Origin of the sequence: Streptomyces sp. CMB-StM0423, from assembly GCF_002847285.1 — a bacterium.
Classification (GTDB): domain Bacteria; phylum Actinomycetota; class Actinomycetes; order Streptomycetales; family Streptomycetaceae; genus Streptomyces.
This window is the reverse complement of the sequence record NZ_CP025407.1, coordinates 7,161,131-7,620,234: the sequence shown is the minus strand read 5'-3', so window position 1 is coordinate 7,620,234 and position 459,104 is coordinate 7,161,131. Positions and strand designations below refer to the sequence as shown.

Sequence of the window (459,104 nt, the reverse complement as noted above, 5' to 3'; positions counted from 1 at the left end):
GACGTCGAGCGATCGTTTCGCGGGCTCGACGGTCCAGCCGTCCGGCGCCTTCAGGCCGACGTCGACGGCGTGTGCCCGGTCGACGTCATTGCTGTTCACCTGCACCCGGACGGTCGACGGGGTGTCCTGCAGCAGGATCAGCCGGTCCGGGACGGCCTCGATCGCGAGTACGGGTGCGATGTGGACGTACGTGATGGCGTCGGGTAGTTCGGTGCCGTCGGCGGCCTTTCCGGTGATCACGACGCGATGCAGGCCCGGCGCCGCGTCGGGGCCCACGCGGAGGGTGAGGTCGCCCTCGGCCGTGTCGCCGGCGGGCGCCGTGAGGCTTCCGCTCGCGGGCTGGAGGGTGATGCCGCTCGGGGCCTGGGCGCGCCAGGCGGCTTTGACCGGCCGGTTCGTGAGGTTGCGTGCGGCCAGCGTGAGGGTGCCGCTTTCGCCCGCGTCGAGGCGTACGGTGTCGCGCGTGGCGTACAGCACCGCGGGCGCCTCGGGCGACTTCGACGGCGGCAGTTCCGCTACGCCCCACTTCTTGTTGGGCTCCGGACCCATCCACAACTCCAGCGTGCCGCCCTCGGCGAGCCGGTCGTGGTGGAACCACGCATTGTCCTGCCGCTGCCCGTTCAGGACCGCCCGCTGGATGTACATGTGCTCGGCGGAATTGTCGTGGGTGACGATCCGGAACCGTCCGCCCGCGTAGTAGTCCGGGTGCAGTTGAATCGTGACCGCGTCGAACACCGGCGAGGTGATGTCGTACACCGGCCGGGACAGACTCGCCCCCGTCACCTCGAACAGCCCCATCGCCATCAGCGCACTCATCGAGCCCATCTGGCCCTGGTCCTCGTCGAAGTGGCCGTAGCCGTCGGTGGTCGTGATCGCGCCGTAGGTCTTCTCCTTCACCTGCCGTACCCAGTACTGGGTCAGCCAGGGATGTCCCACGTAGTTGAAGAGGTGCGCCACCTGCAGCCCGGGCTGGTTGCCGTAGCTGACGTGGCCTTTGCCGTACTCGGCGATGAAGTTCGCGTCGGCGGACTGCTCGAAGGCGTAGTTGAGCTTGTCGGCGTACGCCTTCCGGCCGCCGAGCCTGTTGGCCAGAGCGATCACGTCGTGAGAGGTGAACCAGGTCGCCTGCCACGAATTCGCCTCGACGAAGTCCTCGTGCGACAGCGGGTCGAACGGATCCTGCCAGCGGCCGTTCATGGCGCGCGGCCGGATGAATCCGGTGGAGCGGTCGAAGAGGTTGCGCCAGCTCCCCGACCTTTCGATGAGGAAGGCGCCCATGTCGGTGTCGTCCCACACCTCGAACTCGCCCAGCCCCACGTTCTCGCCGGTGCCGCCGGTCGCCTCGAACCTCACCCAGCTCACCTGCTTGGGCCGGAACTCGATCACCTTGTTCCGGCCGTCACCGGGAACGCCGTTCACCTTGACCGACGACCCGTCGCTGAACGAGAGCACACCGGAGTTCACCCGTGAGTCACCCATGGTGCGGTCGCTGAGGACCACCTTGTGCACGCGCTTCTTCTCCGCCCAGCTCAGCTTGATCCACGGCTTCTGCTCTCTGGACGCCCACTCCACGTTCACCGGCTCGGTCACGCTGGACCGCGGCGGGCGGCCGTCCACCGCCCGCACGCCCGCCTGCGTCGATTCGTTCACCTCCGACGACACCGACACCTCGGCGAACTGCGCGACGTTCAGGCCGGACTTCCCCAGCCGCCGTGCCAACTGACCCAGAGTCCAGTCCTGGAACGCGTACTCCAGCGTCTGCCCCGCACCACCCTCCAGCGGTCCGCCGCAGATCTCGTTCGGTACGTACCCGAGGTCGAAGTAGTAGCGGGCGCCGCCGCAGCTCCCCCAGCGCCCGTACTCGAACGAGCCGGCCTCGAAGAGGCCGCCGAGCGAGTGGGCGTCGAGCATGGCCTCGTACGCGAGGTCGATGTCGAAGTCCCGGATCCCCTTGTTCCACGCGCCGCTGATGAACGAGGTGACGGGCGATCCCGTCATCACCCACGAGTAGTCGCCGGCCACCGGGCCTCGCGGCAGCAGCCCACCGTCCTGGTACATCCGGAGCTGCGACTTCACGATGCTGGAGTAGATCTCCGGATAGGCCAGCCCCAGCACGGTGTTGAGGTTCCACTGCGTCAGCCACAGCGCGTCGTAGTTGTACATCGCGTACTGCGGCAGACCGCGGGCGTCCGACGGGATCTTCTGGACCTTGCGGTGCTGCCAGGTGTTGTCGAGGTACGTGCCGTCGGCGTCGCTGATCACGCTGCGGCCGCACAGCACATGGAACAGGTCGGTGTAGAACTTCACCTGCTGCTGGTCGCTGCCTCCTTCGGCGTCGATACGGCCCAGCAGCCGGTTCCAGTGCTCCTGCGACGCCGCCTTCACCGCATCGAAGTCCCACCCCGGCAGTTCGGCCTCCAGGTTCTTCCGCGCCCCGGCCACCCCCGTGAAGGACAGCGCGACCTTCACCTGCACCCGCTCCCCGGCGTCGAGACGGCCGTAACGGACATAGAAGCCCGCGCCACCGCCCTCGACCTCGTCGACCGCGGCGCCGCCGTCGGCAAGCTCGCCGTCCGCCCAGCCGTGCATGGAATCGAAGGCCCGGTCGAACCGGATGCTGAAGAAGAGCTGGTTGTTGTGGTCGGGATAACTGGTGCCGCGCTGGAATACGTAGCCTTCCACCTCGCGGTCGCTGCGCCTGGTGATGCGGGCGTTTTTCATGATCGCCTCGCCCAGCGTCCCGCCGAGGTTGACGACGATCTCGCTCCCGCCGGCCTCGTCGTACGTGTACCGGTGCAGACCGACCCGATCGGTGCAGGTCAGCTCGGCCGTGATGCCGTACCGGTCCAAGTGGAGCCTGTGGTAGCCGGGTTCGGCCAGCTCACCGACATCGTGATTCACGTACGACTGCCAGCCTGTGTCACCCTCCAGCTTCGGCACCCCCTCTCCGGTCGTGGGCATCACCTGCACCCCGGAGATCTGCCAGCAGTGCAGGTGGCTGAAGCCCTTGACCTGGTTCTCCTTGCGCATGTAGCCCGTCCCCCACGTCGCGTGGGTGCTGGTGTCCGGGCGCAGCTTGACCAGGCCGAAGGGGTTGCTGGCCGACTGGAAGAAGAAGAACCGGCCCCGGTCCGCCTCCACCCAGGGGTTCACGAGCTTCACGTAGTCCCGGCCCGCCTCCCCCGCGGCTTCCCCTGCCCCCGGCGTCGCCGCCCAGGCGCTCCCCGGGCCGTACGCGCCCACCACACCGGCGCCGAGCACGCCGCCGGTGGACAGGAGGAGGCGGCGGCGAGACATTCCACCGATGGCTTTCCGTGCAGGCATGGGCAATCCCCTGTCGATTCGTTTGGACACGGTTGACGAGCTCGATGCGCGGTCGTGCACGGTGGACCGCGGCTACGACGTCTCGCGGATGGCGAGGGCGTCGTAGACGATCCAGGAGCCGGCTGAGTTGGTGAGCGTGACGGTGTTCCGGCCGGCGCGGAGCCGGGCGGCGGGGAGGGTGACGTCGAGGGTGGCGGGGCGGATGGCTCCGCCGGTGCCGTCGCCCCAGTGGAAGCCGTCACCGCCGCCGCCCGGCAGATTGACGGTGGTGGCCGGTCCGTCGTTGAGGGTGACCCGTATGGACGGTCCGGACTGCTGGGTGTCGACGAGCCAGGCGGTGAGGGCCAGGTCGGTGGCGGGCGGCTCGTCCAGGTCGAAGCGGAGGGTGAAGGTGTGGGGCTTGGCGCCGGCCCAGGCGTCGCTGGGGCCGGGGTGGATGTAGCTCCAGGCGGTGGCGGGGTCGCTGCTGCCGAGGGTGAAGTCGACGTCGTCGGGGAAGGCGGCGGGGTAGTCGCCGTAGCGGTTCGGTGACAGCGCGAACTCCCGCGTGGCCAGGTCGGCGTCGCCGAGACGGGCGACGGCCCGGTGGACGGTGGCGGAGGGCTGGTGCTCGGCGCTGCCCCATCCGCCCTCGGCGAGCAGCGTCAGGGTCTGCGGTCCGGCGACGCCCTGGGGCGGGGTGACGGTGAAGGTGGTGGTGGCGCTCGCGCCCGCGGCGACCTGCACGGTGCGGGTCTCCGGCTCGACGCGCCAGCCCTCGGGGGTCCGCAGGGAGACATCGGCCCCGAGGTCCTGGTCATCGTTGCCGGTCAGCCGTACCTGGAAGGTGACGGGGGCGGATTCCAGCAAGTGCAGCTCCGCCGGCTCGGTCTCGATCGAGAGCGCGGGTGCGACGTGGATGTACGTGATGGCGTCGGGTAGTCCGGTGCCGTCGGCGGCCTTTCCGGTGATCACGACGCGATGCAGTCCCGGCGCGGTGCCGTCGGCGACTCGCAAAGTGAGGTCGTGTTCGCCGGTGCCGTCGGCGGGTGCGCTGAGGGTTCCGCTCGCGGGCTGGAGGGCGATGCCGGCGGGGGTCTGGGCGCGCCAGGTGGCTTTGGCCTGCCGCCGGGTGAGGTTGCGGGCGGCCAGCGTGACGATGCCGCTCTCCCCCGCGTCGACCCGTACGGTGTCGCGCGTCGTGTAGAGCACCGCGGGCGCTTCCGGCGACTTCGACGGCGGCAGTTCCGCTACGCCCCAGTCCTTGTTGGGCTCCGGCCCCATCCACAACTCCAGCGTGCCGCCCTCGGTGAGCCGGTCGTGGTGGAACCAGGCGTTGTCCTGCCGCTGCCCGTTGAGAGCAGCGCGCTGGATGTACACGTGCTCGGCGGAATTGTCGTGGGTGACGATCCGGAACCGTCCGCCCGCGTAGTAGTCCGGGTGCAACTGAATGGTCACCGCGTCGAACACCGGTGAGGTGATGTCGTACACCGGCCGGGACAGACTCGCCCCCGTCACCTCGAACAACCCCATGGCCATCAGCGCACTGATCGACCCCATCTGGCCCTGATCCTCGTCGTGCCCCCCGTATCCCTTCGTCGTGGTCGTGCCGCCGTACGTGATCTCCTTGACCTTGCGCACCCAGTACTGGCTCAGCCAGGGATGCCCCACGTAGTTGAAGAGGTGCGCCATCTGCAGGCCGGGCTGGTTGCCGTAGTTGACGTACGCGTCCTCGTCGCCGTTCTGCCCCGCCCCCGTGAACTCTGCCTCCTCGGACCGCTCGAAGGCGCCGTTGAGCTTGTCGGCGTAGGCGGTCCTGCCGCCCAGCCTGTTGGCCAGCCCGAGGACGTCGTACGAGGCGTACCAGGTGGCCTGCCAGGAGCTGGCCTCGACGAAGTCGTCAGGGGACAGCGGGTCGAAGGGGTCCTTCCAGCGGCCGTTCGCGTCCCTGGGCCGGATGAATCCGGTGGACCGGTCGAAGAGGTTGCGCCAGCTCCCGGATCTTTCGATCAGGAAGGCGCCGGCATCGGTGTCGTCCCACACCTCGAACTCGTCGAGCCCCACGTTCTCGCCGGTGCCGCCGGTGGCCTCGAACCTCACCCAGTCCGTCCGCCTGGGCCGGAACTCCACCACTTTCTTCCGGCCCCCGGCAGGAATGCCGTTCACCTTGACCGACGACCCGTCGCTGAACGACAGCACGCCGGAGTTCACCTGCGAGTCACCTTCGGTGCGGTCGCTGAGCACCACCCTGTGGACGCGCTTCTCCTCCGTCCAGTCCAGCCTGATCCACGGCTTCCGCTGCGTCGACGCCCACCCGGCGTGCCCCGGCCCGGTCACACTGGACCGCGGCGGCCTCCCGTCGACCGCCCGGACGCCCGCCAGCGTCGAGTCGTTCACCTCTGACGACACCGACACCTCGGCGAACTGCGCCACATTGAGACCCGACTTGCCCAGGCGCCGCGCCAACTGACCCAGCGTCCAGTCCTGGTACGCGTACTCGACGGTTTCCCCTGCGCCGCGGCTGCGCCATCCGGCGTGCAGGTCGTGGGGTACGTACCCGATGTCGAGGTAGGCGCGGCCGCCGCCGTGGTTCTCGCCCCAGGTGGCGTATTCGTACGGGGCCTTGTCGAAGAGCCCGCCGAGGGAGTGGGCGTCGAGCATGGCCTCGTACGCGAGGTCGATGTCGAAGTCCCGGATCCCCTTGTTCCACGCGCCGCTGATGAACGAGGTGGCCGGGGAGCTGGTCATGACGAACGAGTAGTTGCCCGCCACCGGGCCTCGGGGCAGCAGCCCCCCGTCCTGGTACATCTGGAGCTGCGACTTCACGATGCTGGAGTAGATCTCCGGATAAGCCAGCCCCAGCACGGTGTTGAGGTTCCACTGCGTCAGCCACAAGGCGTCGTAGTTGTACATCGCGAACCGCGGCCGGCCCGACCCGTCGAGCGGCAGCCGGCCGATCCGCCCGCGGCTCCAGGTGTCGTCGAGGTATGTGCCGTCGGCGTCGCTGATCACGCTGCGGCCGCACAGCACATGGAACAGGTCGGTATAGAACTTCACCTGCTGCCGCTCGGTGCCTCCTTCGGCGTCGATACGGCCCAGCAGCCGGTTCCAGTGCTCCTGCGACGCCGCCTTCACCGCATCGAAGTCCCACCCCGGCAGTTCGGCCTCCAGGTTCTTCCGCGCCCCGGCCACCCCCGTGAACGACAGCGCGACCTTCACCTGCACCCGCTCCCCGGCGTCGAGACGGCCGTAACGGACATAGAAGCCCGCGCCACCGCCCTCGACCTCGTCGACCGCGGCGCCGCCGTCGGCAAGCTCGCCATTCGCCCAGCCGTGCATGGAATCGAAGGCCCGGTCGAACCGGATGCTGAAGTAGAGCTTCGTGTGCTTGTTGTCGCTCTGGCCGTAGTAGTAGCCGTTGGTGATCGCGCCGACCTGCGCCACGTATCCCTCGATGACCCGGTCGCTCACCCTGGTGACGTGGGCGTCCTGCATCTCGGCCTCGCCGAGCACGCCGCCGAGGTTGACGAGGATCTCGCCCGGGCCCGGTTCTTCGTACGTGTAGCGGTGCAGACCGACCCGATCGGTGCAGGTCAGCTCGGCCGTGATGCCGTACCGGTCCAAGTGCAGCCTGTGATAGCCGGGTTCCGCCACCTCGCCGGCATCGTGATTCACGTACGACTGCCAGCCGGTGTCACCCTCCAGCTTCGGCACCCCCTCCCCCGACGTGGGCATCACCTGCACCCCGGCGATCTGCCAGCAGTGCAGGTGGCTGAAGCCCTTCACGTGGGACTCGCTCCTGCGGTAGCCGGTGCCCCAGACCGAGTGGGTGCTGGTGTCCGGGCGCAGCTTGACCAGGCCGAAGGGGTTGCTCGCCGACTGGAAGAAGAAGAACCGGCCGACGTCGGCCTCCACCCACGGGTCGACGAGGCGTACGTAGTCGCGGGCGGGCCCGGCCGCGGGCGCATCCCCCGGCACCGCCGCGGCGGCGGTGCCTCCGCGGGCGCCTGCGCCCAGGGTGCTCACGGCGAGCAGCCCGCTGGTGGAGGCCAGGAAGCGGCGGCGGGACGGGGCCGGAGTGGACGGATCGGGCTGCGACATGTCTCTGCCTTGTCTTTGAGGCGGCGCACGGAACCGTCCGGTGCCGTGCGCCTGTGTTGTCGATGCCGGGTTGGTGCCGGTGCGCCGCCACCCCTGGCAGTCCGGCCGGCCGGCTCGCGACCCGGCACGGCGCATCACTGGAGAGCGGACTGCAAACACGTTCTGTGGGGCCGAGGGGCCCGGTGCGCCGGTCCTTCAAGTGACGGAACTTCTGGGTGAGTTATCGTTACCATGCGGCAGTGCGGTTGGAACGTAAGGGCCGGATGCGGCCACGTCAAGGGGGTGCGTTCCCCCGGGTTGGGTCGCACCCTCCTGAGCTGGTACGCAAGAAGATCGATGCACCGCGCCCGACGAACCCCCCGTCATCGCGCGGGCTTTACGCTGCACCGGCATCGCGCTCACCGCGAAGATAGCGTTACCATCGCCCTGCCGAACTCAGATCGATACGCTTCCCCACACGTTCCGTGCCCCCGGCGTCGCTCTCCGGCCTCAGGCCATGGCCTTCGGTGCTAGCGTGGTGCTGCTCGGCAGGTCGACGGCAGGGATCGCGGAATCTCCTCGTCCGCCGTCGTGCAGCGGGCCCGGCGCGGGGGCGCCTCGACGTGACACAGCGGGGGAGAAGACGGTGACCGAGGATTCCCCATCGCGCCGCCCTCCGACGATGCGGGACGTCGCCGAGCACGCCTCGGTGAGTCCCATGACCGTATCCCGCGTGCTGCACGACGACCCCGGGGTGAGCAAGGCGACCCGGGAGCGCGTGCTCGCCGCCGTCGACTCCCTCGGCTACCGGCGCAACGAGGTCGCCCGCAACCTCCGGCTGGGGCGGACCAGCGGGCTGATCGGCCTCGTGGTCACGAACCTCGCGAACCCCTTCTACTCCCAGTTCGCCCTGGGCGTGGAGTCGGGCGTCAGCCGGCACGGCCTGAAGGTCGTCCTCACCAACACCGACGAGGACGTCGAACGCGAACGGCGGCTCGTGGAAGAACTCACCGCCCGCCGCGTCGACGGCATGATCGTCGTGCCGGCCGGCAACGACCACTCCCACCTCGCCGCGCAGCCGGGCTCGGTGCCCATCGTCCTGGGGGCCCGCCCCCCGTCCGGCGTGCCGCTGGACTGCGTCCTGGTGGACGACTTCGGCGGCGCGCGCGAGGCGACGGCCGGTCTCCTGGCGGCCGGCCACACCCGGCTCGGCTTCCTCGGCCTGCCCCCGTCCGTCTGGACCAGCTCCGAGCGGTTCCGCGGCTTCTGCGTCGCGCTGGAGGAGGCGGGCGTCGCGCTGGACGAGCGGTACGTGCGGCTGCGGCAGCGCACCATCCCGGCCGCCGAGGCCGCCGCCCGGGAACTGCTCGAACTCCCCCGGCCACCGACGGCGCTCTTCTGCGCCAACAGCCGCAACACCCTCGGCGCCTTCCGCGCCGCGAGCCGGCTCGGGCGCCCCGTCAGCCTGGCGGGTTTCGACGACTTCGAGCTGGCCGACGTACTCGGCGTGCCGCTGATCGTGGCGTACGACCCGCGCGAACTCGGCCGGCGGGCGGCGGAACTGCTGCTGCGCCGCATGAACGAGCCGGATGCCGATCCGGACGATGCCGCGCCGCTGCGTATCGTCGTCCCCACGAAGGTCGTGCGCTACGGCGACCCCGGTTCCGGCCATCACTGACGGGCCTCGGATCCCCCCCCACGATTTCCGGCGATGGCGGGACATACGGCCCCGTGACCCGATCCGGATATCGCGGCCGCAATTGCTTCGCGACGGGCCCCAGAAGCCATAACCGCGGCTGATACCCCTATCGCGGATCTCCGCCTTCCGCCCCCGTGACCACCGTGTTTCCATCTCATGCACTCACACCGTGGTGAGAGGAACTCCCTTGACAGCACTGCATACAGCGATAGCCATCCTCGTGGTCATCCTGCTCATTCTGGTACCGAAGGTGGAACCGGTGATCGCCTTGGTCATCGGCTCCCTCTATCTCGGTATCGCGTCCGGCCTCGGCTTCGAAGGCACCATCCACGCGATCGTGGGCGGATTCGGCGACATCATGGCGGAAGTCGGTCTGCTGATCGGCTTCGGCGTACTTCTCGGTTCGCTGCTGAACTCCATGGGATCGCTGCAGAAACTGGTCGAGAAACTGCTGCGCGCCCTCGGTCCTGGAAAGCTCCCCTATGCTCTCGCCGGGGCCCTGAGCGCGGTCTTCCCGTCCATTTACGTGGACGTCCAGCTCGTCCTCGCCGCCCCGCTGGCCAAGTCCGCGGCGCCGCGCATGGGGCGCTACGGGCTGCCGATGATGAGCGGCGCGCTGAGCGCGGGCATCCTCGTCGGCTACGTGTTCGTCGTGCCCGGCCTCGGCACCCTGGCGATCGCCGGGCTGCTGCACGTACCGCTCAGCACGATGCTGGTGTACGGGTTCGTCCTCGGCCCGCTCGCCGCGCTGCTCACCACGTTCCTCTACGGCCGGCTGCTGCGCCACGGCCTCTGGAACGCGGACACCGACGAGGTGCCCGACGCCGAGAACGCGCAGGGCGACCAGGACGAGCGGGACGACCGCGACGCCCCGGCCACCGGCGCGGGCGGCGCGAAGTCCGTACCCCCGCGCGGATCCCGCGGGAACGCCGCGCCCGGCTCCGGCCGCCGCCCGGCAGGCGGCTCCGGTGCGGCCACGACCGCCGAGGCACCGGCCGCGGCCACGTCCGTGGCGGCGGACGCCCCCGAGGCCGACGTGCCCGGAGCCCGCCGGCCGATGCCGCCGCTGTACCTCGCGCTGCTGCCGATCGCCTTCCCGCTGCTGCTCATCGCGACCGGCGCGATCAGCGACGCCGCCGGAGTGAAGTCCGATCTGCTCACCTTCCTCGGCGACCCCGCGTTCGCCCTGTTCGCCGGCCTGGTCGGCGCGTACGCCCTGGCGAAGTGGGTGCTCACCGACGAGCGGGTGGGCGAGGCGATGACCGAGGGCTTCCACAGCACGGGGCAGATCCTGCTCGTCACCGGGGTCGGCGGCTCGCTCGGCGCGGTGATCGGCGAGACCGGGCTCGACGACGTGCTCGCCGACATCTTCTCCGCCGACGCGGGCATGTCCACCGTCGTGACGATCCTGCTGGTCTGGCTGGTCGCGGCGCTCCTGCACCTGGCCATCGGGTCGATCGGCGTCGCCGCCATCGCCGCGGCCGGGATCATCGCCCCGATCATGGGGGAACTCGCCGTACCGCCGGCCGTGCTGGCGCTGGCGATCGGCTCGGGATCGCTCTTCGCCCTCCAGGTGAACAGCAACTTCTTCTGGATGTTCCAGCCGCTGCTCGGGGTGACCACCCGGGGCGCGCTCAAGGCGCTCACCTTCGTCACCGCGCTGGCCTCCGTCGTCTCGCTCGCCCTCGTCATCGCCGTGAGCTTCGTGGTCTGAGGTCCGCCGGCGGTCCCCAGAGAGCAAGCCCGAGAGAAAGAAGCGCATGCAACCCCTCCGCGGAATCACCGTCGTCTCGCTCGAACAGGCCGTCGCCGCGCCGTACGCCACCCGCCAGCTCGCCGACCTCGGCGCCCGCGTGATCAAGGTGGAGCGGCCCGGCAGCGGTGACTTCGCCCGCGCGTACGACAGCCGCGTGCGCGGGCTCAGCTCGCACTTCGTGTGGGCCAACCGCAACAAGGAGTCGCTCACCCTCGACATCAAGGACCCGCGCGGCAGCGACGTGCTGCGCCGGCTGCTCGCGCGCGCCGACGTCTTCGTGCAGAACCTGGCACCCGGCGCGGCCGGGCGCGCCGGGCTCGGCTGGGCGGAGCTGCACGCCGCGCACCCCCGGATGATCGTCTGCGACATCTCCGGGTACGGCGCCCCGGGCCCGTACGCCGCCGCGAAGGCGTACGACCTGATGGTGCAGAGCGAGTCCGGGCTGCTGTCGGTGACCGGGACGGCCGCGGAGATGGCGAAGGTGGGCATCTCGGTGTCCGACATCGCGGCGGGGATGTACGCGTACAGCTCGGTCCTCGCCGCCCTGATCGAGCGCGGCAGGACCGGCGACGGGGCGCACGTCGAGGTGTCGATGCTGGAGGCCACGGTGGAGTGGCTGGGCTTCCCGCTCTACTACGCCTACGACGGCGCCGAGCCGCCGCCGCGGGCGGGCGCGGCGCACGCCACGATCTATCCGTACGGCCCCTTCACCGCCGGGGACGGCAAGGTCGTCATGATGTGCGTCCAGAACGAGCGCGAGTGGGCGGCGTTCTGCGAGCGCTTCCTGCGGCGGCCCGGGCTGGCGGAGCACCCGGACTACGCGGGCAACGCGGCCCGTAACGCGCACCGCGAGGCCCTCGGCGCGCTCATCGCGGCGCGCTTCGCCGAGCTGACCGGCGCCGAGGCCGTCGAGCTGCTGACTGCGGTCCCGGTGGCGCACGCCCGGGTCAACTCGCTCGCCGACGTGTGGCACCACCCGCAGTTGGCGGCCCGCAACCGCTGGCACGAGGTGCAGACCCCGGCGGGTCCGATACCGGCGCTGGCCCCGCCGGGCCCGGTCGACGACGCCCCGCGGATGGATCCCGTGCCCGGGCTCGGCGAGCACACCCGGGACATCCTCGCCGAGGTGGGTCTCGCGGACGACGAGATCGACGAGCTGGCTGCGGGCGGCACCGTATGACCGGGCACGCGGTGGCGCTCAGCGCCGCGGTGAGCTGGCTGTTCGTGCCCGCCACCCGGCCCGACCGGTTCGCGAAGGCCGTCGGCAGCGGGGCCGACGCCGTGATCGTCGACCTGGAGGACGCCGTGGCCGCGGCCGGCAAGGCGGCCGCCCGGGACAGCCTGTCCGCCGGCTGGCCGCGGGACGCCGCCGTGCCGGTGGCGGTGCGGGTCAACGGCCCGCTGACCGCCGAGTTCGCCGACGACCTCGCCGTCTGCCGGGCGCTGTCCCCCGCGGCCGTCGTGCTGCCCAAGGCGGAGTCCGCGGCACAGGTACGGCAGGCCGCGCGGGCGAGCGGCGCCCCCGTACTCCCCCTGATCGAGTCGGCGCGCGGGCTCGTCGGCCTCGACGGCATCGCGGCGGAGCCCGACTGCCTGCGGCTGCTCTTCGGCAGCGTCGACCTCGCTCTCGATCTGGGCGTACGCGACGACCTGGCGCTCGACTCCGCGCGGGCCGACCTGGTCCGCTGGTCGGCCGCGCACGGGCTGCCCGCGCCCGTCGACGGCGTCACCACGGCGGTACGCGACGCGCCGGCCGTGGCCCGCGCCGCCGGCCGCGGCCGGGACTGGGGCTTCGGCGGCAAGCTGTGCATCCACCCGGCGCAGGTGGAGCAGGTGCACGCCGCCTACGCACCCGACGAGGACGAGCTGGCCTGGGCCCGGCGGGTGCTGGCCGCGGGTCACGACGGCGCGGCGGCGGTGGCCGGTGAGATGATCGACCGGCCGGTCGTCGAACGCGCCCGCCGCATCGCCGCGCAGGCCGGGCGGCACACCTCCGCGTAGGCGCCGGGCGGGACACGTCCCGTCGGCGAGGCAACTGTGGGAAGGCGGTGCGGAGAAGCCCGTGGACATCGCTCAACTGCGTGACTTCATCGCCGTCGTCGACGCCGGCAGCCTGTCCCGGGCCACCCGGGCGCTGCACGTCTCCCAGCCCGCGATCAGCCAGCGCATGGCGCAGCTCGAAGCCCATCTCGGGGTCAGGCTCCTGGACCGCGGCCCGCGCGGGGTGCGGCCCACGTCCGCGGGCCGGGCGCTGTACCGGGACGCCCAGCAGTTGGTGCGCCAGTTCGACCGGCTCGCGCAGGACATCGCCGTCAGCCGGCCGCCGGTGCACGGCCCGGTCGCGATCGGGCTGCCGACCACGGTGGCCGCGCCGCTCGCGCCCGCCCTGTTCACCTGGGTACGGGCCCACTACCCCGGCATCCACCTGCAGATGTTCGAGTCCATGAGCGGCTACGTGCACGAACTGCTGCTCGCCGGACGGCTGGACCTGGCCGCCGTCTTCCGCGAGGACGCCGCGCCGCGCCCGGCGGAGCTGCCGCTGTACTCGGAGAGTCTGTATCTGATCGGCCAGCCGGATCCCGCCCCCGCGACGCCCGCCGACGTGCCCCTGACCGACCTGCGGGACGTGCCGCTGGTGACGCCGGGCGCGCGCAGCAACCTGCGGATCCTGGTGGACCGGGCGTTCGCCGCGTACGGAATGGTGCCCGTGAACGTCGGCGACGTGGAGTCGCTCGGCACGCTCATCCGCATCGCGGAGAGCGGCGAGGCGTGCACGATCCTGCCGCGCTCGGTGGTCGCCGGCCACGACCCGCGCCGGCTCGGGGTGCGCCGCATCGTCGCCCCGGCGCTCCGCCGGCACGTCGCCGTACTCACCGCCACGGACCGCTACGAGCCGCGGGACAGCGTCGCGGCAGTCCGCCAGGGCATCGTCGAGGTCACCCGGGAGCTGGCCGCGGCGAACCGCTGGCCGGGCATCCGGCTGGCGGAACGCCCCGAGGCGGCGGACCCGCGGCACGAGGCGCCGTAGCAGCAGGGGGACCGCGCGCCGCGCCCGGCCGGGGCTCAGGACGCGAAGCGGGCGCGCAGCGCCTTCTTGTCGAACTTGCCGGTGCCGGTGCGCGGCACCGCGTCCACGAGTTCGATCCGGTCCGGCAGTTGCCAGCGCGCGAAGCCGCTCCGCTCCAGGTGCGCACGCACCTCGTCCAGAGTCACCGACGCGCCGTCGCGCAGGACCACGCACACCAGCGGCCGTTCCGACCACCTCTCGTCCGGCACCGCGACCACGGCCGCCTCGGTGACGGCGTCCATCGCCATCACCGCCGACTCCATGTCGACCGAGGAGATCCACTCCCCGCCCGACTTCACGAGGTCCTTGGCGCGGTCGGTGATGACGAAGTAGCCGTCGGGCGAGCCGGTCGCGATGTCGCCGGTGACGAACCAGCCGTCCTCGGTGAACTGCCCGCCGCCCTCCTCCCCGAGGTACGCGTCGGCCACCCAGGGCCCGCGCACCAGCAGTTCGCCCATCGACGCGCCGTCCCAGGGCAGCGGGCGCCCGTCCGCGTCGCGGATCTGCGTCTGCACCCCCGGCAGGGGCAGCCCCGCCATGCCGCGGACGGCGTCCGCGAGCCGTTCCTCGTCCCAGCCGCGCATGCGCTCCTTCGGCCAGGCGAAGCTGGCGAGCGGTGACGTCTCCGTCATGCCCCAGATCTGCACCAGCGGGATGCCGAACTCGGTGCGGTAGCGGTCGATGAGCGCGCGCGCCGGCCGCGCCCCGCCGCACAGCAGATGCCGTACGTCCGGCAGGCCGCCGCCGCGGGCGGCCAGGGCGTCCGCCACGGCCATCCACACGGTCGGCACACCTGCGGCGACGGTCACGCGCTCGTCGGCCATCAGCTCCACGAGCGCCGCCTGGTCCAGCGGCCCGCCGAAGAACACCTGCTTGGCGCCGTACGGGGTGGCGGTGTAGGGCAGGCCCCACGCGTTGGCGTGGAACATCGGCACCACCGGGAGCACGGCGTCGCCGGGGCCGATGGACATCGCGGCCCGGGAGGAGCCGGCGAGGGCGTGCAGCATGGTCGAGCGGTGGGTGTAGACCACACCCTTGGGCCGGCCCGTCGTGCCGGAGGTGTAGCAGAGTCCGAGCGGCGACCGCTCGTCGATCTCGCGCGGCTCGTACGTCCCGGGCTGCGCGGCGATGAGCTCCTCGTAGGCCAGGGTGTCAGGCAGCGTGGTGCCGGGCGGTACCCGGTCGGCGAGGACCACCACGTGGTCGACCCCCGCGAGGCCGCCGCGCTCCGCGACCTGCTCCAGCAGCGGCAGCAGGTCGGCGTCCACGAGCACGACCCGGTCGTCGGCGTGCTTGACGATGTAGGCGAGTTCGTCGGCGGACAGCCGTACGTTCAGGGTGTGCAGCACCCGGCCGGTGCAGGGCACGGCCCAGTACGCCTCCAGGTGCCGGTAGCCGTTCCAGGCCAGCGTGGCCACCCTCGCGCCGGGCGGCAGCGCCAGGGCGTCGAGCGCGTGCATGAGCTGCTGCGCCCGGCGCCCGAAGTCCGCGTAGGTGTAGCGGTGCCGGCTGCCGTCCGGGAAGCGGGTGACGACCTCGGTGTCGTGGAAGTAGCGCGGCCCGTGGTCGAACAGCAGCCAACTGTTGAGCGGGATGTCCATCATCGCCATGGCGGACATGTTGACCGGGGTCCGGGACCCGGACCACGGAGGAAGACCACACTCCGGACCGCCTTCTTGTGGAGACCTTCTCTGTAGTCGCGCGTGCCGTCCGCTTCTACGTTCTCCCCGACGCCGACGCCCTGTCGGCACCCACCCCGCGGCATCCGAGGTCGGCATGACGAGCACGACGAGAACGACGAGCGGTGACACCACCGCACTCCCGCGCGCCATCCTGTCCACCCGTGGCCTGACGAAGGCGTTCCAGGGCTTCCGCGCCGTCGACGACGTGGACCTGGACGTCATGGAAGGCACCGTCCACGCCCTTGTCGGCCCCAACGGGGCCGGGAAGACCACCCTGTTCAACTTGCTGACCGGCTTCCTGCCGCCGTCGGCGGGGCGGATCGAGCTGGCGGATCAGGACATCACAGGGCTGCCGCCGGAGCGGGTGGCACGTCTCGGCGTGGCCCGCTCCTTCCAGGTCACCAGCCTCTTCCCCGGCGTGACGGCACGCGCGCATCTGGAGCTCGCGCTGCAGGCGGGCACCGACCTGGGCCGCCGGTTCTGGCGGTCGGACAAGCTGCTGGCGCAGTTCACCGGGCGCGCGCGGGAACTGCTGGACCAGGTCGGCCTGGCGGAGCGGGCCGAGTCGCCGGCGGGCAGCCTGCCGTACGGGCAGAAGCGCGCGCTGGAACTGGCGCTCGCCCTCGCCCTCGACCCCCGGGTGCTGCTGCTCGACGAGCCCACGGCCGGCATGGGTCTGGAGGACGTCGACCGCACCGTCACCCTGGTGGACCGCATCCGCGCCGGCCGCACCGTGGTGCTGGTCGAGCACAACATGAGCGTCGTCGGCTCACTGGCCGACACCGTCACGGTGCTGCAGCGCGGCCGGGTGCTCGTCGAGGGCCCGTACCGCACCGTCCGCTCCGACCTGCGGGTCGTCGAGGCGTACCTGGGGGCCGGCGTTGCTTGAGGTGCGGGGCGTGACCGCCCACTACGACGAGGCCGAGGTGCTGCGCGACGTGTCGCTGACGGTCGGCGCCGGCGAGGTCGTGACCCTCGTGGGCCGCAACGGAGCCGGGAAGACCACGCTGCTGCGATGCGTGATGGGCCTGCACCGGCGCGCCACAGGGACGATCCTTCTGGCGGGCCGGGACCTGGGCGCGGTGCCGCCGCACCGCAGGGCCCGCCGCGGCCTCGGATACGTCCCCGACGACCGCGGCATCTACGCGGGTCTCAGCGTCGAGGAGAACCTGACCCTGCCCCCGGCCACGGCGGATTCGGCCTGGCCACTGGCGCGCGTCTACGAGGAGTTCCCGGCGCTCGCCGAGCGCCGCCGCAGCGCAGGCGGCAAGCTCTCCGGCGGCGAGCAGCAGATGCTCGCCCTCGCGCGGGTACTGCGCACCGGCGCCGGGGTACTGCTGTGTGACGAGCCGACCGAGGGGCTGGCGCCGATCGTCGTCGAGCGCATCGGCGAGATCCTGCGCGAGGCCAAGCGGCACGGCACCGCGGTGCTGCTGGTGGAGCAGAACCTGCGCTTCGCCACCACCGTCGCCGACCGCCACTACCTGCTGGACCGCGGCCGGATCGCGGAGTCGCTGGCCAACGACGACGTGCGCGAGCGCGAGCACGAACTCCTGGACTACCTGGGCCTGTAGCCCGGCCAGCGCAGGGGCCCTCACGGCAACGTCGACCACTTCAAGGAGGAAGCATGGGACACCCATGGTCGAAAGCCGCGGTCGCCACGACCACGGTGGTGGCGGTATCGCTGCTGGCGGGTTGCGGCGGCGGCGGACCGGGGTCTGGCGGCGGGAAGATCAGCGACGGCGGGATCACCCTGGGCGTGCTCACGGACCTCTCCGGCGTGTACGCGGAGCTGGCCGGCGAGGACGCGGTCACAGCGGTGGAGATGGCCGTGGCGGACTTCGAGAAGAAGCACGGCGGCGACGCGGTCACCGACGACATCGAGGTCATCTCGGCGGACCACCAGAACAAGCCGGACGTCGCCAACACCCAGGCGCGGGACATGTACGACCGGGAGAAGGCCGACGCCGTCTTCGACGTGCCGACGTCGTCCGCGGCGCTCGCCGTGGCGAACGTCGCCGCGCAGTCGAAGAAGCTCTACTTCAACATCGGCGCCGCGACCACGGAACTGGCCGGCGAATCCTGCAACCCGTACACGTACGCCTGGGCCTACGACACCTACATGCTGGCGAACGGGACCGGCACCGAGGTGACGAAGCAGGGCGGCGAGAGCTGGTACCTCATCTATCCGGACTACGCCTTCGGCCAGGACATGGAGAAGCAGTTCAGCAGCGCCATCGAGGCGGCAGGCGGTGAGGTGGTGGGCAAGGACCCGACACCGTTCCCCAACGACAACTTCTCCACCTTCCTGCTCAAGGCGTCCGCGAAGAAGCCCACCCCGGCCGTGCTCGGCACGCTCCAGGCGGGCGGTGACCTGGTCAACGTCGTCAAGCAGTACCAGCAGTTCAAGCTCAAGGACAAGGACATCCAGCTCGCCATCGGCCTGATGTTCGACACCGACATCAAGGCGATCGGGCAGGACAAGCTCGCCGGGACGATGTTCACCTCCCCCTGGTTCTGGAACGTCGACGAGGAGTCGAGGAAGTGGGCCGAGCGGTTCAGGGAGAAGGCGGGCACGTGGCCGACGTTCGACCACGCCGCCAACTACTCCGCCGCGACGCATTACCTCGAAGCCGTCCAGCGGGCCGGGACCGATGACCCGGAAGAGGTCAACAAGGAACTGGAGGGCATGACGTTCGACGACTTCTTCGCCCGCAACGCCGAGGTGCGCGCGGCCGACCACCGCGTCGTGCACGACGCCTATCTGGCCCGGGTCAAGGACCCCGCCGACAGCGAGACCGAAGGCGACTTCACCGAGAAGGTGGAGACCATCCCCGCCGCCGAGGCGTTCGGCCCGGCCTCACCCGACTGCTCGATGAACTGACCGGCGCACCCACGGCCGTGGCCCGCGGAACTCCCGCCGCGGGCCGCGGCGGACGGACGGACGGGACCACGATGACCTCCTTCCTGCAACAGGCGTTCAACGGCCTGGTCTCCGGCGGCTTCTACGCGCTGCTCGCCCTCGGCCTCGCCGTCATCTTCGGCATGCTCCACGTCGTCAACTTCGCGCACGGCGCGGTCTACATGCTCGGCGCGTTCGGCGCAGTGGCCCTGCAGGACTCCGCGGGTCTCGGGTTCTGGTGGGCGCTGCTGCTGGTGCCGCTCGCCGCCGCGCTGGCGGGCATGCTGCTGGAGCGGCTGCTCGTCCACCGGCTCGCCGCCCTCGACCCGCTCTACAACTTCCTGCTCACCTTCGGCATCGCACTGGTCTGCCAGGACCTGCTGCGCATGAAGTACGGCGCCCAGTCCACCCCGTACGACGAGGGCCCCTTCCCGGGCACCGTCGACCTCGGGCTCTTCGGCTACCCCGCGTACCAGGTCTTCGTTCTCGGCGCCGCGGCCGTCGTCTGCCTCGCCGTCTGGCTGCTGCTGACCCGCACCCGCGTCGGCACGGTGGTGCGCGCCGCCACCGAACGGCCGGAGCTGACCCGGGCGCTGGGCATCGACACCGCCCGCTGGGTCATGCCCGTGTTCGGCTTCGGCGTCGCGCTCGCCGCGCTGGCCGGGGTGCTCGCCGCGCCGATGCGCGCGGTCAACTCGGGCATGGGCGCGGACCTGATCATCGTCGTCTTCGCGGTCGTCGTCATCGGCGGCCTCGGCTCCATCCCCGGCGCGGTGTTCGCCGGCTTCGCCATCGGGATGCTCCAGGCCCTCGGCAACCTCTACGTCCCCGTCCTCTCGCAGACGTCGGTCTTCCTGCTGATGGCCGTGGTGCTGCTGGTCCGGCCGGCCGGACTCTTCGGCAAGGAGGAACACGCCATATGATCCTCGCCCTGCTCGACCGGCTCGGCAGCAGGCCCGCCTGGCTGCGCTGGGGGCTGCTGACCGCCGGCCTCGTGTCCGTCCTCGGACTGCCGTGGGTCCTCTATCCCCCGGTGGCCGCCGACATCCTCTGCTGGGGCCTGTTCGCCGTCGCGTTCGACCTGCTGCTGGGGCACGCCGGGCTGCTGTCCTTCGGCCACGCCGCGTTCTGGGGCACCTCGGCGTACACCACCGGGCTCATCGCCATCCACGCCGGCGTGCCGTTCCCGCTGGCGGTGGCCGGCGGCGCGGTGGCCGCCGCGGTTATCGCCGTGCCCATCGGGCTGCTCGCGGTCCGCCGCAGCGGCATCTACTTCGCCATGGTCACCCTCGCCTTCGCGCAGATGATCTACTTCATCGCCAACCAGTGGGGCGACCTCACGGGCGGCGAGAACGGGCTGCAGGGCATCCCGCGCGAACTGGGCGGCCTCGACCTGTCGGACTCCTTCGTCTACTACTACGCGGCGCTGCCCCTGGTCCTCGCCGGCCTGGCCGCCGCCTGGCGCATCGTGCACTCGCCGTTCGGCCGCGTCGTCGCCGCGGTACGGGACAACCCGGCCCGCGCCCGGGCGCTCGGCTACTCCGTCGACCGCTACAAGGTGGTCGTCTTCACCGTCTCCGCATTCCTCTCCGGGCTCGCCGGCGGACTGTACGCCGTCAACCACGGGTTCGCCTCGCTGCAGGAGGTGTACTGGACGACCTCGGGGAAGGTCGTCGTGATGACGGTGCTCGGCGGCATCGGCACCCTGTGGGGCAGCCTGCTGGGGGCGGCGGCGATCGTACGGCTGGAGGACTGGCTGTCGACCTCCGGGTTCGACGAGGTCGGGATCGTCACCGGCAGCCTGTTCATCCTCGTCGTCCTCCTGTTCCGCCGCGGCATCTGGGGCACCGTGGCGCACCTGCTCCGGCCCCGCGGCGACACCGCGAGCATGCGGTCCGCCGACTCCGGGAACGGTACGGTGCGTGACCCCGCCGCCGGCGACCGGCCGGAGCGCTCCCTGGTAAGGGAGCCGTGAGGGAGGAGGCCGCGATGGGCACGGACCTGCCCACCACCGCCCACGCCGCAGGCACGGCAGGAATGGCGGCCGAGCGCCTGCTGCGGCTCCTGCGCGACGGCGCGTCCAGGCGGGAGTACGAGGAACTGCTCGCCGGCGCGCAGGGCGAGACCGCGGCGGCGCTGCGCCCCCTGGTCGACGACGCGCTGGCGGTGCGCGCGCAGTTGGAGGAGCGCCGCCGGCGCGAGGCGGAGCTGGCCGCACTGTACGAGACGGCGGGCGACCTGTCCTCGCTGCGCGACCTGGAGGCCGTGCTGCAGGCGATCGTCCGCCGCGTACGCCAGCTCATCGGCACCGACGCCGCGTACCTCATGCTCAACGACGACGACCGCGGCGACACGTACATGCGCGTCACCGACGGCATCCGTACCGACTCCTTCAAGCAGGTGCGGCTCGCGATGGGGGCGGGGCTCGGCGGCCTCGTCGCCAAGACGGGCGTGCCGTACCACACCCCCGACTACCTCAACGACCCGCGCTTCGACCACACCATCGACGACGCCGTGGGCGGCGAAGGGGTCACGGCGATCCAGGGCGTGCCCCTGTCCCTGGGCGACCGGGTCATCGGGGTGCTCTTCGCCGCCAACCGCAGGGCCCGCCCCTTCTCGCAGGCCGAGGTGGCGCTGCTGGTGTCCCTCGCCAACCACGCGGCCATCGCCATCGAGAACGCCACCCTCTTCCAGGACGTGCGCCGCACCGTCGACGAGCTGACCGAGGCCAACGCGGTCATCCAGGCGCACAGCCGGTCCATCGAGCGGGCCGCGGCCCTGCACGAGCGGCTGACCACGATCGTCCTGGACGGCGGCGGCCTCGCCGACGTGGCCGACACCCTGGCAGAAGTGCTCGGCGGCGGCCTCCTGGTCCTCGATCCGCGCGGCCGCACCATGGCGGCGGCCGGCACCGACCCGGTGGTCGAGCAGGCCCGCGCCGAGGGCGCGCTGCCCGACACCTGTCCGGCGGCGCGGGCCGTACGCGAGGCGCGCGTGCTGAGCACCGACGCGCGCAGGACGCGCCGGGTGCCGGCCGCGGACGGCGGCGGTGCCGCCTGCGCCACGCCCGTGGTGGCCGGCGGCGAGGTGCAGGGCGTCCTGCTGCTGCTCTGCCGCCGCATCGGCGCCGACGACGTACGGCTGCTGGAGCGGGCGGCGATGGTCACCGCGCTGCTGCTGCTCGGGGAACGGACGGTGGCTGAGGCGGAGCACCGGCTGCGCGGCGAGTTCCTCGACGACCTGCTGTCGTCCCCCCACCGCGACCCGGAAGGGCTGCACCGCAGGGCCGCGCTGATGGGCATCGCCCACGGCCGTCCGCACACCGTGCTCACCGCCCGCTCGCGGGACGGCGCGTCCCGCCGGCGGATCGCGGACGCGGCGGCCCCCTACGCGGCCCGCCACGGCGGCCTGGCCGGGGAGCACCACGGCGACGTCGTGGTGCTGCTGTCGGGCGACACGGACCCGGGGGCGCAGGCCCGTGCCCTCGCCGAGCACCTGCGGCGCACCCTGGACGCGGCGGTGACCGTCGGCGCCGCGGCGGCGTCCGCCGGGCTTGAGGCCATAGTGGAGGCCCACCCGGACGCGGTGCGCTGCCTGGACGTGCTGCTCGCCCTGGACCGCGACGGCGAGGGCGCCTCCCCCGAAGAACTCGGCGTCTACGGCCTGCTGTTCCACCAGACCGGCCGCGACGAGCTGCGCCGCTTCGTACGCCGCACGCTCGGCCCGGTGCTCGACTACGACGAGCGCCGCAGCGGCGACCTGGCCCGTACCATGACGACCTACTTCGCCTGCGACGCCAACCTCACCCGCACCGCCGCCGCCCTCTACGTCCACGTCAACACTCTCTACCAGCGCATCGACCGCATCACCTCGCTGCTCGGCCCGCAGTGGCGGCACGGTGACCACAGGCTGCAGACGCACCTGGCGGTGAAGGTGCACGCCATACTCTCCGCCTCGGCGGAACCCGGCTGAGGCGGCCCGGCCGGCTCCCTCACGACAGCAGCCCGCGGTTCCCGTCACCCCACAGGGCGGTCATGACGATCCCGTGGATCCGCCAGCCGCCCGCGGTGCGCACGAGGTCGAAGCGGTAGGTGCCGCCCAGCGTCCACAGCGAGCCGCCGTACGCCTCCGCCCTGCGGTGCGTCGCCTGGAAGGAAGCGGTGCACACGGCAGAGGCGCCGGTGACGGTGACGAGGTGGTTGCCGAGCAGGTGCTGGGTGGTCTCGTACGCGCCGAACAGCTCCCGCCAGCCGTCGGCGATCTGGCCGGGGGTCATGACGGCGGGCTCGCCGCCGTTGAGGCTGGTGTAGTCGAGGGTGACGCTGTCGGCGAAGACGCCGGCCAGGCGGTCCCAGTCACGCTGGTCGGCGTACCAGGCCATACGGGTGCAGGTGTCGATGACATCCAGTCGGTCCATGCCGACGATCATGGCCGCGCCGCGGCGCCGCGGGCCGCCGGACTCGCTGCGCGGGAGGGTGCAGCCTCGTGCAGGGCGCGCGAAGCCTACAGCCCGGCCGCGCTCCTTGGGGGCCGCCCGGGCGAAAGCCGTCACTCTGTGGTGACCGTTGGGGCACACTGAGGTACATGCCCGACAACGCCGACCGCGAGCCCCGGCGGGTGACCATCCGCCTCCCCGATCCGGACGACCCGGTCGCCCGCGTCACCGAAACGGACGCCGCCCAGTACGCGATGCGCTACCCGTACATGGTGGTACGCGGCCCGCTGTTCGGCGTCGCCGAGCAGCGCCCCGGCGACGCGCCGGGCTGGCGGCTGTGCTCCGACATGGACTCCGGCATGCCGCAGGACGCCCGCGACGCGCTCAACTCGCAGTTGTGGTTCACCGCCCGGGACAAGGTCCGCGACCGCGAGCAGCGCCGCCGGCTGCTGGACGCGGTGGCGGTGCTGGAGCGGGAGCCGGTCGACGAGGTCAGGGTCGGCGACGTCCGCCACCGCATCGTGCGCGCCGACGAGTTCACCCGCACCGACGGCCGGCGCCCCGAGCCGCCGCGCCCGACGGACCCGGACTCGGACGGGTGGGAGGACGAGGACGTCCCCTCGCGCACCGAGGGCTTCGTCATCGACCCCCGCGCCGCGACCGGCCCGGCGGAAGCGCTGCTGCGGATGGCGCTGAAGGAGTACGCGTACTCGTCCCCCCGCTTTCCCCGCCAGGTGCTCGACGACTCCGCGGCGGCCGTCGTCTCCCACCCGGACGTGGTCATGCTCCCCCCGGCGTTCCGGGTGCTGGAGCAGCACGAGAAGTCGTGGGAGATGGTCGGCTGCCAGCACGCCACACCGCAGCAGGCGCGGCGCCTGCTGGCCGACTTCCTCACCAACGAGCACGGCTTTCCCCCGCCGATCGGCCCGCCCAAGGCGGACGCGGCGGCCTGCCGGCGGGCCGCGGACGCCTACCGCCGGCGCCGCCGGGGCAACGAAGTCGAGGTGTGCGGGCGGAAGTTCGTGATCGTGCGGGTGGAGCGGACGATGCGTATCGGAGCCGAAGGTCCGGAGACCCCGCGCCCTTCGGACGTGGACGACTACGGGCCGAGCCAGATCCATCCGACCATGGACGCGGACGGCACCGTCACCCCCAACTGAAGGCAGCCAGGCGGCGGCCCGCACGCCGTCAGCCCAGGGGCACGAAGGGCCGGTTCAGGTGCGCCGTGGCGAGCACCGCGCCGCGCTCGCGGGCCCGTTCCAGCAGCCGGCGCCGGGTGCGGCGGGCCAGGCCGGGGTCTTCTTCGAAGAAGTACCGTACGGCCGGATCGGCGAGCTGCACCGCGTGGACGAGGACGTCGCCGGCGATGACGATCTGCCGGCGGCCGCCGTCCACGACCACCGACTGGTGCCCGGGGGTGTGTCCCGGCGTCGGTACGAGCGTCACGGCGCCGCCGCGGCCGCCGGCCAGCCGGGTGCCGCCGTCGACGACGTGGAGCCGCCCGGCGGCGCGCAGCGGGTCGACGGCGTACCTCACCGCGGCGTCGCCCGGGGCGAGGGCGGCGAGTTCCGCGGCCTGGACGACGTAGCGGGCGCGGGGGAAGGCGGGGCGGCCGTCGGGGGTGACGGACCAGCCGTAGTGGTCCTCGTGCAGGTGGCTGAGGACGACGGCGTCCACGTCGCCGGGCGCGATGCCGGCGGCGGCCAGCCGCCCGGGCAGCAGCCCCGGCACCGGCGCCCAGCTCGCGGCGGGGCTGCCGGCCGGGCCGACGCCGGAGTCGACGAGGACGACCCGGCCGCCGGGCCGACGCACGGCGAAGCAGCGGAAGTCCAGCTCCCAGGCGTCGCCGGGCCCGAACGCCCGTGGGTCGACGCGCCGCGCGTCGGCCCACGCGCCGGCGGAGGCGCCGGGGAAGGCGTCCGTACGGGACAGGGGGAACGTCCCATGCGCGTCGAGCAGCGCCACCACCTCGAACCGCCCGGCCCGGCACACGGCCACCCCGGCGACCTCCGCCCGGGCGGGCGCCGCACCGGACGCCTCCGCGCGGGACCACCCCGGCTCGGACGCCGCCGGGCCGTCGGCCGCGGCGTCGGACCTCGCGGAACCGGCGGCCGGGCCGTCCGCCGGCAGGCGGCGCGACCGGGGCGCGGCCGCAGCCGCCGCTCCGGCCGCCGACGCGGCGACCGCCCCCGCGGCCACCGCCCCCACCCCCCGCAGCAACCGCCGGCGCCCCCACTCGCCGACGGCGGCCGCTCCTGCCCGCGGGCCCCCCGCCCCGCGGGTCACGTCGCCGGTCGGGTCCCCCGCGCCGCCGGCCGCCTCGCCGCCCGGCACGGGCCTTTCCCCACCGGCCCCCGCGTCCACTCCGTCCCCCGGTCCCGCGCCCCCGTCGTACGTCCGTCGCATCTCCGCTCCCCTCTCCGCCGGCCGCCCCGCGGGCCCCGGATGGCAGCAACCCTCGCGCCCATCGCCCCGCCCGCGCTTGTAAGTTCGTGCGCGATCCCCGTCCCCGTGTGCAAGGCTCAAGGGCATGGCCGTGATCCGGTCCCCGCTCCTCACCGCCGACGACCTCTGCGTCGCCGACGTGCGCTGCGACGATCCGCCCGCCGGGTGGACGCCCCTGCGCGCCGCGGACGTCTTCGGGCTCGTCCTCGTCCGCGACGGTGTCGTACGGGCGTGGGTGGACGGGGTGGAGCAGACGATGGACCCGGCGTCGGTGTACGTCGAACGGCTCGGCAGCGAGCAGCAGTTCGCGCATCCGCGCGGCGCCGACCGGTACACGGAACTCGTGCCCTCGGAGCCGCTGCTCGCCTCGCTGCTGGGCGGCGATCCCGCCGTACCCGAGGGCCTGGTGTTCACCACACCGGCGATGGCCCTGCGGCACCGCCTGCTGTGCGCGGCCGCGGGCCGCGGACCCGGGGACGCCTTCGGCGCCGCCGAGTCGGCCGTCGCCCTGACCGCGGCGGCGCTCGCGCAGCTCGACGCGCGCCGGGTGGCGAGCGGCGCTCCGGCCACGGCTGCGGCCCGGCGGCGGCTCGCCGACGGCGCCCGTGAGGCGCTGGCCGCCGACCCCCGGCTGGGGCTGCTCGCCCTCGCCGCGGAGCTGGGCTGCTCGCCGCACCACCTGAGCCGGGTGTTCCGGGCGGTGACCGGCGCCACGCTGAGCCGCTACCGCAACCGGCTGCGCGCCGCGCGGGCGCTGGAGTGCCTGGCCGCGGGCGAGCGCGACCTCGGCGGCCTCGCGGCCGCACTCGGCTTCGCCGACCAGGCGCACATGACGCACGTCGTACGCGCCGAATCCGGACTCCCCCCGGGCCGGCTCCGCACCCTCCTCGCACCCGCCGCCGCCCCGCCGCGGGGGGCGTGAACGCCGCGCGGCCGGCACTGCCGTCCGCTCCCGCGGGCGCCCGTCGGACCCACTGTGAAGTGCGGCCGCAAAGGGCAACCCCCCTGGTGGTGGCGGCCGATCTATGGGCATGGTCTCGGCATGAACGCAAACCCCACGCCCGAGTTCCCCCGCCACCTCGCCCGCACCCGCAAATTCACCCTCGGCCTGCCGCACGGTGTGACCGTCTCGCCGGACGGCGAGCGGGTGCTGTTCCTGCGCACCGGGAGCGGCACGGATGCCGTGGCGCGGCTGTGGCTGTACGAGGGGGGTGCGGAGCGGGAGTTGGCGGATCCGGGCGGGCTGGTGCCGGGCGGGGCGGAGCCCGCGGCGGAGCGGGTGCGGCGGGAGCGGGCGCGGACGCGGACGTCGGGGGTCACCTCGTACACCACGGACGCCGCCGTGCGGCTCGCGGTGTTCGCCCTGGGCGGCGAGCTGTGGGCGGTACGGACCGAGGGATCGGCGCCGTTCCGGGTGCCGGCCGCCGGGCCCGCCGTCGACCCGCGCCTCTCCCCCGACGGCACGCACGTCGCGTACGTCACCGGTGGCGCGCTGCACGTCGCCGCCGTCGCGGACGGCACCGGCCGGCTGCTCGCGGCGCCGGAGGGGCCGGACGTGACGTACGGGCTGCCCGAGCACGTCGCCGCCGAGTCGATGCACCGCGACCGCGGCCACTGGTGGGCCCCGGACGGCGGCGCGCTGCTCGTCGCGCGCGTGGACGAGTCAGGGGTGCGGCGCTGGCACCTCGCCGACCCCGCGGACCCGGCGGCCGAGCCGCGCACCATGCGCTACCCCGTCGCCGGCACGGCCAACGCGGACGTCTCGCTGCACGTGGTCACGCTCGACGGCCACCGTACGGAGGTGCGGTGGGACCGGGCGGCGTACGAGTATCTGGCCACCGTCCGCTGGGACGCCCACGGCCCGCTCCTCGGCGTGCAGAGCCGCGACCAGCGCACCCTGCTCACGCTCGCCGCCGACCCGGGCACGGGCGACACCCGCGTGCTCGCCGGGACACGCGACGCGCACTGGACCCGGCTGGTGCCGGGGACGCCGGCCAGGACCGCGTCCGGCGCGCTGCTCCAAGTCGGGAACGACACCGCCACGGACACGTACCGCCTCCTGCGCGACGGCGAGCCCGTCTCGCCCGCCGGGCTCCAGGTGCGCGCGGTGCTGGGGGTCGCGGGCGAGCGGGTGCTGTTCACGGCGGCCGAGGACCCGGCGGAGCGGCACGTGTGGTCGTACGAACCGGGGCCGGGCTGCGCGCCGCTGACCGAGGAGCAAGGGCACCACACGGCGGCCGCGGGCGGCGGGACGACGGTGCTGGAGAGCGTGACGCCCGCCGGTCCCGCGACGCGGGTGCTGGCCGCGGGCCGCCCGGCCGCGGCGCTGGCCTCCCGCGCCGAGGAGCCGGAGATCCGGCCCCGCCCGCAGCGCCTCGACGGGCCGGACGGGCTGCGCAGCAACTTGTTCCTGCCGTCGTGGCACAGCCCCGGCGACGGCCCGCTGCCGGTGCTGTGCGACCCGTACGGCGGGCCGGGGCTGCGGCTGGCGGTGCCGGCGCGCGGGTGGTGGACGCTGGTCTCGCAGTGGTTCGCGGAGCAGGGCTTCGCGGTGCTGGTCACCGACGGGCGGGCCACGCCCGGCGCGCCGTCGTGGGAGCGGATGAACACCGGGGACAAGCGGGACAAGGCCGTCGCGGACCAGGTGCGGGGGCTGCAGGCGGCGGCGGCCGGCAATCCGGACCTCGACCTGGACCGGGTCGGCATCCGCGGCTGGTCGTTCGGCGGCTTCCTCGCCGCGGCGGCGGTCCTCACCCGGCCCGACGTCTTCCACGCCGCCATCGCGGGCGCGCCCGTCACCGACGCCCGGCTGTACGACACGCACTACCAGGAGCGCTTCCTCGGCCACCCCGAGAAGTACCCCGAGCACTACGACCGTTCGTCGCTCGTGGGGCTCGGCGACCGGCTGCGCCGGCCCCTGCTCTTCGTCCACGGCCTGGCGGACGACAACGTCGTCGCGGCCCACACCCTGCGGCTGTCCGGTGAGCTGCTGGCCGCGGGCAAGCCGCACAGCGTCCTTCCGGTCCCCGGCGCGTCGCACATGATCTCCGACGCCGCGATCGCCGAGAATCTCCTCTGGTTCGAGCTGGCGTTCCTGCGGCGGGAGCTGAACGCCGACCCCCCGGCGTACGTATGACGGGCCTGAGGCACACGAACAGATCGCCGGGCCCGCCGGCCCAAGGCGGGCGACCGGCGCACCAGGAAAGGGCCCCACCATGACGCAATCCCCCAACCCGGCCCGGCTCACCGCCCGCCGCACCGTCGTGGCCGCCGTCGGCGCCGGCGGCCTCGCCGCCGCGCTCGCCGCCTGCGGCGACGACCCGGGCGACGGCGGCGGTTCGGGCGACTCCGGCAGCACGGAGGTGCGGCCGCAGGAAGGCGGCGACGACGGCGGCGCGCAGCTCGGCACCACGAGCGAGGTGCCCGAGGGCGGCGGCAAGATCTTCAAGGACCAGAAGGTGGTCGTGACGCAGCCGGAGCCGGGCGCGTTCAAGGCGTTCTCTGCGGTCTGCACGCACCAGGGCTGCCTGGTCAGCAGCGTCGAGGACGGCACGATCAACTGCGCGTGTCACGGCAGCAAGTTCGCCATCACGGACGGCAGCGTCGCGCAGGGCCCGGCCCTGGAGCCGCTGCCGGCGGAGGACGTACGGGTCGACGGGGACGTCCTCCGCCAGGGCTGACGGCGCACGGAGCAGATGGCGGGGGCGAGGGCAGGACGTACGGGGACGGGCGGCCGCGGGTGGGGCGGCCACCGGTCCCGGCGCCCCGGCCCGCGGCGCCACGGCTCCCGGCGCCGCGCGGGCCGCGCTCAGAGGGCGCGGCCCGCCGCCTGCAGGGCGCGTACGGCCTCCCTGATGGACGGCCGGCGGTCGGCGTCGGCGCGCCAGATCGCGTAGATGTGCCGCCGCATCGCGCCGCGTACGGGCAGGATGCGTACGCCCGCGGGCACCGCCCCGCGGCCCAGCCGCGGCGCGACGGCCACGCCGAGCCCGGCGGCGATGAGCGCGAGCTGCGTGTGGTGCTCCTCCGCGGTGTGGGCGATGTGCGGTTCGATGCCCTTGGCGCGCAGGGTGAACACCAGCCAGTCGTGGCAGAACTCGCTCTCCGGCCAGGAGATCCAGTCGTCGGCCCCGAAGTCCTCCAGGACCACGTCCGCGCGGTCCGCGAGCGGGTGCCCCTCGGGCACGGCGACGTCCGCGAGGTCGTCGAGCAGCGGCGCCCGGGACAGCCCCGGCGGCAGCGGGAGGGGTTTGTTGTACCAGTCCAGGACGACGCCGAGGTCGTGGTCGCCGCGCGTGACGCCGGGCACCGTCTCGTCCGGCTCCTGCTCCCGCAGCCGTACGCGCAGCTCGGGATGGTCGCGGCGCAGCGCCGCGAGCGCGGCGGGGAACAGCCCGCGGGCGGCGGTCGGGAACGCCGCGAGGCTCAGCTCCCCGACGGGCCGCCCGCGGTGCGCCTCCAGCTCGGACTGCGCGGCCTCGACCTGCGAGAGGATCAGGGTGGCGTGCTCGGCGAGCAGCCGGCCGGCGTCGGTGAGGCGGATGCCGCGGCCGTTCTTGGCGAGCAACTGCTGCCCGGTCTCCCGCTCCAGCTTGGCGAGTTGCTGGGAGACGGCGGAGGTCGTGATGTGCAGCCCGCCGGCCGCCGCGCTCACGGATCCGTGCCGGGCGACGGCCGCGAGGGTGCGCAGGCGCTCCAGATTCAACATGTAAGTGATGCTACGAGATAGGGGCCATAAAGTCTCGCTTGTGCTACGAGGAACCCGTGGCTCACCGTAGCTCCATGACCAGGGCACCGGCAGCAGCCACGGACACCGGCACAGCCACTCCCCGGCCGCCGCATCCCGGCGGCCCCTCCTCGACTGGCGCGTCCGTTTCACCGCCCTGTCGGTCGTCTGGGGCTTCAGCTTCCTGCTCATCAAGGTCGGCACCGACGGCTTCGCTCCGCTGCAAGTGACGCTCGGCCGGATGGCCTTCGGCTCCGCCGTCCTCGTCGCCGCGCTCGCGATACGCCGGGAGCGGCTGCCGCGCGGCGCCCGCACGTGGGGACATATCGCGGTGGCCGCCTTCTTCATCAACGCACTGCCCTTCTCCCTCTTCGCCTACGCCGAGCTGCACATCAGCTCCTCGCTCGCCGGGATCTGCAACGCCACCTCGCCGCTGTGGGCGATGCTGCTCGCCCTCGTCGCACTGCGGGAGGACCGGCCGACGCGCCGCCGGGTCGCGGGGCTCGGGCTCGGGTTCGCCGGGGTGCTGACCGTCCTCGGCGCATGGCGGGGCTTCACCGGCCAGGACCCGCTGGGCACCGTGCTCGCGCTGCTCGCCGCCGCCAGCTACGCCGTCGGCTGGATCTACGTCCGCCGTACGCTCGCCGGCCTCGGGCACTCCCACCTGTCGGTCGCCGGCACGCAACTGCTCCTCGGCACCGCCCAGTTGGCCGTGGCCACCGCGCTGTTCACCTCGGTGCCGACCGCGCTCCCGGCCGGGCCGCTGCTGGCGGTCGTCACGCTGGGGGTGCTGGGCACGGGGCTCGCGGTGCTCGTGCAGCACGGGCTGGTGGCGGACGTGGGGCCGACGACGGCGCACACGGTCACGTACGTCATCCCCGTCATCGCCACCGCGGCCGGGGTGGCGCTGCTCGGCGAGGAGCTGACGTGGAACACGCCGGTGGGCGCGGCGGTGGTGCTAGCGGGCGCGGCGCTCTCGCGCAGCCGCCCGCGGGAGGAGCGGACGTGACGGCCTGAGCGTTCTCCGTACGGGGTTCCGTACGCCCGTACGGACGGGCAGCCCTTACGCCCCTCAGACCCACCGCCGTCCGGGCGCGGGCCGTACCGCCGTCGCCACCGCGTCCGCCAGCGGCTCCACGTCCTCGCCCGCCAGCGGCGAGACGGTCAGCCGGATGCCGGGCGGCGAGGCGAGGCGGAAGCGGGCCCCGGGCGCCGCCGCCCAGCCGGACCGCAGGAGCTGGGTGACCGCGGAGGTCTCGTCGGGGACCGGCAGCCAGACGTTCATCCCGCTGCGCCCGGTGGCCTCGACTCCCCGCCGCCGCAGCGCCGTCAGCAGCGCCTCGCGCCGCTCGCCGTACGAGCGGGCGACCGCCGCCGGATCCAGGATCCCGCTGCGGCGCAGGTGGACGACCGTGTCCTGGAGCAGCCGGCTGACCCAGCCGGGGCCGAGGCGCTGGCGGCCCTCGACGCGGTCCACGGTCACCCGGTCCCCGGTGAGCACCGCGAGCCGCAGGTCGGGACCGTACGCCTTGGCGGCGGAGCGCACCGCGAGCCAGTGCCGTGCGGCGCCGGCCAGCGGCTGGAACGGCAGGTCGACGATCGCGTGGCCGTGGTCGTCCTCGACGAGCAGCACGTCCGGGTGCCGGGCGAGAACGGCGCGCAGTTCGGCGGCGCGCTCCCGAGTGAGCGCGGCGCCCGTCGGGTTCTGCGCGCGGGAGGTCACGACGAGGGCGCGCGCGCCGGAGGCCAGCGCCGCCGCGGCACGCTCCGGCAGCGGCCCTTCTTCGTCCAGCTCGACCGGCACCGGCCGCAGGCCGAGCGCGGGCACGAGGTCGAGGAGGCTGCCCCAGGCGGGGTCCTCGACCGCGACCGCGTCGCCGGGGCGCAGATGGGCGGCGAGGGCGCGCTCGATCGCGTCCAGCGAGCCGGAGGTGACGGCGACGGGGCCCGGGGGCACGCCGTCGGCGTCGAAGTCGGCGCGGGCGAGGCGGGCCAGCTCGGGGGCGACGCCCTCGTCGCCGTAGAGCACGGGGGACGTGCCGTGCCGGGCGGCCGCGGCGGCGAGGGCGCCGGCGAGCGGGGGCAGCAGGGCGGGGTCGGGGTTGCCGGTGGACAGGTCGCGGGCACCGGGCGGCACGGCGACGCTGATCTGCTCGCGGGGCGCGGTGGCGGGGCGGGCGCGCACCCGGGTGCCGCGCCGGCCCGCGGTCTCGACGACGCCGCGCTCACGCAGCATGCGGTACGCGGCGGCCACCGTGTTCGGGTTGACCGCCAGCTCCGCCGCCAGCGCGCGCAGCGGCGGCAGCGGGGCGCCGGGCTGCAGCGCACCGGCGCCGATGCCGCGCTCGATGCTGGCAGAGATCTCTGCTGCGCCCCGGCCTTCGATCCGATACTCTCCTAGCACAAAGAGCATATTGCACTAGTGCAATGAGGATCGCAACTCGACACCGCCGCCGCGCAGCCGGCGGCACGTACCGCCGAGCACCGCCGAGCACCGAGGGAGCAGCCCGTGTCCACCACGCCCCCCGCCGCCTACCGCCCCACCGACCGCACCGTGCCGACGCGCTCCCGCGAGCGCGCGTCGTACGACCGCGAAGTGGTGCACTCCGTGCTCGACGCCGGCTACGTCTGCCACCTCGGCTTCATCCGGGACGGCCGCCCCGTCGTCCTGCCCACGCTCTACGCGCGCGTCGGCGAGCAGGTGTACGTACACGGCTCCACCGGCTCCCGCCCGCTGCGCACCGCCGGGCGGGCCGGGGACGCCGGGATGCCGGTGTGCCTGACGGTCACGCACGTCGACGGGCTGGTGCTGGCCCGCTCCGCGTTCCACCACTCGATCAACTACCGCTCCGCGGTGCTGCACGGCGACGCGTACGCCGTGACCGACCACGACGAGCGGACCATGGCCCTCGACAGGATCGTCGACCACATCGTCCCCGGCCGGGCCGACGACTCCCGGCGCGCGAACGCCAAGGAGCTGGCCAGGACCGCGGTGCTCCGGCTCGCCATCGAGGAGGTCTCGGTCAAGACGCGCACCGGCGGCCCCGAGGACGAGCCGGAGGACCTGGAACTGCCGTACTGGACGGGGGTGGTGCCCGTCGCACCCGTCTACGGCCCGCCCGTACCGGCCGGCGACCTCGCCCCGGGCATCGCGCCGCCCGGCTACCTGCCTGCGGGCTGACCGTCCGGCGACGCGTCGGCGGTGGGTGCCGCGGGCGCGTCGCCGGACGGCTCCTCGCCGCCCTCGCGCGGCCGCGGCACGTTCCCGGCCACCGGCTCGCCCCGCTCGCCGGAACCGGACGCAGGCGCCGCCAGTTGCGCGGTGAACGCGCCGATCAGCACCAGCGCGCCGCCCACGATCTGCGCCGCGCCCAGGTGCTCCGACAGCAGCACCCACGCCAGCACCGACGCGACGACCGCCTCCAGACACGCGACGACCCCCGCCACCGGCGGCGAGAGCCGGCGCACCGCGAGGACGCCGAACAGATACGCCAGCACGGTCGTGACCAGGACGATCCAGACGATCAGCACCCAGGCAGGCGGCCGCATGTCGCCGAGTTCCGCGCGCTCGCCGAGCAGCGACCACTCCAGGTTCCAGGGCCGGGAGACGAGGGTGAGCACGACGGCGCCGACGATCAGCCCGTACGCGATGACGCCCAGCGGGTTCGGCGCCTTGCCGTCGGCGGAATCGGTGCCGTGCCCGGCGAGGACGAAGTACGCGCACTGGCAGCAGGCCGCGCCGAAGGCGAGGAGCAGCCCGAGCGCGTCGAAGCCGAGGCCGGCCCAGACCTCGACCACGCAGGCCAGCCCGGTGACCGCGAAAAGCACGCCGACCGCCGCCTGCCGGGTGACCGGCCGCCGCTGGACGAACCGCACCCAGCCCAGCACCAGGGCGGGCCCGAAGAACTCGATGAGCAGCCCCACCCCGACCGGGATCCGGGCGATCGCCGCGAAGTAGAACGCCTGCACGCCGGCGACCGCGAGCACGCCGAACCCGGCGAGCAGCGCGGGCCGCTCCCGTACCAGCGTGCGGTGCCGCCAGGCGAGCGGCAGCAGCACCAGCGCGGCCCCGGCGATACGCAGCCACACCACGTGCAGCGAGTCCATGCCCTGCTCGATGAGCGGCTTGGCCGCCACCCCGGAACCGCCGAACGCGAGCGCGGAGGCCAGCGCGAGCCCGAGCCCGGCGCGCCTGTCGAATGACTGCTGCATGCGGGCGATTATGTCAGCGCCGTACATGAGTGTCATTCTTCGTTGCTCCTGACATGAGGCGCGCGGGCGCAGACCGCGCATCCTCCCCTCCGCAGGCGGGCATCCCCTCGGTGGAACCGATCCCTCCCCGCACGGGTCCAACGACCGACACCCCACGATCTGGTCACTCCGAGCAGCCAGGGGGAAGACATGACACGACAGCCCGGCCGCGCCCGCACCCGCATCGCCCTCGCCGCCCTCGCGGCGGCGGGGCTGCTGGCCGCAGGCTGCGGCGCGAGCTCCGACGGCGGGTCCGCGGACGACACGGACAACGCGGGCAACTCCAAGCCCCTGCCGGCGCAGAGCGCCGACGGGAACGACAGTGCGCAGAACGGGGACGGGGCGCAGCAGGACACGCCCGCGAAGGACGACGCCGAACCGGAGAAGGCGGCCGGCGATCCGGCGGACGGCAAGGCGGACGAGGGCACGGCCGCGGAGCCGCTGAAGGCGGAGCCGAAGACGGAACCGAAGGCGTCAGCCGGCGATTCGGCGGCGGCCCCGTGGTGCCGTACGGGCGACCTGGCGGCCTCCGTACGCCCGCTCAACCCGGCGGCGGGCAACCGCTACGCGGCGCTCGTCCTCACCAACGACTCGGACGCCACCTGCCGCACCCGCGGCTGGACGGGCCTGCAACTGGTCAGGGCCGACGGCACGAAGGTCCCGACCAGGGTGGTACGGGACGGCAGCCGCACCCCGGCCATGCAGACGCTCGCCCCCGGCGCCTCGGCGTGGAGCCGGCTGCACTGGACGGTGGTCGCCAGCGGCTCGGACGACGCGAGCGGCGCCTGCCGCCCGAAGCCGGCGGAGCTGCAGGTGATCCCGCCGGACACGTACCACCACACGGACACCGCGTGGCCGCTGGGCGAGGTCTGCGACGCGGGCCGCATCGAGTCCCTGCCACTGGCGAAGGGAGCGGGCCCCGCACGCTGACGGGTTTCATGTGCGACTGAGCCGCGGCGCCCGGCCGGCCGAACCGGGCGCCGGGGCTCAGTTCTCCTCTGCGAGGATCAGGTAGAGCTTCTTCCGGGCGTCGTTGACGACGGCCAGCGCCTCCTGGCGCTGCTCGGGAGTGCCAGTGGTGTACACCTGCCGAAACGCCTCGGCAAGCGCGAAGCCCGACTGCCGGACCTCCTGCAGCGCCTCCCAGTCGACCCCGCGCCCGGCGTCCTCCCAGGGCGCCTCGGGCCCGGACTCGGCCTCCTCGCGCCCGGCGCCGGTGAGCGAGAACAGCTTCTTACCGCCCTCCGTGGCGCTGACGATCAGACCCTCGTCCTCCAGCAGTTGCAGCGTCGGATACACCGAGCCGGGACTGGGTTTCCAGGCTCCGCCACTGCGCTCGGAGATCTCCTGGATCATCTCGTACCCGTGCATACCGCGGTCCTTGAGCAGGGCCAGAATCGACGCCCGCACATCCCCCCGCCGAGCCCGCCCCCGCGGCCCCCCACGCCCCCGCCCGAAGGGCGGCCCGAACGGCGGCCCGAACCCCCCGAAGGCCGAGCGCCGCCCGCCACGCGGGCCGTATCCGTGTCCATGGGATTCCATGGTCCTCACCTCTTCCAGTTTCCTTCTACGATCGATTGCGATACGTCAACGATATATCGCCGACACTCGCAAAGCAACCCAGCCCGGAGCGAGCCTGTGACCTGTGGCTCCGGGCTCGCCCCTGCTGCAGAGCTCAGTCGGACACACCGGCGGAACCACGCCATGACGTACCGATTCACCGCCCGCGCCGCCAGAACCGAGGTCGCCCCGGACGGCCGCTTCACCCAAGCGGCCCTTGCGGTTTCCCGCAGATGCTCCGAGCGCCGGACGAAGCGTCGTACTCCAGTTACGGGTGTGCCGATTCGCCTGCGAGAACGCGGCCTGCACCCGACGCACCTTCGTCGCGCAGACACCGACCTGACCTGCAGGCACGCACTCTCCCGGCGGCCGGCCCACCGACCTGCTGCCCGCCGGGGAGACATCAACACCGCGCGATCCAGCGGCAGAACAGGCGGCCGGCGAGGTCGTCGGCCGGCGGAAAGAATTGGCTCACGCCGCCCCGGACGCTCAGCCGGTGTCGACAGTCGTCGGGGAACGGGTGGGGTGGCCCGGGCGCACCGAACCCCCGGGGGCCCGTTGCTCCCCGGGGGTCTGTTGCTGCCGTTACGGGCGGGTCGGCGTCAGCGGATGTTGACGTCGATGCAGGCGTAGAAGGCGTTTCCCGTGTCGTACACGTTCCACACGGCCAGGACCTTCTGCCGGCCGGTGATGTTGCCGAAGTTGACCGTGTGGCTGAACTGCGAGGGCGGCTGCGCGCCGCCGTCGTTGAACTCCGCGACCTTCTGGCCGCCGACGAAGTACTGCCACGTGCTCGTGCGGTGGTTGGCGGTGATCTGCCAGTTGAACGACTGGGTCCTGTTGATGTCGGTGACCGCCCAGCCCTTGCTGTCGTCGTTGAGCTCGGCGAACCGGCTGTTGCCGCCGTGACAGCTCGTCAGGCCCTTCGGGCCCTCGACGCTCTGCGGTTCCCACTGGATCTGACCACACGAGACCGTGCCCGCTTTGCACTGCTGCTGCCGGCTCGGGGGCGAGGTGATCCAGCCGTGTGCGCTCGCCTGCGGGGCCGGGAGGGCGAGCACGACCAGCGGGGTCACGGTCGCGGCGACGATCGCTGCACGCTTTTTGAGACTGCGCATCTTGTCTCTCCCTGCATGGGGGGCATTGGTCTAGACTTTATCTATTGTCAGACCACCGTCAAGACTGTGGAGCAGGGAGAATTGACCGCCGGCAACAGTCCACCGGGCCGGAGTCGTTCATTCCGTAGGCAGCCACCCCACCTTCCCCGCCAGCAGCGCGTACCCCACGAACGCCACGATGTCGATGAAGGCGTGCGCCGCCACCAGCGGCCCGACCCGCCCCCACCGCCGGTACAGCAGGACGAACAGCACGCCCATCACCGCGTTGCCGATGAAGCCGCCGATCCCCTGGTACAGGTGGTACGTCCCGCGCAGCAGCGAGCTGGCCGCCAGCGACGCCTTCGGGGTCCAGCCCAGTTGGTCCAGCCGGCGCAGCAGATAGCCGACGACGATGACCTCCTCCACCACGGAGTTCTGCACCGCGGAGAGGATCAGCACCGGGATCTTCCACCACACGTCGGGCAGCGACTCCGGTACGACGGTCAGGTTGAACCCCGCCGCCCGCGCGCCCAGGTAGAACGCCAGCCCCGTGCCGCCGACCACCGCCGCCACGACCGCGCCCCAGCCCAGGTCGAAACGCGGCCGCCGGTGGTCGAAGCCGACCGCGCTCAGCCCGCCCGCGCGCTCGCGCACCAGCAGGTACGCCACGAGCGCCACCGGCACCAGCGCGGTGGTGATCCCGAAGAGCTGCCACGCGAGATCCAGCCACGGACGCCCGGGCGCGGCAGAGGAGTTGAGGTTGGCCGACTGCTCCTTCAGCCCTTCGGACCGGGTCAGCGAGCCGATGAAGCTGATCAGGGCCGAGACCGCGCTCGCTCCCAGGGACAGCGCCAGCACCAGCAGCGTTTCGCTGCTCAGCATCCGGCGGGACTGGTCCTGCACTCGCTCCTCCAATTGGTCAATCCCTCCTCATGGGCCCCACCGTGTCGCTAGGGTCGCGGAAAAACACGTGACCAATATGCGGCTGTCCGGGGGGACGACCATGGGACGACACAGCTTGCCCGATGCGTACGGAACGGACGAAGCCGTGCTGCGGCGCAGCGTACGGGGCCGCACGGTGGTCATCGCGACCGCCCTCGTCCTGGCGATCGGCGCCGGGGCGCTGGTCGCCGTGCAGGCCGGGCTGCTGCCGCAGGACGACCCGTGCGCGGGTGCGGACCTCGAACTGGCCGTCGTCGCCTCGCCCGACATCGCCCCCGTCGTCCGCAAGACCGCCGAACGCGCCCGCGCCGCGGAGCTGAAGTCGGACGGCCGCTGCCTGGACATCGAGGTGAGCGCGCGGCCCGCCGCCGAGGTCGCCCAGGCGCTGCGCACCAAGGACACCCGGCCCGACTTCCAGGTCTGGATACCCGACTCCAGCATCTGGACGGGCATGGTCACCGCCGGCGGCGGGGGTGCGAGCATCGACGAGGTGACCCGGCTGGCCAGCTCACCCGTCGGCATGGCCGCCCTCCGGGACGGCGCCCGCAAACTCGGCTGGCCGGAGAAGACGTACGGCTGGGCCGAGCTGACGGACGCCGCGCTGGGCGACGGCGCCGGCCTGCGCCTCGGCACCGCCGACCCGGCCGTGAGCGCCACCGGCGCGCTCGCGCTGACGGCGATGCACCGCGCCGGCGGCAAGGACGCGGACACCCGTACCGCCGCGACCGCAAAGCTGCTCTCCGACCGCGTCGAGCCCGGCGACACGGCGGTGCTGGCGTCGCTCCCGGACTCCGGTCTCGACGACCCGAAGGACAACGACGCACTGTTCCTCTCCGAGCAGGCCGCGTTCCGCCACAACGCGGGCGCGAACACCGGCGGGCGGCTCGACATGTTCTACCCGGAGGGCGGCACGGTCGCGCTCGACTACCCGTACACGATCGTCGACAACGACGCCATGGCGATGGACCGGGTCCGCGCCGCCAGCCGCTTCCAGCGGCTTCTGACCGACGCCAGGACCACCGGCCTGCTGCGCCGCCAGGGCTTCCGCTCCCCCGAGGGGCGCCTCGACGCGGACCTGGCGATGGCCGCCGGCGGCGCCGCCCCGCAGCCCTTCGACGCGCCGCCCGCAGAACCGCCGGCCCCCGACGAGGTTGCCTCGGTCCTCGGTATGTGGACCGTCACGGTGCAGAGCGCCCGGCTGACAACGGTGGTCGACGTGTCCGGCTCGATGGGCGAGCCGGTCCCCGGCGAGGCGGGGCAGACCCGGATGGACGTCACGAAGAACGCGCTGATCCAGGCGCTCTCCCAGTTCACCGGCGAGGACGAGATCGGCCTGTGGCGGTTCTCCACCCGGCTTGAGGGCGAGCAGGACTACGAGGAGGTCACCGGCACCACGCGGCTGGCCCAGCGCACCGACGACGGCACCAGCCACCGCGAGCTGCTCGCGAGCGCATTCGGCGGCCTCCAGCCGGTGCCGGACGGCGCGACGGGCCTGTACGACACGGCCCTTGCGGCGTACGAGCGGCAGGTCAAGGAGTACGCGCCCGGCCGCTTCAACGCGGTCGTGCTGCTCACCGACGGCGCCAACGAGGACCCGGGCAGCATCTCCGCCGCGGACCTCGCCGCGCGGCTGCGCGAGACCGCCGATCCGGAGCGGCCGGTGGGCCTGATCGCGATCGGCATCGGCCCGGACGCGGACATCGAGGCGTGCGGGCGGATCGCGGAGGCGGTCGGGGGCGAGTCGTACCGGGTGACGGATCCGAAGGAGATCCACGCGGTGCTGCTGCGGGCGGTGACGGACGCCGGCGCGAAGGCGGCGCTGTCCTGAGCGGTACGGGCCGGGGCGCAGCCCGCAGGCGCCGGGACGCGGCCCGTACGCCCCGCACCACAGCCCGTACGGCCCGGGGCGCAGGCCGTACGCGCCGCAGCACCGGCCCCGCGCGCCCGGCGCGCCGCCTGCGCCGCCGGGCCCCGCGTCAGTCCACCGGCCAGCGGTGCACCGGCTCCTCCGTGCGCGTCAGCTCCACATAGCGCCGCGTCATCTCCGCGAGCGCCGCCCCCCGGTCCAGCCCGCGCCCCAGCGCCCGGTGGAACGCCGCCGACTGCCACGACGCCCCGTTGACCCGCCGCCGGCAGCGCTCCTCGATGACGCCGAGGTAGCGGTCGCGGTCGGCCGGGTCGACGCCCCAGGCGTCCAGCCCGGAGGCGGCCATGGGCAGCAGTTCGTCCCGTACGAGCTTGGCCACGGGCACCCGCGCCACCCCGCCGAGCCGCCGCCGTCCCGGCCACACGAGCGTGGCGTCGATACCGTCCCGGCAGGCGGCGGCGAAGTTGGCCGCCGCGCCGTCGAAGGGCAGCCGGCCCCAGACGGGCCGCTGCTCGTCGGCGAGGGTGCGCACGAGGCCGTAGTAGAACGCCGCGTTGGCGACGACGTCGGTGACTGTCGGGCCCGCGGGCAGCACCCGGTTCTCGACCCGCAGGTGCGGGACGCCGCCGGCGATGTCGTACACGGGCCGGTTCCAGCGGTAGACCGTGCCGTTGTGCAGCACCAGTTCCGACAGTTCCGGCACCCCGCCCTCGTCCAGGACGCGCAGCGGGTCCTCCGCGGCGCAGAGGGGCAGCAGCGAGGGGAAGTAGCGGAGGTTCTCCTCGAACAGCTCCAGCGGTTCGGTGATCCAGCGCTCGCCGAACCAGACGCGCGGGCGCACGCCCTGCGCGCGGTACTCCGGCGGCCGGGTGTCGGTGGCCTGGAGGAACAGTTCGGGCCGCGACTCGCTCAGCAGCTCCCGGCCGAAGACGAACGGCGCGTTGGCGCCGAGCGCGACCTGCACGGCCGCCGCCGCCTGCGAGGCGTTCCAGACGTCCGCGAACCGGTTGGGGGTGACCTGGAGATGCATCTGAACCGAGGTGCACGCGGCCTCGGAGGCGATGGAGCCGGTGGTGTACGTCAGCTCCTCCACCCCGTGCATGTCGAGGTGGATCTCCTCGCCGCGGGCCGCGAGGATCTGCTCGTTGAGCCGGTGGAAGCGGTCGACCTCGGAGAGGTTGGCGGAGACCAGGTCGGCGGCGGTGAGCGTCGGCAGGATGCCGATCATCACGATCCCGGCGCCCACCTCGCGCGCCTGCCGGTCCGCGTACCAGAGCCCGGTGCGCAGCTCCTCCGCGAGCTGGTCGAGCACCCGGCCGGCGAGCCTGTGGGGCGCGATATTGACTTCCAGGTTGAACTGGGCCAGCTCGGTCTGGAAGTCGGGGCTGGCGATGCGCTCCAGCACTTCCGTGTTCATCATGCGCGGCATGCCGTCCGCACCGACGAGATTCAACTCGATCTCCAGCCCCATCAGATTCTGCGGGCGGTCGAATCTCTTCTCTTCCAGCAGTCGCTCCAGCCCCACGAGACACTCGCGGAGCCGCTGCCGATAGCGGTGGCGGTCGGACAGGTCGAACCCGCCGGCCACGACCTTCTCGCCCATCGAGGTTCCTCCTCGGCTCGGCTGCCCGGGATGATGCCCAGACGCGGGTACCCTGACGCCCGCAGCCGCCGTATCGTCGGCTACGCTGGCCGCCCGCGCCGGACGGCATCGTTCCGACTGCACACCGCCGGGCGCGCGTACACCGCTCGCCGACTGGTCGCAATCACCGACGAGATCCGGCCGACCCCGGGTGCCGGCCGTTACCGCGCCCGTCAGGCGATTCTCGCTGATGTTCCGGAAAGACCAGCGGATATTCGACCGAGAATCCTCTTGCGGAATTCACCCGGACGGCCAGGCGGAAGGACTTCCACCGGTAGTCGTATAAAATTCGCGAACGAGGCAGAGAGTTGGCGCCCCCTTGCACGGATGCGGTCCCCTCTGGCCCCGCTAGCAGACAGCGCCGTCCGCATCTTGCCCCCTGCTCTGCTCCACGTCTGTCGAAGGTAGGCGACCCCTATGCCGCTCAGCGTCCTTACGCCCCCCTCCCCGGCTCTGCGCAGCGTCAACGCCGCGCTGAAGTCCCCGACGGCGGTGCGCGGGACCCGTGCTCTCGCACCGGCGTCCGGGAGCCCGGCGGACGCGACGGACGCGCTCCCCGTCCACGTTCTGGACGGGGTCGGCGCCGCGGCCGGCACACCGCACGCGGCGCTCACCGGCTGGCGGTTCCACCTCGCCGCCGAGGGCCTCGTCGTCGCCGCCGCGGAGGCGCGGATCACCCCGGACGGCTGGGCGTTCTCGCACTTCTCCGAGGGCCCGTATGTCGCCTCCACCCAACGCGCCCTGCGCCAGGCCGAGTCGCTGCCCGCCCTGCTGCAGCCGCGGCTGCTGTCCGTACCGGAGCTGTACATGGTGACGCTCTGGCTGCGCGCCGACGCCACCGCGCCGGCCGAGTCGGGCACGATCGACCCGGCGGATCTGCTGGTGCCGCTGGCGCCCGCGCCGCCCGGCATCCGGGCCCACCGCGCGCACCGCGCCGGCGACCTGCTGCCGGCGCTGCGCGACCGGCTGGCGGGCGCGCGGCTGCTCGGCTCCTCCGCCTGATCACGGCGAGGTCACGGTCTGATCACCGCTGTGGACTAGTCCACTCCCGGCCGGTGCACCCCCCGAAAGGATGGTCCGGCACCGAGCAACCGCCCGCGAGGGTGATGCGTCTTCTGCCCCGGAGACCACCTGCCGGTAAATCCCTGCGAATTGACGCGCGCGGGGGAACACTGGATGCGGAACGAGTCGACACGGGGGCGGCGATGACATCTGCAGACCGCAGGACCGAGACCACGAAACGACGAGAGTACCCAGCCATGTGCCAGCACCAGCCACCCTGCCCCACCGCCCAGTCCACCGACCGGGAGGCGGCGCGCCCGGTGGCGAACCACCCGGAGCAGGGCTGGAGCCTGCTCTGCAACGGCGTCCTGCTGTTCGAGGACACCGGCGAGCTGCTGCCCGACGGCCGGATCATCGCGCCGCACCGGCCGCCGAACGCCGACGACGTGACCGCCGCGGCCTGACCTGCCCGGGCGGCGGTCGCGGCCGCCGCCCGCCGGGCGGTCCCCGCGGCCGCGCGCCCGCCTCGCACGCCGCCGGCCCGGCGCGGGGGCGCCGGGCCGGGTGCGGTACGCGCGCGGGCGTACGTCAGGCGTCGTATTCGTCCAACGGGGGGCACGAGCACACCAGGTTCCGGTCGCCGTAGGCGCCGTCGATCCGGCGCACCGGGGGCCAGTACTTGTCCGCGGGCGTCACCCCGGCCGGGAAGACGGCCTCCTCACGCCCGTACGGGTGCTGCCACTCCCCCGCGAGCTGCGCCGCGGTGTGCGGCGCGCCGACCAGCGGGTTGTCGTCCTTGTCCCACTCCCCCGTGCCGACCCGCTCGATCTCCCGCCGGATCGCGATCATCGCCTCGCAGAACCGGTCGAGTTCGCTCAGGTTCTCGCTCTCGGTCGGCTCGATCATCAACGTCCCGGCCACCGGGAACGACATCGTCGGGGCGTGGAAGCCGTAGTCGATCAGCCGCTTGGCGACGTCGTCGATCGACACGCCGGTCGCCTTGGTCAGCGGCCGTACGTCGATGATGCACTCGTGCGCGACGAGCCCGCCGGGACCCGCGTACAGCACCGGGAAGTGCGGCTCCAGCCGCTTGGCCACGTAGTTGGCGCCCAGCACCGCGACCTGGCTGGCGCGGCGCAGCCCGTCCTCGCCCATGAGCTTCATGTACGCCCATGAGATCGGCAGGATCCCGGCCGAGCCCCACGGCGCCGCCGAGACCGGGCCCACGCCCGTCTCGGGGCCCGCGGCGGGCTGCAGCGGGTGGTTCGGCAGGTACGGGGCCAGGTGCTCGCGGACCGCGACCGGGCCGACGCCGGGGCCGCCGCCGCCGTGCGGGATGCAGAACGTCTTGTGCAGGTTCAGGTGCGAGACGTCGCCGCCGAACTTTCCGGGGCCCGCGAGGCCGACGAGCGCGTTGAGGTTGGCCCCGTCCACGTACACCTGGCCGCCGGCGGCGTGCACGGCGTCGCAGATCTCCGTGATGTGCTCCTCGAACACGCCGTGCGTGGAGGGGTAGGTGACCATGAGCACGGCCAGCTCGTCGCCGTACTGCTCGATCCTCGCGCGCAGGTCGTCCGCGTCGACCTCGCCGTTCTCCGCGGTCTTCACGACCACGACCTTCATGCCGGCCATCACCGCGGAGGCGGCGTTGGTGCCGTGCGCGGAGGACGGGATGAGGCAGACGGTGCGGCGCTCGTCGCCGTTGGCGCGGTGGTACGCCCGTACGGCCAGCAGGCCCGCCAGCTCGCCCTGCGACCCCGCGTTGGGCTGCAGGGAGACCTTGTCGTAGCCGGTGACGGCGGCCAGGCCCTCCTCCAGCTCGCGGATGAGGGTCAGATAGCCCGCGGCCTGGTCGGCGGGCGCGAAGGGGTGCAGCCCGGCGAACTCGGGCCAGGTGACGGCCTCCATCTCGGCGGTCGCGTTGAGCTTCATCGTGCAGGAGCCGAGCGGGATCATGCCGCGGTCCAGCGCGTAGTCCCGGTCGGCGAGCGTGCGCAGGTAGCGCAGCAGGGCGGTCTCGGAGCGGTGCCGGTGGAAGACCGGGTGGGTCAGGTACTCGTCGGTGCGCAGCAGCCCGGCGGGCAGCGCGTCGGCGGTGGCGGCGTCCAGCTCACCGACGTCCCGGCCGGTGACGCCGAAGGCGTCCCAGACGACGGCGAGGTGGTCGCGGACGGTGGTCTCGTCGCAGGAGATGCCGACGTGGTCGGCATCGGCGAGGCGGAGGTTGACGCCGGCGTTGCGGGCGCGGGCGGTCACCTCGGCGGCCCGGCCGGGGACGCGGACGGTGACGGTGTCGAAGAACGCGTCGTGCACCACGTCGGCGCCGCCCGCCCGCAGGCCCGCGGCGAGGATCGCGGCGAAGCGGTGGGTGCGCCGGGCGATCGCCGCCAGGCCCTCGGGGCCGTGGTAGACGGCGTACATCGACGCCATCACCGCGAGCAGCACCTGCGCGGTACAGATGTTGCTGGTGGCCTTCTCGCGGCGGATGTGCTGCTCGCGCGTCTGGAGGGCCAGCCGGTACGCCTGCGCGCCGTCCGCGTCCTTGGAGACGCCCACGAGCCGGCCCGGCAGGCTGCGCGCGAACTTCTCGCGTACGGACATGTAGCCGGCGTGCGGCCCGCCGAAGCCCATCGGGACCCCGAATCGCTGGCTGGAGCCGACCGCGATGTCGGCGCCGAGCTCCGCGGGCGAGGTCAGCAGGGTGAGCGCCAGGAGGTCGGCGGCGACGGTGACGACGGCGCCCAGCTCGTGCGCCCGCTCGATGACGGGCGCGAGGTCCCGTACGGCACCGGAGGCGCCCGGGTACTGCAGCAGCACGCCGAAGACGCCGCGCTCCGCGGCCTCCGCGGGGATGCCGCCGCTGAGGTCGGCGACGACGACCTCGACGCCGGTCGGCTCCGCGCGGGTGCGCAGCACGGCGACGGTCTGCGGCAGGGTATCGGCGTCGACCAGGAAGACGCCGTCCTTGACCTTGCCGACGCGCCGGGACAGGGCCATCGCCTCGGCGGCGGCGGTGCCCTCGTCGAGCAGCGAGGCGCCGGCGGTGGGCAGCCCGGTGAGGTCGGAGACGACGGTCTGGAAGTTGAGCAGCGCCTCCAGACGGCCCTGGGAGATCTCCGGCTGGTACGGGGTGTACGCCGTGTACCAGGCGGGGTTCTCCATGACGTTGCGCAGGATGACGGGCGGCGTGTGGGTGCCGTGGTAGCCGAGGCCGATCATGGAGGTGAGCACCTCGTTGCGCGCCGCCAGGCCGCGCAGCTCGGCCAGCACCTCGGCCTCGGAGCGGGCCGCGGGCAACGCGAACGCGCCGGTGCCCTTGATCGAGCCGGGTACGGCGGCCTCCGTCAGCTCGTCCAGCGAGCCGTAGCCGGCCTGGGCGAGCATCTTGGCCCGGTCGCCCGCGTCCGGTCCTATGTGGCGCTGCTCGAAGGGCGTGCCGCGCTCCAAGTCGGAAAGCGGGATGCGGTGGGCGTTCGTCTCGGACAAAGGGGCCTCCTGGTCGCGCGGACCTTCGCGGATACCCCTGGGCCGGGCACCCGTACGGCCTCCCCCTCTGTCATCCGGACCTGAGAGCTTCACCGGCACGCCCTGACTGGGCGCGGCCCGGCTTGCACCGTCGGTGAGGAAGGGCCGCGCGGCGGCCCGCCCTGCTTTCCAGAGTGACCTCGTCCGTGCGGTACGGGGGCCTGAGAGATTCCGGGGAGGAGTTGCTCCTTCGGCGCCTCCGGCTGGCGGGCGGAGGACTCTCCCGCACGGGGTCTGCGGCCACGATCAGCGTACCAGCGCACGCCCCGCGCATCCCGGCGCGGGGCGTGCGCTCACGTGCGCCCGGGCGGCGCCCGCCGAGTGGCCGCGGGGCCTCTTGTGCCGTTACGTGGAGGCAGCGGAGCTGTGACGAGACGTGGGAGGCACCGTGCAGACCGACATCGACCCCCGGAGCCTGATCGGCGTGCGCGCGTACGACAGCAACGGCGACAAGCTCGGGACCGTCGACGAGGTGTACCTCGACGACGCCACCGGCGCCCCGCAGTGGGCGGCGGTGCGCACGGGCCTGTTCCACCGGGACGCGTTCGTGCCGCTGGGGCCGAGCGAGCTGGCGGACGAGGGGCTGCGGGTGCCGTTCGAACGGGAGCTGATCAAGGACGCGCCGGACTTCGGCGTAGGCCGGCACCTCTCCCCCGCGCAGGAGCTCCAGCTCTACCACCACTACGGCATGACGCTGCCGCCGGAGGTCGCCAACACCCATCCGCAGCAGCGGCCGCCACAGGACCGGGACTTCGGCGAGGTCGCCGGCTCCGACGACTGACAGGCCACCGCCGGGCACCAGCCCCCCGACGTCAGCCGACCGGCACCAGCGGCAGCGGGTCCGCCGGCTCCAGCGCCGGGTCGTCCGCGGCGAACGTACGCACCCGCCCGGGCGCCGAGCCCGGCACTTCGAACCGCACCGTGACCCGGCCGACGCCGCTGCCCTGCACCCAGCCGGGGCCGTGCTCCGCGTGCCGCACGTCCAGCCCCGGCAGCCACTGCGGCGCGGCCGGCTCCGGCTCCGGCGCGGCGGGCGGCGGGGGCGGCCCGGGCGGCGGCAGCGCCACCGGGCCGTCGGCGTCCACCGGCCCGTGCTGCACCTCCGGCGCCTGGCCCGCCTGCGCGAACAGGTCCTCCTGCGTGAAGTCCGCGAGCCCGCTCACGCCGACGCCCAGCAGCCGCACGCCCGCGGTCGTCTCCACGCCGTCCAGCAGCCGCAGCGCCGCCTCGGTGACCACGGCCGGGTCGTCGGTGGGCCCGCGCAGGGTCTCGGAGCGGGTGAGGGTGGAGAAGTCGTACCGCCGGACCTTGAGGACCACCGTGCGGCCGGAGCGCCCGGCGCCGCGCAACCGCGTCACGCACCGCCGCGCCAGCCGCTCGACCTCGGTGCGGATCCGGACCCGGTCGGTGAGGTCGACGTCGAAGGTGTCCTCGACGGAGACGGACTTGGTGTCCCGGTCCGCCACCACCGGCCGCTCGTCCAGCCCCAGCGCCATCACGTGGATCCCGGTGCCGTGCGCCTTGCCCAGCAGCCGCACCATCTCGTCCTCGCCGGCGTCCGTGACCTCCCCGACCGTGGTGATCCCGGCCCGGCGCAGCGTGTCCGCCGTGGCCGGGCCGACGCCCGGCAGCGTCCGCACGTTCATCGGCCCCAGCAGCGCCCGCTCGCCGCCCGGCGGTACCAGGACGAGCCCGTCCGGCTTGGCCAGCTCGGAGGCGACCTTGGCGAGCATCTTGGACGCGGCGAGCCCGACGGACCCGGTGAGGCCCGTGGCGGCGCGGATGTCGGCGCGGAGCCGGCGCGCCACGCTCCGTAGCGCCGTCTCCTCCGCGGGCGTGCCGCCGGCTTCGAGGTCGACGAACGCCTCGTCCAGGCTCAGCGGCTCCACCAGTGGCGACAGCTCCCCGAGCAGCGCCATGACCTGGCCGCTGACCTGCTGGTAGAGCCGGAAGCGGGGGATGAGGAACGCGGCGTTCGGGCAGAGCCGGCGGGCCATGCCCATGGCCATCGCCGAGTGCACCCCGAAGACCCGCGCCTCGTACGACGCGGTGGCCACCACGCCGCGGGGGCCGAGGCCGCCGACGATCACGGCCTTGCCCTTGAGGCTCGGCTTGGCGGCCTGCTCCACGGCGGCGTAGAACGCGTCCATGTCCAGGTGCAGGACTGACGGCGCGCTTCTCACACGGTGATGGTCCCCCATGGGTACGACATCGGCCCCGCAGCGGCCGTCAGACGGCCGTGACGGCGTCGTACGGACCGGGGCGCGGGGCGGCCACCGGCCGGCCTGCCGGAGGGCGTCAGCCGGCGCGGCTGCGGCGGCGCGCCAGCTCGTCGGCGGCGTTGTGCCCGACCAGCGTCTCGCCGGTGTCGACGCGCTCCGCGTGCAACTGCACGAGGGCCGCCTGCACGTCGCTCCAGACCACGCCGACGGCGATGCCGAAGATCCCCTGGCCGCCCTGGAGCAGCTCGACGACCTCGTCGGGGGACGTGCACTCGTAGACCGTGGCGCCGTCGCTGATGAGGGTCATCCGCCGCAGCTCGGCCGGATCGGTCGCGCGCAGGTGGCGGACGGCCGTCCTGATGCTCTGCAGCGAGACCCCGGCGCCCAGCAGCCGCTTGACGATCTTGAGTACGACGACGTCGTGGGAGCCGTAGAGCCGCTGGGCGCCCGAGCCGTTCGCGGGGCGGACGCTCGGCTCGACGAGGCCCGTACGGGCCCAGTAGTCGAGCTGGCGGTACGTGATGCCGGCCGCGGCACACGCCGCCGGTCCCCGGTAGCCGACCTCCTCCGCGTCCGCGGACGCGGCCCGTGGCCGCCTCGCGGGCTCCACGCCGTGCCCGTACAGCGGAACAGCTCCGCCCCCGCCAGCCGATCTCCCGCCGCCCGTGACCACCACGCCGACCTCCCGCTCCCTGACCTGCCTCCCGACGGTAGGCAGTCGCCCCGGGCGCGTCAACGAACGCCACACGGGGCACGCCGGGTGCTCATCACCCTACGGGTGGTTTGCCGACGGCGCCCGCACGGTAGGCCCGGGCGGGCTACCGGGGGGCGGCTCTCACTGGGGATTCGTACCGAAGTCCTCGGGCGTGATCTGGTCGAGGAACTCGCGGAACTTCTCCACCTCGTCCTCCTGCTCGTCCGGGATCGAGATCCCCGCGTCGTTGAGCACGCCCTCGCTGCCGTAGATCGGCGTGCCGGTGCGCAGCGCGAGCGCGATGGCGTCGGAGGGGCGGGCGCTCACCTCGGCGCCGCCGGAGAACACCAGCTCGGCGTAGAACACGCCCTCCCGCAGGTCGGTGATCCGGACCTCGGACAGCTCCTGGCCGACCGCGTCCAGCACGTTCTTGAACAGGTCATGGGTCAGCGGGCGCGCGGGGGTCATGCCCTGCTGCGCGAAGGCGATCGCCGTCGCCTCCCCAGGACCGATCCAGATGGGAAGGTACCGGTCGCCGCCCACTTCACGCAGGAGAACGATCGGTTGGTTCGAGGGCATTTCCACCCGGACACCCACAACGTCGAGCTCGTTCACACAGCAACCCTAGGCCGACCCCGGCGGTTTTGGGTAGTCGAGCACGGGACCGGTCAGTTGCCGGCGACCCGCAGTGAGGACCGTACGAGGGTCGTGTGCAGCCGCGCGGACAGCTCGATCAGCCGTTCGGCGGTGGATTCCGCGTGGGCCCGCGTCTGCGGGCTGCGGTGCTGCCGGAGCGGGCCGATGACCTGTTCGACGAGGCCGGCCTCGCGGTCCGCGGCGGCCTTGAGGCCGCGCAGGTGGCGCGCCTGCAGCCCGTAGCTGCCCAGCTCGGCCACGAGACGGGCGACGGCGGCCGCGTCCGCGTCGTAGAGCCCGTCGGCGTCCGGGGCGACGAGACCGAATTCTTCCCAGGACGCCAGCTCGTCCTCGCCGACGGCGGCGGTGCGCAGCAGCGTCTCCCGGTCGACACGGGGATCGTGCGGGGCCTCCGCGACGGCGGAGGCCCCGGTCCCGGCGCCGGCCACGGGGTCGGCGTCCAACTGCTCACGGATGACCTTGAGCGGCAGGTAGTGATCCCGCTGCATACGCAGGATCCGGGCCAGCCGCTCGACGTCCGCGGTGCCGAACTTGCGATAGCCGCCCGGCGAGCGCTGCGGCTCCACCAGGCCCTCCGACTCCAGGAAGCGGATCTTGGAGATGGTGACCTCGGGAAACTCCTCGCGGAGCACGGCGAGGACGCCCCCGATGCTCAACTGCCGGTCGCGCGCCCGGCGTCGGTCCGGCCGGTCCGCTTCCGGAGCGGCGGTGCCGCCCCTCGGGGTGTCGCCCATCGCTTCCGTCCCGTGGTCGTGTGCTCCCCGCCGTCAGGCGGTGCGCCGACTGGCGAAGAACACCAGCCGGAACTTTCCGATCTGCACCTCGTCCCCGCTGGTCAGCTCGAACTCGTCGATCCGCTCGCGGTTGACGTACGTGCCGTTGAGGCTGCCGACGTCGGCGACCGAGAACCGGCCGTCAGGGGTCCGGCGGAACTCCACGTGCCGCCGGGAGACCGTGACGTCGTCCAGGAAGATGTCGCTCTGCGGGTGGCGCCCGACGGTGGTCAGCTCGCTGTCCAGCAGGAAGCGGGCCCCGGAGTTGGGGCCGCGGCGGACGACGAGCAGCGCGGAGCCGGGCGGCAGCGCGTCGACGGCCGCCTGCGCCTCGGGCGACAGCGGCGGCAGCGTCTGCCCGCCGCTGGCGACCTCGGCCTCGTATGCCTCGATGCCCGAGATGGAGATCGTGGTGGTGGTCTCCGAGGGACGCTCGGCCACACCGGCCCGCAGCGGGGCGCCGCAGTTGGAGCAGAACCGGCTCGCCTGGGCGTTCCGGGCCCCGCACCTGTTGCATACCGGCAGGTCCATGGACTGTGCCTCCTGCTGCGGAGCGCCCGCAGCGGCGTCGGGCGGATGCGAGCCGGGGGCGAACCCTCCACCCGCACTTGAGGTTGATGGTTCCCCGAAACCTATGCGGCCCGATGCGGCAGGGTCAACATAAGACTCGCCCTGACCACCCGAAATGTCGCCGGGCGGCGGAGGCGCCTGATCCCGGTACAAGGCGCGCTCGCCGGCCTCGCCGCCCTGGGACGCGGCGCGGTGCCGGCCCGGCCGATCCGCCGAGCCCCTCCCGAACAACTTAGCGAACAACTTCACGGGCGATTTCCCCTTGACCGTCGGACAGGCCCGTGTACGAGCAGGTCACTCGACACGCGCATCAGCGGCACCGGACATTCACTGAACGTCCACAACCCCCGGACAGTTTCCCTTACGCGACCGCAGCCGATGCGTCGACCCCCCGTAACCTTGAGGTCACGACGACGACCGAGCGTAGTCAGGCCGCTTCTCCCGCCGCAAGGCGTCCACGAGGACCGTATCCCGGGGCTCGATGGACACCGTAGCCTGCTCCTCCTCCATGGTCTGAACCACCCCACCGGGGATGTTCAGCGCGGGCTCCAGATCCTCGGCCCGGCCGATCACGCGGAAGACGTACGGCTGGGAGACCCGGCGGCCGTCGATGGCCACGTCACTCTCGCCGGCGTCGGCGAAGTGCGTACCCGCGACCACGCGCACGCCGTTGATCTGGATCGCCTCCGCACCGGCAGCGCGCAGCTCCTGGATGGTGTCCAGCAGCATGTCCGCCTCGACGGCGCCCTCGGGGCCACGGACGGTGATCTCGATGCCGGGGCCCTCGGCGGCAACCGTGCCGGCCAGCACGCCGAGCTGGCGCTCCTTGGCCTCGGTCTGGCGGCGCGCCTCCTCCGCCTGGTCGGAGCTGTTCTCCAGCTCCGCCTTCTGGTCCTCCAGCCGCTCGCGCTCGTCCTCCAACCGCTGGGTGCGGTCGTCCAACTCGTCGAGGATCCGTACGAGGTCCTCCTGCCGGGCGCCGCGCAGCGCGCTGGACTCGCCGGTGGAGCGGACCTGGATGGCCAGGCCCAGGCCGAGGATGAACAGCAGCAGGGCGACGATCAGTTGCGAGCGGGTCAGCCGGAGCGGCCACACGGCGTCGACCAGGCGGCGCCGTCCTGCGCCGAGCTCGGGCGCGGGCGGGGCGGGCGGGGCGGGCGGCTCGGGGGGCGCGGAGCGCTCAGCGGGCGCCGTGCGCTCGGGAGGAGAGGCAGGGCCGGGGAGCTGCGGCGCGGAGGGCCGCCGCTGCATGGGCGGACGCTGCTGCGGCACCGGAGGACGCGGCTGCCCGGAGGGGCGCTGCTGGCCGGGAGGCTGCCGCTGGCCCGGAGGCTGCGGCCCAGGAGGCTGCGGCCCCGGGGGCTTCCGGGTCGGCCGCTGGGCGGGCGGCTGCGACCCCTCGGGCCGCTGCTGTGACGGCTCCGGCCGCTGCTGCGGCGGCTTGCGCGGCGGCTGCTCGCGGGAGGCGTGGCGCGGCGGCTGCGGCGGCTGGTCGCGGGAGTGGCGCGGCGGCGGGTGCTCGCGCGAGGCGTGCCGCGGCGGCTGGTGCCGGGGCGCGGGCGGGCGCGGCGGTGTGGACGGTGTAGGCGCTGTGGGCGGTGTCGGCGGTACGCCCGGCGTGCCCTGCGGGTACGCGGCGGGCGGGTCGCCCGGGCGCGGGGAGTTCGGCGGAGTCTCGTCGGACACGGGCATCACGCCTGGAAGACGTGCCGCCGGATGGCGGCGGCGTTGGAGAAGATCCGGATCCCGAGGACGACCACCACGCCCGTGGAGAGCTGCGCGCCGACGCCCAGCTTGTCGCCGAGGAAGACGATCAGCGCGGCCACGACGACGTTCGACAGGAACGACACCACGAAGACCTTGTCGTCGAAGATCCCGTCGAGCATGGCCCGCAGCGCTCCGAAGACCGCGTCGAGCGCGGCGACGACGGCGATGGGCAGGTACGGCTCCAGGCCCGCCGGCACCACGGGCTGGACCACGAGGCCCATGACGATGCCCGCGACAAGGCCCAGTACGGCGATCACGAGGGGTTGTTCTCCTTCGGTTCTGCGTGGCGTAGGGACAGGCCGGTGGCGGCGGGCAGCCGGAGGTCGTCGCGTGCGGAGATCCCGGCCCTGATGCCGTAGTTGTCCTGGAGCACGTCCAGGTAGTGGCCGTCGGCGTTCTCCCGGAAGCGCTCCAGGAGGCGTTCGCCGTCGCCGATGGCGAGCACCGTGTACGGCGGCGCCAGCGGGCGGTTGTCGACGAGGATGGCGTCGCCGGCCGCGCGGATCGCGGACAGGGCGGTGAGCCGGCGGCCGTTGACGGAGACGGCCTCGGCGCCGGCGAGCCAGAGGCCGTTGACGATGCGCTGCAGGTCGCGGTCGCGTACCCGGCCGTCGTCGGCGAAGCTCGTGGAGCTGCGCGGGCCGCCGGCCGCGCCGGTGCCCGCATCGGCGGCGTCGTCCACCACGAGGCGTACGCCAGGACCCCGGGCCTCGGCGGCGCCGGCCAGCAGCGCGAGCAGCGCCGCCTGGTCGCTGCCGTCCTCCTCCAGCGCCTCGCGCTGCCGGTCGGCCACCTCGCCGTGCAGTTGCTCGACCGTGCGGTCGAGGTCGTCCGCCGCGGCGGTCCTGTCCTCGACCCGCTCGATCAGTTCCTCGCGCTCGCGGGCGAGGTCGGGTGCCTCGATCCGCGCCTCGGCGGCGCCGACGGTGAGGACGAGCGCGGTCAGCACCAGGCCGGCGGCGAGCCAGGCCCGCCCGCGCAGGCGCTGCGGAAGCCGCTCGCCGCGCGGGCGGGCGCCGTGGCGCGCGGCGGCCTCGGCGTACCCGTCGTCCAGGCTGTGATCCATCAGCCGGGTCAGCAGCGACATGGAGGCGTCCGGACGGGGGCGTGCCGGTGCGCTGCTCCGTTCGGGGGGCTGCTGCGGCATGCCGGACATCGTTGCACGCCGGGAGCCCTTATGGTGCCGCGACCCCTGGGTTGGGTGAACTCTCGCTCCGCTGTGCCCGCGTCAGTCGCCGCTCCCGTCGACGACCGCCGCCCACTCGTCGAGCAGGGCTTCGGCGGACGCCTGGTCGGGTCCCTCGGCCCAGAGGTGTGTGACCGCCTCGGCGCGGTCCGGCAGCACGAGCACCCAGCGGCCGTCGGCCTCCACGACCCGTACGCCGTCGGTGGTGTCGACGTCGCGGGAGCCCGCGGCTTCCACCACCCGGCGCATGACCATGCCCTTGACGGCCCACGGCGTGGCGAGGTCGCGGCAGAGCACGTACGCCTGCGGGATGCGGGCGTCGATCTGGCTGAGGGTGAGCTGGGTGCGTGCGACCAGGCCGGTGAGCCGGGCGAAGGCGGCCGCACCGTCGAAGACGGAGGAGAACTCCGGGACGATGAAGCCGCCGCGGCCGTCGCCCCCGAAGACGGTGTCGTCCATCCGCGCCACCCGGGCCAGGTCGTCGGGCGAAGTCGTCGTCCACTCCACCTGTGTGCCGTGGTACGCGGCCACCTGCTCGGCGATACGCGTCGTGGTCACCGGCATCGCCACCCGGCCGCTGCGCCGCTCCGCCGCGACCAGGTCGAGCATGACGAGCAGCGCCCGGTCGTCCTCGACGATCCGGCCCTTCTCGTCGACCAGCGAGATGCGCTCGCCGACCGGGTCGAAGCGCACGCCGAAGGCGGCCCGCGCCGAGGACACGATCTCGCCGAGGCGGACGAGGCCGGCGCGGCGCGACTGCGGCGTCTCGGTCGGACGGGATTCGTCCAGGCCCGGGTTGATGGTGAGGGCGTCCACGCCGAGGCGGCCGAGGAGGCTCGGGAGCACCAGGCCGGCGCTGCCGTGCGAGGCGTCCACGACGACCTTGAGGCCGGCCTCGGCGATGCCGCCGGTGTCCACGGCGCGCAGCAGTGAGCCGGTGTAGGAGTCGAAGACGCTGGCGGGGAAGCTCAGGTCGCCGATCTCGCCGGGGAACGCGCGGCGGTACTCCTGGCGGGCGTAGACGCGGTCGAGCTTGCGCTGCGCGGCCTGCGAGAGGTCGGCGCCGCGCTCGTCGAGGAACATGATGTCGACGGAATCCTGTACGCCCGGGGTGGTGCGGATCATGATGCCGCCGGCGCTGCCGCGCGCGGTCTGCTGCCGGGCCACGGGCAGCGGCACGTTCTCCAGGTCCCGTACGTCTATGGCGCTGGCCTGGAGCGCGGAGATCACCGCGCGCTTGAGCGCCCGGGCGCCGCGGGAGTGGTCGCGGGCGGTGGTGACGCTGGAGCCCTTCTTCAGCGTGGTCGCGTACGCCCCGGCCAGCCGGACGGCGAGTTCGGGGGTGATCTCGACGTTGAGGATGCCGGAGACGCCGCGGGCGCCGAAGAGGTGGGCCTGGCCGCGCGACTCCCAGATCACCGAGGTGTTGACGAAGGCGCCCGCTTCGATGGTCTTGAAGGGGTAGACCCGCACATTGCCCTGGATGATCGATTCTTCGCCGATCAGGCACTCGTCGCCGATGACGGCGCCGTCCTCGATCCGCGCGGCGCGCATGACGTCGGTGTTCTTGCCGATGACACAGCCGCGGAGGTTGGTGTGGCCACCGATGTAGACGTTGTCGTGGATGACGGTGCGGTGCAGGAACGCGCCCTGCTTGACGACGACGTTGGAGCCGAGGACCGAGTGCTCGCGGACCTCGGCGCCCTGCTCGACCTTGGCGTAGTCGCCGATGTAGAGCGGGCCGCGCAGGACGGCCTCTGGGTGCACCTCGGCGCCCTCGGCGACCCAGACGCCGGGTGAGATCTCGAAGCCGTCGAGATCGAGGTCGACCCTGCCCTCCAGCACGTCGGCCTGGGCCTTGACGTAGCTCTCGTGGGTGCCGACGTCCTCCCAGTAGCCCTCCGCCACGTAGCCGTAGATGGGCTTGCCGTCCTTCATCAACTGCGGGAAGACGTCGCCCGACCAGTCGACGGAGGTGTCGGCCTCGACGTAGTCGAAGACCTCGGGCTCCATCACGTAGATGCCGGTGTTCACGGTGTCGGAGAAGACCTGGCCCCAGGTGGGCTTCTCCAGGAACCGCTCGACCTTGCCCTCCTCGTCGACGATGGTGATGCCGAACTCCAGCGGGTTGGGGACCCGGGTGAGGCAGACGGTGACCAGCGCGCCCTTCTCGCGGTGGAACGCGATCAGGTCGGTGAGGTCGAAGTCGGTGAGCGCGTCGCCGGAGATGACGAGGAACGAGTCGTCCTTCAGGGCCTCCTCGGCGTTCTTCACGCTGCCCGCGGTGCCCAGCGGACGGTCCTCGTTCGCGTACGTGAGCTCCATGCCGAGCTCCTCGCCGTCCCCGAAGTAGTTCCGCACCAGGGAGGCGAGGAACTGGACGGTCACCACCGTCTCCGTCAGCCCGTGGCGTTTGAGCAGCCGCAGGACGTGCTCCATGATCGGCCGGTTCACCACCGGCAGCAGGGGCTTGGGCATGCTCGCGGTCATGGGGCGCAGGCGGGTGCCTTCGCCCCCAGCCATCACGACGGCCTTCATATCGGAAGCGTCCTCCTTGGGCGTGAGACGGCGATGCCGGCTGCCGCCTAGTCGGGGGTGGTGTCCGCGCGGGCGTCCCCTCGGATGAGACGGCGCACCTGGGTGAGGTAGAGGCCGCCGGCCCACCAGTACAGCGCTGTACCCCAGCCGGCGAACGCCCATCCGAAAATAGCAGAGAGTGACGAGACCCATCCACTTGCGTCACTGAGGAGGAGCAACGGAAAGGCGTACATCAGGCAGAAGGTGGCGGACTTGCCCAGAAAGTTCACCTGGGGCGGCGGATAGCCGTGCCGGCCGAGCAGCCAGACGGCCACCCCGACGATCGCGTCGCGGGAGAGCAGCAGGACGGTGAGCCACAGAGGGAGGATCCCGCGCCAGGTCAGGCCGACGAGTGTGGCCAGGATGTAGAGGCGGTCCGCGGCCGGGTCGAGGATGCGGCCCAGGTTCGAGACCTGGTTCCAGCGCCGGGCCAGCTTGCCGTCGAGGTAGTCGCTGATGCCGCTGAACGCCAGGATCGCCAGCGCCCAGCCGTCGGCGTTCGGGCCGCCGAACTCCGGCCAGAGGATGAGCCACAGGAAGACCGGCACCAGGACGAGCCGGGACATGCTCAGGAGATTGGGGACGGTGAAGATCCGGTCCTTCGATTCAGCCGTCTCCTGGACCTCCACCCGCCTGCCTCCCCGTCCGTTCCCGCCGGTGCAGCCAGACGCGCCGACGATGCGCTCTGACCTTACCCGTCGGCGGTAACGGGCCCGCGCGCAGGCCGGTTCGGAGGGCTGGGCACGGGGCGGGGCGGGGGGCGGTCCGGCGGGTTGCGCGGGGGGTTGCCCGGAGGCCGGGAGGGAGCTGGGCACGGGTGGCTTCCCTCGGTGCGGAATGGAAGGTTCCGATTGGTTACGCTTCAGGAGCGGCACGGCCCCCACGGATGCGGGCGGCGCCGACCCCCCGCTGTCTTCTGGAGGCCCCGGCATGACCCAAGTCTCGTCCCCGCTCACCGGCCGCGCCATCGGGCTCGCCGCCGTGCCCGACCCGGTCTTCTCCGGGGCGATGGTCGGTCCCGGCACCGCCGTGGACCCCGAGCGCGGGCCCTCCGAGGCGGTCGCGCCGATCGGCGGCCTGGTGCTCTCCCTGCACCCGCAGGTCTTCGTCGTCGTGGACGACGAAGGGCGCGGGGTGCTCACCCACCTCGGCATCGACACCGTGCAGCTCAACGGCGAGGGCTTCGAACTGCTCGTCGCCAAGGGCGACCGGGTCGAGCGCGGGCAGCCCGTCATCCGCTGGGACACCGCCGCCGTCGAGGAGGCCGGCAAATCGCCGATTTCGCCGGTGGTGGCGCTGGAGGCGGCCGAGGGGGCGCTGTCCGCGGTGGCGGAGGACGGGAAGATCAAGGCCGGCGAGGCGCTGTTCACCTGGGAGTGACCAGCCGGCGGTGACCGATCTGCGGGCCCGGTGCTGCGGCCCGTGCGCGTACGACAGCCGCGGCGGGACGCCGCCGCGCACTTGCGGAAGACTGGTGACATGGAGACGACCCTGCAAGGCGTCGGCGTGAGCCACGGGGTGGCGATCGGCGAGACACGGCACATGGGCACGGCGGTGCTCGAACCGCCGGCGAAGCAGATTCCCGCGGCGGAGGCGCCGCGCGAGCAGGAGCGGGTGCGCAAGGCCGTGGAGGCGGTGGCCGCCGACCTGGTGGCGCGCGGCAACCTGGCCGGCGGTGAGGCGCAGGCCGTGCTGGAAGCGCAGGCCATGATCGCGCAGGACCCGGAGCTGGCGGCGGACGTGGAGCGGCGGATCGCCGTCGGCTCCTCCGCGGAGCGCGCGGCGTACGACGCCTTCGCGGCGTACCGCGAACTGCTCGCCGGGGCCGGGGAGTACATGGCCGGGCGGGTCGCCGACCTCGACGACGTGCGCAACCGGATCGTCGCCCGGCTGCTGGGCGTGCCGATGCCGGGGGTGCCGGACAGCGACGAGCCGTACGTGCTCATCGCCCGCGACCTCGCGCCCGCCGACACCGCCCTCCTCGACCCCTCGCTCGTCCTCGGCTTCGTCACCGAGGAGGGCGGGCCGACAAGCCACAGCGCGATCCTCGCCCGCGCGCTCGGCGTGCCCGCGGTGGTGGCGCTGCCGGGCGCCGTCGAACTGGCGGAGGGCACGGTCGTGGCCGTCGACGGCTCGACCGGCGAGGTGTTCGTCGAGCCCGCGCCGGAGAAGCGCGCGGAGATGGCGCAGATGGCGGCCGAGCGCAAGGCGGCACTGGCGGCGGCCAACGGCCCGGGGGCGACCTCCGACGGGCACAAGGTGCCGCTGCTGGCGAACGTCGGCGGTCCCGCGGACGTGCCGGCGGCCGTCGCGGCGGGCGCGGAGGGCGTGGGGCTGTTCCGCACGGAGTTCCTGTTCCTGGACGACAGCAGGACGGCGCCGTCGGAGGAGGCGCAGATCACCGCGTACCGCCAGGTGCTGGAGGCGTTCCCGGAGGGGCGCGTCGTCGTACGCGTCCTGGACGCGGGCGCCGACAAGCCGCTGGAGTTCCTCACCCCGGCCGACGAGCCGAACCCGGCGCTCGGCGTCCGCGGACTGCGGTCCCTCCTGGCCCACCCCGACGTGCTGCGCACGCAGCTCACCGCGCTGTCCAGGGCGGCGGCCGGGCTGCCGGTGTACCTCGAAGTGATGGCGCCGATGGTGGCGGACCGGCAGGACGCCGCGGACTTCGCGGCAGCGTGCCGCGACGCCGGGCTGGCGGCGAAGGCCGGGGCGATGGTGGAGATCCCGGCGGCGGCGCTGCGGGCGCGGGCGATCCTCCAGGAGGTCGAGTTCCTGTCGCTGGGCACGAACGACCTGGCGCAGTACGCGTTTGCCGCGGACCGGGAGGCCGGGGCGGTGTCGCGGCTCCAGGATCCGTGGCAGCCGGCGCTGCTGGACCTGGTGTCCTTCGCGGCGGAGGGCGCCAAGGCGGAGGGCAAGAGCTGCGGGGTGTGCGGCGAGGCGGCGTCGGATCCGCTGCTGGCGTGCGTGCTGACGGGGCTGGGGGTGACGTCGCTGTCGATGGGCGCGGCGGCGATCCCGTACGTGCGGGCGGCGCTGGCGAAGCACACGCTGGCGCAGTGCGAACGCGCGGCGTCGGCGGCGCGGGCGGCAGACACGGCCGAGGAGGCCAGGGAGGCGGCGCGGGCGGTGCTGTCGGGCGAGTAGGGGGCTGTTCCGGGCCGGGGTGCCGGCTTGTGCGGGGCTGCGAAGGTGAGCGGGCTGCCTGGGAGTTGCGCACGCGGGGTTGCGGCGAGGGGTGCTCCCCGACCCCGCCCCTTCCCGAAACCGGGGCTGCCGCCCCGGACCCGGCACGGCGCGGCCCTCCGTGCCTGCAGGAGGCGGGCGGCGATCGCGCCCGCTCGCATGGGTGGGCGGACAGGGATGCCGCCCAACCCCTCCGGGCGCTCGGCGTCTGGCCAAGAGCCACCGCACCCGTTCCGCCCTCATCGGTGGCAGCCCTTCTCCGGGCGGGGCAGCGGCGTGCCGGCGCTGTAGGTGACGTCGGGTTCCGGGGGCAGGGGGGCTCCTGTCCTGGCGTTCGTGCAGTACGCCGCGTAGACCTCCTTCTCCGTCAACGGGGCCGGCCAGCCGTCCCGTAGCCGCCAGCCGCGGACCCGCTCCCTGCCGTCCGCCCCCGTCGTGCGGGCCACCACCCCGCCCGTGCCCGACGTGACGATGCCCGCCGCCAGCACCAGCCGCAGTGCCTCACCGTCCGGCGGGCGAAGGCGCGGCGGGCCCGGCGGGTCCGCGCTGCGGGCCACCGCGACCAGCGGGAAGCCCGCCGCGCGGACCGTGGTCACCACGTGCTGCGCGCCCGGGCCCAGGGCCTCCGTGAGGCGGTCGACCAGCAGGCCCGCGCGGGCCAGTGCCGCGTCGGCGCGGTGCTCGCCGCAGTCCTCGCAGCGGCCCGCCGCCGCCAGCAGCGTCGCCGCGCGTTCGCGGGAGCGGCTGCGGGCGGCCGCGTCGAGGAGTTGGGGCACCAGGCGGTCCATCGGCTGGCCCCCGTACGGCACCGCCGGGCCGCGGGCGGCGGACTCCGCCACGTAGCGGCAGCGGCTCACCGGGGTGTCCGGCTCCAGGCCCCGTTCCGCGCAGAAGCGGGCGAAGCCCGGTGGGTCGAAGAGCGCCACCGTCGTGTACGCCCCCTGTGTGGCCCGGGCCCGCAGGACCCCCTCGACCTGCCGCAGATACGCCGCGTGGTCGTCGAACAGAAAGCTCGCATACCGCCGCATCGCCGCGAAGTCCGCGGCATCCGCCAACAGCCCTACCGCACCCGGCATCTCCCGGCGCAGCAGCCGGGCATCCGTCCTCGTACGCGCCATGACTCCCCCTCTACGGAGCGCAACCGATCAATACGCACCGTAATCGAGGGGTCTGACAATCCCCGCGGGGTCAGCTCCGCGACCGCGCCAGCCGCTCGTAGAACCTCAGCAGGTCCACCCGGTCCACCGACCCCGGATTGACCGCCTTCTCCAGCGGCGTGCCCTGCAGCATCCGCTTCACCGGCACCTCCAGCCGCTTGCCGGTCAGCGTGTGCGGCACGCCCTCCACCTCGATCACCTCGTCCGGCACGTGCCGCGGTGAGAGCTGCTCGCGGAGCGCGGCACGGATCCGGTCCCGCAGGCCGTCGTCCAGCCGTGCACCCGTGGTCAGTTGGACGAAGAGCGGCATCCAGTACCCGCCGTCCGGCAGCTCCACGCCGATGACCAGCGACTCCCGCACCTCCGGCAGCCGCTCCACCACCTCGTAGATGTCCGCGGAACCCATCCGCACGCCCTGCCGGTTCAGCGTCGAGTCGGAGCGCCCGTGGATGACGACCGAGCCGCGCGACGTGAGCGTGATCCAGTCGCCGTGCCGCCACACGCCCGGGTACGTGGAGAAGTAGCTGTCCCGGTAGCGCTCGCCGTCCGGGTCGTTCCAGAACCGTACGGGCATCGACGGCATCGGCTGCGTCACCACCAGTTCGCCCACCTCGTCCGTGACCGGCTCGCCCGCCGGGTCCCACGCCTGGAGGTCCGTGGCCAGGCAGGCAGCCTGCAGCTCACCGATGTGCACCGGCAGCGTCGGCACCGCGCCCGCGAAGCAACTGCACACGTCCGTGCCGCCGCTGACCGACGCGATCCACATGTCCGCGGGACCCGCGGGGTCCGCGCGGTGGAACTCGTCGTGGATCCACCGGAATCCGTCCGGCGGCAGCGGCGAGCCCGTCGTGGCCACGCACCGCACCCGCGTCAGGTCCAGGTCGCGGCCCGGGTGCACGTCCGCCTTGCGGCAGGCCATGACGTACGCCGCGGAGGTGCCGAAGAACGTCGCCTCCGTGCGCTCCGCGACCCGCCACTGCGCCGCGACGTCCGGATATCCGGGGCTGCCGTCGTACGTGATCACGGTGGCGCCCACCAGGAGGCCGGAGACGAGGAAGTTCCACATCATCCAGCCGGTGGACGTGTACCAGAAGAAGCGGTCGCCCGGGCCGAGGTCGCAGTGCAGCGCGAGCTGCTTCAGGTGCTCCAGCAGGATGCCGCCCTGGGACTGCACGATCGCCTTCGGCAGGCCGGTGGTGCCGGAGGAGTACAGCACCCACAGCGGGTGGTCGAACGGCACCTGCTCGAAGACCGGTTCCGCGCCCGTGGCCACCAGCGCGTCCCACTCCAGCGCGCCCTCGGGCGGGGGCGTGCCGAGCAGCGGGACGTGCACGACGGCCCGCAGGGTGGGCAGTTCGCGGCGCAGTTCCGCGACGGTCTCGCGGCGGTCGTGCTCCTTGCCGCCGTAGCGGTAGCCGTCGACGGTGACGAGCACCACCGGCTCGACCTGGCGGAAGCGGTCCAGGACGCTGCGGGCGCCGAAGTCCGGGGAGCAGGAGGTCCACACGGCGCCGACCGCGGCGGTCGCCAGCAGCGCGACGACGGCCTGCGGGATGTTCGGCAGGTACGCGCCCACGCGGTCCCCCGGCCGTACGCCGAGCCGGCGCAGCTCCGCCGCCAGCGAGCCGACCTGCGCCCGCAGCTCCGCCCGGCTCACCGGCTGCGGCCCGCCGCCCTCGGCGACGTGCAGCAGCGCCGGTCCGGCGGCGGTGCCGACGTCGCGCAGCGCGTGCTCCGCGTAGTTGAGCCTGGCGCCGGGGAACCAGCGGGCGCCCGGCATCGCGGCGTCCGCGAGGACCGTCTCGTACGGGCTGGAGAACCGGACGTCGAACCACTCGGCCGCCGCCCGCCAGAACCGCTCCAGGCCGCCGTCCGGCGCCACCGACCAGCGGTGCAGCGCCGCGTAGTTCGCCTCCGGGTCGCCGGGTACCGGCGCCGGCGCGCCGTGGTGCTCCGCGGCCCAGCGGTGGAAGCGGGTGAGCTGCGCCTTCCCGACGCGCTCCGGACCGGGCCGCCACAGCGCCGCGGGCGGCTCGGGCTGCTCGGAAGGAGCGGCGCCCGCAGACGGCGCCGACGGCGCGGACGGTTCGGTGGGCGGCTGGCTCGGCATGGCGTGACTCCCGTGGTACGGCATCCGCATGAGGGTCTGCGCCGCCGCCGGCCCGGTGGGGCGGCCGCGGCGCGCACGGAGCGCCCGGCGAGGGTGGCCGGTGCTCCGGTGAGACGATGCCACGTGATCGAAAGCGGCACCAGTACGACCGGTCCGTGCCGTCGTGCGGCGTGCACAGGCGGCGCACGACCGCACTCCCGGTGAACAGCGGTTGAACTCTCTCGCCCGCCGTGGTGTGCGGTGGCAGGCTGATCAGCATGGATCCCTCCGCCCTCACCCGGCGTGCCCGCGCCCTGCGCGCCGCCGTGCGGAACCGGCGGGCCGACGCCGCCGCGCTCCCCCGCCGCCGTGTGGAGCGGGCCCGGGTGCCGGGGCTCGCGGTCGGGGCCGAGCCGGCGCCCGGCGGGGGCGTGATCCGCTTCGCCCGCTCCGTGCTGCAACTGCGGGTGACGACGACCGGCGCGGTGTTCTGCGGCTGGGACGGCGCGGAGCCGGAGCCGTCGTACGCGCTCGCCCGCGGGCCGGAGACGGACGCGCGCGTGGAGCTCGAACCGGACGCGGCGGGCGGCGGCTGGCGGGTGGTGTCGGAGCGGGTCACCGTGGCGGTGTCGCGGCGCGGGGCGGTGGAGGTGCGTACGCCCGCGGGCGTCGTGCTGCGCCGGGAGCAGCCGCCGCGCTGGTGGGAGTCGCCGGCCGGCTTCCCGGAGGACGACGCACGCGAGGAGGTACGGCGCTGGGTGCAGCGCGCCCACGTCGCCCCGGACGCCCAATTCTTCGGCCTCGGCGGCCGCTCCGCGGGCCCCTCCCTGCCGGACGGCCGCTACCGGCTGTGGAACAGCGACCCCGGCGGCGCCTTCGCCCCCGGCGACGACCCCTTGTCCCTGACGATGCCCGTGCAGTTCGTCGTCTCCGACGCAGGCTGCCATCTGCTCTTCCACGACAACTCCTGGGACGGCACCGTCGAGCTGTACCGCGGCGCGGAGGGCGCGGGCTCCGGCCACGACCGGCCGGGCCGCGTCGAGGTGCGCATGGCCGGCGGCCCGCTGCGCTACTGGGTGATGGCCGGCACCCCCGCCCGCGTCCTGCAGAGCTGGACGGCGCTCACCGGCGCCCCCGCCGTCCCGCCCGCCTGGGCGCTGGGCTACCAGCACGCCCGCTGGGACTTCGGCGGCGCCGAGGGCGTACGCCGCGTGGTACGCGGCTACCGCGAGCGCGGCCTGCCGCTGGCGGCGGTGCACCTGGACATCGACCACTACGACGGCCACCGCGTCTTCACCGCCGACCCGCACCGCTTCCCCGACCTGCCCCGGCTGGCCCGCGAGCTGGCCGCCGACGGCGTGCGCATGGTCTCGATCGTCGACCCGGGCGTGAAGGCCGAGCCGGGCTATCCGGTGTACGACGCGGGCGTGGCCGCCGACGCCTTCGTACGGGACGCGCGCGGCCGCCCCGTGCGCGGCGTGGTGTGGCCGGGCGACGCGGTCTTCCCCGACTTCACCGACCCTCGGGCGCGCAAGTGGTGGGGCGGGCTCTACGCGGAGCGGCTGCAGCAGGGCTTCACCGGCTTCTGGCACGACATGAACGAGCCCGCGTCCTTCGCCGCCTTCGGCGAGAAGACCCTGCCCCGCTCGACCCGGCACGCCCTGGAGGGACGCGGCGGCGACCACCGCGAGGCGCACAACGTCTACGCCCTGCAGATGGCCCGCGCCGCATACGGGGCGCTGACCGGACTGCAGCCCGACCGCCGCCCGTTCCTCTTCTCCCGCTCCGGCTGGGCGGGCCTCCAGCGCTACGGCGGCACCTGGTCGGGCGACGTGGCCACCGGCTGGCCCGGCCTGTCCGCGTCGCTGGCGCTCGTCGTCGGCCTGGGCCTGTGCGGGGTGCCCTACTCGGGCCCGGACGTCGGCGGGTTCAGCGGGCGGCCGGATCCCGAGCTGTATCTGCGCTGGCTCCAGCTCGGCTCGTACCTGCCGCTGTTCCGCACGCACTGCGCGTTCGACGCCGGGCGGCGCGAGCCGTGGGAGTTCGGGCCCGAGGTGCTGGAGCACGCGGGCGCGGCGCTGCGCGAGCGGGAGCGCCTGCGCCCGTATCTCGCGACGCTCGCCCGGCTCGCGGAACGTACCGGTGCGCCTTGGGTCCGTCCCCCGTGGTGGTACCACCCGGCGGACCGGGCGCTGCGCGAGACGGGGGACGCCTTTCTGCTCGGCGACGCGCTGCTGGTGGCCCCGGTGCTGGCCGCGGGAGCCCGCCGCCGTGCGGTGCGGCTGCCGTTGGGGCAGTGGTACGACACGGCGACGGGCCGCGCCCTGACCGGCCCGGGCACCGTGGAGCTGGAGGCGCCGCTCGCCCGGGTGCCGGTGCTGGCCCGGGCGGGCGCGGTGCTGCCGGTGGCGGGCGCGGACGGCGGTACGGAGCTGGAGGTCTGGGCGCCGCCGCCCGGCGTCACGGGCGGCGGCGTGGTCGTACGGGACGACGGGGACGGCTGGGAGGCGCCGCGGCTGGAGCGGTACGTGACGCGGTGGACGGGCCGTACGACGGTGCGGCGCGAGGACGGCGCGGAGCCTGACCTGCCGGTGCGGGTACGGGGCGAGTAGCCGCCCGTACGGTCGGGCCGCCCCGTTCCGTACACCCGGACAGTCCCGTGCCGTCCCCTTCCCCACGCGCCCCCGCTGCGATAGTGAAAGGGCCATGCCAATGAACGCCGCCCTCGCGCGCCCCCTGTCCCGGCTCGCCGTCCTGGCCGCCGCCGCGGCCCTCGCCGTCACGGCCACCGCGGCACCCCCGGCCGCCGCGAAGCCGGAGCCGAAGGCTCCGAAGGAGTTCGTCGCGCTCTCCGACGTGGACCCGACGATCCTGCACGACATCCGCTACGTCACCCCGCACAACTTCACCGGCGAGCGCATCGACGGCTACCGCAAGCCGATGTGCATCCTCACCGAGGACGCCGCCCGGGCGCTGAAGAAGGCGCAGCGGGCCTTCCTCCGGGACGGCTACACCCTGAAGGTCTACGACTGCTACCGCCCGCAGCGCGCCGTGGACCAGTTCGTCACCTGGGCCGAGGACCTGGGCGACCAGCGGATGAAGGACGAGTTCTACCCGCGCGTCGACAAGTCCCGGCTCTTCGACGACGGCTACATCGCCGCCCGCTCCGGCCACAGCCGCGGCAGCGTCGTCGACCTCACTCTGGTGAAGCTGCCGGCCGGGAGCACGCGCCCGTACGAGCCGGGCGAACCGCTCGTCGACTGCGCGGCCCCGCAGCAGGAGCGCTTCCCCGACAACTCGATCGATATGGGCACGGGCTACGACTGCTTCGACACTCTCAGCCACACGCTGGACGAGCGGGTCACGGGCGAGCAGCGCGCGAACCGGATGCGGCTCAAGGACGGCCTGGAGGCGGCGGGCTTCGTGAACTACGCGTACGAGTGGTGGCACTTCGCTCTCGCGGGCGAGCCGTTCCCGGACACGTACTTCGACTTCCCGGTCCACCGCCGCTCGCTGTCCGGTAGCGGACGCTGACGGAGCGCGGCCGGCGGCCTTCCGACCCAGTCCGCCCTTGTAGACTGGGCCGATTATGTTCGACCACATTCGGCATCGGCCGCCGGCCACGCTCACCGGAGAGCGCGAAATCGTCGTGGCCTGTGCTCCTCTTCGCACCCGCGCCAATCTGTCCAGCATCGTCCGCACCGCGGGATGCTGCGGAATCACCAGGGTCATCGCGTGCGGTAACGCGAAAGTCGACCCCGATGTCGCCCGGGACAGCACGGACCACGTCACGATCGAGGTCCGCAGGACCCTTCCGCCGGTGCTGAAGGATCTCCGCGCGGCCGGCTACCGGGTCGTCGGCCTGGAGCAGACGACCAACTCCCACAATCTGCACACCTACTCCTTCCCCCGGAAAACGGCCCTCGCCGTCGGAAACGAGCGGCTCGGCCTCACCGAGGAGGAGTTGAAGTTCGTCGACGACTGCGTCGAGATTCCCGTCTGGGGAATGCCGCACAGCTACAACGTCGCGACCGCGACGGCCATGGCGCTGTACGAGTACTGCAAGCAGTACCCCGAAGGCTGATCCGGAACCCGCCCGAATTCGATGAGAGACATGCAGATGACCGTGCCCGGCTGGCGGGAAGTCCGCGACACTTCCGTACTCCTGGAGGACGAATCGGTCCTGGTCCTGAACAAACCCGCCGGGATTTCCGTGATGGGTGAGCGGCACGGCACCGATCTCGTGGAACTCGCCGCCGAGGCGGGAGAACAGCTTTATCCCGCCCATCGCATCGACAAGGTCACCTCAGGCGTCGTTCTCTTCGCCAAGGACCTGGCCACGCACGGCGGCCTGACCCGGCAGTTCAACAAGCGGACCGTCGACAAGGCGTATCTGGTCGTCACCGCGACCACCGGACTGCCCGACCGGGGCACGATCGAACTGCCCCTCGGCGTCGGCCGGAAGAACAGGGTGCGTATCGCCGCGGCGCGCGAGGCGATCCGGGCGGATGAGGCGGAAGGCCGCTGGTGGGTCGCTGAGGAGGACGTGCTCGACGGGAAGAACTACCCGTCGACCACCCACTTCCGTACGCTCTGGAGCGACGGCGGGCGTTCGGTGCTCCTCGCCCGCCCGGTCACCGGCCGGCGGCACCAGATCCGCGTCCACCTCGCCTGGATCGGCCACCCGATCCTGGGCGACCCCCTCTTCGACAAGGCTGCCGCGGCGGCGGGTCTGCGGACGCATCTGCACTCCTGGCGGCTGGGCTTCGACGCCTCCTGGCGCGACGGCAGCCGCGTCGACGCGGTGGCGGAACCGGACGACGGCTTCTGGGGGCCGCTGGCCGACGCCCTCTCCGCCGACGCGGTCGACCGCCTGCTGCGCGACGGCGCGAGGCTCCTCCGCCCGGCGTGACGCGTGCGGTCCGGCCCCGGACCAGCGGTGTCGAAAATACATTTGAGGCCGTCGTGTCCAGTGTCTTGACGGTCCATCAGGGCAGGTGAACACTGCCGGATGTCAGTCGGGCATCGCCGCACGACGGCCCCGCCGCTCTGTCTCCCACCGGCGATACGCCTCGCTGACGCGCGCTCGCAGCGACGCCGGCCGGGGTGTGGACCTCCCTCCCCTGCCGGCGCTCGACGTCATGGCAACAGCCAGGGAAGAACGCACCCTTCGTCTCGGCCGGGACGGTGATCCCGGTGGTTGATCGAGGAGCCGCAATGGACTATCCCAATGGGGACATCTTCGCCGGTGAAGTGATCGGCACCGCCATTCTGATCCTGTTCGGCGCGGGCGTCTGCGCCGCCGTCACCCTGGAGAAATCGAAGGCCAAAGCGTCCGGCTGGGTCGTCATCGCCTTCGGGTGGGGCTTCGCCGTGCTGGCCGGCGCGTACACCGCCGCGCCGCTGTCCGGCGGGCACATCAACCCGGCCGTGACCCTCGGCGTGGCCGTCGAGAGCAACGAGAACTGGGGGAAGGTGCCGCTGTACATCGCCTCGCAGATGCTCGGCGCCCTCATCGGCGCCGTGCTCGCCTGGCTCGTCTACTACGGCCAGTTCGCCCGCAACGCGAACCGCGAGACGTCCGTCGAGACGCTCGGCATCTTCTCCACCCGCCCGGAGATCTACCACCCGTGGCAGAACCTCGTCACCGAGATCATCGCCACCGTCGGCCTCGTGCTGCCGATCCTCGCCTTCGGCCTCACCGAGGGGCTGGCCGAGTCCGGCACCCAGGTGCTCGTCGTCGCGCTGCTCGTCGTCGGCATCGGCCTGTCGCTCGGCGGCCCCACGGGCTACGCCATCAACCCGGCCCGCGACCTGGGTCCCCGTATCGCCCACGCGCTGCTGCCGATACCCAACAAGGGCACCAGCGAGTGGAACTACGCCTGGATACCCGTGGCCGGCCCGCTGATCGGCGGCGTGCTGAGCGCGCTGATCTACAAACTCGCCTTCTAGCAGCAAGGGGACGTCATGACGGACAAGTACGTCGCCGCCATCGACCAGGGCACCACATCGAGCCGCTGCATCGTCTTCGACCAGAACGGCGCCATCGTCGCCGTCGACCAGCGCGAGCACCGCCAGATCTTCCCCAGGCCCGGCTGGGTGGAGCACGACGCCACCGAGATCTGGGCCAAGACCCAGGCCGTGGTCGCCGGGGCGCTGGCCAAGGCGGGGCTGCGGGCCGACGAGCTGAGCGCCGTGGGCATCACCAACCAGCGCGAGACGACCGTGCTGTGGGACCGGGCCACCGGCAAGCCGGTGCACAACGCCATCGTCTGGCAGGACACCCGCACCGCCGCCCTGTGCACCCAACTCGGCGGCGAGGACGGCCAGGACCGCTTCCGCGACCGCACCGGGCTGCCGCTCGCCAGCTACTTCTCCGGGCCCAAGGCCGCCTGGCTGCTCGACAACGTGCCCGGACTGCGCCGCCGCGCCGAGAACGGCGAGATCGCCTTCGGCACCGTCGACTCCTGGCTGATCTACAACCTCACCGGCGGCGTGGACGGCGGCGTCCACGTCACCGACGTCACCAACGCCTCGCGCACCATGCTGATGAACATCGAGACCCACCAGTGGGACGAGTCCATCCTGTCGGCCATGGACCTCCCGGCCGCGATGCTGCCGGAGATCCGCTCCTCCGCCGAGGTCTACGGCACCTGCACGGGACAGCTCGACGGCGTGCCCGTGGCCTCCGCGCTCGGCGACCAGCAGGCGGCGATCTTCGGCCAGACCTGCTACGGCGTCGGCGAGGCCAAGAACACGTACGGCACGGGCAGCTTCCTGCTGCTCAACACCGGGACCCGGCCGGTGCCGTCGAAGAACGGGCTGCTGACCACCATGGGCTACCAGATCGGCGGCGAGGCGCCCGTCTACTGCCTGGAGGGGTCCATCGCCATCACCGGGGCGCTGGTGCAGTGGTTCCGTGACCAGCTCGGCATCATCTCCGCCGCCGAGGAGATCGAGACGCTGGCGGCGAGCGTCGACGACAACGGCGGCGCGTACATCGTCCCGGCGTTCTCCGGGCTGTTCGCCCCTTACTGGCGCGGCGACGCGCGCGGTGTCGTCACCGGCCTGACCCGGTACGTCACCAAGGCGCACCTGGCGCGCGCCGTGCTGGAGGCGACGAGCTGGCAGACGCGCGAGGTCGTCGACGCGATGTACCAGGACTCGGGGGTACGGCTGACGGACCTGAAGGTGGACGGAGGAATGACCGCCAACAATCTGCTGATGCAGCACCAGGCGGACGTCCTCGGCGTACCCGTGATGCGGCCGGTGATCTCCGAGACCACCTGCCTCGGTGCCGCCTACGCCGCGGGCCTGGCCACGGGCGTATGGCGGGACCAGGACGAGCTGCGCTCCCACTGGAAGCGCGACACCGAGTGGACGCCGCGCATGGACGAGGGCACGCGGGAGCGCGAGTACCGCAACTGGCGCAAGGCCGTCGAGCGCAGCTTCGGCTGGCAGGACGACCGGGAGGACGGCGCAGGCTGACGCCGCGGCGCCGCGGCGCGGCCGTCCGACGTCAGGACCTGCTGCCCCGCGGCGCCGCCGCCAGATGCTCGCCGACCCGCTTGACCAGCAGCGTCATCTCGTACGCGATCTGCCCGATGTCGGCGTCCGACGCCGCCATCACCGCGAGGCAACTGCCGTCGCCCGCCGCGGTGACGAAGAGGAACGCGTCGTCCAGCTCCACGAGTGTCTGCCGTACGGAACCCGCTTCGAAGTGCGTGCCCACGCCCTTGGCCAGGCCGTGGATGCCGGAGGCCACCGCCGCCAGATGCTCGGAGTCCTCCCTGCTCACGTCCTCGGAGACGCTCATCGGCAGCCCGTCGGAGGACAGCACCAGCGCCATCCGCACGCTCGCCAGCCGCCCCACCAGATCGTCGAGCAGCCAGTTCAACCGGCTCCCGGCCGGCTGCCGTCTGTTCCCACCCTGCACAACCATGCCCGCGTCCCTTCCCCAGTCGGCGCAGCCTACTACCGTCGCCCCGGCAACTCGTAGCCCCCTTCGAACGTTGACACATCGGAACGTGTGAACATGGGTACCCCGGGCTTTCGTCACCCCGCGTGCGGGGCAGTGACCCTGGACACCCGGCAGTCGAGCGGGAGAGGGAACTGATGGCTGCGGAGGAGGAGCTGCGGCGCCCCGAATCGCCGCTCTGGGTCGAGGAGCCCGTCGGCACACCGAGGCTTCCGGACCCGGTGCGGACGGCGGCCGTACGCGCCGTGATCATCGTGGCCCTGACCCTGAGCCAGGCGATGGCGGCCCTGCTGTTCACCGTCAGCGGGTCGTGGCCGGCCTTTCCGCTGCTGCTGAGCACGGTCGTGAGCACCGTGGTCGCGACCTGGGGCGTGCTGGACGTGTGGGTGACGCGGCAGGTCTGGAAGCAGCGGTACGGGGTGGAGTCGCGGCCCAGCAGCGCCGCCCGCCGCGCCCGCAGGGAGCGCCGCGGCGGCCGCCGTACGCAGCGCGACCGGCCGCCCGGAGCGGTGCCCGCGGGAGTCTGACGGGGCCCGCCGGCGGCTGCCGTGCCGCCGCGCGGCCGTGCGGTGTCCGAACCCGAGCGCCCCGGGCGGTTTCGGCTTGTTGTCGTTGCATCCGCCAACTACGGTTCTACCAGCAGGAGTCGGAACTTATTCATAGGGCGGCCGTTTCGTATGACCACAGGCAGCAGGGGGCTTCACCGCCTTGAGGCCGCACTGTCCGGGTGGGACTCCCCCTGGTCCCTCTGCGTGGTCGGCGAGGACCAGTCGCAGAAGTTCTCCCAGATGAGCAGCGCGCTGCGGGAGCCGTACTCCGAGACGGGCGACGGGAAGTACATCGCGTCCGGGTTCTCGTACTGGGGCGTCGCGTCGACCATGGCGTGGGTGCACGCCTGTTCCGACCTGTTCTATCCGGTGATGCGGGAGAGTATCGAGTCCTTCGCGCAGCGCTGGCGGCAGATCGCGGGCGAACTCGACGGCACGCCCCGCCACTACGTGAGCCTGGGCACCGGCACCGGGCAGAAGGACCAGACGATCCTGGACCGGCTGCGCCAGGGCCGGGAGCCCGGCTCCCTGACGTACGTCCCCGTGGACGTCAGCCCCGAGATGCTGCGGCTGGGGCAGCGGGAGGCGCTGCGCCACCTCGATCTGCCGATGGGCGGGGTCGTACCGGTGCAGCTCGACTTCGCGAACGTACGCAGCGTGCGCGAACTGCGCCGGCTGGTGGAGCACCTCGTCGGCGACGAGCCGGTGCTGTACTCGCTGCTGGGCAACACGCTGGCCAACTTCACCGACGACACGGGGCTGCTGACGATGCTCACCGGCAGCCTGCTGCGGCCGCAGGACCGCTTCCTGCTGGAGGTCGCCCGCTCCGCCGCGCTGGACGAGGACGCCGCGCACGAGGCGGCCCGCGAGTACCGGTCGAGCCCGCGCTTCGCCGAGTTCGTCACCAGCGCGATCATGGAGTACACCGACCTGCACATCGACATGGCCAGCGTCGAGTACGAGCCGTCGGTCGAGGACGACCGGGCGCTGAAGGTCAAGGTCGTCTACCGCAACCGCACCGGCGAGCAGGTGCTCCTCACCCTGCCCGACCGCAGCGGCGTCGAGTTCCCCGACGGGGACACCATCCGCCTCCTGACCACCCGCAAGTACTCGGCGGCCGGGCTCGGCAAGCTGCTCGCCGACGCCGGGGCCGCGGAGGTGACCCGGACCAGCTCCGGCCTGCACTCCGGGTTCGGCGAGACGGGCTTCGGCATGGACCTGGTGCTGCTGCGCCCCGCGGGGGAGGCGGCCGACGAGGCGCCGGCGGAGGTCCCGGCCCCGAACCCGTTCGGCTGAGCCGGGCGCGCGGGGAATGGTGCGTCCGACACGGAGCGCGTTCTACGGGGTGTTCACGGCCTCGGCGCTCGTCGTCGCCCTCGGGCTGTGCGTCGCCTGGCTGGTGCGCGCCTCGGACGGCGGCCGGTGGGAGCCGGCGATCCAGGTGCCGGCGATCCTCGCGGCGATGAGCGGAGTGATCGCGGAGCGGCGGGCCGCGGCCCGGGAGCGGGAGAAGCAGACGCTGCGCGCGCTCGCCGAGGAGCTGGTGAAGAACACCGCGGTCCTCGACGATCCGCGCTTCGCGCCCCTCGACCCGGCCCGCCCGGTGCACCGGGTCTTCCCGCGGCCGATGCTGTCCGCGACGGACGCGACGCTGGTCTCCGGCGTGCTGGCCGGGCGGGAGCACCAGGAGCTGCTGGCGCTGCTGCACCAGTGGCGCGACGCGGTACGGGAGTTCAACCGCCGTCTGGACCTGGCGGAGCTGCGCAGCTTCGTCGTGGAGGCCGACGGCCCGGAGCTGCTGCGCATCGACCGCGACCTGCACCGCGACGGCGGCCACCTGGACGAGACCCGCCGCCTGCGGGACGCGATCGAGGAGCTGCTGCGCACCCGGTACCGGGACAAGCCCGAGGTGGTCGAGGCGCTGGCCGCGGACCGGGGGCCGGGGCGGGCGGTGGAGCCGGGCCGCTGAGCGCGGCCGGCCGGCTCCGTACCCGATCCGTACCCGAAGGGGCCGCCGCTACGTCGCCGCGGGCGGGCGGCGGAAGATGCGGGTCGCCGTCACCTCGCCGACCGAGGTCTCCTCTCCGTCCCGCTGGGCCGGCAGTCCGGGGCGCAGGTGCTCCTCGACGGTGATGTACTTCAGTCCCGCGCGCAGGTCCGCATCGTTGCGCAGCCGGATCACCAGGGGGAACTCCGCGAGCGCCGTGGTGTCGAACAGGCCCGTGGTGTAGAGGAGCTGCACGCCGAGGGCGTCGGCGACGGCGCGTTGCAGCTCCAGCAGATAGGTGGCGTTGGCGCGGCCGATGGGGTTGTCGAGGAAGAGCGTGCCCGCGTGGTGGTGCCGGTCGTCGCCGCGGTCGTTGCCGCGGAGGGCGGCCATGGTGCAGTACAGCGCGATGGCGGCGGTGAGCAGTTGGCCGCCGGAGAACACGTCGCCCATCTGCCCGACGGGCACCCGCTCCGCGCGCAGCACCGCGTCCGGCTTGAGGATCTCCACCGCCACGCCCTTGGGCTCCATCGCGGCGTCCACGCCGCGCAGCAGCAGGGTCGTGCCGTCGCGGCGCAGGTCGCTGTTCTTGCGTACGGCCGCGCGCGTGGCCTCGTCGATGACCTCGCCCAGGCGCTCGGCCAGGGTCGCCTGGTCGGGGTCCTCGAAGCGGATGCGCAGGAACTCCTGGCCCGACCACTCCCCCAGCCCCTCCGGCAGCCGGGACAGCCGCTGCGCGGCGCGCAGCGTGGCCAGGCCGGACTCGACCAGGCCGCGCAGCCGGTCGACGATGCCGTCGCGGTTGCGCTCCAACTGCGCCAGCTCGTCAGTGAGTACGCGCAGCCGGGGCGCGAAGGCCCCGGCCCAGGCGGCGGCGTGCTCCGGGAGGGCGGCGGCGGGCAGTTCGCGGATCTGCTGCCGGGCGGGGGTGCGGACCTGCTCGTAGCGGGTGGAGTTGGCGTGCCGTACGAGGACGTCGCACGCGTCGCGCAGGGCGGAGTCGGCGGTGGCCAGGTCCGCGGCGCAGCCGCGCAGCGAGCGGCGGGACTCGGCGGCGGCCTGCCGGGCGCCGTCCAGCCCGCCGGGGAACGGCTCCGCCTCGCCCGCGTCGTCCTGCTCCTCGCCCGCGGCGGGACCGCGGAGCAGGTCGCGCAGCATGGCGGCGGTCTCGGCGAAGGCGCCGGCGGCGTCCTCGGCGGCGGCGCAGGCGCGGCGCAGCCCGGCGTGCGCCTCGGTGGCGGCGGCGAGTTCGTCGGCGCGCTCGGCGGCGGTGGCGGCGGCGGACCGCAGCAGTGCCTGGGCCTGCTCGGCGCCGTCCGGCACGAGGTCGGCGGGCAGTTCGGTGTGCGCCTCGCCCGCCGCGGGCGCGAGCCGTTCCGCGTCGCCGCGCAGCCGGCCCAGGGTCTCGCTGGCGGCGGCGGAGCGGGACTCCAGCAGGTGCACGACGGACTCGGCGCGGGCGGCCGCGGCCTGCCGCGAGGGCGCGTCGGCGCCGTCGGCCCCGGCGAGGAGGGTGGCGGCGCGGGTACGGACCTTGTTGCTGAGCCGGTTCAGCTCCGCGATCGCGGCGGACTCCTCGCTCTCGGCCCGCGCCTGCTCGGCGCGCAGATCGGCGCCGACGCCGACCTTCTCGTAGAGCTGGGAGGCGGCCCGGTACGCCTCCCGCAGCGCGGGCAGCGAGGCGCGGGCCGCGTCCGCGGCGGCGGCCTGGGCGAGCCGGGCCCGGTGCCGGGCACCGCCCTCGGGGCGCGGGGCGTCGGCGGCGGGATCGGTGCCGGCGTCCGCAGCCGTCTGGTCCTGCTCCTGGAGCGTTTCGGGCGACGGGCTGCCACCGGCCTCCGCCGCCTCGGCCTCCAGCTCCTCGGCCACGCCCGCGATCTCCGCGCGCTCCGCGCGGAGCGCGCGCGACGTGCGGCGGGCGTCGTCCGCGGCGCGCTGGGCGTCGCGGCGGTCCTCGTCGGCGGCGCGGGCGCGGGTGGTGCAGTCGGCGGCCCGGGCCTCGTACTCCAGGGCCTCGTCGGCGAGTTCGCGGCGGCGGGCCTGCCAGCCGGAGCGCTCGCGGAGGCGGTGGGCCAGGCCCGCCAGGGCGTCGGCGCTGCGGCGGGCGCGCTGGGCCTGCTCCTGGCGCTCCTCGCGGGCCCGGGTGGTCTCCTCGGCGGCGGCCGCGGCGTCCTCGGCCTCGGCGCGGGCGCGGATCAGCGCCTCGTCCGCCGCGGCCGATGCCGTACGAGCCGACTCCGCGGCGTCGGCCAGCTCCGCCAGCCGGCCTGCGGGGCAGCCCGTACGCCACGAAGCCAGCCGGGCCGCCAGCGTCCGGTCGGCCGCCAGGCGGGCGGCCAGGACGCGGATCTGCTCGTCGCGGTCGGCGGCGCGGGCGCGCAGGGCGTGGCGTTCGTCGTCTGCGGCGCGCTCGTCGTGCATGGCCGGGTTGGGCGGCACGAGGAACACGCCGCCGTCGCGCTCCCCGGTGGGCGGCGGCGGCGCGAGGAGCGCGGCGGCCGTGCCCACGGCGAGGGCCGAGCGGGGCAGCAGCGCCGCTTCGCGCAGCACCTCGCGGGCGCGGGCGTGCGTGTCCGGGTCGGTGATGACGACGCCGTCGACCAGCTCCGGGCGGGCGTCGAGCACGGCGGCGTGGTCGGCCGGGTCGACGGCCTGGGCGAGGTAACGCCAGCCGGGCAGTGCGGGAATGCCGTGCTCGCCGAGGCAGGCCACGACGGCCAGCACGTCGGGACCGGGCGGCAGCAGCCCGCCGTCGCCGAGCGCGGCGAGGATCCGGGCGTCGTCCCCGGCGGCGGTGCGCAGGTCGAACAGCCGCCGCTCGTCGTCCGTGACCCGCGCGTCGAGCAGGGTCCGCAGCTCGTCGGCCGCCCGGTCGAACTCCACGGCGCTCAGCGCCCGGTGTTCTCCGCCCTCGGTCCCCACCTCCGGCAGGCCCAGCAGTTCCACCAGCCGCCGCTCCCCCGCCAGCGACTCCGCCGCGCGGCGCTCCGTGCCGTACGACGCCTCGGCCGCCTCCGCCGCGTCCGTGGCGCGGGCCGCGGCCAGCTCCGCGCGGGCCAGGGCCGCCGCCGTCTCGCGGGCGTGGTCCGTCGCCGTACGGGCCGCCCCGCGGGCCTCGTCCCAGGCGGCGACCGCCGCCTTCTCGGCGTCCCCGGCGACGAGGGCCGCGCGGGCCGGGTCCGTGTCGGGGGCGGCGGGGTCGGTGTCGAGCCACCCGGCCCGTACCGCCTCCGCCGTCTCCTGCTCGACCTCCGCGAGCCGCTGGCGCAGGTGGTCCGTCTCGCTGCGGGCGCGCTGCGCCCGCGTGGCGGCGGCGACCGCGTCGGCGTGCGCCGTCTCGGATTCCTGCTGGAGGACGGCCGAGCGCTCCTCCTGCTCCGCCGCCAGCGTCTCGCCGTCGCGGGCTGCGGCGTGCAGCGCGCGTACGAGCCCGGTGGCCGCCGTCGCGCGGGCGGCGAGCGCCGGGGCGGCGTCGCGCTCGGCCTCGCGGATGGCGACGGAGACGCGCGCCGCCCGGTCGGCGGCGGCGCGGTGCCGCAGCACCGCCTCCGCGGCCTGCCAGGCGGCGTGCAGCGTACGGGCGTCGGTCAGCTCGCGGCGCTTGCCCGCGGCGCTCTTCTCCGCGGCGGCAAGCGCCAGCGACGCGTGCCGGTACGCCAGCTCCGCGGCGATCAGTTCGCTGCGGCGCCGGGACGACTCGGCCGCCGTCACCCGCTCCGCGGCCGTCCGCTCCTGGCCGGCCAGCTCCCCCGCCCTGGCGCGCTCCGCGTCGGCCCGCGCCGTGAGCCGCGCGGCCAGCGCCCGGGCCCGGCGCTCGGCACCGCCGAGGATGTCGCGGGTACGGGCACGCTGCTCCGCGCCCGCGACGATGTGCGCGAGGAGGTCCAGGGAGCCGGCGGTGAAGTCGCGTTCCGCGGTCAGTTCCGCGCGGCGGCCGAGCTTGTGCGCGAAGCCGTGGACGAGGTCGGCCAGCCCGTCGGTGTCGCGGGTGTCGGTGACGGCGCGGAGCAGCAGGTGGGTGAAGTCGGAGTCGTTCTTCACCGCGAACAGCCCGGCGGCCTCGCCCTCGTCGGCGTTCATCTCCCGCTGGTAGCGGAAGAGTTCCGGATCGAGGCCGAGGCGCGTCAGGTGTTCGTTCCACCGCTCGTGGATCTCCTCCCACGCCACGTCCAGGTGCGGGTACGCCTTGCCGGCCTCGGTCAGTACGTCCCGGAAGCCCTTCATCGTGCGCCGCCGCCCGTGCGCGCCGGAGGCACCCTCGGCGGCGGGGCGCACCGCCGCGGACTCGGCGACCGGCAGCGCGTCCAGGCCCATCCCGGGCCCGGGGCGGAACGAATACCACGCCTCGGCGAACTTCCGCGGGTCGCCGGAGACCTGTCGGCCGCGCCACTCGCTCACCTTGCCGACGACGATCTGCTCGCCGGTGACGGTGTGCTGCCACTCCAGCGCGACGTGCCCGGTGTCGTCGGCGAGCAGGAACTTGCGCAGCACGCCGGAGCTGGCGCCGCCCAGGGTGTTGCGGTGGCCGGGCAGCATCACGGAGAAGATCAGCTTCAGCAGGACGGACTTGCCGCCGCCGTTCTCCAGGAAGAGCACGCCCGCGGGCGCGGGCCGGCGCAGCGGGCCGGTCGGCTCGGCGGCGAAGAAGTCGCCCTGGGCGGGCGCCGGCTGGGGCACCTCGGCGCCGACGCCGCGCAGGTCGAGCACGGTGTCGGCGTACCGCGCACCGGCGGGTCCGATGGAGTAGAGGCGGATGCGGGACAGCTCGTACATGCGATTGCGGCCTTCGCTCGTGACGTCTCGACCGGCCGTCAGGCCCGCTCGTGCTGGCTGGGGAAGAACGGCAGCGCGCCGCCGGCGATCTCGCCGTCGTCGGCGGCGGGCACCAGGGTCGCGCTGCCGTCGGCGACAGGCACGACGCCCAGCTCCAGCAGCTCGGACATGGCCGCGCTGCCCGCCATGTCCCGCACCTGCAACTGGTAGCGGGCGGTGGTGCGGTACGTGCCGCCGGCGTCGTCCGACGTGCGCTGGAGGAAGCCGGAGTCGGTGAGGAACGCCATGGCCTTGCCGATGATGCCGGTGGTGGAGCCGGCGAGCCGGCGGGCGTCCTTCGTGGCGCCGGTGGCGCTGCGGCGCGCGTACACCCGCCAGGCGGCCTCCAGGCCGCGCTCGCCCTCGGCCGGGTCCGTGTTCTCGCCGGCCCCCTCGGCGCGCTCCTCCAGGCGGCGGCACGCCTGGCGGACGAAGGCGTCGACGCCGTTGACGCTGACGCGGCCGATGTAGCCGTCGTCCGCCAGGTCCTCGGGGCGCGGGAACGCCATGGCGGCAACGGCGAGATGGGCCAGGCCGTGCAGGAAGCGGTCGGCCGAGTCGGTGGCGGCACGGCGCGCGTAGTCGCCCATGCGGACGGCGAAGACGGAGTCCTCGGCGGCGGTGACGGCCATGCCCGTACGGGTCGAGACCTCCAGCACGACCAGGCCGAGGCCGGTGGCGACGGCGTCGGCGAGGCGGGCGAAGGGCGGCTCTTCCCGGTAGCGCCTGAGCAGTTCCGCGTACTCCAGGTCGCGGGCGGGCAGCAGCTTGGGCTGGAGGCCGAAGGAGACCAGGCGGGCGGCGTCGGCGGCGTCGGCCGGGGTGACCGCGGGCGGGTGCCCGTCGGCGCTCCCGGTCGCGGCGGCCGTCCCGGGGGCGGTCGCGGGGTCGGGGGTCACGAGGCGGCCTCCGTTCGACCTGCCGCCATCCCGGCGGCGTCCAGCAGTGCCGTGCCGACGATGAGGTCCGCGCCGCCGAACTCGGCGTCCTCCATCTGCGTCCCGTCGTCCACGGCGAACAGCAGCCTGGTCGTTCCGGAGGGGCGGCCCTGCCGGTACGCCGTCCCCACCGCGGGGCCCGCGGCGTGCACCGCGAGGAGGGCGACCAGATACGGCAGCCCGGGGTCGCGGCGGCGGGCGTCGGCGAGCAGCCCGGACAGCCGGCGCGGCGCGTCCGGCGGCAGGTCCAGCAGCTCGCCCGCGGCGGCGAGCTGCTCCTCGCTGAACCGGCTGTCGTCCGGGGTGGCGACGAGGTCGGGCTCGGGCATCTCGGCGCCCAGGTGGGCCCGTTCCAGCGGGGGCGTCAGCAGCAGCTCGGCGAGGTCGGCGAGGCGTACGGCGTGCGGGGCGCGCAGCCCGGTGCCGCGGGCGAAGAAGGCGTCCGTGACGCGGTGGGCGGCGGAGACGGGCAGGGGCAGCACCGGGGCGAGGAGCTGGCCGTAGAGGTCGACGCCGGTGCGGGCGGCGGGCGGTGCGAACGCCTGCCGGTCCTGCTCGGCGCGGAACAGCGGGCCGGCGTCCAGCAGCCGGGTCTGGAGCTGGGTGTGGCGGCGGATGCAGTCCTTGACGATGTCGACCAGCTCGGCGGCGCGGCGCTTGTGGTCGGGGTCCTCCGCTTCGTCGCGGGCGCGGCGGATGTTGGTGAGGATGGCGTTCTCGTGCCGGTACCGGTCGGCGACGTGGTCCAGCGCCTCGTCGATCATCGCCGGCACGGTCCGGAGCCAGTCGACCGCGCGCACGTTGCGCCGGGTGGCCTCCAGGGCGCGGCGCAGCGTCTCTGCGTACTGCACGGTGCGGTAGCGGGCCTGCTCGGCGGCGAGCTGGGCGTCGGCGAGCCGGCCGCGGCTGATGAGGACTTCGAGCTTGACCTCGGCGGCGATCTGCGCGCTGGTGACGTCGGTGTCGAGCGCACCCACCAGCACGTTGACGGCCTCGTCGGTGGTGCGCAGATAGACGGCGCCGCCGGGTCCGGGGACCTCTTCGAGGAGCTTGAAGTCGTACTCCCTGCGCACGTACGCGCCGTCGTGGCCGAAGGTGCCGTACACCGCGCGGAAGCCGCGGTCGACGCTGCCGACGTTGACGAGGCTGTCCAGCACCCAGTGCGCCACCCGCTCGTGCTCGGCGCGGGGGCGCAGCGGCGCCTGGGCGGCGACGCGCGGCAGCAGCCGGGCGATGACCTCGTCGGGCTCGGCGCCGGTGTCGAAGTCCATCTGCAGCGTGACCAGATCGATGGCGGAGAGGGCCACCTCCGCCATCGCGTACACCCCGAACTCGCCGGCGAGCATCGCCTTGCGGGCGTCCAGGTCGTGCAGCGGGGCCGTGCACGCCAGGGCGCGCAGCCGGCGGGCCAGCCCCTCGTCGGCGGCAGGACCCGGAGCGGGCCGCGGCGCGCCGGGCGCGGGCGTCGCGGTGGTCGGAGCAGTCACGACGGACAGATTAGGCGGTGCCACCGACATCGGCCGAAACGGCACGCACTGGCCTCCGGCCCGGACGGCGGGTCGGGAGGGCGGCCGGATCCGGCGAGCGGCGCCGGACCGGCGACCTGCGCGAAGGGGCCGGGGCCCTGGGCGGGCGGACGCGACGGCCGCAGCGCTCGGCTGTCGGGCAGGTGCCGCGCGGGGGCCGGACGGCTGCCCAGGGCGCGGCCTGCGGCCGACGCCGCGAGCCCGGCCGGACACCGCGGACGCCGCCATGAACCGCGATCGCCTTCACGCGCCGCAGGCGCGCGGCGTACCCGAACCCTGCGTTCGCTCAGTCCGGTTCGCCGTAGCCGCCGCCGCCCGGGGTCTCGACCACCAGCACGTCGCCCGCGTCCGCCTCCACCGTGTCGCAGCCCTTCAGCGGCTCCACCTTGCCGTCCGCGCGCTCCATGGCGTTGTGGCCGAGTGCGCCCGGCGCACCGCCCGCCATGCCGTACGGGGCCACCCGGCGGTGGCCGGTCAGCAGCGTCACCGTCATCGGCTCCAGGAACCGGATGCGCCGCACCGCACCGCGGCCGCCCTCCCAGCAGCCCCGGCCGCCGCTGCCGTCCCGTACCGCGAACTCCTCGACGCGCACCGGGTAGCGCCACTCCAGCACCTCGGGGTCGGTGAGGCGGGAGTTGGTCATGTGCGTCTGCACGACGTCCGCGCCGGGGAAGCCGTCGCCCGCGCCGGAGCCGGAGGCGATGGTTTCGTAGTACTGCGCCTTGTCGTTGCCGAAGGTGAGGTTGTTCATCGTCCCGGAGCCCTCGGCCTGGACGCCGAGCGCCGCGTACAGCGCGCCCGTCACGGCCTGGGAGGTCTCGACGTTCCCGGCGACGGTGGCCGCGGGGAACTCCGGCGCCAGCATCGAGCCGGGCGGGATGCGCACGTCCAGCGGCTTCAGGCAGCCGCTGTTGAGGGGGATGTCCTCGGCGACCAGGGTGCGGAAGACGTAGAGCACGGCGGCCATGACGACCGAGCTGGGCGCGTTGGCGTTGCCGGGCTGCTGCGGCGAGGTGCCGGTGAAGTCGACCACCGCGCCGCGCGCGTCGCGGTCGACGCGCACGGCGACCTCGATGGCCGCGCCGGCGTCCGTCTCGTAGCGGTACGTACCGTCCCCGAGGGCGGCGATGACGCGCCGCACGGACTCCTCGGCGTTGTCCTGCACGTGCCCCATGTACGCCTGCACGACGTCCAGGCCGAACATGCCGATCATGCGGCGAAGTTCGTCGATGCCCTTGTTGTTCGCGGCGATCTGGGCGCGCAGGTCGGCGAGGTTGGCATCGGGCGCGCGCGAGGGGTACGGGCCGGAGGTCAGCAGCCGGCGCGTCTCGGCCTCGCGCAGCTCGCCGTCGCGGACGAGCAGCCAGTTGTCGAAGAGGACGCCCTCCTCCTGGATCGTGCGGCTGAACGCGGGCATCGACCCGGGCGTGATGCCGCCGATCTCGGCGTGGTGGCCGCGGGAGGCGACGAGGAACAGCAGTTGTCGCCCGCCCGCGGCGCCAGCCGCTGATGTCACAGTGTCGAAGACGGGCGTGACGACGGTGACGTCCGGCAGGTGGGTGCCGCCGTGGTAGGGGTCGTTGATCGCGTAGACGTCACCCGGCCGCAGCCCGTGGCCGCCGTCCCGGTTGCGGCGCAGCACCTCTTTGATGGACTCCCCCATCGACCCCAGGTGCACGGGCATGTGGGGCGCGTTGGAGATCAGGTTGCCCTCGGCGTCGAACAGGGCGCAGGAGAAGTCGAGCCGTTCCTTGATGTTGACGGAGTGGGCGGTGCTTTCCAGCCGTACGCCCATCTGTTCGGCGATCGCCATGAAGAGGCTGTTGAAGACCTCCAGCATCACGGGATCCACGCCCGTGCCGACCGCCTGCGTCGCGGGCCGCGGCCGGACGCGGGTGAGCGTGAGGTGGCCGCGGTGGTGCACGGCGGCCTGCCAGCCGGGGTCGACGACGGTGGTGGAGCCCTCCTCGGCGATGATCGCGGGTCCGGTGACGGTGTCGTCCGCGCGCAGCTCCGCGCGCTGGAACAGCCCGGCCTCGCGCCACTGCCCGTCGGTGAAGATCCGTACGCAGTCGGCGGGTTGCGGCGCGCCCCCGGTGCGGGCGGCCTCGCCGACCTCCTCCCGCGTGGTGGGCGCCTGCTCGGCGGCGGCCTCGACGGACGCGGCCTCGGCGACGATCGGCTTGTCCATCGTGAACGCGAACCGCCTGCGGTGCACGGCGGTGAACTCCGCCCGCATCTCCGCCTCCGCCGCCAGCGGCACGGCGATCGCCGAGTCGGTGCCCGCGTACCGCAGGTGCACCCGCGTTGCGGTGTCCACCGCGGCGGCCGGAATGCCCTCGTCCGTGAGGTCCGCCGCGGCCCGCTCCGCCAGCTCCGCGCAGACCTGCCGGATCCGCGGCATCGACTCCCCGGTCAGCTCCGCCTCCACGGCCTGCTCCCGCATCGCCGTCGCCGCGGCGACCCCGATGCCGTACGCGGAGAGCACGCCCGGGTGCGGCGGGACGACGACGGTGGAGATGCCGAGCACGTCGGCGACCGCGCAGGCATGCTGGCCGCCGGCGCCGCCGAAGCTGGTGAGCGCGTACCGGGTGACGTCGTGGCCGCGCTGCACGGAGATCTTCTTGACCGCGTTGGCCATGTTGAGCACGGCGATGTCGAGGAACCCGGCCGCGACCTCCTCCGGCGAGCGCCGGTCGCCCGTGGCGGCGGCGGACGTCTCGGCCAGGTCGGTGAACGCCCGCCGCACCGCCTCGCCGTCGAGCGGCTGGTCGCCGCCGGGGCCGAAGACGGCGGGGAAGTGCCGCGGCTGGACGCGGCCGAGCATGACGTTGGCGTCGGTGACGGTCAGCGGACCGCCGCGGCGGTAGCAGGCGGGCCCGGGAACCGCGCCCGCGGAGTCGGGGCCGACCCGGTAGCGGCGGCCGTCGAAGTGCAGGATGGAGCCGCCGCCGGCGGCCACGGTGTGGATGCTGAGCATCGGCGCGCGCATCCGTACGCCCGCCACCCGCGTGTCGAAGTCGCGCTCGAACTCGCCCGCGTAGTGCGACACGTCGGTGGACGTGCCGCCCATGTCGAAGCCGATGACGCGGTCGTGGCCCGCCTCCGCCGAGGAGCGGACCATGCCGACGACCCCGCCCGCGGGCCCGGAGAGCACGGCGTCCTTGCCGCGGAAGTGCGTGGCCTCGCGCAGGCCGCCGTTGGACTGCATAAACTGCAGCCGGATGCCGGGGAGTTCGCCGGCCACCCGGTCGACGTACCGGCGCAGGATCGGCGACAGGTAGGCATCGACGACGGTCGTGTCGCCGCGCGGCACGAGCTTCATCAGCGGGCTGACCTCGTGCCCGCGACTGATCTGCGTGAAGCCCGCCCGGCGGGCCTCCTCGGCGACGGCCCGCTCGTGATCCGCGTACCGGTAGCCGTGCACGAGGACGACGGCCGCGCTGCGGTACCCGTCGCGGTACGCGTCCGCCAGCGCCGCCCGCGCGGCATCGAGGTCCAGCGCGCGGACGACCTCGCCGTGGGCGCCGACGCGCTCGGGGACCTCGATCACCCGCTCGTACAGCGCCTCGGGCTTGAGGATGCGGCGCTCGAAGAGCAGCGGCCGGTTCTGGTACGCGATCCGCAGCGCGTCCCGGAACCCCTCGGTGACCACGAGGACCGTCGGCTCGCCCTTCCGTTCGAGGAGTGCGTTGGTGGCGACGGTGGTGCCCATCTTGACCACCTCGACGCGCTCCGCGGGCACTGGCTCGTCGGGCCCGAGCCCGAGCAGCAGCCGCACGCCCGCGACGGCGGCGTCGTCGTGGGCGCCGTAGCGCCCGGGGTCGTGCGAAAGCAGCTTGCGGGCGACGAGGGTGCCGTCCGGTCGTCTGCCCACCACGTCGGTGAACGTGCCGCCGCGGTCGATCCAGAACTGCCAGCGCGCCGTCATGCGCTCATTGTCGCAGGGCGCGACCGTACGTGAAGGATGCGTGACGGGGTCAGCCGGCGGCGCCGTCCGGGGTGATGCGGGTGCGTACGGTGCTCTGCACGTCGCCGTCCTCCGCCGGGTCGGCGGCCAGGCTGCGCAGCCGGGCGACGACGCGGGCGTCGGCGGTCTCGGCGTGCCGGGCGCCGATCTCGCGGGTGGTGTCCTCGCAGTCCCACAGGCACTCGACGGCGAAGGAGGCGGGGAACGACGGGTCGGTGGCGGCCAGCGCGCGGGCGGTGACGCCGCGGAGCTGCGAGCTGCCCGTCTCGCGGTAGATGTGCCGCAGCACGGGGGCGGCGGAGGCGATCGCCAGCCGGCCGGCGCCGGCGACGAGATCGCACAGCTCCGCCGCGTCCGGACCCCCGTCGCGCACGCGGCGCAGCAGCACGGCCCGTACGGCACGGGCGTCGCGCGCGGCGCCGCGGCGGGCGAGCATCACCCCGGCGGCGGTGCCGAGCGCGTCCTCGCGGCCCGCCCAGCGGCGGGCGGTGCCGAGGGCGGCGGTGGAGCACATCCGGCCGAAGGTGGCGAGCGCGGCCTCGGCGAGGATCTCGGAAGGACCGCAGGCGGCGGCCTCGATGAGGTCGTACGTCTCGGGGTCGCCGGTCGCCGCGAGGTGCGCGACGGCGGCGGCGCGGGCGCCGTCGCCGCCGGCGCGGGCCGCGGCGATCAGTTCCGGCCGGTCCTCGGGCCCCGCGACGGCGGCGAGGCAGCGGGCCGCGGCGGCGTGCCGGGGCTGCGCCGGGTACTGTTCCAGGCCGTCCTGCGCCCACTGGAGGATCTCGGCCACGTTCCAGCCCGGCCGCGGGCCGCGGGAGCGGAGCTGGCGCTGCCAGCGGTCGAAACTCTCCTGCTCCTGTGCAGCGCGCACCCGGGCGCCCAGCCCGGGGTCCTCGGCCCACAGCCGCCAGGGCCGGGGCTCGAACGCGCCGCACATCTCCGCGGCCAGCTCGCGCTCGCCCTCGGGAGTGCGCGGGAAGCGGGCCAGCACGTGTGGGGCGAGGGCGCGCAGCCCGGCGTCGTCGTCACGCAGCGCGAGCTCGTCGAGCGCCCACTGCCAGCAGCCGCCGGCGGCGGCGTAGCGGCGGAGGAGCTTCAGGGCGTCGTCGCGGCCGTACGAGGCGAGGTGGCCGAGGACGGAGAGGGTGAGCCCGGTGCGCTGCTCATCGGGGCGCAGCACGTCGTCGGGGGCGAAGAGGTGGTCGGCGAGGGCATCCACGGGGGCGTCCAGCTCCAGGCAGAGCCGGGCGTAATAGAGCGAGCGGTTCTCCACCTGCCAGTCGTGCCTGGGGTCGTCGATCACGCACTCGTACAGCGCCTGGAGGGCTTCTGCCCTCGGCGCGGCGAGTGCGTGCAGGGTCCCGTCGCCCCGGCCTCGCTGGAGGAGGCCGAGGAGGGTGCCGCTGGGCGCTATGGCTGGCTCGAACATGACGTCAGCATCCGGGGTGGTGGGACCGCTGGCAACGGAATTTTCCGCGGAACGGACAGACCGGGCCACCGACCGGCTGCCGGCTCCATTGCCGCGGCAGCTTACTGGAGTGCGGAGGGCGGGTGAAGTGCGGTTGTGAACCGGACGGCGGGCATATGCCAAAAGCATCTGCTCGGGTCTCGCGAAACGCCTTACGCAGCGTCGTCGCCTGTGCCACAGTCGTAACGGCGAACCGCAGGCCGGCAACGACGCCGGAGCCCGGGCCGGAAGGTATCGGAGATCACGCCATGGCCGCCGCCTCACGACTCCCCCGCGCCGCGGGCCCGCACGCGCCGCAGCAGCCCGAGCGCAGCGCGGTGGCCACGCTCCTCGGCCAGATCGCCCGGCTGCGCGGCAGCCTGGAGGCGGTGCGGCGGGAGACGATCGCCGCCGCGGGGGACGCCGAGGAGGCCGAGCTGCGCTGGCAGCGCGCGCTGTGCGACCTCGCCGCGCGGCAGCTCGACTGCCTGACGGTCCAGCTCGGGCAGTTGCGCTCGGGTCACCCGGTCGACGCGGACCGCGAGGAGGGCGCAGGGCCGGAAGGGTTGTTCCCCGCGGACCCGCTGGACCGGCCGCAGCCCCGGGTGGGCAGCGCGGAGTGGCATCTGCTTTCGGACATCGTCGACTGGTCGGACGACCTCTTCGACATCTTCGGCAGGGACCCCGGCGACGGCCCGCTGTCGCTGGACGACCTGCCGTCCTGGTTCGACCCCGCCGACCAGCCGCGGCTGACCGCGATGGTCACGGACTGCCTGGTCGACGGCAAGCCGATCGACGGCGAGTTCCGCATCCGCCGCCCGGACGGGGCGCCGCGCACCCTGCACGTCGTCGGCGAACCCGTCCTGGACGCCGGGGGCGCGACCGAGTCGATGTGGACGGTCGTACGCGACGTCACCGAGCTGCGCCGCAGCCGCCGGACGGTGCGGGAGTCGGAGTCCGCGCTCCAGCGCGAGCGGCACTTCGCCGCCGCCGAGCGGCGCATCGCACAGGAGCTGCACGAGTCGGTGCTGCCCCCGTGGCACGGCGCCGTCCACCTGCCGGCCGGTGACCCGGCCGCGTTGACCGTGGCCGGACATCACTTTCCGGCCGCCGCCGACACCCCTGTCAGCGGCGTCTGGTACGACGCGCTGCCGCTGCCAGGCGGCGACACCCTCCTCGGCGTCGGCGACGTCGCCGGCCGCGGCGTCCCGGCCGCCGCCGGGATGACGATGCTCCTCGGCGCCCTGCGCGGCATGGCCCTCGGCGGTACGGATCCCGCCGCGCTCCTCGGCCGGGCCAACGAGCTGCTGGAGGTGTCGGCGCAGCCGGTGCTCGTCGGCACGGTCTGCTGCCGCTACGACCCGGCGGCGCGCACCCTGCGCTGGGCCCGCGCCGCGCACGTCTCGCCGCTGCTCTTCCGCGCCGGCTCCGGCCGCCCCCTGACCGCGCCGGAAGGCGTGCTGCTCGGCGCCACGGCGGACACGTCGTACGCGCAGGTCAGCGAGCCGTTACAGCCCGGCGACCTGCTCCTGCTGCACACCGCGGGCCTCGGCGCCCGCAGCCCGGAGCCGGCCCGCGAGCGGCTGCTCGCGCTCGCCCCCAGGTTCGCCGCCGCACCCGGTGCGCAGGACTGCCTGCGCGCCGTCGTCGAGGAGTTCGGCGGCGGACGCCGCGGGGACGACGCCTGCGTGCTCGTGGCCAGGGTGACGGGCTGAGCCACCGCGCCCCGGCGGCCCGGCCCGTCACTCCCATCCGTCCCCGTACGGCGGCTCCGGCGGCGCCGGTGGCCGCCGTCAGATGGGGCTCGTGCGCCCCTTCGGCGCCCTGGCCAGCGTGTCCCTCATCTCCTCGCGCAGCGCCTTGACCACCGGGTCGTCCGAGAACGGCGCGGTCAGCCGGTACGTCTCCCGTAACCGGTCCCAGGTGCGGTGCGAGGAGTTCTCGCCGATGCGCTCCAGCGCGAGCCGGGCGTAGTCCCCGCCCCGGTCCGGGTCGTCGGCGAGGAAGCCCGCCGCGGCCAGGGACACGTAGTCGAGGATCTGGGAGCGCTGGCGCCCGTCCGGCCGCTTGGCGAGGGCCAGTTCGCCGTGCTCGCGGGCCCGGAGCGCGGCGGACGGGTCGTGCTCGGCAAGCGTGCGGTAGGCCAGGGCCTGCATGCCGTGCAGGTCGGCCTCGTCGAAGAGCTGCATCCAGGTGGGCGCCGCCTCGTCCCCGCGGTCGGCGGCGAACAGGTCCTCCGCCTCGCCCAGGGTGCGCTGCACCGCCCCCGTGCGGCCCTTCGCCGCCTGCGCCCACGCCTCGATGGTGTGGAGCATCGAGCGCGTACGCGGGTGAGTCCCGGGCCCCGTCCCGGACTTGGCCAGTCCGATCAGCTCCAGCGCGTCGTCCGGCCGGCCCAGGTGGATCATCTGGCGGGCGGCGCGCGACAGTGCCTCCGCGGCGCGCGGCCGGTCGCCGCCCTCGCGCGCGGCGTGCGCGGCGATGACGAAGTACCGCTGGGCGGTGGGCTCCAGGCCCACGTCGTGCGACATCCAGCCGGCCAGCACGGCGAGGTTCGCGGCGACGCCCCACAGCCGGCTCTGCAGCGGCTCCGGGTGCCGGTACGCGAGCATGCCGCCGACCTCGTTGAGCTGGCCGACGACGGCCTTACGCTGCAGGCCGCCGCCGCGCTCGGCGTCCCAGGCGCGGAACACCTCGACGGAACGTTCCAGCGCGTCGACTTCCTGCGCGCCGACCGGCGTCGCCTCGTATCTGCCGTAGCGCGCCGGTTCGATGCTGAAGGGGCCGCTCCCGGCGGCGGTGCCCGGGGCGGCGGGGTCGGAGTGCAGCCACTCGTGCAGGGAACTGGTCAGGGCGGAGCCGGCCGCGAGCGCCGTTCCCGCGCCCACCAGGCCGCGTCGATTGAGCATGAGGTCCATTCCCGTGAATTCGGTGAGGACCTCGGCCGTCCGCTCGGGTGCCCAGGGCAGTGCGTCATCGGACTGCCGCCTGACCCGCCCGGGCCCTCCGGCCCGTTCGAACCCGAGATCCTCGGTGGTCACGACACGGCCGAGTCGCTCGGTGAACAGGGCCGCCAGCACCTTGGGCACCGGCTCGCGCGGGATCTCGCCCGTCTCGATCCAGCGCCGCACCCGCGAGGTGTCGGTCGAGAGCTGGGGGTGGCCGGTGGCCGCCGCCTGCCGATTGACCAGCCTCGCCAGCTCGCCCTTCGACCAGCCGGTCATCCCGAACAGGTCGGCGAGCCTGGTGTTGGGTCCCTTGCTCACGTCAAGCCCCCAGGGTCTCGGCTCACTTGACAGTACCGACGGGCCGAAGACCCGGCGAGCATTCGCCAGGGTTCGCCAGGGTGCGCCAGATGGTGTGCCACCCGTATAGCGGTGTGGGCTATGACTGCGCCAACCGGCCCCGGAGAACGGGGCACATGCCAGCCGCACTGCCCACCCGGATATCCCGGGCTCAGCGGCCGGGAACCGGCACCCCCAGCCGGTCACCCGGACGAATGACCAGGGAGGGTACGGCAGCGGACGGTGGCCCGCGGCGCGCAACCGGCCCGTGCCTGAAGGGATCTGTCTCGCCCATGTATGCAGCATCGGCATCCGTGTCCGCACCCGTCCGTACGGTACGCCCCCCGGCCCCGCACCGGACCGCGGCCGGCGGGGCGCCTTTCCTCGACCCGGGCCGCGCGCCGGCCGCCGGCGCACGCCTGCGACAGCTTCCCGCCACCGCACGCCGACCCGTCAGCGGCCGGCTCGACCTGACCGGCCCGCACGGCGCGCTCCTGCGCGCCGCCGTCGACTCCGTGCACCGCGTCGTCCCCGACTTCCACCCGGTGCAGGTGCTGCGCCGCAGCAGCCGCACCGTGCTGCTGGTCGGCTCCACCGGACGGACCACGGCGGTGGCGAAGTGCCTGGTCGACCAGTCGGCCGCGCGGGTGGAGAAGCTGCAGCAGGAAATAGCTGCCTACCGTACGTTCGTCCGGGCCCGGCCGCCCGTGCGGGTGCCGCGGCTCATCGCCGCCGACCCGGAGAGCTGCACGCTCGTCATCGAGCGCACCCCCGGCCGCGCCGCCGCGCTCCAGCGGCACCCGCTGGAGGTCCCGCCCCACGCCGACGTGCGCGCGACGCTCGCCGCGCTGGTACGGATCGGGATGTGGCGGCCGCCCGCCGGGGCGTTCGGCGCGCCGCTGGACTACGGCACCCAGCTCGGCCGGTTCCACGAGCTGGGCCTGCTGACCGACCGCGACATGGGCGACCTCCAGACGCTGCTGCACGGCATCGGCCCGGGGCACCTGCAGTTCTGCCACGGGGACGCCCTGCTCTCGAACGTGCTGCTGTCCCCCGCGGGCCCGGTCCTCGTGGACTGGGAGCAGGCCGGCTGGTACCTCCCGGGGTACGACCTGGCGACGCTCTGGGCCGTGCTGGGCGAAGGCTCGCCCGCGCGCAGGCAGATCAGCCAGCTCGCCCAGGCAGGCGGAACGGTTCACCGGGACGGGTTCCTGGTCAACCTGATGCTGGTGCTGGTGCGGGAGGTCCGTACGTACGAGGCCGCCGTGCAGCGCGCGATGAAGGACCCGGCGCCGCCGGTCGGCGCGCACAGCGGGATGAGTGCCGGGGAGGAGTACCGGCTGCTGCTGCGCCGGCTCCACGACGACGTGCAGATGGCGCGCCGCGCGGTGCGGGCGGCGGTCGGAACACGGTGAGCCCGGCGGGGTGGCGCGCCGTGACAGCGCCACCCCGCCCTCTCGCCCCGCGGTTCCGCGGTTCCGCGGTTCCGCGGTCCCTCGCTCCGTCGGTCCCGCGCAACGGCCTGACGTGCGGCGACTCGCCATTCACATGATTGACGGTCTGTCAGTCTGCCGATAGTGCTGGGTGATCGTTCGCCCACGCACCTCGGAGGACCCCGTGCCAGGACGCCTCGCGCGCTGCGCCGCCGCCACCGCCGTCCTTCTGCCGCTGCTCGCCGCGGGCTCGCCCGCGGCGGGCAGCGCGCGCTCCGGGGCCGGTGCGCTCCAGGAGTCGTTCGCGGCGGCCGCACGGCAGTACGGGGTGCCGGAGAGCGTGCTGCTGGGGGTGGCGTACCTGGAGTCACGCTGGGACGCGCACGGCGGGGCGCCGAGCGTGGCGGGCGGCTACGGGCCGATGCATCTGACGGACCTGCGCGCCGCGACGGGCGAGGGCGGCGGTCGGGGTACGCAGACGGTGCAGCGCGCGGCGCGGCTGTCGGGGATCCCGGCGGCCCGGCTGCGGAGCGACCCCCGCGCCAACGTGCGCGGCGGCGCGGCGCTCCTCGCCGACCACGGCCGCCGGCTGGGCTCGGCGCGCGCCGCCGGTGCGGCCGGGTGGTACCCGGCAGTCGCGGCGTACGCGCAGGCCAGGGACGCCGCGACGGCGAGGGTGTTCGCGGACGAGGTGTACGCGGTGCTGCGCGCGGGCGTGCGCCGTACGACCGACTCCGGCGAGACCGTCACGCTCCCGGCGGACACCACGGTCCGTACCGCCGCCCGTACCGCGGCCGCCCCCGCCGCCCACCGGGCCGCCCCCGCCGGGGCCGAGTGCCCCCGCGAGCTGGCCTGCGAGTGGCTGCCCGCGCCGTACGAGGTCTACGGCGGCAAGGACGGCAAGCCCGACTACGGCAACCACGACAAAGCCCGCCGCCCCCACGACCAGCGCGTCCGCTACCTCGTCGTGCACGACACCGAGGGCGGCTACGACGGTTCCGTCCAGGCCGTGCAGGACCCCGAGTTCGTCTCCTGGCACTACACCCTGCGCTCCTCCGACGGCCATGTCGCCCAGCACGTACGCACCGGGGACGTCGCCTGGCACGCGGGCAACTGGCAGGTCAACGCGCAGTCCATCGGCCTGGAGCACGAGGCGCGGCTGACGGACCCGGACGCCTGGTTCACGGAGTCGATGTACCGCTCGTCGGCGCGGCTGGTGCGTTATCTGGCGCAGGAGTACGACGTGCCGCTGAACCGGCACCACATCATCGGCCACGACAACGTCCCCGCCCCCGACCCGGAACACGTCCCGGACATGCACACCGACCCCGGCCCGTACTGGGACTGGGCGCACTACTTCGACCTGCTCGGCGCCCCGCTGGAGCCGGCCGCCCGGACCGACGGCGGCATCGTGACGATCCGCCCCGACTACGCCGCCCACCGCCCCGCCTACACCGCGTGCGCGAAGGACGCCGCCGCCCAGTGCCCGCCGCACGGCTCCGGCGCCGTCCGCCTCCGCACCCGGCCCGCCCCGGACGCCCCGCTGGTCGCCGACCCCGGGCTGCACGGTGACGCCCCCGCCTCCACGGGCGTCAACGACACCGGAGCCCGCGCCTCGACGGGCCAGCAGTTCGCCGTCGCCGGCCGCCGCGGGGACTGGACGGCAATCTGGTACCTGGGCCGCAAGGCGTGGTTCCACAACCCCGCCGCCGCCCCCACGGCGATCGCGGACGACGGTACGACCGTCACCCCGCGCCCCGGCGCGGGCCCGGTCCGGGTGTACGGCCGCGCGCTGCCCGAGGCGTCCGCGTACCCCGAGGGCGTCGAGCCCCAGGAGCCCAGGCCCCTGCCCTACGAACTTCGCCCCGGCCAGCGGTACGTCGTCGGCGGCACCATGCCCGGCGAGTACTTCCACGCCCCCGGCCTCACCGACGAGACCGGCGCCGCGAGCCGCGTGATCCGGGGCCGCACCCTGTGGCACCAGATCCAGGTGGGCCACCGGATCGGGTACGTGAAGGCGGCGGACGTGACCGTGGTGCGGCCCCGGAGCGGCGGTCAGCCGAAGGTGTAGCTGCGCCCCGCACGCGCGTTGACGATCTCCTCCCCGCCGGGGAACAGGTCACTGCGCAGGGTGAGCCGGCGCGTGCGGCTCGCGTGCAGCACGATGCGGGTCGCCCGGCCTTCGGCCCAGGTGATGTCGAGGGTGGCGCCGCCGCGGGCGCGCAGGCCGCGTACGGAGCCCGAGGGCCAGGCGCCCGGGAGGGCGGGCAGCACCTCGATGGGGCCGTGCTGGCTCTGCAGCAGCATTTCGGCGATGCCGGAGGTGGCGCCGAAGTTGCCGTCGATCTGGAACGGCGGGTGGGTGTCCCACAGGTTCGGCAGCGTCGAGGACTTCAACTGCTCGCTCAGCATCTTGTGCGCGTGGTCGCCGTCCGTCAGCCTCGCCCAGAAGTTGATCTTCCAGGCTTTGCTCCAGCCCGTACCGCCGTCACCGCGCGCGGTCAGCGACACCTTCGCCGCCTCCGCCCACTCACTGCCGACCTCGATCTGCCGCCCGGGGTGCAGGGCGAAGAGGTGGGAGACGTGCCGGTGGTCGTTGTTCTGGTCGTCCAGATCGGCCTTCCACTCCTGCAACTGCCCCCAGGACCCGATCCGCAGCCCGGGGTCCAGGTCCCGCAGCGCCCGCTCCAGCCGCCCGCGGAACGCCCGGTCGTCGCCCAGAGTGCGGGCGGCTTCGAGCGTCGAGGTGAGCAGGTCGTACACGATCTGCTGCGACATCGACGCCCCGGCGGTGAAGTCGCCCTGCTCGGGCGAGTAGCTGGGGGTGACCACCAGCTTGCCGTCGCGCGGGTCGGTGCGCAGGTTCGCGAGCCAGAACTCGGCCGCTTCCTTCATCACCGGGTACGCGGTGTTGCGGAGGTAGTCCGTCGAGCCGTCGAAGCGGTAGTGCTCGTACATCTGCTGCGTCAGCCAGGCCGCGGCCTCCGGGAACCAGAAGGACGACGCCCAGTCGTGCACGCCCGTGAAGCCGTACGGGTTGGTCTCGTTGTGCACCACCCACCCGTCGCTGCCGAACAGTTCCTGCGCGCTGATCCTGCCCGGGGCGCGCAGGGCCTCGACGAACTCGTCGTACGGGATCGTGGTCTCGGCGAGGTTGGTGATCTCCGCCGGCCAGTAGTTCATCTGCAGGTTGATGTTGACGTGGTAGTCGGCGCTCCACGGCGGGTTGGTGACGTTGTTCCACACGCCTTGCAGATTCGCCGGGGTCGACCCCGGCCGCGAGGAGGCGATCAGCAGGTAGCGCCCGTACTGGAAGAACAGCGCCTCCAGGGCCCGGTCGGCCGCCGACCCGCTGCCGTACCCCGCCAGCAGCGCGTTCGTCGGCACCGCCGGCACCTGCCCGCCGACGTCGAGCGCGACGCGGTCGAACAGCTCGCCGTGGTCGGCGACATGGCGCCACACCAGTTTGGCGTACGGGGAGCGGGCCGCCCCGTCGACGGCACGCGTGACCCGCTCGTGCGGGTCGGCGGCGCGGTAGTCGGGGTAGGTATCGGCGTAGTCGGTCCCGGCGGCCAGCACGAACCAGGCCGCGTCGGCGCCGGTCACGGTCAGCGTGCCGTCCCCGGCCGTGACCTCGCCGCCCTCGGTGACCAGGCGGATCTGCGTCTCGAAGACCAGCCCGTTGTCCTTCAGCGCGCCGCGGATCGTCAGCCGGTCGCCGCTCGCGGTGGCGGTGTAGTCGTTGCGCGGCGAGGTGTAGCGCAAGGTGAAGGCCACCCGTCCCGGGCGGTCCGCGCTCAGCCGGCCCACGGCCACCCCGTCCGGGTACGAGACGAAGAACTCCCGCAGGTGCCGGGCGCCCTCGTGCTCGTACGCGACGGTGGCCACCGCCCGCCGCAGGTCGAGCCCGCGGCGGTAGGAGGCGTCCGGGGCGCCGGGGGCGGTGGCCAGGTCGAGCCGGAGGTGGCCGAGCACCTGGTACGCGCCGAAGCCGTGCTTGGGCTGGCCCAGCTCCGCGGCGATGGTCTCGGGGCTGAGCCGCCCCTCGGCGTCGATACGGTCCTGCACCGCCTCCAGCGCCCCTGGCCGCGGCTCCGTCCAGTTGCCGAAGTCGTAGCCCGGGGAGCCGGGGCCGCCGGTCCACAAGGTCTTCTCGTTGAGCGTGAGTTGCTCGGAGCCGAGCGCTCCGAACACGCCGACGCCCAGGGCCCCGTTGCCCAGCGGCAGCGACTCGCGCTCCCAGTCGGCGGCGGGCTTGTCGTACCAGAGGCTCAATTCATCGGAGGAATCAACGGACTCAGAAGCGAACGCCTCCCCGGAGAAGACGGCCGGTCCCATGGCTATCGCGCCTGCGGCACCGATAGCGGACTTGACAGTGGTTCTTCGTGAGATCCCCTCAGTCATGACGCGTCACGCTAGAGGTCCGATGACTGCATGACAAGACATCGCGCAGTGCCGGACGTTGCCGGTGGGAGGGGTGAGGCGGAGGAGGGCGGATTTCAGCCCTGCTGGAACAGCTCCGCGGGCAGCGGCTTGAGCAGCGCGTACAGGTCCTCGGAGATGGGCCGGTCCCACGCGGCGATGGTGACGAGCACGTTGTCACTGCGGTCGAACTGCACGCACGAGACGCGGCTCTCGGAGAGCTTCAGCCGGCGCACGATCAGCAGATTGTCGCCCTGCATCACGGGCGCGTCCTCGACCTCGGTGACGGTCACCGGCTCCTCGTGCTCCAGCGCCAGCAGCAGTTGCGCCACCTCGAAGGGCGGCTGGCCCTCCGGCACGTCGCGCGCGGGCGAGCCCTCGGGCAGGTTCCCGATGATCATCGCGGGGCCGCGGCCGCCGAACAGGTCGTACCGCAGAAAGACGCCCTGGCAGCTCCCGTCGGGGCCGGGCAGCAGGCCGGCGCCGAGGTCGCCGGGCCAGTCGCCCGGGTCCATGGCCAGGACGTCGAAGTCCGGGCCCGCGGGCTTGGCGGCGCTGCTGCGGCGGCGGAGAAATGCCATGCACCAATCGTACGGGTCCTGCGGCACCGCCGGCCGCCGGGGCGGCTCCACCGCGTTGCCGATCCGGCATTGCCGGAAGAGGCGTACGCCCGCTGCTACGCGAGTAGTGTCTCCCCGTCGACGACAGAGGAGGGGTCGGATGGCGGAAGCCGGGGGCTTGCTGCGGGGACCGGAGGTGTGGGCGTACGTGCTGGACGGGCACGAACGACTGCGCATCGCGCTGGCAGAGCTCACCGAAGGAAAAGAGCGCGGATCGTCCAGACTGCCGGGCTGGACACGCGCGCACGTGCTGTCGCACATGGAAGGCATCGGCCGGGCGCTCACGCGCCAGGCGCGGTACGCCCTGAAGGGCGAGCTGATCGAGGTGTACGACGGCGGCCGGCCGGCCCGCGACGCGGGCATCGAGGCCGGTGCGGTACGGAGCGCCGCGGAGTTGACCGCGGCGGTCACGGCCACCCTGGCGGAGGCGGAGGCCGTCTGGGGGTCGGTGGGAGACGCGGACTGGGACCGCCCGGTGCGCTATCGCGACGGCGACCTGCTGGGCGCCCTGCACTGCTGGTGGCGCGAGCTGGAGGTGCACACCGCGGACGCGAAACTGGAGACCTGCTCGGCGGCCTGGCCGCGCGAGCTGTGCCTGCACCTCTTCGACTTCCTTGCGCCGCGCGTGCCCGCGGTGCTGACGCTGGTCGAATCCGACGGGCCGGTACGGCACACGTTCGGCGCCGGAGGCGCCGGCGGTCCGAGCGGTCCCGGTGATCCGGGCGGTTCCGGTGATCCGGGCGGTTCCGGCGGCTTCGCCGGTTCCTTCGGTGACGACTCGGCCGGTCGCGCCCCGGTGGTCAGGGGCCGGCTCACGGACCTCGCCTCGTGGCTCGCGGGCCGCCAGCCGCACCAGCGGCTCGACGGCCGGCTGCCCGAACTGGGGCCCTGGCCGTGACCCGTGTCGTGAACCTGTGGCGGGCCGGCCTCAGCGCCGTACCGCCACAGGTGTGGCAGGAGACGGACGCCGAAGTGCTCGTCCTGGCCGAGAACGCGCTGACGCACGTGCCGGACGACATCGCCGCCCTGACCCGGCTGCACACCCTGGACCTCGGGCACAACGCACTCGTGTCGGTGCCCGAGGCCATCGGGGAACTGCCGGCCCTCACCGGCTGCCTATATCTGCACCACAACCACCTCACCGTGCTTCCCGCCACGCTCGGCAAGCTCCACGCGCTGAGTTACCTGAACGTCGGCTCGAACCCGCTGCGCGCCCTGCCCGAGGAAGTGGGCGGCATGGCCTGCCTGGTGGAGCTGCGCGCGCAGGAGTGCGGGACGAGCGGACTGGCCTTCCTGCCGGAGTCGATCGGGCGGCTGTCCGCCCTGCGCGAGCTGTGGCTGCGCGGCAACGCGCTCAGTTGGCTGCCCGACTCGATGGCGGGGCTCGTCGGGCTGCGCGAACTGGAGTTGCGCGAGAACGCGCTGCCGGAGGTGCCCGACGTGCTGGCGGAGCTGCCGATGCTGCGCCGCCTGGATCTACGGGCCAACAAGATCCGCGACATCCCGCCGTGGGTGGCGCACATGCCCGCGCTGGAAAAGCTGGATCTGCGCTGGAACGAGGTCGAAGGCACCGAAGCCCCGCTCGCCGCGCTGCGCGAGCGGGGCTGCGTCGTGCTGGTGTGACGGGACGGGACACCCGGCGTGACGGACGGGTCGGGTCACGCCGGCGGTCCCGGATCCGGCATGCGGGGCGGGCGTCAGGTCAGGTCGAACTCGCCGTCACGGGCGCCGAGGACGAAGGCACGCCACTCCCCCGGGGTGAAGATCAGCGCGGGCCCTTCCGGGTTCCGCCCGTCGCGCATGGCGATGTATCCCTCCACGAACGCGATCTCGACGTCCCCTACCCCCTGGCTGCTCGACTGCCACGTGGCGCCTGTCAGATCGAGCTGCGGTTTCCCGCTGCCCGCCGCCGGCTGCTGAGTGGTGCTGTTGGCCACGTCCTGCTCCTCCCGGTGAGCGTCGTCCGCAGCCAGGGTATCCACGACGGCGGGCGAGGGAACAGGCCACGATAGAGGGACCGGGAAAGGTGGTAGAGGCGGCCGGATCGCGCGGTTCAGCCGAGGGTTCCGTCGGCCTCGGTGGCCAGGTCCGCGACGACCGCGCAGTGGTCCGACGGCCACACCCCGTCGACGGGCCCGTCCCCCGCCCGCCGCACGTTCCGTACGTGCCCCTCCCCCACCGGACCCGGCCGGCCCACCAGCACGTAGTCGATCCGCGTGTGCCACTCCAGGGTCCGCGCCGCGTACGGGTTGGCGAGATCCCAGGTGGCGCCGACCGCGGTCGGGTGGGCGTAGCGCCAGGCGTCGAGAAGGATCTGCCCCCGGACGGCGGGCGCCGTCTTCGTGCCGCAGAGCAGCCGCATCTCGTCGGAGTCGGGCTCGGCGTTGAAGTCGCCGGTCACCACCGGCGGGAAGGCGCCGTCCCCGGGCCGCTCGTGCACGAACCGGGCCAGCGCCGACACCTGCGCGGAGCGGGTGGCGGAGGCGTACGGGTAGGAGATCAGGTGGGTGGTGAAGAACGGCACCGTCACGCCCCCGGGCGCGGCGATACGCGCGTACAGCGCCTGCTGCCCGTCCGGTTCCTCCTCGCCCGCGGGCAGCACGGCGGTCTCCTGCTCGGCGATCGGCCAGCGGGAGAGCACGGCGTTGCCGACATCGACCGTAGGATCGTCGATCCGCCGCTGCCAGCGGCCGGGTTCGGGTGACGGCGCCCAGGCCCAGTGCATGCCCAGCTCGCCGGCGAGCCACGCGGCCTGGTTGTCGGCGCCCCGGCCCCAGACCTCCTGCAGCCCGACGATGTCGGGGCGTTCGCCGCGGAGGGTTTCCAGGATGGCCTTGCTCCGCTCCTGCCACGGCCCGAAGCGCCACCAGAGATTCCAGGTCATGACGCGGATCATGCGTTCGTATCCCAACCACGGGCCGACTGTGGATCAGAGGCTATCTCTACGGGACCGGAATGATGTGCGAGAGTCGCGGGGATGGAGCTGATCGGACGCCGACGAGACGCGGACGTGTACGCGCTGGTCGACGGCCGGGTCCTGAGCCGCTACCGCGCGGGCGGCCCGCAGCAGGCGGCCGCGGAGGCCCGGCTGATGACGTACCTCGGCGCACAGGGCTTCCCCGTACCGCACGTGTACGACGCAAACGCCACGGACCTGGTGCTGGAGCGCCTCGACGGCCCGACGCTGGCCACCGCGCTGCGCCGCCGCCCCTGGCGCTGCACCGCCTACGGCCGGATGCTCGCCCGGCTCCGGCCGGCTGGCCGGGGCGGTCAGGTCCGTCGCGACCGCGCATCCGCTGCGGGTCGCCGTCGACGGGCCGCCCGCCGCCGGGAAGACCACGCTGGCCGACGAGCTCGCCGCCGTCCTGCGCGCGGAGGGCCGCGACGTCGTCCGCGCGACGATCGACGACTCCCTCGTCCCCCGCGCGCAACGCTACCGGCGCGGCCGGTACTCCGCCGAAGGCTGCTACTTCGACGCCCACGATCGGGCGGCGCTGCGCCGGGTCCTGCTCGATCCGCTGGGCCCGGGCGGAGACCGACGCTTCCAACCCTCGGTCTACGACAATGACACCGACACCCCGCTCTCCCCGCCCCCGGCAACCGCCCCCGAGGACGCCGTGCTGCTCTTCGACGGCGTCTTCCTCCTGCGCCCTGAACTCCTCGACCGTTGGGACCTGCGCATCTTCGTGTCCGTCCCCTTCGAGGAGACGGCTGTTCGCGACCGGGTACGAAGTACAGCGCCGGCCGGATCCGCCGCCGACATCGAACGGTCCTGGCGCGACCGCTATATCCCCGCTCAACAGCTCTACTTCGCCACCGCCCGCCCCACCGAACACGCCGACATCGTCGTGTACAACGAACAGCTCCACCGGCCGACCTGGGAAGTCCGGCCACGGTGAATACGGGCTTGTAAGGTCGGAAGATGACGCGCAGTTTGCAGTGCATCGTGCTGGACTGTCCGCGGCCCCGAGACCTCGCCGCGTTCTACCAGGCCCTTCTCGGCGGGGAAGTCGACCGCGCCGACCCGCGATGGTCCCTCGATGACGACTGGTCGACATTGCACCTGCCCGACGGCGGGGTGCTGGGCTTCCAGCGGGCCCACGACTACCGGCCACCCCGCTGGCCGGACCCGGCCCACCCGCAGCAGTTCCACCTCGACATCGCCGTGGACGACGTGGCAGCGGCCGAGCGCAACGCGCTGGCCAACGGCGCGAAGGTCCTGCGGGACGAGGGCGATTGGGGCGTCTACGAGGATCCGGCGGGCCATCCGTTCTGCCTCGTACCGGAGTGAGAAGGACGCCGGGCGGGCGGCCGGAAAGCCACCCGCCTCGGTCTCAGACGTCGCCGAACTCGCCACTCTTGACGGCGGACACGAACGCGGTCCAGCCGTCGGAGGTGAAGGCGAGCTGTGGGCCCTGGGGGTCCTTGCTGTCGCGGACGCGCAGACGGTCGGGGTGGCCGTCGTGCACCTCGACGCAGTTACCCCCACTTCCACCGCTGTAGCTGCTCTTGCGCCAGCTCTGGGTAGTCATCCAGCTCCTTCGCCGCGGATTCGATCCGCTCCAGGGAGGCTTTGCACGGCCAGGCTTCGAGCATTAGCCCTACATACAACTCCTCATGTTGGGCCACCGTTACCGGCTCGTCTAGAAGCCTTCCGCTGGCTAGGCCCTCAACGTATGACATCGGCGGCTCGTCGGGGCAGGTGAGAAGCCGAAGCGGGCCCTCCAATGCGGCGTGTGCGCCTACGGCGTAGGGCAGGACATGCACGCGTACGCGATGACTGCGAATCACCTTCGCCAGATGACGGAGTTGGGCCGCCATCACCGCCCCGCCACCGACCGGGCGGTGCAGGACGGACTCGTCGAACATCACTGTGTACTCGGGCGTCTTCGGGTCGTCGAGCACCCGTGCTCGCGCGATCCGGGCCCTCACCGACTCTTGCAGCTCGTCATCAGGCATCACCTGATGCACCGCCCTGAATACCGCCCTCGCGTACCCCTCCGTCTGGAGCAAGCCCGGCACCAAGAGCGCCGAGAACTCCCTGATCCGTACCGCCCGCTGCTCCGCCTCGTACGCCTCCGCGAAGTGGTTGGCGATGCCCGCCGGCCTCGCGTCGTTGCATCGCCGGGCGAAGAACCCGTTCGTCTCCAGTACCCGGTCCGCCAGTTCGGCGATCTCCGGCTGCATCCTGCGCCGGCCCGTCTCCATGTGGCCCACCATGGAGGTGCTGACGAAGAGCATGTCGGCGAGTTGCTTCGTGCTGAGTCCTGCGGCCTCCCGGTGATACCGGAGTTCGTCGCCGAAGAATGCGCGCGTGGAGTGGGACGGATCCTGTCGTACCCACTGTTCGTCGGAGTTCGCCACCACCAGTACCTCCTGTGTCATCGACCGGCAACCGACAGTAGCCAGTACAGGTGTCCCGGTACTCCCAATAGTCCATTTGCGGCGCCTACAACCGTCGTTGTGCGCTGGTCTTGACAGGTCGAATCCCCTGGAAGAAAGTTTCACCGTTCCCGCGCGTTCGGAAGGATTCTTTCAGGAGGGGTTGGGATCATGACGGGTCAGTTGGGCCGACGGCGCTTCGCCGCCGGTGTCGTTGCTACTGGAGGTGCGCTCTTCGTGGTCCCCGGTTCCACCGGACTCCCCGCCCACGCCGCAGAGGCGTCGTCCGGCGGTGCGCCCGTGCTGCAGCGCGGGAGTGGCGCGCGGGCGGGGTTGCTGGAGCCGCATCTGCGGCAACTGGTGGCCGATGCCGAGACGTTCCTCGGGCCTTCGCCGAAGCATCCGTGGTACGCGGGGGCCGTCATTCTCGCCGGGCGGGGGCGGACGGTCGCGTTGGAGCGGGCGATCGGGAAGGCCGTGCGCTACGAGCGGTACGACGAGGCGACCGACACGGGGGTCGAGCTGCCGCCGGAGCAGCAGGTCGACATGTCGATGGACACCGTCTTCGACCTCGCCTCCGTCTCCAAGCTCTTCACCTCCCTCCTTGCCGTGCAGCAGATCGAGCGCGGTGCTCTCACCCTCGAAACACCCGTGGCCTCCTATCTCCCCGAGTTCGGCGCCGCGGGCAAACAGGACATCACCATCCTGCAACTGCTGACCCACACCTCCGGGTTCACCTCCTGGATCCCGCTCTACGCCGAGCCGACGTGGGAGGGCAAGCTCGCCCGGCTGTGGCGGGAGGCGCCGGTCAACCCGCCGGGGACCAAGTACCTGTACTCCGACCTCAACCTGATCAGCCTCCAGCTCGTACTGGAGAAGATCACGGGCAAGACCCTCGACCGCCTCCTCGCCGACGAGATCACCGAACCCCTCGGCCTGGACCACACCCGCTACAACCCGCCCGCCTCCTGGCTTCCCCGCATCGCCGCCACCGAGGACGCGCGCAAGCCGTGGTCGGGGCTGGACCGCGGGATGGTGCGGGGGGAGGTGCACGACGAGAACGCGTACTCCTTCGGCGGGGTCGCCGGGCACGCCGGGCTGTTCTCCACCGCGTGGGACCTGGCTATTCTCTGCCGGACCCTGCTCAACGGCGGGGTGTACGGGCGGACGCGGATCCTGGAGCGGGAGTCGGTGGAGCTGATGTTCACCGACTTCAACACGGACTTCCCGGGTGACGAGCACGGGCTCGGCTTCGAGCTGTACCAGCACTGGTTCATGGGCGCCATGGCCACCCCGGAGTCCGCCGGGCACACCGGCTTCACCGGCACGGCGCTGGTCATCGACCCGACGACCGACTCCTTCCTCGTCCTCCTCGGCAACTCCGTCCATCCGGTACGCAGTTGGCGCAGCGGCAGCGCGCCCCGGGTGGCGGCGGGGACGAACCTGGCGCGGGCGGTGGCCGTGCGGCCGGAGGACGGGCGCACGGCGTGGTTCAGCGGGACGGCGAATCAGAAGACGTCGACGCTGACGCTTCCCGAAGTGACGGTGCGGGACGCGGCGGCGGCGCTGGAGTTCGCGCTGTGGTGGGACACCGAGCCGCAGTGGGACAAGGTGTACCTGGAGGCGTCGGCGGACGACGGCGGGAGCTGGGAGCCGGTGCCGTTCACGACCCGCCGCCCGCGGGGCGGGGGTGTCCGGGAGCACGCGGACGGCACGGCCGACGGATGGTCCGGGCGGGTGTGGCACCGGGCGTCGGCCGAGCTGGGCGCGTGGCGCGGGCGGCCGGTGCGGCTGCGGTGGCGGTATGTGACCGACCGGCAGTACGCGGGCCGCGGGGTGTACGTGGACGACGTACGGGTGACGGACGGGCGCCGGGTGCTCTTCGACGACGGGCGACGTGGGGACGCGGAGCGGGTGGAGCCGGACGGCTGGACGGCGTCGGCGGACTGAGCGCAGGCGGGGGCCGCTTCGCGGCGGCCCCCCGCGCCCGGCGCGTACCGCATCGGGCGCGCCCCCGCGTTACCGGCCCAGCGCCGCCATCGCCGCGTTGTGACCCGGGATCCCGCTCACTCCCCCGCCCCGCACCGCACCCGCCCCGCACAGCAGCACGTTCGCGTGCTGCGTCTCCACGCCCCAGCGGCCCGTCTCCTCCGTCGCGTACGGGAACGCCAGCTCGCGGTGGAAGATGTTGCCGCCCGGGAGCCGCAGGTCGCGCTCCAGGTCGATCGGGGTCTTCGCCTCGATGCAGGGGCGGCCCTCGGCGTCGGTGGCGAGGCAGTCGGCCAGGGACTCGGCGAGGTGGGCGTCGAGCTGGGCGAGGGTGGCGCGCAGCAACTCGTCCCGGGTGGCGTCGTTGTCGGCGGCGAAGAGGCGGGCGGGGGTGTGGAGGCCGAAGAGGGTGAGGGTCTGGTAGCCGTCGCGGACCAGGTCGTCGGCGAGGATCGACGGGTCGGTCAGCGAGTGGCAGTAGATCTCGGACGGCGGTGCCTGCGGCAGCCCGCCGGCGGCGGCTTCCCGATAGGCGGTTTCCAGGTCGGCGTAGCCCTCGGCGACGTGGAACGTACCGGCGAACGCCTGCCGGGGGTCGACGCTCTCGTCGCGCAGCCGCGGGAGGCGCCGCAGCAGCATGTTCACCTTGAGCTGCGCGCCCTCGGGGGCGGGGTGCGGCGGGTCCTCGCCGAGGAGTTCGGCGAGGGCGGCGGGCGAGGCGCCGACGAGCACGGTGCGCGCGGCGACGGTCCCTTCGCCGTCCGCGTTCCGGTACGTGACCTCCGCCTGCTCGCCGTCCGTGTGCAGGGCGACGGCCTCGTGCCCGGTGGCGACCTCGGCGCCCGCCGCGCGGACGGCGGTCGCGAGGGCGTCCGTGAACGCGCCCATGCCGCCGACGGGGACGTCCCAGTCGCCGGTGCCGCCGCCGACGACGTGGTAGAGGAAGCAGCGGTTCTGGGCGAGGGACGGGTCGTGGGCGGAGGCGAAGGTGCCGATGAGCCCGTCGGTGAGCACGACGCCGCGCACGAGGTCGTCGGCGAAGGTCTCCTCCACGGTCTCGCCCAGGGGCCGTTCGAAGAGCGCGCGCCAGGCGTCGTCGTCGCCGACACGGGCGCGCAGCTCGCCGCGGGTGGGCAGGGGCTCGGTGAGGGTGGGGAAGACGCGCTGGGCGACGTCCTGCGTCATGCCGTAGAACCGCTGCCAGGCGTCGAACTCGTGGTCGCCGCCGGTCAGGGCGGCGAAGGACTCCCGGGTGGCGGAGCCGGGGCCGGTCTCGACGAGGAGCCCGGTGGGGCGGCCGGCGCGGACGGCGGGGGTGTAGGAGGAGACGGCGCGCTTGCGCACGGCGAAGCTGAGTCCGAGATCGTCGACGATGGTGCGGGGCAGGAGGCTGACGAGGTACGAGTAGCGCGACAGCCGGGCGTCGACACCGGGGAACGTACGGGCGGAGACGGCGGCGCCGCCGGTGTGGTCCAGACGCTCCAGCACGAGCACGGACCGTCCGGCGCGGGCGAGGTAGGCGGCGGCGACGAGCCCGTTGTGACCGCCGCCGACGACGACGGCGTCGTAGCTGCTACGGAGGGACATGGCTCTTGGTAACACGGAAGATCGCGGCGGGCCAGAGGGACACGGGGCGCCCTGCGGGCGGCGACCGGGGGGTGCCGGAAGGTTGAGTGCAGGTGGGCGGGTGCAGGTGGGCGGGTGCCCGGGCGATGCCGGTAGAGAGAAGCGCGAGGCTGGGAGCCGAGCCGGGCCCCGCTGCGAGGGACGTGAGCGGGGCTCGCGGCACGAGGGCGCGGCGCCGGGCGTGGGTCGGCCGGGTCACGTACGGCCCGTGCGGGACGCGGGGGCCGTACGGGCGGAGGCGCCCCGGCCTTCGGGGCCGGCGCCTCCCCCCGGGTGCTGCCCGCGGCACAGGACCCGCGGCCGGACGGTTCCCGGCGCGCGTTCCACGGCGCCTGGCCCGCCCTACCCCCGTCTCAGCCCGATGCGCGGCGGGACGCTGCCAGGCGGTAGACCTCCGCCGCTTCCGCCGTGCGGCCCAGTTGCTCCAGGCAGTGGGCCTCGTCGTGGCGGCTCGACAGGGTCTCCGAGTGGACCGCGCCCAGGGTGCGTTCGCGAGCGCGCGCGACCTCGCGGTGGACCGTCAGCGCCTCCGCCCAGCGGTTCAGCCAGCCCAGCGCGACGGCGATCTCGCGGCGGCCCGCGAGGGTGTCGGCGTGTTCGGGACCGAGGGCCCGTTCGCGTACCGCCGTGACCTCGCGGGCCTCCGTCAGCGCCTCCTGCCAGCGGCCGAGGCGGCCGAGGGTGACGCAGCGGATGTGGCGGGCGCGGAGCGTCTCGGGGTGGCGGGTGCCGAGGGTCTGGGTGCGGTCGGCGATGAGGGTCTCGTAGTGGCCGAGGGCTTCCTCGTGCCGGCCGAGGCGGCCCAGGCAGATGCCCGCCTCGTAGCGCGCAGCCTGGGTGTCGGGGTGGTCGCGGCCGAGGGTGGTGGCGCGGGCGGCGGCGACCTCGCGGTACGTCGCGAGGGCCTGCTCCCAGTGGCCGAGGCTGCCGAGCGCGTGGCCGACCTCGTAGCGGGTGACGAGGGTGTCGGGGTGGTCGGCGCCGAGCACGCGGGTGCGGACGGCGGTGACCTCGCTGGCGACGCGGTAGGACTCCTCGTAGCGGCCGAGGCGGCTGAGGGTGTACGCGAGGTTGTGGCGGCAGCGCAGGGTGTCGGGGTGTTCGTAGCCCATGGTCCGCTCGCGGTCCGCGAGCACGCCGCCGTAGACCTCCAGCGCCTCGGCGTGCCGGTTGAGTTGGCCGAGGGCGTACGCGGTCTCCTGCCGGACCGCAAGCGTGTCGACGTGCTCCCGGCCGAGCCGCCGCTCCCTGCCCGCGGCGGCGGTCCTGAACTCCTCCAGTGCCTCGGCGGTGCGGCCGAGGCGCGCGAGGCACAGGCCGGTCTGGTGCCGGGACGCGAGGGTGTCGGGGTGGTCGCCGCCGAGCGCGGCACCGCGTTCGGCGCCGAGGGCGCGGTGGGCGGCGGCGGCTTCCTCCCAGCGGCCGAGGCGGGCGAGGCTGACGGCGGCGTCGTGGCGGCCGGCGAAGGCGTCGAGGACGTGCTGGGGGGTGGCGGGCCGGCCGGGCTGTGTGGTGGGGGGCGCGTAGGGGTGCGGCGGGTGGGTGGAGTGGGGCGGGGTGTGAGAGGAGGGGGGCGCGTGGGAGAAGGGGTGATGCCCGGTGGGGGCACCGGAGTTGGCGGGGAGGGGCCCGTGGACGCTGGGGGCGCCGCCGGATCCGTACCCGCCGGCGGAGCCGTGACCGCCACCGGGCGTGTGCGCGCCTGGGCTGTGTCCGGCGTCGGGGGCACTGCCTGGGCGCTGCGCCCCGGCGGAGCCGTGCGACGGATCGCGGGAAGGGTCGGCACCGGCCGCGGGCCCGCCCTCGCCGTACGCCCCGCCGGGACCGGGACCGTACGGCGGGGGCAATACGGGGGCGTAGGCGGTGGCCGGGCTCGGCGTGCCGCCCGGGCCGTAGGTGCCGTTCGTGGGGATGCCCGGGCCCGTGCCCCGTTCCGGCCACGTGGGCGGGGGTGTGCCGTTCGTCGGGGGCCAGGTGCGTAGCAGCGCGTCCTCCGGCCGGCCGTGCGCCGGGGTCGTGCGGGGCGCGCGTACGGAGCGGGCGCCCGCCGTCAGGCGCGCGGTCCACGCCGGCAACCCGGCCTCGCCGCTCCCGCGGCTCTCCCTCGAAGTCGCCCCGCTCTCCCGGGCCTGCCCGTGCTCCCCGCTCTCCCGGCCGCCTCCGCTGCCCTGCCCCGTCCCGTTGCCCCGGCCCGCGGCCTCCGCCGCCGCGCGGCTCCCGCGCAGCCGCGTCGACAAGTCGCCCGCGTCCGTCGGCCTGTCCTCCGGGGCCTTCGCCAGCAGGTCCAAGACCACCCGTTCCAGCGGCTCCGGGATCTCCGGGCGGTGCGTGCGCAGCGGCTCCGGCGGCGTGTCGCGGTGGCCGACGAGGATCGCCCAGGCGTCGTCCATGTCGAACGGCGGGACGCCGGTGGCGAGTTCGTACAGCACGCAGCCCAGCGAGTACAGGTCGCTGCGGTGGTCGATGCCCCCGCCGCCGGAGATCTGCTCCGGCGACATGTAGTGCGGCGTGCCCATGGCCATGCCCCCCGCGCCGGTGAGGCGCGAGGTGAAGCCGATGTCGTGCGCGAGGCGCGCGATGCCGAAGTCGAGGATCTTCACCGTGCCGTCGCCGAGGCGCATGATGTTCGCGGGCTTCAGGTCCCGGTGCACGACGCCCTGGTCATGGGTGTACGCGAGCGCCGCCGCGACCTGCTCCGCGATGTCGATGATCTCCTCGACCGGCAGCGGCCGGTGCCCGCCCGCCTCCAGCAACTGGCTGAGGTTGCGGCCCTGGAGCAACTCCATGACGAGGTACAGCACGCCCTCGTCCTCGCCGAAGTCGTGCACGACGGTGACGCCGCGGTGCTGGAGCAGCGCCGCGACGCGGGCCTCGCGGCGGAAGCGTTCCTGTATCGCCGTGGACAGCGGGTGCCCCTGGCGGTGCTGGCCCGCGGGCTTCAGGCACTTGACGGCCACGCGGCGGCCCAGGGACTCGTCGCGGGCCTGCCAGACCTCACCCATGCCGCCGCGGCCGAGGAGTTCGAGCAGCCGGTAGCGGCCCTGGATCAGCCTGGTCTCCGCCATCTCCCCCTGCCGCCCCCGCTGTCGCTGCCGCCGCCTCGTCGTCACTCGTGGCTGTTACCCGTGGCCTTATCCCCCGACTCGTCCAGTATGGCTGCCGTTCGTACGAGCGTGGAAGGCGAGGGCCGCGATGTGGGACCGAGGCGGTCCATGGCTTTCAGTATGTTTCGCGGCGGAAGCCGCCAGCGCAGCCCGGCGGGTACGGCGCGCAGCAGCGCGGCCGTCGCGCGCAGCCTGCGGTCGACCACGGCGGGCGGGGGCGCGGGGCGGCCGTAGAGTTCGTGCGCGATCGGCGGCAGCGTGGCGTAAGCCAGGCCGGCGACCCGGCGCCAGAGCAGGCGGCGGGCGGGGACGAGGAGCGCGCTGACGGGCGGGCGGCGCAGGAAGTCGTCGACGTCGGCGGCCTCGGGGGTGGCGGCCAGCTCGGGGGCCACGCCGGCGAAGTATGCGGCGAGGGCGGCGGTGTCGCCGGGGACGGTGGCCGGGTCGAGGCCGACGAGGCGGGCGGCGGTGCGCTGTTCGCGTAGGTAGGCGTCGGCGTACGCGTCGGGGATCGTCAGGCCGGAGCGGCGGGCGACATCGAGATAGGAGCCGATCTCGGCGCAGTGCACCCAGAGCAGCAGCGCGGGCTCGTCCACGCGGTAGCCCTCGCCGGTGGCGGGGTCGACGGCGCGCAGCCGGCGGTGGATGCCGCGGACGCGCGCGCCGGCGCGTTCGGCGGCGGGAGCGGCGGCGTAGGTGACGGTGCCGACGAAGGCGGCGGTGCGCATGAGCCGGCCCCAGGCGTCGGCGCGGAAGTCGGAGTTCTGCATGACGCCGCGGACGGCACGCGGGTGCAGCGCCTGGAGGTAGAGCGCCCGGACCCCGCCGATCCACATCACCGGGTCGCTGTGCAACTGCCAGGTCACGGACGCGGGCCCGAACAGCCCCGGATCCGGCTCCCCTTCGGGCACGCCCATACGGACCCCTCCCCAACGGCGCGCGGGCGCCCGCCGTGCGCCGGGTCCATTGTCACCCGCCGGGCGCGCACGCCGGAGCCCGGGTTCCGGCCCGGTTCGTACGGACGAATGGGGCGTCCGGGGTCAGGTGGCGGCCGGGGGGCGTACGCGGATCTTGGACTGGCCGTGGGGCAGTTGCTCCCAGTCCGCCATGAACTCCGCCCGCAGCCCGTGCTTCTCGGCCAGCGCCACCAGCGTCTCGGTGCGGTAGTAGAAGTCCTCCCGCAGCACGTGGTGCTCCTCGGTCTCCGTACGGTCGAAGGTGAAGTCGAACCAGCCGTCGGGCCGCAGCACCCGGCCGACGTGCGCGAGGCATTCGTCGATGACGTGCGGCGGGGAGTGCGAGAAGACGCTGTGCGCGTGGACGACGCGGAAGTGCGCGGCCGGGAGGAAGGCGAAGGTCAGGTCGCGTACGGGCGTCAGCCGCGGCAGCTTGTCCTGCAGCTCGTGCCGCACGATGGTGTCCTGGGCGGCGAAGAGGATGTCGGGGGAGATGTCGAGGCCGTAGTAGCGGCCGCGCTCCAGGTAGTCGATGAAGCGCCAGCCGGCCCGCAGGTTGCCGCAGCCGATCTCCAGCATGCGGTCGCCCGGCCGCAGCCCGTGCTCCAGGAGGTAGTCGAACTGCATCTTGCCCAGCGCCAGCCACCGATCGTGCGACTTGCTGCCCACCGCCGCCTCCGGGTCGGCGGCGGAGTCGGAGCGCATCACGGCGCGGTAGTACCCGACGTGGTCGCGGGGGTGGCGCAGCCGCAGCCAGGCGTCGCGGCCGGCGCGGGCGAGGTAGCGGGGGACGCGGTCCGGGTGGCGGGCGGCGTAGCGGACGCGGTGGGTGAGGGTTGTCCGGTTTGCTGTCAGGTTCTTCCGCGGCAAGGTGCACCCCAGGTGAATTGCGGTGGAACGAGCGTGGGACGGGTGAGGGACGTGAGTCGTACGGGCCGGACGGTGGCCGCAGAGTCTAGGTGCCGAACACGCATGCGCAAGCGGGCCGCACCGGCGTGCGTCCGTTCGGGCGACGGCCGCCAAACCCCCCGCACGCGTATACCTCCGACGCCTGCCCAGGGAGTGACCGGGACCGCCGCTGCCGTGATACTGGGCAAGCCAGAGCCGATCGTCACCCGGGCGCGAACGCCACCGGAGGTACCCATGCGAATGCTCATCAACGTGCCGGAGACCGTGGTGCCGGACGCCCTGCGCGGCATGGCCGCCGCCCACCCCGACCTGACGGTCGACGTCGAGAACCGGGTGGTGGTGCGGCGGGACGCGCCCGTCACCGACAAGGTCGGCCTGGTCTCCGGCGGCGGCTCGGGGCACGAGCCGCTGCACGCCGGCTTCGTCGGCCCCGGGATGCTGGACGCCGCGTGCGCCGGCGAGATCTTCACCTCGCCCGTCCCCGACCAGATGACGCGCGCCGCGGCGGCCGTGGACGCCGGCCGGGGCGTGCTGTTCATCGTGAAGAACTACACCGGCGACGTGCTGAACTTCGACATGGCCGCCGACCTCGCCCAGGACGAGGGCATCCAGGTCGCCAAGGTGCTCGTGGACGACGACGTGGCGGTGACCGACAGCCTCTACACGGCGGGCCGGCGCGGCGTCGGCGCGACGCTGTTCGTCGAGAAGATCGCCGGGGCGGCTGCCGACGAGGGCGCGCCGCTGGAGCGGGTGGAGGCGCTGGCCCGCAAGGTCGTGGAGTCCTCGCGCAGCTTCGGCATCGCGCTGAGCGCGGTCACGACGCCGGCCAAGGGCAGCCCCACGTTCGACCTGCCGGACGGCGAGCTGGAGATGGGCATCGGCATCCACGGCGAACCCGGCCGCGAGCGGCGGCCGATGATGACGTCGCACGAGATCGCGGACGTGACGGTGGATGCGGTCCTGGAGGACCTGCGGCCCTCGGGCCCGGTGCTGGCGCTGGTCAACGGCATGGGAGCGACCCCGCTGATCGAGCTGTACGGCTTCAACGCGGAGGTGCAGCGGGCGCTGACGGAGCGGGGCGTGTCGGTGGCCCGTACGCTCGTCGGGAACTACGTGACGTCGCTGGACATGGCGGGGGTCTCACTGACGCTGTGCCAGGCGGACGAGGAGCTGCTGCGGCTCTGGGACGCGCCGGTGCGGACGCCGGGGCTGCGCTGGGGGATGTGAGGTCCTGCGGTAGGGGGCCCGCACACCGGTCCCGTAGTGGTAGCTCCGACGGAGTGTGCAGAGGCAGGTACGAGAAGGGATGCGGCACGTGCTCGACGCGGAATTCTTCCGCCGCTGGATGCTCACCACTGCGGCGGCCGTCGACCGGGAGGCCGACCGCCTCACCGAGCTCGACTCGGCGATCGGCGACGCCGACCACGGCGCCAACCTGAAGCGCGGCTTCACCGCCGTGCGCGCGGCGCTGACGGAGGAGCCGCCGCAGACGCCGGGTGCGGTGCTGGTGCTCTCCGGGCGGCAGTTGATCTCGAAGGTCGGCGGCGCCTCGGGCCCGCTGTACGGCACGCTGCTGCGCGCCACCGGAAAGGCCCTCGGCGACGACGTCGAGGTCACGGACGCGGCGCTGCGCGCGGCGCTGGACGAGGGGGTGGGCGCGGTCGCCAAGCTCGGCGGCGCGGCGCCCGGCGACAAGACCATGCTCGACGCGCTGACCCCGGCCGTGGCGGCGCTCGGCGACGGCTACGGCGCGGCGCGCGCGGCGGCCGGCAAAGGCGCGGAGGACACCATTCCGCTGCGGGCCCGCAAGGGGCGGGCCTCGTACCTCGGCGAGCGCAGCATCGGCCACCAGGACCCGGGCGCGACGTCGTCCGCGCTGCTGGTCGGCGCGCTGGCCGACACGGCGGAGGCGGTGTCCGGTGACTGAGGGGCCGCTGGTCGGCCTCGTGCTGGTCTCGCACAGCGCCGCGGTCGCCGAGTCGGTGGCCGGGATGGCGGTGGCGCTGGCGGGCGTGGACACGGTGGCCGTCGAGCACGCGGGCGGCACGGCGGACGGCGGCTTCGGCACGGACGCGGACCGCATCGCGGCGGCGGCGCGCGCGGCGGACCGGGGCGCGGGCGTCGGGCTGCTGGTGGACCTGGGCAGCGCGGTGCTGACGGTGAAGTCGCTGGTGGAGGACGAGGAGTTGCCGGCGAGGGCGCGACTGCTGGACGCGCCGTTCGTGGAGGGCGCGGTGGCGGCGGTGGTCACGGCGTCGACGGGGGCGGACCTGGACGCGGTGGAGGCGGCGGCGCAGGAGGCGTACGGGTACCGCAAGGTCTGAGCGGGCCCGCGGCGGCCCGTGGGGCGGCCGGGGCGGGCGTGTGCCGGGGGGATCCCGTCGGCGGTGGTCCGGATGGGAGCGCTCGCGGCGGGGAAGGCAGTCGGGGGTACGGGCGGCGCAGGCGTGCGCCGCGGGAGTCGGCGTGCGCACGGAGGCGCCGCCGGGGACGAAGGGGCGGGACCGTGAAGATAGCCGTGTTCGGCGCGGGCAGCATCGGCTGCCATCTCGGCGGCATGCTGGCGGAGGTGGCCGACGTGACCTTAGTCGGCCGGCCGGCGGCGATGGACGTACTGCGCTCCCGCGGCCTGCTGCTGACCGGCGGCGGGCGGGCGGACCGCCGCGTCACACCGGCCGAGATACGCCTGGCGACCGGGCCGCAGGCCGCCGCAGGGGCGGACTATGTACTGGTCACCGTGAAGTCCGCGGCCACCGCGCAGGCCGCCCGCGAACTGGCCGGGCACCTGGCCCCCGGCGCGACGCTCGTCAGCTTCCAGAACGGGCTGCGCAACCCGGCGGTGCTGAGCCAGGGGCTGCCGGGGCGGGCGGTGGTCACGGGCATGGTCCCGTACAACGTGGTGCAGGCCGCCCCCGGCGTGTTCCACCAGGGCACCGCGGGGGTGCTGATGGTCGACGGGGGCGAGCGCTCGGCGCCGCTGGTGGTGGCGATGGCGCAGGCGGGGCTGGAGATCGAGCAGCGCGACGACATGCCCGACGTACAGCACGCGAAGCTGCTGATGAACCTCAACAACGCGATCAACGCGCTGTCCGGGCTGCCGCTGCGGGAGCAGTTGGGGCAGCGCGCGTACCGCGCCTGCCTGGCACTCTGCCAGCGCGAGGCGCTGGCCGCCTTCCGCGCGGCGAACCTGGCCCCCGCCCGCCTGAGCCCCGTGCCGCCCGGCCTCATGCCGCTGGTGCTGCGCCTGCCCGACTGGCTCTTCCGCCGGCTGGCGGCGGCGACGCTGCGCGTGGACGAGCAGGCCCGGTCGTCGATGTGGGACGACCTCCAGCGGGGGCGCCCCACGGAGATAGACACGCTGCAGGGCGAGGTGACGGTGCTGGCGGCGCGCCACGGCCTGCGGGCGCCGGCGAACGCGCGGCTGGCGGAGCTGGTCCTGGAGGCGGAGGCCAGCAAGTCGGGCGAGCGGCGCCACTGGGGCGGCGCGGAACTGCTCGCGGAGCTGACGGCGGTGACGGGCGGCGCGGGGGGCTGACATAGCCGCTGACGGGGGCGCGAGGGCCGACAGGCGTGCCGGGGGCTGACAGGGCGGCTGAGGGGGCGTGGGCCGCGTGCTACGCGCCTGGTGTCGCCGCCGCCTCCGCGAACCACGTCGGGCCGTCCGCGAGCGCCAGCCGGATCCGGTGGCGGGCGAAGTCCTCCAGGTCCGGCGGCAGCGTGTCCGGGTCGAACCAGCCGACCTCCAGTCCCTCGTCGTCGTTCACCCGGGCCTCGCCGCCCGTCGCGCGGCAGCGCAGCGTGATGTCCATGAACTGGCACTTGTCCCCGTTCGGGTACTGGATCGGGTCCAGCCCCTCCACCCCCACGACCCGCTCCACCGTGCACACGACGCCCGTCTCCTCGCGCACCTCGCGGACCGCCGTCTGCGCCGGCTGCTCGCCCGGCTCAGGGATGCCGCCGACGATCGACCAGCGGCCCGTGTCGGCGCGCCGGTGGAGCAGCACCCGGCCGTCGTCGACGACGACGGCGCTGATGCCGGGGAGGAAGAGCAGTTGCTGGCCGGCGGTCGCGCGCAGCTCGCGGATGAAGTCGGGTGTCGCCATGGCCGCAAGCGTAAACGGGGCCGGGGGGCGGCCGGGAAACGCTGTGTGACCGGCGGACTACGCCTCGGCGGGGCCGCCGGTGAGGGGGTGGCGCAGGCGGTCGCGGATGGCGCGTACGGCCTCTTCCGCGTTGTCGACGGTGATCGTGAAGTCGTGGTCGTTCGCGAGCCGCAGCACCAGGCCCTCGCCGCGGCGCACGACCACGGCGGTGCCCTTGCCGGGGCGCCAGCGATAGCCCCAGCCGCCCCAGTGGCGGGGCGTGACGCGGGGCTCGAAGTCGGCGGCGAGCACCTCGGTCAGCGGAATGCGGCGCCGCGGCAGCCCGAAGTGGCCGCAGCGGATCTCCAGGGCGTGGTCGTCGACGCTGACCGCCACGTGCACGAAGGCGAGGGTGCCGGCCAGGACGAGCAGTCCCGCGGCGATGCAGCCGACGACGGACATGACCAGCGGGGCGAGCCCGCCGGTCCAGGGCGCGGCGACGGCCAGCTCGATGCCGAGGGCCATACAGGCAGCGCCGATCAGGGCGAGAAGCCACTGCACACGGCTCGTGGCCCGCCCGGTCCACACACGGGGGCGGTCGTCCTTCATGACACCGAGGGTACGCCAGCCGGGCGGCGGAAGCAGTGCGGCCGGCGGCTATCCGGGTACGGCCCCGGAGCGGGCCGGGGCACCGGCCAGCAGCCGCCCCTCCGCGTACCCGAGGGCGGCGGGCGGCAGGGCGCCGGGGCGGCCGGAGAGGAGGACGGTGAGGTCGCCGGAGGGCGCCGCGGCGGGGTCGGGGGCGGCGCCGAGACGGCGCAGCACCTGCCCGGCGACGGCGCCGGCGGAGCCGTACAGCGCGGGGGCCGGTGCGGCGGGCTGCCGGACGGCGGCGCGGATGCGTTCGCCGACGAGCTCATAGTGGGTGCAGCCGAGGACGACGGCGGTGACGTCGCGGGGGGTGCGGGCTGCGGCCGCGGCGATGGCGGCGTCGACGGCGGCCTCGTCGCCGTGCTCGACGGCGTCGGCGAGGCCGGGGCAGGGCACCTCGGTGGCGGCGACGCCGCCGGCGAAGTCACGGATCAGCCGGCGCTGGTAGTCGCTTCCGGTGGTGGCGGGCGTCGCCCAGACGGCGAGCGGACCGCCGCCGGCGGCGGCGGGCTTCACGGCGGGCACGGTGCCGACGACGGGCAGCGCGGGCTCCAGCTCGGCGCGGAGCGCGGGCAGGGCGTGTACGGAGGCGGTGTTGCAGGCGACGACGAGCGCGTCGGGCCCGTACGCGACGGCGGCCCGCGCACACGCGAGCACCCGCTCCCCCAGATCCCCGGGCTCGCGGGGCCCCCAGGGCATGCCGTCGGGGTCGGAGGACAGCACGAGCTCGACGTCGGGCCGCAACCGCCGCACGGCGACGGCGGCGGGCAGAAGCCCGAGCCCGGAATCCACAAGCGCGATCTTCACGCCGGTCACTGTAGTGCCTCCGGCAGGGCGGGCGGAGCCGGCCGATCCGTGACCACCGGCAGGTCGCCGACCCGGCACAGGCCGGGGACGCAGCGGACCCGGGGGTGGCACGACCCGCCGCGGCAGCCGCGCGGGACCAGGGGGTCCGGGAGGGCGGCGGGTGGCCGCGTGCAGGGACCGGCATGAGGGTCGGCCGCCGGTGGTAGCCGCTGGTGGATGTCGCGCGGCCACGGTGCCGACGGCGGGCAACCCACGCAGGACATGGGGACGGCGGTGGTGCGGGCCGCGACGAGCGGGGGCGCGCGGGCGGGTACGCCGCGGCCGCAGCGCGAAGCGCCTGCGGCGAGAGCGCCGCACGGAACGGCACGCCGCTCTGGCGCTGGCGGACCACGGCCGCCGCTCGCAATGTTCCCGCGCGGGACACCCCGAGTAGGCGCGGGGGCGGGGCGGCCCGGGGGGCGCGGGCCGCGCGCCGTACCGAGCCCTCACCATCAGCACGGGGCCCGCGCAGTGAGACATGCGCTCGGCGGCCGCGGGGCACGCGTCGGAGCGGGTTCTCAGACCGGGCCGGGGCCGCACCGCCGCGTGCCTTCGTCCCCCGCCGCCGCGCCGCTCCCGCGCCGATGTCCGTCGCGACCCGCCCCGTGGTGCTCGCCCGGCGACGGGTGGCGCGGGAGACTTGGGGGGTGACTCTTCTGGCGTGGATCGCCGTGTTTTCGCTTGGTGCCTGGGGCTGGTTGCTGCTCGGGCAGGGGCTCTTCTGGCGGACCGACGTGCGGTTGCCGCTGCGGCCGCCGCCCGCGCAGTGGCCCTCCGTGGCGGTCGTCGTGCCCGCGCGGGACGAGGCCGCCGTGCTGCCCGACAGCCTGCCGTCCCTGCTGGCGCAGGCGTATCCGGGTGAGGCCCGGGTGTTCCTCGTCGACGACGGCAGCACCGACGGCACCGCCGAGACCGCCCGCACCCTCGCAGAGAACGCCGGGGACCGCGCCCTTCCGCTCACCGTCTCCTCCCCCGGTGAGCCTCCCGAGGGGTGGACCGGGAAGCTCTGGGCGCTGCGGCACGGGATCGAGCAGGCGTACCGGGCCGACGCCGAGTATCTGCTGCTCACCGACGCTGACATCGCCCACCGGCCCGAGAGCCTGCGGGAGTTGGTCGCCGCCGCCGAGGCCGGCGGGTACGACCTCGTGTCGCAGATGGCCCGGCTGCGTACCGCCACCGGCTGGGAGCGGCTGGTCGTGCCGGCGTTCGTGTACTTCTTCGCCCAGCTCTACCCGTTCCGCTGGGTCAACCGCGCCGGCGGCAGGACCGCCGCCGCGGCCGGCGGCTGCGTGCTGCTCAAGGCCGATGCCGCCCGCCGGGCGAGGATCCCCGAGGCGGTGCGCGGTGCGCTCATCGACGACGTGTCCGTGGCGCGGGAGGTCAAGCGCACCGGTGGCCGGATCTGGCTGGGGCTCGCCGAGCGGGTCGACAGCGTGCGGCCGTACCCGCGTCTCGCCGAGCTGTGGGGGATGGTCTCGCGCAGCGCGTACGCCCAACTGCGGCACAGTCCGCTGCTGCTGGCCGCCGCCGTGGGCGGGCTCGCGCTGGTGTACCTCGTGCCGCCGCTGGCGGTGGCCGCCGGGCTGCTGGGCGGCGCGCCCGGGGTCGCCGTCGCGGGGGCGCTCGCGTGGGCCGTGATGGCGGGGACGTACCTGCCCGTGCTGCGGTATTACGGACAGCCGCCGTGGGCCGCCGCGCTGCTGCCGTTCACGGCCGGGCTGTATCTGCTCATGACGGTCGATTCGGCCGTACGGCACCACCGCGGCAAGGGCGCCGCCTGGAAGGGGCGTACGTACGCGTGAACGCACGCGTACGTACGCACGAGTAGCTCAACTCCCCCCGTCCACCTGCTCTTTACAGAATCTGAACACATCGAGAAGCCTGATTTACCCGTGTTGACACGCATTGATAAGGGTCGGTCACTTGGAACCCGCAAAACAACCCTCTTATCGGTCTCCCCAACGACCACATCGTGGGCTTAACTTATGGGGTATGACCTCCCCCCGCCCGTACGGCAGTGGCTACTATGCCGCGCCTGCTTTCCCCGACACCCCGATCTACGACAGTCTGGTCGAAGAGCGGGGTACCCCCCAGATCGCCCCGATCCGGGTCCCTTCGTACGACTCCGGCCCCCACCTGCCGGCCCTGCCCGCGCCCCGCGCCGCCCTGCCGCCCGCCCCGGCGCCGGCCCCCGCTCCCGCGCCGCACCCCCACCAACCGCACGGGACGCACATCGCGCACACCCCGCAGCCGACGGTGTACGGCCACCAGCCCGCCCCCCAGCCGGCACCGCCGCAGCCGTTCATACCGCAGCAGGCCGCGCAGCCGGCCCGCTGGGACCAGGGGTACGAGCAGCAGCGCCCCCAGCCGCAACAGCCGCGCCCGCAGCAGCAGTCGGCGCCACCCGGGTACGAGGCGATGCGCCCCGTCGCCCCGCGGCCCGCGCCGCCGCAGCCGGCCCAGCCCGCCCGGCCGGCGTCCCCGCAGACGTACGCGGATCAGTACGCCAGGCCGTACTACCAGGACGGACAGCGCTACTGAGCACCGGCCGGCCCTGAACAGTGGCCGGCCGACCTCGCCGCGCGCGCTACGGTGGTGCCTCAGCCAAGCCGACGCACGAGGTGGGGGCAGAGCAGGACATGGCACAGGGCTCCGTCCAGGTCACGCACACCGGCTCCGTCAGGACCGGTCGATGGCGCCGGCGCACCGGGGAGTACGGGTCGCTCGCGGCGGCCCTGGAAGCCGCGGGCGACGGCGACGTGCTGTCGCTGGCCCCGGGCACATACCGGGAAAACGTCGTGCTGGAGCGGGCGGTGACGCTGCGCGGCCCGGGCGGCGCGGTCGGCTCCGTCCGCATCGCGCCGGCCGACGGCGTGGCGCTGACCGTCCGGGCGTCCGCGGTGGTCGAGGGGCTGCACGTCGAGGGGGAGGACGCGGCGGTCCCGGCGGTGCTCGTCGAGTCGGGCCGGCCGGAGCTGACCGGGCTGCGGGTCGTCACCCGCTCCGCCGCGGGCATAGAGGTCCGTGGCGACGCCCGGCCCACGGTCCGCCGCTGCGCCGTCGACAACCCGGCAGGTACGGGGGTCACGTTCGCCGACGGGTCCGGCGGCGTGCTGGAGGGCTGCGAGGTGCTGGCCGCCGGGCGCAGCGGCGTCGCGGTGCGCGGCGGTTCGAGCGCGCACCTGTCGCAGTGCCGCATCCACCACGCGGGCGGCGCCGGGCTGCTGCTCACCGGCGAGGGCAGCACGGTCGAGGCGGTGGGCTGCGAGGTCTACGAGATCAAGGGCGCCGGCGTGCAGTTGACGTCCCGCGCCTCCGGGGAGCTGACGGACTGCACGGTGCACCGCACCTCGGGGGACGGCATCTCGCTCGACACCGAGGCCGTCGTCAAGCTCACCGACTGCGAGGTCCACGACGTCCCGGAGAACGCCGTGGACCTGCGCTCGCGCGCGCAGGCGAGGCTGGCGCGGGTCACCGTGCGCCGGTTCGGGCGCAACGGCCTTTCGGTGTGGGACGCGGGCACGCGCGCCGAGGCGGAGCAGTGCGAGGTCCACGACGGCACCGGCGACTACCCCGCGGTGTGGGTGAGCGACGGCGCCGCCGCGTCGTTCACGTCCTGCCGGGTGCACGACGTGCCCGACGCGCTCGTCGTCCTCGACCGCGGCTCGGCGGTCGAGGCGACCGACACCGACCTCGCGCAGATCCGCGGCACGGCGGTGTCCGTGAGCGACGGCGCCACGGTCGCGCTGGAGCAGTGCCGGATCCGGGACGCGGCGACCGGCGCCTGGTTCCGCGACCACGGCAGCGGCGGCACGGTGCGGGACACCACGGTCGACTCGGTCGCGTCGGGGATCATCATCACCAAGGGCGCGGACCCGGCGGTGGAGGGCTGCACGATCACCTCGCCCACGGAGGCCGGGGTGTTCGTCTCGGCGGCGGGGCGCGGCTCGTTCACCGGCTGCCGCGTCACCGGCAGTCTCGGGTACGGCTTCCACGTCATCGACGGCTGCCGTTCGACCCTGACCCGCTGCCGTACGGAGCGCTGCGCGCGCGGCGGCTACGAGTTCGCGGACGCGGGCCCGTCCGCCCCCGAGGGCTCCGGCGGCGGTCCCGTGGTGGAGGACTGCACGAGCGACGAGAGCGCGGAGATGGCGAGCGCCCGCCCCACCGTGCCCGCCGCCCGCACCGAGCCGGCACCGGACGGCCTGCTGGGCGCGTTCGCGCCGCAGCAGGCGGGCGCGGCGGGTGCCGTACGCCCGGCCGCCGAGGCGGCGCCCGCGGCCCGGCCCGCCCGGGAGGTGCTGGCCGAGCTGGACGCGCTGGTCGGGCTGGAGAACGTCAAGCGCGAGGTGCGGGCGCTGACCGACATGATCGAGGTCGGCCGGCGGCGCCGGCAGGCGGGTCTCAAGGCCGCCTCGGTCCGCCGCCACCTGGTCTTCACCGGCTCCCCCGGCACCGGCAAGACGACCGTGGCGCGGATGTACGGCGAGATCCTGTCGTCGCTGGGCGTGCTGGAGCGCGGGCACCTGGTGGAGGTCTCCCGGGTCGACCTGGTCGGCGAGCACATCGGCTCGACGGCCATCCGCACCCAGCAGGCGTTCGAACGCGCCCACGGCGGCGTGCTGTTCATCGACGAGGCGTACGCGCTGGCGCCCGAGGACTCCGGCCGCGACTTCGGCCGCGAGGCCATCGACACGCTCGTGAAGCTGATGGAGGACCACCGCGAGTCGGTCGTGGTGATCGCCGCCGGCTACACCACGGAGATGGAGCGGTTCCTCGCCGTCAACCCCGGGGTGGCCTCGCGCTTCTCGCGCACCATCACCTTCGGCGACTACACCGCGGAGGAACTGCTGCGGATAGTCACGCAGCAGGCCGAGGAGCACGAGTACCGCCTCGGTGACGGTACGGACGAGGCGCTGCTGAAGTACTTCACCGTGATCCCCAAGGGCGCCGGCTTCGGCAACGGCCGTACCGCCCGGCAGACGTTCGAGGCGATGGTGGAGCGGCACGCCGGCCGCGTGGCCCGGCTTCCTGACCCCACGACCGACGAGCTGACGCTCCTCTACGCGGACGACATCCCGGTTCTGCCCTGAGCCACCGCGCCGTCCGCGGTCTCCGCGGCCGGCTCCCCCGCGGGCCGCGGCACCTGCCGCGGCCACTCCTCCGCGGGTGCGGCGGGGGCGACGGAGATGCGGGCGATCAGCTCGGCGCGTTCGACGGCGAAGGCCGGGTCGGCCTGGTAGCCGGAGTGCGCGTTGATCGCGGCGGGCAGCGGGTGTTCGGGCGTGCGCTCGAAGGCGAGCGGGTCCTTGAGCGGCTTGCGGTCGACGTCGCTGGGCCGCCCGTCCGGCGGCGTGGGCCGCACCGGGCCGCCGATGGGGTCGGTCAGCCGCCACAGGTTGCGCCAGGCGTGCGTCTGGTCGTCGAGTTCCGCCAGCGCCCGGTCGCCGAAGTACGCCGGGAACCAGCGCCCGTAGAGCCGGCGCAGCGGTGACCCGTACGTCAGCAGCGCGACCCGGCCGCGGATGTCCGGATCGAGCTGCCAGACCGCGGCGGCGGCGAGCACGCTGCCCTGGGAGTGCCCGGAGATGACGAGGCAGCCGCCGGTGCGGGTGGTCCAGGTGCTGGTCCGCCAGGCGAGGTCGGGCACGGCGCGCTCGGCGTAGCAGGGGGGCGCGAAGGGGTGGGCGGCGCGCGGCCAGAAGGTGCCGACGTCCCAGAGGATCCCGACCGTACGGCGCGACTTGGGATCCCGGTACGCCTGCCGGCCCATGGCCAGCAGCAGGATGACCCCGGCGCCCATCATCCAGGAGCCGAGCGCCTGCCCGGTCTGGGCCAGCCCCGGCAGCGGTCCCGGGGCGCCGTGGGCGGCCTTGCCTGGAACCTCGTCGGTGAGCCAGGCGCCGAGGACGGCGCCCGCGCCGAGGACCAGGGTGGCGAGCGCGGCGGCGCCGAGCGCGGGCGGCGCGTCGTCGGTGAGCCGGGCGCGGGCGATGGCGCCCGCGATGCGGCCGGTGCGCGGGTCGTTGTCCTCGGTGTAGCGGTGTTCGGTGGGGTAGAGCCCGGCGACCTCGGTGGCGATCCGGCGGCGCAGCACCCACATCCGCCAGCCGCCGGCCAGCGCCAGCAGCAGCACGAGCAGGGCGATCAGCGGTATCGCCGTGGCCTGCCAGGAGAGCACCACGGGCGGGCCCGCGAGCGGGCCGTTCTCGCCGGGGGTGGCGCCGCGGTCCAGCCAGTCGGCGACACGCTGGGCGACGCCGCCCGAGAAGACCCCGGCCACCGCGCTGGCCAGCAGCGCCACGCAGGCGCCGCCGAGGCCGCGCAGCGCGGGCGGCTCGCCGGTGGCGCGGCGCTGGAGCACCCAACCGGTGACCGCGAGCCCGGCGGCGAGCACGCCCTGCGCCACGGCGAGGCCGCCGAAGACCGAGGTGCCGGGCAGCCGTCCGGTGGAGACCCAGTCGGGCCGGGACCAGGCGGTGTGCACGAGTACGGCCGCCAGCAGCGCGAGCGCGGCGAGGGGCAGGGCCCGTACGGCGCGGCGGTCCTCGCCCATGTCCGGCTCCGCCTCCGTACGGCCCGAGCGGCACACCAGGGCCACGACGGCGACCCAGCCGGCGGCGGTCAGGGCGCCGAGGACCCAGCCGGTGGCCCGGAGTCCGCCGCCGGTGTCGTCGTCGGCCGCCATGGTGACGGCGATGAGCGCGGAGGCGACGGCGAGCAGCCCGGTGGCGGTGTGCGCGGCGCGCAGCCGGGCCACCAGGCGGCGCCCGTACCAGAAGCCGGGCAGGGACAGCGCTGGCTGCTCGCCGGCGGTGCCGGGGGCGGCCGCGCGGGGCGAGGGCTTGGCCGACTCGTAGATGCTCCAGGTGCGCCGCGACAGCCACCACAGCAGCGCCGTCAGCAGCACGGGGACCAGCGCGGCCAGCGCGAGCCGCCGTCCTGGCCCGCCGAACCAGCCGCCGGACTCGGCGGACATGAAGCCGAGCCACGACTTGTCGGCGACGCAGTGCGTGCTGCCCGCGCACTGCCAGGCGAGCAGGTCGAGCGTCACCTCGCCGGCGGCCAGGACGAGCTGCACGGTGAGCGTGAGCGCGAAGATCCGCACGAGGATGTCGTACGCCCGGTGCGCGCCGTGCCGCGACGGGGCGGCGGGGCGCATCCAGTGCGCGAGGTTGGCGATCATGAACGGGAGGAGGACCAGCCACAGCGCGCGGGCGCCGTTGCCCGAGGTCAGGTTCGACCAGCAGTACGCCTCCTGCACCGGCTCCGTACGGGATCCGCCGCCTTCTCCCTGCTCCCCCGCGGCTCCCCCGGTAAGTTCCTCCGCCCGCACGTCGTCCGTGCGGCGGTGGATGCCTGCCGTGTGGTCGCCGGTGACCAGCTCCGTGCGCGGGTCGCCCAGCATCTCCTGCGGAGTGGCCCCGCCGACGCCGTGGACCAGCAGTTCCAGCGACGGCTGCGCGGCCGTGCCTTCGGGTCCGTCCGTCCTGCCCGGCGGTGTGCGCCCCTTGGCGCTCAGCGCTTCCGGCTGCATGCCTCTCGCCCCCCGTACCGTCCTGCGGTCACTACCGGTGTCCAGCATCCCGGGATCGGCCGTCCGGTGCAGCTTCCCGCGCGGGAGGCGAAGCAGAATCGTGACGCTGGGTTCCCACGTGGCCGAACACCCGCCGCCGCGTGTCGTACCCGCATGGGAAGATGACCCCGACAAGCGACCCCGGGACGAAGGGCGGACGGCGTGAGCGACAACCAGAACCTGCTCGCGGAACAGCGCCGGGCCCTCATCCTGGACGAGGTCCGGCGCCGCGGCGGGGTGCGGGTGAACGAGCTGACGCGCCGGCTGAACGTCTCGGACATGACCATCAGGCGCGACCTCGATGCGCTCGCGCGCCAGGGGGTCGTCGAGAAGGTGCACGGCGGCGCGGTGCCGCTGGCCGAGGCGAGCACGCACGAGCCGGGCTTCGAGGCCAAGTCCTCCCGGGAGACGGGTGCGAAGGAGGAGATCGCCCGCGCGGCGGCGCAGATGGTGGCGCCGGGCGCGGCCATCGCGCTCTCCGGCGGGACGACGACGTTCGCGCTGGCGCGGCATCTGGTGGAGGTCCCGGACCTGACGGTGGTGACCAATTCGGTGCGCGTGGCCGACGTGTTCTACGCGGCGCAGCAGCCGGGGGCGCGCGGCGCGACGGTGGTGCTGACGGGCGGGGTGCGGACGCCGTCGGACTCGCTGGTCGGCCCGGTCACGGACCAGGCGATCCGCACGCTCCACTTCGACGTGCTGTTCATCGGTGTGCACGGGATATCGGTGCAGGCGGGCCTCTCGACGCCGAACCTGGCGGAGGCGGAGACGAACCGGCATCTGGTGCGGGCGGCGCGGCGCGTCGTGGTGGTCGCGGACCACACCAAGTGGGGCACGGTGGGCCTGAGTTCGTTCGCCTCGCTGGACGCGGTGGACGCGCTGGTGACGGACCCGGGGGTGCGCCCCGAGGCGCGGGCGGAGATGGCGGAGCACCTGCCGGAGGTCGTGGTAGCCGGCGAGCCGCAGGAGCCGGTGGAGGGCTGAGCGGGGCGTTGCTGCGCGGGCGGCGCGCTGCCTCGCGCCCGGGTCGTCAGCAGGTCCAGCGGCCGGTGGCGAGGAAGGCGTCGAGGTGCGCGGCGTACGGGCCGATGTCGAGGCCCTGCCCGGTGAGCCAGTCGTCGGAGTAGTACTTGTCGAGGTAGCGGTCGCCCGGGTCGCAGATCAGGGTGACGACGCTGCCCTTGCTGCCCTCCGCGACCATCTCCCCGACGATCCGCAGCGCGCTCCACAGCCCGGTGCCCGTCGAGCCGCCCGCGCGGCGGCCGATGGCCCGCTCCAGGGCGCGTACGGCGGCGACGGTGGCCGCGTCGGGGACCTTCATCATCCGGTCGATGGCCGCGGGCAGGAAGCTGGGTTCCATGCGGGGGCGGCCGATGCCCTCGATGCGTGAGCCGCGGTCGACGGTGACGTCCGGGTCGCCGCTCTCCCAGCCGGCGAAGAAGCAGGAGTTCTCCGGGTCGGCGACGCAGACGCGGGTGTCGTACTGGAGGTAGCGGACGTAGCGGGCGATGGTGGCCGACGTGCCGCCGGTGCCCGCGGTGGCGACGATCCAGGCGGGCTCGGGGAAGCGCTCCAGCCGGAGCTGGGTGTAGATCGACTCGGCGATGTTGTTGTTGCCGCGCCAGTCCGTCGCCCGCTCGGCGTAGGTGAACTGGTCCATGTAGTGGCCGCCGGTCTCCTCGGCGAGCCGGGCCGACACCTCGTACACCGTCCGCGGGTCGTCCACCAGATGGCAGGTGCCGCCGTGGAACTCGATGAGGCGGGTCTTCTCGCTGCTGGTGGTGCGCGGCATCACGGCGATGAAGGGGACGCCGATGAGGTCGGCGAAGTACGCCTCCGAGACGGCGGTGGAGCCGGAGGACGCCTCGATGACGGGCTTGCCGGGGCGGATCCAGCCGTTGCAGAGGCCGTAGAGGAAGAGGGAGCGCGCGAGGCGGTGCTTGAGGCTGCCGGTGGGATGGGTGGACTCGTCCTTGAGATACAGGTCGATGCCCCAGCGCTCGGGCAGCGGGAAGCGGAGCAGATGGGTGTCTGCGGTGCGGTTGGCGTCCGCCTGCACCTTGCGCACGGCCTCCTTGAGCCAGGCGCGGGCGGCGGGGTCGCTGCGGTCGACGTCGAGGGTGGGGAGGGCGCCGCCGGGCGCGGCGGCCGGGGGCTGTGCGCTGGCGGTCACCACCCGATCATATGCGGGGCCTCTGGCCACCTCGGCCGGTCGTGGGCACACTGGCAGGAGTGCTGGTGCCGCCTCCTTGTCGCGGGGCGGTGCCGCCCATGCGCGCTCATCGCTTCAGGGGAGCGCTGTGGGGGAGCCGAGGAGGGTCGGCGTGGCGGAGACGGAGTACACGGCTCACGGGGTACGGATAGGGCGTTGGTTGCGCTCACTGACCCGGGCGGGACAGGTGCATATCAAGGACGGCCGGCTGGAGTTGCTGACCAGCTACGGCACCCAGATCGACAGCGCCCCGGTCGAGGAGGTGCGCGCGGCCCGCCCGTGGTTCGGCCGCGGCGACCGGGCGGTGGCGTCGGTCAACGGCAGACAGTACGTGCTGACGCTGACGGGCGAGCGGGGCAGGCACGAGGAGTCGGGCGAGAAGGCGGCGGGCCGCTTCCTCGAAGCGGTACGCACCGCCCGCGGCAGGACGGACTTCGGCTGAAGTGACGACGGCCCGTCCCGCTCCCTGCGGAGCCGGACGGGCCGTGTGCCGCGTACCTGCGCCGGTCACTCCGTCGCTATCGCGCCAAGGACGTCCAGCTTGGCCGCCCGTCGGGACGGACGCCAGGCTGCCAGGGCGCCTGCGGTGAGGCCGACCAGGGCGACGATCGCCAACTGCAGCGGCGGCACCGTGAACACCCCGTCGCCGGAGGAGTCCGTCGCCTTCGTCATGGCCCAGCCGAGGAACGCGCCGAGCGTCAGGCCGCCCGCCGTGCCGAAGGCGGCGACGAGCACCGACTCCCAGCGGACCATGGCGCGGAGCTGCGCCCTGGTCTGGCCCACCGCGCGGAGCAGGCCCAGCTCGCGGGTCCGCTCGTGCACGGCGAGGGTCAGTGTGTTGGCGATGCCCAGCAGCGCGATGAGCACGGCGAGCGCCAGCAGCGCGTACACCAGCGTCAGCATCATGTCGACGCCCGCCGCCGAGGACTCGGCGAACTCGTCGCGCGTCTGCACCTCCGGGTTGCCGTACCGCTCGGCGGCCTTCTCCACCGCCGCCTTGCCGTCCGCCTCGGCCACGCCGTCCTTGAAGGCGACCGGGACCAGCGAGTCGGAGTCCTGCATGCGGTGCGGCTCCCACGCCTCGCGGGTGAGGACGTAGTCACCGGCCAGGTCCGCCTGGTCGTAGACGGCCCGTACGGTGAACGGCTGCTTCTCGCCGTCGGTGAAGGCGAACCGCGCGGTGCTGCCGACCTGCCAGCCGTGGTCGTCCGCCTCGCTCTTGGAGACCGCGACCCCGTCCGTGCCCAGGCCGGTCAGGCTGCCCCGGACCGTGCCGAGGTCCAGCACGTCGCCCATCCGCCCGGGATCCGTGACCGTCAGCGCCCGCCCGTCGCCGTCGACCCGGGCCACGCCGGTGCCCAGGCCGAGCGCGTGCTCCACCTCCGGCAGCTCCGCCACCGCCGGGGCGACCTTCGGGCTGAGCGCGCCGCTCTCCGGCCCGAACGCCGGTACCCGCACCGCCACGTCGCCGGCGAAGGCGCGCGAGACGGTCTGGTCCATCGTCGACTTCAGCGAGGCGCCGAAGACCGTGAACAGCGACACCACGGCGACGCCTATCATCAGCGCGGTCGCCGTCGCCGCGGTGCGCTTCGGGCTGCGCAGCGCGTTGCGGCGGGCCAGGCGGCCGTTCATGCGGCGCAGCGGGGCGCCGAGGATCCGTACGGCGTACGAGGACGCCACCGGGCCCAGCACCACGAACGCGGCGAGCGTGACGACCGCGCCGAGGACCGTCAGCATCACCGACGGGCCGGAGGACGCCCCGTACACCGTCAGCACGGCGCCCGCGGCGGTCAGCACGCCGCCGACGAGGGCGCGTACCCGGGAGGAGCCCGAGTCGTCCACGGCCGTCTCGCGCAGCGCCGCCAGCGGCGACGTGCGGCCGGCGCGGACGGCGGGCGCCAGCGCGGAGGCCAGGCACACCACGACGCCGGTGGCGAACGGCAGCGCGAGAGACAGCCCGCTGATCACCAAGTCGCCGTCGGGGAAGGGGAATCCGACCGCCGGGAAGAGCGCCTGGAGCCCGGCCGCGATCCCCACGCCGCCGGCGAGCCCGACGAGCGAGGCGAGCACGGCGACCACCAGGGCCTCGGCCATGGTCTGGCCGACGACCTGCCGCCGGGTGGCGCCGAGCGCCCGCAGCAGGGCGTTGTCGCGGGTGCGCTGGGCGACGACGATCGCGAACGTGTTGTAGATGCTGAACGTCGCGACCAGCATGGCCACGCCCGCGAAGCCGAGCAGTCCCGCGGTGAAGCCGCTGAGGAACTGGCCCGCGATCTGGTCCTGGTTCTCCTCGGTGACCTCCTGCCCGGTGACGGCCTCGATGCCGTCGGGCAGCGCCGGGGACAGGGACTCGACCAGCGCGGTCTGGCTCTCCCCCGGGCCCGCGCGGACCTGGATGCTCGTGGCCCGGCCCGGCTCGGCGGTCAGGTACTTCTCCGCGTCGGCCCGGGTCAGCGCCGTGAAGCTGGTCTGGCCCATGGCGTCCTCGCCGCCGAAGGTGGAGATGCCGACGATCGTCACCTTGAGCGGGTCGGGGGTGCGCACGGTCGTGCTGTCGCCGATGCCCAGGCCGGCGTCCTTCGCGGCGCCCCGGTTGATCACCGCCTCACCGGAGCGCTCGGGCGCCCGGCCCTCGTCGATCTGGTAGGAGTTCAGCTCCTTGTCGGCGATCCAGTTGCCGGCCAGGGTCGGAGGGCCCCCGCCGCCCACCGGCTCGCCGTCCTCGTCGAGGAGTTGCCCGGGGCCCTCGATGCGGGGCTCGGCCGCGGCGACGCCCGGCATCCGCGCGATCTCGTCCGCCAGTTCCGTGGGGACGGTCCTGCGGGTGCCGAACGACTCGCCAGGGGTGGTGATCATGTCGTCGCCGCGCACCACCGCGTCCGTACCGCTGGTGGCGCGGCCGAACATGGCGTCGAAGCTGGATCTGAGAGTGTCCCCCATGACGAGGGTGCCCCCGAGGAACGCGACGCCGAGGAGCACGGCGAAGAACGTGCCGGCGAAGCGCCGCTTGTGCGTGCGCAATCCGGCCATGCTCAGCCGGAGCGACGCGCGGGTGCCGCTCATGACGGGCTCTTCCTCTCCGCGGTGGTGTCCAGGGACGGTGTCGTACGGGGGCTCTCGCCCACGAAGCGCTGCATGCGGTCCAGTACGCGGTCCGCGGTGGGCGCGGCCATGCGGTCGACGAGGCGGCCGTCGGCGAGGAAGACCACCTCGTCGGCGTAGGCCGCGGCGACCGGGTCGTGGGTGACCATGACGACGGTGCGGCCCAGTTCGCGCACGGTGCCGGCGAGCAGGCCCAGGACCTCGGCGCCGGAGCGCGAATCGAGGTTGCCGGTGGGCTCGTCGGCGAAGACGACGTCGGGGCGGCCGGCGAAGGCGCGGGCCACGGCGACGCGCTGCTGCTGGCCGCCGGACAGTTCGGCGGGCCGGTGGTGCAGCCGGTCGCGCAGGCCGACCACGTCGATCAGCGAGTCGATCCACGCGGGGTCGCCGCGGCGGCCCGCGAGGTCCATCGGCAGCGTGATGTTCTCCGCGACGGTCAGCGTCGGCAGCAGGTTGAACGCCTGGAAGACGAAGCCGATCCGGTCGCGGCGCAGCATCGTCAGCCGCTTGTCGTCGAGCGCGCCCAGCTCGGTGTCGCCGATGAAGGCGGCCCCCGCGGTGAGCGTGTCGAGGCCGGCCGCGCAGTGCATCAGCGTGGACTTCCCGGACCCCGAGGGGCCCATGATGGCCGTGAACCGGCCGGCCGGGAAGGCGACACCGACGCCGTCGAGCGCCCGGACCTCGGTGTCGCCACTGCCGTAAACCTTGACGGCGTCGATGACGCGGGCGGCCGCGCCGGTGCGTACGGGGGCGGTGGTCGCGGATGTCATGCCGCACCGCCCTTGGTCTCGCCGCGGCGGCCGAACTCCTCGTTCAGCACGGACAGCCGGCGCCAGTACTCGTCCTCGTCGATCTCACCGGCGGCGAAGCGCCGGCCGAGGACGGCGATCGGCGACTGCTCGCCGTAGCCGGAGCCGCCAGGGCCGCCCGGTCCGCCGGGACCGCCGCGGAACCGCTGCCAGGGGGTGCCGCGGCCGCGCCAGACGACTCGGCGGACGAAGAAGAACAGGCCGCCGAGGACCAGTGCCCACATGAGCGGGAAGAGCAGGATCCAGGGTCCGGGTCCGCCGTCGTTCCAGTGCGCCAGGGTGTTCATCGTTCTCAACTCCTCGATGGTTTCTGTGGTGCCGACACCATCGAGACTCCCGCCGGGAGGGGGTCCGGGTCGTCGTACGGCCAGCGGCACCTGACCTGCTCCCGGCGGAGTATTCGGGCGGTCTCCGGCTGCTTCCGGCCGCCGTCCACGGGGGGGCGTGAGCCGGTTCGTACGCCGGCGGCCGTCACCGTGCGTGACTTATTCACACGGGGTGCGCCCGGAGCACGTGCATATGCACCCTCCACACGCTGCCGCGCGCCCCCTGGTAGCGCTTCCATGGAAGCGGACACGGGGCACGGACGGGACGAAGGAGAACAGACCGTGGCCACGGAAACCGACACGAGTGCGGTCGTGTCCGAGCTCGCCGAGATCCGGCGCTCACTCGACGTGGGCCTGGCCCGCATCGACGGGCGGCTCGCACTGCTGTCGCAGCGCAGTCAGCAGATGGAGCGGGAGATCGACGAGCTGACGGCACGCGTCACCTCGCTTGAGCACGCGCGCTGGCCGCTGCCGTCGATCGCCGCGCTGACCGGCGCGGCGGCGATGGTACTGGCGTTATGGCAGGCCCTGGGCCGGTGAGCGGCGCACACGGCCATCGAGCACCGGCCGCCGGTCCCGCAGTGGCGGGGCCGGCGGCCGGGTGTGCGCTGGTCAGGCGCCGAGGCGGAGGTGATGGAGCATCAGCAGCGCGGCGGCCATATTCGCGGCGGGCACCTCCCCGCGGCCGACCATGTCGGGCACCCCCTTCAGGGGCACCCACTCGCGTCTGTCGGACTCGAAGTCGTCCTCGGGGTCGCCGATCTGCACCGCCTCCGTGGCGTAGTACATGAGGTGCCGGGCGTCCGTCAGGCCGTTGGACGGCTCGACGGTCATCAGGTGCGTGAGCGGGCCGGGCCGCCAGCCGGTCTCCTCCTCCATCTCGCGGGCGGCGGCGGCCTCGGGGTCCTCCCCGTCCTCCACCACCCCGGCGGCCAGCTCCCATCCGTAGACGTCGGTGATGAAACGGTGCCGCCAGAGCAGCAGCACCTCGTTCGCCTCGTTGACCGCGGTCGCCACGGCGACGGGTCGCAGGCGGATCAGGTAGTGGTCAAGGTGGCGCCCGTCCGGGAGTTCCACGTCGGCCAGGTTGACGCGGAACCAGCGGTTTTCGTACACGGTGTGCTCCCTGAGATTCCTCCATCGCACGTAGTCCCCCTTGTCGCCGTCCAGTGGCGGTGACGGCCCCCGCCTCAGAGCGGAACGCGCAACGCTGCGTCGATCAGCTCTGCCGCCTCGGCGGTCCCCCCTCCGCCGGTCTCGGTCAGATGGCGACGGACCGCGCGCAACCTGTCCCGCAGCCGCTGCGACTCCATCCCTCTGGCCGCTCTTGCCATTTCCAGCGCCGCCTGCGCCGCCTCCTCGGCGTCCCCCTGACGCAGCTCGACGTGGCTCAGAATCGCCAGCCGGTGCACCCGCCCCCGGTCGTGGGCGGGCCGGTGCACGGCGGTCGCCGCCTGTTCGCGGGCGGCGCGCAGGTCCCCGATGCGTAAGAGCGCCTCGGCGACCTGCACGTTGACCAGACCCGGCTGGACGTAGTCCGTCTCGGCCGGCTCCTGGCGTGCGCTGATCCGCCCGGCGGCGGACTCGGCGCGACGGATGCAGTCCAGGGTGCCCGAGCGGTCGCCGAGGAAGGCGTACGCCTTGGCCTGCATCGCGTACAGATCGGCCGCCAGGGCGGGGCTGACGTCCTGGTCGGCGGCCCGCAGCGCGGCCTCCGCGAACGCGACCGCCTGGCGGTACTCCCTGAGGAACAGCGACTGGTTGACGAGCATGGCGATGACGTACGCGCCGAAGCCCCGGTCCCCGCTGGCCTTGGCCAGCCGCAGCGCCTGGTGGAAGTAGCGCTGGGAGAGGCCGAGGGCGTCCGAGTCGTACGCGCAGATGCCCGCGACGGCGACGAGGCCGCCGGTGGCCCGGTGCAGCCGGCGGCCGATTTCGTCGCCGTACGAGCCGCGGAGCAGCGGCGCCGCCTCGGAGTTGAGGAAGCGCACGACGCGGGCGCGGGTCGCCATGCCGCCTGCCTTGCGGTACATCTGCTCGTAGTGGGCGCGGGCGGCCTTGAGGGTGGTGACGTCGGCCTCGCTGACGTGCACGGGTCCGGTACGGGAGACGTCGCCGTCCTCCGGCGGGTTCTCCCACTCCCACACCGGGATGACGGCGGGGGTGCCGGTGAGCGCGCGGGCGCTGACGACGTGCGGGTGCTGCTGCTCGTCGGAGCGCCACAGGGCGGTGGCGCGCTCGACGAAGCGGGCCAGCGGCGCGGCGGCCGAGGGGCCGCCGGCGGCGCCGAAGCCGATGTCGTCCAGCGTGACCGGGCGGTCGAGCCGTTCGGCCAGCACTTCACAGATGACGTCGGGCACCTGGCCGCGTGGTCGCTGGCCCTTGAGCCAGCGGGCCACGGCGGTGTGCTCGTAGCGCAGCCGCAGTCCGCGGGCCGCGCCGGCCCGGTTGACGTGCGCGGCGAGCCCGGCGTGGGAGATCCCGGCTTCGTCGAGTGCCGCGTCGAGCAGGGTATTGGGCTCCATGTGCCCTCCTGCGAGCAGGGTGTTCGCCAGCGTAACCGAGGGACTTTCACACGGGGTGTGAAGTGCGCGCCCGCAGTCGTGGCGTGTGCGCCCTCCCGGTGGCCACGGGTGGCGAGTTGACTGTGCGGCATCGGGTCCGCTCGCTTCCCCGCAGCCTGGCGGCGGTTCCGTAGCCGCCCCGCCCGGCCGTGCCGGACCCGGCACCTGGCCGGCCGGGCGGGCGGCAACCCCCCACCGGCGCGGGCGCCGGGGACCGGACGGCGGTCCGGGCCGCGGCAGCCCGCGACCGGGGCGGCGGGTCCGTACGGCCGCTCAGCCGACGACGCGCAGCCAGATGCCGGTGCAGTGCGGCAGGGCGGACACCTGTACCTGCTCCAGCCGGATCCGGGTGCCGCCTGGGCGGTCGAAGAGCCGGACGCCGTCGCCGAGGAAGACCGGCGTGGTGAAGACCAGGACCTCGTCCAGCAGGCCCGCCTCGATGCACTGGCGGGCGACGTTCGCGCCGATGACGTTCACGTAGCCGTCACCCGCGGCGGCCTTGGCGGCGGTGACGGCGGTGTCGAGGTCATCGGCGAAGGTGACGCCCGGGACGGGCTGGACCGGCGGGTGGTGGGTGAGCACGAACTGCTGCCCCTCCCAGCCGCCGCCGAATGCCTCGCCCTCGTTCTCCGTGCCGCGGTGCGGGTCGTCGCCGAAGAAGCTCCGCGCGCCCGAGAGGATCGAGCCGACCCGCGGGACGAGCCCGTCGACCGTGGGGTTGTCCCCGAGGTGGTCGGCGAGCCAGGACATGTCGCCGCCCGGTCCCGCGATGAATCCGTCGAGCGACATCGTCGCCGAGAACAGCAGCTTTGCCATGGGGCGCCTTTCCTCCGGTGGTCTGCGGACTGCCGAGTCTGCAGGGTGGGACCGGCGGGCGGCCCGGAAGTCATCGGTACGCGGCGGGGCGGCCCCGCCCGCGCTCACCCCGCGAGGACCCCGAGGGGGTCGTCGAGCACGGGCTGCCAGGCGAGTTCTGCCGCGCCGACCAGGCTGTTGTGGTCGAGCGTGCACTCCAGCACCGGGACGCCGCCGCTGCGCCCCCACAGGCTGCGGTCCGCCACCCGCGCGCGCAGCCGCTCGGGGGCGGCGGCCAGCAGGACCTGGTGCAGGCCGCCGAGGATGATGCGGTCGGGGTTGAGGATGTTGACGAGACCCGCGAGGCCGAGGCCGAGGCGGTCCACGACCAGTTCGACGGCGGCGGCGACGGCCGGGTCCGCGTGCTCGTCGCGTACCAGTTCGCGGGCCTGCTGGAGCAGGGAGACCTCGGGGCCCGGCGCGCGGCCCGCGGCCGTCAGCAGCGCCAGCGGGTCGGTCTCGACGTCCAGGCAGCCGCGGCTGCCGCAGTGGCAGGGCAGGCCCTCGTCGGGGTTGACGGTCAGGTGGCCGACCTCCAGCGCGAGCCCGGCGCTGCCGGTGTGCAGCCGCCCGTCGAGGACGAGCGCCCCGCCGACGCCGCGGTGCCCGGTGGCGACGCACAGCAGGTGCGCGGAGCCGCGCCCCGCGCCGTGGCGGTGCTCCGCCAGGGCGGCGAGGTTGACGTCGTTGCCGGTGAACGCCCGCGGGGCGGCGGCGAACTCGATGCCGGAGGCGGTCAGGCAGTCGTGGAAGATACGGCGTACGGGCGCGCCCGCGGGCCAGGCGAGGTGCAGCGGGTTGAGCGCTTCGCCGTCCGGTTCCGCGACCGCGGACGGCACGGCCAGACCCGCGCCCACGCAGGTCCGCCCGGTGGCGCGGAGCAGCTTGGCACCCTCCTCGACGACCGCGGCGAGTACGTGCGCGGGGTCGGCCGGGACCGTACCGCAGCCGGGGGCAGTGGCGACGATGCGGCCGCCGAGCCCGACGAGCGCGGCGCGGAAGCCGTCCGCGTGCACCTGCGCGGCGAGCACGACGGGGCCCCCGGGGTTGACGGACAGGCCGTGCGAGGGCCGGCCCTGGTGTCCGGCGGCGGCGGGCCGGGAGTCCACGGTGATCAGGCCCAGCGCCGCCAGCTCCGCCGCGACGGCGCCCGCGGTGGCGCGGGTCACGCCCAGTTCTGCGGTGAGCACGGCGCGGGTGGGCGCCCGGCCGGTGTGGACGAGCTCCAGCGCGGGGCCCAGCGCGCTGCGGCCCCTCTCGGGTCCCGCGGGCCTTGTACGAGTCGGCGTCACGCTTCTATTCTGTCTTTGTGCCGACGCTAAACAAAATACGGGCGGCGCTCCCCCGGTCACTGCGCGGCACCACCGTGCCCCGCGGCCCCGCCGGAGCCCAGCTCGCCCGCCTCCGTACCGTCCTGACCGTCTTCTTCGCCCTCGACGGCTTCGTCTTCGCCGGCTGGGTCGTCCGGATCCCGGACATCAAGGACCAGACCGGCGCCTCGCCCAGCGCGCTGGGTCTCGCGCTGCTCGGCGTGTCCGCGGGCGGGGTGGCGACCATGGTGCTCACCGGCGGGCTCATCCGCCGCTACGGCGCGCACGCCGTGACCGTGGGCACGGCCGCGCTGCTGTCGGCCGGCGTGGTGCTGCCGCCGCTGACCCGCTCCGCGCTCGCGCTCGGCCTCGTCCTGGTGGTCTTCGGCGCCGCGTTCGGTTCCATCAGCGTCGCCATGAACAGCGCGGCCGTCGACCTGGTGGCCGCCCTGCGGCGGCCGGTGATGCCCAGCTTCCACGCGGCGTTCAGCCTCGGCGGGATGCTCGGCGCCGGGCTCGGCGCGCTCGTCGCGGGACACCTCTCCCCCACCCGGCACCTGCTGCTCCTCGCGCTGCTCGGGCTCGCGGTCACCGCCTTCGCCGGGCCCGCGCTCCTCGCCCTTCCGGCCGCGAAGCGACCGCCCGCGCCGGCGGTCGCCGACGGCTCGCACGCGAACGCCCCGGAGGCCGGGGCGGGCAGCGGGCCGGCCGCGGCGGAGCGGCCGGCCGGGCGCACCCGGCTGCTCGTCGCCGTGCTCGGGCTCGTCGCGCTGTGCACCGCGTACGGCGAGGGCGCCATGGCCGACTGGAGCGCGCTGCACCTCAAGGAGTCCCTGGACGCGGGACCAGGGCTGGCCGCCGCCGGCTACTCCGTCTTCGCCCTCGCCATGACCGCGGGGCGGCTCTCCGGCACCGCGCTGCTGCTGCGGCTCGGCCAGAACCGCGCCCTCGTCGCCGGCGGCGCCACCGCCTGCGTCGGCATGCTGCTCGGCTCCTTCTCCCCGTACGTCTGGGGCGCCCTGGCCGGCTTCGCCCTCACCGGACTCGGCCTGGCCAACATATTCCCCATAGCGATCGGCCGCGCCGGCGAACTGGCGGGCCCGAACGGCGTCGCCGCCGCGTCCACGCTCGGCTACGGCGGCATGCTCCTCGGGCCGCCGGCGATCGGCTTCCTCGCCGACTGGTTCTCGCTGCGCGCCGCGCTGAGCACGGTGGCGCTGCTCGCCGGGGCGGCGGCGCTCATCGCGTACGCGATGCAGGCCGTGCAGAACGGCGGGCGCCCGCGCGGGACGTGAGGAGCCGGGCCCGGGAACCGGGCCGGCCGGTCATCTGACGCCGACGGTGCGGGCGAGCACCGCCCGCTGCACCGGCAGCGCCTCGGCGTGCAGCCTGCGGCCCGCGTCGGTGACGCACACCTGCACGCCCCTGCGGTCCTCGGGGCACATGCCGCGGGTCACCAGACCGTGCTTCTCCAGCCTGCCGACCAGGCGGGACAGGGCGCTCTGGCTCAGGTGCACCCGGTCCGCCAGCTCCTGCACCCGCAGGCTCGCCTTGTCACCCGAGTTCGCCATGCCGAGGAGCACGTCCAGCACCTCGAAGTCGCTGGCCCCGATGCCGTATCGATGCAGCTCACGGTCCAGCTCGCCCACCGCCCGCGCGTGCACCGCGCGGATCTCCCGCCATTGAGAAACGACCGCGCCTTCGGCGCTCCCCGTTGCCATGGCATGGCACCGTACCAGCCCGTGAGCGGGATGTGACGGCCGGTGTGCAACGGATTGAACACGGCGCTCCGGGGATAGAGTTCGGAGTATGAGGGGGCTGGAAATGCGGGGACCGAGGACGCAGAGCCAACGGGACGCAATGACCGTCGAGATCGTGTACGCGGCCGTCACGGCCGCACTGCTTGCGGGTGCGGTGTTCCTCGCAGTCGCCGCGCCCGCGCTGTTCTTCGACGCGGTGCGCGGCGACGCAAGGGTGGGGGTGCTGACGGCCGCGAAGGCGGCCGGGGCTACGGCGTTCGTGATCCGCGTCGCGCTCGTGCTGCGTCGCTGGTGACGAGCCGCCTGACCAGGGGCCAGAGCAGGATCAGCGCGATGACGGCGTAGAGCGTGACCGCGAACGGGGTGTTGACGAGGCCGCTCAGGCTGCCGTCGCTGAGCTGGAGCGCCCGGCGCATCTGCTGCTCGGCCGCCGGGCCGAGGATGACGCCGATGATCGCCGGCAGCACCGGCAGCCCGTAGCGCCGCATGCCGAGCCCGATCAGGCCGATCACCAGCAGGATGACCAGGTCGACCGCCTCGCCGCTGACGGCGTACGCGCCGACCGCCGCGAAGAAGAGGATGCCCGCATAGAGATACGGCCGCGGGATGCGCAGCAGCTTGGCCCAGACCGGCGCCAGCGGCAGGTTGATGAGCAGCAGCAGGAACATCCCGACGAACAGCGACGCGATCAGGCCCCACACCAGGTCGGGTTCGCGGTCGAAGAGCAGCGGGCCCGGCTGGATGCCGTACTGCTGGAACGCGGCCAGCATCACGGCGGCGGTCGCGGTCGTCGGCAGGCCGAGCGTAAGCATCGACACCAGCGTCCCGGCCGCGGAGGCGGACGCCGCCGACTCCGGCCCCGCGACGCCCTCGATGGCACCCTTGCCGAACTCGTCCTTGTGCTTCGACAGCCGCTTCTCCGTCACGTACGACAGGAAGGTGGGGATCTCCGCGCCGCCCGCCGGGATCGCCCCGAACGGGAACCCGATCGCCGGCCCGCGCAGCCACGGCTTCCAGGTGCGCCGCACGTCGGAACGGGCCAGCCACGGCCGGCCGACGGGTATCGCGCCCTGGTTGTCCGAGCGCAGCCTGGCGGCCACCCACAGCGCCTCGCCGACCGCGAAGAGACCGACCGCGACGATGATGACGTCGATGCCGTCGGCGAGTTGCAGTGAGCCGAACGTCAGCCGCTCCTGGCCGGTCATCTGGTCGAGTCCGACCAGGCCGATCGTGAGCCCGACGAGCAGCGAGGCGAAGCCGCGGATGCGGGAGCGGCCCAGCACGGAGGTCACCGCGATGAACGCGAGGACCATGATGGCGAAGTAGTCAGGCGCGCCGATGTCGACGGCCAGGTCGGCGATCACCGGGGCCAGGGCGACCAGCAGGATCGTGCCGATCATGCCGCCCGCGAAGTGCCCGATCGCCGCGGCGGCCAGGGCCTGCGGGCCGCGGCCCGACTTGGCCATCGGATTGCCCTCGATGGCGGCGACCACCGCGGCGCTCTCCCCCGGTGTGTTCAGGAGGATCGAGGTGGTGGAGCCGCCGAACATGCCGCCGTAGTAGATGCCGGCGAACATGATGAGCGCGGCGGTGGGTTCGAGACCGTACGTCACGGGGAGCAGCAGCGCGACGGCCATCGCCGGGCCGATGCCCGGCAGTACGCCGATCGCGGTGCCGAGGAGGACGCCGACGGCGGCCCAGAGGAGGTGGGCGGGCGTCAGCGCGGTGCCGAAGCCGTCGATGAGAGAGGTGAAGGAGTCCATCTCACAGCACCTCCATGAGCGGCCCGCCGGGCAGCGGGACGCCCAGCAGGTTGTTGAAGACGGTGTACGTGAGCACCGACAGCACGGCGGCCACCAGCGGGTCGGTGGCGAACGCCCGGCTGCCCAGGGCGTAGGCCGCGCCCCAGAACAGCAGGGCGCCGGCGACGGGGAAGCCGACCTCGCCGATGAGGAAGGCGGAGGCGAGGAAGACCCCGGCGAGCAGCAGCACGGTGCGCCACTCGGAGGCCGCCTCCAGGTCGATGTCCTCGCCGCCCTCGGCCTGGCCCTTGCCGCCGCGCAGCACGTCGACGGCGAGGAGGGCGGCGACGACGAGGAGGGCGATGCCGATGACGGTGGGGACGGCCTCGGGGCCGACCGGGCCGCGCTGGGCGTAGTCGGTGTCCATGGTCAGCGCGTCGATCAGCACCAGCACGCCGAGGGCCAGCAGCAGGACGCAGACGCCGAGTTCGGACTTGCCGCGCAGCAGGGCGAGCGGGCCGCCGGGGGCGTGCCTGCCGTCCGGGGCCGGGGTGCCGTCCGGGGCGTCCTTGCCGTCCGGTGGTTCCGCGGGGGTACGGGTCCCGCCCGCCGTCGGCCCGTTTCTCGTCGGCTCGTTCGTCACAGGCCCAGCTCCTTCAGCACCGAGACCACGCGCCGGTCCTGCGCGTCGAGGTAGTCGCCGAACTTCTCGCCGGTGAGGAAGGCGTCGGTCCAGCCGTTCGTCTTCAGCGACTGCCGCCACTCGTCGGTGTCGTGCAGCTTCTCGAAGAGGTGGATGAGGTTCTTGCGTTCGGTGTCGGACAGCCCCGGCGGGGCGACGAAGCCGCGCCAGTTGGTGAACGCCACGTCGATGCCCGTCTCGCGCAGCGTCGGCGCGTCCAGACCCGGGTGCCGCTCGCCGCTGGTGACCGCGAGCACCCGCAGGTCGCCCGCCTTGATCTGGTCGAGGTACTCGCCGACGCCGGAGACGCCGAAGGCGACCTTGCCGCCGAGGATCGACGCGAGCAGTTCGCCGCCGCCGTCGTACGGCACGTAGTTGACCTCCTTGGGCACGATCCCGGCGGCCCGGGCCATCAGCATCGGCGCCAGGTGGTCCGGGCCGCCGGGGGACGAGCCGCCGCCGACCGGGGTCTTGCCCGGGGATGCCTTCCAGTCGGCCAGCAGGTCATCGAACGACTCGTACGGGGAGTCCGCGGGGACCACGACGATGTCGGGCTCCTCGGTCACCCGCGCGATGGGGGTGGTGTCGGCGAGCGTGTGGTCGGTGGTGTTGGTACGCACCGCGCCGCTGACCCCGAGTCCCATGGACATCGCGAGCTTGCCGTTGCCGTGCTCGTTGACCAGCCGGGACAGGCCCACGGTGCCGCCGGCGCCGGGGAGGTTGAAGACCTCGACGTTGCTGCCGAGGTCGGCCTCCTCGATGTTCCTGGCGATGGTCCTGGCGGTGATGTCGTACCCCCCGCCCGGGGTGTTGGGCACCATCAGCTCCAGGCCGGGGATCCGGCTGCCGGTCGCCGCGCCGTCCCCCTCCGTGATGAGCGGAGGGCCGAGGAGCACCAGCAGCGCCGCTGCCGCGAGCGCGAACGGGGTGCGTAGAGTGGTCGGCAGACGCACGGTTCGGGTCACCGCCTCTTCGTCGAGGAGCCGGCTCCGCGGAGCCGTGGATGATCACTGGGGTCCGGATGTCGCCACATGCTCCCGCCGCGGTCCCCAGGTGTCGCGCTTGTGAACGCAAGGAAACTTCTGGTCGTTCTGGTCCCGGCGCGGACCGCCCCGGAGCGCTAGCCTGACCGCCGTGATCCGGGTACTGGTGGTCGACGACGACTTCATGGTGGCCAAGCTGCACAGCCGCTACGTCGCGGCGACCGAGGGCTTCGAGGTGGCCGGCGTCGCGCACAGCGGCGCGGAGGCGCTGCGCGCCGTGGCGCGGCTGCGCCCCGACCTGGTGCTGCTCGACGTCTATCTGCCGGACATGGACGGCATCGGGGTGCTGCGGCGGCTGCGCGCGGGTGAGCACGCGGACACCGACGTACTCATGATCACCGCGTCCCGGGACGCCGAAACCATCCGCGGCGCGCTGCACGGCGGCGCCCTGCACTACGTGATCAAGCCGTTCAGCCAGGCCGCGCTGCAGGAGCAGTTGCGCCACTTCGCCGCCACCCGGGCCCGGCTCGACGCGCTCGACGACACCGGCGGGGTCCAGCAGGCGCACGTCGACCGCCTCTTCAGCACCCGCCCCACCGTCTCCGGCGCGCTGCCCAAGGGGCTCAACGTGCGCACCGCGGAGCTGGTGGAGCGGGTGCTGCGCGAGCACCCCGGGGGGCTCTCGGCCAGCGAGTGCGCCGAGGCGGCGGCCATCTCCCGGGTGGCCGCGCGGCGTTACCTGGAGCACTTCGCCGACTCCGGGCGCGCCGAGCTGTCGCTGAAGTACGGCGGCACGGGGCGGCCCGAGCACCGCTACCGCTGGGCCGGCTGAAGTGCACGCATACGGCCGCGCCCCGGCGCGGGAGCGCGCACGCCCGGACCGTACGCCCGCGGGCGGCGCCGTATACGACCCGTAACCCACCCGCACGCGCGCCCCGCGCGTCACCCCTACGGGTGTCTCCCGGGGTGCCGGGGCGACGCCGGGGGTAGTGCTGCCCCGGGCGCTGGACGCGAACGAACCCGGGGAGGGGCGGATGCCGCCTAAGCAGCCGTTCGAACTGCCGACCTTCTATCTGCCGTGGCCCGCGCGGCTCAACCCGCACGTCGAGCAGGCGCGGGTGCACTCGCGGGCGTGGGCGCGCGGGATGGGGATGCTGGAGGGCTCGGGCATCTGGGACTCCGCCGACCTCGACGCGCACGACTACGCGCTGCTGTGCGCGTACACCCACCCCGAGTGCTCGGCGGACGTGCTGTCCCTGGTCACCGACTGGTACGTGTGGGTGTTCTTCTTCGACGACCACTTCGTGGAGGCGTTCAAGCGCGACCGCGACCGGGCCGGGGCCAAGGCGTACCTCGACCGGCTGCCCGCGTTCATGCCGCTGGAGCCGTCCGGCGCGGACATGCCGGAGCCGCGCAACCCGGTGGAGGCAGGGCTCGCGGACCTGTGGGCGCGGACCGTGCCCGCGATGTCGGCGGGGTGGCGGCGGCGGTTCGCGCAGAGCACGGTCAACCTGCTCGACGAGTCGCTGTGGGAGCTGGCCAACATCGACGAGGGGCGGGTGGCCAACCCCGTCGAGTACGTCGAGATGCGCCGCAAGGTGGGCGGGGCGCCGTGGTCCGCGGGCCTGGTGGAGTACGCGGCGGCGGCGGAGGTGCCGGACCGGGTGGCCGCCTCCCGGCCGCTGCTGGTGCTGCGCGACACCTTCTCCGACGCCGTGCACCTGCGCAACGACCTCTTCTCGTACCAGCGAGAGGTGGAGGACGAGGGCGAGCTGAGCAACGGCGTGCTGGTGATGGAGACGTTCCTCGGCTGCGGTACGCAGGAGGCCGCCGAGCGCGTCAACGACCTGCTGACGTCCCGGATGCAGCAGTTCGAGCACACCGCGCTCACCGAACTGCCCCTGCTCTTCGCCGAGGAGGAGCTGACGCCGGCGGAGTGCGCGCGGGTGGTCGCGTACGCGAAGGGGATGCAGGACTGGCAGTCGGGCGGGCACGAGTGGCACCTGCGCTCCAGCCGGTACATGAACGAGGGCGCCGCCGCCGGCCCGCCCGCCCTGTCGTACCCGCCCGCGGGGGCCGGGGTGGACGTGCGCGGGCTGCTGACCGCGACCGGGGCTGCGCGGCTGCGCTCGTACGCGCACGTGCCGCACCGCCGGGTCGGCCCGTCGCTGGTGCCGGAGCTGCCCATGCCGTACGGGCTGCGCCTCTCGCCGCACCTCGACGCGGCCCGGATCCGGACGGTCGACTGGGCCCGCCGCATGGGCTTCCTCCAGCCCCAGCCCGGGGTGCCGGGCTCGCACGTCTGGGACGGCCCGCGGCTGCGCGGCTACGACTTCCCGCTCTGCGCCGCCGGGCTGCACCCGGACGCGGACGAGGAGGAGCTGGACCTGGCCTCGCAGTGGCTGGCCTGGGGCACCTACGGGGACGACTACTACCCGGCCGTCTTCGGCCGCACCGGCGATCTGGCCGGTGCGCGGGCCTCGAACGACCGGCTGAAGCTGTGCATGCCGCTGGACGACGGGACGCCGGCGGCGCCCCCGGCGAACGCGCTGGAACGCGGGCTTGCCGACCTGTGGCAGCGGACGGCCGGGCCGATGCCGCCGGAGGAGCGCGCACGCTTCCGCACGACGGTGGACGTCATGCTCGACGCCTGGCTGTGGGAGCTGTCCAACCGTGCGCAGAACCGCATCCCGGACCCCGTGGACTACATCGAGATGCGCCGGGCGACGTTCGGCTCCGACATGACGAAGTACCTCTGCCGGCTACGCCGCGGGACAACCGTGCCGGCCGAGGTCTACGAGAGCGGGCCGGTGCGAGCGCTGGAGAACTCCGCCGTGGACTACGCGTGCCTGCTCAACGACCTGTTCTCGTACCAGAAGGAGATCGAGTACGAGGGCGACATCCACAACGCGGTGCTGGTCGTCGAGAACTTCTTCGGTGTCGGCTACCCGGCGGCGGTGCGGATCGTGCACGACCTCGTGGCGGGGCGGATGCGCGAGTTCGAGCACGTGGTCGCGGCCGGGCTGCCGGTGCTGTACGCGGACCTGGAGGCGTCGGAGGAGGTCCGCGCGGCGGTGGCGGGCTACGTACGCGACCTGCAGAACTGGATGGCCGGCATCCTCAACTGGCACCTGCACGTGCGGCGGTACGGGGCCGCGGAGCTGGCGGAGGACGCGGGCGGTCCCGGGCTGCCGGGCGGGGCGCCGGCGGGGCTGGGCACGGCGGCGGCGCGGCCGGGGGCGTGGGCCGGGGCGTGAGGGTCGGCGGCGGACGGGGCGGGGCGGTCGGCGCCCGGCTGGGTACGGGCGGGAGCGGGCCGGCCCGGGTCAGCCGAGCCAGCCGGGGCGTACCAGCCCCGACTCGTACGCCTGCACCACCAGTTGCGCCCGGTCCCGTACGCCGAGCTTGACCATGGTCCGGCTCACGTGCGTCTTGGCCGTCAGCGGGCTGACCACAAGACGGCGGGCGATCTCCTCGTTCGACAGGCCCATGCCCACCAGCGCCATGACCTCCCGCTCCCGCTCGGTCAGCTCGTCCAGCGCCGCGGCCGCCGCGGGCTCCTTGGAGCGGGCGGCGAACTCGGAGATCAGCCGGCGGGTGACGCCCGGGGAGAGCAGCGCGTCGCCCTCGACCACGGCCCGTACCGCGCGCACCAGTTCCTCCGGCTCGGTGTCCTTGACCAGGAAGCCGGAGGCGCCGGAGCGGATCGCCTCGAAGACGTACTCGTCCAGCTCGAAGGTGGTGAGCATGACGACCCTCACGCCCGCCAGATCCGGGTCGCCGGTGATCCGGCGGGTGGCCTCCAGGCCGTCGAGGACGGGCATGCGGATGTCCATGAGGACGACGTCCGGGCGCTGTTCGCGGACGAGGGCCACGGCCTGCTCGCCGTCCGCCGCCTCGCCGCACACCTCCAGGTCCTGCTGGGCGTCGAGGAGTGCGCTGAAGCCGGCCCGTACGAGCACCTGGTCGTCGGCGAGCATCACGCGGATCACTGGCGCTCCTCTGGGGTGTGGCGATTAGGGGTCACGCGGCCGGCGTTCACGGTATCCGCCGTCAGCGGGATGCGGGCCCGCACCCGGAAGCCGCCGTCCGCGCGGGTGGCGGCCTCGACGGTGCCGCCGAGGGCGGCGGCGCGCTCGCGCATGCCGACCAGGCCGTTGCCGCCGCCGGTGAGGCCGCTCGCGGTGGCGGGGCCGTCGTCGTCGATCTGCAGCTCCAGCTCGCCGGGGGCGTGCCGGACCAGGACGCGGGCGGTGCGCGAGCCGGAGTGGCGGACGACGTTGGTCAGCGCCTCCTGGACGATGCGGAACGCGGCCAGCTCCGTGCCCGGCGGCAGCGCGGCCCGCGCGCCGTCGACGGTGACGTCCACCGTGAGGCCGGCCGCAGCGGCCTGCTCCTTCAGCTCGCCGAGCCGGTCGAGGCCGGGGGCGGGCGAGCGCGGGGCGCCGCCGGGGGTGCGCAGCGCGTCGAGCACCTGGCGGACCTCGCCGAGGGCTTCCTTGCTGGCGGACTTGATGGTGGTCAGCGCCTCGCGGGCCTTCTCGGGCTGCTGGTCGAGGAGCGCCAGGCCCACGCCCGCCTGGATGTTGATGACGGAGATGCTGTGCGCCAGCACGTCGTGCAGCTCGCGGGCGATGCGCAGCCGCTCCTCGTCGGCGCGGCGGCGCTTGGCCTCCTCCCGCTCGGCCCGGGCGGCGGCCCACTGCTCGCGGCGCGTACGCATCAACTCGCCGCCCGCGACCACCGCCAGCACCCAGGCGATGACGAACAGTACCTGGCCCCAGTGGCCGCCGCCGTCGCCGCTCGGCGGCAGCCAGCGGTAGAGGACGGAGGTGTACGCGATGTGGCCGGCGAAGAGCAGCGCGAGCGCCCCCCAGACGGCGTGCCGCTCCCCCACCGAGATGGCGGCGAAGCAGGCGACGGCGGCGCTGAGGAAGATCGGCCCGTACGGGAAGCCCGTGGCCAGATAGCCGAGGCAGACGGCGACGGTGCCGAAGGCGGCGGTGCGCGGGTAGCGGTGGCGCAGCAGGAGGAGGACGGCGGCGGCGAGGAGGAAGCCGATGGCGCCCGGGAAGGGGTCGATGCGGTCGGTGGCCTGGGCGGCGCCGCGGGTGCCGATGACCATGAAGAAGGTCAGGAAGAGAGTGGAGCGCCAGGGGAGGCGGTCGCGGCTGGGCAGCCAGCGGAGCATGCCGGGCAGCGGGCGGCCGTCGTTGTCGTCGGGGGCGGTGGGTGGGCCGCCGGGGGCGTAGGGCCCGCCGAACGGGGGCCCCGGCCACCGCCGGCCGCCGGCCTCGTCGTCCCGCCCCCACCACGGGGGTCCTCCGCGTCGCATGCCTGAAACGCTAACCGGCGGCGGCGCCTTCGGGCGTCAGCCGTACGCGGACACCCGGCGTACTCCCGGTGGAGTACCTGCTCAACGGGGGTGAGGCCGGTGGTTGCGGGGCGGGGGGCGAGGGTGCCCCGCGGGGTGGAGGTGCCGGGGCCGGTCCCGGGGCGGTCCCGGCCGGTCCCGGGGCGGTCCGGCGGGTGGCGGCTACGCGGCGGGGGTACGCAGGCCGATGCCGCGGCCCAGGTCCGCCGCGGCCCGCTCGAAGAACTCCTCGCGGGCGTGGACGACCTCGTGGAACTGGCCGAACACCTCGAAGCCGACGAGGCCGAAGAGCTGCGACCAGGCGGCGACCAGTCGCGCCATCGCGGCCGGGTGCAGCCGGATCTCCAGGCGGCGCACCAGTTGCTCGGCGTCGCGGAGCACCTCGGCGGACTCGACGGCCGCGGGGTGGAGCAGCCCGGCGTCGTCGGCCTCCTCGGCGACGCCGATGAGGGCGCGGGCGACGCGGGAGGCGGGGGCGGTAGTGGTCTCGGGGGCGGCGTAGCCGGGGACCGGGGAGCCGTAGAGGAGGGCGTACTCGTGTGGGTGGGCCAGCGCCCAGCGGCGTACGGCCTGGCAGCCGGCGGTCCAGCGGGCGACGGGGTCGGCGGCGGGGTCGCCGGCGGCGACGGCGCGCTCCGCGGCGGTGCCGACGGCGTCGTAGGCGTCGGTGATCAGCGCGGTGAGGAGGTCGTCGCGGCTGGGGTAGTAGCGGTAGAGCGCCGAGGAGACCATGCCCAGCTCGCGGGCTACGGCGCGCAGTGAGAGGCGGGCGGCGCCCGCGTCGGCGAGCTGTCGTCTGGCCTCGGCCTTGATGCTCTCGGCGATCTCGGTGCGGGCGCGCTCCCTGGCTCCTGTGACCCTCGTCATGGGGGCCAGTGTGCCATCGAGAGAGCAGTGCACACAAACGAGATCGGTGCACAGAAACGAGATCAGTGCTCTTGCTTTGGACCACCGCTCTGGTGCACACTGCTCTCAAGCGAGAGCAGTGCTCTCGGTTCAGATCGGCGCTCACCCCAGGAGGTCCCGATGACCACGCAGCCCTACTACCTCAAGGCCGGCCCCCTGGCCACGCGGCTCAACAAGGTGGTGGGCTGGCTCGCGCGCCACGGCGTCAGCATCATGGGCACCACCGAGCTGTCCGTACGCGGCCGCAAGTCCGGCAAGATGCTGCGCCTGCCCGTCAACCTGCACCAGCACGACGGCGACCAGTACCTCGTCTCCGCCCGCGGCCACTCCCAGTGGGTCCGCAACATGCGAGCGGCCGGCGGCGGCGAGCTGCGCGTCGGCCGCAGGGTGCGCACCTTCACCGTCGAGGAGCTGCCGCCCGCCGTCGCCGTGCCCGTGCTGCGCAGTTACCTCAAGCGCTGGGGCTGGGAGGTCAACCAGTACTTCAAGGGCGTGACGGCGGAGTCCTCCGACGAGGAGCTGCTCGCCGCCGCCCCCGACCACCCGGTCTTCCGCCTCACCGAGACCCGCTGAGCGCGCCCTTCCGGTCCAGCAGGAACAGCGCCCGGTGGGCCACCGGGTGGGTGCGGACGATCTCGCCGAGCGTCGTCGACCCCTGCGTGACCTTCGTGAACATGTGCCACGCCGGCCGGAACCCGGTCAGCGCCGCGTGGAACACCCCGGGGTGCCGCTCGAAGGCCGCCAGCATCCGCCGTCCGACCGCCATCTCCACGCCGAGGCCCGCCTTCACGGCGAACGCGTAGTTGAGCGCCTGACGGCGCGCGTCCACCGCGTCCTGGGCCTCGGCGATCCGCACCGCCCACTCCCCCGCGAGCCGGCCGGAGCGCAGCGCGTACGAGATGCCCTCCCGGGTCCACGGCTCCAGCAGCCCCGCGGCGTCGCCGCAGACGACGACCCGGCCGCGGGACAGCGGCGAGTTGTGCGCGCGGCAGCGCGTGAGGTGCCCCGACGACAGGCTCGGCTCGAAGCCCGCAAGCCCGAGCCGGGCGGTGAACTCCTCCAGATAGCGCTTCGTCGCGGCGCCGTCGCCGCGGGCGGAGATCACGCCGACCGTCAGCGTGTCGCCCTTGGGGAAGACCCACCCGTAACTCCCGGGCAGCGGGCCCCAGTCGATGAGCACCCGGCCGCGCCAGTCGTCCGCGACCTCCGGCGGCACCGGGATCTCCGCCTCCAGACCCAGATCCACCTGCTCCAGCTCCACGCCGACGTGGCTGCTGGTCCGCCCCGCGCTGCCGTCCGCGCCGACGACGGCGCGGGCCAGCACCACCTCGCCGCCCGACAGGTGCACGGCCACCGTGCGCCGGTCCGGCACGTCGGGCCCGTGCTGCTCGACCCGCGCGACGGTCACGCCGGTACGCAGCCGCGCCCCCGCGCCCTGCGCGGCCTCGGCGAGCCGGGCGTCCAGCTCGGCGCGGTTGACGAGCCCGAACAGGGTGCGGCGGGAGCGGCGCGTGCGGCCGAGCCGGCCGCGCATGGTGAACGTCACGGCGTTGACGCGGTCCCGCAGCGGCAGTTCGACACCGTCGGGAAGCGCCTCGCGGGACAGCCCGATGATGCCGCCGCCGCAGGTCTTGTAGCGAGGCATCTCCGAGCGCTCCAGGAGCAGGACGCTGCGGCCCTGTCCGGCGGCGGCGTACGCAGCGGAGGCACCGGCGGGACCGGCGCCGATCACCACGACGTCCCAGACCTTCGGCTCACCGCCGGCTTCTCCGTCGGCCTCGGCACCGGTCTCCGCCCCGGGCGCCACCGGCGGCGTCTTCGCGGCCCCTTCGTCCGGCGCCGCCTCCCCGGCCGCGTCCCGTGCGTCGCCCGGCGAGCGGCCGTCCGCCGCTTCGCCCGCTTCGTTGCCCGCCTCGTTCTCGCTGGTCACGTTGGCTCTCTGCTCCTGTTTCCGGCCTCCCCCACCCGGGGGCGCCCACCTGCCGCATCCTAGAACGACGCACCGCTGTGCGATGATCGTCACCGCTCGCCCCGATTCCGGGACCCGACACCGCAGGACACAACGCAGTTCGCCCGAGGAGCGTTCCCATGGACACCGATCGGCTCGCCGGCACCGTCGCCGGTCTGCTGCCGCGCGCCCGTACCGAACTGGCCGAGTTGGTCTCCTTCCGCTCGGTCGCGCTCATCGATCCGGAGCGCTTCCCCGCGACCGAATCCGATGCCGCCGCCCACTGGATCACCGACTCGCTGACCGCCGAGGGCTTCACGGACGTGCGGCTGCTCGACACCCCGGACGGCACCCGTTCGGTGTACGGCTACCTGCCAGGACCGGCGGGCGCCCCCACGGTGCTGCTCTACGCCCACTACGACGTACAGCCGCCGCTCGACGAATCGGCGTGGCTCAGCCCGCCGTTCGAGCTGACCGAGCGCGACGGCCGGTGGTACGGGCGCGGTGCCGCGGACTGCAAGGGCGGCGTCCTCATGCACCTGACCGCGCTCCGCGCGCTGCGCGAGAACGGCGGCGTGCCGGTCTCGGTCAAGGTCATCGTGGAGGGCTCGGAGGAGCAGGGCACCGGCGGTCTGCAGCAGTACGCCGAGCAGCACCCGGAGTTGCTGGCCGCAGACACGATCGTCATCGGCGACGTCGGCAACTTCCGCGTCGGGCTGCCCACGGTCACGGCCACGCTGCGCGGCATGACGATGCTGCGCGTGCAGGTGGACGCGCTGGCCGGGAACCTGCACTCGGGCCAGTTCGGCGGCGCCGCCCCCGACGCCCTCGGCGCCCTCATCCGGATCCTCGACTCGCTGCGCGCCCCGGACGGCTCGACCACGGTCGACGGCCTGGCGCCCGGCTCCCGGTGGGACGGCCTGGCGTACCCGGAGGACACCTTCCGCCGCGACGCCAAGGTGCTGGACGGCGTGGAGCTGATCGGCACGGGCAGCGTCGCGGACCGCATCTGGGCGAGCCCCGCGGTGACGGTGATCGGGATGGACGTTCCCTCGGTGGCCGAGGCGACGCCCTCGGTGCAGGCCACCGCCGCTGCGCTGGTCAGCCTGCGGCTGCCGCCGGGCCACGACTCGGCGGAGGCGACGGAGCGCCTGACGGCGCACTTCGAGGCGCACGCGCCCTGGGGCGTCCGGGTGACCACCGAGTCGTACGGCTCGGGCGAGCCGTTCCGCGCCGACGTCACGAGCCCCGCGTACCGCGCGATGGCCGAGGCGCTGCATGCGGCGTACCCGGGCGAGGAGATGCAGGTCGCCGGGCAGGGCGGCACGATCCCGCTCTGCAACACCCTGGCCGAGCTGTACCCGCAGGCGGAGATCCTGCTGATCGGCCTCTCCGAGCCGGAGGCGCAGATCCATGCGGTGAACGAGAGCGTGTCGCCGGAGGAGTTGGAGCGGCTGTCGTTCGCGGAGGCGCTGTTCCTGCACCGGTACGCGGCCGGGCGCGGGGACTGAGTCCGCGGGCCGGCACCGGCGGCCCCCGCGGCCGGGCGCCGGCTTCGGCGAACCGGCCCGGGAAGCCGGTCCGGGGAAGCGGGTCCGGGAAGCGGGTCCGGCTCGCAGCCGTCAGGCGACGTCCGTGAGCCGGGCGAAGACGACGACGTTGCCCTCGTACCCGGGGTTCTCCCCTTCGCGGTAGCCGCCGCCGCAGGTGAGCACGCGCAGTTCGGCCCGGTCGGTGTCGCCGTAGACGCGCCGGCTGGGGAAGTCGGCGGCGTCGAAGACCTCGACGGCGTAGACGGTGAACTCCGCCGTGCGGCCGTCCTCCCGGTCGACCTTGACGACGTCGCCGCGCTTCAGGCCGCCGAGCCGGTAGAAGAGGGCGGGTCCGGCCGCGTCGTCGACGTGCCCGGTGACGACGGCGGTGCCGGTGGCGCCGGGGGTGGCGGCGTCCCGGTACCAGCCGGCGAGGTTGCGCACGCCGGGAGGCGGCGCGGCGAGCCAGCCGTCGGGGTCGAGACCGACGTCGGTCAGCGGTGCGTCGACGCCGATGGCGGGGATCCGGATCGTGGCCGGCTGCGAGGCGGCCAGCGGCGGGTGCGCGGGCGGGCCGTCGTCGGCGAGCGCGCTCTCCACGGAGGGCTGCGGCGGGCCGAAGCCGCCGGTGAGCGCGGTGTGGATCATCCCGATGCCCAGGAGCATGACGCAGATGACGACGCCCGCGGCGAACCTGTTGCGCAGCGCGCCGGCCACGCTCCCCCCGCCCCCGCCGTCGCCGCCGGGGTCCGGGGCGGGCCGCCGGGCGCGGTGCCGTTCGGTGCGGCGCCGTACCCGGTCGTGTCGTGGGGCAGCGTCCCGTGCGGGGTCATGCCGTAGGGCATCGCGGCGTAGGGGTCGATGGTGCGTTGCTCGTGCATGGTGCGGACCGTTTCTGCCCGGGGGGAGCCGCGCGGGAAGGTGCTCGGGGAGTTGTACGGGAGCGTCGTGCGCCCCGCGGCCCGGGGGCCGCGGGGCGGCACGCGCGATGCGGACCGGTGCCTGCGCCGGGTCAGTCGCGGCCGGGGGTCTCCCGGCGCCGTAGCAGCAGGGCCCCGCCGAACGCGCCGGCGGCGGTCAGCCCGGCGCCGCCGGAGAGCATCACGGTGTGGTCCTCCTGGGAACCGCCGAGGCCGCCGCGGGCCGGATGGGCCGGCTTCGCGGGCTGCTCCGGCTCGGCCGGGCGGACGGCTTCCTTGCCCGGCTCGGCGGGCTCCGTGCCCTCCTTGCCGGGCTGCGACGGGAGCGCCGACCGGGTCGCCTCCTTGCCCTGCTCCTGACGCGGCCGGGACGTGGAGCCGATCTCCGACTTTCCGCCACCGGCGCCCGCGATGGTCAGCGGCGCGGTGCCGGACTCGGCGCCGCAGGTGAAGGTCACGTCGAAGGTGGCACCCGGCTTGGCGTCCAGGTCGACCATCGCCTGGGCGCTCTGGGTACCGCCGCCCGTGCCGAGGGTCGTCTTGTCGAAGACCGCCGACGAGGCCGTGGCTTCCTTGTCGCACTCGGTCACGGTCAGCTCGACCCTGCCGCCCGGCTTGACCGTCTTCGGGTTGACCGTGAAGCCGAAGGAGGTGATGTTGTCGTCGTTGCCCTGCGCCGTCGCCACCGTGGCCGTGAGGCCGGCGGCGACGGCACCGACGGCCGCGGCGGCCAGCGCCGTGGATATGATCCGCATCGGTCGTTCGCTCCTGAAGTGGGGGACGCGACGACGTGGGCCGCCGCTAGCAGAGACGCTATGCAGCCGGAGCCGGTGACACGCACTCAAAAACTGCTGAATGGGGCAATAGCAGGGCCAATAGGGTTGCCACGACAACCCCGCCGACCCGCCACGTCCCTCGCCCCCTCACGCCCCTCGCGTCCCCCTCGGGCTACGCCCCGTCCGCGACCGGCGCCCCGCCCTCCAGGTAGACCGCCGCCCCCCGCCGCCGGGCCCGCAGCGCCCAGCGCAGCCGGCTGAAGCGCACCGACGGCAGCAGCACGCCCGCCTCGTCCTCCGTGACGAACCGCCAGGCGCGCAGCTCGGGACCCGGCAGCAGCACGCCGGCCGCCTCCGCGGGGCCCAGCCGCCCGCCGTCGTAGAGCAGCCGCAGCCCGCCGTACTCCGGCGGCCGGGGCGGCTCCCAGTCCACCACCAGCAGCCGCGGCGCCCGCCGCAGGCTCAGCCCCAGCTCCTCCGCCACCTCCCGGACGCCGCCGCGCGCCGGCGCCTCGCCGGCCTCGACGACGCCGCCGGGGAACTCCCAGCCCGGCTTGTACGTGGGGTCGACGAGGAGCACCCGGTCGTCCTCGTCGAAGAGCAGCACGCCGGCGGCGAGCGTCTCGCCGGTGGGCTCGGAGTTCTGCACGATGTCGCAGTATCCGGCCCCGGCACGCAGGCAGGAGGCGATCTCCTCGGCGGCCTCGCGTGCGCTCTGACCTGCTGCGTCGACGAGGTGGGCGTCGCCGGTGAGCCAGTGCGGAAAGGACCCGGTGTGCAGGATCGTTTCGTCAAACGAGACCAGCAAATGGCGTACTTCGAAGCCGCGCGAGGCCAGCCTGCCGAAGATCTCGTCGCGGTGCTCCTCGCGCCACAGCGCCGCCGGCACCACGAGCGGACCGTCCGCCTCCGCCAGCAGCACCGCCGCCGTCTCGACCACCAGCCGGCGCCACGACGGCAGCTCCTGCTCGTCGCCGACCTCGTCCAGGCGCTTCTGCGGCAGCAGTGCGCGCAGTTGCCCGCCCGTCAGCTCCGGGTCGTAGAGAATGCTCCCCGGCGTCAGCTCCACCAGCTCATGCGCGACGCGGCGCAGACCCGTATCCCATGCACCGTTCAACCAGACGATCACATGTTCCCCCTCTCAGCCGCCCCCAAAGAGTTGCCCGCTACCTGCTCCCGGGGAAACTCCGTGCGAAGAGTTTGGCCGCAGGGCTACGTCACACCGCCGTAACCCGGCGCAATGACGCCGGGCCGGGGACGAAGCCGGGCGGCCACCGGGTCCGTGCGCGGTCGCGCCCGGCCCAATCGTGCCGGACGGGGTCCGGCTGGGGGCCGTTCGGCCCCTCCACCGCACCCCGCCCACCAGGCAGGATGGCGCCCACCTGCCCGCTTCGCGCGGGCCGGGTTCGGCGGCCCGGTCCTGAGGTCAGATGGGCTGACCGACGGCTCCCCCCGGGCCGCCGTAGCCCTTCTCCCGCGGGCCGCCGTCCGCTTCCCGGCCGCCTCACCCCTTGGTCGAGCCGAGCGTGAGACCGGCGATGAAGTGCCGCTGCAGCAGCAGGAAGACGATGATCGTCGGCAGCGCGACCAGCACGGATCCGGCCGCGAGCAAGTTATAGTCCGTGAAGAATTGCCCGCGCAGGTTGTTGAGTGCCGAGGTGATCGGGAGCTTGTCGCCGTCGGAGATGAAGACCAGCGCCCACAGGAAGTCGTTGTACATCCAGGTGAACTGCAGGGTCCCCAGCGCCGCCAGCGCCGGGCGGCACAGGGGCAGGGTGATCCGCCAGTACTGGGTCCACACCCCGGCGCCGTCGACGACCGCGGCCTCCAGGATCTCGGTGGGCAGCGCGCGCATGAAGTTCGCCAGCACGAAGACGCAGAAGCCGAGCTGGAAGCCGACGTTGACGGAGATGACGGCCCAGTACGAGTCGTACATCGTCATCGACTCGGACATCCAGTACGGCAGCTCGATGCGGTTGAACATCACGTACAGCGGCGTGACGATGACCTGCTGCGGCAGCAGGTTGCCCGCGGTGAAGAGGATGAGCAGGAAGAAGCCGCCGCGGATGCGCAGCCGGGCCAGCACGAAGGCGGCGAACGACGCCAGGAACAGCACGATCAGCACGCCGGGCACGGCGATGATGAGCGAGTTGACGAAGTACTTGCTCATCTCCGAGTCGGAGAACGCCTGCCGGTAGTAGTCGAAGGACAGCTTGCGGGGGAAGGAGAAGTAGCCGTGCTTCGCGGTCTCCTCGTACGGGCGCAGCGAGGCGTACACGGCGAGCAGCAGCGGGGCGAGGAAGGCCAGCGAGACCCCGCCGAGGAAGATGTGCACGCCGAACCGGCCGCGGCGCGGCCGCTTCCCGGCCTCCCGGTCCGGCTTCGCCGCCGGCGCCGCGGCGGGGTGCGGCGTGGTCGCGGTGGGTGTGTCGGCGGTCATCGGTGCTCCTCCCCGCGCATCTCCTGCACCAGGTACGTCACGATGAACCCCAGGGAGACGGTGAGCAGCACCACGGCGATGGCGGAGCCGAAGCCGATGCGGCTGGCCTCGCCGATGATGTTGTCGGTGACGAGCACGGAGAGCAGTTCCAGGCCGTTTCTGCCCTTGTTGATGGCGTAGACGATGTCGAAGGCGCGTAGCGCCTCGATGACGGTGATGACGAGGACGACGACGTTGACCGGCCGCATCGTGGGGAAGACCACGCGCAGGAAGGTCTGCCGCTCGTTCGCGCCGTCGATGGCGGCGGCCTCCTTCAGCTCGGGCGCCACCGCCTTGAGTCCGGCCAGATAGAGGATCATCACGTAGCCGGTGTGCCGCCAGCCGGCGGCCAGCAGCACCATCCAGATGTTGAGGTCGCGGTCGCCGAGCCAGTCGGTGGGGTTGTTCTCGTTGCCCAGGATCGCGTTCAGCGCGCCCTGGTCGCGGGAGAAGATCAGTTGGGCGATGAAGCCGACGACGGCGAGGGAGAGCACCACCGGCAGGTAGATCGTGGACTGGTAGAAGCGCGAGAAGCGCACGCCGCGGTCGATGACGACCGCGAGCAGCAGCCCGAAGGGCGTGGCGACCAGCCCCAGGAACGCGATCCACAGCAGGTTGTTGCGCACCGCCGGCCAGAACGGCGGGTAGTCGCCGCCGGCGAGCGTGTCGTAGTTGTCGCCGCCGACCCAGCTCAGGTCGGACAGGCCGTCCCAGGAGGAGAAGGAGAGGGTGATGGAGGCGACGGTCGGCCCCCAGATGATGAACAGGTCCAGCAGGATGGCGAAGCCCAGCAGCACACCGATGACGGCGAGGTCGCGGGCGGTGAACCGCCTCGGACCCCGCCGTCGGGTGCGCCGCGCGTGGTTGACGAGCGGCACGGCGGGCTACTCCTGGCCCTCGGCGAAGATGGTCTTCTTCTGGCTCTCGATGCCGTTGAGCAGGCCGTCGATGTCGTCCGGGTCGTCGATGAAGTCCTGCAGCGCCTTGATCATGACCGTCGAGGCGAAGTCGGGGCGGGTGTCCCGGTCGAGGAACTGGGATATCTGTTTGGCATTGGAGACCATCTCCGCCGCCTTCTTCTGCAGCGTCGAGTAGCCGGAGGTGTCGGCGCCGGAGTGCACGGCGACGTTGTTGGGGTCGGACTTCAGATACGCGTCCTCGGCGGCCGGGGTGGCGAGGAACTTCAGCAGCTCCCGGGCGCCTTCCTCGTTCTTGACCTTGGACGACATCAGGAAGCCGTCGATGGGCGCCTCGACCGCGTCCTGCCCGTGTTCGGGGGATATCTCGGGGAACGGGAAGAAGTCGAGGTCCTCGCGGTCGGCCTCGGCGAACTGCTGGCCGGGGTGCGGCAGGCCGAGCACGGCCATGCCGGTCTTCTTCTGCGCGAGCGACTGCGCGGCCTCCTGCCAGGTGCGGCCGTTGGCGCCCTTGTCGTGGTACGGCATGAGGCCGCGCCACAGGTCGAAGACCTCGCGCACCCGGGGGTCGGTCCAGGACTCCTCGCCGGCCATCAGCGACTTGTGGAACTCGTACCCGTTGGCGCGCATGTCGAGATAGTCGAACGTGCCCATGGCCGGCCAGCCGTCCTTGTCGCCGAAGGCGAACGGGACCAGGCCGTCCTTCTGCATCTGCTTGGCCAGGGCGGTGTACTGGTCGAAGGTCGTCGGTATCTCGTAGCCGCCCTGCTCGAAGACGCTCTTCCGGTAGAAGACCGCCCACGGGTAGTAGTAGAACGGCACGAAGTACTGCTTGCCGTCGGCGCCGGTGGACTGGTCCTTCAGCGCGCCGGAGAACCCGTCGAAGCCCTTCCACAGGTCGCTGATCTCCGTGAGCAGCCCGCGCTCGGCGAAGAACTGCATGCGGTAGCCGGCGAACCACATGAAAACGTCGTCCGGCCGGCCCTGCAGATAGCGGTTGATGTTCTCCTGGAACGTGTTGTGGTCGACGGTGTTGACCTCGACCTTCTTCTTTGATTTCTTCTCAAACAGGTCGAACGCGTCCTGGAACGCCTTGCGGGGCACCTCGTCGGAGGCGTTCGACCCCAGCGTCACGGTCTTGCCGTCCCCACCCGGGCCGCTTCCGCAAGCGGCGAGCAGGGTCGGGAGGGTGACGGCGCCGGCGCCGAGAGCGGCTCCTCGCAGCAGACTCCGGCGCGTCATCGGTGGTGCGGTGGTGGGGCGGCCTACAGTCCTGCTGGCAGAAGATGAGGCGCTCATCGCTCCCCTTCCGTGGAGTGTTAACCAAACACAACCGAACGAAGATTGTGGGATCACACCTCCACCTACGGGCACTGTCAAGGGTTTTGACCGAGTGTCAGCCAACTGTTACCGCATCTCTTCCGACAGAAGCGAACAAGCTCTACCGTAAACGCTCGTGTGACGCGTCCATGACCCAACACGTTCGCAGCACCCCCACCCAGAGGAGTGGATCCGATGCGGAAACTGCCATCCGCACGAAGAGCCGCCAGGCCGTACGCGCGCGCGGTGATCGGTGCCGCGGGAGCGGTCGCGCTGTGCGCGGTCCTCACCGCGCCGGCCGCGGCGGCGCCCACGGGAGCCCAGACGCAGAGCGCGACCGCCGCCGCGAAGCCTGCGGCCCAGCCCGGGGCTCAGCCCGGGGCTCAGCCTGCGGCCCAGCCGGCGGCGCAGCCGGAGATGCGGCTGCCCGACGGGCTGGCGAAGACCCCGCCGATGGGCTTCAACAACTGGAACTCCACCCACTGCCGGGCGGAATTCGACCACGAGATGGTCAAGGGCATCGCCGACATCTTCGTGGAGCGCGGCCTGAAGGACGCCGGGTACGAGTACGTGAACCTCGACGACTGCTGGGCCCTCCCCCAGCGCGACGCCGACGGCAAGCTCGTCCCCGACCCGGTGCGCTTCCCCGACGGGATCAAGGCGGTGGCCGACTACGTCCACTCCAAGGGTCTGAAGATCGGCATCTACACCAGCGCCGGCACCAAGACCTGCAACTCCGCCGGCTTCCCCGGTGCCCTCGGGCACGAGGAGAGCGACGCGATGCAGTTCGCGGAGTGGGGCATCGACTACCTCAAGTACGACAACTGCAACAACCAGGGCGTCGACGCCATCCAGCGGTACACCAAGATGCGCGACGCGCTGAAGGCCGCCTCCGAGACCACCGGCCGGCCCATCGTCTACAGCATCTGCGAGTGGGGCCAGAACAAGCCGTGGGAGTGGGCCGCGGACGTCGGGCACCTGTGGCGTACGACCGGTGACATCAGCGACAACTGGTCCAGCATGCTCGGCATCATGAAGCAGAACCTGCCGCTCGCCGAGTACGCCGGCCCGGGCCAGTGGAACGACCCGGACATGCTGGAGGTCGGCAACGGCGGCATGACCGACACCGAGTACCGCACGCACTTCTCGATGTGGTCGATCATGGCGGCGCCGCTGCTCATCGGCTCCGACCTGCGCACCGCGGACGAGGCGACGTTCGAGATCCTGGAGAACAAGGACGTCATCGCCGTCGACCAGGACCCGCTGGGCAAGCAGGGCGCCGTGGTCACCTCCGAGGGCGGCCGGTGGGTCGTCGCCAAGGAGATGGCGGACGGCAGCCGCGCCGTGGCGCTCTTCAACGAGTCGAACGCGCCGCAGCGCATCTCCACCACCGCCGAGGCGGTGGGACTGCCGGCCGCGGAGGGCTACCGGATGCGCGACCTGTGGCAGCACGCGGACTACAACACCGGCGGCGAGATCTCCGCGTCGGTGCCCGCGCACGGGACCGTGATGTACCGCGTCTGGCCCGGTGACGGCGCCGGCTCCTACCCGCCGGCCGCCGAGTTCGGCGCCGACGCGACCCCGTACGTCGAGGCGGGCGAGAAGGCCGAGGTGACGACGACGTTCCGCAACACCGGCATCACCGCGGCGAAGAACGTCACCGTCGCCTTCGACGCCCCCGAGGGCTGGCAGGTGGAGACCGGCTCCCCCACCACCGCGAAACAGCTCAAGCCGGGCGCCAAACTGACCACCACGTGGCAGGTCACCGCCCCCGCGGGCGCCGGTACCGGCCGCCAGGAGTTCCCGCTCTCCGCCGAGTACGCGGCACCGTCAGGAAAGACGGTGTCGCTGACCTCGGCGGGCGCGGCGTACGTGGTCGCGAGCCCACCGGCCGGGACGGCGTACGCGAGCGACTGGGAGTGGCTGGAGGCCGGCAACGGCTGGGGTCCGGTGGAGCGGGACACCAGCGTCGGCGAACAGCCGGCGGGCGACGGCAAGCCCCTCACGATCGGCGGTCAGGCGTACGCCAAGGGCCTGGGCGTGCACGCCGCCAGCGACATCGGGTTCTACACCGGTGAGGAGTGCGGGACGTTCAGCGCCCAGGTCGGGGTGGACGACGAGACCGGGACCAACGGCTCGGTGTCCTTCGAGGTCTGGGCGGACGGTGCCAAGGTCGCGGACTCCGGCGTGCTGACGGGCGACAAGGCGGCGCAGCCGCTGTCCGCGGACATCGGCGACGCGCAGACCGTACGGCTGGTCGTCACCGACGGCGGCGACGGCGTGAACTACGACCACGGCGACTGGGCGGAGGCGAAGTTCACCTGCTGACGCTCCGCCGCGTACGGCCGTGAAAGAGGGCGGGTGCGCCGCCGCGCCTGACGCGCGCGGCGCCGCACCCGCCCGACGGGGCACCGGCCCAGCAGCACCCGCTGCCGTACGCTCCGGGCCGCTGCCCCGCACCGCACCCGGCCGTCAGCCGGACGCGGTGAACCGCCGCAGGCCCAGCTTCTGCGCCGCCGCCGCGGCGGCGCCGATCAGACCCGCGTCCGTACCGAGATGCGCCGGGACCACCGCCACGTCCGCGGCGTACGACAGCGCGGCGTACGCCTTCAGGTGCTGCCGTACCGGCGCGAACAGCAACTCCCCTGCCGCCGCCACGCCGCCGCCGATCACCGCGGCCTCGATCTCGACCAGCGTCGCGGTGGCGGCGATGCCCGCGGCCAGAGCCTTGGCGGCCCGGTCGAAGGAGGCCAGCGCCACGGGGTCGCCTGCGCGGGCCGCGGCGGCGACGCCGGCGGCGGTGTCGTCGCCGTCCGGGCCCGGGGTCCAGCCGGCGGCGAGGGCGCGGCGGGCGATGTTCGGCCCCGAGGCGATCCGCTCCACGCAGCCGCGGCCGCCGCAGGGGCACGGGTCGCCGTCGAGGTCGACGGAGATGTGGCCGATGTGCCCGGAGTTGCCGGTGGGTCCCGGGTAGGGGCGCCCGTCGAGGACGAGCCCGCCGCCGACCCCGGTGGAGACGACCATGCACAGCGCCGCGGACCGGCCGCGGGCGGCGCCCTGCCAGTGCTCGCCGGCGGCCATGGCGACGCCGTCGCCGACGAGCACCACGGGCAGCCCGCCGGCGGCCTCGCTGACAGCGGTCACCAGCGGGTAGTCGCGCCAGCCGGGGATGTTGACGGGGCTGACGGTGCCCACGGAGGCGTCCACGGGTCCCGCGCTGCCGATGCCCACGGCGGTCGCGCGGGCCCACCCCGCGGGGTCGGCGGCGGCCAGGTCGCGCAGTGCGCCGGTGACGGCGGCGGCGATCGTCGCGCCGTCCGCGGTGGCGGGCGTGGGCCGCTGGGCCCGGGCGAGGAGCCGGCCGCCGACGTCGACCAGGGCCGCGGCCGTCTTCGTACCGCCGATGTCGAGCGCGGCGACGAGCTCGGTCGGCTGGGCGGCGACCATCGTGACGTCTCCTGGGGGCCGGGGCGGGCGGCGGATGCGGTGCGCGGACAGTCTGCCCGTACCGTGACAACGTTGTCTAGCCCCTAGAATCAGGCGCGTGTCCGATCACCTCACCGGCCCGCAGCGGCCCCGCTACGGCAGCCGTCCGACGATGAAGGACGTCGCCGCCCGCGCGGGCGTCGGCCTCAAGACCGTCTCGCGGGTGGTCAACGACGAGCCCGGCGTCACGCAGGAGACCGAGCGGCGGGTGCGGGAGGCCATCGACGCGCTCGGCTTCCGCCGCAACGACAGCGCCCGCATCCTGCGCAAGGGCCGCACCGCCACCGTCGGGCTGGTGCTGGAGGACCTGGCCGACCCGTTCTACGCGCCCCTCAGCGGGGCCGTCGAGGAGGTCGCCCGCGCACACGGCTCGCTGCTCATCCACGGCTCCAGCGGCGAGGACCCCGCACGCGAGGAGGAGTTGGTGCTCGCGCTGTGCGCGCGACGCGTGGACGGGCTGGTGGTGGTGCCGGCGAGCACCGACCACCTCTATCTGGAGCCGGAGCTGGCCGCGGGCGTGGCCGCCGTCTTCGTCGACCGGCCGCCGGGGCGGATCAGCGCCGACACCGTGCTCTCCGACAACTACGGTGGCGCCCGCCGGGCGGTCGAGCACCTCGTCGGCCACGGGCACCGCAGGATCGGCTTCATCGGCGACCACCCCCGCATCCACACCGCCGCCGAACGGCTGCGCGGTTACCGGTCGGCGATGGCGGACGCCGGGCTGCCGGTGGCCGCGGGATGGACCTCGCCGGGCAGCACGGAGCCGGCGCGGGTGGCGGCGGAGTGCGTACGGATGACGTCGGGGTCCGATCCGGTGACCGCCCTGTTCACGGGCAACAACCGGGTCACGGTCACGGCCGTACGGACGCTGACGGCGGGCGGGCGGACGGCGGCGCTGGTCGGGTTCGACGACTTCGAGCTGGCCGACCTGCTCTCCCCCGGGATCACCGTCGTCGCCCAGGACCCGGCGGAACTGGGCCGCCGCGCGGCGGCCCGGCTCTTCCAGCGCCTGGACGGCGCGGTGGGCGACCCGGACCGGCTGGTCCTGCCGACCCGCCTGATCACCCGCGGCTCGGGCGAACAGCCGCCGGTGCCGTGACGCTCGGGCGCTGAGCCGCTGGGATCCCCGGCTTCGTCGGGCCGGGGGCATTCGGGTACCGGTCGTCTGCCCGGTGCCCCGCAGCGAGACCGCCGTGGGGATTCAGCGGGTGTTTCCGACCCTCGCTGCTGCGCAGTCTGGAGCCGTACGGTGGCCGGGTATCCGGGGCACCGTGCCGGGCAGAAATGGCACCGGCGGCGTCGAGTGCCGTGCGCAGCCTGCCGCCCTTCGAGGAGCGGGCCGCGGCCGAACTGCCGGTCAGGACCGCCGGGATCGGCGACGGGGTGGCGCGCCTACGCCGAGCACGTTCTGAACTGCCTGCCGCTGCCCGGCCGTTACGTATGGGTCAGCCGCTCCGGTCAGCTCAACGCCGTACACCGGTTGCGGTCGCTGAGTCTTCTCGAAGTCCGCCCGCGTGCACACGGCCTCGCCTTCCTCGCACGCATTCCGCCGCTGCGCCACCTGGTCATGAGCCACCTGGAGACGGAAGGCGACCTGTCTGCGCTCCGAGCGCATCCCGACCTTGAAGCGGTCCACTTGTACGGCGGGGCGCGGTTGACCGGGTTGCAGGTGCTGGAAGAACTCCCGAGCTTGAAAGCTCTCACCCTCCGAGGTTCCGAGGCCACCGACCTGAAGGACTCGGAGTTGCTGTCGAGGCTGGATTTCCTCGGCCTGCACCGAGTGGACGAGAGCTCCGATCTGAGCCTGCTGTCCGGCCTCACCGGCTTGCCGGGTCTGACGCTGCACTACGGGCACTCCGGAGCGGTCCATCCGCTGCGAGAGCTTGACGGCTTGACCGGCCTGACGAACCTGACCCTGGTCGGCGGCAACGTGAGCGCGTGGCTTGCGAAGGTGCGAGGAGGCCCACCTGCGCTGAGGCATCTGCAGCTTTACCGATGTGTGTTCTCGGCCGACCGGTGCGCCTTCTCAAGGTTCGGGAACCTTGAACGGGTGATCTTCGAGGGCCGCCACACCCCGGACGGCACACCCATCACTCGGCTGGACATCCCCGGCGTCCAGGTGGTCGGCTGACGCCGCGCCCGTCAACCCGGACGTCGCGGACCACCTGGCAGGGCTCCTCAAGTCCGCAACGGCGGGCAGGCCACCGGGGGCTCCCCTTTCCCCGGCGGGTGTGTTCCGATCATCATGCGAAGTCCGTACGAGCACCGCCGCCACGCGCACAGAAAGGCCGGAACCCCATGGCCACCCGTGACATCCCCTCCGCTCCCGCCGACGTCCTGCCCGCCGACGCGGACGCCGCCCTGCTGGTCGGGCGCCTGCTCGACCCCGCCGACGGCGGCCCGAGTCTGGTCACCGTCCGCGGCGACGCCCTCCTCGACGTCACCGCCCTCGGGCCGACCGTCTCGGATCTGCTGGAGCACCCCGACGCCGCCGGGCGCGTCCGCGGGGCGGCGGGTGGGCGGAGCTGGCCGCTGGGCGAAGTGCTGGCGGCCACGGCCGCCGGGGACGCGGGGCGGGCGCGGCTGCTGGCGCCGGTGGATCTGCAGGTGCTCAAGGCCGCCGGGGTGACGTTCGCGGACAGCATGATGGAGCGGGTCATCGAGGAGCGCGCGGGCGGCGTCGCCGCCGCGGCGGACGAGATCCGGGCGCGGATCGGCGCGCGGCTGGGCACCCGGCTGGAGACCGTTCGGGCCGGCAGCCCGGAGGCCGTCGAGCTGCTGGCGTGGCTGCGGGAGCAGGGGCTGTGGTCGCAGTACCTGGAGGTCGGCCTCGGGCCGGACGCGGAGATCTTCACCAAGGGCCCGGTGCTGTCCGCGGTGGGGTACGGGGCTCGGATCGGCGTGGCCGAGGTTTCCGAATGGAACAACCCCGAGCCCGAGTTGGTCCTCGTCGTCGCCTCGGACGGCCGCGTCGCGGGCGTCACCCTCGGCAACGACGTGAACCTCCGCGATGTCGAGGGCCGCAGCGCCCTGCTGCTGCCCCAGGCGAAGGACAACAACGCCTCCACCGCCCTCGGCCCCTTCGTCCGCCTCACCGACGACGCCTTCACCGTCGACTCCGTACGCGACGCGACGATCGCCCTGTCCGTGCGGGGTGAGGACGGCTTCGTCCTGCGCGACTCGTCCGACATGGCGCGCATCAGCCGCCCGCTGGAGACCCTGGTCGCCCAGGCCGTGAACCGCCGCCATCAATACCCGGACGGCGTCGTGCTGTTCACCGGCACGCTCTTCGCGCCCACCGCCGACCGCGGCGCCCCGGGCAGCGGCTTCACCCACCGGGAGGGCGACCTGGTGGAGATCTCGACGCCCCTCCTCGGCACCCTGCGCAACACGGTCACCACCAGCGAGCAGGCACCCCCGTGGGACGCGGGCATCCGCACCCTGTACGCCAACCTCGCCCACCGCGGCCTGCTCGGGACGCCGACGCCTTGACGCCTCGACGATGTCCCCAGAGGTCTCCCCGCAGGGACCACTCCACGCGAACCTCGGACGCGATGACGCCTTGATCCCTTCAGTTCCGCACCTGTTCAATCAGCAGATGAGTGAGGCAGCGGGCGCGACGGGGCAGCCCGGTTCCGGCGTGATGCCGGCGTGGTTGCTGGACGCCGGAGGGCTCGGTGTGCAGGAGCTGGCCAGTCGCGCCGGATTGACGGCAACGAGGTCCGGGCGGTGCTCGCGGGGGAAGCCCCTGGCGAGGGCCGGCTCCGGCGGATCGCGCCTGCCGTGGGTTTCCATGCCGTCGATCTGTTCATCCTTGCGGGGCCGGCGGTCCCGGACGATATGGCGCCGTTGGACGCCGCGGCCGAGCGGTGGGTACCGGACCTCGTGATGGATGCGGTGCGCCTTTCCGCTGCCGAGCGGCGTGAACTCCTGCAGCTCATCAGCTCACTGCCGCAGGAGGAACGAGGTTCCGTCCTCGCCGCGAAGCGGCTCGCATCCCCTGCCGGTCCGGCAGCCGGCCGGTCCCGCGGGCCCGCCTCGCCCGGCCACCGGCGGCGCCTCCGTCTCACCCCCGCGGCCGACGGCCCGCCAGCGTGTCGAGTTCCGTACGTCCCAGGCCCGTTCGGTCCGTGACCTCCGCCTCGTCCACCGCCCCGCAGTCCAGGCCCCGCAGCAGGTAGCCGCTCAGCGCCCGCGCCGTCGCGGGCTCGTCGAGTACCGCACCGGCCCCCGCCCCGCCCGCGCGCCCCGCGTACGCCGTCAGCCTGGCGCACGCCGCGTCCAGGCCCTCGCGGTAGAACGCGTACACCGCCGCGTACCGCGTCGGCAGGTGGCCCGGGTGCATGTCCCAGCCCTGGTAGTACGCGCGCGCCAACGACCGCCGCACCAGGCCGTAGTGCAGCCGCCACGCCGCGTGCACCTGCGCCGTGCCGCCCACCGGCAGCACGTTCGTCGAGCCGTCGGAGAGCCGTACGCCCGTGCCCGCCGCGGCCGCCTGCATCACGGCCTTCGCGTGGTCCGCCACCGGGTGGTCCATCGACTGGTGCGCCGCGCTCACCCCGCACGCCGCGCTGTAGTCGAACGTGCCGTAGTGCAGCCCCGTCGCCCGCCCGCCGGCCGCGTCGATCATCCGCGCGACCGTGGCACGGCCGTCCGCGCCGAGGATCGCCTGCGTCGTCTCGATCTGGATCTCGAAGCCGAGCCGCCCGGCCGCGAGGCCGTGTACCCGCTCGAATTCCCCCAGCAGCGCCGCCATCGCGCTCACCTGCTCCGGGTACGTGACCTTCGGCAGCGTCAGCACCAGCCCGTCCGGCAGCGTGCCGCCGCCCGCCCGCAGCAGCGCGGTGAGGAAGAGGTCGAGCGTGCGGATGCCGCGGTCGCGGACGGCGGCCTCCAGGCACTTGGCGCGGATGCCGGCGTACGGCGGCGCGCCGCCGGCGGCGACGGCGTCCGCGACGAGCCGGGCGGCGGCCACCGCGGCGGCGTCCTCCTCGTCGTCGGGGCGCGGCCCGTAGCCGTCCTCGAAGTCGACGCGCAGATCCTCGACCGGCTCGCGCGCGAGCTTCGCGCGCACCCGGTCGTAGACCTCCGCCGCCGCCCCGGCCGGCAGCCCGAGCGCGGCGGCGAGCACGCCGGCGTCCGGCGCGTGCGCGTCGAGGGCGTCGAGGGCCCGGCGGCCCCACTCCCGTACGGTACGGGCGCCGAAGGCGTCGGCGGGGACGTAGACGGTGTGCACGGGCTGGCGGGTGCCGGGGTCGCCGGGGTACCGGCGGGCGAGTTCGGCGTCGACGGGGGCGAGGGCGGCGGCGATCCGGGCCCGTACGGGGGCGCCGATCGATGTCGCGGCGGAGTCGTCCTGCGCCACCATGCACCCTCCCGGTGTTCAACAAAACGTTGAAAGCGAACGTAGCCGGGCGTCCGCGAACCGTCAACGGACAACGCTCACACCCCGCGTGCCACCGCCGCACCCCGCCGGGTCGCCACCCACAGCACGAACCCCAGCCCGCTGAACCCGGCGCCCAGCGCGCAGACGGCACCCCATCCGGCCGCCGCGTAGAGCGAGGTCGCGGCGATGGCGCCGGTGGCGCTGCCGACCGAGTAGAAGACCATGTAGCCGCCGATGAGGCGGCTGCCGGCAGCGGGGCGCAGCGCGTAGATCAGAGTCTGGTTGGTGACGTGGACCGCCTGCACGGCGAGGTCGAGCAGGATCACCCCGGCGACCAGCGCCCACAGCGAGCTGCGCGTGAAGGCCAGCGGCAGCCACGAGGCGGCGAGCAGCGCCAGGGCATGCCCGTGGTCCGCCCGGAGAGCCCGCGGTCGTTCAGGCGGCCCGCCGCGGACGCGGCCAGGGCGCCGACGACGCCGATCAGGCCCAGCATCCCGATGGCGCTGTGCGACCAGGAGTACGGCTCCTCGCTGAGCGGCAGCGCGACGCTGCTCCACAGGGTGCTGAACGAGGCGAAGACCAGGAGCCCGAAGAGCACCCGGAGCCGCAGCAGCGGTTCCCGTACGAACAAGGTCACGGTGGAGCACAGGAGTTGCCCGTAGCGCAGGCTCGCGGGCGGCGTGCCGCCGTGCCGCGGCAGCACGCGGTGCAGGACGAGGGCGAGCAGGGCGGTGAGCGCGGCGGAGGCGAGGTAGACGGAGCGCCAGCCTGCGAGGTCGGCCAGGACGCCGGAGACGGTACGGGCGAGCAGGATGCCGATGACCACGCCGCCGGTGACCAGCCCGACGACCCGGCCGCGCGCGGCGGGCGGGGCGAGCGACGCGGCGAAGGCCACCAGCGTCTGCGCGACGACCGCGAGCAGCCCCATCGCGGCCATCCCCGCGAGCAGCACCGCCGCCGTGGGCGCGGCGGCCACCACGGCCAGCGCCGCCACCAGCAGCAGCAACTGGGCCACGACGAGCCGTCTGCGGTCGGCCATGTCGCCCAGCGGTACGAGGAGGAAGAGCCCGAGTCCGTATCCGACGTGCGTGAGGGTGACGATGCCGCCGACGAGCGCCGGGTTCATGGCGAGGTCGTCGCCCATGGCCACCAGGAGCGGCTGGGAGAAGTAGACGTTGGCCACCGCGGCGCCGCAGGCGACGGCGAACAGCATGACGACGCCGCGGGACAGGGCGGGTTTCTCCTCGCTACGCGCTTCGACCTGCCGGGTCGCGGCGTCGGCACTGCCGGGCATGGGCACTCCCCTCGACTTGGTTTCATCTTGCTACCAGCGAGACGGTAGCCCGGCTTGGTAGCATGTTGCAACCGACTTCCAGAGGAGACCGCCATGGTGGCCAGGACGCGCTTCGACGACAGCGAATGCCCCGTCGCCCGGTCGGTGGACGCGATCGGCGACTGGTGGTCGCTGCTGATCGTGCGGGACGCCTTCGACGGCAGCAGGCGGTTCGGGGAGTTCCAGCGCAGCCTCGGGGTGGCGAAGAACATCCTCACCGCGCGGCTGCGCACCCTCGTCGACGGCGGTGTCCTCGCCTCCGTCCCCGCCTCGGACGGCAGCGCCTACCGCGAGTACGTGCTGACGCCGAAGGGCGAGGCGCTCTTCCCCGTCATCGTGGCGCTGCGGCAGTGGGGCGAGGAGAACGCCTTCGCGCCCGGCGAACCGCACTCGGAGCTGCTCGACCGGCGTGAGGGGCGGCGCCTGCGCGGGCTGGAGGTGCTGTCGGCGGACGGGCGGCGGCTGCGTCCCGACGAGACCGAGGTACGCAAGGTCACCGCCGGGTGATGTGCGGGTGACACCGTTCCCGGGTGCCTCAGGACCAGGCGCCCGCGAGCCAGGCGAGCCACAGCGCGACGGGCACCGCGAACGTCAGCAGGCGCAGCGCGCTGTCCGCCGTCGCGGCGGCGGCGCGGTGCGGCGGCCAGGGCAGGGCGCGTACGTCGGGATCCGTGCCCGGCAGCGGGGTCCCGGCGGCCGCGGCGGCCGTCGCCGCCAGGGCCGCGGCGGCGCGCCCGGCCGGAGCCAGCTCGTCCGGTACGTCACCGGGGCCACCCGCGCCGTTCGCGCCGCCCGCGCCGGCAGGGGAGCCCGAGCCGGCACCCGGCGGCACCTCCGCGCCCAACTCCCCGGCCACGTCCGTAAGGAGCGCCCGCTGCCGGGCGCCCGTACCACGGTCCGGCCTCCCGCCCGGCCGGCCCGCACGCGGTGCGCCGGGAGCGCCGGCCCGTAGCACGAACGCGGATGCCTCGTCGTACACGACGTACTCCGCCCCGCCGTCCCGCTCGGGACCCGACGTGACCGCCGTCAGCAGCGCCGCGTCCCGGTCCGCCGCGCGCAGCAGCGCCACCGCCCCGCGCAGCGCGGCCGCCGCCTCCGCCCCGCCGACGACCCGGCCCCCGCCGGCGACCGTCGTACGCACCGCGGCCCCCGCCGCACCGCCCGGCACCACCAGCGACACCGCACCCGCCCCGGCGACCACCCAACTGCCGCCCCGCGGCCGGAACCCGCGCCGCCGCAGCCAGTACCCCGCCACGCTCGCCGCGCCCACGACCGCCGCCGCTCCGAGCAGCCACGGCACCGGCACGTCCCGGGTGATCCGCAGCAGCACCAGCAGGGCGTACGCCGCCGTGAACCGCGGCCAGGTGCCCGGCAGCCCGCCGTACGGCGGGCTCCACTCCCGCGCGCCCCGCGGCAGCCAGGCGTACGGGCTTGTACCACCGCTCCCGCTCATGCGCCGCATCCTCCCACGCGCCACACGCCCCCAACCCATGCGCCACAGCGGTGTCTCCGCGGCAACTCAGCGGCATCTCCGGGCACGCGGAAGGGCCCGCGGCACACACCGCGGGCCCTTCCGTACGGCAGCGAGCACCCGGGGGCGCGGCGAGTCGCGCCCGCCGCGCTCAGCCCTTGCGGGCCTTGACCTCCCCGGTGAGCTGCGGGACGACCGCGAACAGGTCGCCGACGACGCCGTAGTCGACGAGGTCGAAGATCGGCGCCTCGTTGTCCTTGTTCACGGCCACGATCGTCTTCGACGTCTGCATGCCGGCCCGGTGCTGGATCGCGCCGGAGATGCCGGCCGCGATGTAGAGCTGCGGCGAGACGGTCTTGCCGGTCTGGCCGACCTGGTGCGAGTGCGGGTACCAGCCCGCGTCCACCGCCGCCCGGGAGGCGCCGACGGCCGCGCCGAGGGAGTCGGCCAGCTCCTCGATGATGCGGAAGTTCTCCGCGCCGTTGACGCCACGGCCGCCGGAGACGACGATCGCCGCCTCGGTCAGCTCGGGGCGGCCCGTCGACTCGCGCGGGGTCCGGCCCACGACCTTCGTGCCGGCCGCGGACTCGCCGAAGCCGATCGTCAACTGCTCCACGGCGCTCTCGACCGGGGCGGTCTCGGGGGCGGCGGAGTTGGGCTTGACGGTGATGACGGGAGTGCCGCGCGAGACGCGCGACCGGGTGGTGAACGCCGCGGCGAACACGGCCTGCGTGGTGACCGGGCCGTCGTCGCCGGCCTCGACGTCCACGGCGTCGGTGATGATGCCGGAGCCGATCCGCACCGCGAGACGGGCGCCGATCTCCTTGCACTCCACCGAGGAGGGCAGCAGCACGGCGGCCGGCTGCACCGCGTCGTACGCGGCCTTCAGCGCGTCGACCTTCGGTACGACGAGGTAGTCGGCGAACTCGGCGGCGTCGGCCGTCAGCACGCGCACCGCGCCATGTTCGGCGAGCACGGGCGCCGCGGCGTCGACGCCGGGGCCCAGGTGGACGGCGACCGGGTCGCCGATGCGGCGGGCGAGGGTCAGCAGTTCCAGCGTCGGCTTGCGCACGGCGCCGTCGACGTGGTCGACGTAGACGAGGACTTCAGTCATGGATCTCGTTCTCCTGCGATACGAGGGCGGAAGGCGGAACGGCGAAGGGGTGCGGGGCCTCAGATGAACTTCTGGCCCGCGAGGAACTCGGCGAGCTGCTTGCCGCCCTCGCCCTCGTCCTTGACGATCGTGCCGGCGGTGCGCGCCGGGCGCTTCGTGGCGTCCTCGACCTTCGTCCAGGCGCCCGCCAGGCCGACGTCCTCGGCGTCGATGCCCAGGTCGTCCAGGTCCAGGGTCTCCACCGGCTTCTTCTTCGCCGCCATGATGCCCTTGAACGACGGGTAACGGGCCTCGCCCGACTGGTCGGTCACGGACACGACGGCCGGCAGCGCCGCCTCCAACTGCTCGCTGGCGGCGTCGCCGTCGCGGCGGCCGGTGACCTTGCCGTCGGCGACGGCGACGGCGGAGAGCTGGGTCACCTGGGGCACGCCCAGGCGCTCGGCGAGGATCGCGGGCAGCACGCCCATGGTGCCGTCGGTGGAGGCCATGCCGCAGACGACGAGGTCGTAGCCGACGTGCTCGACGGCCTTGGCGAGGACCAGCGAGGTGCCCATGACGTCAGTACCGTGCAGCTCGTCGTCCTCGACGTGCACGGCCTTGTCGGCACCCATGGACAGGCCCTTGCGCAGCGCGTCGCGCGCGTCCTCGGGGCCCACGGTCAGCACCGTGATCTCCGCGTCGTCGGCGGCCTCGGAGATCTGCAGGGCCTGTTCGACCGCGTACTCGTCCAGCTCCGACAGCAGGCCGTCGACGGCCTCGCGGTCGGTGGTCAGGTCATCGGAGAAGTGCCGGTCGCCGGTGGCGTCGGGCACGTACTTCACACAGACAACGATCCTCAAGCTCACGCCGGCTCTCCCACCGCTTCGTATCGAGACACTGCCGTGCTGGCAGCATAGGCGCCATCGACGGCTGCCACCGGGCGGATCCGGTGGTCGCCGTCCAGTTTATTACTCGCCAGTAAACCCGCGCGGGCGCCCACCGCTCAAGGTCGTCCGGCTGTGATATTTCCTACCCGTTCCGACCGCCCGGGCTCCTCCGTCATCGCCGCTCCCAGCGCGGCGATGACGTCGGCCTTGCGCGGCAGGCCCGCGGCACGGCGCACGACCCGGCCGTCCGCGTCCAGCACGAGTACGGTCGGCGTCCGCGTCACCTCCAGCCTGCGGACGAGCCCGAGGTGGCTCTCGGCGTCCACGTCCACGTACGCCACGCCCGCGACCATGCCCGCCACGTCCGCGAGGACGCGCTGCGTGGCCGCGCAGGGGCGGCAGAAAGCGCTGGAGAACTGCACGAGCGTGGCCCGCTCCCCCAGCCCTCGCACGTCGAGGTCCGCCGCGGTCAGCCGCTGCACCGGCTGCTCCACCGGCCGCTCGGCCGCTGCCCGTTCCGTCGCCGCCCGTTCCGTCGTGCCGTCCGCCATGCATTCCAGCATGCAGCACCGCCGCGGGGTCAATGACAAGATCCCGTCACGCCGAAGAGGTGGGTCTGGCGCGGGGCGCACACGTCGTGCACGATCGGGGAGTCCGTACCTACGCACGCGTAACTTCCGCCGGGAGCTCCTGACCCTCCGGGCCGGAGAAGGGACCAGCCCGGCATGGCAGACCTCGTCTACCCGCCCGTCGTCGGCATCTGCAGAACCGCCTTCAAGGCGATGGACCTGCGGATCGACCTGAAGGGCCAGGAGCACGTGCCGCGCCGCGGCGGCGCCGTCCTGGTCAGCAACCACATCAGTTATCTGGACTTCGTCTTCTGCGGCTACGCGGCCCGGCCGGCGAAGCGCTTCGTGCGCTTCATGACCAAGGAGTCGGTCTTCCGTCACCGCGTCTCAGGCCCGCTGCTGCGCGCGATGAAGCACATCCCGGTCGACCGCGCGCAGGGCGGGCAGGCGTTCGCGCACGCGCTGCGGGCGCTGCGCTCCGGCGAGGTCGTCGGGGTCTTCCCGGAGGCGACGATCTCGCAGTCGTTCACGCTGAAGTCGTTCAAGTCGGGCGCCGCGCGGCTCGCGCAGCAGGCGGGGGTGCCGCTGCTGCCGATGGCGGTGTGGGGGACGCAGCGGATCTGGACCAAGGGCCGGACGCGCGACTTCGGGCGGAACCACCTGCCCGTCACGATGCGCCTGGGCGCGCCGGTGCCGACCGGGGACGGGGTGGCGGACGCGCCGGCCGGGGAGGCGCACGAGGACGCGGAGAAGCTGACGGAGCGGCTCAAGGGCCGGATCCAGGAGCTGCTGGAGGCGGCACAGCACGCGTACCCGGACCGCCCGCGGGGGCCGGGGGACGACTGGTGGCAGCCGGCGCACCTGGGCGGCAGCGCGCCGGTGCCGGGGGTCTGAGCGACGGCGGCTGGAGGCTCCGCGGCGAGGGCTGAGGGCTGCGCGGCGGGGTCCGGGGCGTACCGCCGGACCTGCATCGACCGGCCGTACCCTCATCCTCGATCTCGACGTCAGGTCGAGGGTGAGGTTCGGGGTGGGCGACGGGCCTCAGGCCGGGTCGCGGATCTCGATCCCGGCGCCGGGCGAACTCTTCTGCAGCGCCTCGGCCAGCTCCTCGGCCGCGGCGGTCAGCTCCTCGTACGTCATCGGCTCCTGCCGCTCCAGCAGGAACAGCGCGTTCGTGGAGTCCTCGGTGAGCCGGGTGCGCACGCCCTGGCGCCAGTTCCAGCGGCGGCAGGTGACGCCCGTGCCGTCGCGCCAGACGACCTCGCCGGGGTCGGGGTGCTCCTCGTCGAAGCGCTCCTCGCCGGTGGCGCGGATGAGGTGCATGTCGCCGTCGATGTGATCGGTGTCCTCGCCGCCTACGGGGACGAGGTGGGCGGCGCTGACGGCGTTGTAGATGTCGACCAGCCGGTTGATGCGCGGCAGCCCGGCGTCGGCGAGGGCGCGGCGGGCGAGCGCCTCGGCGGAGTTGCGGAACTTGGACGGCTTGGCGCCGAAGGCGGCGTACGCGGCCCGCCACGCCTGCATGTGCGGGTCCTGCTGCGGCGGGGTGTCGCCGAGGCGCGCGGCGAGGCGGCGGGCGGCGTCGTCGAGGAGGGCGGCGCCGGCGGCGTCGCTGGGGCCGCCGACGAGGCCGCGGGCGACGACGGCGACGTGGGCGAAGCCGGGGGCGAGGGCGCGCACGTCGTCGGCGACGTGGGTGCGGAGCGTCATGCGGTCCTTCTGCGGGTCGGGGCGGGCGTGGGTGCCGGGCGCGGGGTTACAGGGTGACGGGGAGGATGCGGTCCAGGTGGCGGCGGTCGGTGGCCGCGTGGAGCGCTTCGAGGGTAGCCGGGTGGGGCGTCGCGCGGACCAGCAGGTCGTCGTGCTCGCCCGCGGACGGGTCGGGGGCGAAGGCCAGTTGCTCGCGGTCCAGGCGGAACTGCGCGTCCACGCCCGGCTTGTTGCCGCGCGGGTCCTGGCGGATCCAGTCGCGCCCGGGCAGCCGCAGCGCGACCAGGCCGTGCAGCACACCGAGGTGCTGGTAGCAGAAGCCGGCCGGTATGCCCTGGGCGCGCAGCAGGGCGACGAGGGCGTGGGCCTTGGCGTAGCAGATGCCCGTGCGGGCCTTCAGCACGTCCGAGGCGCGGCAGGTGACGCGGAGGTCCCCGGCGTCGTTGGAGTGCGGGATCGTGTCCCGTATGAACTCGTAGGCCCCCTTGGCGTACGCCTCCGGCGCCTCCGCGACCTCGCGCAGCCGGTACGCGGTCCCGGCCACGAGCGGGTGCTCGTGGTCGACGACCGCGTCGGCGGCGAGGTACGCGGACAGGTCGGGCCGCTCCTGCTGGAGTTCCATGCGGAGGAGCGTATAGGCATGCGGCGGTTACGTCCTCCGCATTTCCTCCGCGATCGCGGCGACGAAGGTGTCGACGTCCTCCTCCGTGGTGTCGAAGGAGCACATCCAGCGCACCACGCCGTCCGCCTCGTCCCAGAAGTAGAAGCGGAAATCCTTCTGCAGCGCCAGCGACACGTCGTGCGGCAGCCGGGCGAAGACGCCGTTGGCCTGCACGGCGTGCAGCACCTCGACGCCGTCGATGCCGCGTACGCCGTCGGCGAGGCGGGCGGCCATCGCGTTGGCGTGGCGGGCGTTGCGCAGCCACAGGTCCTTGGCGAGCAGTGCCTCGAACTGGGCCGAGACGAAGCGCATCTTGGAGGCGAGCTGCATCGAGAGCTTGCGCAGGTGCTTCATCGCGCGTACGGCACCGGGGTCGAGCACGACGACGGCCTCGCCGAGGAGCATGCCGTTCTTCGTGCCGCCGAAGGAAAGGATGTCGACGCCGGCGACGTTGGTGAACGCGCGCATCGGCATGTCCAGGCTCGCCGCCGCGTTGGCTATCCGGGCGCCGTCCAGGTGGACGCGCATGCCGCGGCGGTGCGCGTGGTCGCAGATGGCGCGGATCTCGTCCGGGGTGTAGACCGTGCCGTACTCGGTGGCCTGGGTGATCGAGACGACCTGCGGCATGGCGCGGTGCTCGTCGTCCCAGCCGCGCGCCTCGCGGTCGATCAGCTCGGGGGTGAGCTTGCCGTCCGGCGTCGGTACGGTCAGCAGCTTCAGCCCGCCGACGCGCTCGGGGGCACCGCACTCGTCGATGTGGATGTGCGCGGTGTCCGCGCAGATCACCGCGCCCCAGCGGTCGGTGACGGCCTGGAGCGCGACGACGTTGGCGCCGGTGCCGTTGAAGACCGGGTAGACGTCGGCGTCCATGCCGAAGTGGCCGCGGAAGACGTGCTGCAGGTGTGCGGTGTAGTCGTCCTCGCCGTAGCTGACCTGGTGGCCGCCGTTCGCGAGGGCGAGCGCGGCGAGGACCTCCGGGTGCGCGCCGGCGTAGTTGTCGCTGGCGAAGCCGCGCGCCGCCGGGTCGTGGCGGCGCTTGGCGTCGGTGCGCGGAGCCTGTCCCGCGGCTCCCGTGGTCGTCGTGGTCATGGCCGTGCGGTGAGCCACAGGCGGGTCCCGTTCAGTTCTTGCGCGGGCCGGTCCCAGACCTCCGCGATGTTGTCGGCAAGGTCGTCCACGTCGGTGAAGCCGGCGAACCTGGCGTTCGGCTTGGCTTTTCGCATCGCGTCGTTCACCAGCGCCTTGACCACCAGGATGACGGCCGCGCCTGCGGGCCCGTCCAGCCCCTCGGCCTCCCCGGCCTTGCGGAAGCCGTCGGCCATGGCCAGCGTCCACGCCTCGGCGCCGGCCTTGGCGGCGGCGTACGCGGCGTTGCCCGCGGTGGGCTGGCTGGCGCCGGCGGCGCTGACGAGGACGTAGCGGCCGCGGTCGCTGCGGCGCAGCGGCTCGTCGAAGGCGAGGGACGTGTGCTGCACGGTGCGCAGGAGCAGGTCGTGCAGCACGGTCCAGTCGGCCAGGTCGGTGGTGGCGAAGGAGCGCGAGCCGCGCCAGCCGCCGACGAGGTGGACCAGGCCGTCGACGCGGCCGTAGTCCTTCTCGATGCGCTCCGCCCAGGCATGGGCGGCGTGCGGGTCGAGCAGGTCGACCGTGTCGCCGGTGACCTGCGCCGCACCGCCGCCCGCGGCCCGTGCCGCGTTGACGGACTCGGCCAGCCGCTCGGCGTCCGCGTCGCACCCGACGAGGACGGCGCCGGCCTTGGCGAGCCGGCACAGCGCTGCCCGGCCCGCGGGCCCGCCCGCTCCCGCCACGGCCACGACTGCGCCGGTCAGCGGCCCGCTGTTTCCGTTACTGCCGTTTGCCCCGGGGCTCATGACGATCTCCTCCTCCGCTGCCCTGCCGACCGCGGGGTCCGTCACGCGGCGTCCGCCAGTTCTGCGGTCTCGGCCGTGATGCCCCGTGTCGACTCGATCACCTTGCGCAGCTTCTTGGCAAGGGCCTCATAGAACATGCTGAGGGGAAACTCGTCGGGCAGCACGTCGTCCACGAGTTTCCGGGGCGGCTTGGCCAGGTCGAGGGCGTCGGGGCCCTTGGCCCAGGTGGAGCCGGGGTGCGGGGCCAGGTAGGCGGACACCAGGTCGTACGCCTTGAACCAGTGGACCAGCTTCGGGCGGTCGATGCCGTCGCGGTACAGCGTCTCGATCTCGTTGCGCAGCCGTCCCGTGACCTCGCGGGCCAGGTCCCAGTCGACGGACAGCCGGTTGTCGGTCCAGCGCAGCGCGTCGTGCTTGTGCAGGTACGCGAAGAGGAGCTGGCCGCCGAGGCCGTCGTAGTTGCGGTTGCGCTCGCCGGTGACGGGGAAGCGGAACAGCCGGTCCATGAGGACCGTGTACTGCACGTCACGGCCCTGCGGGAAGCCGTCGGCGGCGAGCTTGCCGGCCTCGTGGAAGGCGGTGAGGTCGCAGCGCAGCTCCTCTATGCCGTACATCCAGAACGGCTGCCGCTGCTTGATCATGAAGGGGTCGAACGGCAGGTCGCCGTGGCTGTGCGTGCGGTCGTGGACCATGTCCCACAGCACGAACGTCTGCTGGGCGCGCTCCTGGTCGGTGAGCAGGCCGCGGGCCTCCTCGGGCAGCTCCAGCCCGGTGGCCTCGATGGCGGCGGTGCTGACGCGGCGGAAGCGGGCGGCCTCGCGGTCGCAGAAGATGGCGCCCCAGGTGAAGCGCGGGGGGACCTCGCGCATGGCGATGGTCTCGGGGAAGAGCACGGCGGAGTTCGTGTCGTACCCGGCGGTGAAGTCCTCGAAGGTGATGCCGAGGAACATGGGGTTGTCGTAGCGGGTGCGCTCCAGCTCGGCGAGCCAGGCGGGCCAGACGACGCGGATGACGACGGCCTCGACGTTGCGGTCAGGGTTGCCGTTCTGGGTGTACATGGGGAAGACGACGAGGTGCTGCAGCCCGTCGGCGCGGTGGTCCGCGGGGCGGAAGGCGAGCACCGAGTCCAGGAAGTCGGGCACGCCGAAGCCGTCGGCGGCCCACCGGCGCAGGTCGGCGACGACGGCGTCGTGGTAGGCGGCGTCGTGGGGCACCAGCGGGGACAGCTCCCGTACCGCGGCGGCGGCGCGCTCGACCGTGTCCTCGGCGGCGGGACGCGCCGGTGCGCCCTCGGCCTCGAAGTCGATCGAACCGTCCTTGGCCTGCCAGGGGCGGATCTCCTCGACGGCCGCCTTGAGCCGCACCCAGGCGGGGTGCTCGACTACGCGCGGGGCGTCCGCGGCGGACAGAACGTCATCTTCCGCGGTTGCGGAAGCAAGAATTTCCGTCATGGACCACTCCTACGTTAAGAACTTCCTGTTTCCCCACCGTATCTCTGCACCAGGACCTCTCTCAAGCGGGCCTCCGGGAAACCTTGCGCAGTCCGGGAGTACGGGACGTAAATCTTCCGGCGATCCATGGTTTACCCCCCTGACCCTTCCCGTCCCTCACGCCTTACGGGTACCCGGGCCGCCCCACGGAGCGGCCCTCCCACGTCCGGGTGACCCCGCCCGCGGCTCCGCAGCGACCCGCCGTGCGGACCCGCGCACGACCGGTGTCGATCTCCCCGAATTGGCCTAGGCTTTGCGCCAGTCTGTGACGGACCGCCGACGGAGGGCGAGAGCGCAGTGTCATTTCTGACCATCGGTCACCGCGGGTTGATGGGCGTCGAGCCGGAGAACACGATCCGCTCCTTCGTTCGCGCGGATCGCGAGGGCATGGACGCCATCGAGCTCGACGTGCATCTGAGCAAGGACGGCCACCTGGTCGTCATGCACGACCCCGACGTGGACCGCACGACGGACGGCGAGGGCCCCATCGCCGACTTCACCCTCGCCGAGCTGCGCGAGCTGGACGCCGGCCAGGGCGAGCGCATCCCGACCTTCGACGAGGTGGTCGAGGCGGTGAAGGGCCGGCTGCAGGTCGAGATCAAGGACGTCGCCGCGGCGAACGCCCTCGCCGGGGCCATGACCGCGCACGACCTCGTCGGCCGCGTCGAGGTGCTGTCGTTCCACGACGAGGCGCTGGCGGAGATGCGGCAACTGCTGCCCGAGGTGCCGCGGGTGCTGGTCGCCAGCCACTACGGGCTCGGGGTGGTCGACCGCGCCCGCGAGGTCGGCGCGGTGATGCTGTCGCTGAACATCCGCCGGCTGACGCTGGAGCTGGCCGACCGCGCGCACGACGCGGGGCTGAAGGTCATCGCCTGGACCGTCAACACCCCCGAGGAGCTGAAGCTCGCCCGCGGCCTGGGGCTGCAGGGCGTCGTGACGGACTTCCCCGGGATGAAGCACTCGGTGCGCTTCACCGCCTGAGTCGCCGCGCGCCCCCTGCGCCCGCTCCTTGCGCCTGTGCGCTCGGGTGCGGGCGCAGTCGTGCGGGCAGCCTTCCGTCAAAGCGCCCTGCGCCCCGGGCCGGCACCGGCCGGCCTCCGCCGTCATGCCGCGGGGCCGCCGCCGTCGTCGTCCGAGGGGGCCCGCGGATGCACGGACCGCCGCTCGCCGGCCTGCTGCTGACCGCGCTGTGCGCGGGCGTCGCCGGGCTGTGTCTGCTACGGATGCGGGCCGTCGCCGCGGAGGAGCGGCGCGGCGCCGCGGGGGACGCGCTCATGGGTCTGGGGATGGCGGCGATGGCGCTGCCCGCGGGGCTGCCGGGGCCCGCGGCGTGGACGGCGGGCGCGTTCGCGGTGGTCTTCGGGGCCGCGTTCGTACGGGCCGTGCTGCCGCTGCGCGCCGCGGGGCACCATCTGCACCACGCGATCGGCGCGCTGGCGATGGTGTACATGGCGGTGGCCATGGGCGCGGCCGGCCACGGCGGCCACGGCGCCACCACCGGGCTGCCGGCCGTCACCGCGGGGCTGCTGGCGTACTACGTGCTGTATGTGCTGTACGGGGGGCTGAGGCCGGTCGCCGCGGGAGCAGGGGGTCCGCGGGGGCCGGCCGGGGCCGGGGCTGCCGGCGGGTGGGCGGCGCGGCCCGAGCTGGCCGGTGCGTGCCGGGTCTGCATGGGGGCGGGCATGGTCGCCATGCTCCTCGCCCTCTGACTCCCCGGTGTCGTCCGTCACTTCACGGGCGGACACGTACCGGCCGGCGCCCCGGCTCCGTACGCTGATCACATGGTGATCCCGCTCACGCTGCTCGCCTTCGCCGTCGTCGTCGCCGTGGTCGCGCCCCGGCTGCTGACCCGCGCCGCGTGGGCGGACCGCGAGCCGGTGCTCGCGCTGTGGGTGTGGCAGTGCGTCGTGGCCGCCGTGCTGCTGTGCTGCGGGCTGGCCATGGCGCTGAGCGCCGCCGCGGCCTGGGCGCAGGTGCACAGCGGGGTCTTCGCCCCGGCGCCGGCCGCGGTGCGGGACGCGTACGGCGACGCCACCGGCGCCACCTGGGCCGCGGTGCTCGCCGTGGCGCTGGCGGCGGGCGGGCTGTGGACAGCCGTGATGTTCGTACGCGAGGTACGTACCGCCCGGGTGCAGCGCCGCCGGCGCCGCGAGGAGCTGCGCCGCAGGGCGCCGCTGCTGCCCGGCGAGGACACCGGCGCCGAGCGGCTGGTGGTGCTGGAGGGCGAGCGCCCCGACGCCTGGTGGCTGCCCGGCGGACAGGCCGCCCAGCTCATCATCACCACGGCCGCGCTGCGCCGGCTGAAGAAACGCCAGCTCGACGCGGTGCTCGCGCACGAGCAGGGGCACAGCCGGGCCCGCCACCACTGGCTGCAGCACTGCGCGGGCGCGCTCGCGGGCGTGCCGAGCTTCCCGGTCTTCCGGGCGTTCCGCGACGAGGTGCACCGGCTGTGCGAGCTGGCCGCCGACGATGTCGCCTCGCGCCGCTTCGGGCGGATGACGTTCGCCACCGCCCTGGTCGAACTCAACGAGGAGCGCGGCGTGTTCGGCCCCGGTCCCGGGCACGGTCACCACGCCCACCTCCCGCAGCGCGTCGACCGGCTGCTCGCGGCGGCGCCGCGGTTCACCCCGGCCCGCCGGCTGCGGCTGACCGTCGCCGCGCTGGCGGCGCCCGCCGTACCGCTGCTGGTGGCTTTCGGCCCGGGGCTCAGCGCGCTCGCGTAGGGTCGGCGGCGTGACAGCCGCCGCGCCGCGCCACGCCTCCCCCGCCCTGCGCCTCACCGCCGCCGTCCTGACGCTGCTGAGCGTCCTGCTCACGGTGCTGGTGGCCGCCACCTGGCAGCCGCTGATGGACGCCGACCGGACGGTCGCCGACCGCCTGCACTCCGCCGCTCTGTCCCACTCCGGCTGGACGAAGGCGAACCGGATCATGACCGACTGGATCTGGGATCCCGCGACCATGCGGCTGCTGATCCTGGCCGTGATCCTGTGGCTGCTGTGGCGCGGCGCCCGGCTGCTGCCGCTGTGGCTGGCGGGCGCGGTCGCGGTGGGCTGGGTGCTGCAGTACGCCCTGAAGGCGGGGGTCGGCCGGGACCGGCCGAAGTGGGCGCACCCGGTGGACTCCGCCTCGCACGCCGCCTTCCCCTCAGGACACGCGATGACCGTCGCGCTGGTCTGCGGCCTGCTGCTGTGGGTGCTCAGCCGCATGCCCGGCGTGCCGGCGGGCCTGCGGTACGCCGCCTGGACGGCGGCGGCCGTGTCGGTGGCGGGCGTGTGCTTCACCCGGGTGTGGCTCGGGGTGCACTGGATGAGCGACGTGATCGGCGGCGCCCTGATGGGCGCGGCCATCGCGGCCATCGCTGCGGTGGCGTACGGCGCGGTGGAGCGGTCCCCGCACGACGAGCGGTCGGAGGTACGCGGATGAGCCCCAAGGCCGTGCTCTTCGACTTCTCCGGGACGCTGTTCCGCGTCGAACCCGCGGTGCGCTGGCTGCGCGCGGCGCTCGGCGCCTCGGGGGTGACCGCCGACGACGCCGCCGTCTCGCGGTACGCCGCCGCGCTGGAGCGCGCGGGGGCGCTGCCGGGCGGCAGTTTCCCCGAGGGCATACCGGAGTCGCTGGCGGAGCCGTGGCGGACCCGGGACCGGAGCATGGAGCGGCACCGGGCGGCGTACACGGGCCTGGCCCGGCTGGTCCCGCTGCCGTGGCCCGACGGGGTCTACGAGGCGCTGTACGAGCGGCACATGGCGCCGGCGGCGTGGGACCCGTACCCCGACGCGGCCGCGGTGCTGCGCGGGCTGCGGGAGCGCCGGGTGCGGGTGGGGGTGGTGAGCAACATCGGCTGGGACCTGCGGCCGGTGTTCCGCGCGCACGGGCTCGACGCGTACGTGGACGCGTACACGCTGTCGTACGAGCACGGGGTGCAGAAGCCGGACGCGCGGCTGTTCCGGGTCGCGTGCGAGGCGGTCGGGCGGGCGCCGGAGGACGTGCTGATGGTCGGCGACGACCGCCGCGCCGACGGCGGCGCCACGGCGCTGGGGTGCGGCTACTTCCCGGTGGACCACCTGCCGGCCGCCGAACGCCCGGACGGGCTGCGGCCGGTGCTGGGGCTCGTCGGCTGAGAGCGCGCGTACGGTCGCCGCCCGCACGGGACTTCGGCTTCAGGCGGCCGGCATCTCGGCGGCCGGGTGGATGGCCAGCTTGAACTGCGCGTGGGTGATACGCGCGCTCCTGCCGCCGTTGTGGCGGACGAGGAACGCCAGCGGGGTGCGCGGCCGGACGAAGATCTCGTGGTGCTTGTGCCGGTACTCGCCGCCGGGGGTGCCGGCGTGGTCCTCGGTGGCGGTGGCGTCGTAGCCGCCGGCGAGACCGAGGGGGTCGCGGACGAACCGGTCCCGGACCTCGGTGTAGTCGCCCTTCTCCCAGTACACCATCGCGGTCAGCGACCCCCAGCCCTCCCGGCTCGGCCAGATCAGGCCGGAGCGGCGGTCAGGGAAGGAGGACCGCTTGCCGTCGGGCTGGGCCGCCTGGTGCATGCCGTGGGCGTCGAACGACTCGCGGGAGCCGTAGGGGAAGCGGACGATGTGGTACTCGCCGTCGGCGGGTATGACCTGCGGCTCGTCGACGATGAGCGAGCAGATGTAGACAGCCATGCGACTCCCGTTCGGGGTGGGGAAGTGCACGGAACAGTGGACTCCGTGCACCGCCCTGTCAAGGAGCGGCGCCGGAGGCGGCGAGGGTGACGGGGATGCGGGAGCGGACGTAGTCGCGGGCCAGGGTGGCGCGGCGCAGCCGCCAGAGCGGGGCGGTGCGGGCCGGGTGTTCCGCGTAGCGCCGGTCGCGGATGTCGTCGACCAGGGCCGCGGGGGCGCCGGTGGCGGCGAGCACGTCGAGGGCCTCGCCCTTGGTGATCAGACGGCCCTCCCGCAGGGTGACGCCGGCGCGGGCGACGGTGATCGGGCCGAGGTCGACCCAGACGTCGCGCAGCCACCGCCGCCGCGAGGCGGTGGCCGGCAGCCAGTACTCCGCGAGGTCCTTGCGGATGAACTCCGTCAACTCCGCGTCCGGCAGCGGCGGGAGCAGCCCGGAAGGACCGGGGCCGTGCAGCACCAGCGCGCCGGTGTGCAGCTCGCGCCGGGTGACCGGGGTGACGGGGCGGCTGAACAACTCGGCGTGCGCCCAGGTGAGGTGGTCGAGACCGGCGCCGGCGAGGCGGTCCACGGCGACGTACGAGCAGTGCAGCTTGGCGGCGAGCGGCACCTCGCGGTGGAGCCTGCCGTGCAGCGCCTTGAGCCGCCCGCGGGCGGCGGGGTCGGCGCCGACGTCATGGCGGACGACGGCGATGAGGTCGAGGTCGCTGCGGTACGGGCGGTAGTCGCCGAGGGCGAGCGAGCCGTGGGCCCACAGCGCCTCCAGCGGCACGGCGGCGCGCAGGGCGGCGAGGAAGCGGTCGAGGAGCGGCCGGGCGGCGTCGCGCGAGGTCACGTCAGGCGCCCAGCAGCTCGTCGAGGCCGGTGCGGGCCAGCTCCTCCAGCTCGTCGAGCGCGGCGCGGGCGCGGGCGGCGGTGCCGGGGTCGCGCTCGGGCAGGCCGCTGGCGACGAACTCGTCCTCGTCGAGCCGGAGAAGGGTCTGCCGGTCGCCGGAGAGCCAGAGGTCGAGTTCCAGGTCGTGCACGGTGACCCGGTCCTCCTCGACGCGGGCGGGCCTGGCCACGTCGCAGTACCAGCCCTTGATACGGCCGTCGGCGGCCTGGATCTCCTTGACCGAATACCAGCGGTCGCGCCAGAAGTGCTCGGTCCACACGTCGCCCTGCTCGAACCGCACGTACCCCGCGTCGCGCTCCTTCGGGCCGGCCCAGGGGGCCCGTACCACCGCGTGGTTGCCGTCGTCGCGGACGACGACCGCGGGGTAACTCAGGCCCGGCCCGAGCTGCTTGACCAGCGTGACCTCGACCTCGCGGCCCGGTGTCAGCATGCCTTTCCTCCCGTACGCGTCCCCCGGGACACCGTACCGGGCGGGCCGGCCGACCGCGGCAATTGGTGAGGCCCCGCGACGGGGGAGCGCGGGGCCTCACACCGTCAAACGGCCGACGGGGACTCCGGGTTCCCGGCAGGACGGAAAAATCCGCGCCGAAGCATGGTGGGCTCAGGCGATCCCCCGCATCGCCCGAGCCCACCGCTCCCCCCGGCACCGGGCGTGCGCGCCTCAGTACCGGAAGCCTCGCTGAGTATACTGGCTCTCAGCCAGTGAAGGCAGGAGTTACAGGATGTCCCCCCGCAGGCCCGCAGTCAATGAAGAACTCCGACGCCGTTCCCGGGAGCGTCTGCTGCAGGCCACGGTGGAGCTGGTCGACGAACGGGGCTTCGAGGGCACGACCTTGGGAGACATCGCGGAACGCGCGGGTTCCGCGCGCGGTCTGGTCTCGTACTACTTTCCCGGCAAACGCCAGTTGGTGCAGTCGGCCGTCCACCGGCTGATGCATCTTACGCTCGGGGCCGCCCTGGAGCGCCCGTCCCACACGGAGGACGGGCAGGAGCGGATGGCCCGCGCCATCGACGCGATCCTGGGCCTCTCGCAGGACCACCCGGTGCTCATGCGGCACCACATGGCGGGCATTCTGCAGGCCGACGGCTTCATCCAGTGCGCGGAGCAGCAGCAGCTCGCGGTCCTGCTGCGCGAGACCGTGGCGTGCTGGGGCTCGCCCCACCCGGACACCGAGTACCCGATGCTGCGCGCCCAGCTCATGGGCGCGGTCTTCGCGCTGCTGCTGCCGGGGGTGCCGATGCCGCTCGACCGGCTGCGCGGCGAGCTGTTCCGGCGGTACGGGCTGGACTGGCACCTCGGCGTCCCGCCTGAGGGCGTGCTGCCCTCCGACGGGACGCCGGTGCAGGCCGTGCACCGGCGGTAGCCGCGGGAAGCGGCCACCGCCGGGTACGCGGACCGGACGGAAGACGGACCGGTCGGTACGCGGACCGGAGCCGGCCGGCGAGGTGCCGGTCAGCCGTGCCCGCGGATCAGCGGTAGTCCGGCTGCGTCTGCGTGTTCAGCTCCGGCAGCCGCACCCAGCGCGCGCTGTCCGTGCGCCGGTCGTTGATCTTCAGGACGTCCAGGCCCTTGGCGATGTCGTTGGAGTAGACATAGCCGTTGTAGTAGTACGCGGACCAGGAACCACCGGTGACGAGCGAGGTGTCCGAGAGCGGGCCGCGCTCGAAGTAGCCGATCTCCTTGGGCTTGCGGGAGTCGGTGAAGTCCCAGACGGAGACGCCGCCCTGGTACCAGGCCTGCACCATGATGTCGCGGTCGCCGGCCACCGGGACCAGCGAGCCGTTGTGCGCGACGCAGTTCTCGGTGTCCGCCTGGTGCCGCGGGATCTTGTAGTAGCTGCGGAAGACGAGCTCGGACTTCGTGCCGCGCTGCTTGAGGTCGTAGATCCCGTTGGCGCCCTGCTTCGGGCCGATCTCCTCGTTGCAGGTCGCGGCGCCGCCGCCGCCCAGCTCGTCGGTGAAGACGACCTTCTTGCCGTCCTTGCTGAACGTCGCCGAGTGCCAGAAGGCGAAGTTCTCGTAGTCACTCACCTGATCGATGACTTCCGGCTTCGCCGGGTCGGAGATGTCCATCAGGATGCCGTCGCCCATGCAGGCGCCGGCCGCAAGGCCGAGCTTGGGGAAGGCGGTGATGTCGTGGCAGCCGGTGGTGGCCGACTTGCCGGGGCTGCCCGGGTTGCCGCCCTCGGGGAACAGCACCGGGAAGTCGATGACCTCCGAGCGCTCAGGGGCGGACCGCGGCACCTTGACTATGGAGATGCCGTCGTGCGGCGGCTGGCAGTCGGGGAAGGTGTCGCTGGGCGAGTACGAGGAGACGTAGATGTAGACGTCCTTGCGCTCGGGCACCAGGGTGTGGGTGTGCGAGCCGCAGGCGGTCTCGACGGCGGCGACGTACTCGGGGTTGCGCTTGTCGCTGATGTCGAAGACCTTCATGCCCTCCCAGGAGTCCTTCTCCGTGGCGGGCTGGGTGGTGCTGCTGCAGGAGTCGTCGCTGCGCGACGAGTCGGTGGACAGGAACAGCAGGTCGCCCGAGACCGACACGTCGTTCTGCGAGCCGGGGCAGAGCACCTCGCTGACGACCTCGGGGCTCTTCGGGTCGGCGATGTCGTAGATGACGAAGCCGTCGTAGTTGCCCGCGAAGGCGTAGCGGCCCTGGAAGGCGATGTCGGAGTTGGTGCCCTTGAGGGCACCCTTGTCGAGGTGGGCGACATGCTCGATGTTGTCACTCTTGTCGATCTCGTCCACACCCGGCACGTCGCCGCGCTCGATGGCGTCCTGCGCCTGCGAACGTTCGGTGCTGCTGAGCTTCTTGGGGGCGTTCGGCCCGTCGCCCGGGCCCGGCACCGCCGCCGCGGTGCCGGCGGTCAGCAGCGAGCCCACGAGCCCGATCAGGGCCGCGGCCGCGGCCAGACCTCTGCGCCGCGTTCGTGATCTGTGCAGTGACGTCACGTGATTCCCTCCCAGTGGTGCGCCTACGGCAGTTGAAATCAAGGCAGTATCTCGCCAAGCATGTACAGAACAACAGACGGAAACACAGTTGTAATGGAAACTTTTGGTCCTGTCAGCACCCGCTCGTGCTAGACCTACCTGGCAACTCGCCGGAACCACCTGTACGGAGGTCACCTTGCGGCACCGTCGCGCGCTCGCCTCAGTCGTTCCGCTCACCGCCGCCCTGCTGCTGGGCGGCTGCACCGGGGGCGACTCGTCCGACGACGCCGGGGACGGCGGCAAGGCGTCCGTCATCGCGCCCGGGAAGCCGGGCGAACAGGCAGCCACGATCCCCGCGGACGAGGTCGAGGAGGCGCGCGGTGACGACCGGCCCAACTCGGCGGACACCACGTACATGCGCGACATGATCGAGCACCACGGGCAGGCGATCGTCCTGACCGACCTCGCCGAGAAGCACGCGGGCGCGGAGAATGTGCGCAGCATCGCCGAGCGGATCGCCGCCGGGCAGCAGCCGGAGATCGCGGTGATGGAGGCGTGGCTGGAGGAGAACCCGGGCGGCGGCGGTGAGGACGGCCACGGCGGCGGGCACGGGGGCGGGCACGAGGGGATGCCCGGGATGGCGAGCGAGGCGGACCTCGGCCGGCTGCGGGCGGCGCGCGGCGAGGAGTTCGACGCGCTGTTCCTCAAGCTGATGATCGCCCACCACGAGGGCGCGGTGAAGATGGCCGAGGAGGTGCTCGGCAAGGGCAACAACGAGTACGTCGAGCAGTTGGCGACCGGCGTGATCGCGCAGCAGCTCAGCGAGATCGGCCGGATGGAGAAGCTGGCATAGCTCCCCGGCCTGCGGTTCCGCGCGTCCCGGAGGCGTTGTCAGTGGCCGGGTGCAGACTGACCCGTAGTCGACGACGAGGTCGCACGGAGGTGGACCCTATGCAGGACGTGGTGCTGGCGGTCGGAACGCGCAAGGGGCTGTTCCTGGGACGGCGCCGGGGCGGCGCATGGGAGCTTGACGGGCCCCACTTCAAGGCCCAGGCGATCTATTCGGTGGGCATCGACACCCGCGGCGCGGCGCCCCGGGTGCTCGCCGGGGGCGACAGCGCCCACTGGGGCCCGTCGGTCTTCCACTCCGACGACCTCGGCGCGACATGGGAGGAGCCCAGGCAGCAGCCGGTGAAGTACCCGCAGGACACCGGCACTTCGCTGGAGCGGGTCTGGCAGTTGCAGCCCGCGGGGGCCGAGGCCCCCGGTGTGGTGTACGCGGGCACGGAGCCCGGCGGCCTCTTCCGGTCCGAGGACGGCGGCGAGACGTTCGAGCTGATGCGGTCGCTGTGGGACCACCCGACGCGGGAGAAGTGGGAGCCGGGCGGCGGCGGGCTCGCGGTGCACACGGTGGTCACCGACCCGCGGGACGCGGAGTCCGTGACGGTCGCCGTCTCCGCCGGCGGGGTGTACCGCACGGTGGACGGCGGGGCGAGCTGGGCCCCGTCGAACTCCGGCGTGCAGGTCGTCTTCCAGCCGGAGAAGTTCCCGGAGTTCGGCCAGTGCGTGCACAAGGTCGCGCGGGACGCCGTCGACCCGGACCGGCTCTATCTGCAGAACCACTGGGGCGTCTACCGCAGCGACGACGCCGGGGCCACCTGGACCGACATCGGCGCAGGACTGCCCTCGGACTTCGGTTTCGCCGTCGCCGCGCACCCCTCGCGCGGCGACACCGCGTACCTCTTCCCCATCACCGCCGACGCCGACCGGGTGCCCGCGGAGAACCGCTGCCGGGTCTACCGCACGTCGGACGCCGGGGCGACCTGGGAGCCGCTGTCGGCGGGGCTCCCGGCGGAGGACCACTACGGCACGGTGCTGCGGGACGCGCTGTGCACCGACGACGCCGACCCCGCGGGGGTGTACTTCGGCAACCGCAACGGGGAGGTCTTCGCCAGCGCCGACGAAGGGGAGAGCTGGACGCAGCTCGCCGCGCACCTGCCGGACGTGCTGTGCGTACGGGCCGCGGCTGTCTGAGACGTGGCGGGTGGGGGCCCGTCGAGCCAGTAGAGTGACCGGCCATGGCTGGACGTCCTCTCCCCGACATCGTCGAAGCCGGCTGGGCCAAGGCCCTGGAGCCGGTCGCCCAACAGATCGCCGCCATGGGCGACTTCCTCCGCGCCGAGGTCGCCGCGGGGCGGACATACCTGCCCGCGGGGCCGAACGTGCTACGGGCCTTCCAGCAGCCGTTCGACGACGTGCGGGTGCTCGTCGTCGGCCAGGACCCGTACCCCACCCCGGGCCACGCCGTGGGCCTCAGCTTCTCCGTCGCCCCCGACGTGCGCCCGCTGCCCGGCAGCCTGGAGAACATCTTCCGCGAGCTGCACAACGACCTGGGCCACCCCCGCCCCGCCAACGGCGACCTCACCCCCTGGACCACGCAGGGCGTGCTGCTGCTCAACAGGGCGCTCACCACCGCACCCAGGCGTCCCGCCGCACACCGCGGCAAGGGCTGGGAGCAGGTCACCGAGCAGGCCATCCGGGCGCTCGCCGCCCGCGGCCGGCCGCTGGTGGCGATCCTGTGGGGCCGCGACGCGCGCAACCTGCGCCCCATGCTCAGCGACTACCCCGCCATCGAGTCCGCCCACCCCTCCCCCATGTCCGCCGACCGCGGCTTCTTCGGCTCCCGCCCCTTCAGCCGGGCCAACGAGCTGCTGCAGAAGCAGGGCGCGGAGCCGGTGGACTGGACGCTGCCGACGAACGGATAGCCGCCATGACCAGCGCTACGGCCCGATGGGTGCTCGGCATCGACTCCGGCGGCTCGGGGCTGCGCATCGCCGCGGCGGCCGTCCCCGCGGACGGCGGCGACCCGGCGGAGAGCGGCGCCGCCGTGGAGACCGCGGGACCTGTCGCCACCGGGGACAACGGGATCGACGCCGACGACCTCCTCGGCAAGCTGCTGCCCGCCGCGCACCGGCTGCTGGACGCGGCAGGCGCCCAGTCGTTCGCCGCCGTGTGCGTCGGCGCCGCCGGCATGGCCACCCTCGGCGCCGATCTGCGGGCCCGGCTGCCGCACGCCCTGGCGGACGCCCTCGGCACAGGGCACCTGGCGCTCGCCGCCGACGGGGTCACCGCGTACGCCGGCGCCATCGGGCAGCACCCCGGTGCCGTCGTCGCCGCCGGCACCGGCATGATCGCGGTCGGCACCGGGCTCGACGCGGCGGGGTGGCGGCGGGCCGACGGCTGGGGGCACCTGCTCGGCGACTGCGGGGGCGGCGCGTGGATCGGGCGGGCGGGTCTGGAGGCGGCGATGCGGGCGTTCGACGGCCGCCGCGGGGGCTCCGCGGCGCTGCTGGCCCGGATGGAGACGGTGTTCGGCACCAGTACGCAGATGCCCGGCCTGCTCTACCCGCGGCCCGACCGCCCGGCGGTGCTGGCCTCGTTCGCCCCGGAGGTCGCCCGCTGCGCGCCGCACGACCCGGTCGCCGCCGCGATCCTCGCCGAGGCGGGCGAGCACATCGCCGCCGCGGCCGTCGCGGTCTGCCCCGCTGACCCCGGTAGCGCGGTCGCGCTCACAGGCGGGCTCTTCGGCATCGGGGAGCCGCTGCTCGCGCCGCTGCGCGCGGAGCTCGCGGTACGGCTGCCGCGCGCCCGGGTGTCGACCGCGACGGCGACGCCGCTGGCGGGGTCGCTGCGGATCGCCGCCGCGCTGGCGGCCGACGAGCTGCTGCTGCCGGTGGAGCGGGGCATGCTCGACGTCTGGTAAGCCGCTGTTCCGGGCCGCGGGCGGCGCGGGCGCGGGGACCGCGCGTAACGGCCGGGGGACGGTCCGTACGAGCGCGGTCACCGCCTGTCCGCCGGTGTGCCCCCGCGGTCACGCCCGCGGGCGAAATGGCGACCCCGGGCATGTGGCGGACCGCGCGGAGGCGTTAGCATGCGGCGCCATGAGCTCTGCCGATGGACACGCAGCCGGTCTGCCCGTACGTATGCCCCGCCGTCAGCCGGGGCGGCACCGCAAGCCGGAGCGGCCGAGCGCGCCCGAGGGCGCCCCGGCGCTGGTCCTGGCCGTGCCCGGGGCGCCGTCCGCGGAGATTCGCGGCATGGCGGAGGAGGTGCTCAGCATCGCCCGCTCCGACCTTCCGGGGCTCGACGGCCGGGTGGCCTACGTCGAGGGCGAGAACGAGGAGTTCCCGCCGCTGACGGCGGTCCTCGCGCACGCCGCGGCGCAGCGCGCGGCGCACGCCGAGGCCGGGACGCTGGAGGTGGCGGAGGACGTGCCGGTGGCCGTCGTGGTGCCGCTGCTTGCGGGCCCCGACCCGGTGCTGCTGGACCGGCTGCGCGACGCGATCGCGACGAGCGGGACGGCGGTCGAGCTCACCGACGTCCTCGGGCCGCACCCGCTGCTCGCCGAGGCGCTGCACGTGCGGCTTTCGGAGGCGGGCCTCGCCCGCGCGGACCGCGCGCGGCTGTTCACGGTCGCGACCGCCGCGGACGGCATCATCCTCGGCGCCGTGGGCGGCGAGGAGGCCGTGCAGGCGGCGGGCGTGACGGGCATGCTGCTCTCGGCGCGGCTGGCGGTGCCCGTGATGGCGGCGGCGCTGGACCGGCCGGGCGGGGTGGCCAAGGTCGCGGAGTCGCTGCGGAGTTCGGGTTCGGCGCGGCTCGCGCTCGCGCCGTACGCGCTGGGCCCCGAGCTGCCTGCAGGGATGCTGGCCGCCGCGGCGGAGCAGGCGGCGTGCGAGGCGGCGGAGCCGCTGGGCCCGTACCCGTCGGTGGGGCAACTGGCGCTGACGCAGTACACGACGACGCTGGGCATCGCGCCGCAGCCCGCCGGGTCGCCGCTGCGCTGACGTACCCGCAGGACATCGGGAGCCGCCAGCGCACGCCGGCGGCTCCGCTGTTTCAGGACCGCGTCCACGCGCCCGGGGTACGGGCCGGACCGTGCGCCCGGGTCAGGCGAAGACGACGCACGACGCCGCCGGCAGCGCGGCCGAGCCGGAGCGCCGCGGCATGCCGCTCTCGGCGTCGATGTCGAACCATGTGACGTCCCCGGAGCGCTCGTTGGCCGCGTAGAGGTGCCGGCCTTCCGGGTCGATCGCGAGGTCCCGCGGCCAGGTGCCGCCGCAGGGGACGTTCGAGACGAGGTCGCGGACGCCGCCGTCGTCGCCGAGCGCGAGGGTGGCGACGACGTCGGGGCCGCGGACGGCGGTCCAGCAGAAGCGGCCGTCCGGGGAGACGGCGATGCCGGAGGCGTACGGGGTCTCGTCCGCCGCGGCCGTCTCGTCCGTCAGCAGCGGTGCCTCGGCGAGCGGTTCGAGGGTGCCGGTGGCGGCGTCCCAGGAGCAGACGGTGACGACGGGCTCCAGCTCGCAGGCGACGTAGACGCGGTGTCCTTCCGGGTGGAAGGCCAGGTGGCGCGGGCCGGTGCCGGGGCGCAGCGGCACCTCGTGGTTCAGCCGCAGGGCGCCGCGGTCGGCGTCGAGGGCGCAGACGAGCACGGAGTCGGTGCCGAGGTCGACGCCGAGGACCCAGCGGCCGGTCGGGTCGGGGACCACCTGGTGGGCGTGCGGGCCCTCCTGCCGCTCGGCGACCGGGCCGCTGCCCTCGTGCTGCAGCAGCGCGGCGGGTCCCGCGAGGGTGCCGTCACGGTTGACGGTCACCGTGCTGAAGCTGCCGGAGGCGTAGTTGGCGGTGAGGAGGTGGCCGCCGGCGAGCGCGAGGTGGGTGGGGTGGTCGCCGCTGACGGGTACGGGGTCGCCGGCGGGCTCGGGCTTGTCGTCGCCGAGCCGGAACGCGGCCACGCTGCCGCCCTCGGTCTCGCTCACGGCGTACAGCAGGCCGCCGTCGGCGACGGCGAGGAACGAGGGGTCGCGCAGGGCGTCGGTCGAGTGCCGCGGGGTGAGGGCGCCCGTGCCGGGGTCGACGTGGGCGACGGTGATCCCGGCGCCGCCGCCACTGGAGAACGAGCCGACACAAGCCCGCAGAACCGATTCACCCATGGGTTTTCCCCTTCCAGCAGGTCCGGAGCCGGTCCGGGCGACCCTACCCGACGATCTCCCGGCCGTCCGGCGGTCTCCCGCACCCCTGCTCCCCCGCCCGGTCCTGCCTGCCGGGCCCGTACCGCATCGGGCGGATGTACAGCACAATGTGGTCCGCGCAGGGGCCGCGCACCGTGAGACCACCCCCCACACGAGGAGACTCAGCATGCACGGAGCGCACCCCGCCCGTATCGCGGCCGCCCTGGTGTCCGCCGCCGCCCTCCTGGCCGGCCTCCAGGCGGCTGCCGCCGCCCGGCCCGCGGACGCCGCCGAGGTGATCGACGTGTCCACGGCCGACGAGTTGGAGGCGGCCCTCGCCGCCGCGGGACCGGGCGACACGATCCGGATGGCGGACGGGACGTACCGCGGCAACTTCGACGTCACCGCCTCCGGCAGCGGCTCCGCGCCCGCCGCCCTCACCGGCTCCGCCGGCGCCGTGCTGGTCGCCGGCGGCGGCTACGGGCTGCACCTGGACGGCGCCTCGTACTGGAACCTGACCGGGTTCACGGTCACCGGCGGCCAGAAGGGCATCGTGATGGACGCCGCCGACCACGTGGACATCGCCTCCGTCACCGTGCACGACCTGGACATGGAGGCGGTGCACTTCCGCAACTCCAGCTCCGACGGCTCGATCACCGACTCCCGGATCCACGACACCGGGCAGAACGGCCGCGGCATGGGCGAGGGCGTCTACGTCGGCAGCGCGGGCGGCACCGGCGACCGCAGCGACCGCATCCTGATCGAGGGCAACACGATCGGCCCCGGCGTCGGCGGCGAGAACGTCGACATCAAGGAAGGCACCACCGGCGCCCGGATCATCGGCAACACCTTCGACGGCAGCGGCCTGACCGGCGCGAACTACGACGACTCGTGGGTCGACATCAAGGGCAACGACGTACTGGTGGCGGACAACACCGGCCGCGGCACGACCAACGACGGCTACCAGACCCACGAGGTGCAGGACGGCTGGGGCTGCAACGCCACGTTCCGCGGCAACAGGTCCGACCTCGGCGGCGCGACGGGGCCCGACCGGTACGCCATCGACGTCACCAACTACGACGCGCAAAGCTGCCCCGTGACCGTCTCCGGCAGCAACACCGTCAGCGGCGGCCGCGGCCTGGTCAACCCCGGCGTCCCGGTCACCGGCTGACCCCTCCCCCCGCCGACGGACCCGGGGCGTCCGCTTCGTGCCGGGCTTGGCATGCTTGCCGTATGAGCGCCACCGGTACCACCGCCGTCGTCTTCGACCTCGACGGCACCCTCGTCGACAGCGAACCGAACTACTACGAGGCCGGGAGCCGTGTTCTCGAACAGCACGGCATCACGGGCTTCACCTGGGAGGAGCACGCCGGTTTCCTGGGCGTCGGCACCCTGGAGACGATGCGCACGCTGCGCGAGCGGTACGCGCTGGCGGCGCCGGTGGCGGAGCTGATGGCGGCGAAGAACGCCGCGTACCTGCAACTGGCGCGGGCGTCGACCCAGGCGTATCCGCAGATGCGGGCGTTCGCCGAGATGCTGCGCGCGGCCGGGTGCCCGATCGCCGTCGCGTCCGGCTCCTCGCGCACCGCCATCGAGGCGGTGCTGCCGGCGGCGGGGCTGGGCGGGCTGTTCCCCACGCTGGTCTCGGCGGAGGAGGTCGAGCGCGGCAAGCCGGAGCCCGACGTGTTCCTGGAGGCGGCCCGGAGGCTGGGCGTACGGCCGGAGGACTGCGCGGTGGTCGAGGACGCGCCGCCGGGGTGGGAGGCAGCGCGCCGCGCGGGGATGCGGTGCGTGGCGGTGCCGTATCTGCCGGAACAGGCGGACGAAGCGGTCGAGTCGGGCGCGGGGCTGGTGTTCCGGGGCGGGCAGCGGGAGTTCTCGGCGGAGCGCGCGTTCGCGTGGGTGACGGACGGGTCGTGACCCCCGGCCGGGCACCGGGGCGTACGTGCCGGGGGTGCCGCCCGGATGCGGGCCGGGCGGGCACGGGGCGGTGCCGTGGATCCGCACCGCCCCGCGCTCCCCGCGTCCCGGTTTCCCGGGCGGGTCAGTCCTCCGCGACCTCGCCCCTGACGTGCCGCTGCACGAACTCGTAGGCCAGATCGCCGAACTGCTCGCCGAACGGGATGGACCGCTCCGCCGTCTTCGAGAAGTGCACGCCGCCCCACAGCCGGCTGTACGCGCAGTCCCTGACGAAGTCCGTCCAGGTGTCCCAGTGCACCGCCAGGTCGGCGCCCGGGGTGACCCCCGGCTCGACCATCGTCGACCCGGCCGGCGCACGGAACGTCCAGTCCAGCACGTCGTCGTCGAAGAACCGCCGCGTCGCCTGCGCCTGGGCCGCGCAGACGCCCCCGGAGCCGGAGGGGTACTCGGGGTGGTCGCCGACGTTGAGATAGCTCGTCCACTCGTCGGCGGGCATGTCGCCCACCGTGCCCTTGCCCACGCCGCCCCAGGAGGTGACCCGGCGGCTGCCGTAGACGTGCCGGACGGCGCTGAACGGCCGGACGGCGTCGTACTTGGCCTTGTAGTGCCAGATCGCCACGAGCGAGTCGTAGATCGCGACGGTGCTGCCGAAGAGCAGGTGGACGAGGTCGTCCAGGTCCAGCTCGCCGTGCGCCTGCGCCGCGGCGCCCACGGAGATGCCGACGCCGAGGAACTTGTTGTCGAAGATCTCCGCCTTGACCTTCTGCTCGTCGGTCAGCGCGGCCGACGCCTCCAGGATCTCGTCCACGGAGCGCTTGTAGTCCCGCGGCCTGGTGTGGTCGCTGAACTCGGGCGGCGCGAGCCCGAAGCCGCCCGGGTCGCGGAAGGTGTGCGCCCTGACCAGCCGCTGCTGCGGGGTGACGAACGACTGGACGGTGAAGATCCCCTTGTCGCCCGCGTTCCCGGCGAGGCGGCGGTTGTGGGTGCCGTGCTTCGGCTGCCAGCGGGAGGGGTTCGTCAGCTCGTACGCGGAGTTGGCCGGGCGGTAGCCGGTGTAGTCCTGGTACGGGCGGCCGTTGTAGGTGCGGCCGACGTCGCCGAGCTGGTTCATGCCGTCGTGTGCCGTACGGGCCAGGACGGCGTTGCCCGCCAGGTTGCCGATGCCGATGGGGCTGGTCGGGTTCTCCGACTCGTCGTCGGGGTCGAGACCGATCGCGGTCATGAGGTCGCGGAAGGCCGTGCCGCGGCCCGGCTCCACGCCCTTGATCACCCGGTAATTGGCGTACAGCGCGGCGATGTTCTTGTTCCGGTTGGTGGTGGACTCGCTCGAAGGGCGGCGGCGGATACGGGAGTAAACGCCCACGGCCGTCGGGTGATAGGGCGCCATGGCGTCGAACCAGGCGGCCGTCGACAAATGGATGAACCGGTGGAGCACGGTCACGTCCATGGGGCCGTAGACGTCCTCCGCGGGACGGAAGGTGGCGATCAGATCGCGGACGAAGTTGCCCGTGTCGAAGTCGAAGTCGGCGGCCGCCGCGGGCGTCTGACCGGCCGGCTCGGCGGCGGTTGCGGAACCGCTGTGGCCCAGCGCGGCCAGGGCCGCGGTCGAGGCGCCGCCGATCCCGCCGAGCAGCACCGACCTGCGCCGGGGCGCGGATCCGGCGGCCTGAGGGCGTCTTCGGATCGTCATGCTGCGCATCCTCCCTCTCTCAAGTTTCTTTAAAGCTTCCGTCAATTCGAGGGAAAATGCGAAGCGCGTACGGGCCGCGCGGATCCCCGTGAAAAGGCTACTGAGTCCGGCCGTACGGTCCACCGCGCGACCGAGTAGTCCGCACTACTCGGATTGGAGCCTTCAAGGGAGTTGACCGCGGCCTTTCCCCGGCATTCGGCGAGGGAAAAGGGTGGAAGCGGCGGGCGGTTTCCTGAAATCGCCCGCGCGTATTCAGCCGCCGACTTGGCCGTCGCCCAGAACCTTCGCCGTCGTGCGCTCGGCGGTGGCGTCGTCCAGGCAGCCGCGCAGCCGCATGCGGTCGAGGTCGCCGAGTGCCGGGCGAGCAGCACCTCGACGGCCAGCAGCAGCACGCCGCTGATCAGCGGGCGCTGCCCGTTCCGCGTCCGCCGCGCGGGCCGCCCGTTCCGCGGGCTCCGCGTCCGCCGTCCGCTCCGCTTCGGTCGCCATCAGGGGCCCCACCTCCGCCCCTCGTGCGCGCGCCCCTTGTGGGGGCAGCACGCCCGACTCGGTCCCGGGTAGCGGAGGGAGCCGGCCGGGCCGTCGCGGGGCAGTCAACGGGGAACCGCCGCGGCGACCCGGCGGGTTCGACCGGGTTGCTGACGAATCAGTATGCCGCGAGCGGCCGGAGGCATTCCTCAGGGATGTCCCCGAGTGGACCCGGCCGCGCGGCAGCCCGGCCTACCGTTGCCCGTCGTTGTCGTCGTCCTGCCTGACGGTGGCGGAGCCCACGAGCGCGTAGTGGTCCGAGATCTCGCTGTCGCGCGGCAGCGCGTCACCCCTGGCGTTCCCGAAGTGGTCCTGGTCCACAAAGATGTAGTCGAGCTTCGCCTCCTTCACCTCCGCCGACTGGCGGACGTGTGTGGGCTCTCCCGACCGGCAGGCGCGGGGCCGCGGTGTGGCGGCTTTGCAGGTGGCGTCGAAGCGGGCCGCGTCGGTCTCGTCGACCTCCATGAGCCGGCCGGTGCCGCCCAGCGCGGGCCGGTAGAACGGGTCGAGGTCGGTGGACCGCGGGCTGGTGCTGCGGTCGGGGATCGTGTCCGTGCGGTGCAGCGGGTTGAAGTCGCCGCCCAGTACGACGGGGGTGCCGGCGTTGAGCCACGGGTCGGCGGCCAGGTTGGCGGCCTGCCGGGCGTTGATGTCCGGCGGCTTGCCGTCGTACTGCGGGTAGAGGTGGACCGAGCAGCCGCGGGTCTTGCGGCCCCGGATCTCCGCCTCGACGCACGCCGCGTGCCATGCCTCCGGGCCGGAGTACTGCCGGGTGTAGTCGTCGTCGGGGTCGATCGTGACGGCCTCGCCGGGGGTGATCGGCCCCTTGGCGTAGACGGCGATGCCGTACACACCCCTGGTGACCGTGCCGTCCAGCTCCTTCACGTCGCACACGCCGGGCCGCTGGAAGGTCTCGACGAAGTGTCCGTCGTAACCGTCGCCCTTCAGGGCCCGGCCTATCGTCTCGAACTGCTGCGAGCAGACCTCCTGGAGGAAGACGAAGTCGCTCTTCCCCGCGCGGGCGTGCGCGACGACCGCGTCGCGTCTCTTCTCCACCTCGCGGGTCGCGGAGCAGTCCTCGGTGCTGGGGCTGTTGCCGCAGATGTTGTACGTCAGGAATCCGACCGGTGCGCCGGAGGCGGTCGCGGCCGGAGTCTCCGCCGGTGCCTGCCCGGCGGCGGCGGGCGCCGCGGCGGCCACGGTGAGCAGCAGTGCCGGCAAGACGGCGTAAGCCCTGCGTCGCAGCATGGGAGCGTCCTTCCTTCTCGGCCGCGAACAGCCTTACGGCGCACGGCAGATGGGGGAGATGTAGCGCAGGTGATCGCTGGGAATGGTGTCATCGGAAGTGGATCAGCACCAGACGACCTCCGTGCCGTGCCCCGAGCAGGACCGCGGTCAGCCGAGGAACGACAGCCGCACGCTGCGCTGCGGGTTGTCGCGGTTGGTGTCGACCAGCACCACCGACTGCCAGGTGCCCAGCTCCAGCCGGCCGCCGATCACCGGCAGCGTGGCGTGCGGCGGCACCAGCGCGGGCAGCACGTGGTCGCGGCCGTGTCCCGGGCTGCCGTGCCGGTGGTTCCAGCGGTCGTCGGCGGGCAGCAGGTCGTGCAGCGCGACGAGGAGGTCGTCGTCGCTGCCCGCGCCCGTCTCGATGATCGCGATGCCCGCGGTGGCGTGCGGGACGAACACGTTGAGCAGCCCGTCGCGGCCGTCGGCCGCCTCGCGCAGGAAGGCGTCGCACTCCGCGGTGAGGTCGTGCACGGACTCGCCGGACCCGGTGGTGATCCGGAGCGCGTGGGTCGTGAAGACGTCGGTCATGGGGCCAGCATCGCGCATGGGGAAGATCCGTGCCGCCACGGGCGTTGGCGCACACATGAGCGGCATCGTACGGACGCAGGTGGTGGTGATCGGCTCGGGACAGGCCGGGCTGTCGGCGGCGTTCTTCCTGCGCCGTGCGGGCCTGGACTTCGTCGTCCTGGACCACTCCCCCGGGCCGGGCGGCGCGTGGCAGTTCCGCTGGCCGACGCTGACGTACGGCAAGGCGCACCGCGTACACGACCTGCCCGGCATGCCGCTGGCCGCCGCCGAGGCGGACGGGGCCCGGCCGGCCGCGGAGGTCGTCGCGGAGTACTTCGGTGCGTACGAACGCACCTTCGAGCTGCCCGTGCGCCGGCCGGTGAACGTCGCCGAGGTGCGCGAGGGCGCCGGGACGGAGACCGGGCGGCTCCAGGTGGTCACGGACGCGGGCACGTGGTCGGCGCGCGCGCTGGTCAACGCCACGGGCACCTGGGACCGGCCGTTCTGGCCGCGCTACCCGGGCCAGGAGACGTTCCGCGGCCGGCAGCTCCACACCGCGCAGTACCGCGGCCCGCAGGACTTCGCCGGGCAGCGCGTCGTGGTCGTCGGCGGCGGCGCCTCCGGCACGCAGCACCTGCTGGAGCTGGCGGGGACCGCGGCGGAGACCGCGTGGGTGACACGCCGGCCGCCGGTGTGGCGGGAGGGCCCGTTCACCGAGGACTGGGGCCGGGCCGTGGTCGCCAGGGTCGACGAGCGGGTACGGGCCGGGCTGCCGCCGAAGAGCGTGGTCGGCGAGACCGGTCTGGCGCTGACGGACGAGGTACGCGCCGCGCAGGCGGCCGGCGTGCTGGTGCGGCGGCCGGTGTTCGAGCGGATCACGCCGGACGGCGTGGCCTGGGCGGACGGGACGGTCTTCCGCGCGGACGCGATCCTGTGGGCCACGGGCTTCCGCGCGGCCGTCGACCACCTGGCGCCGCTGCGGCTCCGCGAGCCGGGCGGCGGCATCCGCATGGAGGGCACTCGCGCGGCCCGCGACCCGCGGATCCACCTCGTGGGCTACGGCCCGTCGGCGAGCACCATCGGCGCCAACCGCGCCGGCCGCACGGCGGTCCGCGAGCTGACCCGGCTGCTGGCCGACACGCCCGAACCGGAGCCCGGCCCGGACTCCGGCCCAGGGCCCGTACCCGCGGAGCCAGGCGCCGTCAGCGCTGCTGTCTGAGGCTGGAGCTGCGGACCACCAGCTCCGGCTGGAGCACGATCCGCTGGTGGTCGTGGTGCTCCACGCCCCGCTCCGTCTCCTCGATCAGCAGCTCCGCGGCCTCCCGGCCCATCCGGTGCGCCGGCTGCCGCACCGAGGTCAGGGGCACCGCCGCCGCGGCGGCGAACTCGATGTCGTCGTAGCCGACGAGCGCGATGTCGCCCGGCACCGAGACGCCCGCCGCGAAGAGGGTCTGGAGCACACCGAGCGCGAGGAGGTCGTTGGCGCAGAAGACGGCCGACGGGCGCGGCGACATGCCCAGCAGCCGGGCTCCCGCGTCACGGCCCGCGGCGACGTCCATCTGCTCGGTCTCGACGTGCACCAGCGCCTCGGGCCCGAGCCCCTCCTCGGCGAGCGCGGCCAGGGCGCCGGTGTGGCGGTCCTGGCACTGCGGGAGCTGCATGGGGCCGCTGACGTAGACCAGGGAGCCGTGGCCTGCGCCGATCAGGTGACGGGCGGCGAGCACGCCGCCCTGGACGTCGTCCAGCGAAACCGAGCAGGCGTCGGCGCTGGCGACCGTGCGGTCCACGAAGACGTACGGGATGCCGTGCCGGCCGAAGGACTCCAGGGTGCGCCCGCTGGTGTCGGCCGGGGTGACGAGCACGCCGCGCACCCGCTGCTCGGCGAAGAGGCCCAGGTACTCGGCCTCCTCCGCCGGGCTCTGCGCGCTGTTGCACAGCATCACGCCGAGTCCCGCCTCGCGTGCGGCGCGCTCGGCGCCGGTGGCGACGTCGACGAAGAACGGGTTGGTCATGTCGAGGACGAGCAGCGCGATGATGCGGCTGCGTCCGGCACGCAGTTGCCGCGCGGACTCGCTGCGTACGTAGCCGAGCCGGTCGATGGCCGCCTGCACCCGCTCGCGGGTGGCGGCGGCCACGCTGTCGGGCCGGTTGATGACGTTCGACACGGTGCCGACGGAGACGCCCGCGTGCCGTGCGACGTCCTTGATGCCCACCATGCGCCCCACGCGCGTTCCCCTTCAGCCGTCCAGCCGGTCGTACGCGGCGCGCCCCGGCCGCGGCCCGTCGTTCATGCTACGCATCGCCGTCGCCACTCCCCGCAACCTCCACCAGGTCGAGCCCCGCGAGGTCCGCGAGCGCCCGCAGCTCCGGCAGCAGGTGGCCGGTGGCCAGCGCCCAGTGGTGGCCTACGCCGCTCGCGCTCCACTCGTCGCACCACTCGCCCGGATCCCGGCCGAAGTCGACGCGGGAGGTGGTGTTGCCGATGGCCAGCAGCGGTCCGGCGGTGACGGTGCCGGTGGAGGCGATGAGCCGGTAGCGGCCGTCGCGGGTCTGGCCGAGGCCGACGGCGGTGACGGGCCCGTGCCGTACGTCGAACTCCACGGACACCCCCCAGCCGCGCTTGCCGTGGTAGACGCCCAGGCCGCGCAGCAGCGGCCGGCCCTCGCTGATCGCCAGGTGCCCGGGACCGTCGTGGCCCATCTCCACCACGCCGTCGCGGAAGTTGAGCGCCTGCATCTCGGTGAAGGAACCGCCGGCGCCGAACCGGTCGGCGACGAGCATGGCGAGCGAGGTGCGCAGCTCGTACTCGCCGGCGGCGGGGATGCCGCGGGCGGTGAGCAGGGAAGCGCCGAGGATCATGCCGGCGCCCAGCCGCTCGTGCGTCTCGCCGTCGAGGCCGCGGTGGTAGTACGCGAGGGAGTCGAGGTCGAAGTCGGCGGCGAGCCGGTCGAGACCGACCGACACCCGCGCCGCCCAGGCCAGGTCGTCGGGGTCGACGGTCGCGTCGAGGTCGAAGACCTCGCGGATCTCGGCGAGCTTCGCCGCCACCTCGGCGTCGCCTGCCTTCTCGGCCCGTACCCGCAGGTCGTCGAACTCCAGCACCTCGACGTGGCCGCCGAGGTTCGCGGTGACCATGGTGAGGTCGGTGGAGACGTCGTACATGCCCGGGTAGAGGTGGCCCATCAGCCCGTGCCGGCCGCCGCGCAGCACGGCGCGCACCCCCGCCGCCCGGATCCAGCGGCCGATCCTGGCCCACGCCCGCTCGTCCTCCAGATGGCCGGAGACCGAGCGGAAGGGGACGCCGCAGCGCTCGAAGGCGCTGGCCATCTCGGGCAGCGGGCAGGCGCCGCAGTAGGCGAGCCACTGGCCGGTGTCGAAGCTCGCGTGGTCCATCGCCTCGGTGGGCTGCAGGTTGATCAGCAGCACGGGCGCGCCGCTGCGCTGCGCGACGGGGACGAGCATCGTCGCAGTCATGTACGTGGTGAGGAAGCCGACGATCAGGTCGCAGTCGGCGGCGCGCAGCTTCTCCGCGGCGACGGCGCCCTCGGGGGCGTCGGAGATGAAGCCGACGTCGACGACCTCGGCGTCGAACCCCGCCATCCGCTCGGCCACCCGGGCGGCGGAGCGCTTGAGCTGCGGCAGCAGGTCGGGGAACTGCGGCCAGTACGCGCCGAGTCCGCCGGCGACCAGGCCGATGCGGGGGCGGCGGGCGGTGGCGGGGGTGCGTGCGGTCGTCATGGTGGCTCCTTGCGGTCGCGCCTAGCGGGGCAGGGCGAAGTCCACGGTGCGCAGCGCCGAGGGCGTGGTGCCGGTGGACTTCTGCTGGTACATGAAGGACAGGACGCCGTCCTGGGCGAGCCGGGTCTCGTCGAGGTTCACCTCGCCGAAGGCGTCGAGGTCCGCGCCGTCGAAGAGGACCTTCCAGTCGGTCCAGCCCGAGGCGGCGGAGGCGGCGGCGATCCGGCCGTAGGGCAGCACGGCGTAGGCGTTGTCGTAGCGGTCGAAGGCGAGCTTGGAGCGCTGGCTGGACGCCAGGGGCACGGGGAGCTCGGTCTTGTGCCAGCGGCCCGCGTCGTCGCGGCGGACGTGGAAGGTGCGGGCGTTCGCCTTGCGGTCGGCGACGTAGTTGGTGGAGCACTGGCCGAAGCGGCCGGGGACGTAGCTGACGAGGGCGTGCGGGCGGCCGGCGGAGTCGGTGGCCTGGTGCTCCTGGTTCATCAGCGCGTGGTCGGCGTTCAGCGGGTCGGCGACGGTGCCGGGGTCGTCGAAGGCGACGAGGTCGGGGCCGCCGGTGGTGCCGACGACCTGACCCGCGGCGTTGGTCCAGGTGCGGCCGTCGTCGGTGGAGCGGACGTAGCCGGTGTCGTGGTTGCTGAGGCCGCCGGGGGCGCACATGACGGCGGTGTTCTGCTCGCGCCAGGTGTAAAAGGCGTGCAGGGTGCCGTCGGGCCCGTAGTCTATGCCGTGCAGGTACATGTTGCGGGCGGAGCTGCTGCCGTGTTCCGTGGTGTACGTGCCGGTGGAGCCCGACCACTGGCCGAGCGCCCGCCACCGCTTCCCGTCGTACGCGGCCAGCGCGTTGCGGCCGTTGCCGGAGACGCCGTCGCGGTAGCTGAGCAGCAGCCCGCCGGCGGGGGTGGCGACGAACTGGGGGTAGGTGAAGCGGCCGGTGAGCGGGAGCCCGTCGAGCGAGGTCTGTACCGGCCCGAAGGCGGCCGCGGTCCAGTCGTGCGCCTCCGGCCGGTTCATCAGCCCGGGCGCGGACTTGAGGTAGAAGAACCCGTCGGCGTGCGAGTCCATGTTGACGTGCAGCCGGCCGTCGGCGGCGGAGACACCGAGGGAGATGACGTTGTGCGAGTCGTCGTACTTCAGCCGGTGGTCAAGGGTGACGGTCTCCCACTCCCGTTCGCCGAGCGCGCGGCGCGCGACGACGGCGCTGCGGTCGGCGGTGTACCAGGCCGCGTACTGGTGCCGCTTGTGGGTGAGGATGCCGTTCTTCGTGAACGAGCTGTTGTTGACCAGGCCGTCGAACGAGACGAAGTAGACGGCCTCCGGGTCGAGTTCGGTGTCGGCGATCCGCGTCAGCGACGGTCCCGGCGCCGGCGGCGGACCCGGCGCCGCGGCGGGGCCTGGGTCCGCCGCGGCGGCCGGGAGGGCGGTCGCCGTCAGCAGCAGGGCGGCGGCGAGGAGCGCGGGCTTCACGAACGTGCGGGAGAGCAGTCTCATGTGGGGGTCCTCAGTCGAGGTGGAAGACCTCTGTCAGGGGGCGTACGGCCTCGTCCGGCGCGGCGCCGTCGAGCGCGTCGAAGAACGGGGCCATCTCGGCCTGCCAGCGCGCGTTGACGTCGCTCGCGGCCATCGCGGTCTGCGCGGCGGCGAAGTCCGGGGTCTCCAGGTAGCCGACGAGGAGGCCGTCGTCGCGCAGGAAGAGCGAGTAGTTGCGCCAGCCGGCGGCGGAGAGCGCGGCGAGCATGTCCGGCCAGACGGCCGCGTGCCGCTCGCGGTACTCCGCCAGCCGGTCGGCGCGCACCTTCAGCAGGAAGCAGACGCGCCGCGGTTCGGCGCCGGCCATCAGAAGTCGTACTCGTCGATGTTCTTCTCGTCGAACACGGTCGGCGGGCCGAGGATGACCTCACCGTCCTTGCCGACGGTGTACTCACCGAGCCGGCCGGCCTCGAACGTCTCGCCCTCCTTGCCGGTGATCTGCCCCGAGGCCAGCGCGGCGGCGGCGTAGGCGCCGAGGTAGCCGAGGTCCTTGGGGTCCCAGAGGGAGAACTCCTCGACGGTGCCGTCCTTGATGAACTTGCGCATCTGGTTCGGCGTGCCGAGGCCGTTGAGCACGACGTCGCCCTTGTAGTCGGAGGTGCTGATGTAGCGGGCGGCGGCGGCGATGCCGACGGTGGTGGGCGAGATGATGCCCTTCAGGTCGGGGTACGCCTTGAGCAGGCCCTGGGTCTCCTGGAAGGACTTCTGGTCGTCGTCGTCGCCGTAGGCGACCTTGACCAGCTTCATGTCCTTGTACTCGGGCTTCTTCAGCTCGTCCTTCATGAAGTCGATCCAGGTGTTCTGGTTCGTGGCGTTCTGCGTCGCCGACAGGATGGCGATCTCGCCCTTGTAGTCGAGCTGTTCCGCGATGCGCTGCACCTGGCTGCGGCCGATCTCCTCGGAGCTGGCCTGGTTGATGAAGAGCTGGCGGCAGTCCTTGGCGGTGTCGGAGTCGTAGGCGACGACCTTGATGTCCTGCTGCATGGCCGTCTTCAGCGGGCCGCAGACCGCGTTGGGGTCGTTGGCGGCGATGAGGATGGCGTCCTGGCGCTGCTGGACGAGGGTGTTGATGTACGAGACCTGCGAGGACGCCTTGGCGTCCGAGGGCCCGACCTCCTTGGCCTCGGCGTCGAACTCGCCGCTCGCCTCGATGCCCGCCTCGTCGACGATCTGCTCGTACGGGTTGTTGATCTGCTTGGGCAGGAACGCGATCTTCAGCCCCTTCTTCAGGGGCGCGTCCGGGTTCGCGGTGGCGTCGGACGCCTGCTCCTTGGCGTCGTTCTCCGCGTCGTCCTTCGTGGTGCCCGAGCAGGCGCCGACCGCCAGGGTGAGGGCGCACAGCGCGGCTGTCGCGGCGAGGGTGCGGCTCTTGTTACGCATGCGGGTGAACCTTTCGCGTTCGGTTCCGCGGATCCGCGGAGCAGAGGCAGATCGGGGGGACGGGGGTCGGGGGGACCGGGGGTCGGGGGACGAGGTCAGGGGGCCGCCGCGAGGCGGCGGCTGCGGCGCTCCGCGAGCGCGGAGATGGCGCGCGGGGCGAGTACGGAGGCGATGAGCAGCAGCCCGGTGACGATCACGCGGATCTCGTTGGCCACGTCGTTGAGCGTGAGCAGGTTGTTGAGCAGGCCGATGAGGAGCACGCCGGCCACGGCGCCGCCGAGGGTGCCCTTGCCGCCGTTGAAGTCGACGCCGCCGAGGAGCACGGAGGCGATGACGACGAGTTCGAGGCCGAGGCCGTTGTCGGCGCGGGCGCTGCCGTAGCGCAGGGTGTAGACGATGCCGGCGAAGGACGCCATCAGGCCCGAGACGACGAACAGCGCGAGCTTGATGCGCTTGACCCGGATGCCGGCGAACCAGGCGGCGTCCTCCTGGGCACCGATCGCGTACAGCGAGCGGCCGAAGCCCGTCATGTGCAGCAGCACGGCGGCGAGCACCGCGAGCACCGCGAAGAGCGCGATGGGGTACGGCACGAAGGTGCCCGGCACGGTCTCGGTGGAGGAGGCCCACTGGGAGTAGGTGTCGGGGAAGCCCGCGACGGCCTTGTCGCCGAGGACCACCGAGGCCAGGCCCCGGTAGAGCGTGAGCGTGCCGATGGTGACGGCCAGTGGCGGCAGCCCGACGCGGGTGACGAGCCAGCCGTTGAGCAGCCCGCCGGCCGCGCCGGCGAGCAGGCACACGGGCACGATCAGCTCGAAGGCGTACCCCGCGTCCCACAGGGAGCCCGCGAGCGCACTGGACAGGCCGAGCATGGAGGCGACGGACAGGTCGACCTGGCCGGCGACGACGAGCAGCGTCATCGGCAGCGCGATGAGGGCGATCTCGGCGGTGTCGTTCAGCGCGGCGGACATGTTGCCGGTGGAGGCGAAGCCGTCGGTGGACGAGGTGCCGGCCAGGAACACCGCGATCAGCAGGATGCCGACGGCGGTGTCCCACCGCAGGTAGGTGCCGAGCGACTTCACGGCCGCCTCCTCTTCCGCAGCGCGCTGGTGGTGCGCCGCTGCACGATGCGGTCGGTGGTGATGGCGGCGAGCAGCAGCACGCCGGTGATGGCCTGCTGCCAGAAGGAGCTGACCTTGAGCACGACCAGCGCGCTGCCGATGGTGGTGAGCAGTGCGGCGCCGAGCGCGGCGCCCCACACGGAGCCGACGCCGCCGGTGATGGCGACGCCGCCGACGACGACGGCGCTGACGACGGTCAGCTCCCAGCCGTTGGCGGCGTCGGCGACGACGGTGCCGAAGCGGGCGAGCCAGAGCGCGCCGGCGAAGCCGGCGATGGCGCCGGAGAAGGCGTACGCGCCGAGCACGCGGCGGCGGATGGGGATGCCGGCGAGGCGGGCGGCCTCGGGGTTGGAGCCGATGGCGTACAGCTCCCGGCCGCCGGTGTAGGCGCGCAGGTAGTACGCGGTGCCGGCGAGGACGGCGGCGGTGATCAGCGGCAGGTACGGGATGCCGAGGACGCTGCCGGTGCCGAGGGAGAGGACGTCGTCGGGGAGGTTGGCGGCGTTGATCTGCTCGCCGCCCGCCCACCAGTAGTCCAGGCCCTGGATGACGTAGAGCATGCCGAGGGTCACGACCAGCGCGGGCACCTTGCCGAAGCTCACCAGCAGCCCGCTGACCAGCCCGCACGCGGTGCCGAGCGCGATGCCGAGGAGGACGACGACGAACGCGCTGTGGTCGGTGCCGGAGACGAAGTCGCCGCAGGCGAAGGCGGTGAGGCCGACGACGGAGCCGACCGAGAGGTCGATGTTGCGGGTGATGACGACGACGGACTGGCCGACGGCGAGCAGCACCAGGATGGAGGAGTTGAGCAGCAGGTCCTTGACGCCCTGGTCGTCCAGGAAGCTGGGGTTGGCGATCCAGGTGCAGAGGATCAGCAGGACGAGGGCGCCGCCGATGGAGAGTTCGCGGGCGCGGAAGATCGTGTCGGTCAGCGAGCGCGCGGAGCGCTCGGCGCCGCCCGCGGGGGCGGGTTCCGTCTTCTGTACGGTCACGCTCATGCCGCCGCCTCCGTAGCGCCGCGGCCGGTCGCGGCGGTCATCACCGACTCCTCGGTGGCCTCGGCCCGCGGGATCTCGGCGACGAGGCGGCCCTCGTGCATGACGAGCACGCGGTCGGCCATGCCGAGGACTTCCGGCAGGTCGGAGGAGACCATGAGGACGGCCAGGCCGCCTGCGGCCAGTTCGGAGAGCAACCGGTGCACCTCGGCCTTGGTGCCGACGTCGATGCCGCGGGTCGGCTCGTCGACGATGAGCACCGAGGGCTCGGTGGCGAGCCACTTGGCGAGGACGACCTTCTGCTGGTTGCCGCCGGAGAGCACGCCGACGTCGTCGGAGAGCCGGCCGTACTTCAGCCGCAGCTTCGCCGCCCAGTCGGCGGCCCGGCCGCGCTCCAGCGACCGCTTGACGAGCCCGGCGGAGCCGAGGCGGCCGAGTCCGGTGAGGCCGATGTTGCGCTCGATGGACATCTCCATGACCAGCCCGCGCTGCCGCCGGTCCTCGGGGACGAGGGCGACGCCCGCGTCCATGGCGGCGGTCGGCGAGCCGCGGCGCAGCGGGCGTCCGGCCACGTGCACCTCGCCGGCGTCCGGGGTGTCGACACCGAACGCGGCCTGGACGACCTCGCTGCGGCCGGCGCCGACGAGTCCGGCGAGCGCGACGATCTCGCCGCGGCGGACGTCGAAGGAGACGTCGTGGAAGACGCCTTCGCGGGTGAGCCGCCGTACGGACAGCGCGGTCTCGCCCAGTTCCGCGTCCTGCTTGGGGTACAGCTCGTCCAGGTCGCGGCCGACCATGCGGCGTACCAGGTCGTCCTCGGTGAGCGCGGCGACCTCGTCGGTGGCGATCCAGCGGCCGTCGCGCAGCGTGGTGACGCGGTGGCAGAGCCGGAAGATCTCCTCCAGCCGGTGGGAGATGAACAGCACCGCGGCGCCCTCGGCGCGCAGCGCCTCGACGACGGCGAAGAGGCGGGCGGTCTCGCTGCCGGTGAGGGCGGCGGTGGGCTCGTCCATGATCAGGACACGGGCGTCGAACGACAGCGCCTTGGCGATCTCCACGATCTGCTGGTCGGCGATGGACAGGCCGCGCGCCGGGCGGTCGGGGTCGAGGTCGACGCCGAGGCGGCGCATGAGCGCGGCGGTGGCGTCGTGGACCGAGGCGCGGTCGATGCGGCGCAGGGTGCGGCGGGGCTGGCGGCCCATGAAGATGTTCTCGGCGATGGACAGGTCGGGGAAGAGCGTGGGTTCCTGGTAGATCACGGCGATGCCCGCGTCGCGGGCGTCGGCCGGGCCGTGGAAGGCCACCGGGGCGTCGTCGAGGAGCAGTCGGCCGGCGTCGGGGCGGTGCACGCCGGCGAGGGTCTTGATGAGGGTGGACTTCCCCGCGCCGTTCTCGCCGGCGAGGGCGTGCGCCTCACCGGCGTGCAGCGTGAGGGAGACGTCCTCCAGGGCGCGTACGGCCCCGAAGGACTTGCTCAGGCCGCGCGCGGCCAGGACGGGCACTTCTGTCATGGTCAGCACCGTTGCGGTCGGCAGTTCATGAAAGGTTTCAATGAGTTTTCACGGAAGCTAGACCTCCCCCAACAGGCGCGTCAATGGGGCGGACATGGAAACTTTCCGGCCAATGTCAAGTTCTCCGCGGCCCCTTGACACCCCCTCGGCGCCTCCCTAACTTCGTGATCTGAAACGATTCATGCTCGCGCCGTCCCCGGAGGACCCCGTGATCAGCAGACGTCGAATCCTCGGCACCGCCACCGCCCTGGGCACCGCCGCCGCCACCGGCGCCGCCCCCGCCGCCCGCGCTGCCGCACCTGCCACCCGCGCTGCCACGAGTGATGCGGTCCGGGAGGCGGAGGTGACCCGGCCGACGGTCGAGTACGCCGGCCGGCCCCTCGGTCTCGACGTCGACCGCCCGCGGCTGAGCTGGCCCGTGGAGTCCGGCGCGGCGGGCGGGGCGCAGAGCGCGTACCAGATCAAGGTGGCCACCGCGCAGAACAAGCTGAGCGACCCCGACGTGTGGGACAGCGGCAAGGTCGCCTCCGGCGACTCCGTCCTCGTGCCGTACGGCGGGCCGGAGTTGCGGCCCCGTACCCGCTACCACTGGACGGTCCGCGTCTGGGACCGGGACGGCACCGCCTCCGACTGGAGCGAGCCCACCTGGTGGGAGACCGGGCTGCGCGGCGAGGAGTGGGACGCGAGCTGGATCGCCGCGCCCGACCTGCCGACCGACGCGCCCGACATCACCGGCTCCTCGTGGATCTGGTTCCCCGAGGGCGACCCGGCGAGCAGCGCCCCCGCCGAGACCCGCTGGTTCCGCGCCCGGCTCGCCATCCCGGAAGGCGTCACCCGGGCCCGGCTCGCCGTGGCGGCGGACGACCGCCACACCACGTACGTCGACGGCACCGAGGTCTCCTCCGGCACCGCCTGGAACCGCCCCGACGTCGTGGACGTGACCGGGCTGCTCACCGCCGGCACCGCCGTGATCGCGGTCTCCGCCACCAACGGCGCCGTCGGCCCCGCCGGGCTGCTCGGCGCGCTCGAACTCACCACCGCCGACGGCGTGACCACCCTGGTCACCGACGGCGACTGGAAGTCCGCCGACGCCGAGCCGGCCGCCGGCTGGACCGCGCCGGGCTTCGACGACTCCGGCTGGGCCGCCGCCAAGGTCCTCGCCCCCTGGGGTGCGGGCCCGTGGGGCAAGGTCACCGTCCCCGTCTCGCTGCCCGCCGCCCAACTGCGGTACGAGTTCCGGCTGTCCACGCGGCGCATCGTCCGCGCGCGGCTGTACGCCACGGCCCTCGGGCTGTACGAGGCGCACCTCAACGGCCGCCGCGTCGGCGAGGACGTGCTCGCGCCCGGCTGGACCGACTACCACAAGCGGGTGCAGTACCAGACGTACGACGTCACGAGCCTGCTGCGGCCCGGCGCCAACGCCATCGGCGTCGACCTGGCCGCCGGCTGGTACGCGGGCAACCTCGGCTGGTTCGGCCCGCACCACTACGGCGAACGCCCCGCGCTGCTGGCTCAGTTGGAGGTCACGTACGCCGACGGCAGCGTCGAGCGGATCCTGTCGGACACCGGCTGGCGCGGCACCGGCGGCCCCGTCACCGCCGCGGACCTGATGGCAGGCGAGGACCACGACGCCCGGCTGGAGACCCCCGGCTGGACCTCGCCCGGCTTCGACGACTCCGGCTGGCGGCCCGCAGAGGCCGCCGACGGAGGCGCCGCGGCGATCGTCGCGCAGGTCGACGCGCCGACCCGGGTGGAGAGCGAGCTGCCCGCCCGGACGGTCACCGAGCCCGCGCCCGGGGTGTTCGTCTTCGACCTCGGCCAGAACATGGTCGGCGCCGTGCGGCTGCGGGTGAAGGGCAAGGCCGGCACGGTCGTCACGCTGCGCCACGCCGAAGTCCTCAACCCCGACGGCACCCTGTACACCGCCAACCTGCGCACCGCCCGCGCCACCGACACGTACACCCTGCGCGGCGCGGACGGCGGCGAGGTCTACGAGCCGAAGTTCACCTTCCACGGCTTCCGCTACGTCGAGGTCACCGGCTACCCGGGACAGCCGCAGAAGACCGCGGTCACCGGCCGGGTCATGCACACCGCCGCGCCGTTCACGATGGACTTCGAGACCAACGTGCCGACGCTGAACCAACTGCACTCCAACATCACCTGGGGCCAGCGCGGCAACTTCCTGTCCGTGCCCACCGACACCCCCGCCCGCGACGAACGCCTCGGCTGGACCGGCGACATCAACGTCTTCGCGCCCACCGCGGCGTACACGATGGAGTCCGCCCGCTTCCTCACCAAGTGGCTGTACGACCTGCGCGACGACCAGGACGACGACGGCGCGTACCCCGACGTCGCCCCGTGGATCGGGCCCGTCGGCAAGGGCGTCGCCGGCTGGGGCGACGCGGGCACCACGGTGCCGTGGGCGCTCTACCAGGCGTACGGCGACACCCGGGTGCTGGAGCAGTCGTGGGACTCGATGCTGGAGTGGCTGGAGTACCTGAAGCGCAACAGCAACGGCTACCTGCGCCCCGCCGCGGGCTACGGCGACTGGCTCAATACGCAGGACGAGACCCCCAAGGACGTCATCGGCACCGCGTACTTCGCGCACAGCGCCGACCTCGTCGCGCGGATCGCCCGCGTCCTCGGCCGCGACCCGGCCCCGTACGACACGCTCTTCCACGCCGTACGCGAGGCGTTCACCGCCGCGTACGTCTCCCAGGGCGGCGCCCGGATCAAGGGCGACACGCAGACCGCGTACGTCCTGGCGCTGTCGATGGACCTGCTGCCCGAGGACGCCCGCAAGCCCGCGGCCGACCGCCTCGTCGCGCTCGTCGAGGCCCGCGACTGGCACCTGTCCACCGGCTTCCTCGGCACCCCCCGGCTGCTGCCCGTGCTGACGGCCACCGGCCACACCGACGTCGCGTACCGGCTGCTGCACCAGGACACGTTCCCCGGCTGGGGCTACCAGATCGCCAACGGCGCCACCACGATGTGGGAGCGCTGGGACTCCATCAAGCCCGACGGCTCGTTCCAGGACGCGGGCATGAACTCCTTCAACCACTACGCCTACGGCTGCGTCGGCGAGTGGATGTACCGCCACATCACCGGGATCGCCCCCGCGGAGCCGGGCTTCAGCAAGCTGCTGATCCGGCCCCGCCCCGGCGGCAAGGTCGACCGGGCGCGCGGCCGGCTCAGCACGCTCTACGGCCCCGTCACCACCGACTGGCAGGTGCGTGACGGCCGGCTGCGGCTGGACCTGACGCTCCCCTTCAACACCACCGCCGAGGTCTGGGTCCCGGCCCGGACCGCGGCGGACGTCTCCCACGGCCGCGCCCGCTTCCTGCGGATGGAGGACGGCTGCGCCGTCTTCGCCGCGGACGCGGGCACGCACCGCTTCGCCAACTGACCACACCCCACACGACAGCGACACCCCGCGCGGAAAGGCTTCGCGATGACCGTGAAAGCGGCACTCAAGTCCCAGGCAGTAGAGACACCCTCCTGGGCGTACGGCAACTCAGGCACACGCTTCAAGGTCTTCGCGCAGCCGGGGGTGCCGCGCACGCCCCAGGAGAAGCTGGACGACGCCGCCCGGGTGCACGAGCACACCGGGGTGGCGCCGTCCGTGGCGCTGCACATCCCGTGGGACCGGGTGGAGGGCGCCGACGGCTACGCGGCGCTCGCCGCCTACGCCAAGGAGCGCGGGCTCAGGCTCGGCGCCATCAACGCCAACGTCTTCCAGGACGACGACTACAAGCTGGGCTCGGTCACCCATCCCGACCCGGCGGTGCGGCGCAAGGCGCTGGCGCACCTGATGGAGTGCGTCGACATCATGGACGCCACCGGCTCGCGGGACCTGAAGCTGTGGTTCTCCGACGGCACCAACTACCCCGGCCAGGACGACGTGCGCGAGCGCCAGGACCGGCTCGCCGAGGCGCTGGCCGCGGTGTACGAGCGGCTGGGCGAGGGGCAGCGGATGCTGCTGGAGTACAAGCTCTTCGAGCCGGCGTTCTACCACATGGACGTGCCGGACTGGGGCACGGCGTACGCGCACTGCCTGCACCTGGGCGGCCGGGCGCAGGTGGTCGTGGACACCGGGCACCACGCGCCGGGCACCAACATCGAGTTCATCGTCGCGGTGCTGCTGCGGGAGGGGAAGCTCGGCGGCTTCGACTTCAACTCCCGCTTCTACGCCGACGACGACCTGATGGTCGGCGCGGCGGACCCGTTCCAGTTGTTCCGCCTCATGTACGAGGTGATCCGGGGCGGAGGACTCGGCCCCGACGTGGCCTTCATGCTCGACCAGTGCCACAACATCGAGCCGAAGATCCCCGCGATCATCCGCTCGGTGATGAACGTCCAGGAGGCCACCGCCAAGGCGCTGCTCGTCGACCGCGAGGCGCTGGCCGCCGCGCAGCGCGAGGGCGACGTGCTGGCCGCCAACGCCGTGCTCATGGACGCCTACAACACCGACGTGCGGCCGCTGCTGGCCGAGGTGCGCGAGGAGATGGGGCTGGACCAGGACCCGATGGCCGCGTACCGGCGCTCGGGATGGGCCGAGCGGATCGTCGCGGAGCGGGTCGGCGGCACGCAGGCCGGGTGGGGCGCGTGAGCGGGGGGCCCGGCGCGTACGACCCGGTGGCCGACCTGCTGGCGCGGGCACACAGGCTGGGGGCGGACCCGCGCAACACCAACTACGCGGGCGGCAACGCCTCCGCGAAGGGCACCGCGCAGGACCCGGTGACCGGGGACGACGTGGACCTGATGTGGGTCAAGGGCTCCGGCGGCGACCTCGGCACGCTGACGGCCGCGGGCCTGGCGGTGCTGCGTCTCGACCGGCTGCGGGCGCTGACCGTCACGTACCCGGGGGTGGACCGCGAGGACGAGATGGTGGGCGCGTTCGACTACTGCCTGCACGGCAGGGGATGGCTCCCGGGGGGAGAAGGCACGGCGCCCTCGATCGACACCGCCATGCACGCCCTGGTCGGCGCCCCGCACGTCGACCACCTCCACCCCGACTCGGGGATCGCCCTGGCCTGCGCCGCGGACGGCGAGGAGCTGACCCGGCGGTGCTTCGGCGAGCGGGTGGTGTGGGTGCCGTGGCGGCGGCCCGGCTTCCAACTGGGCCTGGACATCGCCGCGGTGCACGAGGCGCACCCCGAGGCGATCGGCGTGGTCCTCGGCGGCCACGGCATCACGGCGTGGGGCGCGGACTCCGCGGAGTGCGAGCGCAACTCGCTGGAGATCATCCGCACCGCGGAGCGGTTCCTCGCCGAGCAGGGGCGGCCGGAGCCCTTCGGCCCGCTCCTGGAGGGCTACGGGCCGCTGCCGGACGCCGAACGCCGGGCGCAGGCCGCCGCGCTGGCGCCGGTCGTGCGCGGGCTGGCCTCCGCCGACCGGCCGCAGGTCGGGCACTTCACCGACAGCGACGCCGTGCTGGACTTCCTGGCGCGCGAGGCCCACCCGCGGCTGGCCGCGCTGGGCACCTCCTGCCCCGACCACTTCCTGCGCACCAAGGTCCGGCCGCTGGTCCTCGACCTGCCGTCGGACGCGCCGCCGGCGGAGGCGGTCGCCCGGCTGAAGGAGCTGCACGCGGCGTACCGCGAGGACTACCGCGCCTACTACGAGCGCCACGCCGCCCCCGGCTCGCCGGCCATGCGCGGCGCCGACCCGGCGATCGTCCTGGTGCCCGGCGTGGGGATGTTCAGCTTCGGCAAGGACAAGCAGACCGCCCGGGTGGCGGGCGAGTTCTACGTCAACGCGATCAACGTGATGCGCGGCGCCGAGGCCGTCTCGTCGTACGTCCCCATCGCCGAGGCGGAGAAGTTCCGTATCGAGTACTGGGAGCTGGAGGAGGCAAAGCTGCGCCGCATGCCGCCGCCGAAGCCGCTGGCGACCCGGGTGGCGCTGGTCACGGGCGCGGGCTCGGGCATCGGGCGTGCCATCGCCCGGCGACTGGCGGCGGAGGGCGCGTGCGTCGTCGTCGCCGACCGGGACGCGTCGGGCGCGGAGGCAGTCGCCGCCGAACTGGGCGGTCCCGACAAGGCGGTCGCGGTGCCGGTGGACGTCACGGACGAGGAGCAGATCGCGGCGGCGTTCCGGGCCGCGGTGCTCGCGTTCGGCGGCGTGGACCTCGTCGTCAACAACGCCGGCATCTCGGTCTCCAAGCCGCTGGCGGAGACCACGGCGGCGGACTGGGACACCCAGCACGCCATCATGGCGCGCGGCTCGTTCCTCGTCTCCCGCGAGGCGGCGCGGGTGCTCGCCGCGCAGGGCATGGGCGGCGACATCGTCTACATCGCCTCCAAGAACGGCGTGTTCGCCGGGCCGAACAACATCGCGTACGGGGCCGCCAAGGCCGACCAGGCGCACCAGGTGCGGCTGCTGGCCGCGGAGCTGGGCGGGCTGGGCGTACGCGTCAACGGCATCAACCCCGACGGCGTCGTGCGCGGCTCCGGCATCTTCGCCGGCGGCTGGGGCGCCAAGCGGGCGGCGGTGTACGGGGTGCCGGAGGAGAAGCTCGGCGAGTTCTACGCGCAGCGGACGCTGCTGAAGCGGGAGGTGCTGCCGGAGCACGTGGCGAACGCGGTGTTCGCGCTGACGGCGGGCGAGCTGAGCCGCACGACCGGGCTGCACATCCCCGTGGACGCGGGCGTCGCCGCCGCGTTCCTGCGGTGAGCGGGGCGTACGGGACGAGTGCGGGCGGCAGCGGGGCCGACGGGACCTCGCTGCCGTTCGCGGCCGTCGACCTCGGCGCCGCCAGCGGGCGCGTGATGCTCGGCCGGGCCGGCGGCGGCGAGCTGCACATCGAGGAGGTGCACCGGTTCCCCAACCGCCCGGTCCGGCTGGCCGGCACGCTCCACTGGGACGTCCTGGCGCTCTACGCGGGCGTGCTGGACGGCCTGCGCGCGGCGGGCCGGCGTTCCGGTGGCCGGCTCGCCGGCGTGGGCGTCGACTCCTGGGCCGTCGACTACGGCCTGCTCGACGCCTCCGGTGCGCTGATCGGCAACCCGGTGCACTACCGCGACGCCCGCACCGAGGGCATGGCGGCGAAGCTGGCCGCGGTGCTGCCCGCGGCGGAGCTGTACCGGGCGACGGGCCTGCAGCACCTGCCGTTCAACACCGTCTACCAGCTCCTCGCCGCCCGCGGCACCCCCGCGCTCGCCGCGGCCAGGCGACTGCTGCTCGTCCCCGACCTCGTCGCGTACTGGCTGACCGGCGAGGCCGGCACCGAGCTGACCAACGCCTCCACCACGGCGCTGGTCGACCCGCGCACCGGCGCGTTCTCCCGCCGCGTCGCCGAGGCCGCCGGCATCGACCTCGGGCTCTTCCCGCCGCTGCGCCGCCCCGGCGACCCGGCGGGCGAGCTGCTGCCCGTGGTGCTGGAGGAGACGGGCCTGACCGGTCCGGTGCCGGTGACCGCGGTCGGCTCGCACGACACCGCCTCGGCGGTCGTCGGCGTGCCGGCGCGGGACGAGGACTTCGCGTACATCGCCACCGGCACCTGGTCGCTGGCGGGCGTCGAACTGGCCGCGCCCGTGCTCACCGAGGAGAGCCGCGCCGCCAACTTCACCAACGAGCTGGGCGTGGACGGCACCGTCCGCTACCTGCGCAACATCATGGGCCTGTGGCTGCTCCAGGAGTGCCTGCGCGCCTGGGACGCCGAGGGGCACACCTACGAGCTGGACGCCCTGCTCGCCGGCGCCGCCGCGGCGCCCCCGCTGCGCTCGTACGTGGACGCCGGCGACCCGGCGTTCCTCGCCCCCGGCCGGATGCCGGAGCGGATCGCGGAAGCGTGCGGGCGGGCGGGGCGGCCGGAGCCGCGGTCCGCGGCGGAGACCGTGCGCTGCGTGCTGGACTCCCTCGCCCTGGCGCACCGCCGCGCGGTGGCCGACGCGCAGCGGCTCTCGGGGCGTACGGTACGGGTGGTGCACGTCGTCGGCGGCGGCGCGCGCAACGGGCTGCTGTGCCGGCTGACGGCGGACGCCTGCGGGCTGCCGGTGGTCGCGGGACCGGTGGAGGCGGCGGCCCTCGGCAACGTCCTCGTCCAGGCGCGGGCGGCCGGCGTGATCGATGGCACTCTGTCAGACCTCCGATCTCTGCTTCACAGAACGCAGCCGCTGCGGGAGTATGAACCCGGCGGCGGCGGATCGGCCTGGGAGGAAGCGGAATGCGCGTTGCGCTCTTCGTGACATGTGTCAACGACACGCTCTACCCGCGCACCGGGCGCGCGGTCGTGGCGCTGCTGGAGCGGCTGGGGGTGACGGTCGACTTCCCGCTCGCGCAGTCCTGCTGCGGGCAGGCCCAGTTCAACACGGGTTATCTGCGCGAGACCCGGCCGCTCGCGCGCCGCTACGCGGACGTGTTCGCGGACTACGAGTACGTGATCTCGCCGTCCGGCTCGTGCGCGGCGATGGTCCGTGACAACTACCCGCGGATCGGCGAGCCCGCCGCGGCGGCCGTCGCCCCGCGCACGTACGAGCTGACCGAGTTCCTCACCGATGTCCTCAAAGTGACCGATGTCGGGGCGTATTACCCACACACGGTCACCTATCATCCGACCTGTCACGGGCTGCGCGTGCTTCGCCTCGGCGACCGGCCGCGGCAACTGCTGGAGCGGGTGAAGGGGCTGACGCTGCACGAGCTGGAAGGTGCGGACGAGTGCTGCGGGTTCGGCGGTACGTTCGCGCTGAAGAACCCGGCGGTCTCGGCGGCGATGGGCGCCGACAAGGCGCGGCACGTGGAGGAGTCGGGCGCGCAGGCGGTGTGCGCCGCGGACAACTCCTGTCTGATGCACATCGGCGGCACGCTGGCGCGCCGCGGCTCGCCGGTACGGCCGGTGCACCTCGCGGAGATCCTGGCGAGCACGGAAGGGGACGTCTGGTGAGCGAGACCCGAGCGGCCCGTACGTTCCTGGGCATGCCCCGTACCCGCCCGGCGGCCTTCCCGCAGTCCGCCGCCGCGGCCACCGCCGACGCCACCCTGCGCGCCAACCTCACCCACGCGACGCGCACCATCCGCGGCAAGCGCGCGGCGGCCGTCGCCGAACTCGCCGACTGGGACCTGCTGCGCGCCGCGGGCGCCGCCATCAAGGACGACACGCTGCGCCACCTGGACCGCTATCTGGAGCAGTTGGAGGCGGCGGTAACCGCCGCGGGCGGGCACGTGCACTGGGCCGTGGACGCCGCGGAGGCCAACGCGATCGTCACCCGGCTGGTCCGGGAGACCGGCGCCGACGAGGTCGTGAAGGTCAAGTCGATGGCCACGCAGGAGATCGGGCTGACCGAGGCGCTGGCGGAGGCCGGCATCCGCGCGTACGAGACGGACCTCGCGGAGCTGATCGTGCAGCTCGGCGAGGATCTGCCGTCGCACATCCTGGTCCCCGCCATCCACAAGAACCGCGGCGAGATCCGCGACATCTTCCGCGACCGCATGGCCGACTGGGGCCGCCCCGCGCCCGCCGGGCTCGGCGACCGGCCCGCGGAGCTGGCCGAGGCGGCGCGGCTGCACCTGCGGGAGAAGTTCCTCGACGCCAAGGTCGCCGTCTCCGGCGCGAACTTCATGGTGGCCGAGACCGGCACGATGGTGGTGCTGGAGTCCGAGGGCAACGGCAGGATGTGCCTGACGCTGCCGGAGACGCTGATCTCCGTCGTCGGCATCGAGAAGATCGTGCCGAGCTGGCGGGACCTGGAGGTCTTCCTCCAACTGCTGCCGCGCTCCTCGACCGCCGAGCGGATGAACCCGTACACGAGCACCTGGACCGGCCCCGCGGAGGGAGACGGACCGCGCGGGTTCCACCTCGTGCTGCTGGACAACGGACGCACCGACACGCTGGCCGACCAGGTGGGACGCCAGGCGCTGCGGTGCATCAGATGTTCGGCGTGTCTCAACGTCTGCCCGGTCTACGAGCGGGCCGGCGGGCACGCGTACGGCTCCGCCTACCCGGGCCCGATCGGGGCGATCCTCACCCCCCAGCTCCGCGGCACGGCAAGCGCGCTGGACGCCTCGCTGCCGTACGCCTCGACGCTGTGCGGCGCGTGCTACGAGGTGTGCCCGGTCGCCATCGACATCCCCGAGGTGCTCGTGCACCTGCGCACGCGGGTCGCCGAGGGCGGCGCGTACACGGTGCGCGGGACGAAGGCCGTGATCAAGCCGGCGAAGGGACACGCCGCGGAGCGGGCGGCGATGCGCGCGGCGCGCTGGACGCTGGACCACCCGCGCGTCTACGGCGCGGCCCTGCGCGCCACGACCGGCACCAGGCGGCTGCACCCGCGCCGGCTGCCGGGTCCCGGCAAGGCGTGGTCGGCGACGCGGGACCTGCCGCCGGTGCCGAAGGAGTCGTTCCGCGCGTGGTGGCAGCGCACCCGCGGAGCGGGATCGTGAAGGGCCGTACCGTACGGGCCGGTCGTGGGACGCAGAGCGTGAGGGGTACGCGGTGAGCAGCAGGGAGACGATCCTCGCGCGGGTCCGGGCCGCGACCCGCGACACCGCGGGCACGCCGGAGCCCGAGGTGCCGCGCGACTACCTGCGCGTGCACGGCGACCGCTCCCCGGCCGAGTCCGCGGACCTGCTCGCGGAGAACCTCGCCGAGTACCGCGCGCTCGTGCACCGTACGGACGCCGACGGGCTGCCGGCGCTGCTGGCGCGGCTGTTCGCCGAGCGCGGCACCCGCACCCTGCTCGTACCGGACGGGCTGCCGCCCGCCTGGACCGCGGCGGTCGACGCCACCCGCGTCCCCGACCTGGCCGCGAGCACCGCCCGGGACCTGGACGCGGTCGACAGCGTGCTGACGGGCTGCGCGCTGGCCGTCGCGGAGACCGGCACGATCGTGCTGGACGCCGGTGCCGGGCAGGGCCGGCGGCGGATCACGCTGATCCCGGACCACCACGTGTGCGTGGTGCGGGTCCCGGAGCAGGTGGTGGACTCGCTGCCGCAGGCCATGGAGCGGCTGGACCCGGCCAGGCCGCAGACGTGGATCTCGGGCCCCTCGGCGACCAGCGACATCGAGCTGGACCGGGTGGAGGGCGTGCACGGGCCGCGGACGCTGGAGGTCGTGCTCACTACGGGCTGACACCCCCGCAGTCGCCTCCCGCCACCAGAGTTGTACACCACTGGCAACGGGCCGGGACCCTGTTCCCCTCCCCCGCGGTCGGTTAGCTTCTGCGCCATGCCGAGACCTTCCGCACCGTCCCGCCGTACGCTCCTGACGGGCACCGCCGCAGGCGCGGCCGTCCCCCTGCTCGCCGGCGCCGCACCGGCCGCCGCGCGCGCCCGCGCGGGCGGGCGCCCCGCCGCGCTGCAGACCGGCGCCGACGCCGCCGCCGCACAGGACTGGTCCGTGCTGCGCGGCCGCCGGCTGGGCATTGTCAGCAACCCGACCGGCATCCTGCGCGACACCCGCCACGTCGTCGACTCCATGCACGCCTCCGGCACCCTCGACATCGCCGGCGTCTTCGGTCCGGAACACGGCTTCCGCGGCAGCGCGCAGGCCGGGGAGGCCGAGCCGGAGACCATCGACCCGCGCACCGGGCTGACGGTCTACGACGCGTACGGCGCGAACGCCGCGAAGATGGCCGAGCTGTTCGCCAAGGCGGGCGCGGACACCATCGTCTTCGACATCCAGGACGTCGGCACCCGCTTCTACACCTACATCTGGACCATGTACAACGCGATGGTCGCCGCCCGCGAGACCGGCGCCGCCTTCGTCGTCCTCGACCGCCCCAACCCGATCGGCCGCCGCGCCGACGGCGCGATGATGACCCCGGGCTTCACCTCGGGCGTGGGACTCAAGCCGATCGTCCAGCAGCACGGCATGACCGTCGGCGAGCTGGCCCGCTACTTCAACGGCGAACTCCTGCCCGACGAGGGCGCGGGCGGTCCGGTGGAGCTGGAGGTCGTACGGGTACGGGGCTGGGACCCCGAGTCGTACGCGCAGGACGGCGACCTGCCCTGGGTGCCGCCCTCCCCGAACATGCCGACCGCCGACACGGCGCTGGCGTACGCGGGCACCTGCTTCTTCGAGGGCACCAACCTCTCCGAGGGCCGCGGCACCACGCGCCCGTTCGAGTGGATCGGCGCGCCCTACCTGGACTACCACTACAGCGACCGGCTCAACGCCCGCGGGCTGCCGGGGGTGGAGTTCCGCGAGGCGTACTTCGTGCCGACGTTCGGCAAGCACGTGGGCGCGACCTGCGCGGGCGTGCAGGTGCACGTCTCCGACCGGCGCCGCTACGAGCCGGTGACGGCCGCGGTGGCGATGGTCGTCGAGGCCGCTCGCTACCCGGAGTTCGCCTGGCGGCAGGACAGTTGGGACCCGCAGCGGCCCTTCTGGATCGACAAGCTGTCGGGCTCGCCGCGGATGCGCACGATGATCGACGAGGGCCGGGACGTGGCCGAGGTCGTCGCCGCCTGGAAGGACGAACTGGCCGACTTCACCCGCCGCCGCCGGCGCTACCTGCTCTACCGCTGACGTGCGCCCGGGTCCCGGGGTCCCGCACCGCGGCGGGCCCCGGCGGCCCGCCGGGCCCGGGTTAAGATCGCCCGTATGCCCGCACGCTTCAAGGATCTCGCGCTCGACGCCCGGGACCACCAGGCGCTCGCCGACTGGTGGTGCACCGCCCTGGGCTACACCCGCAGGCAGGACACCGGCGAGGAGTGGCCCGCCGAGTGGCCGGTGCCCATCCACGACCCGGCCGGGCAGGGCCCGCTGATCTGGATCAACCCCGTCCCGGAGGCGAAGACGGTCAAGAACCGGATGCACCTCGACGTCTGGGGTGTGCCGGAGGAGATGGAGGCGCTGGGCGCGACGCTCGTCCGCCGGCGTGACGACGAGATCGACTGGTCTGTCATGACCGACCCCGAGGGCAACGAGTTCTGCGTCTTCGAAGAGGAACGGTGACGGCCGAGCTGCGGGCCCGCTTCGCGGCGTACGACTGGCAGCCGGTGACCGACGGCATGTCGGGCGCGGGCGTGTGGCGGCTCAGCGGGCCCGGCGAGCTGTTCGTGAAGACCGCGGCTGCCGGGGGCGGGCACCCCGAGCCCGGGGCCGATCTGCGGCACGAGGCGGCGTGCACCCGGTGGCTGCACGCCCAGGGGCTGCCCGCGCCCGAGGTGGTCGACTTCGGGGCGGCGGACGGGACCACGTGGCTGGTGACGCGGGCGCGGCCAGGCCGGTCGCTCGCCGAGCCGTGGCCGGCGGAGCTGCGGGCCGGGGCCGTCGGGGCGCTGGCCCGGTTCACCCGGCGGCTGCACGAACTGCCCGTCGCCGACTGCCCGTTCGTACGCGACCTGTCGGTGACGGTGCCGCTGGCGGAGGCGGCGGTCGCCGCCGGGCTGGTGGACGAGGAGGACTTCGACGACGACCGGCAGGGCCTGAGCGCAGCCGATCTCTTCGCCGAGGTGGAGCGCACCCGCCCCGCCGTCGAGGACCTCGTGGTCTGCCACGGCGACTTGTGCGCGCCGAACGTGCTGGTCGACCCGGCGACGCTGGAGGTCTCCGGCGTCATCGACCTGGGCCGCCTGGGCGTCGCCGACCGGCACCTGGACCTCGCCCTGGCGGCCCGCAGCTTCACCGACGAGGACCTCAATCCGCAGCACGGCCCGGCGGCCGCCGGGCTGTTCCTGGACACGTACCGGGCGGCCGGCGAGGGGGACGTGCGCGTCGACCCGGCGCGTACGGAGTTCTACACCCTGCTGGACGAGTTCTTCTGACGCCCCGTCACACCCCGTCACGGCTCCTCCGGCGCTCCGGTGGGTCCCGGCGGGTCCGGCGGCTCGCCCGCCAGCTCGACGCCGTGGGGCGCCCACTCCCGCGGCACCGCGAAGACGGCGAGCGCGTCGAAGGGCTCCGCGCACTTCCGGTACGCCGTGGTGTCGGCCGGCTCCGCGGACAGCCCCTTCTCCTTGGAGCTGCGCAGGTCGGCGGAGCCGGCGCGGGTGCACCCGGTGCTCCACGCGAAGGCGACCAGCGCCTCGGTCCCGAAGTCCCGCCGGGCCTGCCCGCCAGGGGCCCCGGCGTCCTTCGCCGCCGCCGGGTACCGCCTGGCGAAGTCGGCGACGTCCGCGCGTGAGCGCAGCACCGTACGCACCGGCTCGTACCCGTGACCCGACTCGAAGTGCACCAGGTCCGCACCCGGCACCGGCACCCCTAAGCTCCGCTGCGAGTCCCCCAGCACCGCCCACACCCCGCTGACCAGCAGCAGCCCGGACACCACGGCACCGGCCAGGATCAGCCGCGGACCCCGCGGGCCGCGTGGCCCCGGCTCGCGCGGGGCCCCGTCGCGCCCTGCCCGGTCGTGCGCGTGGGTACCGGCCCGTCCTCGTCGCCGCTGGAGAACCACAGCCCCGTCAGCCTCTCGATCGCGGTTCGCGTCTCACCCATACCGACCAGTGTGCCGCCCGCGGCCGGCAACGGACCCCGCCCTTTCCGCCGGGGGCGGGGACGGCGCTGGTCAGTAGACTGGCCGGTAGGCAAAGGAGGGCGAGTGGCCGGTACGCGGGTGGACGGGCGGGTCGAGCGCGGCAATCAGACGCGGCGGCTCGTGCTGCGGCGGACGATGGACATCGCCTCGGTGGAGGGCCTGGAGGGCCTGTCGCTGGGCCGGATCGCGAGCGAGCTGGGGCTGAGCAAGAGCGGCGTCTTCGCGCTCTTCGGCTCCAAGGAGGAGCTGCAGCTCGCGACGGTGCGGGCCGCGGGCGCGGTGTTCGCGAAGACCGTGGTGGCGCCGGTACAGGACCAGCCGCCGGGTGTGGGCAGGCTGCTGTCGCTCTGCTCCCACTGGCTGCGCTACTCGCGCGAGCGCGTCTTCCCCGGCGGCTGCTTCTTCTACGGCGCGGCGGCCGAGTTCGCCTCCCGCAGCGGCGCCGTGCACGACGCGGTGGCGGCGGCGCACCGCGACTGGGCGGCGTACGTGGAGCGGACGGTCGAGGAGGCCCGCGCCGCCGGCGAGCTGCGGCCGGACACCGCCCCCGGCCGGCTCGCGTTCGAGCTGATCGCGCTGCTGGAGCACGCCAACCTGCTGTCGCTGCTGCACGGCGCGCAGGACGCGTACGACCTGGCCGCCTCCGCCGTCGTGGCGCGGCTGCGCGAGGTGGCCGCGGAGCCGGGCTCAGTCCCGGACGCGCTCCCCTGCTGAGACGAACTCCAGCGCCGTGCGCACCACGCCGGGGTCCGCGAGGATCCGCCGGTGCCCGAGGCCGCTGGTGCGGTGCTGCCTGACCTGGCCGCCGTAGGCCGCCGCGGTCTTGTCCGCCTGCGCGGCCGCGACCATGCGGTCCCTCTCGTCGTGGACGAGCAGGATCGGGAGGGTGATCTCGGCCGGCCGGTACGTGACGTCGAAGCGCCGCCACAGGTCGTGCTCGCCGGGGAACATGTCGGTCTCGATCCGCCGCCGCAGCGCGGTCTTCACCCTTGGCCCGAGGCCGAGACCGGCGCAGAACACGTCGACGACGTGGTCGAAGTCGGCCACGCCGGAGATCACCACGAGCCGGTCCGCCGCGGCGGCGCCGCGCAGCGCGAGGAAGGCGGCGGAGCCGCCGAGGGAGTGCGCGACGACGGCCTCGAACCTGCCGTGTTCCTCGTACAGCCGCGCGATGATCTCGCGGTACTCCAGCACGGTGGTGCGGCGCCCTTCCGAGGCGCCGTGGGCGGGGGCGTCGAACGCGACGGGCGTGTAGCCGGCGGCGCGCAGCGCGGCGATGTACGGCGCGAAGTGCGCGGCCCGGGAGCGCCAGCCGTGCACGAGCAGCACGGGCCGCTCGCCGTCGCCCCAGCAGTACGTGACCACGTTCTTGCCGGCCACGGTGAGGCTGCCGGTGAACGCGCCCGAGAGCAGCCGGTGTTCGGCGTCGCCGAAGGCGCGGTCGGAGCGCGGGTGGCGGTAGAGGACGAGGGCGCCGCGGCCCGCGAGGCCCGGGGAGACGGCGGCGGTGGCGTTGAGGACCTTGCCTATGAACGCGGTGACGACAGGCTTCATGGAGAGAAGATAGCACGACCGTTCGCTCAGTTTTGCGGGTGGTGAACCGGGGGCTCAGGCGATCGGCGGCCGGCGTGCGCGCGCCGGCCCCGGCGGTCCGCCGGGGCCGGCGCGGCGGAATCAGCCGGCGCGGTAGGCGTCGATGATCGTCTGCTCGATCGCCCGGCCCTCGGCGGCCGTACCGCGCACCCGCACGGACACCTCCTGGCCCGGCCGCGGCCGTACCTGCGGCACCAGCGCGGTCAGTTCACCGTCCCGCCCGGGGACCACCAGCGCCTCGTGCCAGCGCTCGCCGCCGTCGGTGGAGGCCCAGAACCGCACGCTGCCGCGCTCGGTCCTGATCGCGTCCTCCGGGCCCGCGGTGGACGTCAGCCGCAGGCCGACGGTGAGCGGCCGGTGCGCGGGGACGGCACCGTCCCGGTCGGTGCGGGGCGCGTAGTCGACGCCCAGCAGCCGCACCCGCTCCTGCCCCACCAGCGGATCCGCGGGACCGCGGGCCGGGAAGGTCCAGCTCGTGCGTGTCTCGCTGCCGATGGGCAGCGCGTCGCGGTCGGGGCGCGAGGTGTGCTCCAGCCGGTACGTGGCGGGCTCGGACGTGACGGGGAAGTAGGCGGTGCCGGGGCGGGCCGGGATCTCTTTGCCGTCGTGGAAGAGCCGCAGGCTCTCGTTCCCGGCGGTCGGCGTGTTCCACACCGACCCCTGGTGTTCGCCGTCGCTCAGGGACACCGGCAGGACGAGTTCGTCGCCGTCGTGCAGCCCGGCGATGACCGCCGGGGCCGGGGCGCCGAACCAGACCGGATCGGGGCGCTCCCCCGGCTCGTACGCCGAGGTGGGCGTGCACAGGTTGGCGCGCGCCACCGCGGGGCCGACGACGCAGTGGCGCCACGCGACGTCCGGCGATGCGGTCACCATCTCGACGCGGCGCTGCGGCACCGTGACCGGGTGCTCGAAGCGGAGGGCACTCGCGATGCCGTCGGTGCGCGGCTCGCGGGACTCGGTGTACGTGTCGTCCCGGCCCAGCAGCGAGCGGTAGTCCGCCTCGATACGCGCCAGCTTGCGCACCTCCGCGCGCGTGACGCGGTACCGCGGCGGATCGGGGATCACCGCGCCGCGGCCGAGCACCAGCTCGTACACGTCGGCCTGCTGTCCGCGCGGCTTGCCGTCCGCCTCCAGCCGCCAGCGGGTCTCGAACACCACGCTGCCGTGCCGCACCGGCGCGGTCGGCTGGAGGAAGACCCGGCCCTGCTCGATCTCCTCGCCGGTGGCGAAGATCCCCTCGTCCAGGCCGCCGGTGCCGGCCGCGTCGTGGCGCGCGTAGTGGATGGAGACGTGCCCCACCTCGGTGTCGGCGCCCTCGACGGTCGCGGGGCGCAGCGGCAGCGCGTTGCGGGCGTCGATGGTGTACGCCATGTCGGCGTCGACCTGCACCTCGGGCGAGCCCGCGAAGGCGACGCTGGCGGGCTCGCCGTCCGCCGCGGGGGTTTCGACCTTGGCCATCATCGTCAGCGGGCCGGGCAGCATGCGGGCGGTGGCGCGGCCGTTCTCGTCCAGGTGGACGGTGCGGAAGCCGCCGCCGGTCTCGGGGTACGTCTCCTGCATGTTGAGCAGCCACAGGCTGCCGCCGGCCCAGGGGCGGCCGTTCCGGTCCAGGACGGTCAGGTCCACGTCGTGACGGGGCGCTTCGAGGTAGAAGCTGAGCGGCAGGGTGACGGTGTCGTGCCCGCTCTCGGTGAGGACGACGGCGCCGGAGTAGACGCCGGGCGCGACGCCCTCGGGCGTCAGCGTGACCGTCACCCGCTCGCTGGCGCCGGGTGCGACGGTCACGGCGGCGGGCGTCACGGTCACGGCGCCGTCGGCGAGCGGGGCGCCGGCGCGCTCGGTGGCGAGGTCGGTGAGGGAGAGGGCGCGGGGCTCGGTGCCGTTGTTGGTCAGGGTCAGCTCGATCGACGCGGGGCGCTCCCCCTCGGGGTAGCGCAGGTAGCCGAAGTCGACGTTGCCGCGGTCGAGTTGCAGCGTCTCGTTCGCCGCGCCCGGCAGGTCGAGGACACCGGCCCCGGCCGCGTGCGGCCGGGGTGCCGCGGCGTCGCCGTCCGCGGTGGTCATGAGGGCGGTCTTCAGCCGCCGCCAGTCCCAGCCGGGGTGCTTCTGCAGCAGCAGCGCGGCGGCGCCGGCGACGTGCGGGGTGGCCTGCGAGGTGCCGCTCATCTCCGTGTACGGATCGGCCGTGCCGCCGCCCGCGCGGGCACCGGTGACGGCGACGCCCGGGGCGGTCAGGTCGGGCTTGGAGAGGAACGCGCCGGTCGTCGGGCCGATGCTGGTGAACCGGGGCGTACCGCCGTCCGCGTCCGCGGCCCCCACGGTCAGCGCGCTCTCCGCGACGCCCGGGGTACCGATGGTGCCGGAGTACGGGCCGGAGTTGCCCGCCGCGACGACGAAGAGGGTGCCGGTGTCGGCGGCCAGCGCGTCGAGCGCGCGGGCGACGGGGTCGTTCTCGGGGTACTCGGGCGCGGTGCCGCCCAGGCTGAGGTTGACCACGTCGGCACCCTGCTCGGTGGCCCACTGCATGCCGGCGATGACCCAGGACGCCCGGCCCTCGCCCTCGCCGTTCAGGACCCGGCCGGACAGCAGCCGGGCGCCGTACGCGACGCCCTTGCGGGCACCGCCGGACGCGGCGCCGCTGCCCGCCACGAGGGAGGCGACGTGGGTGCCGTGGCCGTTGGTGTCCTCGGTGGTGCCCTCGCCGGTGAAGTCGGCGGCGCCGGCGACCCGGCCGCGCAGGTCGGGGTGGTCGGCGTCGACGCCGGAGTCGAGCACGGCGACGTCCACGCCCTCGCCGCTCAGCCCGGCGTCCCACACCTCGGGGGCGCCGATCTGGCTCAGGTTGCCGTCGAGTTCCGCGGCCTCCAGGCTGCGGTCCAGCCACACCCGGCGCACCCCGGCCGCGGCCGGACCGGCCGGGCGGGCCAGAGTCGCGGCGAAGGTGCCGGCGCTCTTCTTGGGCAGTTCGACGGCGACGGCGTCGAGGGCGGGCAGCGGCAGGGCGTCCTCGCGGGCCGCCTCGCCGGCCGCGGCCAGCGGGCGGGGGCCCTGCACGATCAGCGGGAGCGCGCCGGTGGAGGCGTCGTCGTAGCCCATCTCGACGAGGGCGGTGACGTTGAAGAGTTCGAGGTCGAGCACCTCGGGGACGAGCCCGGCGGCGTCGTCCGGGACGACGTAGACGTCGTCCCCGTCTCGCAGGGTGGTGAAGGAGCGGGTGCCGGAGCCGGACCGCGGGGTGACGGAGACGGCGGGGGGACCGTCCGCGGCGGGAGCGTCGACGGTGACCTCGTCTCCGGTGACGAGGGTGACCGTGGCAGAGGCGGAAGCGGAGGCGCCGCCGGCGGGCGGCGCGGCGAGGGGCAGGGGGCCGGCCGCGGCCGGCGTGGCCGACAGGGCCGGGAGCGTCAGCCCGCCGAGCAGGAGGGCTGTCACGGCGGCGCGGACGTGCTGAGGGAGCCGTCTGGAGGACATGATCCCGGTCTTACCCTGGCGGACCTGCACGGCGGAACGAATCTTCGTGGCGTCTTGTCGCCACGTCTACAAGTAGCCACCATGGCCGGATGCTTGAGACCCTGGGGATACCGCCGTACGCCGAGTCCGTCTACCGCGCGCTGCTCGCGGCGCCCGGCCGCACCGTCGCCCAGCTCGCCGGGGAGCTGCGGCGCTCCGAGCGCGCCACCCGGCGCAGCGTCACGGAGTTGGAGGAGGTGGGCCTGGTCAGCCGGCTGCCCGGGCGCCCGGTGCGGCTGCTGGCCACCCGCCCGGACACCGCCGTCGACCTGCTCGTCGCGCGGCGCCGCCGGGAGCTGGGCGAACTGCAGCGCAACGCGCGGACGCTGGCGGCGACGCTGAGCGCGGGCCGGCAGCCGGACGAACTGCTGGAGATCCTCACCGGCCGGCAGGCCATCGCGGAGCGCTTCGGCCAGCTCGTCCGCGGCTGCGAGCGGGAGTTGCTGGTCTTCGACCGGCCGCCGTACGCGGCGGACGTGACGCCCTCGGAGGAGGGGGTGACGGCGCGGCTGCACGAGCAGGTGGTGGTACGCGGCATCTACGCCCCGGAGTCGCTGGAGTACCCCGGCGCGCTGGCCGCGGCGCAGCGGGCGGCGGCCAACGGCGAGCAGTCGCGGGTCCATCCGCAGGTGCCGATGAAGCTGGCCCTCGCGGACCGGGCGGTGGCGCTGCTGCCGATCGCGCTCGACGACCAGGTGGACAGCGCGCTGGTGATCCGCCCGTGCGCGCTGCTGGACGCGCTGGTGAGCCTCTTCGAGCTGCTGTGGCAGCAGGCCGCGCCGCTGCTGCCGCGGCCCGCGCAGGACCGTCCCTCGTGCTCGGACCTGGGGCTGCTGACGCTGCTGGCGGCGGGGATCAAGGACGAGGCGATCGCCCGGCAGTTGGGCGTGAGTCCGCGGACGGTCACGCGGCGGGTGGCGGAGCTGCTGGACGAACTGGGCGCCCGCACCCGCTTCCAGGCGGGAATCCTGGCACAGCGCCGCGGCTGGCTTCCCGACCCGGAACCGCACGGCCGGCCGGAGTAATTCCCGTCGCGCCCCTCGCCTTGCATTGTTCCATGGCCATATCGCCGCGTTATGTAAGCGATTTCTGCACCCGGACCCCGGAACCCTGATTTCCGGATGGCGAACTCCCAGCTCAGCGCGGTTATTTCCGGGCAGGCGAATTCCCTTTCCGCCCGGCGCCCTGTTTACCTCGCGCTGAACTCGTGTTTACGCTCTGGCGATTCCCCTTCGACGTACACGCGCCGAAGTCCCCATGGGAGGAAACCGCGAATGAACGGACGAATGCGCACCATCATGCGGCTCGGCGGGTTAACGACCGCCGTCGTGGCCATTCTGTCGATGTCGGGCGCGGCCGCGGCCGCCGGCAGCCCGGAGCCCACGCCCCCGCCTACGACGCGGATCGTCGGCGGCCAGCCCGCTTCCGAGACGTACTCCTTCATGGCCTCGCTGCAGAGTGCGTCGGGCAGCCACACCTGCGGCGGCAGCCTGGTCGACCCGAGCTGGGTCGTCACCGCCGCGCACTGCGGCACCCCGTACCAGGTGCGGATCGGCACCACCGACCGCACCGCGGGCGGCGAGGTCCGCCGCGTCGTCGAACGGCGCCAGCTCGCCGCCGACATGACCCTGCTGCGGCTCGACACCCCCTCGGCCCAGACGCCCGTCCCCATCGCCGCCTCCGCGCCCGCCGGTTCGGCGACCCGGCTGATCGGCTGGGGCCAGACCTGCCCGACCCGCGGCTGCGGTGCCCCGCCGGTGGGGCTGCGGCAGCTCGACACCACGGTCCTCGCCGACTCCTCCTGCGCGGGCATCCAGGGCGCGTACGAGCTGTGCGTGAACGGCGGCGGCGGCCGGGGCGCGTGCTACGGCGACTCCGGCGGCCCGGCGGTCGTCGGCGGGCCCGGCGACTGGCGGCTCGTCGGCGCCACGAGCCGCGGCACGGCGGGCACCTGCGCCGTCTCCCCCGCGATCTACGGGGACGTGACGTCGGTGAAGTCCCGGATCGACGCCATCATCGGCGGCGCCTGACCGGGCCGTTACGGACCGGCCGTCGACGAGGCGCGCCGCGGGCGGCCGAGGCGCACCGGGACGCCCGGCGAGTACAGGACGCTGACCGGGTCGCCGGCGGGCGCGGGCAGGCCCGCCGCCGCGACCAGGTTCTCCTCGCACCGGACCAGCTCCGCGCGGTGCAGCGGCCAGCGGGGATGTTCGTTGGGCAGGTAGGCCGTACCGCCGAAGAAGGTGGTGTGCAGCCCCCAGCGCGCGGTGAGGAAGTGCTCAAGCGCGCTCGGCTCGCCGACCCGTGCGCCCGGACGCACGGTCAGGCGGCTGTACGCGCCGCGCGGGCCCGGCCGGCGGCGGGAACTGGTGTAGACGACGGTGTCACCGGCCCGGCGGACGGCCATCCGCGACCACACGTACGGGAGCCCGAAGCCGAGCCGGCCCAGCACCACGGGGACCAGCCGGGCTGCGTCCAGCGAGCGGAACACGACACCGCGCCGCCCGCGGCCGTCGACCGAGTAGAGGCGCACGTTGGTCTCCGGGAAGGACCCGAGGTACGGCACCGCGGGCAGCCGCAGCCACCCGACGCGGTGCATCCGGAAGGCGATGAGCCCGACGTACGCGACCCCGTCGTGGGTGTCCGGCACGGTCCCGCGGGGCAGCAGCCGCGCCACGGCGTCCGGCTCGAAGGCCCAGTGGACGAACGTCAGGTCCAGCCACTGCTGGGTGAGCAGCGGGAACCGTACGGCGTGCGGGGCGTCGGGGGTGACGGGCTCGGGCTTGTGCACGGTGCCAGCATCGCAGTGCCGGCGCTCCAGGGCCCGGCGGGCCCCGCCGCGGCCGCGTCAGCCGAGGTGCCGGGCGAACGCCTCGTGGGCCCGGATGTCGAAGAGGACGAAGCGCACCTCGTCGAAGGCCCTCTTGTCGACGGCCTCCTGAACCGCGGCCACCGCGATCCTCGCCGCGTCGTCCAGCGGCCAGCCGTACGCGCCGGTGGACACGGCGGGGAACGCGACCGTGCGGGCGCCCAGTTCGCGGGCGACGGCCAGCGACTCGCGGTAGCAGGAGGCCAGTTGCGCCGAGCGGTCCTCGGCGCGTGTCCACACCGGACCGACGGTGTGGATCACCCAGCGGACCGGCAGCAGCCCGGCGGTGGTGGCCACCGCGCGGCCCGCGGGCAGGCCGTCCGGGTAGGCGGAGGCGCGCAGTTCGCGGCACTCCTCGACGATGCTCTTGCCGCCCCTGCGGTGGATGGCGCCGTCGACGCCCCCGCCGCCCAGCAGCGAGGAGTTGGCGGCGTTGACCACCGCGTCGACCCGCTGCTCGGTGATGTCGCCGTGCACGGCCGTGAGCACACCCATGGCGCCACCGTAGTACGGGCACGGGGCCGGCGCCGGGCCCGCCCGCCCCGTACGGCGGCTCAGACGGTGACCGACGCGCCCTCCGCCACCGGCTCGCCCCCGGCCACCGCGCTCGCGTCGGCGTCAAGGTCGCGGCGGACCAGCGCCGCGTACCGGCCGCCGGCGGCCATCAGCTTCTCGTGCGTGCCGAGTTCGGCGATCCGGCCGTCGTGCAGGACCGCGATCTGGTCGGCGTCGCGGATCGTGGAGAGCCGGTGCGCGATGGTGATCGTCGTGCGGCCCGCGGCCAGCGCGTCGACCGCCTCCTGCACCGCGCGCTCGGTGCGGGTGTCCAGGGCGCTGGTGGCCTCGTCGAGGATGAGCACCGGCGGGTCGCGCAGGATGGTGCGGGCGAGGGCCAGGCGCTGTTTCTCGCCGCCGGAGAAGCGGTAGCCGCGCTCGCCGACGAGGGTGTCGTAGCCGTCGGGCAGGGCGGCGATGTGGTCGTGGATCTGCGCGGCGCGGGCGGCGGCCTCGATCTCGGCGTCGGTGGCGTCCGGGCGGGCGAAGCGCAGGTTGTCGCCGACGGAGGCGTGGAAGAGGTACGTCTCCTGGGCGACGACGCCGACCGCGCGGGCGAGCGAGTCGAAGTCGAGGTCGCGCACGTCGGTGCCGTCGAGGGTGACCCGGCCACCGGTGACGTCGTACAGCCGCGGCACCAGGTAGCCCAGGGTGGACTTGCCGGCGCCGGTGGGGCCGACGATCGCCAGGCTGGTGCCGGCCGGCACGGTGAGGTCGACGTCGCGCAGCGTCGGCTGACCCGCCTCGTACGCGAAGTCGACGTTCTCGAAGCGCACCTCGCCGCGGGGCTTCGCCACCCGCACCGGGTGCTCGGGCTCGGCGATGTCGACGGGCAGGTCGAGGTACTCGAAGATGCGCTGGAAGAGGGCGAGCGAGGTCTGCATCTGCACGCCGGTGGAGAGCAGGCTGACGGTGGGCCGGAAGAGGCCCTGCTGGAGCGAGACGAAGGCGACGACGGTGCCGATGGACACGGCCTGCCCGCCGGTGCCGGAGGCCAGGCCCGCGGTCCAGTAGATGACGGCCGGCATGGCGGCCATGACGACGCCGATGGTGGCCATCCGCCAGCGGCCCGCCATGTTGGCCCGTACCTCCACGTCCACCAGGCTCTCCGACTCGTCGGCGAAGTCGCGGGTGAGGCTGTCGGAGCGGCCCATGGTGCGGCCGAGCATGATGCCGCTGACCGACAGCGACTCGGTCACGCCCGCGGCCATGGCGGCCATCTGCTTCTGCCGCTGCGAGGTGATCTTCTTGCGCTCGCGGCCGACGCGGCGGGCGATCCAGACGAAGAGCGGCAGCAGGAGCAGCGAGACGACGGTCAGCCGCCAGTCGAGCGCGAGCATCGCGACGACGGTGGCGATGACGCTGGTGAGGTTGGAGACCAGCGAGGTGGCGGTGGTGGTGACGGTGGCCTGCATGCCGCCGATGTCGTTGGCGATGCGGGACTGCACCTCGCCGGTGCGGGTGCGGGTGAAGAACGCCAGCGGCATGCGCTGCAACTGGGCGTAGACGGCGGTGCGCAGGTCGTGCATGACGCGCTGGCCGACGGTGGTGGAGATGAGGGTCTGGAGCACGCCGAAGACGCCGCCGAGCACGGCGACGCCGACCATGCCGAGCGCGAGCAGGCTGAGCAGCCCGGTGCGGCCCTCGGGCAGGGCGGTGTCGACGACCTCGCGGAGCAGGAACGGCGAGGCTACCGAGACCAGCGAGGACGCGGCCACCAGCAGCCCGACCACGGCGAGGCGGCCGCGGTACGGGCGGAAGAGCGCGAGGATCCGGCGCACCTGGGCGGGCTGCTCCGGCTCTGAGGGTGCGGGTGACCACCCGTCGAGAGGATCGTGCGGCATGGGCCTCCTAGAAGAGTGTGACGACCTTATGGGAGGCTAGCTCATTGTTACCTATATACACAATGAATATGCTCCTGCTACCCTCGGAGCGTGTCCCAGTCGTCCCCGCCCCCCGCAGACGTGACCGGCCAGTTGGCGGAGCAGCTCCTGCTGCTCACCCGCCGGATCCACTACGCGCAGAAGCACCACTTCAAGCCGCTGGGCATCACGCCCGCCCAGTCCCGGCTGCTGCGCACCCTGGAGCGCCACGAGGAGCCGCCGCGGATGGCCGACCTCGCCGAGCACCTCGGCGTCGTGCCCCGCGCGGTCACCACGCACGTCGACGCGCTGGAGGCGGGCGGCCTGGTCCGGCGCGTACCCGACCCGGCCAACCGGCGGGTGATCCGGATCGAGACCACCGCGGCCGGGCGCACGGCGCTCGCCGAGCTGCACCGGGCCCGCCTCGCGGCGGCCGCGGACGTGCTGGAGCCGCTGTCCGAACAGCAGCGTGAAAAACTGCTGGGGCTCATCGCCCCCCTGGTCGACACGCACGGCCACGCCTGCTGAGGAGTCCGTTCCATGCCGCTGCTCCAGCCCAAGCCCTCGGCCCTGCGCCCCGGCCGCGGTGCGGCGGCGCCCGCGCCCGACCGGGTCGCCGACGACCTCGCCGCGGGCACGCCGGAGCCGCTGCGCGGGGAGCTGACGGCGCTGCTGGGCGCGGAGAAGGTGCTGACGGGCGCCTCGGACCTGGTGCGGTACGCCTCGGACGCCAGCCCGTACCGGTTCGTGCCGCAGGCGGTGGCCGTCGCCGAGACGGTCGCGGACGTCTCGGCGCTCTTCCGGTTCGCCCGCGAGCGCGGACGGAAGCTGGTCTTCCGGGCGGCCGGCACGTCGCTGAACGGCCAGGCGCAGGGCGAGGACATCCTCGTCGACGTACGCCGCCACTGGGCGGGCGTCGAGGTGCTCGACGACGCCGCGGCGCGCGCCCGCGTCGGCCCCGGCACCACCGTCGTACGGGCCAACGCCACCCTCGCCCGGCACGGCCGCGTCCTCGGCCCCGACCCGGCCAGCGCCATCGCCTGCACCCTCGGCGGCGTCGTCGCCAACAACGCCTCGGGCATGACGGCCGGCACCACGCGCAACTCGTACCGCACGCTCGCCTCGCTGACCTTCGTGCTGCCCTCCGGCACCGTCGTGGACACCGCCGCGCCCGACGCCGACGAGCGGCTGGCCGCCGCCGAGCCGGAGCTGTGCCGCGGGCTGCTCGCGCTCAAGGCGGAGATCGAGGCGGACGCGGAGCTGACGGCCCGGATCCGCGCCAAGTACGAGATCAAGAACACCAACGGCTACCGGCTCGACGCCTTCCTCGACGGCGCCACCCCGGTGCAGATCCTGCGCGGGCTGATGGTCGGCTCCGAGGGCACGCTCGGCTTCATCGCCGACACCGTCTTCGACACCCTGCCCCTGGACCGGCACACCTCCACCGCGCTGCTGTTCTTCCCCGCCCTCCAGGCCGCCGCGGCCGCGGTGCCGGCGTTCAACGCCGCCGGGGCGCGGGCCGTGGAGGTGATGGACGGCAACACACTGCGCGCCTCCGTGAGCGTCGCCGGGGTGCCCGCCGACTGGGCGGAGCTGCCGAAGGACACGGCGGCGCTGCTGGTGGAGTTCCGGGCGCCGGACGAGGCGGCGCGGGAGGCGTACGAGGAGGCGGCGGCCGGGGTGCTGGCGGGGCTCGACCTCGTGGCGCCAGTCGGGTCCGTCGCCGCCGAGGGCAACGCGTTCACCCGCGACCCGGGCCGTATCGGCGGCTACTGGAAGGCGCGCAAGGCGTTCGTCACCGCCGTGGGCGGCTCCCGCCCGGCCGGTACGACCCTCATCACCGAGGACTTCGCCGTCCCGCCCGGCCGGCTCGCGGAAGCCTGTGAGGCGCTGCTCGAACTCCAGGCGCGGCACGGCTTCGACGCCGCCGTCGCCGGCCACGCCGCCCACGGCAACCTGCACTTCCTGCTCGCCTTCGACGCCGCCGAGCCCGCCGACGTCGAGCGGTACGCGGCCTTCATGGACGACTTCTGTCGGCTGACCGTCGAGCGCTTCGACGGCTCGCTGAAGGCCGAGCACGCCACCGGCCGCAACATCGCCCCGTTCCTCGCGCTGGAGTGGGGCGAGCGGGCCACCGGGCTGATGTGGCGGATCAAGGAGCTGATCGACCCGAGCGGCATCCTCGCCCCGCGGGTGCTGCTCGACCGCGACCCGCAGGCGCACCTGCGCGGGCTGAAGACCATCCCGCGGATCGAGGACATCGCCGACCCCTGCATCGAGTGCGGCTTCTGCGAACCCACCTGCCCCAGCGGCGACCTGACCACCACCCCGCGGCAACGCATCGTGCTGCGCCGGGAGATGCTGCGCCAGCCGCCGGACGCACCGGTCACCGGCAGCCTTCTCCAGGCGTACGGGTACGACGCCGTCGACACCTGCGCCGGCGACTCCACGTGCAGCCTGGACTGCCCCGTGGGCATCGACACCGGGCAGATGATGAAGGACTTCCGGCACGCCCGGCACTCCGCCCGCGAGGAGCGCGCCGCCGCCGGCACCGCCCGCCGCTTCCGCCAGGTCGAACGAGCCGCCCGGCTGGCCGTCGCCGTCGCGCACCGGCTCGGCGACCGGGTGCCGGGCGCCGCGACCCGGCTCGCGCGCCGCGCGGTGCGCCCAGACCTCGTACCCGAGTGGCTGCCGGAGATCCCCGCTCCCGCCGCGCGCCGGCTGCCCGGCACCGTCCGCGAGGGCGCCGCCGCCGTCTACTTCCCCGCGTGCGTCAACCGCATCTTCGGCGGCCCGGACGACGCCCGCGGACCGAACCTCGCGGAGGCCGTCGTCGCCGTCTCCGCCCGCGCCGGGCGGCCCGTGTGGATCCCGGACGACGTCGCCGGCACCTGCTGCTCCACCATCTGGCACTCCAAGGGCTACGACGACGGCACCCGGCTGATGGCCAACCGCATCGTCGAGGCCGCCTGGCGGTGGACCGACGGCGCCCGGCTGCCGGTCGTCGTCGACGCCTCGTCCTGCACCCTGGGCCTCGCGCACGAGGTGGTGCCGTATCTGACGGAGTCGAGCCGCAAGCTGCACGCGCAGCTCACCGTCGTGGACTCGCTCAACTGGGCCGCAGACGAGCTGCTGCCCCGCCTGACGGTCGAGCGCAAGACGTCCGCCGCCGTGGTCCACCCGACCTGCTCGATGCGCCACCTGGGCAACACCGGCCGGCTCACCGCGCTGGCCGAGGCGGTCGCGGAGGAGGTCGTCGTGCCGGACGACGCGGCCTGCTGCGCCTTCGCCGGCGACCGCGGCCTGCTGCACAAGGAGCTGACCGCGTCCGCGACCGCGCGCGAGGCCGCGGAGGTCACCGCCCGCGACTACGACGCGCACCTGTCGGCGAACCGGATGTGCGAGATCGGCATGGACCGGGCCACCGGCCGCTCGTACCGCTCCGTGCTGCTGGAGCTGGAGCGCGCCACCCGCCCCGCGGCGGTCCGGGGGCGCCGCGGATAAGTCCATCCGGCCCCGGCGGTAAGTCCAACTCCTCAGTGGTGCAGACCTCTTGTCGGCGCGCCCGGGTCCGGCGAGGGTGGCGGCGAACCTTCCGCACACCTTCCGGAGGACGCATGCGCGAGGAGAACGCCACCCCGAGACCCGGCGATGCCGACGACGGCTACTCCCGCCGTTCGGTTCTGCGCTCGGCGGGCATCGCCGGTGCAGGGCTCGGCCTGGGGGCATTCGGCGCCTCCCAGGCCCAGGCGGCAGAGGCGGGGGCAGCCGGTGAAGGCGCCGCACCTGCCGTGCCGCCGCGGCGCGGCAGGACGATGATCGGCGTGCCCTTCGAGACCCACACCACCGTACGGGTCGGGATCGTGGGCCTCGGCAACCGCGGCGGCGGCATGATCGACCTGTTCCTGGCCCAGCCGGGCGTCCAGGTGACCGCGCTGTGCGACCCGGTCGTGGACAAGGTGGAGCGGGCCGCGAAGAAGGTCGTCGCCGCCGGCCAGCCGGCGCCCGCCACGTACACCAAGGGCGACCACGACTTCGAGCAGCTCTGCGCCCGCAGCGACATCGACTTCGTCTACGTCGCCACCCCCTGGGACTGGCACTTCGAGATGGCCAGGACGGCCATGACGAACGGCAAGCACGTCGGTGTCGAGTGCCCCATCGCGATGACCGTGAAGGAGCTGTGGGACCTCGTCGACCTGTCCGAGCGCACCCGCAGGCACTGCATGCAGTTGGAGAACTGCGCGTACGGCAAGAACGAGATGCGGGTGCTGCGCATGGCGCACGCCGGGCTCTTCGGCGAGCTGCTGCACGCCGCCGGCGCGTACAACCACGACCTGCGCGGGCTGATGTTCGACCCGGACTACTACGAGGGCCCGTGGCGCCGGCTGTGGCACACCCGGCTGCGCGGCGACCTCTACCCCAACCACGGCTTCGGCCCGACGGCCAACTACATGGACGTCAACCGCGGCGAGCGCGTCACGCAGATCTCCAGCTTCGGCACCCCGGCCCTGGGCCTCGCGGAGTACCGCGAGGAGCACATGCCCGCCGGCGACCCGAGCTGGAAGGAGACGTACATCGGCAGCGACCGCACCTTCAGCGTGCTGCAGACCGCCAAGGGCCGCGTCATCCGGCTGGAGCACGACGTCTCCACCCCGCACCCGTACAGCCGGATCAACTCCCTCGGCGGCACGAAGGGCGTCTTCGAGGACTACGAGCCGCGCATCTACCTGGAGCCGATGCACACCGACGACCGGTGGCACAGCTTTGGGGACTTCGCGGAGTACGACCACTGGCTGTGGAAGGAGCACTCCAACCCGCCCGGCGGCCACGGCGGCATGGACTACATCATGATCTTCCGGCTGATGCAGTGCATGCGCCTCGGCCTGGTCCCGGACTTCGACGTCTACGACGCCGTGACCTGGACCGCGCCGGTGCCGCTCAGCCACCAGTCGATCAAGGCGGGCGGCAAGCCGCAGCAGATCCCGGACTTCACCCGCGGCGGGTGGAAGGACAAGCGCTCCGGCGTCGACTCGGAGAAGCCCGACGGGGCGTGAGCGCCCGCTGACGGCGCGCGGCCCCGGCTGGACCGGGGTGCGGCGCCGCTAGCCCGACAGGGAGGCCCGGTCGCCCATCACGGCGACCGGGTCCTTCCGCGGGTCCAGGGTGCGCAGCAGCTCCGTCATCCCGGACTTGGAGATGCTGACGCAGCCCGACGTGCCGCTGCCGTGGTCCATGTGGAACCAGATCGAGCCGCCCTTCCCCTGGCCCTGCGGGCGGGTCGGGTCGAGCGGCGAGGTGCCCCGCACGCGGTTGTAGTCGATGGCGATGACGAGGTCGAAGTCGTTCCAGTGCGTCTCGGGCCAGTAGTGGGGCGCGGCGAAGGCCGGGCTCTGGAGGTACGGGAGCTTCGCGCCCGGGTCGGCGAGGACGCCGCCTGCGTCGGAGAGCGTGAACACCCCCACGGGGCTGCGCTTGTCGCCCTCGCGGTGGTCGGGGGTCCAGCCCTTCTTGCCGTTGTGCGCGGGCCAGCTCTCCCGGCGCTGCCAGTTCCCGCCGCGCTTCTCGTAGAGGACGACGGTGGCGTCGGCGGAGTCGGGGCCCTTGCCGTAGACGGCGACGGCCTGGCGGGAGTCCGCGGGCACCTTCCCGTTCAACCGGGCGCCGACGCCGGGGATGTCGCCGGGCGGGGTGCTGGGCGACGCGCTCGCGCCGCCGGTGGCCGCGCCCTTGCCCGTACCGCTCGTACCGCCGCTGTCACCGTCACCGCCGCCTGAACCGCCGCAGCCCGCCAGCAGAAGCAGCCCCACCGCCGCGGCGGCCGTCCTGCGCGGCAGCCGCCCGCTCGTCCCGTACGCACGCATACACCCATCGTCACACGCCGCGTCCCGCGCCCTGCCGGGCGGTCCCCCGCGGGCCGTGGCGCAATGGACACGGCGCGGGGGAAAACCGGTTGAAAACCCGCCCGCGAACCGCCAGCCTTGCACGGCTCACCCACACCCGAGACGACCATTTTGGGATGCCATGCAGTTGCGCGACCTGCCGCATACGGACCCCGGAGAACCCGACGTCCGATCCGGCCGCCACTTCCTCGTCTGGCTCGGCCGCATGCAGCTCGGCGGCCAGGTGGCCGCGCTGCTCTGGGGCCTGGTGTGGATGCTGCCCCTCGGCGCGATGCCGCTGGCCGTGGGCATGGCCGTGCAGGCGGTCGTGGACCGCAACGGCGGGCGGCTCGCGGTCGCCGGCGCGCTGCTGATCGCGTTCGGCGCGCTGATGGCGCTCGGCGACAGCATGCTGCACCGCGCGGCCGTGACCAACTGGATCACCGCCGCCTCCCGGGTCCAGCAGTTGCTGGCCCGCAAGGCGGCCGGCCTTGGCTCGGTGCTCACCCGGCGGGTGGCGGCCGGCGAGGTGGTCGCGGTGAGCACGGGCGACGTGGAGAAGATCGGCTGGTTCGTCGAGTCGTTCTCGCGGTTCACCGCCGCGCTGTTCACCGCGCTCGCCGTCACCGCGGGCCTCGTCGTCTACGCCCCGGAGCTGGGCCTCGTCGTCGCCGTCGCGCTGCCCGTGCTGGCGCTCGCGCCGCTGCCGCTGCTGCCGTACGCCACCCGCCGCGCCGACGACCAGCGGGCCAAGGCCGGCCGGGCGACCGAGCTGGCCGCGGACACCGTGGCGGGGCTGCGGGTGCTGCGCGGCATCGGCGGCGAGGAGCTGTTCCTCGACCGGTACCGGGAGGCGTCGCAGAAGGTGCGGACCGCGGCGGTGCGCAGCGCGCGGATGTGGGCGCTGATCCACGCCGTGCAGGTGGCGCTGCCGGGAGTGCTGCTGGTGATCGTCGTCGGGCACGGGGTGGGGCTCGCGCGGAGCGGGACGATCACGGTCGGCGAACTGGTCACGGTCTACGGGGCGGTGACGTTCCTGCTCTTCCCGATGCACCACTTCGCCGAGCTGGCGATGGCGTACTCCTTCTCCCGGCCGTCGGCCAAGCGCGCCGCCCGCGTCCTCGGGCTCGCCCGCACCGCGACCGGCGGCACCGGCACCGGCACCGGCACCGACCACGGTCCGCTCGGCGGCGAGCTGCACGACCCGGCGACCGGGCTGCGTGCCGCGGAGGGCCGGCTGACCGCCGTGGTGTGCGGCGACCCGGACGCCGCGGGGCGGCTCGCCGACCGGCTCGGCGGGCACCCGACGGAGCCGGGCGAGCTGCCGTCGGCGCGGCTCGGCGGCGTGGAGCTGGACGACGTACCGCTGGCGGGGGCGCGGGCGGCGGTGCTGGTGCAGGACAAGGACCCGATGCTGCTGTCCGGGACGCTGGCCGACCTGCTGGACGTACCCGCGTCCGGCTCGGTCAAGCCCGCCGCCGCGCTGGCCGCCGCGCAGTGCGGCGACGTGCTGACCGCGCTGGCGCAGGCGGCGGCCGCGGCGCCGGACGGCGACGGGGCGCCGATGGGCGCGCCGATCACCGAGCGCGGCCGGTCGCTCTCCGGCGGCCAGCGCCAGCGGCTGGCGCTGGCCCGGTCGCTGGTGGCCGACCCGGAGGTGCTGGTGCTGGACGAGCCGACGTCGGCGGTCGACTCGCACACCGAGGCGCGTATCGCCGAGGGGCTGCGGGAGATCCGCGCGGGCCGTACGACGGTGGTGTTCACCTCCAGCCCGCTGCTGCTGGACCGCGCGGACACGGTGGTGTTCGTGCAGGACGGCGCGGTGGTCGCCGAGGGGCCGCACCGCGAACTGCTGCACGGCGACGTCGCGTACCGCGCCGTGGTCACCCGGGAGACGGACGACGAGAAGCAGGCGCCCGGCCGCGTACCGGAAGGCGATCCTGCCGTACGCGACGAGGGCGGCGTGCCGCAGATGATGGAGGAGACCGCATGATCGGCGTGCGACCGCCGGAGTACGACCCGGCCGCGCCGCGCACCGCGACCACCCTGCCGGTGGGCGCACCCGCGACCGTGCGCGGCTACGTGGCGGAGCTGCTGCGCCGGCACCGGACGGCGTTCCTGCTGCTGATCGGCGTCAACGCGGTCGCCGTGCTCGCCTCGATGGCCGGCCCGTACCTGCTGGGCGGGCTGGTCGAGGACCTGTCCGCGGGGGTCGAGGACCTCCATCTGACGCGCGCGGTCGTGCTGTTCTCGATCGCGCTGGCGGTGCAGGCGTTCTTCATCCGGCTGGTGCGGCTGCGCGGCGCGATGCTGGGCGAGCGGATGCTCGCGGACCTGCGCGAGGACTTCCTCGTGCGGTCCGTGGGCCTGCCCCCGGGCGTGCTGGAGCGGGCCGGGACGGGCGATCTGCTGTCCCGTATCACCACGGACATCGACCGGCTGGCGAACGCGATGCGCGAGGCCGTGCCGCAGTTGACGATCGCGGTGGTGTGGGTCGGGCTGGTGCTCGGCGGCATGGTGGTGATGGCGCCCCCGCTGGCGGTGGCGGTGGTGCTGGCCGCGCCGGTGCTGCTCGCGGGCTGCCGCTGGTACTTCAAGCGGGCGCCGAGCGCGTACCGCTCGGAGGCCGCGGGGTACGCCGCCGTGGCCGCGGCACTCTCCGAGACGGTGGACGCCGGGCGCACGGTGGAGTCGCACCGGCTGGGCGCGCGCCGGGTCGCGCTGTCGGACCGGCGGGTCGCTGAATGGGTGGCGTGGGAGCGATACACGCTCTACCTGCGCTGCATGTTCTTCCCCGTCTTCAACGCCACGCACGTCGTCGTGGTCGGCTCGGTGCTGCTGCTCGGCGGCGCGTTCGTCTTCCAGGGCTGGATGAGCGTCGGCGAGCTGACGACGGGCGCGCTGCTGGCGCAGATGCTCACCGAGCCGGTGGGCATGATCCTGCGCTGGTACGACGAACTCCAGGTGGCCCAGGTGTCGCTGGCCCGGCTGGTGGGCGTTCGGGACATCGAGGAGGAGCCCGGCGACGCGGCCGTACGGCCGGGCGGCCGGGACGTCCACGCCGACGAGGTCCGCTTCGGCTACCGCGCGGGGGCGGACGTGCTGCACGGCGTCTCGCTGCGGTTGCAGCCGGGCAGCCGGCTGGCGCTGGTCGGGCCCTCGGGTGCGGGCAAGTCGACGCTGGGGCGGCTGCTGGCCGGGATCTACTCGCCGCGGCGCGGCGAGATCCGGCTCGGCGGCGCGGAGCTGGCGCGGATGCCGGCCGAGCGGGTACGCGAGCACGTGGCGCTGGTCAACCAGGAGCACCACGTCTTCGTCGGCTCGCTGCGCGACAACCTGCGCCTGGCGCGTGCCGAGGCGAGCGACGCGGAGCTGTGGGCGGCGCTGGGCGCGGTCGACGCGGGCGAGTGGTCCCGGGCCCTGGACGACGGCCTGGACACGGAGGTCGGCTCGGGCGGTACGGCCCTCACCCCGGCGCAGGCGCAGCAGATAGCGCTCGCCCGGCTGGTGCTGGCCGACCCGCACACGCTGGTCCTCGACGAGGCGACGTCGCTGCTCGACCCGCGGGCGGCGCGGCACCTGGAGCGGTCGCTGGCGAAGGTTCTGGACGGGCGCACGGTCGTGGCCATCGCCCACCGCCTGCACACGGCGCACGACGCGGACGTGATCGCGGTGGTCGAGGAGGGCCGCATCAGCGAACTCGGCAGCCACGACGAACTGGTCGCGGCAGACGGCGCCTACGCCGCCCTCTGGCGCTCCTGGCACGGCTGACCGGCCCCCCGGGCGCGTACGAAGCACGCGCCCGGGGCGGGTCTCCGCGCCGCTCGGCGTGTTGTACTCCCCCACATGCCGCCGATGCCCGATCGGATCCGCGAGGAACGGTGCTCGCGGGACGGCTTTGAGGCGGCGCGGCGCCCTCTTCGTCCGGATGCGGCTCGGGGCTGTCGGGCCGTCGGGGCCTCAGCCGATGACGCCCATCGCGGTGAGGCCGCCGGCGGTGCCGGCGAGCATGAAGACCGGCATCAGTATCTTCAGCTCGATCCAGCTTCCGGCGCGGAAGCGCATGAAGTCCGGCGGGCCGATCGGGTACCAGCGCCGGCGGCCCACCGGAATCGGCCACAGGACCGGGCAGCCGGAGACGGTGAGGGCGTCGCCGAGGTCGTGGACGAGGGCGCCGAGGACGATGGGCAGGCCCAGCCACAGATACTCCTGGCCGGGGTCGGTGAAGAGCCAGTCGGAGCCGTTGCCGGGCTGGTCGAGGACGGCGGCGAGGATCCAGGCGCTGGTGGCGCCGAGGAGCCAGACGAGGACGTCGCTGGAGACCCGGGCGGCCCGCCACAGCAGGCCCTCGATGGCCAGCACCATGTGGACGAAGAGGATCCCGAGGACCGCCCACCGGCCGCCGAGGACCGCGAGCGCGGAGAAGCCGGCGCCGACCAGGACCGCCCACAGCCAGGTGTGCGTCAGGGTGCGGTGGCCGCCGGAGCGGCGGGGATCGCCGCGTTTCTTCGTCGCCTTGTAGACGCCGGCCGAGAGCTTGTCGATGACCTCGCAGAGGATGCGGGACAGCGGGCCGAAGGCGCGGGAGATGGTCGCGGACTTGTGGTCCAGATCGGGGGCGAGGGCCGCGCCGGCGCAGATGAGGGCGCCGACGACGAGCACCGGCCAGGGCATCTCGTGGCCCGCCGCGGTGGCCGCCGCGCCCACCCCCAGCCACGCCGCCGCCCCCGAAAGCGAGTGCGCTGGACCCATCATGAAAAGCTCCCCCACCCCTCGTCCGCCCGTGTGGTGAACGGCCGTTGGCCCCACAGGCTCCGCCCGTCGGCGGCACAGCCTAGCGCGGGTGATCTTCGCACGTACCGGGGGTTCACACTTCGGGGGCAGCGGAGGGCAGTATGGTCGGGTGACCCTTATCGATCAGATGCCGCCCACCGCCGACCCCGACGACCTCTTCGAGGCGTTCTCCTCCTGGACCGAGGAGCGGGGCATCTCCCTCTATCCGGCGCAGGAAGAGGCTCTGATCGAGGTCGTCTCCGGCTCGAACCTGATTCTGTCCACCCCCACCGGATCCGGGAAATCGCTGGTCGCGGCCGGTGCGCACTTCGCGGCGCTGGCCCGGGACGAGGTCTCGTTCTACACCGCGCCGATCAAGGCGCTGGTGTCGGAGAAGTTCTTCGACCTGTGCAAGATCTTCGGCACGGAGAACGTCGGCATGCTCACCGGCGACGCCTCCGTCAACGCCGACGCGCCCGTCATCTGCTGCACCGCCGAGGTGCTGGCGTCCATCGCCCTGCGCGACGGCAGAGACGCCGACATCGGCCAGGTGGTGATGGACGAGTTCCACTTCTACGCCGAGCCGGACCGCGGCTGGGCGTGGCAGATCCCGCTGCTGGAACTGCCGCAGGCGCAGTTCGTGCTGATGTCCGCGACGCTGGGCGACGTCTCCCGCTTCGAGGAGGACCTGGCCCGGCGCACCGGCCGGTCCACCTCGGTGGTCCGCTCGGCGACCCGGCCCGTCCCGCTGTCGTACGAGTACCGCACCACCCCGCTCACCGAGACCCTGACGGAACTGCTGGAGACCCGCCAGGCGCCCGTCTACATCGTGCACTTCACCCAGGCGCAGGCGGTCGAGCGGGCGCAGGCGCTGATGAGCATCAACATGTCCACCCGCGCCGAGAAGGACGAGATCGCCGCCCTCATCGGCAACTTCCGCTTCACCACCCGGTTCGGCAAGCAGCTCTCCCGCTACGTCCGGCACGGCATCGGCGTCCACCACGCCGGGATGCTGCCCAAGTACCGGCGGCTGGTGGAGAAGCTGGCGCAGGCCGGGCTGCTGAAGGTCATCTGCGGCACCGACACCCTCGGCGTCGGCGTCAACGTGCCCATCCGCACGGTGCTGTTCACCGCGCTGACCAAGTACGACGGCAGCCGGGTGCGTACCCTGCGGGCCCGCGAGTTCCACCAGATCGCCGGCCGGGCCGGGCGGGCCGGCTTCGACACCTCCGGGCTGGTGGTGGCGCAGGCGCCGGAGCACGTCGTGGAGAACGAGAAGGCACTCGCCAAGGCCGGCGACGATCCGAAGAAGCGCCGCAAGGTGGTGCGCAAGAAGCCGCCGGAGGGCTTCGTCAACTGGTCGCAGAACACCTTCGAGAAGTTGATCGCCGCCGATCCCGAACCGCTCACCTCCCGCTTCCGCGTCACCCACGCCATGCTGCTGTCCGTCATCGCCCGCCCGGGCGACGCCTTCACCGCCATGCGCCGGCTGCTGGAGGACAACCACGAGCCGCGCAAGAAGCAGCTCCGGCACATCCGCCGCGCCATCGCGATCTACCGCTCCCTCCTCGACGGCGGCGTGGTCGAGCAGCTCGACGAGCCGGACGCGCAGGGCCGCATCGTGCGGCTGACCGTCGACCTGCAGCAGGACTTCGCCCTCCAGCAACCGCTGTCGACCTTCGCACTGGCGTCGTTCGACCTCCTCGACCCCGAGTCCCCCTCCTACGCGCTCGACATGGTCTCCGTCGTGGAGTCCACCCTCGACGACCCCCGGCAGATCCTCGCCGCCCAGCAGAACAAGGCGCGCGGCGAGGCGGTCGCGGAGATGAAGGCGGACGGCGTCGAGTACGAGGAGCGGATGGAGCGGCTGATGGACGTCAGCTACCCCAAGCCGCTGGAGGAGCTGCTGTCCCACGCCTACGGCCTGTACCGCAAGAGCCACCCGTGGGTCGGCGACCACCCCCTCTCCCCCAAGTCGGTCATCCGTGACATGTACGAACGGGCCATGACCTTCGGCGAGTTCGTCTCCTTCTACGAGCTGGCCCGCACCGAGGGCATCGTGCTGCGCTACCTGGCAAGCGCGTACAAGGCGCTGGACCACACCGTGCCGGACGAGCGGAAGTCCGAGGACTTCGAGGACCTCGTCGCCTGGCTCGGCGAGATGGTCCGCCAGGTCGACTCCAGCCTGCTGGACGAGTGGGAGCAACTGGCCAACCCGGCGGAGGAGACCGCCGAGCAGGCCCTGGAGCACGCCGACCAGGTGCGCCCGGTGACGGCCAACGCGCGCGCCTTCCGCGTCCTCGTCCGCAACGCGCTGTTCCGCCGGGTGGAGCTGGCGGCGCTCGACGACGCGGACGAGCTGGGCACGCTGGACGAGGAGTCCGGCTGGGACGCGGAGCGCTGGGGCGAGGCACTGGACGCGTACTGGGAGGAGTACGAGGACATCGGCACCGGTCCCGACGCCCGCGGGCCGCGGCTGCTGCGGATCGAGGAGGACCCGGAGCACGCCCTCTGGCGCGTCCGCCAGACCTTCGCCGACCCGGAGGGCGACCACGACTGGGGCATCTCCGCGGAGGTGGACCTCACCGCCTCCGACGCCGAGGCCCGCGCCGTCCTCCGCGTCACCGACGTCGGCCCCCTGAGCCAGCCGACCCGCTGAGCCAGTCAGCCCGCCCAGCCAGTCAGCCGGCCGGCTGACCTGCCGTCAGCGCGGCAGGCCCGTGCGGCGCCGGCGGCCCCGGCGCAGCCAGTTGAGGCTGCCGCGGCGTGGTCGGGCCCCTCCCGCCGGGCGCGCGGGCGGGGCGCCGCCCGGGGGTGCCGGCGGAGCCGGGAGCAGGACGGGAAGGGGCGCCGGGGCCGTGGCCAAGGACGGGTCCGGGGACACGGGCGGGGACGGGGTGGCGTAGTCGACGCGCGCGGCCTGGAGCTCCACCGCCAGGCCCAGCCGGTAGCCCAAAGCCTCCGCGTCGGACTCCGCCAGCAGCACGTCCTCCGCCGCCCGGCGGGCCGTCTCACTGCCGCCGCGCGCCGTGGCGACCAGCTCCGCCCGGTGCTCCACGACGCGCGCCCGCTCCCTCGCGTCGGGCACCTCCTCCGCCAGCTCCGCGTCGCTCAGCACTGCCGCATACGCGCCCGCCCGCTCCCACGGGTCCACCCGCTCCGACAGCAACTGCTCCACCCGCCGCTGCCGCCAGCCGCGGGCCCGGACGTCCGCGCCCTCGGCCAGCTCCCCCCGCATCGCCGGCGGCAGCGGTCCGCGCAGCAGCCCCGGCTCCCGCTCCCCGAACCGCTCCACCTCCGCCGCGAGATAGAGCCAGACCACGACCCGGTACCGGTTCACATAGAACCGCGCGGGCGCGAAGCACCCCGCCCGCGCCAGCCGCGTGAAGCGGACGGACGAGATGCCCAGCTCCTCCGCACCCGCGGCCGTCCCCACCAGCCGCAGCCGCTCACGCAGCGCAGCCGCGGCCCCGACGCCCCCGGCGCCGTCCTCCGCCCGCAGCCGCGCCACCTCGGCCCGGGCCACCCGGCGCCGGCCGCCGGCCCGCTGCGGCGGCTCCGTCGGCACCAGCCCGAGCTGCGCCGCCAGCTCCAACTCCCGCGGCAGCAGCCCCAGCTCCGCCGCCGCGCGGCCGAACGTCAGCAGCTCCGCCCGCTCGCCCGCCGCGCCGGCCGTCCGCGCACCCGCGCTCGCCCCGGTCCGTACCACCATGACCATCTCCCCCGTCGTCGCTCGAAAAGCGCCATCTCAATTACTCTCAGTGACGAGCCTAGCGCGTCGCTCCCCGCCCCGCCTCCCCCTGTGGATAACGTGCTCGCATGGGCGAGAAGATGACCGACGAAGAGTGGCGCACCTTCGTCTCCGCAGGCACCCGCACCGGAAAACTGGCCACCGTCCGCGCCGACGGCAGCCCTCATGTGGCCCCGATCTGGTTCGTACTCGACGGCGACGACCTGGTCTTCAACACCGGCGCCGGGACCGTCAAGGGCCGGAACCTCGCGCGCGACGGGCGCGCCACCCTCTGCGTCGACGACGACCGCTATCCGTACTCGTTCGCCGTGCTCTCCGGCCGCGCGCGGCTCAGCGACGACCTGGACGAGATGCGCCGCTGGGCCACGGTCATCGCCGCCCGCTACGTGGACGCCGAACTGGCCGAGACCTACGGCGCGCGCAACGCCGTCGCCGGCGAACTCCTCGTCCGCGTCACCATCGACAAGGTGGTCTCCGAGGCCCGCGTCGCCGAGTGACCCCCGGCACCCCGGGCCCCGCTCACCCCACCGGCTCCGAGCCGACCGTGTCGAGCAGCCGGGCGGTGTGCACCCGCCCGGCGTACTCGACCAGCCTGATCAGCACCTCCTTCCCCGAGTCGCGGTCGCGGGCGTCGCACAGCACGACGGGAGTGCCCTGGTCGAGGTCGAGGGCACGGGCGACCTCGTGGGCCCCGTAACTGCGCGACTCGGGAAAGCAGTTCACCGCGACGATGAACGGGATGCTGCGGTGCTCGAAGTAGTCCACCGCCGGGAAGCAGTCCTGCAGCCTGCGCGTGTCGGCCAGCACCACCGCGCCCAGCGCGCCGGTGGCAAGCTCGTCCCAGAGGAACCAGAAGCGGTCCTGCCCCGGCGTGCCGAACAGATAGACCGCGAGTCCGGCGCGGATGGTGATCCTGCCGAAGTCCATCGCCACGGTCGTCGTGGTCTTCTCATCCACGCCGCCGGTGTCGTCGACGGCGGTGCCGACCTCGCTCAACTGCTCCTCGGTGCGCAGCGGACGGATCTCGCTGACGGAACCGACCAGGGTGGTCTTGCCCACCCCGAAGCCGCCGGCGATGAGGATCTTCAGCGCCAGCGCGTCGTCGACCCTGCGGTCAGAGGGCGCGGAGTCCATCGATCACTTCTCTCAGGATCATCTCGTCGGGAAGCTGCGCCGGCGGTACGGGCCTGCTGACCCGTACGCAGCCGAGTTCGACCAGATCGCCGAGGAGCACCCGTACCACCCCGACCGGCAGATCGGTCTCCGCCGCCAGCTCGGCGACGGACTGGGTCTCGATCCGGCAGAGGTCGATGAGCGCCCGGTGCTCGGGCCCGAACGTCTCGGCCTCCTTCCCCGCGGCCTCCAGCGCCTCTTCCTCCAGGTCGATGAGCGCAATGAGGTCGAACCGCACGGTGGTCGTCACCGGCCGGGTCCGGCCGCCGGTCATCGCGTACGGGCGGACCAGCGGGCCGGCCTCGGCGTCATACCAGTGACTGCCGTGGTGCGGAGGGGTGCCACTCATATCTTCAGTCATAACGTGTCACCGCCGTGCTCAGCCCGGATTCCGCGGCTTCGCTGCGGCCGTTCGCGGAGCGGTGTATAGATGTTCGCCCACCCGTGTGACCAGGCGGGCCATTTCGTACGCGACGAGGCCCATGTCCGCCGTCGCGGCGCTGAGTACGGCAAGACAGGAGCCGTCCCCGGCCGCGGCCACGAAGAGGAAGCCGTCGTCCATCTCGACCACCGTCTGCCGTACGCCTCCCGCGCGGAAGTGCCGCCCGGCGCCCTTGGCGAGACTGTGGAAGCCGGACGCGACCGCCGCCAGGTGCTCGGCGTCCTCGCGGGAGAGCGTTCTGGAGTTGCCGACCGCGAGGCCGTCGCCGGAGAGCACCACGGCGTGGTGCACATCGGCGACGCGCCTGACGAGGTCGTCCAGCAGCCAGTCGAGTCCCCCGGCTCGCTGCGTGTGCACGGTGTCCGGCTCGATCATGGGCTTTCCCCTTCCCTCGGCGTGTGCGCGGTCTCGTCCGGCTCCGGGCGCCCGCCGCCCGGTTCACCGCCGTGCGTGCGGCCGGCGGGCAGGCCGCCGCCGCGTAACCAGCCGCTGCGGTACGCGGCCATGCGGGCGCGCGCCTCTTCCGGCGTGCGCTCCCGCCGTGCGGGGCGGCCCGCGGGGGTTGACTCCCCGCGCGCTCCGGCGTCCCCGTCGCCGGGGTCCGTGACTCCGTCCGCACCATCCCCGGTGTCCGTGCCGCCACCGCCGCCGGGTTCCGGCCTCAACTGCGGCGCCATGCTGGCCTGCCGTACGCGCCTGGGCAGCTCCGTGACGTCCCCGGGAGCCTGGACGGCGGCCGCCTCCTGCCCGGCCTGCCCCGCGTACATCCCGGTCCCGCCCAAGGCCCCCCCGTCCACCGCCGCCCCACCCGGCGCCACCCCCGCGCCGTCCCCGTCCTCCGCGCCGCCGTCCACCCCGGCCTCCGTACCACCCGCCGGATCCACGCCGAGCCGGGCCCGCAACAGCACCACGTCCTCCCGCGACGCCAGCACCGGCCGCTCCCCGACCGGCCCGACGGCCGGCCCCCCGGGCCCGGGTCCCGTGCTCCACGGTCCCGGCAGCGCCCGCCCGGCCCGCCGCTCCGCCAGCCCGTTCTCCGTGACCCGTGCGCCGTTCTCCGCCCCGTGCGCGCCGGAGCCGCCCCCGTCCGCCCCGTTCCGCACCGGCACACCGGGCAACCCCGGCACAGCGGCACCACCCGGCAGTCCCGGCACCGCCGGAGCACCCGCCAGCCCCGCCACCCCGGAACGGCCGGACCCGCCGGACCCGGCAGAACCGTCGGGCCCGCGAGACCCACCGGGCACCAGCCGGCCCGAGAACGGCCGCGCCGCGGCGCCCCGCGCCCCCGCCCCCGGGTCCACCGCTCCTGCGACCGCCGCCTCCAGCAGCGCCGTCGGCAGCAGCACCACCACCGTCGTCCCCCCGTACGCCGAATCCCGCAGACTGACCTGGATCCCGTGCCGGGCCGCCAGCCGGCTCACCACGAACAGCCCCAGCCGGTCGCTGTCGAACAGGTCCAGCGCCTCCGACTGCCGGATCCGCCGGTTCGCCGCGGCCAGCGCCTCCTTGCCCATGCCCAGGCCGCGGTCCTCGACCTCGATCGCGTAGCCGTTGCCGACCTGCTCGCCGTACACCCGCACCTTGGTGTGCGGCGGCGAGAACTGCGCGGCGTTCTCCACCAGCTCCGCCAGCAGGTGCGTCAGGTCGGCCACCGCCGCGCCCACCACGGCCACGTCCGACAGCGCCCGCACCTCCACGCGCGCGTAGTCCTCCACCTCCGAGACCGCCGCCCGCACCACGCTCTGCAGCGGCACCGGCATCCGCCACGCCCGGCCGGGGGCCGCGCCCGAGAGGATGATCAGGCTCTCGGCGTGCCGCCGCATGCGGGTCGTGAGGTGGTCGAGCCTGAAGAGGTCGTCCAGTTCCTCCGGGTCCTCGGCGCGCCGCTCCATGCTGTCCAGCAGGGCGAGTTGGCGGTGGACGAGCACCTGGCTGCGGCGGGCGAGGTTGACGAACACCCCGGAGATGCCGCTCGCCAGCTCGGCCCGCTCGACGGCGGCGCGCAGCGCCGCCCGGTGCACGGTGGTCAGCGCCTCGCCGACCTGGGCGATCTCGTCGTCGCCCGGGTCGCCCCTGGGGGCCTCGCCGGCGATGTCGATCTCCTGCCCCGCGCGCAGCCGGTGCATCGCGTACGGCAGCTTGCGGCGGGCGAGTTCGAGCGCGGAGTTGCGCAGGCCGACGAGTTCGACGATCAGCCCGCGGCCTATCCGTACGGAGATGAGGAGCGCCGCGGCCACGGCGGCGAGGCCCAGGATGGCCGCGGCGCCGGAGGGGGTGAGCATCCCGTCGGTGAAGGGGTCGGTGCGGTCGGCCTCCGCGGCGTGCTCCCGTCCGACGGCGCGGACGGCGCCGGCCACGTCCGCGTACGGGCCCTCCCAGTCCCGCGCGGGGGCGGCCTCCACGGCGGCGGTGCCGGAGTCCGCGGCGGCCACGGCGTCCTCCAGCTCGCCGAGGGTGCGGTACGCCTCACTCTCACGGGCCCGCTTCCACAGCTCCGCCTCGCCGCCGCCGAGGTCGGCGGCCGAGCCCTCCTCCAGGGCGGCGCGGGCGGACGCAGCGTCGGCGAAGGCGCGGTGGTGCGCGGCGCTGAGCGACCCGCGCAACTGCCCGGCGGCCAGCAGCGCGTCCTCGCGGGCGAGCATCTCGCCGGCCCGGCCGAACTCCAGCAGCACCCGCGCCTCGGACGCCGCCTCGGCGTCCTGGATGCCGGTGAGCGCGCCGGAGACGCCGAAGGCGCGGCCGACGGCCGCGGTGTACTCCTCGTACGCCCGCGACCAGTCGGTCGTGCGGGCCTCCACCTGCGTGCGCAACCGCCCCAGGGGCTCCGTGCCCGTGACGAAGCCGTCGAGCCGCCTGGTGACGTCCCGGGGCAGGTCGGCGCCCTCCGCGACGGTGTGGCTGCCGTCGAGCCGCAGCCGGTCGACGGCCCGGTCGGTGCGGACGGTCGCCGCGCCGTAGGCGCCGCGGCTCTCGCCGCCGGGGCCGGCGAGATAGCTCGCGGCGGCGCGCCGTTCGTCCTGGAGCGCCGCGACGGCGGCGGCAAGGGGCTGCCGTACCTCGGTCTCGACCTGTTCGAGCTGGCGCAGCCGGGAGACGTCCTGCGCGGTGCCGACGGTGGCGTAGCCCCAGAGCGCTATGAGGGAGACGACCGGCACGGTCAGCAGGCAGATGACGCGCGCGCGGACGGTACGGGGCCCGAAGCGCCGGCGCCGCCCGCGGTGCCCGTACGCCGGCGTCTTCTGTGCATCGCCCGCATGCAAACCTCCGGAGCCCGCCGATTCTCCCGTGCTCCCCGTGGCCGGTCCTGCCGGCAGATACGCCCGCTCCCAGGCGCTCGGCCCCGGCGGCTCGGGCTCGTCGGCGGGCGGCCCCGCGTGCGCCCGCCGGCCGCGCACCGGAGCAGGCACCGGCGGCGCCCCGCCCGCCCCGCGCCCGGCGGGCCGCTCGGCCGGGGGTACGGACGGCGTACCGGACGGGCCGCTCGGCGGGTTGCTGTCCGGGGTTCGCATGTCCACCTCATATCGGTTTGCGGGGACCGGCCCGCCCCGCGGGGTCCGTCCGGCCGGTGTGCAGGCGCGGCGCGGCCGGCTAGACGGCGCCGGGCGCTCGGGTCAGGCGCTGGGCGGAGACGGTGGCGGCACGCTCCGCGGCGGTCGGCGTGAGCGCGACGAACGCCGAGGTGAGGAAGAGGTACGAGCCGAGTCCTACGGTCAGGGGAAAGACGAACTGGGTGGCGGTGGCGCCCGCCAGGGCCTCGGACGAGGGCATCACGGTCACGGACACGGCGGCCATCCCGGTGTAGTGCATGCTCGTCACCGCCGCCCCCATGACGAGGGCGGCGAAGGTCACGGCAAGCGGGGAGCGGATCGTGAGCGCGGCCCACAGCGCGGCGGTGGCCGTGGCGACCGCGATGAGGACGGAGAGCGCCACGGCCGGGAGGTCGTAGGCGATCGAGCCGTGCAGGCGGACGGCGGACATCCCGATGTAGTGCATGGCCGCCACGCCGAGCCCGGTGGCGAGCCCGGCGACCAGCAGGGCGGGGCCGCGGGCGCGGAGGTGGCCGAGGGCGAAGACGCCGGCTCCGGCGACGGCCATGGCGACCACGAGGCTGAGGACCGTGCGCGGGATGTCGTAGCGGATCTCGGTGCCGCTGACGCTGAAGCCCAGCATCGCGATGAAGTGCATCGTCCAGATGCCGGTCCCGGTGGCGGACGCGGCGGTGAGCAGCCAGTTGCGCCGGGAGCGGGCGGTGGGGGCCGCCAGCGCCTGGACGGTGCAACGCAGCCCGAGCGCGGCGCCGATGCACGCCATCGCGTACGAGAGGACGGGTGTCAGCCACCCGTAGGCTGCGTGGTCAAGGTGTCCCATGTCTCAGGGACGCTAGTCCGGTTGGGGGCGCACGACCGGGGCGCATGCCAAACCTGACCGAATTTGACAGAGTCATTGCCTCGATCGATCAGGCAACGCCTGAAGAGGCACATCCCTGGCACTTTTCTTATGGCATATGCCTCGCCGGTCGTGGGCCTCCACAAGAGGGGCGCACGGTCAGCGGTCGAGCTCCTTGCGTGTCACCCTCTTCAGCCTGCGGCGCTGCCCGGGGTCGAGCGCCAGATAGGCGGCCACCGGCACACCGACGATCACCAGCACGGCGATCCAGAACGAGGTCAACCACCACAGCAGCAAGCCGACCGCCACCCCGCCGGCCGCGACCTTCCCTCGATTCGACATCTTCCTGCCTCCCACAGCGGCGGCACACCGCCCTCGACTGGGGAACGGCCGCGCCGCTCCCCCGGTTCCTTTATCCCATGACCGGAGCCGGAGGGCGTCATACATGTGGATGAGGGACCCATTACGGGACGGGCTCCCCGTTACGGGCGGGAGGTGCGCCGTTACGGGGCGGGAGGTGGACCCGGCCCGGGGCAGGAGGGGCGCCGCCCTCCGGGGCGGTGGGAGGGGGCGTGCGCCCCCTACGGGGCGTCGGGGGTGCGCAGCGGCTCGCCGACCTCGTGCATGTGCTCCAGCGCCAGCCGGTACGACTCGACCGCGCTGGTCTGCGCGTACGGCAGTCCGAGCGCCGCGCAGTGGGCGCGTACCAGCGGCTGGACGCGGCGCAGGTGGGGGCGGGGCATGTTGGGGAAGAGGTGGTGCTCGATCTGGTAGTTCAGGCCGCCCATGAGCCAGTCGGTGACGGCCCCGCCGCGCACGTTGCGGGAGGTGAGCACCTGGCGGCGCAGGTGGCCCCAGTCGTCGTCGCCGGCCTCGGGCATCTCCATGCCCTTGTGGTTGGGCGCGAAGCACATGCCCAGGTGCAGGCCGAAGACGGCGTGCTGCACGAGCGCGAAGACCACGGCCTTGCCGGGCGACATGGCGGTCAGCAGCAGGGCGGCGTAGCCGATCACGTGGAGGCCGAGGAGCAGGGCTTCGAGGCGGCGCTCGCCCTTGCCCTGCCGGCGCAGGTCCTGCCAGCTCGACACCTTCAGCGCGATGCCTTCGAGGAGCAGCATCGGGAAGAACAGGGCAGCCTGGTGGCGGGTGAGCCAGCGGGCGAAGCCCTCGCGCTGCGCGGCCTGGCGCTGGGTCCACACCAGCGCGCCGACGCCGACGTCGGGGTCCTTGTCGATGTGGTTGGGGTTGGCATGGTGGCGGTTGTGCTTGTCCGTCCACCAGTGGTAGCTCATGCCGATCAGCAGGTTGCCGTGGAAGAGCCCGAGCGCGCGGTTGGCCTTGCGGGTGCCGGCGATCTGCGCGTGGCCGGAGTCGTGGCCGATGAAGGCGGTACGGGTGGTGAACACCGCGGCCGGCACCGCGAGGAAGAGCGTCCACCAGGTGTTGCCGAGGAGGTGGATGCCGACGCCGGTGGCGGCGAGCGACAGCAGCGTGACCCCGATGCTGAACCCGTACCAGCCGCGCCGCCTCCGCAGCAGCCCGGCGGCCTTCACCTCCCGCAACAGGGGTGTGAACTCCGAGCTCCTGGCGGGTGCCGACCCCTTGGGGCTCGGCGTGACAGTGGCCTGCGTCATGGCGCCTCCGGTCTCTCAGTGCGAGGACCTCGACGCTACGGAACCGGACAGCTCGGCGCGGTGACGTCAGCACCCGGAACGCCCGGGTGCAATCCACCCGGCACAAGGTAGTGCCAGATACACCCCCTGCGGCCCCGCATACCGAAAAGTGAAGTGGATCACTCCGTTGCGCCGTCCGGGGCCGCGGGGGCTGGGGTACTCTCGACCGCCCGGTAGTCAAACTTGAGGAGTGCGTCCGTACGTGACCGCCCTTCCCCCGCTCTCCCGCTGTGCCGCCCTCTTCCTCCCCGCCGACCCCGCCCGCACCGGCCGGATGGCCTTCTGGCTCCCGGACGACGGCCAGGTCGCCGGCCAGGGGGACGACCCCGCCGCAGGCCCGCCCGACCACCCCCGCGGCACCCGCGAAGCGCTGACCGTCGCAGGACCCGGCGGCGATACCCGCGAGGTGCCGGCGCTGCTGCTGCCCGCCGCGGACGCGGTGCCCGTGCTCACCCGCGCCCGGGCGGCGCACGCCGCCGGCGCGGACGGCGTGCACCCGGCCGCCCTCTTCTGGGGCACCGCCGCGCTGCTGGCGCTGCGCCTCGCCGCCCGCGGCAAGCTGCTGCCGGGGCTGAGCGAGGGCGCGTACGACGCCTGGCGCTGCGGGCCGCTGGGCGAGGACGACGTACGGGATCTGCGGCTACTGGCGGCCGCGATGCCGCCGGAGGCGCACGCGGCGCCGCAGCCGCAGGACGGCGCCCCGGACGCGGGCGCCGTGCTCCTCCCCGGTCCCGAGCACCTGCTCCGCGCCTTCCTCGACGCCGTCGCCGACGGCCTCCCCCGCTCCCCCGCCGCCGTACTGGCCGCCGGCGGCCGGGCCTTCGCCGCGCCCGAGCCGCGGCACGTGCCCGAGCAGCGCGCCTGGGCCGACGACGTCGCCGCCGGGCACGACGCGGGCGTACGGGTCTCGCTCCGCGTCGACATGGACACCACCGGCGACCGCCCCGCGTTCCGCGCCGTCGTCCAACTGCACGGCACCGCCGACCCCACTCTCCTCGCCGACGCCGCCGACGTGTGGGCCGGCACCGCGGCCCACTTCGGCCCCGGCGCCCGCATGCAGGCCCTGCTCACCCTGCGCCGCGCCGCCCACGCCTGGGACGCGCTGACCCCGCTGCTCTCGGCCGCCGTGCCCGACGCCGTCGACCTCGGCGACGACGACCTCGCCGCCCTCCTCGGCCCCGGCACCCGCGACCTGGCCGCCGCCGGCGTCGAGATCCACTGGCCCCGCGACCTGACCCGCCACCTCACCGCCCGCGCCGTCGTCGGCCCCGCCGACGACCCGGACGGCCGCCGCCCGGGCCCGTCCTACCTCTCCGCCGACGCCCTCGTCGCGTTCGGCTGGCGCTACGCGGTCGGCGACGTGGAGCTGACCCGCACCGAGCTGGACCGGCTCGCCGAGGCGGCCCGCCCGGTCGTGCGGCTGCGCGACCGCTGGGTGCTGGTCGACCCCGAGTCCGTACGCCGCGCGCTGGACCGCAAGGACGCCGACCTGACCCCCGTCGACGCCCTCGGCGCGGCGCTCACCGGCGAGATCGACGACCCGGCCGTGCCCGGCGGGCGCGTCGAGGTCGCCGCGAGCGGCTGGCTCGACACCCTGCGCAAGCGCATCGCGGACCCCGAGGAGCAGAGCGAGCCGACCGTCCCGCCCGCGGCCCTCGCCGCCACCCTGCGGGACTACCAGTTGCGCGGGCTCGGCTGGCTGCGCCGCATGACCTCGCTCGGCCTCGGCGGCTGCCTCGCCGACGACATGGGCCTGGGCAAGACCATCACGCTCATCTCCCTGCACCTCGACCGGCAGGAACAGGAGGAGACCACGGGCCCGACGCTGGTGGTCTGCCCGGCGTCGCTGCTCGGCAACTGGCAGCGCGAGATCGAGCGCTTCGCGCCCGGCACGCCCGTGCGCCGCTTCCACGGCGGCGGGCGGTCGCTGGCGGCGCTGGCGGACGGCGAGTTCGTGCTCACGACGTACGGGACGATGCGGCTCGACGCAGAGCGGCTGGCGGAGGCGGGCTGGTCGCTCGTCGTCGCCGACGAGGCTCAGCACGTCAAGAACCCCTTCTCCGCGACCGCGAAGGCGCTGCGCACCATCCCGTCCCGCGCGCGGGTGGCGCTGACCGGCACGCCGGTGGAGAACAACCTCTCCGAGCTGTGGGCGATCCTCGACTGGACGACGCCCGGACTGCTGGGCCCGCTGCGGAGGTTCCGTACCCGCTACGCGGACGCCGCCGAATCGGGTGCAGGGTGGCCGGGCGGGAGTGAAGGGGACGACGGCGCCGCCGAGCGGCTCGCCCGGCTCGTACGCCCCTTCCTGCTGCGCCGCCGCAAGTCCGACCCGGGCATCGCGCCGGAGCTGCCGCGCAAGACGGAGACCGACCGGGCGGTGGCGCTGACGGTGGAACAGGCCGGGCTGTACGAGGCGGTGGTGCGCGAGACGCTCGCGGCGATCGCCGAGGCGGACGCGATGGCCAGACGCGGGCTGATCCTGAAGCTGATGACGGCGCTGAAGCAGATCTGCAACCACCCCGCGCAGTATCTGAAGGAGGACGCCCCGCGCATCCCCGGTCGCTCGGGGAAGCTCGAACTCCTCGACGAGCTGCTGGAGGTGATCCTCGCCGAGGGCGGCAGCGCGCTGGTCTTCACCCAGTACGTGCAGATGGCCCGGCTGCTCGCGACCCATCTCGCGGCCCGCGGCGTCCCCGCCCAACTGCTGCACGGCGGCACGCCGGTGCCCGAACGCGAGGAGCTGGTACGGCGCTTCCAGGACGGCGAGGTGCCGGTCTTCCTGCTCTCGCTGAAGGCCGCCGGCACGGGCCTCAACCTCACCCGCGCGGGACACGTCGTGCACTACGACCGGTGGTGGAACCCCGCCGTCGAGGCGCAGGCCACCGACCGCGCGTACCGCATCGGGCAGACGCAGCCCGTGCAGGTCCACCGGCTGGTCGCCGAGGGCACGATCGAGGACCGCATCGCGCAGATGCTGCAGCACAAGCAGGGCCTCGCGGACGCCGTCCTCGGCGGCAGCGGCGAGGCGGCGATCACCGAACTGTCCGACGGGCAACTGGCGGAGCTGGTCCGGCTGGCCGGGCCGCGAGGGGGCGAGTGATGACGGAGCAGGAGGAGCTGACCTTCGAGGCGCTGCCGCCGAGCCACGGGCGCGGGTTCGCCCACACGTGGTGGGGGCGCGCCTGGCAGAAGGCGCTGGAGGACACGGTGCTGGACGGCACGCTGCTGCGCCGCGGGCGCAAGCACGCGCGCGCGGGCGCGGTAGGCGCGGTCGCGGTGCGTCCTGGGCGGCTCACGGCGCGGGTGCTGGGCGCGGACCGCACGCCGTACCGCACCGACGTGCTGGTGCAGCAGCTCGACGACGCCGACTGGGAGCGGCTGCTGGACACGATCGCCGACCGCGCGGGACACATCGCGGCGCTGCTGGACCGGGACATGCCGCCGGAGCTGGACGAGGACGCGGCGGCGGCCGGGGTGTCGCTGCTGCCGGGGATCGGCGACCTGCAGCCGGAGTGCGGGTGCGGGGAGTGGGACCACTGCGAGCACACGGCGGCGCTGAGTTATCTGGTGGCGCGGCTGCTGGACGCGGACCCGTTCGTGCTGCTGCTGATGCGGGGCCGGGGCGAGGCGCGGCTGCTGGCGGACCTCCAGGAGCGGAGCGCGGCGCGGGCGGAGCAGGAGACGGGACCGGCGGTCGCCGCAGGGGTCCGGGCGGACGAGGCGTACGCCGCGGCGCCGGCTCCCTTGCCGCCTGCCGTGGGCCCGGTCGCGGAGGCGGGGACGCCCCCGGTGCTGACCGGGGGCACGGAGCCGGCGGCGGAACTGGACGTGGCGACGCTGGAGTTCCTGGTCGCGGACACCGCGGTACGGGCCCGCCGGCTGCTGGCCGACGCCCTGGCGCCGGACCACGCGGGAGCGCCGCTGCCGCGGGAGCTGACGGAGTCGCAGGACGCGGTACGGATGGCGGCGACGGCGAAGTCCGCGGGCCCGGGAGGCGGTACGGACGCCGGCGCGGGCGGGGCGGACGGGGCGGCGGCGCGGATCGCCGTACGGCTGGCGCGCGGCAGCGGGCGGGACCGGGGCGGGATGGAGCGTGCGGTACGGGCCTGGCGCCACGGCGGCGCCGCGGGCCTCGCGGTGCTGGAGGACGACTGGACGCCGGACCCGGCGGCCCTGGCCCGCGCCACGGACCAGTTGGCCGCCGCCTGGGACCCGGGCACCCGCCCCGACCTCCGTGCCACGGGCACCCGCTGGACGGCGGTGGGCCGCGGCGCCCAGCTCCGCTACGGCCCCGACGGCCGCTGGTGGCCGTACCGCAAGGAGGGCACCACCTGGACCCCGGCGGGCCCTCCGGCCCCGGACCCGGCGGCAGCCCTGGCCACGGTCCTGGAAGACGCCTGACCGCAGGCGGGCCTTGCCGCAGGCGGGCCTTGCCGCAGGCGGGCCTTGCCGCAGGCGGGCCTTGCCGCAGGCGGGCCTTGCCGCAGGCGGGCCTTGCCGCCGCCTGCGGCGAGCGGCAGTACGCGGCTCGTCCGGCACCGGCCGCCACCCCCGCCCGCGCGGGGCTGGGGTCGGAGTCCGGCCGGGCCGCGACCGCGCGACGAGCGCCCGGCGCTCAGGCCGCCCGCGGGATCGGCTGCGGCGGCGGGGGGCCCACGTAACGGGCCGCCGGGCGGATGATCTTGGGATCCTCCGCCTGCTCCAGCACGTTCGCGCTCCAGCCCACCACCCGCGCCGCCGCGAACGTCGGCGTGAACATGTCCCGCGGCAGCCCGCACTGCTCCATCACCACGCCCGCGTAGAACTCCACGTTCGTGTGCAGCTCCCGCCCCGGCTTCAGCTCCGCGAGTATCTCCACCACCCGCTGCTCGACCTCGACCGCGAACTCCACCAGCGGCCCGCCGAACGACTCCGCGAACCCCCGCAGCAGCCGCGAGCGCGGGTCCTCCGTGCGGTAGACCGCGTGCCCGAAGCCCATGATCCGCTCGCCCGCCAGCACCCGTTCGCGGACCCACGGGTCGATGCGGTCCGGCGTGCCGATCGCGTCGAGCGCGTCCAGCGCCCGGCTCGGCGCGCCGCCGTGCAGCGGCCCGGAGAGCGCGCCGATCGCGCCGACGAGGCACGCCGCCAGGTCCGCGCCGGTGGACGCGATCGTACGGGCGGTGAAGGTCGAGGCGTTGAAGCCGTGGTCGACGGTGGAGATCAGGTACGCCTCGATCGCCCGCGCGCGGGCGGGTTCCGGCTCCACGCCGGTGAGCATGTACAGGTAGTTGGCCGCGTACGGCAGGTCGTCGCGCGGCTCGACGGGCTCCTGCCCCTGCCCGATGCGGTGCAGCGCGGTCAGCAGCGTGGGCACCATCGCGCACGCGGCGAGCGCGTTCTCGCGGCGCTGCGCGGGCGTCAGGTCGTACAGCGGCCGGAAGTCCGCAGCAGCGCCCGCCTGGGAGAGCGCGGTGCGCAACCCGGCGAGCGGGCCCGCGAGCACGCTGGAGCGGGCGATGCCCGGCAGCGCGTCGCGCAGGTCGGCAGGCAGGTGGCGAAGTGCGGCGGTGCGCGCGGTGAACGCGGCGCGCTGCGCGGCGTCCGGCAGTTCGCCCTCGAACATCAGGTGCCAGACGTCCTCGAAGGTGCGCTCGCGGGCGAGGTCCACCGCGGAGTACTGGCGGTAGTGGTAGAAGCCCTCGCGTCCGCGTACGTCGCCCAGCCGGGTCTCGGTGACGACGACGCCGCTGAGCCCCCGCGGAACGGGGGCAGGGGCGTCGGCCCTGGTTGTGGCCATGCCGGTCTTCCTCTCTCCTCTATTGATTCGACTGTCCACCCTTGATTCAATGGCTGTCAATCTTGATTGGATCAATATGGAAGTGCGAGGGGACGATGGCTGAGGTGACGAGGGACGAGCTGACCACGCGCGAGGCCGCCGAGCGGCTGGGCGTGAAGCCCGAGACCGTCTACGCCTACGTCAGCCGCGGCCTGCTGAGCAGCCGCAAGGCGCCCGGGGGCCGCGGCAGCCTGTTCGACGCCCGCGAGGTCGACGCCCTGGCGCGCCGCCACCGCCGCCCGCACGCCGCCGTCGCCGCTGCCCCTGCCGCGGCCGGGGAGGACGGCGAGACGCCGGCCGGCACTCCGGTCAGTACAAGCATCACGCTCATCGAGCGCGACCGCTACTTCTTCCGCGGCGTCGACGCCACCGCCCTCGCCGCCGCGTACGGATACGAGGAGGTCGCCGGCTGGCTGTGGACCGGCCGGCTCACCCCCGGCGTCCGCCTCACCGCACCGCCCGAGCTGCTGGCCGCCGCCACCGCCGCGGTCGCCGCGCTCCCCGCCCACGCCGGCCCCGTCGACCGGCTGCGCGCCGCCGTGGTCGCCGCCGCCGCGGCCGACCCGCTGCGCTTCGACCTCGCCGGCGACGCCGTCCGCGCCACCGCCCGCGGCCTGGTCGCCACCATGGCCACCGCGCTCCCCCTGACCGGCCCCGCGCACGGCCCGGACGCCCCCGTGGCCCGCCGGCTGTGGGCGCGGCTGACGGCGCTGCCGCCCGACGCCGGCTCCGTGCGCTGCCTGGACACCGCGCTCGCCCTCCTCATCGACCACGACCTGGCGGCCTCCACCCTGGCCACCCGCGTCGCCGCCTCCGCCCGCGCGCACCCGTACGCCGTCGTCACCACCGGGCTCGGCGCCCTCGACGGCCCGCTGCACGGCGCCGCGAGCGGCCTCGCGCACCGCATGCTCGCCGAGGCGCTGGCGCGCGGCAGCGCCGCCGCCGTGGTCTCCGACCACCTGCGCGCGGGGCGGCGCGTGCCGGGTCTGGGGCACCGGCTGTACGCGGGCGAAGACCCGCGCGCCGAGGTGCTGTTCGCCCTGCTGGAGGGGATCCCGCGGGCCGCCGCGGCGCTCGCCGCCGCCCGGGAGGTCGCCGGGATCACCGCGCGGCACGTGTCCGTACGGCCGAACGTCGATCTGGCGCTGGCCGTGCTGTCGGTGTCGGCCGATATGCCGGCGGAGGCGGGCGAGACGGTGTTCGCGGTGGCGCGTACGGCCGGGTGGGTCGCGCACGCGCTGGAGGAGTACGCCGAGCGCCCCCTGCGCATGCGTCCGAGCGGCCGCTACACCGGTCCGCCCCCCGAACAACCCCTCCCATAGGGAGCGTTACGGATCATGTGATCGGCTCCGTTACATGCTCGCAATGACCGGGGCGGCGACACGCGCGTAGACCGGTGGCAGGATGCGCAGTCCCAGCAGCACATCACTTGCGCCGACCTGCCCAGGAGGCATCGTGTCGTACCGCCCCCCGCTGCCGCTCATAGCCATCGGCGCGGCGGCCGTGCTCCTTGCCGGGTGCAGCAGCACCGAGAAGTCCGGGCAGAGCGGCGAGGTATCGCTCGTCGAGAACGGGAAGTTGCTCAACTGCACCGGCCTGCCGTACGAGCCCTTCGAGTACCAGGACAAGAAGAGCGGCGACATCGTCGGCTTCGACATCGAGCTGATCGACCTCGTCGCGAAAGAGCTCGACGTCAAGCAGGAAGTCATCGACACGCCCTTCGAAGGCATCGAGTCCGGGGCGGTGTTCGCCTCCAACAAGTGCGACCTGTCCGCGGCCGGCATGACCATCACGGAGGAGCGGAAGAAGAAGTTCGCCTTCTCCGACCCGTACTTCGACGCCACCCAGGCGCTGGTGGTGAAGAAGGGCTCCGGCATCGACTCGCTGGAGGCGCTGAAGGGCAAGAAGCTCGGCGCGCAGATGGACACCACCGGCCAGATGTACGCGCGGGAGAACGCCGAGGGCGCCGAGATCAAGGACTACGAGGACCTCGGGCTGCAGTTGCAGGCGCTGGAGGGCGGCCAGATCCCGGCCGCGATCAACGACAACGGCGTGCTCTACGACTGGGTGAAGGACCGGCCGGACTTCGAGGTCTCCACCGAGTTCGACACCGGCGAGCAGTACGGCATCGGCGTCGGCCAGGACAACAAGGAACTGCTGAAGGTGATCAACGACGTTCTCGCCAAGGCGAAGGACGACGGCACGTACGACAAGATCTACCAGAAGTGGTTCGGCGAGGCGCCCCAGTGAAAGAGCCCGACGATCCCGGCAACAAGGCCGCGGGGCGCCGGTCCCTGACGCGGCGTCAGCGGGTGAAGGTGGCGCGCGGCGCGCAGTACGGGGTGCTGCTCGCCGCGGTCGTCGCGGTCGGCCTGCTCGCCGACTGGGGCGAGGTCAAGGACGCGTTCTTCAACCTCGACGTCGCGGAGAACCAGTTCCCCGACGTCATCACCACCGCGCTCGTCAACACCGTCACGTACACGGCGCTCGGCTTCGTCTTCGGGCTGGCGCTCGGGCTGCTGCTGGCGCTGATGAAGCTGTCGTCGGTGCCGCCGAACCGGTGGCTGGCGACCGCGTACATCGAACTCTTCCGCGGCGTGCCCGCGCTGCTGGTGTTCATCGCCCTGGGCTACGGCGTGCCGCTGGCCTTCAAGGTGAACATCAACCTGCTGCTCACCACGATGCTCGCGCTCGGCCTGGTCGGCGCCGCGTACATGGCGGAGACCATCCGCGCGGGTATCCAGGCCGTGCCGAAGGGGCAGGTGGAGGCGGCCAGGTCGCTGGGCATGTCGCAGACGCGGGCGATGATCACGATCGTGATCCCGCAGGCGTTCCGCATCGTGCTGCCGCCGCTGACGAACGAGCTGATCCTGCTCACCAAGGACTCCTCGCTCGTCTACGTGCTGGGGCTGACCGTGGACGAGCAGGAGCTGACGAAGTTCGGTCGCGATGCGCTCAACGACAATCTGAGCCTGACGCCGATCCTCGTCGCGGGGCTGTGCTACCTCATCATCACCATCCCCCTCGGGCACGTCGTCCGGCGGCTAGAGGCGAAGGCGGCGAAGGCCCGGTGACCACACTGGACAAGGCGGGGGACAAGGCCGCCCCGGGGGCACCGGCCATCAGCGTCGACGGGCTGCACAAGTCCTTCGGCGACCTGGAGGTGCTCGGCGGCATCGACCTGACGGTCGCGCGCGGCGAGGTGGTGTGCGTCATCGGCCCCTCGGGCTCCGGCAAGTCGACGCTGCTGCGCTGCGTGAACATGCTGGAGGAGCCGAGCGCGGGGCGGATCACCGTGGCCGGCGCCGAAGTCACCGACCCGGACGTCGACATCGACCGGGTGCGGCGCCGGATCGGCATGGTCTTCCAGTCGTTCAACCTCTTCCCGCATCTCACGGTGCTGGACAACCTGACCATCGCGCAGCGGCGGGTGCTCGGCCGCAGCCGGTCGGCCGCGGAGGAGGTCGCGCGGGCCAACCTGGTGCGGGTGGGGCTGACGGACAAGGAGAAGTCGTATCCCGCGCAGTTGTCCGGCGGGCAGCAGCAGCGGGTGGCGATCGCGCGGGCGCTGTCGATGGAGCCGGAGCTGATGCTCTTCGACGAGCCGACGTCCGCGCTCGACCCGGAGCTGGTCGGCGATGTGCTCGCGGTGATGCGGCACCTCGCGGACGAGGGCATGACGATGCTGGTGGTCACGCACGAGATGAGCTTCGCGCGGGAGGTGGCGGACCGGGTGGTGTTCATGGACGAGGGCGCCATCGTGGAGCAGGGGGTGCCGGAGCAGGTGATCGGCAACCCGCAGCACCGGCGGACGCGGACGTTCCTGGCGCGGGTGCTGGACCCGGCGGCGGCGGAGGTCGCGGAGCTGTAGGGCGGTTTCGGCGGCTGCCGGGGGCCGGTCTGCTGCGGTCCCGGGGCTGAGTGCTGCCGGGGTGCCGTCCGGGTCAGGGCGCGGGCGGTTCGCCGCCGGGCTCTTCGCCGCCGAACTCGTCGAAGAAGTCGCGTACGGCCGCCGAGGCGTCGTACGCGTCGCTGCCCGTACCGCTGACGTGCCCGCCGAGCAGCGGGTCGGGGGTGCCCGGCCAGGCGTGGCCCAGGGACGCGACGGCGACGAGGCGTACGGGCCCGCGGCCCGCGGCGTCGCGGTGGCGGAACTCCGTGACGCCGGGCGCGGGTTCGGTCCGTACCGGCTCCGCCGCGCAGCCCGCGGCTCCGGCCCAGCGGGCGACGGCGTGGGGCACGGACTCGTCCCAGCGGGGTCCGGCCGCACCGCGGTACGGGTTGGTGTCGTCCCGCAGCCCGTGGACGGCGAGCAGCGGCGGTGCGGTGTCGCCGGGGCCGCCCGGGCGGCGTACGCCCCCGACGCACGCGACCGACGCGAGGCGGTCGCCGAAGGCGACTGCGGCGTGACTCGCGAGGCGGGCGCCGCCGGAGAAGCCGGAGAGGTGGCGGCGCGCGGGGTCGAGGGGGAGCATGCCGTCGAGGGTGTCGAGCAGCGCGGCGAGGAAGCCGACGTCGTCGACGTCGGCGGCCTCGTCCCGTATCCGCTCCTCCCCCGCCAGCGGCACCCCGGGCAGGGACCAGGCCCAGCCGCCCCGGTAGGGCAGCGCGCCCTGCGGCGCCGCGACGGCGTATCCGCGCGCGGTCAGCTCGCCGAGGCCGCTGCCGCGGAGCTGGGCGGCGGGGCCGAGGCCGCTGGGGTGCAGGTCGACGACGAGCGGCGCGGGACGGTAACGCGGGCCCGGGTCCGGCCGTAGCAGCAGGAAGCGCCGGCGGCGCCCGCCATACGTCAACTCGTGCCGCTCGGCTCGCCGTACGGTCTCCGCCCGGGTCGTCATGATGATCGATCCTACGGCGGCCGGCGGCGCGCCCCGCGGCGGCTAGGAGATCCCTTCCGGCAGCAGCTCCGTGGGGATGTCCTCGGGGCTCAGGCCGCTGGGCAGGTCGTCGAGGTCGAGGTCGCTGGGCAGCAGCTCGGTGGGGATGTCCTCCGGGTTCAGGCCGCTGGGCAGATCCTCGGGGTCCAGACCGCTGGGCAGCAGCTCGGTCGGGATGTCGTCGGGGAGCTTGGGGTCGTCGGCACTGGCGGAGGGACTCTCGCTCGGCGGCGGCTTGCAGGCGCACGTCCCTTCGTCGTCGTCACCGCCGCTGACGAGCGCGTACGTCAGGCCGGCGCCACCGGCGAGCACCACGACCGCCGCGGCCGCCGCGAGCCACCGCTTCTTGCTGCCGTCGGGCGGCGGGGGCGGGGCGGGCCAGTGCTGGGTGCTGCTGCCGAGCGGGGGCGTGTGGTCCGGCGGCGGGGCGTCTGCGGGCGGCGGGTAACTCATGGGCCCAGCTTCGCCCGCGGTGGCGGCGGAAGGGATGGCTCCGCCGGGCTCGTGACAGGGTTGCGACACTCCCCCGCCGGTCAGAGGGCCGCGGCCGGCCTGCGGGCGGCGGCAGGACCCGTACCCGACCGATGGCCGCCCGGGGCCGGAGCCAGCCTGCCGCCCGCGGGTGTGCACCCGGCGTTGTCGGAGGGGCGGCCTACCCTAGGGCGGGGGTGCGGGGGACGTGCGGTGACTTACACGGATTCGGTAGGGCGTACGGGCGTGCACCGGTCTGCGGGCGTACAGGCCGTGCGGGGGTCTGGAGGCGAAAAGGGCCGTGCAGTGGTCTGCGGGCGTACGGGCCGGTCGCCGGGGTCCGTTGCGGCTCCCGGCGGCGCGGCCCGTACGCCCTACTCAGGTCAGACGCCCAGGAGGTGGTCCATCGCCAACTGGTCCAGGTGCTCGAAGGCCATCCCGTGCCGCGCCGCCGCCTCCGGGTCGAAGTCCTCGTACGCGCCCCGGTCCGCGAGCAGCCCGGCGAGGCCGGAGTCGTCCGCGGTGGGCTGCGTCAGCTCGTCCAGGCGCGAGGCGCGCAGCGCCTCCTGCACCGCGGGGTCGGCGCGGAAGGCCGCGGCGCGCTCCTTGAGGATGAGGTAGTTGCGCATGCAGCCCGCGGCCGACGCCCACACCCCTTCCTTGTCCTCGGTGCGCGGCGGCTTGAAGTCGAAGTGCCGCGGGCCGGTGTAGCCGCCGGTCTCCAGCAGGTCCACGAGCCAGAACGCCGCGCGCAGGTCGCCCGCGCCGAAGCGCAGGTCCTGGTCGTACTTGATGCCGTTCTGCCCGTTCAGGTCCAGGTGGAACAGCTTGCCCGACCACAGCGCCTGCGCGATGGCGTGCGGGTAGTTGAGCCCGGCCATCTGCTCGTGGCCGACCTCGGGGTTGACCCCGTACAGCTCCGGGCGCTCCAGCCGCTCGATGAAGGCCAGCGCGTGCCCGACGGTGGGCAGCAGGATGTCGCCGCGCGGCTCGTTGGGCTTCGGCTCGATGGCGAACTTCAGGTCGTAGCCCTGGCCGGTGATGTACTCGCCGAGGAGGTCGAACGCCTCCTTCATCCGGTCGAGCGCGGCGCGCACGTCCTTGGCCGCGCCGGACTCCGCGCCCTCGCGCCCGCCCCACGCGACGTAGATCCGCGCGCCCAGCTCCACCGCGAGGTCGATGTTGCGGATGGTCTTGCGCAGCGCGAAACGGCGCACGTCGCGGTCGTTGGCGGTGAAGCCGCCGTCCTTGAAGACGGGGTGGGTGAAGAGGTTGGTGGTGGCCATCGGGACGGCCATGCCGGTGGCGTCGAGCGCCTGCCGGAAGCGCTTGACGTGCGACTCGCGCTCCGTCTCCGAGGCGCCGAAGGGGATGAGGTCGTCGTCGTGGAACGTGACGCCGTACGCCCCGAGGTCCGCCAGTCGGCGGACGCTCTCGACCGGGTCGAGCGGCTCGCGGGTCGCCTCGCCGAAGGGGTCGCGGCCCTGCCAGCCGACGGTCCACAGGCCGAAGCTGAACTTGTCCTCGGGGGTCGGGGTATACGACATGACGGCTCCTTCGGCGGATCTATTTCGTAAGGCCGCTTTACAAAATAGGATGCCGACCGGGTCGGAGGGAAGAGCCGGCCCACGAGTCGCGGAGGACACAGCATGGGGCCCCTCGTCATCGGCGTCGACAGCTCGACGCAGTCCACCAAGGCGCTGGTCGTCGACAGCGAGACCGGGCAGGTGGTGGCGCACGGCCAGGCCGCGCACGTCGTCAGCACCGGCGGCCGGCGGGAGAGCGATCCTGAGCAGTGGTGGGAGGCACTCGGCGCCGCGCTGGCCGCCTGCGGGCCCCCGGCCCGCGAGGCGGCGGCCATCGCGGTGGGCGCGCAGCAGCACGGGCTGGTGACGCTGGACGCCGACGGGCGTCCGGTACGGCCCGCGCTGCTCTGGAACGATGTGCGCTCCGCCGCCCAGCGCGACCGGCTGGTCACGGAGCTGGGCGGGCCGAAGGGCTGGGCGGAGCGCACCGGCAGCGTGCCGGTCGCCTCCTTCACCGTCACCAAGTGGGCCTGGCTCACCGAGGAGGAGCCGGACTCCGCCGCCGCGACCGCGGCCGTCCGGCTGCCGCACGACTACCTCACCGAACGGCTCACCGGCGAGGCCGTCACCGACCGCGGCGACGCCTCGGGCACCGGCTGGTGGGACGCCGCGACGGAGACGTACGACAGCGCGACGCTGGAGCACGTAAGCCTCTCTCCCGACCGGCTGCCGCGCGTGCTGCGGCCGGGCGAGGCGGCCGGCACGGTACACGCCGACGGCCTGCCCGTGCCCCGCGGCGCCCTCGTCGCCCCCGGCACCGGCGACAACATGGCCGCCGCCCTGGGCCTGGGCCTCACCGCCGGGCAGCCGGTGCTCAGCCTCGGCACCTCCGGCACTGTCTACGCCGTCTCCGCGCACCGTCCCGCCGACCCCACCGGCACCGTCGCCGGCTTCGCCGACGCGCGCGGCGACTGGCTGCCGCTGGCCTGCACCCTCAACTGCACGCAGGCCGTGGACCGGATCGCCGCGCTCCTCGGCCGCTACCGCGAGGAGGTGCGGCCCGGCGGCACGGCCGTCGTGCTGCCGTTCCTCGACGGCGAGCGCACCCCCGACCTGCCGCACGCCTCCGGCCTCGTCCACGGGCTGCGCCACGACACCACCCCGGGGCAGGTGCTCCAGGCCGCGTACGACGGCGCGGTGCACGCGCTGCTGACGGCGCTGGCGGAGGTCTCGGGGCCCGACGCCGACCCCGGCGCGCCGCTGCTGCTCATCGGCGGCGGGGCGCAGGGCGCGGCGTGGCGGGAGACGGTGCGGCGGCTGTCGGGGCGGGCGGTGCAGGTGCCGCGGGCGCAGGAGCTGGTCGCCCTCGGCGCCGCGGCGCAGGCGGCGGGGCTGCTGCTGGACGAGGACCCCGCGGCGGTGGCCCGGCGCTGGTCCACGGCGGAGGGGCGCACGTACGAGCCGCTGGAGCGGGACGACGCGACGCTGGAGCGGATCGGCGCGGTGCTCGCGGACGCGGGCGCGCTGCTGCGCCGGGCGGGCTGAGGGGCGTACGGGCCGGCCGGGGCGGGGCGGCGGCTCGGGCCAGGCGGTGCCGGAGCACCGCCCCTGCGCCGCGTACGCGAGGACGGCGGCCGCGTACCGGCGCGGCGGATCAGCCCGCGCGGACGAGCGTCACACCCGCCGCCGCGCAGCGTTCCGCCAGGTCGTCCGGCGCCTCCGCGTCGGTCACCAGCGTCCAGCCCCGGGGCAGCCGGGTCCAGGCCGGGGCGTCGTCGACGGCCAGCTTCGTCGCGTCGGCCAGGACCACGACGTGGTGCGCCCGGGCGGCGACGCGCTCCTTGACCGCCGTCTCCTCCAGCGTCGGCTCGCCGACGCCGCGTTCGGGGTCGACCGCGTCGGCGCCGAGGAAGGCCACCGAGAACGACAGCCGGTCCAGCGCCAGGTCGGTGAGCGGTCCGACCAGCCCGTGGCTCAGCGGGCGCACGCTGCCGCCGAGCATCACCACGTCGATGTCGGGCGCCCCGGCGAGCAGTTGCGCGGTCTCCAGGCCGCGGGTGACCACGACGCTGCCGCCCGCGTGCGCGTCGGCGTCGAGCAACTGGCGGGCCAGCGCCGCGCACGTGGTGCCCGCGTCGACGAACACCGCGCCATTCTCCGGCACCAGCGCGAGCGCGGCCTCCGCGATCGCGGCCTTCGCGTGCAGCCGGACGAGCGCGCTCTCCCCCACCGGCCGCTCGGGGAACGCCTCGGGCACCACCGCGCCGCCGTAGGTGCGCGTCACCCGGCCGCCCTCGGTGAGCCGCCCCAGGTCGCGCCGTACGGTCGACGGCGACACGGCGAGCGCCGCGGCCAGCTCCTCCACCTGCGTGGTGCCTTCGCGGAGCAGCCGCAGCAGGGCTTCGTGCCGCTCGCGCGTGCCGCGTCGCGCCGTCGGGTGGGCCACACGTGCCTCCGTCTGTCGTGTCCGCCCGCCGCGGCGGGTCCCGCGGCGGGCGGGGTGGGTCAGCCGTACGTCCGGCGGATCCGGTCCGCGAACGGGCTGTAGTCCACGCCCGCGAGATACGCCGAGAGCATTGTGCCGTGATCGGCGCGGCCGGTGCCCGCGATATCGAAGGCCGTGCCGTGGTCGACGGACGTGCGCAGGATCGGCAGCCCGACGGTGACGGAGATGGTGCCGTCGAAGTCGTAGGTCTTGGCGGGGATGTGGCCCTGGTCGTGGAAGTGGGACAGCACCCCGTCGTAGCGGCCGACGAGGCCCTGGTGGAAGACCGAGTCCGCGGGGACGGGCCCGCTGACGTCCAGGCCCTCGGCGCGGGCCGCCTCGACGGCGGGGGCGATGTGCACGATCTCCTCGTCGCCGAACGCGCCGTTCTCACCGCCGTGCGGGTTGATCGCGGCGACGGCCAGCCGCGGTGCCTCGGTGCCGAAGACCTGCAGCGCGGTGACGGCCTCGCGGATCGACTTGCCGACGCGCTCCGCGGTGATCTGGTCGAGCGCGGTGCGCAGCGCAACGTGCCGGGTGGTGAAGAAGATGCGCAGGTGGTGGCCTTCGACCGCGGTGTTGCGCACGACGAACATGGTGTCCTGACGGGTCACGCCGGTCAGCTCGCCGAGCATCTCGGTGTGGCCGAGGTGCTTCGAGCCGGCCTTCCAGATGGCCTCCTTGTTGATGGGGCCCGTGACGATCCCGGAGACCTTGCCGTCGAGCGCGGCGCGGGTGGCGACCTCGATGGCGGTGACGGCGGCGCGGCCCGCGCGGGCGTCGACCTTGCCCCACTCCGGTACGTCCGCGCCGAGTTCGCCGGTGTCGAAGACGTCGATGACGCCGGGGCCCGCGGGCTCGGCGTCGAAGCCGCTCACCGCGCGCACCTCGGTGTCCAGCCCGGCGGCGCGGGCGCCGCGGCGCAGCGCCTCGGCGTCGCCGACGGCGATGCCGTGGTGCCCGGTCTGCCCGGCGACCTCGGCGAGGGTGCGCGCCGTGATCTCCGGGCCGATCCCGACGGGGTCGCCCAGGGTGACGGCGAGGACGGGGCGGGTCATCGGTGGTTCCTCCTCGTGGTGCGGCGGCGCGGTGCGTCCGCCGTCCGGTGGGGTGCGGTCGGCCCGAACTCCTCGGGCCGGTCGGTGTGCACAGGGTTCACGGGTTCACAGTCTGCTCTGGGTGGCCGGGGACACGGGGTCAACGTCTTCCGGCGGCCGGAACGTGCCGCCGGGCGACGGCCGCGGCGCGGCGCAGGTGTGCGACGCAGGCGGCGGTGGTGTCGGCGCCGCCGATCAGGCCGCCCTTGGTGACGACCGGCAATCCGGCCCAGTCGCCGCCGACGAAGCTGCCAGCGACCGCCAGCGGCTCCAGTTCCTCCTCGACGTCGAGCCCGGCCGCGCCGAGCGCGGCGAAGAGGGCGGCGGAGACGTCGCCGCCGGTGGCGAAGAGGCCGTCGACGGGCTGCCGTTCCAAGGCGGTACGGACCGTGCGGGCCAGCTCCGACGGGAGCCGGGCCGCGTCCGCGGGGTCGAGGGCGACGACGTCGGCGTCCTCCAGCACGGTCGCGAGCAGCACGACCTCGCCGGGGCCCGCGGCGGCCAGCTCCGCCGCCAGCGCCTCGGCGGTGGCGGCGGCCTCGGGGACGGGCGAGCCGGGTGCGGTGACGGGGCGGACGACGCGCACCGGCTCGACGGCCCGCAGCCGGGCGAGCTGGGTGCGGGTCAGCGTGGTGGCGGAGCCGGAGACGGCGAGCACCGGGGCACCCGCGGCGCGGCCGGTGATGCCGAGCGCGCGGGCCAGCGCCACCGAGCCGGGCCCGGAATCGACGCCGGTCCACACGATCTCGCCGCCGCCGGCGGCGACGGCCGCCGCGGCCGTGCGCTCCAGGTGCTCGACGGTCAGCGCGTCGGCGACGACCACCTCGGCGCCCTCGGCGACGACCTTGTCCAGATGGGCCTGGAGCGTCCCGGCCTCGGCGGTGACCACCGACAGCGGCACACGGGCGATCCGCAGGTCGGCCTGGCGGCGCAGCAGCTCCGCGATGTCCGAGGTGGGCACGGGCGAGCGTGGGTCACGGGCCAGCTCGGTCTCCTCCAGCCGGACGCCGTCGAGGAGTTGGGTGCCCTGCACGGTGTGCCGGCCCGCCTCGGGGTGGGCCGGTGCGCACAGGGCCACGGCCCGCCGGCCGGAGGCCGCGTGCACGGCCGCCAGCAGGGCTTCTGTGGAGGCGCCGACGTTGCCGCGGAGGGTGGAGTCGACGCGGTTGCTGACCAGCTCGGCGGGCCAGCCGGCCCGTACGGCGTCGGTCACCCGGCGCGCCGCCTCGGCGGGCGCGCAGTGCCGGCTGTCGGTGCTGACCACCACGGCGTCGAACCGCTCCGCGAGGCCGGCGAGGACGTCGGGACCCTGGTCGGCGCCGACGGTCACGGCGCGCAGCCCGGCCCGGGCGAAGCCCGCCGCCGTGGCGTTCGCGCCCGTCAGGTCGTCCGCGGCCACCAGCACGGCCGCTCGCCGGCCGGCCGGATGCGCCCTCGCCGGCCCGCTCATATGAACGTGCTCGCGACCAGCAGCAGCGGCAGGGAGCCGAGCCACACGGCGGTGGTGATGCCCGACCAGCCGCGGATGGCCGCGATCCCGTCGAGACCGGTGAAGCGGGTGACGACCCAGAAGTAGGAGTCGTTGAAGTAGCTGAAGACCATCGAGCCGGCACAGCAGGCCAGTGCGGCGAGCAGCGCGGATATCCCGAGGCCGTCGATGAGCGGTGCGGTGACGGACGCGGCGGTGATCATCGCCACTGTGCCGGAGCCCTGGGCGACCCGCACCAGCGAGGCTATGAGGAACGGCACCAGCACTCCCGGCAGGCTCCAGGACGAGATGGCCTCAGCCAGCTCGTCACCCACGCCGGTGTCGCGCAGGACCTGGCCGAGCGCACCGCCCGCGCCGGTGATGAGGATGATGAGTCCTGCGGACGCGGCGGCCTCGGAGAGCCAGCCGCCGACCTGGGAACGGGTCGTCCAGCGGGGCAGCAGTACGTAGACCGCGAGGACGATGCCGATGAGGAGTGCCACGACGGGGCTGCCGATGAAGGCCAGGGCCTTCGGCAGGGCCGAGGGCTCGTAGTCGTCGGAGCCGACCGCGCCCTGGCGGTTCTGGTCGATCGCGGAGGCCACGGTGTTCGCGATGATGAGCAGCAGCGGCACCAGCAGCGGCAGCGTGGCGAGTCCGGGGCTCATCCGGTGCGGCTTGGCGCCGGGAGGCGGGGTGCCGAGGGCGGCTGCCGGGTCCCGCTCCGGCTCCGGCTCGTCCGCGAAGTCGCCCTGGGACAGGTCGGCGGGCGCCCCCGCCGAGCCCGAGCCGACGCCCGCGGCGACCGCGGCCTTGCCGTACACGGCCTCTCGGACCTCGTCCGAGAGCTCGCTCTCCAGCTTCGGGCCCATCCAGCGCGCGTACGCGATCACGATGGGCAGCAGCACGACGGAGAAGGCCAGGCCCGCCAGCACCAGCGCGCCCAGCTCGGCGTCGAGGATGCCGGCCACGCCCAGCGGGCCAGGCGTCGGCGGCACCAGGTGGTGGGTGAGCGTCATGCCGCAGCCCAGCGCGAGCGCGAGCGTCACATAACCTGCGCGTTTCACGCGGGCTATGGAACGGGCCAGCGGGTTCATGATCACGTAGCCGGAGTCGCAGAACACCGGGATCGAGACGACCGCGCCGGTCGTGCCCATCGCCCACGGCTCCCGGCCCTTGCCGAAGGCCCGGACGAACATCCTGGCCAGCGCGTCCGCGGCGCCGGAGACCTCCAGGATCTTGCCCAGGCCCACGCCCAGGCCGATCACGATGCCGATCGATCCCAGCGTCGAGCCGAAGCCCGCGGTGATCGAATCAAGGGTTTCCGTGGCGGGCGCACCCGCGACGAAGCCCGTCACCAGTGAGGCGACCAGCAGTGCGACGAAGGCGTCGAGCCTGGTGCGCAGCACGATGACGATGATCGTGGCGATACCGAGCACGAGCGCCGCCAAGAGCTGAAGATCCACGCCGATCCTCCTCCGACTTTGCTGTGGACGTCCGTTCGGACACGCACATCATGCCCGCGTAACCTGCGCGAAACAAGCAGTACGACCAAGATTTTCTGCGCAGTCCGCGCAAGTAATGGTTTCGGGCCTGTCGGACATGCTCCGTTACCGCACCGACAGGCCGTAGGGTCGTCGTGCCCGAGCCCGACGTGACAGTCATCACCGCCGTCCACCGCCCGTTCACCGCCAGAAGGAGTCGCCCGTGTCGGCGCCCTCTCCCCGCACGCAGCAGGCGCTGCGGCAGCGGAACCTGTCCCTGGCCCTGCGCGCCGTGGCCGCCGGGGGCCCGCTGTCGCGCGCGGCCGTCGCGGCGCGGATCGGGATGACGCGGGCGGGGGTCGCGGCCGTCGTGGACGAGCTGCTGCGGGCGGGGCTGCTGGTGGAGCTGGGTCCCGGCCGACCGGGCACGGTGGGCAGGCCCGGCAGCGCGCTGGCGCTCAACGACCGCGGGCCGTGCGGCCTCGGCGCCGAGATCGGCGTGGACCACCTCGCGGTCTGCGCGGTGGACCTGCGCGGCCGGGTACGGGCCCGGGTCGCCGCCGACGCCGCGAACCGCGACCACGCGCCGGGACCGGTGCTGGCGCGGCTCGCCGGGCTGATCGAGGAGGTCGTGGCGGAGGTACGGGGCGAGGGCCTGACGCCGACCGGGCTGACGGTCGCCGTCCCCGGCCTGATCGCGCGCGACGAGTCGACCGTCGTACGGGCCCCCAACCTCGGCTGGCAGGGCGTCGGCCTCGGCCCCCTTCTCCCGGCCGCCCCGCCCGCCCGCGTCGGCAACGAGGCCAACCTCGGCGCGCTGGCGGAGCAGCGCCTGGAGCGCACCGCAGCGGAGCCGCCCGGCACCGGCGCGGACGGGGAGCCCGGCCCGGTGGAGCAGCCCGCCGCCGAACTCCCGGCCGGAGACGGCCGCTCCCCAGGGCCCGGGCGGAACTTCCTCTTCGTCTCCGCCGAGATCGGCATCGGCGCCGCCGTCGTCATGGACGGCGAACTGCTGCGCGGGGCACACGGGTTCGCCGGGGAACTGGGCCATGTGCCCGTACGCCCCCAGGGCCGCCCGTGCGCCTGCGGCGGGCGCGGGTGCCTGGAGCAGTACGCCGGCGAGGAGGCCGTACTGCGCGCCTCCGGCATCGACCCGGCGCGGGCCCGCGCCGAACACCCGGGCCCCGGCGCGCGGATCGCCATGCTCGCCGCCCGCGCCGCCGACGGGGACGCCCTGGTCCGGACGGCACTGCGCGAGGCGGGCGGCGCGCTGGGCATCGCGCTCGCCGGCGCCGTGAACCTCCTCGACCCGGAGACCGTCGTGCTGGGCGGCGCGCTCGCAGGACTCGGACCCTGGGTGGTGCCCGCGGTCGAACGCGAGCTGGGCCGCCGGCTCGCCGACCCGGCCCGTACCGTACGGCTGACCGTCTCGGCGCTCGGCGCCGAGGGGCCGCTGCTCGGAGCCGCGCTGAGCGAGGTCGACGCCGTCATGGAGGCGCCGGGCACGGTCGTCGCCGGCTGACCCGCGCGCACCGGGCGCCTCCCCCGTACCGCCGGCCCCGACCACCGCCTTTGGTGCGCCCATTGGCATATCCGGCCATGTCTTGGCAGCGGGCCTGACGTGTCCTCATGATGGATTCCGGACTGTCATGTACGCGCAAATGTCCCTCCGCTGTCAGGAGCCCCATGGACTTCGCGAACCTCCCCCGCAGGCGGCTCATCCAGGGCGCCGCCGCCACCGCCGCCGCGGCCGGCCTCGGCGGCCTCGCCGCCACCCCCGCGCAGGCGGCGCAGTACCCCCCGACGCACTGGATACCGGCGGACGGGTCCAACTACACGGTCTCCAGCCGCCCGACCGCGTACCCGCTGGACTTCGTGGTCGTGCACGTGACCCAGGAGTACTTCCAGGACGCCGTGGACATCTTCCAGAACCCCAGCCGCGACGTCTCCTCGCACTACCTCATCGCCTCGGCCGACGGCTACATCGCCCAGCTCGTCCGGGAGAAGGACATCGCCTGGCACGCCGGCAACTGGAACTACAACACCCGCAGCATCGGCATCGAGCACGAGGGCTGGGTGGACAAACCCGCCTGGTTCACGGACGTGATGTACCGGCGGTCGGCGCAACTGACCGCCGCGATCTGCACCCGCTACGGCATCCCGCGCACCCGCGACCACATCATCGGCCACAACGAGGTCCCCGGCGCCACCCATACCGACCCCGGCCCCAACTGGAACTGGACGAAGTACATGGGGCTGGTACGGGCCGCCTGACGCGCGGCGCCGGGCCCACGATCACCCGGTGGGCGGCTCAGGGGTGTTGCCGCTCACCGGGTCCCCTTTTCCTTTCCGTAAAGTCCAATGCACTTCTTGCATATCGCTTGCATGATGTGGGAATCTGCCATCGCCTGAGCCCGTTGCCGAAGCAGGGATGGTGAGCATGGCCCGCATCGCCGATGTGCGCGTCTACGCGCTCAAGTTGCCGCACCACGAGGCGTATCTGGGCCGGCTCGACGACGGCAGCGACCTCACCGAGGACCGCGGGTACGTGGTGCGCGAGCCCTGGCGCAGCCTCTACTCCGCCCGCTTCGAGACCCTGCTCGTCCGCGTCGTCGCCGACGACGGCGCCGAGGGCTGGGGCGAGGCGCTCGCGCCGGTCGGCCCCGAGGTCCCGGGCCAGGCCGTCGCCACGCTGCTGCGCCCCGCGCTGCTCGGCACCCCCGCCGGCGCCGTACGCCCCGCCTGGCACCGGCTGCGCGACCTGATGCGCGAGCGCGGCCACCTGACGGGCCATCAGGCCGACGCCCTCGCCGCCGTCGACATCGCCCTGTGGGACCTCGCCGGACGCCGCGCCGGCCTGCCCGTCGCGGAGCTGCTGGGCGGCGCCTTCCGCACCGTCCAGCCCGCCTACGTCTCCGGGCTGCCCCGCGACACCGACGCCGAGCGCGCGAAGCTCGCCGCCGAGTGGGCCGGGCGCGGCGCGTACCGGATCAAGCTGCACCTCGGCCGCGGCGTCGAGCCCGACCTCGCCACCGTCGACGCCGTCCTCACCGCCGACGAGCGGCTGCACGTCGCCGTCGACGCGCACTGGGCGTACGGGCCCGCGGAAGCCGCCCGCCTCGGCCGGGAGTTGCAGCGGCGCCGCCGGGTGCTGTTCCTGGAGGCGCCGCTGGCCCCCGAGGACGTCGAGGGCCACCGCGACCTGCAGCGCCGCCTCGACCTCCCGGTCGCGGTCGGCGAAGCCCTGCGCAACCGCTACGAGTTCGCCCACTGGCTCGGCCGCCGCGCCCTGGCCCTGGCCCAGCCCGACGCCGGGCGCACGGGCCTGACCGAAGCGCTGGCGATCGCCGAGCTGGCCGCCGCCCACCACGTCCCGGTCGCCCCGCACCACTCCACGGGCCTCGGCGTCGCCACCGCCGCGGGGCTGCACTTCGCCGCCGCGGTCGCCGCCATGCCGTACTTCGAGTACCAGCCCACCACCTGGCAGGTCGCGAGCCGCATCCTGCGCACCCCGCTCACCGGCGGCCCGGACACCGGCATCCCGTTGCCCGCCGGGCCGGGGCTGGGCGTAGAGGTGGACGCGGAGTTCGTCGTACGGCACGCGCAGGAGATCACCGGGTGAGGGACGCCGGGACCGGCCCGCCCGGCCGCCTCCCGGCAGCCCCCGCCCCGCACACCGCCCCCCGGCCCGGCCCGCCCCGGCAAGGCGGCACCACCGCCCCGCCGCGCGGCCGGCCGGGCGAACGAAAGGACACAGCATGAGCCGGCCCGTACGAGGTCTCGTCCCCGTCCTCGCCACCCCCTTCCACCCGGACGGGAGCCTCGACCGCCCCTCGCTGCGCCGGCTCACCGCGTTCCAACTGCTCGCCGGCGCCGACGGGGTGGCGGTCTTCGGCATGGCCAGCGAGGGCTTCGCGCTCACCGCCGCCGACCGGGACGCGGTCCTCGCGGACGTACGCGACGTGGTCGCCGGCGCCGTGCCGGTGGTGGCCGGGGTCAGCCCGACGAGCCTGGCGACGGCGCTGGAGCAGTGCGGGCAGGCCGTCGCGGGCGGCGCGGACGCGCTGATGGTGCTGCCGCCGTACCTCGCGAAGCCCGGCCCGCAGCAGCTCGTCGACTTCTACGGCGCGCTCGGCGAGCGCGCCGGGGCGCCGGTCATGGTGCAGGACGCCGCCGCGACGACGGGAGTGGCGATGCCGGTGCCGCTGATCACGGAGTTCGGCAAGCTCGACGGGGTCGGCTCGGTGAAGGTCGAGTCGCCGCCGACGGTGCCGAAGATCGCGGAGACGGTGGCGGCGGCCCCGGCCGGGTTCGACGTGCTCGGCGGGCAGAACGCCTTCTTCCTGCTGGAGGAGCTGGCCGCGGGTGCGGTGGGGACGATGCCGGCGTGCGAGTTCACCGACGCGCTGCGGCCGGTGCTGGACGCGTGGTCCGCGGAGCGTACGGCGGAGGCGCACGGGGCGTACGAGCGGCTGCTGCCGCTGATCCGCTTCGGCATGCAGGCGGGGTTCGCCTGGGCGGTGCACAAGGAGGTGCTGGTACGGCGCGGGGTGATCGACTCCGCGGCGGTGCGGCTGCCGGCGAAGGGGCTGACGGAGGCGCTGCGGGGGCAGTTGGACGGGATCCTGGAGCGGCTGGCGCTGCCGCCGGTGGCCGCGGGCGGGGCGCGGTGAGCGGGGTCCCGGCAGCCGGCGCCGGCGGCGGCACGGCGGCGCCCGGCGGGAGCGGGCAGGCGCGCGGGGTGCTCGTCGTCGGGGGCGACTCGGCGATCGGGCGCGCGGTGGCCGACGCGTTCGCGGCGGGCGGCGACCGGGTCGCGGGCTGCGGTCTTGCGGAGTGCGCGCACCTGTCGTACGCCGCGTACGTCGCCGCCGACTGCGCGGAACCCGCCGAGGCCGCCCGGTGCGTGACGTCGGCGGCGGAGACGCTGGGGCGGCTGGACGTCGTGGTGCTCGCCGCGGCGGCGCAGCCGGTGGCGCGGGCCGACGAGACCACCGACGCGCAGTGGCGGCTGGCCCAGTCCGCCACCCTGGACACCGCGTTCTACGTCGCCCGCGCGGCGCTCCCCCGGCTCCGGTCCGGCTCCGCGATCGTCGCCGTCACCTCGGTGAACGCCTTCCTCGCCGCCCCCGGGCTGCCCGGCTACGCGGCGGCGAAGGCGGGCGTCGAGGGCCTGGTGCGCCAACTCGCCCTCGACTACGGCCCGCGGGGCGTCCGCGTGAACGCGGTGGCGCCCGGCATGATCGGCACCCCGCCGCTGGCGCACGTCGCCGAGGGCTACCCCCTGGGCCGTACGGGCACCCCGCCGGAGGTCGCGGCGGCCGTGCACTTCCTGGCCTCCCCCGCGGCCTCGTTCATCACGGGCGCCGTGCTGCCGGTGGACGGCGGCCTCAGCATCTCCTCCCCCGCCGCCTGGCTCCGCCCCGACCTCCGGGAGCGCTTCCTGTAGCCGGGATCCCGCGTGCGCGTCGCCTGCTCGGGGGTCCCGGACTTCCCCGGCGGGGATCGCCCTACGGCACCGCACCGACGCCGCAACGGTCACGGATTCCGTGCCCGTATTCCGAGGAGCAGTCCCGTATGACGGGAATCCGCCCCGCATTGCAACGCACGTACATCCCGGCCCGTCCCCTCCGGGTACGGGCCGGGACACCGCTACGGGTCTCCCCGCTCAGCCCGTTGACACCTCCGTCCACTCCGACCACGCGCTCGTCGCGTCGCCGCGGACGCTGCGGACGCGCACCCGGATGTCCGTCCCCGCCGCCAGGTCCTCGATGCGGCTGAAGCCGCGGAGCCGGGGGCCGCCGTAGCGGCCGTCCGCGTCGGCCTCGGTGACGAGCGCGTACGTGCCGGGCGCGGTGCGGAACAGCGGCGGGTAGGCGTACGCGCCGTCCGGCACGTCGGCGACCGCCGCCTCGAACGGCCGCTGCGCGTACGTCACCCCGTACGGCGCGAGCCACGCGGTGGCGTCCGTCAGCGGCGCGGCTGCCGGCCTCATCGGCGTACGAACTTCACCGCGTCGGCGTGCGCGCAGCCCGTGCCGCTCGCGGTGAGCGACACCGACGCGCTCTCGCCGGCCTGGTAGGGCTGCGTGCCGAGGGAGACCCAGCCGGGGCTGCCGGAGCGCTCGTCGAGCGTGCGGGCGGTGACGGCACCGGCGTTGTCCAGGGTCACCTTCGCCGCCGGGTCGCCGCCGGTGGCGGAGACGGACTTGCGGATGAACACCTCGTACGAGCCGGCCGCCCGCAGCCGGGGCCGCCACGTCGCCTCGGCGCCCGCGGCGCAGCCGTAGGAGACGGGCGAGTCCTTGGTCCAGCCGGTGAGCGAACTGGGCTGCCAGGTACCGGTGGTGGAGTAGCCGTAGGCGGCGGCGCCGTCGTTGTCGACGTAGTAGTCGCGCTGCCAGTAGCGGACGTAGTCGAAGGAAGCCGCCGAGGGCAGTTTGCTCGCGTCGGGCAGCGCGCCGGTGGCGATGCTGGTGAGCCAGACGGCGGTGTAGTCGTGCATCCACTGGCCGGGGGTGTACGGGGCCGTGTACTTGAGGGTGCCGTCGACGTAGAACTTCGCGCCGCTCTCGGACCAGTCGATGCCGTAGGTGTGCCACTGCCTGAGGTCGAGACCGGTGTCGTACGTCCCGGAGCCGTACGTGACCGGGCCGTGGACGCCGCTGCCCACCCAGCCGTGCACGTTGTGCGAGGTCCTGGTCGGGTTCACCGAGTCGGTCTCGAAGCCGTCGATCTCGGTGCGCTGTTCGGCGGGGAAGGTGGTGCTGCCGTCGCCGGCCTGGAGCCAGAAGGCGGTGTGCCAGCCGGCGCCGTCGTTGATCCTGGCGCGGGTCTCGTAGTAGCCGTAGCGCAGGTGCTTCCTGGAGATGACGCCGCCGCCGGTGAACTGCTTGCCCGCGTGGTCCTCCTTCTTCAGCGCGATGTGCAGCGCGCCGCCGGACTGGGTGACGTTCTGGGGGCGCTGGGCGCTGTTGGCCTTCACGTCGGTGCGGAAGTTCCACTTGGCGGTGTCGACGGCGGCGGCGCCGAACTCGTCGCCGAAGACCTGGGTCCAGCCGGTCCCGGCTGGCCCCGCGGCGGGCGCCGCCTCGGCGCGCTCCGCGGCGGTCCCGGCCGGGGCCGCCGGGGCCGCGGCGGCGGGCGGGGCGACGGCGAGCAGGGGCAGGGCGATGGCGGCTGTGATCACCGCGGCGAGGGGGGTGGCGCGGGGCATGGGGCGTCCTTCCGGTCGCGTCGGCGTACGGGCTACTCGGCGAGGTCGAGCGCGACGACCGCGATGCCGTGGGGCTTCAGCGCCACGGTGAAGCGCGGCGCGTCGGCGGCGGTGAGGCGGCCGGAGACGGCGCGGATGCCGGTGATGGTGCGCGGCCCGTCGGGGTGCGCCAGCGCCGGGTCGACGGTCACGGTGGCGGTCAGCGGCCTGGCGCTGCTGTTGAGCACCAGCGCGAAGAGCCGGTCGCCGCCGGTGGCCAGCGCGCCGAGGGTCTCCGCGTGCGGGGTGTCGGCGGTCAGCAGCCGCGGCGGGATGCGCAGGGTCGCGGGGGTGCCGTGGACCCGGCCGGGGGCGAAGCCGTAGGTGAGCTGGCCGCCGACCTTGGGCGTGAAGTAGCCGCGGGGGAAGCTGATCCGGTCGCCGCTGCGGGTGCGTACCTCCTCCAGGAGGTAGTCCAGGATCCAGCCGATCTGCCACCAGGCGTGGTGCGGGAAGGAGCCGATGCCGCCGGTGAAGCTCACCCAGTAGTACGAGTGCACGCCCGGCGCCTCGGCGACGAAGGCGTCGCGGCCGAGGGCGGCGGCGCGGGCCATGTCGCGGAAGAGCGGGTCGCCGGTCAGGCGGTGGATGCGCAGATAGGTGCCGGCGAAGCTGGAGAGCAGGATGGGGCCGTTGCCCGGGGCGCTGGCGTTCTGCTCCTTCTGCAGGCCGAGTTGGGTGAGCTGCCACGCCTCGTAGGTGGCGCCGGCCCGGGTGCGCGGCTCGGTGGACGGGGCGGGGTGGGTGTAGATCCAGGTGGTGTGGAGGCGGGCGACCTCGATGGCGGCGTCGCGGTAGCGGCGCTCGCCGGTGGCGTCCGCGAGGTCGAGCAGGCCCTGGATGCCCTGGGAGAGGGACAGGTCCATGCGGAAGCCGGAGTCGCCGGTGGAGCCGAGGTAGCGGGCGCGCTCGACGGCGTGGGTCACGTACCAGTCGGCGCCGCGCACCGCGCCGTCGAGGTAGCGCCGGTCGCCGAGGGCGTGGTGGGCGACGAGCAGCCCGTACCAGGTGGGCCGCAGGTCCTCGGTCAGGTGCGGGTACGTGACCGCGTGCGGCGGCTCCTTGTCGGTGGCGACCTCCCAGGAGCCGTCGGCCTTCTGGGCGTCGGCGAGGTGGTCGGCGGCGAGCCGGATGCGGCCCTTCAGCTCGGCGTCGCCGGGCTGGAAGAGCAGGATGTGCGCGAGGTCGGTGATGACGTAGTACGCGGTGGCCAGCGGCTCGACGTAGTCGGCGATCTCGGCGTTCGGGTTGCCCTCCTCGACGAAGCGGTCCGACTTGAACAGGTAGTACTGGCCCTTGAGCGCCCCGCGGTAGTGGCCGGCGGCGGTCTGCTGCTGGGCGAGCTTGAAGTTGCGCACGTACGGCAGCCGGTCGCGTTCCAGCAGCGCGTCGGAGGTGGCGGCGGCGAGGCCCCACATGGCGCCGATGTCGGAGTTCTTCATGGCGTCCTTCTCGGCGCCCTGGACGAAGCCGTTGTACTTCTGGGCGCCGATGGTGGTGCCCTCGTACTCGTCGGTGAGCCACTGGGACAGCACCGGGTCGGCGATGTACGTGCCCTGGATGCGGGCGAGTCGCTCGGTCAGCGCGTGCTTGTTGGCGGCTAGTTCGAGGTACCGGCCGAAGCCGTAGACGTCGGTGGCGGCGTGCCGAAGCGCCTCGAACCAGTCGGCGTCGGTGAGGGTGAAGCGGAAGTCGAGGACCCGGCGGTCGCCCGCGGTGCAGCGGGAGTCGGCGCGGCCGAGGATGGGCCGGGCGAGGTGCGGGGTGAGGCGGCCGGCGCGGTCGCGGGTGGAGAGGGCCAGGCGTACGTCGCGGTGGGTGACGCGGTCGGCGGCGTACGGGTCGCGGGCCATGCCGGGTTCCGCGACGGCGGCGAGGGTGAGCCCTTCGGTGGTGCTGAGGACCGGGGCGAGGGTGGTGGCGAGGTCGTCGTAGAAGAGGTGCGGCACGGCGGGCAGGCCGTGGCCGTACTCGGCGGCCATGCGCAGGTCGGGGTTGGCCTCGTGGCCGTACCAGCCGCCCGGGACGCAGCCGAAGGCGAGGTCCTGCTCTGCCAGGGCGCACAGGGTGGGGGTGCGCAGGCTGACCCAGCCGTCCTGGGCGGCGGTCCAGGTGAGGGTGACGCGGACGTCGTGGGGGTGGCGGCCGTCGATGCGCCAGCGGGCTTCGAGGGTGCCGAGGGGGTGGGTGTGGCGGAAGACGACCGCCTTGCCTTGGGAGGTGCCCTCGACGGCGGCCTCGGCGGGGAGGAAGGCGTGGTGGGTGCCGGCCTCCTCACGGCGGACCTGCTGGGCGTCGGGCGGTTCCGCACCGGCGTGGTGGGTGAGGCCGTACTCGCCGAGGGCGCCGGGGAGTTCGCGCCAGCCGCGGCGGGTGCGGGTGCGTACCCGGACGGCGCGCCAGCCGGCGTCGGTGCGGCCCCAGGTGAGGCGGACGCGGTCGCCGTCGAGGTGCAGGGTGTCCGGGCCCGCGTCCCGGTCCGCGGCGGCGGCAACCGCGCCTGCCTGGGCTGACGTTGCCACGGCGGTGACTCCCGCGGCCTTGACAAAGCTCCGGCGGCTGGGCATCGATGACACTCTCCCCACTGGTGCAATTGACATCCGTAATGCAGGAAGAGTCTCCACATGTTGCACGGCCGTCAACCCCCGCCGCACGAGAGAACCGGTCGTCACCATCGGCCCGGATCGGGGCCGTTGCTGCAGAAGCCACCGCCACAAGGGTTGACGCCGTCGCAATATGTGGGCAACGATCCCGCATGTTGCAAAGCAGATTCACTGGAGTCGCGGATGGCATCGGATCAGGGCAACAACCAGAGCGTGGAGCGCGCGGTGGCCGTGCTCGCCGTCTTCCAGAACGGCCACCCGGAGCTACGGGTCTCCGACGTCGTACGCATCACCGGCCTCGGCACCTCGACCACCTCCCGGCTGCTGGCCACCCTGGAGTCGCTGGACTACGTCGAACGTGACGCCGTCAGCGGCCTGTACCGCCTCGGCACCGCCCCCATCACCCTCGGCGGCGTCGCCGTCAACCACCACCCCGTCCACCGCGAGGCGCGCCAGCTCACGCAGGAGCTCGCCGCCCGCCTCGGCCTCGGCGCCAACGTCGCCATCCGGCACGGCGCCGCGCTCTTCTACCTGCTCAACTTCGAAGGCAGGCTGGCCCCGAGGTCCACCGTGCTCACCGGCCAGCGCAAGCCGCTGCACGCCACCGGGCTCGGCAAGTGCCTGCTGCTGGGCCTCGCCCCGCAGCGCCGCCGCGAACTGCTCCCCGAGGACGCGCTGCCTGGCTACACGCAGGCGACCCTCACCTCGCACGCCGCGCTCGACGCCGAGCTTGAGGCCGTCGCCCGCCGCGGCTACGCCACCGAGGTCGAGGAGCTGGCGCACGGCCGCTCCTGCGTGGCCGCGCCGATCCGGGACCGCTCCGGCGACATCGTCGCCGCCATCTCCATCTCCGGGCCGCTGTCCACCGTCGCGCTCGACCGGCGCGAGGAGGAGCTGTCCCGCGCCGCGGTCGAGGCCGCCGACTCCGTGAGCGTCGGCCTCGGTTACGTCGGCCCGCGCGCCGCCCCGCCGCCCGCCAGGACCGGTGAAGGGCGCGGCCACGGGAACGGGCAGGGCCACCCGCGCGAGCCCGAGAGGAGCCGGCCGTGACGCCCCCGTCCGCCTCGCCGAAGCAGGCCGCCCCCGCGCCGCCCGCCCCCTCCCCCACACCGGCTCGTACCTCCAGGCCGGCCAAGCGCGAGGGGCAGCGGCTGTCGAACGGCGCCTTCGCCTTCCTCCTCACCGTGCCGGGCCTGGCGCTCTTCGCGGCGATCGTGTTCTACCCGCTCGTCGCCTCCCTCGTCACCGGCTTCTTCGACCAGGATCTGCGGCTGCCGGGGCGTACGTTCGTCGGCCTCGACAACTACGCCGACGTGCTCGACCGCGACTTCTGGCCGGTGCTGGAGAACACCCTCGTCTTCACCGTCGGCGCCACCCTCGCGCCGTTCGCCGTCGGGTTCGCGCTCGCGCTGGCGCTGAACACCGGGCTGAAGGGCAGCGGGTTCCTGCGCGGGCTCTTCCTCTTCCCCTGGGTGATCCCCGGCGTCGTGGTGTCATTCCTCTGGATGTGGATCTTCAATGCGAACTACGGGGTCCTCAACGGCGCGTTGCTGGAGCTGGGCTTCATCGACGAGAGCGTGTCGTGGCTCGGTGAGCCGACCACGGCCATGGTCGCCGTGATCGTCACCAAGACGTGGGCGAGCTTCCCGTGGATGATGGTGATGATGCTGGCCGGTCTGCAGACCGTGCCGCGCGAGCTGCACGAGGCGGCGGCCGTGGACGGGGCGGGAGCCGTGCGCCGGTTCCGCGCCGTCACCTGGCCGGGAGTGCGGGGCGTCGCCGCGATCGTGCTCCTGCTGGAGTTCATCTGGAACTTCCAGCACTTCGACACCATCTACGTCCTCACCGGCGGCGGCCCCGCCGGAGCCACGGAGACCTTCGCGGTCGCCGTCTACCAGGACGCCTTCAAGGGCTTCGACCTCGGCCACGCGGCCGCGCTCGGCGGGTTGTGGATGCTGCTGCTCCTGGTCCTCGTCGGGGTGTACCTCAAGACCTCCGAGCGGGAGGACAAGCACTCGTGACCACCGCCCAGTTCACCACCGCCGACGGCGCCTCCCCCAAGGCACCGTCCGCCGGCCCGCCCGGGACCCCCGCCGGGAGCCGCCAGGCTCCCCGGAAGCCCCGCCGCCGCCCCGACCAGGTCCGCTCCTCCGTCGCCGCGTGGGCAGCGGTGGGCGTCATCGGGCTGTTCGGCCTGCTGCCGATGTACTGGATGCTGGTCACCGCGCTCAGCCCGCCGGGCCAGGCGTTCCGCTTCCCGCCGCGGTTCTTCCCCACCGAGATCACGTTCGCGCACTTCCGGGCGTTCGCGGAGAACGACAAGCTCTTCGACTACATGGTCAACAGCGTGATCGTGGCCGGGGTCACGGCGCTGCTGAGCGTGGTGGTCTCCACGTACATGGGCTACTCGTTCTCCAAGTTCCGCTACCGCGGCCGCAAGTCGCTGATGAACTTCGTGCTCGCCTCGCAGATGTTCCCGCAGGCGCTGCTGCTGATCACGCTGTACGCGGTGTTCCGCCAGTTCGACCTGCTCGGCACGTACACGGCGCTGATCCTGTCCTTCACCACGTTCACCATGCCGCTGTGCGTGTGGATGCTGAAGGGCATCTTCGACACGGTGCCCGACGCGCTGCTGGAGGCGGCGGCCATCGACGGCGCGTCCCGCTGGCGCACCCTGCACAGCATCGTCGCGCCGCTGGCGGCGCCCGGGATGGTCGCGGCCGGCCTGTTCGCGTTCGTCCGCGGCTGGAACGACTTCATCTTCGCGCTGACACTGTCGGGCGACGACACGATGACGCTGCCGCCGGGCCTGGTGAACACCTACATCGGCGAGTTCCAGACGGCCTGGCCGGCGCTGATGGCGGCGTCGCTGATCGTCTCGGTGCCGGTGGTCGTCGCGTTCATGTTCCTGCAGCGGTACCTCGTCGGAGGGCTGACCGCCGGAGCCGTCAAGAGCTGACCGGCGCCGGCGCCCGGTCCCGTACCGCGCCACGCTTCCCAACTTCCAAGGAGTCGGCATGTCCCGCCACGCACTTCCACGCCGCGACACCCTCAGACTGCTGGGCCTGGGCACCCTCGGGCTCGCCGTGCCCGGCGCCCTCGCCGCCTGCGCCCCCTCCGGGGGCGGCTCGGGCGACGGCGGCGACGCCGATGCCAAGAAGTTCGGCTTCACCTCCTGGGCCCTCAACGAGGAGGCAAGCAAGCCCGTCGTGGAGGGGATCATCACCGCCTGGGAGAAGTCCGGGAAGGTGGAGGTCTCCACGACGGAGTATCCGTACAACGAGTATCTGAAGCAGTTGACGCTGAAGCTGAGCAGCGGGGGAATCAGCGGCGCGGTGCAGTTGGACATCGCGTGGCTGGCGGCGGTGGCGCAGATGGGCACGCTGCTGGACCTGGGGGACGCGGCGGCCGGGGCGGGCTACACGGACGTGGCACTGCAGAGCGGGCAGTACGAGGGTGTGCAGTACGGACTGCCGTGGACGACGGGCTCCATCGGGCTGATCGGCAACCAGAAGCTGCTGGACGAGGCCGGGATCCGCCGGCTGCCGGGCACGATCGCGGAGTTCGAGGACGCGCTGCGGGCGCTGAAGGACCTGGGCGGCGGGGTGACGCCGTACGCGGCGGCGACGAAGGTGGAGCAGCTCAAGGACATCTTCCCGTGGATGCAGACCTTCGGCTGCCCGATCCTGGCGGACGGCGAGGTCGCGATCGGCGACGACGCGTCGGTGGACGCCGTGGAGTGGTTCAAGAAGCTCTACGACGAGAAGCTGATCGCCAAGGCGGTGGACCGCTTCGACGCCCGCGCGCTGTTCGCGCAGGGCAAGGTGGGCTTCTACGACGACGCGCTGGTCGGCAAGGGCGCGACGCTGGCGGAGGCGACCGACGAGTCGCTGGCGGAGGCGATGGTCGCGGTGCCGCGGCCGGTGCTGAAGAAGGGCGACGACCCGCAGGCGCTGCTGTGGGGGCACGTCATCGTGGTGACGAAGGGCGAGGGTTCGGCGGCGGCGACGGACTTCGCCGTGCACACCACCTCCGACCAGGCCACGGTCGTCGACTACTTCGGGAAGCTGGCGCTGCCGCCGACGACGGCGGAGGGCCTCGCGGCGCCGGAGGTGGCGTCGGACACGTTCACCACGGAGTGGACGGAGAAGATCACGGCGACCGCGACGCCCGGCCCGTTCTGGACGTACGCGAACAACGCGCAGATCGAGGAGGCGGTCGCCAAGCAGGTGCAGGCGGTGCTGGTGGGCGACTCCTCGGCGAAGGACGCGATGCGGACGGCCGGCGAGGACGTCGTCCGCCTGATCGAGGAGTGAGCGTGCGCACAGGTGTCAGAGCGCGCGCGGTGCGCCGTACGCTGCTGCCCGCGCTGCCGCTCGCGCTGCTCCCGGCGCTGCTGCCGCCCGCGCAGGCAGCGCAGCCTGCGGACGCGGGGCGGGGCGCCGGGGTCGCGGGGGTGGCGGGTTCCGCGGGGAGCCCGGCGGGGTACCGCGTCACCGAGCAGGGGCGCGGCCTGGTCGTCACCGGCGCGACGTACCGGATGACGATCGCGGAGGACGGGTTCCGCTACGGCTTCGAGCGGCGCGACGGCACGGCCGTGGCGCCGCCGCACGCCGTGTCCGGGCTGCGGGTGAAGGGCCCGGGGGACGCGGAGTTCGCGGACGCGGAGTCCGCCCGGCTCGTCACGGCGGGCCGGTCGGCGGCGGTGCTGGACGTGCGGCTCGCCGGCGGCGGCCCGGCGCGCGTCGTGCTGCGTCCGCAGGCCCGCTCGGTGGGCGTGGCGGTGACCGGGCTGCCCGCGTCGAGCACCGTCGACCTGCGCACGGGTCATGCCGGCCCGGCGTACGGGCTCGGCGACCACGGCTCGTTCGGGGACGGCCGGCCGGAGACCGGCACGCCGTGCAGCGGCAAGGTGGAGGCGCGCCCGCGGGCGGAGCTGACCGGGCTGGTCCTGGACAACGTCACCAACCAGGGCTCCTGCAAGCGCTTCGTCTCCACCTTCGCGGTCTTTCCGCGGCAGAGCTTCGCCGAAGTGCTGTTCGCCGAGGGGCAGAAGCGCGTCGGCCTGACGGAGACGGAGAACCGGCTGGGGGTGGCGGGCGCCGACGGCGTCGACGGGCTGCACTACTTCCTCGGCACGGACGTCAAACAGCTCTACGCCGACTACCGCCGGGCCCGGCACGCCGCAGGATACGCGGACGTCCGGCCGCGGCCGCGGATGTTCGAACTCGGCTGGGAGGCGTACGGGGCACTGGGCTGGAACACGTACCAGTCGTCGGTGGAGGACACCGTGCGGGACTTCCTCGACCACGGCTATCCGCTGGGCTGGGGCGTGGTCGGCTCCGGCTTCTGGCCGGGTGAGCGCGGCAATCCGGCGGAGGGCACCACGAACTCCTTCGGGATGTGGGACGACACGGCGGAGGAGGGCCGCGACGACGGGCTGCCCAACCCCCGCTACCCGGACCCGGATGCGCTGAAGCGGCTCTTCGCGAGCAACGACGTGGCGCTCCTCCTCGGCGCACGCAACAACTTCAAGGCCGCGAAGGACGACGGCGGCAACCACAACCCGGCCACGGACGCCGGGTTCGTGGAGGAGGCCCGGCGCAGCGGCTACCTGCTGGCCGGCCCGGACGGCGAGCCGGTGAAGGTCACCCGGGCGCAGTTCCCCTCCGGTGCGTCGTACGTGCTGGACGGCCGGAATCCGGAGGCCGTCGACTGGTACGTGGCGCAGACCCGCAAGTGGGGCGTGGACGGCTGGAAGGAGGACACCATGCTCTACAGCCCCGACCTGTGGCGCGACGGCAACTGGAACGCGCTGCTGAAGGCGCTGCACGACGCCGGGGACGCGGTGATGGTGCGCAACACCGCCTATTCGCTGCCCGGCGACTGGGCCAGGATCAACGACACGATCTACGGCACGGGCGCGGTGTACCACGAGGACCCCGACCGGATGCCGGTGAACCTGCTGAACATCGCGGCCAGCGGCTACGGCAACCTCTACCCGGACTTCGTCGGCGGCACCCCCGGCAAGGCGGAGCCGACCGACCCGGCGTACCGCGCGTACTTCGCCCGCAACGTGCAGTTCAACGCGCTCACGCCGGTGCTCGGCTTCGGCCAGGGGCCGTGGCGGTTCGGGGACGACGTGGCCGCGGACGCAAGGAAGCTGGCGCTGTGGCACGACTCGCTGCATCCGTACCTCTACGACGCGGTCCTCGACGGGCACGCCTCCGGCTTCCCGTACGCGATGACGCCGCTGCACCTGGCGTATCCGGCGGACGAGCGGACGTACGGGCTGGTCGACGAGTCGACCCGGCGGTACGAGTGGATGCTCGGTGAGTCGCTGCTGGCCGCCCCGGTGTGGGGGGCGGACTTCGCGACGGCGACCGGGCGGGACGTGTACCTGCCGGCGGGGAGGTGGATCGACGTCAACACCGGCGAGCGGCACGAGGGCCCGGTGACGCTCACGGGCCACGAGGTGGCCCGGGGCGACGTGCCGGCGTTCGTGGGCGGGAAGGGCGTGCTGGTGCGCCGGGTGGAGGCCGGTTCTTCGGCCCGGCTTCAGGCACAGGTATTCCCGGTGACGCGGGATTCGGTGTACAGCTACGGTGACGGGAAGCGCACGTCCAGGATCGTGAACGCGAACGCCGGCTGGCACGCGAAGTCGCTGAAGGTGCTGGACACGACCACAGGACGCGCGGTCGACTTCTCCGTGGACCCCGTCACCGGCGCGGTCGGGTTCCCGCTGCGCGCGGGGCACGACTACCGGCTGGTGGGCGGGAGGTCGTGAGCGTCCGCGGGTGAAGCGGGCGGTCGTCGCCGTCGAGGGTTCGGCCGACGCCCGCCGGAGCCCGGTCCCGAGGCCCGCACCCCGGGACCGGGCTCACCTGTGTCCCGGGGTGCGGAACGGGCGTACGGGCTTACGGGGGCGGCGGGTTCAGAGCGCGGCGGGGCGGGCGTGGGCGAGGTAGCCGAGTCCGGTGGAGATCTGGTCGGCGTACTCGACGGTCCTGGCGGCGAGCGTGTCCTGACGGGCGGTCAGATCCATGGCGGACAGCGAGCCGGAGACCGACAGCGCGGCGACGACCGCGCCCGAGCGGTCGCGTACGGGCGCGGCGAGGCAGGCGCGGCCGAAGGCCAGTTCCTCGATTTCGGTGGCGTAGCCGCGGGCGCGGGTCTCGGCCAGGGCGTCGAGCAGCCCGGGGAGGCCGGTGATGGTCCTGCGGGTGTACGCGGGGTAGTCGGGGCCCATGAGATCGCGGACCTCGTCCTCGGCGAGCCCGGAGAGCAGCGCCTTGCCCATGGCGGTGGCGTGCAGCGGGGCGGAGCGGCCGGTGAGGGTGAAGGTCCGCGGGGCGAGGGGGCCTTCGAAGTGGCAGAGGTAGAACATGCGGTCGCCGTGGCGTTCCGCGACGTTGGCGCCGAGGCCGAGTTCGTGGGCGAGGTTCTGGGCGACCTGGCGGGCGGCGCGGTGGACGGTGGACTGGTTCAGCGCGACGCCGGCCAGTTCGACGACCTTGGGGCCGATGCGGTGCAGGCCGCTGCGCTCGTCCCGGACGAGATAGCCGAGCGACTCCAGGGCGGCCACGAGCCGGGAGACGGTGGACTGGCCGAGGCCGCTCAGCTCGACCAGCTCGGCGATGCGGCGCTCCGGCTGCTCGTCGGTGAAGTACGACAGCAGTGACAGGGCGCGCTCCACGCTCTGCGTGCCCGACGCGGTGCCTCCCGTTGCCGCCATCGCGACCTCCGTTCCCGGTCCCGGCCCCCGTTCCCCTGGCGGGAAGATGGCTCATCCAGATAGCGGATGTTACATGGACGGAAGGGCCCGGGTGCGCGGATCCCGTTACGGGTCCGGGGTGCCGTAGGAGACGAGGGTGGTCGGGACCATGGTCCGGCGCTCCGGCGGGGCCGGTGCAGTGTCCACGCGAGGGCCGGCGCCGGCGGCGCGTTCGCCGAGGCGGGCGAGGAGCAGGCGGCCGGCCTCGCGGCCGAGTTCGTCGGTGTCGTACGCGACGAGGGTGAGCGGCAGCCCGAGGGTGTCGGCCATCTCGAAGTCGTCGAACCCGGCGAGGGCGGTGGCGGTGCCGGCCTCGCGGATGGCGCGGAAGGCGCCGATGGTGTTGCGGTTGTTGGAGCAGAACAGCGCGGTCGGCGGCTCGGGCAGGGCGAGCAGCGAGGCGGCGGCGCGGGCGGCTTCCGCGGTCTGCTGCTGCCCCTGCCGTATGTACGTGCCGTCGGCGGGCAGCCCGGCGGCGGCGAGGGCGGCGGCGTAGCCGCGGAGTCGCTCGGTGCCGGTGTAGACGGCGGGCGGGGAGCCGAGGAAGCCGATGCGGCGGTGCCCTGCGGCCAGCAGCCGCTCGGTCGCCGCGCGGGCGCCGCCGTAGTCGTCGACGAGGACGTGGTCGGCGGCGAATCCGACGGGCGGCCGGCTCGCCAGCACGACGGGCACGCCCTCGGCCGCGGCGGCGGCCAGGTGCCGCTGGTCGCCGCCCGCGGGGACGGCGACGATGCCGTCGACGCGGCGGGCGACGAGGTCCTCGACGAGGCTGCGTTCGGTGTCGGGGTCCTGGCCGGTGTTGCCGATGACGGCTTTGAGGCCGTGCTGGGCGACGACGGCGTCGACGCCGAGGGCGAGGCGCGAGTAGAAGGGGTTGGCGAGGTTGGTGACGACGAGGCCGACGAGCCCGGTGCCGCTGCCGAGGCGGAGGCTGCGGGCGACCTCGTTGCGCCGGTAGCCGAGTTCGGCGACGGCGGCGCGGACGCGGGCGGCGGTGGCGGGCAGCACCTTGGGGTCGTCGCGCAGCACGCGCGAGACCGTCATGGCGCTGACCGCGGCGCGTTCCGCGACGTCCCGCAGCGTGGGCTGCGCGTCCCGCGGAGCGGGCCCGCCGGCCGGGCCGGGCGTCATCCGGCACCCCCGGCGGCAGCGGCGGCGCCGATCAGCCCGGCGTCCTCGCCGAGCAGGGCCCGTACCAACCGGCGGGATCCCGGGGGCGGTTCCGCGGAGTCCGGTGTGCCGGCGTCCGGCCGCCAGCCTCCGGCCGCCAGGGCGGTGGTCAGGGGTGGCGCGACCAGGTCCCAGGAGTCCGCCATGGAGCCGCCGACGACCAGCGCCGTGGCGCCGAACGCCGCCAGCCGCGGGCCCAGTTCCGCGCCGAGCGCGCCGAACGCCGCGCCGAGCACCCGGCGGGCCCGCTCCTCCCCCGCCCGCGCGCGCTCCGCGATCTCGCGCACGTCGACACCCGCGCCCGCCCCGTCCCCGGGCCCCGGTCCGCCCCCGCCGTCCGCGGCGGTCCCGTACCGGGCGAGGATCGCCCGGCGGGAGACCACCTCCTCCAGCGGTATGCCGTCGATCCTGGCCAGGTCCATCCGGCCCTCCGGCGGCAGCCCCGGACCCGTCGTGTGCAGCGTGCCGTCCGCGAGGAACGCGGAGCCGACGCCCGTGCCCAGGGTGATGCCCACCGCGCGGGTGTGGCCGCGGGCGGCGCCCGCGGCCCACTCGCCGGCGAGGAAGGCGTGCGCGTCGTTGCGGAAGGCGATGCCCGACGGACTCCCCGGCAGTCCGTCGAGCAGCGCCTTCCGCACGTCCACCCCGTACAGCGACTCGAACTTGCCGACGTCGGCGAAGAGCGCGATGCCCGTCGCGTAGTCGAAGGGACCCGGCACCGCCACCCCCCACCGCGCGCCCGCCGGCGTCGCCGGCAGGGCGCGGGCGCAGCGCAGGACCGCGCCGAGGATGTCCTCGGCGCGGGCCCGCGCGTCCAGCGGACGCCGCACGCGGGTGGCGACGGCGGCGGTCCGCGGGGAGACCAGCGCGGCGGTGACGTGCGTGCCGCCGATCTCCAGGACGGGGATCAACGCTCGGCGGCCTTCCTGACGAGGGCCTTGACGACCCGCACGGGCCCGCCGCCCGCGGTGGCCACGAGCCGGTAGCCGCCGACCGCGGCGGGCACGGTCAGCGTCTCGGCGTAGGACAGCTCGTGGATGTCGCCGGCCGCGGTGTGCACGGTGACGCCGGCGCCCTCGGCCACGTTGAGGACGTGGAAGCGGCCCTCGGTGTCGTCGCCGGCCTCGGCCCCTTCGTCCAGGGTGTACCTCCTGACTTCGTAGAACATCTCGTCGAGCGCGCCGAGGAGTTCCTCGCGCCAGCCGGGGCCCGAGCGCAGTTCGCGCGGGTCCTGCACCAGTTCCTGGGCCACCGCCTCGCCGCGCCGCGCGGTGTCGAGGTTCGCCAGCCCGTGCTCGTACGGCATGGGCCGCGGCTTGCCGTCGGCGCCGGGCCGCAGCCAGTCGTAGAAGCGGAGGCTGTAGAGGTACGGCGTGGCGCTGATCTCCAGGACGAGGTTGCCGGCGCCGCTGGCGTGCGGCGTACCGGCGGGGATCATGAACAACTGCCCCTTCTCGCCCGGGAAGGCCAGCACGTGGTCCTCCGGGTCCATGGGCACCGCGTCGGTGATCGCCTTCTCGATCTCCTTGCGGAACTGCCCGGTGTCGGTGTCCTCGCGCAGCCCGAGGTACACCTTGGTCTCGGCGCTGCCGAGGGTCATGTAGTACGTCTCGTGCTGGGTGTACGGCCAGCCGAACCGCTCGCGCATGTACGCGTCGCGCGGGTGGCAGTGCAGCGACAGGTTGCCGCCGTCGACGGTGTCGAGGTAGTCGAAGCGGATCGGGAACGAGGTGCCGAAGCGCGCGTGCACCTCGGGGCCCAGCACGTCCTCGGGGGCGAGGACGCACATGAGCTGGAACGGCACCTCGGCCTGCGCGTCCGGCCCGGTGCCGATCAGGATGCCGGCCTCCGGTGCGATCAGCTCGTAGCCGAGTGCGGTGTTGGGCGCGTCGGGGCCGAAGCCCAGCTCGCGCTGGGCCCAGTGGCCGCCCCAGGGGGTGGAGTTGAAGTAGGGCCGGGTGCGTACGGGCCGGCGGGCGAGTGCGGCGAGGGTGGTGCGCAGCCCGTCGCCGTCGAGGTGGACGGGGTGGGCGGGGTCCTGGACATCGAGCCAGCCGTCGATGCGGCGGGCCAGCGCGTCGCGGTGGCGGTCGAGCATGGGCCAGTCGACGTAGAACAGCCGCCGGTGGGCGGGTGCTTCGCCGGGCAGGCCCAGGTTGGCGCCGGTGGTGCCGGCGGTGACGGCGGCCTCGGCGTAGCGCTTGGGCACGTCGGCGTACCAGAGCAGGTCGTGCGGTACGACGGCGGCGCCGGGACCGTAGACGATCAGCAGCCCGGCGTCGGGGCGCCGCGCCGCGGGCGGAGTGTCGAAGAGGTCGTCGAGGGGGTTCTCGGCGAGCTTGCAGTAGTGCGGGTCGGCGGCGTCCTCGGGCCGCTCGGTGCGGCGTCTGACCTCGTCGGGCGCCGCGTAGTGGCGCCGTACGTCGAGGAGTGCCACGGGGGTGCCGCGGGCGGTGAGCTCGCGCCGGAGCCGGCCGGCGAGGGCGTCCCAGTCCGCGGACGGGGGTCCCTCGACGGCCACTACCGCCGGGCCGTGGGGGAATTCCGCCGCCACGGCCCGCCAGCCGGTGGTGAGGACGGCCGGCGGGGCGGGTGCGTAGCGCGGGTCGAGCCGGTACACGCAGTCTCCTTCGGATGTGGTTCAGCGGCGCCGGAAGAGCACCGCGGTCGTGCCGAGGGCGGGGAGGTCGACGGTGACCTCTCCGTCCGTTACCGGCAGGTCGTCTCCCGGGCGGCCGAGGTAGTCGGCGAGCCCGGCCCCGGTGACGGGGAAGAGGGCGCGTACGGGACAGGCCACGGGCTCCTCCGCGAAGGACTGCAGCCGCAGCAGCACGGCGCCTTCGCCGGCTTCGCCGCCGGGGGTGGTGGCGCCGACGAGCCGCACCCGCGGGTCGCCGATCTCGGCGAACGCCAGCCCGTCGGCGACCTCGGGGCCCCCGTCCTGCGGGGCGCGGGCCCGTACGGCGTGCAGCGGGCGGCTGAGCCCCGCGGCGGTGCGGGCGCCGAGGGAGCCGTGCGGGGTGGCGTCATCCGTACCGCAGGCCAGGCTGTAGCGGAAGGTGAACTCGAAGCCCTGCTCGCTGGGGAAGTTGGTGTCCCACAGGTTGTTGTGGATCCAGGAGAAGACGGTGGCGGGCTCGTCCTGGCCCATCGTCTTGGGGAACGGCGCGTACGGCAGCGCGATGTTCCCGAACTGCACCAGCGGCGCGTCCTGGGTGGCCCAGGCGACGGCGAGCCCGTCGTCGGCGAGCGTCACCCAGCGGCGCACGGCGCGCATGTGCTGCGCGGAGCCGGGGATGACGGACAGGCCGGTGCCGGTGGCGCCGCCGGTGGCCTCCATCCGCACGGTGGGCGTCTCGAAGGCGAAGGGGAACGCGAAGTAGGCGCTCTCCTTGCCGAGGGTGGCGTCCTTGTCGACGCGGTTGTCGATGTCGAGGCGGGCGGCGCCGTGCGGCAGCGTGAGTGTCGTACGCACCCGGTTGGCGCCGGCGGGGCGGGTCTCGTAAGTGAGGGTCTCGCCGGTGGCGGTGGACTTGCGCGCGATGAGCGCGGCCGGCGGCGCGACGGAGCGGTTGCCGAGGTGCTCCAGGCGCTCGGAGCCGGTGGTGCGGCTGGAGTTGTGGTTGAAGCCGCCGGCGGTGGTGTAGCTGTCGTGGATGTAGGCGTTGAAGCCGGCGACGGCGTCGGCGCGGACGAGTTCGCGTCCGGTGGCCTTGTCGACGACCGAGGCGATGCAGGCGCGCGCGAGGTCGACGCGGACCGCGAGGTGCTCGTTCTCCAGCAGCGTCGGGTCGGCCTGGGCGTGCGCGGCGGCGGCGGTCTCGGCGGGGTCCTCCTGTTCGGTGCCGCCGGTGGGGTTCCAGCCGGTGGCTGCCTTCAGGACGGTGCCCTCGCCGTCGGCGGTCCCGTCGTCCGCGCCTTCTGCGACGACGTCGAGGCGTACGGATCCGGCGGCCGGCACGTCCGCGACGCACACCAGCAGGAACCGGCCCGCGTCCCGGTGGTCGTCGTTGACCTGTGCCTGCTCCTCGTGCCGCAGCTTCTCGCCGGTGCGGGCGTCGCGGACGGCGACGCGCTGCTCCAGCGGCACGCTGCTCTCCGGCAGGAAGATCCGCACGACGTCGGTGCGGGCCCAGGAGCAGGTGTTGACGACGTGGTACGACACGGCGTCGGGCGCGCCGGCGAGCCGCTGGCCGAGGCGGGCGCGGGCCCGGTCGAGCAGCGAGTTGCCGTCGTCGTACGCGCGCAGCGCCTGCCCGTACTTCCAGTGCCACTGCTCCTCGCCGCTGTGGCCGCCGTGGTCGCCGTGGGTCCAGGGGTCGCCGGCGCCCCAGGTGTGCTCGTCGAAGAGGGACACGGCCTCGTAGACGGGGGCCGCGTCCCGGCTGTCGTCGGCGGCTCCCGTGGCGCCCAGGATGCCGGCGAAGGTGCCGAGGGTCTGCGCGTCGGCGACGGTGGCCTGCGCGGTGCGGGCGAGGGACAGCGGGCGGGCGCCGGAGCCGACGCCGTCGACCCACCAGTCGGTCCAGTCACCCTCGAAGGTGCGGATCTCGTCGCCCAGGCGGGCCTCGGCGTCGGTGAAGAAGTCCTCGTTGCGGGAGAGCCGGAGCTGGGGGTAGGCCCAGGTCTCGTTCCAGCGGCGGACGGTGTCGGCGATGATCCGCCGCGGCGGCGCGTTGTCGCCGAACTTGCCCTGCACGCGCAGGTGCAGGATGTCCCACGGGTAGGGCTGGCGCTTGACGTCGGCCTGGTCCATGGCCCAGCCGAAGACGCCGCCGCGGTACGGGTACGGGTTGCTGGCCAGCGACGTCAGGTAGGCGGGCAGCAGGTCGTCGACGCTGTCGTAGTCGGTGTCGAAGCCGAGCAGCGGGCCCTCCATGTAGGCCAGGCCGTGCGGGGTGTCGGTGACCCAGACGAGGATGCTGTTGCCGCTGGGCGCGCGCCAGCGGAAGAGCCGGGGCAGCTTCTCGCCGCCGACGAGGTGGGGCACGGACCGGCCGGCCCAGTTGTGCGCCACGGACAGGTACCTGACGCCCGCGGCGGCGAGCGCGTCGACCAGGCCGACGACGGCGCCGGGCACGTCGGTCTGCATCGCGGAGGTGAACTCGACACCGTGCTCGTCGCGCACCTCGTCGGCGAGCCGCAGCAGTTCGTGCAGCTCGTCGGTGGAGCAGGTCTCGGTGTGCAGGTTGAACGGCATGGCGGTCAGCTCGATGCGGCCCTCGCGGACGCGCCGTACGAACTCCTCGACCTGCTCGGCGGGGCGGGCGTCGGCCCACTGCCGGAAGGACCACAGGGATTCCACGCACCAGCGGAACCGGGACTCGGCGGGCCAGTCGTCGGTGGCGCGGGTCAGCTCCAGGCAGGAGTCGAGGAACGACAGGTGCTCGGCGAGGACGCGGCCCTGGGGGTCGGTGTAGCCGATGTCGAGGTGGGAGTGGTGGACGAGGTGCAGGGTCCACTCCCGCTGCGGGGTGAGGGTCAGCTCGATGCCGGCGTCGGCCCCGGCGCCGCCACCGGCAGCCAGGCCGACGGTGACGCGCTGGGCGGTGTCGACGGCGGGCAGCAGCAGCCGTACGGACCCGCCGGGGCCCGGTTCCGGCGCGGCGGGCAGCGCCGCGCCGGATTCGGTGCGTACGACGAGACCGGCGGCGAAGCCGTCGGGCAGGGCGCCGCCGGTGGCCGCGACGCGCAGGCTCTGCAGCAGCCCGCCGCCCTCGGCGTGCTTGAGCAGCGGCTCCTGGGTCAGGCGCAGGGCGGTGCCGGCGAGGCTGCCCTCGGCGGTGACGACGCTGCTGCGCAGGCTGTCGCGGATGCGGTCGTTGTCCCAGTCGGTGGTCTTGACGAGGGCCCGAGTGGTCATGCGGTGGTCTCCGTACTCTCCCGCGGTGGTGCGGGCGGTGAAGCGGGCGGGTTCGTGGGCCGGGCAGGGGTCGGCGGGCGGATGGGTCGGCGGTCGGGCGTCGGCAGTCGGCGGGCGGGTCAGCGGGCGGAGGCGGTGATGCCGCGCAGGAACAGGCCGCGGAACACCAGGAACACCAGCAGCGTGGGCAGCGAGACGATGAACGCGCCGGCGAGGATCACCGGCGGCCCGGCCGAGCTGTACGCCTGGTTGAGGGAGTTGAGGGCGGCCATCACCGGCTGGATCTCGGGACTGCGGCTGAGCGTGATGCCGAACAGCAGGTCGTTCCAGACGGCGGTGAACTGGAAGATGAACGCGGCGCCCAGCCCGGAGCGCATCAGCGGCACGTGGATGCGCCAGAAGATGCGGCGCATGGACGCACCGTCGAGCATCGCAGCCTCGGTGATCTCCGGCGGCATCGTCGTCATCTGGTTGCGGATGAGGAAGAACGCGAAGGGGATGGCCCAGGCCGCGTAGACGAGCATCAGGCCGAGGCGGGAGTCGTAGAGGTTGGCGTCGGCGTACATGCCGAACAGCGGGGCCAGGAACATCTGCAGCGGGAACAGCGTCCCGGAGAAGATCACCCAGAACCACAGGGCGGGCCTGGGTATCGGCAGCACGATCACGGCGAACGCGGCCATCGCCGCGACCACCACGGCCACCCCGCCGCAGACGACGGCGTACAGCATCGAGCTGGCGAAGCCGTCGCCGATGCCGGCGTCGACCCAGGCGGTCTTGAGGTTGTCGAAGATCGCGAAGCCCTGCGGGGTCCAGTCGACGGACCCCGTGTACTCCTCGACGGGGGTGAGGGCGTTGACGATCAGCAGGTAGAGCGGCAGCAGCCAGAGCAGCACGCAGCCGGCGACGAAGAGGTTGCGCATGTGGCGTCCCATGTCGGTGTCTCCTCTCAGTCCTTGGCACCGGGCATCTGGCGGCGGAGGTACAGCCAGGAGGAAGCGACGACGATCACGGAGAGCACGAGCGCGATGGCGGATCCGTACCCGACGTGGAAGAGGCGGAACGCCTCGCGGTACATGGTCAGCGCCAGCGTCTCGGAGCTGCGCGAGGGGCCGCCCTGGGTGAGGACCCAGATCATGTCGAACGCCTTGAGGCTGTTGACGATGGCCATGCCGACGACCACGACCGTCACGGCGCGCAACTGCGGCAGCGTGATGTGGCGGAACATCCGCCAGCCGGTGGCGCCGTCCAGCTCGGCGGCCTCGATCGTCTCGCGCGGGATGGCGCGCAGGCCGATGGCGAAGAGGACGACGTTCAGTCCGGTGGCCTGCCAGGTGCTGGCGACGATCATCGAGATGGTGTTCTGCGGCCACTCCAGCAGCCAGCTCTGCGCCCAGGAGTCGAGGCCGACGCCGCGCAGGATCTCGTTGACAGCACCGTCGGTGGTGAGCATGAAGCGCCACAGCGCGGCGGTGGCGGCGCCGGATATCGCGAACGGCAGCACGATGACGAGCTGGGCGAGGCCGCCGAAGCGGCGCATCCGGTGGGTGGCCACCGCGATGGCGAGGCCGGCGACGACGGGCAGCAGCAGGGTGCCGGCGACCCACATGAAGGTGTTGAGCAGCGAGCGGCCGAAGATCGGGTCCTCGGCGAGCCGCGTGTAGTTGTCGATGCCGGTGAAGCTGCTGGTGAAGCCGTTGTCCTCGAAGAAGCTGCCGTAGATGCTGCGGAGGAAGGGATAGACGAGCAGCACGCCGACGAGGGCGAGCGCGGGCAGCGCCCAGGGGACGCCGGCGAACGGTCCTCCCATGCGGCGGGTGGACGTGTTCTTCGCGGCCTGGTGCGGGCTGCGGACGGGTATGCGGCGGCGGAGGCGTACGGGCTTGGCGGCCTCGGCCGTGCCCACGGTGTCGGTCATGACTTCTCCGCCTCCCGCCACACCTTCCACGCCTCGTCGGCGCGCTCCTGCATGGTCCGCAGTCCGCTGCGGTACGAGTGCGGTTCGATGAGCATGCCCGCGAGGTCGTCCACGGTGGACTCGACGAGTTCCGGCGGGCCCTGTTCCCAGAAGCGGTTGAGCAGCCAGAGGTCCTTCGACTGCCGCGTCACACCGTCGATGACCGTGTTGGCGGGCTTGACCATCGGATTGGGGCTGCCGTCGGAGAGGCCGTGGGCGAAGGCCGTGGCGACCTCGGGGTGCAGCCAGCCGCCGGCGGCCTTCAGCGCTTCGTCCTTGTCCGGGCCCTTGACGGTGACGGCGAACGCGCTGGACTCGAAGATCACGCAGGGGCGGGCGGCCGGGTCGGCCATGGGCAGGACGAAGGCGTCGACGGTCTTGCCCGGCTTGGCGCCGGCACCGTCGAAGACGCCGCCCAGCCAGGTGCCGCAGGCCACCATCCCGATGTCGCCGTGGACGACGGCGGCGGCGGCGTTGTTGTGGTCCACGTCCATGCTGGTGAACCAGTTCTTGTCGAAGAAGCCGGCGATCGTGCGCAGCGCCCGTTCGGCCCTCGCGTCGGTGTAGCGCTCGCGCCCGTTCATCAGGTCGTCGTAGAACTGGGGGTCCTGACGGCTCAGGATCTCCTGGAACCAGATGAACGCGGGCCAGCGGCCGGCCGTGGTGCCGTGCAGCGGGGTGATGCCGTTGTCCTTCAGCCGGGTGCAGGCGGTGAGGAAGTCGTCCCAGGTCTCGGGCTTCTTCAGGCGGTGCTCCGCGAAGACCTCGGGGTTGTAGAAGATCACCCAGTACGCGAGGTTCATCGGCAGCCCGTAGACGCGCCCGCCGTAGGTGAACGCCTCGCGCAGCGAGGGCTCGACCCAGCCGCGGGACTCGGCGGCCTCCCACTCCTTCGACAGGTCCTCGATGCCGCCGGTCCTGGCAAGGTCGCGCAGCCGGTAGCCGGACCAGTACTTGAGCAGGTCGGGGGTTTTGTTGGTACGGAGCGAGGACTTGACGATCTGTTCGAAGGACTCCAGGGACGGGATGACCTCGGGTACGAGCTGCACCCCGGCGGTGGACTTGAGTGCCTGGCCGGCGGCCTGCAGCGGGGCCTCCCAGGTGGCGTTGTCGCCGTGGATGGCGACTTCGCCGGGCCCTTTTCCGGAGGCGCTGCCGCAGGCGGCGGCAAGTCCGCCGGTGGCGGTGGCGGCCGCGCCGGCCGCGGAGACCCGCAGCAGGGTACGGCGGTCGAAGCGGCCGGCGCCGGGGATTGTCGTGCGGGGGGTGGTCGTGCGGGGGTCGGCGGGTGGTGGGGGGATCGGCGGATGACGACCTGACATCGGGCGGCTCCCTTGGTCGTTCTCGTGTTATCGTTAACACGCAGTGGAGAGAGCTTGACGGCCGACTGCGGCCGACGTCAATGGGCTTGCAGTGAAATTTCAGCAGACGGCCTGACAAGTCGGGCCGCGCTTCCCCTTGCGGCGAAATGCCCGAAATGTATAGTTCTGGCCCAGTAGGTCGCAGGCCCGTCGCCGCGCCTCTGCGCAAGGACGGCACCCGGCCGCCGGGCCTGCGACCTCGACGCCGCCGCGGTACGCCGCCCGCATCCCCGCGAACGCGCCGACGACAATGGCCCGATGACCCACCCGCACCCCGCCCCCGCGCTCACCGTCGTCGGCCTGCTCAGCGGCACCTCGTACGACGCCGTGGACGCCGCCGTCTGCGACCTGCGCCTGGCCGGCGACGAACTGCTCCTGCACCCCCGCGGCCTGCACAGCGCCCCGTTCCCCGGCGAGCTGCGCGGCGCCGTCGCCGCCGCCCTGCCCCCGGCCGCGACGACGATGGCCGAGGTCTGCCGGCTCGACACCGGACTGGGCCGGTTCTTCGGCCGGGTGGCCGCCGAGGCGGTCGAGGCGGTGGCGGGCGGGCGCGCGGACCTCGTCGTCTCGCACGGCCAGACCGTCTACCACTGGGTCGAGGGCCGGCGCGCCCGCGGCACCCTCCAGCTCGGCAACGCCGCCTGGATCGCCGAGGCCACCGGGCTGCCGGTGGTCTCCGACGTCCGCATCCGCGACATCGCCCGCGGCGGCCAGGGCGCACCGCTCGCCTCCACCCTCGACGCGCTGCTCCTCCTCGGCGAAGGTCCTGGACCGCGGCGCGGGGCGCTGAACCTCGGCGGTATCGCCAACATCACGGTCCGCGGCCGCGGCGGCGAGGTCGTCGCGTACGACCTGGGCCCCGCCAACGCGCTCATCGACGCGGCGGTGGCCGACGGCACCGGCGGCGCGGAGACGATGGACAGCGGCGGCGCGCGGGCGCGGCGCGGCACCGTGGACCGGGAGCTGCTGCGCAGGCTGCTGGCCGAGCCGTACTACGCGCTGGCGGCGCCCAAGTCGACGGGCAAGGAGCTGTTCCACGGGGCGTATCTGCGCGAGCAGGTGGCCGCGGCGGGCGCGCGGCCCGCGCTGGACGACCTGGTGGCCACCGTCACGGAGCTGACCGCGGAGCTGGTCGCGGCGGCGTGCCGGGAGTACGGGGTCGAGGAGCTGGTCGTCTCCGGCGGCGGGGTGCGCAACCCGGCGCTGGTGGCGCGGCTGGCAGCACTGTGCGCGCCGGCGCGGGTGTCGCGGATGGAGGACCACGGGCTGTCGTCGCAGGGCAAGGAGGGGTATCTCTTCGCGCTGCTGGGCTTTCTGACGGTGTGCGGGCTGCCGGCGTCGGTCCCGTCGGCGACGGGCGCGCGCGAGGCGGCGCTGCTGGGCTCGATCACCCCGGGCGCCCGGCCGCTGCGGCTGCCGGAGCCGGCGGCGCAGGCGCCGGTACGGCTGCGGGTGGTGTGAGGACCGGCGGCCGGTGAGGGCCGGGGGCCGGTCAGCGCCTGGCGCTCAGCGCCGCCGCCAGCGCGGTCGACCCCGCGCAGCACCCGGGGGCCGCGTCTGCCGTAGCGCCGCCCGACGCCGGCCAGCCTCATGGACCCGGATGATCCCACGGTGGCCGCGCCCGCGGCGACCGCACTGACGTGCGCCCGGGTGGCCGGATCGCTTACGGTGCACGGGCCGTTGGACTACTTTGTGTGGCTTCAGCGCGACTGGTGGTGGGAGAGATCTGATGGGGGACGCAGATGGCGGCGGAGGCGCGCCGGTGATAGACACCGCCGTGCCGCAGTCGGCGCGTATCTGGAACTTCTGGCTCGGCGGCAGCGACAACTACCGCGTCGACCGGCTCGCGGGTGAGGCGTACGTGCGGGCCTCGCCCGCCATCGTCGACGTCGCCCGCGCCGCCCGGGCCTTCCTCGCCCGCACCCTGCGCTATCTGGCGGCCGAGGCCGGAACACGCCAGTTCCTCGACATCGGCACCGGGCTGCCGACGGCCCAGAACACGCACGAGGTGGCGCAGGCGGTGCACCCGTCGGCGCGGGTCGTCTACGTCGACAACGACCCGATGGTCCTCGCGCACGCGCGCGCCCTGCTGGTCTCCCGGCCGACCGGGGTGTGCGACTACGTGAACGCCGACGTGCACGACCCGGACGCGGTGCTGGCCGGCGCGGCGAAGACGCTGGACTTCGACGAGCCGGTGGGGCTGATCCTCAGCGGGATCCTGGGGCACGTCGCGGACTACGACGAGGCGCGCGGGATCGTGGCGCGGCTGGTCGGCGCGCTGCCCGCGGGCAGCCATCTGCTGCTCAGCGACGGTACGGGCGTGGTGCACCGGGAGGCCAGGCGGGCGCAGGACGCGTACAACAGGAGCGGCGCGGTGCCGTATGTGCTGCGGACGCCGGAGGAGATAGAAGGTTTCTTCACCGGCCTGGAGCTGCTGCCGCCCGGTGTCGTGTCGTGCCCGCGGTGGCGGCCGGACGGCGGCGGGGAGCCGGAGCCGGTGGACCAGTTCGGCGGTGTCGGACGGAAGGCGGGAAGCGCGTGACGGAAGCGGAGTTCGATCCGGGGGCGGTACGGGCCGTTGCGTTCGACGTCTTCGGCACCACCGTCGACTGGCGCACGGGCGTCGCGGAGCAGGTGACGCACCTGGCGCGGCGGCGCGGCGTGGAGCTGGACGGCGCCGGCTTCGCCGACGAGTGGCGGGAGATGTACCTGCCGTCGATGGGCCGGGTCAACGGCGGCGAGCGGGCGTGGGCGTATCTCGACGTGCTGCACCGCGAGTCACTGGACGAGCTGCTCGAACGCCACGGCATCGGCGCCGCCTTCGACGACGCCGACCGCGCCGGGCTGGTACGCGCCTGGCACCGGCTGCCCGCGTGGGAAGACGCGGCCGCGGGGCTGGCGCGGCTGCGCGGCCGGTACGTGGTGGCGGCGCTGTCCAACGGCGGCTTCGCGCTGCTGACCCACCTGGTGAAGGCGGCCGGGCTGCCGTTCGACTGCATCCTCTCCGCCGAGCTGGCGCAGCGGTACAAGCCGGACCCGGCGCCGTATCTGACGGCCGCGCGGCTGCTGGACGTGGCGCCGGGCGAGTTGCTGATGGTGGCGTGCCACGGCTGGGACCTGGCGGGCGCGCGCGGCGCGGGGCTGAGGACGGCGTTCGTCTCCCGCCCGCTGGAGAAGGGCCCGGCGGGCGGGGCGGACGCGGACGTGCCTGCCGATGTCATGGCGCGGGACTTCACCGGCCTGGCGGACGCGTTGGGCTGTCCGTGACGGTGCGTTCACGCACCGTCCATCCGTACGAAAGCAATCAGCCACTCGGCGCGGGCTTCGCCCCCGGGGCCAGTTCCTCCCAGGCGACCGTGCGGTCGCACCAGCGCTCCAGCAGCGTCCGGTCGTGCCCCACGGCCAGCAGCGCGGCGCCCGAGGCGCGGCGGTAGTCCTCGACCGCCGCGACCAGCGCCGCGGTGGTGGAGGCGTCGAGCATCGCCGTCATCTCGTCGCAGACCAGGATCAGGGGGCGCAGCGCCAGCGCGCGGGCGAGGCAGGCGCGTTGGAGCTGGCCGTCGCTCACCTCGTGCGGCCGGCGGGCCAGCAGGTCGGGGGTGAGGCCGACGAGTGCCGCCAGCTCGCCGGTACGGGACGGAGCCTCCGCGCGGCGGCCGGTGGCGCGCAGCGGCTCACCGATCAGGGCGGCCAGCGTCAGCCGCGGGTCGGCGGCCAGGCGGGGCTGCTGGAAGACGACGCCGAAGGCGGTGCGCTGCGCGCGGGGGGCGCGGTGGCGCCAGCCCCGTACAGGCACGCCGTCGAGCAGCACCTCGCCGGCGTCCGGGCGGTGGAGCAGCGCGGCGACGCGGGCGAGGGTGGACTTGCCGCAGCCGCTGGGGCCGAGGAGTCCGGCGGCCTCGCCGGGGGCGAGGGTGAAGGAGACGTCGCGGACGACGGGGGCGCGGCGGTCGTATCCGGCGGTGACGGCGCGGAGTTGCAGCGGGGGCGGGGCTTCAGCGGGCATCGACGGCCTCCGGCTGCGGTGATCCCGGCTCGTCTGTTCGCGGCGCCGGTACCTGCTGCGCCCCGGCGCTCGCGGGCTTGCCGGGCTTGCCGGGCTTCTCCGGCGGTACGGTCGCCGCGGACAGCGGGTGGTGGCAGGCCGCCCCCGCCGTCAGGGCGGGCACCGCCGCGCAGGCGGCCGTGGCGTACGCGCACCGCGGCGCGAACGCGCAGCCCGGCGGCAGCGCGCCCAGCTCCGGCGGCAGCCCGGGGATCGGCGTGAAGGCGCGCTCCGGGAGGGCGTCGAGGAGGCCGCGGGCGTACGGGTGCCGGGGCCCGGGGGCGCCGAAGAAGGCGGCGGCGCCGGCGAGTTCGACGATCCGGCCGGCGTACATCACCGCGACCCGGTCCGCGATCCGCTCCGCGGCGGCCAGGTCGTGGGTGATCATCAGCAGCCCGTGCCCGTCGTCGACCTGGCGGCGCAGCTCGTCGACGGTGCGCTCGACGAGGTCGCGGTCGAGCCCGGTGGTCGGCTCGTCGGCGAGCAGCAGCGGCGGGCCGCCGACGAGGGCGAGGGCGGTGGCGGCACGCTGGGCGAGGCCGCCGGACAGTTCGTGCGGGTAGCGGTCGAGGTGGTCGGCGGGGAACGCGGCGCGCTCCGCGGCCTCTTCGGCGGCCGCGCGCAGCCCGGCCTTGCGGGTGTCCGTCAGTTCCCGGACGACCTCCTGGAGCTGGGAGCGCACGGTCCGTACGGGCGTGAGGTGCGCCGCCGGGGACTGCGGGATGAGGCCGACGCGGCGGCCCCGTACCCGGCGGGCCAGCTCCGCCTCCTCCGCGCCCAGCAGCTCCAGTTCGCCGAGGTGCGCGGTGCCCGCGGTCTCGGCGTTCTCGGGCAGCAGCCCGAGGAGCGCCGAGGCGAGTACGGACTTGCCGCAGCCGCTCTCGCCGACGAGCGCGACGCACTCGCCGGGGGCGAGGGCGAGGGAGACGTCGGTGACGGCCGCGACGTACCGGCCGCGGGGCATCCGGAAGCGGACCGACATCCGGTCGAGGGCCAGCAGCGGCGCGGCGGCGCGGTCCTTCTCGTCGTGTGGGTCCGTACGGTCCGTCACAGCGTCAGCTCCGATCGGCGGCGCGGGTTCAGCCGCTCCCGCCACGCGCCGGCCAGGCCGGCGACGGCGAGGGTCGGGATGATGATGAACAGGCCGGGGAAGAGCGTCGGCCACCAGTCCCCCGCCAGCAGCGATCCGCGCGCGCCCTGGACCATCGCGCCCAGGCTGGCCTGGTGCGGCGGCAGCCCGAGGCCGAGGAACGACAGCGCCGACTCGTGCCAGATGGCGTGCGGCACCATCAGCACCGCCGCGAGCCCCGCCTGCGGCAGCACCCCGGGCACGAGGTGGCGGATCGCGACCCGGGTGCGCGAGGCGCCGCCGGAGACGGCCGCGTCCACGAACGGCCGGCCGCGCAGCGACAGCACCTCGGCGCGCACGATGCGGCAGGTCGACACCCAGTGCGTCAGTCCCACGGAGGCGACGACCGGCCACACCCCGGGCTGGAAGAGGGCGACGATGAAGATGCCGAGCAGCAGGTGCGGTACGGAGGCGAAGACGTCCACGAGCCGCATCACGGCCCGGTCGACGTGCCCGCCGAGCGCGCCGGCCAGCGCCCCGACGGCGGTGCCGACGACGGTGGCGACGAGCGCGGCGACCACCCCGACGAGCAGCGAGACGCGCAGTCCGTAGACGCAGCGCAGCAGCACGTCGCGGCCGACGTCGTCGGTGCCGAAGGGGTGGGAGAGGGACGGTGCGGCGAGCTTGTTGCCGATGTCGACGGCCTGCTGGTCGAGTTGGACCAGCGGCGGTACGACGAGCACCGCGAGGACGGCGAGCGCGACGACCGCGGCGGAGGTGCGGACGCGCAGCGTACGCACCGACTTGCGGCCGGTGCCGCGGGTGCGCCAGCGGGTCGCGCCCGGCGGCGCGGCGGGCGCGCCCGGCTTCCGTACTGCCTCAGCCATCGAAGCCCACTCTCGGGTCGGCGAGCCCGTACAACAGGTCGGACAGCAGGTTGCCGAGCAGCACCGCCGCCGTCGCCAGCACGGTCAGCGCGGCGAGCAGCGGGAAGTCGACGGAGGTGGCGGCCTCGACGGTGGCCGCGGCGATGCCCGGCCAACTGAAGACGGTCTCGATGAGCAGCGCGCCGGTGATCAGCTCCGGCACCCGGGTGCCGATCAGGGTGAGCACGGGCAGCAGCCCGGAGCGCAGCGCATGCCCCAGCAGCACCGTGCGCTCGGCGAGGCCGCGGGAGCGGGCGCCGCGCACCGGGTCCTCGTCCAGCGCGTCGCCGACGCCCTGGCGGACGTAGAGGACGAACCACGGCATCTGCGAGACGGCGAGCACCGACGCGGGCAGCAGCACGTGCTCGGCGACCTGCCCGAAGGTGACGGCGTCCGTGCCGGTGTCGGTGAGTCCGCCGGCCGGCAGCGCGTCGAGCTGGAGCGCGAAGAGCCAGACGGCGAGCAGCCCGAGCCAGAACGGCGGTGCCGCCTCCATGGCGTACGCGACGGAGGTGACGGCCCGGTCGAGCAGCCCGCCGCGGCGGCGCGCGGCGAGCGCGCCGAGCAGCGTGCCGACGACGATGGCGACGGCGAACGCGACCGCGCACAGCAGCACCGTCCAGCCGATGCGCTCGCCGATGACGTCGGCGACCGGCTGGCGCATGCTGGTCGACTGGCCGAGGTCGCCGGTGACGACGGCGGAGAGCCAGTCCCACCAGCGGGTGACGAACGGGTCGTCGGCGCCGAGGCTGTCGCGGAGCTGGTCCAGCGCCTCCCCGGAGGCGCTGAACCCGGCGGTGCCCGCGTACGCCTTCACCGGGTCGAACGGCGAGGCGGCGGCGATGGCGAACACCCCGAAGGTGACGGCCAGCAGGACGGGGACGGCGTACAGCAGCCGCCGCCCGGCCATCCGCGCCATCGGGGCCAGCGGCAGCCCGGTCACGACGCGGGCTGCCAGCTCTCGACGTTCCACCAGGGCCCGCTGCCGAAGCCGTGCTCGTGCGGCTCGACCTGGGTGGTCAGGCCGCGCCAGGTGTCGGCGACGACGTAGATGTGGTCGATGTGGGTGAGGAAGACGTAGCCCGGGTTCTCGGTGAGTTCCTGCTGCACCTTGTCGTACGCCCGCTTGCGCTCCGCCTTGTCGCCGCTCTCCCGGCCCTCGACGAGGGCGGTGTCGACGTCCGGGTTCTCGTACGAGGCCATGTTGTTGAAGCCCTGGCCGGCCAGCTCGGAGTAGAGCATCGGGTAGAGGTCGAAGTCGGGGTCGGCGGGGCTGCCGCCGCCGGCGAGCACGGCGTCCTCGCCCATCCGCGGCTCGATGACCTCCCACGTGCCGCTCTCCACCCTGGCCTCGATGCCGACCTTCTTGGCGTCGCCGGCGAAGGCGAGGGCGTGCTCCTGGCGGAGCTTGTCGCCGGAGGGGTAGTAGAGGGTGAACGAGGCGCGCTGCCCGTCCTTCTCGCGGATGCCGCCGTCCTCCGCGCGCCAGCCGGCGTCGTCGAGGATCTTCCCGGCCAGCTCGGTGTCGTACGGGCGCTCGGTGCCCTTGGCGAACCACTCGCTGTCGGTGGGCACCGGCCCGTACGCGGCCTTGCCCCGGCCCTCCAGCAGCTTGTCGACCATCGCGCCGCGGTCGACGGCCACGTCGAGCGCGCGGCGGATGGCGACGTCGCCGGTGACGGGGTTGTCCGTGGGCAGCGTGACGGCGCGGTGGTCGGCGGTGGTGGCGGCCAGCGTCTGCTTGTCGTCGTCCTCGGCGAAGGTCTTGGCGAGGTTCGGCGGCAGGATGGCGCCGTCGAGGTCGCCGGAGCGCAGCCGGGTGGCGCGGATGTCGTCGTCGGCGATGATCGCCATGGTCAGCTTCCTCACCTTCGGCTTGCCGCCCCAGTAGCCGGGGTTGGCGGAGAAGGTGAGCTTCTCGCCCTTGCGCCAGTTGTCCAGCACGTACGGTCCGGTGCCGATGGGCTCGGTGTTGAACGCGCCGGTGTTGACGTCGCCCTTGCCGGCGACGTGCTCGGGCGCGATGGGCAGCACCGTGCGCTCGGCGAAGGGCGCGTAGGGGTACTCCAGGGTGAAGACGACGGTGTCGTCCCCCTTGGCCTCGACGCTCTCGACGGCTTCCAGGTCGCCCTTGGAGGCGTTGTTGGTGCCGGGGTCGAGGATGGTCTCGTAGGTGAAGACGACGTCGGCGGCGGTGAAGGGCTCGCCGTCGCTGAACGTCACGTCGTCGCGCAGCTCGTACGTGTACGTGGTGCCGCCGTCGGTGATCTCGGGCAGCGCGCGGGCGAGGGCGGGCTTCAGCTCCATGTCGCCGTCGCGGGCGAGGAGGCCGTCGAAGAGCTTGGAGTTGCCGTCCTTGCCGTAGCCGAGGAGCGGGCTGAGGGTGTCGGGCTCGTTGGCAACGCCGATGACGGCGGTGGTGCCGTTCCCGCCGGAGCCGCCGGAGTCGTCGTCGGCGTCCGGGTTCGAGCAGGCGGCGGCCCCCGCGAGCACCGCCGCCGTCGCCGTGACCGAGACCGCTGCGCGTATGCCGCGGACTGACATGCCCACTCCCCTGTTGAAGGCCGACCGTTATTGCGAACAGTTCGCAATTAGAACCCATGATCGGCGTATGGCGCAATGAGGAGTCCACTCCGCGGGCACCCGACTTGCGCACGATCCGCCGAGGTCAGCCGCCGAGCGCCGGGCGGAGCGGCCCCGGTCCCTTGCGTCGACCGGGTGGCCCGGGGCGGGACACGACGGCCTTGAGGGATATTCCGGGGCATTCCTCCCCGTAGCATCCGGTGTCCCGTTCCCGACCGGGAAGGACCCCCATGGCGCTCCCCCCGCTGTCCCGCACCCTCGCCGGCGGCGCCTGCCTGGCCGTGCTCGCCGGCTCCGGCTACGGCTGGGCGCTCGCCGCCGCGCCCGCGCCGGGCGGCACGGGCACCAACGTCCTGGTCGTCGGCAGCGACTCGCGCGCCGGGCTGACCAAGGAGGAGAAGAGCCGGTGGCACGCGGGCGGCGCGGCCTGCCGATGCGCCGACGTCGTCATGGTCGTGCACCTGTCCGCCGACGGCCGGCGCGCAAGCGTCGTCAGCCTCCCCCGCGACTCGTACGTGCCGTTCGCGCCGCACGCCGACGGCGCGGGACCCACCGCCCACTCCGGCAAGATCAACGCCGCCTTGCAGCACGGCGGTCCGGAACTGCTGACGCGCACCGTGGAGCGCGCCACCGGGCTGGACATCGACCACTATCTGCAGGCGCGCTTCAAGGGTTTCGTACAGGCGGTCGACGCACTCGGCGGCGCACCGGTGTGCACGAAGGAGCCGATGCACGACGAGAACTCGGGCATCGACCTCAAGCCCGGGAAGCACCACCTCGACGGCGTCGGGTCGTTGCAGTACGTCCGCACCCGGCACCGCGGGCACGGCGACATCGACCGGGTGCGCCGCCAGCAGCGGCTGGTCGCCGGCATCGCCGGGCGGCATCTGGCCGCGGGCACCCTGCCGGATCCGCCGGAGCTGGACGCGCTCGTCGGCGAGGTCGCCCGCGGGCTGCGCCCCGGCCCCCGCACCAGCGTGGCCGACATGCTGGCGCTGGGCTGGCGGGCGCGGCATCTGCGGCTGCGGAACGTGGAGTTCGCGACCGTACCGCTGGCGAGCATCAGCCACCCGGCGGGCGAGTGGGGCTCGGCGGTGCAGTGGAACGAGGCGCGGGCCCGCACCATGTTCCGGCGGCTGGCCGCGGACCGCAGGCTGGCACCCGGCGACGAGCGCGGCCCGCGCGGCGGCTTCGACTGGACGGGCCGGGTCGCCCTCGGCGACCGGATGGGCTGCGACTGACGCACGGGGCGCGCAGGGCGCACGGGATACCGGGGCGCGCACGCGAGCGGCGCCGCCGGGCATGGGACCGGCGGCGCCGCGGTGCGCGACGGGTCAGAGGACCCGGCGCACGGTCACGTCATCGGCATTGACGAAGCCGATGCGGTGCCCGATCTGGATGATGTGGTACTTCGTCTTGCCGCGCACCACCGTGCGGTCGCCGGGCGCGGAGCCGTCGAAGGACACGGCGCGGTAGTACTCGCCGGGGACCGTGCCGCCGTAGGAGTACGCCTGGCCGGCCTTGAACTCGTACGGGTGCGCCGAGATCGGCTGGTACGGGATCTCCGGCGGGTACGCCGCCTGTTCCGGGTACGCCCGGCCGTAGACCGGCACCGACTCCTTGCCCGGCTTGGGCGTGACGATCTTCCCCGCGGTGTAGTCCGCGACCCGCGCGCCCGCCGGATTGTGGAACCAGCCCTTCAGGCCGTGGTACCAGATCGCCACCCAGTCGCCCTGGCGCCCGGCCACCGCGTACATCTGCCCGGCCGAGGCCCGGCTGCCGATGTCCGAGACGTGCATGTCGGACGCCCGGCCGTCGGGGTGGAGACCGGTGTCCGCCAGCAGCGGGGAGTCCGCGTCGGGCTGCGAGTGCAGGATCACCGACGACGAGGGCGCGAGCGGGCACGGCTCCTTCGGGTCGGAGCCCTCCTCGTAGCTGCAGCCGGTGAACTGCGGCTTGTTCTCCGCGAAGTCCGGCTTGATCATCACCATCGACTTCGAGAACCCGCCCGGGCTGCGCAGCGGGGCCTGCAGCAGCTCGAAGTACCGCTCCCAGTCCCAGTACGGGCCCGGGTCCCAGTGCATGCCGGCGATGTTCGGCGTGGTGGTGCCGGGCACGTTGTCGTGGCCGATGATGTGCGTGCGGTCCAGCGGGATGTCGTACTTGGCCGCCAGGTAGCGCACCAGCGTCGCCGAGCTGCGCATCATCGCCTCGGTGTACCAGGTGCCCTGGTCCTTGGCGAAGCCCTCGTGCTCCAGGCCGATGGACTTGGCGTTGATGTTCCAGTTGCCCGCCTGCCAGGCGACGTCCTTGTGCTTGACGTGCTGGGCGACGTGGCCGTCGGAGCTGCGCAGCGTGTACTGCCAGCTCGCCGCGCGCTTGGGGTCCTGGACCAGGTTGATGACACCGGGATAGCGGCCCTCGGTGTCGTGGATGACGATGTACTCGATCTTCTGGTCGCGCGGCCGGTTCGCCTTGTCGTGGTTGACGTACGCCTGGATGTTGTCCGGGTTGGTCTGGCGGTACGTCGCCGGGATCCACTCGCAGCCGAGCCGGTCGGGGCACTCCACTTCCTCGTCCGCCAGCCGCGGCAGGCCGAGTTCGCCGAGCCACCGCTGCTGCGGCGCCACGGACGGGTCGCCCGCGAGCCGGACGGCGTGGCCGTCGTCGGTGGTGCGGGCGGCGCCGTCGCGGATGGTCGCGTACACCTCGTCGGCGAACGTCGCCGCGTCCTGCTCGTACGCGGCGCCCGCGTACTTCGCCACCGCGCCGTACCAGTCGGCCGGGTCGGCCGAGGCCGGAGCGCCCAGGTCCTCCTGGTACGCGGCCAGCAGCGCGGCGCCGCCGGCGATGTTCTCCGCCGGCTTCGCGCGCAGTGTCGCCGCGTCGGTGCCGGTCAGCTCGGCGGCCGCGTACAGCGTGGTGAGCGCGGGGCCGAACGTCTCGTCGCCGACGGGCCGTTCGGTGTCGCCGCGGGGGTCCTCCGCGGTGCCGCCGTGGTGGTCCTCGGCGAGCACGGTGGGCCCGTCGGTCAGGTGCATCGGGCCGAAGCCGGCGTCGGTGCTCGGCTCGCCGGCGTGGGTGTCCCAGCGGGACTCCAGGTACGACACGCCGAGCAGCACGCTCTCCGGCACACCGTACTCGCCGGCCGCCGCGGCGTACGCCGCCTGCCGGGTCGCGGGCGCCGCCGCATCCTCGCCGCCGGCGGCGGCCGGGAGGGACGCCGAGGTCAGCGGCAGCAGCAGGCCGGCGGCGACGGCGGCCGTCGCCCAGGGTCCTCTTCGCAGGTTCACACGCAGGCGGGTGGCTGGGGTGGGAGGCAACGGGACTCCTCAGGGGGTCGGGACGAGGACGTGCGCGTGCGGTGCGTATCAGGGGTACCGACTCGGTCACGTACCCGTCAATCCCTCCCAGGGGCACGAAAGTTGCACGTCAGCCCGGCTGCCGCCCAACTGCGCGGCGGCACTGGTCCAGACCGATGTCGACGGCCGGCCACGGCTCGGGGCCGCGGCCGGCCGCCGTACGGCCGCCGGGCCAACCCGCCCGGTTGCCCCGCGGCCGGTCAGGGGGCCCGGCGGCGCCGGGCGAGCCAGGTCTGCGCGATGACGACGACCACCAGGAAGCCGCCGCTGACGACCTGCTGGTAGGCGGAGTCGAGCGAGCCGATCTGGTTGATGACGTTCTGGATCACCTTCAGCAGCAGCACGCCGACGAGCGAGCCGCCGACGAAGCCCATGCCGCCGGAGAGCAGCGTGCCGCCGATGACGACCGCGGCGATCGCCTCCAGCTCCATGCCGTAGCCGAGGATGGTCACGCCGGAGTCGAGCCAGGCGGCGTTGAGCGCGCCGGCGAAGCCGGCGAGCAGCCCGTTGAGGGTGTAGACCAGCGTCTTGGTACGGGCCACGGGCGCGCCCATCAGCGCGGCGGCGTCCTCGTTGCCGCCGACGGCGTAGACGTGCTGGCCGAAGCGGGTGCGGCGGAGCAGGACGCCGCCGGCGACGAAGAGCGCGGCGGTGATCCACACCGGCACGCCGATACCGAGCAGCTTGCCCTGGCCGAGGTCGGCGAAGAACGAGCCCTCGGCGACGAGGTAGGTGTCGGCGCCCTCGTCGGTGATCGACAGCATCACGCCGCGGGCGCCGAGCATGGCGGCCAGCGTGACGATGAAGGGCGCGAGCCGGAGCCGGGCGATGAGCAACCCGTTGACCAGGCCGAAGAGTCCGCAGACGGCGAGTGGCAGCAGAAGCGCGACCAGGGTGCCGTGGCGTGAGCCCCAGGCGGCGAGCACGCCGCCCAGCACGAAGACCGAGCCGACGGACAGGTCGATGCCGCCGGTGATGATGACGAAGGTCATGCCGAGGGCGACGATGGCGAGGAAGGCGGAGGAGACCGCCATGTTCTCGATGTTGCCGGTGGTGGCGAAGGAGTCGAAGGACAGCGAGGCGACGGCGGCGATGGCGATGAGCGCGACCAGCGCGCCGTGCTGCTGCGCGAGCGCGCTCAGCCGCTCGCCGCGCCCGGAGCCCGCGGGCTCTTCCGGGCCGTACGCCACGGCGACGGGTTCGTCTTTCACGACGGTCACCGCTTTCCCCTCTCCCTGGCGGCTGACTGCTCGCCGCAGTGGCCGACCGCAGTCCGTCCACCCCGTGCGACGGCCGCACCCGTCCGGCTGTGGACCGGGGTCCCACCCCGCACAGGCATCACCGCTTTCCCCTCTCCCTGGCGGCGTAGACGGCGAGGATGATCACCACGGCCTGGGCGATCTGCGTCCACGACGGCTCCAGGTCGTGCTTGATCAGGGTGGCCGTCAGCAACTGGATGAGCACCGCGCCCGCCACCGTGCCGCCGATGCGGACCCGGCCGCCGGTCAGCGGGGTGCCGCCGACGACGACGGCGGTGATGGCCGACAGCTCCATCAGGCTGCCGAGCGACGTGGGGTCGCTCGCGGACAGCCGGGCGGTGGCCAGGAAGCCGGCGACCGCGGCGAGCACGCCGCAGACGACGTACACCACGATCAGCACCCGGCGCACCGGCAGCCCGGCGAGCTTGGCAGCGGGGCGGCTGTCGCCGATGGCGAGCAACTGGCGGCCGAAGGTGGTACGGCGGACGACGAAGGCGACGACGAGCGCGAGCGCCACGGCGATCAGCACCACGTACGGCACGCCGGCGAACTCGCCGGAGCCGAGGGTCGCCATGCCCGGGTCGCGGATGTCCTCCAACTGCGGCAGCAGCACCAGCGCGAGGCCCCGGGCGCCGACCATCAGCGCGAGCGTGGCGACGATGGGCTGGACCCCGATGAACGCGATCAGCGAGCCGTTGGCCAGGCCGACCGCGGCACCGCCGACGATGGCGACGATCAGCGCGATCCACGGCCCGTACCCCATGTAGAGCGCGACCAGCGAGGTGGACAGGGCCATGACGGAGCCGACGGACAGGTCGACGCCCTCGCTGCCGATGGCCAGCGCCATGCCGAGCGCGACGATGACGACGGGGGCGACCTGGACGGCCTGGGTGCGGAAGTTCTCGGCGGACAGGAAGTGGGGGGTGAAGGCGATGTTGACGAGCAGCAGGAGGGCGACGCCCGCGTAGACGCCGTACTCCTGGAGCCAGCGCAGCACCCGCTCGCGGTCGGCGGGCAGCGCGCGGCGCAGCGTGAGGTCAGCCATGGCCGGCCGCCTCCGCACCGGCCCCGCGGGGCGCCGGGTCCGGGTCTCCGCCCGGCTCCGCGGCGGCCGCGATGGCCTCCATGAGTCTGTCCTCGGTGACGTCGTCGCCGGTCAGCTCGCCGACGACGGCGCCGTCCCTGAGCACCACCACGCGGTCGGACCCCTCGATCAGCTCCTCCACGTCGGAGGAGATCAGCAGCACGCCGAGGCCGTCCTCGGCGAGTTCGTCGACGAGCTTCTGCACCTCGGCCTTGGCGCCGACGTCGATGCCGCGCGTCGGCTCGTCCAGCAGCAGCACCTTGGGCTGCATGGCGAGCCAGCGGGCCAGCAGCACCTTCTGCTGGTTGCCGCCGGACAGCTCGCCGACCTTCTGGTGCGGGCTCGCCGCCTTGATGCGCAGCCTGCTGACGAACGTCTCGACGACGGCGTCGATCCGGGCCTCGGAGACCAGCCCGTAGCGCGACATGCGCGGCAGCGCGGCCAGCGCGATGTTCTCGCGGACCGAGAGCCCCGGCACGATGCCCTCGGACTTGCGGTCCTCAGGCAGCAGGCTGATGCCGGCGCGGATCGCGGCGGGTGTGGAGCCGGTGCGTACGGGCGTGCCCGCGACGGTGACGCGGCCGGCGCCGAGCGGGAGGGCGCCGGCGATGGCCTTGGCGGTCTCGGTACGTCCCGAGCCCAGGAGCCCGCCGAGGCCGACGACCTCGCCCGGGCGGACGGTGAGCGAGACGTCGTGCAGCTCGTGCCTGCGGGTCAGGCCCTCGGCACGCAGCACCGGCTCGGCGACTGCCCCGCCGTCATGGCCACCTGAGAACTTGGTCAGGCCCTCGGCGCGCACCTCGCCCATCTCCCGGCCGAGCATGAGGGAGACCAGCCGGAGCCGGTCGAGCCCGGCGAGCGGTCCGGTGTGCACGACGCGGCCGTCGCGGAGCACGGTGACGGCGTCGCAGACGGTGTACAGCTCGTCGAGGCGGTGGCTGACGTAGACGACGGCGACGCCGTCGGCGCGCAGCCGGCCGATGACGCCGAAGAGGGTCTCGACCTCGCGGGGTTCGAGGGAGGAGGTGGGCTCGTCCATGACGACGACGTCGGTGCGTCCTGCCGCGGAGACGGCGCGGGCGAGGGCGACCATCTGCTGGGCGCCGACGCCGAGTTCGGCCAGCGGGCGGCGGACGTCGACGCGGACGCCGTAGTCGAGGAGCATGCGCTCGGACTCGCGGTGCATGCGGCCGAAGTCGATGAGGCCGCCGCGGCGGCGGGGCTCGCGGCCGAGGAGGAGGTTGCGGGCCACGCTCATCAGCGGGATGAGGTTGACCTCTTGGTAGATGGTCGAGATGCCGGCCTGCTGGGCGGCGAGCGGGGTGGCGAAGGCCGCCCGCTCGCCGCGGTAGGCCAACTCGCCCTCGTCCGGCTGGTAGACGCCGGTGAGGACCTTGATGAGGGTGGACTTCCCGGCGCCGTTCTCGCCGACGAGGGCGTGCACCTCGCCGGCGCGGGCGGTGAAGTCGACGCCGTCGAGGGCGAGGACGCCGGGGAAGCGCTTGGTCAGGTCGCGTACGGCCAGGACGGCGGGGCGCTCCGCCGCGCCGTCCCGGGGGGCACGGTCGCCCTCGGCGCCCGGGACCTCCTGGACCTCCGCCGGGGGCGGCCCGGCGGACCGGGCGGGCCCGGTGGGCCCGCCCGGCTCGTGCCGCTCGGGCGGCTCGTTCGCTGCGGCCATCGGCGTCAGAACGCCTTGCCGAGGTCGGCCTCGGCGTTGTCGGCGGTGTACTCGCTGTCCTCGATCACGATGTCCTGGCCGACCTCCTCGCCCTTGGTGAAGGCGTCGAGGGTCTCGAAGGCCAGCGGGCCGAAGCGCGGGTTGGACTCGATGACGGAGTCGATCCAGCCGTCGACGATGCCCTGGACGGCGTTGCGGGTGCCGTCGATGGTGACGATCTTGACCGCACCGGGCTCCTTGCCCGCGCCCTTGAGCGCGTTGACGGCGCCGAGGCCCATCTCGTCGTTCTCGGCGTAGATCCCGGTGATCTCCGGGTTGGACTGGATGAGCTGCTCGGTGACCTGCTGGCCCTTCTCGCGGGCGAACTCGCCGGTCTGCTCGAAGACGACCTCCAGGTCCGGGGCCTTTTCGGCGATCCGGTCCTTGAAGCCCTTGGTGCGCTCGGTGGTGACGTTGTTGCCGGGGGTGCCGAGCAGGATGGCGATCTCGCCCTTGCCGCCGGTGGCCTCGATCATCTTGTCCGCAGCCCGCTTGCCCTGCTCGGTGAAGTCGGAGCCGATGAAGCTCACGTAGTCCTTGCAGGGCTCGGCGTTGATCTTCCGGTCGATGGTGACGATGGGGATCTTCTTGTCCGCCGCGGACTTCAGCACCGGGTCCCAGCCGTCGGAGTTCAGCGGGGCGATGACCAGCAGGTCGGCGCCCTTGGCGATGAGGTCCTGGACGTCGCTGATCTGCTTGGAGAACTGCGACTGGGCGTTGGCGGTGAGCAGTTCGATGCCGCGCTTGTCGGCCTCGGCCTTGATCGAGGCGGTCTCGGCGATTCGGAACGGGTTGGCTTCCTTCTCGGACTGCGAGAAGCCGACGGTGGCGCCGGCGAGGTCGGTCTCCTCGGCGCCGTAGTCGCCGATCACACAGGTCGGGCCCGAGCCCCCGGAGACCTTCTGCTCGCTGCCCTTGGCCTCCTCGGAGCCGGCGGCGGCGCCGGTGCTCCCCTCGTCGTCGTCCTCGGACTTGGCGCAGCCGGCCGCGAGCGCGAGGCTCGCGCTGAGCGCGACGGCGAGGAGTGTTCTGGCGGCGGTACGGGCGTGCGGCTTCATGGTGATACCCCAATTCGGGCGGTGGAGTACGAGGGCCGGGCCGCTGCGCGGGACCGGAAGAATTCAGGGGATGTTTTACATCGTTGGAAGGGCGCTGTAAACACCTCCCGCAGCATGGATTTGTCCGGCGAAGATCGCCAAGACCCCTGCCCCGTACGGGACTTGACGATCCGTCAGCACGGCCGGGCGCAGGCCGCGGCACCCGCCCGTGGGCCGGCCCGGGCGGGGCGCTCCACGGAGGTCAGCCGCTCGCGCGGCCGCGCGTGCTCTCCCGCTCCACCAGCGAGAACGCGGGATACATCTCCTGCGACTCGGGCACGCTGCCGTCGCCGTGGGCGGCGTCGAGACGCTTGACGAGGGACTCCACCGCGAGCCTGGCGATGGCCCGCTTGTCGGGCGCGATCGTGGTCAGCGTGACGGCCCCGTAGCGGCTCTCGGTGATGTCGTCGAAGCCGACCACCGCCACGTCCTCCGGCACCCGCAGCCCGCGCTCGGACATCACCCGCATCGCACCGATGGCGATCAGGTCGTTGTATGCGAAGACCGCGTCCGGCCGCTGCCCGGAGTCCAGCAGGGCCGCCATGGTGACCGCGCCGTCCGCCCGCTCCCAGCCCTCGGTGTACGCCACCAGCGCCTCGTCGACCGGCACGCCGCGGTCCGCCAGCTCCGCCCTCCAGCCGAGAAGTCGCAGGTGGGCGGGTTGGTGGGCGCGGTCCTCGCGGGCGCCGAGGAACGCGATGCGGCGCCGGCCGAGGTCCAGCAGATGGCCGACCGCCTGCCGGGCGGCGGCGATGTTGTCGATCGCGATGTGGTCGTACGGCAGGTCGTAGCGCCGCTCGCCGAGAAGCACCAGCGGGCTCTCCTCGGCCCGGCCGCGCAGATCCTCGGTGTCCAGCTCCAGCGGGCTGAGGATCAGCCCGTCCATCACCCGGGCGCGGAAGCCCTGGGTGACGAGCAGCTCCAGCTCGCGCCGGCCCTGGGTGTGGTCGAGCAGGACGGTGAAGTCGTGCCGGGCGGCCTCGTCGATGACGTGTCCGGCCAGCTCGGCGAAGTAGGGGTTGCCCAGCTCGGGCACGGCGAGCGCGATGATGCCCGTACGGCCTTTGCGCAGGTGGCGGGCGGTGAGGTTGGGGCGGTAACCCAGCTCGTCGATCGCCTGCTGCACCCGCGCCCGCATCGCCGGCGTGACGTGCGGATAGTTGTTGACCACGTTCGAGACGGTCTTCACCGACACGCCCGCCCGCTCGGCCACATCCTTCAGGCTGACTCTCAACGCGTTCCTCCTACGCCGTTTGGTCATGCACTGGACACAACGCAGGAGGCGTGCTGTCATGCCAACTGCCCTTGTTTCCAACGTTATACAAGACGCCCGGGGGCAAAGGGCAGCCCTAGCACCCGCATTCTCCGACTTCCGGAGGTACCCGTGCACCCCTCGCTCAGACGCGTACGGCGGCGACTACTCCGCTGGCCGACGCCCATCCTCGCGGCCCTCGCCCTGACCCTGGTCCCCGCCGGTCCCGGCTTCTCGGCCACCAGCGCCGACCGCCCGGCCACCGCCGAGGCCGCCGACTCCCGCGCAGCCGCGGAGGTCCACGGCCTCAAGGGCGAGTACTACACCCACAGCGCCCCCGGCACGTTCGACTTCGACCAGTTGAAGGCCACCGCCTTCGACCCGTCGCTCGACTTCGACAATCTTGAGCCGCGCCTCGCGGCCCGCGCCGGCCAGGCCGACAACGTCAGCGTCCGCTGGACCGGCGGGATCACCCCCGAGGTCTCCGGCGCGCACACCTTCCACGTCAGCGCGGACAACGGCTTCCGGCTGTGGGTGGACGGCGAGATCGTCATCGACCACTGGATCGACGACTGGGACAAGGAACAGACCTCGCAGCCCGTGACCCTGGAGGCGGGCCGCACCTACGACATCAAGGTGGAGTACTTCGAGCACCACGGCGGCTCGAACTTCCACCTGCGCTGGACCAAGCCCGGTGCCCAGAAGGAGGCCGTGCCGCAGTCCGCGTTCTCGCTCCCGGAGGACTTCGACTACACCGGTCCCACCGACGTCGCCGTGCAGCCCGACGGCCGCACGCTGACCATGGACTTCGCCCAGCCGCTCACCGCTCCCCCGGCGACGTTCGACGAGCATCTGGAGACCGTCATCGGCGGCGCCGACTGGCCGCGCGCCGCGGCCGAGCTGGACCCCGACGACCCCTCGCGGCTGATCGTCCCGCTCGACGAGCCGGTCGTCGGCCAGGGCGGCTCCGCCGACGTGCGCTACGACGGCGAGGGCGGCCTGACCGGCGCCGACGGCTCCGACATCGGCGAGTTCTGGACCTCGGGGGCGAACGACTCCGAGTACCAGTTGCGGACGAAGTGGGCCGACGACGTCGACGAGGACGCCCCGCTCCCGGAGTACCCGCGCCCGCAGCTCACCCGCGAGGACTGGCAGAGCCTCAACGGCACCTGGCAGTTCGCCGGCGCCACGGAGGGCGAGAGCCCGCCGTTCGGCCGCACGCTGGACGAGAAGATCGTCGTGCCCTACCCGGTCGAGTCCGAGCTGTCCGGCGTCCAGCGGCACGAGGAGCGCATGTGGTACAAGCGCACCTTCACCGTGCCGCTTGACTGGCGCGTCGGCCAGCGCGGCGAGCGGCTCCAGCTCAACTTCGACGCGGTCGACTGGAAGGCCGACGTCTGGCTCAACGGCAAGCAGGTCGCGTCCCACAAGGGCGGCTACGACCGGTTCAGCGCCGACGTCACCCAGGCCCTGCGCGGCAGCGGCAAGCAGGAGCTGATCGTCGGGGTCTACGACCCGACCGACTCCGCCGACGGCGAGAACCCGCCGATGGGCAAGCAGCGGCTGTCGCCCAGCGGCATCTGGTACACCTCCTCCTCCGGCATCTGGCAGTCCGTGTGGATGGAGCCGGTGCCCACCGACCGCGCCGAGGACCTGAAGATCACTCCCGATGTGGCCGGCGAGCAGGCCGCCGTCCAGGTGCGCGGCGTCCGCGACGGCGTGCCGGTCACCGCCACCGCGTACGACGGCCGCCGCGAGGTCGGCACGGCCACCGGGACAACCGGCGAGCCGCTGACCGTGCCCGTGCCCGACCCGGAGCTGTGGTCCCCCGACGACCCGCACCTGTACGACCTGAAGGTGACGGTCGGCCGCGGTACCGCCGCGGATCAGGTGCGCGGCTACTTCGGCATGCGCACCGTGGGCGTCGAGACGATCGACGGGCAGCAGCGGATGACGCTCAACGGCGAGCCGGTGTTCGCCATGGCCACCCTCGACCAGGGCTTCTGGCCCGAGGGCATCCACACCGCGCCCACCGACAAGGCGCTGAAGTACGACCTCGAAATGCACAAGGAGATGGGCTTCAACTCCGTGCGCAAGCACATCAAGGTCGAGCCCGACCGGTGGTTCTACCACGCCGACAAGCTGGGCCTGCTGGTGTGGCAGGACATGCCGTCGATGAACACCAAGACGCCCTCGCAGAGCTCCCGCACCCAGTTCGAGCACGAACTGAAGGAGATGATCGAGCAGCACGACAGCCACCCGTCGGTGGTCATGTGGGTGACGTTCAACGAGGGCTGGGGCCAGTACGACCAGGCCCGTATCGCCGACTACGCCAAGGAGCTGGACCCGACGCGGCTGGTCAACAACATGAGCGGCCACAACTGCTGCGGCGCGGTCGACGGCGGCAACGGCGACATCTCCGACGCGCACGGCTATCCGAGCGCGCAACTGCCCAAACCCGACGGCACCCGCGCGCTCGTCAGCGGCGAGTACGGCGGCCTCGGACTGGCCATCCCCGGCAACGCCTGGCCGGTGCGGCACACCTACGTGGGCGTGGACCGCGAGGCGTACACCGAGGAGTACCTGATCAAGCTGGCCGAAGTCGAGCGGTTCGCCGCCTGCAACGGCAGCAGCGGCGCCGTCTACACCCAGATCACGGATGTGGAGGGCGAGCTGAACGGACTGCTCACCTACGACCGCAAGGTCCTCAAGCCCGATGTGGAACGCATCAGGGCCGCCCATGAGGCGCTGATCGAGGGGGCCGCCGACGGCACCCTCACCTGCGACGCCTCCTGACGCACCGCCCGTTCCCCGCACCCCGGCCGCGGCGCCCGCCGCGGCCGGGCCGGGGGCGGGCCCCGCGCGCCCGGCGGTACCGCCGGGCGCCCCCGAGTACCAGGCACCAGGCACCCTCACCTTCCAGGCACCCAGGGACCCGACATGCCTCCTCCGCTGAACCGCCGCCACTTCCTGCACGCCTCCGCCGCCGGGGCTGGCGCGCTCGCCCTCGGCGCCACCGGCCTCCCGGCCCACGCGTACGGGCCCGCCGCCGGCGGGCCGGCGCGCACCCCGTACGCGGCCGCCGCCTTCGGCAAGCTGCCGCTCGGCAGCGTCACCGCGCGCGGCTGGCTCGCCGGGCAGCTCGGCACCCTCCTCGGCGGACTCTTCGGCCGCTACGACCGGATCTCCCACTTCCTCGACCACGACGGCTCCGGCTGGGTCCACCCCGACCGGGCCGGCTGGGAGGAGGTCACGTACTGGCTGCGCGGCTACGTCTCGCTCGCCGCGCTCACCGGCGATGCCGCCGCGCAGGCGACCGCCCGCCGCTGGATCGACGCCATCCTCGCCACCGGGCAGCCCGACGGCTTCTTCGGCCCCGCCCGGCTGCGCACGGCGCTCAACGGCGGCCCCGACTTCTGGCCGTACCTGCCGCTGCTCCAGGCGCTGCGCAGCCACGAGGAGTTCACCGGCGACGAGCGGATCGTGCCGTTCGTGCTGCCGTTCCTGCGGTACATGAACGCGCAGGGCAAGGGCGCGTTCGACTCCAGTTGGGTGTCCAAGCGGTGGGGCGACGGCATCGACATCGCGTACTGGCTGCACGCCCGCACCGGCGAGGACTTCCTGCTGGAGCTGACGGACAAGATGCACCGGTGGGGCGGGAACTGGGTGGACAACTTCCCGGACCTGCACAACGTCAACGTCGCGCAGGGCTTCCGGGAGCCCGCGCAGTACGCGCTGCGCGCCGGCGACGCCGGTCTCACCCGGGCCACGTACCGCGGCTACGAGCGGATCCTCGCGGAGTACGGGCAGTTCCCCGGCGGCGGCTTCGCCGGCGACGAGAACGCCAGGCCCGGCTTCGGCGACCCCCGGCAGGGCTTCGAGACCTGCGGCATCGTCGAGTTCATGGCCAGCCACGAGCTGCTGACCCGGATCACCGGCGACGCGCTGTGGGCCGACCGCTGCGAGGAGCTGGCGTTCAACCTGCTGCCCGCCGCCACCGACCCGGCGGGCCGCGGCGTGCACTACGCGACGAGCGCCAACTCGATCGACCTGGACGACGTGCGCAAGAACGACGGCCAGTTCCAGAACGGCTTCGCGATGCAGTCGTTCCAGCCGGGCGTCGACCAGTACCGCTGCTGCCCGCACAACTACGGCATGGGCTGGCCGTACTTCACCGAGGAGCTGTGGCTGAGCACGCCGGACGGCGGGCTGGCGGCGGCGATGTACGCGCCGTGCGAGGTGCGCACCCGGGTGCGCGGCACCGACGTGACGATCACCGAGGAGACGGACTACCCGTTCACCGAGACCGTGACCCTGCGGGTCGGCGCCGCCCGCAAGGTGCCCTTCACGCTGCGGCTGCGCGTGCCCGGCTGGTGCGACGCGCCGGAGGTGACGGTCAACGGGCGGCCGGTGGCGGCAGCTCCCGGACCGGGCTTCGTCCCGGTGGAGCGGACCTGGTCGGGCGGCGACACCGTCGTGCTGCGGCTGCCGCAGCGCACGTCGGTGCGGGTGTGGGACGCCAACGGCGGCGCGGTGAGCGTCGACCGGGGGCCGCTGACGTACTCGCTGCGCATCGGCGAGTCGTACGAGCGCACCGGCGGCAGCGACGACTTCCCGCACTTCGCCGTGCACGCCACCACCCCGTGGAACTACGCCCTGGCCCCGGACGCCCCGGCGGGCCTGGCGTTCCACCGCGACGACGGGCCGCTGACCGGCGACCCGTTCACCCACGAGCACACCCCGGTGCGCATCACCGCGCCCGCGCGCCGGCTGCCGGAGTGGGTCGCCGACCGGCAGCACGTCGTCGCGCCGTTGCAGCAGAGCCCGGCCCGTAGTACGGAGGCGCCGGAGACGGTGACGCTGATCCCCATGGGCGCGGCCCGGCTGCGGATCACGGCGTTCCCGACCGCCGGCCCGGACGGCACGCCGTGGACACCGGAGGCCCCTCACCACCGGGTGCAGAACAAGCACAGCGGCAAGGTGCTGGCGGTCGACCGGATGTCGCTGTCGGACGGCGCACGGGTCCACCAGTTCGACAACTCGGGCACGTCCGACCACTCCTGGCAGTTGCTGGAGCGGGGCGACGGGCTGCTGGTGATCCGCAACGGGCACAGCGGCAAGGTCCTCGCCGTCGACGGCGCCTCGACGGCGAACAGCGCGCCCGTCGTGCAGTACGGGGACGACGGCGCGCCGGACCACCTGTGGCGGATCGTGCCCGACGCGGACGGCTGGTTCCGCATCCGCAACGAGCACAGCGGCAAGGTGCTCGGCGTGGACGGCATGTCGACGGCGAACAGCGCGCAGGTGGTGCAGTACGACGACAACGGCACCGCGGACCACCTGTGGCGGCTGGTCGCGGCGCCGGGGTGACGCGCGCCGGGTGACGCGCGGGCGGCCGGGCCGGCACGCGGACTCCGGCCGCCGCGCGCGTAGCGTGGGCGCATGAGCAATCTCGACATGAAGCCCCCGGTCGCCGCCTGCGGCGGCCGGGCGGACGTGACGGCGGAGCCGGTGCGCGAGGTGCTGGAGGCGCGCCACATGCCGCTGGGCGAGAGCACGGTGGTGCGGCGGCTGCTGCCGAACCTCGGCCGGCGGATGGTCGGCGCCTGGTGCTTCGTCGACCACTACGGCCCCGACGACATCGCGGGCGAGCCGGGGATGCAGGTGCCGCCGCACCCGCACACGGGGCTGCAGACCGTGAGCTGGCTGCACGACGGCGAGGTCCTGCACCGCGACAGCCTGGGCAGCCTGCAGCCGGTGCGGCCGCGGGAGCTGGGGCTGATGACGGCGGGGCGGGCCATCGCCCACTCGGAGGAATCGCCGCGCGACCACTCGCGGCTGCTGCACGGCGCACAACTGTGGGTCGCGCTCCCCGGCGCCCACCGCGCCACCGCGCCCGCCTTCGAGCACCACGCGGAGCTGCCGCACGTGGCCGGCGGCGGCCTGACGGCGACGGTGATCCTCGGCGAGCTGGCCGGCGCGGCGTCCCCGGGGACGACGTACACGCCGATCGTCGGCGCCGACGTCACCCTGGCGGCGGGCACGGAGGCGCGGCTGCCGGTGGAGCCCGACTACGAGTACGCGGTGCTGACGATGTCCGGCGAGGCGGAGGTCGACGGGCTGCGGCTGGCGCCGGAGTCCATGGTCTACCTGGGCTGCGGCCGTACGGAGCTGCCGCTGCGCGCCGACGTGGACAGCTCGCTGATGCTGCTGGGTGGCGAGCCGTTCGCGGAACGGATCGTGATGTGGTGGAACTTCGTGGGCCGCCACCACGACGAGATCGACCGGGCCCGTACGGAGTGGATGAGCGGCACCGGCTTCGGCGAGGTCCACGGCTACGAAGGCCCCCGGCTGGAGGCGCCGCCGCTGCCGCCGACGCCGCTCAAGCCGCGCTGAGCGCCGGCCGTTCACCCGCCGCCGTGCCCGTACGGGCACGGCGGCGGGGCACGTTATGGGCCCCGCTGCCGGGGGAACAACGGGGCCCGAACAGAAGACTACGCGTCAGTAGCGGAGTTGCGAAGCGGTCCGCCCACACCGGGGCACAATCCGGCCACCTGCATCGATGACCGTTCAGGCATCCGGGACCCGCCGTGCGCCGGGACACGGGCACCGGATCGCACGGCGAACCGGGACCAAGCCGCTGAATGCGCCGCGCGCGGCGTCGCCGAGGTGCTGCTGCGGCAGCGCCCGGTGACCGTGCTTCCGAGTGGACCGACCACGCGCGGAGGACCGGGGACGGCTCACGGAACCCACGGCGTACGACCCGGACACCGACCACTACGTGCCGGTCGGCTGGAACGACGCGTTCGGGACGGCCGGCCGCACTCTCCGGGCCGCCCGCGCCCGCCGTACGTGCCGACGGCGGCGCCCCGGCCGGGCGTCGGAATCCGGCCGGGGCGCCAGCCCGCGAAGGGGCGCTGATCAGGGCTGGATGTCGATGCTGAAGGTGGACGTGGTGTTCTTGATGTCCTGCGCGTTGTTCCTCAGGGTCAGGCCGCGGAACGTGACCTGGCCGACGGCCGGGCCCTGGCCCGCCTCGGGCATCTCGTTCGCCCACAGGCCGAAGCCGGACTTGGCGTCGAAGGCGTCACCGCTCTTGCGGGCGCCGGAGATCGTGATGTCGCTGAGGATCGTGTCCTTGATCGGGAACTGCGGCTGGCCTCCCACGTAGTTGGTCTGGAACATGATCCCGGAGTACGTCGGGTCGACGATGTCGACGTTGTTGATCCTGATGCCCTGGAAGACCTTCGAGGCGGAGAAGAGCCAGATGCCCGGGAAGGTCTGCGCGCCCCAGAAGTGGCCGCCGCAGCGTTCGATGGTGATGTTCTCCAGGGTCGTCGGCTGGGTGCCGAAGCCGTTCATCGGATAGCCGAAGTCCAGCGAGCTGACCGTGACTCCGGAGTAGACGAGGGTGTCGGCGATGCGGATGTTGCGGAAGGTGTTGTTGTAGCCGCCGTAGACGGCGATGCCCGCGGCCCGCCAGGTGAGCAGCGAGGTCAGGTTCTCGTAGACGTTGCTGTGCATGTCGGAGCCGCCCGCGTCGATCGCGGAGAAGAGCGCGAAGCTGTCGTCGCCGGTGGCGCGGGACTCGTTGTTGACGACGTGGGCGCCGGTGCTGCCGTTGGTCATGTTGATGGCGTCCGCGAACGAGTTGCGGATGCGGGAGTTCCCGATGGTGATGTCGTCGGTGTTGGCGCCCCAGTAGAGGCACACCATGTGCTCGTTCCAGATGTCGTCGATCGTGATGTCCGAGACGTTCTGGAAGTCGAAGACCTTGCCGGGGCCGTCGATGCGGCTGGTGTAGTTGCCGAAGTAGGCGAAGCCGCGGAAGGAGGATCCCGCCGCCGCCTGCTCGGCGCGGAAGCCGACGTCGGTGTTCTGCTGGCCCGCGGGCGCGTGGAAGCGGGTGTACCAGGGTCCGGCGCCGACGACCTGCACCGGCTTGCCGTACACCTGGAACTTGCTCGACGTCTGGTACTCGCCGGGCGGCAGGTAGACGCCCTTGAGCTGTCCCGTGGTGTCCATCCGCACCCGGTCCAGGGCGTTCTGCACGTCCTGGTGGGTGACCCCGGCGGGCACGGTGTACGCGGCCGGGTCCGGGTTGGCCTTCGGCGCGACCTGCTCCAGGCTGACGAAGTCGATCGCGTAGCTGGTGGTGTTGGCCGCGTCCTTCTGGAGCCGGATCTTGCTGCCGGCGGGCACGGTTCTGTCCAGCATCAGGTTCGCCTCGTCGTAGATGTGCCGCGCGGGCCCTGCGCCGGGACTGTTGCCGGGGCTGGCTTCCGCCCCGTACAGCCAGGCGTACTTCGAGGTGAGGCTGATGGCCTTGTGGAAGGTGCCGTCGACGTAGACGTTCAGGGTGGCGTCGATGCCGCCGCCGCCCGGGGCGTCGGGGATGGAGAACCGGGTGACCAGGGTGTTCGTGCTGGCCCTGGTGGTGAACTCGACGGACTCGCCGGTCTGGTCGAGGGTCACCGCGCGCCGCCCGGACGCCTCGCCCGCGACGTCGCCAATGGTGCGGTTCGGGCCGACGACCTGCGCGCCGCCGGCGACGGCGCCGTCCTCGGCCTCGTACGTGTCGTACGGCATGTCGGCGCCGCGGCCGACGAACAGCGACTCGGTGCTGGTGTTGTTCTCGCGCTTGACCGGCACCTCGTTGGCGTCGGCGGCGACCGTCACCTCGACGGTGTACGAGCCGTTGGCCGCCGTCCAACTGCCCAGGCCGACGGGGGCGGTGGTGGCGCCGGCGGCGATGGTGCCGTTGTGCGCGCCGTTCAGCGTGGTGACCGTACCGCCGGAGGCGTTGCGCAGCGTGAGGGTGATCGGGTGGCTGCCGCTCGCCGACGCCTGGGTGCCCTGGTTCTTCAGCGACACGGAGAAGTCGACCCGCTCCCCGCCGGTCGCGGAGCTGGGCGTCCAGTCCACGGAGGCGGCGACGAGGTCGCTGCTCTGCACCGGCGAGACACGGAGCGGGGTGGGAGCGGTGTACTCGTTGTTTCCCTCGTCCTGTTCGACGACGGTGTCGTCGGGGTCGACGACGGCGGCGACGGCGTACTCGCCGGCGTCGTGCGCCCCGGTGTTCGCGGTCACGGTCTGCGTGGCGCCCGGGGCCAGCGTGCCGACGGCGGCGGTGCCGGCCGGTTCGCCGCCGAGCAGGAAGTCGACGCCGGTGGCCGCAGCGGGCTCCTCGCCGGCGTTGTGCACGGTCGCGGCGAGGGTGACGGACTGGGTCTCGTCGGGGCTTGCGGGGGTGTGGGTGAGGCCGGTGACCTCCAGGTCGGGGTTGGGCGCGGCGGTGCCGAGGACCTGGAGTTCGCCCACCTGGCCCGCCGGGGCACCGGTGTTGCCGGTGAACGACAGCCGCAGGTCGGCAACGCGGCCGGTCACCGGGACGGTGACGCTGTTGCCGGTGGCGGGGTCGAAGGCGTACTGGGCGCCGGCCTTGAGGGTGGTGAAGGAGGTGGCGTCCTGCTCCCGGCCGAGGACCGAGAAGGTCTGGGTGCGCGGGCCCCAGATGGGGTCGGGGTTGAGCTGGACGACGACGGCGCTGACGTCGGCGTTGGCGCCGAGTGCGACGGTGAGGGTGCCGGGATAGGCGCCGCCGGCGCCTTCCCAGTAGGTGCCGCGGTTGCCGTCGTTGGCGTTGGCGGCGACGAAGTTGTGGACGTGGGAGGAGGCGGTGACCGGCTTGCCCCCGGCCAGGTCGGGGTCGGCGGCGGCCGCGGTCGCGGCGGCGGTGCCGGGGTCCGGTGCGGCGGGCTCCGCGGCGGCGGTGGTGGCAGTCTGGCCGACCCGGGCGGTCACCTTGGCACTGTCGGGCGACTGGTTGCCGGCGGCGTCCCGGGCGCGTACGCGGTACGTGACCGACTCGCCGGGCGCCGGGGCGTCGGCGTACGTCGTCACGTCGGCGGCGACGCCGGTGTGCAGCCGGCCGTCGGCGTAGACGTCATAGCCGGCGATGCCGTCCGCGCCGTCGGCCGGGGGCCGCCAGTCGAGCTGGACGCGGCCGTCGGGCAGCGCGGTGCGGCTGAGGTCGCGGGGGGTGCCGGGCGGCCGGGTGTCGCCCTCGGCCGGACCGTAGACCTCCAGCTCGGCCAGCCGGGCGCTGCCGGTGCCGGCGGTGAAGACGACGCGTACGTGGCGGGTGACGGCGGTGTCGAAGGAGAGGGTCGCGCTGTGGCCGCCGGCGGCGCCGAAGGCGATGTCGCGGGCGGCGGTCAGGTCGGTGAACTCCCGCCCGTCCGTGCTGCCCTGGAGCTTGAGGTTCTGCACCCGGGCGGCGCCGCCCTCGGGGAGCTTGAGCACGGCGCGGTCGATGCCGACGGTGGCGCCGAGGTCGGTCCGCAACCACTGCTCGCGCTTGCTCTTCGCGCTCTGCCAGAAGCTGTCGCGGTCGCCGTCGCCCGCCCGGTCGGCGGTGCGGTCGCCGGTGTGGCTGCTGGCCTTGAGGGGGCGGCCCGCCGCGAGGTCGGCGGCTCCGTCCGCGGCGGTGTGCACGGTGAGTTCGGCGAGGCGGGCGGGGCGTTCTGCGGTGGTGCCGGCGAACTGCACGCGCACGTAGCGGGTGAGGGAGGCGGGGAACCGTACGTTCACGGTGTTGTCCGCGGCGGGGCGGAAGGCGCGGGTGTCCTCGGCGGACAGCGTGTGGAAGGTGGTGCCGTCGGCGCTGCCCTGCACGGCGAGCGTCTGCTTGCGCACGGCGGCGTCCGCGGGCAGTCGGAGCCCGACCTCGTCGACGCGTGCCTGCCGGCCGAGGTCGGTCTGCACCCACTGCGGGCCCGTGCCCCGGCTCTGCCAGTACGTGGCCTGGTCGCCGTCGGTGACTTCCGCCGCGGCGTGCCGCGGGGCGGCGCTGCTCGCGGCGGCGGGTCGGCCGGCGGCGGCGTCGGAGCCGGCGGCGGCGACGGCGGGGAGGACCGGCAGGCCGAACAGGAGCAGTCCGGTGGCGAGGGCGGCGACGGTGGGCCGATGTCTCGAGCGGTGCTTTCTCATGGGGGTCGTCCAACCTGTGAGTTAGCTAATTGCGCTGAGATATCGCAGAATTGCAGAACGATCATGTTAAGTCTACGGTCGCGACACCGACCCCGCTCCCGCCCACGGCCACGCCTCACCGGCTTGCGTGCACATGACAGCATGCCGTCAAGGGCGGCGTACGCACGAGTTGGCAGCGTGCGGAGCTGGGGACATCCGCACCACGCCGACCGACCCGCACGCCATCCGCCCGCGAACGCAACTCGCTTACATTTCTTGGTTGTTTCTTGCAATACCGGCTTCTCCGTCGACGGGCACGGGCGGGTCCGGCGGGTGAGCCTGGTGCCCGGCGGGGCGGTGACGCTGCGGGACTTCCGACGCCACCGCCCGGCCGGGCCCGTACGGGAGGGGGTCAGGGCCGCAGCCGCACGGTCGCCGTGGGCAGCACGACCTGGCCGGTGACGAACTCGCTCCACAGCCCGAACCGCAGCTTGTCACCGGGCCGCGCCGTCGTCTCGACGAAGCCGACGGTGCGGCCGTGGTCCTCGCGGGTCGCGCCGAACGACAACCGGAAGCGCGTGGTGCCCGCGCGCTCCCCCGGCGGCACCGGGCTGGGCGGCACGATCTCGTCGGCCGCCCACCGGTAGTCGCCGCGGTACGGGTCCCGTACGCGCTCGAAGGTCTGCTCCAGGATGGAGCCGGTGCCGGGGATGACCACGAGCACCCCGGGCGTGCCGTCGACGCGCGTGTTGACGACGGCCACCTCGTGCTCCGAGCCGTCCGGCCAGGTGCCGAGGCCCTCGCCGACGAGGGAGCCGGGCGGGCAGGCGGCCACGCCGCCGGCCTCGACGACGGCGCGGGCGCAGGTCGGGAAGGACTCCGGGCGGAAGCTGACGGAGCCGTCGAAGAGGAAGACGAAGCGGCGGGCCCCGGCGGGCGTCGTCCCCTCGGCGGCGCGGCTGCGCCGGTCGAAGGCGACCGTCACACTCCGCCCGGGGCCGCGGGTCGCGGTGACGTCCAGGGTGTCGATGTTGTCGGTGCCCTCCACGTCCGGTTCGTACGGGCGCTGCGGCCCGCCGGGCGCGGGGTCGGACGCGGCCGCGGGCGCGGCGGCCTGGGCGAGCGGGGCCAGCGCGGCGGCGCCGGCGAGGACGGCGGCCAGGGCCGTGGCGAGACGTCTCAAGGGGTCCCCCTCAGGGAGCTCGGTGGGTCGTTCGCGGCCTGCATCGAAGCACCGGGCCGCGAAAGCGCGTATAAAACCGCTGCTCCGGCGGGAGGTGGCGGCGGGCCGGACAACGCCCGTACACCGCACGGAGCTTCGCGGAGGCGGGCCGCCGTCCGCGACTACCGCCGCACGCTCGTCCCGCCGTCCGCCGCCCGGCCGTTGTCGGTGGCGCGTGCCAGACTGCACGGCGGGAGCGCGCCCGTGCGGGGCGCCGGTTGTCGCGAGGGGGCGCGATGGGGCTGGAGATCGAGGGGCGGGCGTCGGACTCGCCGTACGTGTCGTACGTCTGGCGCAGCCGCAGCGAGGGCATCGACCGGATGACGGCGGTCGCGTCGGCCTGCTGGGATGTGGTGTTCTGGGAGTCGCCCGCCGGGTTCCAGGCCGCGGTGGCCGGGCCCGAGTCGCGGACGAGCACGGTACCGGTGCCCGAGGAAGCGGCGTTCTTCGGCATCACCTTCGCCCTGGGCACCTCGCTGACGCATCTGCCGGCGCCGCTGCTCGTCGACGGCGGGGTGGACATACCCGACGCGACGCGCAGGTCGTTCTGGCTGAAGGGCTCCCACTGGCCGGTGCCGGGCCCCGACGACGCCGAGGCGTTCGCGGACCGGCTGGTGCGCGCCGGCGTGCTCGTCCGCGACCCGCTCGTCACCGACGTGATGCGCGGCGGCACGCCGGATGTCTCCGCGCGCACCGCGCAGCGGCGCTTCCAGGCCGCGACCGGGTTCACCCACGGCGCCGCCCGGCAGATAGAACGGGCGCGGCACGCCGCGGTCCTGCTCCGCGGGGGCGCGGCGGCCGAGGACGTCGTGCACCGCCTGGGCTATTACGACGAGCCGCATCTGGCCCACGCGCTCAGCCGCTTCATCGGCAGGACCGCGGGCCAGTTGCGGGACGATCCGCGGCCCGCGCAGCCGCTGGCGCTTCTGTACAAGACCTGATGCCCGGCGGCCGCTAACGTCACGACGGACTGCACGTCCGCCGAACCCCCCGCCCTCTGGAGCCTCTCGTGAGAAAGATCATTGCCAGCCTGTTCATCTCCCTCGACGGCGTCGTGGAGGCGCCCGACCAGTGGCACATGTCCTACTTCGACGACGAGATGGGCGAGGCGGTCGGCGGGCTGATGTCCGACACCATGCTCTACGGCCGCAAGACCTACGACGGCTTCGCGGAGGCGTGGCCGCAGCGGGAGGACACCGACGACGAGGACGCCGGGTTCGCGAAGATCCTCGGCGACGCCCGCAAGATCGTCGTCAGCCGCGGCGAGGTCGACCTCTCCTGGCGCAACTCCGAGAAGCTCCAGGGCGACCTGGTCAGCGGCGTGACCGCGCTCAAGCAGGAGTCCGGCGGGGACGTCTCCATCGGCGGCTCGGTCTCCGTGATCCGCGAGCTGCTCGCGCACGGCCTGCTGGACGAGCTGCACCTGCTGGTCCACCCCGTCGCGGTGCGCCAGGGCGAGCGGCTCTTCGACGAGGGCGACACCAGGATCCCGCTGAAGCTGCTCGACTCGAAGGCGTTCGGCTCCGGCGTGCTGCACCTGGTCTACGGGCCGGCGGACGGCCCGGCGGACTAGGGGGCTAGGGGCGTTCCGGCTCCTCGGGGTCGTCGGCGGCCGTGTCCTCGACCAGCGACTGCAGCGGCGGGCCCGCCATCGTGCAGTGCACGTGGCACGGCGGCTCCGGCGGCCCCGCCGGCTCCTTCGGCGAGCGGATCGTCAGCCAGGAGAGCACGGCCCCGCCGGCGAGCAGCGCGGCGCAGATGAACAGGGCGATGCGGAAGCCGTCGCCGAAGGCCCCGGGGTTGCGGTAGTCGTTGCCGGAGAGGCCGGCGGCCAGCGGCAGCGCGGCGACGGCGAGCAGGCCCGCGGCGCGGGCCACCGCGTTGTTGACGCCGGAGGCGATGCCGGAGTGCCGGTCCTCCACGGCGCCGAGGACGGTGGCGGTGAGCGGGGCGACCGTCGTCGCCAGGCCGAAGCCGAAGAGCACCACGCCGGGCAGCACGTCCTGTACGTACGAGACGTTGCCGCCGGGACCGCCGATGCGCAGCATCAGCAGCAGCCCGCCGGCGCAGATCGCCGGGCCGACCGTCATCGGGATGCGCGGCCCGATGCGCTCCGACAGCCTTCCCGACCGCTCCGAGAGCGCCAGCATGATGAGCGTCACCGGCAGCAGCGCGGAGCCCGCGGCGATCGGCGAGTAGCCGGCGGCGATCTGCAGGTCCAGCACGAGGAAGAAGGTCACCCCGCCGAGGGCGGCGTAGACGACGAACGTGACCACGTTCGCCGCGGTGAACTGGCGGGAGCCGAAGATCCCTGTCGGCAGCATCGGGTGGCTGCTGCGCCGCTGGACGAAGACGAACGCCGCGAGGCTCGCCACCCCCACGCCGCTGCTCGCGGCCAGCAGCAGCGCCGAGACGCCCTTCTCGGGCGCGGCGATCAGGGCGTACGTCACGCCCGCCAGGCCGAGCGCGCCGAGCGCGGCGCCGGTCCAGTCGAAGCGTCCCGTGGCCGTCTCGTCGCGGCTCTCGGGTACGTGCCGGGCGGCGACGGCCACGACGACGACGGCCAGCGGCACGTTGATGGCGAACACCCACCGCCAGCTCGCCGCCTCCACCAGCCAGCCGCCGAGCAGCGGGCCGAGGGCGCTCGCGATGCCGGCGAGCCCCGACCAGACGCCGATCGCGCGGGCCCGGTCCTCGGGGGCGAAGGACGCCTGGATGAGGGCGAGGGAGCCGGGGGTCAGCAGCGCGCCGCCGATGCCCTGAAGGGTGCGGGCGCCGATGAGGATGCCGACGTTCGGCGCCAGCGCGCACAGCAGCGAGGCCACCGCGAACCACACGGTGCCGAAGATGAAGATCCGGCGGCGGCCGTAGCGGTCGCCGAGGGCGCCGCCGAGGAGGATGAGCGCGGCGAGGGTGAGGGTGTAGCCGTTGACGGTCCACTGCAGCCCGCCGAGGGAGGCGCCGAGTTCGTCGCCGATGGTGGGCAGCGCGACGTTGACGACGGTGGCGTCGAGGAAGGTGATGCCCGAGCCGATCACCACCGCAGTCAGCAGCCAGCGCCCGGCCGGCTGGGCGAGCCGTAGATCCGCGGGTGCTCCTGCGGGCGGGTGGGATTGCGTCATGCCCGCAGTCAACCGCACCGCCCGGCCGCGCGCACCGTACCGGGCGGTGCCCGCCGTGAGGCGCGTCGGGTACCGTCCGGGTTGTGAGCGAAGCCGGCACCGAGGGCAACCTCGACGACAGTTCAGAGAACAGGTCAGGGGACGGGACCGGGGAGCGCCCGGAAGACCGCCCCGGGGGCGCGACCGGTTTCGAGCGCGGCACCGACGGCCCCAAGGTGATCCTCGTCGGGGTCGACGGCTCCGACACCTCCTGGCGCGCCGCCGCCTACGCCGCGGGGCTGGCCCGGCGGCAGGGCTCGCTGCTCGCCGTGGTGTACGTGCAGCCGACGCTGGCCGCCGCGGCGGCGCTCGGCGCGCCGGTGGCGGGCACGACGGCGGAGGTGGCCGAGGAGCTGGTGGCGGAGATCCGGCGGGCGGTGGCGCAGTTGCGCGGGCTGTTCGAGGTGCGCTGGGAGTTCCACACCCTGCACGGCGACGCGTACACGGGGCTGGTGCAGGCGGCGCAGGACCTCAAGGCGGACGCGGTGATCGTCGGCGCCTCGGAGCAGGCGGGCCACCGGCTCGTCGGCTCGGTGGCGGTGCGCCTGGTCAAGGCGGGCCGCTGGCCGGTCACCGTGGTGCCGTAGCCCCCGGGTTCTGCCGGGTGCCGCCCGTGTCGCGAGCCCGGCGGGTCTGCGGCACGGTGGATTCATGAGCGACCACACGTACCGCATCACCGAGATCGTCGGCTCCTCCCCCGCCGGCGTCGACGACGCCGTCCGCAACGGCGTCGCGCGCGCCTCGCAGACGCTGCGCAACCTCGACTGGTTCGAGGTCACCCAGGTGCGGGGGCAACTGGAGAACGGCGTCGTGGCGCACTGGCAGGTGTGCCTGAAGGTGGGCTTCCGGCTGGAGGACGCCGGCGGCTCGTGAAGCCCTCCGCGGCCGCGGTCACTTCAGCAGCCGGGACATCCTCCGGTCGGCCAGCGGCTTGCCGCCGGTCTGGCAGGTGGGGCAGTACTGCAGCGCCGAGTCGGCGAACGACACCTCGCGGATCGTGTCGCCGCAGATTGGGCACTTCTCCCCGGCCCGCCCGTGCACCCGCAGCCCGCTCTTCTTCTCCGCCTTCAGCCGCCCCGCGGCCACCCCGCGGGAGCGCTCGACGGCGCCGCGCAGGGTGTCGCCGATCGCCGCGTAGAGCACGGCGGTCTCCTCGTCGGTGAGGTTCGCGGCGAGCTTGTACGGGGAGAGCTTCGCGACGTGCAGGATCTCGTCGGAGTACGCGTTGCCGATGCCGGCGATCGTCGACTGGTCGCGCAGCACGCCCTTGATCTGCCGCCGCTCCTCCGCCAGCAGCCCGGCGAACGCCTCCGCCGTGAACGCCGCGTCCAGCGGGTCGGGCCCCAGCCGGGCGACGCCGGGCACGTCCTGCGGATCCCGTACGCAGTAGACCGCGAGGCGCTTCTGCGTGCCCGCCTCGGTGAGGTCGAAGCCCGCGCCCTCCGGCTCGGCCAGCCGCACCCGCAGCGCCAGCGGCCCCTTGCCGGGACGCGGCGGCGCGGCCGGCAGTCGGTCCTTCCACTGCAGCCAGCCGGCCCGGGCCAGATGGATCACCAGGTGCAGTTCGTCGGCGACCGTGAGGTCCAGGAACTTGCCGCGCCGCCCGACGGCCGTGACCTCGGCGCCCTCCAGCGCGGTGAGCGGCGGGTCGTACGTCTTGAGCACGCTGATCGCGACCGGCTGCACCCGGGCGACGTACCGCCCCACCAGGTGCTCGGTCAGGAATCCGCTGAGCGCTTCGACTTCGGGAAGCTCGGGCATGCCTCCCAGTCTGCGGCATCCTGGAGTGATGTACGAGGAGAGTCCTGCGCTGCTCGGCGGTGCCGTCGTCTGGCGCCGCCGGGACGTCCGCCCGGGCCCGTACCGGGTGCTCCCCGACGGCGGCACCGACCTGATCCTCACGCCCGGCGGGCTGCTCGTCGCGGGCCCCGACACCCGGGCGCACGTCGGCACCGGGGCCGGGGGCGGCACGTACACCGGGCTGCGCTTCGCCCCCGGGCAGGGCCCGGCGGTGCTGGGCGCGCCCGCGCACGAGCTGCGGAACCTGCGGGTGCCGCTGGCGGACCTGTGGGGCGAGCGGCGGGCCCGGATCGCGGCGGAGCGGGTCGCCGGGGCGGCGGACCCGGGCGCGGCGCTGGAGGCGCTGGCGCGGGCGCGGCTGGCGGACGCGGAGCCGCCGGAGCCGTACGTGCCGGCGGTCGTCGCCGCGCTGGCGGCGGGCCGGCCGGTGGCCGAGGTCGCCGGGGCGGTGGGGCTCGGCGAGCGGCAGTTGCACCGGCGCAGCCTGGCGGCGTTCGGGTACGGGCCGAAGACGCTGGCCCGGGTGCTGCGGATGAACCGCGCGCTGGCGCTGGCCAGGGCGGGCACGCCGCCGGCCGGGGCGGCGGCGCTGGCGGGGTACGCGGACCAGGCGCACCTGGCGCGCGAGATGCGGACGCTGGCCGGGGTGCCGCTGACGGCGCTGCTCTGAGCAGCCGCACCCCGGCCCGTTCGCCGTGGGCCCCGCGGTCAGCCGAGTGGGGCGAAGAGGTCGACGCCGTTGCCGTCCGGGTCGTGCACCTGCGCGTAGCGCTGGCCCCACTCGGCGTCCCAGGGCGCCATGGCGCCCTTGTACCCGGCCTCGGTGAGCATCGCGTACGTCGCGTCCACGTCGGCGGGTCCCTCGCAGCGGAAGGCGAGGCCGATGCGCCCCTCTCCGGTCGGCGGCTCGAAGTCGGGCGCGAAGGACTTGATCGTCTCCTCCCCGTCCCACATCAGGCGCAGCCCGCCGGGCAGTGCCGCCTCGACGTGCGGCTGCCCGTCGGCGTCGGCGGGGATGTCCAGGCCGAGCAGGCGGTAGAAGGCGAGGGTGGCGGCCATGTCGGCGGTCACCATTCCGATGGCGTCGAATCGTGCGGTCATGGCCCCGACCCTAGGAGCGGGCCGGCGGGCGCGTCTTGAACGAATCGGACGTCTCGCCCGCCCGGCGCAGTCCGGCAGGCGAGCGGTCCCGCGACGATCACGTCGTACAAGGGCCTCCCCCTTGACTCCGCGCCCACTCTGCAAGTTAATGTCAACATGAAGTCGGGCGAGTCCATGACCATCGGCGAGCTGGCCGGGCGCTTCGGCCTCGCCGCCCATGTGCTGCGGCACTGGGAGGCCATGGGCCTGCTCACCCCGGCGGAGCGCGTGAACGGCCGCCGGCGCTACACCTCCGACCACGTCTCCCGGGTCGCCATGATCATCGGCGGCAAGCGCGGCGGGCTCAGCCTGGAGCAACTGCGCGAGCTGTTCGCCGCGCAGGGCCCCGCGGACCGGCACGCGCTTCTGGCACGGCACCGGGAGGAGCTCCAGGAGCGGATGCGGGAGATCGAGCGGTCGAAGGCGATGATCGACCACGCGCTGGAGTGCGAGGCGCACGACTTCACCCGCTGCCCCACTTTCCAGGCCCTCGTGCGCCGGCTCGCGGCCGGCGAGAGCCTGGCTCACCTCCCGGTCGGCACCGGCCCGTCCGCCGGTCGCGATCCGCAGGAACCGCACGTCCGGGGCGGTCCGAACGGAACGGTTATCCGATAGCGTGCCCGTCCCGGCACCACCACCGCACACTGCGCCACCACCGCACCACCAACGCACACCCGCATCACCACTGCCCGAGGTGTCCCCACCGCGCACCGAGGGCAGCACCCTGAGGTCGCCCGCAATTCGCCCAAGAGGGAGCGAGAAGCATGGGAGCCCAAGCCGTCACCGCGGGGGTCCTGAGGGAGCGCGCGCCGGACGAGCGCCGCGTCGCCCTCACCCCCGAAGTCGTCACCCGTGTGCGCCGGTCGGGTGTCGACGTCCTCGTCGAGACCGGCGCGGGCACGAGCGCCTGGTTCACCGACGCCGACTACACGGCCGCGGAGGCCGAGATCGTCGGCGCGGACGAGCTGATCCGCCGGGCCGACGTCGTGCTCTGTGTCGCCCCGCCCGACCGCGAGACCGCCGCCGCCCTGCGCTCAGGGCAGACGCTCATCGGCATGCTCGACCCGCTCCGCCAGGCCACCCTGATCGGCGAGCTGGCCGCCCGGGGGGTGACCGTCGTCAGCCTCGACCTGCTGCCCCGCACGCTCAGCCGGGCTCAGACGATGGACGCGCTGACCTCCCAGGCCAACGTCGCGGGATACAAGGCGGTGCTGCTCGCCGCCGACAGCTACGACCGGTACTTTCCGATGCTGACCACGGCGGCGGGCACCTCGAAGCCCGCCGCCGTTCTCGTGCTCGGCGCGGGCGTCGCCGGGTTGCAGGCCATCGCCACCGCCCGCCGGCTCGGCGCGATCGTCACCGCGTACGACGTCCGGCCCGCGGCGCAGGGCGAGATCGAGTCGCTGGGCGCGAAGTTCCTGGAGCTGGAGGGCGTGGCCTCGGCGGCGGGCGAGGGCGGCTACGCGCGCGTGCTCACCGACGAGGAGCAGCGGGCGCAGCTCGCCGCGCTGACGGCGGCGGTGCCCCGCTTCGACGTGGTGATCACCACCGCCAGGGTGCCCGGCCGCAAGCCGCCGCTGATGGTCACGGCCGAGGCGCTGGAACAGATGCGCCCCGGCTCCGTGGTGGTGGACATGGCCGCCAGCGAACTCGGCGGCAACGTGGAGCTGTCCGAGCCGGACAAGACCGCGGTCCTCGCCGGCGGCGTGACGCTGATCGGCGCGGGCAACCTGCCGTCCGTGATGGCGACCGCCGCCTCCACCGCGTACGCCCGCAACATCAGCGCGCTGCTGGCGCACCTGGTGGCCGACGAGGCGGTGCGCATCGACCTCGACGACGACATCCAGGCCGGCGTGGTCGTTGCGCACGGCGGCAAGGTCGTCAGCGACGCGGTCGCCCCGCAGAACGGAGGGAACCGGTGAACCTCGATCTGCTCACCGCCGTCACGATCTTCGTGCTCAGCGTGCTGGTCGGCTTCGAAGTGATCAGCAAGGTGCCGGCGACGCTGCACACACCGCTGATGTCCGGCGCCAACTCGATCCACGGGATCGTGCTGATCGGCGCGATGCTGGTGACGTCCCTGGCCGACGAGCCGCTGGAGTACGCGCTGGCGTTCGTGGCCGTCGCGTTCGGCGCGATGAACGTCGTCGGCGGGTACGTCGTCACGGACCGGATGCTCCATATGTTCCGCGCCCGGCCGACGCCGGGCGGCGCCAAGGGAGGTGCGGCGAAGTGAGCGATCTGGAGACCGCCGTACGGTACGTGCTGCTGGCCGCCGCCGCGTGCTTCGTGCTCGGCCTGCGGCTGATGAACTCCCCCGCCACCGCCCGCCGCGGCAACACCCTCTCGGCCGGTGCCATGGCGGTCGCGATCGTGGCGACCGCGGTGCTGCTGGCGGAGCGCGGCGACATCACCGCCACCGGCTGGCTGGTGCTGCTCTCCGCGACCATCGTCGGCTCCGGCGCCGGGCTGTATCTGGCCCGTACCGTCGAGATGACCGCGATGCCGCAGTTGGTGAGCCTGTTCAACGCGGTCGGCGGCGGTGCCGCCGCGCTGCTGGCCATCGTCGAGGTGCTCCAGCACGCGCACCCGGAGGACCTCGGCGCGCGCACCACCGTGCCGGGCGGCATCGACATCCTCATCGGCGCCATCACCTTCTCCGGCTCACTGATCGCCGCCGGGAAGCTGCAGGGCCTGATCACGGGCAAGCCGATCGTCCTGCCGGGCAGCCAGGCGCTGAACGCCGGGCTCGCCCTGGTCTTCGCCGGGGCCGGTGTCTGGCTGGTGGTGGACCCGGGCAGCGTCGCGGCGCTGACGCTGCTGACGCTCGCGGGGCTGGCGTTCGGCATCACGATGGTGCTGCCGATCGGCGGCGCGGACATGCCCGTGGTGATCTCGCTGCTCAACGCCTTCACCGGCACGGCGGTCGGCATGGCCGGCTTCGTGCTCAACGAGCCGGCGCTGATCATCGCCGGCGCGCTCGTCGGCGCCTCGGGCACGATCCTCACCAAGCTGATGGCGGACGCCATGAATCGTTCGATTCCGGCCATCATCGTCGGCGGCTTCGGCACCGGCGACGAGGCGGCGGCCGTGGGCACGGACGGGGACGTGCAGGTCCGCCCGGTCTCCGTCGACGACGTGGCGATCCAGCTCGCGTACGCCGGCAAGGTCGTCATCGTGCCGGGGTACGGGCTGGCGGCCGCGCAGGCGCAGCACGAGCTGGGCGACCTGGCGGACCTGCTGGAGGAGCACGGCGTGGAGGTCACGTACGCGATCCACCCGGTGGCCGGCCGGATGCCGGGGCACATGAACGTGCTGCTGGCCGAGGCCAACGTGCCGTATCCGCAGCTCAAGGAGATGGAGGAGGCGAATCCGGAGTTCCCGCAGGCGGACGTGGCGCTGGTGATCGGCGCCAACGACGTCACCAACCCGGCCGCGCGGCGGCCGGGCAACGCGATCTCCGGCATGCCGATCCTGGACGTGGACCGGGCCAAGAGCGTGGTGGTGATCAAGCGGTCGATGGGCCACGGGTACGCGGGCATCGACAACGAGCTGTACACCGCGGAAAACACCGGGATGTTCTTCACCGACGCCAAGAAGGGGCTCGCCGATCTGAAGGCGGCCGTCCGCACGTTCGTCGGCTAGGACACGCGGGAGTACGGGTGCAAGGGGCCCGGCCGGATCAGTCGATGCCGCGCAGGATGTGCAGCTCGGCGGTGTCGGCCGGGTCGTCCTCGTATCCGGCGAGCCGGATGGGGGCCGAGCGCGCCCACACGTCCAGGCTGCTCAGGGTCTCCTCGGCCGCTCGCGGACGCGGGTGCGGCCGGGGGGCGGGCTGGGGATGCCGTTCCGGTGCGGCTTCGGTGGTCAACGTGCACTCCTCCGGGTCATGTGAACTGGTCAGCCCGCCCTGGCCGGGCGGCGGGTGTCGGCGGCGGACACCCCGGGCTGTTCGGGTGGGCAGTTCGGACGCGGTGGCGCCGGCTGGGCTCGCGGACGGTCCGAGGTGTCGGGCCCTTCCCCGCGGGCGGGGCTGTCCGTTTCCACAGGGTAACGACTCGGGGCCGGTGACGCCCGGCGTTATCCGGTCCGGCGGATCGATTCTAGAATCAGGCCATAGGCATACATGAAGGTCATTTCACCCGGGAAAGGACGCCATGGGCACCAGCCGCATAGCCCGCCTTCTGCGTACGCCCGCGGCCCTGCCGGCCGTGCTCCTGCTGCTCCCGCTGCTGCTCGCGGGCGGGTGCACCAAAGAGGAGACGCAGAAGCCCGAAAAACCCCGGGAAGAGCTGGGAAGTGGCTCGCCGTTCACCGGACTGGCGGGACGCGGCGGCCCCGTACTGGGCGTGAAGGTCGACAACGCCGCGCCCGCCCGCCCGCAGACGGGCCTGGAGCGCGCGGACATCGTCTACGCCGAACGGGTGGAAGCCGGCCTCAGCCGGCTGCTCGCGGTCTACGCCTCGCGCCCGCCGGAGCGGGTCGGCCCGGTGCGCAGCGCCCGCGAGTCCGACCTCGAACTCCTGGAGCAGTTCGGCAGGCCCGCGCTCGCCTTCTCCGGGGCGCAGTCCAAGCTGCTCCCGCTCATCGACAAGGCACCCCTGTTCCCCGTGCCGCCGGCCACGGCGGGCGACGCGTACCTGCGCGACCCCGCGAAGCCTGTACCACACAACCTCTTCGTCCGGCCGGAGCGGGCACTGGCCGCGGCGCCCGAGGCGGACCGGCCACGGGACATCGGCTTCCGCTTCGGCCGGGCGCCGAAGGGCGGCAAGGCCACCGCCGAGCGCACCGTGCGCTACCCGGCCGCGAGCTTCGGCTTCACCTGGGACGGGGGCAAGAAGCGCTGGCTGATCTCCTTCGACGGCACCCCGGCCGCCACCGCGGCGGGCGGGCGGCTGTCGGCGGCGACGGTCGTCGTCCAGCATGTGAAGATCCACGACTCCGGCTTCGGCGACCGCTCGGGCAACGTCTCCCCCTTCACCGAGACCGTCGGCACCGGGAAGGCGCAGGTGCTGCGCGGCGGCAGGTCGTACGAGGCGCGGTGGGAGCGCGGATCGGCGGGCGGCGGCACGGAGTTCACCGGCGCGGACGGCGAGCGGCTGCGCTTCGCCCGCGGCCCGGTCTGGGTCGTCTTCACAGAGTGACGCAAACCACACCCTTATTGGCGCGAGCCGGTTCTGACAGCCGCTACCATTTTTTGGGTACGAAACCGTTTCGTTCCGCTGACCGGAGAGGGGGCCCGATGGTCGTGCAGGACACCAGTGCCACCGGGCGCCGGAGCCGGCTGAGCGCCGAGCGCGAGCAGGAGCTCTTCGACGCCGTGCTCGACCATCTGCGCGAAGTCGGCTACGAGGCCCTCACCATGGACGCGGTCGCGGCTCGTACGCGGTCGAGCAAGGCCACCCTCTACCGCCAGTGGCGCTCCAAGCCGCACTTGGTCGCCACGGCGCTCCGGCACGGAAAGCCGGTGAGGTCGGCCGGGATCGACACCGGCACGCTGCGCGGAGACCTCGTGCAGTTCGCCGACGGTGTGTGCCAGAGCGCGGAGAAGGATTCGGCCCTCCTGCGCGCGGTCGCCTTCGCTCAGCAGTCCAACGAGGAACTGCAGCAGGCCATGCGGCAGCTCTTGATCGAACCGGAGCTGGCCGCCTTCCAGGAGCTGATCGATCGCGCCGTCGCGCGCGGCGAGCTGACCGCGGACATCCCCGCCGCGAAGTTCGTCCCGCACATGATGCTGGGGGCCATGCTGGCCCGGCCCCTCATCGAGAACGCGCCGGTCACCAGCGACTATCTTGTCCGTTATGTCGACGCAGTGATTCTCCCCGCCCTGCATATGAACTGACCTGTCGTTCGCCAACCACAACAGAACACGGCTCCACCTGGCGCACGCCGCTCTCGTCGTCGGGCTGGTTCAACACAACCCACCGTCGAGATCAGGAGAAACCTGCTCGTGGCCACCTTCCTATACAAACTCGGCCGGCTAGCCTTCCGGCGGCGCGGTATCACGGCGCTGATATGGCTGCTGCTCTTCGTTCTCGCCGGGTTCGGCGCGTCGTCGGCGGGCACCGCGCCCGAGGACGACTTCGCGCTGCCGGGCACCGAGGCACAGCAGGCGTTCGACCTTCTTGAGGAGCGGTTCCCGGGGCAGTCCGCCGACGGCGCGACGGCCCGTATCGTCTTCGAGGCACCCGACGGCCAGAAGATCACCGCCGCCGACAGCCGCGAGGCGGTCGACGGCGTGCTCGACGGCATCGCCGGGAACCAGGTGGAGCAGGTCAGCGACCCGTTCGCGGACAACGCGGGGGTCAGCGAGGACGGCTCCACGGCGTACGCGGTCGTCGACTACAAGGTCACGTCCATGGAACTGGACGACTCGACCCGCGACGCCATCACCGACGTGGTCGACAAGGAGCGCGACGACGGTCTGAACATCCAGGCCGGCGGTGACGCGCTGATGGTCGAGCCCGACATGGGCAACGGCGAGATCATCGGTGTCGGCATCGCGCTGGTCGTGCTCGTGATCACCTTCGGCTCGCTGGTCGCGGCGGGGCTGCCGATCATCACCGCGCTCATCGGCGTCGGCATCGGCATCTCCTCGATCACGGCGCTGGCGACCGTGCTCGACCTGTCCGCCACGACCTCCACCCTGGCGATGATGATCGGCCTCGCGGTCGGCATCGACTACGCCCTGTTCATCGCCTCCCGGTACCGGGCGGAGCTGACGGACGGCCACTCCCGCGAGGAAGCGGCGGGCCGCGCCGTGGGCACGGCCGGCTCGGCGGTCGTCTTCGCCGGCCTCACCGTGATCATCGCGCTGGCGGGCCTGGCGGTCGTCAACATCCCGATCCTGACCAAGATGGGCTTCGCGGCGGCCGGTACGGTCGCGCTGGCGGTGCTCATCGCGCTCACGCTGGTCCCGGCCGCGCTGGGCATCGTGGGCAAGCGGATCTACGGCCGCAAGGTGCGCAAGGCCAACCCGGAGACCGGCGCCCCGAAGGCGTCCGACCACGACGCCAAGCCGAACATGGGCACCCGCTGGGCCCGCGGGGTGCTCAAGCGCCCGGTCCTGGTGCTGGTCGCCGCCATCATCGGGCTCGGCGCGCTGGCCGCGCCGGTGGCGAGCATGGAGCTGGGCCTGCCCGACGAGGGCAGCCAGCCGACGGACACCACGCAGCGCAAGGCGTACGACATGCTGTCCGAGGCGTTCGGTCCGGGCTTCAACGGTCCGGTCACCGGCGTCATCGACGCCACCGAGGCGGCGAACCCGCAGGACGCGGCCGACGAGGTCGTCGCGCGGATCTCCGACGTGGACGGCGTCGTCTCCGTCTCCCCCGCCGGGTTCAACGAGGCCGGGGACACGGCGACCGTCATGGTCACCCCGTCCACCGGGCCGAGCGACACCGACACCGAGAAGGTCGTCCGCGAGATCCGCGACCTGTCGTCCGCGCTGCAGGACGAGACCGGCGCGGAGCTGTACCTCACCGGCAGCACCGCGGTGAACATCGACTTCTCGAAGGTGCTCGACGACGCGCTGGTGCCGTATCTGGCGCTGGTGGTCGGCCTGGCGTTCGTCCTGCTGATGCTGGTGTTCCGCTCCGTGCTGGTGCCGCTGAAGGCCGCCCTCGGCTTCCTGTTCTCCGTGCTCGCCGCGCTCGGCGCCGTCGTCGCGGTGTTCCAGTGGGGCTGGCTGGCGGGGGCCTTCGGGGTCGAGGAGACCGGTCCGATCATGTCGATGATGCCGATCTTCCTGATCGGCGTGGTCTTCGGCCTGGCGATGGACTACGAGGTCTTCCTGGTCAGCCGGATGCGCGAGGCGTACGTCCACGGGGAGTCGGCCGGCGAGGCGGTGGTCACCGGCTTCCGGTACGGCGCCCGGGTGGTCACCGCGGCCGCGATCATCATGATCAGCGTCTTCGCCGGCTTCATCGGCGCGGGCGACGACATGGTGAAGATGATGGGCTTCGGCCTGGCGGTGGCGGTCCTCTTCGACGCCTTCCTGGTCCGCATGACCATCGTCCCGGCGGTGCTCGCGCTGATCGGCAAGTCCGCCTGGTGGCTGCCGAAGTGGCTGGACCGGATCCTGCCGAACGTCGACGTGGAGGGCGAGAAGCTGTACCGGCAGCTCGCCGCGGCCCCCGCGCCGCCGCCTACGGCCGGCGAGGAGCGGGCGCCCGAGCCCACCGGCGTGCGCTGAGGCACGACCCGCGGTGCCCCCGGGCACCGCGGGACCACACCAACCCGACCGGGGCCCGGTGGCGTTCGCGCCACCGGGCCCCGGTCCGTTGCCGCTCGGAGTCGCCGGGTGCCGCCCGTTACCGCTCGTTGCGCCGAGCCTTGACGTTCATCCGATGAATCTCTACGTTCCCTCCCCAGCAAGCGCTCGAATCTGACACAACTCCCATAGACATCGGATGGATCAAGGTTCTTGAGGGAGAACGGGATGAACGGGTTTGCACGACGGCACGTGCTGGCGATCGGCGCAGGCGCCGCAGCGGGCTCCGCGCTGGGCCTCGCGCCCACCGCCGCAGGCGCCGCACCACAGGGCCCGGCCGGGGCCGCGGACGAGAACGCGACCGCCGACGACTGGGGCCGGGTCCCCGACCCCGTACCGGTGCCGCTGACCGACCACTTCGACAACGACGGCGTCGACACCGCCGACGCCCGCGGCGGCAACTTCGACGGCAGCGGCTACACCTACCCGGGCGAGGAGCTGCCCGCGGGGCCGATCGAGGTCGACGGCTTCCCCTTCGACTTCCCCGGCGCGGGCGCCGGTGCCCCCGACAACATCGTCGCCATGGGCCAGCGCGTCGAACTGCCCCCGGGCCACTACCTGAGCGTGCTGTTCCTCGCCTCCTCCTCGTACGGCACGGCCTCCGGCGCGGCCACCGTCCACTATGCCGACGGCAGCACCGCCACCGCGGGACTGTCCGCCCCCGACTGGTACTCCGGCGGCGGCTCGCTCCGGGCCCCGTACCGCTACGCCCCCAACGGCACCAAGGACCCGCACCAGGTGTCCATCGCCGTCGTCGAACTCGGCCTGGACCCGGTGCGCGAGGCGGTCGCACTCACCCTGCCGGTCATCAACAAGGCCGAGCCCAACAAGTCGGCGCTGCACATCTTCGCGCTCTCCCTGCAGCCCGTCGCCGAGGGGCGCGCCGTCGCGCTGCGCAACGTCCGCTCCACCACCGCCTCGCTGGAGCGCTCCGGCGCGCAGTCCGTCGAGGCCACGCTGATCAACGCCGGCGGGGTGTGGATCGCCGCCCGCGACGGCCTGTCGGTCACCGTCGACACCGAGGGCGCCCGCACCGTCGCGCCTGTCCCGGTACCGCGGCTCGGCCCGGGCGAGCAGGCGCGGGTCACGGTCGGCATCCGCAACCGCGCGGGTGTGGCGCCGGGCACCGTACAGGAGGGCCGCGTCGTCGCCACCGGGCGGGGCGGCACGGCCGCCGAGGTCACCCGCCCGCTGACCCTCGGGGTGCCCGACTTCGAGCCGACGGACGCGTCGCTGAGCAGCCATCAGGCGCCGTACTGGTTCAACGACGCCAAGTTCGGCATCTTCATCCACTGGGGCGTGTACTCGGTGCCCGCCTGGGCGCCGGTCGGCAAGCAGTACGCGGAGTGGTACTGGCAGCAGATGAACCAGCCGGACAACCCGACGCACGCGTACCACCGGGAGGTGTACGGCGAGGACTTCGCGTACGACGACTTCATCCCGATGTTCCGCGCCGAGCGTTTCAACCCGCGCTCCTGGGTCGAGCTGTTCCGGGACGCGGGCGCGCAGTACCACGTGCTCACCTCCAAGCACCACGAGGGCTTCGCGCTCTGGGACACCAAGCTCTCCACCCGCAACTCCGTGGCGATGGGCCCCCGCCGCGACCTGATCAAGGAGCTGTTCGACGCGTCCCGCGAGTACACCCCCGAGTTGCACCGCGGGCTGTACTTCTCGATGCCGGAGTGGTTCAACCCCGACAATCCCTGGTACGGCCACGCCCCGCGCAACCCGTACACGCTGGAGCCCGTGCCCTACACCGGCTACACCTCGGGCCAGGACTACACCCGCGGCTACCAGGCCGGGCAGATGCTGGAGCTGATCCGCGAGTACGACACCGAGATCATGTGGTGCGACATCGGCGGCGCCAACGACAGCCACCGGGTGCTCGCCGAGTACTTCAACCACGCCAAGAACCGCCCGCGGCCGATCGAGGTGACGGTCAACAACCGTTCCGGCATCGGCCCGCACGACTTCACCACGCCCGAGTACGAGGTGTACGAGAACACCGTCGTCGCCAAGTGGGAGGCCAGCCGCGGCCTCGACCCGCGGTCCTACGGCTACAACGCCGAGACGCCCGACGATGCGTACATGACGACCGAGGAGGTCGTGCACAGCCTCGTCGACATCGTCAGCAAGAACGGCAACTTCCTCCTCGACATCGGCCCGCGCGCCGACGGCACCATCCCCGAGATCATGGAGCGCCGGCTGCGCGAGACCGGCGAGTGGCTGCGCGTCAACGGCGAGGCGATCTACGGCACCACCTACTGGTCGCGGATGGCGCAGTTGGGCGAGGACCTGCGGTTCACCATGAAGCGCGACGCCTTCTACATTCACTCGCTCGCCGCGCCCTCGTCCCGGCTCGTCGTCGAGGCCCCGGTGCCCCTCAGGGCCGGCGACAAGATCACCATGCTCGGCTACGGCGACCGTCCGCTGAACTGGGACGTCGACGGCGGCTCGCTGGTCGTCGAGGTGCCGGCGGCGGCCCGCAAGGCAGGGAAGCACGCCTGGGTTTTCAAGGTGAGCACCCGCCCCTCTTCCTGAAAGGCACCTCATCCGTCATCGTGCTCCACTGTCATCGAACGGCCTCGACGGAGAGGACGCACCATGGCAGGGCTCTGGAGCACGGACGGCGTACTGCGCCGCAAGCCCATCGAGCACATCGAGACCGCCGAGGGTGAGAGCGGCGAACAGCTCACCCGGGTCCTCGGGTTGTGGCAGCTCACGGCGATCGGCGTCGGCGGCATCATCGGCGCGGGCATCTTCGCGCTCGCCGGCGCGGTCGCCAACGGCACGGCGGGTCCCGCCGTGCTCGTCTCCTTCCTCATCGCGGGGGTGGCGAGCGCGGCGGCCGCCCTGTCGTACGCGGAGTTCGCGGGCCTGATCCCCAAGGCGGGCTCGGCATACACGTACGGCTACGCGGTCCTCGGCGAACTCGCCGGGTGGTTCATCGGCTGGGATCTGCTGCTGGAGTACACCGCGATCGTCGCGGTGGTGGCCATCGGCATCTCCGGCTACTTCTCCTTCCTCATGGAGAACATGGGCGCCGACCTGCCGGCGTGGATGCTCGGCGCCCCGGGCACCGGCGAGGGGCACAAGGTCGACCTGTTCGCGGTCGTGCTGTGCCTGCTGGTCGCGTACCTGCTGACCCTCGGGATCAAGAACGCGGCGCGCTTCGAGACCGTCGTGGTGGTGCTGAAGGTCGTGGTCGTGCTCGTCGTCATCCTGGTCGGCGTCTTCCACATCGACACCGCCAACTACAACCCCTTCTTCCCGTACGGCGTCGGCGGCGCGTTCACCGGCGCGGCGACCGTGTTCTTCGCGGTCTTCGGCTACGACGCGATGTCGACGGCGGCCGAGGAGTCGAAGGAGTCGCAGCGGCACATGCCGAAGGCGATCCTCTACTCGCTGGCGATCTCGATGCTGCTGTACGTGGCCGCGACGCTGGTGCTGACGGGGATGCAGAACTACAAGGGCATCGACCCGGAGAGCGGCTTCTCCACGGCGTTCGAGTCGGTGGGCCTCGGCTGGCTGGCGAACCTGATCGCGGTGGGGGCGATCATCGGCATCCTCACGGTGATGTTCACGTTCATGCTGGGCGTCACGCGCATCTGGTTCTCGATGAGCCGCGACGGGCTGCTGCCGAAGTGGTTCGCCAAGACGCACCGGACACGGCACGTGCCGACGCGGGTGACGTGGATCGTGGGCGTCGGCTCGGCACTGATCGCGGGCTTCCTGAAGATCGGGGAGGCCGCGGAGCTGACGAACATCGGGATCCTGCTGGCGTTCGTGGTGGTGTGCGTCGCGGTGATCGTGCTGCGCTACCGGCAGCCGGAGCTGCCGCGGACGTTCCGCTGCCCGGGGATGCCGGTCGTGCCGCTGATAGGGGTCGGCTTCTCGATCTGGCTGGTGACGTTCCTGAAGTGGGAGACGTGGCTGCGCTTCGGCGTGTGGTTCGCGGTCGGGATGGTCGTGTACTTCACGTACTCCTACCGCCGCAGTGAACTGGCCCGCGCGGAGCAGGCGGCGGCCGAGGGGCCCGATCTCCACGAGCGCGACGAGCCGCGCGGCTGACGCCGGGCGGGCCCCGTACCGGCCGCGGAGGGCGCGCCGGTACGGGGCCGGGGCGCGCCCGCGGGCGCTGAGACGGGACTGTGACCGCGTACGGACCGGGGCTCAACCCGGCGGTGGTTTCCTGAGGATGGGCGATGAGATTCCGGCGCCCGCCGGGTCTCACCTTCCAGACGGAACCACACCGCCACCGGCGGCCCGGCAGGGCCGCCGCCTCCCGACCGAGAGGTGTCCGATGTGCTCCCACCGGCCCGAGTGCCCCGCCGCCGACCGCCCTGACCGCGACGCCGCGCAGACCGTGGCCTTCCACCCCGAGCAGGGCTGGAGCCTGCTGTGCAACGGCACGATCGTCTTCGACGACACGGGTGAACTGCTGCCGACCGGCGCCGTCGTCGCGCCGCGGCGCGAGGTGCGCCCCGGGCTGCTGACGACCGCGGCCTGAGGCCCGTCGGCGTACGCCCCACGTGATGCTTCCGCCGGGCCCGGCCCCTCAGGACCGCCCGCCCGGCGAGCCGCCGGCCGCGGTCGGCAGGCTGCTCAGCGACACCGCGCCCGGCGCCGGCAGCGGCTCACCCGCCGCCTCCGCGCGGAACGACTGGAGCAGGTACGCCACCAGCCGCCGCGACGCCGCCCGGTCGTCCGGCAGCGCGCCGACCAGGCCGCAGTGCGCCAGCAGGGCCACGGCGAGGTCGGAGGGGTGGAAGTCGGCCCGCAGCGCGCCCGCCGCCTGCGCCCTGCGGACCAGCACCGCGAAGTCCCGCTCCGCCCGCTCCCGTCGGGCCGCGTCCGCGCGGGTGCCGTCCGGGAAGGCCGCGAGGAAGGCGGCCGGGAAGCCCCGCTCCTCCCGCTGCAGTTCGCAGACGGTCTCGACCAGCCGCCGGAAGCCCCGCCACGGATCGGGGTCCGCCAGCGCGTCGGTGAGCGCCTGGCCGCAGGTGGCCATCTGCTCCGCGTACGCGGCCCGCACCAGCGCGTCCCGGGTCGGGAACCGCCGGTAGAGCGTGGCCACGCCGACCCCCGCGCGCCGGGCCACGGTCGCCATGGGGGCGTCGATGCCGTGCTCGGCGAAGACCGCGCGGGCGGCGGCCAGGACGCGCTGCCGGTTGCGCCGGGCGTCGGCGCGCAGCTCGTCCTTGCCCGCGATCCGAGAGGATTCCGCGGCCAATGTCTCTCACCTCCGGCTCAAACGGACGATCTCGTCCACTTGTCAGCCTACGCTCGGCCCCGGATCCCCGGCCACCGCGAAGGTGAGGACGATGACAGAGCGCACGATGAGAGCCGTACTGTTCGACCGCTTCGGCAGTCCCGAGGTGCTGTACGTGGGCCGGGTGCCGCGCCCGGAGCCCGGCCCGGGCGAGGTTCTCGTGCAGGTGCGCGCGTTCAGTGTGAACGGCGGTGACCTGGCGGTACGTTCCGGCCGCGCCCGCGCCCTCAGCGGGCGGAGGTTCCCGCAGCGCGTCGGGCAGGACTTCAGCGGGGAGGTCGCCGCGCTCGGTGCCGGCGCCGCCGGGTTCGCGGTCGGCGACCGGGTGTGGGGCTTCGTGGGCCGCACGGCGAGGGCACGCAGCGCCGCCGAGTACGTGGCGGTACGGGCGGGGCGCCTCGGCCGGGTGCCGGACGGTCCCGGCGCACCGGACCTGGTGGCCGCCGCCGCGCTGGTGGTGACGGGCACCACGGCGGTCACCGCGCTGCACGGCAAGGCGGCGCTGCGCCCCGGCGAACGGCTGCTGGTCCGGGGCGCGGCCGGCGGCGTCGGCAGCGCCGCCGTCCAGCTCGGCCGGGCGTACGGCGCCGACGTCACGGCCCTGGCCCGGGCCGCCAACCTGGACTTCGTCCGTACGCTCGGCGCCCACCGCGCCCTCGACCACCGGGAGACGGAACCAGCCGAGATGGGCCCGTTCGACGTCGTCCTCGACACGGTGGGCACCGATCTGCGGACGTTCCGGCGGCTGCTGAAGCCGGGCGGCCGCATGGTCGGCATCACCTTCGACCCGGCACGGCCGCTCGCCTCGCTGGGCGCCGTCGCGGCCAGCGCGGTCCACGGACGCGCGCGGGTGCGGCTCTTCAGCGGCAACCCCGCGGCCGCCCACTTCGACGATCTCGCCCGCCGGGTGGCGGAGGGGCACCTGGCGCCCGCGGTGGACACGGTCTTCCCGCTGGCCGAGACGGCGGCGGCGCACCGGGCGCTGGAGGCGGGCGGGGTACGGGGCAAGTACGTCGTCCGGATCGACTGAGCGCGGGCAGGCGGGCGGCGGCGGGTGCGGCAGGTGACGGATCCGGGGGCCTACTCGCCGCGGACGGCGACCAGCACGCACCTGTCGCCGCACTGCCAGACCGTGCCGACCGCCGCGAAGCCCGCCTTCTGCAGCAGGTCGACGTGGCGCGCCAGGCTCAGCCCGTTGTCCCCCGCGGGGGCGGCGCCGCGGCGGCGCCGCTCGGCGAAGAGCCGCGCCAGCTCGGGTGCCTCGGCCGCCGCGTCCCACCACGACGACCAGTCCTCGCCCCCCGGCATCCGCCGCCGCTCGGCCAGCCGGCTGCCGACCTCGCCGGCCAGCTCGGCGACGGCGGCGTCCTCCTGGGGCAGCCGGCCCGCGTTGACGAGCAGCCCGCCGGGGCGGAGCAGGGTGTGCAGCCTGCCGTAGACCTCCAGCAGCACACGCTCGGGGAGGCGGTGCAGCATGGTCGTGGAGACCGCGGCGTCCAGAGGGCGGTCGAGCTCCAGCTCGTCCTGCCAGCCGATGCCGCCGATCACCGTGTCGACGAAGCGGACCCGCGTGCCGTGCATCCGGCGGCCGAGGCCGAGGAGCACGGGGTCGGCGTCGGCGGCGACGATGTCGAGCGCGGGCATCCGGCGCTTGAGCCGGGCGGCCAGCGAGCCCGTACCACAGCCGAGGTCGAGGACGGCGGGGCGGTCGTGGCCGTCGGTCACCAGCTCCACCAGGTCGCCGACGACGGTGAACCGCTCCTCGCGGCCGGCCTCCCGCTGCTCCCGCTGCAGTTCCCAGCGCACCGCCCAGCCCTTGGCCGCCGCCGCGCTCAGGTCCTCGCCCATTCCGTGAGGATACCCGGCTAGGAGATCTTGAACTCGCGGCGACGCCGCGGGCGGGGTGGTGCGCCGAGCGCGAAAGCGGATGTCCCGCGCACCGCTCCCGTGGGGTTTCCGCCCTTGCCCCTACGCCCCGGAGGGCCGCCGATCCCGGTCCGCGCACGACCGTTGACCACCTGCGGGTAAGGGCTTACTTTGACAGAGCACCGTCAGCAAGCGCTTTCTATGCACCGTCAAACGGGCCCGCCCTCCGACGCGCCCGGGTTCCGGCACGACTGGGAGCACTATGAGACGCCTAGCCAGACCACCCCTGTCACCCATCGCCGTCCTGGCCGCGCTGCTGGCGCTGCTCCTGGGCACGGCCTCGGCGACGGCCGCCCCGCAGGACGAGGAGGCCGCCTTCCGGGTCCTGGTCTTCTCCAAGGTCACGAACTTCTACCACGACTCCATCCCGGCGGGCATCGAGGCCGTCGAGAAGCTCGGCGAAGAGTACGGGTTCGAGGTCGACTCGACCGACGACGCCGCCGCGTTCACCGAGGAGAACCTCGCGAACTACGAGGCGGTCGTCTTCAACAACACCAACTCCACGCCGGAGAGCGGCGACCTGCTCGACGCGGACCAGCGGGCCGCGCTGCAGTCGTACATCCAGGCGGGCGGGGGCTGGCTCGGCCTGCACGCCGCCTCGGCCAGCGAGCGCGACTGGGACTGGTACGAGGGCCTGGTCGGAGCGATCTTCGACAAGCACCCCGTGCCGCAGACCGGCCGGATCAAGGTGCTGGACAACACCCACCCCTCCACCAAGGGCCTGCCGCAGCTCTGGGAGCGCAACGAGGAGTGGTACAACTGGCGCGCCAACCCGACCGGCAAGGTGCACACCCTCGCGCAGATCAAGGTGCGTGACGGCATCACCGGGCTGGACGAGGGCGTCGACCACGCGTTCTCGTGGTGCCAGAAGTACGACGGCGGCCGGTCGTGGTTCACCGCCGGCGGCCACGACGCGTCGTCCTTCGACGAGCCGCTGTTCCTCAAGCACCTGCTCGGCGGCATCCGGTGGGCCGCGGGCGACGCGCCCGGCGACTGCTCGGCCACCCAGACCGGCAACTTCCAGCGCACCCCGCTGGTCACCAGCGACCTGGCCGACCCGTTCGAGCTGGCCGTCGCCCCCGACCGGCGGGTGTTCTACGCCCAGCGCACCGGTGAGCTGAAGGTCGTCGACCAGGAGACCCTGCAGGTCACCACGGCCCTGGACTTCGACTACACCCCCGAGATGACCAGCCAGTCCGACGGCCTCCTCGGGCTCACCCTGGATCCGAACTTCGCGCGCAACAACTGGGTCTATCTCCTGCACTCCGACAAGGAGAAGAACCTCATCAACCTGTCCCGCTTCACCATGAAGGGGAACACCGCGGACCCGGCGTCGCAGAAGGTGCTGCTGACGGTCCCGACGTGGCGCGGGGAGGGGCGGGCCAACGTGCACATGGCCGGCTCGCTCACTTTCGACGCCGCGGGCAACCTGTACGTCGCCACCGGCGACAACACCGACCCGTTCGAGTCCAGCGGCTTCGCGCCGATCGACGAGCGCGAGGGCCGGCGCGCCTGGGACGCCCAGGGCACCGCGGGCAACACCAACGACCTGCGCGGCAAGGTGCTGCGCGTGAAGCCCACGAACGGCGGCAGCTACACCATCCCGACGGGCAACCTCTTCAAGCAGGGCGAGTCGAAGACCCGTCCCGAGATCTACGCGATGGGCCTCCGCAACCCGTTCCGCATCACCACCGACCCGATCTCCGGCGCCCTGCTGGTCGCGGACTACGGCCCCGACGCGCGCAGCGCCGACCCGAACCGCGGTCCCGAGGGGACGGTGGAGTACAACCGGATCACCAAGGCGGGCAACCAGGGCTGGCCGTACTGCATCGGCAACAACACGCCGTTCAACGACTACGACTTCGCGGCCGGCAAGGCCGGGGAGAAGTTCGACTGCTCGGCGCCCGTGAACGACTCGCCGAACAACACCGGCAGGACGACGCTGCCGCCCGCGCAGCCCGCCACGGTCTGGTACGCGTACTCGGCCTCGCAGGAGTTCCCCGAGCTGGGCACCGGCGGCGGCGGCCCGATGAGCGGCCCGGTCTACGACTACGACCCGAAGAACGACAGCCCGTACAAGTTCCCCGAGTACTTCGAGGGGAAGTGGATCACCTACGAGCTGACCCGCAAGTGGTTCAAGACCTTCTCGTTCCAGGAGAAGGACCAGCAGTTCGAGGACCCGAGGTTCGCGCCCGCCAAGAAGGGCGACCTGCAGTCGATCAACGGGATCTTCGGCGACATGAGCTGGGTGCAGCCCTTCGAGGCGGACTTCGGCCCCGACGGCTCGCTGTACGTCATCGACTTCGGCGAGGGCAGCGGCACCGGCCGCGGCGGCAGCAACGAGAAGGCGGGCATCTACCGCATCGACTACGTGGCCGAGGGCCGGCCGCCGGTGGCGAAGCTGTCGGCGTCGGCGGACTCCGGGCCGGCGCCGCTGACGGTGGAGTTCTCCTCGGAGGGCTCGCACTCGCCGGGCGACGACCCGATCACGTACGCCTGGGACTTCGACGGTGACGGCACGACCGACTCCACGGACCCCAACCCGACGCACACCTACACCGGGAAGGGCCGGTTCACCGCCCGGCTGACGGTGGAGGGGCCGCCGGACCGTACGGCGATGGCGGTGCACGAGGTCACCGTCGGCAACACCCGTCCCGAGGTGAAGGTCACCGTGCCGAGCAACGGCACCGCGTTCGACTTCGGCGACACCGTTCCGTACAAGGTGGAGGTCAAGGACGCGGAGGACGGTGCCATCGACTGCTCGCGCGTCGTCGTGCAGACGCAGCTCGGGCACGACGACCACCTGCACCCGCTGGACAACCTGACCGGCTGCGCGGGCGAGTTCAAGACCGACCCGGGCGACAGCCACGGGCCGGGGCAGAACCTCTACTACGGCATCAGCGCGCAGTACGAGGACTCCGGCGCCGAGGGCGTGCCGAGCCTGATCGGCTCCGACTCGCTGAGCCTGCGGCAGAAGTTCCGCGAGGCCGAGCACCACAACGGCACCGGCGGGGCCAACGGCGGCGTGGAGACGCTGGCCCGGGCGGACTCCTCCGGCGGCAAGCGGCTCGGCGAGATCGAGCACGGCGACTGGATCGTGCTGGACCCGGGGACCCCGAGCGGGATCGACTCGGTGACGGTCGGCGCCTCCTCGGGCGGGCTCGGCGGCGACGTCGAGTTCCGCGCGAACGCGCCGGACGGCGAGCTGCTGGGCAAGGCGACGATCCCGAACACCGGGGACTTCGCGAAGGTGGTCTCGCCCACGGTGCCGCTGACCGACCCGGGCGGGGTGGAGAAGGTCTACGTGGTCTTCACCAACCCGGCGTGGACGCCGTCGAGCCCCGACCTGATGGCGCTGGACTGGCTGCACTTCAACGGCCGCGGCGCGGAGAAGGAGTCGGCGGCGAAGGTGACGGTGACGGCCTCGCCGGAGAGCGCGACGGCGCCGGCGGAGTTCTCCTTCGAGGGCGCGGTGACGCTGCCGGAGGGGCGTACGGCCAAGTCGTACCACTGGACCTTCGGGGACAACGCGACGGGCGACGGCGCGGCGACGGCGACGCACACGTACACCAGGAAGGGGACGTACACCGCCCATCTGACGGTCACGGACGACACCGGGGACCTGACGACGGGTGAGGTGCAGGTGACGGTGAACTGACCGCCGTCTCACGCGGCTAGCGCACCGCGCGGCGGCCGGCCGGGGATACCCCGGTCGGCCGCCGTCCGCTGGCCGCGGCCCGCCTGCCGCGGGCACCGCGGGAGAGGGCGGGCCGGGCGGCGTCAGCGTGCCGGGGCTGCCGTGGTGTCGCGGTGTGACGTGCCCCCTGCGTCGAGGAAGTGGCTCAGGGGGAGTGTCGCCGCGCCGACGGTGACCGCATCGGTGCCGAGTTCGCCCATCTCGATCGCCGCGCGCGCCGCCGGGTAGCGCAGCGCGTACATGGCCGTGGCCCCGCGTACGGCCGGCAGCAGCCGGGGGCCCGCGAGCAGTCCGGCCCAGCCGGACAGCACGATGCGCTCCGGGTTGAAGAGGTTGACGAGGTCCGCGATGCCCGCGCCGAGGTACTCGGCGGTCTCGTCAAGGACCGCGCGGGCCGCGGGGTCGTCGGCGGCGATCAGCTCCGCGAGCGCCGACTCCTCGTCCGTGGCGACCGGTTCGCCGCCCGCCTCCCGCCAGCGCCGCAGCATCCCCTCCGCGCCGACGTACGCCTCCAGGCAGCCGCGGGCGCCGCACCGGCAGCGCCGTCCGCGTATCCGCATCGTGGTGTGCCCCCACTCCCCCGCGCCGCTGGACGAGCCGCCGTAGGCGGTGCCGTCGGTGACGACGCAGGCGCCGACGCCCGAACCGATGAGCGCGATGACGGCGTTGCGCGCGCCGCGGCCCGCGCCGAACCACATCTCGGCCTGGCCCAGCGTCTTGGCGCCGTTGGCCACGGTGTACGGCACGTCCGCCAGGCCGGGCGCGCCGGTCGCGGCGGTGCGCAGCATCGCCTCCAGGGGTACGGCGTCCCAGCCGATGGTCTGCGCGTACACCACCGCGCCGCCGCGGGCCGGTTCGCGGTCGACGATGCCGGGGACGCCGAGGCCGACGCCGAGCAGTTCCCCGGCGGCGACGCCCGCGTCGGCGAGCACGGCGGCCAGCCCCTCGGCGATGTGCGCGACGACCCGCCCGGCGTCCCGGCCGCCGTCGGCCAGCGGGCACTCGGCGCGCGCGAGTTCGGTACGGGCGAGGTCGAACAGCTCCACCCGCACCCGGGTCTCGCCGACGTCGACGCCGGCGATGTGCCCGCAGCGCGGCGCCACCCGCAGCAGGGTGCGGGGCCGGCCGCCGTCGGAGTCGACCGCGCCCGCCTCCTCCAGCACCCCCTCCGCGATCAGCTCCGCGGCGACGTTGCTGATCGACCCGGAGCTGAGCCCGGTGACCGGGCCCAACTCCTGGCGGCTCAGGGGACCTTCGAAGTACAGGTGGCGCAGTACCGCGGAGCGGTTGCTACGGCGCAGGTCGCGCACGGTACGGCCGTTGTTTCTCGCCATGTGGCTCCTTCCCGGAGGAAAGATACGTGCCGGGAAACGCGTGTGAGAAGGGTTGACGAGGACTTCTTTCACTACTTAACTCACGCCCTGAATTAAGCGCGGGCCGCGTTCACAGCCTTAAGCCATGTGCCCGGAGAGGGGCCCCACCCATGCGCAGAATCCGCCTGGCGGCGACCGCCGCACTCGCCACCGCCCTCAGCGTGACCGCCGCCGCCTGCGGCGGCGGCAGCTCGACGGGTTCGGAGGGCAGCAACGACAAGCCCGACGAGCTGACGTACTGGGCGAGCAACCAGGGCACCAGCCTGGAGCACGACAAGGAGGTGCTGACCCCGGAGATCGAGAAGTTCGAGAAGAAGACGGGCATCGACGTCAAGCTCGAAGTCATCCCCTGGGACAGCCTGCTGGACCGGATCCTCGCGGCCACCTCCTCCGGGCAGGGCCCCGACGTGCTCAACATAGGCAACACCTGGTCCGCCTCGCTGCAGGCGAGCGACGGGCTGCTGGCGTGGGACGACAGGACGCTGGACCGGATCGGCGGCAAGGACAGGTTCGTCCCCTCGGCGCTGGCCGCCGCGGGTGCCGAGGGCCAGGACCCGGCAGCGGTGCCGCTGTACTCCCTCTCGTACGCGCTCTACTACAACAAGCAGATGTTCGCCGACGCCGGCATCGAGGAACCCCCGGCCACCTGGGACGACTTCGTCGCCGTCGGCAAGAGGCTGACCAAGGACGGCAAGTACGGCGTCGCCGTCGAGGGCGGCAACCCGGTGGAGAACTCGCACCACGCCTTCGTCTTCGGCAAGCAGCACGGCGCGGACTTCTTCGACGCCGAGGGCAACCCGACGTTCGACACCCCCGAGGCGGTCGCGGCCGTCAAGCAGTACGTCGACTTCCTCGCCAACGACAAGATCGCCGCGGTCGGCAACGCCGAGTACGCGCAGAACCAGTCGATCAAGGACCTCGCCACCGGCAAGGCCGGCATGCTCCTGTGGCAGGCCGCCGGCAGCTCGCTGAAGGCGCACGGCATGAAGCCCGAGGAGTACGGCGTCGCGCCCGTACCGATGCAGAGCGAGAACCCGCCGGAGGGCCAGAACGTCAACTCCATGGTCGCCGGCATCAACATCGCCGTCTTCAAGAACACCGACAACCTCGACGGCGCCCTGGACTTCGTGAAGTTCATGACCTCCACCGAGGAGCAGCAGATCCTCAACGAGACCTACGGCTCCATCCCGCCGGTCAAGGAGGCGCAGGAGGACGAGGCGTTCAGCACCGCCGACCTGACCGTGCTGCGCGAGGTGCTGTCCACCAGCTCCGCGCCGCTGCCTCAGGTGCCGGACGAGGCACAGTTCGAGACCCTCGTCGGCGACGCGATGAAGGAGCTGTTCGCGGACGCCGCCGCCGGCGACGAGGTGACCACGGAGTCGGTCCGGAAGCGGCTGACCGAGGCCCAGCAGCAGATGCAGAAGTGAGCGGCGCCGGATGACCGCGACCGCTCTCGACACGCCCCCGGCCGGCCACGGCGACAAGCCGCCCGCCGGCCGGGGCGCCGCCCGCAAGCGCCGCCGCACCGGCCGCGGCCGGGTACGGCGCGGCGCCCTGCCGTACCTCCTGCTGCTGCCCGCGCTGCTGCTGGAGCTGCTGATCCACCTGGTGCCGATGGCCGTCGGCGTGGTGATGAGCTTCAAGGAGCTGACCCAGCACTACATCCGCGACTGGGGCGCCGCGCCCTGGACGGGCCTGGACAACTTCCGCATCGCCGTCGACTTCGACGCCCCCGTGGGCGAGGCGCTGCTGCGCTCGTTCTTCATCACCTGCGCGTTCACGGTGCTCGCGGTCGGGCTCTCCTGGCTGCTCGGTGTGACCGCGGCGATCCTGATGCAGGACGCCTTCCGCGGCCGCGGACTGCTGCGCGCGCTCTTCCTCACCCCGTACGCACTGCCCGTCTACACCGCCGTCATCACCTGGTCGTTCATGCTCCAGCGGGACAACGGCCTGGTGAACCACGTGATCCACGACCAGTTGGGGCTGACCGACCAGCCCACGTTCTGGCTGATCGGCGACAACGCGTTCGTCTCGCTGGTCGTCGTCTCGGTCTGGCGCACCTGGCCGTTCGCCTTCCTGGTGCTCACCGCCGCGCTGCAGAACATCCCGCGCGAGGTGTACGAGGCGTCCGCGATCGACGGCGCCGGGATCTGGCAGCAGATCCGCCGGATCACGCTGCCGTCGCTGCGGCCGGTCAACCAGGTGCTGGTCCTGGTGCTGTTCCTGTGGACCTTCAACGACTTCAACGTGCCGTACATCCTCTTCGGCAAGTCGGCGCCGGAGTCCGCGGACATCATCTCCATCCACATCTACCAGTCGTCCTTCGTGACCTGGAACTTCGGCGCCGGCTCGGCCATGTCCGTGCTGCTGCTGCTCTTCCTGCTGATCGTCACGGCCGGCTATCTGCTGCTCACCTCCCGGGGAAGGAAGGCGGCCCGTGCATAGCTCCCCCACCGCGCCGCCGCGGTCGTTCGTCTGGACCCGGCGGATCGTGCTCACGCTGCTGACTGTCTTCGCGGTCACGCCCGTGTACGTGATGCTCAGCAGCTCACTGAAGCCGCTGGAGGACGTCACCGGGGCGTTCCGCTGGATCCCCAGCGGGCTGACCTTCCGGCCGTACCTCGACATCTGGGACACGGTGCCGCTGGCCCGCTACTTCCTGAACTCGCTGATCGTGGCGGGCGCCGCGACCGGCTGCTCGGTGGTCATCGCGGTCTTCGCCGCGTACGCGGTCAGCCGCTACCGCTTCCGCGGCAAGCGGCTCTTCACGGTCACGGTGCTGTCCACCCAGATGTTCCCCGGCATCCTCTTCCTGCTGCCGCTCTTCCTGATCTTCGTCAACATCGGGAACACCACCGGCATCGCCCTCTACGGCTCCCGCGGCGGCCTGATCCTCACGTACATGACCTTCACCCTGCCCTTCTCGATCTGGATGCTGGTCGGCTATCTCGACTCCATCCCCCGCGACCTGGACGAGGCGGCGCTCGTCGACGGCTGCGGACCCCTGAAGGCGCTGTTCCGTGTCGTGGTGCCGGCGGCGGTCCCCGGGATCGTCGCCGTCGCCATCTACTCCTTCATGACCGCCTGGGGCGAGGTGCTCTTCGCCTCGGTCATGACCAACGACGTCACCCGGACGCTCTCCGTCGGGCTGCAGGGGTATTCGACCCAGACCGAGGTGTACTGGAACCAGGTCATGGCCGCCTCCCTCGTCGTCAGCCTCCCCGTCGTCGCCGGCTTCCTGCTGCTCCAGCGCTATCTCGTCGCCGGGCTGACCGCCGGAGCCGTCAAGTGACCCCGCCCGAAAGGAACTCCGTGACCGACCTGCACCTCGACCGCCTCCCGTCCGACTTCGTGTGGGGCACGGCCACCGCCGCGTACCAGATCGAGGGTGCCGTACGCGAGGACGGGCGCTCCCCGTCGATCTGGGACACCTTCTCGCACACGCCCGGCATGGTCGACGGCGGCGACACCGGCGACACCGCCTGCGACCACTACCACCGCTGGCCCGAGGACATCGCGCTGATGCGCCGGCTGGGCGCCGGGGCGTACCGCTTCTCGATCGCCTGGCCGCGCGTCGTCCCGGGCGGCGACGGCCCCGTCAACGAGCCGGGGCTCGCCTTCTACGACCGGCTCACCGACGCGCTCCTCGAAGCCGGCATCACGCCCTTCCCCACGCTCTACCACTGGGACCTGCCGCAGGCGCTGCAGGACCGCGGCGGCTGGGCGGAGCGCGCCACCGCCGAGGCGTTCGCGGCGTACGCGGACGCGGTGGCCCGCCGGCTCGGCGACCGGATCACCGACTGGGCCACGCTCAACGAGCCGCTCTGCTCGGCCTGGATCGGGCATCTGGAGGGCCGGATGGCCCCGGGGCTCACCGATCTCACGGCGGCGGTACGGGCCTCGTACCACCTGCACCTCGGCCACGGCCTGGCGGTCCAGGCGCTGCGCGCCGCCGTGCCGGGGGCCAGGATCGGGCTGGTCAACAACCTCACGCACTGCGAGCCGGCCTCCGACCGCGACGAGGACATCGCCGCGGCCGCGCGCGCCGACGGGCACACCAACCGCTGGTGGATGGACCCGGTCCACGGCCGCGGTTACCCGGAGGACATGCGCCGGCTGTACGGCGTGGACCTGCCCGAGCGCCCCGGGGACCTGGAGACCATCGCCGCGCCGCTGGACTGGCTGGGCCTGAACTACTACTTCCGCCAGGTCGTCGCCGACGACCGGGACGGGCCGCTGCCGTACGCGCGCCAGGTCGACCTGCCCGGCGTGCGGCGCACCGCGATGGGCTGGGAGGTGCACGCCGAGGGGCTGACGAAGACGCTGGAGCGGATGGCCGACGACTACCGCGCCCGGTGCCTGTACGTCACCGAGAACGGCGCCGCCTACCCGGACGCGGTCGGCCCCGACGGCCAGATCGACGACCCGGAGCGCACCCGCTATCTGGAGGAGCACCTCGCCGCCTGCGCGGAGGCGGTGCGCCGGGGCGTGCCGCTGGCGGGGTACTTCGCCTGGTCGCTGCTGGACAACTTCGAGTGGGCGTACGGCTACGACAAGCGCTTCGGGCTCGTCCACGTCGACTACGCCACCCAGCGGCGCACCGTGAAGGGCAGCGGCCGGCGCTACGCCGAGCTGATCCGCGGCCACCGCGCGGCGGCGCGGCGCGCGGCGTAGCGCGTACGGCACACGCTCCGCCCGGGTCCGCCGCCGCGTGCTCCGCACGGCGTCCCCCCACCACGACGGCGTGCCCGGGCGGTCACGCGCGCGGCGCTCGCGGCCCGACCCCGGACTCCCGGTCCCGCGTCCCGCCCCCGCCACCGGGCGGACGCGGGGCCGGGTCCTGCGCCGGGGCGGTGACCGCGGCACCCGCCGGACCCGCGGCACTCGCGGCACCTGCCGCACCTGCCGCACTCGCCGCTCCCGCCGCGCGCAGGCCCGGGGTCAGGGCCAGCGTGACGGCGATCGACAGCGCCGCCATCGCGGCCATCGCCGTCGCCGGGGACGTCACCTCCGCGATGCCGCCGGCGAGGGCGGCGGCCACGCCCTGCATGGTGAGCATCCCCGAGGTGTGCAACCCGAGGGCCTGGCCGCTGAGTTCGTCCGGCGTCAGCGCCATCAGCCGCTCCTGCTGGACGAGGCTCGCGGCGAACCCGGCCGCGGCGACGGTGACCGCCACCGCCGCCACCGCCAGCGGCGGGCGCAGCGCGAAGACCAGGTACGGGGCGGCCAGCAGCAACAGCAGCGGCACCCCGAGCCGGGGCCGCCACCGGGCCGGGAGCACCCGCCCCGCGAGGACGTCACCGGTGAGCATGCCCAGCGCGCTGAGGGCCAGCAGGACGCCGGCGCGGTCCGGTTCGTACGGCACGAACTGCGACTCGGCGCCGACGACGAGGCCGTTGGGCAGCCACAGCGCGAGATACAGCGTGCGGCGGTGCCGCGAGGACCAGAGCAGCCCGTTGACCCGCCAGGTCTCCGCGACCGAGGGCCGCCCCGCCGTGCGCGGCGCCCGGCGGCCGAGCCCGGCGCGGGCGACGGCGGCGCCGGCGAGGAACGCCGCGGCGGCGACGAGGAGCGTGCCGCGCGGGGACAGGGCGGTCACGAGCACGCCGCCGACCGCGAAGCCGGCGATCTGCATGGCGCCGGCGGACATGTTGACCACCGACCGGCCGAGCAGGTAGCCGTCGCGCGGCAGGATCTCGTTGAGCAGCCCGTAGCGCACCCCGCCGCCCACGGAGGCGAGCAGGCCGAGGCAGAGCAGGATCGCGAACGCGGCCCACACCGGCAGCCCCGGCGCGGCCTGCGCGGCGGTGGCGACGGCGAGGACGAGGGCGAGCGCGGTCATGGCGCCGCGCGGCGGCACCCGGTCCGCGGCGGACAGCAGCAGGGTCGCGCCGAGCACCTGGGCGAGCGAGGGGCCGAACATCGCGAGGGCCGACAGCAGCGGGGAGCCGGTCTGCTCGTAGATGTGCGTGCCGAGCGCCAGGCCGCTGATCGTCAGCCCGGCGACCTGGAGGGAGGAGGCGGCGAAGAGGGGTGTGAACTCCGGGGTCCTGAACAGCTCGCGATAGGTGCGCATGCCGGGCAGCCTCGGGGAGATCGCGGCCATGGGGTTAGAGTTTCGCCGGGAGGCGAAAGCAATGGGGTGGTGGCAGGTCGACGCGGACACGCTGGCGGGCAGCCGGTTCGTGGTCTCGCCGCTCGCCGAGACCCTCGCGTGTCTGAAGATGCTCGCCCGCGGCACCCCCTCCCACCCCGGGGAGCGCGCCTGGCTCGACGCCCACCTGCCGGCGTACCGCGCGCGGCAGGCCGCGGATCCGGTGGCCGACGAGCTGGTCCGGGCGGGGCTGCTGCGGCCGTGGAACGCGGACTTCCTCACCCCGACGCCCACGGGCGCGGCGGGGGTGTCCTTCGAGGAGGAGCTTGCGGCGGTACGGGCCACGCCCCCGGACGCCGCCCGCGCCGACGTCGCCGTCTCCCTCGACGGCCGGCTGCCGGAGCGGCTGCGCCGCGACGACCTGCCGCGGCGGGCGGCGGACGTCATGGAGTGGGTGTGGCGGGCGACGGTGCTGCCGGACTGGCCGCGGCGCCGGCGGATCATCGAGGCGGACATCGTCGCGCGCACCGCGCAGGTGGGGCACGGCGGCTGGGCGGCGGCGCTGGACGCCCTGCGGCCGGGTACGCGGTGGCTGGGCGCGAGCCGGCTGCAGATAAACGTGCGCGACTACCCGCCGCGGGACGTCTCCGGTGCGCAACTGCTGTTCGTGCCCGTGGTGCCGCGCACCGGCTGGGTCTGCTGGGAGACGCCGCACCGCTACGCACTCGTCTACCCCTGCGCCGGCGCCCTGGCCGACACCGGGGCCGCCGCGCCGGCGGAGTCGCTGGGCCGGCTCCTCGGCCCGGGGCGGGCGACGGTGCTGGCGCTGCTGGACACCCCGAAGAGCACCACGCAGTTGGTGGCGCTCACCGGGCAGGGCCTCGGCTCGGTGGGGCGGCACCTGCGGGTGCTGCGCGACGCCCGTCTGGTGGGGCGGCGGCGCGCGGGACGGTCGGTGCTGTACTACCGCACGGCGGCCGGCGAGGTGCTGGTCGCGGCGCAGCGGGACGACTGAGGCCGCGGCGTACGGGCGCGGCTCTGCGACGTACGGGCGCGGCTCGGCGGCCCACGGGCTGCCGCGGGACGGCCGGACGCGGCCGCCGCCGGCGGGCCCGCCCGTCCCGGCCCGCGGCGCGGTCCGGGACGGTTGCGTGCGTATCGCCGGGAGTGCTCAGCCGGCCGAGCGGTCGCGCTGGTAGCCGCCGTCGACGTCCCAGACGGCGCCCGTCACGTACCCGCTCTCCGCGCTGTCCAGCAGGGTCAGGGCCGGCCGGGCGATCTCCTCCGGGGAGGCCATCCGCTTGACGAGGTTGGTGGCGATCGTGGCCTCCTCCAGCCCCGGAATGGCCTTCGCCGCCTCGTACATCGACGGCGTGTACGTGCCGCCGGGGCAGAGGGCGTTGACGCGGATGCCGCTGGGCGCCAGCTCGATGGCCCAGGTGGACACCAGATAGTGCAGCGCCGCCTTGGTGGCGCCGTACACGCCGAGGCCCGGGACGGGCAGCCGGCCGGTGGCCGACGAGGTGAGGGTCACCGCCGCGCCCGGCCGCTTCGCCAGCTCCGGCGCCGCCGCGCGGACGAAGGTGATGGGGCCGCGCAGGTTGACCGCGATCATGCGGTCGACGTGGTCGAGCGGCTGTCCGGCGATGTCGCCGGGCAGCAGCGTCCCGGCGTTGAAGTGCAGCAGGTCCAGGCCGCCGTGGGTGTCGACGGCGTGGGCGACCGCGCGGGCGGCGGTCTTCTCGTCGGCGACGTCGCCCGCGATACCGGAGGCGGCCGGGCCGAGCTCGGCCGCGGCCTCGGCGAGCACGTCCTCGCGCCTGGCCACCAGGACGACGTTGGCGCCCCCGGCCACGAGCCCGGCGGCGACCGCTAAGCCGATGCCCTCGCTGGCGCCGGCCACGACGGCGGTCCTGCCCGCGAACCGCCCCCCGGGGTCCTCCCCGGTCTGCGCGGTCACGCGTCGCCCGCCATCAGGTTGGCCAGGAGCGCGGAGTCGTAGTAGTCGCGCCAGGACGTGATCTTGCCGTCGGCGACCTCGAAGGTGCCCATCACGGGCAGCGACTCGACCAGGACGGCGCCGTCCTTGCCGGTCCAGTGCTCGTGGCGCTGGGTGAGCACGGTGCCGCCCCGGCTCGCGATCCGCAGCACCTCTCCCCCGACGCTCTCCAGTCCGGTCTGGTCGACGAGCTGCTGGAGGAAGCCCAGGATCTGCTCCGTGCCGCGGACCTCCGGCAGCCCCTGGTTGTCCCAGACGCAGTCGTCGGCCAGATGGCGGCGGAAGGCGGGCACCATCTCGGCGTAGGTGCTGCCCATGTCGGCGAAGAACTGCACGACGAGGGCTTCTTCTTCGGTGGCGGGTTCGTTCGGCGCTGGCATGCCCCGGAACGCTATTGAGCGCCCGCGCCGCCCGTCAAGGCGAAACCCGCACTTCTCGCCAACCCCAATCGCCCCATGGCTCAAGGTCGTTGGCCCAGGGTGCGGCGCCCGGTGGCAGCGGCTAGGCTCATCACCCACGTCACCAGGCGGGCAGAAAGGGACTGTTGTGCAGGACGAGGGCAAGGGGCGGGCGGCCAAACCAGGCCCCGGCGACATCGACACCACCAAGCCCAGCATCGCCCGGGCCTACGACGTGGTGCTCGGCGGCAAGGACAACTACAAGGTCGACCGCGCCGTCGCCGACCAATTGCGGCAGACCATGCCGCACATCGACGACCTGGCGTGGCTCAACCGCGAGGCGCTGGGCCGCACGGTGCGCTACCTGACCGCCGAGGCGGGCATCGACCAGCTCATCGACCTCGGCGCCGGGCTGCCGACCATGGAGAACACCCACCAGGTCGCCCAGCGCCACCTGCCGGGCGCCCGCGTGGTCTACGTCGACAACGACCCCATCGTGCTCGCCCACGGCCGCGCCCTGCTGCAGGAGAACGACGACACGTTCGTCATCACCGCCGACCTGCGGCGCCCCCGGGAGATCCTGGAGCACCCCGACGTGCGCCGGCTGATCGACTTCTCCCGTCCGGTGGCGATCCTGCTCGTCGGCATCCTCCACCACCTCCACGACGACGAGGACCCGCAGGGCATCGTGGACGCGTACATGGACGCGGTCCCCTCGGGCAGCCACCTGGTGATCACCGCTTTCTGCGACGTCGGCGAAGGGGCGCAGGCCCTCCAGGACACCTTCCTGTCCTTCCTCGGCACCGGCCGCTTCCGCACCGCCGCCGAGATCGAGAGCTACTTCACCGGTCTCGAACTGCTGGAACCGGGCGTGGTCTCGCTGCCGCACTGGCGTCCCGACAGGCCGGTCCGCACGGATCTGAAGCTCTACGAGCGCCTGATGGCCGGAGGCGTCGGCCGCAAGCCGTGACGCGGCGGACCCGCCACCGCGCCACCGGAGCGCCCGCCGCTCAGGCTCCGCCCGTCCCGTCGGCGGCGAAGCGGTAGCGGGTCTGGCCGAACGGCTTGCCCTTGGCGAAGGCGAAGGCGACCCGCGGGACCACCTCGAAGACCAGCGGGCCCTCACCCTTGCGTACCGCCTCGGGGAGCCCGTGGAACGTGCCCTCGGGCGAGGTGACGGTACGGCCGTACTTGTCGATGAACGCGTCCGCGACCCGGCCGAGCAGGGCGCGGTCGCGGACCTGCGCGGCGTCGCCCTCGACGACCACGTCGAGCCCTTCGTTCAGCGCGTTGGCGCCGGTGACGACGGTGCAGTGCGGGTTGGCGGCGAGGTTGCGGGCCTTGCGCTCCTCGGCGCCGGTGGTGAAGTACACGGCGCCGTCCAGCCAGACGCCGATCAGCGGCGTGACGTGGGGGCGGCCCTCGGGGCGTACCGAGGTCAGCCAGAAGACCCCGGCGGTCTCCAGTTGGCGGCGGGCGTCCGGCCAGGGGGTGGCGGTGGCGTCGCGGTCGCTGAAGTCGGGGTGGAGCGCCGTCTCGGGCTCCCGGGGTGTCTTTTCGGTCATGCGGACTCCTTGTGGTGCGCGTTCTTTTGCGGTCCTTTGTGTGCCGCGTTTCCTCAGAGGTGTCGACCAGCCTGGCGGCCGGAACTCATCGCGCGTGGCTGCGCGGGGGCGTGTCGGCGTTGTTGACGGTGCGGGAACGCGATGGGAGGCTCTGTTGCCGAGTTCGTGAAATCGATTTCTCGGGACCTTCGGGAGGGCCCATGGGCAGTCATCGCGAAGTCGGAGCGGGCCGCGGCACGCCCATGAGCAGGGCGCGGTTCCTGAGAACGGCGGCCGGTGCCGCCGTCGGCGGCGGAGTGCTGCTGGGGACCGGCCGGGCGGCGGCGGAGCAGGCGGGTGCGGGGCGCGGCACCAGGGCCTTGCAGGTGACCAAGATCCGGGACCTCACCGGGCCCGGGATCACCACCGCGTACCGGATGGAGGCCACCGACCTCGGCATCCCCGTGCGTACGCCGGACGGCCGGATGCTCTTCGTCTTCGGCGACACCTTCGAGGAGGCGCGCGTCGGCGGCGGCTGGTGGCGCTCGCCCGTGGCGCTGTACTCGCGGACGACGAACCTCGACGCCGGCGTCACCTGGTCCGGCGCGGTGGGCGGGGCGGCGGCGCAGCAACTGTGGGCGTACGAGCACGACAACCCCGTCTTCTCCACCGTCCTGCCGTCCGACGTCATCACCATCGGCTCGACGATGTATCTGCACGCCATGGTCAACAAGGGCCTGGGCAACGTCGTCTGGACGGAGATCTGGCGCTCCGACGACAACGGCGCCACCTGGGTGCACACCGGCGCGAAGTTCGCCCCCGACCTGCACGGCGGGCTCTTCCAGTTGCTGACCTGGGGGGAGGGCAACGACGGCTTCGTGTACGTGTTCTCCACGGAGTTCACCCGCAGCAAGCCGATGATCCTCCAGCGGGTGCCCTCGGCCCGGATCGCCGACCCCGGTGCGTACGAGCCTTGGGGCTACCGCAACGGCGCCTGGGCGTGGGGCAATCCGCCGACGCCGGTGCTGGAGGGGCGCTTCGGCGAGATGTGCCTGCGGCCGATGGCGGGCAAGTGGATCCTCACCTGGTTCAACGAGGCCGACTACCGCATCGACGGCATCCTCATGGACACCCCCACGTCCAACCTGTACGAGGCGCACCGGCGGACGCTGGTGTGGGGCGGGCAGTGGGGCAACGAGGACGACTCACACGTGGCGCAGTTGTACGGCGGCTACGTGATCCCCGGGTCGACGCCGGACAACCTGCATCTGGCGGTGAGCCAGTGGAACACCGCCGCGGGCTGGCCGTACCGGGTCATGCAGCACCGGGTGCGGGGGTTCGTGTAGGCGGCGGCCCCGAGCCGGGCCGCGTACCGCCCGCCCGCGGGGCGCGGCCGGTGACGACCGTCGCCGCCAGGTCCGCGCACGCCGCCGTGTGCGCCGTCAGCCCGGCGGCGGCCACGGCCGCGCGGGTGCGGGGCTCCTGCCGCTCGCTCGTCTCCACGAGCAGCAGCCCGCCGGGCGCCAGCCACTCCGGGGCCGCGGCGATCACCCGGCGCTGCACGTCGAGCCCGTCGGCGCCGCCGTCCAGCGCGGTCAGCGGCTCGTGGTCGCGGGCCTCGGGCGGCAGGAACGGGACCTCGGCGGTGGGCACGTACGGGGCGTTGACGACGAGCACGTCGACGCGGCCGCGGAGGCGTCGGGGCAGCGGCGCGTAGAGGTCGCCCTCGTAGACGGTGCCGCCGGGCCCGACGTTGCGCCGGGCGCAGCGGACGGCGGCGGGGTCGACGTCGGCGGCGTGCAGCTCGGCGCCGGGCACGGCGGCGAGGACGGCGGCACCGATGGCGCCGGAGCCGCAGCACAGGTCGAGCACGACGGGGGCGGGGGCGGTCGCCGCCGCTGCTGCGGCGTGGCGGACCAGGAACTCGCTGCGCCTGCGGGGTACGAACACGCCGGGCTCGACGGCGATGTGCAGCCCGCAGAACTCGGCCCGGCCCAGGACCTGTTCCAGCGGCCACCCGGCGACGCGGCGGGCGACGAGGGCGTCCAGCCCGGCGGGAGTGGGGGCGGCGGCCTGGAGGAGGCGGGCCTCGTCCTCGGCGAAGACGCAGCCGGCGGCGCGGAGGCGGGCTACGAGGGGGGCCGGGGGGTCTTGTGGTTGTCGTTCGTGCCGTGTGGCTTCTTGGTGCGGTGCGTTCTGCGGCGGGGTCTCTGGCACGTACCCGTTCTACCTTGTGGCCCCTACGCCCCGCCCCTCCTTATTTCGCATCCGCATAGCACTCCACCACCGCCGTGGTGAACGAGAACACCACCGGCGTCTCCCCGAACATCACCTCCGCCGCCCGCGCCGACGCCGTCGTCAGCGCCTTCTCCACCGCCGGCGCCTCCGCCGCCGGACAGTGCACGATCACCTCGTCGTGCTGGAAGAACACCGGCTCCGCCCGCATCCCCGCCAGTTCCTGGCGCAGCGCCGCCAGCAGGCACAGCGCCCACTCCGCCGCGCTCGCCTGCACCACGAAGTTGCGCGTGAACCGGCCCCGCGCCCGGGCCGCGGCGCCCCCGCGGGCCGTCGCCCCGCCCCCGTCGTCCTCCTGCGGCAGCCCCGCCTCGCCGTCGTCCGCCGCGTCCGACGGCGCGCACGTACGGCCCAGATGGCTGCGGACGAGCCGGCCCTCCTCGCCGGCGCGGGCGGCCTCGTCCACGTACGCCACCGCGGCCGGGAATCGGCGGCGCAGATCCGCCAGGTACGTCAGCGCGTCGCCGGAGGTCTGGCCGTAGATCGCGCCCAGCAGCGCGAGCTTCGCCTCCGCGCGCCCGCCCGCGAACGCACGGGCCGCCAGCGCCTCGTACAGATCCCTCGTGCCGTCCGCCGCCGCCATCAGCCCCGCGTCGCCGGAGACGGCCGCCAGCACCCGCGGCTCCATCTGGTCGGCGTCGGCGACCACCAGCCGCCAGCCCTCGTCCGCGACCACCGCGCGGCGCACCACCCGCGGGATCTGCAGCGCGCCGCCGCCGTGCGTGGTCCAGCGCCCCGACATGGCGCCGCCCGGCAGGTACCCGGGGCGGAACCGGCCGTCGTGCACCCAGGTCTGCAGCCAGGACCAGCCGTGTGCGGTGTGCAGCCGGTAGAGCTTCTTGTACTCCAGCAGCGGGGCGACGGCGGGGTGGTCGATGTCCTGCAGCTCCCACTTGCGGGTGGAGGTGATCCTGACGCCCGCCTTGCGGAACGCGCGGACGACCTCCGCGGGCAGGTCGGGGCGGACCCGCTCGCCGAACGCGCGGGACACGTCGTCGGCGAGCGCGGCGAGGCGGGGCGGCTCCAGGCCGCCGGGGTAGCGGCCGCCGAGCAGTTCGGTGAGCAGGGCGTCGTGCACGTCGGCGCGCCAGGGGAGGCCGGCGTGGTGCATCTCGGCGGCGACGAGCATCCCGGCGGACTCGGCGGCGAGGAGGAGGCGCAGGCGGTGCGGGTGGGCGGAGGCGGCGACGCGGTCCTGCTGCGCGGCGTGGACGGCGAGGAGGGCGGGCAGGTCGTCGGTGCCGTGGGGGCGGGCGGGGGCGGCGTCGAAGAGGGTGGGCTCGGGCTCGCCGGCGAACGAGCGGGGCGGCGGGTCCTTCGGCACGGGGAGTCCGCGGAGTCGTGCCCAGGCGGCGGCCAGGGAGCGGGGCAGGCCCCACATCCCCTCGTGGCCGAGGAGGATGGCTTCGGCGGCTTCGATGTCGTGGCAGCGGGGGACGGTTTCGCCGGCGTCGAGGAGGCGGGGGTAGAACGCGGCGGTGGAGGACCAGATCCAGCGGTCGGCGGTGGGGTGGTGGCGGAGGGCGTGGGCGGGGTGGGGGTAGGTGTGCTCGGGGCCCTGGGGGTTGCCGGCGGCGTCGACGGGGCGGACGACGACCCCGCCGCGGGGTCCGTCGGCCATGGCCCAGCGCATGAGCCCGAGTCTGCCACCGCGCACTGACACCGGGTCGGGTTGACGGGGGGTTGTTCCCCGGCCCCGCCCCTTCCCGAAACCAGGGCTGCGCCCCGACCCCGGCGGTGCGCCCGCGGCGCGGCGGCAAATTCAGGGGCTCCGCCCCTGAGACCCCCGGGGCTGCCGCCCCGGACCCCGCCACGACGGCCCCGCCCCTGCCCCGCGACCGCGGGTGCGGTGGGCGGCGTTCAGGGGCCTCGTCCCTGCGCTGCCGCCCCGGATCGTCGTTACCGCGCCTTCGGCGCCCGCAGGCACGGGGGCTGCGCCCCCTCCTGCACCCCTCGCCTCGCCCCGGCGCCGTAACCTCAGTCGTCCCGCCACACCTTCCGGCGGCCGTCCCCCAGCGACGGTCTCGTCGCCTCCCAGACTCGCCGCCACTCCGCCACCGGCTTCCCCTGTTCCACCGGTGTCGCCGTCAGCGGGAGTGCCGTCGTGCGGCCCTCCGGGAGGGTCAGGCGGCCCTCTTCCGCCGCGCGGAGCGACTGGTACCAGCCCAGGTCCTCCTCCGCCCACAGGGCGGCGATGTGGCGCAGCATGCGGGCGCGGAAGTCGGTGACCGACTCGCCTGTCTGCGGGGGCAGGGGGCGGCCGAAGCGGACCACCAGGCGGGTGCCCGTGCGGGTGGGGAGGGCCTTGCCGCGGGGCATCGCGGCGAACGTGCCGCGGACCGCCACCGGGACGACCGGGATGCCCATGTTCACGCACAGGCGCGACGCGCCCATCTTGAACGAGCTCATCCAGCCGTCGTGCGACCGCGTGCCCTCCGGGTACAGCAGCAGGCTCCAGCCGTCGTCGATCAGCTCCGCCGGCAGCGACACCCCGCCGCGGCGTGAGCCGTAGCGGTCCACCGGGAAGGCGTTGAACATCAGCGCGGTGGTGATGCTGACCGCCGTGGAGGTGAAGAAGTAGTCCGCCGCCGCGCCGACCGCCGTGCGGTCGGCGATGCGCCGGGGCAGGGAGCCGAGGATCAGCGGGGTGTCGAGGTGGCTGGAGTGGTTGGCGACGAAGATCGCCGGGCCGCGCAGCGACTCCAGCAGGTCCAGGCCCTCGATCTGCGGCCGGGTCTTCGCCCACGCGTACTGCTTGAGCACCCCGCGCTGCAGGACGTTGCGCACCGCCCGGGCCGCGGGCGTCCGCGCCCACGCGGTGGGGAACGTCTTCTGCTCCACCTTCCCGGCCCCGAAGCCCGCCGCACTGCCGCCCGGGGTGCGGTAGCCGCGCGGGGCCAGGGCCCGGCCGCGCCAGTCGCGGCCGGACCGCACCATCGCCAGGTCGCCGCGCAGGCTCCCCCGGCCCGGCTTGCCGCCCTTGCGCGGGCCCTTCGCGCCGCTCATCGGACGGACGCCAGGGTCAGCGGCGGCATGTGCTGGTAGGTGATCGAAGGGCTGGTGCCCACCGTCTGCGAGGCCAGTTGCAGCGCGTCGTTCAGCGTCGACGCCGACTGCACGCCGAGCCGGGACGCCGCGCTGCGGTCCGCGCCGACGAAGATGACCTGGCCCAGGTGCTGCATCGCGTGCGCGCCCCAGTACCACATGTAGAAGGGGTGCACGCCGTGGTAGGCGTAGCTCTTGCGGTAGAGGTGCACGTACCACGGGTCGGTGGCGAACTGCTTCTCGAACTTGGCCTCGATGACCGCCGGGTCGGTGGTCTCGGCCAGCACCTCTTCGTAGAAGTCGATGTAGCTGGGGTGGTGCACGGGGTGGAACTCGTTCGGCATCGGGTGGTAGAAGATCCCGACGCCGCCCTCGCGCACGATCGGCTTGTTCAGATAGAGGTTGAAGAAGTAGCCGAGGCCCAGGCACATCGTCAGGATCGGGTTCATCACCGAGTTGACGTTGTACGGGCAGATGTACGGCAGCCCGTACACCGCGACGTCCGCCTGCCCCTGCACCTCGGTGAGCTGCTGGCGGTGGACGTTGCGCAGGGTGATCGGGTGCACCTCGCTCGGCGCGCCCGCGTTCACGCCCGTGACCCCGTACGGCGCCTCCGTCTTGTGCCACAGCCGGCGCCGCATCGACGGCGTCATCAGGGCGTTGCCGCGCCGGGAGGCGAGGTAGGCGGCCTGGTCGCCGTAGTTCCACTCCCACTCGCGCTTGTTGAGGAAGCGGGTGGCGGACGGGAAGGTGTCGTTGTTCAGCGTCGTCTCGACGGTGAACACCTTGACCTGGCCGCCGATCAGGTCGTGCATGCGGTTGTACGAGTGGTGCATGGCCGACTTCGGCGGGTCGTTGAACGACCGGGAGTGCCGCAGCGTGTGCACGTTGTGGTGGTGGCGGATGCTGCGGTAGCTGGCCAGGCCCACCGACACCGACTTGGGGCCGCCGCTCATCGCCGTCGAGGTGATGTTGACGTAGACGACGAGGTCGCTCTCGGCCGCCCGCCGGTTGATCTCGACCTCCTCGCCCTCCGCGGTGTCGCCGAGGTGCACGAGGTTGTCGCGGTCCTCGGCGTCGTGGTTGGTGAGGTGCTGCGGGAAGAACGACCGGAACACCCGGTCGCCCACGACGTGCTGGAGCTCCGCCGGGGTCATGCGCCGGTGCAGGGCGTTGGCGGCGATCAGCTCGACGTCGTCGACGCCCTTGGCCGCCGCCATCTCCAGCACCTGCTCGATGATCCGCTGGCGGACGTCGGGCCGGCGCATCGGCGGCAGCGGGAGCGACAGGTCGTCGAAGACGATCGTCAGCCGCATACCGGCGAACAGCAGCTCGGGCAGGGGCTCGCTGCCGTGCGGTTCGAGCAGCGCGCGGCGGATGACCCCGTCGAGGTCGCGGATGCCGGGCAGCGAGTCGGGCGGGTAGATCACCCGGGTGCCGTGGGGCAGCCGCTCCAGCCGGAAATTCTCGCCCTCGTGCACCAGCAGGGGCGGGGTTCGTTCGTCGACTTCCAGCACGAAGCCTGGTCTGCTCACGCTCTCTCCTCAGTGTGGTCGCCGGCGCCTGCAGCGGGCGGCGGTGCGGGCGTCGGGTGCCCGGCGGCTGCGTACGGCGGTGGGGGGCGGCCGACTACGGTACCGGCCCCTACCCTGCCATTCGTCCCCGGTCAGCCGTCCAGGGTGGGGTCAAAGGCGATCTTGACGGAGCCCGCCGAGCCGGCCGCGAACGCGTGCTCCAGCGCAGGGCGCCACTGCTGGAGCGCATAGCGTTCGACGTAGCCGTCGAGGGGCGCGGTGGCGGCGAGTTGCACCGCCTTGTCGAAGTCGGTGCCGGCGCGGCCGTCGGGGCCCGCGTCGGGGTCGTCGGGGGTGACGTCCTCGCGGCGTCTGGTCGTGTACGCGCCGACGAGGCTCAGCTCCCGGTACCAGAGCGGGGTCAGGTCGGCACCCCCCGGGATGCCGGACACGACGACCGTGCCCCCGGCCCGTACGGTACGCAGCGCGGTGTCGAGGCCGGCGCCGCCGCCGGTGCACTCGAACGCGATGTCCACCCCGCCGAGCAGGAACTCCGAACCCATCTCGGGACGCTGGGCGAGCGCCGAGGTCATCCGGCGGACGGCGCGCAGCGCGCGGTCCGGCTCGACGGCCTCGTCCGCGCCCAGCGAAAGCGCCCGTTCGCGCTGGTGGCCGTGCTTGGCGACGACGTGGATGGTGCCCGCCTCGGTGAGCTGCCGCAGCGCGAGCACGGTGAACAGCCCCACCGTGCCGGCCCCGATGACCAGCACGGAGGCGCCCGGCTCGATCGGCACCCGGCGCACCGAGTGGATCGCGCACGCCAGCGGCTCGACGAGCACCGCGCGCTCGTCCGGCAGGTCGTCGGGCACCGGGCGGAGCTGGTGCTCGTGGGCGACCATGCGCTGCGCCCAGCCGCCGCCGGTGTCGGCGCAGTAGCCGGTCTGCATGCCGGGCGACAGGTGCCCGGAGGTGATGTGGTCGCAGCGGTTGGTGTGTCCCGCCCGGCAGGCGTCGCACTCGGGCAGGCCGCGTACCGCGCAGGACAGCACCGGGTCGAGCACGACGCGGGTGCCGCGCGGGATGGTCGGCAGGTCGTCGACGGTGGTGCCGACGACCTCGTGTCCCGGCACGAACGGCGTGGACGTCAGCGCCGCCAGATACGGCGACACGGTGCCGTTGAGCATCCCGAGGTCCGAGCCGCAGATGCCGGACAGGCTGGGCGCCAGCCGGGTCCAGCCGTCGCCCTTGGGCAGTTCGCGCCGGTCGCGGGCGAGCCGCAGCGGCGCGAGCGAGCCGGCCAGCGAGCCGGCGGCGCGGCTGCGGGTGCGGCTGAGCCCGCGGGCGGCCAGGAAACGCGCGGGCGAACGGTGGTACTGAAGCGCCAGGCTCATCGGGCCTCTCCGTCGGATGCGGTGCGGCCGGCCGTGGGCAGGGCCCGTACGGGACGCGGCCGGGTGTGGCTGATCACGGTGCCCGCGAGCGCGTCCCAGCGGCTCGCGGTGTGCGTCCCCCAGCGGGCGATCTCCCAGCGGTGGCGCTTGGCGTGCCGGAACAGCCGGGTGTCCGGGTTGACCGCGTGCGGCTTGCCCACGACCTCCAGCAGCGGCCGGTCCGAGTAGCTGTCGGCGTAGCCGAAGCTGGCGCCGAGGTGGATCTCCCGCTCGCGGGCGTGGCTCTGCAGCCAGGCCGCGCGGCCCTCGCCGACGATCGGCGGGGTGCGCAGGAAGCCGGTCAGGACGCCGTCGTGCTCGGCCAGGTGGGTCGCCTCGATGTCGTCGAAGAGCGGCCGCAGCGGCTCCACGAGCAGGTCGAGGCTGCCGGTGATGAGCACGGTGCGGTGGCCGGCGGCGCGGTGGGCGCGGATGCGGCGTACGGCCTCGGGCATCACGCGGTGCAGCAGCGCGTCGCCGACCTGCTCCGCGACCAGCGCGCGCAGTTCCTCGGCGCGTGCACCCTCGTAGCGGCGGAAGAAGGTGCGCATCACGTCGCCGCGGTCGCGCCGCTCCGCGAGCAGGTAGCGCGGCGCGTTGCGGGCGAGGTCGAACAGCTCGGGGGCCCAGCGCCCGCGGGGCAGCGACGCCAGCCGGGTCCAGACGTAGGACTCGACGATGTCGGAGGCGATGATCGTGCCGTCCAGGTCGAAGACGGCTGCCGTGCTGCCCGCGGCGACGTCGCCGCCGGGCGGGAGCGCGGCGGGGTTGGGCTTGCGGGTCTTGCGGCCGCCGCCGGTTCTGGCCCGCAGCGGCGCGGTGACCTTGGGGCAGTGGACCTCTTCGAGGTACGTGTACCAGTCGATCTCGGCGGGGTCGAAGCCGTGCTCGGCGGCGCGGTCGGCGGGCAGCGCGGCGTTCAGCGCACGCAGCTCGCGGTCGTCGTAGACCACGGCGGTACGGGTGTAGACGCCGTACAGGTCGGAGTAGCGGCGCAGGGTCTCCAGCGAGCGCTTCTCCTTGTGCAGCCTGCTCGCCCACTCCTGGGTGCGCTCGGTGCCGGGCAGTTGGCCGAGGAGCTTGTCGGCGAGGTTCGCGGCGCGCTCGCCGGCGCCGAGCGCGAACTCCACCCGGGCGGCGCCGGGGAAGGTCCACGTCGGCGGCCGGACGTGGCCGCGGCCGCTGCTCTCCGGCAGCGGGTCGCGGCGGAAGTAGGAGTGCACGTGCTTGTAGAGGTCGCGCAGCGTGAGGGGGTTGGTGGCGCCGGAGCCGACGTGGAAGTAGTGCGGCCCCGCGCCCTCCTCGGGCGGCGCCGCCGCGGCGGCGAGCGTGGCGTTGACGACGAGGTCGACGGGGACGACGTCCATCACGGTGTCCGGCTGCCCCGGCATGTCGCGCAGCAGCCCGCTGCCGTAGGCGATGATCAGCGGGTCGGCCATCTTGAAGCCGTCGATCCAGCCGGGGTACGGGTGGCGCAGCGCGCTCTCCACGATCGCGGGGCGCACGATCGACAGCGGCCGGTCCGCCCACAGCTCCTCGACGGCGCGCTCGGACATCGCCTTGGTGAAGGTGTAGACGTCGGAGAAGCCGAGGATCTCGGCGCGGATGGCGCCGTGTTCGACGAGCCGCTCCTCGACCCACGCGCGGCGGGCGTCCTCGGCGTCCTTGGCGGCGATCTGCGGGCCTGCCTTGCCGTGGTCGCGGCCGGCCTTCTCCAGCGCCTTGCGCAGCACCTCGGGGCGGCGGGAGGCGCGTTCGACGTCGTCGCGCGCGGCCAGCCCCTGGGCCAGCTCGCCGCGCCAGTCGACGTCGTGGGTGAGCCGGCCCTCCCGGACGAGGCCCTGGCCGCCGCTGGATACGTACGCGGTGGAGATGTGCACGATGTGCGGCGGGCGCTCCTGCCGGCCCAGCTTCTCGTACAGCGCGACGGCGCCGGAGACGTTGCTGCGGAACGCCTCGTCGATGGGCGGGTCGAAGGAGACGGACGAGGCGCAGTGGATGGCGACGTCGATGTCCGCGGGGAACTCGACGTCCTCCAGCTTGTCGAGCGCGCCCTCGATGACGGTGACGCGCCGCTCCGCCTCGGCGAAGGCGGCCTCGTCGCCGACCTGTTCGCGCCAGGTGCGGAAGACGTCCTTGCGCAGCAGGCGGCGGAAGCGGTCGGCGGCGCCGCCGTTGCCCCGCGGGCGGACGACGATCGAGACGCGGGTGCCGGGATGGCCGGACAGCAGCCGCTCCAGCAGCGCCTGCCCGATGAAGCCGGTGGCCCCGGTCAGCAGGACGTGCGCGTCGTCGAGTCGCCCGATGCGGTAAGTCCCCGTCACTCGTGCCCTCCCCTGGTCTGGTCTTGCATATGCCGGTCTCTGTTTCTGTTGCGGACCGGCGTCAACCGGTGGCGGGCCGCGGCACCGCCAGGTCGCCCCGGTAGCGGACTGCGGCAGCTTCGCACACCGCGCGTACGGGCCAGCCCAGCGCGGCCGCGGCGGCCTCCGCTTCGGCCAGCTCCGGCTGTACGGTGAGCGCGCCGCCGGGGCCGTCCGCGACCTTGACGGTGACCTGCTGCTCGGCGCCGGGCGGGCCCACGGCGACCACGGCGCTCTGCCGGGGCAGCATCAGGCGCCGGTGGGCGGACCAGCGGACGCCGAGCGTGGTGGTGTGCCGGAACAGCGCGTCGGCCACGGCGGGCCGCACCTCAGCCGCGCACAGCGCGGTGACGACGCGGCCGGGGCGGCCGTGTCTGCCGACGGTCTCGGTGGTCCAGCAGTCCCACGCGCCGGCGGCGCGCAGGGCGGCGAGGACCGACGGCCACAGCCGCGGGTCGAGGTCGTCGACGGTGCTCTCCACGACGGTGACCTCGCCCTCGGCGGGCCCGCTGGCCGCGGGGGCGGTGCGGGTACCGACGACGACGCGGGTGATGTTGGGGCGGTCGGGGGTGTCGCGGCGGCCGCCGCCGGTGCCCACGGCCCGTACCGCCATGTCCGGCAGCGGTCCGGGCGCGGCGAGGGCGGCGACGAGCGCGGCGCCGGTGGGGGTGGTCCGCTCGCCGGCGAGGCCGCCGCCGGTCAGCGCGAGGCCGCCGGCGGCGGCCAGGTGCAGCACGGCGGGTACGGGGACGGGCATCCGGCCGTGCGCGCAGTCGACTTCCCCGCTGCCGGCGGCGAGCGGGGAGGTGGTGACGGCGGCGCCGGAGGCGAGCAGGCCGAGGTCGTCGAGGGCGGCGGCGCAGCCGACCACGTCGGCGAGCGCGTCGAAGGCGCCGACCTCGTGGAAGTGGACCTCCTCGGCGGTGGTGCCGTGCGCCTTGCCCTCGGCCTCGGCCAGCAGCCGGAAGACGCGGGCGGCGAAGTCCGCGGCGGGCGCGGCGAGTCCGGCGCCGGTGGCGCGGTCGAGGTCGGCGAGGACGTCGGCGAGGTGCCGGTGGTGGTCGGGGACGGCGGGGCGGTGGACGGTGACGCGGTTGCACCCGAAGCCGCCGCGGCGGTCGCGCGCCACGGACACGCCGAGCCCGTCGATCTTGAGCGCGGCGACCGCCTCCTGCACGGCGGCGAGGCGCGCGCCGGCGTCGAGCAGCGCGCCGAGCAGCATGTCGCCGGCCACCCCGGCGGTGCAGTCGAGATGGGCCGCGGCCGTCCCCTCAGCCACCGTGCGTCACCCCCGGCGAGTCCCGTTCATGATCGGTGGGAGAGCCCTTCCCGTGCGTCTCCGCCGCCGCACCGGCGCGCGGGGCGGCCTCCCCCGTGTGAGCGACGCCGTACGCGAAGGCGTCGTAGGCGAAGGCGGGGCGGGCGCTGCGCTGTTCAGTCACCGGCGCGTACCCCCACGATCTTCGCGGCGTGCACGGCGGCGCCGAAGCCGTTGTCGATGTTGACGACCGTGAGCCCGGGGGCGCAGGTGGCGAGCATCGCGCCCGCGGCGGCGCGGCCGCCGTCGGCGAAGCCGTAGCCGACACTGGTGGGAACGCCGACGACGGGGGCGCTGAGCAGTCCGGTGACGACGCTCGGGAGGGCGCCGTCCATGCCCGCGACGACGATCGCGCAGTCCGCGGCGCGCACTTCGCCGAGCACCGAGAGCAGCCGGGACAGCCCGGCGACGCCGACGTCGGCGTAGATCCGGGAGCCGGTGCCGAGCGCGTCGAGGGTGGCGACGGCCTCGCGGGCGACGGGCAGGTCGCTGGTGCCGGCGGTGAGTACGGCGACGGTGCCGCGCGGGGCCGGCAGCGGGCCCACGGTGACGGTGCGGGCGCGGGTGTCGACCCGTACCGGCTCGTCGGCGAAGGTGTCGGGCGCGTCCCGCAACACCGCCTCGGGGCAGCGGGTGGCCAGCGCCGGGGAGTCCGGTGTGCGGCGGCGGAGTTCGGCGAGGAGCTGGAGGGTCTGCTGCGGGGTCTTGCCATCCGCGTAGACGACCTCGGGCACGCCGGTGCGGCGGCGCCGGTCCACGTCGAGGCGGGCGAAGTCGCCGACCTCCGCGACGCCGCCGGCCAGCAGCCCGGCGAGGCCGGTGGCGTCGAGGGCGCTGCCGCGCGGCTCGCTCATCGCGTCGGCGCTCCATCGGAAGAGGCGGTGCGGGAGGCGGCGCGGGCGGCGGTGCTCACCGCGCCCGTACGGTACGGGGCGAGGCTGCCCTCGCCGAGCGGGCCGACGGCGGCGACCTCGCGCAGCAGCGTGTCGCCGAGGCCGTGGGCGGCGGCGACCTCGCGGTGCGCGGGCGCGTCCAGCTCGATCCGGAATCCTCGCTTCAGCAGCCGTACACGGACGTCGCGGGCGCCCACCCGGTGCTCGTCCAGCGTCTCGCGGACCCGCTCCTCGGCCCGTTCGACCAGGTGCAGCCGGTCCTTGGAGACCGTGACGCCCACGGCGATCCGGGACGCCAGGCACGGCATGCCCGGCTTCTCCGCGACCGGCAGCCCCCACGCCCGCGCGAGCGCGCGCACCGCGGCCTTGCCGAGCCCGGCGGCGGCCAGCGGCTCGGCGGCGGCGAGTTCCTTGGCGGCGCGCAGCCCGGGGCGGTGGGCGGCGCGGCGGTCGTCGAGGTGGGTGCCGGTGGCGACGTGCGCGAAGCCGTGCTCCGCGGCGTAGCCGGAAACCCGGCCGAGGACGGTCTGCTTGCAGAAGTAGCAGCGGTCGCCGGCGTTGGCGCGATAGCCCGCGACGGACAGCTCGTCGGTGTCCAGCACGACGAGTTCGGCGCCGAGGTCCGTCGCCGTGTCGCGGGCGAGGGCCAGCTCGCCGCGGGCCAGGGCGGGCGAGTCGGCGATGACGGCGACGGCCCGGCCGGGGCCGAGGGCGCGTACGGCCGCGGCGAGGACGACCGTGGAATCCACGCCACCGGAGTATGCCACCGCGACGCTGCCGAGTCGTCCGACTTCCGCCAGCAGCGCGGCGGCGGCCGCGCCCGCGTCCGGATCGCCGGAGTCCGCGGCGGCCGGCCCCGCGGCGGGGGCGGCCGCGGGGTCACCGGCGGCGGTTGCGGTGGGCCCGCGCCGGTCGGCGGCGGGGCCGTGGTGCGCGGCGGGGCCGGCGTCCGTCATGCGTGCGAGCCCGCCGATCGACGTCGTACGGCGGCGATCCCGGCCGCGCCCGCGACCACCGCGGCGCCGGCGACCAGCCGCTTGCGGGAGCTGCGCTTGGCGGCGCCCAGGTCGCCGACCGGCACGCCGGCGCCGAAGCCCGCGACGCCGCGCTGGACCAGGTTGAGCCCGGCCATGCCGGGAAGCTTGTGCACCTTCTCGTCGATCTTGCGCACGGCGGCGGCGCCCGCGTCGTCACCCAGCAGGTGCCGCAGCACGAACTGGGTCTCCTCCACGGGCTGGATGGTGGAGCCGACGGGCTGCCAGAAGCGCTCGGTCACCCAGCGGGCCACGGAACGGGCGCGCTGGGAGCGCTCCAGGCGCTCCTTGGCCTGGCTGGCGTAGAACGCGAGATGACGGGACTCCTGACGCTGTATGCGGCCGAGCAGCTTGGTCAGCTCGGGGTGCTGCTCCTTCTCGATGAGGCTGCCGTACGCGGCGTGCGCGGACCACTCGTTTATGGCGCCCCACGTCATGTGCACGGCCACGAAGTCGTCGCCGATGGCGTTGGCCGCGATGGACTGGTAGATCGGCGCCAGCCGGTCCTTGAGCCCCTGCGCCTCGCGCACCTCGCGGATGTGGTCGTAGTCGGCCTTCTGCCCGTGGGCGCGCAGCACCGAGTCGATCGCCTCGCCGTGCCAGAACTCCTCGAAGGCCCACATCGACATGAACGCCGTGACGTCCGGGTCCCGGTGCGAGGGGGTGACCAGCACGTCCCGCAGGTAGCAGACCGTGTGGCTCTCCACGTCCGACATGTACCGCAGACAGCGCAGTGCCTCCGCGGACAGCGGGCGCTCGGCGAACGCGTCGAGATCCAGATCGTCGACCTGAACGCGTCCGGCCGTGTTGATGTAGCCCGGTATGTCGAAGGCCATTGCTCTCCCTCCGGCAGATGCGCCGATTGCGCCGAGTCCATCACGGCACGAAGCCCTTTATCAACATCTGTTGAGTTAGCTCGCGATTCTAGATCGCGGCCGGACCCGCACGCCACTGCCCCCACCCGTGACGCAGCAGACACTCCTGAGGTTGACTCGGCGCCCTAACTCTGCGCGGCGGGAAGCGGGCCGAAGAGATAGCCGTCGATGGTACGGCCAACGATCTCGGCCAACTCCGGCCGAGGCAACTCGGCGAGCGGGCCGAAGCGCACCACGTAGCGCACCAGGGCGGTGCCCACGAGGTGGGAGCCGGCGAGGCCGGCGCGCAACTCGGCGCGGTCCTTGACGGCGCGGGAGGCGATGCGGGCGACCAGTTCGCGGGTGATGAAGTCGCGCAGGATGGCGGCGGCCGGCTGGTACGAGGCGGCGGAGAGCAGGATCGCCTGAAAGGGCCACCTGGTCTCGGCATCGTCCCACAGATCGAAGTAATAGGCGGCGAGCCGCCCGCCCAGCCCGTCGGAGGCGTCGCCGATGATCCGCCCGAGCACGTCGTCGGGGCGCATCACGTCGGCGATGGCGGCCAGGTACAGCCCTTCCTTGCTGCCGAAGAACTGGACGAGGAGGGACGGGTCGACGCCCGCCTCGCGCGCGACCGCGCGCAGGCTGCAGGCGCCGTAGCCGCGGGCGAACATGCGCTTGGCGGCCCGGATGATGTCCGCCCTGGTGTCGGGACGGCCGGGGCGGGGCCCGAGCGGCCGCACCCGAGGGCCCAGCGTTCTCTTCCCGGTCACGGTGGTCGCTCACGCTCCAACGCAGGTGTGCATTTTGCTCATTGCGTCAAGTCTTCGGTGAACGCCCGGCCGGGACAAGAGGGGCGGGCCAAAGCTCCGGTCAAAGCGGCACGTCGGCGAGGCGGCCCGCGGGAGGGCCGCGCGGGCGTCGGGGGCCGGCCGGCGCAGGGGGCGCACCCCGCCGGCCGGCCCCGCGCCCGCGCACGCGACGGGGCCGATCAGACGCCCGCGACCGTACGGTGCGGGGCGATGCGGTGTTCGCCTGCGTACACGTTCATGGTGTCCCCGCGCAGGAAGCCGACCAGGGTCATGCCGGTTTCGGCGGCGAGGTCGACGGCGAGGGAGGAGGGTGCGGAAACGGCGGCCAGGACGGGGATGCCGGCCATCGCGGCTTTCTGTGCCAGCTCGAAGGAGGCCCTGCCCGAGACCATCAGCACGGTGCCGGAGAGCGGGAGGCGGTCCTGTTGCAGGGCGCGGCCGACCAGCTTGTCGACGGCGTTGTGGCGGCCCACGTCCTCGCGCAGGTCGATCAGGTCACCGTCAGAGGTGAACAGCGCGGCGGCGTGCAGCCCTCCGGTGCGGTCGAAGACCCGCTGCCCCGCCCGCAGTCGATCGGGCAGCGCGGCCAGGGTCTCCGGCGTGAGTCGCATACCGCCGTCGGCGAGGGGCCAGCGTGCCGTCGTACGGACCGCGTCCAGGCTCGCCTTCCCGCACAGCCCGCACGACGACGTCGTATAGACGTTCCGCTCCAGCGAGACGTCCGGCACCGCCACTCCCGCGGCCAGCCGCACATCCACGATGTTGTACGTGTTCCCGCCCTCCGCACCGTCCACCGCCCCCGCGCAGTACGTGATCCCGGCCAGTTCCCCGCCCCCGGCCACCACCCCCTCGCTCACGAGGAACCCCGCCGCCAGCGCGAAGTCGTCACCCGGCGTCCGCATCGTGATCGCCAGCGCCCGGCCCCCCAGCCGGATCTCCAGCGGCTCCTCCGCCACCAGCGTGTCCACCCGCCGGTCCACCCGCCCCCCACGCACCCGCACCACCGGACGCCGCACCGTCACCCGACCCATCGCCGATCACTCCGTACCCTGGACGTTCTGGACGTGCTGGTAGCCGAACCGGCCCTTGATGCACAGGTTGCCCCGCGTGATGGGGTTGTCGTGCGGCGAGCCGACCTTGACGATCCGGTTGTCCTGCACGTGCAGCGTGAGGTTGCAGCCCACCCCGCAGTACGCGCACACCGTCGTCGTCTCCGTCTGCGCGTCCTCGTCCCACGTGCCGGCCGCGCGCATCTCGTACTCGGTCCTGAAGCTCAGCGCCCCGGTGGGACAGACCTCGATGCAGTTGCCGCAGTAGACACAGGCCGAATCGGGCAGCGGCCCGTCGTGCTCCACGGCGATCGTCGTGTCGAAACCCCGGCCGGCGACCGCGATGGCGAAGGTGTTCTGCCACTGGTCGCCGCAGGCGTCGACGCACTTGTAGCACATGATGCACTTGCCGTACTCGCGCACATAGAGGTCGTTGTCGACCTTCGCGCCGCGGTCCCCCACCGTCGCCGCGTCCGGGCCGAACCGGCCGGGCTCCGCGCCGTACTCCTCGATCCAGCCGGCCACGTGCGGTGTCGTCGACAAGTCGGTCGAGGAGGCGAGGAGTTCGAGGACAAGCCTGCGGCTGAGCCGGGCCCGCTCGCTGCCCGTACGGACCTTCATGCCCGGCTCCGCGCGGCGGGAGCACGCGGGCGCGAGCGCACGGGCGCCCTCCACCTCCACGACGCAGACCCGGCAGGCGTTCTTGGGCGTGAGCGTGTCGCCGTAGCAGAGGGTCGGGATGTCCTTGCCCGCGGCGGTGCAGGCGTCGAGGATCGTGTCGCCCTCCAGGGCGTGGACGGTCTCGCCGTCGAGTTCGAACTCGACGCGGCGGCGCGGCAGGCCGAGCGGGACGCTGCTCATTCGTAGGCTCCCAGGCGGTCGATGGCGGACTCCACGGCGTTCCACGCGGTCTGGCCGAGACCGCAGATGGAGGCGTCGCGCATGACCTGGCCCACCTCGCGCAGCAGCGCGACGTCGGCCGCGGCTGCTGCGCCGCGGAGGTCCGCGATGCGGTGCAGGGCCTCCTCCTGCCGCACGGTGCCGACGCGGCACGGTACGCACTGGCCGCAGGACTCGTCGCGGAAGAATTCCGCGACGCGGATGAGGATGCGGGGCAGGTCGACGGTGTCGTCCAGGACGAGGACGACGCCGGAGCCCAGGGTGGCACCGGCGGCGCGGGCGCCCTCGAAGGTCAGCGGCACGTCCAGCTCGTCGGGCCGGACGAAGCCGCCGGCGGCACCGCCGAGCAGCACGGCGCGCAGCCCTGCCGGGGGGCCGCCGGCGAGGTCGAGGAGGTCGCGGAGGGTGGCGCCGAAGGGGACCTCGAAGACGCCGGGGCGGTCGACGGTGCCGGCCACGCAGAAGAGCTTGGTGCCGGTGGAGGACTCGGTGCCGGTCGCGGCGAAGGCGGCGGCGCCGTGGGTGAGGATCGGCAGGACGTTGACCAGGGTTTCGACGTTGTTGACGGCGGTGGGCTTGCCGAAGAGGCCCCGTTCGGTGGGGAACGGGGGTTTGGTGCGCGGCTCGCCGCGGTGGCCCTCGATGGAGTTGAAGATCGCGGTTTCCTCGCCGCAGATGTACGCGCCGGCGCCGCGGCGGATCTCGATGTCGAAGGCATAGCCCTGGCCGAGGACGTCGTCGCCGAGGAGGCCGCGGGCGCGGGCGCGGGCGGCGGCATGGGTGAGGCGGTCGAGGGCGCGGGGGTATTCGCCGCGGAGGTAGAGGTAGCCGCGGTGGGCGCCGACGGCGTAGCCGGCGATGGTCATGGCCTCGACGAGGGCGTAGGGGTCGCCTTCCATGAGCACGCGGTCCTTGAACGTGCCGGGCTCGGACTCGTCGGCGTTGCAGACGAGGTAGCGGGTGCGGACGGGCTGGGAGGCGGTGCCCTGCCACTTGCGCCCGGTGGGGAAGGCGGCGCCGCCGCGGCCGAGGAGGCCGGCGTCGGTGACCTCGCGGATGACGCCGGCGGGACCGAGGGCGAAGGCGTTGCGCAGGGCGGTGTAGCCGCCGTGGGCGCGGTAGTCGTCGAGGTCGGCGGGGTCGGTGGTGCCGACGCGGCGGAGGAGTACGAGGCCGGGGTCGCCGGTCTGGGGAACGGCGGCGGCGGGTGGGGGTTCGTGCTCGGCGCGGGCGGGGTCTTGGGCGGCGAGGACGAGGCTGTCGGGGGTGGCCGGGGCGACGACGGCGGTGGTGGGGGTGGCGGGGATGACTGCCGCGGTGCCGCTCGGGGTTGCGGGGGCGGGGCGGTCCCGGTGGGTGGGGGGTGTTCCCCGATCCCGCCCCTTCCCGAAACCGGGGGCTGCGCCCCCGGCCCCCGCCCCCCGCGCCTCCGGCGCGAGGGATTCCGGGGGCTCCGCCCCCGTACCGCCGCGGGGGCCGGGCCCCTGCGACCCCGCTTCCTGCCGCCCCGTACCCTCGCCGGGGCTCGGCCCCCGCTCCCCCTCCCCCGCGTCCTCCCCGGAGCCGCGGGCCTCCCCCTCCGGTACCTCCCCCGCGCGTATCACCAGCGCCGCCGGGGCCCGTTCGCACAGGCCCAGGCACGGGCTCTCCTGCCATACCGCGCCGCCTGCCGGGGTGCCCGGCGGGCCCAGGCGCGTCGTCAGGGACTCCGTCACGCGCTTCGATCCGCTCGCCGCGCACGCGATGTCCGTGCAGACGTGGAGCACCGTCGCCGGCCGCGGGCGCAGGGAGAACATCGCGTAGAAGGTGGCGACCCCGTACGCCTCCGCCGGGGGGACCGTCAGGCGGCGGCAGATGTAGTCCAGGGCGCCCTCGCTGATCCAGCCCACCCGGTCGTTGACCGCGTGCAGGGCCGGGAGCAGGAGGTCGCGGCGGTCGCGGGCCTCGTGGCCGCCCTTCGCCCAGCGCAGGTCCGCCGCGTCGCGTTCGCCGCCCTCCCAGCCCGTCGGGGCCGGGCCCAGCAGCCCGTCGACGGCGGCGCGTTCGGCGTCGGAGGGCTTGGCGTCGGTGTACTTCAGGTCCACGACGGCACCGCCTGCCGGTCGGCGAGCTTGTCGATGCGTACGGCCGCGGCCTTGTACTCCGCCGTGCCCGCGATCGGGCACGTGGCCTCGATCGTCAACTGGTTGGTGTCGACCTCGTCCGGGAAGTGCAGGGTCATGAACGCCAGCCCGGGCCGCAGCCCTTCGTCGATCCACACCGGGGCGACCACCGAGCCGCGCCGCGAGGTGATGCGGACCTCCTCGCCGTGGGCGACGCCGTAGGCCGCCGCGTCCTCCGGGGAGAGTTCGATGTTCTCGCCGCGGCGCAGCGGCGAGGCGAAGCCGCTGGACTGCACGCCCGTGTTGTACGAGTCGAGCCGCCGGCCGGTGGTCAGCCGCAACGGGTAGTCGTCGTCCAGGAGGTCCACCGGCGGGGAGTGCAGGACCGGGCCGAAGGCCGCGCGCATGCCCCGGCGTTCGGGGTCGGCCTCCCAGAGGCGGCCGTGGAGGTACGTCGGCTCCAGCCGGTTCTCGCTGGGGCAGGGCCACTGGATGCCCTGGTGCTCCTCCAGCCGCGCGTACGTCATGCCGCGGTGGTCGGGCGAGACCGCGCGCAGTTCGTCCCAGACCTCCTGCGCCTCGCCGTACTTCCAGTCGTGGCCCAGCCGGCGGGCCAGCTCGCAGAGGATGTCGATGTCGTCGCGCGCCTCGCCGGGCGGGCGGACTGCCTTGCGGACGCGCTGGACGCGCCGTTCGCTGTTGGTCGTGGTGCCCTCGGTCTCGCACCAGGCGGCGGAGGCGGGCAGCACGACGTCGGCGAGCAGCGCGGTCTTCGTCAGGAAGATGTCCTGGACGACGAGGTGGTCGAGGGCGCGCAGCCGCTGCACGGTGTGCTCGTTGTCGGCCTCGGACTGCGCGGGGTTCTCGCCGATGCAGTAGACGGCCTTCAGCGTGCCGCGTTCGATGCCGTCGAGCATCTCGGTGAGGTTGAGGCCGTAGCGGGGCTGGATGACGGCGTCCCAGGCGGTCTCGAAGCGCTCCCGCACCGCCGGCTCCAGGATGTCCTGGAAGCCGGGCAGCCGGTTGGGGATGGCGCCCATGTCGCCGCCGCCCTGGACGTTGTTCTGGCCGCGCAGGGGCTGGAGCCCGCTGCCGTGGCGGCCGACGTGGCCGGTGAGGAGGGCGAGGTTGATCAGGGCGCGGACGTTGTCGGTGGCGTTGTGGTGCTCGGTGATGCCGAGGGTCCAGCACATCTGGGCGCGCTCCGCCGTGGCGTACGCGTGCGCCAGCTCGCGGATCGCCGCGGCGGGGACGCCGGTGACCTGCTCGGCGGCGGGCAGGGTCCAGGGCTCGACGGCGGCGGCGTACTCCTCGTAGCCGCTGGTGGCGCGTTCGATGAACGCGGTGTTGGCGAGCCCGGCGTGAATGATCTCGCGGCCGACGGCGTGGGCGAGCGGGATGTCGGTGCCGACGTCGAGGCCGAGCCAGCGGTCGGCCCACTCGGCGGTCCCCGTACGCCGCGGGTCGACGGCGAACATCCGGGCGCCGTTGCGGATGCCCTTCAGCACGTGCTGGAAGAAGATCGGGTGCGCGAAGCGGGCGTTGGAGCCCCACATCACGATCAGGTCGGTCTCCTCGACCTCTGCGTACGAGGAGGTGCCGCCGCCGGAGCCGAAGACGGCCGACAGGCCGGCGACGCTGGGGGCGTGGCAGGTGCGGTTGCAGGAGTCGACGTTGTTGGTGCCGATGACGACGCGGGTGAACTTCTGCGCGACGTAGTTCATCTCGTTCGTGGAACGGGCGCAGGAGAACATGCCGAACGCGTCGGGGCCGTGCGCGTCCGTGGTCGCGGCGAAGCCGCGCGCGGCTGCGTCGAGCGCCTCCTCCCAGGTCGCCCGGTGCAGCTCGCCGTCCGCGCCGCGGACGAGCGGGTGGGTGAGCCGCGGGTACTGCTTCGGGGTCCTGTTGCGGTCCTTCATGGGGCGCTCCTGGCGGTGTCCTGGCTGCTGGGGTCGCTGGGGTTGCTGGGGTTGCTGGCGCTGCTCGGGTTGCTCGGATCTGCCGCGGCGGGGGTACGGGCCGTCGTCTCGGCGAGCAGTCCCGCGACCGCGGCGATGGCGCGCACGGTCGGCACGGGGACGCCGGTCAGGCCGGCCAGCTCGACCACGGCGGCGAGCAGCACGTCGAGTTCGAGCGGCTTGCCCCGCTCCAGGTCCTGGAGGGTGGAGGTCTTGTGGTCGCCGACGCGCGCGGCGCCGTCGAGCCGCCGCTCGATGGAGATCCCGGGCCGGCTGCCGAGCCGGGCGGCGACCTCCAGGGTTTCCCGCATCATGGCGGTGACCAGCTCGCGGGTGCCGTCGTGCCCGGCGATCTCGCCCATGGTGGCGCGGGTGAGCGCGCTGATCGGGTTGAACGAGATATTGCCGAGCAGCTTGATCCAGATGTCGTTGCGCAAGTCGGGCTCGACCGGGCACTTGAGCCCGCCGGCCACCATGGCGGCGCTGAAGTCGAGGCAGCGCGGGCTGACGGCGCCGTCCGGTTCGCCGATGGAGAAGCGGGTGCCCTCCAGGTGGCGTACGACGCCGGGCGCGGCCAGTTCGGTGGCGGCGTAGACGACGCAGCCGATGGCGCGCTCGGGCGGCAGCGTGCGGGTGACCGCGCCGCCGGGGTCGACGCTCTCGATGCGCTGTCCGGTGTACGGGCCGGGCAGCCCGTGGAAGTACCACCAGGGGATGCCGTTCTGGGCGGCGATGACCGCCGTCTTGTCGTGCAGCAGCGGGTGGACGAGCGGGCCGCTGGTGGCGTACGAGTTCGCCTTCAGCCCGAGGAAGACGTAGTCGACGGGGCCTACGGCCGCCGGGTCGTCCGTCGCCTCGGGGCGGGCGGTGAAGTCGCCGCGCGGGCTGAGCACGCTGACGCCTGTGCGGCGCATGGCGGCCAGGTGCGGTCCGCGGGCGATGAGATGGACGTCGGCTCCGGCGCGGTGGAGCGCTGCTCCGACGTAGGCACCGATCGCGCCGGCACCGACAACTGCGACTTTCACTGGCGGGCTCCCTTGCGTGCGATGCGATCGCGGGGGCTCTTTCCTAGTCGACAGAATATTGTCTACAGTATGCCTTTCACGGGGGTCAAGGGTCGTGCACCCCTTCTACGGCGGCCCGTTGGGCCGCACCGCAACCGCGGGAGGCCGCTGATGACGACGCTCGGAACCACTCCCCCGCCCCGCACCGCGCCCGCCGCCGCGCCGGGCTGGCCGGAGGCGCGCGCCGCCGCGCTGGCCACGGCCGGCCCGCTCGCCGTCCGCGACACCCCGCTGCGCCGGGCCCACGGGCGGGCGCTCGCCGAGCCGTTGACGGCCCGCGCGCCGCTGCCGGCGTTCGACACCGCCGCGATGGACGGCTACGCCGTGGCCGGGCCCGGGCCGTGGACCGTCTCCGGACGGGTGCTGGCCGGACAGGAGCCGCCGGTGGCGCGGCTCGCGGCCGGGCGGGCGCTGGAGGTCGCCACCGGCGCCCGGGTGCCGGAGGGCGCCGAGGCGGTGCTGCCGTACGAAGACGCCCTGCGCACCGGCCCGTCGGTGGCCGGCGCCGTGGCGCCGGGACGGCACGTGCGGCGGCGCGGCGAGGAGTGCCCGGCCGGCGCCGAGGTGCTGCCGCCGGGCGCCGTGCTGACCCCGGCGGCGCTGGGGCTCGCCGCGAGCCTCGGGTACGACCGGGTCGCCGTGCACCGCCGCCCCCGCGTCGCGCTCCTGGTCACGGGCGACGAGCTGGTGCGCCGCGGCACCCCGCCGGCCGGCCGGGTCCGCGACGCGGTGGGACCGCTGCTGCCCGGCGTCGTGGCCTGGGCCGGCGGCGCGCCGCAGCCCGTGACGTACCTGCCGGACGGCCGCCCGCCGCTGACCGCCGCGCTGACCCGGGCGGCGGCCGGGGCCGACGCCGTCGCGGTGTGCGGCGCCTCGTCCCTCGGTCCGGCCGACCATCTGCGCCCGGCGCTGGCCGACTTGGGGGCCGAACTGCTCGTCGACGGGGTGGCCTGCCGGCCCGGGCATCCGCAACTGCTGGCCCGGCTGCCCGGCGGCGGGCCGCCGGTCGTCGGCCTGCCGGGAAACCCGTACGCCGCCTTCGCCGCCTGCCTGACGCTGCTCGTACCGCTCCTGGAGCGGCTGGCGGGCCGCACTCCCCCGCCGCCCTGGCGCGCCCGGCTCGCCCCGGCCCCCGCCGCGGGCTCCCGCGCGCCCGCCCCGCACCCGCGCGACACCCGGCTCGTCCCGGTGACGCTCGACGGCACCCGCGCCGTCCCGGTCGGCCACGACCGCCCCGGGCTGCTCTGGGGCGCGGCGGCGGCGGACGCGGTGGCGGTGCTGCCGCCGGGCGGCGCGGACGAGGTGGAGTTGCTGCGGCTGCCCCGCTGACACCGCGCCACAAATGGTGTGAACTTCCTCACCACGGGGCGCACTCATCGTTCATCCACGCTCTCGGTAGACTGTAGACAAAAGCCAATTCGCCTGTCTCCGGGGCGACAGAGGGTGGGGAGATCGATGCTGTCCCAGGGACTGCCCCAGGGGGCGATGCCGCGGCTGGAGCGGCCGGGCCCGCTGCGCGAGCGGGTGTACGAGGCCCTGCTCGAACTGATCATCACGCGCACCCTCCCGCCGGGACAGCACTTGGTCGAGACCGAGCTGGCCGGCCACCTCGGCGTCTCCCGCCAGCCCGTGCGCGAGGCGCTGCAGCGCCTCAACACCGAGGGCTGGGTCGATCTGCGCCCCGCCCAGGGCGCGTACGTGCACGAGCCGACCGACGCCGAGGCCGACCAGCTCCTCGTCGTCCGCGCGCTGCTGGAGACCGAGGCCGCCAGGCTCGCCGCCGCCAATGCCTCCGGCCAGGGCATCGCCCGGCTGGAGGAGCTGTGCGCGACGGGCGAACGGGCCGTGGCGGCGGACGACCTGGAGGCCGTCGTCGCCGCGAACCTCGCCTTCCACGCGTACGTCATGGAGCTGGCCGGCAACGCCGTGCTGGCCGAGCTGGCCGCCCAGGTCGAACGCCGCGTCCGCTGGTACTACACGCCGGTGGCCCGGCAGCGCGGCGCCCAGTCCTGGATCGAGCACCGCGAGCTGATCGCCGCCGTGCACGACCGCGACGAGGCCCGCGCCCAGGAGGTCATGCGTGCGCACACCGAGCACACCCGCCGCTCGTACCACCAGCGCGAGCACGACGACCACCCCCGCTGAGGCCCCGGCCGGGTAGCGGTCGGCCGGGGCCTCGTTCACGCGGTTCCACTCGCGGGTTCCGCTCCCGCCGGAGCGGAACCCCGGGCGGGCGGAGCCGCCGGGTCGGGGACCGGGACCCGGGGGCTAGTCGGTCTCTCTGCTGATCGGCCGCGGGTTGGGCTCGATGTCCTTCAGCCGCGGGCGGCCCGGTGGGGTCAGGAACAGCGCCATGAAGCCGGCGAAGAGCGAGATGGAGCCCGCCAGCAGGAAGGCGCCGGAGTGCCCCCAGGCGCCGACCACCACGGAGCCCATGCCCGCGCCGAGACCGGAGACGAGCTTGGCGCTGTAGACCATGCCGTAGTTCGAGGCGTTGTTGTTCTCGCCGAAGTAGTCGGCCGTCAGCGCCGCGAACATGGGGAAGATCGCGCCGCCGCCGAAGCCGGAGATCGAGGAGAAGATCAGGAACAGCGGCAGGTTCTTCATGTCCGCCGACCACAGGATGCCGTACTGGGAGAGCCCGAGCACGATGCACACCACGATCAGGCAGCGTTTACGGCCGTAGAGGTCGGACAGCCAGCCGATGACGCCGCGTCCTGTGCCGTTGACGACGGCCTTGAGCGACATGGCCGTGGCCACGATCCCGCCGGCGAAGCCGGCCTCCTCGCCGATGTCCACCTGGAAGGCGATGCCGAAGATGTTCACGCCCGACGTACACGCCAGGCAGAACCACATCAGCGTCACCCGTCCCGTCGCCCACGCCTCCCTGGGGGTGTACTGCTTGACCGCGGGCGGGTTCATCTTCAGCGAGCGAGCCGCCCGCGGGTCCTTCGGCGGGTTGAGCGGGTCGATGTCCGCGGGCCACCAGTTCTTCGGCGGGTCCTTGAAGAAGAACCCGGCCGTGCCCACCATCAGCGCGAGGAAGAGCCCGACCGAGACCAGCACCCAGCGGAAGTTGGTCAGGTCCATGTAGCCGGTGAAGAGGAACACGAAGGGCACCGAGCCGTAGGCGAAACCGCCGTTCACGAAGCCGGTCTTGCCGCCCTTGCGCTCCGGGTACCACTTGCCGACCATGTTGACGCAGGTCGCGTAGACCATGCCGGCGCCCATACCGCTGAACATGCTGAACCCGATGTACGCGACCACGACATGCGGCGCGTACGCCAGGGACAGATAGCCGAGCAGGGTGCCGGTGGCGCCCAGCATCATCGCGAAGCGGGCCGGCAGCTTCCCCGTCTCGCGCAGCTTCCCGGCCGGGAAGGCGACCGCGGCCTGGAAGAACACCCACACGGTCATCATCCAGAAGATGTGCCCGCTGGCCCAGTTGTGCGCGGTGTGGAGCGTGTCCTCGGCGGAGGCGAACGCGTACTCCGCCGAGCTGATGCCCATCATGCCCACCCACGGAAGGATGACCATCCACTTCCGCTTGCGGCCCATGATGTCGACGTCGGACTCGCCTATCCGATAGGTCCTGCCGTTTCTGTCGGTCACCTCCCGGTAGGGGAGGACCGACCGGTCTTCGGTTGTCGTCATGGGTTGCACCCCTTGTATCGAGAATCCGGTCAGCGCCCCCTGTCCTGATCTCTGCGGTGGTGCGGGTGGTTCAGGCGAGCAGCCCCGCCGCTCTCGCCCAGCGGTACTTCGCGCCCAGTACGGCGACCGGCTTCTCGGTCGTGTACGGGTACGCGACGACCCCGTGCTCGAAGAGGTACGCGCTCGCCTCCTCGACCTCCGTGTCGCCCGCGAGGGACGCCACGACAGGCTTGACGTTGCCCTTGGCCCGCTCCTCCGCCACCACGCGGGCGGCGAGTTCGGCGAAGACCATGGGCGGGGTGACGATCGTGTGCCAGTAGCCGAGGACCAGCGCGTGGATACGCGGGTCGGTCAGGCCCAGCCGGATCGTCGCCTCGTACGTGGCCGGCGGCTCGCCGCCGGTGATGTCGATCGGGTTGCCCGCCGCCCCGAACGGCGGGATGAACCGCATGAACGCCTCGTCCAGGTCGGCCGGGATCTCCATCAGCCGCAGCCCGTTGTCGACCACGGCGTCGGAGAGCAGCACCCCGGAGCCGCCGGCGCCGGTGATGACGACGATGTCGTCGCCCTGCGGCGTGGGCAGCACGGGCAGCGCGCGGGCGTACTCCAGCATGTCGTTCAGCCCCGGCGCGCGGATCACGCCGGCCTCGCGCAGCACGTCGTCGTAGACCGCGTCGTCGCCGGCCAGCGCCCCGGTGTGGGAGCCCGCCGCCCTCGCGCCGGCGGATGTACGGCCGGCCTTGAGGACGACGACGGGCTTCTTCGGCACGGTGGCGCGGGCGGCCTCGACGAAGGCACGGCCGTCCTTCAGGTCCTCCAGGTGCATCGCGATGCAGGTGGTGTTGTCGTCCTCGCCGAAGTAGGTGAGGAGGTCGTCCTCGTCCACGTCGGACTTGTTGCCGAGGCCGACGATCGCGGAGACGCCGGTCTTCGTGGTCCTGGCGAAGCCGAGGATGGCCATGCCGATGCCGCCGGACTGGGAGGTCAGCGCCACGCCGCCCTTCACGTCGTACGGCGTGCAGAAGGTGGCGCAGAGGTCCTGCCAGGTGGAGTAGTAGCCGTAGATGTTGGGGCCGAGGACGCGCACGCCGTACTCGGCGGCGATGTCCACGATCCGGCGCTGGAGTTCGTGCTCGCCGGTCTCGGCGAAGCCGGACGGGATGAGCACGGCGTTGGGGACGCCCTTGCGGCCCACCTCCTCCAGGGCGGCCGGGACGTACGCCGCGGGGATGGCGAAGACGGCGACGTCGACCTCGCCCGGCACGTCGGCGATGGTCTTGTACGCCTTGCGCCCCAGGATGTCGTCGGCCTTGGGGTTGACGGGGTGGATGTCGCCGGGGAAGCCGCCGTCGACGAGGTTGCGCATCACCGAGTTGCCGATTTTGCCGGTCTCGTTGGAGGCGCCGATGACGGCCACGGAGCGCGGCTTCATCAGCCGGTTCATCGCCGTCAGGATCTCCTCGCGGCTGAACCGGGGGCGCGCCTCGGGCTCCCCCTCGCCGAGCAGGATCCGCACGTCGGCCGCGAGCGCGCCGCCGGGCGTGGCGATCACGGGGTTGAGGTCGACCTCGGCGATCTCGGGGAAGTCCGCGGCGAGTTCGGAGACCCGGCGGATCTGGTCGGCCAGCGCCCGCCGGTCGACCGCTGGCTCGCCGCGCACCCCGCGCAGCACCTCGGCGGCGCGGATGGAGTCGAGCATGCCGGCGGCCTCGTCCCCGGTCACCGGCGCGAGCCGGAAGGTGATGTCCTTCAGCACCTCGACCAGCACCCCGCCGAGGCCGAACGCGACGACCTTGCCGAAGGTGGGGTCGGTGACGGCCCCGACGATGACCTCCCGGCCCGCCGGCAGTTGCTGCTGGACCTGGACGCCGTCGATCCGGGCGGCCGGGTCGTACGCGCGGGCGTTGGCGACGATCCGCGTGAACGCCGCGCGTACGGCGGCGGCGTCGGCGAGGCCGACCTCCACTCCCCCGGCGTCGGTCTTGTGCACGATGTCCGGCGAGACGATCTTCAGCACGACCGGCCCGTCGAAGCCGTCGGCCAGCGCCACCGCCTCCTCCACGTCCCCGGCAAGTCCCTCGCCGGGCACGGCGATGCCGTACGCGTCCGCGATCCGCTTCGCCTCGGGGGCGGTGAGCGCGGTGCGGCCCTGGGCGCGTACCTCCGCGAGCACGTCGCGGACCGCCGCGGTGTCCTTGGCGCCGTCCATCTCTCAGATCACTCCGTCCGTCTTGAGGCCGGCCATGTCCTCGGCGGTCAGGCCCAGTTCGCTGCCGTAGATGTCGTGGTTGTGCTCGCCGAGGAGCGGGGAGCGGCGGATGGCCGCGGGCGAGTCGGAGAGCCGCAGCGGGCTGCCGACGGTGACGTACGTGCCGCGCTCGGGGTGCTCGACCTCGACGACGATCCCGTTGTCCCGCAGGCTGGCGTCCTCGATGATCTCCTTGGTGGAGAGGATCGGGCCGCAGGGGATGTTGTGCGCGTTGAGCTTCTCCAGCACCTCCCACTTGAGCAGGGTGCTCGACCACTCCTCGATGAGCTGGAACATCTTGCCGAGCTTCGGCAGCCGCGCCTCGGGCGTGGCCCACTCGGGGTCCTCGGCCAGCTCGGGGCGGCCGATCAGCTCGGTGAGCGGCCGCCAGCCGACGGGCTGGACGATGACGTACACGTAGTCGTTGGGACCGCCGGGCGCGCAGCGGACCGCCCAGCCGGGCTGGCCGCCGCCGGAGGCGTTGCCGGAGCGCGGCACCTCGTCGCCGAAGTCCTCGTTGGGGTACTCGGCGAGCGGGCCGTGCGCCAGCCGTTGCTGGTCGCGGAGCTTGACCCGGCAGAGGTTGAGCACGGCGTGCTGCATGGCGACGTTGACGCGCTGGCCGCGACCGGTGCGGGTGCGCTGGTAGAGCGCGGCGAGGATGCCGGCGACGGTGTGCACGCCGGTGCCGGAGTCGCCGATCTGCGCGCCGGTGGCCAGCGGCGGACCCTCCTCGAAGCCGGTGGTGGCCATGGAGCCGCCCATGGCCTGGGCGACGACCTCGTACGCCTTGAAGTCGGTGTACGGGCCCTCGCCGAAGCCCTTGATCGAGGCGTAGACGATGCGCGGGTTGATCTCCTGGATCCGCTCCCAGGTGAAGCCCATGCGGTCGACGGCGCCGGGGCCGAAGTTCTCCACCAGCACGTCGCTGCGGCGCACCAGTTCGGTGAGCAGCTCCTTGCCGCGCGGGGTCTTGGTGTTGAGGGTGATGCTGCGCTTGTTGCCGTTGAGCATCGTGAAGTAGAGGCTGTCGACGTCCGGGAGGTCGCGCAGTTGCTTGCGGGTGATGTCGCCCGCGGGCGCCTCCAGCTTGATCACGTCGGCGCCGAGCCAGGCGAGCAACTGCGTGGCGGAGGGCCCGGACTGGACGTGGGTCATATCGAGGACGCGAACGCCCTCAAGGGCCTTCGTCATGGGGTCACCTCACTTGTACATGGTCTGGTTCATGGTTCCGGGGGCGTACGCGTCCGGGTCGACCCAGACGTTGACGAGCGACGGCTTGCCGGACTCGCGGGCGCGGCGCAGCGCGGGGCCGATCTCGGCGGGGTCGCGGACCTCTTCGCCGTGGCCGCCGAGCATGCGGGCGAACTCGTCGTACGGGACGTCGCCCAGGGTGTTGCCGACCCGCTCGCGCTCGACGCCGTACTTGGCGGCCTGGCCGTAGCGGATCTGGTTCATCGAGGAGTTGTTGCCGACGATGCCGACGAACGGCAGGTCGTAGCGGACGAGGGTCTCGAAGTCCCAGCCGGTGAGCGAGAAGGCGCCGTCGCCGAAGAGGGTGACGACCTCCTTGTCCGGCCTGGCCTGCTTGGCGGCGAGCACGAACGGCACGCCGACGCCGAGGGTGCCGAGCGGCCCGGGGTCCATCCAGTGGCCGGGGCTGCGGGGCTGGACGACCTGGCCGGAGAAGGTGACGATGTCGCCGCCGTCGCCGATGTAGATGGAGTCCTCCGTGAGGAAGTCGTTGATCTCGCTGACCAGCCGGTACGGGTGGATGGGCGAGGCGTCGGAGGTGAGCTGCGGCAGCCGCTTGGCGCGCGCCTTCTCCTCCACCGCGCGCAGCTCCTCCAGCCACTCCTTGCGCTTGGCGGCGCCGCCGTTGAGGCGTCCGGACGCGGCCTGCGCGGCGGCGGCGAGGACGAGTCCCGCGTCGCCGACGATGCCGAGGTCGATGTCGCGGTTCTTGCCGACGGTGCGGTAGTCGAGGTCGATCTGCACGACGGTCGCGGTCGGCGAGAGCCGCCTGCCGTAGCCCATCCGGAAGTCGAAGGGCGTGCCGACGATGACGATGAGGTCGGCCTCGGTGAAGGCGTACCTGCGGGAGAGCTGGTAGTGGTGCGGGTCGCCGGGCGGCAGGGTGCCGCGGCCGGCGCCGTTCATGTACGCGGGCACGTTGAGGGCGCGTACGAAGTCGATGGCGGCGGCGGTGCCGCGGGTCGTCCAGACCTGGCTGCCGAGCAGCACAGCCGGCTTCTCGGCGTGCACGAGGAGGTCGGCGAGCTTCTCGATGGCCTCGGGGTCGCCGGCGCTGCGGGTGGAGGCGCGGTAGTGGCCGGCGCGGGGGATGCGCGCCTGGTCCGCCGGGACCTTGGCGTCGAGGACGTCGCGCGGGATCTCCAGGAAGGACGGCCCGGGGGCGCCGTGGTAGCACTCCCGGAAGGCCATGGAGACCATGTCCGCGACCCGTGCGGTGTGCGGCACGGTGGCGGCGAACTTGGTGATCGGCGCCATCATGTCGACGTGCGGTAGATCCTGGAGCGAGCCCATCTTGTGCTGGGTCAGGGCTCCTTGGCCGCCGATGAGCACCATGGGGCTCTCGGCGCGCAGCGCGTTGGCCACGCCGGTGACCGCGTCGGTGGTGCCGGGGCCCGCGGTGACGACCGCGCAGCCGGGCTTGCCGGTCAGCCGGGCGTATCCGTCGGCGGCGTGCGCGGCCACCTGTTCGTGCCGTACGTCGACGACCTCGATGCCCTCGTCGACGCAGCCGTCGTAGATGTCGATGATGTGGCCGCCGCAGAGCGTGTAGATGACCTCGACGCCTTCTGACTTGAGCGCCTTGGCGACGAGGTGGCCGCCGGAGATGTGGTCGGGGTCTCCGGGGGTGCCGGGGTTGCCGGATGTGCCGTCGGACATGGGGAGTTCAGTCCCTTCACCGGTGCGTTCGCTGTCACTCTGTACATTGCATACAGGACACGAATACTGTATGCAGACGGTTATCCCGCATCGGTGAGTCGATGTCCAGGGGGCGTGCACCGGAAATCTCCAAGTCGGACGCGACCAACGGAAGGTGCCCTTGAGATGGATCTGTTCGAGTACCAGGCGCGGGAGTTGTTCCGCAGGCACGGCGTTCCCGTGCCCGACGCGGCGGTGGCATCGGACCCGGCGGGAGTCCGGGCGGCGGCCCGGGTGCTGGGGAGCGGGACGGTGGTCAAGGCCCAGGTGAAGACGGGCGGCCGGGGCAAGGCGGGCGGGGTGCGGCTCGCCCCGGACGCGGCGGCGGCCGAGGCCGCGGCGCGGGACATCCTCGGCATGGACATCAAGGGCCACCGGGTGGACAAGGTGATGGTCGCGAGGACCGCGGACGTCGCCGCCGAGTTCTACGTCGCGTACCTGCTGGACCGCGCCGCGGGCACGTTCCTGGCGATGACCTCGGCGGAGGGCGGCATGGATGTCGAGGAGGTCGCGGCGGCCCGTCCTGAGGCGCTGGCCAGGATCCCGGTGGACCCGGCCGAGGGCGTCACCGGGGCCGTGGCGCGGCGCATCGCCGCGGCCGGGGGGCTGCCCGCGGCGGCCGTGCCCGTACTGGTGGCGCTCTGGGAGGTGTGCACGGCGGAGGACGCGCTGCTGGTCGAGGTCAACCCGCTGGTCACCACCGCCGACGGCGCCGTCCTGGCGCTGGACGGCAAGGTGACCCTGGACGACAGCGCCGGCTTCCGGCACCCGGAGCACGCGGCGTACGACGTGCCGGACGAGGCCGGTTCGCTGGAGGCGACGGCGCGCGCGAAGGGGCTCAACTACGTCAAGCTCGACGGCCGGGTGGGCATCGTCGGCAACGGGGCGGGGCTCGTCATGTCGACGCTCGACGTGGTCGCCAGGAACGGCGCCGCGCCCGCCAACTTCCTCGACATCGGCGGCGGCGCCTCCGCCGACGTCATGGCCGACGGCCTCGGCGTGATCCTCGCCGACCCGGACGTGGAGTCCGTCTTCGTCAACGTCTTCGGCGGCATCACCGCCTGCGACGCGGTCGCCGACGGCATCGTGCGCGCGCTGGAGCGGATCGAGCTGACCCGCCCGCTGGTGGTCCGCCTCGACGGCAACAGCGCCGAGCGCGGCCGGCAGATCCTCGCCGCCGCCCGGCACCCCCAGGTCACCCAACTGGACACGATGGACGGCGCCGCCGCACGGGCGGCCGCCGTACCGGCAAGGAGCTGATCCGCATGGCAGTCTTCCTCACCGCGGCGAGCAAGGTCGTCGTCCAGGGCATGACCGGCGCCGAGGGCCGCAGGCACACCCGGCGGATGCTGGCGTCCGGCACCGCTGTCGTCGGCGGCGTCAACCCGCGCAAGGCGGGCACCAGCGTGGCGTTCGGCGACCGGGAGGTCCCGGTCCACGGCACCGTCAAGGAGGCCGTCGCCGCCACGGGCGCGGACGTGTCCGTCGTCTTCGTACCGCCGCCGTACGTCAAGGACGCCGTCGACGAGGCGGTCGACGCCGGGCTCGGGCTCGTCGTCGTCATCACCGAGGGCGTCCCCGTCCACGACACCGTCGCCTTCCGGGCCCGCGCCGAGGCCGCCGGCGTACGGCTCGTCGGCCCCAACTGCCCCGGGCTGATCTCCCCCGGCCTGTCCAACGCGGGCATCATCCCCGCGGACATCACCGGCCCCGGCCGGATCGGCCTGGTGTCGAAGTCCGGCACCCTCACGTACCAGTTGATGTACGAGCTGCGCGACATCGGCTTCTCCACCTGCGTCGGCATCGGCGGCGACCCGGTCGTCGGCACCACCCACATCGACTGCCTGCGCGCCTTCGAGGCCGACCCGGACACCGAACTCGTCGTGATGATCGGCGAGATCGGCGGCGACGCCGAGGAGCGGGCCGCGGACTACATCAAGGCCCACGTGACCAAGCCCGTCGTCGGCTACGTCGCCGGCTTCACCGCCCCCGAGGGCAAGACCATGGGCCACGCCGGCGCCATCGTCTCCGGCTCCTCGGGCACGGCCCAGGCGAAGCAGGAAGCGCTGGAGGCCGCCGGCGTGAAGGTCGGCACCACCCCGTCGGAGACGGCGCGGCTCGCCCGCGAGGCGCTGGGATGACCGGCACCGAGGACCTGCTCGCCCGGCGCCGGGGCGGTGCGGCCCTCGCCCCGCTCGATCCCGCCGCCAGGGCACCGGCCAGCAAGGTCGCCGTACTCGCCTGCATGGACGCCCGGCTGGGCGTGGAGGCCATGTTCGCGCTGCGGCCGGGCGACGCGCACGTCATCCGCAACGCGGGCGGGTGCGTCACCCCCGACGCGCTCGACTCGCTGCGGCTGAGCCAACTGCGCGGCGGCACACGCGAGATCGTGCTCGTCCACCACGAGGACTGCGCGGCCCTCGACGAACCGGCGGCCGACCTCGTGCGCTGCCTCGACCGGCTCGCGGCGAGTCCCCGGCTGCCCCACAGGGACGTGGTGCGCGGCTTCCTCTACACGCGCGGCGGCGAGCTGCGCGAGATCCGCCCCGGACGAGCGGAGACGCCCTCGTGACCCTCACCCTCAAGCCCGGCACGGCGTGGCCCGACGCCTGGGCGCGCTGCCTCGCGGCGGCGCCCGAGGCGTTCCGCGACGAGCGCGTGCTGAACCACTGGAACGGCGTCTGGAGGGCCGACGGCCGCCCGCTGCCGGCCACGTCGCCGGTGGACGGCACGCCGATCGCGGGGCCGCCCCGGCTGGACGCGGCCACCGCGCACGCCGCGGTACGTACCGCTCTCGACGCCCACCGGAGCTGGCGGCACCTGCGGCTCGCGGAGCGCAAGGCGCGGGTGTCGACGGCCCTGGACGCCATCGAGGAGCACCGCGACCTGCTCGCGCTGCTCCTCGTCTGGGAGATCGGCAAACCCTGGCGGCAGGCCACGGCCGACGTGGACCGCGCCGTGGACGGCGTGCGCTGGTACGTCGAGGAGATCGACGGCATGCTCGCGGGCCGGACCCCGCTGCCGGGACCGGTCAGCAACATCGCGAGCTGGAACTACCCGATGAGCGTGCTCGTGCACGCCATGCTCGTCTGCGCCCTGGCCGGCAACGCGGCCATCGCCAAGACCCCGACCGACGGCGGCCTGGCGTGCCTGACCCTGGCCTGCGCGCTGGCCGTGCGCGCCGGCGTGCCGCTGACGCTGGTCTCCGGCAGCGGCAGCGAGCTGTCCGAGGCGCTGGTACGGGCGCCGGAGCTGGGCTGCGTGTCCTTCGTCGGCGGGCGCGACACCGGCGGGCGGGTGGCCGCCGCGCTGGCCGACCTGGACAAGCCGCACGTGCTGGAGCAGGAGGGGCTGAACTGCTGGGGGGTGTGGAACTACTCGGGCTGGGCCACGCTCACCCCGCAGGTGCGCGCCACCTTCGACTACGCCAAGCAGCGCTGCACCGCCTACCCCCGGTTCGTCGTCCAGCGCGCCGCCTTCGCCGACTTCCTGGCGGCGTACCTGCCGGCGGTCGGCTCCGTACGCGTCGGGCACCCGCTGGCGGTGGCGCGGCCCGACGACCCGCTGCCCGACCTGGACTTCGGGCCGCTGATCAGCGCCGCCAAGGCCAAGGAGCTGGCGGACCTGGTGGCGCACGCGGTGGACCGGGGCGCGGTGCCGCTGTACCGGGGCCGGCTCGCGGACGCGCACCTGCTGCCGGGCCAGGACACCTCCGCGTACGCCGCGCCGGTGACGCTGCTGGACCCGCCGCCGGCCTCGCCGCTGCACCACGCGGAGCCGTTCGGCCCGGTCGACTCGATCGTGCTGGTCGACACCGAGGCGGAGCTGCTGGCGGCGATGAACGCCTCCAACGGCGCTCTGGTCGCCACCGTCTCCTGCGACGACCGGGAGTTCTACGACCGGGTGGCGCCGCAGATACGGGCGTTCAAGACGGGCCGCAACGCGCCGCGTTCGCGCGGGGACCGGGCCGAGCTGTTCGGCGGCTTCGGCGCCTCGTGGCGCGGCGCGTTCGTCGGCGGGCACCTGCTGGTGCACGCGTTCACCGAGGGCCCGGCGGGCGAACGCCCGCCGGGCAACTTCCCCGATTATCAGCTCATGCCCTGATGAACTCCTGTAACAGGGGTTGAACGGCGCATCGCGGGCGCACAGTTGCGACTTGGCATGGACATGGGTTTCAGGGGGCAGGGTGTGGTTACCACTCGGTACAACCTCACCCCCAGGGGGTTCCATGAGAACTACCCGGCCCTTGCGGCTGCTGCTGGGTTTCCTCGTCGCCACCACAGTGGCGCTGCTCGGCAGCGTGCCCGCGCAGGCCGCCGAGAGCGCGGCCGGCACGAGCGCCTACGCCGAAAACTACGTAGCGCTCGGCGACTCCTACGCCTCCGGCGTGGGCGCCGGTTCGTACGACTCGGCGAGCGGCGACTGCAAACGCAGCAACAACGCCTACCCGGTGCTGTGGAAGAACGCGCACGCCCCGGCGTCCTTCTCCTTCACCGCCTGTTCCGGCGCCCGTACGGGCGATGTCATCAACAACCAGCTCGGTCCGCTCAACTCCGGCACGTCCCTCGTCTCCATCAGCATCGGCGGCAACGACGCGGGCTTCGCCGACGCCATGACCACCTGTGTGCTCCAGGGCGAGTCGGCCTGTATCAACCGCATCAACCAGGCGCGCACCTATATCGAAGGCACTCTTCCCGGGCGGCTGGACGCGGCTTACGACGCGATCACCGCCCGCGCCCCCAACGCGCAGGTGGTCGTGCTCGGCTACCCGCGGATGTACAAGCTGAGCGGCGGCTGCTTCTTCGGCATCAGCGAGCGCTCCAGGGCCGCCATCAACGGCGCCGCGGACGCACTGAGCGACGTCACCGCCAAGCGCGCGGCCGACCACGGCTTCGCGTACGGCGACGTCCGGCCGGCGTTCTCCGGGCACGAGATCTGCTCGAACAGCGAATGGCTGCACAGCGTCACCTTCCCCATCGGTGACTCGTACCACCCCACGGCGGCCGGGCAGTCCGGCGGCTACTACCCCGTGTTCAACGCCCTGGCCTGACCGCCACGGGCACCGCGGACAGCACCTCGCGGGCGGCCGCCACCGCGGCCGCCCGCTCCGCCGCCACCAGCCCCAGCCGGGTGCGCCGGTCCAGCAGGTCGGCCTCGTCGAGCGCGCCCTCGTGGCGTACGGCCCATACCAGCTCGGCGCCGGTGACCGGGTACCCCGGGACGACCGGCGCGGCGAGCGCCGGCTCGGCGGCGGCCAGCGCCTGCACCGCGGGCGCCTCCGTCCCGTAGCGCTGCACCAGCCGGCGCGGTGCGTCGAGCCCGGCCAGCTCCGCCGCGGGCGCGGCGCCGACGAGCGGCAGCCGGGCGGTACGGCACGGACCCGCGGTCAGTCCCGCGCAGGACACCGCCGCGTCCACCGCGTCCTCGGCCATCCGCCGGTACGTCGTCAGCTTGCCGCCGACGACCGTGACCACGCCGTCCGGGGACGTGAGGATCGCGTGCCGGCGGGAGAGGTCGGCGGTGCTGCCGTCGCTCTCCAGCAGCGGGCGCAGCCCGGCGAACGCGCCGACGACGTCGGACCGGCGCACCGGCACGTCCAGCGCGGAGTCCAGCACGTCGAGCAGGAAGCCGACGTCCGTCTCCGGCGCCGCCGGGACGTCGGGCACCTCGCCGTCGACCGGCTCGTCGGTCAGCCCCACGTACACCCGGCCGTCGTCCTGCGGCAGCACCAGCGCGAACCGTCCGGTCGCCCCCGGGATCGGGATGTGCACCCCCGCGCCGCCGGGCTGGCGCCCCATCCCCAGCGCCTCGGCGCGCAGCACCAGATGCGTGCCGCGCGAGGGGCGCAGCCGCACCCCCGGCACCAGCGAACCGGCCCACACCCCGGCCGCGTTGACCACCGCGCGGGCCCGGATACGGAGTCGCTCCCCCGTCGTCTCGTCGCGGACCACCGCGCCGGCGCCGGTCAGCTCCACCGCCCGGACCCGGGTCAGCACCCGGGCCCCGTACCCCGCGGCCGTCCGCGCGACGGCGGTCACCAGCCGGGCGTCGTCGGTCAGTTGCCCGTCCCAGGACAGCAGCCCGCCGCGCAGCCCGTACCGCCGCAGCCCCGGCACGAGCTGCCCGGTCTCCACCGCGGAGAGCCGGCGGGGCGGGGGCAGCGCCGCGCGGGAGGTGCGCGCCGCGGCGCGCAGCAGGTCGCCCGAGCGCAGCCCGGCCCAGGCGACGGCGGCCTGCGCGCGGGTGGTGAGCGGGGTGAGCGGGATGACGAACGGCTGGGCGTGCACGAGGTGCGGCGCGATGTGCTCCAGCAGCGCGCCGCGCTCCACCGCGCACTCGCGGGCGATGCCGACCTGGCCCGAGGCGAGGTAGCGCAGCCCGCCGTGGATGAGCTTGCTGCTCCAGCGCGAGGTGCCGAACGCCAGGTCGTGCGCGTCGATCGCGGCGACGGAGAGCCCGCGCGCGGCGGCGTCCAGAGCGACGCCGGCGCCGGTGGCGCCGAGCCCGACGACCAGCAGGTCGACGGGCTCGCCGGCCGCCAGTCCGGCCAGCTCGCGGGTGCGGCGGCGGGCGTTGAGGGAGAAGTTCCGGGGGGCGCCGGCCGCGCTCGCGGCGGCGCTCGGGTCGGTGGGCTGCCCGGCGGGCGGCGCGGTCATGGCGAGAGCATCCTCTCCAGCACCCCGCGCAGCTCGTGCTCGAACGCGCCGGTGCAGAGGTCGGGGTCGTCCTCGTCGGTCATGGTGCGCATGGAGAAGGTGAAGGACTGCACGACGAGCAGCGCGGCCCTGGCCTGCCGCACCGCGTGCCCCTCGCGTACGGAGCCGTCGGCGTGGCCCTTGCGGATGTCGTCGGCGATCAGGTCCAGCAGGACGTCCTGGCTGGCGCCGCGGCGGTCGAGCATGTACGGCAGCAGCAGTTCGGGGTCGACGTCGAGGATTTTGCGGAACAACGGGTGCGCGCGCAGCGCGCGCGAGCCCTCCGTGAGCCCCGCCACCAGGACCTCGCGCGCGTTCGCCGCGCCGTCCGCGGCGGGGAGCGCCCCGCGCGCGACGTCGATCCACTCGCGCGTCATGAGATCGCCCACCAGGGACTGCACGTCGGGCCAGCGCCGGTACAGCGTCATCCGCGACACGCCCGCGCGGCGGGCCACGTCCGTGAGCGTGGTGCGGCGCACGCCCACGGCCAGGACGCAGTCCCGCAGCGCGTCGAGCGCGAGGTCGTCCAGCGAGGGCTTGTGACGTTTCGACTTCACCTGTCACAGTGTAACGAGAATGACTGCGGAGGAAACCCCCCGGCCGGGGTGCCGGGCCCGTACGGGAGGTTCGCGTTGGACATGCTGTGGAACGGGTGGGGCGACCCCGGGCAGGCGGCGCCGCTCCCCGACGGCGTCCGCGACCTGCTGCGCGACCTGCTGGGGGTGCGGCCCGCGGACACCCCGCCGGTGGCCCTCGACGACCTCGACGTGCCGCCGCCGCGGCTCGGCGCGGACGTCCTCGACGCGCTCGCGCACGCGGCGGGCGGCGCGGCGCACGTACGCACCGACGCGGCGAGCCGGGTGCGGCACACCCGCGGCAAGTCCACGCCCGACCTGCTGCGCATCCGCGCCGGGGAGGTCGCGGACGCGCCGGACGCGGTGGTGCTGCCCGGCGGCCACGACCAGGTACTGGCGGTGCTGCGGGCCTGCGCGGAGCGGCGGGTGGCGGTGGTGCCGTTCGGCGGCGGCACGTCGGTGACCGGCGGGCTCGCCCCGTACGCGAACGGAAGCGGCTTCTCCGGTGTGGTCGCCCTCGACCTGCGCCGGCTGGACCGGCTGGCGGCGCTCGACGAGGTCGCGCGCACCGCGGAACTCGACGCGGGCCTGCGTGCGCCGGAGGCCGAACGGCTCCTCGGCGAGCGGGGGTTCACCCTCGGCCACTTCCCGCAGTCCTTCGAGTGGGCGACCGTCGGCGGCTTCGCCGCGACCCGCGGCAGCGGCCAGGCGTCCGCGGGCTACGGGCGGTTCGACGAGATGGTGGTGGGCCTGACGGTGGCGACGCCGGAGGGCACGCTGCGGCTGGGCCGCGCGCCGCGCTCCGCCGCGGGGCCGGATCTGCGGCAGTTGGTGCTGGGTTCCGAGGGCGCGTTCGGGGTGATCACCTCGGTGACCGTACGGGTGCGGCCGCTGCCCGGGGTACGGGCGTACGAGGGCTGGCGGTTCGGCTCCTTCGACGCGGGCGCGGCGGCGCTGCGCACGCTGGCGCAGGACGGGCCGCTGCCGACGGTGCTGCGGCTGTCCGACGAGACCGAGACGATGGCGGGCCTGGCGCGCCCGGAGGACCTCGGCGCGCCGGACGGTTCCTCGCCGGGCGGCTGCCTGGTCGTCACCGGGTACGAGGGCGCGGCGGGCGAGGCGGCGGACCGCCGCGCGGCGGCGCGGGTCGTGCTCCGGGCGGCGGGCGGGGAGTTGCTGGGCGCGGAGCCGGGTGAGTCCTGGGCCGCGGGCCGCTACCGGGCCCCGTACCTGCGCGACGCGCTGCTGGACGCCGGGGCGTTCGCGGAGACGCTGGAGACGGCGGCCTTCTGGCCGGCGCTCCCCCGGCTGTACGAGGCGGTGCGCGGGGCGCTCACCGAGACGCTGACGGCGGCGGGGACGCCGCCGCTGGTGATGTGCCACATCTCGCACGTGTACGAGACGGGCGCGTCGCTGTACTTCACGGTGGTCGGCGCCCGCGGCAGCGACCCGCTGGGCGCGTGGGAGCGCGCCAAGGGGGCGGCGAGCGACGCGATCCTGGAGTGCGGCGGCACGATCACCCACCACCACGGCGTGGGCACGGACCACCGCCCGTGGTACGCGCGGGAGATCGGCCCGCTGGCCGTGGCGGCGCTGCGGGCGGTCAAGTCGACGCTGGACCCGGCGGGCATCCTCAACCCGGGGGTGCTGCTGCCGAGGGCGGACGAGTGAGCGGGCGGCGGGCGCGCGCCCCGTTCGGTACGGGACGGCCGTCCGGCCGGCGCGCGGGCCGCCCTCCCCCGACTCGCAGGTGACCTCCTGACCGCCGTACGCACCACCGAACCGGAGCCCGCCATGCGCCGCTTCACCGCCATCGTCAATCCCGCCGCCGGCCGGGCCGCCGGGGCGGCCGCGCTCATTCCGCTGGCCCGGGCGCTGCGGGGGGCCGGGGCGCAGGTCGAGGCGGAGTACAGCCGGGGGTTCGGGCACGCCGCCGAGCTGGCCGAACGCGCCGCGGGCGCGGGGCGTACGGTGCTCGCGGTCGGCGGCGACGGGATGGCCGGGACCGTGGCCGGGTCGCTCGCGGAGACCGACGCGGTGTGCGGGCTGGTGCCCGGGGCGGTCGGGCGCAACGCGGTCGCGCGGGCGCTGGGGCTGCCGCGGGCTTCGGAGGAGCTGGCGGAGCTGCTGCTGCACGGCGAGCCCCGGCCGGTGGACGTGCTGCGGGTCGACGGCGAGGCGCCGTCCTTCGCGCTCGGCGCGGTGTGGATCGGCGCGGGCGCGGCCCGTACGGCACCGGGCCGGGCGCTGGCGTCGCGGCGGTCGGCGCTCTTCCGGATCACCGTGGACGGCACGCCGTACGAGATGCGCGGCCACACCGCCGTCCTCGCCAACGCCCCCTGCCCCGGCGCCCCGGCCGCGCCCGATTCCGGCCCCGGCGTCCGGCTCGACGACGGCGCGCTGGAGGTCGCCGTCCTCGGCGGCGGCCCCGGACGGCCCACGCGGACGCGCGGCGAGATGCTGCGCGGGCGGAGCGTGCGCGTCGAGGCGGACCGGCCGATGCCGTACGCCGCCGACGGCATCCCCGCGCCCGGGCTGCCGCTGACGGCGCGGGTCCTGCCGGCGGCGCTGCGGGTGCTGCACTGACGGCCGGGCCCCCGGCACCGTGCGGTGCCGGGGGCCCGGGTCGTACGTGCTGCGTCGGTGCGTGGAGCGCTCCGGTTACGGGATGGTGGCCCCGTACTCGTCGAGGGCCGCGACCACCGGCTCGAAGAACGTCTCGCCGCCGTTGGTGCAGTCGCCGCTGCCGCCCGAGGTGAGGCCGATCGCGTCGCTGCCCGCGAAGAGCGAGCCGCCGCTGTCGCCGGGCTCGGCGCAGACGTCGGTCTGGATCAGACCGTCGACCGTGCCCTCCGGGTAGGTCACCGACACGTCGAGCGCCACGACGCTGCCGTCGTGGAGCTGCGTGGTGCTGCCGCTGCGCTGCACGGTCTCGCCGACCGTGGCCTCACGCGCGCCGGTGATCTCCTGGGCGCTGCCGTCGTAGGTGTCGACCTCGCTCGGGTGCTCGACGTCCGCCGTGTACTTGACCAGCGCCCGGTCGTTGCCCGGGAAGGTCGCACCCTCGGCCTCGCCGATGACGGGCCCGCCCGAGGACTCGGACCAGGAGCTGCCGCCGAGCTCGACGCAGTGACCTGCGGTCAGGAAGTAGGGCTCCCCGTCCTTGGTCACGTTGAAGCCGAGCGAGCAGCGGGAGCCGCCGGTGTAGATGGCGTCGCCGCCGGAGATGTACGGCTTGAACGTGCCCGCGGTGCGCTTGAGCACGGCCTTGCCGTCCTGCGCCGCGACCTCCTTCTTCAACTGGGCCAGTTCGGCGCCCTTGACCGTGCTGTCGGCGGTGACGACGACCTGGTTGGTGACCGGGTCGAGCGCGCGCGACGTGCCGGCGGTGGCGCCCTGCGTGAGGTCCGCCTTCGCGGACTTGAGCTCCTTCGTGGTGTGGTCGACGGTACGCGCACGGGCGCCTGCCGCCTCGGCCTGCTCGGCTGCCTCGTCGTTCACGACGTTGACGACGAGTTCCTTCGCCTGGGCGTCGTAGTACGCCCCGGCGGCCCCGCCCTTGAGGTCCTGGACGAGGGTGCCGGCGAGTTCGCCCGCGGCGGCCGACGACAGCGTGTCGGCGACGGGCTCACTCGGGCTGGCGTTGGCGGTGGCGAGCGTCAGACTGCCGGCGATCAGCGCGGCGGCGCCGACGCCCGCGATGGCGTACCGGCTCTTGGATATGGCTCGATACCTCAACGTGCTGCCTCCTATGGGGGGTTGGATCCACCCGGCGACGGGCGGACTCTGGAGGATTTAGTTGGACATGCACATGCCAAGCAGCGAACAGATTTATCACTGCAAGACAACTCGCCGAGTATGACTAACTCGTGAGTAGCACACAAGGCCACGCTCCTTGTGTGCCAGATCACTTGAGGCCATGGCAACAGAACGCGTCCAACTGCGCGGCCGTACCGACCCCTTCGCGGGCCCGCCGGCAGGCGCGCCGGACGGGCCCGGGTGCGGCCGGTGTTGCCCGGCGCACACGGGGCGCGCGGCCCGCGCCGTGCTCCCCCGCGGTACCCGGAGCACCGGCGGCGACGGCGGCAGAGGGCGCCCGCGGGGCGCGCGCCGGCCGTCAAGAGGAAGTGCGCCCCCTCGCCCGCGCCGGGCGCGGTGTGCAAGCCTCGTGGACATGAGAAAGCTGGTGGCAGGGGTGGACGGCTCGGACGCGAGCCTCGCGGCACTCGACTGGGCGGTGGCCGAGTCGGTCCGGCGCGGGGCGGAGCTGCGGATCGTGTACGCGCCGCTGTGGGAGCCGTACGAGCGCACGTGGCCGGAGTTCACCGCCACCCGGCCGCGCGGCCGGAGCGTGGCGGAGCACGTCCTCGTGACCGCGGCGGACCGCGCCCGCGAGCAGGGGCGGGGCATCGAGGTGGAGGCGGAGCTGCTCTCCGGCGACCCGGTGCCGGCGCTGCTGCGCGAGGCCGAGAAGGGCACGGTGCTGGTCGTCGGCGACCGGGGCCGCGGCGGGCACGACGCGCTGCCGCTGGGCTCGGTGGCGCTGACGGTGGCGGCGCGGGCGGCCTGCCCGGTGGTGGTGGTACGGGGCGAAGGGGCGGCGCGGCGCGGCGAGTTCGGCCGGGTCGTGCTCGGCACCGGGAACGACGGGGCGGAGCCGGCGGCCGTGGACTTCGCGTTCCGGGTGGCGCAGGCGCGCGGCTGCCGGGTGACGGCGGTGCACTCGTGGCGCTCGCCGGAGCGGGGCGTGGCGACGCACGCGCACACCCTGGGCGGGGCGCCCGACCCGCGGATGCGGGAGGCGGAGTGGGCGCTGGGCCGCGCGGTGCGCACGGCGATGGAGCGCCATCCGAACGTACCGCTGGAGCGGCAGTCGCCGGAGGGCCTGCCGCGCGACACGCTGCTGACGGCGGCGGCCGAGGCGGACCTGGTGGTCCTCGGCGCCCGCCGCACCCCGCTCGCGGACGCGACGGCGGGCGCGGGGGCGACGGGCATACAACTGGGCCCGGTCAGCCACGGGGTGCTGCACCTGGCCCCGTGCCCGGTGGCGGTGGTCCGGGAGGACTAGAAGGACTGGCAAGACCAGAGGGACAAGAGGGGAACAGAGGTGACGGCCCGGCGGGGCCATCACCTCCCGGACACCCGGCGAGAGCCGGCGGGCGCACCCGCGCCGGGCGGCGCCCGCCGTCGTGTACGGCCGGTGTCAGACCCTCTCCGTAGGGTGGCGGGATGGTGATCACCACCGCGCGGCGCCGCGCCCGGCTCGCGCACCGCCAGTTGCTCGTCGGCCCGGCCCGCGCCACGTCGCCGGAGGAGGTGGCGGAGGCGCTCGCGGGGCTGCACGCGACCGACTCGCCGACCGTCGCACTGTCCGCCCGCGCCCGGCTGCGCGAGCCGTCGCTCGCCGCGCTGGACCGCGCGCTGTACGAGGAGGGGTCGCTGCAGCGCATGCACGCCATGCGGCGCACGCTCTGGGTGGTGCCCACGGAGCTGGTGCCCGTGTTCCGCTTCGCCGTCGGCGAGACCGTCGCCGCGCGCGAGCGCGCACTGCTGGTGAAGCAGCTCGGCACCGCCGGGCCGCAGTACGACGAGGCGTGGCTGACCGCCGCACAGGAGCGGGCGCTGGCCGCGCTGGCGGAGCTGGGCGAGGCGAGCGCCGCCGAGGTCACGGCGGCGGTGCCGGAGCTGGCCCTGACGTACACCCTCTATCCGGGGAAGCCGTACGAGTCGCGCCCGCGGGCCGGCAGCGGGGTCATGCGGGTGCTGGGCATGGAGGGCCGGATCCGGCGCACCCGGCCGCTGGGCGGCTGGACGTCGGGGCAGTTCCGCTTCGCGGTGGCGCCGCCGGTGGCGCCGATGGATCCGGCGCGGGCGCGCACCGAGCTGGTGCGGCGCTGGCTGGCGGCGTTCGGGCCGGGGACGCTCGCGGACGTCAAGTGGTGGACGGGGCTGCCGCTGGGCCAGGCCAGGGCCGCGCTGGCGGAGCTGGGGGCGGAGAAGGCTGCGCTCGACGAGGGCGTGGGGTACGTACTGCCGGGCGATCTCGGCGAGGATCCGGACCCCGGGCCGTGGGCGGCGCTGCTGCCCGGCCTCGACCCGGCCACGATGGGCTGGCGCGACCGCGACTGGTATACGGACCCGGCCCACCGCACGAGGCTCTTCGACAGCGCCGGGAACGCCGGGCCCACGGTCTGGTGGCGCGGCGAGGTCGTCGGCGCCTGGGCGCAGCGCCGGGACGGCGCCGTCGTGCACCGGCTGCTCGCCGACCGCGGCGCCGAGGCCCGCCGGGCCGTGGCGGCGGAGGCGGAGCGGCTGGAGGGCTGGCTGGCGGCGCAGCGGCTCGTGGTCAGCTTCCCGGCGCCGATGACCAAGGAGCTGACCGGCTGACGCCCGCTCCGGGCATCCGCGGGCCTGGCCGTTTGTAGACAAAGCGGCCGAGATGTCAGTTTTGCCGAGTAGCGCCCGCTTTCATTTGTGACCTCGCCCACATGGGCTGCGTCACATACGAAGCGCGGTCGTACTCCACCTCCCGGCACGGGGGCGCCCGGCGCCTCAGCGAGGGGGCATCCGTTCCGGCTTGTCGCACTACGAGCGGTAGTAACTGGGGTGCGTGACATTACCGGTTTGTGTCCGTTAAAACTTCCCAAGTCGCCCGTTTTCGCCGACTCCGGGCGGCCGTCCCCCCACGTAGGCACACGGAAAGAGACCCGCTCACATGTCTGCTCCCACCCTTCTGCGACCCGCCGCCGCCCGCCGACGACTGCTGGCCGCAGGCGGCTGGGCCGCCGCGGCCGTCGCCCTCACCGGCGTGGTCGCGCCGCAGGCCGTCGCCGCCGCGCCGCAGAGCGCCGCCCCCGCCTCCGCCCACGCCTCCGCGCCCGCCAAGCCCTCCGCGCCGTCCAAGGCTCCCGCGCCCTCCAAGGCCCCCGCGCCCTCCAAGGCCCCCGCGCCCTCCAAGGCCCCCGCGCCGTCCAAGGCCCCCGCGCCGTCCGCCACCCACGCGACGACCGGCGACACCCTGGACGAGTGGATCAAGCAAGCGATGGACGTCATGGACCGCCACGGCATACCCGGCACGTACGACGGGATCCACCGCAACATCATCCGCGAGTCCAGCGGCGACCCGAAGGCGATCAACAACTGGGACATCAACGCCGTCAACGGCGTCCCCTCGCAGGGCCTGCTGCAGGTGATCCCGCCCACGTTCGACGCCTACCACGTGACCGGCACCACCAAGAGCATCGTCGACCCGGTCGCCAACATCGTCGCCGCGTGCAACTACGCCGCCGACCGCTACGGCTCGATCGACAACGTCTGGGGCGCCTACTGAGCCCGCCGCGCACCGTCCCCCCGGCGGCCCGCCCCGCGCGTACGTGATCCCCGGGACCCCGCCGTCCGGCACTCTCTCTCCCCCCGCCGGACGCCGGGGTCCCGGCTTCCCGTACGCCCGTCACACCGACTACCGGAATTCACCCTTCCGGTAGTCGGCATTGCCTTCTCCGGGGTCAAGCCCCAGGTCAGACGGCCCGCCAAGGCCGCCGCCAGACCCGCTCGCGGCGACATCCACCCCTCCGGATGCCTTAGCGTTGGCCCGTGCACTCCCGGGAACCGACGCAGGTCATGCGCTGCTGGACGGTGGCGGCCGCGCTGGCCGCCGTCGTCTCCGGCGGCGTCGGCGCCTGGGCGTACGCCGGGACCGGCGCCTCCACCGCCGACCTCCTGCGCGACCTCGCCGTCGGCTGGGCCTACGCGGGCGCCGGCCTCGCCGCCTGGTGGCGGCGCCCGGCCAACGCCACCGGACCGCTGATGACCGCGGTGGGTATCACCTGGTTCCTCGGCAACCTCCAGGGCACCACGATCCCGGCGCTCTTCGCCCTCGGCTCCTGGTGGGAGGGCCTGAACGTGGCCGTCCTCGCCCACCTCGTCCTCGCCTACCCCGACGGCCGCACCGACTCGCCCGCCACCCGCCGGATAGTGCTCCTCGGCTACGGCCTGGTGGCCACCGGCGGCCTGCTGCGCACCCTGGCCTTCGACCCGGCGGCCCATCCCGGCGGCTCCTACCTCGCCTGCCGCGACTGCGGCCCCAACCCGCTCTTCACCCCCGGGCTCGGCGACCTCTTCCCCACGTTCGACGCCGGCTTCCGCGCCATCGGCTGGGCCGTCTCGATCGCCGTGGTGGTGGCGGTCGTACGGCGCTGGCGGCGCGCCTCCGTCGCCCGCCGCCGCGCGCTGCTGCCGGCCTGGCTCGCCGTCCTGGTCGCCACGTCCTTCCTGCTGTGGGACGTGCTCGTGGTGCTCGTGCCCGCGGGCGAGCCGGTCGAGGGCGCCGTGGGCGTGTTCTCGGACGTGGCGCAGACCGCCGTGCCGCTCGCCTTCCTCGTCGGGCTGCTGCGCATGCGCTTGCAGCGCGCGGAGGTCGGCGGCCTGGTGATGGAGGTCGGCGGCGACCCGGACCCGGGGCGGCTGCGCGAGGCGCTGGTGCCGGTCCTCGGCGACCCGGGGCTGCGGCTGGGCGTGTGGCGCCCGGAGGCCCGCGCGTACGTGGACGCGGCGGGCGAGCCGGTCGAGGAGGCCCCGGCGGGCAGCACCCGGATCGACGCGGCCGGGGGCGCCCCGCTGGCGCTGCTGCGCCACGATCCGGCGGTCGCGGAGGACGAGGAGCTGCTGCGCTCGGCGGTCGCCGCGCTGCGGCTCGCGCTGGAGAACGTCTGGCTGCAGGCCGAGGCCCGGGCCGCGGGCGCCCGCGTCGTCGAGGCCGCGGACAGCGAGCGCCGGCGGCTGGAGCGGGACCTGCACGACGGGGCGCAGGCCCGGCTGGTCTTCGCGCTGATGACGCTGCGCCGGGTGGAGAAGGGCCTGGCGGACCACCCCGACGAGGAGCTGCGCCGCTCGGTCGGCGATGTGGAGCGGAGCCTGCGGCTGGCCGTCGAGGAGCTGCGCGGCCTCGCGCACGGCATCCACCCGGCGGTGCTGACCCGCGACGGGCTGGCGTCCGCGCTGCGGGAGCTGGCCGGGCGGGCGGAGCTGCCGGTGGTGGTCGCCGCGGAGGACCGGCGCTTCGCGCCGCACGTCGAGGCCACCGCGTACTTCACGGTCAGCGAGGCGCTGGCGAACTCCGCCAAGCACGCCCGCGCCCGGGCGGTCAGCGTCAGCGCCCGCCACCGCGACGGCCGGCTGGTCGTCGAGGCGGTGGACGACGGCGTCGGCGGCGCCCGGCACGACCACCTCGGCGGCGGGCTGCGCGGGCTGGCCGACCGGGTCTCGGCGGTGGGCGGCGTGCTCACGGTGCACAGCCCGCCCGGCGGCGGCACGCGGGTGGTCGCGGAGCTGCCGTGCGAGTGATCGTCGCCGAGGACTCCGCGATCCTGCGCGAGGGCATCGTCCGGCTGCTGGGCGACGCGGGCGTCGCGGTCCCCGCGCAGTGCGGCGACGCGGACCCGCTGCTCGCCCTGGTCGGGCGGCACCGCCCGGACGCGGTGCTGCTCGACATCCGGATGCCGCCGACGCACACCGACGAGGGGCTGCGGGCCGCGGCCGCGATCCGCGCCCGGCACCCGGGCACGGGCGTGCTGCTGCTGTCGCAGTACGTCGAGACCGGCACGGTCGTACGGGCACTCACCGAGGATCCGCGCGGCTTCGGCTATCTGCTGAAGGAGCGGGTCGCCGACGCGGACGAACTGGCCGGCGCGCTGCGCCGGGTGGCGGCGGGGCAGAGCGTCGTGGACCCGCGGGTGGTCACGCACCTGATGCGCTCCGCGCGCGCGGCGGAGCCGCTGGCCGGGCTGACGGCGCGGGAGCGGGACGTACTGACGCTGATGGCGGAGGGGCGCTCCAACGAGGCCATCGCGCGGGAGCTGGTGATCGGCGGCAAGACCGTGGAGACGCACGTACGGAACATCTTCGCCAAACTCGGCCTGGAGTCGGACGACTCGGGCCACCGGCGGGTGCTGGCCGTGCTCAGGTATCTGCGCGGCTGAACGCCCCCGCCGGGGCAGGCCGCACCCCCGCGGCGGCAGCCCCGGACCGGCGGCGCACGCGGCCGGTCGCGCGCGCGTCGGCGCGCCGCGACGGGACCGCGGTGCCGGCCGCCGCTCCGCGGCGGTCCCCCACGCGCGCCCCCGTTCGTCCCCCGCGCATCCCCGCGTGCCCGCCGCGGAGCGGAGCCGGTGCAGACCACCGTAGCCGCGCGGTGCGCACCGCACCTCAGGGCTGACCCTGAACTTCCGCCTCCGCAGCGGCGCGGCCCACACGAATGCAAACGGGACCGGACCGTCCGGTTCCTGCGGCCGCGGGGCCAACTGCCCCGCCGGATACGGCAGGATGGCGAGCGCGCCGGATCGCACAGGCGTCCGGTCGTACCCCGTCCCCGAACGAAGACAGGTATCAAGGTGAACCGAGCCCTCACTCTGCACGATCTGGTCGTCGCCGGCTCCGCGATACTCGGCGGCATCGGCGCCGGCCTGCTCCTGCGCGTGCTGCTGGGCTGGCTGGGCAAGGGCGCGACCCGGACGAGCTGGGCCGGCGACGACATCCTCGTCGGCGCGCTGCGCACGATGGCCCCCTGGGGCGCGCTGGCCGGCGGCGTCTCGATCGCCGCCGCCGCGCTGCCGCTGAAGCGCCCGGTCGAGCACACGGTGGAGCAGATCGTCGTCGCCGTGCTCATCCTGACGGTCACTGTCGCCGCGGCCCGGGTGGTCGCGCAGCTCATGGGGGTCCGCTCGCAGGGAGTGGGCTCGGCCACCATCCTGGTCAACATCACCCGCATCGCGGTACTGGCGATCGGGCTGCTGATCCTGCTGGAGACCCTGGGCATCTCGATCGCCCCGCTGCTCACCGCGCTCGGCGTCGGCGGCCTCGCGGTGGCGCTGGCGCTGCAGGACACACTCGCCAACCTCTTCGCCGGGGTGCACATCCTGGCCTCCAAAACGGTGCAGGTCGGCGACTACATCCGGCTCAGCAGCGGCGAGGAGGGCTACGTCACCGACATCAACTGGCGCAACACCGTGATCCGCACCCAGTCGGACAACCTCGTCGTCATCCCCAACGACCAGCTCGCCAGCACCATCATGACCAACTACCACCGCCCCGAGCAGGAGTTGTCCATCGTCGTGCAGGCGGGCGTGGCGCTCTCCAGCGACCTCGACCTGGTCGAGCGGGTGACGGTGGAGGTGGCGCACGAGGTCATGGCGGCGGTCGAGGGCGGCGTGCCTGACCACGACCCGGTGGTCCGCTTCCACACCTTCGGCGACTCGCGCGCCGGCTTCTCCGTGGTGCTGCGTGCCGTCGAGTTCAGCGACCAGTTCCGGATCAAGCACGAGTTCATCAAGCGGCTGCAATTGCGCTACCGGGAAGAGGGCATCGAGATCGCCCACCCCGTGCGCAACGTCGTCCTGCACCACCAGGAGGCCCCGGTGCTGCTGCCGCGGCAGCGCGAGGCGTCGGACGTGCCCGTCGGCGGCCCGTCCGCGGGCTGAACCCGCGGCGCCCGCCCACGCCCCTCCCTGCGGCCCCGCCGGGCGATCCAGCCCCGTCCGGCGGGGCCGAACCGTCCTTGATCACACCCCAGTTTGCTCTTTCCAAAGACAAAGTCGTGCCGATTCTGGTCGTAGGCATTGGCGTTGCGACGGAAGAGGTCTAATCTCCAACCGGCCGCCGTCACATGTCGGGACGTGGACGGCGGGGGGACGTAAAGCCGCGCACGAGCCGCAGCGCGCGGGCCGATCAAGGACGGCGCGAACGGGCCGACCACCCAGGAGCGTGTCCAGCCGCCTTGTCGTCCAGCCCCTGGGAGGGGAAATGCTACGCAGACTGGCCCTTTTGGCCGCCGGCGCGGTCAGCGCCGCGCTACTGGTCGCGCCCGGCGCGACCGCGGTGGCGCCGCAGGCCGCCGAGCCGCCGCCACCGGATACCGCCTTCGAGAAGATCACGCTCAACGACCGCCCCGGCGAGCCGCTCGACCTCGCCGTCCTGCCGGACAAGCGGGTCCTGCACGTCACCCGCGCCGGCAAGGTCTGGATCAACGACCCGGACGGCGGCACGAACAAGCTCGCCGCCGAGTTGGACGTGTACCAGCACGACGAGGAGGGGCTGCAGAACGTCGCGATCGACCCCGACTTCAGTCATAACAAGTGGGTCTACCTCTACTACTCGCCGCCGCTGGACACCCCGGTCGACGACCCGGTGACCCCGGCCAACGAGGGCGACGCGCCGTTCGAGGGCACCCAGGAGGACTGGGACCGCTACCAGGGCCACCTGCAGTTGTCCCGGTACAAGCTCAAGGGCGACACCCTCGACCTCGGCACCGAGCAGAAGATCCTCCAGGTCCCGGTGGACCGCGGCATCTGCTGTCACGTCGGCGGCGACATCGCCTTCGACTCCGAGAACAACCTGTATCTGACCACCGGTGACGACACCAACCCGTTCCAGTCCGACGGCTTCACACCGATCGACGAACGGGGCAACCGCAACCCGGCGTTCGACGCCCAGCGGACCTCCGGGAACACCAACGACCTGCGCGGCAAGGTGCTGCGCATCAAGGTCCGCGGCAACGGCTCGTACGCGATACCCCAGGGCAACCTCTTCAGGCCGGGCACCGAGAAGACCCGTCCCGAGATCTACGCCATGGGCCTGCGCAACCCGTACCGGATGGAGATCGACCCGCAGACCGACGACGTCTACGTGGCCGACTACTCCCCCGACGCCCGCGAGAACAGCTCCACCCGCGGCCCCGCCGGACAGGGCAAGTGGCTGGTGCTCGACGAGCCCGCCAACTACGGCTGGCCCTACTGCGCCACCGCGAAGCTGCCGTACAACGACTACGACTTCGCCACCGGCGCCTCCGGCGCGCCCTTCGACTGCGCCGCGCCGGTGAACGCCTCGCCGCACAACACCGGCCGCACCGAGCTGCCCCCGGTGGAGCAGCCCGAGGTCTGGTACTCGTACGGCGTGTCCGCCGAGTTCCCGGGCCTGGGCACCGGCGGCATCGCCCCGATGGCCGGCCCGGCGTACGAGTACAAGCGGGTCACCGAGGTGGTGAACCCCGGCGTGGCCTGGCCGCGCTACTACGACGGAACCCCGCTGTTCGGGGAGTGGACCCGCGACTACATCAAGGAGTTCAGGCTCGACGGCTCCGGCGCCGTCGAGGCGATCAACCCGGTCGCCCAGGGGGTCGGGAAGCCGCCCGTCGACAACCCCATGGACATGGAGTTCGGCCCGGACGGCGCCCTCTACGTCCTGGAGTACGGCGACGGCTACTTCTCCGAGAACCCGGACGCCCAGCTCTCCCGCATCGACTACATCGGCCGCACCGGCAACCACGCGCCGAAGCCCGCGCTGACCGCCTCGCCGGTCAAGGGCCTCGCGCCGCTGACCGTCGGGTTCTCCGCGGAAGGCACCACCGACCCCGACGGCGACCGGGTGCGCTACGCCTGGGACTTCGACGGTGACGGCAGGACCGACTCCACCGACGTCAGCCCCTCGCACACGTACGCCGAGGACGGCACCTACAAGGCGGCCCTCCAGATCACCGACAGCAAGGGCCGGGCCGCGTACAAGGACGTCGACATCACCGTGGGCAACCAGGCCCCGGTCGTGACCCTCGTCAAGCCCGCCGACCAGCAGGAGTTCCACTTCGGCGACGCGGTGCAGTTCGAGGTCACGGTCTCCGACGAGGCCGCGGTCGACTGCAGCAAGGTCAACGTGCACTACATCGTGGGCCATGACGCGCACGGCCACCCGCAGAGCACCACCGCGGGCTGCAGCGGCACGATCCAGACCGAGCCCGTCGCGGGTCACGACCCGTCCGAGGGCAACGTCACCGGCGTGTTCGTCGCCGAGTACACCGACCCGGGCGGCCTCACCGGCAGCGACCGGGCGGTCATGAAGATCGTCGGCTGACCTTCCGGTACGGCGCGGGGTGGCGTGCGCGCGTACGCCACCCCGCGGTTCCCACCCCGTCCACACCCGAACTTCGCAGGAGAGATCCGACATGAGCAAACCCAGCCTGCACCGCCGTGGATTCCTCAGGGCCGCCGCCGGCACCGCCGCCGTGGCCGCGGGCGCCGGGGCCTTCGCGGCCCCCGCCGCCGCCCGCAGCAACGGCCGCGGCGGCCTGATCCCCCAGGGCCGTATCGGCCTGCAGCTCTACAGCGTCCGCGACCAGATCCAGCAGCGCGGCTTCACGCCCGTGCTGACCGAGCTGGCCGCGATCGGCTACAAGCACATCGAGTTCGCCGGCTACACCTCGCCGGCCGAGCCGGACATGACCGTCCCCAAGCTCCGCAAGCTGCTCGACGACAACGGGCTGCGCGCCGGTGGCGCCCACCTCGGGCTCGACGCGCTGCTCAACGCGAGCACCCGCGAGCGGGAGTTCGAGAACGCCGCCGCGCTGGGCATGGACTACGTCGGCACCGCCAGTGACTTCCCCGGCCGTACGGCGGCGGAGATCCAGGCCGGCGCCGACCGCTTCAACGAGTCCGGCGAGGTGGCCCGCGGCTACGGCCTCAAGGTCTACCAGCACAACCACACCAACGAGTTCGGCCCGGTCACCGACCGGCCGGGCAAGCGGCGCCACGACCTCTTCCTGAGCGGCACCGACCCGCGGTACGTCTTCCTGGAGCTGGACATCCTCTGGGCGTTCGGCGCCTCGGTCCGGTTCCGCGACCAGCTCGGCGAGTTCGACCCGCTGGACTACGTCAACGCCGCCCCGCAGCGCTACATCGCCTTCCACGTCAAGGACGGCGTGCGGGACCCGGCGCAGACGAACCAGTACCGCGACGTCGTCTTCGGCCAGGGCGAGCTGGACTTCCGCCGCTTCTTCAGCGGGCTGCGGGCGCCGGGGCTGCCGCTGTACTTCTGGGAGCAGGACCGCGGTCCGCAGGAGCCGCAGGGCTCCATCTGGGCGGCCGAGACCAGCTACGACGCGATGGTGGCGCTGTGCAGCCGGGACTGATGAACCCCGGCACTCCGCGGTAGGCACCGCACGCACGAAGGACAACGATCCGCGGGACCCGCGCCGCCGCCCCCGGCGGCGCGGCCCGCGGTTCGTCATTCCCGCGGCGGGCCGGCCGCGGGCTCCTCCCCCGCAACCGAAACAAGGAGGTGCCTGCCGGCCGGTCCGCCACGGGTGCTTCAGGCGGCGTCGCTGCGGTCCGCGGCCGCCCGGGCGACGTCGCAGGACCAGGCGGGCTCGACGCCGGTACGCCGGCAGATCCGTAGGAACAGCGGGATCGGCGGCGTGTACGGGACCCCGTCGGCCGGCCGGTGCACCAGCCGGGGTACGGCCGCCGGCCCGCCGGTGCCGGCGGCCGCCCCCGAGATATCGGCGCCGGGAGCGTAGTGCACGCTCCGCGGCCACTGCAGACCGGCACCGGAGCCGGCCGGCACGATCCACCACCACCGGCTGCCGTCGGCGAAGACGCAGCCCACGCGGGGAAGCCGGGCCATCACGTCGTAGCCGATCCGCTGCGGTACGCCCACCGCGTCGCAGCCGAGGGCCGCGGCGCCAGCGCCCGGTACGGCCAGCCGGAGCCGGCCGCCGGGCTCGGTGCGCATCATCCGGCCGCCCGCTCGCCGGCCGCCGGGCCGGCCCCGGTACGGGTACCGGAAGCGCGCGGCGCGGCGGCCCCCCCGGCCGCCGACACCTCGCGCTGCAGCTCCGCCCAGACCACCAGGCCCGGGCCGGGCCGCGCGTCGTATGCCCCCCAGCTACTGCTGACCGCGGTGACGAGCAGGAGCCCCCGACCCTGCTCGTCCGCGGACGACCGCTGCACCCGCAGGCTTCCCGGCTCGACACCCTGGTCGGTGACGGCCAGCCGCAGGCGGTCGGCGCTGCAGCGCAGTTCGCACCCTATGCGCCGACTCCCCGTATGCAGCAGTGCGTTGGTCACCAGTTCCGAGAGGACGAGGGTGGCGCTGTCGCCCACCTCGCCCTCCACCCCCCAGCGGCGCATCTGCTCGCGGGCCAGCCGGCGGGCGACCGTAACGGCGTCCGCCTGACCTGGCACCTCGAAACCGCACCGCACCGCATCGACCCCCGAACGGAATCCCGGCAAGCCGGGATCCTGTGTCACGACCCCCGTCTGATGCGGCTGTGTGGACTGGCTCACATCCCAAACTATGGCCCCGCCGCGGCCACTTGGCAACCCCCACTGTGAATTTTTCAGAGTTGCCGTTGCACTGTGTTCGCCACGCCCGGGGCGTGGCACACTGCTTGAGGCAGTTCCGACAGGGAGGTATGGCGTGAGCGAACCGCGGTCTGCGCCGACCGTGGGGCAGGTCGTGCTCGGCAAGCGGCTCCAGGAGCTGCGCGAGCAGGCCGGGCTCAAGCGTGAGGAAGCTGCGAAGACCCTGCGCGTCGCCCCCGCCACCGTGCGCCGGATGGAGACGGCCGAGGTCGCGCTGAAGGTTCCGTACGTGCAACTGCTGTTGCAGGCGTACGGCATCGACCAGGAGGAGATCGACGCCTTCGTCGCGCTGACCGAGGAGGCCAACGAGCCCGGCTGGTGGCAGCGCTTCCACGACATCCTGCCCGACTGGTTCAGCATGTACGTGAGCCTGGAGGGCGCCGCGTCGCTCATCAGGTCGTACGAGCCGCACTTCGTGCCCGGTCTGATGCAGACCGAGGACTACGCGCGGCACGTGCTGAAGGTCGGCTCCCTCGGCCGGGTCGCGCCCGCGGAGATCGAGCGGCACGTCGCGCTCCGCATGGAGCGCCAGGACCTGCTCACCCGCGAGGAAGCGCCCCGGTTCTGGGCCATCATGGACGAAACGGTCCTGCGCCGCCCGGTGGGCGACGGCGCGGTGATGCGCACGCAGATCGACCGGCTCCTCGACATCGCGTCGCTGCCCAACGTCACGCTCCAGATGGCGGAGTTCCGCACCGGCCACCATCCGGGCACGTACAGCCCCTTCGTTCTCTTCCGGTTCGCCATGCCCGAGCTGCCGGACATGATCTACACCGAGTACCTCACCGGCGCCGTCTACCTCGACGGCCGGCACGAGGTGGCCACACACCTCGCCGCCCTGGACCACATGGCGGCCCAGGCGGCGACGGCAAAACGCACGAAGGAAATCCTCCGGGACTTCCGCAAGGAGCTGTGAATGGAACGCATTTACAACGGCATGCCGGCGGCGGACCTCGGCACCGAGGGCTGGCACAAGCCGTGGAGCGGCGGCAACGGCGGCAACTGCGTCGAGGCCATGAAGCTGCGGGACGGCCGGATAGCGGTACGGCACTCGGCGCACCCCGACGGTCCCGCCCTCATCTACACCCCCGGCGAGATGGACGCGTTCATCGAGGGTGCCAAGGCCGGCGAAGCCGACTTCCTGCTGTCACGGAGCCCGGTGTGACCGCGCCCGGCGCGGCACCCCCGCACCGGCTGCCGCGCCGCCCGGTCCACTCGCCGTCCGAGCCGGACGGCGAGCCCATCCCGGCGAACGGGGGTGTGGCCCAACCGCACTGACGTGGGCCACCGGCCGGGAGCACAGAGAGGGAGGGGACACCCCGGGGGGGTCCCCTCCCTCGGCGTTTGCCGGGGTACGGGCGCGCAACGCCGCCCGGGGGCACGGCAGATGAAATTCCAGAAATCATGAACCGCGGGTGTCCGCACCGCTGCCTTCCGCGACGTATCGGCGTACGGTATGCCCCCGATGGCCTCGTCAGCCCCGGGGAGGCCCCGCGATGAGCGCATCTCCACCCCCCTCCGCAGGCGCGGTCCCGCCGGCGGTCCGTGTCGGGGTGCTGCTCCCCCGGCTGCCGGAGGAGCCCGCGGACTGGCTGGCGGAGTGCGCGGCGTACGACTCCGCGGGCGCCGACGCGCTGTGGCTGGACGGCGGTCCCGACCCGGCGCACGACGTGCTGGCGCTCGCCGCCGCCCTGGCCGCCGCCACCGGCCGGGCGAGGCTGGTGGTCGCGCTGCCCGACAGCGTCCCGCAGGCCGCGCTGCTGGCCCGGGCGCTGGCCACCGTGGTGCTGCTGAGCGGCGGCCGGCTCGCGCTCGCCGCCGACTCCCGGCGGTGCGCCGAACTCGGCGCCGTGGCACCGACGGTGCCCGCCTTCCGCCGGCTCGCGCCCGCCGGCCCCGGCTACGAGGAGCCGGGCGCCGGGCGCTGGACTCCGGCGGCGGCGCCCGCAGGTCCCGACGCCTGGCGGACCGCGCTCGCCGGCGCCGCGGAGCGCGGGGTGCACGGTCTCGTCGTACCCGCCGGGCAGCCTCTGTTGGAGACGCTGCGCCTCAGCGTGAGTGCCGAACGTCACACACGCCCCAACCGCCCCACGCGTGCACGCGTCACCACGGAGCGTCAGACCACGCGTCGATACCCGTGATCCGCTTGTGATCTGCCGTTCGATCTCCTAGTGTCCGAGTCGTTCGCACACGCGAGCACCGCGCTCCGGTACGCCGAGTCCTGCCCGTCGGAGCCCGGAACCGTCGTCCCCACAGCCGTTCGGGCAGGAGCGGGGGAACCACTTCTCCGTCGGCAGGAGCACGGTGGCAGGACCGCACCGCACTCCCCGACTCGGGGTGAAGCCGCACAGCACGACGCGGCCGGGCAACTCCAGCCCGAACCCGACAGCTCACCTCGCAGGCGTCGGAGAAAGAGCGAGCCAACCATGGCCGGAACCGGCACCCGGCGCGCGCCCAAGTCGCGCTCCACCCGCCGCTATGCCGCCGCCGCGGGGGTGGGCATAGCCCTGCCCGTCGCCGGCGGAATCGCGGCGACCGCCGCGCACGCCTATACGGTCGAGAAGGGCGACACCCTCTCGGAGATCGCCGAGGACAACGGATTCGGGCCCGACTGGCAGCGGCTGTACGAGGCCAACAAGGAAGCCGTCGGTGACAACCCCCACCTGATCCTGCCGGGCCAGGAGCTCGACCTGGGGGACAAGAAGGCCGAGAGCAAGCCCGCCGAGGCCGACCAGACCGCCGCCAAGACCGAACAGAAGCAGCAGCGTTACGTCGAGCACACCGTCGGCGCCGGCGAGACGCTGGCCAAGATCGCCGCGAAGTACGACGTGCCCGGCGGCTGGCAGCGGGTGTACGTCGACAACGAGAAGGCGATCGGCGAGAACCCGGCCGCGCTGAAGGTCGGCACCGAGCTGCGCGTCGACACCCAGGGCGGCAAGGTCGACAAGTCGATCGACCCGAACGGCTCGTCGGCGTCCAAGAGCTCCGGCGGCTCCGGCGGCGCCACCGAGGCGTCGCAGGCGAGCGTGCCGACCACCGAGTCGGGCATCCAGGCGGCGGCCCGGGAGATCGTGCCCGCCGACCAGTTCACCTGCTTCAGCAGCATCGTGGAGCGCGAGAGCGGCTGGGACCACACCGCGACGAACCCCAGCTCCGGCGCGTACGGCCTGATGCAGGCGCTGCCGGGCGAGAAGATGGCCACGGCCGGAGCGGACTGGCGCACCAACCCGGTCACGCAGATCAAGTGGGGCCTGGACTACATGAACGACCGCTACGGCAGCCCGTGCGGCGCCTGGGAGTTCTGGCAGGCGAACAACTGGTACTGATTCCGGGGGCCCCGGCCCGCGGGAGTCTCCTTCGCCCCGTCGCGCGGATCCGTCCGCGCGGCGGGGCGCGTTCGTCGTACGGGCTACGCCCCGGCCGCCTGCTCCGCCGCGAGCCCGCCGGCGGTCTTGGCGTCGGGCCCGCCCGCGGACAACTCGGCCAGGTCCCGGGCCGCCTGGGCGAGGAGCCGGTGCATCGCCGCCTCCGCGGCGTCCGGGTCCTGCGCACGTATCGCCGTTAGCACGGCGCGGTGGCCGGGCACGGGGTCCTGCGGGTGGTGTCCTGGGCCGTGCACCAGACGGTCGCGGGCGGCCAGCCCGCTGGCGAGGACCTGATCCATGCGCTCCAGCAGCTCGTTGTGCGAGGCGGCCAGCAGGGCGCGGTGGAACGCGAGGTCCGCGGCGACGGCCTCGGCCGCGCCGCCCCGCGCCCCGGCCATCGCCGTGAGCGCCGCCTCCAGTGCCACCAGGTCCGCGTCCGTGCGCCGCACCGCGGCCAGCCGGACCGCCGCGGGCTCGACGATGCCGCGCACCTCGTCCAGGTCGCGCAGCAGCGGGGAGGCGGCCCGCGCGGCGGCGCCCTCGCCCTGCTGCCGGCCCGCGGTCTCGAAGCGCCAGCGCAGCACGTCGGCGTCGAGGAGGTGCCAGTCGGCGCGCGGCCGGACGAACGTGCCGCGCTTCTGCCGGGCGTCGACCATGCCCTTGGCCGCCAGCACCTTCAGCGACTCGCGCAGCGCGGTGAGGCTGACCCCCAACTCGGCCTGGAGTGCGGCGAGGTCGAGGGTGGCGCCCTCGGCGATCTCACCGCCGAGTACCCGGTGCGCGAGGGTCTCCACCGTCTGCCCGTGCACCCCGCGGCGCGCGTAACCCGTCATGGCCGCTCGCTCCTCCCTCACGTCCCCGCTCGCCGTGCTCCCGCCGCCCCCGCGGCGCCCCCGCGCTCAGGCCGATGACTTTACGACGCTCCAGCCGCCGTCCACGACCAGGCTCGCACCGGTGACGTAGGACGCCTCGGGCGAGGCGAGGAAGGCGACGGCGGCGGCCACCTCCTCCGGCGCGCCCAGCCGCCCCGCGGCGGTCTGCGCGGCGCTGGCCCTGCGGTCCTCCTCGGGGACCCGGTCCCAGAGCCGGGTGAGCACCGGTCCCGGCAGCACGCTGTTCACCCGCACCGACGGGCCGTACTCGACGGCCAGTTGGCCGGCCAGCGACAGCAGCCCGCCCTTGGCGGCGGCGTACGCGGGGTGTCCCGGGATGCCGTGCCTGGCGTGCACGGACGAGACCAGCACCGCGGCGCCGGGGGCGCCCTGCTGCGCGCGCAGCCCGGTCAGGCAGGCGCGGAAGCCGAGGAACGCGGCCGTCAGGCCGACGTCGACCTGGCGCCGCCAGGAGGCGGGCGACGTCTCGTGCGCGGGGGCGACGTCGACGGCGACGGCGTTGGAGACGAGGACGCCGACGGGCCCGAAGTCCCCGGCCGCGGCCAGGATCCGGGCCCAGCCGTCCTCCCCGGCCACGTCCGCGACGACGGCCGCCGCCGTGCCGCCCGCGGCGCCGATCTCCGCAGCCGTGGCCTCCGCCCGGTCGCCGTCGACGTCGGCGACGACGACCGCGGCGCCCTCGGCGGCGAGCCGCCGGGCGGTGGCCGCGCCGATGCCGGCGGCGGCCCCGGTGACGACGGCGGTGCGGCCGCCGAAGCGTGCGGTGTGCGGGACTTGCGTGGCTCCGGCTGCTGTCACGAGGTCACGCTCCGGGTGTTGACGTATCCGCCGCGGCACTTCTACGTTTCCCCGCAAGGTTAATTCGTAATTTAAGAATTGAGCAAGAGGGGCGGAGGCAGCGTGGCGCGCATCCACTTCGGTGGCGACTACAACCCCGAGCACTGGCCCGAGGAGGTCAGGGCGGAGGACATCCGGCTGATGCAGGAGGCCGGGGTCTCCATGGTCACGGCCGGGATCTTCTCCTGGGCGCTGGTCGAACCGCGGCCCGGCGCGTACGACTTCGACTGGTTCGGCCGGGTGCTGGACGACCTGCACGGCGCGGGCATCCGCGTCTGCCTGGCGACGATGACCGCCTCCCCGCCGCCGTGGCTGACCGAGCGGCACCCCGAGGTGCTGCCGCAGGATGCCGACGGCGTCCGCAGGTGGCCCGGCTCACGCCAGCACTTCTGCCCCTCCAGCCCGGTCTACCGCGAGCACGCCGTGCGCCTGGTCACCGAGCTGGCCACCCGCTACGGCACCCACCCCGCCCTGGAGAGCTGGCACATCGGCAACGAGTACGGCTGCTCCAACCCCCGCTGCTACTGCGACGTCTCCGCCGCCGACTTCCGCCGCTGGCTACGCGAGCGGTACGGCACCGCCGAGGCGCTGAACACCGCCTGGGCCACCACCTTCTGGTCCCAGCGCTACGGCACCTTCGAGGAGGTACTCCCGCCGCGCACCACCCCCACCCACCCCAACCCCGCCCAGGTGCTGGACTACGCCCGCTTCTGCGACGACGCGCTGCTGCAGTGCTACCTCGCCGAGAAGGAGGCGCTGCGCCGGATCACCCCCGACGTGCCCGTCACCACCAACCACATGCCGCTGCACAAGCCCGTCGACCCGTACGCCTGGGCGGCGCACGAGGACGTCCAGGCGCTGGACTTCTACCAGGACCCGTACGACCCCGAGACGCACGTCCGCGCGGCCCTCGCCTTCGACGTGACCCGCTCCGCGGGCGGCGGGCGCCCCTGGATGCTGATGGAGCAGGCGCCCAGCGCCGTCAACTGGCGGGCCCGCAACAGCCCCAAGCCGCCCGGCTCGATGCGGCTGTGGAGCTGGCAGGCCGTCGCGCAGGGTGCGGACGCGGTGCTGTACTTCCAGTGGCGGGCGACCCCCGGCGGCGCCGAGAAGTTCCACTCGGCGATGGTGCCGCACGCCGGCACCGACACCCGGATCTTCCGCGAGGTGCGCGCGCTGGGCCGGGAGCTGGCCGCCGTCCCGCAGCTCGCGGGCGGGCGCTCGCGCCCGGAGGTGGCACTGCTCGCGGACTGGCACAGTTGGTGGGCGCTGGAGCAGGGCTCGCACCCGTCCGCTGACCTGGACTTCGCCGAGACGCTGGGCCGCCACTACCGGCCGTTCTTCGACGCGGGCGTGGAGTGCGACGTCGTGCCGCCGGACCGCGACCTGTCCGCGTACCGGCTGGTGGTGGTGCCCAACCTGTACCTGATGAGCGCGGAGACGGGCGCCCGGCTGACGGAGTTCGTACGCGCCGGGGGCCACCTGCTCGTCTCGTACTTCACCGGCATCTCCGACGACTGCGACCGCGTGTACCTCGGCGGCTATCCGGCGCCGCTGCGCGAGGTGCTGGGGCTGCGCGTCGAGGAGTTCTGGCCGCTGGCCGAGGGGCAGCACCTGCCGCTGACCGGGACGCTGACCGGCAGCGGCGACCTGTGGTCCGAGGCGATCGACCTCGAAGGCGCGGAGGCCGTCGCGGCGTTCGGCGCGGGCGAGCTGGCCGGGCGGCCGGCGCTCACCAGGCACGCGTACGGGGACGGAGTCGCCTGGTACGCGGGCACCCGGCTGCCGGCGGCGGAGATGCGCAGCCTGGTGGACCGGGTACGCGCCGGGGCGGGGGTGGAACCGGTGCTGCCGGGGCTGCCGGCGGGGATCCAGGCCACCGTGCGCGAGGGCGCGGAGGGACGCTTCCTCTTCCTGCTCAACCACGGTGCCGGCACCGCGACCGTCACCCTGCCCGCGCCGATGCCCGCGGTCGCCGGCGACGGCGCCGACCCCGCGGCAGGCCCGGTCGCCTCCGTCGACCTGCCCGCCCGCGGAGTCGTCGTCCTGCAGACCTGAGGAGTGCACTGACAAGGAGGTCGGATGCCCACCCGAAGGAAGATCCTGGCGTGGGGCGCGGCGGCGGCCGCCGCGCCCGCACTGGCCGGCTGCGGCGAGCAGGTCGGCGCGGCCCGTACGACCACGGCGGCCGGGCGCAGGCCGGGGCAGAAGGTCACGCTGACCTTCTGGACCTGGGTGCCCCTGCAGAAGGCCGTGGCGCTCTGGAACGAGCAGCACCCGGACGTCCGGGTCGACGTGCAGACGGTGCCGGCCAACACCTCCGGCGGCTACCAGAAGATGCACTCCTCCCTCACCGCGGGCGATCCGCCCGACCTGGCGCAGGTGGAGTACTACGCGCTGCCCGAGTTCATGCTCGTGAACGGCCTCACGGACCTGAGCGAGTACGGCGCCGACGAGCTGAAGGGCGCCTACGTCGACTGGCAGTGGCAGCAGGGGGTGTTCGCCGGGAAGACCTACGCGATCCCGCAGGCGTCGGGACCGATGGGGCTGTTCTACCGCCGGGACCTCTTCGACAAGTGGGACATCGAGGTCCCGGCCACGTGGGACGAGTACCGGGCCGCCGCGGTGAAGATCAAGAAGCGCGGCTCCCTCATCTCCGCCTTCCCGCCCGCCAACGCCCAGTGGTTCGCCGCCTTCCCCTGGCAGCGCGGCGCCCACTGGGTGACCACCGAGGGCGACACCTGGGTGGTCGACCTCGCGGGCCCGGAGTCGCTCCAGGTCGCCGACTTCTGGGACGGGATGCTCTCCGACGGGCTCGTGGCGCCCGTCCAGGACGCGCAGTCCGCGTTCTACAAGGGGCTGCAGACGGGAGACCTCGCGACCTGGCCGGGCGCGCAGTGGTACGACGCCCTGATCCGCGGCAACGCGCCGCGTACCGAGGGCCGGTGGCGCGTCGCGGAACTGCCGCAGTGGGAACGCGGCGGGCACGCCTCCGCCAACTGGGGCGGCTCGGCCACGGCGATCCTCCAGGGCAGCCGGCACCCGGTGGAAGCGCTGGAGTTCGCACACTGGCTCAACACCGACCCGGCGGCGATCGACCTGCTGATCGCCGCCGGCTACGGCTGGCCGGCGGCGAAGATCGAGCTGGCGGACTCCGCGCTCGGCAAGCCCGACCCGTTCTTCGGCGGCCAGCGCTACAACGAGGTCTTCCAGCTCGCCGACGGCAACGTCGACACCTCCTGGCGCTTCGCGCCGACGACGACGCAGTCGTACGCGCACGTCCAGGACGCCTTCGGCCGCGTCCTGGCCGGCCACGGCTCGCTCGCGGACGCGCTCAAGGACGCCGAGGGCATGTTCGTGGACGACCTGAAGGCCAAGGGGCTCAAGGCGAGGAGCGCACGATGAGCACCTCCGTGCAACCCGGCCGGGCGCGGTCCGGCAAGGCCGCTCGCGGCCGGCGCCGCGGCCGCCCCGACCGCAAGGCGTGGGCGTTCCTCGGCCCGTTCCTCGCGCTGTACCTGTTCGCGATGGTGGTGCCGGTCCTCTACGCCGTCTACCAGAGCATGCTGAAGGTCGAGCGCAGCGGCCCCATGGGCCTGGGCGAGCCGTCCGTCGGCTTCGCCGGCTTCGAGAACTACTCCCTGGCCCTGCACCAGGAGACGTTCGTCGAGGGCTTCGGCCGGGTGCTGCTCTTCGGCATCGTGCAGGTGCCGGTGATGCTGGTGCTCGCGCTGGTGCTCGCGCTGCTGCTGGACCAGGTCTCCCACCGCTGGGCGGGACTGCTGCGGGCCACGTACTTCCTGCCGTACGGCATCCCCGGCGTGATCGCCACCATCCTGTGGGGCTTCCTGTACGTGCCCGGGGTCAGCCCGGTCACCTCCGTGCTCGGCGACCTCGGCTTCCAGCCGGACTTCCTCGGCTACGACAACGTGCTGTGGTCGGTCGCCAACATCGTGGTCTGGCAGTTCGCCGGCTACAACATGCTGATCATCATCGCCCAGCTCAAGGCCGTACCGCAGGAGCTGTACGAGGCGGCAAGGATCGACGGCGCCGGGCCGTGGCAGACAGCGCTGCGCATCAAGCTCCCCCTGGTACGCCCGGCCCTCGTGCTGACCACCGTGTTCTCCATCATCGGCACGATGCAGCTCTTCGCGGAACCGCTGGTGCTGAAGAAGGTCGCCCCGGCCGTCACCACCGACTACACCCCCAACCTCAGCGCGTACTTCGACGCCTTCGCGAACGCCAACCTGTATCTGGCGGCGGCCAAGTCGGTCATCCTCGCCGTCGTCGCCATGGTGCTGTCGTTCGGATTCCTCAGCCTCGTCACCCGCAAGCAAAGGAGCGAGCGGTGAGCGCCACCGGCACCAGGACCACCACGACCGGCACCGCGGTGGCCGGGTCTCCGCCCGCCGCACCCGCACCGCGCCCACGCCGGGCACCGCGCCCCGGCCGCATCCTCCTGGTCGCCGTGCTCACAGCGGCGGCGCTGTACTTCCTGCTGCCGGTCTACTGGCTGCTGGTCGCGGCCACCAAGTCGAACGACAGCCTCTACGGCTCCTTCGGCCTGTGGTTCGACGACCCGCGGCTGTGGGACAACCTCAGCCGGGTCTTCAGCTACGACGGGCACGTCTACCTGCGCTGGACGCTGAACTCCCTGCTGTACGCGGGCGTCGGCGCGGTGCTGGCGACGCTGCTGTCCGCCGCGGCCGGCTTCGCCCTCGCCAAGTACCGCTTCGCGGGCCGGGAGGCGGTGTTCACGTTCGTCCTCGCCGGTGTACTGCTGCCCTCGACGGCCCTGGCGCTGCCGCTGTACCTGATGTTCAGCAAGCTGGAGCTGACCAACACCTACTGGGGCGTCCTGATCCCCAGCGTCGTCAGCCCGTTCGGCGTCTACCTGTGCCGCATCTACGCGGAGGCGGCGGTGCCCGACACGCTGCTGGAGGCGGCGCGGGTGGACGGCGCGGGCGAAGGGCGGATCTTCTTCTCACTGGTGCTGCGGATCATGACCCCGGCGCTGGTGACCGTCTTCCTCTTCCAGTTCGTGCACATCTGGAACAACTACTTCCTGCCGTTGGTGATGCTCTCCGACGACCGGAAGTACCCGATCACGCTCGGGCTGGTCACCTGGCAGCAGGCCGCGGACCGGGTGCCGGAACTCACGCAGTACACCATCGGCGGAGCCTTCGTGTCCGTCGTCCCCCTGGCCGTCGCGATGCTCGTCCTCCAGCGCTTCTGGCAGACCGGGCTGACCGAGGGCAGCGTCAAGGAGTAGCCAGTTGAAGATCACCCGGGTCGAGACCTTCGCCGTGCCGCCGCGCTGGCTCTTCTGCCGGATCGAAACCGACGACGGCCTCGTGGGCTGGGGCGAGCCGGTGGTGGAGGGCCGGGCGGCGACCGTCCGCACCGCCGTCCACGAACTCGCCGACCAGTTCCTCCTCGGCGCCGACCCGCTGCGGATCGAGGACCACTGGCAGCTCATGACCAAGGGCTCCTTCTACCGCGGCGGTCCGGTGCTCTCCTCCGCGGTCGCGGGTCTCGACCAGGCGCTGTGGGACCTCGCGGGCAAGGCGTTCGGCGCGCCCGTGCACCAGTTGCTCGGCGGCCCGGTGCGCGAGCGCGCCCGCGCGTACTGCTGGGTCGGCGGCGACGAGCCGGGCGAGGTGCGCGACCAGGTCGCCGCGCAGGTGGACGCGGGTTTCACGGCGGTGAAGATGAACGGCTCCGGGCGGATGGACCGGCTGCCGAACGTCGCGGAGCTGCGCCGGGTCGCCGCCCGCGCGGAGGCCGCGCGCGACGCGCTCGGCCCGGAGCGGGACTTCGCCGTCGACTTCCACGGCCGGTTCTCCGCGGCCGGCGCGATCAAGGCCATCGGGGTGCTGGAGCCGTACGCGCCGATGTTCGTGGAGGAGCCGGTGCTGCCCGAGCACACGCATCTGCTGGAGCGGGTGACCGGCTCGACGGCACTGCCGGTGGCGACGGGCGAGCGGCTGTTCTCGCGCGCCGAGATGCTGCCGGCCCTGCGGGCGGGTGTCGCGGTGCTGCAGCCGGACCTCTCGCACGCCGGGGGCATCTCGGAGTGCCGGCGGATCGCCTCGCTGGCCGAGACGTTCGACGTGGCGCTCGCGCCGCACTGCCCGCTGGGGCCGCTGGCGCTGGCCGCGAGCCTGCAACTCGCGTTCTGCACGCCGAACTTCCTCATCCAGGAGCAGTCGATCGGCATCCACTACAACACCGGCGCGGAACTGCTCGACTACGTCGCAGACCCGGAGGTCTTCCGCTTCCACGAGGGGCACCTGCTGCGGCCGGCCGGGCCCGGGCTGGGCGTGGAGATCGACGAGCGGGCGGTACGGGCCGCGGACGGGACGGCGGAGAGCTGGCACAACCCGGTGTGGCGGCACCCGGACGGGTCGTACGCGGAGTGGTGACGCGGAGCCGCACACGGCGTGGGTGACGCGGAGGGGTGACGCGCCGGGGCGGCGGCTCAGCGCCGGGTCGCCGCCACCGCGCCGGCCGTCACCAGCACCGCGACCGCGACGCCGAACGCCGTGGTGCCCGCCGTCAGCCCCACCGCGTCGCTGAGGTACCCGGCGGCGACCGGCAGCACGCCGGCCATCAGGTAACCGCCGCCGGTGAGCGCCGCGTTGGCCTCGGCGAGCCGGGTGGCCGGTATCCGGGCGCTGAGCGTGCTGAGCCCGCCGAGCTGCGCGCTGCCCTGGCCGAGCCCGGCCAGCACCGCGGCGGCCAGCAGCAGCGGCACCGAGGTGACGGCGGTCGCGAGCACCAGCGCCGCCATGCCGGCGGTGGTCAGTACGGCGCCCAGGGTGAAGAGGACGCGTACCCGCAGGGTGCGCACCGCGAACTGCACGCCGGTCGCCGCCGCGAAGAGCAGGAAGATCATGCCGCCGGCGAGCGCGCGGTTGTCGCTGTCCAGCAAGTCGGCCAGCAGGGCCGGGCCGAGGGAGAGCACGAAGCCGGTGGCGGTCATGCCCGGGGCGAGGACGGCGAGGCTCAGCAGCAGGGTGCGGCGGTGCGGGCGGGGCACGGACGGGATGCGTACGAGCCGGCGTGCACGCCGGGGTGCCGGATCCGCCGCGCCTCCGGCCCCGGCTTCGTCCTCCGCTCCCCCGCCCGGCTGCTCCCCACGCCGCTCCCCGGGCCGGGACAGCGGCATCCGCAGCACCACTGCGAGCGCGACGAGCAGCAGGCCCGTCTGCACCACGAAGACCAGCCGGGTGGGGTGCGGCAGCGTCTCCGACAGCACCCCGGCGAGCATCGGCCCCAGCGCCGCCCCGCCGACCATCGACGCGGACGCGACCAGCCCGCCGAACTGCTTCTGCCCCGGCGGCGCCAGGTCCGCCACCGCCGCCATCCCCGCCGCCAGCACCGCGCCCACCGCGAACCCGCTGAGCAGCCGCGCCACGGCCAGCACGGGGACCGACTCCGCGGTGGCGAAGAGCGCCGCGGCGGTGAGTGACAGCGCCAGCCCCGGCAGCAGCACCGGCCTGCGGCCGTACCGGTCGGCGAGGGTGCCGGCGAACGTCAGGGTGACGAGCAGGCCGGCGATGTAGGCGGCGTAGATCAGCGTGATCGTGGCGGCGGAGAAGCCGAACCGGCCCTGCCACAGCACGTACAGCGGCGCGGGCTCGTTGGACAGGGCGAGCGCGGCGACGACGGGCCAGGCGGCGAGCCACATCCACCGCCGCGAGCCGCCCCGCGGGCCGCCGGAAACGGGTGCGGGGGTGCCGAGGGCGGGGTCCGTGCGGCGGGCGTCGGCCGTCATGCGCGCTCCTCGGCAGGGTCGGCCGACACTGTACGAGATCGTCCGCGCGCCCTGAAGTGCGGGTGGCGGCCGGGGAGTCCGCGAGCGCGCGGCACCGGGCCGCGCCAGTTTCCCTATTATTCCTATAGGCATGATAGGAAAGAGAAGTGAACGGCAACGACAGGGGCAGCCCCGGCACCCCCCGGGACCCGTACTTCGACAACGCCAGGTTCCTGGCGGTGGTGCTCGTCGCGTGCGGGCACGCCTGGGAGCCGCTGGTCGACGGCAGCCGGGCGGTCGCCGCCGCGTACGAGACCGTCTACGCCTTCCACATGCCCGCGTTCGTGCTCGTCTCCGGCTACTTCTCCCGCGGCCAGGACGGCTCACCCCGCCGCGCCCGCGGGCTGATCACCGGGCTCGTCGTGCCGTACCTGGTCTTCGAGACCGCGTACACCCTCTTCGGCCGCCTGGCCGGCGGCAACGAGAGCCCTCTCAGCCTGCTCGACCCCTGGGGCGTGACGTGGTTCCTGCTCGCGCTGTTCGTCTGGCGGCTGTCGGTACCGCTGTGGACCGCGCTGCGCCACCCGCTGCCCGTCGCGCTCGCGGTGGCCGCGATCGCCACCGCTGGGCCCACGATCGGCGACGACCTGGAGCTGCAACGGGTGCTGCAACTCCTGCCGTTCTTCGTCCTCGGCCTGACCTGCGCACCCGGGCGGCTGCGGCTGCTGCGGCGGCGCGAGGCACGGATCCTGGCCGCGCCGGTGCTCCTCGCCGCGCCCGTGGCCGCGTACCTCCTCGGCCCGCACACCGACCGGCGCTGGCTCTACCACAACGCCGCCGCCCAGGAGATCGGTTACTCCGGGACGACCGGGCTGCTCGCCGCGCCCGTGCTCTTCTGCTGCTCGCTGCTGCTGGTCGCGGCGTTCCTCGCCTGGGTGCCCGGGCGCCGGACGTGGTGGACCGTGCTGGGCGCCGGCACGCTCTACGGCTATCTGCTGCACGCCTTCGCCACCCAGGGGGCCCGCTACGGCGGCTGGTACGAGCCCGCGTGGCTCTCGGCACCCGCCGGGGCCGTGGCCGTGACCCTCGCCGCCACCGCCGGCATGGCGCTGCTGTGTACCCCGCCGGTGCGCCGGGCGCTGCGCTGGGCGGTCGAGCCACGGCTCGCCCCCCTCTTCCGACCGGCGGTCATCGTGCCCTCTCGCGCCCCCCGTTCGGTTGAATCCCCCGGAGTCGCTCCGACGCCCGCCTCCGCGCCCCTTACCGTCGTCGGTTGTACGGCCGTCGGGTGTACGTCGCCAGCCGGTCACCGACCTCCGGGGGACCACGATGAGGAACCGCAGCGCCGGTGAGCTGCCCGCCGAAGCCACCAGCTTCGTCGGCCGCCGGCAGGAGCTCGCGCTGCTCGATGCCTGTCTGCGGCAGGCCCGCCTGGTCACGCTCACAGGACCCGGCGGGGTCGGCAAGACCCGCACCGCCGTGCGCGGCGCGCACCGGCTGCGTTCCCGCTTCCCCGACGGCGTCACCCTCGTCCCGCTGTCCGCCCTCGCCGACCCGCGGCTGCTGCCCAACACCGTCGCCGCCGCGCTCGACCTGCCGGAGCAGACCGCGCTGCCGGCGCAGGACGCGCTCGCCGCGTACCTCAAGGACAAGACGGCGCTGCTCATCCTCGACACCTGCGAGCACCTGGTCGATGCCTGCGCCGTGCTCGCCGAGGAACTGCTCCGCGCCGCACCGCGGTTGCACGTCGTCGCCACCAGCAGGCAGCCCCTGGACGTGGCGGGCGAGCACATCCTGCCGATCCCGCCGCTGGCCGTCCCGGACACCGGACGGGCGGACGACGCGCTGCAGTTGTTCACCGACCGGGCCGCCGCCGCCGTGCCCGGCTTCACCGTCGACGACGACAACCGCGCCGACGTCCTCGCCCTCTGCCGCCGCCTCGACGGCATCCCGCTCGCCATCGAACTGGCCGTCAGCCGGCTGCGGGTCCTCTCCCCCGAGGAGATGCTGAACCGGCTCGACCACCGCTTCCAACTGCTCACCGGCGGCCGGCGCACCGCCGTGCCGCGGCACCAGACGCTGCGTACCACCATCGGCTGGAGCTACGAGCTGTCCACCGAGCCCGAGCGGCTGCTGTGGTCGCGGCTCGCGGTGTGCGCCGGGGAGTTCAGCCTGGACGTCGCCGAGGCGGTCGGCGCGGAGGGGGCGCTGCCCGTCGAGGGGGTGCTCGACGCACTGATCGGGCTGGTGGAGAAGTCGGTGGTGCTGCGGGTGGAGTCCGAGTACGGCACCCGCTACCGGATGCTCGACACCATCCGGGAGTTCGGCCTGGAACAGCTCGGCCCGGGCGCGGAGGCGGAGCGCACCCGGCGCCGGCACCGCGACCACTTCCTGCGCCGCGCCCGGTTCTTCGACGCCGAGTGGACCGGCGACCGGCAGGCGGTGCTGCTGCGGCAGATGGTACGCGACCAGGCGGACGTACGGGTCGCGCTGGAGTTCTGCGTCGCCGACCCGGACGACGCCTCCGCGGGCCTGCGGATGGCCACGATGCTGTGGGGCTACTGGCACTGCACCGGGCTGCTCACCGAGGGCCGCTACTGGCTGCGCCGCGCCCTCGACCGCTGCCCGGAGGACCGCGCGGAGCGGGTCAAGGCCCTCTGGCTGACCTGCTGGTTCATGGACATGCAGGGCGAGCGCGGCGACACCTTCGCGCTGCTGGACGAGGCCGAGGCCGTCGCGCTGCGCATCGACGACCGTACGGGCCTCGCCTGGACCCGCACCTTCCGCCACCACTCCCGCTACTTCCGCGGCCGGGCCGACGGCGTCGCCGAGGGCTTCGAGGCCGCCCGGCGGGAGCTGGCGGAGCAGGGCGACGAGACCGGGCTGCTGATGAGCGGCTTCATCGTCGGCTTCTTCCACGTCCTCAACGGCGGTACGGGCGAGGGCATCGCGCTCAGCGAGGACTCCCTCCGGCGCAACGCCGCCACCCCCGCCGAGCTGTGGTCGCGCGGCTGGGCGCTGTGGGTCAAGAGCATCGGCCTGTGGCTGAAGGGCGAGCATCTGGAGAGCATCGAGTGCGCCCGGCAGGGCATCCGCGCCAAGGCGGTGCTGCACGACCTGATGGGCGTCGCGCACTTCCTGGAGGGCTTCGCCTGGCGGGCGGCGGAGCTGCGGCACTTCGAGCGGGTGGCCGTGCTGCAGGGCGCGGCGGACGCGCTGTGGCGCCGGGCGGTCAAGGAAGCCAGGTTCGGCATCACCATCCTGCACGACCTGCACGGCAGCGCGGCGGACGCGGCCCGCGAGGCGCTGGGCAACGACGGCTACGACACCGCGTTCCGCGAGGGCGGCCGGCTGCCCACCAACGCCGCCGTGGCGCTGGCCCTCGCCGACGAGGCGGCACCGGCCGCACCGGCGGTCCCGGCGCAGCCGCCGGGCGCGGGCGACGGACTCACGCCGCGGCAACGGCAGGTGGCGGGGCTGGTGGCCAGGGGGCTGACGAACCGGGAGATCGCCGAGAAGCTGGTGATCTCCAAGCGCACGGTGGACGCGCACGTGGAGCACATCCTGGCGAAGTTCGGCTTCACCTCGCGCTCGCAGATCCCGGGCGTCCTCTCAGAACCGCTGCACGCGCCCGCCGACTGAGGCGCGCGGCCCGGTTCGTACGGGAGGGGTGCCCGGCGTACGGAACGGGCCGGCCGCTCCACGGCACGACCCCTACGGCACGGGATCCCCGGGACTACAGGTCGTCCGGGTCGGCGCGGTCCAGCGCGGGGCGCGGGCCCGGCGCCACCTCGTCCAGCAGGTAGTCCGCCGCCACGGTGTCCGTGACCAGGCTGGTGACCAGCCCCGAGCGCAGCACCGCCACGATCGCCTCGCGCTTGCGCGCGCCGCCCGCGATGGCGACCACCTCGGGGATCCGCCGCAGCCGGTCCGCCTCGACGGTGATGCACCGCTCCCCCAGGTCGCGGCCGATGCGCCGGCCCTCGGCGTCGAAGAGGTGCGCGGACATCTCGGCGGCGGCGCCCAGCGAGGCGTAGTGCGCGCGCTCCTCCTCGGAGAGCATGTCGTGCATGGCGGAGATGCCCTCCTCCCAGGAGCCGATGGAGACGGCGGCGACGGTCACCTTGTCGAAGTACTCGAAGGCGCGGGCCACTCCGGTCTGGCTGCGCAGCGCGGTGGCGGTGGCGGCGTCGGGCAGGAGCATCGGCGCGTAGATGGGGTGTGCCTCGCCGCCGGCGACCTCCGCGGCGCGGCGCACGGCCTCCACGGAGCCGCGCTCCGCGGTACCCGCGTCGTAGACGCCGGTGAGCTGGACGACGGTGCACGGGGGCAGCCGGTGCAGCGCCTGCGCCATGTTGATCGTGGACCTGCCCCAGGCCAGGCCCAGCACGTCACCCTCGGTGACCAGCTCGGCGAGCAGGTCGGCGGCGACGCTGCCGAGGTTCTCCGGGTCGCGGGTGTCGGGCACGGCGTCGGCCGGCGCCTCCACGACGACGGCGTGCCTGAGGCCGAAGCGGGCACGCAGGGCGTCGGAGCGCTCGGCGTCGAGTTCGGCGGGGACGCGGATCTCGATCCGTACGAGGTCGCGTTCGAGCGCGGTCTCCAGCACCCGGGCGACCTTGAAGCGGCTGACGCCGAACTCGTCGGCGATCTGGATCTTGGACTTGCCCTCCAGGTAGAAGCGGCGGGCCATCGCCGCCGCCTGTACCAGCTCCGCGGGTCCCATCCGCGCGGCCGTCCGGCCCGTCGACACGAGATCTCCTTTGCTCTCCCCAGCGGCGCTGCTCGGAAGCGCTGCTCCGTATTCAATACTTTCACGATCCGGGCCCGGAGGCGTCTGCTCCGCGTGGCCGCCGGCCGCGGCCGGGGCCTGTCCCGGCGGTACGGGGACGCTAGTGGCAGCCCGTCGCCCAGGGTGCACCCTCGCTGGCCGCCGCCGCCTGGGCGCGCAGCGCCCGCACGGCGGCCGCCGGGTCATCGGCCCCGTACACCGCGGAACCGGCGACGAACACGTCCGCGCCCGCCTCGGCGCAGCGCTCGATGGTCTCCGCCGAGACCCCGCCGTCGACCTGCAGCCACATCTCCAGGCCGTGCTTGGCGATCAGCTCCCGGGTGCGGCGCACCTTGGGCAGCATGATGTCCAGGAACGCCTGGCCGCCGAAGCCCGGCTCGACGGTCATGACCAGCAGCATGTCCAGCTCGGGCAGCAGGTCCTCGTACGGCTCGATCGGGGTGGCCGGCTTGAGGGCCATCGAGGCCCGCGCCCCCTTGGCGCGCAGCTCGCGCGCCAGGCGCACCGGCGCCGCGGCCGCCTCGGCGTGGAAGGTCACGGAGCCGGCGCCCGCGTCCACGAACGCGGGGGCCCAGCGGTCCGGCTCGTCGATCATCAGGTGGCAGTCCAGCGGGGTGTCGGTGGCCCGGCGCAGCGACTCGACGACCGGGACACCGAGCGTCAGGTTGGGCACGAAGTGGTTGTCCATGACGTCGACGTGAAGCCAGTCGGCGCCCGACACCGCGTCCGCTTCCTCGGCGAGGCGGGCGAAGTCGGCGGACAGGATGCTGGGGTTGATCTGTACTGCCATGCCCCCCAGCCTGCCATGCCCGCGCAGGGGCGGGGGCCGCGGTACCCGTGCTGCCACTCCCTGTTCACCGCGCGTGGGCCGGAATGTCGGGTTCGGTGCGGGTCCCTCCGCCACCGGGCCGGGAGCCGGCCGCGGACGGGGCCTCAGCCGGTGCGGCGCAGCAGCGCGAGGTACATCGCGTCGGTGCCGTGGCGGTGCGGCCAGAGCTGGATGTCGGGCCCTTCGCCGAGCTCCGGTACGCCGGGCAGCAGCGGGCGGGCGTCGATCAGCTCGGCGGCTGGGGCGCCGGCCGCCTTCAGCACGTCGTCCACGACGGCGCGGGTCTCGGCGGGGTGCGGGGAGCAGGTGACGTAGCCGACGACGCCTCCGGTGCGCACCGCCCGCAGCGCGTCCTCCAGCAGCGCCCGCTGGAGCGGCGCGAAGCCCTCCAGGTCCTCCGGGCGGCGGCGCCAGCGGGCCTCGGGGCGGCGGCGCAGGGCGCCCAGGCCCGTACAGGGGACGTCCACGAGGACGCGGTCGAAGCCGCCGGGGCGCCAGGCCGGGCGGGTGCCGTCGGCGACGACGACCTGGTACGGGCCCGGATTGCCGGCCAGCGCGCGGGCGACCAGCCGGGCCCGGTGCGGCTGCTTCTCGGCCGCCACCAGCGCGGCGCCGCGCTCGGCGGCCAGCGCCGCCAGCAGCGCCGCCTTGCCGCCGGGGCCCGCACAGCCGTCGAGCCAGCGGGTGTCGGGGCCCTCCAGCGGGGCGTTCGCGAGGGCCAGCGCGACGAGCTGGCTGCCCTCGTCCTGCACGCCGGCCCGGCCGTCGCGCACCTCGTCCAGGGCACCCGGGTCGCCGCCCTCGGCCAGCCGCACCGCGTACGGGGACCAGCGCCCCGGCAGCGTGTCCGGACCGCTCAGCTCCGCCGGGGTGGCCCGTCCGGGGCGGGCGACGAGGGTGACCTCGGGCCGGTCGTTGTCGGCGGCCAGCAGCTCCTCCATCCCGGCCCGGCCGCCGCCGAGCGCGTCCCAGAGCGCGGAGACGACCCAGCGGGGGTGGGAGTGGACGACCGCGAGGTGTTCCTCGGGGTCGTCGGCGTAGGGGGGCGCCACCTCGGCCAGCCAGGCGTCCAGGTCGCGGGCGGCGATCTTGCGCAGTACGGCGTTGACGAACCGCGCCCGCCCGTCGCCGAGCACGACGCGTGCCAGCTCCACCGTCGCCGAGACGGCGGCGTGCGGCGGGATGCGGGTGCCGAGGAGCTGGTGGGCGCCGAGGCTGAGGACGTCGAGCACCTCGGGGTCGACCTCGCGCAGCGGGCGGTCGACGCAGGCGGCGATGATCCGGTCGTACGTGCCCTGGCGGCGCAGCGTGCCGTAGACCAGCTCGGTCGCCAGCGCCGCATCCCTGGCGTCGAAGCCGTCGCGCTGCCGAGCCTGCCTGAGCATGGGCGGCAGCACGAGGTTGGCGTAGGCGTCGCGCTCGTCGACCGCGCGGAGCGCGTCGTAGGCGAGGATCCGTACGGGATCCTTCTGCGGCCTGCGGTAGGGCTTGGCGGGCCGGCGACGGCGCGGCTGGTCGCTCACGTGAAATGTGCTCCGGGGCTGGCAGTTGCGTACACCGGAAGCCTACGCCCCGGCCGGCTCCGGCCCGTCGCCGAGGCGTTCGCCGGAGGCGATGCGCACCCCGCGCGCCCAGTCCGCCGCCGCCATCGGGCGCTTGCCCTGGGCCTGCACCCACTGCAGCTCCACGGCGTACGAGCCGGTGCCGACGTGCACCGCGGACTTCTCCACGGCCAGCTCACCGGGCGCCAGGTCCGTGCGGTCGGGGCGCGGGGTGACCGAGCGGACCTTCAGCCGCTCGCCGCGGAACGTCGTCCAGGCCCCGGGCGCGGGGGCGCAGCCGCGGACCACGCGGTCGACGCGCAGCGCGGGGGCGGCGAAGTCCAGCCGCGCGTCCGCCACCTGGATCTTCGGCGCCGACGTCACGCCCTCGGCGGGCTGCGGCACGGCCTTGAGGCTGCCGTCCTCGATCCCGTCCATGGTGGCGGCGAGCAGCCCCGATCCTGCCATGGCCAGCCGGGTCAGCAGGTCGCCGCTGGTGTCGGTGGGCCGCACCTCCTCGGTGACGACCCCGAACACCGGCCCGGAGTCGAGCCCTTCCTCGATCCGGAAGGTGGTCGCGCCGGTCACCTCGTCGCCGGCGAGGATCGCGTGCTGTACGGGCGCGGCGCCGCGCCAGGCGGGCAGCAGCGAGAAGTGCAGGTTGACCCAGCCGTGCACGGGGATGTCCAGCGCGGGCTTGGGCAGCAGGGCGCCGTACGCGACGACGGGGCAGCAGTCGGGGCCGATGGCGCGCAGCCGGTCCAGGAACTCCGGCTCCCTGGGCCGCCCGGGCTTCAGCACCTCGATGCCGGCCTCCTCGGCGCGCTGCGCGACGGGGCTCGCCACCAGCCGCCGGCCCCGCCCTGCGGGCGCGTCGGGCCGGGTGACGACGGCGACGACCTCGTGCCGGTCCGACGCGAGCAGGGCGTCGAGGGCGGGAACGGCGACTTCGGGCGTACCGGCGAAAACGAGCCTCATGGGCGGTGCGGGTCCTCTCGGCGGCGCTGGTGGCGCAGGCGTGGGCGTACGGGGCGGGCGGTCGCGGCGGCGACAGGAGCGGGCCAAGTCTAGGACCCGCGCAGGCGGGGCCGGGGGCGGGCGCGGGCAAAACGGCATGGTCCGGATACGCCAGGGGCGTGCGATCGGCCGCACGCTCCCGGGCACGGAGCGCGCGCCCCCGACCCGTGACCGCCGAGTAAGTGTCGCGTTGCTCAGTCAGGAAAGTGAAAAAAGACCGAAACGGGCCGCTGCGCGGCCCGATCCGAACGACGCCGGTTCGAGAGGCTTCTCCATGGCCGACCACGCAAGCCACGACGCCCAGGCGCGGGCGAGCCTGCAGCTCCTGGTGCGGGACATCGAAAGGGTGCGCAGGCAGGTCGACGCGCTGCGCACCCTCACCGCCCAGCTTGGCAACGTCTACCGCCCCCGGCGGACGGGCCCGTCCGCGGGCTTCGTCGTGTACGGGCGGGCCCCGGCGCCCACGGTGCGGCTCGCCCAGGAGCTGCGGGACAGCGTCGAGACACTGGTGACCGCGGCGGTCGACTTCGACCGCTCGCTCGGCTTCTCCTGGGACGCGGTGGGCTCGGCGCTGGGCGTCACCAAGCAGGCGGTCCACCGCCGCTACGGCACCCGCCGCGCGCAGCAGCCGCGCGAGGGCGGCTCCGCCGAGGCCGGGGGACCGCCTCCCGGCGAGTCCCGGCTGCCTTCGGGAACGCTCCCGGTCGTCCCGGCCGCCCGCCCGGCCCCGGGCACGGCCCCGCCGGCCCAGCAGACGGACGCGGTGGCGATCACGCAGTCCTGACACCGGCCGCCCGGCGCCCGGGATCCGTAAGCGAGCCCGTCCCCTGCCGTCCTGCACCCCGGCCGGAGCTCAGCCGATGTCCGGGGGGTCGATGCGGATGCGCAGGGGCGGGCCCGTGCGGCGGGCCATGCGGGACGCCTGCGCCGCCTTGAGGGCCGCCGCCAGGGCGGCTCCGTGGCCCGGCGGAACCCGTAGCAGCACCCGCTCCCACGACTCCCCCGGCGCCGGGCCGCCGCCCGCCGCGCCCCGCCCGCCCGGCGACTCCGGCACCGGCACCGGGCCCAGCACCTCCGTCGACGGCGGCAGCCCCGCGTCGCCGACGAACGCCGTGACCGCCTCCCCCGGTCCCCAGACCGCCGCCATCCGGGACACCGGCGGGAAGCCCAGCTCCGCGCGCTCCGCCAGCTCCGTGCCAGCGAACCCCGCCGGATCCCAGCGCACCAGGGCCTGCACCGGCCGCTGCGCCGGGTCCGCGACGACCGCCGCCACCCCGCCCGCCGCCGAGCCGCGGACCAGCGCCGCGGCGGTCAGCCAGCGCCGCAGCGCCTCCTCCCCGGCCCGCAGGTCCGGCCGGTTGAGCAGCGCCCAGCCGTCGAGCAGCAGCGCCGCCGCGTACCCGCCCTCAGCGACGGGCTCCGCGCCCGGCGTGCTCACGACCAGCGCCGGGGCGTCCGGCACCCGCGCCAGCACATGGTCACGCCCCGACGTGCGCACCGGCACCGACGGGAACGCCCGCCCCAGCTCCTCCGCCGTCCGCCGGGCACCGACGACCTGCGCGCGCAGCCGCGTACCGCCGCACTCGGGGCAGCGCCAGGCGTGCTCGCGCGTCGCGCACCAGCCGCACACCAGCGCCTCCCGGCGACCCTCGCCCACCAGCGGCCCCGCGCAGCGGGCGCAGCGCGCGGGCGCGCGGCAGCGGGCGCAGGCCAGCCGGGGCGCGTACCCGCGGCGGGGCACCTGCACCAGCACCGGACCGGCCCGCAGCCCCTCCCGCGCGACCTGCCAGGCGAGCGTCGGCAGCCGGGCGGCGCGGGCCGCCGCGTCGCGGGCCTGCTCGCTGTCGCCGACCGTGCGGACGAGCGGCGCGGCGGCCCGTACCGTCTCGCGGGGGGCGGCGACGGGCTGCGCCCAGCCGCTCTCCACGTAGCGGGCGGCTTCGACGCTGCACGCGTGGCCGCCGACGAGGAGCCCGGTGTGCTCGCGGGCCGCGCGCAGGGCCAGGATCTCGCGGGCGTGCGGCTGCGGGGCGCGGTCGTCGGCGTGGGAGGTGTCGGCGTCGTCCCAGATGGCGGCGAGCCCGAGGTCCCGTACGGGCGCGAAGGCGGCGGCCCGGGTGCCGACGACGCCGCGGACCGCGCCGCGGCTGACCGCGAGCCAGCGGCGGTAGCGCGCCTCGGGCCCGGCGTCGGCGGTGAGCAGCACGTGCCGGCCGCGGCCGACGAGGGCGGTCAGCGCCTCGTCGACGCGGGCGGCGGCGCGGCCGTCGGGGAGTACGGCGAGGGCGCCCCGGCCGGCGGCGAGGGCGGCGGCCAGCGCGCGGGCCAGCTCGTCGGGCCACTCAGGGCCCGGCAGCGCCGTCCACACCGCCCGCGGGGCGCCGCCTTCGGCCAGCGCGGCGAGCAGCCCGGGCCCGTTGGCGTAGCGCGCCCAGCTCCCGGCGTCGGGGGCGGGGGGCGGCGGGAGCGGTTCCGGCGAGGGCTTCTTCTCGGCCCGTGCCATCCGCGGCGGCAGCGCGAGCTGGACGACGTCGGCGAGGGCGCCGGCGTACCGGTCGGCGACGGCCTGGCACAGGTCCAGGAGCTGCGCGCCCAGGACGGGCTCGGGCGAGAGGACCTGGGCGAGAGGCGCGAGGGTGCCGGGGAAGTCGCTGTCGGCGCGGCGCTCGACCACGTACCCGTTGATCAGCCCGCCGCCCTCCCGGCGGCCCTCGCGCTCGCCGGCGCCGAAGCGGACGCGGACGCGCACGCCGGGGCGGGCTTCGGCGTCCATCGCGGCGGGCACCGCGTAGTCGAAGAGGCGGTCGAGGTGGAGCAGGCCCTTGTCGACCAGGACGCGGGCGACGGGCAGTTCCTCGGCGAGCGCGGCGCCGCGCCAGGTGCGCGGGCGGGCGCGGGAGCCCCTGGCCCTGCGCACGGTCTCCCGGATGAGGGCGAGCTGCTCCGCCCCCTCGGGTGCCGCCTCCCGGCCGTCGTCGCTGCTCACCCCTCCGTCCTACCAGACGCGACGGACACCCCGCCGGACGGCCGGAGGCCCCGGACCGCGGTCCGGGGCCTCGGGCTGTCCAGCGCGTGGGAAGCGAGGTACGCGCTCAGATGCCGGCGGCCTTGCGCAGCGCGTCGACGCGGTCGGTCCGCTCCCAGGTGAAGTCGGCCAGCGGGCGGCCGAAGTGGCCGTACGCGGCGGTCTGGGAGTAGATCGGGCGCAGCAGGTCCAGGTCGCGGATGAGCGCCGCCGGGCGGAGGTCGAAGACCTCGGAGATGGCGGTCTCGATCTTCTCGACGTCGACCGTCGCGGTGCCGAAGGTCTCGACGAAGAGCCCGACCGGCTCGGCCTTGCCGATCGCGTACGCCACCTGCACCTCGCAGCGCGAGGCCAGCCCGGCGGCCACGACGTTCTTGGCGACCCAGCGCATGGCGTACGCGGCGGAGCGGTCGACCTTGGAGGGGTCCTTGCCGGAGAAGGCGCCGCCGCCGTGCCGGGCCATGCCGCCGTAGGTGTCGATGATGATCTTGCGCCCGGTGAGCCCGGCGTCGCCCATCGGGCCGCCGATCTCGAACCGGCCGGTGGGGTTGACCAGCAGGCGGTAGCCCTCGGTGTCCAGCTTGATGCCGTCGTCGAGGAGGGCCTTCAGCTCCGGCTCCACGACGAACTCGCGGATGTCGGGCGTCAGCAGCGAGTCCAGGTCGATGTCGGAGGCATGCTGCGAGGAGACGACGACGGTGTCGAGCCGGGCCGCCTTGTCGCCGTTGTACTCGATGGTGACCTGCGTCTTGCCGTCGGGGCGCAGGTAGGGGATGGTCCCGTTCTTGCGGACCTCGCTGAGCCGGGCGGAGAGCCGGTGCGCCAGGTGGATGGGCAGCGGCATCAGCTCGGGCGTCTCGTCGCAGGCGTAGCCGAACATCAGGCCCTGGTCGCCGGCGCCCTGGAGGTCGAGGTCGTCGCCGCCGGAGCCCTCGACCCGGCTCTCGTACGCGGTGTCCACACCCTGGGCGATGTCCGGCGACTGGGCGCCGATGGACACCGAGACGCCGCAGGAGGCGCCGTCGAAGCCCTTCTTCGACGAGTCGTACCCGATCTCCAGGATCTTGTTCCGCACGAGGGTCGCGATGTCCGCGTAACCGGAGGTGGTCACCTCGCCGGCCACGTGCACCTGGCCGGTGGTGATCAGGGTCTCGACGGCGACGCGGGAGTGCGGGTCGTCCTTGAGCAGGGCGTCGAGGATGGCGTCGCTGATCTGGTCAGCGATCTTGTCGGGGTGGCCCTCGGTAACGGACTCCGAGGTGAATAGACGGCGGGACACATTGCTCCCCACGGTTGCAGCGGCTGCTGGCTGATCGGTTGCGGAACCCGGGCCGGGCGCTTCCGGGACGGGCCCGCGGGCCATTTTATCCGGCAGTCCCGCTCAGGGGACAACCCGTCTCGGTCCCTGGATGCCCGTTGACCTGGGGAACAGCAGGTTCCCGCAGGAGTTCCCCCGGAAAGCAGCAATAATCTGCCGGAGTGTCGGCCGGAGGCGGCTCAGCCGAGCCGTTCCACGACGAGGTCCCACACCACGTCGGCCAGCGCTTCCTTGGGCCCGAACGGCACGGGCACCTCGTGCCCGTCGGCGGTGAGCACCACGGCTTCGTTGCCGTCGGAGCCGAACGCCTTGGTCTCGCCCACCTCGTTGACGACGAGCAGGTCACAGCCCTTACGGGCGAGCTTGGCGCGGCCGTTGGCGAGCACGTCGTCGGTCTCGGCGGCGAAGCCGACGACGACCTGCCCCGGGCGCGGCCGGGCGGCGGAGATCCCGGCGAGGATGTCGGGGTTGCGGGTGAGGGTGATCGGGTCCGGCTCGCGGTCGTCCTTCTTCTTGATCTTGCCGCTGGCGTACGTCACCGGGCGGAAGTCGGCGACGGCGGCGGCCATGACGATGGCGTCGGCGTCGGCCGCGGCCTTCACCACGGCCTCCTGGAGCTCCACGGCGGTGCCCACGCGCACGATGCCGGCGCCCGCGGGGTCGGGCAGCGCGGTGTTCGCGGCCAGCAGCGTGACCCGGGCGCCGCGGGCGACGGCGGTACGGGCCAGGGCGTACCCCTGGAGCCCGGACGAGCGGTTGCCCAGGAAGCGCACGGGGTCCAGCGGCTCGCGGGTGCCGCCCGCGCTGACGACGACGTGCCGCCCGGCGAGGTCGGGGGCCAGCCCGCCGGCGCCGCGGGCGAGCGCGCGGCGGCAGACCTCGAAGATCTCCGCCGGCTCCGGCAGCCGGCCCTTGCCGGTGTCGGCGCCGGTGAGCCGGCCGACGGCGGGCTCGATGACGACGGCGCCGCGGGCCCGCAGCGTGGCCACGTTGGCCTGGGTGGCGGGGTGCTCCCACATCTCGGTGTGCATGGCCGGTGCGAAGACGACCGGGCAGGAGGCGGTGAGCAGGGTGTTCGTCAGCAGGTCGTCGGCCAGGCCGTGGGCGGCCTTGGCGAGCACGTCGGCGGTGGCGGGGGCGACGACCACGAGGTCGGCCCGCCGGCCGATCCGCACGTGCGGGACCTCGTGCACGTCCGCCCAGGTCTCGGTGGCGGCGGGGCGGCCGGAGAGCGCCGCCCAGGTGGCCTCGCCGACGAAGTGCAGCGCGGCGGCCGTGGGCACCGCCCGTACCGCATGGCCCGACTCGGTGAAGAGCCGCAGCAGCTCGCACGCCTTGTACGCCGCGATGCCGCCGCTGACGCCCAGCACCACCTCGGCCGGGGCCGCTGCCTTCGCCGCTTCCGCCATGTCCCGCTCCCCACCGCTCGTCGTCTCCACCCCCATGACACACCACGGGCCCGGCAGCCGCGCTGCCGGGCCCGGTGGATGAGGGATGCCTACTGCGCGGGGCCCTCGGTGGCCTCGGAGGTCAGCAGACCCGCGTTGATCTCGCGGAGCGCGATGGACAGCGGCTTCTCGTGCACGTGGGTGTCCACCAGCGGGCCGACATACTCCAGCAGGCCCTCGCCGAGCTGGGAGTAGTACGCGTTGATCTGCCGCGCGCGCTTCGCCGCGTAGATCACGAGGCTGTACTTGGAGTCGGTCGCCTCAAGCAGCTCGTCGATCGGCGGGTTGATGATGCCCTCGGGCGCGGTGATGGGAGAGGACAACCTATCCAGCCTTCCAGTGGAACTTCACGAATCAAACCTGCATCAAGGCTAGCAGCTCGGCGGAGACGTCCTCGACGGAGGTGTTGACAAGGGTCGAGTCGAACTCCTCCTCGGCCGCCAGCTCGGTCCGCGCCGCGGCCAGCCGGCGCTCGATGACCTCCGGCGGCTCGGTGCCGCGCCCGGTGAGCCGGCGGACCAGCTCGTCCCAGCTCGGCGGGGCGAGGAAGACCAGCATCGCGTCGGGCATGCTCTCCCGGACCAGCCGCGCACCCTGGAGGTCGATCTCCAGCAGCACCGGCTCGCCGGCGTCCAGCCGCTCCAGCACGGGCCCGCGCGGGGTGCCGTACCGGTTGCCGGAGAACTCCGCCCACTCCAGCAGCTCGCCGTTGGCGACGAGCTTGTCGAACTCGTCGTCGCTGACGAAGAAGTACTGGACGCCGTGCCGCTCGCCGGGGCGCGGTCTGCGGGTCGTCGCGGAGACCGAGAGCCACACCTCGGGATGGACCTTGCGCAGATGCGCGACGACCGTGCTCTTGCCGACCCCGGAGGGGCCGGAGAGCACGGTCAGCCGCGGACGATCTGCCGGCGGGACGGGGGCCGCCCCCCGGGAGAAGGCTGTACTCATGCAGCGATTATCCCGGTTTCCGGGAGTGCCTCGGAACGTCAGGAACCGGTGCTGCCGAACTCGCGCTCCAGCGAGGCGATCTGGTTGGAGCCCAGACCGCGCACCCGACGGCTCTCGGAGATGCCGAGACGCTCCATGATCTGCTTGGCGCGCACCTTGCCCACGCCGGGCATGGACTCAAGCAGGGCGGAGACCTTCATCTTGCCGATGACGTCGTTCTCCTGGCCCTGCTTGATGACGTCGTGCAGGGAAGCGCCGGAGTGCTTCAGCCGATTCTTGACCTCGGCGCGCTCCCGGCGAGCCGCTGCGGCCTTCTCGAGCGCGGCTGCGCGCTGTTCAGGGGTAAGGGGCGGAAGAGCCACGCCTACGTCACCTCGGATGTCGAACTAATCGGATATGGAACGGTGTGGAACCTAGTGGCCCCGCACCTGCGGAGCAACGAGCAACGCGCTGGCGCCCGCGCTCTGATGACGGAGACTAGCGGCCGAGAACGCGCCAGTCAGCGAGAACAGACGAAAAGTCCTGGTCAGACTCAAGTTCCGCGGCAAGTTCTGGGTATATGACCCGGTTTATGGGTATACGTTCCGTACGTCATCGGCCAATTGTTCGGCCGCCGCCCGCAGCCTCGCGCTATCCGGTCCGTGCGCCAGCACCGACCGGCTTGCGCTGGGCAGGACTTGGGGCAGCACGGCGCCGAAGACCCGCGGGAGGTCGGCGGGCGCGGCGCCCTGGGCGCCGATGCCGGGGGCCAGCAGCGGGCCGTTGACGGCCAGCTCGGCGCCGGCTTCGGCGAGGGTGGCGCCGACGACGGCGCCGACCGAACCGAGCGGCTCGGCACCGCGGTTCTCGGCGGCGATGTGGTCCAGCATCGTCTGCGCGACGGTTCGTGCGCCGTGCGCGCCGTGCACGGCGGCGCGCTGCACCTCGACGCCCTCCGGGTTGGAGGTGAGCGTGACGACGAAGAGGCCGGCGCCTGCGGCGTGGGCGGCGTCCAGCGCCGGGCGCAGCGACTCGTACCCGAGATAGGGGGTGACGGTCAGCGCGTCGGAGCGCAGCGGGGCGTCCTTGCCGAGGTACGCGGCGGCGTAGCCGCCCATCGTCGAGCCGATGTCGCCGCGCTTGGCGTCCATGAGGACCAGCGCCCCGGCCGCCCGCGCCGCCGCGACGGCCTTCTCCAGCACGGCGACGCCGCGGGAGCCGAAGCGCTCGAAGAACGCGGACTGCGGCTTGAGCACCGCGACGCGGTCGGCCAGCGCCTCGACGGCGGTCATCGCGAACCGCTCCAGACCCGCCGGGTCGTCCGGCAGCCCCCAGCGGGCCAGCAGGGCGGCGTGCGGGTCGATGCCGACGCACAGCGGGCCGCGGGCGGCCGTCGCCCGGTGCAGCCGGCTACCGAAGGGCTCGGGGGGCTCGGCGGGCTCGGGGGTCATGCGGTCGCCTTCCTGACGTCGGCGCCGACGGCGTCGGCGAGGGTGGCGTACGGGGACGCGGCCAGCAGCTCCGCCAGGCCGCGGTGGATCCTGCGGGGCCACAGCGGGCCCTCGTAGACGAAGGCGCTGTAGCCCTGGACGAGGGTGGCGCCGGCGAGGATCCGCTCCCAGGCGTGCGCGGCGGTCTCGATGCCGCCGGCGCCGACGAGCACGATCCCGTTCTCGCCGGGCGCGCCCACGCGCGCGTAGAGGCGGCGCAGCACCTCCAGGGAGCGCCGCCGCAGCGGCGCCCCTGACAGGCCGCCGGCGCCGATGGACTCGACCCGGGCGCGGGCGGTGACGAGGCCCTCGCGGGCGATGGTGGTGTTGGTGGCGATGATGCCGTCGAGGCCCAGCTCCAGGGCCAGGTCGGCGACCGCGTCGACGTCCTCGTCCGCGAGGTCGGGGGCGATCTTGACCAGCAGCGGCACGCGCCCGTGGGTGCCCGGCGCGGCGGCCCTGGCGGTGTCGCCCGCGACCCGGTCGGCGGCGGCGCGGACCGCTTCGAGCAGCGGGCGCAGGTGCGCGACGGCCTGGAGGTCGCGAAGTCCCGGGGTGTTGGGCGAGGAGACGTTGACGACGAGGTAGTCGGCGTGTCCCGCGAGCCGTTCCGCGGAGGTGACGTAGTCGGCGATGGCACCCGATTCGGGGACGGCCTTGGTCTTGCCGATGTTGACGCCGACGACGGCGTTGGGCCGGTACGGGGTGCGCTGCCCGTACCGGCGGCGGGCCAGGCGGGCGGCGACGGCGGCGGAGCCGTCGTTGTTGAAGCCCATCCGGTTGACCAGGGCCCGGTCCGGGATCAGCCGGAAGAGCCGGGTCGGCTCGTTGCCCGGCTGGGCGGTTGCGGTCACGGTGCCGACCTCGACGAAGTCGAAGCCGAGCATGGTCAGTCCGTCGATGCCGACCGCGTTCTTGTCGAAGCCCGCGGCGAGCCCGAAGGGGCCGGGGAAGTCGATGCCGAGCGCGTGGACGCGGAGTTCGGGGTGGCGGGGGGCCGCGGTGACGCGGACGGCGCTGCGCACGCCCGGTGCGGCCGCAGCGCTGCGGATGGCCGCGAACGCCAGGCGGTGGGCCCGCTCGGAGTCCAGCCGGGAGAGGACGCTGTGGAAGAGCAAGGGGTACATGAGGGACCTTCGGCTGCTTCGGGTGCCGTGCCCCCGCAGGACCGGTGGGGACCGGCGGGGGCACGGGACGACTCGGGGCGGCGGCTAGCGGGCGCGGGCCTCGGTGAGGTGCCCGGCGTGCTCCTGCAGGGAGCGCACCCCCACCTCGCCGCGGGTCAGCGCCTCGATGCCCTGGACGGCGGCGGCCAGCGCCTGGACGGTCGTCAGGCACGGCACGCCGCGGGCGACGGCGGCGGTACGGATGTCGTAGCCGTCGAGCCGGCCGCCGGTGCCGTACGGCGTGTTGACGATGAGGTCGACGGCGCCGTCGTGGATCAACTGCACGATCGTGCGCTCGCCGTCGGGGCCCGGGCCCTGCGAGTGCTTGCGTACGACGGTCGCGGCGATGCCGTTGCGCCTGAGCACCTCCGCGGTGCCGGAGGTGGCCAGCAGCTCGAAGCCGTGCTGGACCAGCTCACGGGCCGGGAAGACCATCGAGCGCTTGTCCCGGTTGGCGACCGAGACGAACGCGCGGCCCCGGGTGGGCAGCGCGCCGTACGCGGCGGCCTGCGACTTGGCGTACGCCGTGCCGAAGAGGCTGTCGATGCCCATGACCTCGCCGGTGGAGCGCATCTCCGGGCCGAGCACGGTGTCGACGCCCCGGCCGCGGATGTCGCGGAAGCGCGTCCACGGCAGCACGGCCTCCTTCACCGAGATCGGCGCGTCCAGCGGCAGCGTGCCGCCGTCGCCGGTGGCCGGCAGCATGCCCTCCGCGCGCAGCTCGGCGACGGTGGCGCCGAGCGAGATGCGGGCGGCGGCCTTGGCCAGCGGGACGGCGGTGGCCTTGGAGGTGAAGGGGACGGTGCGCGAGGCGCGCGGGTTGGCCTCCAGCACGTAGAGGATGTCCCCGGCGAGCGCGAACTGGATGTTGATCAGCCCGCGGACGCCGACGCCGCGCGCGATGGCCTCGGTGGAGGCGCGCAGCCGCTTGATGTCGTGTCCGCCGAGGGTGATGGGGGGCAGGGCGCAGGCGGAGTCGCCGGAGTGGATGCCGGCTTCCTCGATGTGCTCCATGACGCCGCCGAGGTACAGCTCCTGGCCGTCGTAGAGCGCGTCGACGTCGATCTCGATGGTGTCGTCGAGGAACCGGTCGACGAGCACGGGGTGTTCGGAGATGAGCCCGGCGTGCCGCTCCAGATACGAGGCCAGCGACGGCTCGTCGTAGACGATCTCCATGCCGCGCCCGCCGAGCACGTACGACGGCCGCACCATGACCGGGTAGCCGATCCCGGCGGCGATCGTCTTGGCCTCGGCGAAGGAGAACGCGGTGCCGTACTTGGGCGCCGGCAGCCCCGCCTCGGCGAGCACGCGGCCGAACGCGCCGCGGTCCTCGGCGGCGTGGATCGCCTCCGGCGACGTGCCCACGACGGGCACGCCGTTGTCCTTCAGCGCCTGCGCGAGCCCCAGCGGGGTCTGCCCGCCCAACTGCACCAGGACGCCGGCGACCGGGCCCGCCTGGGTCTCGGCGTGCACGACCTCCAGCACGTCTTCGAGCGTCAGCGGCTCGAAGTACAGCCGGTCGGAGGTGTCGTAGTCGGTGGAGACGGTCTCCGGGTTGCAGTTGACCATCACGGTCTCGTAGCCCGCCTCGCCGAGGGCGAAGGAGGCGTGGACGCAGGAGTAGTCGAACTCGATGCCCTGGCCGATGCGGTTGGGCCCGGAGCCGAGGATGATCACCGCGGGCCGCTCACGCGGGGCGACCTCGGTCTCCTCGTCGTACGAGGAGTAGAGGTACGGGGTACGGGCCGCGAACTCGGCGGCGCAGGTGTCGACGGTCTTGTACACCGGGCGTACGCCCAGCGCGTGCCGCACCTCGCGCACCACGTCCTCGCGCAGCCCGCGTACGCCGGCGATCTGGGCGTCGGAGAAGCCGTGGCGCTTGGCGTACGCGAGCAGGTCCGGGCCGAGGTGGTCGGCGGCGGCCAGCTCGTCGGCGACCTCCTTGATCAGGAAGAACTGGTCGACGAACCACGGGTCGATCCGCGTCGCCTCGTGCACCTCCGCCTCGGTGGCGCCGGCCCGGATGGCGGCCATCACGGTGTTCAGCCGGCCGTCCGTGGGCACGGCGGCCTTCTCCAGCAGCGCGGCCTTCTCGCCGGGACCCGGCGGCGGACCGGCGAAGTCGAAGGGGGCGTCCTTCTTCTCGACCGAGCGCAGCGCCTTGTTCAGCGCCTCGGTGAAGTTGCGGCCGATGGCCATGGCCTCGCCGACCGACTTCATCGTGGTGGTGAGCGTCGCGTCGGCGGCGGGGAACTTCTCGAAGGCGAAGCGGGGCACCTTCACCACCACGTAGTCGAGCGTGGGCTCGAAGGACGCGGGGGTCTCGCGGGTGATGTCGTTGGGGATCTCGTCCAGGGTGTAGCCCACGGCCAGCTTCGCGGCGATCTTGGCGATCGGGAAGCCGGTGGCCTTGGAGGCGAGCGCCGAGGAGCGGGAGACGCGCGGGTTCATCTCGATGACGACGACCCGGCCGTCCGCCGGGTCGACCGCGAACTGGATGTTGCAGCCGCCGGTGTCGACGCCGACCTCGCGGATGACGGCGATGCCGATGTCGCGCAGGATCTGGTACTCACGGTCGGTGAGCGTCATCGACGGGGCGACGGTCACGGAGTCGCCGGTGTGTACGCCCATGGGGTCGAGGTTCTCGATGGAGCAGACGACCACGACGTTGTCGTGCTTGTCGCGCATCAGCTCCAGCTCGTACTCCTTCCACCCGAGGATGGACTCCTCCAGCAGCACCTCGGTCGTCGGCGAGAGCGCGAGCCCCTGGCCGGCGATGCGGCGCAGCTCCTCCTCGTCGTGCGCGAAGCCGGAGCCGGCGCCGCCCATGGTGAAGGAGGGCCGGACGACCACGGGGTAGCCCCCGAGCCCGTCGACGCCCGCCAGCACCTCGTCCATCGTGTGGCAGATCACCGAGCGCGCGGACTCGCCGTGCCCGGTCTTGCGGCGGACCTCGGCGACGACCTCCTTGAACTGCTCGCGGTCCTCGCCCTTCTGGATGGCCTCGACGTTGGCGCCGATCAGCTCCACGCCGTACTTCTCCAGCACCCCGGAATCGTGCAGCGAGACCGCGGTGTTGAGCGCGGTCTGCCCGCCGAGGGTGGGCAGCAGGGCGTCGGGGCGCTCGCGCGCGATGATCTTCTCGACGAACTCGGGGGTGATCGGCTCGACGTACGTGGCGTCGGCGATCTCCGGGTCGGTCATGATCGTCGCCGGGTTGGAGTTGACGAGGATCACGCGCAGGCCCTCGGCCCTGAGCACGCGGCACGCCTGGGTGCCGGAGTAGTCGAACTCGGCGGCCTGGCCGATGACGATCGGGCCCGAGCCGATGACCAGGACGGACCGGATATCGGTGCGCTTAGGCACGCTGGGCTCCCTGTGCTGGCGGTGCTGTCTGTGCCGTCTGAGCGGCCATGAGCTGGACGAAGCGGTCGAAGAGGTACGCGGCGTCGTGCGGCCCGGCGGCCGCCTCGGGGTGGTACTGGACGGAGAACGCCGGCCGGTCCAGCAGCCGCAGTCCCTCGACCACCCGGTCGTTGAGGCACACGTGGCTGACTTCGGCGCGCCCGTACGGGGTGTCGGTGATCTCGTCCAGGGGGGCGTCCACGGCGAAGCCGTGGTTGTGCGCGGTGACCTCGACGCGGCCCGTGGTGCGGTCCTGGACTGGCTGGTTGATGCCGCGGTGGCCGTACTTCAGCTTGTACGTGCCGAAGCCCAGGGCGCGGCCGAGGAGCTGGTTGCCGAAGCAGATGCCGAACAGCGGCGTGCCGCGCTCCAGCACCGCGCGGACCACGGTGAGGTCGGCGGCGGCCGGGTCGCCGGGCCCGTTGGAGAGGAACACGCCGTCGGGCCCGACCGCGTAGACCTCCTCGACCGTGGCGGTGGCCGGCAGCACGTGCACCTCGATGCCGCGCTCGGCCATGTGCCGCGGCGTCATGCCCTTGATGCCGAGGTCGAGCGCGGCGACGGTGAAGCGCTTCGCGCCGATCGCGGGGACGACGTACGGCTCGTCGGTGGCGACCTCGGGCGCGAGGTCCGCGCCCTTCATCTGCTTCTGCACCCGCACCCTGGCGAGCATCGCGTCCGGGTCCGCGACCCGGTCGCCGGAGAAGATCCCGACGCGCATGGCGCCGCGCTCGCGCAGGTGCCGGGTGATCGCCCGGGTGTCGACGCCGGAGATCCCGACGACGCCCTGGCGGCGCAGCTCCTCGTCGAGGGAGCGGGTGGCGCGCCAACTGGAGGGGACGCGGGCGGGGTCGCGCACGACGTAGCCGGAGACCCAGATGCGGGCGGACTCGGCGTCCTCGTCGTTGACGCCGGTGTTGCCGACGTGCGGGGCGGTCATGACGACGACCTGGCGGTGGTACGAGGGGTCGGTCAGGGTCTCCTGGTAGCCGGTCATGCCGGTGGAGAACACGGCTTCGCCGAAGGTCTCCCCCGTCGCTCCGTAGGCGCGGCCGCGGAAGCTGCGGCCGTCTTCGAGGACGAGTACGGCGGGGCTGTCCTGGCCGCGGTGGGATGCGGTCATCGTGTGCCTTCCGTGGTGGTGCTGTCTGCGGTGCTCGCGGCGGCGTCGGCGGGAGCGTTCTCGGTCGTCGGGGCGCCGAGCGCCGCCACCCAGGCGGCGTGCTCGGCGGCGTGGTCTGAGCGGAATCCGGAGTCGTACTCCGCGCCCCCGTGGGCCCAGGTGACCACCAGCAGCCCGCCCTCGGTGAGGACCTTGCCCGCGATGGCCTTGTCGAGCCGGGCGCCGCGCAGGTGCGCGGCGGGAACGAAGAAGTCCGCGGCCCCCGGGCGTACGACCGCCAGGCCCCGCTCGGTGAGGGTCAGCTCGACGCGGCTGCGTACGCCGAGGCCGTGGGCGACGATGCGGTCGAGCCACTGCCCGGCGGCGGTCGTGCCGTGGTAGCGGCCGGTCAGCTCCAGCCGTACCGGACCGGTCTCTTCGGGAATCGGGGGCAGGTCCGGAATGCCGGACTGGAGCTGGCCGCGCCACTTCCAGCCCTCGCGCATCAGCCAGTAGACGAGCGCGGTGAAGAGGATCAGGCCGACGACCCAGCCGATGCGCGCCGCCCAGTCGGTCACCGGCTGCGACCGCGGCTCCTCGGCGAGCAGGGTGGCGAGCCTCATACGGGCTCACCCCCGGCGAGGGTGGCCCGGCCGCGCAGGAAGGTGTGCGTGACCCGTCCTGGCAGCTCGCGGCCCGCGTACGGGGTGTTGCGGCTGCGGGAGACGAAGCTGTGCGGATCCACCCGCCCACGGTAGGCCGGATCGAGCAGGGTGAGGTTGGCGGGCTCGCCGGGGGCGACGGGGCGGCCGTGGCCGTCGAGGCGGCCGATGGCGGCGGGGCGGAAGGACATCCGGTCGGCGACGCCCGGCCAGTCGAGCAGCCCGGTGTCGACCATCGTCTGCTGCACGACGGACAGCGCCGTCTCCAGGCCGACCATGCCCATGGCGGCGGCGGCCCACTCGCAGTCCTTGTCCTCCTGCGGGTGCGGGGCGTGGTCGGTGGCGACGCAGTCGATGGTGCCGTCGGCCAGCGCCTCGCGCAGCGCGCGTACGTCGGTCTCGGTGCGCAGCGGCGGGTTGACCTTGTAGACGGGGTCGTAGGAGCGGACCAGCTCGTCGGTGAGCAGCAGGTGGTGCGGCGTGACCTCGGCGGTGACCCGCCAGCCCTTGGACTTCGCCCAGCGCACGATCTCCACCGAGCCGGCGGTGGACAGGTGGCAGATGTGCACCCGGGAGTCGACGTGGGCGGCGAGCAGCACGTCCCTGGCGATGACCGACTCCTCGGCGGCGGCGGGCCAGCCGCCGAGGCCCAGCTCGGCGGAGACGACGCCCTCGTTCATCTGGGCGCCCTCGGTCAGCCGCGGCTCCTGCGCGTGCTGCGCGACGACGCCGTCGAACGCCTTCACGTACTCCAGCGCCCTGCGCATGATCACGGCGTCGTCCACGCACTTGCCGTCGTCGGAGAAGACCACGACGCCGGCCGCCGACTCGTGCATGGCGCCCAGCTCGGCGAGCTGCTTGCCCTCCAGGCCCACGGTGACGGCGCCGACCGGTTGCACGTCGCAGTAGCCGGACTCGCGGCCGAGCCGCCAGACCTGCTCCACGACGCCGGCGGTGTCGGCGACGGGGAAGGTGTTGGCCATCGCGTGGACGGCGGTGAAGCCGCCCTTCGCGGCTGCACGGGTGCCGGTCAGGACGGTCTCGGAGTCCTCGCGGCCGGGCTCGCGCAGGTGGGTGTGGAGGTCGACCAGGCCGGGCAGCAGGATGTGCCCCGCGGCCTCGA

Annotated in this window: 374 protein-coding genes, 1 pseudogene and 2 riboswitches (2 of these 377 running past the window's edge); of the genes and pseudogenes, 174 read left to right on the top strand and 201 right to left on the bottom strand. The window is 73.8% G+C overall.

Features of this window, described 5'->3' with window-relative positions; translation table 11 throughout:
* On the bottom strand, nt 1-3,324 hold the 5' portion of the coding sequence (locus tag CXR04_RS33080) for a glycoside hydrolase domain-containing protein (RefSeq protein ID WP_234380614.1). 648 nt of this gene lie to the left of the window's left edge; 3,324 of the gene's 3,972 nt are visible here — the first part of the coding sequence; the start codon lies at nt 3,322-3,324; the stop codon falls past the left edge of the window.
* Nucleotides 3,325-3,396: 72 nt separating this feature from the next.
* Nucleotides 3,397-7,404, bottom strand: coding sequence for a glycoside hydrolase domain-containing protein (locus CXR04_RS33075; protein ID WP_101425877.1), 4,008 nt, complete (start codon nt 7,402-7,404; stop codon nt 3,397-3,399).
* A 661-nt stretch (nt 7,405-8,065) separates the two neighbouring features.
* On the opposite strand from CXR04_RS33075, the gene CXR04_RS33070 reads away from it, so the two are divergent.
* The 5 genes from CXR04_RS33070 (at nt 8,066) to CXR04_RS33050 (ending at nt 13,866) form a co-directional block, all read left to right on the top strand.
* Nucleotides 8,066-9,061, top strand: coding sequence for a LacI family DNA-binding transcriptional regulator (locus CXR04_RS33070; RefSeq protein ID WP_101425876.1), 996 nt, complete (start codon nt 8,066-8,068; stop codon nt 9,059-9,061).
* A 208-nt stretch (nt 9,062-9,269) separates the two neighbouring features.
* Nucleotides 9,270-10,796: a GntP family permease gene (locus tag CXR04_RS33065; RefSeq protein ID WP_101425875.1), complete on the top strand. Its 1,527-nt coding sequence runs from the start codon at nt 9,270-9,272 to the stop codon at nt 10,794-10,796.
* A gap of 46 nt (nt 10,797-10,842) precedes the next feature.
* The gene (locus CXR04_RS33060) at nt 10,843-12,018 is read left to right on the top strand and encodes a CaiB/BaiF CoA transferase family protein (RefSeq protein ID WP_101425874.1); all 1,176 of its coding nucleotides are present in this window, start codon (nt 10,843-10,845) and stop codon (nt 12,016-12,018) included.
* Nucleotides 12,015-12,839, top strand: coding sequence for an HpcH/HpaI aldolase/citrate lyase family protein (locus tag CXR04_RS33055; RefSeq protein WP_101425873.1), 825 nt, complete (start codon nt 12,015-12,017; stop codon nt 12,837-12,839). The genes CXR04_RS33060 and CXR04_RS33055 overlap by 4 nt, the downstream gene beginning before the upstream one ends.
* A 61-nt stretch (nt 12,840-12,900) precedes the next feature.
* Nucleotides 12,901-13,866, top strand: a complete 966-nt coding sequence (locus CXR04_RS33050; protein WP_101425872.1) for a LysR substrate-binding domain-containing protein — start codon at nt 12,901-12,903, stop codon at nt 13,864-13,866.
* Between the two features lie 35 nt (nt 13,867-13,901).
* Here the strand turns inward: CXR04_RS33050 and CXR04_RS33045 are convergent, their stop codons facing one another.
* Nucleotides 13,902-15,515: a long-chain fatty acid--CoA ligase gene (locus tag CXR04_RS33045; protein WP_101426729.1), complete on the bottom strand. Its 1,614-nt coding sequence runs from the start codon at nt 15,513-15,515 to the stop codon at nt 13,902-13,904.
* Nucleotides 15,516-15,681: 166 nt separating this feature from the next.
* Here CXR04_RS33045 and CXR04_RS33040 point away from each other — a divergent pair, with 166 nt between their 5' ends.
* The 6 genes from CXR04_RS33040 to CXR04_RS33015 all read left to right on the top strand — a co-directional run bounded on the left by CXR04_RS33040 (nt 15,682) and on the right by CXR04_RS33015 (nt 22,461).
* Entirely contained in the window at nt 15,682-16,476 is a 795-nt protein-coding gene (locus CXR04_RS33040) for an ABC transporter ATP-binding protein (RefSeq protein ID WP_101425871.1), read from the top strand.
* 10 nt (nt 16,477-16,486) lie between these two features.
* Nucleotides 16,487-17,161: an ABC transporter ATP-binding protein gene (locus CXR04_RS33035; RefSeq protein ID WP_101425870.1), complete on the top strand. Its 675-nt coding sequence runs from the start codon at nt 16,487-16,489 to the stop codon at nt 17,159-17,161.
* Nucleotides 17,162-17,214: 53 nt separating this feature from the next.
* Nucleotides 17,215-18,471, top strand: a complete 1,257-nt coding sequence (locus tag CXR04_RS33030; protein ID WP_101425869.1) for an ABC transporter substrate-binding protein — start codon at nt 17,215-17,217, stop codon at nt 18,469-18,471.
* Between the two features lie 71 nt (nt 18,472-18,542).
* On the top strand, nt 18,543-19,412 hold the full coding sequence (locus tag CXR04_RS33025; RefSeq protein WP_101425868.1) for a branched-chain amino acid ABC transporter permease: 870 nt from the start codon (nt 18,543-18,545) through the stop codon (nt 19,410-19,412).
* Entirely contained in the window at nt 19,409-20,464 is a 1,056-nt protein-coding gene (locus CXR04_RS33020; protein WP_101425867.1) for a branched-chain amino acid ABC transporter permease, read from the top strand. Before CXR04_RS33025 ends, CXR04_RS33020 begins: the two co-directional genes overlap by 4 nt.
* A 14-nt stretch (nt 20,465-20,478) precedes the next feature.
* Complete coding sequence (locus CXR04_RS33015; RefSeq protein WP_101425866.1) at nt 20,479-22,461, top strand: helix-turn-helix domain-containing protein; 1,983 nt, start codon at nt 20,479-20,481, stop codon at nt 22,459-22,461.
* Nucleotides 22,462-22,480: 19 nt separating this feature from the next.
* Here CXR04_RS33015 and CXR04_RS33010 read toward each other — a convergent pair whose 3' ends face one another.
* Complete coding sequence (locus CXR04_RS33010; protein WP_234380613.1) at nt 22,481-22,906, bottom strand: nuclear transport factor 2 family protein; 426 nt, start codon at nt 22,904-22,906, stop codon at nt 22,481-22,483.
* A gap of 167 nt (nt 22,907-23,073) precedes the next feature.
* Between CXR04_RS33010 and CXR04_RS33005 the strand changes: the two genes are divergently transcribed.
* Nucleotides 23,074-24,084 (top strand): DUF5954 family protein, encoded by a 1,011-nt coding sequence (locus tag CXR04_RS33005; RefSeq protein ID WP_101425864.1) that lies wholly within the window; start codon nt 23,074-23,076, stop codon nt 24,082-24,084.
* A 28-nt stretch (nt 24,085-24,112) separates the two neighbouring features.
* On the opposite strand, the gene CXR04_RS36270 is transcribed toward CXR04_RS33005, so the two are convergent.
* A complete protein-coding gene (locus tag CXR04_RS36270) occupies nt 24,113-25,330 on the bottom strand; it encodes an MBL fold metallo-hydrolase (RefSeq protein ID WP_234380612.1) in 1,218 nt (405 codons plus the stop codon).
* Between the two features lie 124 nt (nt 25,331-25,454).
* Between CXR04_RS36270 and CXR04_RS32995 the strand changes: the two genes are divergently transcribed.
* The 3 genes from CXR04_RS32995 (at nt 25,455) to CXR04_RS32985 (ending at nt 29,049) form a co-directional block, all read left to right on the top strand.
* Nucleotides 25,455-26,291, top strand: coding sequence for a helix-turn-helix transcriptional regulator (locus tag CXR04_RS32995; protein WP_101425863.1), 837 nt, complete (start codon nt 25,455-25,457; stop codon nt 26,289-26,291).
* 120 nt (nt 26,292-26,411) lie between these two features.
* Nucleotides 26,412-28,505 carry a S9 family peptidase gene (locus CXR04_RS32990; RefSeq protein WP_101425862.1) on the top strand — a complete coding sequence of 698 codons (2,094 nt, stop codon included), beginning with the start codon at nt 26,412-26,414 and terminating at the stop codon, nt 28,503-28,505.
* A gap of 79 nt (nt 28,506-28,584) precedes the next feature.
* On the top strand, nt 28,585-29,049 hold the full coding sequence (locus tag CXR04_RS32985) for a Rieske (2Fe-2S) protein (protein WP_101425861.1): 465 nt from the start codon (nt 28,585-28,587) through the stop codon (nt 29,047-29,049).
* A gap of 128 nt (nt 29,050-29,177) precedes the next feature.
* On the opposite strand, the gene CXR04_RS32980 is transcribed toward CXR04_RS32985, so the two are convergent.
* Nucleotides 29,178-30,077 carry a LysR family transcriptional regulator gene (locus CXR04_RS32980; RefSeq protein ID WP_101425860.1) on the bottom strand — a complete coding sequence of 300 codons (900 nt, stop codon included), beginning with the start codon at nt 30,075-30,077 and terminating at the stop codon, nt 29,178-29,180.
* Between the two features lie 175 nt (nt 30,078-30,252).
* On the opposite strand from CXR04_RS32980, the gene CXR04_RS32975 reads away from it, so the two are divergent.
* Nucleotides 30,253-31,104 (top strand): DMT family transporter, encoded by an 852-nt coding sequence (locus tag CXR04_RS32975; protein ID WP_442802480.1) that lies wholly within the window; start codon nt 30,253-30,255, stop codon nt 31,102-31,104.
* 63 nt (nt 31,105-31,167) lie between these two features.
* On the opposite strand, the gene CXR04_RS32970 is transcribed toward CXR04_RS32975, so the two are convergent.
* Nucleotides 31,168-32,499, bottom strand: a complete 1,332-nt coding sequence (locus CXR04_RS32970; protein WP_101426727.1) for an aminotransferase class I/II-fold pyridoxal phosphate-dependent enzyme — start codon at nt 32,497-32,499, stop codon at nt 31,168-31,170.
* A gap of 105 nt (nt 32,500-32,604) precedes the next feature.
* Between CXR04_RS32970 and CXR04_RS32965 the strand changes: the two genes are divergently transcribed.
* Entirely contained in the window at nt 32,605-33,276 is a 672-nt protein-coding gene (locus tag CXR04_RS32965; protein ID WP_101425859.1) for a pyridoxamine 5'-phosphate oxidase family protein, read from the top strand.
* Here CXR04_RS32965 and CXR04_RS32960 read toward each other — a convergent pair.
* Nucleotides 33,258-34,334: an EamA family transporter gene (locus CXR04_RS32960; RefSeq protein WP_101426726.1), complete on the bottom strand. Its 1,077-nt coding sequence runs from the start codon at nt 34,332-34,334 to the stop codon at nt 33,258-33,260. The genes CXR04_RS32965 and CXR04_RS32960 overlap by 19 nt on opposite strands.
* Before the next feature lie 162 nt (nt 34,335-34,496).
* Here CXR04_RS32960 and CXR04_RS32955 point away from each other — a divergent pair, with 162 nt between their 5' ends.
* Nucleotides 34,497-35,276, top strand: a complete 780-nt coding sequence (locus CXR04_RS32955; RefSeq protein WP_101425858.1) for a DUF4232 domain-containing protein — start codon at nt 34,497-34,499, stop codon at nt 35,274-35,276.
* Between the two features lie 57 nt (nt 35,277-35,333).
* On the opposite strand, the gene CXR04_RS32950 is transcribed toward CXR04_RS32955, so the two are convergent.
* The 3 genes from CXR04_RS32950 to CXR04_RS32940 all read right to left on the bottom strand — a co-directional run bounded on the left by CXR04_RS32950 (nt 35,334) and on the right by CXR04_RS32940 (nt 37,885).
* Nucleotides 35,334-35,888, bottom strand: coding sequence for a PadR family transcriptional regulator (locus tag CXR04_RS32950; RefSeq protein WP_101426725.1), 555 nt, complete (start codon nt 35,886-35,888; stop codon nt 35,334-35,336).
* 620 nt (nt 35,889-36,508) lie between these two features.
* Nucleotides 36,509-37,024, bottom strand: a complete 516-nt coding sequence (locus tag CXR04_RS32945; protein ID WP_101425857.1) for a lytic polysaccharide monooxygenase auxiliary activity family 9 protein — start codon at nt 37,022-37,024, stop codon at nt 36,509-36,511.
* A gap of 117 nt (nt 37,025-37,141) precedes the next feature.
* Complete coding sequence (locus CXR04_RS32940; protein ID WP_234380847.1) at nt 37,142-37,885, bottom strand: CPBP family intramembrane glutamic endopeptidase; 744 nt, start codon at nt 37,883-37,885, stop codon at nt 37,142-37,144.
* Nucleotides 37,886-38,006: 121 nt separating this feature from the next.
* On the opposite strand from CXR04_RS32940, the gene CXR04_RS32935 reads away from it, so the two are divergent.
* Nucleotides 38,007-39,773 (top strand): substrate-binding domain-containing protein, encoded by a 1,767-nt coding sequence (locus CXR04_RS32935; protein ID WP_234380611.1) that lies wholly within the window; start codon nt 38,007-38,009, stop codon nt 39,771-39,773.
* A 148-nt stretch (nt 39,774-39,921) separates the two neighbouring features.
* Here the strand turns inward: CXR04_RS32935 and CXR04_RS32930 are convergent, their stop codons facing one another.
* Entirely contained in the window at nt 39,922-41,415 is a 1,494-nt protein-coding gene (locus tag CXR04_RS32930; RefSeq protein WP_101425854.1) for a glutamate--cysteine ligase, read from the bottom strand.
* A gap of 456 nt (nt 41,416-41,871) precedes the next feature.
* Here CXR04_RS32930 and CXR04_RS32925 point away from each other — a divergent pair, with 456 nt between their 5' ends.
* Both CXR04_RS32925 and CXR04_RS32920 read left to right on the top strand, forming a co-directional pair.
* The gene (locus CXR04_RS32925; RefSeq protein WP_101425853.1) at nt 41,872-42,456 is read left to right on the top strand and encodes a hypothetical protein; all 585 of its coding nucleotides are present in this window, start codon (nt 41,872-41,874) and stop codon (nt 42,454-42,456) included.
* A gap of 257 nt (nt 42,457-42,713) precedes the next feature.
* Nucleotides 42,714-42,920: a DUF5999 family protein gene (locus tag CXR04_RS32920; RefSeq protein ID WP_101425852.1), complete on the top strand. Its 207-nt coding sequence runs from the start codon at nt 42,714-42,716 to the stop codon at nt 42,918-42,920.
* A gap of 124 nt (nt 42,921-43,044) precedes the next feature.
* On the opposite strand, the gene gcvP is transcribed toward CXR04_RS32920, so the two are convergent.
* Nucleotides 43,045-45,942 (bottom strand): aminomethyl-transferring glycine dehydrogenase, encoded by a 2,898-nt coding sequence (gcvP, locus tag CXR04_RS32915; RefSeq protein WP_101425851.1) that lies wholly within the window; start codon nt 45,940-45,942, stop codon nt 43,045-43,047.
* A 178-nt stretch (nt 45,943-46,120) separates the two neighbouring features.
* Nucleotides 46,121-46,217: riboswitch (glycine riboswitch) on the bottom strand.
* Between the two features lie 140 nt (nt 46,218-46,357).
* Here gcvP and CXR04_RS32910 point away from each other — a divergent pair.
* A complete protein-coding gene (locus tag CXR04_RS32910; RefSeq protein WP_101425850.1) occupies nt 46,358-46,762 on the top strand; it encodes a PRC-barrel domain-containing protein in 405 nt (134 codons plus the stop codon).
* A gap of 31 nt (nt 46,763-46,793) precedes the next feature.
* Here CXR04_RS32910 and CXR04_RS32905 read toward each other — a convergent pair whose 3' ends face one another.
* From CXR04_RS32905 to CXR04_RS32860, 10 genes are all read right to left on the bottom strand, one after another.
* Nucleotides 46,794-48,164 carry a DNA polymerase IV gene (locus tag CXR04_RS32905; protein WP_101425849.1) on the bottom strand — a complete coding sequence of 457 codons (1,371 nt, stop codon included), beginning with the start codon at nt 48,162-48,164 and terminating at the stop codon, nt 46,794-46,796.
* A 115-nt stretch (nt 48,165-48,279) separates the two neighbouring features.
* Complete coding sequence (locus CXR04_RS32900; protein ID WP_101426724.1) at nt 48,280-48,828, bottom strand: MerR family transcriptional regulator; 549 nt, start codon at nt 48,826-48,828, stop codon at nt 48,280-48,282.
* Between the two features lie 210 nt (nt 48,829-49,038).
* The gene (locus CXR04_RS32895; RefSeq protein ID WP_026276413.1) at nt 49,039-49,512 is read right to left on the bottom strand and encodes a bifunctional nuclease family protein; all 474 of its coding nucleotides are present in this window, start codon (nt 49,510-49,512) and stop codon (nt 49,039-49,041) included.
* Nucleotides 49,513-49,565: 53 nt separating this feature from the next.
* Nucleotides 49,566-50,288 carry a transcriptional regulator FtsR gene (gene ftsR / locus CXR04_RS32890; protein WP_101425848.1) on the bottom strand — a complete coding sequence of 241 codons (723 nt, stop codon included), beginning with the start codon at nt 50,286-50,288 and terminating at the stop codon, nt 49,566-49,568.
* Between the two features lie 33 nt (nt 50,289-50,321).
* Complete coding sequence (locus CXR04_RS32885; RefSeq protein ID WP_101425847.1) at nt 50,322-51,146, bottom strand: FHA domain-containing protein; 825 nt, start codon at nt 51,144-51,146, stop codon at nt 50,322-50,324.
* A 156-nt stretch (nt 51,147-51,302) separates the two neighbouring features.
* Nucleotides 51,303-52,148: a DUF881 domain-containing protein gene (locus CXR04_RS32880; RefSeq protein WP_101425846.1), complete on the bottom strand. Its 846-nt coding sequence runs from the start codon at nt 52,146-52,148 to the stop codon at nt 51,303-51,305.
* Nucleotides 52,149-52,588: 440 nt separating this feature from the next.
* Nucleotides 52,589-52,921 carry a small basic family protein gene (locus CXR04_RS32875; RefSeq protein WP_027744874.1) on the bottom strand — a complete coding sequence of 111 codons (333 nt, stop codon included), beginning with the start codon at nt 52,919-52,921 and terminating at the stop codon, nt 52,589-52,591.
* On the bottom strand, nt 52,918-53,811 hold the full coding sequence (locus tag CXR04_RS32870; RefSeq protein WP_199850577.1) for a DUF881 domain-containing protein: 894 nt from the start codon (nt 53,809-53,811) through the stop codon (nt 52,918-52,920). The genes CXR04_RS32875 and CXR04_RS32870 overlap by 4 nt, the downstream gene beginning before the upstream one ends.
* Before the next feature lie 81 nt (nt 53,812-53,892).
* Nucleotides 53,893-56,388 carry a mannose-1-phosphate guanyltransferase gene (locus tag CXR04_RS32865; protein WP_101425844.1) on the bottom strand — a complete coding sequence of 832 codons (2,496 nt, stop codon included), beginning with the start codon at nt 56,386-56,388 and terminating at the stop codon, nt 53,893-53,895.
* 47 nt (nt 56,389-56,435) lie between these two features.
* The gene (locus CXR04_RS32860) at nt 56,436-57,056 is read right to left on the bottom strand and encodes a CDP-alcohol phosphatidyltransferase family protein (RefSeq protein ID WP_101425843.1); all 621 of its coding nucleotides are present in this window, start codon (nt 57,054-57,056) and stop codon (nt 56,436-56,438) included.
* 301 nt (nt 57,057-57,357) lie between these two features.
* Here CXR04_RS32860 and CXR04_RS32855 point away from each other — a divergent pair, with 301 nt between their 5' ends.
* Entirely contained in the window at nt 57,358-57,807 is a 450-nt protein-coding gene (locus CXR04_RS32855; protein WP_101425842.1) for a PTS sugar transporter subunit IIA, read from the top strand.
* Between the two features lie 99 nt (nt 57,808-57,906).
* Nucleotides 57,907-59,577 carry a phosphoenolpyruvate--protein phosphotransferase gene (ptsP, locus tag CXR04_RS32850; protein WP_101425841.1) on the top strand — a complete coding sequence of 557 codons (1,671 nt, stop codon included), beginning with the start codon at nt 57,907-57,909 and terminating at the stop codon, nt 59,575-59,577.
* Nucleotides 59,578-59,855: 278 nt separating this feature from the next.
* Here ptsP and CXR04_RS32845 read toward each other — a convergent pair whose 3' ends face one another.
* The gene (locus CXR04_RS32845) at nt 59,856-60,734 is read right to left on the bottom strand and encodes a hypothetical protein (protein WP_101425840.1); all 879 of its coding nucleotides are present in this window, start codon (nt 60,732-60,734) and stop codon (nt 59,856-59,858) included.
* 70 nt (nt 60,735-60,804) lie between these two features.
* Nucleotides 60,805-62,883 (bottom strand): acetoacetate--CoA ligase, encoded by a 2,079-nt coding sequence (locus CXR04_RS32840; RefSeq protein WP_101425839.1) that lies wholly within the window; start codon nt 62,881-62,883, stop codon nt 60,805-60,807.
* Nucleotides 62,884-63,140: 257 nt separating this feature from the next.
* Between CXR04_RS32840 and CXR04_RS32835 the strand changes: the two genes are divergently transcribed.
* The 6 genes from CXR04_RS32835 to glpK all read left to right on the top strand — a co-directional run bounded on the left by CXR04_RS32835 (nt 63,141) and on the right by glpK (nt 70,350).
* Nucleotides 63,141-65,474, top strand: a complete 2,334-nt coding sequence (locus CXR04_RS32835) for a glycoside hydrolase family 31 protein (protein WP_101425838.1) — start codon at nt 63,141-63,143, stop codon at nt 65,472-65,474.
* A 94-nt stretch (nt 65,475-65,568) separates the two neighbouring features.
* The gene (locus CXR04_RS32830) at nt 65,569-66,396 is read left to right on the top strand and encodes a M15 family metallopeptidase (RefSeq protein WP_101425837.1); all 828 of its coding nucleotides are present in this window, start codon (nt 65,569-65,571) and stop codon (nt 66,394-66,396) included.
* Nucleotides 66,397-66,451: 55 nt separating this feature from the next.
* The gene (locus CXR04_RS32825) at nt 66,452-66,946 is read left to right on the top strand and encodes a TrmH family RNA methyltransferase (RefSeq protein ID WP_101425836.1); all 495 of its coding nucleotides are present in this window, start codon (nt 66,452-66,454) and stop codon (nt 66,944-66,946) included.
* A gap of 30 nt (nt 66,947-66,976) precedes the next feature.
* On the top strand, nt 66,977-67,774 hold the full coding sequence (locus CXR04_RS32820; protein WP_234380610.1) for an RluA family pseudouridine synthase: 798 nt from the start codon (nt 66,977-66,979) through the stop codon (nt 67,772-67,774).
* A gap of 305 nt (nt 67,775-68,079) precedes the next feature.
* Nucleotides 68,080-68,814: an MIP/aquaporin family protein gene (locus tag CXR04_RS32815; RefSeq protein WP_101425835.1), complete on the top strand. Its 735-nt coding sequence runs from the start codon at nt 68,080-68,082 to the stop codon at nt 68,812-68,814.
* Nucleotides 68,815-68,829: 15 nt separating this feature from the next.
* Complete coding sequence (gene glpK, locus CXR04_RS32810) at nt 68,830-70,350, top strand: glycerol kinase GlpK (protein WP_101425834.1); 1,521 nt, start codon at nt 68,830-68,832, stop codon at nt 70,348-70,350.
* Nucleotides 70,351-70,381: 31 nt separating this feature from the next.
* On the opposite strand, the gene CXR04_RS32805 is transcribed toward glpK, so the two are convergent.
* Nucleotides 70,382-70,804, bottom strand: coding sequence for a roadblock/LC7 domain-containing protein (locus CXR04_RS32805; protein ID WP_051102889.1), 423 nt, complete (start codon nt 70,802-70,804; stop codon nt 70,382-70,384).
* 173 nt (nt 70,805-70,977) lie between these two features.
* Here CXR04_RS32805 and CXR04_RS32800 point away from each other — a divergent pair, with 173 nt between their 5' ends.
* The 3 genes from CXR04_RS32800 (at nt 70,978) to CXR04_RS32790 (ending at nt 73,357) form a co-directional block, all read left to right on the top strand.
* On the top strand, nt 70,978-71,367 hold the full coding sequence (locus tag CXR04_RS32800) for a hypothetical protein (protein ID WP_101425833.1): 390 nt from the start codon (nt 70,978-70,980) through the stop codon (nt 71,365-71,367).
* Nucleotides 71,368-71,517: 150 nt separating this feature from the next.
* On the top strand, nt 71,518-72,684 hold the full coding sequence (locus CXR04_RS32795) for an L-histidine N(alpha)-methyltransferase (RefSeq protein ID WP_159072415.1): 1,167 nt from the start codon (nt 71,518-71,520) through the stop codon (nt 72,682-72,684).
* A 16-nt stretch (nt 72,685-72,700) separates the two neighbouring features.
* Nucleotides 72,701-73,357 (top strand): hypothetical protein, encoded by a 657-nt coding sequence (locus tag CXR04_RS32790; protein ID WP_159072414.1) that lies wholly within the window; start codon nt 72,701-72,703, stop codon nt 73,355-73,357.
* A gap of 48 nt (nt 73,358-73,405) precedes the next feature.
* Here CXR04_RS32790 and CXR04_RS32785 read toward each other — a convergent pair whose 3' ends face one another.
* The 5 genes from CXR04_RS32785 to CXR04_RS32765 all read right to left on the bottom strand — a co-directional run bounded on the left by CXR04_RS32785 (nt 73,406) and on the right by CXR04_RS32765 (nt 86,050).
* Nucleotides 73,406-78,148: a hypothetical protein gene (locus tag CXR04_RS32785; protein WP_101425830.1), complete on the bottom strand. Its 4,743-nt coding sequence runs from the start codon at nt 78,146-78,148 to the stop codon at nt 73,406-73,408.
* 38 nt (nt 78,149-78,186) lie between these two features.
* Nucleotides 78,187-79,086, bottom strand: coding sequence for a hypothetical protein (locus CXR04_RS32780; RefSeq protein WP_101425829.1), 900 nt, complete (start codon nt 79,084-79,086; stop codon nt 78,187-78,189).
* A complete protein-coding gene (locus CXR04_RS32775) occupies nt 79,083-80,612 on the bottom strand; it encodes a hypothetical protein (protein ID WP_101425828.1) in 1,530 nt (509 codons plus the stop codon). Before CXR04_RS32775 ends, CXR04_RS32780 begins: the two co-directional genes overlap by 4 nt.
* 325 nt (nt 80,613-80,937) lie before the next feature.
* Entirely contained in the window at nt 80,938-84,582 is a 3,645-nt protein-coding gene (locus CXR04_RS32770) for a hydantoinase B/oxoprolinase family protein (RefSeq protein WP_101425827.1), read from the bottom strand.
* Nucleotides 84,583-84,631: 49 nt separating this feature from the next.
* A complete protein-coding gene (locus CXR04_RS32765; protein ID WP_101425826.1) occupies nt 84,632-86,050 on the bottom strand; it encodes a hypothetical protein in 1,419 nt (472 codons plus the stop codon).
* 287 nt (nt 86,051-86,337) lie between these two features.
* On the opposite strand from CXR04_RS32765, the gene CXR04_RS32760 reads away from it, so the two are divergent.
* Nucleotides 86,338-87,783 carry a PP2C family protein-serine/threonine phosphatase gene (locus CXR04_RS32760; RefSeq protein WP_101425825.1) on the top strand — a complete coding sequence of 482 codons (1,446 nt, stop codon included), beginning with the start codon at nt 86,338-86,340 and terminating at the stop codon, nt 87,781-87,783.
* Nucleotides 87,784-87,861: 78 nt separating this feature from the next.
* Here the strand turns inward: CXR04_RS32760 and CXR04_RS32755 are convergent, their stop codons facing one another.
* Entirely contained in the window at nt 87,862-89,334 is a 1,473-nt protein-coding gene (locus CXR04_RS32755) for a DNA-binding protein NsdB (protein ID WP_101425824.1), read from the bottom strand.
* A 311-nt stretch (nt 89,335-89,645) separates the two neighbouring features.
* On the opposite strand from CXR04_RS32755, the gene CXR04_RS32750 reads away from it, so the two are divergent.
* Together CXR04_RS32750 and CXR04_RS32745 are read left to right on the top strand one after the other, a co-directional pair.
* On the top strand, nt 89,646-90,767 hold the full coding sequence (locus tag CXR04_RS32750; protein ID WP_101425823.1) for an aminoglycoside phosphotransferase family protein: 1,122 nt from the start codon (nt 89,646-89,648) through the stop codon (nt 90,765-90,767).
* Between the two features lie 202 nt (nt 90,768-90,969).
* Nucleotides 90,970-92,856 (top strand): N-acetylmuramoyl-L-alanine amidase, encoded by a 1,887-nt coding sequence (locus CXR04_RS32745; protein ID WP_101425822.1) that lies wholly within the window; start codon nt 90,970-90,972, stop codon nt 92,854-92,856.
* Here the strand turns inward: CXR04_RS32745 and CXR04_RS32740 are convergent.
* Together CXR04_RS32740 and CXR04_RS32735 are read right to left on the bottom strand one after the other, a co-directional pair.
* The gene (locus CXR04_RS32740; protein ID WP_101425821.1) at nt 92,841-95,189 is read right to left on the bottom strand and encodes a glycoside hydrolase family 95 protein; all 2,349 of its coding nucleotides are present in this window, start codon (nt 95,187-95,189) and stop codon (nt 92,841-92,843) included. The genes CXR04_RS32745 and CXR04_RS32740 overlap by 16 nt on opposite strands.
* A gap of 95 nt (nt 95,190-95,284) precedes the next feature.
* Entirely contained in the window at nt 95,285-95,788 is a 504-nt protein-coding gene (locus CXR04_RS32735; RefSeq protein ID WP_018836383.1) for a hypothetical protein, read from the bottom strand.
* Between the two features lie 139 nt (nt 95,789-95,927).
* Here CXR04_RS32735 and CXR04_RS32730 point away from each other — a divergent pair, with 139 nt between their 5' ends.
* Both CXR04_RS32730 and CXR04_RS32725 read left to right on the top strand, forming a co-directional pair.
* Complete coding sequence (locus CXR04_RS32730) at nt 95,928-96,725, top strand: maleylpyruvate isomerase family mycothiol-dependent enzyme (RefSeq protein ID WP_101425820.1); 798 nt, start codon at nt 95,928-95,930, stop codon at nt 96,723-96,725.
* 8 nt (nt 96,726-96,733) lie between these two features.
* The gene (locus CXR04_RS32725) at nt 96,734-97,450 is read left to right on the top strand and encodes a leucine-rich repeat domain-containing protein (RefSeq protein ID WP_101426722.1); all 717 of its coding nucleotides are present in this window, start codon (nt 96,734-96,736) and stop codon (nt 97,448-97,450) included.
* Between the two features lie 74 nt (nt 97,451-97,524).
* Here CXR04_RS32725 and CXR04_RS32720 read toward each other — a convergent pair whose 3' ends face one another.
* Nucleotides 97,525-97,764, bottom strand: a complete 240-nt coding sequence (locus tag CXR04_RS32720; protein ID WP_027757485.1) for a DUF397 domain-containing protein — start codon at nt 97,762-97,764, stop codon at nt 97,525-97,527.
* 116 nt (nt 97,765-97,880) lie between these two features.
* Nucleotides 97,881-98,723, bottom strand: a complete 843-nt coding sequence (locus CXR04_RS32715) for an endonuclease/exonuclease/phosphatase family protein (protein WP_101425819.1) — start codon at nt 98,721-98,723, stop codon at nt 97,881-97,883.
* A gap of 361 nt (nt 98,724-99,084) precedes the next feature.
* On the opposite strand from CXR04_RS32715, the gene CXR04_RS36975 reads away from it, so the two are divergent.
* Together CXR04_RS36975 and CXR04_RS32700 are read left to right on the top strand one after the other, a co-directional pair.
* Nucleotides 99,085-99,726: a cytidylate kinase family protein gene (locus CXR04_RS36975; RefSeq protein ID WP_101425818.1), complete on the top strand. Its 642-nt coding sequence runs from the start codon at nt 99,085-99,087 to the stop codon at nt 99,724-99,726.
* A 23-nt stretch (nt 99,727-99,749) separates the two neighbouring features.
* Complete coding sequence (locus CXR04_RS32700) at nt 99,750-100,118, top strand: VOC family protein (protein WP_101425817.1); 369 nt, start codon at nt 99,750-99,752, stop codon at nt 100,116-100,118.
* A 43-nt stretch (nt 100,119-100,161) separates the two neighbouring features.
* Here the strand turns inward: CXR04_RS32700 and CXR04_RS32695 are convergent, their stop codons facing one another.
* Together CXR04_RS32695 and CXR04_RS32690 are read right to left on the bottom strand one after the other, a co-directional pair.
* The gene (locus tag CXR04_RS32695; protein WP_101425816.1) at nt 100,162-100,359 is read right to left on the bottom strand and encodes a DUF397 domain-containing protein; all 198 of its coding nucleotides are present in this window, start codon (nt 100,357-100,359) and stop codon (nt 100,162-100,164) included.
* Nucleotides 100,307-101,212 (bottom strand): helix-turn-helix domain-containing protein, encoded by a 906-nt coding sequence (locus tag CXR04_RS32690; RefSeq protein ID WP_101425815.1) that lies wholly within the window; start codon nt 101,210-101,212, stop codon nt 100,307-100,309. The genes CXR04_RS32695 and CXR04_RS32690 overlap by 53 nt, the downstream gene beginning before the upstream one ends.
* Nucleotides 101,213-101,380: 168 nt before the next feature.
* Here CXR04_RS32690 and CXR04_RS32685 point away from each other — a divergent pair, with 168 nt between their 5' ends.
* The gene (locus CXR04_RS32685) at nt 101,381-103,159 is read left to right on the top strand and encodes a serine hydrolase domain-containing protein (protein ID WP_199850576.1); all 1,779 of its coding nucleotides are present in this window, start codon (nt 101,381-101,383) and stop codon (nt 103,157-103,159) included.
* A gap of 69 nt (nt 103,160-103,228) precedes the next feature.
* On the opposite strand, the gene CXR04_RS32680 is transcribed toward CXR04_RS32685, so the two are convergent.
* The 4 genes from CXR04_RS32680 to CXR04_RS32665 form a co-directional block, all read right to left on the bottom strand.
* Entirely contained in the window at nt 103,229-104,785 is a 1,557-nt protein-coding gene (locus CXR04_RS32680; RefSeq protein WP_101425814.1) for a phytoene desaturase family protein, read from the bottom strand.
* 392 nt (nt 104,786-105,177) lie between these two features.
* Nucleotides 105,178-107,889 carry a serine/threonine-protein kinase gene (locus CXR04_RS32675; protein ID WP_101425813.1) on the bottom strand — a complete coding sequence of 904 codons (2,712 nt, stop codon included), beginning with the start codon at nt 107,887-107,889 and terminating at the stop codon, nt 105,178-105,180.
* Between the two features lie 41 nt (nt 107,890-107,930).
* Complete coding sequence (locus CXR04_RS32670) at nt 107,931-108,845, bottom strand: oxygenase MpaB family protein (protein ID WP_101425812.1); 915 nt, start codon at nt 108,843-108,845, stop codon at nt 107,931-107,933.
* Between the two features lie 123 nt (nt 108,846-108,968).
* On the bottom strand, nt 108,969-109,754 hold the full coding sequence (locus CXR04_RS32665; RefSeq protein ID WP_101425811.1) for a class I SAM-dependent methyltransferase: 786 nt from the start codon (nt 109,752-109,754) through the stop codon (nt 108,969-108,971).
* Between the two features lie 273 nt (nt 109,755-110,027).
* Between CXR04_RS32665 and dhaK the strand changes: the two genes are divergently transcribed.
* The 4 genes from dhaK (at nt 110,028) to CXR04_RS32645 (ending at nt 113,328) form a co-directional block, all read left to right on the top strand.
* Nucleotides 110,028-111,020: a dihydroxyacetone kinase subunit DhaK gene (dhaK, locus tag CXR04_RS32660; RefSeq protein ID WP_101425810.1), complete on the top strand. Its 993-nt coding sequence runs from the start codon at nt 110,028-110,030 to the stop codon at nt 111,018-111,020.
* An 88-nt stretch (nt 111,021-111,108) separates the two neighbouring features.
* A complete protein-coding gene (gene dhaL, locus CXR04_RS32655) occupies nt 111,109-111,720 on the top strand; it encodes a dihydroxyacetone kinase subunit DhaL (RefSeq protein WP_199850575.1) in 612 nt (203 codons plus the stop codon).
* A complete protein-coding gene (locus CXR04_RS32650) occupies nt 111,713-112,117 on the top strand; it encodes a PTS-dependent dihydroxyacetone kinase phosphotransferase subunit DhaM (RefSeq protein WP_101425808.1) in 405 nt (134 codons plus the stop codon). The genes dhaL and CXR04_RS32650 overlap by 8 nt, the downstream gene beginning before the upstream one ends.
* 182 nt (nt 112,118-112,299) lie before the next feature.
* Nucleotides 112,300-113,328: a 2-dehydropantoate 2-reductase gene (locus tag CXR04_RS32645; RefSeq protein ID WP_234380604.1), complete on the top strand. Its 1,029-nt coding sequence runs from the start codon at nt 112,300-112,302 to the stop codon at nt 113,326-113,328.
* Between the two features lie 79 nt (nt 113,329-113,407).
* On the opposite strand, the gene CXR04_RS32640 is transcribed toward CXR04_RS32645, so the two are convergent.
* The 3 genes from CXR04_RS32640 to CXR04_RS32630 are packed head-to-tail and all read right to left on the bottom strand — an operon-like array spanning nt 113,408 to nt 115,342.
* Nucleotides 113,408-113,896: an NUDIX hydrolase gene (locus CXR04_RS32640; RefSeq protein ID WP_101425807.1), complete on the bottom strand. Its 489-nt coding sequence runs from the start codon at nt 113,894-113,896 to the stop codon at nt 113,408-113,410.
* 57 nt (nt 113,897-113,953) lie between these two features.
* Complete coding sequence (locus CXR04_RS32635; RefSeq protein ID WP_101425806.1) at nt 113,954-114,484, bottom strand: hypothetical protein; 531 nt, start codon at nt 114,482-114,484, stop codon at nt 113,954-113,956.
* Between the two features lie 48 nt (nt 114,485-114,532).
* Nucleotides 114,533-115,342 (bottom strand): glutamate racemase, encoded by an 810-nt coding sequence (locus tag CXR04_RS32630; RefSeq protein WP_101425805.1) that lies wholly within the window; start codon nt 115,340-115,342, stop codon nt 114,533-114,535.
* A gap of 677 nt (nt 115,343-116,019) precedes the next feature.
* Between CXR04_RS32630 and CXR04_RS32625 the strand changes: the two genes are divergently transcribed.
* The 3 genes from CXR04_RS32625 (at nt 116,020) to CXR04_RS32615 (ending at nt 120,465) form a co-directional block, all read left to right on the top strand.
* Nucleotides 116,020-117,174 (top strand): glycosyltransferase, encoded by a 1,155-nt coding sequence (locus tag CXR04_RS32625; protein WP_101425804.1) that lies wholly within the window; start codon nt 116,020-116,022, stop codon nt 117,172-117,174.
* A gap of 190 nt (nt 117,175-117,364) precedes the next feature.
* The gene (locus CXR04_RS32620) at nt 117,365-117,913 is read left to right on the top strand and encodes a DUF6643 family protein (RefSeq protein ID WP_101425803.1); all 549 of its coding nucleotides are present in this window, start codon (nt 117,365-117,367) and stop codon (nt 117,911-117,913) included.
* Between the two features lie 98 nt (nt 117,914-118,011).
* Nucleotides 118,012-120,465 (top strand): right-handed parallel beta-helix repeat-containing protein, encoded by a 2,454-nt coding sequence (locus CXR04_RS32615; RefSeq protein WP_101425802.1) that lies wholly within the window; start codon nt 118,012-118,014, stop codon nt 120,463-120,465.
* On the opposite strand, the gene CXR04_RS32610 is transcribed toward CXR04_RS32615, so the two are convergent.
* Nucleotides 120,435-122,909: a hypothetical protein gene (locus CXR04_RS32610; RefSeq protein ID WP_101425801.1), complete on the bottom strand. Its 2,475-nt coding sequence runs from the start codon at nt 122,907-122,909 to the stop codon at nt 120,435-120,437. The genes CXR04_RS32615 and CXR04_RS32610 overlap by 31 nt on opposite strands.
* A gap of 201 nt (nt 122,910-123,110) precedes the next feature.
* Here CXR04_RS32610 and CXR04_RS32605 point away from each other — a divergent pair, with 201 nt between their 5' ends.
* Nucleotides 123,111-123,932: a DeoR/GlpR family DNA-binding transcription regulator gene (locus CXR04_RS32605; RefSeq protein WP_101425800.1), complete on the top strand. Its 822-nt coding sequence runs from the start codon at nt 123,111-123,113 to the stop codon at nt 123,930-123,932.
* A gap of 46 nt (nt 123,933-123,978) precedes the next feature.
* Here CXR04_RS32605 and CXR04_RS32600 read toward each other — a convergent pair whose 3' ends face one another.
* The gene (locus tag CXR04_RS32600) at nt 123,979-125,121 is read right to left on the bottom strand and encodes a PLP-dependent cysteine synthase family protein (protein WP_101426719.1); all 1,143 of its coding nucleotides are present in this window, start codon (nt 125,119-125,121) and stop codon (nt 123,979-123,981) included.
* A gap of 151 nt (nt 125,122-125,272) precedes the next feature.
* Here CXR04_RS32600 and CXR04_RS32595 point away from each other — a divergent pair, with 151 nt between their 5' ends.
* Entirely contained in the window at nt 125,273-125,602 is a 330-nt protein-coding gene (locus tag CXR04_RS32595) for a hypothetical protein (protein WP_101425799.1), read from the top strand.
* A 65-nt stretch (nt 125,603-125,667) separates the two neighbouring features.
* Here the strand turns inward: CXR04_RS32595 and CXR04_RS32590 are convergent, their stop codons facing one another.
* Genes CXR04_RS32590 through CXR04_RS32580 form a run of 3 tightly spaced genes read right to left on the bottom strand, consistent with a single transcriptional unit; the run spans nt 125,668 to nt 129,358 of the window.
* A complete protein-coding gene (locus CXR04_RS32590; protein ID WP_101425798.1) occupies nt 125,668-128,223 on the bottom strand; it encodes an ABC transporter permease in 2,556 nt (851 codons plus the stop codon).
* Nucleotides 128,220-129,032: an ABC transporter ATP-binding protein gene (locus tag CXR04_RS32585; protein ID WP_101425797.1), complete on the bottom strand. Its 813-nt coding sequence runs from the start codon at nt 129,030-129,032 to the stop codon at nt 128,220-128,222. The genes CXR04_RS32590 and CXR04_RS32585 overlap by 4 nt, the downstream gene beginning before the upstream one ends.
* Nucleotides 129,029-129,358, bottom strand: a complete 330-nt coding sequence (locus tag CXR04_RS32580; RefSeq protein ID WP_101425796.1) for an SHOCT domain-containing protein — start codon at nt 129,356-129,358, stop codon at nt 129,029-129,031. The genes CXR04_RS32585 and CXR04_RS32580 overlap by 4 nt, the downstream gene beginning before the upstream one ends.
* Before the next feature lie 321 nt (nt 129,359-129,679).
* Between CXR04_RS32580 and CXR04_RS32575 the strand changes: the two genes are divergently transcribed.
* A complete protein-coding gene (locus CXR04_RS32575; RefSeq protein ID WP_101425795.1) occupies nt 129,680-129,937 on the top strand; it encodes a hypothetical protein in 258 nt (85 codons plus the stop codon).
* Nucleotides 129,938-130,009: 72 nt separating this feature from the next.
* Here the strand turns inward: CXR04_RS32575 and CXR04_RS32570 are convergent, their stop codons facing one another.
* The 4 genes from CXR04_RS32570 to CXR04_RS32555 form a co-directional block, all read right to left on the bottom strand.
* Nucleotides 130,010-130,543: an NUDIX domain-containing protein gene (locus CXR04_RS32570; protein WP_078627975.1), complete on the bottom strand. Its 534-nt coding sequence runs from the start codon at nt 130,541-130,543 to the stop codon at nt 130,010-130,012.
* Nucleotides 130,544-130,587: 44 nt separating this feature from the next.
* The gene (locus tag CXR04_RS32565) at nt 130,588-131,922 is read right to left on the bottom strand and encodes a transcriptional regulator (RefSeq protein ID WP_101425794.1); all 1,335 of its coding nucleotides are present in this window, start codon (nt 131,920-131,922) and stop codon (nt 130,588-130,590) included.
* Nucleotides 131,923-132,234: 312 nt separating this feature from the next.
* The gene (locus CXR04_RS32560) at nt 132,235-132,777 is read right to left on the bottom strand and encodes a dihydrofolate reductase family protein (protein WP_101425793.1); all 543 of its coding nucleotides are present in this window, start codon (nt 132,775-132,777) and stop codon (nt 132,235-132,237) included.
* A 104-nt stretch (nt 132,778-132,881) separates the two neighbouring features.
* Nucleotides 132,882-134,108, bottom strand: coding sequence for an ROK family protein (locus tag CXR04_RS32555; RefSeq protein WP_101425792.1), 1,227 nt, complete (start codon nt 134,106-134,108; stop codon nt 132,882-132,884).
* A 17-nt stretch (nt 134,109-134,125) separates the two neighbouring features.
* Here CXR04_RS32555 and CXR04_RS32550 point away from each other — a divergent pair, with 17 nt between their 5' ends.
* The gene (locus CXR04_RS32550; RefSeq protein WP_442802432.1) at nt 134,126-135,421 is read left to right on the top strand and encodes an MFS transporter; all 1,296 of its coding nucleotides are present in this window, start codon (nt 134,126-134,128) and stop codon (nt 135,419-135,421) included.
* Nucleotides 135,422-135,451: 30 nt separating this feature from the next.
* On the opposite strand, the gene CXR04_RS32545 is transcribed toward CXR04_RS32550, so the two are convergent.
* Nucleotides 135,452-135,847 carry a MarR family winged helix-turn-helix transcriptional regulator gene (locus tag CXR04_RS32545; protein WP_101425790.1) on the bottom strand — a complete coding sequence of 132 codons (396 nt, stop codon included), beginning with the start codon at nt 135,845-135,847 and terminating at the stop codon, nt 135,452-135,454.
* 139 nt (nt 135,848-135,986) lie between these two features.
* Here CXR04_RS32545 and CXR04_RS32540 point away from each other — a divergent pair, with 139 nt between their 5' ends.
* Entirely contained in the window at nt 135,987-136,181 is a 195-nt protein-coding gene (locus CXR04_RS32540) for a DUF6332 family protein (RefSeq protein ID WP_101425789.1), read from the top strand.
* Here CXR04_RS32540 and CXR04_RS32535 read toward each other — a convergent pair.
* The 3 genes from CXR04_RS32535 to CXR04_RS32525 are packed head-to-tail and all read right to left on the bottom strand — an operon-like array spanning nt 136,135 to nt 139,263.
* Nucleotides 136,135-137,649: a tripartite tricarboxylate transporter permease gene (locus CXR04_RS32535; RefSeq protein WP_101425788.1), complete on the bottom strand. Its 1,515-nt coding sequence runs from the start codon at nt 137,647-137,649 to the stop codon at nt 136,135-136,137. The two genes, CXR04_RS32540 and CXR04_RS32535, sit on opposite strands and share 47 nt — an antisense overlap.
* A gap of 1 nt (nt 137,650) precedes the next feature.
* A complete protein-coding gene (locus CXR04_RS32530) occupies nt 137,651-138,271 on the bottom strand; it encodes a tripartite tricarboxylate transporter TctB family protein (protein ID WP_101425787.1) in 621 nt (206 codons plus the stop codon).
* A complete protein-coding gene (locus tag CXR04_RS32525; protein ID WP_101426718.1) occupies nt 138,268-139,263 on the bottom strand; it encodes a Bug family tripartite tricarboxylate transporter substrate binding protein in 996 nt (331 codons plus the stop codon). The genes CXR04_RS32530 and CXR04_RS32525 overlap by 4 nt, the downstream gene beginning before the upstream one ends.
* A 181-nt stretch (nt 139,264-139,444) precedes the next feature.
* Here CXR04_RS32525 and CXR04_RS32520 point away from each other — a divergent pair, with 181 nt between their 5' ends.
* Together CXR04_RS32520 and CXR04_RS32515 are read left to right on the top strand one after the other, a co-directional pair.
* Entirely contained in the window at nt 139,445-140,125 is a 681-nt protein-coding gene (locus tag CXR04_RS32520) for a response regulator (RefSeq protein WP_101425786.1), read from the top strand.
* Nucleotides 140,126-140,327: 202 nt separating this feature from the next.
* Nucleotides 140,328-142,550 (top strand): terpene synthase family protein, encoded by a 2,223-nt coding sequence (locus tag CXR04_RS32515; protein ID WP_234380602.1) that lies wholly within the window; start codon nt 140,328-140,330, stop codon nt 142,548-142,550.
* A 69-nt stretch (nt 142,551-142,619) separates the two neighbouring features.
* On the opposite strand, the gene CXR04_RS32510 is transcribed toward CXR04_RS32515, so the two are convergent.
* The 3 genes from CXR04_RS32510 to CXR04_RS32500 form a co-directional block, all read right to left on the bottom strand.
* Nucleotides 142,620-143,285: a response regulator gene (locus CXR04_RS32510; protein WP_101425784.1), complete on the bottom strand. Its 666-nt coding sequence runs from the start codon at nt 143,283-143,285 to the stop codon at nt 142,620-142,622.
* On the bottom strand, nt 143,282-144,628 hold the full coding sequence (locus tag CXR04_RS32505; protein WP_101425783.1) for a sensor histidine kinase: 1,347 nt from the start codon (nt 144,626-144,628) through the stop codon (nt 143,282-143,284). Before CXR04_RS32505 ends, CXR04_RS32510 begins: the two co-directional genes overlap by 4 nt.
* A 201-nt stretch (nt 144,629-144,829) precedes the next feature.
* Entirely contained in the window at nt 144,830-145,534 is a 705-nt protein-coding gene (locus CXR04_RS32500; protein WP_101425782.1) for a TetR/AcrR family transcriptional regulator, read from the bottom strand.
* A gap of 159 nt (nt 145,535-145,693) precedes the next feature.
* Between CXR04_RS32500 and CXR04_RS32495 the strand changes: the two genes are divergently transcribed.
* Entirely contained in the window at nt 145,694-146,146 is a 453-nt protein-coding gene (locus CXR04_RS32495) for a nitroreductase family deazaflavin-dependent oxidoreductase (RefSeq protein WP_101425781.1), read from the top strand.
* Here the strand turns inward: CXR04_RS32495 and CXR04_RS32490 are convergent.
* Nucleotides 146,130-147,503, bottom strand: coding sequence for a geranylgeranyl reductase family protein (locus CXR04_RS32490; protein ID WP_101425780.1), 1,374 nt, complete (start codon nt 147,501-147,503; stop codon nt 146,130-146,132). The genes CXR04_RS32495 and CXR04_RS32490 overlap by 17 nt on opposite strands.
* A gap of 158 nt (nt 147,504-147,661) precedes the next feature.
* Here CXR04_RS32490 and CXR04_RS32485 point away from each other — a divergent pair, with 158 nt between their 5' ends.
* Nucleotides 147,662-149,032 carry a dipeptidase gene (locus CXR04_RS32485; RefSeq protein WP_101425779.1) on the top strand — a complete coding sequence of 457 codons (1,371 nt, stop codon included), beginning with the start codon at nt 147,662-147,664 and terminating at the stop codon, nt 149,030-149,032.
* A 111-nt stretch (nt 149,033-149,143) separates the two neighbouring features.
* Here the strand turns inward: CXR04_RS32485 and CXR04_RS32480 are convergent, their stop codons facing one another.
* The 6 genes from CXR04_RS32480 to CXR04_RS32455 form a co-directional block, all read right to left on the bottom strand.
* Nucleotides 149,144-149,770: a class F sortase gene (locus tag CXR04_RS32480; protein ID WP_234380600.1), complete on the bottom strand. Its 627-nt coding sequence runs from the start codon at nt 149,768-149,770 to the stop codon at nt 149,144-149,146.
* A 295-nt stretch (nt 149,771-150,065) separates the two neighbouring features.
* Nucleotides 150,066-150,728 carry a hypothetical protein gene (locus tag CXR04_RS32475; protein WP_101425778.1) on the bottom strand — a complete coding sequence of 221 codons (663 nt, stop codon included), beginning with the start codon at nt 150,726-150,728 and terminating at the stop codon, nt 150,066-150,068.
* Nucleotides 150,729-150,921: 193 nt separating this feature from the next.
* Nucleotides 150,922-151,878 (bottom strand): NUDIX domain-containing protein, encoded by a 957-nt coding sequence (locus tag CXR04_RS32470; RefSeq protein ID WP_101425777.1) that lies wholly within the window; start codon nt 151,876-151,878, stop codon nt 150,922-150,924.
* A 375-nt stretch (nt 151,879-152,253) separates the two neighbouring features.
* Nucleotides 152,254-153,189, bottom strand: a complete 936-nt coding sequence (locus CXR04_RS32465; RefSeq protein WP_101425776.1) for a carbohydrate ABC transporter permease — start codon at nt 153,187-153,189, stop codon at nt 152,254-152,256.
* Nucleotides 153,186-154,106 carry a carbohydrate ABC transporter permease gene (locus CXR04_RS32460; RefSeq protein ID WP_047014501.1) on the bottom strand — a complete coding sequence of 307 codons (921 nt, stop codon included), beginning with the start codon at nt 154,104-154,106 and terminating at the stop codon, nt 153,186-153,188. The genes CXR04_RS32465 and CXR04_RS32460 overlap by 4 nt, the downstream gene beginning before the upstream one ends.
* Before the next feature lie 6 nt (nt 154,107-154,112).
* On the bottom strand, nt 154,113-155,387 hold the full coding sequence (locus CXR04_RS32455) for an ABC transporter substrate-binding protein (protein WP_101425775.1): 1,275 nt from the start codon (nt 155,385-155,387) through the stop codon (nt 154,113-154,115).
* A 273-nt stretch (nt 155,388-155,660) separates the two neighbouring features.
* Here CXR04_RS32455 and CXR04_RS32450 point away from each other — a divergent pair, with 273 nt between their 5' ends.
* The gene (locus CXR04_RS32450) at nt 155,661-157,793 is read left to right on the top strand and encodes an NPCBM/NEW2 domain-containing protein (protein ID WP_101425774.1); all 2,133 of its coding nucleotides are present in this window, start codon (nt 155,661-155,663) and stop codon (nt 157,791-157,793) included.
* 144 nt (nt 157,794-157,937) lie between these two features.
* Here CXR04_RS32450 and CXR04_RS32445 read toward each other — a convergent pair whose 3' ends face one another.
* Nucleotides 157,938-158,912 carry an ROK family protein gene (locus CXR04_RS32445; protein WP_101425773.1) on the bottom strand — a complete coding sequence of 325 codons (975 nt, stop codon included), beginning with the start codon at nt 158,910-158,912 and terminating at the stop codon, nt 157,938-157,940.
* 151 nt (nt 158,913-159,063) lie between these two features.
* Between CXR04_RS32445 and CXR04_RS32440 the strand changes: the two genes are divergently transcribed.
* The 3 genes from CXR04_RS32440 to CXR04_RS32430 all read left to right on the top strand — a co-directional run bounded on the left by CXR04_RS32440 (nt 159,064) and on the right by CXR04_RS32430 (nt 162,443).
* The gene (locus CXR04_RS32440) at nt 159,064-160,050 is read left to right on the top strand and encodes a LacI family DNA-binding transcriptional regulator (protein WP_101426717.1); all 987 of its coding nucleotides are present in this window, start codon (nt 159,064-159,066) and stop codon (nt 160,048-160,050) included.
* Between the two features lie 468 nt (nt 160,051-160,518).
* Nucleotides 160,519-161,082, top strand: coding sequence for a hypothetical protein (locus CXR04_RS32435; protein WP_159072413.1), 564 nt, complete (start codon nt 160,519-160,521; stop codon nt 161,080-161,082).
* A 167-nt stretch (nt 161,083-161,249) separates the two neighbouring features.
* Nucleotides 161,250-162,443 carry a fumarylacetoacetate hydrolase family protein gene (locus tag CXR04_RS32430; protein ID WP_101425771.1) on the top strand — a complete coding sequence of 398 codons (1,194 nt, stop codon included), beginning with the start codon at nt 161,250-161,252 and terminating at the stop codon, nt 162,441-162,443.
* 574 nt (nt 162,444-163,017) lie between these two features.
* On the opposite strand, the gene CXR04_RS32425 is transcribed toward CXR04_RS32430, so the two are convergent.
* Both CXR04_RS32425 and CXR04_RS32420 read right to left on the bottom strand, forming a co-directional pair.
* Entirely contained in the window at nt 163,018-164,319 is a 1,302-nt protein-coding gene (locus tag CXR04_RS32425) for a DUF6986 family protein (RefSeq protein WP_101425770.1), read from the bottom strand.
* A 74-nt stretch (nt 164,320-164,393) separates the two neighbouring features.
* Nucleotides 164,394-165,631 (bottom strand): annotated as a pseudogene (locus tag CXR04_RS32420) (MFS transporter).
* A gap of 93 nt (nt 165,632-165,724) precedes the next feature.
* On the opposite strand from CXR04_RS32420, the gene CXR04_RS32415 reads away from it, so the two are divergent.
* A complete protein-coding gene (locus CXR04_RS32415) occupies nt 165,725-166,177 on the top strand; it encodes a winged helix-turn-helix transcriptional regulator (RefSeq protein ID WP_101425769.1) in 453 nt (150 codons plus the stop codon).
* 28 nt (nt 166,178-166,205) lie between these two features.
* Here the strand turns inward: CXR04_RS32415 and CXR04_RS32410 are convergent, their stop codons facing one another.
* From CXR04_RS32410 to CXR04_RS32395, 4 genes are all read right to left on the bottom strand, one after another.
* Nucleotides 166,206-167,123, bottom strand: coding sequence for a hypothetical protein (locus CXR04_RS32410; protein WP_101425768.1), 918 nt, complete (start codon nt 167,121-167,123; stop codon nt 166,206-166,208).
* Between the two features lie 169 nt (nt 167,124-167,292).
* Entirely contained in the window at nt 167,293-168,255 is a 963-nt protein-coding gene (locus tag CXR04_RS32405) for an electron transfer flavoprotein subunit alpha/FixB family protein (RefSeq protein WP_101425767.1), read from the bottom strand.
* Nucleotides 168,256-168,314: 59 nt separating this feature from the next.
* Nucleotides 168,315-169,100 carry an electron transfer flavoprotein subunit beta/FixA family protein gene (locus tag CXR04_RS32400; protein WP_101425766.1) on the bottom strand — a complete coding sequence of 262 codons (786 nt, stop codon included), beginning with the start codon at nt 169,098-169,100 and terminating at the stop codon, nt 168,315-168,317.
* A gap of 137 nt (nt 169,101-169,237) precedes the next feature.
* Nucleotides 169,238-169,672 (bottom strand): thioredoxin family protein, encoded by a 435-nt coding sequence (locus CXR04_RS32395; protein WP_234380598.1) that lies wholly within the window; start codon nt 169,670-169,672, stop codon nt 169,238-169,240.
* Nucleotides 169,673-169,846: 174 nt separating this feature from the next.
* Here CXR04_RS32395 and CXR04_RS32390 point away from each other — a divergent pair, with 174 nt between their 5' ends.
* A complete protein-coding gene (locus CXR04_RS32390; RefSeq protein WP_101425764.1) occupies nt 169,847-170,584 on the top strand; it encodes a lysophospholipid acyltransferase family protein in 738 nt (245 codons plus the stop codon).
* A 147-nt stretch (nt 170,585-170,731) separates the two neighbouring features.
* Here the strand turns inward: CXR04_RS32390 and CXR04_RS32385 are convergent, their stop codons facing one another.
* Genes CXR04_RS32385 through CXR04_RS32365 form a run of 5 tightly spaced genes read right to left on the bottom strand, consistent with a single transcriptional unit; the run spans nt 170,732 to nt 175,383 of the window.
* The gene (locus tag CXR04_RS32385) at nt 170,732-171,400 is read right to left on the bottom strand and encodes a B3/B4 domain-containing protein (protein WP_101425763.1); all 669 of its coding nucleotides are present in this window, start codon (nt 171,398-171,400) and stop codon (nt 170,732-170,734) included.
* A 46-nt stretch (nt 171,401-171,446) separates the two neighbouring features.
* A complete protein-coding gene (locus tag CXR04_RS32380; protein WP_101425762.1) occupies nt 171,447-172,022 on the bottom strand; it encodes a transglutaminase-like domain-containing protein in 576 nt (191 codons plus the stop codon).
* A gap of 27 nt (nt 172,023-172,049) precedes the next feature.
* The gene (locus CXR04_RS32375; protein WP_101425761.1) at nt 172,050-173,150 is read right to left on the bottom strand and encodes a threonine aldolase family protein; all 1,101 of its coding nucleotides are present in this window, start codon (nt 173,148-173,150) and stop codon (nt 172,050-172,052) included.
* The gene (locus tag CXR04_RS32370) at nt 173,147-173,932 is read right to left on the bottom strand and encodes an SDR family NAD(P)-dependent oxidoreductase (protein ID WP_101426716.1); all 786 of its coding nucleotides are present in this window, start codon (nt 173,930-173,932) and stop codon (nt 173,147-173,149) included. Before CXR04_RS32370 ends, CXR04_RS32375 begins: the two co-directional genes overlap by 4 nt.
* A gap of 41 nt (nt 173,933-173,973) precedes the next feature.
* Complete coding sequence (locus CXR04_RS32365) at nt 173,974-175,383, bottom strand: DUF6421 family protein (RefSeq protein WP_101425760.1); 1,410 nt, start codon at nt 175,381-175,383, stop codon at nt 173,974-173,976.
* Between the two features lie 336 nt (nt 175,384-175,719).
* On the opposite strand from CXR04_RS32365, the gene CXR04_RS32360 reads away from it, so the two are divergent.
* The 5 genes from CXR04_RS32360 (at nt 175,720) to CXR04_RS32340 (ending at nt 179,540) form a co-directional block, all read left to right on the top strand.
* The gene (locus tag CXR04_RS32360; RefSeq protein WP_101425759.1) at nt 175,720-176,403 is read left to right on the top strand and encodes a glycerophosphodiester phosphodiesterase; all 684 of its coding nucleotides are present in this window, start codon (nt 175,720-175,722) and stop codon (nt 176,401-176,403) included.
* Between the two features lie 167 nt (nt 176,404-176,570).
* On the top strand, nt 176,571-177,131 hold the full coding sequence (locus CXR04_RS32355; protein ID WP_101425758.1) for a DUF5134 domain-containing protein: 561 nt from the start codon (nt 176,571-176,573) through the stop codon (nt 177,129-177,131).
* 72 nt (nt 177,132-177,203) lie between these two features.
* Nucleotides 177,204-178,145, top strand: coding sequence for a M56 family metallopeptidase (locus CXR04_RS32350; RefSeq protein WP_101425757.1), 942 nt, complete (start codon nt 177,204-177,206; stop codon nt 178,143-178,145).
* Between the two features lie 10 nt (nt 178,146-178,155).
* On the top strand, nt 178,156-178,845 hold the full coding sequence (locus CXR04_RS32345) for a phosphatase PAP2 family protein (RefSeq protein WP_101425756.1): 690 nt from the start codon (nt 178,156-178,158) through the stop codon (nt 178,843-178,845).
* Entirely contained in the window at nt 178,842-179,540 is a 699-nt protein-coding gene (locus tag CXR04_RS32340) for an HAD family hydrolase (protein WP_101425755.1), read from the top strand. The genes CXR04_RS32345 and CXR04_RS32340 overlap by 4 nt, the downstream gene beginning before the upstream one ends.
* A gap of 39 nt (nt 179,541-179,579) precedes the next feature.
* Here CXR04_RS32340 and CXR04_RS32335 read toward each other — a convergent pair whose 3' ends face one another.
* Genes CXR04_RS32335 through CXR04_RS32325 form a run of 3 tightly spaced genes read right to left on the bottom strand, consistent with a single transcriptional unit; the run spans nt 179,580 to nt 181,393 of the window.
* On the bottom strand, nt 179,580-180,071 hold the full coding sequence (locus CXR04_RS32335; RefSeq protein ID WP_101425754.1) for a hypothetical protein: 492 nt from the start codon (nt 180,069-180,071) through the stop codon (nt 179,580-179,582).
* A gap of 58 nt (nt 180,072-180,129) precedes the next feature.
* Nucleotides 180,130-180,903, bottom strand: a complete 774-nt coding sequence (locus tag CXR04_RS32330) for a nucleotidyltransferase domain-containing protein (protein WP_101425753.1) — start codon at nt 180,901-180,903, stop codon at nt 180,130-180,132.
* 1 nt (nt 180,904) lies between these two features.
* Entirely contained in the window at nt 180,905-181,393 is a 489-nt protein-coding gene (locus CXR04_RS32325) for a DUF402 domain-containing protein (RefSeq protein WP_101425752.1), read from the bottom strand.
* 292 nt (nt 181,394-181,685) lie between these two features.
* Here CXR04_RS32325 and CXR04_RS32320 point away from each other — a divergent pair, with 292 nt between their 5' ends.
* Complete coding sequence (locus CXR04_RS32320; RefSeq protein WP_101425751.1) at nt 181,686-182,327, top strand: TetR/AcrR family transcriptional regulator; 642 nt, start codon at nt 181,686-181,688, stop codon at nt 182,325-182,327.
* Between the two features lie 106 nt (nt 182,328-182,433).
* Here CXR04_RS32320 and CXR04_RS32315 read toward each other — a convergent pair whose 3' ends face one another.
* On the bottom strand, nt 182,434-183,912 hold the full coding sequence (locus tag CXR04_RS32315) for an LVIVD repeat-containing protein (RefSeq protein ID WP_442802428.1): 1,479 nt from the start codon (nt 183,910-183,912) through the stop codon (nt 182,434-182,436).
* Between the two features lie 175 nt (nt 183,913-184,087).
* On the opposite strand from CXR04_RS32315, the gene CXR04_RS32310 reads away from it, so the two are divergent.
* From CXR04_RS32310 to CXR04_RS32290, 5 genes are all read left to right on the top strand, one after another.
* Complete coding sequence (locus CXR04_RS32310) at nt 184,088-184,744, top strand: DUF305 domain-containing protein (RefSeq protein ID WP_101425749.1); 657 nt, start codon at nt 184,088-184,090, stop codon at nt 184,742-184,744.
* Nucleotides 184,745-184,842: 98 nt separating this feature from the next.
* The gene (locus tag CXR04_RS32305) at nt 184,843-185,925 is read left to right on the top strand and encodes a WD40/YVTN/BNR-like repeat-containing protein (RefSeq protein ID WP_101425748.1); all 1,083 of its coding nucleotides are present in this window, start codon (nt 184,843-184,845) and stop codon (nt 185,923-185,925) included.
* A gap of 44 nt (nt 185,926-185,969) precedes the next feature.
* Nucleotides 185,970-186,656 (top strand): uracil-DNA glycosylase, encoded by a 687-nt coding sequence (locus CXR04_RS32300; protein ID WP_101425747.1) that lies wholly within the window; start codon nt 185,970-185,972, stop codon nt 186,654-186,656.
* 5 nt (nt 186,657-186,661) lie between these two features.
* Entirely contained in the window at nt 186,662-187,654 is a 993-nt protein-coding gene (locus CXR04_RS32295; protein WP_199850574.1) for an N-acetylglucosamine kinase, read from the top strand.
* 178 nt (nt 187,655-187,832) lie between these two features.
* Nucleotides 187,833-188,738, top strand: coding sequence for a hypothetical protein (locus tag CXR04_RS32290; RefSeq protein ID WP_199850573.1), 906 nt, complete (start codon nt 187,833-187,835; stop codon nt 188,736-188,738).
* Nucleotides 188,739-188,840: 102 nt separating this feature from the next.
* On the opposite strand, the gene CXR04_RS32285 is transcribed toward CXR04_RS32290, so the two are convergent.
* Complete coding sequence (locus CXR04_RS32285) at nt 188,841-189,887, bottom strand: lactonase family protein (RefSeq protein WP_101425744.1); 1,047 nt, start codon at nt 189,885-189,887, stop codon at nt 188,841-188,843.
* Between the two features lie 205 nt (nt 189,888-190,092).
* Here CXR04_RS32285 and CXR04_RS32280 point away from each other — a divergent pair, with 205 nt between their 5' ends.
* Nucleotides 190,093-191,076 (top strand): right-handed parallel beta-helix repeat-containing protein, encoded by a 984-nt coding sequence (locus CXR04_RS32280; protein ID WP_101425743.1) that lies wholly within the window; start codon nt 190,093-190,095, stop codon nt 191,074-191,076.
* A gap of 62 nt (nt 191,077-191,138) precedes the next feature.
* Nucleotides 191,139-191,825 carry an HAD family hydrolase gene (locus CXR04_RS32275; RefSeq protein ID WP_101425742.1) on the top strand — a complete coding sequence of 229 codons (687 nt, stop codon included), beginning with the start codon at nt 191,139-191,141 and terminating at the stop codon, nt 191,823-191,825.
* Between the two features lie 124 nt (nt 191,826-191,949).
* Here CXR04_RS32275 and CXR04_RS32270 read toward each other — a convergent pair whose 3' ends face one another.
* The 4 genes from CXR04_RS32270 to CXR04_RS32255 form a co-directional block, all read right to left on the bottom strand.
* A complete protein-coding gene (locus tag CXR04_RS32270; RefSeq protein ID WP_101425741.1) occupies nt 191,950-193,461 on the bottom strand; it encodes a DUF6851 domain-containing protein in 1,512 nt (503 codons plus the stop codon).
* Between the two features lie 306 nt (nt 193,462-193,767).
* Nucleotides 193,768-194,004, bottom strand: coding sequence for a hypothetical protein (locus CXR04_RS32265; protein WP_159072412.1), 237 nt, complete (start codon nt 194,002-194,004; stop codon nt 193,768-193,770).
* A gap of 231 nt (nt 194,005-194,235) precedes the next feature.
* On the bottom strand, nt 194,236-195,291 hold the full coding sequence (locus CXR04_RS32260) for an endonuclease/exonuclease/phosphatase family protein (protein WP_234380597.1): 1,056 nt from the start codon (nt 195,289-195,291) through the stop codon (nt 194,236-194,238).
* A 147-nt stretch (nt 195,292-195,438) separates the two neighbouring features.
* Nucleotides 195,439-195,861 (bottom strand): secondary thiamine-phosphate synthase enzyme YjbQ, encoded by a 423-nt coding sequence (locus tag CXR04_RS32255; protein ID WP_101425739.1) that lies wholly within the window; start codon nt 195,859-195,861, stop codon nt 195,439-195,441.
* 55 nt (nt 195,862-195,916) lie between these two features.
* On the opposite strand from CXR04_RS32255, the gene CXR04_RS32250 reads away from it, so the two are divergent.
* Entirely contained in the window at nt 195,917-197,059 is a 1,143-nt protein-coding gene (locus CXR04_RS32250) for an NAD(P)-binding domain-containing protein (protein WP_101425738.1), read from the top strand.
* Here the strand turns inward: CXR04_RS32250 and CXR04_RS32245 are convergent.
* The 8 genes from CXR04_RS32245 to CXR04_RS32210 all read right to left on the bottom strand — a co-directional run bounded on the left by CXR04_RS32245 (nt 197,043) and on the right by CXR04_RS32210 (nt 206,109).
* Nucleotides 197,043-198,056, bottom strand: coding sequence for a LacI family DNA-binding transcriptional regulator (locus tag CXR04_RS32245; RefSeq protein WP_101425737.1), 1,014 nt, complete (start codon nt 198,054-198,056; stop codon nt 197,043-197,045). The genes CXR04_RS32250 and CXR04_RS32245 overlap by 17 nt on opposite strands.
* 76 nt (nt 198,057-198,132) lie before the next feature.
* Nucleotides 198,133-199,578 (bottom strand): L-fucose/L-arabinose isomerase family protein, encoded by a 1,446-nt coding sequence (locus CXR04_RS32240; protein WP_101425736.1) that lies wholly within the window; start codon nt 199,576-199,578, stop codon nt 198,133-198,135.
* Between the two features lie 21 nt (nt 199,579-199,599).
* Complete coding sequence (locus CXR04_RS32235; protein ID WP_101425735.1) at nt 199,600-201,066, bottom strand: BNR repeat-containing protein; 1,467 nt, start codon at nt 201,064-201,066, stop codon at nt 199,600-199,602.
* Nucleotides 201,067-201,076: 10 nt separating this feature from the next.
* A complete protein-coding gene (locus tag CXR04_RS32230) occupies nt 201,077-201,412 on the bottom strand; it encodes an L-rhamnose mutarotase (protein WP_101425734.1) in 336 nt (111 codons plus the stop codon).
* The gene (gene rhaS, locus CXR04_RS32225; RefSeq protein ID WP_101425733.1) at nt 201,412-202,485 is read right to left on the bottom strand and encodes a rhamnose ABC transporter substrate-binding protein; all 1,074 of its coding nucleotides are present in this window, start codon (nt 202,483-202,485) and stop codon (nt 201,412-201,414) included. Before rhaS ends, CXR04_RS32230 begins: the two co-directional genes overlap by 1 nt.
* Nucleotides 202,486-202,580: 95 nt before the next feature.
* Entirely contained in the window at nt 202,581-203,564 is a 984-nt protein-coding gene (locus tag CXR04_RS32220; protein ID WP_101425732.1) for an ABC transporter permease, read from the bottom strand.
* Entirely contained in the window at nt 203,561-204,601 is a 1,041-nt protein-coding gene (locus CXR04_RS32215; protein WP_101425731.1) for an ABC transporter permease, read from the bottom strand. The genes CXR04_RS32220 and CXR04_RS32215 overlap by 4 nt, the downstream gene beginning before the upstream one ends.
* On the bottom strand, nt 204,598-206,109 hold the full coding sequence (locus tag CXR04_RS32210) for a sugar ABC transporter ATP-binding protein (protein ID WP_101426714.1): 1,512 nt from the start codon (nt 206,107-206,109) through the stop codon (nt 204,598-204,600). The genes CXR04_RS32215 and CXR04_RS32210 overlap by 4 nt, the downstream gene beginning before the upstream one ends.
* A 208-nt stretch (nt 206,110-206,317) precedes the next feature.
* Between CXR04_RS32210 and CXR04_RS32205 the strand changes: the two genes are divergently transcribed.
* The 10 genes from CXR04_RS32205 (at nt 206,318) to CXR04_RS32160 (ending at nt 219,816) form a co-directional block, all read left to right on the top strand.
* On the top strand, nt 206,318-209,515 hold the full coding sequence (locus CXR04_RS32205) for an alpha-L-rhamnosidase (RefSeq protein WP_101426713.1): 3,198 nt from the start codon (nt 206,318-206,320) through the stop codon (nt 209,513-209,515).
* A gap of 45 nt (nt 209,516-209,560) precedes the next feature.
* A complete protein-coding gene (gene rhaI / locus CXR04_RS32200; protein WP_101425730.1) occupies nt 209,561-210,718 on the top strand; it encodes an L-rhamnose isomerase in 1,158 nt (385 codons plus the stop codon).
* On the top strand, nt 210,706-212,784 hold the full coding sequence (locus CXR04_RS32195; RefSeq protein WP_101425729.1) for a bifunctional aldolase/short-chain dehydrogenase: 2,079 nt from the start codon (nt 210,706-210,708) through the stop codon (nt 212,782-212,784). Before rhaI ends, CXR04_RS32195 begins: the two co-directional genes overlap by 13 nt.
* Nucleotides 212,781-214,298: a rhamnulokinase gene (locus tag CXR04_RS32190; RefSeq protein WP_101425728.1), complete on the top strand. Its 1,518-nt coding sequence runs from the start codon at nt 212,781-212,783 to the stop codon at nt 214,296-214,298. The genes CXR04_RS32195 and CXR04_RS32190 overlap by 4 nt, the downstream gene beginning before the upstream one ends.
* The gene (locus tag CXR04_RS32185) at nt 214,277-214,993 is read left to right on the top strand and encodes a (Fe-S)-binding protein (RefSeq protein WP_101425727.1); all 717 of its coding nucleotides are present in this window, start codon (nt 214,277-214,279) and stop codon (nt 214,991-214,993) included. The genes CXR04_RS32190 and CXR04_RS32185 overlap by 22 nt, the downstream gene beginning before the upstream one ends.
* 32 nt (nt 214,994-215,025) lie before the next feature.
* Complete coding sequence (locus CXR04_RS32180) at nt 215,026-216,489, top strand: lactate utilization protein B (protein ID WP_101426712.1); 1,464 nt, start codon at nt 215,026-215,028, stop codon at nt 216,487-216,489.
* A gap of 52 nt (nt 216,490-216,541) precedes the next feature.
* Nucleotides 216,542-217,177 (top strand): LutC/YkgG family protein, encoded by a 636-nt coding sequence (locus CXR04_RS32175; RefSeq protein ID WP_101425726.1) that lies wholly within the window; start codon nt 216,542-216,544, stop codon nt 217,175-217,177.
* Between the two features lie 96 nt (nt 217,178-217,273).
* Complete coding sequence (locus tag CXR04_RS32170; RefSeq protein ID WP_101425725.1) at nt 217,274-218,575, top strand: exo-beta-N-acetylmuramidase NamZ family protein; 1,302 nt, start codon at nt 217,274-217,276, stop codon at nt 218,573-218,575.
* A 75-nt stretch (nt 218,576-218,650) separates the two neighbouring features.
* Nucleotides 218,651-219,004 (top strand): VOC family protein, encoded by a 354-nt coding sequence (locus tag CXR04_RS32165; RefSeq protein WP_101425724.1) that lies wholly within the window; start codon nt 218,651-218,653, stop codon nt 219,002-219,004.
* Complete coding sequence (locus CXR04_RS32160; RefSeq protein ID WP_101425723.1) at nt 219,001-219,816, top strand: APH(3') family aminoglycoside O-phosphotransferase; 816 nt, start codon at nt 219,001-219,003, stop codon at nt 219,814-219,816. Before CXR04_RS32165 ends, CXR04_RS32160 begins: the two co-directional genes overlap by 4 nt.
* Before the next feature lie 17 nt (nt 219,817-219,833).
* Here the strand turns inward: CXR04_RS32160 and CXR04_RS32155 are convergent, their stop codons facing one another.
* Nucleotides 219,834-220,316 carry a hypothetical protein gene (locus CXR04_RS32155; protein WP_234380596.1) on the bottom strand — a complete coding sequence of 161 codons (483 nt, stop codon included), beginning with the start codon at nt 220,314-220,316 and terminating at the stop codon, nt 219,834-219,836.
* Nucleotides 220,317-220,333: 17 nt separating this feature from the next.
* Entirely contained in the window at nt 220,334-220,486 is a 153-nt protein-coding gene (locus tag CXR04_RS36255; protein ID WP_234380595.1) for a hypothetical protein, read from the bottom strand.
* A gap of 103 nt (nt 220,487-220,589) precedes the next feature.
* On the opposite strand from CXR04_RS36255, the gene CXR04_RS32150 reads away from it, so the two are divergent.
* Complete coding sequence (locus CXR04_RS32150; RefSeq protein WP_101425721.1) at nt 220,590-221,240, top strand: TetR/AcrR family transcriptional regulator; 651 nt, start codon at nt 220,590-220,592, stop codon at nt 221,238-221,240.
* On the opposite strand, the gene CXR04_RS32145 is transcribed toward CXR04_RS32150, so the two are convergent.
* A complete protein-coding gene (locus CXR04_RS32145; RefSeq protein WP_101425720.1) occupies nt 221,214-222,080 on the bottom strand; it encodes an alpha/beta hydrolase in 867 nt (288 codons plus the stop codon). The two genes, CXR04_RS32150 and CXR04_RS32145, sit on opposite strands and share 27 nt — an antisense overlap.
* A 120-nt stretch (nt 222,081-222,200) precedes the next feature.
* Nucleotides 222,201-225,590 (bottom strand): S8 family peptidase, encoded by a 3,390-nt coding sequence (locus tag CXR04_RS36560; protein WP_101426711.1) that lies wholly within the window; start codon nt 225,588-225,590, stop codon nt 222,201-222,203.
* An 89-nt stretch (nt 225,591-225,679) separates the two neighbouring features.
* Between CXR04_RS36560 and CXR04_RS32135 the strand changes: the two genes are divergently transcribed.
* A complete protein-coding gene (locus CXR04_RS32135; protein ID WP_101425719.1) occupies nt 225,680-226,654 on the top strand; it encodes a helix-turn-helix domain-containing protein in 975 nt (324 codons plus the stop codon).
* Between the two features lie 249 nt (nt 226,655-226,903).
* A complete protein-coding gene (locus CXR04_RS32130; RefSeq protein WP_234380594.1) occupies nt 226,904-227,659 on the top strand; it encodes a S1 family peptidase in 756 nt (251 codons plus the stop codon).
* An 8-nt stretch (nt 227,660-227,667) separates the two neighbouring features.
* Here CXR04_RS32130 and CXR04_RS32125 read toward each other — a convergent pair whose 3' ends face one another.
* From CXR04_RS32125 to CXR04_RS32115, 3 genes are read right to left on the bottom strand one after another with little or no spacing between them, the layout of a single operon-like run.
* Nucleotides 227,668-228,420, bottom strand: a complete 753-nt coding sequence (locus tag CXR04_RS32125; protein ID WP_101425718.1) for a YqjF family protein — start codon at nt 228,418-228,420, stop codon at nt 227,668-227,670.
* Between the two features lie 57 nt (nt 228,421-228,477).
* Nucleotides 228,478-228,993 carry an O-acetyl-ADP-ribose deacetylase gene (locus CXR04_RS32120; protein WP_101425717.1) on the bottom strand — a complete coding sequence of 172 codons (516 nt, stop codon included), beginning with the start codon at nt 228,991-228,993 and terminating at the stop codon, nt 228,478-228,480.
* A gap of 59 nt (nt 228,994-229,052) precedes the next feature.
* Complete coding sequence (locus CXR04_RS32115) at nt 229,053-230,897, bottom strand: ABC transporter ATP-binding protein (RefSeq protein ID WP_159072411.1); 1,845 nt, start codon at nt 230,895-230,897, stop codon at nt 229,053-229,055.
* Nucleotides 230,898-230,987: 90 nt separating this feature from the next.
* Here CXR04_RS32115 and CXR04_RS32110 point away from each other — a divergent pair, with 90 nt between their 5' ends.
* The 3 genes from CXR04_RS32110 to CXR04_RS32100 all read left to right on the top strand — a co-directional run bounded on the left by CXR04_RS32110 (nt 230,988) and on the right by CXR04_RS32100 (nt 235,969).
* A complete protein-coding gene (locus CXR04_RS32110; protein ID WP_101425715.1) occupies nt 230,988-231,443 on the top strand; it encodes a MarR family winged helix-turn-helix transcriptional regulator in 456 nt (151 codons plus the stop codon).
* 12 nt (nt 231,444-231,455) lie between these two features.
* Nucleotides 231,456-234,419 (top strand): FAD-binding and (Fe-S)-binding domain-containing protein, encoded by a 2,964-nt coding sequence (locus tag CXR04_RS32105; protein WP_101425714.1) that lies wholly within the window; start codon nt 231,456-231,458, stop codon nt 234,417-234,419.
* 113 nt (nt 234,420-234,532) lie between these two features.
* Nucleotides 234,533-235,969: a Gfo/Idh/MocA family protein gene (locus CXR04_RS32100; RefSeq protein ID WP_101425713.1), complete on the top strand. Its 1,437-nt coding sequence runs from the start codon at nt 234,533-234,535 to the stop codon at nt 235,967-235,969.
* Nucleotides 235,970-236,017: 48 nt separating this feature from the next.
* Here the strand turns inward: CXR04_RS32100 and CXR04_RS32095 are convergent, their stop codons facing one another.
* Complete coding sequence (locus CXR04_RS32095) at nt 236,018-236,776, bottom strand: L,D-transpeptidase family protein (protein WP_101425712.1); 759 nt, start codon at nt 236,774-236,776, stop codon at nt 236,018-236,020.
* Nucleotides 236,777-236,936: 160 nt separating this feature from the next.
* Between CXR04_RS32095 and CXR04_RS32090 the strand changes: the two genes are divergently transcribed.
* Nucleotides 236,937-238,787, top strand: coding sequence for an ABC transporter transmembrane domain-containing protein (locus CXR04_RS32090; protein ID WP_101425711.1), 1,851 nt, complete (start codon nt 236,937-236,939; stop codon nt 238,785-238,787).
* Nucleotides 238,784-240,565, top strand: a complete 1,782-nt coding sequence (locus tag CXR04_RS32085) for an ABC transporter ATP-binding protein (protein WP_101425710.1) — start codon at nt 238,784-238,786, stop codon at nt 240,563-240,565. Before CXR04_RS32090 ends, CXR04_RS32085 begins: the two co-directional genes overlap by 4 nt.
* A 189-nt stretch (nt 240,566-240,754) precedes the next feature.
* Here CXR04_RS32085 and CXR04_RS32080 read toward each other — a convergent pair whose 3' ends face one another.
* Nucleotides 240,755-241,549: a metal-dependent hydrolase gene (locus CXR04_RS32080; protein ID WP_101425709.1), complete on the bottom strand. Its 795-nt coding sequence runs from the start codon at nt 241,547-241,549 to the stop codon at nt 240,755-240,757.
* 148 nt (nt 241,550-241,697) lie between these two features.
* Between CXR04_RS32080 and CXR04_RS32075 the strand changes: the two genes are divergently transcribed.
* Nucleotides 241,698-244,226, top strand: a complete 2,529-nt coding sequence (locus CXR04_RS32075; protein ID WP_101425708.1) for a DEAD/DEAH box helicase — start codon at nt 241,698-241,700, stop codon at nt 244,224-244,226.
* Between the two features lie 45 nt (nt 244,227-244,271).
* Here CXR04_RS32075 and CXR04_RS32070 read toward each other — a convergent pair whose 3' ends face one another.
* Nucleotides 244,272-245,279, bottom strand: a complete 1,008-nt coding sequence (locus CXR04_RS32070; RefSeq protein WP_101426709.1) for a DUF6397 family protein — start codon at nt 245,277-245,279, stop codon at nt 244,272-244,274.
* Between the two features lie 107 nt (nt 245,280-245,386).
* On the opposite strand from CXR04_RS32070, the gene CXR04_RS32065 reads away from it, so the two are divergent.
* Nucleotides 245,387-245,815 (top strand): PPOX class F420-dependent oxidoreductase, encoded by a 429-nt coding sequence (locus CXR04_RS32065; protein WP_101425707.1) that lies wholly within the window; start codon nt 245,387-245,389, stop codon nt 245,813-245,815.
* A gap of 22 nt (nt 245,816-245,837) precedes the next feature.
* Here CXR04_RS32065 and CXR04_RS32060 read toward each other — a convergent pair whose 3' ends face one another.
* From CXR04_RS32060 to CXR04_RS32030, 7 genes are all read right to left on the bottom strand, one after another.
* Nucleotides 245,838-246,452, bottom strand: coding sequence for a GTP-binding protein (locus CXR04_RS32060; protein ID WP_101425706.1), 615 nt, complete (start codon nt 246,450-246,452; stop codon nt 245,838-245,840).
* Nucleotides 246,433-246,852 (bottom strand): DUF742 domain-containing protein, encoded by a 420-nt coding sequence (locus tag CXR04_RS32055; RefSeq protein WP_101425705.1) that lies wholly within the window; start codon nt 246,850-246,852, stop codon nt 246,433-246,435. Before CXR04_RS32055 ends, CXR04_RS32060 begins: the two co-directional genes overlap by 20 nt.
* Nucleotides 246,853-246,870: 18 nt before the next feature.
* Nucleotides 246,871-247,308 (bottom strand): roadblock/LC7 domain-containing protein, encoded by a 438-nt coding sequence (locus CXR04_RS32050; RefSeq protein ID WP_101425704.1) that lies wholly within the window; start codon nt 247,306-247,308, stop codon nt 246,871-246,873.
* Nucleotides 247,305-250,442, bottom strand: a complete 3,138-nt coding sequence (locus CXR04_RS32045; RefSeq protein WP_234380593.1) for a sensor histidine kinase — start codon at nt 250,440-250,442, stop codon at nt 247,305-247,307. The genes CXR04_RS32050 and CXR04_RS32045 overlap by 4 nt, the downstream gene beginning before the upstream one ends.
* Nucleotides 250,443-250,521: 79 nt before the next feature.
* Complete coding sequence (locus tag CXR04_RS32040; RefSeq protein WP_101425702.1) at nt 250,522-251,301, bottom strand: MHYT domain-containing protein; 780 nt, start codon at nt 251,299-251,301, stop codon at nt 250,522-250,524.
* A gap of 177 nt (nt 251,302-251,478) precedes the next feature.
* Nucleotides 251,479-251,661 (bottom strand): hypothetical protein, encoded by a 183-nt coding sequence (locus tag CXR04_RS32035; protein WP_101425701.1) that lies wholly within the window; start codon nt 251,659-251,661, stop codon nt 251,479-251,481.
* A gap of 239 nt (nt 251,662-251,900) precedes the next feature.
* Nucleotides 251,901-252,953 carry a fatty acid desaturase family protein gene (locus tag CXR04_RS32030; RefSeq protein ID WP_101425700.1) on the bottom strand — a complete coding sequence of 351 codons (1,053 nt, stop codon included), beginning with the start codon at nt 252,951-252,953 and terminating at the stop codon, nt 251,901-251,903.
* Between the two features lie 241 nt (nt 252,954-253,194).
* Between CXR04_RS32030 and CXR04_RS32025 the strand changes: the two genes are divergently transcribed.
* Nucleotides 253,195-256,095 carry a DEAD/DEAH box helicase gene (locus CXR04_RS32025; protein ID WP_101425699.1) on the top strand — a complete coding sequence of 967 codons (2,901 nt, stop codon included), beginning with the start codon at nt 253,195-253,197 and terminating at the stop codon, nt 256,093-256,095.
* Nucleotides 256,092-257,396 carry an SWIM zinc finger family protein gene (locus tag CXR04_RS32020; protein WP_101425698.1) on the top strand — a complete coding sequence of 435 codons (1,305 nt, stop codon included), beginning with the start codon at nt 256,092-256,094 and terminating at the stop codon, nt 257,394-257,396. Before CXR04_RS32025 ends, CXR04_RS32020 begins: the two co-directional genes overlap by 4 nt.
* Nucleotides 257,397-257,610: 214 nt before the next feature.
* Here CXR04_RS32020 and CXR04_RS32015 read toward each other — a convergent pair whose 3' ends face one another.
* The gene (locus CXR04_RS32015; RefSeq protein WP_101425697.1) at nt 257,611-258,774 is read right to left on the bottom strand and encodes a citrate synthase/methylcitrate synthase; all 1,164 of its coding nucleotides are present in this window, start codon (nt 258,772-258,774) and stop codon (nt 257,611-257,613) included.
* Between the two features lie 95 nt (nt 258,775-258,869).
* Between CXR04_RS32015 and CXR04_RS32010 the strand changes: the two genes are divergently transcribed.
* The 4 genes from CXR04_RS32010 to CXR04_RS31995 all read left to right on the top strand — a co-directional run bounded on the left by CXR04_RS32010 (nt 258,870) and on the right by CXR04_RS31995 (nt 262,684).
* A complete protein-coding gene (locus CXR04_RS32010; protein WP_101425696.1) occupies nt 258,870-260,135 on the top strand; it encodes a citrate synthase in 1,266 nt (421 codons plus the stop codon).
* Nucleotides 260,136-260,268: 133 nt separating this feature from the next.
* Nucleotides 260,269-261,063: a basic amino acid ABC transporter substrate-binding protein gene (locus CXR04_RS32005; protein WP_101425695.1), complete on the top strand. Its 795-nt coding sequence runs from the start codon at nt 260,269-260,271 to the stop codon at nt 261,061-261,063.
* Nucleotides 261,060-261,887, top strand: coding sequence for an amino acid ABC transporter permease (locus CXR04_RS32000; protein WP_101425694.1), 828 nt, complete (start codon nt 261,060-261,062; stop codon nt 261,885-261,887). The genes CXR04_RS32005 and CXR04_RS32000 overlap by 4 nt, the downstream gene beginning before the upstream one ends.
* 5 nt (nt 261,888-261,892) lie before the next feature.
* Entirely contained in the window at nt 261,893-262,684 is a 792-nt protein-coding gene (locus CXR04_RS31995; RefSeq protein WP_101426708.1) for an amino acid ABC transporter ATP-binding protein, read from the top strand.
* A gap of 73 nt (nt 262,685-262,757) precedes the next feature.
* Here the strand turns inward: CXR04_RS31995 and CXR04_RS31990 are convergent, their stop codons facing one another.
* The 3 genes from CXR04_RS31990 to xylA all read right to left on the bottom strand — a co-directional run bounded on the left by CXR04_RS31990 (nt 262,758) and on the right by xylA (nt 265,708).
* Nucleotides 262,758-263,651, bottom strand: coding sequence for an alpha/beta hydrolase family esterase (locus tag CXR04_RS31990; RefSeq protein WP_101425693.1), 894 nt, complete (start codon nt 263,649-263,651; stop codon nt 262,758-262,760).
* Nucleotides 263,652-263,693: 42 nt separating this feature from the next.
* Nucleotides 263,694-264,143, bottom strand: coding sequence for a hypothetical protein (locus CXR04_RS31985; protein ID WP_234380590.1), 450 nt, complete (start codon nt 264,141-264,143; stop codon nt 263,694-263,696).
* A gap of 401 nt (nt 264,144-264,544) precedes the next feature.
* A complete protein-coding gene (xylA, locus tag CXR04_RS31980; RefSeq protein WP_101425692.1) occupies nt 264,545-265,708 on the bottom strand; it encodes a xylose isomerase in 1,164 nt (387 codons plus the stop codon).
* Nucleotides 265,709-265,810: 102 nt separating this feature from the next.
* Here xylA and xylB point away from each other — a divergent pair, with 102 nt between their 5' ends.
* The gene (gene xylB, locus CXR04_RS31975; RefSeq protein ID WP_101425691.1) at nt 265,811-267,232 is read left to right on the top strand and encodes a xylulokinase; all 1,422 of its coding nucleotides are present in this window, start codon (nt 265,811-265,813) and stop codon (nt 267,230-267,232) included.
* 109 nt (nt 267,233-267,341) lie between these two features.
* Here the strand turns inward: xylB and CXR04_RS31970 are convergent, their stop codons facing one another.
* The 4 genes from CXR04_RS31970 to CXR04_RS31955 all read right to left on the bottom strand — a co-directional run bounded on the left by CXR04_RS31970 (nt 267,342) and on the right by CXR04_RS31955 (nt 272,203).
* The gene (locus tag CXR04_RS31970) at nt 267,342-268,133 is read right to left on the bottom strand and encodes a DeoR/GlpR family DNA-binding transcription regulator (protein WP_101425690.1); all 792 of its coding nucleotides are present in this window, start codon (nt 268,131-268,133) and stop codon (nt 267,342-267,344) included.
* Nucleotides 268,134-268,192: 59 nt separating this feature from the next.
* The gene (gene pdxA, locus CXR04_RS31965; RefSeq protein ID WP_101425689.1) at nt 268,193-269,230 is read right to left on the bottom strand and encodes a 4-hydroxythreonine-4-phosphate dehydrogenase PdxA; all 1,038 of its coding nucleotides are present in this window, start codon (nt 269,228-269,230) and stop codon (nt 268,193-268,195) included.
* Between the two features lie 139 nt (nt 269,231-269,369).
* Nucleotides 269,370-270,719, bottom strand: a complete 1,350-nt coding sequence (locus tag CXR04_RS31960; protein ID WP_101425688.1) for a four-carbon acid sugar kinase family protein — start codon at nt 270,717-270,719, stop codon at nt 269,370-269,372.
* The gene (locus CXR04_RS31955) at nt 270,716-272,203 is read right to left on the bottom strand and encodes a GntP family permease (RefSeq protein WP_234380589.1); all 1,488 of its coding nucleotides are present in this window, start codon (nt 272,201-272,203) and stop codon (nt 270,716-270,718) included. Before CXR04_RS31955 ends, CXR04_RS31960 begins: the two co-directional genes overlap by 4 nt.
* Nucleotides 272,204-272,444: 241 nt before the next feature.
* Here CXR04_RS31955 and CXR04_RS31950 point away from each other — a divergent pair, with 241 nt between their 5' ends.
* The 5 genes from CXR04_RS31950 (at nt 272,445) to CXR04_RS31930 (ending at nt 277,670) form a co-directional block, all read left to right on the top strand.
* Nucleotides 272,445-273,743 (top strand): ROK family transcriptional regulator, encoded by a 1,299-nt coding sequence (locus CXR04_RS31950; RefSeq protein ID WP_101425687.1) that lies wholly within the window; start codon nt 272,445-272,447, stop codon nt 273,741-273,743.
* Nucleotides 273,744-273,907: 164 nt separating this feature from the next.
* A complete protein-coding gene (locus tag CXR04_RS31945) occupies nt 273,908-274,495 on the top strand; it encodes an N-acetylmuramoyl-L-alanine amidase (protein WP_101425686.1) in 588 nt (195 codons plus the stop codon).
* Nucleotides 274,496-274,661: 166 nt separating this feature from the next.
* Entirely contained in the window at nt 274,662-275,843 is a 1,182-nt protein-coding gene (locus CXR04_RS31940; protein WP_101425685.1) for a mandelate racemase/muconate lactonizing enzyme family protein, read from the top strand.
* A 136-nt stretch (nt 275,844-275,979) separates the two neighbouring features.
* Nucleotides 275,980-276,894 carry a dihydrodipicolinate synthase family protein gene (locus CXR04_RS36240; RefSeq protein WP_101425684.1) on the top strand — a complete coding sequence of 305 codons (915 nt, stop codon included), beginning with the start codon at nt 275,980-275,982 and terminating at the stop codon, nt 276,892-276,894.
* Nucleotides 276,891-277,670 (top strand): SDR family NAD(P)-dependent oxidoreductase, encoded by a 780-nt coding sequence (locus CXR04_RS31930; RefSeq protein ID WP_101425683.1) that lies wholly within the window; start codon nt 276,891-276,893, stop codon nt 277,668-277,670. The genes CXR04_RS36240 and CXR04_RS31930 overlap by 4 nt, the downstream gene beginning before the upstream one ends.
* 219 nt (nt 277,671-277,889) lie before the next feature.
* On the opposite strand, the gene CXR04_RS36235 is transcribed toward CXR04_RS31930, so the two are convergent.
* The 3 genes from CXR04_RS36235 to CXR04_RS31915 are packed head-to-tail and all read right to left on the bottom strand — an operon-like array spanning nt 277,890 to nt 281,997.
* A complete protein-coding gene (locus CXR04_RS36235; RefSeq protein WP_234380587.1) occupies nt 277,890-278,216 on the bottom strand; it encodes a hypothetical protein in 327 nt (108 codons plus the stop codon).
* Complete coding sequence (locus CXR04_RS31920) at nt 278,213-279,436, bottom strand: glycoside hydrolase family 16 protein (protein WP_101425682.1); 1,224 nt, start codon at nt 279,434-279,436, stop codon at nt 278,213-278,215. The genes CXR04_RS36235 and CXR04_RS31920 overlap by 4 nt, the downstream gene beginning before the upstream one ends.
* Before the next feature lie 32 nt (nt 279,437-279,468).
* The gene (locus tag CXR04_RS31915; protein ID WP_234380585.1) at nt 279,469-281,997 is read right to left on the bottom strand and encodes a hypothetical protein; all 2,529 of its coding nucleotides are present in this window, start codon (nt 281,995-281,997) and stop codon (nt 279,469-279,471) included.
* Nucleotides 281,998-282,261: 264 nt separating this feature from the next.
* On the opposite strand from CXR04_RS31915, the gene CXR04_RS31910 reads away from it, so the two are divergent.
* Genes CXR04_RS31910 through CXR04_RS31890 form a run of 5 tightly spaced genes read left to right on the top strand, consistent with a single transcriptional unit; the run spans nt 282,262 to nt 288,865 of the window.
* On the top strand, nt 282,262-283,128 hold the full coding sequence (locus CXR04_RS31910; protein ID WP_101425680.1) for an IclR family transcriptional regulator: 867 nt from the start codon (nt 282,262-282,264) through the stop codon (nt 283,126-283,128).
* Entirely contained in the window at nt 283,125-284,099 is a 975-nt protein-coding gene (locus tag CXR04_RS31905; protein WP_101425679.1) for a carbohydrate ABC transporter permease, read from the top strand. Before CXR04_RS31910 ends, CXR04_RS31905 begins: the two co-directional genes overlap by 4 nt.
* Nucleotides 284,096-285,037: a carbohydrate ABC transporter permease gene (locus tag CXR04_RS31900; RefSeq protein WP_101425678.1), complete on the top strand. Its 942-nt coding sequence runs from the start codon at nt 284,096-284,098 to the stop codon at nt 285,035-285,037. Before CXR04_RS31905 ends, CXR04_RS31900 begins: the two co-directional genes overlap by 4 nt.
* Before the next feature lie 58 nt (nt 285,038-285,095).
* Entirely contained in the window at nt 285,096-286,394 is a 1,299-nt protein-coding gene (locus tag CXR04_RS31895) for an extracellular solute-binding protein (RefSeq protein ID WP_101425677.1), read from the top strand.
* A 2-nt stretch (nt 286,395-286,396) separates the two neighbouring features.
* Nucleotides 286,397-288,865, top strand: a complete 2,469-nt coding sequence (locus CXR04_RS31890) for a TIM-barrel domain-containing protein (protein ID WP_234380583.1) — start codon at nt 286,397-286,399, stop codon at nt 288,863-288,865.
* Nucleotides 288,866-289,012: 147 nt separating this feature from the next.
* On the opposite strand, the gene CXR04_RS31885 is transcribed toward CXR04_RS31890, so the two are convergent.
* The 8 genes from CXR04_RS31885 to CXR04_RS31850 form a co-directional block, all read right to left on the bottom strand.
* Complete coding sequence (locus tag CXR04_RS31885) at nt 289,013-289,813, bottom strand: IclR family transcriptional regulator (RefSeq protein ID WP_101425675.1); 801 nt, start codon at nt 289,811-289,813, stop codon at nt 289,013-289,015.
* A gap of 105 nt (nt 289,814-289,918) precedes the next feature.
* On the bottom strand, nt 289,919-290,983 hold the full coding sequence (locus tag CXR04_RS31880; RefSeq protein ID WP_101425674.1) for a LacI family DNA-binding transcriptional regulator: 1,065 nt from the start codon (nt 290,981-290,983) through the stop codon (nt 289,919-289,921).
* Complete coding sequence (locus CXR04_RS31875; RefSeq protein WP_101425673.1) at nt 290,980-291,933, bottom strand: ROK family protein; 954 nt, start codon at nt 291,931-291,933, stop codon at nt 290,980-290,982. Before CXR04_RS31875 ends, CXR04_RS31880 begins: the two co-directional genes overlap by 4 nt.
* Nucleotides 291,930-293,642 (bottom strand): class I mannose-6-phosphate isomerase, encoded by a 1,713-nt coding sequence (locus CXR04_RS31870; protein WP_101425672.1) that lies wholly within the window; start codon nt 293,640-293,642, stop codon nt 291,930-291,932. The genes CXR04_RS31875 and CXR04_RS31870 overlap by 4 nt, the downstream gene beginning before the upstream one ends.
* Before the next feature lie 21 nt (nt 293,643-293,663).
* A complete protein-coding gene (locus CXR04_RS31865) occupies nt 293,664-296,885 on the bottom strand; it encodes a glycoside hydrolase family 38 C-terminal domain-containing protein (RefSeq protein ID WP_101425671.1) in 3,222 nt (1,073 codons plus the stop codon).
* Nucleotides 296,886-297,004: 119 nt separating this feature from the next.
* A complete protein-coding gene (locus CXR04_RS31860; RefSeq protein WP_101425670.1) occupies nt 297,005-297,817 on the bottom strand; it encodes a carbohydrate ABC transporter permease in 813 nt (270 codons plus the stop codon).
* Between the two features lie 14 nt (nt 297,818-297,831).
* The gene (locus CXR04_RS31855) at nt 297,832-298,800 is read right to left on the bottom strand and encodes a carbohydrate ABC transporter permease (RefSeq protein WP_101425669.1); all 969 of its coding nucleotides are present in this window, start codon (nt 298,798-298,800) and stop codon (nt 297,832-297,834) included.
* Nucleotides 298,797-300,161, bottom strand: coding sequence for an ABC transporter substrate-binding protein (locus CXR04_RS31850; RefSeq protein ID WP_101425668.1), 1,365 nt, complete (start codon nt 300,159-300,161; stop codon nt 298,797-298,799). The genes CXR04_RS31855 and CXR04_RS31850 overlap by 4 nt, the downstream gene beginning before the upstream one ends.
* Before the next feature lie 297 nt (nt 300,162-300,458).
* Between CXR04_RS31850 and CXR04_RS31845 the strand changes: the two genes are divergently transcribed.
* From CXR04_RS31845 to CXR04_RS31835, 3 genes are all read left to right on the top strand, one after another.
* A complete protein-coding gene (locus CXR04_RS31845; RefSeq protein ID WP_101425667.1) occupies nt 300,459-301,661 on the top strand; it encodes an anhydro-N-acetylmuramic acid kinase in 1,203 nt (400 codons plus the stop codon).
* 268 nt (nt 301,662-301,929) lie between these two features.
* Nucleotides 301,930-302,742 (top strand): SAM-dependent methyltransferase, encoded by an 813-nt coding sequence (locus CXR04_RS31840; RefSeq protein WP_199850572.1) that lies wholly within the window; start codon nt 301,930-301,932, stop codon nt 302,740-302,742.
* On the top strand, nt 302,739-303,467 hold the full coding sequence (locus CXR04_RS31835; RefSeq protein ID WP_101425665.1) for a haloacid dehalogenase type II: 729 nt from the start codon (nt 302,739-302,741) through the stop codon (nt 303,465-303,467). The genes CXR04_RS31840 and CXR04_RS31835 overlap by 4 nt, the downstream gene beginning before the upstream one ends.
* A 37-nt stretch (nt 303,468-303,504) precedes the next feature.
* Here CXR04_RS31835 and CXR04_RS31830 read toward each other — a convergent pair whose 3' ends face one another.
* The 5 genes from CXR04_RS31830 to CXR04_RS31810 all read right to left on the bottom strand — a co-directional run bounded on the left by CXR04_RS31830 (nt 303,505) and on the right by CXR04_RS31810 (nt 308,784).
* Nucleotides 303,505-304,206, bottom strand: coding sequence for an ABC transporter ATP-binding protein (locus CXR04_RS31830; protein ID WP_101425664.1), 702 nt, complete (start codon nt 304,204-304,206; stop codon nt 303,505-303,507).
* Nucleotides 304,196-305,227, bottom strand: coding sequence for an oligopeptide/dipeptide ABC transporter ATP-binding protein (locus tag CXR04_RS31825; protein WP_101426704.1), 1,032 nt, complete (start codon nt 305,225-305,227; stop codon nt 304,196-304,198). The genes CXR04_RS31830 and CXR04_RS31825 overlap by 11 nt, the downstream gene beginning before the upstream one ends.
* Before the next feature lie 65 nt (nt 305,228-305,292).
* The gene (locus CXR04_RS31820; RefSeq protein ID WP_101425663.1) at nt 305,293-306,201 is read right to left on the bottom strand and encodes an ABC transporter permease; all 909 of its coding nucleotides are present in this window, start codon (nt 306,199-306,201) and stop codon (nt 305,293-305,295) included.
* Nucleotides 306,194-307,159: an ABC transporter permease gene (locus CXR04_RS31815; RefSeq protein WP_101426705.1), complete on the bottom strand. Its 966-nt coding sequence runs from the start codon at nt 307,157-307,159 to the stop codon at nt 306,194-306,196. Before CXR04_RS31815 ends, CXR04_RS31820 begins: the two co-directional genes overlap by 8 nt.
* A 20-nt stretch (nt 307,160-307,179) precedes the next feature.
* Nucleotides 307,180-308,784 carry an ABC transporter substrate-binding protein gene (locus tag CXR04_RS31810; RefSeq protein WP_101425662.1) on the bottom strand — a complete coding sequence of 535 codons (1,605 nt, stop codon included), beginning with the start codon at nt 308,782-308,784 and terminating at the stop codon, nt 307,180-307,182.
* A 269-nt stretch (nt 308,785-309,053) separates the two neighbouring features.
* Between CXR04_RS31810 and CXR04_RS31805 the strand changes: the two genes are divergently transcribed.
* Entirely contained in the window at nt 309,054-310,064 is a 1,011-nt protein-coding gene (locus CXR04_RS31805) for an LCP family protein (RefSeq protein WP_101425661.1), read from the top strand.
* A 93-nt stretch (nt 310,065-310,157) separates the two neighbouring features.
* Here the strand turns inward: CXR04_RS31805 and CXR04_RS31800 are convergent, their stop codons facing one another.
* The 6 genes from CXR04_RS31800 to CXR04_RS31775 all read right to left on the bottom strand — a co-directional run bounded on the left by CXR04_RS31800 (nt 310,158) and on the right by CXR04_RS31775 (nt 318,579).
* Nucleotides 310,158-312,146: an N-acetylmuramoyl-L-alanine amidase gene (locus CXR04_RS31800; RefSeq protein ID WP_101425660.1), complete on the bottom strand. Its 1,989-nt coding sequence runs from the start codon at nt 312,144-312,146 to the stop codon at nt 310,158-310,160.
* 239 nt (nt 312,147-312,385) lie between these two features.
* On the bottom strand, nt 312,386-313,405 hold the full coding sequence (locus tag CXR04_RS31795) for an ABC transporter permease (RefSeq protein ID WP_101425659.1): 1,020 nt from the start codon (nt 313,403-313,405) through the stop codon (nt 312,386-312,388).
* Between the two features lie 118 nt (nt 313,406-313,523).
* A complete protein-coding gene (locus tag CXR04_RS31790; protein ID WP_101425658.1) occupies nt 313,524-314,489 on the bottom strand; it encodes an ABC transporter permease in 966 nt (321 codons plus the stop codon).
* Nucleotides 314,482-316,209, bottom strand: coding sequence for a sugar ABC transporter ATP-binding protein (locus CXR04_RS31785; RefSeq protein WP_101425657.1), 1,728 nt, complete (start codon nt 316,207-316,209; stop codon nt 314,482-314,484). Before CXR04_RS31785 ends, CXR04_RS31790 begins: the two co-directional genes overlap by 8 nt.
* Nucleotides 316,210-316,214: 5 nt before the next feature.
* Nucleotides 316,215-317,306, bottom strand: coding sequence for an ABC transporter substrate-binding protein (locus CXR04_RS31780; protein WP_101425656.1), 1,092 nt, complete (start codon nt 317,304-317,306; stop codon nt 316,215-316,217).
* A 241-nt stretch (nt 317,307-317,547) separates the two neighbouring features.
* Entirely contained in the window at nt 317,548-318,579 is a 1,032-nt protein-coding gene (locus CXR04_RS31775; RefSeq protein WP_101425655.1) for a LacI family DNA-binding transcriptional regulator, read from the bottom strand.
* A 204-nt stretch (nt 318,580-318,783) separates the two neighbouring features.
* Here CXR04_RS31775 and CXR04_RS31770 point away from each other — a divergent pair, with 204 nt between their 5' ends.
* The 3 genes from CXR04_RS31770 to CXR04_RS31760 all read left to right on the top strand — a co-directional run bounded on the left by CXR04_RS31770 (nt 318,784) and on the right by CXR04_RS31760 (nt 324,993).
* Complete coding sequence (locus CXR04_RS31770; RefSeq protein WP_442802479.1) at nt 318,784-321,393, top strand: PA14 domain-containing protein; 2,610 nt, start codon at nt 318,784-318,786, stop codon at nt 321,391-321,393.
* Between the two features lie 144 nt (nt 321,394-321,537).
* Nucleotides 321,538-323,967, top strand: coding sequence for an RICIN domain-containing protein (locus tag CXR04_RS31765; RefSeq protein ID WP_101425654.1), 2,430 nt, complete (start codon nt 321,538-321,540; stop codon nt 323,965-323,967).
* A gap of 72 nt (nt 323,968-324,039) precedes the next feature.
* Nucleotides 324,040-324,993, top strand: a complete 954-nt coding sequence (locus CXR04_RS31760) for a pirin family protein (protein WP_101425653.1) — start codon at nt 324,040-324,042, stop codon at nt 324,991-324,993.
* A 525-nt stretch (nt 324,994-325,518) separates the two neighbouring features.
* Here the strand turns inward: CXR04_RS31760 and CXR04_RS31755 are convergent.
* A complete protein-coding gene (locus tag CXR04_RS31755; protein WP_101425652.1) occupies nt 325,519-329,589 on the bottom strand; it encodes a discoidin domain-containing protein in 4,071 nt (1,356 codons plus the stop codon).
* 391 nt (nt 329,590-329,980) lie between these two features.
* Nucleotides 329,981-330,751, bottom strand: a complete 771-nt coding sequence (locus CXR04_RS31750) for a hypothetical protein (RefSeq protein ID WP_101425651.1) — start codon at nt 330,749-330,751, stop codon at nt 329,981-329,983.
* Nucleotides 330,752-331,026: 275 nt separating this feature from the next.
* Between CXR04_RS31750 and CXR04_RS31745 the strand changes: the two genes are divergently transcribed.
* Entirely contained in the window at nt 331,027-331,731 is a 705-nt protein-coding gene (locus tag CXR04_RS31745; protein WP_101425650.1) for a helix-turn-helix domain-containing protein, read from the top strand.
* Nucleotides 331,732-331,799: 68 nt separating this feature from the next.
* The gene (locus CXR04_RS31740; RefSeq protein ID WP_101425649.1) at nt 331,800-332,363 is read left to right on the top strand and encodes a dihydrofolate reductase family protein; all 564 of its coding nucleotides are present in this window, start codon (nt 331,800-331,802) and stop codon (nt 332,361-332,363) included.
* A gap of 4 nt (nt 332,364-332,367) precedes the next feature.
* Here the strand turns inward: CXR04_RS31740 and CXR04_RS31735 are convergent, their stop codons facing one another.
* Nucleotides 332,368-333,912 carry an MFS transporter gene (locus tag CXR04_RS31735; RefSeq protein WP_101425648.1) on the bottom strand — a complete coding sequence of 515 codons (1,545 nt, stop codon included), beginning with the start codon at nt 333,910-333,912 and terminating at the stop codon, nt 332,368-332,370.
* A gap of 215 nt (nt 333,913-334,127) precedes the next feature.
* On the opposite strand from CXR04_RS31735, the gene CXR04_RS31730 reads away from it, so the two are divergent.
* Nucleotides 334,128-334,538 (top strand): universal stress protein, encoded by a 411-nt coding sequence (locus CXR04_RS31730; protein WP_234380840.1) that lies wholly within the window; start codon nt 334,128-334,130, stop codon nt 334,536-334,538.
* A 64-nt stretch (nt 334,539-334,602) separates the two neighbouring features.
* Entirely contained in the window at nt 334,603-334,824 is a 222-nt protein-coding gene (locus CXR04_RS31725) for a dodecin (protein WP_101425646.1), read from the top strand.
* 18 nt (nt 334,825-334,842) lie between these two features.
* On the opposite strand, the gene CXR04_RS31720 is transcribed toward CXR04_RS31725, so the two are convergent.
* Nucleotides 334,843-335,712, bottom strand: coding sequence for an Fpg/Nei family DNA glycosylase (locus tag CXR04_RS31720; RefSeq protein ID WP_101425645.1), 870 nt, complete (start codon nt 335,710-335,712; stop codon nt 334,843-334,845).
* Nucleotides 335,713-335,740: 28 nt separating this feature from the next.
* Here CXR04_RS31720 and CXR04_RS31715 point away from each other — a divergent pair, with 28 nt between their 5' ends.
* Entirely contained in the window at nt 335,741-336,421 is a 681-nt protein-coding gene (locus tag CXR04_RS31715; protein ID WP_101425644.1) for a helix-turn-helix domain-containing protein, read from the top strand.
* A gap of 38 nt (nt 336,422-336,459) precedes the next feature.
* On the opposite strand, the gene CXR04_RS31710 is transcribed toward CXR04_RS31715, so the two are convergent.
* Complete coding sequence (locus CXR04_RS31710; protein ID WP_199850571.1) at nt 336,460-336,852, bottom strand: VOC family protein; 393 nt, start codon at nt 336,850-336,852, stop codon at nt 336,460-336,462.
* 156 nt (nt 336,853-337,008) lie between these two features.
* On the opposite strand from CXR04_RS31710, the gene CXR04_RS31705 reads away from it, so the two are divergent.
* From CXR04_RS31705 to CXR04_RS31690, 4 genes are all read left to right on the top strand, one after another.
* On the top strand, nt 337,009-337,506 hold the full coding sequence (locus tag CXR04_RS31705) for a MerR family transcriptional regulator (protein WP_234380581.1): 498 nt from the start codon (nt 337,009-337,011) through the stop codon (nt 337,504-337,506).
* Between the two features lie 149 nt (nt 337,507-337,655).
* Nucleotides 337,656-338,813: an NAD(P) transhydrogenase subunit alpha gene (locus CXR04_RS31700; RefSeq protein WP_101425641.1), complete on the top strand. Its 1,158-nt coding sequence runs from the start codon at nt 337,656-337,658 to the stop codon at nt 338,811-338,813.
* A complete protein-coding gene (locus CXR04_RS31695; protein WP_047014626.1) occupies nt 338,810-339,127 on the top strand; it encodes an NAD(P) transhydrogenase subunit alpha in 318 nt (105 codons plus the stop codon). Before CXR04_RS31700 ends, CXR04_RS31695 begins: the two co-directional genes overlap by 4 nt.
* Nucleotides 339,124-340,536: an NAD(P)(+) transhydrogenase (Re/Si-specific) subunit beta gene (locus tag CXR04_RS31690; protein WP_101425640.1), complete on the top strand. Its 1,413-nt coding sequence runs from the start codon at nt 339,124-339,126 to the stop codon at nt 340,534-340,536. The genes CXR04_RS31695 and CXR04_RS31690 overlap by 4 nt, the downstream gene beginning before the upstream one ends.
* 37 nt (nt 340,537-340,573) lie before the next feature.
* On the opposite strand, the gene CXR04_RS31685 is transcribed toward CXR04_RS31690, so the two are convergent.
* Complete coding sequence (locus tag CXR04_RS31685; RefSeq protein ID WP_101425639.1) at nt 340,574-340,762, bottom strand: hypothetical protein; 189 nt, start codon at nt 340,760-340,762, stop codon at nt 340,574-340,576.
* Between the two features lie 286 nt (nt 340,763-341,048).
* Between CXR04_RS31685 and CXR04_RS31680 the strand changes: the two genes are divergently transcribed.
* The 6 genes from CXR04_RS31680 (at nt 341,049) to CXR04_RS31655 (ending at nt 349,673) form a co-directional block, all read left to right on the top strand.
* Entirely contained in the window at nt 341,049-342,035 is a 987-nt protein-coding gene (locus CXR04_RS31680; RefSeq protein WP_101425638.1) for a DUF3048 domain-containing protein, read from the top strand.
* A 98-nt stretch (nt 342,036-342,133) separates the two neighbouring features.
* Nucleotides 342,134-342,733, top strand: a complete 600-nt coding sequence (locus tag CXR04_RS31675; protein WP_101425637.1) for a TetR/AcrR family transcriptional regulator — start codon at nt 342,134-342,136, stop codon at nt 342,731-342,733.
* Nucleotides 342,734-342,841: 108 nt separating this feature from the next.
* Nucleotides 342,842-345,085 (top strand): MMPL family transporter, encoded by a 2,244-nt coding sequence (locus CXR04_RS31670; RefSeq protein ID WP_101425636.1) that lies wholly within the window; start codon nt 342,842-342,844, stop codon nt 345,083-345,085.
* A 246-nt stretch (nt 345,086-345,331) separates the two neighbouring features.
* Complete coding sequence (locus CXR04_RS31665) at nt 345,332-347,704, top strand: alpha-L-fucosidase (RefSeq protein ID WP_234380580.1); 2,373 nt, start codon at nt 345,332-345,334, stop codon at nt 347,702-347,704.
* A 63-nt stretch (nt 347,705-347,767) separates the two neighbouring features.
* Nucleotides 347,768-349,234: an amino acid permease gene (locus CXR04_RS31660; RefSeq protein ID WP_101425634.1), complete on the top strand. Its 1,467-nt coding sequence runs from the start codon at nt 347,768-347,770 to the stop codon at nt 349,232-349,234.
* Between the two features lie 232 nt (nt 349,235-349,466).
* Complete coding sequence (locus CXR04_RS31655) at nt 349,467-349,673, top strand: DUF5999 family protein (protein WP_101425633.1); 207 nt, start codon at nt 349,467-349,469, stop codon at nt 349,671-349,673.
* 48 nt (nt 349,674-349,721) lie between these two features.
* On the opposite strand, the gene CXR04_RS31650 is transcribed toward CXR04_RS31655, so the two are convergent.
* Nucleotides 349,722-350,396, bottom strand: a complete 675-nt coding sequence (locus CXR04_RS31650) for a TetR/AcrR family transcriptional regulator (RefSeq protein WP_101425632.1) — start codon at nt 350,394-350,396, stop codon at nt 349,722-349,724.
* A gap of 91 nt (nt 350,397-350,487) precedes the next feature.
* Between CXR04_RS31650 and CXR04_RS31645 the strand changes: the two genes are divergently transcribed.
* A complete protein-coding gene (locus tag CXR04_RS31645; protein WP_101425631.1) occupies nt 350,488-351,465 on the top strand; it encodes an NAD(P)-dependent alcohol dehydrogenase in 978 nt (325 codons plus the stop codon).
* 50 nt (nt 351,466-351,515) lie between these two features.
* On the opposite strand, the gene CXR04_RS31640 is transcribed toward CXR04_RS31645, so the two are convergent.
* Nucleotides 351,516-352,283, bottom strand: coding sequence for a class I SAM-dependent methyltransferase (locus CXR04_RS31640; protein ID WP_101425630.1), 768 nt, complete (start codon nt 352,281-352,283; stop codon nt 351,516-351,518).
* 280 nt (nt 352,284-352,563) lie between these two features.
* On the opposite strand from CXR04_RS31640, the gene CXR04_RS31635 reads away from it, so the two are divergent.
* Nucleotides 352,564-356,019: a ThuA domain-containing protein gene (locus tag CXR04_RS31635; RefSeq protein ID WP_101425629.1), complete on the top strand. Its 3,456-nt coding sequence runs from the start codon at nt 352,564-352,566 to the stop codon at nt 356,017-356,019.
* Nucleotides 356,020-356,141: 122 nt separating this feature from the next.
* Here the strand turns inward: CXR04_RS31635 and CXR04_RS31630 are convergent, their stop codons facing one another.
* Nucleotides 356,142-357,392 (bottom strand): ROK family protein, encoded by a 1,251-nt coding sequence (locus CXR04_RS31630; RefSeq protein WP_101425628.1) that lies wholly within the window; start codon nt 357,390-357,392, stop codon nt 356,142-356,144.
* Nucleotides 357,393-357,541: 149 nt separating this feature from the next.
* Between CXR04_RS31630 and CXR04_RS31625 the strand changes: the two genes are divergently transcribed.
* From CXR04_RS31625 to CXR04_RS31610, 4 genes are read left to right on the top strand one after another with little or no spacing between them, the layout of a single operon-like run.
* On the top strand, nt 357,542-358,858 hold the full coding sequence (locus CXR04_RS31625; RefSeq protein ID WP_101425627.1) for an ABC transporter substrate-binding protein: 1,317 nt from the start codon (nt 357,542-357,544) through the stop codon (nt 358,856-358,858).
* A gap of 10 nt (nt 358,859-358,868) precedes the next feature.
* Nucleotides 358,869-359,876 carry a carbohydrate ABC transporter permease gene (locus CXR04_RS31620; protein WP_101425626.1) on the top strand — a complete coding sequence of 336 codons (1,008 nt, stop codon included), beginning with the start codon at nt 358,869-358,871 and terminating at the stop codon, nt 359,874-359,876.
* Nucleotides 359,869-360,723 (top strand): carbohydrate ABC transporter permease, encoded by an 855-nt coding sequence (locus CXR04_RS31615; protein ID WP_101425625.1) that lies wholly within the window; start codon nt 359,869-359,871, stop codon nt 360,721-360,723. The genes CXR04_RS31620 and CXR04_RS31615 overlap by 8 nt, the downstream gene beginning before the upstream one ends.
* A gap of 20 nt (nt 360,724-360,743) precedes the next feature.
* Nucleotides 360,744-362,105, top strand: coding sequence for a GH1 family beta-glucosidase (locus CXR04_RS31610; RefSeq protein ID WP_101425624.1), 1,362 nt, complete (start codon nt 360,744-360,746; stop codon nt 362,103-362,105).
* Between the two features lie 82 nt (nt 362,106-362,187).
* On the opposite strand, the gene CXR04_RS31605 is transcribed toward CXR04_RS31610, so the two are convergent.
* Nucleotides 362,188-363,507, bottom strand: a complete 1,320-nt coding sequence (locus CXR04_RS31605; RefSeq protein WP_101426702.1) for an MFS transporter — start codon at nt 363,505-363,507, stop codon at nt 362,188-362,190.
* Nucleotides 363,508-363,568: 61 nt separating this feature from the next.
* On the opposite strand from CXR04_RS31605, the gene CXR04_RS31600 reads away from it, so the two are divergent.
* Complete coding sequence (locus tag CXR04_RS31600; protein WP_101425623.1) at nt 363,569-364,540, top strand: ArsR/SmtB family transcription factor; 972 nt, start codon at nt 363,569-363,571, stop codon at nt 364,538-364,540.
* Between the two features lie 156 nt (nt 364,541-364,696).
* On the opposite strand, the gene CXR04_RS31595 is transcribed toward CXR04_RS31600, so the two are convergent.
* Together CXR04_RS31595 and CXR04_RS31590 are read right to left on the bottom strand one after the other, a co-directional pair.
* A complete protein-coding gene (locus CXR04_RS31595; RefSeq protein WP_101425622.1) occupies nt 364,697-365,485 on the bottom strand; it encodes an SDR family NAD(P)-dependent oxidoreductase in 789 nt (262 codons plus the stop codon).
* Complete coding sequence (locus CXR04_RS31590) at nt 365,482-365,904, bottom strand: limonene-1,2-epoxide hydrolase family protein (protein ID WP_234380578.1); 423 nt, start codon at nt 365,902-365,904, stop codon at nt 365,482-365,484. Before CXR04_RS31590 ends, CXR04_RS31595 begins: the two co-directional genes overlap by 4 nt.
* A gap of 166 nt (nt 365,905-366,070) precedes the next feature.
* Here CXR04_RS31590 and CXR04_RS31585 point away from each other — a divergent pair, with 166 nt between their 5' ends.
* Nucleotides 366,071-366,892, top strand: coding sequence for an SAM-dependent methyltransferase (locus CXR04_RS31585; RefSeq protein ID WP_101425620.1), 822 nt, complete (start codon nt 366,071-366,073; stop codon nt 366,890-366,892).
* Between the two features lie 40 nt (nt 366,893-366,932).
* Here the strand turns inward: CXR04_RS31585 and CXR04_RS31580 are convergent, their stop codons facing one another.
* On the bottom strand, nt 366,933-367,487 hold the full coding sequence (locus CXR04_RS31580; RefSeq protein WP_101425619.1) for a pyridoxamine 5'-phosphate oxidase family protein: 555 nt from the start codon (nt 367,485-367,487) through the stop codon (nt 366,933-366,935).
* A gap of 200 nt (nt 367,488-367,687) precedes the next feature.
* Here CXR04_RS31580 and CXR04_RS31575 point away from each other — a divergent pair, with 200 nt between their 5' ends.
* Entirely contained in the window at nt 367,688-368,812 is a 1,125-nt protein-coding gene (locus tag CXR04_RS31575) for a DUF4185 domain-containing protein (protein WP_234380576.1), read from the top strand.
* Here CXR04_RS31575 and CXR04_RS31570 read toward each other — a convergent pair.
* The 16 genes from CXR04_RS31570 to CXR04_RS31495 form a co-directional block, all read right to left on the bottom strand.
* Nucleotides 368,781-369,683: a putative protein N(5)-glutamine methyltransferase gene (locus tag CXR04_RS31570; RefSeq protein WP_234380574.1), complete on the bottom strand. Its 903-nt coding sequence runs from the start codon at nt 369,681-369,683 to the stop codon at nt 368,781-368,783. The genes CXR04_RS31575 and CXR04_RS31570 overlap by 32 nt on opposite strands.
* A 40-nt stretch (nt 369,684-369,723) precedes the next feature.
* On the bottom strand, nt 369,724-371,394 hold the full coding sequence (locus CXR04_RS31565; RefSeq protein ID WP_101425617.1) for a bifunctional 3'-5' exonuclease/DNA polymerase: 1,671 nt from the start codon (nt 371,392-371,394) through the stop codon (nt 369,724-369,726).
* A gap of 344 nt (nt 371,395-371,738) precedes the next feature.
* The gene (locus tag CXR04_RS31560; RefSeq protein ID WP_101425616.1) at nt 371,739-372,767 is read right to left on the bottom strand and encodes a lysophospholipid acyltransferase family protein; all 1,029 of its coding nucleotides are present in this window, start codon (nt 372,765-372,767) and stop codon (nt 371,739-371,741) included.
* On the bottom strand, nt 372,764-374,341 hold the full coding sequence (locus CXR04_RS31555) for a lactate racemase domain-containing protein (protein ID WP_234380572.1): 1,578 nt from the start codon (nt 374,339-374,341) through the stop codon (nt 372,764-372,766). The genes CXR04_RS31560 and CXR04_RS31555 overlap by 4 nt, the downstream gene beginning before the upstream one ends.
* A 131-nt stretch (nt 374,342-374,472) precedes the next feature.
* Complete coding sequence (locus CXR04_RS31550; RefSeq protein WP_101425614.1) at nt 374,473-375,711, bottom strand: zinc-dependent alcohol dehydrogenase; 1,239 nt, start codon at nt 375,709-375,711, stop codon at nt 374,473-374,475.
* Nucleotides 375,708-378,074 (bottom strand): HAD-IB family hydrolase, encoded by a 2,367-nt coding sequence (locus CXR04_RS31545; protein WP_101425613.1) that lies wholly within the window; start codon nt 378,072-378,074, stop codon nt 375,708-375,710. The genes CXR04_RS31550 and CXR04_RS31545 overlap by 4 nt, the downstream gene beginning before the upstream one ends.
* Before the next feature lie 61 nt (nt 378,075-378,135).
* On the bottom strand, nt 378,136-379,392 hold the full coding sequence (gene larC / locus CXR04_RS31540) for a nickel pincer cofactor biosynthesis protein LarC (protein WP_234380571.1): 1,257 nt from the start codon (nt 379,390-379,392) through the stop codon (nt 378,136-378,138).
* Nucleotides 379,393-379,547: 155 nt separating this feature from the next.
* Entirely contained in the window at nt 379,548-380,285 is a 738-nt protein-coding gene (larB, locus tag CXR04_RS31535; protein ID WP_101425612.1) for a nickel pincer cofactor biosynthesis protein LarB, read from the bottom strand.
* Nucleotides 380,282-381,280: a TIGR00268 family protein gene (locus tag CXR04_RS31530; protein ID WP_101425611.1), complete on the bottom strand. Its 999-nt coding sequence runs from the start codon at nt 381,278-381,280 to the stop codon at nt 380,282-380,284. Before CXR04_RS31530 ends, larB begins: the two co-directional genes overlap by 4 nt.
* Nucleotides 381,277-382,194, bottom strand: coding sequence for a hypothetical protein (locus CXR04_RS31525; RefSeq protein ID WP_101425610.1), 918 nt, complete (start codon nt 382,192-382,194; stop codon nt 381,277-381,279). Before CXR04_RS31525 ends, CXR04_RS31530 begins: the two co-directional genes overlap by 4 nt.
* A 164-nt stretch (nt 382,195-382,358) precedes the next feature.
* Nucleotides 382,359-382,985 (bottom strand): TetR/AcrR family transcriptional regulator, encoded by a 627-nt coding sequence (locus CXR04_RS31520; protein ID WP_234380570.1) that lies wholly within the window; start codon nt 382,983-382,985, stop codon nt 382,359-382,361.
* Nucleotides 382,986-383,203: 218 nt separating this feature from the next.
* Nucleotides 383,204-384,055, bottom strand: a complete 852-nt coding sequence (gene fdhD / locus CXR04_RS31515) for a formate dehydrogenase accessory sulfurtransferase FdhD (RefSeq protein WP_101425608.1) — start codon at nt 384,053-384,055, stop codon at nt 383,204-383,206.
* 6 nt (nt 384,056-384,061) lie between these two features.
* A complete protein-coding gene (locus CXR04_RS31510) occupies nt 384,062-384,934 on the bottom strand; it encodes a 2Fe-2S iron-sulfur cluster-binding protein (RefSeq protein ID WP_101425607.1) in 873 nt (290 codons plus the stop codon).
* Nucleotides 384,931-387,057 carry an NAD(P)H-dependent oxidoreductase subunit E gene (locus CXR04_RS31505; protein WP_101425606.1) on the bottom strand — a complete coding sequence of 709 codons (2,127 nt, stop codon included), beginning with the start codon at nt 387,055-387,057 and terminating at the stop codon, nt 384,931-384,933. Before CXR04_RS31505 ends, CXR04_RS31510 begins: the two co-directional genes overlap by 4 nt.
* Nucleotides 387,048-388,994, bottom strand: a complete 1,947-nt coding sequence (locus tag CXR04_RS31500) for a molybdopterin oxidoreductase family protein (RefSeq protein ID WP_101425605.1) — start codon at nt 388,992-388,994, stop codon at nt 387,048-387,050. Before CXR04_RS31500 ends, CXR04_RS31505 begins: the two co-directional genes overlap by 10 nt.
* Nucleotides 388,991-390,058: a 2-dehydropantoate 2-reductase gene (locus CXR04_RS31495; RefSeq protein WP_101425604.1), complete on the bottom strand. Its 1,068-nt coding sequence runs from the start codon at nt 390,056-390,058 to the stop codon at nt 388,991-388,993. The genes CXR04_RS31500 and CXR04_RS31495 overlap by 4 nt, the downstream gene beginning before the upstream one ends.
* A gap of 150 nt (nt 390,059-390,208) precedes the next feature.
* Here CXR04_RS31495 and CXR04_RS31490 point away from each other — a divergent pair, with 150 nt between their 5' ends.
* Both CXR04_RS31490 and CXR04_RS31485 read left to right on the top strand, forming a co-directional pair.
* The gene (locus CXR04_RS31490) at nt 390,209-391,426 is read left to right on the top strand and encodes a molybdopterin molybdotransferase MoeA (RefSeq protein ID WP_101425603.1); all 1,218 of its coding nucleotides are present in this window, start codon (nt 390,209-390,211) and stop codon (nt 391,424-391,426) included.
* 126 nt (nt 391,427-391,552) lie between these two features.
* Complete coding sequence (locus CXR04_RS31485; protein ID WP_101425602.1) at nt 391,553-392,242, top strand: GntR family transcriptional regulator; 690 nt, start codon at nt 391,553-391,555, stop codon at nt 392,240-392,242.
* 123 nt (nt 392,243-392,365) lie between these two features.
* Here the strand turns inward: CXR04_RS31485 and CXR04_RS31480 are convergent, their stop codons facing one another.
* From CXR04_RS31480 to CXR04_RS31465, 4 genes are all read right to left on the bottom strand, one after another.
* On the bottom strand, nt 392,366-393,751 hold the full coding sequence (locus CXR04_RS31480) for an OFA family MFS transporter (RefSeq protein ID WP_101425601.1): 1,386 nt from the start codon (nt 393,749-393,751) through the stop codon (nt 392,366-392,368).
* A 70-nt stretch (nt 393,752-393,821) separates the two neighbouring features.
* Nucleotides 393,822-395,960, bottom strand: a complete 2,139-nt coding sequence (locus CXR04_RS31475) for an acetate--CoA ligase family protein (RefSeq protein WP_101425600.1) — start codon at nt 395,958-395,960, stop codon at nt 393,822-393,824.
* A gap of 3 nt (nt 395,961-395,963) precedes the next feature.
* Nucleotides 395,964-397,193, bottom strand: a complete 1,230-nt coding sequence (gene frc / locus CXR04_RS31470) for a formyl-CoA transferase (RefSeq protein ID WP_101425599.1) — start codon at nt 397,191-397,193, stop codon at nt 395,964-395,966.
* 9 nt (nt 397,194-397,202) lie between these two features.
* Nucleotides 397,203-398,912: a thiamine pyrophosphate-binding protein gene (locus CXR04_RS31465; RefSeq protein ID WP_101425598.1), complete on the bottom strand. Its 1,710-nt coding sequence runs from the start codon at nt 398,910-398,912 to the stop codon at nt 397,203-397,205.
* Nucleotides 398,913-399,077: 165 nt separating this feature from the next.
* Between CXR04_RS31465 and sucC the strand changes: the two genes are divergently transcribed.
* The 5 genes from sucC (at nt 399,078) to CXR04_RS31440 (ending at nt 404,001) form a co-directional block, all read left to right on the top strand.
* The gene (sucC, locus tag CXR04_RS31460; RefSeq protein WP_101425597.1) at nt 399,078-400,211 is read left to right on the top strand and encodes an ADP-forming succinate--CoA ligase subunit beta; all 1,134 of its coding nucleotides are present in this window, start codon (nt 399,078-399,080) and stop codon (nt 400,209-400,211) included.
* A 5-nt stretch (nt 400,212-400,216) separates the two neighbouring features.
* Complete coding sequence (sucD, locus tag CXR04_RS31455) at nt 400,217-401,092, top strand: succinate--CoA ligase subunit alpha (RefSeq protein ID WP_101425596.1); 876 nt, start codon at nt 400,217-400,219, stop codon at nt 401,090-401,092.
* A complete protein-coding gene (locus tag CXR04_RS31450; RefSeq protein ID WP_101425595.1) occupies nt 401,089-401,523 on the top strand; it encodes a carbonic anhydrase in 435 nt (144 codons plus the stop codon). The genes sucD and CXR04_RS31450 overlap by 4 nt, the downstream gene beginning before the upstream one ends.
* Nucleotides 401,520-403,055: an aldehyde dehydrogenase family protein gene (locus tag CXR04_RS31445; RefSeq protein ID WP_101425594.1), complete on the top strand. Its 1,536-nt coding sequence runs from the start codon at nt 401,520-401,522 to the stop codon at nt 403,053-403,055. Before CXR04_RS31450 ends, CXR04_RS31445 begins: the two co-directional genes overlap by 4 nt.
* Nucleotides 403,056-403,179: 124 nt before the next feature.
* Nucleotides 403,180-404,001, top strand: a complete 822-nt coding sequence (locus CXR04_RS31440) for an SGNH/GDSL hydrolase family protein (RefSeq protein ID WP_199850570.1) — start codon at nt 403,180-403,182, stop codon at nt 403,999-404,001.
* On the opposite strand, the gene CXR04_RS31435 is transcribed toward CXR04_RS31440, so the two are convergent.
* Together CXR04_RS31435 and CXR04_RS31430 are read right to left on the bottom strand one after the other, a co-directional pair.
* A complete protein-coding gene (locus CXR04_RS31435; RefSeq protein WP_101425592.1) occupies nt 403,985-405,607 on the bottom strand; it encodes a glycerol-3-phosphate dehydrogenase/oxidase in 1,623 nt (540 codons plus the stop codon). The two genes, CXR04_RS31440 and CXR04_RS31435, sit on opposite strands and share 17 nt — an antisense overlap.
* The gene (locus tag CXR04_RS31430) at nt 405,604-406,203 is read right to left on the bottom strand and encodes a TetR/AcrR family transcriptional regulator (protein WP_101425591.1); all 600 of its coding nucleotides are present in this window, start codon (nt 406,201-406,203) and stop codon (nt 405,604-405,606) included. The genes CXR04_RS31435 and CXR04_RS31430 overlap by 4 nt, the downstream gene beginning before the upstream one ends.
* 81 nt (nt 406,204-406,284) lie before the next feature.
* On the opposite strand from CXR04_RS31430, the gene CXR04_RS31425 reads away from it, so the two are divergent.
* Nucleotides 406,285-407,892, top strand: a complete 1,608-nt coding sequence (locus tag CXR04_RS31425) for an FAD-binding oxidoreductase (protein ID WP_234380569.1) — start codon at nt 406,285-406,287, stop codon at nt 407,890-407,892.
* Nucleotides 407,893-408,015: 123 nt separating this feature from the next.
* Nucleotides 408,016-408,807 carry a diacylglycerol/lipid kinase family protein gene (locus CXR04_RS31420; protein WP_101425590.1) on the top strand — a complete coding sequence of 264 codons (792 nt, stop codon included), beginning with the start codon at nt 408,016-408,018 and terminating at the stop codon, nt 408,805-408,807.
* 75 nt (nt 408,808-408,882) lie between these two features.
* Here the strand turns inward: CXR04_RS31420 and CXR04_RS31415 are convergent, their stop codons facing one another.
* The gene (locus CXR04_RS31415; RefSeq protein ID WP_101425589.1) at nt 408,883-409,959 is read right to left on the bottom strand and encodes a S1 family peptidase; all 1,077 of its coding nucleotides are present in this window, start codon (nt 409,957-409,959) and stop codon (nt 408,883-408,885) included.
* Between the two features lie 436 nt (nt 409,960-410,395).
* Between CXR04_RS31415 and CXR04_RS31410 the strand changes: the two genes are divergently transcribed.
* The 8 genes from CXR04_RS31410 (at nt 410,396) to CXR04_RS31375 (ending at nt 421,171) form a co-directional block, all read left to right on the top strand.
* Complete coding sequence (locus tag CXR04_RS31410) at nt 410,396-411,289, top strand: universal stress protein (RefSeq protein WP_101426699.1); 894 nt, start codon at nt 410,396-410,398, stop codon at nt 411,287-411,289.
* 161 nt (nt 411,290-411,450) lie between these two features.
* Entirely contained in the window at nt 411,451-412,608 is a 1,158-nt protein-coding gene (locus tag CXR04_RS31405) for a winged helix DNA-binding domain-containing protein (protein ID WP_101425588.1), read from the top strand.
* Nucleotides 412,609-412,936: 328 nt separating this feature from the next.
* Nucleotides 412,937-413,551 carry a transglycosylase SLT domain-containing protein gene (locus CXR04_RS31400; protein ID WP_101425587.1) on the top strand — a complete coding sequence of 205 codons (615 nt, stop codon included), beginning with the start codon at nt 412,937-412,939 and terminating at the stop codon, nt 413,549-413,551.
* A 263-nt stretch (nt 413,552-413,814) separates the two neighbouring features.
* Entirely contained in the window at nt 413,815-415,563 is a 1,749-nt protein-coding gene (locus CXR04_RS31395) for a sensor histidine kinase (RefSeq protein WP_234380568.1), read from the top strand.
* The gene (locus CXR04_RS31390) at nt 415,560-416,198 is read left to right on the top strand and encodes a LuxR C-terminal-related transcriptional regulator (RefSeq protein WP_101425586.1); all 639 of its coding nucleotides are present in this window, start codon (nt 415,560-415,562) and stop codon (nt 416,196-416,198) included. Before CXR04_RS31395 ends, CXR04_RS31390 begins: the two co-directional genes overlap by 4 nt.
* 411 nt (nt 416,199-416,609) lie before the next feature.
* Complete coding sequence (locus CXR04_RS31385; protein WP_101425585.1) at nt 416,610-417,695, top strand: mechanosensitive ion channel family protein; 1,086 nt, start codon at nt 416,610-416,612, stop codon at nt 417,693-417,695.
* Nucleotides 417,696-418,017: 322 nt separating this feature from the next.
* Complete coding sequence (locus CXR04_RS31380) at nt 418,018-420,117, top strand: PQQ-dependent sugar dehydrogenase (protein WP_101425584.1); 2,100 nt, start codon at nt 418,018-418,020, stop codon at nt 420,115-420,117.
* Between the two features lie 91 nt (nt 420,118-420,208).
* Nucleotides 420,209-421,171 (top strand): sugar phosphate isomerase/epimerase family protein, encoded by a 963-nt coding sequence (locus CXR04_RS31375; protein WP_101425583.1) that lies wholly within the window; start codon nt 420,209-420,211, stop codon nt 421,169-421,171.
* A gap of 179 nt (nt 421,172-421,350) precedes the next feature.
* Here the strand turns inward: CXR04_RS31375 and CXR04_RS31370 are convergent, their stop codons facing one another.
* Nucleotides 421,351-421,776, bottom strand: coding sequence for a hypothetical protein (locus CXR04_RS31370; RefSeq protein WP_101425582.1), 426 nt, complete (start codon nt 421,774-421,776; stop codon nt 421,351-421,353).
* Nucleotides 421,773-422,225, bottom strand: coding sequence for an ATP-binding protein (locus tag CXR04_RS31365; protein ID WP_324843318.1), 453 nt, complete (start codon nt 422,223-422,225; stop codon nt 421,773-421,775). Before CXR04_RS31365 ends, CXR04_RS31370 begins: the two co-directional genes overlap by 4 nt.
* A 235-nt stretch (nt 422,226-422,460) precedes the next feature.
* On the opposite strand from CXR04_RS31365, the gene CXR04_RS31360 reads away from it, so the two are divergent.
* The 4 genes from CXR04_RS31360 to CXR04_RS31345 all read left to right on the top strand — a co-directional run bounded on the left by CXR04_RS31360 (nt 422,461) and on the right by CXR04_RS31345 (nt 425,731).
* Complete coding sequence (locus tag CXR04_RS31360) at nt 422,461-423,321, top strand: helix-turn-helix domain-containing protein (protein ID WP_101425580.1); 861 nt, start codon at nt 422,461-422,463, stop codon at nt 423,319-423,321.
* Nucleotides 423,322-423,570, top strand: coding sequence for a DUF397 domain-containing protein (locus CXR04_RS31355; protein WP_101425579.1), 249 nt, complete (start codon nt 423,322-423,324; stop codon nt 423,568-423,570). It begins immediately after the preceding gene.
* Between the two features lie 331 nt (nt 423,571-423,901).
* Nucleotides 423,902-424,546 (top strand): LLM class flavin-dependent oxidoreductase, encoded by a 645-nt coding sequence (locus CXR04_RS31350; RefSeq protein ID WP_101425578.1) that lies wholly within the window; start codon nt 423,902-423,904, stop codon nt 424,544-424,546.
* Between the two features lie 103 nt (nt 424,547-424,649).
* A riboswitch (cyclic di-AMP (ydaO/yuaA leader) is annotated at nt 424,650-424,824 on the top strand.
* Nucleotides 424,825-424,831: 7 nt separating this feature from the next.
* Nucleotides 424,832-425,731, top strand: coding sequence for a LysM peptidoglycan-binding domain-containing protein (locus CXR04_RS31345; RefSeq protein ID WP_101425577.1), 900 nt, complete (start codon nt 424,832-424,834; stop codon nt 425,729-425,731).
* 83 nt (nt 425,732-425,814) lie between these two features.
* Here the strand turns inward: CXR04_RS31345 and CXR04_RS31340 are convergent, their stop codons facing one another.
* Nucleotides 425,815-426,603, bottom strand: a complete 789-nt coding sequence (locus CXR04_RS31340) for a FadR/GntR family transcriptional regulator (RefSeq protein ID WP_101425576.1) — start codon at nt 426,601-426,603, stop codon at nt 425,815-425,817.
* A gap of 66 nt (nt 426,604-426,669) precedes the next feature.
* A complete protein-coding gene (locus tag CXR04_RS31335; protein WP_101425575.1) occupies nt 426,670-427,461 on the bottom strand; it encodes an SDR family NAD(P)-dependent oxidoreductase in 792 nt (263 codons plus the stop codon).
* Nucleotides 427,462-427,563: 102 nt separating this feature from the next.
* Here CXR04_RS31335 and CXR04_RS31330 point away from each other — a divergent pair, with 102 nt between their 5' ends.
* The 5 genes from CXR04_RS31330 to dgoD are packed head-to-tail and all read left to right on the top strand — an operon-like array spanning nt 427,564 to nt 433,925.
* The gene (locus CXR04_RS31330) at nt 427,564-429,558 is read left to right on the top strand and encodes a beta-galactosidase (RefSeq protein ID WP_101425574.1); all 1,995 of its coding nucleotides are present in this window, start codon (nt 427,564-427,566) and stop codon (nt 429,556-429,558) included.
* 24 nt (nt 429,559-429,582) lie between these two features.
* Nucleotides 429,583-430,905, top strand: a complete 1,323-nt coding sequence (locus CXR04_RS31325) for an ABC transporter substrate-binding protein (RefSeq protein ID WP_101425573.1) — start codon at nt 429,583-429,585, stop codon at nt 430,903-430,905.
* Nucleotides 430,902-431,852 (top strand): carbohydrate ABC transporter permease, encoded by a 951-nt coding sequence (locus tag CXR04_RS31320; protein WP_101425572.1) that lies wholly within the window; start codon nt 430,902-430,904, stop codon nt 431,850-431,852. The genes CXR04_RS31325 and CXR04_RS31320 overlap by 4 nt, the downstream gene beginning before the upstream one ends.
* Nucleotides 431,849-432,772: a carbohydrate ABC transporter permease gene (locus tag CXR04_RS31315; RefSeq protein WP_101425571.1), complete on the top strand. Its 924-nt coding sequence runs from the start codon at nt 431,849-431,851 to the stop codon at nt 432,770-432,772. The genes CXR04_RS31320 and CXR04_RS31315 overlap by 4 nt, the downstream gene beginning before the upstream one ends.
* A 4-nt stretch (nt 432,773-432,776) precedes the next feature.
* Entirely contained in the window at nt 432,777-433,925 is a 1,149-nt protein-coding gene (gene dgoD / locus CXR04_RS31310; protein WP_101425570.1) for a galactonate dehydratase, read from the top strand.
* Between the two features lie 56 nt (nt 433,926-433,981).
* Here the strand turns inward: dgoD and CXR04_RS31305 are convergent, their stop codons facing one another.
* Nucleotides 433,982-435,280 carry an MFS transporter gene (locus tag CXR04_RS31305; protein WP_101425569.1) on the bottom strand — a complete coding sequence of 433 codons (1,299 nt, stop codon included), beginning with the start codon at nt 435,278-435,280 and terminating at the stop codon, nt 433,982-433,984.
* 146 nt (nt 435,281-435,426) lie between these two features.
* On the opposite strand from CXR04_RS31305, the gene CXR04_RS31300 reads away from it, so the two are divergent.
* Entirely contained in the window at nt 435,427-436,611 is a 1,185-nt protein-coding gene (locus CXR04_RS31300) for an acyltransferase family protein (RefSeq protein WP_101425568.1), read from the top strand.
* A complete protein-coding gene (locus tag CXR04_RS31295) occupies nt 436,589-438,901 on the top strand; it encodes an ATP-binding protein (protein ID WP_101425567.1) in 2,313 nt (770 codons plus the stop codon). Before CXR04_RS31300 ends, CXR04_RS31295 begins: the two co-directional genes overlap by 23 nt.
* A gap of 94 nt (nt 438,902-438,995) precedes the next feature.
* Here the strand turns inward: CXR04_RS31295 and CXR04_RS31290 are convergent, their stop codons facing one another.
* The 4 genes from CXR04_RS31290 to fmt all read right to left on the bottom strand — a co-directional run bounded on the left by CXR04_RS31290 (nt 438,996) and on the right by fmt (nt 443,399).
* Nucleotides 438,996-439,985 carry a sugar-binding transcriptional regulator gene (locus CXR04_RS31290; RefSeq protein WP_199850685.1) on the bottom strand — a complete coding sequence of 330 codons (990 nt, stop codon included), beginning with the start codon at nt 439,983-439,985 and terminating at the stop codon, nt 438,996-438,998.
* 166 nt (nt 439,986-440,151) lie between these two features.
* Nucleotides 440,152-440,841 carry a ribulose-phosphate 3-epimerase gene (rpe, locus tag CXR04_RS31285; protein ID WP_101425565.1) on the bottom strand — a complete coding sequence of 230 codons (690 nt, stop codon included), beginning with the start codon at nt 440,839-440,841 and terminating at the stop codon, nt 440,152-440,154.
* 143 nt (nt 440,842-440,984) lie between these two features.
* A complete protein-coding gene (locus CXR04_RS31280; protein WP_101425564.1) occupies nt 440,985-442,403 on the bottom strand; it encodes an RsmB/NOP family class I SAM-dependent RNA methyltransferase in 1,419 nt (472 codons plus the stop codon).
* 42 nt (nt 442,404-442,445) lie between these two features.
* Nucleotides 442,446-443,399, bottom strand: coding sequence for a methionyl-tRNA formyltransferase (gene fmt / locus CXR04_RS31275; RefSeq protein ID WP_101425563.1), 954 nt, complete (start codon nt 443,397-443,399; stop codon nt 442,446-442,448).
* A gap of 313 nt (nt 443,400-443,712) precedes the next feature.
* On the opposite strand from fmt, the gene CXR04_RS31270 reads away from it, so the two are divergent.
* Nucleotides 443,713-444,222: a hypothetical protein gene (locus CXR04_RS31270; protein WP_101425562.1), complete on the top strand. Its 510-nt coding sequence runs from the start codon at nt 443,713-443,715 to the stop codon at nt 444,220-444,222.
* A gap of 69 nt (nt 444,223-444,291) precedes the next feature.
* On the opposite strand, the gene CXR04_RS31265 is transcribed toward CXR04_RS31270, so the two are convergent.
* The 12 genes from CXR04_RS31265 to CXR04_RS31210 form a co-directional block, all read right to left on the bottom strand.
* Nucleotides 444,292-446,424, bottom strand: a complete 2,133-nt coding sequence (locus CXR04_RS31265) for a primosomal protein N' (protein WP_101425561.1) — start codon at nt 446,422-446,424, stop codon at nt 444,292-444,294.
* Nucleotides 446,425-446,530: 106 nt separating this feature from the next.
* Entirely contained in the window at nt 446,531-447,742 is a 1,212-nt protein-coding gene (gene metK, locus CXR04_RS31260) for a methionine adenosyltransferase (protein ID WP_101425560.1), read from the bottom strand.
* Between the two features lie 218 nt (nt 447,743-447,960).
* Nucleotides 447,961-449,190: a bifunctional phosphopantothenoylcysteine decarboxylase/phosphopantothenate--cysteine ligase CoaBC gene (coaBC, locus tag CXR04_RS31255; protein WP_101425559.1), complete on the bottom strand. Its 1,230-nt coding sequence runs from the start codon at nt 449,188-449,190 to the stop codon at nt 447,961-447,963.
* 89 nt (nt 449,191-449,279) lie between these two features.
* Complete coding sequence (gene rpoZ, locus CXR04_RS31250; protein ID WP_018836705.1) at nt 449,280-449,552, bottom strand: DNA-directed RNA polymerase subunit omega; 273 nt, start codon at nt 449,550-449,552, stop codon at nt 449,280-449,282.
* Nucleotides 449,553-449,583: 31 nt separating this feature from the next.
* Complete coding sequence (gene gmk / locus CXR04_RS31245) at nt 449,584-450,177, bottom strand: guanylate kinase (protein ID WP_101425558.1); 594 nt, start codon at nt 450,175-450,177, stop codon at nt 449,584-449,586.
* Between the two features lie 38 nt (nt 450,178-450,215).
* The gene (locus CXR04_RS31240; protein ID WP_018836707.1) at nt 450,216-450,539 is read right to left on the bottom strand and encodes an integration host factor; all 324 of its coding nucleotides are present in this window, start codon (nt 450,537-450,539) and stop codon (nt 450,216-450,218) included.
* A 207-nt stretch (nt 450,540-450,746) separates the two neighbouring features.
* Nucleotides 450,747-451,607, bottom strand: coding sequence for an orotidine-5'-phosphate decarboxylase (gene pyrF, locus CXR04_RS31235; RefSeq protein WP_101425557.1), 861 nt, complete (start codon nt 451,605-451,607; stop codon nt 450,747-450,749).
* Nucleotides 451,604-452,773, bottom strand: a complete 1,170-nt coding sequence (locus tag CXR04_RS31230) for a quinone-dependent dihydroorotate dehydrogenase (protein ID WP_101425556.1) — start codon at nt 452,771-452,773, stop codon at nt 451,604-451,606. Before CXR04_RS31230 ends, pyrF begins: the two co-directional genes overlap by 4 nt.
* 84 nt (nt 452,774-452,857) lie before the next feature.
* Nucleotides 452,858-456,178: a carbamoyl-phosphate synthase large subunit gene (carB, locus tag CXR04_RS31225; RefSeq protein ID WP_101425555.1), complete on the bottom strand. Its 3,321-nt coding sequence runs from the start codon at nt 456,176-456,178 to the stop codon at nt 452,858-452,860.
* Nucleotides 456,171-457,340 (bottom strand): glutamine-hydrolyzing carbamoyl-phosphate synthase small subunit, encoded by a 1,170-nt coding sequence (gene carA / locus CXR04_RS31220; protein WP_101425554.1) that lies wholly within the window; start codon nt 457,338-457,340, stop codon nt 456,171-456,173. The genes carB and carA overlap by 8 nt, the downstream gene beginning before the upstream one ends.
* Nucleotides 457,337-457,942 (bottom strand): PH-like domain-containing protein, encoded by a 606-nt coding sequence (locus CXR04_RS31215; protein WP_101425553.1) that lies wholly within the window; start codon nt 457,940-457,942, stop codon nt 457,337-457,339. Before CXR04_RS31215 ends, carA begins: the two co-directional genes overlap by 4 nt.
* Nucleotides 457,939-459,104: the 3' portion of a dihydroorotase gene (locus CXR04_RS31210; protein WP_101425552.1), read on the bottom strand. The gene runs 130 nt beyond the window's last position; 1,166 of the gene's 1,296 nt are visible here — the last part of the coding sequence; its start codon lies beyond the right edge, outside the window; the stop codon is at nt 457,939-457,941. The genes CXR04_RS31215 and CXR04_RS31210 overlap by 4 nt, the downstream gene beginning before the upstream one ends.

What these genes read in the sequence shown, in the direction of transcription:
- CXR04_RS32235 (WP_101425735.1), bottom strand. Translation starts at nt 201,066, where the DNA reads ATGAGACTGCTCTCCCGCACGTTCGTGAAGCCCGCGCTCCTCGCCGCC.
- CXR04_RS31720 (WP_101425645.1), bottom strand. Translation starts at nt 335,712, where the DNA reads ATGCCCGAGCTTCCCGAAGTCGAAGCGCTCAGCGGATTCCTGACCGAG.
- CXR04_RS32300 (WP_101425747.1), top strand. Translation starts at nt 185,970, where the DNA reads ATGGCTGGACGTCCTCTCCCCGACATCGTCGAAGCCGGCTGGGCCAAG.
- CXR04_RS32940 (WP_234380847.1), bottom strand. Translation starts at nt 37,885, where the DNA reads ATGCTGAGCAGCGAAACGCTGCTGGTGCTGGCGCTGTCCCTGGGAGCG.
- CXR04_RS31340 (WP_101425576.1), bottom strand. Translation starts at nt 426,603, where the DNA reads ATGACGGGTTACGCGCGCCGCGGGGTGCACGGGCAGACGGTGGAGACC.
- CXR04_RS31710 (WP_199850571.1), bottom strand. Translation starts at nt 336,852, where the DNA reads ATGACCGCACGATTCGACGCCATCGGAATGGTGACCGCCGACATGGCC.
- CXR04_RS32535 (WP_101425788.1), bottom strand. Translation starts at nt 137,649, where the DNA reads ATGGACTCCTTCACCTCTCTCATCGACGGCTTCGGCACCGCGCTGACG.
- CXR04_RS32445 (WP_101425773.1), bottom strand. Translation starts at nt 158,912, where the DNA reads ATGGTCGCCGCCCAGCCGACCGAGCTCGTCGCCGCGCTCGACATCGGC.
- CXR04_RS31680 (WP_101425638.1), top strand. Translation starts at nt 341,049, where the DNA reads ATGGGCACCAGCCGCATAGCCCGCCTTCTGCGTACGCCCGCGGCCCTG.
- CXR04_RS31320 (WP_101425572.1), top strand. Translation starts at nt 430,902, where the DNA reads ATGAGCACCTCCGTGCAACCCGGCCGGGCGCGGTCCGGCAAGGCCGCT.
- CXR04_RS31290 (WP_199850685.1), bottom strand. Translation starts at nt 439,985, where the DNA reads ATGGGACCCGCGGAGCTGGTACAGGCGGCGGCGATGGCCCGCCGCTTC.
- CXR04_RS31735 (WP_101425648.1), bottom strand. Translation starts at nt 333,912, where the DNA reads ATGACGCAATCCCACCCGCCCGCAGGAGCACCCGCGGATCTACGGCTC.
- CXR04_RS31840 (WP_199850572.1), top strand. Translation starts at nt 301,930, where the DNA reads ATGGGGGACGCAGATGGCGGCGGAGGCGCGCCGGTGATAGACACCGCC.
- rhaS (WP_101425733.1), bottom strand. Translation starts at nt 202,485, where the DNA reads ATGCGTAACAAGAGCCGCACCCTCGCCGCGACAGCCGCGCTGTGCGCC.
- CXR04_RS32800 (WP_101425833.1), top strand. Translation starts at nt 70,978, where the DNA reads ATGGCTGCGGAGGAGGAGCTGCGGCGCCCCGAATCGCCGCTCTGGGTC.
- CXR04_RS32760 (WP_101425825.1), top strand. Translation starts at nt 86,338, where the DNA reads ATGGCCGCCGCCTCACGACTCCCCCGCGCCGCGGGCCCGCACGCGCCG.
- ptsP (WP_101425841.1), top strand. Translation starts at nt 57,907, where the DNA reads ATGGAGACGACCCTGCAAGGCGTCGGCGTGAGCCACGGGGTGGCGATC.
- CXR04_RS32010 (WP_101425696.1), top strand. Translation starts at nt 258,870, where the DNA reads ATGGCTGAGGTGACGAGGGACGAGCTGACCACGCGCGAGGCCGCCGAG.
- CXR04_RS31270 (WP_101425562.1), top strand. Translation starts at nt 443,713, where the DNA reads ATGGCCGACCACGCAAGCCACGACGCCCAGGCGCGGGCGAGCCTGCAG.
- CXR04_RS32620 (WP_101425803.1), top strand. Translation starts at nt 117,365, where the DNA reads ATGACCTCCCCCCGCCCGTACGGCAGTGGCTACTATGCCGCGCCTGCT.
- CXR04_RS31480 (WP_101425601.1), bottom strand. Translation starts at nt 393,751, where the DNA reads ATGACGACAACCGAAGACCGGTCGGTCCTCCCCTACCGGGAGGTGACC.
- CXR04_RS32380 (WP_101425762.1), bottom strand. Translation starts at nt 172,022, where the DNA reads ATGGAACTCCAGCAGGAGCGGCCCGACCTGTCCGCGTACCTCGCCGCC.
- CXR04_RS31705 (WP_234380581.1), top strand. Translation starts at nt 337,009, where the DNA reads ATGAAGTCGGGCGAGTCCATGACCATCGGCGAGCTGGCCGGGCGCTTC.
- CXR04_RS31960 (WP_101425688.1), bottom strand. Translation starts at nt 270,719, where the DNA reads ATGAGCGGGCCGGCGAGGGCGCATCCGGCCGGCCGGCGAGCGGCCGTG.
- CXR04_RS33075 (WP_101425877.1), bottom strand. Translation starts at nt 7,404, where the DNA reads ATGTCGCAGCCCGATCCGTCCACTCCGGCCCCGTCCCGCCGCCGCTTC.
- CXR04_RS31880 (WP_101425674.1), bottom strand. Translation starts at nt 290,983, where the DNA reads ATGACGCCCGGCCCGGCCGGCGGGCCCGCTCCGCGGGACGCGCAGCCC.
- CXR04_RS32105 (WP_101425714.1), top strand. Translation starts at nt 231,456, where the DNA reads ATGCCGCTGCTCCAGCCCAAGCCCTCGGCCCTGCGCCCCGGCCGCGGT.
- pyrF (WP_101425557.1), bottom strand. Translation starts at nt 451,607, where the DNA reads ATGACCCCCGAGCCCGCCGAGCCCCCCGAGCCCTTCGGTAGCCGGCTG.
- CXR04_RS32355 (WP_101425758.1), top strand. Translation starts at nt 176,571, where the DNA reads ATGCACGGACCGCCGCTCGCCGGCCTGCTGCTGACCGCGCTGTGCGCG.
- CXR04_RS36240 (WP_101425684.1), top strand. Translation starts at nt 275,980, where the DNA reads ATGAGCCGGCCCGTACGAGGTCTCGTCCCCGTCCTCGCCACCCCCTTC.
- CXR04_RS31810 (WP_101425662.1), bottom strand. Translation starts at nt 308,784, where the DNA reads ATGTCAGTCCGCGGCATACGCGCAGCGGTCTCGGTCACGGCGACGGCG.
- CXR04_RS31860 (WP_101425670.1), bottom strand. Translation starts at nt 297,817, where the DNA reads ATGGGACGCCACATGCGCAACCTCTTCGTCGCCGGCTGCGTGCTGCTC.
- CXR04_RS32960 (WP_101426726.1), bottom strand. Translation starts at nt 34,334, where the DNA reads ATGTACGGCGCTGACATAATCGCCCGCATGCAGCAGTCATTCGACAGG.
- CXR04_RS31625 (WP_101425627.1), top strand. Translation starts at nt 357,542, where the DNA reads ATGCGCAGAATCCGCCTGGCGGCGACCGCCGCACTCGCCACCGCCCTC.
- CXR04_RS32275 (WP_101425742.1), top strand. Translation starts at nt 191,139, where the DNA reads ATGAGCGCCACCGGTACCACCGCCGTCGTCTTCGACCTCGACGGCACC.
- glpK (WP_101425834.1), top strand. Translation starts at nt 68,830, where the DNA reads ATGACGGACAAGTACGTCGCCGCCATCGACCAGGGCACCACATCGAGC.
- CXR04_RS32835 (WP_101425838.1), top strand. Translation starts at nt 63,141, where the DNA reads ATGGATCCCTCCGCCCTCACCCGGCGTGCCCGCGCCCTGCGCGCCGCC.
- CXR04_RS33045 (WP_101426729.1), bottom strand. Translation starts at nt 15,515, where the DNA reads ATGGCGATGATGGACATCCCGCTCAACAGTTGGCTGCTGTTCGACCAC.
- CXR04_RS32325 (WP_101425752.1), bottom strand. Translation starts at nt 181,393, where the DNA reads ATGCTGACACCGGGCCGCGAGGTCGAGGTCACGCTGGTCAAGCAGCTC.
- fdhD (WP_101425608.1), bottom strand. Translation starts at nt 384,055, where the DNA reads ATGGGTCGGGTGACGGTGCGGCGTCCGGTGGTGCGGGTGCGTGGGGGG.
- CXR04_RS31895 (WP_101425677.1), top strand. Translation starts at nt 285,096, where the DNA reads ATGTCCCGCCACGCACTTCCACGCCGCGACACCCTCAGACTGCTGGGC.
- CXR04_RS32045 (WP_234380593.1), bottom strand. Translation starts at nt 250,442, where the DNA reads ATGCGAACCCCGGACAGCAACCCGCCGAGCGGCCCGTCCGGTACGCCG.
- CXR04_RS32100 (WP_101425713.1), top strand. Translation starts at nt 234,533, where the DNA reads ATGCGCGAGGAGAACGCCACCCCGAGACCCGGCGATGCCGACGACGGC.
- CXR04_RS32295 (WP_199850574.1), top strand. Translation starts at nt 186,662, where the DNA reads ATGACCAGCGCTACGGCCCGATGGGTGCTCGGCATCGACTCCGGCGGC.
- CXR04_RS32560 (WP_101425793.1), bottom strand. Translation starts at nt 132,777, where the DNA reads ATGGCAAAGCTGCTGTTCTCGGCGACGATGTCGCTCGACGGATTCATC.
- CXR04_RS32340 (WP_101425755.1), top strand. Translation starts at nt 178,842, where the DNA reads ATGAGCCCCAAGGCCGTGCTCTTCGACTTCTCCGGGACGCTGTTCCGC.
- CXR04_RS31985 (WP_234380590.1), bottom strand. Translation starts at nt 264,143, where the DNA reads ATGAGTTACCCGCCGCCCGCAGACGCCCCGCCGCCGGACCACACGCCC.
- CXR04_RS32795 (WP_159072415.1), top strand. Translation starts at nt 71,518, where the DNA reads ATGACCACAGGCAGCAGGGGGCTTCACCGCCTTGAGGCCGCACTGTCC.
- CXR04_RS31440 (WP_199850570.1), top strand. Translation starts at nt 403,180, where the DNA reads ATGAGAACTACCCGGCCCTTGCGGCTGCTGCTGGGTTTCCTCGTCGCC.
- CXR04_RS31940 (WP_101425685.1), top strand. Translation starts at nt 274,662, where the DNA reads ATGGCCCGCATCGCCGATGTGCGCGTCTACGCGCTCAAGTTGCCGCAC.
- CXR04_RS31660 (WP_101425634.1), top strand. Translation starts at nt 347,768, where the DNA reads ATGGCAGGGCTCTGGAGCACGGACGGCGTACTGCGCCGCAAGCCCATC.
- CXR04_RS32405 (WP_101425767.1), bottom strand. Translation starts at nt 168,255, where the DNA reads ATGACTGAAGTCCTCGTCTACGTCGACCACGTCGACGGCGCCGTGCGC.
- CXR04_RS31560 (WP_101425616.1), bottom strand. Translation starts at nt 372,767, where the DNA reads ATGAGCGGCGCGAAGGGCCCGCGCAAGGGCGGCAAGCCGGGCCGGGGG.
- CXR04_RS31420 (WP_101425590.1), top strand. Translation starts at nt 408,016, where the DNA reads ATGCGCCGCTTCACCGCCATCGTCAATCCCGCCGCCGGCCGGGCCGCC.
- CXR04_RS32290 (WP_199850573.1), top strand. Translation starts at nt 187,833, where the DNA reads ATGAGCTCTGCCGATGGACACGCAGCCGGTCTGCCCGTACGTATGCCC.
- CXR04_RS32375 (WP_101425761.1), bottom strand. Translation starts at nt 173,150, where the DNA reads ATGACCACGACGACCACGGGAGCCGCGGGACAGGCTCCGCGCACCGAC.
- CXR04_RS31805 (WP_101425661.1), top strand. Translation starts at nt 309,054, where the DNA reads ATGGCGCTCCCCCCGCTGTCCCGCACCCTCGCCGGCGGCGCCTGCCTG.
- CXR04_RS32255 (WP_101425739.1), bottom strand. Translation starts at nt 195,861, where the DNA reads ATGACCGACGTCTTCACGACCCACGCGCTCCGGATCACCACCGGGTCC.
- CXR04_RS32865 (WP_101425844.1), bottom strand. Translation starts at nt 56,388, where the DNA reads ATGAAGGCCGTCGTGATGGCTGGGGGCGAAGGCACCCGCCTGCGCCCC.
- rpe (WP_101425565.1), bottom strand. Translation starts at nt 440,841, where the DNA reads ATGGCAGTACAGATCAACCCCAGCATCCTGTCCGCCGACTTCGCCCGC.
- CXR04_RS31640 (WP_101425630.1), bottom strand. Translation starts at nt 352,283, where the DNA reads ATGGGCGAGGACCTGAGCGCGGCGGCGGCCAAGGGCTGGGCGGTGCGC.
- CXR04_RS32505 (WP_101425783.1), bottom strand. Translation starts at nt 144,628, where the DNA reads ATGCGACGCGGAGGACCCCCGTGGTGGGGGCGGGACGACGAGGCCGGC.
- CXR04_RS31370 (WP_101425582.1), bottom strand. Translation starts at nt 421,776, where the DNA reads ATGATGCGCACCGAGCCCGGCGGCCGGCTCCGGCTGGCCGTACCGGGC.
- CXR04_RS32350 (WP_101425757.1), top strand. Translation starts at nt 177,204, where the DNA reads ATGGTGATCCCGCTCACGCTGCTCGCCTTCGCCGTCGTCGTCGCCGTG.
- CXR04_RS33070 (WP_101425876.1), top strand. Translation starts at nt 8,066, where the DNA reads ATGCGGGACGTCGCCGAGCACGCCTCGGTGAGTCCCATGACCGTATCC.
- CXR04_RS32245 (WP_101425737.1), bottom strand. Translation starts at nt 198,056, where the DNA reads ATGGTGGGCATCAAGGACGTCGCACGGCACGCGGGCGTCTCCGTCGGC.
- CXR04_RS32615 (WP_101425802.1), top strand. Translation starts at nt 118,012, where the DNA reads ATGGCACAGGGCTCCGTCCAGGTCACGCACACCGGCTCCGTCAGGACC.
- CXR04_RS32265 (WP_159072412.1), bottom strand. Translation starts at nt 194,004, where the DNA reads ATGGCGACCGAAGCGGAGCGGACGGCGGACGCGGAGCCCGCGGAACGG.
- CXR04_RS32335 (WP_101425754.1), bottom strand. Translation starts at nt 180,071, where the DNA reads ATGGCTGTCTACATCTGCTCGCTCATCGTCGACGAGCCGCAGGTCATA.
- CXR04_RS32735 (WP_018836383.1), bottom strand. Translation starts at nt 95,788, where the DNA reads ATGGCATTTCTCCGCCGCCGCAGCAGCGCCGCCAAGCCCGCGGGCCCG.
- CXR04_RS31665 (WP_234380580.1), top strand. Translation starts at nt 345,332, where the DNA reads ATGAACGGGTTTGCACGACGGCACGTGCTGGCGATCGGCGCAGGCGCC.
- CXR04_RS32715 (WP_101425819.1), bottom strand. Translation starts at nt 98,723, where the DNA reads ATGATCCGCGTCATGACCTGGAATCTCTGGTGGCGCTTCGGGCCGTGG.
- CXR04_RS31355 (WP_101425579.1), top strand. Translation starts at nt 423,322, where the DNA reads ATGGAACGCATTTACAACGGCATGCCGGCGGCGGACCTCGGCACCGAG.
- CXR04_RS36255 (WP_234380595.1), bottom strand. Translation starts at nt 220,486, where the DNA reads ATGGGTGAGACGCGAACCGCGATCGAGAGGCTGACGGGGCTGTGGTTC.
- CXR04_RS32495 (WP_101425781.1), top strand. Translation starts at nt 145,694, where the DNA reads ATGACCACGCAGCCCTACTACCTCAAGGCCGGCCCCCTGGCCACGCGG.
- CXR04_RS32035 (WP_101425701.1), bottom strand. Translation starts at nt 251,661, where the DNA reads ATGTCGAATCGAGGGAAGGTCGCGGCCGGCGGGGTGGCGGTCGGCTTG.
- CXR04_RS32320 (WP_101425751.1), top strand. Translation starts at nt 181,686, where the DNA reads ATGTCCCCCCGCAGGCCCGCAGTCAATGAAGAACTCCGACGCCGTTCC.
- CXR04_RS31530 (WP_101425611.1), bottom strand. Translation starts at nt 381,280, where the DNA reads ATGACGGACGCCGGCCCCGCCGCGCACCACGGCCCCGCCGCCGACCGG.
- CXR04_RS32230 (WP_101425734.1), bottom strand. Translation starts at nt 201,412, where the DNA reads ATGGCCGGCGCCGAACCGCGGCGCGTCTGCTTCCTGCTGAAGGTGCGC.
- coaBC (WP_101425559.1), bottom strand. Translation starts at nt 449,190, where the DNA reads ATGGCGGAAGCGGCGAAGGCAGCGGCCCCGGCCGAGGTGGTGCTGGGC.
- CXR04_RS31885 (WP_101425675.1), bottom strand. Translation starts at nt 289,813, where the DNA reads ATGGCGGCAACGGGAGGCACCGCGTCGGGCACGCAGAGCGTGGAGCGC.
- CXR04_RS31765 (WP_101425654.1), top strand. Translation starts at nt 321,538, where the DNA reads ATGCCTCCTCCGCTGAACCGCCGCCACTTCCTGCACGCCTCCGCCGCC.
- CXR04_RS32995 (WP_101425863.1), top strand. Translation starts at nt 25,455, where the DNA reads ATGGCCGTGATCCGGTCCCCGCTCCTCACCGCCGACGACCTCTGCGTC.
- CXR04_RS31820 (WP_101425663.1), bottom strand. Translation starts at nt 306,201, where the DNA reads ATGGCTGAGGCAGTACGGAAGCCGGGCGCGCCCGCCGCGCCGCCGGGC.
- CXR04_RS31215 (WP_101425553.1), bottom strand. Translation starts at nt 457,942, where the DNA reads ATGAGGCTCGCCACCCTGCTCGCCGAGGAGCCGCGGTCGCAGCCGGTG.
- CXR04_RS31785 (WP_101425657.1), bottom strand. Translation starts at nt 316,209, where the DNA reads ATGGCCGCAGCGAACGAGCCGCCCGAGCGGCACGAGCCGGGCGGGCCC.
- CXR04_RS32065 (WP_101425707.1), top strand. Translation starts at nt 245,387, where the DNA reads ATGGGCGAGAAGATGACCGACGAAGAGTGGCGCACCTTCGTCTCCGCA.
- CXR04_RS32280 (WP_101425743.1), top strand. Translation starts at nt 190,093, where the DNA reads ATGCACGGAGCGCACCCCGCCCGTATCGCGGCCGCCCTGGTGTCCGCC.
- CXR04_RS32410 (WP_101425768.1), bottom strand. Translation starts at nt 167,123, where the DNA reads ATGAGCGGGAGCGGTGGTACAAGCCCGTACGCCTGGCTGCCGCGGGGC.
- CXR04_RS32985 (WP_101425861.1), top strand. Translation starts at nt 28,585, where the DNA reads ATGACGCAATCCCCCAACCCGGCCCGGCTCACCGCCCGCCGCACCGTC.
- CXR04_RS32675 (WP_101425813.1), bottom strand. Translation starts at nt 107,889, where the DNA reads ATGGCGGAGACCAGGCTGATCCAGGGCCGCTACCGGCTGCTCGAACTC.
- ftsR (WP_101425848.1), bottom strand. Translation starts at nt 50,288, where the DNA reads ATGGGCGACACCCCGAGGGGCGGCACCGCCGCTCCGGAAGCGGACCGG.
- CXR04_RS31600 (WP_101425623.1), top strand. Translation starts at nt 363,569, where the DNA reads ATGGGGTGGTGGCAGGTCGACGCGGACACGCTGGCGGGCAGCCGGTTC.
- CXR04_RS32590 (WP_101425798.1), bottom strand. Translation starts at nt 128,223, where the DNA reads ATGAGCGGCACCCGCGCGTCGCTCCGGCTGAGCATGGCCGGATTGCGC.
- CXR04_RS36235 (WP_234380587.1), bottom strand. Translation starts at nt 278,216, where the DNA reads ATGAGGCCGGCAGCCGCGCCGCTGACGGACGCCACCGCGTGGCTCGCG.
- CXR04_RS32765 (WP_101425826.1), bottom strand. Translation starts at nt 86,050, where the DNA reads ATGTTCGAGCCAGCCATAGCGCCCAGCGGCACCCTCCTCGGCCTCCTC.
- CXR04_RS31945 (WP_101425686.1), top strand. Translation starts at nt 273,908, where the DNA reads ATGGACTTCGCGAACCTCCCCCGCAGGCGGCTCATCCAGGGCGCCGCC.
- CXR04_RS31580 (WP_101425619.1), bottom strand. Translation starts at nt 367,487, where the DNA reads ATGACCGAAAAGACACCCCGGGAGCCCGAGACGGCGCTCCACCCCGAC.
- CXR04_RS32955 (WP_101425858.1), top strand. Translation starts at nt 34,497, where the DNA reads ATGACACGACAGCCCGGCCGCGCCCGCACCCGCATCGCCCTCGCCGCC.
- CXR04_RS31230 (WP_101425556.1), bottom strand. Translation starts at nt 452,773, where the DNA reads ATGTACCCCTTGCTCTTCCACAGCGTCCTCTCCCGGCTGGACTCCGAG.
- CXR04_RS32030 (WP_101425700.1), bottom strand. Translation starts at nt 252,953, where the DNA reads ATGACGCAGGCCACTGTCACGCCGAGCCCCAAGGGGTCGGCACCCGCC.
- CXR04_RS32515 (WP_234380602.1), top strand. Translation starts at nt 140,328, where the DNA reads ATGCCGCCTAAGCAGCCGTTCGAACTGCCGACCTTCTATCTGCCGTGG.
- CXR04_RS32120 (WP_101425717.1), bottom strand. Translation starts at nt 228,993, where the DNA reads ATGGGTGTGCTCACGGCCGTGCACGGCGACATCACCGAGCAGCGGGTC.
- CXR04_RS32435 (WP_159072413.1), top strand. Translation starts at nt 160,519, where the DNA reads ATGAGCCACCTGGAGACGGAAGGCGACCTGTCTGCGCTCCGAGCGCAT.
- CXR04_RS31295 (WP_101425567.1), top strand. Translation starts at nt 436,589, where the DNA reads ATGAGGAACCGCAGCGCCGGTGAGCTGCCCGCCGAAGCCACCAGCTTC.
- CXR04_RS31755 (WP_101425652.1), bottom strand. Translation starts at nt 329,589, where the DNA reads ATGAGAAAGCACCGCTCGAGACATCGGCCCACCGTCGCCGCCCTCGCC.
- CXR04_RS32680 (WP_101425814.1), bottom strand. Translation starts at nt 104,785, where the DNA reads ATGTCCCTCCGTAGCAGCTACGACGCCGTCGTCGTCGGCGGCGGTCAC.
- CXR04_RS32740 (WP_101425821.1), bottom strand. Translation starts at nt 95,189, where the DNA reads ATGACTGAGGGGATCTCACGAAGAACCACTGTCAAGTCCGCTATCGGT.
- CXR04_RS31630 (WP_101425628.1), bottom strand. Translation starts at nt 357,392, where the DNA reads ATGGCGAGAAACAACGGCCGTACCGTGCGCGACCTGCGCCGTAGCAAC.
- CXR04_RS32770 (WP_101425827.1), bottom strand. Translation starts at nt 84,582, where the DNA reads ATGACGGCGCGCTGGCAGTTCTGGATCGACCGCGGCGGCACGTTCACC.
- CXR04_RS32455 (WP_101425775.1), bottom strand. Translation starts at nt 155,387, where the DNA reads ATGACGCGCCGGAGTCTGCTGCGAGGAGCCGCTCTCGGCGCCGGCGCC.
- CXR04_RS32450 (WP_101425774.1), top strand. Translation starts at nt 155,661, where the DNA reads ATGCGGAAACTGCCATCCGCACGAAGAGCCGCCAGGCCGTACGCGCGC.
- CXR04_RS31575 (WP_234380576.1), top strand. Translation starts at nt 367,688, where the DNA reads ATGGGCAGTCATCGCGAAGTCGGAGCGGGCCGCGGCACGCCCATGAGC.
- CXR04_RS31410 (WP_101426699.1), top strand. Translation starts at nt 410,396, where the DNA reads ATGAGAAAGCTGGTGGCAGGGGTGGACGGCTCGGACGCGAGCCTCGCG.
- CXR04_RS32095 (WP_101425712.1), bottom strand. Translation starts at nt 236,776, where the DNA reads ATGCGTGCGTACGGGACGAGCGGGCGGCTGCCGCGCAGGACGGCCGCC.
- CXR04_RS32980 (WP_101425860.1), bottom strand. Translation starts at nt 30,077, where the DNA reads ATGTTGAATCTGGAGCGCCTGCGCACCCTCGCGGCCGTCGCCCGGCAC.
- CXR04_RS32080 (WP_101425709.1), bottom strand. Translation starts at nt 241,549, where the DNA reads ATGATGGGTCCAGCGCACTCGCTTTCGGGGGCGGCGGCGTGGCTGGGG.
- sucD (WP_101425596.1), top strand. Translation starts at nt 400,217, where the DNA reads ATGGCAGTCTTCCTCACCGCGGCGAGCAAGGTCGTCGTCCAGGGCATG.
- CXR04_RS31700 (WP_101425641.1), top strand. Translation starts at nt 337,656, where the DNA reads ATGGGAGCCCAAGCCGTCACCGCGGGGGTCCTGAGGGAGCGCGCGCCG.
- rhaI (WP_101425730.1), top strand. Translation starts at nt 209,561, where the DNA reads ATGACCGTGAAAGCGGCACTCAAGTCCCAGGCAGTAGAGACACCCTCC.
- CXR04_RS32210 (WP_101426714.1), bottom strand. Translation starts at nt 206,109, where the DNA reads ATGACAGAAGTGCCCGTCCTGGCCGCGCGCGGCCTGAGCAAGTCCTTC.
- CXR04_RS31780 (WP_101425656.1), bottom strand. Translation starts at nt 317,306, where the DNA reads ATGAAGCCGCACGCCCGTACCGCCGCCAGAACACTCCTCGCCGTCGCG.
- CXR04_RS31485 (WP_101425602.1), top strand. Translation starts at nt 391,553, where the DNA reads ATGCTGTCCCAGGGACTGCCCCAGGGGGCGATGCCGCGGCTGGAGCGG.
- CXR04_RS32250 (WP_101425738.1), top strand. Translation starts at nt 195,917, where the DNA reads ATGAGCGGCATCGTACGGACGCAGGTGGTGGTGATCGGCTCGGGACAG.
- sucC (WP_101425597.1), top strand. Translation starts at nt 399,078, where the DNA reads ATGGATCTGTTCGAGTACCAGGCGCGGGAGTTGTTCCGCAGGCACGGC.
- gmk (WP_101425558.1), bottom strand. Translation starts at nt 450,177, where the DNA reads ATGAGTACAGCCTTCTCCCGGGGGGCGGCCCCCGTCCCGCCGGCAGAT.
- CXR04_RS31620 (WP_101425626.1), top strand. Translation starts at nt 358,869, where the DNA reads ATGACCGCGACCGCTCTCGACACGCCCCCGGCCGGCCACGGCGACAAG.
- CXR04_RS32695 (WP_101425816.1), bottom strand. Translation starts at nt 100,359, where the DNA reads ATGACTACCCAGAGCTGGCGCAAGAGCAGCTACAGCGGTGGAAGTGGG.
- CXR04_RS31550 (WP_101425614.1), bottom strand. Translation starts at nt 375,711, where the DNA reads ATGAGCCTGGCGCTTCAGTACCACCGTTCGCCCGCGCGTTTCCTGGCC.
- CXR04_RS33010 (WP_234380613.1), bottom strand. Translation starts at nt 22,906, where the DNA reads ATGGACCGACTGGATGTCATCGACACCTGCACCCGTATGGCCTGGTAC.
- CXR04_RS32070 (WP_101426709.1), bottom strand. Translation starts at nt 245,279, where the DNA reads ATGGTGGTACGGACCGGGGCGAGCGCGGGTGCGCGGACGGCCGGCGCG.
- CXR04_RS32880 (WP_101425846.1), bottom strand. Translation starts at nt 52,148, where the DNA reads ATGCAGCGGCGGCCCTCCGCGCCGCAGCTCCCCGGCCCTGCCTCTCCT.
- CXR04_RS31675 (WP_101425637.1), top strand. Translation starts at nt 342,134, where the DNA reads ATGGTCGTGCAGGACACCAGTGCCACCGGGCGCCGGAGCCGGCTGAGC.
- CXR04_RS32395 (WP_234380598.1), bottom strand. Translation starts at nt 169,672, where the DNA reads ATGGCGGACGGCACGACGGAACGGGCGGCGACGGAACGGGCAGCGGCC.
- CXR04_RS31500 (WP_101425605.1), bottom strand. Translation starts at nt 388,994, where the DNA reads ATGAAGGACCGCAACAGGACCCCGAAGCAGTACCCGCGGCTCACCCAC.
- CXR04_RS36560 (WP_101426711.1), bottom strand. Translation starts at nt 225,590, where the DNA reads ATGTCCTCCAGACGGCTCCCTCAGCACGTCCGCGCCGCCGTGACAGCC.
- CXR04_RS32870 (WP_199850577.1), bottom strand. Translation starts at nt 53,811, where the DNA reads ATGCCGCAGCAGCCCCCCGAACGGAGCAGCGCACCGGCACGCCCCCGT.
- CXR04_RS32135 (WP_101425719.1), top strand. Translation starts at nt 225,680, where the DNA reads ATGCTTGAGACCCTGGGGATACCGCCGTACGCCGAGTCCGTCTACCGC.
- CXR04_RS31725 (WP_101425646.1), top strand. Translation starts at nt 334,603, where the DNA reads ATGAGCGACCACACGTACCGCATCACCGAGATCGTCGGCTCCTCCCCC.
- carA (WP_101425554.1), bottom strand. Translation starts at nt 457,340, where the DNA reads ATGACCGCATCCCACCGCGGCCAGGACAGCCCCGCCGTACTCGTCCTC.
- CXR04_RS32085 (WP_101425710.1), top strand. Translation starts at nt 238,784, where the DNA reads ATGATCGGCGTGCGACCGCCGGAGTACGACCCGGCCGCGCCGCGCACC.
- CXR04_RS32700 (WP_101425817.1), top strand. Translation starts at nt 99,750, where the DNA reads ATGACGCGCAGTTTGCAGTGCATCGTGCTGGACTGTCCGCGGCCCCGA.
- CXR04_RS31825 (WP_101426704.1), bottom strand. Translation starts at nt 305,227, where the DNA reads ATGTCGGTCCGCTTCCGGATGCCCCGCGGCCGGTACGTCGCGGCCGTC.
- CXR04_RS31380 (WP_101425584.1), top strand. Translation starts at nt 418,018, where the DNA reads ATGCTACGCAGACTGGCCCTTTTGGCCGCCGGCGCGGTCAGCGCCGCG.
- CXR04_RS32925 (WP_101425853.1), top strand. Translation starts at nt 41,872, where the DNA reads ATGCCGCTCAGCGTCCTTACGCCCCCCTCCCCGGCTCTGCGCAGCGTC.
- CXR04_RS32815 (WP_101425835.1), top strand. Translation starts at nt 68,080, where the DNA reads ATGGACTATCCCAATGGGGACATCTTCGCCGGTGAAGTGATCGGCACC.
- CXR04_RS32260 (WP_234380597.1), bottom strand. Translation starts at nt 195,291, where the DNA reads ATGCTGCGACGCAGGGCTTACGCCGTCTTGCCGGCACTGCTGCTCACC.
- frc (WP_101425599.1), bottom strand. Translation starts at nt 397,193, where the DNA reads ATGACGAAGGCCCTTGAGGGCGTTCGCGTCCTCGATATGACCCACGTC.
- CXR04_RS36270 (WP_234380612.1), bottom strand. Translation starts at nt 25,330, where the DNA reads ATGCGACGGACGTACGACGGGGGCGCGGGACCGGGGGACGGAGTGGAC.
- CXR04_RS31475 (WP_101425600.1), bottom strand. Translation starts at nt 395,960, where the DNA reads ATGGACGGCGCCAAGGACACCGCGGCGGTCCGCGACGTGCTCGCGGAG.
- CXR04_RS31525 (WP_101425610.1), bottom strand. Translation starts at nt 382,194, where the DNA reads ATGGCCTTCGACATACCGGGCTACATCAACACGGCCGGACGCGTTCAG.
- CXR04_RS31745 (WP_101425650.1), top strand. Translation starts at nt 331,027, where the DNA reads ATGGGGCTGGAGATCGAGGGGCGGGCGTCGGACTCGCCGTACGTGTCG.
- CXR04_RS32500 (WP_101425782.1), bottom strand. Translation starts at nt 145,534, where the DNA reads ATGACGAGGGTCACAGGAGCCAGGGAGCGCGCCCGCACCGAGATCGCC.
- CXR04_RS32385 (WP_101425763.1), bottom strand. Translation starts at nt 171,400, where the DNA reads ATGACGCTCCGCACCCACGTCGCCGACGACGTGCGCGCCCTCGCCCCC.
- CXR04_RS31590 (WP_234380578.1), bottom strand. Translation starts at nt 365,904, where the DNA reads ATGCCAGCGCCGAACGAACCCGCCACCGAAGAAGAAGCCCTCGTCGTG.
- CXR04_RS32830 (WP_101425837.1), top strand. Translation starts at nt 65,569, where the DNA reads ATGCCAATGAACGCCGCCCTCGCGCGCCCCCTGTCCCGGCTCGCCGTC.
- CXR04_RS31450 (WP_101425595.1), top strand. Translation starts at nt 401,089, where the DNA reads ATGACCGGCACCGAGGACCTGCTCGCCCGGCGCCGGGGCGGTGCGGCC.
- CXR04_RS32540 (WP_101425789.1), top strand. Translation starts at nt 135,987, where the DNA reads ATGACCGTCGAGATCGTGTACGCGGCCGTCACGGCCGCACTGCTTGCG.
- CXR04_RS32475 (WP_101425778.1), bottom strand. Translation starts at nt 150,728, where the DNA reads ATGCGGATCATATCCACGGCGCTGGCCGCCGCGGCCGTCGGTGCCGTC.
- dhaK (WP_101425810.1), top strand. Translation starts at nt 110,028, where the DNA reads ATGCGAATGCTCATCAACGTGCCGGAGACCGTGGTGCCGGACGCCCTG.
- CXR04_RS32585 (WP_101425797.1), bottom strand. Translation starts at nt 129,032, where the DNA reads ATGACATCCGCGACCACCGCCCCCGTACGCACCGGCGCGGCCGCCCGC.
- CXR04_RS32785 (WP_101425830.1), bottom strand. Translation starts at nt 78,148, where the DNA reads ATGTACGAGCTGTCCCGCATCCGCCTCTACTCCATCGGACCCGCCGGT.
- CXR04_RS31350 (WP_101425578.1), top strand. Translation starts at nt 423,902, where the DNA reads ATGAGCGCATCTCCACCCCCCTCCGCAGGCGCGGTCCCGCCGGCGGTC.
- CXR04_RS31565 (WP_101425617.1), bottom strand. Translation starts at nt 371,394, where the DNA reads ATGCGCTGGGCCATGGCCGACGGACCCCGCGGCGGGGTCGTCGTCCGC.
- CXR04_RS32685 (WP_199850576.1), top strand. Translation starts at nt 101,381, where the DNA reads ATGACGGGTCAGTTGGGCCGACGGCGCTTCGCCGCCGGTGTCGTTGCT.
- CXR04_RS33020 (WP_101425867.1), top strand. Translation starts at nt 19,409, where the DNA reads ATGATCCTCGCCCTGCTCGACCGGCTCGGCAGCAGGCCCGCCTGGCTG.
- CXR04_RS32365 (WP_101425760.1), bottom strand. Translation starts at nt 175,383, where the DNA reads ATGACGGAAATTCTTGCTTCCGCAACCGCGGAAGATGACGTTCTGTCC.
- CXR04_RS33040 (WP_101425871.1), top strand. Translation starts at nt 15,682, where the DNA reads ATGACGAGCACGACGAGAACGACGAGCGGTGACACCACCGCACTCCCG.
- CXR04_RS31645 (WP_101425631.1), top strand. Translation starts at nt 350,488, where the DNA reads ATGACAGAGCGCACGATGAGAGCCGTACTGTTCGACCGCTTCGGCAGT.
- CXR04_RS32145 (WP_101425720.1), bottom strand. Translation starts at nt 222,080, where the DNA reads ATGAAGCCTGTCGTCACCGCGTTCATAGGCAAGGTCCTCAACGCCACC.
- CXR04_RS32820 (WP_234380610.1), top strand. Translation starts at nt 66,977, where the DNA reads ATGCAGATGACCGTGCCCGGCTGGCGGGAAGTCCGCGACACTTCCGTA.
- CXR04_RS31850 (WP_101425668.1), bottom strand. Translation starts at nt 300,161, where the DNA reads ATGTCAGGTCGTCATCCGCCGATCCCCCCACCACCCGCCGACCCCCGC.
- CXR04_RS32935 (WP_234380611.1), top strand. Translation starts at nt 38,007, where the DNA reads ATGGGACGACACAGCTTGCCCGATGCGTACGGAACGGACGAAGCCGTG.
- CXR04_RS32215 (WP_101425731.1), bottom strand. Translation starts at nt 204,601, where the DNA reads ATGAGCGTGACCGTACAGAAGACGGAACCCGCCCCCGCGGGCGGCGCC.
- CXR04_RS31375 (WP_101425583.1), top strand. Translation starts at nt 420,209, where the DNA reads ATGAGCAAACCCAGCCTGCACCGCCGTGGATTCCTCAGGGCCGCCGCC.
- CXR04_RS32990 (WP_101425862.1), top strand. Translation starts at nt 26,412, where the DNA reads ATGAACGCAAACCCCACGCCCGAGTTCCCCCGCCACCTCGCCCGCACC.
- CXR04_RS32240 (WP_101425736.1), bottom strand. Translation starts at nt 199,578, where the DNA reads ATGACGACCGCACGCACCCCCGCCACCGCCCGCCGCCCCCGCATCGGC.
- CXR04_RS33005 (WP_101425864.1), top strand. Translation starts at nt 23,074, where the DNA reads ATGCCCGACAACGCCGACCGCGAGCCCCGGCGGGTGACCATCCGCCTC.
- CXR04_RS31490 (WP_101425603.1), top strand. Translation starts at nt 390,209, where the DNA reads ATGACGACGCTCGGAACCACTCCCCCGCCCCGCACCGCGCCCGCCGCC.
- CXR04_RS31845 (WP_101425667.1), top strand. Translation starts at nt 300,459, where the DNA reads ATGACCCACCCGCACCCCGCCCCCGCGCTCACCGTCGTCGGCCTGCTC.
- CXR04_RS32165 (WP_101425724.1), top strand. Translation starts at nt 218,651, where the DNA reads ATGCCCGCACGCTTCAAGGATCTCGCGCTCGACGCCCGGGACCACCAG.
- fmt (WP_101425563.1), bottom strand. Translation starts at nt 443,399, where the DNA reads ATGAGGCTCGTTTTCGCCGGTACGCCCGAAGTCGCCGTTCCCGCCCTC.
- CXR04_RS33055 (WP_101425873.1), top strand. Translation starts at nt 12,015, where the DNA reads ATGACCGGGCACGCGGTGGCGCTCAGCGCCGCGGTGAGCTGGCTGTTC.
- CXR04_RS32305 (WP_101425748.1), top strand. Translation starts at nt 184,843, where the DNA reads ATGCAGGACGTGGTGCTGGCGGTCGGAACGCGCAAGGGGCTGTTCCTG.
- CXR04_RS32840 (WP_101425839.1), bottom strand. Translation starts at nt 62,883, where the DNA reads ATGCCGAGCCAGCCGCCCACCGAACCGTCCGCGCCGTCGGCGCCGTCT.
- CXR04_RS32635 (WP_101425806.1), bottom strand. Translation starts at nt 114,484, where the DNA reads ATGAAGGACGACCGCCCCCGTGTGTGGACCGGGCGGGCCACGAGCCGT.
- CXR04_RS32370 (WP_101426716.1), bottom strand. Translation starts at nt 173,932, where the DNA reads ATGAGCCCCGGGGCAAACGGCAGTAACGGAAACAGCGGGCCGCTGACC.
- pdxA (WP_101425689.1), bottom strand. Translation starts at nt 269,230, where the DNA reads ATGACCCGCCCCGTCCTCGCCGTCACCCTGGGCGACCCCGTCGGGATC.
- CXR04_RS31635 (WP_101425629.1), top strand. Translation starts at nt 352,564, where the DNA reads ATGAGACGCCTAGCCAGACCACCCCTGTCACCCATCGCCGTCCTGGCC.
- CXR04_RS31405 (WP_101425588.1), top strand. Translation starts at nt 411,451, where the DNA reads ATGGTGATCACCACCGCGCGGCGCCGCGCCCGGCTCGCGCACCGCCAG.
- CXR04_RS32130 (WP_234380594.1), top strand. Translation starts at nt 226,904, where the DNA reads ATGAACGGACGAATGCGCACCATCATGCGGCTCGGCGGGTTAACGACC.
- CXR04_RS32805 (WP_051102889.1), bottom strand. Translation starts at nt 70,804, where the DNA reads ATGGTTGTGCAGGGTGGGAACAGACGGCAGCCGGCCGGGAGCCGGTTG.
- CXR04_RS32115 (WP_159072411.1), bottom strand. Translation starts at nt 230,897, where the DNA reads ATGCCGCACGATCCTCTCGACGGGTGGTCACCCGCACCCTCAGAGCCG.
- CXR04_RS31790 (WP_101425658.1), bottom strand. Translation starts at nt 314,489, where the DNA reads ATGGCTGACCTCACGCTGCGCCGCGCGCTGCCCGCCGACCGCGAGCGG.
- CXR04_RS31400 (WP_101425587.1), top strand. Translation starts at nt 412,937, where the DNA reads ATGTCTGCTCCCACCCTTCTGCGACCCGCCGCCGCCCGCCGACGACTG.
- CXR04_RS32790 (WP_159072414.1), top strand. Translation starts at nt 72,701, where the DNA reads ATGGTGCGTCCGACACGGAGCGCGTTCTACGGGGTGTTCACGGCCTCG.
- CXR04_RS32430 (WP_101425771.1), top strand. Translation starts at nt 161,250, where the DNA reads ATGGCCACCCGTGACATCCCCTCCGCTCCCGCCGACGTCCTGCCCGCC.
- xylB (WP_101425691.1), top strand. Translation starts at nt 265,811, where the DNA reads ATGGGGCCCCTCGTCATCGGCGTCGACAGCTCGACGCAGTCCACCAAG.
- CXR04_RS32090 (WP_101425711.1), top strand. Translation starts at nt 236,937, where the DNA reads ATGCAGTTGCGCGACCTGCCGCATACGGACCCCGGAGAACCCGACGTC.
- CXR04_RS31760 (WP_101425653.1), top strand. Translation starts at nt 324,040, where the DNA reads ATGAGCAATCTCGACATGAAGCCCCCGGTCGCCGCCTGCGGCGGCCGG.
- CXR04_RS32950 (WP_101426725.1), bottom strand. Translation starts at nt 35,888, where the DNA reads ATGGAATCCCATGGACACGGATACGGCCCGCGTGGCGGGCGGCGCTCG.
- CXR04_RS31990 (WP_101425693.1), bottom strand. Translation starts at nt 263,651, where the DNA reads ATGACGACCCGGGCGGAGACCGTACGGCGAGCCGAGCGGCACGAGTTG.
- CXR04_RS31305 (WP_101425569.1), bottom strand. Translation starts at nt 435,280, where the DNA reads ATGACGGCCGACGCCCGCCGCACGGACCCCGCCCTCGGCACCCCCGCA.
- CXR04_RS31830 (WP_101425664.1), bottom strand. Translation starts at nt 304,206, where the DNA reads ATGCCCGCTGAAGCCCCGCCCCCGCTGCAACTCCGCGCCGTCACCGCC.
- CXR04_RS33015 (WP_101425866.1), top strand. Translation starts at nt 20,479, where the DNA reads ATGGGCACGGACCTGCCCACCACCGCCCACGCCGCAGGCACGGCAGGA.
- CXR04_RS32825 (WP_101425836.1), top strand. Translation starts at nt 66,452, where the DNA reads ATGTTCGACCACATTCGGCATCGGCCGCCGGCCACGCTCACCGGAGAG.
- CXR04_RS31325 (WP_101425573.1), top strand. Translation starts at nt 429,583, where the DNA reads ATGCCCACCCGAAGGAAGATCCTGGCGTGGGGCGCGGCGGCGGCCGCC.
- CXR04_RS33060 (WP_101425874.1), top strand. Translation starts at nt 10,843, where the DNA reads ATGCAACCCCTCCGCGGAATCACCGTCGTCTCGCTCGAACAGGCCGTC.
- CXR04_RS33030 (WP_101425869.1), top strand. Translation starts at nt 17,215, where the DNA reads ATGGGACACCCATGGTCGAAAGCCGCGGTCGCCACGACCACGGTGGTG.
- CXR04_RS32610 (WP_101425801.1), bottom strand. Translation starts at nt 122,909, where the DNA reads ATGCAGCCGGAAGCGCTGAGCGCCAAGGGGCGCACACCGCCGGGCAGG.
- CXR04_RS32485 (WP_101425779.1), top strand. Translation starts at nt 147,662, where the DNA reads ATGGACACCGATCGGCTCGCCGGCACCGTCGCCGGTCTGCTGCCGCGC.
- CXR04_RS31910 (WP_101425680.1), top strand. Translation starts at nt 282,262, where the DNA reads ATGGCATCGGATCAGGGCAACAACCAGAGCGTGGAGCGCGCGGTGGCC.
- CXR04_RS32180 (WP_101426712.1), top strand. Translation starts at nt 215,026, where the DNA reads ATGCCCCGTACCCGCCCGGCGGCCTTCCCGCAGTCCGCCGCCGCGGCC.
- CXR04_RS31510 (WP_101425607.1), bottom strand. Translation starts at nt 384,934, where the DNA reads ATGAGCAGCGTCCCGCTCGGCCTGCCGCGCCGCCGCGTCGAGTTCGAA.
- CXR04_RS32440 (WP_101426717.1), top strand. Translation starts at nt 159,064, where the DNA reads ATGAAGGACGTCGCCGCCCGCGCGGGCGTCGGCCTCAAGACCGTCTCG.
- CXR04_RS32855 (WP_101425842.1), top strand. Translation starts at nt 57,358, where the DNA reads ATGACCCAAGTCTCGTCCCCGCTCACCGGCCGCGCCATCGGGCTCGCC.
- CXR04_RS32750 (WP_101425823.1), top strand. Translation starts at nt 89,646, where the DNA reads ATGTATGCAGCATCGGCATCCGTGTCCGCACCCGTCCGTACGGTACGC.
- CXR04_RS32565 (WP_101425794.1), bottom strand. Translation starts at nt 131,922, where the DNA reads ATGGAGCCCAATACCCTGCTCGACGCGGCACTCGACGAAGCCGGGATC.
- CXR04_RS33025 (WP_101425868.1), top strand. Translation starts at nt 18,543, where the DNA reads ATGACCTCCTTCCTGCAACAGGCGTTCAACGGCCTGGTCTCCGGCGGC.
- CXR04_RS32945 (WP_101425857.1), bottom strand. Translation starts at nt 37,024, where the DNA reads ATGCGCAGTCTCAAAAAGCGTGCAGCGATCGTCGCCGCGACCGTGACC.
- CXR04_RS32670 (WP_101425812.1), bottom strand. Translation starts at nt 108,845, where the DNA reads ATGGGCGTGCCCGAAGGGGAGCCGGATCCGGGGCTGTTCGGGCCCGCG.
- CXR04_RS32060 (WP_101425706.1), bottom strand. Translation starts at nt 246,452, where the DNA reads ATGGACTCCGCGCCCTCTGACCGCAGGGTCGACGACGCGCTGGCGCTG.
- CXR04_RS32185 (WP_101425727.1), top strand. Translation starts at nt 214,277, where the DNA reads ATGCGCGTTGCGCTCTTCGTGACATGTGTCAACGACACGCTCTACCCG.
- CXR04_RS32690 (WP_101425815.1), bottom strand. Translation starts at nt 101,212, where the DNA reads ATGACACAGGAGGTACTGGTGGTGGCGAACTCCGACGAACAGTGGGTA.
- CXR04_RS32050 (WP_101425704.1), bottom strand. Translation starts at nt 247,308, where the DNA reads ATGATCGAGCCGGACACCGTGCACACGCAGCGAGCCGGGGGACTCGAC.
- CXR04_RS31435 (WP_101425592.1), bottom strand. Translation starts at nt 405,607, where the DNA reads ATGACCGCGCCGCCCGCCGGGCAGCCCACCGACCCGAGCGCCGCCGCG.
- CXR04_RS31345 (WP_101425577.1), top strand. Translation starts at nt 424,832, where the DNA reads ATGGCCGGAACCGGCACCCGGCGCGCGCCCAAGTCGCGCTCCACCCGC.
- CXR04_RS31655 (WP_101425633.1), top strand. Translation starts at nt 349,467, where the DNA reads ATGTGCTCCCACCGGCCCGAGTGCCCCGCCGCCGACCGCCCTGACCGC.
- CXR04_RS32580 (WP_101425796.1), bottom strand. Translation starts at nt 129,358, where the DNA reads ATGAACACCCTGGCGCACTGGAACGACGGCGGACCCGGACCCTGGATC.
- CXR04_RS32285 (WP_101425744.1), bottom strand. Translation starts at nt 189,887, where the DNA reads ATGGGTGAATCGGTTCTGCGGGCTTGTGTCGGCTCGTTCTCCAGTGGC.
- CXR04_RS31855 (WP_101425669.1), bottom strand. Translation starts at nt 298,800, where the DNA reads ATGACCGACACCGTGGGCACGGCCGAGGCCGCCAAGCCCGTACGCCTC.
- CXR04_RS32170 (WP_101425725.1), top strand. Translation starts at nt 217,274, where the DNA reads ATGCCGAGACCTTCCGCACCGTCCCGCCGTACGCTCCTGACGGGCACC.
- CXR04_RS32390 (WP_101425764.1), top strand. Translation starts at nt 169,847, where the DNA reads ATGGCAGACCTCGTCTACCCGCCCGTCGTCGGCATCTGCAGAACCGCC.
- CXR04_RS32415 (WP_101425769.1), top strand. Translation starts at nt 165,725, where the DNA reads ATGGTGGCCAGGACGCGCTTCGACGACAGCGAATGCCCCGTCGCCCGG.
- CXR04_RS32845 (WP_101425840.1), bottom strand. Translation starts at nt 60,734, where the DNA reads ATGGCGCGTACGAGGACGGATGCCCGGCTGCTGCGCCGGGAGATGCCG.
- CXR04_RS32055 (WP_101425705.1), bottom strand. Translation starts at nt 246,852, where the DNA reads ATGACTGAAGATATGAGTGGCACCCCTCCGCACCACGGCAGTCACTGG.
- CXR04_RS32545 (WP_101425790.1), bottom strand. Translation starts at nt 135,847, where the DNA reads ATGGCAACGGGGAGCGCCGAAGGCGCGGTCGTTTCTCAATGGCGGGAG.
- CXR04_RS31865 (WP_101425671.1), bottom strand. Translation starts at nt 296,885, where the DNA reads ATGACCACTCGGGCCCTCGTCAAGACCACCGACTGGGACAACGACCGC.
- CXR04_RS31605 (WP_101426702.1), bottom strand. Translation starts at nt 363,507, where the DNA reads ATGCGCACCTATCGCGAGCTGTTCAGGACCCCGGAGTTCACACCCCTC.
- CXR04_RS31465 (WP_101425598.1), bottom strand. Translation starts at nt 398,912, where the DNA reads ATGTCCGACGGCACATCCGGCAACCCCGGCACCCCCGGAGACCCCGAC.
- CXR04_RS32425 (WP_101425770.1), bottom strand. Translation starts at nt 164,319, where the DNA reads ATGGTGGCGCAGGACGACTCCGCCGCGACATCGATCGGCGCCCCCGTA.
- larB (WP_101425612.1), bottom strand. Translation starts at nt 380,285, where the DNA reads ATGAGCGAGCCGCGCGGCAGCGCCCTCGACGCCACCGGCCTCGCCGGG.
- CXR04_RS31920 (WP_101425682.1), bottom strand. Translation starts at nt 279,436, where the DNA reads ATGCCCCGCGCCACCCCCCTCGCCGCGGTGATCACAGCCGCCATCGCC.
- CXR04_RS32640 (WP_101425807.1), bottom strand. Translation starts at nt 113,896, where the DNA reads ATGGCGACACCCGACTTCATCCGCGAGCTGCGCGCGACCGCCGGCCAG.
- CXR04_RS32015 (WP_101425697.1), bottom strand. Translation starts at nt 258,774, where the DNA reads ATGGCCACAACCAGGGCCGACGCCCCTGCCCCCGTTCCGCGGGGGCTC.
- CXR04_RS31425 (WP_234380569.1), top strand. Translation starts at nt 406,285, where the DNA reads ATGCTGTGGAACGGGTGGGGCGACCCCGGGCAGGCGGCGCCGCTCCCC.
- CXR04_RS32920 (WP_101425852.1), top strand. Translation starts at nt 42,714, where the DNA reads ATGTGCCAGCACCAGCCACCCTGCCCCACCGCCCAGTCCACCGACCGG.
- CXR04_RS32730 (WP_101425820.1), top strand. Translation starts at nt 95,928, where the DNA reads ATGGCGGAAGCCGGGGGCTTGCTGCGGGGACCGGAGGTGTGGGCGTAC.
- CXR04_RS32465 (WP_101425776.1), bottom strand. Translation starts at nt 153,189, where the DNA reads ATGACCGCCGACACACCCACCGCGACCACGCCGCACCCCGCCGCGGCG.
- CXR04_RS32930 (WP_101425854.1), bottom strand. Translation starts at nt 41,415, where the DNA reads ATGGGCGAGAAGGTCGTGGCCGGCGGGTTCGACCTGTCCGACCGCCAC.
- xylA (WP_101425692.1), bottom strand. Translation starts at nt 265,708, where the DNA reads ATGTCGTATACCCCGACCCCCGAGGACAAGTTCAGCTTCGGCCTGTGG.
- CXR04_RS32040 (WP_101425702.1), bottom strand. Translation starts at nt 251,301, where the DNA reads ATGGGACACCTTGACCACGCAGCCTACGGGTGGCTGACACCCGTCCTC.
- CXR04_RS31815 (WP_101426705.1), bottom strand. Translation starts at nt 307,159, where the DNA reads ATGGCGCGGATGGCCGGGCGGCGGCTGCTGTACGCCGTCCCCGTCCTG.
- CXR04_RS31715 (WP_101425644.1), top strand. Translation starts at nt 335,741, where the DNA reads ATGTACGAGGAGAGTCCTGCGCTGCTCGGCGGTGCCGTCGTCTGGCGC.